The sequence below is a fragment of the Bradyrhizobium sp. CFUWI genome (assembly GCF_056429085.1).
Map to the genome: position 1 here is coordinate 275,001 of NZ_JBWJZE010000001.1, position 448,094 is coordinate 723,094.

Annotated in this window: 426 protein-coding genes, 4 tRNA genes, 3 pseudogenes and 1 riboswitch (1 of these 434 only partly in view); of the genes and pseudogenes, 230 read left to right on the forward strand and 203 right to left on the reverse strand. The window is 65.2% G+C overall.

Annotated elements, in window-relative coordinates:
- A protein-coding gene (locus tag AC066S_RS01300; RefSeq protein WP_135170591.1) for a hypothetical protein crosses the window boundary here: on the forward strand, nt 1-439 show its 3' portion. The gene continues 155 nt to the left of window position 1, outside the view; only the last 439 of its 594 coding nucleotides appear in the window; its start codon lies off the left edge, out of view; it ends in the stop codon at nt 437-439.
- 247 nt (nt 440-686) lie between these two features.
- On the opposite strand, the gene AC066S_RS01305 is transcribed toward AC066S_RS01300, so the two are convergent.
- The 5 genes from AC066S_RS01305 to AC066S_RS01325 all read right to left on the reverse strand — a co-directional run bounded on the left by AC066S_RS01305 (nt 687) and on the right by AC066S_RS01325 (nt 6,062).
- Nucleotides 687-1,775: a TRAP transporter substrate-binding protein gene (locus tag AC066S_RS01305; RefSeq protein WP_126259396.1), complete on the reverse strand. Its 1,089-nt coding sequence runs from the start codon at nt 1,773-1,775 to the stop codon at nt 687-689.
- Nucleotides 1,776-1,958: 183 nt separating this feature from the next.
- A complete protein-coding gene (locus AC066S_RS01310; RefSeq protein WP_478268721.1) occupies nt 1,959-3,272 on the reverse strand; it encodes an NAD(P)H-dependent oxidoreductase in 1,314 nt (437 codons plus the stop codon).
- A 159-nt stretch (nt 3,273-3,431) separates the two neighbouring features.
- Complete coding sequence (locus AC066S_RS01315) at nt 3,432-4,232, reverse strand: phytanoyl-CoA dioxygenase family protein (protein ID WP_478268722.1); 801 nt, start codon at nt 4,230-4,232, stop codon at nt 3,432-3,434.
- Nucleotides 4,233-4,351: 119 nt separating this feature from the next.
- Nucleotides 4,352-5,026, reverse strand: coding sequence for a GntR family transcriptional regulator (locus tag AC066S_RS01320; RefSeq protein ID WP_478268938.1), 675 nt, complete (start codon nt 5,024-5,026; stop codon nt 4,352-4,354).
- Between the two features lie 178 nt (nt 5,027-5,204).
- A complete protein-coding gene (locus AC066S_RS01325; RefSeq protein WP_135170592.1) occupies nt 5,205-6,062 on the reverse strand; it encodes a sigma-70 family RNA polymerase sigma factor in 858 nt (285 codons plus the stop codon).
- A gap of 99 nt (nt 6,063-6,161) precedes the next feature.
- Between AC066S_RS01325 and AC066S_RS01330 the strand changes: the two genes are divergently transcribed.
- On the forward strand, nt 6,162-6,617 hold the full coding sequence (locus AC066S_RS01330; protein WP_478268939.1) for a carboxymuconolactone decarboxylase family protein: 456 nt from the start codon (nt 6,162-6,164) through the stop codon (nt 6,615-6,617).
- Nucleotides 6,618-6,666: 49 nt separating this feature from the next.
- On the opposite strand, the gene AC066S_RS01335 is transcribed toward AC066S_RS01330, so the two are convergent.
- Entirely contained in the window at nt 6,667-7,479 is an 813-nt protein-coding gene (locus AC066S_RS01335) for an alpha/beta fold hydrolase (protein WP_126259401.1), read from the reverse strand.
- 17 nt (nt 7,480-7,496) lie between these two features.
- A complete protein-coding gene (locus AC066S_RS01340; protein WP_478268723.1) occupies nt 7,497-8,315 on the reverse strand; it encodes an alpha/beta fold hydrolase in 819 nt (272 codons plus the stop codon).
- 136 nt (nt 8,316-8,451) lie between these two features.
- On the opposite strand from AC066S_RS01340, the gene AC066S_RS01345 reads away from it, so the two are divergent.
- Nucleotides 8,452-8,994 (forward strand): methylated-DNA--[protein]-cysteine S-methyltransferase, encoded by a 543-nt coding sequence (locus AC066S_RS01345; RefSeq protein WP_135166208.1) that lies wholly within the window; start codon nt 8,452-8,454, stop codon nt 8,992-8,994.
- A gap of 117 nt (nt 8,995-9,111) precedes the next feature.
- Here AC066S_RS01345 and AC066S_RS01350 read toward each other — a convergent pair whose 3' ends face one another.
- Nucleotides 9,112-10,656 (reverse strand): acyl-CoA synthetase, encoded by a 1,545-nt coding sequence (locus AC066S_RS01350; RefSeq protein WP_478268724.1) that lies wholly within the window; start codon nt 10,654-10,656, stop codon nt 9,112-9,114.
- A gap of 158 nt (nt 10,657-10,814) precedes the next feature.
- Nucleotides 10,815-11,987, reverse strand: coding sequence for an acetyl-CoA C-acetyltransferase (locus AC066S_RS01355; RefSeq protein WP_478268725.1), 1,173 nt, complete (start codon nt 11,985-11,987; stop codon nt 10,815-10,817).
- 211 nt (nt 11,988-12,198) lie between these two features.
- Here AC066S_RS01355 and AC066S_RS01360 point away from each other — a divergent pair, with 211 nt between their 5' ends.
- The 8 genes from AC066S_RS01360 (at nt 12,199) to AC066S_RS01395 (ending at nt 21,407) form a co-directional block, all read left to right on the forward strand.
- Complete coding sequence (locus AC066S_RS01360; RefSeq protein WP_126259557.1) at nt 12,199-12,801, forward strand: TetR family transcriptional regulator; 603 nt, start codon at nt 12,199-12,201, stop codon at nt 12,799-12,801.
- 55 nt (nt 12,802-12,856) lie between these two features.
- The gene (locus AC066S_RS01365) at nt 12,857-13,615 is read left to right on the forward strand and encodes an SDR family NAD(P)-dependent oxidoreductase (protein ID WP_126259406.1); all 759 of its coding nucleotides are present in this window, start codon (nt 12,857-12,859) and stop codon (nt 13,613-13,615) included.
- Between the two features lie 211 nt (nt 13,616-13,826).
- Nucleotides 13,827-14,633, forward strand: a complete 807-nt coding sequence (locus AC066S_RS01370) for an enoyl-CoA hydratase/isomerase family protein (protein ID WP_478268726.1) — start codon at nt 13,827-13,829, stop codon at nt 14,631-14,633.
- A 42-nt stretch (nt 14,634-14,675) separates the two neighbouring features.
- Nucleotides 14,676-16,547, forward strand: coding sequence for an AMP-binding protein (locus AC066S_RS01375; protein ID WP_478268727.1), 1,872 nt, complete (start codon nt 14,676-14,678; stop codon nt 16,545-16,547).
- Between the two features lie 162 nt (nt 16,548-16,709).
- Entirely contained in the window at nt 16,710-17,837 is a 1,128-nt protein-coding gene (locus tag AC066S_RS01380) for an acyl-CoA dehydrogenase family protein (protein ID WP_478268728.1), read from the forward strand.
- A gap of 121 nt (nt 17,838-17,958) precedes the next feature.
- Nucleotides 17,959-19,203 (forward strand): acyl-CoA dehydrogenase, encoded by a 1,245-nt coding sequence (locus AC066S_RS01385; RefSeq protein WP_478268729.1) that lies wholly within the window; start codon nt 17,959-17,961, stop codon nt 19,201-19,203.
- A 123-nt stretch (nt 19,204-19,326) separates the two neighbouring features.
- The gene (locus tag AC066S_RS01390; protein WP_126259411.1) at nt 19,327-20,571 is read left to right on the forward strand and encodes an acyl-CoA dehydrogenase; all 1,245 of its coding nucleotides are present in this window, start codon (nt 19,327-19,329) and stop codon (nt 20,569-20,571) included.
- Nucleotides 20,572-20,708: 137 nt separating this feature from the next.
- Nucleotides 20,709-21,407 carry a nitroreductase gene (locus tag AC066S_RS01395; RefSeq protein ID WP_478268730.1) on the forward strand — a complete coding sequence of 233 codons (699 nt, stop codon included), beginning with the start codon at nt 20,709-20,711 and terminating at the stop codon, nt 21,405-21,407.
- A 91-nt stretch (nt 21,408-21,498) separates the two neighbouring features.
- Here the strand turns inward: AC066S_RS01395 and AC066S_RS01400 are convergent, their stop codons facing one another.
- A complete protein-coding gene (locus tag AC066S_RS01400) occupies nt 21,499-22,047 on the reverse strand; it encodes a sigma-70 family RNA polymerase sigma factor (RefSeq protein ID WP_018316216.1) in 549 nt (182 codons plus the stop codon).
- Nucleotides 22,047-22,280, reverse strand: a complete 234-nt coding sequence (locus AC066S_RS01405) for a NepR family anti-sigma factor (RefSeq protein WP_164718820.1) — start codon at nt 22,278-22,280, stop codon at nt 22,047-22,049. The genes AC066S_RS01400 and AC066S_RS01405 overlap by 1 nt, the downstream gene beginning before the upstream one ends.
- Before the next feature lie 208 nt (nt 22,281-22,488).
- Between AC066S_RS01405 and AC066S_RS01410 the strand changes: the two genes are divergently transcribed.
- From AC066S_RS01410 to AC066S_RS01460, 11 genes are all read left to right on the forward strand, one after another.
- A complete protein-coding gene (locus tag AC066S_RS01410; protein ID WP_164718821.1) occupies nt 22,489-23,295 on the forward strand; it encodes a response regulator in 807 nt (268 codons plus the stop codon).
- A gap of 136 nt (nt 23,296-23,431) precedes the next feature.
- Entirely contained in the window at nt 23,432-24,046 is a 615-nt protein-coding gene (locus AC066S_RS01415; protein ID WP_478268731.1) for a nuclear transport factor 2 family protein, read from the forward strand.
- 275 nt (nt 24,047-24,321) lie between these two features.
- A complete protein-coding gene (locus tag AC066S_RS01420; RefSeq protein WP_126259416.1) occupies nt 24,322-24,756 on the forward strand; it encodes a hypothetical protein in 435 nt (144 codons plus the stop codon).
- A gap of 123 nt (nt 24,757-24,879) precedes the next feature.
- Nucleotides 24,880-26,757, forward strand: coding sequence for a molecular chaperone HtpG (gene htpG, locus AC066S_RS01425; RefSeq protein ID WP_478268732.1), 1,878 nt, complete (start codon nt 24,880-24,882; stop codon nt 26,755-26,757).
- 228 nt (nt 26,758-26,985) lie between these two features.
- The gene (locus AC066S_RS01430) at nt 26,986-27,261 is read left to right on the forward strand and encodes a DUF3551 domain-containing protein (protein WP_478268733.1); all 276 of its coding nucleotides are present in this window, start codon (nt 26,986-26,988) and stop codon (nt 27,259-27,261) included.
- A 31-nt stretch (nt 27,262-27,292) separates the two neighbouring features.
- Nucleotides 27,293-27,556, forward strand: a complete 264-nt coding sequence (locus AC066S_RS01435) for a DUF3551 domain-containing protein (RefSeq protein WP_478268734.1) — start codon at nt 27,293-27,295, stop codon at nt 27,554-27,556.
- A 303-nt stretch (nt 27,557-27,859) separates the two neighbouring features.
- Nucleotides 27,860-29,665, forward strand: coding sequence for a long-chain-acyl-CoA synthetase (locus AC066S_RS01440; protein WP_478268735.1), 1,806 nt, complete (start codon nt 27,860-27,862; stop codon nt 29,663-29,665).
- A 141-nt stretch (nt 29,666-29,806) separates the two neighbouring features.
- On the forward strand, nt 29,807-30,052 hold the full coding sequence (locus tag AC066S_RS01445; RefSeq protein ID WP_028134192.1) for an acyl carrier protein: 246 nt from the start codon (nt 29,807-29,809) through the stop codon (nt 30,050-30,052).
- Nucleotides 30,039-31,421 (forward strand): class I adenylate-forming enzyme family protein, encoded by a 1,383-nt coding sequence (locus AC066S_RS01450; RefSeq protein ID WP_478268736.1) that lies wholly within the window; start codon nt 30,039-30,041, stop codon nt 31,419-31,421. The genes AC066S_RS01445 and AC066S_RS01450 overlap by 14 nt, the downstream gene beginning before the upstream one ends.
- Nucleotides 31,414-32,136, forward strand: a complete 723-nt coding sequence (locus tag AC066S_RS01455; RefSeq protein WP_126259422.1) for an SDR family NAD(P)-dependent oxidoreductase — start codon at nt 31,414-31,416, stop codon at nt 32,134-32,136. The genes AC066S_RS01450 and AC066S_RS01455 overlap by 8 nt, the downstream gene beginning before the upstream one ends.
- Nucleotides 32,137-32,261: 125 nt before the next feature.
- Entirely contained in the window at nt 32,262-32,465 is a 204-nt protein-coding gene (locus AC066S_RS01460; RefSeq protein WP_478268737.1) for a hypothetical protein, read from the forward strand.
- Nucleotides 32,466-32,540: 75 nt separating this feature from the next.
- Here the strand turns inward: AC066S_RS01460 and AC066S_RS01465 are convergent, their stop codons facing one another.
- A complete protein-coding gene (locus tag AC066S_RS01465) occupies nt 32,541-32,930 on the reverse strand; it encodes a hypothetical protein (RefSeq protein ID WP_126259424.1) in 390 nt (129 codons plus the stop codon).
- A gap of 219 nt (nt 32,931-33,149) precedes the next feature.
- Here AC066S_RS01465 and AC066S_RS01470 point away from each other — a divergent pair, with 219 nt between their 5' ends.
- On the forward strand, nt 33,150-34,295 hold the full coding sequence (locus AC066S_RS01470) for a DUF3095 domain-containing protein (RefSeq protein WP_478268738.1): 1,146 nt from the start codon (nt 33,150-33,152) through the stop codon (nt 34,293-34,295).
- A gap of 84 nt (nt 34,296-34,379) precedes the next feature.
- Here AC066S_RS01470 and AC066S_RS01475 read toward each other — a convergent pair whose 3' ends face one another.
- Entirely contained in the window at nt 34,380-35,765 is a 1,386-nt protein-coding gene (locus AC066S_RS01475) for an MATE family efflux transporter (protein WP_478268739.1), read from the reverse strand.
- Between the two features lie 81 nt (nt 35,766-35,846).
- Nucleotides 35,847-36,374: a GNAT family N-acetyltransferase gene (locus tag AC066S_RS01480; RefSeq protein ID WP_126259427.1), complete on the reverse strand. Its 528-nt coding sequence runs from the start codon at nt 36,372-36,374 to the stop codon at nt 35,847-35,849.
- Between the two features lie 245 nt (nt 36,375-36,619).
- Here AC066S_RS01480 and AC066S_RS01485 point away from each other — a divergent pair, with 245 nt between their 5' ends.
- The 11 genes from AC066S_RS01485 (at nt 36,620) to AC066S_RS01535 (ending at nt 44,753) form a co-directional block, all read left to right on the forward strand.
- Nucleotides 36,620-37,216, forward strand: a complete 597-nt coding sequence (locus AC066S_RS01485; RefSeq protein WP_028134201.1) for a superoxide dismutase — start codon at nt 36,620-36,622, stop codon at nt 37,214-37,216.
- A 253-nt stretch (nt 37,217-37,469) separates the two neighbouring features.
- Entirely contained in the window at nt 37,470-38,081 is a 612-nt protein-coding gene (locus tag AC066S_RS01490; protein WP_126259428.1) for a permease, read from the forward strand.
- A complete protein-coding gene (locus AC066S_RS01495) occupies nt 38,078-38,578 on the forward strand; it encodes a hypothetical protein (protein ID WP_126259429.1) in 501 nt (166 codons plus the stop codon). Before AC066S_RS01490 ends, AC066S_RS01495 begins: the two co-directional genes overlap by 4 nt.
- Before the next feature lie 130 nt (nt 38,579-38,708).
- Nucleotides 38,709-38,951 (forward strand): hypothetical protein, encoded by a 243-nt coding sequence (locus AC066S_RS01500; RefSeq protein WP_478268740.1) that lies wholly within the window; start codon nt 38,709-38,711, stop codon nt 38,949-38,951.
- A gap of 2 nt (nt 38,952-38,953) precedes the next feature.
- Nucleotides 38,954-39,709 carry a metal ABC transporter ATP-binding protein gene (locus AC066S_RS01505; RefSeq protein ID WP_478268741.1) on the forward strand — a complete coding sequence of 252 codons (756 nt, stop codon included), beginning with the start codon at nt 38,954-38,956 and terminating at the stop codon, nt 39,707-39,709.
- Between the two features lie 6 nt (nt 39,710-39,715).
- A complete protein-coding gene (locus AC066S_RS01510; protein ID WP_478268742.1) occupies nt 39,716-40,585 on the forward strand; it encodes a metal ABC transporter permease in 870 nt (289 codons plus the stop codon).
- A 2-nt stretch (nt 40,586-40,587) separates the two neighbouring features.
- A complete protein-coding gene (locus AC066S_RS01515; RefSeq protein ID WP_126259433.1) occupies nt 40,588-41,451 on the forward strand; it encodes a metal ABC transporter solute-binding protein, Zn/Mn family in 864 nt (287 codons plus the stop codon).
- Between the two features lie 55 nt (nt 41,452-41,506).
- Nucleotides 41,507-42,553 carry a CobW family GTP-binding protein gene (locus AC066S_RS01520; RefSeq protein WP_478268743.1) on the forward strand — a complete coding sequence of 349 codons (1,047 nt, stop codon included), beginning with the start codon at nt 41,507-41,509 and terminating at the stop codon, nt 42,551-42,553.
- Nucleotides 42,553-43,572, forward strand: a complete 1,020-nt coding sequence (locus AC066S_RS01525; protein ID WP_478268744.1) for a WD40 repeat domain-containing protein — start codon at nt 42,553-42,555, stop codon at nt 43,570-43,572. The genes AC066S_RS01520 and AC066S_RS01525 overlap by 1 nt, the downstream gene beginning before the upstream one ends.
- A gap of 30 nt (nt 43,573-43,602) precedes the next feature.
- On the forward strand, nt 43,603-44,319 hold the full coding sequence (locus AC066S_RS01530; protein ID WP_126259436.1) for an MgtC/SapB family protein: 717 nt from the start codon (nt 43,603-43,605) through the stop codon (nt 44,317-44,319).
- 101 nt (nt 44,320-44,420) lie between these two features.
- Nucleotides 44,421-44,753 (forward strand): hypothetical protein, encoded by a 333-nt coding sequence (locus tag AC066S_RS01535; protein WP_164718828.1) that lies wholly within the window; start codon nt 44,421-44,423, stop codon nt 44,751-44,753.
- A gap of 152 nt (nt 44,754-44,905) precedes the next feature.
- Here AC066S_RS01535 and AC066S_RS01540 read toward each other — a convergent pair whose 3' ends face one another.
- The 5 genes from AC066S_RS01540 to AC066S_RS01560 all read right to left on the reverse strand — a co-directional run bounded on the left by AC066S_RS01540 (nt 44,906) and on the right by AC066S_RS01560 (nt 49,752).
- Entirely contained in the window at nt 44,906-46,348 is a 1,443-nt protein-coding gene (locus AC066S_RS01540) for a homospermidine synthase (protein ID WP_135166175.1), read from the reverse strand.
- Nucleotides 46,349-46,412: 64 nt separating this feature from the next.
- Nucleotides 46,413-46,802, reverse strand: coding sequence for a RidA family protein (locus tag AC066S_RS01545; protein ID WP_478268745.1), 390 nt, complete (start codon nt 46,800-46,802; stop codon nt 46,413-46,415).
- Nucleotides 46,803-46,946: 144 nt separating this feature from the next.
- Nucleotides 46,947-47,534, reverse strand: a complete 588-nt coding sequence (locus AC066S_RS01550) for a GNAT family N-acetyltransferase (RefSeq protein WP_126259439.1) — start codon at nt 47,532-47,534, stop codon at nt 46,947-46,949.
- Nucleotides 47,535-47,665: 131 nt separating this feature from the next.
- Complete coding sequence (locus AC066S_RS01555) at nt 47,666-48,808, reverse strand: type III PLP-dependent enzyme (protein ID WP_126259440.1); 1,143 nt, start codon at nt 48,806-48,808, stop codon at nt 47,666-47,668.
- A gap of 689 nt (nt 48,809-49,497) precedes the next feature.
- Complete coding sequence (locus tag AC066S_RS01560; protein ID WP_045004054.1) at nt 49,498-49,752, reverse strand: hypothetical protein; 255 nt, start codon at nt 49,750-49,752, stop codon at nt 49,498-49,500.
- 140 nt (nt 49,753-49,892) lie between these two features.
- Between AC066S_RS01560 and AC066S_RS01565 the strand changes: the two genes are divergently transcribed.
- The 3 genes from AC066S_RS01565 to AC066S_RS01575 are packed head-to-tail and all read left to right on the forward strand — an operon-like array spanning nt 49,893 to nt 53,739.
- On the forward strand, nt 49,893-51,974 hold the full coding sequence (locus tag AC066S_RS01565) for a M3 family metallopeptidase (RefSeq protein ID WP_478268746.1): 2,082 nt from the start codon (nt 49,893-49,895) through the stop codon (nt 51,972-51,974).
- An 8-nt stretch (nt 51,975-51,982) separates the two neighbouring features.
- The gene (locus tag AC066S_RS01570) at nt 51,983-52,615 is read left to right on the forward strand and encodes a DUF1007 family protein (protein WP_430644587.1); all 633 of its coding nucleotides are present in this window, start codon (nt 51,983-51,985) and stop codon (nt 52,613-52,615) included.
- Nucleotides 52,612-53,739: a nickel/cobalt transporter gene (locus tag AC066S_RS01575; protein ID WP_478268747.1), complete on the forward strand. Its 1,128-nt coding sequence runs from the start codon at nt 52,612-52,614 to the stop codon at nt 53,737-53,739. Before AC066S_RS01570 ends, AC066S_RS01575 begins: the two co-directional genes overlap by 4 nt.
- 83 nt (nt 53,740-53,822) lie before the next feature.
- On the opposite strand, the gene AC066S_RS01580 is transcribed toward AC066S_RS01575, so the two are convergent.
- Nucleotides 53,823-54,221: an MAPEG family protein gene (locus AC066S_RS01580; RefSeq protein ID WP_478268748.1), complete on the reverse strand. Its 399-nt coding sequence runs from the start codon at nt 54,219-54,221 to the stop codon at nt 53,823-53,825.
- 82 nt (nt 54,222-54,303) lie between these two features.
- Here AC066S_RS01580 and hemH point away from each other — a divergent pair, with 82 nt between their 5' ends.
- From hemH to AC066S_RS01595, 3 genes are all read left to right on the forward strand, one after another.
- Nucleotides 54,304-55,341, forward strand: coding sequence for a ferrochelatase (gene hemH / locus AC066S_RS01585; protein WP_478268749.1), 1,038 nt, complete (start codon nt 54,304-54,306; stop codon nt 55,339-55,341).
- Between the two features lie 214 nt (nt 55,342-55,555).
- Nucleotides 55,556-56,560 (forward strand): SPFH domain-containing protein, encoded by a 1,005-nt coding sequence (locus AC066S_RS01590; protein ID WP_135170210.1) that lies wholly within the window; start codon nt 55,556-55,558, stop codon nt 56,558-56,560.
- Between the two features lie 54 nt (nt 56,561-56,614).
- Complete coding sequence (locus tag AC066S_RS01595) at nt 56,615-57,058, forward strand: NfeD family protein (protein WP_135166166.1); 444 nt, start codon at nt 56,615-56,617, stop codon at nt 57,056-57,058.
- A gap of 89 nt (nt 57,059-57,147) precedes the next feature.
- Here the strand turns inward: AC066S_RS01595 and AC066S_RS01600 are convergent, their stop codons facing one another.
- Entirely contained in the window at nt 57,148-57,558 is a 411-nt protein-coding gene (locus AC066S_RS01600) for a winged helix-turn-helix transcriptional regulator (protein ID WP_478268750.1), read from the reverse strand.
- A 73-nt stretch (nt 57,559-57,631) separates the two neighbouring features.
- Between AC066S_RS01600 and AC066S_RS01605 the strand changes: the two genes are divergently transcribed.
- The gene (locus AC066S_RS01605; RefSeq protein WP_135170213.1) at nt 57,632-58,183 is read left to right on the forward strand and encodes a carboxymuconolactone decarboxylase family protein; all 552 of its coding nucleotides are present in this window, start codon (nt 57,632-57,634) and stop codon (nt 58,181-58,183) included.
- A gap of 136 nt (nt 58,184-58,319) precedes the next feature.
- Here the strand turns inward: AC066S_RS01605 and AC066S_RS01610 are convergent, their stop codons facing one another.
- Nucleotides 58,320-59,333: a KpsF/GutQ family sugar-phosphate isomerase gene (locus tag AC066S_RS01610; RefSeq protein ID WP_478268751.1), complete on the reverse strand. Its 1,014-nt coding sequence runs from the start codon at nt 59,331-59,333 to the stop codon at nt 58,320-58,322.
- 193 nt (nt 59,334-59,526) lie between these two features.
- Here AC066S_RS01610 and AC066S_RS01615 point away from each other — a divergent pair, with 193 nt between their 5' ends.
- Complete coding sequence (locus tag AC066S_RS01615) at nt 59,527-61,284, forward strand: outer membrane beta-barrel protein (protein ID WP_478268752.1); 1,758 nt, start codon at nt 59,527-59,529, stop codon at nt 61,282-61,284.
- A 165-nt stretch (nt 61,285-61,449) separates the two neighbouring features.
- Here AC066S_RS01615 and AC066S_RS01620 read toward each other — a convergent pair whose 3' ends face one another.
- Both AC066S_RS01620 and gltB read right to left on the reverse strand, forming a co-directional pair.
- Complete coding sequence (locus tag AC066S_RS01620; protein WP_478268753.1) at nt 61,450-62,901, reverse strand: glutamate synthase subunit beta; 1,452 nt, start codon at nt 62,899-62,901, stop codon at nt 61,450-61,452.
- A gap of 155 nt (nt 62,902-63,056) precedes the next feature.
- Nucleotides 63,057-67,790, reverse strand: a complete 4,734-nt coding sequence (gltB, locus tag AC066S_RS01625; RefSeq protein WP_478268754.1) for a glutamate synthase large subunit — start codon at nt 67,788-67,790, stop codon at nt 63,057-63,059.
- A gap of 492 nt (nt 67,791-68,282) precedes the next feature.
- Here gltB and AC066S_RS01630 point away from each other — a divergent pair, with 492 nt between their 5' ends.
- Nucleotides 68,283-69,047, forward strand: coding sequence for a hypothetical protein (locus AC066S_RS01630; RefSeq protein WP_478268755.1), 765 nt, complete (start codon nt 68,283-68,285; stop codon nt 69,045-69,047).
- A 251-nt stretch (nt 69,048-69,298) separates the two neighbouring features.
- Here AC066S_RS01630 and AC066S_RS01635 read toward each other — a convergent pair whose 3' ends face one another.
- Together AC066S_RS01635 and AC066S_RS01640 are read right to left on the reverse strand one after the other, a co-directional pair.
- Nucleotides 69,299-70,060 (reverse strand): alpha/beta fold hydrolase, encoded by a 762-nt coding sequence (locus AC066S_RS01635; RefSeq protein WP_126259455.1) that lies wholly within the window; start codon nt 70,058-70,060, stop codon nt 69,299-69,301.
- A gap of 288 nt (nt 70,061-70,348) precedes the next feature.
- Nucleotides 70,349-70,822, reverse strand: coding sequence for an Hsp20 family protein (locus AC066S_RS01640; RefSeq protein WP_028134231.1), 474 nt, complete (start codon nt 70,820-70,822; stop codon nt 70,349-70,351).
- 219 nt (nt 70,823-71,041) lie between these two features.
- On the opposite strand from AC066S_RS01640, the gene AC066S_RS01645 reads away from it, so the two are divergent.
- A complete protein-coding gene (locus tag AC066S_RS01645; protein ID WP_135170221.1) occupies nt 71,042-71,989 on the forward strand; it encodes an alpha/beta hydrolase in 948 nt (315 codons plus the stop codon).
- Between the two features lie 128 nt (nt 71,990-72,117).
- On the opposite strand, the gene AC066S_RS01650 is transcribed toward AC066S_RS01645, so the two are convergent.
- Together AC066S_RS01650 and AC066S_RS01655 are read right to left on the reverse strand one after the other, a co-directional pair.
- Nucleotides 72,118-74,892, reverse strand: a complete 2,775-nt coding sequence (locus AC066S_RS01650; RefSeq protein WP_478268756.1) for a di-heme-cytochrome C peroxidase — start codon at nt 74,890-74,892, stop codon at nt 72,118-72,120.
- A 184-nt stretch (nt 74,893-75,076) separates the two neighbouring features.
- Nucleotides 75,077-76,873, reverse strand: a complete 1,797-nt coding sequence (locus tag AC066S_RS01655) for an adenylate/guanylate cyclase domain-containing protein (protein WP_478268757.1) — start codon at nt 76,871-76,873, stop codon at nt 75,077-75,079.
- Between the two features lie 220 nt (nt 76,874-77,093).
- Between AC066S_RS01655 and AC066S_RS01660 the strand changes: the two genes are divergently transcribed.
- Both AC066S_RS01660 and AC066S_RS01665 read left to right on the forward strand, forming a co-directional pair.
- Entirely contained in the window at nt 77,094-77,726 is a 633-nt protein-coding gene (locus AC066S_RS01660; protein WP_126259460.1) for a LysE family translocator, read from the forward strand.
- A 55-nt stretch (nt 77,727-77,781) separates the two neighbouring features.
- Nucleotides 77,782-78,192, forward strand: a complete 411-nt coding sequence (locus tag AC066S_RS01665) for a GFA family protein (protein WP_126259461.1) — start codon at nt 77,782-77,784, stop codon at nt 78,190-78,192.
- Between the two features lie 2 nt (nt 78,193-78,194).
- On the opposite strand, the gene AC066S_RS01670 is transcribed toward AC066S_RS01665, so the two are convergent.
- Entirely contained in the window at nt 78,195-78,947 is a 753-nt protein-coding gene (locus AC066S_RS01670; protein WP_126259559.1) for a sulfite exporter TauE/SafE family protein, read from the reverse strand.
- An 88-nt stretch (nt 78,948-79,035) separates the two neighbouring features.
- Between AC066S_RS01670 and AC066S_RS01675 the strand changes: the two genes are divergently transcribed.
- The gene (locus tag AC066S_RS01675) at nt 79,036-79,926 is read left to right on the forward strand and encodes a LysR substrate-binding domain-containing protein (RefSeq protein ID WP_478268758.1); all 891 of its coding nucleotides are present in this window, start codon (nt 79,036-79,038) and stop codon (nt 79,924-79,926) included.
- Nucleotides 79,927-80,244: 318 nt separating this feature from the next.
- Here AC066S_RS01675 and AC066S_RS01680 read toward each other — a convergent pair.
- The 3 genes and pseudogenes from AC066S_RS01680 to AC066S_RS01690 form a co-directional block, all read right to left on the reverse strand.
- A pseudogene (locus AC066S_RS01680) lies at nt 80,245-80,450 on the reverse strand (tripartite tricarboxylate transporter substrate binding protein); the annotation flags it as partial.
- Nucleotides 80,451-80,472: 22 nt separating this feature from the next.
- Nucleotides 80,473-81,255, reverse strand: coding sequence for a histidinol-phosphatase (gene hisN / locus AC066S_RS01685; RefSeq protein WP_126259463.1), 783 nt, complete (start codon nt 81,253-81,255; stop codon nt 80,473-80,475).
- A 522-nt stretch (nt 81,256-81,777) separates the two neighbouring features.
- Nucleotides 81,778-82,668, reverse strand: coding sequence for an N-formylglutamate amidohydrolase (locus tag AC066S_RS01690; protein ID WP_126259464.1), 891 nt, complete (start codon nt 82,666-82,668; stop codon nt 81,778-81,780).
- Between the two features lie 333 nt (nt 82,669-83,001).
- Here AC066S_RS01690 and cpdR point away from each other — a divergent pair, with 333 nt between their 5' ends.
- From cpdR to AC066S_RS01710, 4 genes are all read left to right on the forward strand, one after another.
- The gene (gene cpdR / locus AC066S_RS01695; protein WP_007597092.1) at nt 83,002-83,361 is read left to right on the forward strand and encodes a cell cycle two-component system response regulator CpdR; all 360 of its coding nucleotides are present in this window, start codon (nt 83,002-83,004) and stop codon (nt 83,359-83,361) included.
- 75 nt (nt 83,362-83,436) lie between these two features.
- Nucleotides 83,437-83,511: transfer RNA gene (locus AC066S_RS01700), tRNA-Val, on the forward strand.
- A 311-nt stretch (nt 83,512-83,822) separates the two neighbouring features.
- Nucleotides 83,823-84,296: an L-2-amino-thiazoline-4-carboxylic acid hydrolase gene (locus AC066S_RS01705; protein ID WP_135170225.1), complete on the forward strand. Its 474-nt coding sequence runs from the start codon at nt 83,823-83,825 to the stop codon at nt 84,294-84,296.
- A 14-nt stretch (nt 84,297-84,310) separates the two neighbouring features.
- Nucleotides 84,311-84,553, forward strand: a complete 243-nt coding sequence (locus AC066S_RS01710; protein WP_235885146.1) for a hypothetical protein — start codon at nt 84,311-84,313, stop codon at nt 84,551-84,553.
- An 11-nt stretch (nt 84,554-84,564) separates the two neighbouring features.
- Here AC066S_RS01710 and AC066S_RS01715 read toward each other — a convergent pair whose 3' ends face one another.
- Nucleotides 84,565-85,422 (reverse strand): glyoxalase superfamily protein, encoded by an 858-nt coding sequence (locus AC066S_RS01715; RefSeq protein ID WP_126259467.1) that lies wholly within the window; start codon nt 85,420-85,422, stop codon nt 84,565-84,567.
- 215 nt (nt 85,423-85,637) lie between these two features.
- A complete protein-coding gene (locus tag AC066S_RS01720; RefSeq protein ID WP_478268759.1) occupies nt 85,638-86,729 on the reverse strand; it encodes an enolase C-terminal domain-like protein in 1,092 nt (363 codons plus the stop codon).
- A gap of 189 nt (nt 86,730-86,918) precedes the next feature.
- Here AC066S_RS01720 and AC066S_RS01725 point away from each other — a divergent pair, with 189 nt between their 5' ends.
- The 4 genes from AC066S_RS01725 (at nt 86,919) to AC066S_RS01740 (ending at nt 93,035) form a co-directional block, all read left to right on the forward strand.
- A complete protein-coding gene (locus AC066S_RS01725) occupies nt 86,919-88,481 on the forward strand; it encodes an adenylate/guanylate cyclase domain-containing protein (RefSeq protein WP_478268760.1) in 1,563 nt (520 codons plus the stop codon).
- A 767-nt stretch (nt 88,482-89,248) separates the two neighbouring features.
- Nucleotides 89,249-91,153 carry a DUF3604 domain-containing protein gene (locus tag AC066S_RS01730; protein WP_478268940.1) on the forward strand — a complete coding sequence of 635 codons (1,905 nt, stop codon included), beginning with the start codon at nt 89,249-89,251 and terminating at the stop codon, nt 91,151-91,153.
- On the forward strand, nt 91,150-92,013 hold the full coding sequence (locus tag AC066S_RS01735; protein ID WP_126259471.1) for a peptidyl-prolyl cis-trans isomerase: 864 nt from the start codon (nt 91,150-91,152) through the stop codon (nt 92,011-92,013). Before AC066S_RS01730 ends, AC066S_RS01735 begins: the two co-directional genes overlap by 4 nt.
- Nucleotides 92,010-93,035, forward strand: a complete 1,026-nt coding sequence (locus tag AC066S_RS01740; RefSeq protein WP_135170230.1) for a HupE/UreJ family protein — start codon at nt 92,010-92,012, stop codon at nt 93,033-93,035. The genes AC066S_RS01735 and AC066S_RS01740 overlap by 4 nt, the downstream gene beginning before the upstream one ends.
- Nucleotides 93,036-93,265: 230 nt before the next feature.
- Here AC066S_RS01740 and AC066S_RS01745 read toward each other — a convergent pair whose 3' ends face one another.
- From AC066S_RS01745 to AC066S_RS01775, 7 genes are all read right to left on the reverse strand, one after another.
- Nucleotides 93,266-94,054: a 3-hydroxybutyrate dehydrogenase gene (locus AC066S_RS01745; protein ID WP_135170231.1), complete on the reverse strand. Its 789-nt coding sequence runs from the start codon at nt 94,052-94,054 to the stop codon at nt 93,266-93,268.
- Nucleotides 94,055-94,121: 67 nt separating this feature from the next.
- Nucleotides 94,122-94,913: an acetoacetate decarboxylase gene (locus tag AC066S_RS01750; RefSeq protein WP_126259474.1), complete on the reverse strand. Its 792-nt coding sequence runs from the start codon at nt 94,911-94,913 to the stop codon at nt 94,122-94,124.
- 29 nt (nt 94,914-94,942) lie between these two features.
- On the reverse strand, nt 94,943-96,115 hold the full coding sequence (locus AC066S_RS01755; protein ID WP_135170232.1) for a DUF3734 domain-containing protein: 1,173 nt from the start codon (nt 96,113-96,115) through the stop codon (nt 94,943-94,945).
- Nucleotides 96,116-96,151: 36 nt separating this feature from the next.
- On the reverse strand, nt 96,152-96,808 hold the full coding sequence (locus AC066S_RS01760) for a PepSY domain-containing protein (RefSeq protein ID WP_478268761.1): 657 nt from the start codon (nt 96,806-96,808) through the stop codon (nt 96,152-96,154).
- Between the two features lie 599 nt (nt 96,809-97,407).
- Complete coding sequence (locus tag AC066S_RS01765) at nt 97,408-97,626, reverse strand: hypothetical protein (RefSeq protein WP_164718831.1); 219 nt, start codon at nt 97,624-97,626, stop codon at nt 97,408-97,410.
- Nucleotides 97,627-97,642: 16 nt separating this feature from the next.
- The gene (locus AC066S_RS01770; protein WP_167767602.1) at nt 97,643-97,798 is read right to left on the reverse strand and encodes a hypothetical protein; all 156 of its coding nucleotides are present in this window, start codon (nt 97,796-97,798) and stop codon (nt 97,643-97,645) included.
- A complete protein-coding gene (locus AC066S_RS01775; RefSeq protein ID WP_135166140.1) occupies nt 97,795-97,995 on the reverse strand; it encodes a hypothetical protein in 201 nt (66 codons plus the stop codon). Before AC066S_RS01775 ends, AC066S_RS01770 begins: the two co-directional genes overlap by 4 nt.
- A gap of 496 nt (nt 97,996-98,491) precedes the next feature.
- On the opposite strand from AC066S_RS01775, the gene AC066S_RS01780 reads away from it, so the two are divergent.
- Both AC066S_RS01780 and AC066S_RS01785 read left to right on the forward strand, forming a co-directional pair.
- Nucleotides 98,492-98,920 (forward strand): hypothetical protein, encoded by a 429-nt coding sequence (locus AC066S_RS01780; protein ID WP_478268941.1) that lies wholly within the window; start codon nt 98,492-98,494, stop codon nt 98,918-98,920.
- A 5-nt stretch (nt 98,921-98,925) separates the two neighbouring features.
- Nucleotides 98,926-99,573 (forward strand): TetR/AcrR family transcriptional regulator, encoded by a 648-nt coding sequence (locus AC066S_RS01785; protein WP_135166137.1) that lies wholly within the window; start codon nt 98,926-98,928, stop codon nt 99,571-99,573.
- A gap of 45 nt (nt 99,574-99,618) precedes the next feature.
- Here the strand turns inward: AC066S_RS01785 and AC066S_RS01790 are convergent, their stop codons facing one another.
- Nucleotides 99,619-100,272, reverse strand: coding sequence for a TetR/AcrR family transcriptional regulator (locus AC066S_RS01790; RefSeq protein WP_126259481.1), 654 nt, complete (start codon nt 100,270-100,272; stop codon nt 99,619-99,621).
- 200 nt (nt 100,273-100,472) lie between these two features.
- Here AC066S_RS01790 and AC066S_RS01795 point away from each other — a divergent pair, with 200 nt between their 5' ends.
- The 8 genes from AC066S_RS01795 to AC066S_RS01830 all read left to right on the forward strand — a co-directional run bounded on the left by AC066S_RS01795 (nt 100,473) and on the right by AC066S_RS01830 (nt 112,197).
- Nucleotides 100,473-101,255 carry an ATP-binding protein gene (locus tag AC066S_RS01795; protein WP_235884792.1) on the forward strand — a complete coding sequence of 261 codons (783 nt, stop codon included), beginning with the start codon at nt 100,473-100,475 and terminating at the stop codon, nt 101,253-101,255.
- 149 nt (nt 101,256-101,404) lie between these two features.
- Nucleotides 101,405-102,376: an efflux RND transporter periplasmic adaptor subunit gene (locus AC066S_RS01800; protein ID WP_478268762.1), complete on the forward strand. Its 972-nt coding sequence runs from the start codon at nt 101,405-101,407 to the stop codon at nt 102,374-102,376.
- The gene (locus AC066S_RS01805) at nt 102,373-103,449 is read left to right on the forward strand and encodes an efflux RND transporter periplasmic adaptor subunit (protein WP_478268763.1); all 1,077 of its coding nucleotides are present in this window, start codon (nt 102,373-102,375) and stop codon (nt 103,447-103,449) included. The genes AC066S_RS01800 and AC066S_RS01805 overlap by 4 nt, the downstream gene beginning before the upstream one ends.
- Nucleotides 103,446-106,583: an efflux RND transporter permease subunit gene (locus AC066S_RS01810; protein WP_478268764.1), complete on the forward strand. Its 3,138-nt coding sequence runs from the start codon at nt 103,446-103,448 to the stop codon at nt 106,581-106,583. Before AC066S_RS01805 ends, AC066S_RS01810 begins: the two co-directional genes overlap by 4 nt.
- 11 nt (nt 106,584-106,594) lie before the next feature.
- Nucleotides 106,595-107,050: a hypothetical protein gene (locus AC066S_RS01815; protein ID WP_478268765.1), complete on the forward strand. Its 456-nt coding sequence runs from the start codon at nt 106,595-106,597 to the stop codon at nt 107,048-107,050.
- Nucleotides 107,051-107,137: 87 nt separating this feature from the next.
- A complete protein-coding gene (locus tag AC066S_RS01820) occupies nt 107,138-108,139 on the forward strand; it encodes a PAS domain-containing protein (RefSeq protein ID WP_126259486.1) in 1,002 nt (333 codons plus the stop codon).
- A gap of 496 nt (nt 108,140-108,635) precedes the next feature.
- On the forward strand, nt 108,636-109,940 hold the full coding sequence (locus AC066S_RS01825) for a protoglobin domain-containing protein (protein ID WP_478268942.1): 1,305 nt from the start codon (nt 108,636-108,638) through the stop codon (nt 109,938-109,940).
- A 49-nt stretch (nt 109,941-109,989) separates the two neighbouring features.
- A complete protein-coding gene (locus AC066S_RS01830) occupies nt 109,990-112,197 on the forward strand; it encodes a putative bifunctional diguanylate cyclase/phosphodiesterase (protein ID WP_478268766.1) in 2,208 nt (735 codons plus the stop codon).
- A gap of 159 nt (nt 112,198-112,356) precedes the next feature.
- Here the strand turns inward: AC066S_RS01830 and AC066S_RS01835 are convergent, their stop codons facing one another.
- From AC066S_RS01835 to AC066S_RS01845, 3 genes are all read right to left on the reverse strand, one after another.
- Nucleotides 112,357-113,580, reverse strand: a complete 1,224-nt coding sequence (locus AC066S_RS01835; protein WP_164718846.1) for an ABC transporter substrate-binding protein — start codon at nt 113,578-113,580, stop codon at nt 112,357-112,359.
- A 197-nt stretch (nt 113,581-113,777) separates the two neighbouring features.
- Nucleotides 113,778-114,707, reverse strand: a complete 930-nt coding sequence (locus tag AC066S_RS01840; protein WP_135170352.1) for an alpha/beta hydrolase — start codon at nt 114,705-114,707, stop codon at nt 113,778-113,780.
- A 273-nt stretch (nt 114,708-114,980) separates the two neighbouring features.
- Complete coding sequence (locus AC066S_RS01845) at nt 114,981-115,550, reverse strand: alpha-ketoglutarate-dependent dioxygenase AlkB (protein WP_478268767.1); 570 nt, start codon at nt 115,548-115,550, stop codon at nt 114,981-114,983.
- 81 nt (nt 115,551-115,631) lie between these two features.
- Between AC066S_RS01845 and AC066S_RS01850 the strand changes: the two genes are divergently transcribed.
- Nucleotides 115,632-115,772 carry a hypothetical protein gene (locus tag AC066S_RS01850; RefSeq protein ID WP_164718835.1) on the forward strand — a complete coding sequence of 47 codons (141 nt, stop codon included), beginning with the start codon at nt 115,632-115,634 and terminating at the stop codon, nt 115,770-115,772.
- Here the strand turns inward: AC066S_RS01850 and AC066S_RS01855 are convergent.
- The 3 genes from AC066S_RS01855 to AC066S_RS01865 are packed head-to-tail and all read right to left on the reverse strand — an operon-like array spanning nt 115,769 to nt 119,577.
- Entirely contained in the window at nt 115,769-117,355 is a 1,587-nt protein-coding gene (locus AC066S_RS01855) for an ATP-binding protein (protein ID WP_478268768.1), read from the reverse strand. The genes AC066S_RS01850 and AC066S_RS01855 overlap by 4 nt on opposite strands.
- Nucleotides 117,352-118,056 carry a response regulator gene (locus AC066S_RS01860; RefSeq protein ID WP_478268769.1) on the reverse strand — a complete coding sequence of 235 codons (705 nt, stop codon included), beginning with the start codon at nt 118,054-118,056 and terminating at the stop codon, nt 117,352-117,354. Before AC066S_RS01860 ends, AC066S_RS01855 begins: the two co-directional genes overlap by 4 nt.
- A gap of 12 nt (nt 118,057-118,068) precedes the next feature.
- A complete protein-coding gene (locus tag AC066S_RS01865) occupies nt 118,069-119,577 on the reverse strand; it encodes a DUF4153 domain-containing protein (RefSeq protein ID WP_167767625.1) in 1,509 nt (502 codons plus the stop codon).
- A gap of 188 nt (nt 119,578-119,765) precedes the next feature.
- On the opposite strand from AC066S_RS01865, the gene AC066S_RS01870 reads away from it, so the two are divergent.
- Nucleotides 119,766-121,127, forward strand: a complete 1,362-nt coding sequence (locus AC066S_RS01870; RefSeq protein ID WP_478268770.1) for a glycoside hydrolase family 3 N-terminal domain-containing protein — start codon at nt 119,766-119,768, stop codon at nt 121,125-121,127.
- Here the strand turns inward: AC066S_RS01870 and AC066S_RS01875 are convergent.
- From AC066S_RS01875 to AC066S_RS01890, 4 genes are all read right to left on the reverse strand, one after another.
- Complete coding sequence (locus AC066S_RS01875; RefSeq protein ID WP_478268771.1) at nt 121,103-122,755, reverse strand: ABC transporter substrate-binding protein; 1,653 nt, start codon at nt 122,753-122,755, stop codon at nt 121,103-121,105. The two genes, AC066S_RS01870 and AC066S_RS01875, sit on opposite strands and share 25 nt — an antisense overlap.
- A gap of 99 nt (nt 122,756-122,854) precedes the next feature.
- Nucleotides 122,855-124,126, reverse strand: a complete 1,272-nt coding sequence (locus tag AC066S_RS01880; protein ID WP_126259503.1) for a DUF892 family protein — start codon at nt 124,124-124,126, stop codon at nt 122,855-122,857.
- Between the two features lie 117 nt (nt 124,127-124,243).
- Complete coding sequence (gene hydA / locus AC066S_RS01885) at nt 124,244-125,698, reverse strand: dihydropyrimidinase (RefSeq protein ID WP_478268772.1); 1,455 nt, start codon at nt 125,696-125,698, stop codon at nt 124,244-124,246.
- Between the two features lie 73 nt (nt 125,699-125,771).
- On the reverse strand, nt 125,772-126,398 hold the full coding sequence (locus AC066S_RS01890) for a TetR/AcrR family transcriptional regulator (RefSeq protein WP_478268773.1): 627 nt from the start codon (nt 126,396-126,398) through the stop codon (nt 125,772-125,774).
- A gap of 102 nt (nt 126,399-126,500) precedes the next feature.
- On the opposite strand from AC066S_RS01890, the gene AC066S_RS01895 reads away from it, so the two are divergent.
- The 3 genes from AC066S_RS01895 to AC066S_RS01905 all read left to right on the forward strand — a co-directional run bounded on the left by AC066S_RS01895 (nt 126,501) and on the right by AC066S_RS01905 (nt 127,891).
- Nucleotides 126,501-127,196, forward strand: coding sequence for a PspA/IM30 family protein (locus AC066S_RS01895; protein ID WP_478268774.1), 696 nt, complete (start codon nt 126,501-126,503; stop codon nt 127,194-127,196).
- A gap of 39 nt (nt 127,197-127,235) precedes the next feature.
- Nucleotides 127,236-127,511 carry a YiaA/YiaB family inner membrane protein gene (locus tag AC066S_RS01900; RefSeq protein WP_126259507.1) on the forward strand — a complete coding sequence of 92 codons (276 nt, stop codon included), beginning with the start codon at nt 127,236-127,238 and terminating at the stop codon, nt 127,509-127,511.
- Between the two features lie 173 nt (nt 127,512-127,684).
- Entirely contained in the window at nt 127,685-127,891 is a 207-nt protein-coding gene (locus AC066S_RS01905; RefSeq protein WP_028134265.1) for a hypothetical protein, read from the forward strand.
- A gap of 161 nt (nt 127,892-128,052) precedes the next feature.
- Here the strand turns inward: AC066S_RS01905 and AC066S_RS01910 are convergent, their stop codons facing one another.
- On the reverse strand, nt 128,053-128,898 hold the full coding sequence (locus AC066S_RS01910; RefSeq protein ID WP_126259508.1) for an SDR family NAD(P)-dependent oxidoreductase: 846 nt from the start codon (nt 128,896-128,898) through the stop codon (nt 128,053-128,055).
- Nucleotides 128,899-129,087: 189 nt separating this feature from the next.
- Here AC066S_RS01910 and AC066S_RS01915 point away from each other — a divergent pair, with 189 nt between their 5' ends.
- From AC066S_RS01915 to AC066S_RS01930, 4 genes are all read left to right on the forward strand, one after another.
- On the forward strand, nt 129,088-130,584 hold the full coding sequence (locus AC066S_RS01915; RefSeq protein WP_164718837.1) for an aldehyde dehydrogenase family protein: 1,497 nt from the start codon (nt 129,088-129,090) through the stop codon (nt 130,582-130,584).
- Nucleotides 130,585-130,702: 118 nt separating this feature from the next.
- Nucleotides 130,703-131,830: an alkene reductase gene (locus AC066S_RS01920; RefSeq protein WP_478268775.1), complete on the forward strand. Its 1,128-nt coding sequence runs from the start codon at nt 130,703-130,705 to the stop codon at nt 131,828-131,830.
- A gap of 163 nt (nt 131,831-131,993) precedes the next feature.
- A complete protein-coding gene (locus tag AC066S_RS01925) occupies nt 131,994-132,497 on the forward strand; it encodes a GFA family protein (RefSeq protein WP_478268776.1) in 504 nt (167 codons plus the stop codon).
- Nucleotides 132,498-132,760: 263 nt separating this feature from the next.
- Nucleotides 132,761-134,422: a thiamine pyrophosphate-binding protein gene (locus tag AC066S_RS01930; protein ID WP_478268777.1), complete on the forward strand. Its 1,662-nt coding sequence runs from the start codon at nt 132,761-132,763 to the stop codon at nt 134,420-134,422.
- A 146-nt stretch (nt 134,423-134,568) separates the two neighbouring features.
- On the opposite strand, the gene AC066S_RS01935 is transcribed toward AC066S_RS01930, so the two are convergent.
- Nucleotides 134,569-135,948 (reverse strand): LLM class flavin-dependent oxidoreductase, encoded by a 1,380-nt coding sequence (locus AC066S_RS01935; protein WP_478268778.1) that lies wholly within the window; start codon nt 135,946-135,948, stop codon nt 134,569-134,571.
- Between the two features lie 278 nt (nt 135,949-136,226).
- Between AC066S_RS01935 and AC066S_RS01940 the strand changes: the two genes are divergently transcribed.
- From AC066S_RS01940 to AC066S_RS01965, 6 genes are all read left to right on the forward strand, one after another.
- Nucleotides 136,227-137,618: a M20 family metallopeptidase gene (locus tag AC066S_RS01940; RefSeq protein WP_478268779.1), complete on the forward strand. Its 1,392-nt coding sequence runs from the start codon at nt 136,227-136,229 to the stop codon at nt 137,616-137,618.
- Between the two features lie 90 nt (nt 137,619-137,708).
- Nucleotides 137,709-138,620 carry an amino acid ABC transporter substrate-binding protein gene (locus AC066S_RS01945; RefSeq protein ID WP_135170256.1) on the forward strand — a complete coding sequence of 304 codons (912 nt, stop codon included), beginning with the start codon at nt 137,709-137,711 and terminating at the stop codon, nt 138,618-138,620.
- Between the two features lie 115 nt (nt 138,621-138,735).
- Nucleotides 138,736-139,467, forward strand: a complete 732-nt coding sequence (locus AC066S_RS01950; protein ID WP_126259516.1) for an amino acid ABC transporter permease — start codon at nt 138,736-138,738, stop codon at nt 139,465-139,467.
- 2 nt (nt 139,468-139,469) lie between these two features.
- Nucleotides 139,470-140,162, forward strand: a complete 693-nt coding sequence (locus AC066S_RS01955; protein WP_126259517.1) for an amino acid ABC transporter permease — start codon at nt 139,470-139,472, stop codon at nt 140,160-140,162.
- A gap of 12 nt (nt 140,163-140,174) precedes the next feature.
- Nucleotides 140,175-140,906 (forward strand): amino acid ABC transporter ATP-binding protein, encoded by a 732-nt coding sequence (locus AC066S_RS01960; RefSeq protein WP_478268780.1) that lies wholly within the window; start codon nt 140,175-140,177, stop codon nt 140,904-140,906.
- A gap of 190 nt (nt 140,907-141,096) precedes the next feature.
- Complete coding sequence (locus AC066S_RS01965; protein ID WP_126259519.1) at nt 141,097-141,957, forward strand: D-amino-acid transaminase; 861 nt, start codon at nt 141,097-141,099, stop codon at nt 141,955-141,957.
- 153 nt (nt 141,958-142,110) lie between these two features.
- Here AC066S_RS01965 and AC066S_RS01970 read toward each other — a convergent pair whose 3' ends face one another.
- The 3 genes from AC066S_RS01970 to AC066S_RS01980 are packed head-to-tail and all read right to left on the reverse strand — an operon-like array spanning nt 142,111 to nt 145,361.
- Complete coding sequence (locus AC066S_RS01970) at nt 142,111-142,572, reverse strand: carboxymuconolactone decarboxylase family protein (RefSeq protein WP_126259520.1); 462 nt, start codon at nt 142,570-142,572, stop codon at nt 142,111-142,113.
- 22 nt (nt 142,573-142,594) lie between these two features.
- The gene (locus AC066S_RS01975) at nt 142,595-144,205 is read right to left on the reverse strand and encodes an MDR family MFS transporter (RefSeq protein ID WP_478268781.1); all 1,611 of its coding nucleotides are present in this window, start codon (nt 144,203-144,205) and stop codon (nt 142,595-142,597) included.
- A gap of 4 nt (nt 144,206-144,209) precedes the next feature.
- Nucleotides 144,210-145,361 carry an HlyD family secretion protein gene (locus AC066S_RS01980; RefSeq protein ID WP_478268782.1) on the reverse strand — a complete coding sequence of 384 codons (1,152 nt, stop codon included), beginning with the start codon at nt 145,359-145,361 and terminating at the stop codon, nt 144,210-144,212.
- 133 nt (nt 145,362-145,494) lie between these two features.
- On the opposite strand from AC066S_RS01980, the gene AC066S_RS01985 reads away from it, so the two are divergent.
- Nucleotides 145,495-146,406 (forward strand): LysR family transcriptional regulator, encoded by a 912-nt coding sequence (locus AC066S_RS01985; RefSeq protein WP_478268783.1) that lies wholly within the window; start codon nt 145,495-145,497, stop codon nt 146,404-146,406.
- A gap of 9 nt (nt 146,407-146,415) precedes the next feature.
- Here the strand turns inward: AC066S_RS01985 and AC066S_RS01990 are convergent, their stop codons facing one another.
- Complete coding sequence (locus AC066S_RS01990; RefSeq protein ID WP_478268784.1) at nt 146,416-149,847, reverse strand: indolepyruvate ferredoxin oxidoreductase family protein; 3,432 nt, start codon at nt 149,845-149,847, stop codon at nt 146,416-146,418.
- Nucleotides 149,848-149,999: 152 nt separating this feature from the next.
- Here AC066S_RS01990 and AC066S_RS01995 point away from each other — a divergent pair, with 152 nt between their 5' ends.
- A complete protein-coding gene (locus AC066S_RS01995) occupies nt 150,000-150,455 on the forward strand; it encodes an Lrp/AsnC family transcriptional regulator (RefSeq protein ID WP_126259525.1) in 456 nt (151 codons plus the stop codon).
- 154 nt (nt 150,456-150,609) lie between these two features.
- Here AC066S_RS01995 and AC066S_RS02000 read toward each other — a convergent pair whose 3' ends face one another.
- Complete coding sequence (locus tag AC066S_RS02000) at nt 150,610-150,804, reverse strand: hypothetical protein (RefSeq protein WP_126259526.1); 195 nt, start codon at nt 150,802-150,804, stop codon at nt 150,610-150,612.
- 46 nt (nt 150,805-150,850) lie between these two features.
- On the opposite strand from AC066S_RS02000, the gene AC066S_RS02005 reads away from it, so the two are divergent.
- On the forward strand, nt 150,851-154,966 hold the full coding sequence (locus AC066S_RS02005; protein ID WP_478268785.1) for a sensor domain-containing phosphodiesterase: 4,116 nt from the start codon (nt 150,851-150,853) through the stop codon (nt 154,964-154,966).
- 51 nt (nt 154,967-155,017) lie between these two features.
- On the opposite strand, the gene galE is transcribed toward AC066S_RS02005, so the two are convergent.
- The 4 genes from galE to AC066S_RS02025 form a co-directional block, all read right to left on the reverse strand.
- Nucleotides 155,018-156,010, reverse strand: coding sequence for a UDP-glucose 4-epimerase GalE (gene galE / locus AC066S_RS02010; RefSeq protein ID WP_126259528.1), 993 nt, complete (start codon nt 156,008-156,010; stop codon nt 155,018-155,020).
- Between the two features lie 19 nt (nt 156,011-156,029).
- Nucleotides 156,030-156,833, reverse strand: coding sequence for a WecB/TagA/CpsF family glycosyltransferase (locus AC066S_RS02015; protein ID WP_135166103.1), 804 nt, complete (start codon nt 156,831-156,833; stop codon nt 156,030-156,032).
- A complete protein-coding gene (locus AC066S_RS02020) occupies nt 156,826-159,210 on the reverse strand; it encodes an exopolysaccharide transport family protein (RefSeq protein WP_478268786.1) in 2,385 nt (794 codons plus the stop codon). The genes AC066S_RS02015 and AC066S_RS02020 overlap by 8 nt, the downstream gene beginning before the upstream one ends.
- Before the next feature lie 291 nt (nt 159,211-159,501).
- Nucleotides 159,502-160,302: a class I SAM-dependent methyltransferase gene (locus AC066S_RS02025; protein ID WP_135170264.1), complete on the reverse strand. Its 801-nt coding sequence runs from the start codon at nt 160,300-160,302 to the stop codon at nt 159,502-159,504.
- A 396-nt stretch (nt 160,303-160,698) separates the two neighbouring features.
- Here AC066S_RS02025 and AC066S_RS02030 point away from each other — a divergent pair, with 396 nt between their 5' ends.
- A complete protein-coding gene (locus AC066S_RS02030; protein ID WP_478268787.1) occupies nt 160,699-161,727 on the forward strand; it encodes a glycosyltransferase family 2 protein in 1,029 nt (342 codons plus the stop codon).
- A gap of 3 nt (nt 161,728-161,730) precedes the next feature.
- Here AC066S_RS02030 and AC066S_RS02035 read toward each other — a convergent pair whose 3' ends face one another.
- A complete protein-coding gene (locus AC066S_RS02035) occupies nt 161,731-162,723 on the reverse strand; it encodes a glycosyltransferase (protein WP_478268788.1) in 993 nt (330 codons plus the stop codon).
- Nucleotides 162,724-162,966: 243 nt separating this feature from the next.
- On the opposite strand from AC066S_RS02035, the gene AC066S_RS02040 reads away from it, so the two are divergent.
- From AC066S_RS02040 to AC066S_RS02050, 3 genes are read left to right on the forward strand one after another with little or no spacing between them, the layout of a single operon-like run.
- On the forward strand, nt 162,967-164,067 hold the full coding sequence (locus AC066S_RS02040) for a glycosyltransferase (RefSeq protein ID WP_478268789.1): 1,101 nt from the start codon (nt 162,967-162,969) through the stop codon (nt 164,065-164,067).
- Nucleotides 164,068-164,082: 15 nt separating this feature from the next.
- Entirely contained in the window at nt 164,083-165,435 is a 1,353-nt protein-coding gene (locus AC066S_RS02045) for an O-antigen ligase family protein (RefSeq protein WP_478268790.1), read from the forward strand.
- Nucleotides 165,432-166,577 (forward strand): GNAT family N-acetyltransferase, encoded by a 1,146-nt coding sequence (locus tag AC066S_RS02050; RefSeq protein ID WP_478268791.1) that lies wholly within the window; start codon nt 165,432-165,434, stop codon nt 166,575-166,577. The genes AC066S_RS02045 and AC066S_RS02050 overlap by 4 nt, the downstream gene beginning before the upstream one ends.
- Nucleotides 166,578-166,637: 60 nt before the next feature.
- On the opposite strand, the gene wrbA is transcribed toward AC066S_RS02050, so the two are convergent.
- Both wrbA and AC066S_RS02060 read right to left on the reverse strand, forming a co-directional pair.
- Nucleotides 166,638-167,237, reverse strand: a complete 600-nt coding sequence (wrbA, locus tag AC066S_RS02055; protein ID WP_135170268.1) for an NAD(P)H:quinone oxidoreductase — start codon at nt 167,235-167,237, stop codon at nt 166,638-166,640.
- Between the two features lie 135 nt (nt 167,238-167,372).
- Nucleotides 167,373-168,071, reverse strand: a complete 699-nt coding sequence (locus tag AC066S_RS02060) for a pirin family protein (RefSeq protein ID WP_126259536.1) — start codon at nt 168,069-168,071, stop codon at nt 167,373-167,375.
- A gap of 133 nt (nt 168,072-168,204) precedes the next feature.
- On the opposite strand from AC066S_RS02060, the gene AC066S_RS02065 reads away from it, so the two are divergent.
- Nucleotides 168,205-169,140 carry a LysR family transcriptional regulator gene (locus AC066S_RS02065; protein ID WP_478268792.1) on the forward strand — a complete coding sequence of 312 codons (936 nt, stop codon included), beginning with the start codon at nt 168,205-168,207 and terminating at the stop codon, nt 169,138-169,140.
- Nucleotides 169,141-169,258: 118 nt separating this feature from the next.
- Here AC066S_RS02065 and AC066S_RS02070 read toward each other — a convergent pair whose 3' ends face one another.
- Nucleotides 169,259-169,516, reverse strand: coding sequence for a hypothetical protein (locus AC066S_RS02070; RefSeq protein ID WP_126259539.1), 258 nt, complete (start codon nt 169,514-169,516; stop codon nt 169,259-169,261).
- Between the two features lie 150 nt (nt 169,517-169,666).
- Between AC066S_RS02070 and AC066S_RS02075 the strand changes: the two genes are divergently transcribed.
- Together AC066S_RS02075 and AC066S_RS02080 are read left to right on the forward strand one after the other, a co-directional pair.
- Nucleotides 169,667-170,653 (forward strand): tripartite tricarboxylate transporter substrate binding protein, encoded by a 987-nt coding sequence (locus AC066S_RS02075; protein WP_478268793.1) that lies wholly within the window; start codon nt 169,667-169,669, stop codon nt 170,651-170,653.
- Nucleotides 170,654-170,749: 96 nt separating this feature from the next.
- Nucleotides 170,750-171,106, forward strand: coding sequence for a hypothetical protein (locus AC066S_RS02080; protein WP_135170354.1), 357 nt, complete (start codon nt 170,750-170,752; stop codon nt 171,104-171,106).
- 81 nt (nt 171,107-171,187) lie between these two features.
- Here the strand turns inward: AC066S_RS02080 and AC066S_RS02085 are convergent, their stop codons facing one another.
- From AC066S_RS02085 to AC066S_RS02100, 4 genes are all read right to left on the reverse strand, one after another.
- Nucleotides 171,188-171,997, reverse strand: coding sequence for an adenylate/guanylate cyclase domain-containing protein (locus AC066S_RS02085; protein ID WP_478268794.1), 810 nt, complete (start codon nt 171,995-171,997; stop codon nt 171,188-171,190).
- A 35-nt stretch (nt 171,998-172,032) separates the two neighbouring features.
- Nucleotides 172,033-172,524, reverse strand: coding sequence for a YbaK/EbsC family protein (locus AC066S_RS02090; RefSeq protein WP_478268795.1), 492 nt, complete (start codon nt 172,522-172,524; stop codon nt 172,033-172,035).
- Between the two features lie 37 nt (nt 172,525-172,561).
- A complete protein-coding gene (locus AC066S_RS02095) occupies nt 172,562-173,293 on the reverse strand; it encodes a haloacid dehalogenase type II (RefSeq protein ID WP_478268796.1) in 732 nt (243 codons plus the stop codon).
- Between the two features lie 105 nt (nt 173,294-173,398).
- Nucleotides 173,399-173,833 (reverse strand): winged helix-turn-helix transcriptional regulator, encoded by a 435-nt coding sequence (locus AC066S_RS02100; RefSeq protein WP_245481454.1) that lies wholly within the window; start codon nt 173,831-173,833, stop codon nt 173,399-173,401.
- An 85-nt stretch (nt 173,834-173,918) separates the two neighbouring features.
- On the opposite strand from AC066S_RS02100, the gene AC066S_RS02105 reads away from it, so the two are divergent.
- Nucleotides 173,919-174,653, forward strand: coding sequence for an SDR family NAD(P)-dependent oxidoreductase (locus AC066S_RS02105; protein WP_478268797.1), 735 nt, complete (start codon nt 173,919-173,921; stop codon nt 174,651-174,653).
- 46 nt (nt 174,654-174,699) lie between these two features.
- Here the strand turns inward: AC066S_RS02105 and AC066S_RS02110 are convergent, their stop codons facing one another.
- Nucleotides 174,700-175,584, reverse strand: coding sequence for an amidohydrolase family protein (locus AC066S_RS02110; protein WP_027551976.1), 885 nt, complete (start codon nt 175,582-175,584; stop codon nt 174,700-174,702).
- Nucleotides 175,585-175,888: 304 nt separating this feature from the next.
- Between AC066S_RS02110 and ykgO the strand changes: the two genes are divergently transcribed.
- The 3 genes from ykgO to AC066S_RS02125 all read left to right on the forward strand — a co-directional run bounded on the left by ykgO (nt 175,889) and on the right by AC066S_RS02125 (nt 177,245).
- Entirely contained in the window at nt 175,889-176,014 is a 126-nt protein-coding gene (gene ykgO, locus AC066S_RS02115; RefSeq protein WP_006611362.1) for a type B 50S ribosomal protein L36, read from the forward strand.
- A 106-nt stretch (nt 176,015-176,120) separates the two neighbouring features.
- Nucleotides 176,121-176,762, forward strand: a complete 642-nt coding sequence (locus AC066S_RS02120; RefSeq protein WP_135170273.1) for a tetratricopeptide repeat protein — start codon at nt 176,121-176,123, stop codon at nt 176,760-176,762.
- A gap of 222 nt (nt 176,763-176,984) precedes the next feature.
- Nucleotides 176,985-177,245: a hypothetical protein gene (locus AC066S_RS02125; protein WP_478268798.1), complete on the forward strand. Its 261-nt coding sequence runs from the start codon at nt 176,985-176,987 to the stop codon at nt 177,243-177,245.
- 3 nt (nt 177,246-177,248) lie between these two features.
- Here AC066S_RS02125 and AC066S_RS02130 read toward each other — a convergent pair whose 3' ends face one another.
- The gene (locus AC066S_RS02130) at nt 177,249-177,431 is read right to left on the reverse strand and encodes a hypothetical protein (RefSeq protein ID WP_135170274.1); all 183 of its coding nucleotides are present in this window, start codon (nt 177,429-177,431) and stop codon (nt 177,249-177,251) included.
- Nucleotides 177,432-177,758: 327 nt separating this feature from the next.
- Here AC066S_RS02130 and AC066S_RS02135 point away from each other — a divergent pair, with 327 nt between their 5' ends.
- Nucleotides 177,759-178,715 (forward strand): alpha/beta fold hydrolase, encoded by a 957-nt coding sequence (locus tag AC066S_RS02135; protein ID WP_478268799.1) that lies wholly within the window; start codon nt 177,759-177,761, stop codon nt 178,713-178,715.
- A gap of 1,108 nt (nt 178,716-179,823) precedes the next feature.
- On the opposite strand, the gene cycA is transcribed toward AC066S_RS02135, so the two are convergent.
- Nucleotides 179,824-180,219 (reverse strand): cytochrome c-550 CycA, encoded by a 396-nt coding sequence (gene cycA / locus AC066S_RS02140; RefSeq protein ID WP_135170276.1) that lies wholly within the window; start codon nt 180,217-180,219, stop codon nt 179,824-179,826.
- 228 nt (nt 180,220-180,447) lie between these two features.
- On the opposite strand from cycA, the gene AC066S_RS02145 reads away from it, so the two are divergent.
- From AC066S_RS02145 to AC066S_RS02165, 5 genes are all read left to right on the forward strand, one after another.
- Nucleotides 180,448-181,941 carry an FAD-linked oxidase C-terminal domain-containing protein gene (locus AC066S_RS02145; RefSeq protein ID WP_135164779.1) on the forward strand — a complete coding sequence of 498 codons (1,494 nt, stop codon included), beginning with the start codon at nt 180,448-180,450 and terminating at the stop codon, nt 181,939-181,941.
- 60 nt (nt 181,942-182,001) lie between these two features.
- Nucleotides 182,002-183,240 carry an FAD-binding protein gene (locus tag AC066S_RS02150; protein WP_478268800.1) on the forward strand — a complete coding sequence of 413 codons (1,239 nt, stop codon included), beginning with the start codon at nt 182,002-182,004 and terminating at the stop codon, nt 183,238-183,240.
- Nucleotides 183,237-184,559, forward strand: a complete 1,323-nt coding sequence (glcF, locus tag AC066S_RS02155) for a glycolate oxidase subunit GlcF (RefSeq protein ID WP_126261948.1) — start codon at nt 183,237-183,239, stop codon at nt 184,557-184,559. The genes AC066S_RS02150 and glcF overlap by 4 nt, the downstream gene beginning before the upstream one ends.
- Before the next feature lie 85 nt (nt 184,560-184,644).
- Nucleotides 184,645-185,016: a histone gene (locus AC066S_RS02160; protein ID WP_126261947.1), complete on the forward strand. Its 372-nt coding sequence runs from the start codon at nt 184,645-184,647 to the stop codon at nt 185,014-185,016.
- A 402-nt stretch (nt 185,017-185,418) separates the two neighbouring features.
- Nucleotides 185,419-186,432 (forward strand): TorF family putative porin, encoded by a 1,014-nt coding sequence (locus AC066S_RS02165; protein WP_126261946.1) that lies wholly within the window; start codon nt 185,419-185,421, stop codon nt 186,430-186,432.
- 212 nt (nt 186,433-186,644) lie between these two features.
- Here AC066S_RS02165 and AC066S_RS02170 read toward each other — a convergent pair whose 3' ends face one another.
- Nucleotides 186,645-188,402, reverse strand: a complete 1,758-nt coding sequence (locus AC066S_RS02170) for an ABC transporter ATP-binding protein/permease (protein WP_478268801.1) — start codon at nt 188,400-188,402, stop codon at nt 186,645-186,647.
- A gap of 313 nt (nt 188,403-188,715) precedes the next feature.
- Between AC066S_RS02170 and AC066S_RS02175 the strand changes: the two genes are divergently transcribed.
- Together AC066S_RS02175 and AC066S_RS02180 are read left to right on the forward strand one after the other, a co-directional pair.
- Nucleotides 188,716-190,380 carry an L-lactate permease gene (locus AC066S_RS02175; protein WP_126261944.1) on the forward strand — a complete coding sequence of 555 codons (1,665 nt, stop codon included), beginning with the start codon at nt 188,716-188,718 and terminating at the stop codon, nt 190,378-190,380.
- 139 nt (nt 190,381-190,519) lie between these two features.
- Nucleotides 190,520-190,918, forward strand: a complete 399-nt coding sequence (locus AC066S_RS02180; protein WP_167767610.1) for an META domain-containing protein — start codon at nt 190,520-190,522, stop codon at nt 190,916-190,918.
- 144 nt (nt 190,919-191,062) lie between these two features.
- On the opposite strand, the gene AC066S_RS02185 is transcribed toward AC066S_RS02180, so the two are convergent.
- From AC066S_RS02185 to AC066S_RS02195, 3 genes are all read right to left on the reverse strand, one after another.
- A complete protein-coding gene (locus tag AC066S_RS02185; protein ID WP_478268802.1) occupies nt 191,063-192,274 on the reverse strand; it encodes a hypothetical protein in 1,212 nt (403 codons plus the stop codon).
- A 141-nt stretch (nt 192,275-192,415) separates the two neighbouring features.
- Nucleotides 192,416-194,047, reverse strand: a complete 1,632-nt coding sequence (gene groL, locus AC066S_RS02190; RefSeq protein WP_478268803.1) for a chaperonin GroEL — start codon at nt 194,045-194,047, stop codon at nt 192,416-192,418.
- A 148-nt stretch (nt 194,048-194,195) separates the two neighbouring features.
- A complete protein-coding gene (locus tag AC066S_RS02195; RefSeq protein WP_028134320.1) occupies nt 194,196-194,492 on the reverse strand; it encodes a co-chaperone GroES in 297 nt (98 codons plus the stop codon).
- A gap of 316 nt (nt 194,493-194,808) precedes the next feature.
- On the opposite strand from AC066S_RS02195, the gene AC066S_RS02200 reads away from it, so the two are divergent.
- On the forward strand, nt 194,809-195,330 hold the full coding sequence (locus tag AC066S_RS02200) for a hypothetical protein (RefSeq protein ID WP_164719124.1): 522 nt from the start codon (nt 194,809-194,811) through the stop codon (nt 195,328-195,330).
- Nucleotides 195,331-195,490: 160 nt separating this feature from the next.
- Here AC066S_RS02200 and AC066S_RS02205 read toward each other — a convergent pair whose 3' ends face one another.
- A complete protein-coding gene (locus AC066S_RS02205; protein ID WP_126261939.1) occupies nt 195,491-196,276 on the reverse strand; it encodes a protein phosphatase CheZ in 786 nt (261 codons plus the stop codon).
- Between the two features lie 316 nt (nt 196,277-196,592).
- On the opposite strand from AC066S_RS02205, the gene AC066S_RS02210 reads away from it, so the two are divergent.
- The gene (locus AC066S_RS02210) at nt 196,593-197,420 is read left to right on the forward strand and encodes a L,D-transpeptidase (protein ID WP_126261938.1); all 828 of its coding nucleotides are present in this window, start codon (nt 196,593-196,595) and stop codon (nt 197,418-197,420) included.
- 608 nt (nt 197,421-198,028) lie between these two features.
- Here AC066S_RS02210 and AC066S_RS02215 read toward each other — a convergent pair.
- The 6 genes from AC066S_RS02215 to AC066S_RS02240 all read right to left on the reverse strand — a co-directional run bounded on the left by AC066S_RS02215 (nt 198,029) and on the right by AC066S_RS02240 (nt 203,988).
- On the reverse strand, nt 198,029-198,850 hold the full coding sequence (locus AC066S_RS02215; RefSeq protein WP_126261937.1) for a DUF2076 domain-containing protein: 822 nt from the start codon (nt 198,848-198,850) through the stop codon (nt 198,029-198,031).
- A gap of 126 nt (nt 198,851-198,976) precedes the next feature.
- Nucleotides 198,977-199,822, reverse strand: coding sequence for a ChbG/HpnK family deacetylase (locus AC066S_RS02220; protein ID WP_478268804.1), 846 nt, complete (start codon nt 199,820-199,822; stop codon nt 198,977-198,979).
- Nucleotides 199,819-200,865, reverse strand: a complete 1,047-nt coding sequence (locus AC066S_RS02225; RefSeq protein WP_126261935.1) for a glycosyltransferase family 2 protein — start codon at nt 200,863-200,865, stop codon at nt 199,819-199,821. Before AC066S_RS02225 ends, AC066S_RS02220 begins: the two co-directional genes overlap by 4 nt.
- A 100-nt stretch (nt 200,866-200,965) precedes the next feature.
- Complete coding sequence (gene hisG / locus AC066S_RS02230; protein WP_126261934.1) at nt 200,966-201,943, reverse strand: ATP phosphoribosyltransferase; 978 nt, start codon at nt 201,941-201,943, stop codon at nt 200,966-200,968.
- A gap of 2 nt (nt 201,944-201,945) precedes the next feature.
- The gene (locus tag AC066S_RS02235; protein ID WP_126261933.1) at nt 201,946-203,097 is read right to left on the reverse strand and encodes an ATP phosphoribosyltransferase regulatory subunit; all 1,152 of its coding nucleotides are present in this window, start codon (nt 203,095-203,097) and stop codon (nt 201,946-201,948) included.
- 120 nt (nt 203,098-203,217) lie between these two features.
- Nucleotides 203,218-203,988 (reverse strand): 16S rRNA (uracil(1498)-N(3))-methyltransferase, encoded by a 771-nt coding sequence (locus tag AC066S_RS02240; protein ID WP_478268805.1) that lies wholly within the window; start codon nt 203,986-203,988, stop codon nt 203,218-203,220.
- A gap of 210 nt (nt 203,989-204,198) precedes the next feature.
- On the opposite strand from AC066S_RS02240, the gene AC066S_RS02245 reads away from it, so the two are divergent.
- The gene (locus tag AC066S_RS02245; RefSeq protein WP_126261931.1) at nt 204,199-204,852 is read left to right on the forward strand and encodes a hypothetical protein; all 654 of its coding nucleotides are present in this window, start codon (nt 204,199-204,201) and stop codon (nt 204,850-204,852) included.
- Nucleotides 204,853-204,993: 141 nt separating this feature from the next.
- Nucleotides 204,994-205,947, forward strand: a complete 954-nt coding sequence (gene ubiA / locus AC066S_RS02250) for a 4-hydroxybenzoate octaprenyltransferase (RefSeq protein ID WP_478268806.1) — start codon at nt 204,994-204,996, stop codon at nt 205,945-205,947.
- A 107-nt stretch (nt 205,948-206,054) separates the two neighbouring features.
- Here the strand turns inward: ubiA and AC066S_RS02255 are convergent, their stop codons facing one another.
- A complete protein-coding gene (locus AC066S_RS02255) occupies nt 206,055-206,573 on the reverse strand; it encodes a DUF6101 family protein (RefSeq protein WP_478268807.1) in 519 nt (172 codons plus the stop codon).
- A gap of 264 nt (nt 206,574-206,837) precedes the next feature.
- Here AC066S_RS02255 and AC066S_RS02260 point away from each other — a divergent pair, with 264 nt between their 5' ends.
- The 7 genes from AC066S_RS02260 (at nt 206,838) to AC066S_RS02290 (ending at nt 212,961) form a co-directional block, all read left to right on the forward strand.
- The gene (locus AC066S_RS02260; protein ID WP_164719123.1) at nt 206,838-208,226 is read left to right on the forward strand and encodes a TldD/PmbA family protein; all 1,389 of its coding nucleotides are present in this window, start codon (nt 206,838-206,840) and stop codon (nt 208,224-208,226) included.
- On the forward strand, nt 208,213-209,022 hold the full coding sequence (locus tag AC066S_RS02265) for a 3'(2'),5'-bisphosphate nucleotidase CysQ (RefSeq protein ID WP_478268808.1): 810 nt from the start codon (nt 208,213-208,215) through the stop codon (nt 209,020-209,022). Before AC066S_RS02260 ends, AC066S_RS02265 begins: the two co-directional genes overlap by 14 nt.
- 77 nt (nt 209,023-209,099) lie before the next feature.
- Nucleotides 209,100-209,342: a DUF4170 domain-containing protein gene (locus AC066S_RS02270; protein WP_135170289.1), complete on the forward strand. Its 243-nt coding sequence runs from the start codon at nt 209,100-209,102 to the stop codon at nt 209,340-209,342.
- Complete coding sequence (locus tag AC066S_RS02275) at nt 209,339-210,052, forward strand: lysophospholipid acyltransferase family protein (RefSeq protein WP_126261925.1); 714 nt, start codon at nt 209,339-209,341, stop codon at nt 210,050-210,052. The genes AC066S_RS02270 and AC066S_RS02275 overlap by 4 nt, the downstream gene beginning before the upstream one ends.
- Nucleotides 210,015-211,361, forward strand: a complete 1,347-nt coding sequence (locus AC066S_RS02280; RefSeq protein ID WP_478268809.1) for a 3-deoxy-D-manno-octulosonic acid transferase — start codon at nt 210,015-210,017, stop codon at nt 211,359-211,361. The genes AC066S_RS02275 and AC066S_RS02280 overlap by 38 nt, the downstream gene beginning before the upstream one ends.
- A complete protein-coding gene (lpxK, locus tag AC066S_RS02285; protein WP_478268810.1) occupies nt 211,354-212,370 on the forward strand; it encodes a tetraacyldisaccharide 4'-kinase in 1,017 nt (338 codons plus the stop codon). Before AC066S_RS02280 ends, lpxK begins: the two co-directional genes overlap by 8 nt.
- 255 nt (nt 212,371-212,625) lie before the next feature.
- Nucleotides 212,626-212,961 carry a GYD domain-containing protein gene (locus AC066S_RS02290; RefSeq protein WP_011090245.1) on the forward strand — a complete coding sequence of 112 codons (336 nt, stop codon included), beginning with the start codon at nt 212,626-212,628 and terminating at the stop codon, nt 212,959-212,961.
- 370 nt (nt 212,962-213,331) lie between these two features.
- Here AC066S_RS02290 and AC066S_RS02295 read toward each other — a convergent pair whose 3' ends face one another.
- Complete coding sequence (locus tag AC066S_RS02295; RefSeq protein ID WP_235885151.1) at nt 213,332-213,517, reverse strand: hypothetical protein; 186 nt, start codon at nt 213,515-213,517, stop codon at nt 213,332-213,334.
- 429 nt (nt 213,518-213,946) lie between these two features.
- On the opposite strand from AC066S_RS02295, the gene AC066S_RS02300 reads away from it, so the two are divergent.
- Nucleotides 213,947-214,258 carry a hypothetical protein gene (locus tag AC066S_RS02300; protein WP_126261921.1) on the forward strand — a complete coding sequence of 104 codons (312 nt, stop codon included), beginning with the start codon at nt 213,947-213,949 and terminating at the stop codon, nt 214,256-214,258.
- Nucleotides 214,259-214,379: 121 nt separating this feature from the next.
- Here AC066S_RS02300 and AC066S_RS02305 read toward each other — a convergent pair whose 3' ends face one another.
- A complete protein-coding gene (locus AC066S_RS02305; protein ID WP_126261920.1) occupies nt 214,380-214,610 on the reverse strand; it encodes a DUF2093 domain-containing protein in 231 nt (76 codons plus the stop codon).
- Nucleotides 214,611-214,806: 196 nt separating this feature from the next.
- Here AC066S_RS02305 and AC066S_RS02310 point away from each other — a divergent pair, with 196 nt between their 5' ends.
- A complete protein-coding gene (locus AC066S_RS02310) occupies nt 214,807-215,631 on the forward strand; it encodes a dienelactone hydrolase family protein (RefSeq protein WP_478268811.1) in 825 nt (274 codons plus the stop codon).
- 191 nt (nt 215,632-215,822) lie between these two features.
- Nucleotides 215,823-215,969: a hypothetical protein gene (locus tag AC066S_RS02315; RefSeq protein ID WP_478268812.1), complete on the forward strand. Its 147-nt coding sequence runs from the start codon at nt 215,823-215,825 to the stop codon at nt 215,967-215,969.
- A gap of 297 nt (nt 215,970-216,266) precedes the next feature.
- Here AC066S_RS02315 and xseA read toward each other — a convergent pair whose 3' ends face one another.
- Nucleotides 216,267-217,889 carry an exodeoxyribonuclease VII large subunit gene (gene xseA / locus AC066S_RS02320; protein WP_478268943.1) on the reverse strand — a complete coding sequence of 541 codons (1,623 nt, stop codon included), beginning with the start codon at nt 217,887-217,889 and terminating at the stop codon, nt 216,267-216,269.
- 137 nt (nt 217,890-218,026) lie between these two features.
- On the opposite strand from xseA, the gene AC066S_RS02325 reads away from it, so the two are divergent.
- The 4 genes from AC066S_RS02325 (at nt 218,027) to AC066S_RS02340 (ending at nt 220,789) form a co-directional block, all read left to right on the forward strand.
- Entirely contained in the window at nt 218,027-219,037 is a 1,011-nt protein-coding gene (locus AC066S_RS02325; RefSeq protein ID WP_478268813.1) for an alpha/beta hydrolase, read from the forward strand.
- A gap of 285 nt (nt 219,038-219,322) precedes the next feature.
- Nucleotides 219,323-219,877 carry a hypothetical protein gene (locus AC066S_RS02330; RefSeq protein ID WP_167767617.1) on the forward strand — a complete coding sequence of 185 codons (555 nt, stop codon included), beginning with the start codon at nt 219,323-219,325 and terminating at the stop codon, nt 219,875-219,877.
- A gap of 3 nt (nt 219,878-219,880) precedes the next feature.
- The gene (locus AC066S_RS02335) at nt 219,881-220,180 is read left to right on the forward strand and encodes a winged helix-turn-helix domain-containing protein (RefSeq protein ID WP_126259030.1); all 300 of its coding nucleotides are present in this window, start codon (nt 219,881-219,883) and stop codon (nt 220,178-220,180) included.
- Nucleotides 220,181-220,600: 420 nt separating this feature from the next.
- On the forward strand, nt 220,601-220,789 hold the full coding sequence (locus AC066S_RS02340; RefSeq protein ID WP_126259031.1) for a hypothetical protein: 189 nt from the start codon (nt 220,601-220,603) through the stop codon (nt 220,787-220,789).
- Between the two features lie 307 nt (nt 220,790-221,096).
- Here the strand turns inward: AC066S_RS02340 and AC066S_RS02345 are convergent.
- Nucleotides 221,097-221,628: pseudogene (locus AC066S_RS02345) on the reverse strand (REP-associated tyrosine transposase).
- Nucleotides 221,629-221,779: 151 nt separating this feature from the next.
- Complete coding sequence (locus AC066S_RS02350) at nt 221,780-222,208, reverse strand: hypothetical protein (RefSeq protein ID WP_135170297.1); 429 nt, start codon at nt 222,206-222,208, stop codon at nt 221,780-221,782.
- A gap of 330 nt (nt 222,209-222,538) precedes the next feature.
- Between AC066S_RS02350 and purD the strand changes: the two genes are divergently transcribed.
- Both purD and AC066S_RS02360 read left to right on the forward strand, forming a co-directional pair.
- Nucleotides 222,539-223,822, forward strand: a complete 1,284-nt coding sequence (gene purD / locus AC066S_RS02355; RefSeq protein WP_478268814.1) for a phosphoribosylamine--glycine ligase — start codon at nt 222,539-222,541, stop codon at nt 223,820-223,822.
- A 208-nt stretch (nt 223,823-224,030) separates the two neighbouring features.
- Nucleotides 224,031-224,936, forward strand: a complete 906-nt coding sequence (locus AC066S_RS02360; RefSeq protein WP_126259035.1) for an alpha/beta fold hydrolase — start codon at nt 224,031-224,033, stop codon at nt 224,934-224,936.
- Between the two features lie 149 nt (nt 224,937-225,085).
- Here the strand turns inward: AC066S_RS02360 and AC066S_RS02365 are convergent, their stop codons facing one another.
- Nucleotides 225,086-225,544: a nucleoside deaminase gene (locus tag AC066S_RS02365; protein WP_478268815.1), complete on the reverse strand. Its 459-nt coding sequence runs from the start codon at nt 225,542-225,544 to the stop codon at nt 225,086-225,088.
- A 121-nt stretch (nt 225,545-225,665) separates the two neighbouring features.
- Between AC066S_RS02365 and AC066S_RS02370 the strand changes: the two genes are divergently transcribed.
- Both AC066S_RS02370 and rsmD read left to right on the forward strand, forming a co-directional pair.
- Nucleotides 225,666-227,753 (forward strand): pseudouridine synthase, encoded by a 2,088-nt coding sequence (locus AC066S_RS02370; protein ID WP_478268816.1) that lies wholly within the window; start codon nt 225,666-225,668, stop codon nt 227,751-227,753.
- A gap of 140 nt (nt 227,754-227,893) precedes the next feature.
- A complete protein-coding gene (gene rsmD / locus AC066S_RS02375) occupies nt 227,894-228,448 on the forward strand; it encodes a 16S rRNA (guanine(966)-N(2))-methyltransferase RsmD (RefSeq protein WP_126259039.1) in 555 nt (184 codons plus the stop codon).
- 126 nt (nt 228,449-228,574) lie between these two features.
- Here rsmD and mutL read toward each other — a convergent pair whose 3' ends face one another.
- Nucleotides 228,575-230,389, reverse strand: a complete 1,815-nt coding sequence (mutL, locus tag AC066S_RS02380) for a DNA mismatch repair endonuclease MutL (RefSeq protein WP_478268817.1) — start codon at nt 230,387-230,389, stop codon at nt 228,575-228,577.
- Nucleotides 230,390-230,708: 319 nt separating this feature from the next.
- On the opposite strand from mutL, the gene AC066S_RS02385 reads away from it, so the two are divergent.
- The gene (locus AC066S_RS02385; RefSeq protein ID WP_126259295.1) at nt 230,709-231,008 is read left to right on the forward strand and encodes a hypothetical protein; all 300 of its coding nucleotides are present in this window, start codon (nt 230,709-230,711) and stop codon (nt 231,006-231,008) included.
- A gap of 56 nt (nt 231,009-231,064) precedes the next feature.
- Here the strand turns inward: AC066S_RS02385 and arfB are convergent, their stop codons facing one another.
- The 7 genes from arfB to AC066S_RS02420 all read right to left on the reverse strand — a co-directional run bounded on the left by arfB (nt 231,065) and on the right by AC066S_RS02420 (nt 240,133).
- Nucleotides 231,065-231,481: an alternative ribosome rescue aminoacyl-tRNA hydrolase ArfB gene (gene arfB, locus AC066S_RS02390; protein ID WP_478268818.1), complete on the reverse strand. Its 417-nt coding sequence runs from the start codon at nt 231,479-231,481 to the stop codon at nt 231,065-231,067.
- 160 nt (nt 231,482-231,641) lie between these two features.
- Nucleotides 231,642-233,009 carry a M16 family metallopeptidase gene (locus AC066S_RS02395; protein ID WP_164718782.1) on the reverse strand — a complete coding sequence of 456 codons (1,368 nt, stop codon included), beginning with the start codon at nt 233,007-233,009 and terminating at the stop codon, nt 231,642-231,644.
- Nucleotides 233,006-234,400 carry a M16 family metallopeptidase gene (locus AC066S_RS02400; protein ID WP_205680514.1) on the reverse strand — a complete coding sequence of 465 codons (1,395 nt, stop codon included), beginning with the start codon at nt 234,398-234,400 and terminating at the stop codon, nt 233,006-233,008. Before AC066S_RS02400 ends, AC066S_RS02395 begins: the two co-directional genes overlap by 4 nt.
- Before the next feature lie 184 nt (nt 234,401-234,584).
- Nucleotides 234,585-235,313 carry a hypothetical protein gene (locus AC066S_RS02405; RefSeq protein WP_126259044.1) on the reverse strand — a complete coding sequence of 243 codons (729 nt, stop codon included), beginning with the start codon at nt 235,311-235,313 and terminating at the stop codon, nt 234,585-234,587.
- Between the two features lie 96 nt (nt 235,314-235,409).
- The gene (gene lspA, locus AC066S_RS02410; RefSeq protein ID WP_478268819.1) at nt 235,410-235,904 is read right to left on the reverse strand and encodes a signal peptidase II; all 495 of its coding nucleotides are present in this window, start codon (nt 235,902-235,904) and stop codon (nt 235,410-235,412) included.
- An 8-nt stretch (nt 235,905-235,912) separates the two neighbouring features.
- Nucleotides 235,913-238,957 (reverse strand): isoleucine--tRNA ligase, encoded by a 3,045-nt coding sequence (gene ileS, locus AC066S_RS02415; RefSeq protein WP_478268820.1) that lies wholly within the window; start codon nt 238,955-238,957, stop codon nt 235,913-235,915.
- 204 nt (nt 238,958-239,161) lie between these two features.
- Nucleotides 239,162-240,133, reverse strand: coding sequence for a bifunctional riboflavin kinase/FAD synthetase (locus AC066S_RS02420; RefSeq protein ID WP_126259047.1), 972 nt, complete (start codon nt 240,131-240,133; stop codon nt 239,162-239,164).
- 230 nt (nt 240,134-240,363) lie between these two features.
- On the opposite strand from AC066S_RS02420, the gene AC066S_RS02425 reads away from it, so the two are divergent.
- Nucleotides 240,364-240,759, forward strand: a complete 396-nt coding sequence (locus AC066S_RS02425; RefSeq protein WP_008567674.1) for a response regulator — start codon at nt 240,364-240,366, stop codon at nt 240,757-240,759.
- A gap of 179 nt (nt 240,760-240,938) precedes the next feature.
- On the opposite strand, the gene AC066S_RS02430 is transcribed toward AC066S_RS02425, so the two are convergent.
- The 3 genes from AC066S_RS02430 to AC066S_RS02440 form a co-directional block, all read right to left on the reverse strand.
- Complete coding sequence (locus tag AC066S_RS02430) at nt 240,939-241,793, reverse strand: TIGR01459 family HAD-type hydrolase (RefSeq protein WP_126259048.1); 855 nt, start codon at nt 241,791-241,793, stop codon at nt 240,939-240,941.
- Between the two features lie 15 nt (nt 241,794-241,808).
- The gene (locus AC066S_RS02435) at nt 241,809-243,308 is read right to left on the reverse strand and encodes an EAL domain-containing protein (RefSeq protein ID WP_478268821.1); all 1,500 of its coding nucleotides are present in this window, start codon (nt 243,306-243,308) and stop codon (nt 241,809-241,811) included.
- A gap of 141 nt (nt 243,309-243,449) precedes the next feature.
- Nucleotides 243,450-245,012: a winged helix-turn-helix domain-containing protein gene (locus AC066S_RS02440; protein WP_478268822.1), complete on the reverse strand. Its 1,563-nt coding sequence runs from the start codon at nt 245,010-245,012 to the stop codon at nt 243,450-243,452.
- A 119-nt stretch (nt 245,013-245,131) separates the two neighbouring features.
- On the opposite strand from AC066S_RS02440, the gene AC066S_RS02445 reads away from it, so the two are divergent.
- The gene (locus AC066S_RS02445) at nt 245,132-245,971 is read left to right on the forward strand and encodes a class I SAM-dependent methyltransferase (protein ID WP_478268823.1); all 840 of its coding nucleotides are present in this window, start codon (nt 245,132-245,134) and stop codon (nt 245,969-245,971) included.
- A gap of 62 nt (nt 245,972-246,033) precedes the next feature.
- Here the strand turns inward: AC066S_RS02445 and AC066S_RS02450 are convergent, their stop codons facing one another.
- From AC066S_RS02450 to uvrC, 7 genes are all read right to left on the reverse strand, one after another.
- Nucleotides 246,034-247,164, reverse strand: a complete 1,131-nt coding sequence (locus tag AC066S_RS02450; protein WP_135170312.1) for a YihY/virulence factor BrkB family protein — start codon at nt 247,162-247,164, stop codon at nt 246,034-246,036.
- Complete coding sequence (locus tag AC066S_RS02455; RefSeq protein WP_478268824.1) at nt 247,164-247,751, reverse strand: phage holin family protein; 588 nt, start codon at nt 247,749-247,751, stop codon at nt 247,164-247,166. Before AC066S_RS02455 ends, AC066S_RS02450 begins: the two co-directional genes overlap by 1 nt.
- A gap of 92 nt (nt 247,752-247,843) precedes the next feature.
- Complete coding sequence (gene prmB / locus AC066S_RS02460; RefSeq protein ID WP_478268825.1) at nt 247,844-248,803, reverse strand: 50S ribosomal protein L3 N(5)-glutamine methyltransferase; 960 nt, start codon at nt 248,801-248,803, stop codon at nt 247,844-247,846.
- Entirely contained in the window at nt 248,803-249,285 is a 483-nt protein-coding gene (locus AC066S_RS02465) for a molybdenum cofactor biosynthesis protein MoaE (protein WP_478268826.1), read from the reverse strand. Before AC066S_RS02465 ends, prmB begins: the two co-directional genes overlap by 1 nt.
- A gap of 3 nt (nt 249,286-249,288) precedes the next feature.
- A complete protein-coding gene (moaD, locus tag AC066S_RS02470) occupies nt 249,289-249,540 on the reverse strand; it encodes a molybdopterin converting factor subunit 1 (RefSeq protein ID WP_007596861.1) in 252 nt (83 codons plus the stop codon).
- A complete protein-coding gene (gene pgsA / locus AC066S_RS02475) occupies nt 249,537-250,154 on the reverse strand; it encodes a CDP-diacylglycerol--glycerol-3-phosphate 3-phosphatidyltransferase (protein ID WP_126259055.1) in 618 nt (205 codons plus the stop codon). Before pgsA ends, moaD begins: the two co-directional genes overlap by 4 nt.
- A gap of 95 nt (nt 250,155-250,249) precedes the next feature.
- On the reverse strand, nt 250,250-252,310 hold the full coding sequence (gene uvrC, locus AC066S_RS02480) for an excinuclease ABC subunit UvrC (protein WP_478268827.1): 2,061 nt from the start codon (nt 252,308-252,310) through the stop codon (nt 250,250-250,252).
- 249 nt (nt 252,311-252,559) lie between these two features.
- Here uvrC and AC066S_RS02485 point away from each other — a divergent pair, with 249 nt between their 5' ends.
- Nucleotides 252,560-253,183, forward strand: coding sequence for an outer membrane protein (locus AC066S_RS02485; protein ID WP_478268828.1), 624 nt, complete (start codon nt 252,560-252,562; stop codon nt 253,181-253,183).
- A gap of 184 nt (nt 253,184-253,367) precedes the next feature.
- Here the strand turns inward: AC066S_RS02485 and AC066S_RS02490 are convergent, their stop codons facing one another.
- The 4 genes from AC066S_RS02490 to AC066S_RS02505 form a co-directional block, all read right to left on the reverse strand.
- Nucleotides 253,368-253,583, reverse strand: coding sequence for a cold-shock protein (locus AC066S_RS02490; protein WP_008544396.1), 216 nt, complete (start codon nt 253,581-253,583; stop codon nt 253,368-253,370).
- A 264-nt stretch (nt 253,584-253,847) separates the two neighbouring features.
- The gene (locus tag AC066S_RS02495) at nt 253,848-254,708 is read right to left on the reverse strand and encodes a 23S rRNA (adenine(2030)-N(6))-methyltransferase RlmJ (protein ID WP_478268829.1); all 861 of its coding nucleotides are present in this window, start codon (nt 254,706-254,708) and stop codon (nt 253,848-253,850) included.
- Between the two features lie 155 nt (nt 254,709-254,863).
- Nucleotides 254,864-255,568, reverse strand: coding sequence for a ribonuclease T2 family protein (locus AC066S_RS02500; RefSeq protein WP_478268830.1), 705 nt, complete (start codon nt 255,566-255,568; stop codon nt 254,864-254,866).
- Between the two features lie 121 nt (nt 255,569-255,689).
- Nucleotides 255,690-256,151 (reverse strand): hypothetical protein, encoded by a 462-nt coding sequence (locus AC066S_RS02505; protein ID WP_478268831.1) that lies wholly within the window; start codon nt 256,149-256,151, stop codon nt 255,690-255,692.
- 185 nt (nt 256,152-256,336) lie between these two features.
- On the opposite strand from AC066S_RS02505, the gene AC066S_RS02510 reads away from it, so the two are divergent.
- Complete coding sequence (locus AC066S_RS02510; protein WP_028134381.1) at nt 256,337-256,636, forward strand: hypothetical protein; 300 nt, start codon at nt 256,337-256,339, stop codon at nt 256,634-256,636.
- Nucleotides 256,637-256,680: 44 nt separating this feature from the next.
- Entirely contained in the window at nt 256,681-257,211 is a 531-nt protein-coding gene (locus AC066S_RS02515; RefSeq protein ID WP_478268832.1) for a DUF3617 domain-containing protein, read from the forward strand.
- Nucleotides 257,212-257,275: 64 nt separating this feature from the next.
- Here the strand turns inward: AC066S_RS02515 and AC066S_RS02520 are convergent, their stop codons facing one another.
- The 3 genes from AC066S_RS02520 to AC066S_RS02530 are packed head-to-tail and all read right to left on the reverse strand — an operon-like array spanning nt 257,276 to nt 259,954.
- Nucleotides 257,276-258,664 (reverse strand): ATP-binding protein, encoded by a 1,389-nt coding sequence (locus tag AC066S_RS02520; protein ID WP_126259062.1) that lies wholly within the window; start codon nt 258,662-258,664, stop codon nt 257,276-257,278.
- A 19-nt stretch (nt 258,665-258,683) separates the two neighbouring features.
- Entirely contained in the window at nt 258,684-259,415 is a 732-nt protein-coding gene (locus tag AC066S_RS02525) for a response regulator (protein ID WP_126259063.1), read from the reverse strand.
- Nucleotides 259,412-259,954: a MarR family winged helix-turn-helix transcriptional regulator gene (locus AC066S_RS02530; RefSeq protein WP_205680515.1), complete on the reverse strand. Its 543-nt coding sequence runs from the start codon at nt 259,952-259,954 to the stop codon at nt 259,412-259,414. Before AC066S_RS02530 ends, AC066S_RS02525 begins: the two co-directional genes overlap by 4 nt.
- 338 nt (nt 259,955-260,292) lie before the next feature.
- On the opposite strand from AC066S_RS02530, the gene AC066S_RS02535 reads away from it, so the two are divergent.
- The 5 genes from AC066S_RS02535 (at nt 260,293) to AC066S_RS02555 (ending at nt 264,499) form a co-directional block, all read left to right on the forward strand.
- Entirely contained in the window at nt 260,293-261,375 is a 1,083-nt protein-coding gene (locus AC066S_RS02535; protein WP_126259065.1) for a branched-chain amino acid aminotransferase, read from the forward strand.
- 231 nt (nt 261,376-261,606) lie between these two features.
- A complete protein-coding gene (locus AC066S_RS02540; protein WP_478268833.1) occupies nt 261,607-262,131 on the forward strand; it encodes a YegJ family protein in 525 nt (174 codons plus the stop codon).
- 40 nt (nt 262,132-262,171) lie between these two features.
- Nucleotides 262,172-263,677: a histidine--tRNA ligase gene (gene hisS, locus AC066S_RS02545; RefSeq protein ID WP_478268834.1), complete on the forward strand. Its 1,506-nt coding sequence runs from the start codon at nt 262,172-262,174 to the stop codon at nt 263,675-263,677.
- A gap of 100 nt (nt 263,678-263,777) precedes the next feature.
- Entirely contained in the window at nt 263,778-263,981 is a 204-nt protein-coding gene (locus AC066S_RS02550) for a tautomerase family protein (protein ID WP_025033847.1), read from the forward strand.
- 113 nt (nt 263,982-264,094) lie between these two features.
- Nucleotides 264,095-264,499, forward strand: coding sequence for a thioesterase family protein (locus AC066S_RS02555; RefSeq protein WP_478268835.1), 405 nt, complete (start codon nt 264,095-264,097; stop codon nt 264,497-264,499).
- Between the two features lie 126 nt (nt 264,500-264,625).
- On the opposite strand, the gene proC is transcribed toward AC066S_RS02555, so the two are convergent.
- On the reverse strand, nt 264,626-265,450 hold the full coding sequence (proC, locus tag AC066S_RS02560; protein ID WP_478268836.1) for a pyrroline-5-carboxylate reductase: 825 nt from the start codon (nt 265,448-265,450) through the stop codon (nt 264,626-264,628).
- A gap of 173 nt (nt 265,451-265,623) precedes the next feature.
- Complete coding sequence (locus AC066S_RS02565; RefSeq protein ID WP_028134393.1) at nt 265,624-266,124, reverse strand: type III secretion system chaperone family protein; 501 nt, start codon at nt 266,122-266,124, stop codon at nt 265,624-265,626.
- A 432-nt stretch (nt 266,125-266,556) separates the two neighbouring features.
- A riboswitch (FMN riboswitch) is annotated at nt 266,557-266,715 on the forward strand.
- 77 nt (nt 266,716-266,792) lie between these two features.
- Between AC066S_RS02565 and AC066S_RS02570 the strand changes: the two genes are divergently transcribed.
- The gene (locus AC066S_RS02570) at nt 266,793-267,380 is read left to right on the forward strand and encodes a 6,7-dimethyl-8-ribityllumazine synthase (RefSeq protein WP_478268837.1); all 588 of its coding nucleotides are present in this window, start codon (nt 266,793-266,795) and stop codon (nt 267,378-267,380) included.
- 154 nt (nt 267,381-267,534) lie between these two features.
- Here the strand turns inward: AC066S_RS02570 and AC066S_RS02575 are convergent, their stop codons facing one another.
- The 5 genes from AC066S_RS02575 to lgt form a co-directional block, all read right to left on the reverse strand.
- A complete protein-coding gene (locus tag AC066S_RS02575; RefSeq protein ID WP_164718785.1) occupies nt 267,535-268,488 on the reverse strand; it encodes a ribose-phosphate pyrophosphokinase in 954 nt (317 codons plus the stop codon).
- Between the two features lie 192 nt (nt 268,489-268,680).
- Entirely contained in the window at nt 268,681-269,298 is a 618-nt protein-coding gene (locus AC066S_RS02580; RefSeq protein WP_135164849.1) for a hypothetical protein, read from the reverse strand.
- A 185-nt stretch (nt 269,299-269,483) separates the two neighbouring features.
- The gene (gene pgeF, locus AC066S_RS02585; protein WP_478268838.1) at nt 269,484-270,251 is read right to left on the reverse strand and encodes a peptidoglycan editing factor PgeF; all 768 of its coding nucleotides are present in this window, start codon (nt 270,249-270,251) and stop codon (nt 269,484-269,486) included.
- A complete protein-coding gene (locus tag AC066S_RS02590) occupies nt 270,251-271,366 on the reverse strand; it encodes a class I SAM-dependent methyltransferase (protein WP_126259074.1) in 1,116 nt (371 codons plus the stop codon). The genes pgeF and AC066S_RS02590 overlap by 1 nt, the downstream gene beginning before the upstream one ends.
- A 17-nt stretch (nt 271,367-271,383) precedes the next feature.
- Nucleotides 271,384-272,229, reverse strand: a complete 846-nt coding sequence (gene lgt, locus AC066S_RS02595; protein ID WP_478268839.1) for a prolipoprotein diacylglyceryl transferase — start codon at nt 272,227-272,229, stop codon at nt 271,384-271,386.
- A gap of 199 nt (nt 272,230-272,428) precedes the next feature.
- On the opposite strand from lgt, the gene AC066S_RS02600 reads away from it, so the two are divergent.
- The 4 genes from AC066S_RS02600 to ychF all read left to right on the forward strand — a co-directional run bounded on the left by AC066S_RS02600 (nt 272,429) and on the right by ychF (nt 275,642).
- Complete coding sequence (locus tag AC066S_RS02600; protein ID WP_135170330.1) at nt 272,429-272,680, forward strand: accessory factor UbiK family protein; 252 nt, start codon at nt 272,429-272,431, stop codon at nt 272,678-272,680.
- A 330-nt stretch (nt 272,681-273,010) separates the two neighbouring features.
- Entirely contained in the window at nt 273,011-273,727 is a 717-nt protein-coding gene (locus tag AC066S_RS02605) for a 50S ribosomal protein L25/general stress protein Ctc (protein WP_126259076.1), read from the forward strand.
- Nucleotides 273,728-273,788: 61 nt separating this feature from the next.
- Entirely contained in the window at nt 273,789-274,400 is a 612-nt protein-coding gene (pth, locus tag AC066S_RS02610; protein WP_126259077.1) for an aminoacyl-tRNA hydrolase, read from the forward strand.
- 144 nt (nt 274,401-274,544) lie between these two features.
- A complete protein-coding gene (ychF, locus tag AC066S_RS02615; RefSeq protein WP_126259078.1) occupies nt 274,545-275,642 on the forward strand; it encodes a redox-regulated ATPase YchF in 1,098 nt (365 codons plus the stop codon).
- A 122-nt stretch (nt 275,643-275,764) separates the two neighbouring features.
- Here the strand turns inward: ychF and AC066S_RS02620 are convergent, their stop codons facing one another.
- Nucleotides 275,765-276,061, reverse strand: coding sequence for a DUF4282 domain-containing protein (locus AC066S_RS02620; RefSeq protein WP_126259079.1), 297 nt, complete (start codon nt 276,059-276,061; stop codon nt 275,765-275,767).
- Nucleotides 276,062-276,227: 166 nt separating this feature from the next.
- Between AC066S_RS02620 and AC066S_RS02625 the strand changes: the two genes are divergently transcribed.
- From AC066S_RS02625 to AC066S_RS02635, 3 genes are all read left to right on the forward strand, one after another.
- A complete protein-coding gene (locus tag AC066S_RS02625; protein WP_478268840.1) occupies nt 276,228-276,680 on the forward strand; it encodes a MaoC family dehydratase in 453 nt (150 codons plus the stop codon).
- Nucleotides 276,680-277,162: a MaoC family dehydratase gene (locus AC066S_RS02630; RefSeq protein ID WP_135170331.1), complete on the forward strand. Its 483-nt coding sequence runs from the start codon at nt 276,680-276,682 to the stop codon at nt 277,160-277,162. The genes AC066S_RS02625 and AC066S_RS02630 overlap by 1 nt, the downstream gene beginning before the upstream one ends.
- Before the next feature lie 233 nt (nt 277,163-277,395).
- On the forward strand, nt 277,396-277,542 hold the full coding sequence (locus AC066S_RS02635; protein WP_478268841.1) for a hypothetical protein: 147 nt from the start codon (nt 277,396-277,398) through the stop codon (nt 277,540-277,542).
- Between the two features lie 42 nt (nt 277,543-277,584).
- Here the strand turns inward: AC066S_RS02635 and AC066S_RS02640 are convergent, their stop codons facing one another.
- The 5 genes from AC066S_RS02640 to AC066S_RS02660 all read right to left on the reverse strand — a co-directional run bounded on the left by AC066S_RS02640 (nt 277,585) and on the right by AC066S_RS02660 (nt 281,100).
- Nucleotides 277,585-277,722 carry a hypothetical protein gene (locus AC066S_RS02640; RefSeq protein WP_018648329.1) on the reverse strand — a complete coding sequence of 46 codons (138 nt, stop codon included), beginning with the start codon at nt 277,720-277,722 and terminating at the stop codon, nt 277,585-277,587.
- 337 nt (nt 277,723-278,059) lie between these two features.
- A complete protein-coding gene (locus AC066S_RS02645; RefSeq protein WP_135164857.1) occupies nt 278,060-278,482 on the reverse strand; it encodes a hypothetical protein in 423 nt (140 codons plus the stop codon).
- 325 nt (nt 278,483-278,807) lie between these two features.
- On the reverse strand, nt 278,808-279,728 hold the full coding sequence (locus tag AC066S_RS02650) for a hypothetical protein (RefSeq protein WP_478268842.1): 921 nt from the start codon (nt 279,726-279,728) through the stop codon (nt 278,808-278,810).
- 265 nt (nt 279,729-279,993) lie between these two features.
- Nucleotides 279,994-280,434 carry a nuclear transport factor 2 family protein gene (locus AC066S_RS02655; protein WP_478268843.1) on the reverse strand — a complete coding sequence of 147 codons (441 nt, stop codon included), beginning with the start codon at nt 280,432-280,434 and terminating at the stop codon, nt 279,994-279,996.
- A 219-nt stretch (nt 280,435-280,653) separates the two neighbouring features.
- Entirely contained in the window at nt 280,654-281,100 is a 447-nt protein-coding gene (locus AC066S_RS02660; protein ID WP_478268844.1) for a nuclear transport factor 2 family protein, read from the reverse strand.
- Nucleotides 281,101-281,491: 391 nt separating this feature from the next.
- Here AC066S_RS02660 and AC066S_RS02665 point away from each other — a divergent pair, with 391 nt between their 5' ends.
- Nucleotides 281,492-281,878 carry a hypothetical protein gene (locus tag AC066S_RS02665; RefSeq protein WP_135170332.1) on the forward strand — a complete coding sequence of 129 codons (387 nt, stop codon included), beginning with the start codon at nt 281,492-281,494 and terminating at the stop codon, nt 281,876-281,878.
- Nucleotides 281,879-281,953: 75 nt separating this feature from the next.
- Here AC066S_RS02665 and uvrB read toward each other — a convergent pair whose 3' ends face one another.
- From uvrB to AC066S_RS02685, 4 genes are all read right to left on the reverse strand, one after another.
- Entirely contained in the window at nt 281,954-284,926 is a 2,973-nt protein-coding gene (gene uvrB, locus AC066S_RS02670) for an excinuclease ABC subunit UvrB (protein WP_135170333.1), read from the reverse strand.
- Nucleotides 284,927-285,019: 93 nt separating this feature from the next.
- Complete coding sequence (locus tag AC066S_RS02675; protein ID WP_478268845.1) at nt 285,020-285,250, reverse strand: hypothetical protein; 231 nt, start codon at nt 285,248-285,250, stop codon at nt 285,020-285,022.
- A gap of 57 nt (nt 285,251-285,307) precedes the next feature.
- Nucleotides 285,308-285,532 (reverse strand): hypothetical protein, encoded by a 225-nt coding sequence (locus AC066S_RS02680; protein ID WP_126259088.1) that lies wholly within the window; start codon nt 285,530-285,532, stop codon nt 285,308-285,310.
- Nucleotides 285,533-285,645: 113 nt separating this feature from the next.
- Nucleotides 285,646-286,563, reverse strand: a complete 918-nt coding sequence (locus tag AC066S_RS02685; protein WP_126259297.1) for a LysR substrate-binding domain-containing protein — start codon at nt 286,561-286,563, stop codon at nt 285,646-285,648.
- Nucleotides 286,564-286,801: 238 nt separating this feature from the next.
- Here AC066S_RS02685 and AC066S_RS02690 point away from each other — a divergent pair, with 238 nt between their 5' ends.
- The 3 genes from AC066S_RS02690 to AC066S_RS02700 all read left to right on the forward strand — a co-directional run bounded on the left by AC066S_RS02690 (nt 286,802) and on the right by AC066S_RS02700 (nt 288,683).
- Nucleotides 286,802-287,581: a sulfite exporter TauE/SafE family protein gene (locus tag AC066S_RS02690; RefSeq protein ID WP_135170335.1), complete on the forward strand. Its 780-nt coding sequence runs from the start codon at nt 286,802-286,804 to the stop codon at nt 287,579-287,581.
- Nucleotides 287,578-287,808 (forward strand): hypothetical protein, encoded by a 231-nt coding sequence (locus AC066S_RS02695; RefSeq protein ID WP_126259090.1) that lies wholly within the window; start codon nt 287,578-287,580, stop codon nt 287,806-287,808. Before AC066S_RS02690 ends, AC066S_RS02695 begins: the two co-directional genes overlap by 4 nt.
- 176 nt (nt 287,809-287,984) lie before the next feature.
- Nucleotides 287,985-288,683: a glutathione S-transferase family protein gene (locus AC066S_RS02700; RefSeq protein ID WP_126259091.1), complete on the forward strand. Its 699-nt coding sequence runs from the start codon at nt 287,985-287,987 to the stop codon at nt 288,681-288,683.
- A gap of 89 nt (nt 288,684-288,772) precedes the next feature.
- On the opposite strand, the gene AC066S_RS02705 is transcribed toward AC066S_RS02700, so the two are convergent.
- Nucleotides 288,773-288,970, reverse strand: a complete 198-nt coding sequence (locus tag AC066S_RS02705) for a hypothetical protein (protein ID WP_126259092.1) — start codon at nt 288,968-288,970, stop codon at nt 288,773-288,775.
- Between the two features lie 114 nt (nt 288,971-289,084).
- Here AC066S_RS02705 and AC066S_RS02710 point away from each other — a divergent pair, with 114 nt between their 5' ends.
- The 3 genes from AC066S_RS02710 (at nt 289,085) to hmuQ (ending at nt 292,262) form a co-directional block, all read left to right on the forward strand.
- On the forward strand, nt 289,085-290,632 hold the full coding sequence (locus tag AC066S_RS02710) for a DUF1800 domain-containing protein (protein WP_478268846.1): 1,548 nt from the start codon (nt 289,085-289,087) through the stop codon (nt 290,630-290,632).
- A gap of 2 nt (nt 290,633-290,634) precedes the next feature.
- Entirely contained in the window at nt 290,635-291,855 is a 1,221-nt protein-coding gene (locus tag AC066S_RS02715) for a DUF1501 domain-containing protein (protein WP_478268847.1), read from the forward strand.
- An 83-nt stretch (nt 291,856-291,938) separates the two neighbouring features.
- A complete protein-coding gene (gene hmuQ, locus AC066S_RS02720; protein WP_126259095.1) occupies nt 291,939-292,262 on the forward strand; it encodes a heme-degrading protein HmuQ in 324 nt (107 codons plus the stop codon).
- Nucleotides 292,263-292,449: 187 nt separating this feature from the next.
- Here the strand turns inward: hmuQ and AC066S_RS02725 are convergent, their stop codons facing one another.
- The 5 genes from AC066S_RS02725 to AC066S_RS02745 form a co-directional block, all read right to left on the reverse strand.
- Nucleotides 292,450-292,905 carry a GNAT family N-acetyltransferase gene (locus tag AC066S_RS02725; protein ID WP_126259096.1) on the reverse strand — a complete coding sequence of 152 codons (456 nt, stop codon included), beginning with the start codon at nt 292,903-292,905 and terminating at the stop codon, nt 292,450-292,452.
- A 71-nt stretch (nt 292,906-292,976) separates the two neighbouring features.
- Nucleotides 292,977-293,786: a PAS-domain containing protein gene (locus AC066S_RS02730; RefSeq protein ID WP_478268848.1), complete on the reverse strand. Its 810-nt coding sequence runs from the start codon at nt 293,784-293,786 to the stop codon at nt 292,977-292,979.
- Nucleotides 293,787-293,911: 125 nt separating this feature from the next.
- Nucleotides 293,912-294,058, reverse strand: a complete 147-nt coding sequence (locus AC066S_RS02735) for a hypothetical protein (RefSeq protein WP_164718777.1) — start codon at nt 294,056-294,058, stop codon at nt 293,912-293,914.
- A gap of 85 nt (nt 294,059-294,143) precedes the next feature.
- On the reverse strand, nt 294,144-294,320 hold the full coding sequence (locus AC066S_RS02740; RefSeq protein ID WP_164718788.1) for a hypothetical protein: 177 nt from the start codon (nt 294,318-294,320) through the stop codon (nt 294,144-294,146).
- Between the two features lie 159 nt (nt 294,321-294,479).
- The gene (locus tag AC066S_RS02745; RefSeq protein ID WP_126259099.1) at nt 294,480-295,130 is read right to left on the reverse strand and encodes a glutathione S-transferase family protein; all 651 of its coding nucleotides are present in this window, start codon (nt 295,128-295,130) and stop codon (nt 294,480-294,482) included.
- Between the two features lie 659 nt (nt 295,131-295,789).
- Here AC066S_RS02745 and AC066S_RS02750 point away from each other — a divergent pair.
- The 7 genes from AC066S_RS02750 (at nt 295,790) to AC066S_RS02780 (ending at nt 304,114) form a co-directional block, all read left to right on the forward strand.
- Entirely contained in the window at nt 295,790-296,992 is a 1,203-nt protein-coding gene (locus AC066S_RS02750; protein WP_126259100.1) for a pyridoxal phosphate-dependent aminotransferase, read from the forward strand.
- A 349-nt stretch (nt 296,993-297,341) separates the two neighbouring features.
- On the forward strand, nt 297,342-297,821 hold the full coding sequence (locus AC066S_RS02755; protein WP_126259101.1) for a DUF992 domain-containing protein: 480 nt from the start codon (nt 297,342-297,344) through the stop codon (nt 297,819-297,821).
- Between the two features lie 195 nt (nt 297,822-298,016).
- Nucleotides 298,017-300,065, forward strand: coding sequence for an elongation factor G (locus AC066S_RS02760; RefSeq protein WP_126259102.1), 2,049 nt, complete (start codon nt 298,017-298,019; stop codon nt 300,063-300,065).
- A gap of 283 nt (nt 300,066-300,348) precedes the next feature.
- Complete coding sequence (locus AC066S_RS02765; protein WP_126259104.1) at nt 300,349-300,621, forward strand: helix-turn-helix domain-containing protein; 273 nt, start codon at nt 300,349-300,351, stop codon at nt 300,619-300,621.
- Between the two features lie 106 nt (nt 300,622-300,727).
- Complete coding sequence (locus tag AC066S_RS02770; RefSeq protein ID WP_135170340.1) at nt 300,728-302,470, forward strand: SulP family inorganic anion transporter; 1,743 nt, start codon at nt 300,728-300,730, stop codon at nt 302,468-302,470.
- 112 nt (nt 302,471-302,582) lie between these two features.
- Nucleotides 302,583-303,422, forward strand: coding sequence for a shikimate dehydrogenase (locus tag AC066S_RS02775; protein WP_478268849.1), 840 nt, complete (start codon nt 302,583-302,585; stop codon nt 303,420-303,422).
- Nucleotides 303,423-303,487: 65 nt separating this feature from the next.
- Nucleotides 303,488-304,114: a hypothetical protein gene (locus AC066S_RS02780; protein ID WP_478268850.1), complete on the forward strand. Its 627-nt coding sequence runs from the start codon at nt 303,488-303,490 to the stop codon at nt 304,112-304,114.
- A 115-nt stretch (nt 304,115-304,229) separates the two neighbouring features.
- Here the strand turns inward: AC066S_RS02780 and AC066S_RS02785 are convergent, their stop codons facing one another.
- A complete protein-coding gene (locus AC066S_RS02785; RefSeq protein WP_478268851.1) occupies nt 304,230-305,366 on the reverse strand; it encodes an alpha-hydroxy acid oxidase in 1,137 nt (378 codons plus the stop codon).
- Nucleotides 305,367-305,499: 133 nt separating this feature from the next.
- On the opposite strand from AC066S_RS02785, the gene AC066S_RS02790 reads away from it, so the two are divergent.
- The 11 genes from AC066S_RS02790 (at nt 305,500) to AC066S_RS02840 (ending at nt 316,765) form a co-directional block, all read left to right on the forward strand.
- Complete coding sequence (locus AC066S_RS02790) at nt 305,500-305,667, forward strand: hypothetical protein (protein WP_167767622.1); 168 nt, start codon at nt 305,500-305,502, stop codon at nt 305,665-305,667.
- Between the two features lie 222 nt (nt 305,668-305,889).
- Nucleotides 305,890-307,233, forward strand: coding sequence for a phosphoglucosamine mutase (gene glmM, locus AC066S_RS02795; protein ID WP_126259109.1), 1,344 nt, complete (start codon nt 305,890-305,892; stop codon nt 307,231-307,233).
- A gap of 280 nt (nt 307,234-307,513) precedes the next feature.
- Complete coding sequence (locus tag AC066S_RS02800; protein WP_478268852.1) at nt 307,514-308,761, forward strand: MFS transporter; 1,248 nt, start codon at nt 307,514-307,516, stop codon at nt 308,759-308,761.
- Nucleotides 308,762-308,998: 237 nt separating this feature from the next.
- Nucleotides 308,999-309,829, forward strand: a complete 831-nt coding sequence (locus tag AC066S_RS02805) for an outer membrane protein (protein ID WP_135170344.1) — start codon at nt 308,999-309,001, stop codon at nt 309,827-309,829.
- Between the two features lie 168 nt (nt 309,830-309,997).
- The gene (locus AC066S_RS02810) at nt 309,998-310,825 is read left to right on the forward strand and encodes an outer membrane protein (RefSeq protein ID WP_478268853.1); all 828 of its coding nucleotides are present in this window, start codon (nt 309,998-310,000) and stop codon (nt 310,823-310,825) included.
- A gap of 75 nt (nt 310,826-310,900) precedes the next feature.
- Complete coding sequence (locus AC066S_RS02815; RefSeq protein ID WP_126259113.1) at nt 310,901-311,491, forward strand: glutathione S-transferase family protein; 591 nt, start codon at nt 310,901-310,903, stop codon at nt 311,489-311,491.
- Nucleotides 311,492-311,506: 15 nt separating this feature from the next.
- Entirely contained in the window at nt 311,507-311,965 is a 459-nt protein-coding gene (locus AC066S_RS02820; RefSeq protein WP_126259114.1) for a GNAT family N-acetyltransferase, read from the forward strand.
- Between the two features lie 172 nt (nt 311,966-312,137).
- The gene (locus AC066S_RS02825) at nt 312,138-312,329 is read left to right on the forward strand and encodes a hypothetical protein (RefSeq protein WP_235885152.1); all 192 of its coding nucleotides are present in this window, start codon (nt 312,138-312,140) and stop codon (nt 312,327-312,329) included.
- A gap of 79 nt (nt 312,330-312,408) precedes the next feature.
- Nucleotides 312,409-313,581 (forward strand): phosphoserine transaminase, encoded by a 1,173-nt coding sequence (locus AC066S_RS02830; RefSeq protein ID WP_126259116.1) that lies wholly within the window; start codon nt 312,409-312,411, stop codon nt 313,579-313,581.
- Between the two features lie 216 nt (nt 313,582-313,797).
- Nucleotides 313,798-315,387 (forward strand): phosphoglycerate dehydrogenase, encoded by a 1,590-nt coding sequence (gene serA / locus AC066S_RS02835; RefSeq protein WP_126259117.1) that lies wholly within the window; start codon nt 313,798-313,800, stop codon nt 315,385-315,387.
- 205 nt (nt 315,388-315,592) lie between these two features.
- Nucleotides 315,593-316,765: a thiolase family protein gene (locus AC066S_RS02840; RefSeq protein ID WP_126259118.1), complete on the forward strand. Its 1,173-nt coding sequence runs from the start codon at nt 315,593-315,595 to the stop codon at nt 316,763-316,765.
- Between the two features lie 50 nt (nt 316,766-316,815).
- Here AC066S_RS02840 and AC066S_RS02845 read toward each other — a convergent pair whose 3' ends face one another.
- Nucleotides 316,816-317,805: a LysR family transcriptional regulator gene (locus tag AC066S_RS02845; protein WP_478268854.1), complete on the reverse strand. Its 990-nt coding sequence runs from the start codon at nt 317,803-317,805 to the stop codon at nt 316,816-316,818.
- A gap of 172 nt (nt 317,806-317,977) precedes the next feature.
- Here AC066S_RS02845 and AC066S_RS02850 point away from each other — a divergent pair, with 172 nt between their 5' ends.
- Nucleotides 317,978-318,457 carry a YybH family protein gene (locus AC066S_RS02850; protein ID WP_478268855.1) on the forward strand — a complete coding sequence of 160 codons (480 nt, stop codon included), beginning with the start codon at nt 317,978-317,980 and terminating at the stop codon, nt 318,455-318,457.
- Between the two features lie 6 nt (nt 318,458-318,463).
- Here the strand turns inward: AC066S_RS02850 and AC066S_RS02855 are convergent, their stop codons facing one another.
- Entirely contained in the window at nt 318,464-321,961 is a 3,498-nt protein-coding gene (locus AC066S_RS02855) for a PAS domain-containing protein (RefSeq protein WP_478268856.1), read from the reverse strand.
- A gap of 611 nt (nt 321,962-322,572) precedes the next feature.
- Here AC066S_RS02855 and AC066S_RS02860 point away from each other — a divergent pair.
- Nucleotides 322,573-323,007, forward strand: coding sequence for a phasin (locus AC066S_RS02860; RefSeq protein WP_478268857.1), 435 nt, complete (start codon nt 322,573-322,575; stop codon nt 323,005-323,007).
- Between the two features lie 360 nt (nt 323,008-323,367).
- Nucleotides 323,368-323,444, forward strand: a tRNA-His gene (locus AC066S_RS02865).
- Nucleotides 323,445-323,660: 216 nt separating this feature from the next.
- Here AC066S_RS02865 and AC066S_RS02870 read toward each other — a convergent pair.
- Both AC066S_RS02870 and AC066S_RS02875 read right to left on the reverse strand, forming a co-directional pair.
- Nucleotides 323,661-324,299 (reverse strand): hypothetical protein, encoded by a 639-nt coding sequence (locus AC066S_RS02870; protein WP_478268858.1) that lies wholly within the window; start codon nt 324,297-324,299, stop codon nt 323,661-323,663.
- Nucleotides 324,300-324,564: 265 nt separating this feature from the next.
- Nucleotides 324,565-324,933, reverse strand: a complete 369-nt coding sequence (locus AC066S_RS02875) for a hypothetical protein (RefSeq protein WP_478268859.1) — start codon at nt 324,931-324,933, stop codon at nt 324,565-324,567.
- Between the two features lie 975 nt (nt 324,934-325,908).
- On the opposite strand from AC066S_RS02875, the gene AC066S_RS02880 reads away from it, so the two are divergent.
- The gene (locus AC066S_RS02880) at nt 325,909-326,193 is read left to right on the forward strand and encodes a hypothetical protein (RefSeq protein ID WP_478268860.1); all 285 of its coding nucleotides are present in this window, start codon (nt 325,909-325,911) and stop codon (nt 326,191-326,193) included.
- Here AC066S_RS02880 and AC066S_RS02885 read toward each other — a convergent pair.
- Nucleotides 326,190-326,498, reverse strand: coding sequence for a hypothetical protein (locus AC066S_RS02885; RefSeq protein ID WP_478268861.1), 309 nt, complete (start codon nt 326,496-326,498; stop codon nt 326,190-326,192). The genes AC066S_RS02880 and AC066S_RS02885 overlap by 4 nt on opposite strands.
- A 351-nt stretch (nt 326,499-326,849) precedes the next feature.
- Nucleotides 326,850-327,227 (reverse strand): AEC family transporter, encoded by a 378-nt coding sequence (locus AC066S_RS02890; protein ID WP_478268862.1) that lies wholly within the window; start codon nt 327,225-327,227, stop codon nt 326,850-326,852.
- A gap of 204 nt (nt 327,228-327,431) precedes the next feature.
- On the opposite strand from AC066S_RS02890, the gene tenA reads away from it, so the two are divergent.
- A complete protein-coding gene (tenA, locus tag AC066S_RS02895) occupies nt 327,432-328,106 on the forward strand; it encodes a thiaminase II (RefSeq protein WP_126259122.1) in 675 nt (224 codons plus the stop codon).
- A gap of 196 nt (nt 328,107-328,302) precedes the next feature.
- Entirely contained in the window at nt 328,303-328,473 is a 171-nt protein-coding gene (locus tag AC066S_RS02900; protein WP_165424819.1) for a hypothetical protein, read from the forward strand.
- A gap of 343 nt (nt 328,474-328,816) precedes the next feature.
- Here AC066S_RS02900 and AC066S_RS02905 read toward each other — a convergent pair whose 3' ends face one another.
- Entirely contained in the window at nt 328,817-329,740 is a 924-nt protein-coding gene (locus AC066S_RS02905; protein ID WP_478268863.1) for an HpcH/HpaI aldolase/citrate lyase family protein, read from the reverse strand.
- Nucleotides 329,741-329,742: 2 nt separating this feature from the next.
- A complete protein-coding gene (locus AC066S_RS02910; RefSeq protein WP_478268864.1) occupies nt 329,743-330,909 on the reverse strand; it encodes a CaiB/BaiF CoA transferase family protein in 1,167 nt (388 codons plus the stop codon).
- A 446-nt stretch (nt 330,910-331,355) separates the two neighbouring features.
- Between AC066S_RS02910 and AC066S_RS02915 the strand changes: the two genes are divergently transcribed.
- Nucleotides 331,356-331,700 (forward strand): hypothetical protein, encoded by a 345-nt coding sequence (locus AC066S_RS02915; protein WP_478268865.1) that lies wholly within the window; start codon nt 331,356-331,358, stop codon nt 331,698-331,700.
- 353 nt (nt 331,701-332,053) lie between these two features.
- Nucleotides 332,054-332,731 (forward strand): ParA family protein, encoded by a 678-nt coding sequence (locus AC066S_RS02920; RefSeq protein ID WP_027547672.1) that lies wholly within the window; start codon nt 332,054-332,056, stop codon nt 332,729-332,731.
- A gap of 76 nt (nt 332,732-332,807) precedes the next feature.
- Here AC066S_RS02920 and AC066S_RS02925 read toward each other — a convergent pair whose 3' ends face one another.
- The 5 genes from AC066S_RS02925 to trxB form a co-directional block, all read right to left on the reverse strand.
- Nucleotides 332,808-332,954 (reverse strand): hypothetical protein, encoded by a 147-nt coding sequence (locus AC066S_RS02925; RefSeq protein WP_126259299.1) that lies wholly within the window; start codon nt 332,952-332,954, stop codon nt 332,808-332,810.
- Nucleotides 332,955-333,106: 152 nt separating this feature from the next.
- Complete coding sequence (locus AC066S_RS02930; RefSeq protein WP_167767801.1) at nt 333,107-333,259, reverse strand: hypothetical protein; 153 nt, start codon at nt 333,257-333,259, stop codon at nt 333,107-333,109.
- Nucleotides 333,260-333,540: 281 nt separating this feature from the next.
- Nucleotides 333,541-334,449, reverse strand: coding sequence for a 4-hydroxy-tetrahydrodipicolinate synthase family protein (locus tag AC066S_RS02935; RefSeq protein WP_135171653.1), 909 nt, complete (start codon nt 334,447-334,449; stop codon nt 333,541-333,543).
- A 463-nt stretch (nt 334,450-334,912) separates the two neighbouring features.
- Nucleotides 334,913-335,836, reverse strand: a complete 924-nt coding sequence (locus AC066S_RS02940) for a LysR family transcriptional regulator (RefSeq protein WP_063197141.1) — start codon at nt 335,834-335,836, stop codon at nt 334,913-334,915.
- A gap of 5 nt (nt 335,837-335,841) precedes the next feature.
- Nucleotides 335,842-336,807, reverse strand: coding sequence for a thioredoxin-disulfide reductase (gene trxB, locus AC066S_RS02945; protein WP_135171652.1), 966 nt, complete (start codon nt 336,805-336,807; stop codon nt 335,842-335,844).
- Between the two features lie 264 nt (nt 336,808-337,071).
- Here trxB and AC066S_RS02950 point away from each other — a divergent pair, with 264 nt between their 5' ends.
- Entirely contained in the window at nt 337,072-337,560 is a 489-nt protein-coding gene (locus AC066S_RS02950; protein ID WP_126259128.1) for an Lrp/AsnC family transcriptional regulator, read from the forward strand.
- 380 nt (nt 337,561-337,940) lie between these two features.
- On the opposite strand, the gene greA is transcribed toward AC066S_RS02950, so the two are convergent.
- The 4 genes from greA to AC066S_RS02970 form a co-directional block, all read right to left on the reverse strand.
- Nucleotides 337,941-338,414: a transcription elongation factor GreA gene (gene greA / locus AC066S_RS02955; protein WP_018643807.1), complete on the reverse strand. Its 474-nt coding sequence runs from the start codon at nt 338,412-338,414 to the stop codon at nt 337,941-337,943.
- A gap of 204 nt (nt 338,415-338,618) precedes the next feature.
- Nucleotides 338,619-342,083 (reverse strand): carbamoyl-phosphate synthase large subunit, encoded by a 3,465-nt coding sequence (gene carB, locus AC066S_RS02960; RefSeq protein ID WP_478268866.1) that lies wholly within the window; start codon nt 342,081-342,083, stop codon nt 338,619-338,621.
- A gap of 294 nt (nt 342,084-342,377) precedes the next feature.
- Nucleotides 342,378-342,453: transfer RNA gene (locus AC066S_RS02965), tRNA-OTHER, on the reverse strand.
- A gap of 54 nt (nt 342,454-342,507) precedes the next feature.
- Nucleotides 342,508-343,209 (reverse strand): class I SAM-dependent methyltransferase, encoded by a 702-nt coding sequence (locus AC066S_RS02970; protein WP_478268867.1) that lies wholly within the window; start codon nt 343,207-343,209, stop codon nt 342,508-342,510.
- 114 nt (nt 343,210-343,323) lie between these two features.
- Here AC066S_RS02970 and AC066S_RS02975 point away from each other — a divergent pair, with 114 nt between their 5' ends.
- On the forward strand, nt 343,324-343,848 hold the full coding sequence (locus AC066S_RS02975) for a Dps family protein (RefSeq protein WP_126259131.1): 525 nt from the start codon (nt 343,324-343,326) through the stop codon (nt 343,846-343,848).
- A gap of 114 nt (nt 343,849-343,962) precedes the next feature.
- Here AC066S_RS02975 and AC066S_RS02980 read toward each other — a convergent pair whose 3' ends face one another.
- A complete protein-coding gene (locus AC066S_RS02980) occupies nt 343,963-344,484 on the reverse strand; it encodes a cupin domain-containing protein (protein WP_478268868.1) in 522 nt (173 codons plus the stop codon).
- 145 nt (nt 344,485-344,629) lie between these two features.
- Between AC066S_RS02980 and AC066S_RS02985 the strand changes: the two genes are divergently transcribed.
- Complete coding sequence (locus AC066S_RS02985) at nt 344,630-344,845, forward strand: hypothetical protein (RefSeq protein ID WP_024340377.1); 216 nt, start codon at nt 344,630-344,632, stop codon at nt 344,843-344,845.
- 46 nt (nt 344,846-344,891) lie between these two features.
- Here AC066S_RS02985 and carA read toward each other — a convergent pair whose 3' ends face one another.
- Entirely contained in the window at nt 344,892-346,082 is a 1,191-nt protein-coding gene (gene carA / locus AC066S_RS02990; protein ID WP_135171648.1) for a glutamine-hydrolyzing carbamoyl-phosphate synthase small subunit, read from the reverse strand.
- A 146-nt stretch (nt 346,083-346,228) separates the two neighbouring features.
- Between carA and AC066S_RS02995 the strand changes: the two genes are divergently transcribed.
- From AC066S_RS02995 to AC066S_RS03025, 7 genes are all read left to right on the forward strand, one after another.
- Entirely contained in the window at nt 346,229-346,939 is a 711-nt protein-coding gene (locus AC066S_RS02995; RefSeq protein WP_478268869.1) for an alpha/beta fold hydrolase, read from the forward strand.
- Nucleotides 346,940-346,990: 51 nt separating this feature from the next.
- Nucleotides 346,991-347,446 carry a GatB/YqeY domain-containing protein gene (locus tag AC066S_RS03000; protein ID WP_028134475.1) on the forward strand — a complete coding sequence of 152 codons (456 nt, stop codon included), beginning with the start codon at nt 346,991-346,993 and terminating at the stop codon, nt 347,444-347,446.
- Nucleotides 347,447-347,606: 160 nt separating this feature from the next.
- On the forward strand, nt 347,607-348,743 hold the full coding sequence (locus tag AC066S_RS03005) for an epoxide hydrolase family protein (RefSeq protein WP_478268870.1): 1,137 nt from the start codon (nt 347,607-347,609) through the stop codon (nt 348,741-348,743).
- A gap of 184 nt (nt 348,744-348,927) precedes the next feature.
- A complete protein-coding gene (locus tag AC066S_RS03010; protein ID WP_478268944.1) occupies nt 348,928-350,538 on the forward strand; it encodes an acyl-CoA synthetase in 1,611 nt (536 codons plus the stop codon).
- An 8-nt stretch (nt 350,539-350,546) separates the two neighbouring features.
- Complete coding sequence (locus AC066S_RS03015) at nt 350,547-351,014, forward strand: MarR family winged helix-turn-helix transcriptional regulator (RefSeq protein WP_135171645.1); 468 nt, start codon at nt 350,547-350,549, stop codon at nt 351,012-351,014.
- An 81-nt stretch (nt 351,015-351,095) separates the two neighbouring features.
- Nucleotides 351,096-351,464 carry a nuclear transport factor 2 family protein gene (locus AC066S_RS03020; protein ID WP_135171644.1) on the forward strand — a complete coding sequence of 123 codons (369 nt, stop codon included), beginning with the start codon at nt 351,096-351,098 and terminating at the stop codon, nt 351,462-351,464.
- 2 nt (nt 351,465-351,466) lie between these two features.
- Complete coding sequence (locus AC066S_RS03025; RefSeq protein ID WP_126259139.1) at nt 351,467-351,910, forward strand: hypothetical protein; 444 nt, start codon at nt 351,467-351,469, stop codon at nt 351,908-351,910.
- On the opposite strand, the gene AC066S_RS03030 is transcribed toward AC066S_RS03025, so the two are convergent.
- Nucleotides 351,911-354,136 carry an ATP-binding protein gene (locus tag AC066S_RS03030; protein ID WP_478268871.1) on the reverse strand — a complete coding sequence of 742 codons (2,226 nt, stop codon included), beginning with the start codon at nt 354,134-354,136 and terminating at the stop codon, nt 351,911-351,913.
- Between the two features lie 244 nt (nt 354,137-354,380).
- Between AC066S_RS03030 and AC066S_RS03035 the strand changes: the two genes are divergently transcribed.
- Nucleotides 354,381-355,157, forward strand: coding sequence for a DUF2189 domain-containing protein (locus tag AC066S_RS03035; RefSeq protein WP_478268872.1), 777 nt, complete (start codon nt 354,381-354,383; stop codon nt 355,155-355,157).
- Nucleotides 355,158-355,188: 31 nt separating this feature from the next.
- On the opposite strand, the gene AC066S_RS03040 is transcribed toward AC066S_RS03035, so the two are convergent.
- Entirely contained in the window at nt 355,189-355,701 is a 513-nt protein-coding gene (locus tag AC066S_RS03040) for an SRPBCC family protein (RefSeq protein WP_126259142.1), read from the reverse strand.
- Nucleotides 355,702-355,728: 27 nt separating this feature from the next.
- Nucleotides 355,729-356,043 carry an ArsR/SmtB family transcription factor gene (locus AC066S_RS03045; protein WP_126259302.1) on the reverse strand — a complete coding sequence of 105 codons (315 nt, stop codon included), beginning with the start codon at nt 356,041-356,043 and terminating at the stop codon, nt 355,729-355,731.
- A 208-nt stretch (nt 356,044-356,251) separates the two neighbouring features.
- On the opposite strand from AC066S_RS03045, the gene AC066S_RS03050 reads away from it, so the two are divergent.
- Together AC066S_RS03050 and AC066S_RS03055 are read left to right on the forward strand one after the other, a co-directional pair.
- Entirely contained in the window at nt 356,252-357,697 is a 1,446-nt protein-coding gene (locus AC066S_RS03050; protein ID WP_126259143.1) for an LVIVD repeat-containing protein, read from the forward strand.
- A gap of 250 nt (nt 357,698-357,947) precedes the next feature.
- Nucleotides 357,948-358,565 (forward strand): LysE family translocator, encoded by a 618-nt coding sequence (locus AC066S_RS03055; protein ID WP_478268873.1) that lies wholly within the window; start codon nt 357,948-357,950, stop codon nt 358,563-358,565.
- A gap of 3 nt (nt 358,566-358,568) precedes the next feature.
- Here the strand turns inward: AC066S_RS03055 and AC066S_RS03060 are convergent, their stop codons facing one another.
- Nucleotides 358,569-359,384: an N-formylglutamate amidohydrolase gene (locus tag AC066S_RS03060; protein WP_478268874.1), complete on the reverse strand. Its 816-nt coding sequence runs from the start codon at nt 359,382-359,384 to the stop codon at nt 358,569-358,571.
- A 75-nt stretch (nt 359,385-359,459) separates the two neighbouring features.
- On the opposite strand from AC066S_RS03060, the gene AC066S_RS03065 reads away from it, so the two are divergent.
- Entirely contained in the window at nt 359,460-359,858 is a 399-nt protein-coding gene (locus tag AC066S_RS03065; RefSeq protein WP_126259145.1) for a gamma-glutamylcyclotransferase family protein, read from the forward strand.
- 56 nt (nt 359,859-359,914) lie between these two features.
- On the opposite strand, the gene AC066S_RS03070 is transcribed toward AC066S_RS03065, so the two are convergent.
- The gene (locus AC066S_RS03070) at nt 359,915-360,478 is read right to left on the reverse strand and encodes a chlorite dismutase family protein (protein WP_478268875.1); all 564 of its coding nucleotides are present in this window, start codon (nt 360,476-360,478) and stop codon (nt 359,915-359,917) included.
- Nucleotides 360,479-360,717: 239 nt separating this feature from the next.
- On the opposite strand from AC066S_RS03070, the gene dnaG reads away from it, so the two are divergent.
- The 4 genes and pseudogenes from dnaG (at nt 360,718) to AC066S_RS03090 (ending at nt 367,748) form a co-directional block, all read left to right on the forward strand.
- On the forward strand, nt 360,718-362,733 hold the full coding sequence (gene dnaG / locus AC066S_RS03075; protein WP_478268876.1) for a DNA primase: 2,016 nt from the start codon (nt 360,718-360,720) through the stop codon (nt 362,731-362,733).
- 376 nt (nt 362,734-363,109) lie between these two features.
- Nucleotides 363,110-365,245 carry an RNA polymerase sigma factor RpoD gene (gene rpoD, locus AC066S_RS03080; protein ID WP_126259148.1) on the forward strand — a complete coding sequence of 712 codons (2,136 nt, stop codon included), beginning with the start codon at nt 363,110-363,112 and terminating at the stop codon, nt 365,243-365,245.
- A 154-nt stretch (nt 365,246-365,399) separates the two neighbouring features.
- Nucleotides 365,400-367,328, forward strand: coding sequence for a leucine-rich repeat domain-containing protein (locus tag AC066S_RS03085; protein WP_478268877.1), 1,929 nt, complete (start codon nt 365,400-365,402; stop codon nt 367,326-367,328).
- A gap of 34 nt (nt 367,329-367,362) precedes the next feature.
- Nucleotides 367,363-367,748, forward strand: a pseudogene (locus AC066S_RS03090) (DCC1-like thiol-disulfide oxidoreductase family protein).
- A gap of 19 nt (nt 367,749-367,767) precedes the next feature.
- Here the strand turns inward: AC066S_RS03090 and AC066S_RS03095 are convergent.
- The 3 genes from AC066S_RS03095 to AC066S_RS03105 all read right to left on the reverse strand — a co-directional run bounded on the left by AC066S_RS03095 (nt 367,768) and on the right by AC066S_RS03105 (nt 369,588).
- Nucleotides 367,768-368,004 carry a hypothetical protein gene (locus tag AC066S_RS03095; protein WP_126259149.1) on the reverse strand — a complete coding sequence of 79 codons (237 nt, stop codon included), beginning with the start codon at nt 368,002-368,004 and terminating at the stop codon, nt 367,768-367,770.
- Nucleotides 368,005-368,494: 490 nt separating this feature from the next.
- Nucleotides 368,495-368,836 (reverse strand): hypothetical protein, encoded by a 342-nt coding sequence (locus AC066S_RS03100; RefSeq protein ID WP_478268878.1) that lies wholly within the window; start codon nt 368,834-368,836, stop codon nt 368,495-368,497.
- A gap of 224 nt (nt 368,837-369,060) precedes the next feature.
- A complete protein-coding gene (locus tag AC066S_RS03105; protein WP_126259151.1) occupies nt 369,061-369,588 on the reverse strand; it encodes a hypothetical protein in 528 nt (175 codons plus the stop codon).
- A 160-nt stretch (nt 369,589-369,748) separates the two neighbouring features.
- Between AC066S_RS03105 and AC066S_RS03110 the strand changes: the two genes are divergently transcribed.
- Nucleotides 369,749-370,555 carry a lytic murein transglycosylase gene (locus AC066S_RS03110; protein WP_478268879.1) on the forward strand — a complete coding sequence of 269 codons (807 nt, stop codon included), beginning with the start codon at nt 369,749-369,751 and terminating at the stop codon, nt 370,553-370,555.
- A gap of 141 nt (nt 370,556-370,696) precedes the next feature.
- Here AC066S_RS03110 and AC066S_RS03115 read toward each other — a convergent pair whose 3' ends face one another.
- Nucleotides 370,697-371,527: an SDR family NAD(P)-dependent oxidoreductase gene (locus tag AC066S_RS03115; RefSeq protein WP_478268880.1), complete on the reverse strand. Its 831-nt coding sequence runs from the start codon at nt 371,525-371,527 to the stop codon at nt 370,697-370,699.
- A 120-nt stretch (nt 371,528-371,647) separates the two neighbouring features.
- On the opposite strand from AC066S_RS03115, the gene AC066S_RS03120 reads away from it, so the two are divergent.
- The 4 genes from AC066S_RS03120 to AC066S_RS03135 all read left to right on the forward strand — a co-directional run bounded on the left by AC066S_RS03120 (nt 371,648) and on the right by AC066S_RS03135 (nt 375,368).
- Nucleotides 371,648-372,022 (forward strand): response regulator, encoded by a 375-nt coding sequence (locus AC066S_RS03120; protein ID WP_126259154.1) that lies wholly within the window; start codon nt 371,648-371,650, stop codon nt 372,020-372,022.
- A gap of 261 nt (nt 372,023-372,283) precedes the next feature.
- Nucleotides 372,284-372,895, forward strand: coding sequence for a LysE family translocator (locus AC066S_RS03125; protein WP_126259155.1), 612 nt, complete (start codon nt 372,284-372,286; stop codon nt 372,893-372,895).
- A 594-nt stretch (nt 372,896-373,489) separates the two neighbouring features.
- On the forward strand, nt 373,490-374,707 hold the full coding sequence (locus AC066S_RS03130) for a GGDEF domain-containing protein (RefSeq protein WP_126259156.1): 1,218 nt from the start codon (nt 373,490-373,492) through the stop codon (nt 374,705-374,707).
- A gap of 34 nt (nt 374,708-374,741) precedes the next feature.
- Complete coding sequence (locus AC066S_RS03135) at nt 374,742-375,368, forward strand: peptidoglycan recognition protein family protein (protein WP_478268881.1); 627 nt, start codon at nt 374,742-374,744, stop codon at nt 375,366-375,368.
- Nucleotides 375,369-375,377: 9 nt separating this feature from the next.
- Here AC066S_RS03135 and AC066S_RS03140 read toward each other — a convergent pair whose 3' ends face one another.
- From AC066S_RS03140 to AC066S_RS03150, 3 genes are all read right to left on the reverse strand, one after another.
- A complete protein-coding gene (locus tag AC066S_RS03140) occupies nt 375,378-375,716 on the reverse strand; it encodes a hypothetical protein (protein WP_126259158.1) in 339 nt (112 codons plus the stop codon).
- A 337-nt stretch (nt 375,717-376,053) separates the two neighbouring features.
- The gene (gene rpoH, locus AC066S_RS03145) at nt 376,054-376,953 is read right to left on the reverse strand and encodes an RNA polymerase sigma factor RpoH (protein ID WP_126259159.1); all 900 of its coding nucleotides are present in this window, start codon (nt 376,951-376,953) and stop codon (nt 376,054-376,056) included.
- Nucleotides 376,954-377,169: 216 nt separating this feature from the next.
- Complete coding sequence (locus AC066S_RS03150; protein ID WP_478268882.1) at nt 377,170-378,192, reverse strand: RluA family pseudouridine synthase; 1,023 nt, start codon at nt 378,190-378,192, stop codon at nt 377,170-377,172.
- Here AC066S_RS03150 and AC066S_RS03155 point away from each other — a divergent pair.
- The 3 genes from AC066S_RS03155 to AC066S_RS03165 all read left to right on the forward strand — a co-directional run bounded on the left by AC066S_RS03155 (nt 378,191) and on the right by AC066S_RS03165 (nt 379,263).
- A complete protein-coding gene (locus AC066S_RS03155; protein ID WP_478268883.1) occupies nt 378,191-378,535 on the forward strand; it encodes a hypothetical protein in 345 nt (114 codons plus the stop codon). The genes AC066S_RS03150 and AC066S_RS03155 overlap by 2 nt on opposite strands.
- Nucleotides 378,536-378,592: 57 nt before the next feature.
- Nucleotides 378,593-378,667, forward strand: a tRNA-Glu gene (locus AC066S_RS03160).
- Nucleotides 378,668-378,729: 62 nt separating this feature from the next.
- The gene (locus AC066S_RS03165) at nt 378,730-379,263 is read left to right on the forward strand and encodes a 2'-5' RNA ligase family protein (protein WP_478268884.1); all 534 of its coding nucleotides are present in this window, start codon (nt 378,730-378,732) and stop codon (nt 379,261-379,263) included.
- A 61-nt stretch (nt 379,264-379,324) separates the two neighbouring features.
- On the opposite strand, the gene AC066S_RS03170 is transcribed toward AC066S_RS03165, so the two are convergent.
- The 4 genes from AC066S_RS03170 to AC066S_RS03185 all read right to left on the reverse strand — a co-directional run bounded on the left by AC066S_RS03170 (nt 379,325) and on the right by AC066S_RS03185 (nt 381,553).
- Nucleotides 379,325-380,308: an alpha/beta hydrolase gene (locus tag AC066S_RS03170; protein WP_478268885.1), complete on the reverse strand. Its 984-nt coding sequence runs from the start codon at nt 380,306-380,308 to the stop codon at nt 379,325-379,327.
- 78 nt (nt 380,309-380,386) lie between these two features.
- Nucleotides 380,387-380,935, reverse strand: a complete 549-nt coding sequence (locus AC066S_RS03175; protein WP_478268886.1) for a hypothetical protein — start codon at nt 380,933-380,935, stop codon at nt 380,387-380,389.
- A complete protein-coding gene (locus AC066S_RS03180; RefSeq protein WP_126259163.1) occupies nt 380,932-381,228 on the reverse strand; it encodes a HigA family addiction module antitoxin in 297 nt (98 codons plus the stop codon). Before AC066S_RS03180 ends, AC066S_RS03175 begins: the two co-directional genes overlap by 4 nt.
- Nucleotides 381,229-381,268: 40 nt before the next feature.
- Nucleotides 381,269-381,553, reverse strand: coding sequence for a type II toxin-antitoxin system RelE/ParE family toxin (locus AC066S_RS03185; RefSeq protein WP_126259164.1), 285 nt, complete (start codon nt 381,551-381,553; stop codon nt 381,269-381,271).
- Between the two features lie 660 nt (nt 381,554-382,213).
- On the opposite strand from AC066S_RS03185, the gene AC066S_RS03190 reads away from it, so the two are divergent.
- Nucleotides 382,214-383,845 carry an amidohydrolase family protein gene (locus tag AC066S_RS03190; protein WP_478268887.1) on the forward strand — a complete coding sequence of 544 codons (1,632 nt, stop codon included), beginning with the start codon at nt 382,214-382,216 and terminating at the stop codon, nt 383,843-383,845.
- Between the two features lie 3 nt (nt 383,846-383,848).
- Complete coding sequence (locus AC066S_RS03195; protein WP_478268888.1) at nt 383,849-384,808, forward strand: CobW family GTP-binding protein; 960 nt, start codon at nt 383,849-383,851, stop codon at nt 384,806-384,808.
- A 198-nt stretch (nt 384,809-385,006) separates the two neighbouring features.
- On the opposite strand, the gene AC066S_RS03200 is transcribed toward AC066S_RS03195, so the two are convergent.
- A complete protein-coding gene (locus AC066S_RS03200) occupies nt 385,007-385,480 on the reverse strand; it encodes a hypothetical protein (RefSeq protein WP_126259167.1) in 474 nt (157 codons plus the stop codon).
- Between the two features lie 11 nt (nt 385,481-385,491).
- Nucleotides 385,492-385,992 (reverse strand): hypothetical protein, encoded by a 501-nt coding sequence (locus AC066S_RS03205; RefSeq protein ID WP_478268889.1) that lies wholly within the window; start codon nt 385,990-385,992, stop codon nt 385,492-385,494.
- A gap of 283 nt (nt 385,993-386,275) precedes the next feature.
- On the opposite strand from AC066S_RS03205, the gene AC066S_RS03210 reads away from it, so the two are divergent.
- On the forward strand, nt 386,276-387,958 hold the full coding sequence (locus tag AC066S_RS03210) for a methyl-accepting chemotaxis protein (RefSeq protein WP_478268890.1): 1,683 nt from the start codon (nt 386,276-386,278) through the stop codon (nt 387,956-387,958).
- Here AC066S_RS03210 and AC066S_RS03215 read toward each other — a convergent pair.
- The 5 genes from AC066S_RS03215 to AC066S_RS03235 are packed head-to-tail and all read right to left on the reverse strand — an operon-like array spanning nt 387,955 to nt 392,687.
- Entirely contained in the window at nt 387,955-388,854 is a 900-nt protein-coding gene (locus AC066S_RS03215; RefSeq protein WP_478268891.1) for a polysaccharide deacetylase family protein, read from the reverse strand. The genes AC066S_RS03210 and AC066S_RS03215 overlap by 4 nt on opposite strands.
- A gap of 2 nt (nt 388,855-388,856) precedes the next feature.
- Nucleotides 388,857-389,666: an ABC transporter permease gene (locus AC066S_RS03220; protein ID WP_478268892.1), complete on the reverse strand. Its 810-nt coding sequence runs from the start codon at nt 389,664-389,666 to the stop codon at nt 388,857-388,859.
- Nucleotides 389,656-390,513 carry an ABC transporter permease gene (locus tag AC066S_RS03225; protein WP_126259172.1) on the reverse strand — a complete coding sequence of 286 codons (858 nt, stop codon included), beginning with the start codon at nt 390,511-390,513 and terminating at the stop codon, nt 389,656-389,658. The genes AC066S_RS03220 and AC066S_RS03225 overlap by 11 nt, the downstream gene beginning before the upstream one ends.
- A gap of 1 nt (nt 390,514) precedes the next feature.
- Entirely contained in the window at nt 390,515-391,564 is a 1,050-nt protein-coding gene (locus AC066S_RS03230) for an extracellular solute-binding protein (protein WP_126259173.1), read from the reverse strand.
- A gap of 1 nt (nt 391,565) precedes the next feature.
- Complete coding sequence (locus tag AC066S_RS03235; RefSeq protein WP_126259174.1) at nt 391,566-392,687, reverse strand: ABC transporter ATP-binding protein; 1,122 nt, start codon at nt 392,685-392,687, stop codon at nt 391,566-391,568.
- A 199-nt stretch (nt 392,688-392,886) separates the two neighbouring features.
- Between AC066S_RS03235 and AC066S_RS03240 the strand changes: the two genes are divergently transcribed.
- The 6 genes from AC066S_RS03240 (at nt 392,887) to AC066S_RS03265 (ending at nt 402,365) form a co-directional block, all read left to right on the forward strand.
- Nucleotides 392,887-393,657: a GntR family transcriptional regulator gene (locus tag AC066S_RS03240; RefSeq protein WP_126259175.1), complete on the forward strand. Its 771-nt coding sequence runs from the start codon at nt 392,887-392,889 to the stop codon at nt 393,655-393,657.
- Between the two features lies 1 nt (nt 393,658).
- Complete coding sequence (locus tag AC066S_RS03245) at nt 393,659-394,327, forward strand: aspartate/glutamate racemase family protein (RefSeq protein WP_478268893.1); 669 nt, start codon at nt 393,659-393,661, stop codon at nt 394,325-394,327.
- A gap of 127 nt (nt 394,328-394,454) precedes the next feature.
- Complete coding sequence (locus AC066S_RS03250) at nt 394,455-397,760, forward strand: acetyl-CoA carboxylase family protein (RefSeq protein ID WP_478268894.1); 3,306 nt, start codon at nt 394,455-394,457, stop codon at nt 397,758-397,760.
- Nucleotides 397,761-397,943: 183 nt separating this feature from the next.
- Nucleotides 397,944-399,797 carry a sigma-54-dependent Fis family transcriptional regulator gene (locus AC066S_RS03255; protein ID WP_478268895.1) on the forward strand — a complete coding sequence of 618 codons (1,854 nt, stop codon included), beginning with the start codon at nt 397,944-397,946 and terminating at the stop codon, nt 399,795-399,797.
- Nucleotides 399,798-399,928: 131 nt separating this feature from the next.
- A complete protein-coding gene (locus tag AC066S_RS03260) occupies nt 399,929-400,816 on the forward strand; it encodes a LysR family transcriptional regulator (RefSeq protein ID WP_478268896.1) in 888 nt (295 codons plus the stop codon).
- A 127-nt stretch (nt 400,817-400,943) separates the two neighbouring features.
- Complete coding sequence (locus tag AC066S_RS03265; protein ID WP_478268897.1) at nt 400,944-402,365, forward strand: FAD-binding protein; 1,422 nt, start codon at nt 400,944-400,946, stop codon at nt 402,363-402,365.
- A gap of 25 nt (nt 402,366-402,390) precedes the next feature.
- On the opposite strand, the gene AC066S_RS03270 is transcribed toward AC066S_RS03265, so the two are convergent.
- A complete protein-coding gene (locus tag AC066S_RS03270) occupies nt 402,391-402,945 on the reverse strand; it encodes a flavin reductase family protein (RefSeq protein WP_478268898.1) in 555 nt (184 codons plus the stop codon).
- Nucleotides 402,946-403,002: 57 nt separating this feature from the next.
- Nucleotides 403,003-404,100: an LLM class flavin-dependent oxidoreductase gene (locus AC066S_RS03275; RefSeq protein WP_126259305.1), complete on the reverse strand. Its 1,098-nt coding sequence runs from the start codon at nt 404,098-404,100 to the stop codon at nt 403,003-403,005.
- Nucleotides 404,101-404,352: 252 nt separating this feature from the next.
- On the opposite strand from AC066S_RS03275, the gene AC066S_RS03280 reads away from it, so the two are divergent.
- The 3 genes from AC066S_RS03280 to poxB all read left to right on the forward strand — a co-directional run bounded on the left by AC066S_RS03280 (nt 404,353) and on the right by poxB (nt 407,757).
- Nucleotides 404,353-405,267 (forward strand): 2-dehydro-3-deoxygalactonokinase, encoded by a 915-nt coding sequence (locus AC066S_RS03280; protein WP_478268899.1) that lies wholly within the window; start codon nt 404,353-404,355, stop codon nt 405,265-405,267.
- 13 nt (nt 405,268-405,280) lie between these two features.
- Complete coding sequence (locus AC066S_RS03285; RefSeq protein WP_126259183.1) at nt 405,281-405,913, forward strand: 2-dehydro-3-deoxy-6-phosphogalactonate aldolase; 633 nt, start codon at nt 405,281-405,283, stop codon at nt 405,911-405,913.
- Between the two features lie 107 nt (nt 405,914-406,020).
- Nucleotides 406,021-407,757 (forward strand): ubiquinone-dependent pyruvate dehydrogenase, encoded by a 1,737-nt coding sequence (gene poxB / locus AC066S_RS03290; RefSeq protein WP_478268900.1) that lies wholly within the window; start codon nt 406,021-406,023, stop codon nt 407,755-407,757.
- A 191-nt stretch (nt 407,758-407,948) separates the two neighbouring features.
- Here the strand turns inward: poxB and AC066S_RS03295 are convergent, their stop codons facing one another.
- Nucleotides 407,949-408,314, reverse strand: a complete 366-nt coding sequence (locus tag AC066S_RS03295) for a hypothetical protein (protein WP_164718793.1) — start codon at nt 408,312-408,314, stop codon at nt 407,949-407,951.
- A gap of 67 nt (nt 408,315-408,381) precedes the next feature.
- Nucleotides 408,382-409,290, reverse strand: a complete 909-nt coding sequence (locus AC066S_RS03300) for a PaaI family thioesterase (RefSeq protein ID WP_478268901.1) — start codon at nt 409,288-409,290, stop codon at nt 408,382-408,384.
- Nucleotides 409,291-409,430: 140 nt separating this feature from the next.
- On the opposite strand from AC066S_RS03300, the gene AC066S_RS03305 reads away from it, so the two are divergent.
- On the forward strand, nt 409,431-409,751 hold the full coding sequence (locus AC066S_RS03305; RefSeq protein ID WP_478268902.1) for a hypothetical protein: 321 nt from the start codon (nt 409,431-409,433) through the stop codon (nt 409,749-409,751).
- A 190-nt stretch (nt 409,752-409,941) separates the two neighbouring features.
- On the opposite strand, the gene AC066S_RS03310 is transcribed toward AC066S_RS03305, so the two are convergent.
- Together AC066S_RS03310 and atzD are read right to left on the reverse strand one after the other, a co-directional pair.
- Nucleotides 409,942-411,411 carry an amidase gene (locus AC066S_RS03310; protein ID WP_478268903.1) on the reverse strand — a complete coding sequence of 490 codons (1,470 nt, stop codon included), beginning with the start codon at nt 411,409-411,411 and terminating at the stop codon, nt 409,942-409,944.
- Between the two features lie 127 nt (nt 411,412-411,538).
- Nucleotides 411,539-412,651 carry a cyanuric acid amidohydrolase gene (atzD, locus tag AC066S_RS03315; protein ID WP_478268904.1) on the reverse strand — a complete coding sequence of 371 codons (1,113 nt, stop codon included), beginning with the start codon at nt 412,649-412,651 and terminating at the stop codon, nt 411,539-411,541.
- A gap of 282 nt (nt 412,652-412,933) precedes the next feature.
- Here atzD and AC066S_RS03320 point away from each other — a divergent pair, with 282 nt between their 5' ends.
- Nucleotides 412,934-415,273 (forward strand): Tex family protein, encoded by a 2,340-nt coding sequence (locus tag AC066S_RS03320; RefSeq protein WP_478268905.1) that lies wholly within the window; start codon nt 412,934-412,936, stop codon nt 415,271-415,273.
- Between the two features lie 186 nt (nt 415,274-415,459).
- Here AC066S_RS03320 and AC066S_RS03325 read toward each other — a convergent pair whose 3' ends face one another.
- Nucleotides 415,460-415,831: a response regulator transcription factor gene (locus tag AC066S_RS03325; RefSeq protein WP_126259188.1), complete on the reverse strand. Its 372-nt coding sequence runs from the start codon at nt 415,829-415,831 to the stop codon at nt 415,460-415,462.
- The gene (locus AC066S_RS03330) at nt 415,828-416,694 is read right to left on the reverse strand and encodes a S1C family serine protease (RefSeq protein WP_126259189.1); all 867 of its coding nucleotides are present in this window, start codon (nt 416,692-416,694) and stop codon (nt 415,828-415,830) included. The genes AC066S_RS03325 and AC066S_RS03330 overlap by 4 nt, the downstream gene beginning before the upstream one ends.
- Before the next feature lie 193 nt (nt 416,695-416,887).
- On the opposite strand from AC066S_RS03330, the gene AC066S_RS03335 reads away from it, so the two are divergent.
- From AC066S_RS03335 to AC066S_RS03350, 4 genes are all read left to right on the forward strand, one after another.
- Entirely contained in the window at nt 416,888-417,853 is a 966-nt protein-coding gene (locus tag AC066S_RS03335; protein ID WP_478268906.1) for a VOC family protein, read from the forward strand.
- A 62-nt stretch (nt 417,854-417,915) separates the two neighbouring features.
- The gene (locus AC066S_RS03340) at nt 417,916-418,791 is read left to right on the forward strand and encodes a dihydrodipicolinate synthase family protein (protein WP_478268907.1); all 876 of its coding nucleotides are present in this window, start codon (nt 417,916-417,918) and stop codon (nt 418,789-418,791) included.
- Nucleotides 418,792-418,962: 171 nt separating this feature from the next.
- Complete coding sequence (locus tag AC066S_RS03345) at nt 418,963-420,057, forward strand: S1C family serine protease (RefSeq protein WP_478268908.1); 1,095 nt, start codon at nt 418,963-418,965, stop codon at nt 420,055-420,057.
- A gap of 126 nt (nt 420,058-420,183) precedes the next feature.
- The gene (locus AC066S_RS03350) at nt 420,184-422,508 is read left to right on the forward strand and encodes a xanthine dehydrogenase family protein molybdopterin-binding subunit (RefSeq protein ID WP_478268909.1); all 2,325 of its coding nucleotides are present in this window, start codon (nt 420,184-420,186) and stop codon (nt 422,506-422,508) included.
- Nucleotides 422,509-422,628: 120 nt separating this feature from the next.
- On the opposite strand, the gene AC066S_RS03355 is transcribed toward AC066S_RS03350, so the two are convergent.
- The 3 genes from AC066S_RS03355 to AC066S_RS03365 are packed head-to-tail and all read right to left on the reverse strand — an operon-like array spanning nt 422,629 to nt 425,840.
- Nucleotides 422,629-423,825, reverse strand: coding sequence for an acyl-CoA dehydrogenase family protein (locus AC066S_RS03355; protein WP_478268910.1), 1,197 nt, complete (start codon nt 423,823-423,825; stop codon nt 422,629-422,631).
- Nucleotides 423,826-423,840: 15 nt separating this feature from the next.
- Entirely contained in the window at nt 423,841-424,980 is a 1,140-nt protein-coding gene (locus AC066S_RS03360) for an acyl-CoA dehydrogenase family protein (RefSeq protein WP_478268911.1), read from the reverse strand.
- Nucleotides 424,981-424,985: 5 nt separating this feature from the next.
- Nucleotides 424,986-425,840, reverse strand: coding sequence for an enoyl-CoA hydratase (locus tag AC066S_RS03365; RefSeq protein ID WP_135164993.1), 855 nt, complete (start codon nt 425,838-425,840; stop codon nt 424,986-424,988).
- 266 nt (nt 425,841-426,106) lie between these two features.
- On the opposite strand from AC066S_RS03365, the gene AC066S_RS03370 reads away from it, so the two are divergent.
- The 6 genes from AC066S_RS03370 (at nt 426,107) to AC066S_RS03395 (ending at nt 431,500) form a co-directional block, all read left to right on the forward strand.
- Nucleotides 426,107-426,715 carry a LemA family protein gene (locus AC066S_RS03370; protein WP_061878947.1) on the forward strand — a complete coding sequence of 203 codons (609 nt, stop codon included), beginning with the start codon at nt 426,107-426,109 and terminating at the stop codon, nt 426,713-426,715.
- A 132-nt stretch (nt 426,716-426,847) separates the two neighbouring features.
- Nucleotides 426,848-427,771, forward strand: coding sequence for a TPM domain-containing protein (locus AC066S_RS03375; RefSeq protein ID WP_478268912.1), 924 nt, complete (start codon nt 426,848-426,850; stop codon nt 427,769-427,771).
- Between the two features lie 5 nt (nt 427,772-427,776).
- Nucleotides 427,777-428,274 (forward strand): TPM domain-containing protein, encoded by a 498-nt coding sequence (locus AC066S_RS03380; protein ID WP_126259198.1) that lies wholly within the window; start codon nt 427,777-427,779, stop codon nt 428,272-428,274.
- A 424-nt stretch (nt 428,275-428,698) separates the two neighbouring features.
- Nucleotides 428,699-429,679: a hypothetical protein gene (locus tag AC066S_RS03385; protein ID WP_478268945.1), complete on the forward strand. Its 981-nt coding sequence runs from the start codon at nt 428,699-428,701 to the stop codon at nt 429,677-429,679.
- A gap of 93 nt (nt 429,680-429,772) precedes the next feature.
- A complete protein-coding gene (locus AC066S_RS03390; protein WP_478268913.1) occupies nt 429,773-431,311 on the forward strand; it encodes a hypothetical protein in 1,539 nt (512 codons plus the stop codon).
- A 24-nt stretch (nt 431,312-431,335) separates the two neighbouring features.
- Nucleotides 431,336-431,500 carry a hypothetical protein gene (locus AC066S_RS03395; protein WP_478268914.1) on the forward strand — a complete coding sequence of 55 codons (165 nt, stop codon included), beginning with the start codon at nt 431,336-431,338 and terminating at the stop codon, nt 431,498-431,500.
- 124 nt (nt 431,501-431,624) lie between these two features.
- Here AC066S_RS03395 and AC066S_RS03400 read toward each other — a convergent pair whose 3' ends face one another.
- The 3 genes from AC066S_RS03400 to putA all read right to left on the reverse strand — a co-directional run bounded on the left by AC066S_RS03400 (nt 431,625) and on the right by putA (nt 436,968).
- On the reverse strand, nt 431,625-432,272 hold the full coding sequence (locus AC066S_RS03400) for a glutathione S-transferase family protein (RefSeq protein WP_478268915.1): 648 nt from the start codon (nt 432,270-432,272) through the stop codon (nt 431,625-431,627).
- Nucleotides 432,273-432,430: 158 nt separating this feature from the next.
- Nucleotides 432,431-433,636, reverse strand: a complete 1,206-nt coding sequence (locus AC066S_RS03405) for a CaiB/BaiF CoA transferase family protein (protein WP_478268916.1) — start codon at nt 433,634-433,636, stop codon at nt 432,431-432,433.
- A gap of 332 nt (nt 433,637-433,968) precedes the next feature.
- A complete protein-coding gene (gene putA / locus AC066S_RS03410) occupies nt 433,969-436,968 on the reverse strand; it encodes a bifunctional proline dehydrogenase/L-glutamate gamma-semialdehyde dehydrogenase PutA (protein WP_478268917.1) in 3,000 nt (999 codons plus the stop codon).
- Between the two features lie 113 nt (nt 436,969-437,081).
- Here putA and AC066S_RS03415 point away from each other — a divergent pair, with 113 nt between their 5' ends.
- Complete coding sequence (locus AC066S_RS03415) at nt 437,082-437,543, forward strand: Lrp/AsnC ligand binding domain-containing protein (protein ID WP_126259205.1); 462 nt, start codon at nt 437,082-437,084, stop codon at nt 437,541-437,543.
- A 173-nt stretch (nt 437,544-437,716) separates the two neighbouring features.
- On the opposite strand, the gene AC066S_RS03420 is transcribed toward AC066S_RS03415, so the two are convergent.
- The 4 genes from AC066S_RS03420 to AC066S_RS03435 form a co-directional block, all read right to left on the reverse strand.
- Nucleotides 437,717-437,917: a cold-shock protein gene (locus tag AC066S_RS03420; RefSeq protein ID WP_008563500.1), complete on the reverse strand. Its 201-nt coding sequence runs from the start codon at nt 437,915-437,917 to the stop codon at nt 437,717-437,719.
- Nucleotides 437,918-438,126: 209 nt separating this feature from the next.
- Nucleotides 438,127-438,435 carry a SorB family sulfite dehydrogenase c-type cytochrome subunit gene (gene sorB, locus AC066S_RS03425; RefSeq protein WP_164718799.1) on the reverse strand — a complete coding sequence of 103 codons (309 nt, stop codon included), beginning with the start codon at nt 438,433-438,435 and terminating at the stop codon, nt 438,127-438,129.
- A 12-nt stretch (nt 438,436-438,447) separates the two neighbouring features.
- Nucleotides 438,448-439,647: a SorA family sulfite dehydrogenase catalytic subunit gene (gene sorA, locus AC066S_RS03430; protein WP_478268918.1), complete on the reverse strand. Its 1,200-nt coding sequence runs from the start codon at nt 439,645-439,647 to the stop codon at nt 438,448-438,450.
- Between the two features lie 337 nt (nt 439,648-439,984).
- Nucleotides 439,985-441,718 (reverse strand): adenylate/guanylate cyclase domain-containing protein, encoded by a 1,734-nt coding sequence (locus tag AC066S_RS03435; RefSeq protein WP_478268919.1) that lies wholly within the window; start codon nt 441,716-441,718, stop codon nt 439,985-439,987.
- A gap of 385 nt (nt 441,719-442,103) precedes the next feature.
- On the opposite strand from AC066S_RS03435, the gene AC066S_RS03440 reads away from it, so the two are divergent.
- A complete protein-coding gene (locus AC066S_RS03440) occupies nt 442,104-443,621 on the forward strand; it encodes a glycosyltransferase family 39 protein (protein WP_478268946.1) in 1,518 nt (505 codons plus the stop codon).
- Nucleotides 443,622-443,738: 117 nt separating this feature from the next.
- Here AC066S_RS03440 and AC066S_RS03445 read toward each other — a convergent pair whose 3' ends face one another.
- On the reverse strand, nt 443,739-444,767 hold the full coding sequence (locus AC066S_RS03445; RefSeq protein WP_126259210.1) for a YcjF family protein: 1,029 nt from the start codon (nt 444,765-444,767) through the stop codon (nt 443,739-443,741).
- A complete protein-coding gene (locus AC066S_RS03450) occupies nt 444,764-446,233 on the reverse strand; it encodes a YcjX family GTP-binding protein (protein WP_126259211.1) in 1,470 nt (489 codons plus the stop codon). The genes AC066S_RS03445 and AC066S_RS03450 overlap by 4 nt, the downstream gene beginning before the upstream one ends.
- 178 nt (nt 446,234-446,411) lie before the next feature.
- On the opposite strand from AC066S_RS03450, the gene trhA reads away from it, so the two are divergent.
- Both trhA and AC066S_RS03460 read left to right on the forward strand, forming a co-directional pair.
- Nucleotides 446,412-447,107, forward strand: a complete 696-nt coding sequence (gene trhA / locus AC066S_RS03455; protein ID WP_478268920.1) for a PAQR family membrane homeostasis protein TrhA — start codon at nt 446,412-446,414, stop codon at nt 447,105-447,107.
- 65 nt (nt 447,108-447,172) lie between these two features.
- Nucleotides 447,173-447,967 (forward strand): SDR family oxidoreductase, encoded by a 795-nt coding sequence (locus AC066S_RS03460; protein ID WP_478268921.1) that lies wholly within the window; start codon nt 447,173-447,175, stop codon nt 447,965-447,967.
- The last annotated feature ends 127 nt before the right edge of the window (nt 447,968-448,094 follow it).

The following is a 448,094-nucleotide window of genomic DNA, read 5'->3' on the forward strand; positions in this document are numbered from 1 at the left end:
CAAGCAGATTGTGCTGACCGACAAGCAGATCGACGGCGTGCTCGCCGCGCAAAAGGACATGGACGCGGTTACGGCAAAGCTTCCGGAAAACTCCGCGCCTGATCAGAAGGTGATCGCGCAGCTCGATGACGTCGCCAAGAAGCATGGCTTTGCCGGCTTGGACGACTACAGCAACGTCGTCGACAATATCAGCCTCGTAATCGGCGGCTTCGACCCCGCCACCAAGAAGTATGTCGGCACCGCCGCCGTGATCAAGGCGCAGATCGCGCAGGTGCAGGCCGACAAGAAGATGCCGGCCAAGGACAAAAAGGAAGCGCTCGACGAACTCAACGAAGCGCTGAAAACGCCGGCGCCCGCGGTCGAGAACAAGGGCAATATCGATCTCGTCGCCAAGCACTACGACAAGCTGATGGCCGCGCTCGGAGATGACGAGAACTGAGAATGTTTGTGGCGCGGCTGCTCGCGCTGCGCATTCGCGGCCGTAGGGTGGGCAAAGGCGCGCGCAGCGCGCCGTGCCCACGTGCTCCCTGCCTAAACAAACGCGTGGGCACGCTTCCGCCGCCTTCGTCTTTGAGCTACGGCGGACAAGTCGCTTTGCCCACCCTACGAGACCTTCATACACGCAAAAAAAGCCCCGGAGACATCTCCGGGGCTTTCGTCGTTTTGGGCTTCGTGGCGCGTTGCAGTTACGTCCGCGTCCGCATCCGCATCATGAAGCTGTCGAAGCTGAGCTCGGCGACCTGCATCCACGCCAGCGAATCGCTGCGGAAGGCCGTCAGGCTCGCATACATCTTGCCGAAATGCGGATTGCTCTTGGCGAGATCGGCGTAGATCCCGTTGGCTGCGCCATAGCAGGCTTCGAGCACTTCCTGCGGGAACGGCTTGAGGATCGCGCCGACAGACAGCAATCGCTTCAAGGCCGGCGGATTGACCGAATCGTACTTGCCCGTCACCCACGTGAAGGTGTCCAGCGAGGCCGCGCTGATGGCGGCCTGATAAGGCTTCGGCAGCGCGTTCCACTTTTCGAGGTTCATGATGTTGTGGCCTTGGCCGGTGCCTTCCCACCAGCCCGGATAGTAATAATACTTTGCGACCTTCACGAAGCCGAGCTTCTCGTCGTCATACGGGCCGACCCATTCGGCCGCGTCGATCGTGCCCTTCTCCAGCGCAGGATAGATGTCGCCGGCGGCGATCTGCTGCGGCACGCCACCGAGCTTTGCGATGATGGTGCCGGCGAAGCCACCGACGCGGAATTTCAGGCCCTTGAGATCGTCAACGGTCTTGATCTCCTTGCGGAACCAGCCGCCCATCTGCGCGCCGGTCGAGCCTGTCGGCACGCCGATGGCATTGTACTCCTTGAGGAGGTCGTTGAGCATGTCCTGACCGCCGCTCCACAGCAGCCAGGAAATGTGCTGGCGCGTGTTGAGACCGAACGGCAGCGACGTGCCGAACGTGAACGCCGGGTTCTTGCCCCAATAATAATACAGCGCGGTGTTGCCCATCTCGACCGTGCCGTTGGAGACGGCGTCGAGCACTTGCAGGCCAGGCACGAGCTCACCGGCAGCAAAGGGCTGGATCTGGAAACGATTGTCGGTGATCTCGGCAACGCGCTTGCAGAAATATTCGCAGCCGCCATAAAGCGTATCGAGTGATTTCGGCCAGCTCGCGGCGAGCCGCCATTTCACTTCCGGCATTGATTGCGCGATAGCTGGCGCTGCAACTGCGCTTGCGGCAAGGCCCAGCCCGCCTGCCGTCAGGAATTTACGACGTTCCATGCGTTTCCCTCCTGTGATGCCGAGTCCTCGACGAGGGATCGCGGTCTTGGCGCCGCTTTCGTCTTCGTCGCTGGCCGACGTTTCCTTATGTATGTCCGAAATTCAGTATTCCCGGATCGCAGCCAGCATGACCAAAGGGGAACCGCAAATCAAGCGCGCTTTGGCTGGTCCCCGCCAAGTCGGTCAATGCTGCGCTGCGAATGCGGTTTCCATGGCCTTGCGCGTCTTCACCGTTTCGTTGCCCGCATCGAATTCGACATCGCTCCAGCGCACCACCGCGCCGTGCGCGACGTCATGCTTCAACTTCACGCGGTGTGCGAGGCCGATGGGCAGCGCGCCGGCCTTCAGGCTCGCGGCCGCCGGTACCAGCTTGCCCCACACCGTGTAACCGCCCTCGCCGTCCAGCAACTCGCCCGCGCGCAAATTCCGCTTGGCGACTGCCGCCACGTCGCCGCGGAAGCCGCTGGCCTGGCCGGTCGGCTCGCCCCGCAGCGCGGCTGACAGCACCGAGATGTTCAGCTCGAGCCCGATCAGGTGATAGGGCTTGTACATCGCGGCATAGCGCCCGCTGGCGTCGGTCTTCAGGCCGTATTGCCGGAAGCAGTCGGCGGCATAGTCGCTCGGAGCCTCCAGCACGACGTAGACACCCCAGCGCAGGTCGCGGAACACCGGCCGGCCGTCGCGCTCGAGCGAGGAGACGACCTCGACCACGCCGGGCCGCTCCAGCACGCCGCCGCGCGACCGCGGCCGCATGATGTGCGGCAGGTCGTCGACGCCGCAGGGCGGAAACAGCAGGCCGTCAGCGGGCACGTCGAGCGCGCAGGCATTGGCGATCGCAGCCATCTCGATCGCCGATTTGGTGCCGTCGAGGAACGAGTTGAACATCTGCGGATTCATGCCGGCCGACTGCGCTTCGCCTGCGGTCAGGCCGTAATGCTGCCAGACGCCGTCAGGCGTCACGTCGTGGTAGGCCGGCAGGTATTTCGTGCCTTTGCCGGCGGCCACGACGCGGAAGCCGGTGGCGCGGGCCCAGTCGACCATCTCGGCGGTGAGCGCCGGCTGGTCGCCATAAGCGAGCGAATAGACCACACCCGCCTTGCGCGCTTCCTCGGCGAGCAGCGGCCCCGCCAGCACGTCGGCTTCGACATTCACCATCACGATATGCTTGCCCGCGGCGATCGCGGCACGCGCATGCTTGATCCCCGCGGCGGGATTTCCGGTCGCCTCCACCACCACATCCATCGCGCCGCCGGCGATGGCGCGCGCGCCGTCGTCGGTGAACATTGTTGCCGCGATACACTCCGCGTCCCAGCCGACGGTGCGGCAGGCCTCGCGTGCGCGGTCGCGGTCGATGTCGACGATGATGGGCACCTCCAGCCCGGGCGTGTGCGGCACCTGCGCCAGGAACATCGAGCCGAATTTGCCCGCACCGATCAATGCGACACGGACCGGCTTGCCGGCGGAGGCGCGGGCCTGGAGGAGGCGGAAGAGGTTCATGGGAATGGTCCGTGAGCGATATGGCTGTCAGGCGAGGTGAGCTATCAACGTTCGTCATTCCGGGGCGCGCGAAGCGCGAGCCCGGAATCTATTCTTCCGCAGTCTCTGCGGCCCAATGGATTCCGGGCTCGACGCTACGCGTCGCCCCGGAATGACAGTCTACTCCGCCGCCTGCCGCGGGGCACGGGCGAGCCGCAGCAGCGCATCGTCGTCCACGGTCTTGATCGGCGTAAAATCGCGATGGGCGATATAGTCCGGCCGCGTGGGGGTGCGGATGTAGTTCGAGACCGCGTTCAGCGTCAGATACACGATCTTGCGCGAATAGGGCGTGATGTTACCGCTCGAGCCGTGCACGAGATTGCCGTGGAACATCAGCATGCCGCCGGGCTTGCCGGTCGGCGCGACGATGCCGCCCTGCGCGACGAGGCGCGTCACCGTCGCCTCGTCCAGCGTCCACAGCGGATAGGAGGTGGTGGCGAGGTCGTGCGAGGCCTCGAGATCGCCGGCGTTCTGGCTGCGCGGCACCAGCATCAAGGGGCCGTTGATCGGCATCACCTCGTCGAGGAAGATCGCGATGTTCATCGCCCGCGGCTCCGGCATGCCGTCGTCGCGCTTCCAGGTGCCGTAATCCTGGTGCCATTGCCAGACGTCGCCGGTAAAGGCCGATTTCGCGTTGATCTTGAACTGGTGCATGTAGACCGGCTCGCCGAACAATTGCTCGACCGGCTCGATCATGCGCGGATGCGCGCCGAGGATGCCGAACGCCTCGTTGTAGAGATGCGCGGCAAACGCGGTGCGCGGTGCGCCGCTCTTCTCGCGCCAGACTTCCGGCCGGTTGGTGTCGTAAATGGCGACCGCCTCGCGCGCGAGCAGGTCGATCTCCTCCTGGGCGAACAATTCGGGCAGGAATAACCAGCCCTCGCGGTGGAAGAACTCCAATTGCTCCTGAGACAGTTTCATGGGCCGTCCTCCTTGGGTTTTTTGTTGTCGTTCCGGGGCGATGCAAAAGCATCGAACCCGGAACCTCGAGATTCCGGGTCGCGCTGTCGCGCGCCCGGAATGACGGCGAGCTTGTGTGGCTACGCCGCCTCGTTCGTCGCCCTCAACCTCTCCTCGGTCATCCGTCCCGCCGTTTGCGCATGCGCCAGCGCGGCGCGTTCGGCCGCGCTCGCATCGCCTGCGAGAATGTGCCCGGCGATGCCGGCGTGCTCGGCCCAGGCGCTGCCGCGATAGTCGAGCTCCGACAGCACCGTCGCCATCGAGCGGCGCATATGCGGCCATTGCGGCGCGATCGTCTCCTCGATCACGGGATTGCCGGCGAGCTGATAGATCGCGCGGTGAAAATCGACATCGAGCACGATGAGCTCGGCCAGAGTCGTGGTGCGGTCGATGCGGCCTCCGGCGGCCAGTGCCGCTTCCAACCGCGCGCGGCCGGCCGCGTCGTGTCCCGCGCGTATCGCAGCTAACCGGGCCGCCAGCGCATCGATCGCGCCGCGCACCTCGTAGAGCTGGCAGATACGCGCAGGGTCGAGCTGGGTGACCTCGAAGCCGCGCTTGCCGCTCTCGGCGACGAGACCCTGCCGGTGCAGCAGATGCAGCGCGTGCGATACCGGCTGGCGGGACACGCCGAGCTTGTCGGCGAGCTCGTTCTGGCGGATGCGCTGGCCGGGCTCGAGCGTGCGGTCGGAGATCGCCTCCAGGATGCGCGCATAGACTTGGTCGATCAGGTTCGGGAGCGGGTCGAGGGGGATCACGCCGGCAGCTCCGAAGTAGGAATACGGAATTCCGTATTCGACGCTACGCTCTGCCAGGGAGGTCGTCAAGCGGTATCGGAGGGTGCGCAATGCCCTCGCGTGGCGTTAGCTAAGCGATTGATATCGCTAGGCCCGTCTACTGTGCATGGGGTTGTTTTCGCGATATTGCGTTCGGGCCTCAGCCCTCCAGCACCTCCACCTCCAGCGCGGCGATCCGCTCCGCATCAGCCAAGGCCTCGATCCCGGCAATGCGGTCATTCTTGAATGTCACGCGCACCGCGATGCGCAGCTGCCCGCCGAGGATGACGGCCACGCCGATCTCGCCGTCGACCAGCGCCGTCCGCGCCGCCTGGGCACGACCCTTGTAGAGCTGCGCGACCGCATCCGCGCCGCGGATCTCGGCCAGCGTGCCGAGCCGCACCGCGGCCTCGTCGGCGCGGAAGACGACGTCGGGATCGAGTACGGCCAGCAGCCCCTCGAAATTGCCCTCGCGCGACGCTTTGAGGAAGGCATCGACGATGGTGCGCTGACGCGACAGGTCCGTCTCGGGGACCGGCGCCCCCTGCACGCGCCGCCGCGCCCGGCTGGCGAGCTGCCGCGACGCCTCGACCGAGCGGCCGACGATCGGCGCGATCTCCTCGAAGGGCACCGCAAACATGTCGTGCAGCACGAAGGCGAGCCGCTCCGCAGGCTGCAGCGTTTCCAGCACGACGAGCAGCGCCGCGCCGACGGAGTCGGCCATCTCAGCCTCGCGCAGCGGCGTCTCGTCGACCGGCTCCGGCACATGCGGGCCCATCGGTTCTTCCTTGCGCGATTTGCGCGCGCGCAGCATGTCGAGGCAGATGCGCGCGACCACGGTGGTCAGCCAGCCGCGCAAATTCGCGATATCGGACATGTCGTAGCGGCTGACCCGCAGCCAGGCCTCCTGCACGGCATCGTCGACCTCGGCGCGGGAGCCCAGCATCCGGTAGGCGACCGCGCGCAAATGGTCCCTGCTGGCCTCGAACTGTTCAGTGAGAAAATTTTGTTCGGTCATCGGTCACATTCCCTCGTCGCGATCCGTCATGCCCATGACGAAGCCGATCCGGCCGATGTGACCGGAACCTTCGAAATTCGAGCGATGGAGACGAAAATGATGCACGCCCGCATGAATCACCCCGTCATGGTGCTCCCCGAGGCCATGAATGTCCTGCAGTCCCTCGGCAACCTGACCAAGCAGGGCCTGCCGGAAAAGCTCCTGGAACTGGTGCACCTGCGCGCCAGCCAGATCAACGGTTGCAGCGTCTGTGTCGACATGCATCCCAAGATCGCCCGCAAGTTGGGTGAGACCGACGAGCGCCTGTTCGCCGTGTCCGCCTGGCGCGATGCGCCCTATTTCACCGAGGCCGAGCGCGCTGCGTTGGCGCTGACCGAGGCCGTCACCCGTCTTGCCGATCGCGAGGATCCGGTGTCGGATGCGGTCTGGAGCGAGGCCGACAAGCACTTCGACGAACGCGAGCTCGCGACGCTGATCCTGTCGATCGCGACCATCAATGTCTGGAACCGGCTGAACGCAGCGATCAAGATGCCGGTCGGTGTGTGGAAAGCGTGAGGTCTTGTTTTTCGCCTCTCCCCGCTTGCGGGAGAGGTGAACAGCACTGCTACTCCGCCAAGAACCGGTTCACCACCTCGCCGAACTCCAGCGGCGCCTGCTCGAACATCCAATGGCCGGCGTTCGGAATCACCGCCGTCTCAGCTCCCGCGATGTGGGCGGCCAGCACGCGCCACAACACCGACAGGCTTCCTGTCGTCGCGCCGCCGCCGATCAGCAGCGTCGGCGTCCTGACCGCCTGCGCGTCCTTGAGCGTATAGGGCCGGCGCTGCTCGTTGATCTGGCCGAGGAAGGTGAGCACGTTGTCGCGCAGCTGCTGCTTCGCCGCCGCCGGAACGCGCCGCCAGGCGCCGTCGCCTTCGATGCCCTCGTAGAAATTCTGCAGCGCGCCCTCGAGATCGCCGGCGCGGATCATCTCGACCGAGCGCGCCGTGCGCGCCGCCAGCGGCGGATGCGCGGGCGTGCCTTCGGGCACGGGCAGGCTGGCGTCGAGATCGCCGCCCGGCTCGGCCAGCACCAGTTTTCGCAGCAGATCCGGCCGCGCCTGCGCCACGCGAAACGCGATGTGGCCGCCGCGTGAATGGCCCATCAGATCCACGGGCGCGGGCTTCACCTGCTCGATGAACGCGATCACGTCGGCAACGTGCTGCGCCATCTTGTAGTCATCGCCGACGGCGTCCCAATGCTCGGGGAAGAAATGCCGCAGGCTGACCGCGATCACGCGATGGGTCTTCGACAGAGGACCGAGCACCGAATACCAGGTGCGGAAATCACCGAGCGTGCCGTGCACGCAGACCAGCGGCCGGCCACTCCCGACTTCGAGATAGGCCATGTCGTAATCGTTGACGCGAAATGTCTGCATGATCAGCTCGCCAAGAATCAACTTGCTAAGTAGTCCAGGACCACTTCGGAGAATTTTTGCGGCGCCTGCTCGAACATCGGATGCGTCGCGTTCGGAATGATTGCGGTCTTGGAATAGGGCACATGCGCGGCCAGCGCATGCAGCACTCTCGGCAGCAGGCCCTTGGTCCGCGCCCCCAGGATGAACAGCGTCGGCATCTTGATGGACTCCGCATCCGCCTTCGAGAAGGGCGGGCGGTTGTCGCGGACCTGGCCGATCAGCGTATAGGCGTTGTCGCGAAGGTTCTGCTTCACCATCGCCGGCAGCCGCGGCCAGGTGCCGGCGCCTTCCAGCGTGTCGACGAAAACGGCAAGGCCGCCGTCGACGTCGCCGGCGGCGATCTTCTCGGCCGAAGCCGTGAAGCGCGCCAGCAGCGGCGAGGGGCCGCCGACATAATCGGGATCGAGGCTGGCATCGAGCTCGCCGCCGGGCTCCGCCAGGACGAGCCGTCGCAGCAGATCGGGGCGTTGCTGAGCCACGCGAAAGCAGATGTGCCCGCCGCGGGAATGCCCCATCAGGTCGACGGGGCCAAGGTCGAGCTTCTCGATGAAGGCGATCACGTCCTGGACATGCTGGGCGATCGAATAGGTGTCGCCGATGCCGTCCCAGCGGTCGGGAAAGAAATGCCGCAGGCTGACCACGATTGCCCGGCGCTGCTGCGTCAGCGGTCCGAGCACGCAGCCCCAGACGCGGAAGTCGTTGAGCGAGCCGTGCACGCAGACCAGCGGCGGCCGGCCCTTGTCCTCGCCCACGTCGAGATAGGGCATGTCGTAACCATTGACGTGGAGGCTTTGCATTCTGGACTCGCGAGGCAGGCGGAACTCCTGTGCAAGATTCCCGGAAACCGGGTGGATCGCAACTATTTCCAAGCCTAGATTTGGTCCGAGATCACGATGGGGGCATGCGACGAGGACGCAAGCCAGGAACCAAATCATGACCGACCAGCATTTTGCCCTGTTCGATACCAGGATCGGCCTTTGCGCCATCGCCTGGGGCCCGCGCGGCATCAACGGCACGCAATTGCCCATGGGTGGCGAGCAGAAGATCCGCACCCGCATCAGCCAGCGCCACGCCGAGGCCACCGAAGCCGAGCCGACCGCCGAGGTGCGCGAGGCGATCGACCGCATGACAAGACTGCTCGCGGGCGAGCCGGATGACCTCACCGACATTCCGCTCGATCTCGACGGCGTGCCCGAGTTCAACCGCGGCGTCTATGAGATCGCCCGCGCGATTCCGCCGGGCAAGACCATCACCTATGGCGATATCGCCAAGCAGCTCGGCGGCGTGCAGCTGTCGCGCGATGTCGGCCAGGCGCTCGGCCGCAACCCGTGCCCGATCGTGGTGCCCTGCCATCGCGTGCTCGCCGCCGGCAACAAGCCCGGAGGCTTCTCGGCCAACGGCGGCGTGGTGACCAAGCTGAAGATGCTCGAGATCGAAGGCGCGCTGGTGAACCACACGCCGAGCTTGTTTGATTGAGACGGCTTGCGCCGGCGTCGTAGGGTGGGCAAAGCGAAGCGTGCCCACCACCTTTATCGAAATCGAGAGATGGTGGGCACGGCGCTTCGCGCCTTTGCCCACCCTACGAATTCTCCCCTAAATCTTCGCCGCGGTCTTCGGCCAATACCGATCGCGCAGATGCCGTTTCACCAGCTTGCCGGTCGGTGTGCGCGGCAGCTCGGGCTCGAAATCGATCGAGCGCGGGCACTTGATGGCGGAGAGGCGGCCCTTGCAATAGGCGATCAGATCGGCCTCGAACGCCTTGCCGGCACGCGTCATGTCGTGCGGCTGCACCACCGCCTTGACCTCTTCGCCCATTTCCTCGTTCGGGACGCCGAACACCGCGACGTCGGCGACGTCAGGGTGGGTGATCAGCACGTCCTCGGTCTCCTGCGGATAGATGTTCACGCCGCCGGAGATGATCATGTAGGACTTGCGGTCGGTGAGATAGAGGAAGCCGTCCTTGTCGAGGTAGCCGACATCGCCGAGCGTCGACCAGCCCCTGGCATTATAGGCCTTCTTCGTCTTCTCGGGATCGTTGTGATAGGTGAACGCGGGCGCGTCGGCGAAATAGACCGTTCCGATCTCGCCCACCGGCTGCTCCTCGTCGTTGTCGTCCAGAATCTTGACCTTGCCGACCACGGCGCGGCCGACGCTGCCGCGATGCTCCAGCCATTGCTGCGAGCTGCAGACAGTGACGCCGTTGCCTTCCGAACCCGCGTAATACTCGATCAGGATCGGCCCCCACCATTCGATCATCCTTGCCTTGACGTCGACCGGGCAGGGAGCGGCGGCGTGAATGGCGCCTTTGAGCGTGGAGACGTCATATTTGGTGCGGACCTCGTCCGGCAGCTTCAGCATGCGCACGAACATGGTCGGCACGAGCTGCGATTGGGTGACCTTGTACTTCTCGACCAGCTTCAAGAACTCTTCGGCGTCAAAGTGCTCCATGATGATGGAGGTGCCGCCGAGCACGATCGCCATCATGTTGAAGCGCAAGGGCGCAGCGTGATAGAGCGGCGCCGGTGACAGATAGATGCTGTCGGTGTTCATGCCGCACATGTCGGCGCAGAGTACGCGCAGAAGTGGACTCGGCTCGTCGATGGGCTTGCCTTCAAACCCCTTCTTGACGCCCTTGGGCCGCCCGGTAGTGCCGGACGAATACAGCATGTCGTAGCCGGCGACCTCGTCGGAGATCGGCGTCGTCGGCTGCGCCGCGGCTTCCTTGTCGTAGGAGCGGAAGCCGGGCAGCGGCTCGTCCATCATGTAGAAGATCGGCTCGCCGGCGGCGCCCTTGTTCAGGCCCTTGATCTGGTCGGCGCATTTCGGCGTGGTGATCACGACCTTGGCGCCGCAATCGGCGATGATGTAGTCGATCTCGTCCTGCTTCAAATAGCGGCTGATCGCAGTGTAATAGAGCCCGCTGCGCTGCGCAGCCCAGCACAGCTCCATGAAGGCGAGACGGTTCTCCATCAATAGCGCGATGTGGTCGCCGGCCTTCAGCCCGAGCGAGCGAAACAGCTGCGCGCCCTGGTTCGAGAGCTCGTCGAGCTCGCGATAGGTGATCGCCTTGCCGGTGCCGGCCATCTGGTAGGCTATCTTGTCGGGCGTGGTGCGGGCGTGGATGGAGGGGTGGGTCATGGGCTGCTTTAATACCGGCGAATGGATGTGACGTTCCCCGGACGCAGCGCAGCGCGTAGCGGCGCGCTGCAGATCCGGGGTCTCCACTGTGAGGCATGGGTCCCGGCTCTGCGCCGCAGCGTTTCACGCTGCAGCGCGTCCGGGACACGAGAGAGGACCTACAGCCGCTCCACGATCGTCACGTTGGCCATGCCGCCGCCTTCGCACATGGTCTGCAGGCCATAGCGCTTGCCGCGCTGATGCAGGGCGTGGACCAGCGTCGTCATCAGCTTGGTGCCGGAGCCGCCGAGGGGATGGCCGAGCGCGATGGCGCCGCCGTTGACGTTGAGATGCTCGGGATCGGCGCCGGTGGTCTTCAGCCACGCGGTCGGCACCGAGGCGAAGGCCTCGTTGACCTCGAACAGGTCGATATCGCCGATCTTCATGCCGGCCTTCTCCAGCGCGCGCTTGGTCGCGTGCAGCGGCGCGTCGAGCATGATGACGGGGTCGCCGCCGGTCATGGTCATGTGATGGACGCGCGCGAGCGGCTTGACGCCGAGCTGCTTCAGGCCCTTCTCGCTCACCACCATGACGCCCGAGGCGCCGTCGCAGATCTGACTGGCGCTGGCCGCTGTGAGCTTGCCGTTCTCGGCGATCAGCTTGACGCCCCTGATGCCGTCGAGCGTGACGTCGAAGCGGATGCCCTCGTCGATGTGGTGGGTGTCCTTCGAGCCGTCGGCGCGGGTGATCTCGAGCGGCACGATCTCGTTCTTGAAGTGGCCTCCTTGCGTCGCCGCGATCGCGCGCTGATGGCTGTCGTAGGAATATTGGTCGAGCTCGTCCTTGGAGAGGCCGTACTTCTCGGCCATCATCTCAGCGCCGGTGAACTGGCTGAACACGATATTCGGGTACTTCTTCTCGATGCCCGGGCTCTTGTAATTGCCAAAGCCGTTCTTGGCGGGAAGCTGCGAGGACAGGCCCATCGGAACCCGGGTCATCGATTCCACGCCGGCCGCGATCACGACGTCCATGGCGCCGGACATCACGGCCTGCGCGGCGAAGTGCAGCGCCTGCTGTGAGGAGCCGCACTGGCGGTCGATCGAGGTGCCCGGCACGCTCTCCGGCAGCTTCGAGGCCATGACCGCGTTGCGCGCGACGTTGTTGGACTGCTCGCCGACCTGCATCACGCAGCCCATGATCACGTCCTCGACCAAGGCAGGATCGACCTTGGTGCGGTCGACCAGCTCGTCCAGCACCCTCGCGGCGAGATCGGCCGGATGCCAGCCGGCGAGGCGGCCCCCCTTGCGCCCGCCGGCGGTACGCGCGGCGGCGACGATGTAAGCCTCGGCCATGTCGGTTTCTCCCTGAATTCTTGCTTTGGGTTGGTTGTCGGGGACGGATTTAAGGGACGGGAGATCGTTTAGTCAATCGATCAATTAACTCTTGTGATGAGGCGCTGCTTGGGCTTATCTGCGCTCCGCTCCGAGCGGCGAACAGGGAACTTCCGTGGCTACCAGCGTACCGAACAGGCTCCCCAGCGGGAAGAATTCCACGGCGGAGAAATTGCTCGTGGCCGCGAGCGAGCTGATGATCGAACGCTCCTCGATCGAGATCTCGCTGTCCGACATCGCACAGAAGTCGGGCGCCAACGCCGCCCTGGTCAAATATCATTTCGGCAACAAGGACGGCTTGCTGCTGGCGCTGCTGGCGCGCGATGCCGCAACCGAAATGTCCAACCTCGAATACCTTCTGGCGCAACCGATCACGGCGACGGCGAAGCTCAAGCTGCATATCGCCGGCATCATCCGCGCCTATCACCGGTTCCCCTATATGAACCGGCTGATACACTATCTCCTGCACGAGACCAGTGCCGACTCGGCCGATGAGGTCTCGAAGTTCTTCGTCGCACCGCTGCTGGATTTTCACCGCCGCCTGCTGGCCGAAGGCGTCAGCCGCGGCGAATTCCGCCAGACCGATCCGGTGTTGTTCTACACCAGCCTGATCGGTGCCTGCGATCATTTGTTCTTCGGCCGGCATGCGATGTCCCGCGCGACCGGCGTCGGCCCGGTCACCGATGACGTCTGCCGGCAATATATCAAGCACATGGAAACGCTGATCTGCGGCGGCATCCTCACGCAGGCCGGGGAAGCCGTTGCAGCCGGATGATCCGGCTGAACCTCTTAAAGTCCAGAGAAGAAACGCCCAAGGAAAGGTACAAGCGATGCAGTTGAAAGACGTAGCCGTTCTCATCACCGGCGGCGGCTCAGGCCTCGGTGAGGCGACCGCCCGCGCCATGGCGGCCAAAGGCGCCAAGATCGGCGTGATCGACCAGAACAAGGACAACGCCGAGAAGGTCGCCGCCGAAGTGAAGGGCGTCGCGCTGCATGCCGATGTCACCAGCGAAGAGCAGATCAAGGCGGCAATCGCGAAAGCCGAAGCCGCGCATGGCGTCGCTCGCGTACTGATGAACTGCGCCGGCATCGGCGGCTCGCAGCGCATCGTCGGCCGCGACGGCGTCTATCCGCTCGAAAAGTTCGCGCGCATCATCAACGTCAATCTGATCGGCACCTTCAACTGCCTGCGCCTGTTCGCCGAGCGCCTCGTCACGATCGAGCCCGTCGGTGAAGAGCGCGGCGTCATCATCAACACGGCGTCGGTCGCGGCTTACGAAGGCCAGATCGGCCAGATCGCCTATTCGGCGTCGAAGGGCGGCGTGGTCGGCCTGACCTTGCCGGCCGCGCGCGATCTCGCCAGCCAGAAGATCCGCGTCAACACCATCGCGCCCGGCCTGTTCTTCACGCCGCTGCTGATGGGTCTGAACGAAGAGGCCCGCAAGAGCCTCGGCGCCCAGGTGCCGCATCCCTCGCGTCTCGGCGATGCCGCCGAATACGGCTCGCTCGCCGTGCACATCGTCGAGAACCCGATGCTGAACGGCGAGACCATCCGCCTCGACGGCGCCATCCGCATGGCGCCGCGGTAAGCGGTGTTCTTCTTACCCTCCCCTGGAGGGGGAGGGTCGATCGCGCGAGGCGCGAGCGGGGTGGGGTGATCTCTCCACACGGGCAGCGTCTCAAACGGAGAGACTGTCACCCCACCCCGACTCACATTTCGCTGCGCGCAATGTGAGTCGACCCTCCCCCTCCAGGGGAGGGTGGGAGACCGTCTCCGTGTGGCACGAAAGGACGAGCCCCATGTCCCAACCGTTGCTGATCGAGCATGACGACGGCGTCGACCGGGTGACGCTGAACCGGCCTGAACACCTCAACGCGCTCGATCCTGCGCTGATCGACGCGCTCAACGTCTATTTCCAGGGCCTGCAGCGCAACCGCGACACGCGTGTCGTGGTGCTCAAAGGCGCCGGCAAAAATTTCTGCGCAGGCCTCGATCTCAAGGCGGCGATGGCGCGCCGTGCCGGGCAGCAAGAACCGCCCGGCGTCACGGAGTCGCTGGATTCGCAACGCCGCATCGCCGACATCGTGATGCTGATGCGACGTTGTCCGCAGCCGATCCTGTCGCTGGTGCAGGGCGCGGCCGCGGGCGGCGGCTTTGCGCTGGCACTCGCCTCCGACATCCGCATCGCGACGAAATCGGCGCGGATGAATTGCGCCTTCATCAAGCTCGGCCTCGGCGGCTGCGATATCGGCACCAGCTATTTCCTGCCGCGCCTCGTCGGCGTCTCCGTAGCATCTGAATTGATCCTCACCGGGCGCTTCATCGGCGCCGAGCGGGCGCTTGCGGTCGGCCTCGTCTCGGAGGTCGTGGACGAGGACAAGCTCGACGAAGCGGCCGAGCCCTATGTCGAGGCGATGATGACGGCTTCGCCCGTGGGGCTGAGGCTCTCAAAGGAATGCCTCAACATGAGTGTCGATTCCGGTTCGCTGGAGGCTGCGATCGCGATGGAGGATCGCAACCAAGTTCTCTGCAGCCGCTCGGAGGAATTTTCGGAAGGGATCAGGGCCTTCCTTGAGAAGCGAAAGCCTGTCTATATCAAGCGCTGAACCACGAAGATCCGCGAAGGACATAATTCCGGGAGACGCAAAATGGGTGGAAGCGCGGCGGCGGTGATGACGAAGCCCGCCTTTCGCAAAGTGGAGTGGCTCAAGCGCGACATCGACGTCGAGCGCCGCGCCGACGGCACGGTGGTGCTGAAGTCGCGCATTCCGCTGCAAGCTTACGAGAAGCACATTCCGGCGTCGCTGGCGAAGTGGGCGAAGGAAGCGCCCGAGCGCATCTGGCTGGCGCAGCGCGGCGGCCCGAACCGCGAATGGCGCAAGGTCTCCTATGCTGAAGCCAAGCGCACCGTGGATGCGCTGACGCAAGGCCTGCTCGATCTCGGGCTCGATGGTCGCCCCGTTGCGATCCTCTCCGGCAATTCGATCGAGCATGCGCTGATGACGCAGGCCGCGATGCAGGCACGCTCACCGGCGGCGCCGGTGTCGCCGGCCTACTCGCTGATGAGCCACGATCACGTCAAGCTGAAGTACCTGTTCGACCTGATCAAGCCGGCCGTGCTGATGGTGCAGGACGGTCCGACCTTCGAGAAGGCGCTGAAAGCGCTCGATCTCGCCGGTGTCACCGTGGTTCACGTCGCGCGGCCTTGTGAGGGCATCACAAGCGTCAGCTTTGCCGAGTTGGCGGCCACGCCGGTGACAAAGGACGTCGAGGATTCGATCGCAAGAATTACGCCGCAGACCGTCGGCAAGCTGCTGTTCACGTCGGGCTCGACCGGCATGCCCAAGGCCGTCATCAACACGCAGGAGATGATGTGCGCCAATGCCGCGATGATGATGCAGGTGCGTCCACGCTCGCCTGATGGCCCTGTTGCGACCATGCTGGACTGGATGCCGTGGAATCACACCATGGGCGGCAACGCGGCATTCCACCCGATCCTGATCGATGGCGGCACGCTCTATATCGATGACGGCCGGCCGATGCCCGGCCAGTTCGAGGAGACGCTGCGGAACCTGCGCGAGATCTCGCCGACCTATTACGCCAACGTGCCGGCCGGCTATGCGGCGCTCGCAGCCGCCATGGAAAAGGACGACGCGCTGTGCCGCTCGTTCTTCAAGAATCTGTCGATCATGGCCTATGGCGGCGCGCGGCTGCCTGACGATCTCTATGACCGCATGCAGGCTCTCGCCGTCAAGACCACCGGCGAGCGCATCGTGTTCTACACCGGCTGGGGCTCGACCGAGACCGCGCCGACCTCGACCGGCACCTATTGGGACACCGAGCGCGTCGGCCTGATCGGCCTGCCGTTCCCCGGGGTCGAATTGAAGATGGTGCCGTGCGGCTCGAAATACGAGCTGCGCCTGCGCGGCGTCAACGTCACGCCCGGCTATTTCGGCCAGCCGGAGCTGACGAAGAAGATGTTCGACGAAGAAGGCTTCTACTGCATCGGGGATGCCGGAATTTTCGTGGACGATACCGATCCGGTGAAGGGCATCATCTTCGCGGGGCGGGTGGTCGAAGATTTCAAGCTCACCACCGGCACCTTCGTGCATGTCGGCTCGCTCCGCACCGATGCGATCGCAGCCGCAACGCCGGTGGTGCATGACGCACTGGTCGCGGGACAGGACCGGCCGTTCATCGGCTTGCTGGCCTGGCCGAACCTTCACGCCTGCCGGCAGCTCGCCGGCAATCCCGATCTGAGCTTTGCCGATGCGGTGAAGCACCCTGAGGTGCTTGCCTGCTTCAGGCGCGGGCTGGAAGCGCATAACAAGGAATGCGAGGGCGCCAGCAGCCGCATCATCGCGCGCGCCATGCTGATGGTCGAGCCGCCCTCGATCGACGGCAACGAGCTCACCGACAAGGGCTACATCAACCAGCGCGCCGGCCTTGAGCGGCGCGCCGCGCTGGTGGAGCGGCTCTATGCGGACACGCCGGATGACGAGGTGATCGTGCTGCGATGAAGTACTTCTCTCTCCATTCGTCATTCCGGGGCGCGCGTAGCGCGAACCCGGAATCCATCGGGCCGCATACGCCTGGAGAAATGGATTCCGGGCTCGCCGCTACGCGGCGCCCCGGAAATGACGGTCTCAATAGAAGTGACAGACAATAAGAGGTAGCCCGCCATGAACTTCGATTTCTCCGACGACCAGAAGCAGCTCCGCGACCAGGCGCGCAAATTCCTCGCTGAAAAGTGCTCGCCCAAGGCGGTGCGCGTGGTGCTCGACGGCAAGGCGCCTTACGACAAGGAGCTGTGGAAGGGCCTCGCCGAGATGGGCTTTCTCGGCGTTGCGATTCCGGAAGAGTTCGGCGGCGCAGGGGCCGGCCATCTCGAGCTCTGCGTGATCGCGGAGGAGATGGGCCGGGCCAATGCGCCGGTGCCGTTCTCCTCGACGGTCTATCTTGCCGCCGAAGCGCTGCTGATCGCCGGCAGCGAGGCGCAGAAGAAGAAATGGCTGCCTGCGATCGCCTCGGGCGAAGCGATCGGCACGCTGGCGCTGTTCGAGGGCAAGGGCAATCCGTCGCCGAAGAATGTCAAGCTGACGGCTGCGAACGGCCTGCTCAACGGCGTCAAGAAGCCCGTCCCCGACGGTGCCATTGCAGACTTTGCGGTGGTTGCCGCGCGCACCGGATCGAGCGGGCGCGACAGCGACATTTCGCTGTTCCTGGTCGATCTGAAGGCTGGCGGCGTCGAGGTGAAAAGCCTCACCAATCTCGATCCGACCCGCGGGCAGGCCGAGATCACCTTCAAGGACGCCAAGGCGGAGCCACTCGGCGCCGCCGGCGAAGGCTGGAGCATCCTCACAGAGGTGCTCGACCGCGCCGCGGTGCTCTGCGCGTTCGAACAGGTCGGCGGCGCCGACCGGGCGCTGGAGATGGGCCGCGACTACGCGCTCGACCGCATCGCCTTCGGCCGCCAGATCGGCTCGTTCCAGGCGGTCAAGCACATGCTCGCCGACATGTACGTCTCGGCGACGCTGGCGCGCTCCAACAGCTATTACGGCGCCTGGGCGCTCTCGACCAACGCCGCCGAGCTGTCGGAGGCCGCGGCCGCCGCGCGCATCAGCGCGACGCAGGCCTTCCAGCACTGCGCCAAGAACAACATCCAGGTCCACGGCGGCATGGGTTTCACCTGGGAGTTCGACTGCCACATGTACTACCGCCGCGCCAATGCGATGGCGCTCGGGCTCGGCAGCCTCAGCTATTGGGAAGACCAGTTGATCGACCGCATGCGCAAGAAGAACGCGGCGTAAGCGCCGATTTGTAGGATGGGTAGAGCGAAGCGAAACCCATCGCCACGCGGAGATTGAAAGAGATGGGTTTCGCTGCGCTCTACCCATCCTACGAGATGAATGCGCGGCTGAGGACTGAACCATGAACTTCGACGACACCCCGCAGGAAGCCGAATTTCGCGCCACCGCGCGTGCCTGGATCGCGGCGAATGCGCCCAAGCAATATGAGGAGGAGCTGCGCAAATCCTCGCTCGGCCGCACCGTGCTCAAGAACGCCAACATCCTGGACGTCGCAAAGGCCTGGCAGAAGAAGAAGGCCGATGCCGGCTGGGCCTGCCTGCACTGGCCGAAGGAATATGGCGGCCGTGGGTCGTCGCCGATCGAGCGCGTGATCTGGCAGCAGGAAGAGGGGCCGTTCGGCCAATTGTCCCGCATGTTCATCATCGGCCACGGCATGTGCGGGCCGACCATGATGGCGTTCGCGCGCGAGGAGCACAAGCGCACCTATCTGCCGCCGCTCGCCTCCGGCGAGAAGGTCTGGTGCCAGCTGTTCTCCGAGCCGGCCGGCGGCTCCGACGTGGCTGGCTTGCGTACGCGCGCGGAGAAGGACGGTGACGACTGGATCATCAACGGACAGAAGATCTGGACCTCGGGCGCGCATTATTCCGACTATGGCATCTTGCTCACGCGCACCGATCCGACCGTGCCCAAGCACAAGGGTCTCACCATGTTCTTCCTGGACATGAAGAGCCCCGGCGTCGAGGTGCGGCCGATCAAGCAGGCGAGCGGGGCGTCCGACTTCAACGAGGTCTATTTCACCAATGTCCGCATTCCCGACCACCAGCGCCTCGGCGAGGTCGGCGACGGCTGGAACGTCTCGCTGACCACGCTGATGAACGAGCGCAGCGCGATCGGTGCGGCGGTCTCGACCGGCTTCCCTGAATTGTTCGAGTACTGCTCCAGCCTGATGCTCGACGACGGCCCTGCGATCGAGGACCGCGCGGTGCGCTCGAAGCTGGCGAACTGGGCGGTGAAGGCGAGCGGGCTGAAATATACCAGCATGCGCACGATCTCGGCGCTGTCGAAAGGCGAGCGGCCGGGGCCGGAAAACTCCATCGGCAAGCTGGTGGCGGGCTCGATGATCCAGGACGTCGCTACCTACGCACTCGATCTGCAGGGGGCCGCGGGCGTGGTCAGCGGCGAGGCTGCCGAGCTGGCCGGCCGTTTCCAGGCCATGCTGCTGCGCGCGCCCGGAACGCGCGTCGAAGGCGGCACCGACGAGATCATGCGCAACATCATCGCCGAGCGGGTGCTGGGCCTGCCCGGCGATATCCGTGTCGACAAGGACGTGCCGTTCAACAAGATCCCGACGAAGGGAAGAGGCTAGAATCGTAGGGTGGGCAAAGGCGCGGTACGCGCCGTGCCCACCAACTCTGTCGAGAACGAAACGTGGTGGGCACGCTTCGCTTTGCCCACCCTACGCACCCGCGCAAGGATTGAGAGGTCCGCCATGAATTTCGACGACACCCCGCAGGAAGCCGCATTCCGCGAGACCGCGCGCAAATGGATTGACGCCAATGCGCCGAAGGAGCTGCATGCCGAGCTGTCAAAATCCTCGCTCGGCCGCATTCGTCTTGCCGGCCGCGATATCGTCGAGGTCGGCAAGGCCTGGCAGAAGAAAAAGGCCGATGCGGGCTGGGCCTGCCTGCACTGGCCCAAGGAGTATGGCGGCCGCGGCGCGACACCGATCGAGAAGGTGATCTGGCAGCAGGAGGAAGGCGTCTACGGCAAGCTGACGCAGCCGTTCCAGATCGGCGAGGGCATGTGCGGCCCGACCGTGATGGCGTTCGGCAGCGAGGACGCCAAGCGCCGGTACTTGCCGAAGCTCGCCTCGGGCGAGGAGATCTGGTGCCAGCTGTTCTCCGAACCGTCCGCCGGTTCGGACGTGGCCGGTTTGCGGACGCGTGCCGAGAAGAAGGGCGACGATTGGGTCGTCAACGGCCAGAAGATCTGGACCTCGGGCGCGCATTATTCCGACTATGGCCTTTTGATCGCGCGGACTGATCCCAATGTGCCCAAGCACAAGGGGCTCACCATGTTCTTCCTGGACATGAAGAGCCCCGGCGTCGAGGTTCGCCCGATCAAGCAGGCCAACGGCATGCAGGAGTTCAATGAGGTCTATTTCACCGATGTGGTGATCCCGGACAGCCAGCGGCTCGGGGCGGTCGGCGACGGCTGGAGCGTGTCGCTGACGACGCTGATGAACGAGCGCATGTCGATCGGCGCGCGGCTGGCGACCGGCGTGCCTGAGATGTTCGAATTCTGCTCCAACCTCATGCTCGAGGATGGCCTGGCCATCGACGATCCCGCCGTGCGCTCGAAGCTGGCGAGCTGGGCGGCGAAGTCGAACGGGCTGAAATATACCAGCTACCGCACGATCTCGGCGCTGTCGAAGGGCGAGCGGCCGGGGCCGGAGAACTCGATCGGCAAGCTGGTCTCAGGCATGATGCTGCAGGACATCGCGACCTACGCCATGGACCTGCAGGGTGCGGCCGGCGTTCTCACCGGCAGCGACGAGGAAACCGTGCAGGGCCAGTTCCAGCAGATGCTGCTGTCCTCGCCCTCGATGCGCATCGCCGGCGGCACCGACGAGATCCTGCGCAACATCATCGCCGAGCGCGTGCTGGGCCTGCCCGGCGACATCCGCGTCGACAAGGACGTGCCCTACAACAAGATCCCGACCAAGGGGCGGTGATTTTTCTCGTGTCCCGGACGCGGTGCGGCGCGAAGTGCCGCTCCGCAGAGCCGGGACCCAGGAGCCACAATGGGCCCCGGCTCTGCGCCGCATCACTTCGTGCTGCGTCGCGTCCGGGCACGAAAGCGAGACGAGCCATGGACGCTACAGTCAAACAGAACGACCGCATCGACGTGCTCGAAGAGCTGCTCAACGAGCGCTACTCCGTCCGCGCGTTCCTGCCAAAGCAGGTCGATCGCGCGACCATCGAGCATGTGCTGACGACCGCGCAGCGTACCGCGTCCTGGTGCAACAGCCAGCCCTGGCAGGTCGTCATCGCCAGCGGCGAAGCCAAGGAGCGTTTTCGCCAGGCGATCTACGCGGAAGCTTCAAAGGGTCTCGGCGACGATTACGATTTCACGCCCCCGCGCGAATATGTCGGCGTCTACCTCGAGCGCCGCCGCGAAAGCGGTTTTCAGCTCTACAACACGCTCGGCATCGCCCGGGGCGACAGAAGCGCTTACGCCAAGCAGGCGCTGGAGAACTACAATTTTTTCGGCGCACCGCATGTTGCGATCATCCACACCAACGAGCCGCTCGGCATTTACGGTGCGATCGATTGCGGCGCCTATGTCTCCAATTTCATGCTGGCCGCGCAGGCGCTCGGGCTCGGCACCATTCCGCAAGCCGCGCTTGCGCGGCACTCCGGATTGATCCGCCGCCACTTCAACCTGCCCGACGATCGCCGCGTCGTCTGCGGCATTTCGTTCGGCTATGCCGACCACGCCCACAACGTCAACAGCTACCGCACCTCGCGTGCAAGCGTGGCCGAGACCGTGACCTTCGTGGAGGAGTGATCGGCGCGGGCGGCGCGGTTCTCGCACGCATGAAAAGGCGGCCGCGGAAGCGGCCGCCTTCCTGGTGTCTCGAACTTGACGACGCCGGCGGTCAGCCGCCGCTGCCGCCGATCACGGCCCGCACGGTCTCGTCCGGCCCGAAGTCCTCGGCGCCGTCGACATAGAGCAGGGCGGCGAGCTTCGAGCGCGCGCGGTTGACGCGGCTCTTGATCGTGCCGACTGCGCAGCCGCAGATCGAAGCCGCGTCCTCGTAGGAGAAGCCGGAGGCGCCGACCAGGATCAACGCTTCACGTTGGTCCTGCGGGAGCTTGTCGAGCGCCGTACGGAATTCCTCGAATTCGAGATGCGCGTTCTGCGACGGCTGTGTCTTCAGCGTCTTGGCGTAGTTGCCCTCGGCATCCTCGACCTCGCGCCGCCGCTTGCGATAGTCCGAGCGGAACAGGTTGCGCAGGATCGTGAACAGCCACGCCGGCAGGTTGGAGCCGGGCTGGAACGAGTCGATGTTGGCGAGAGCGCGGAGCAGCGTCTCCTGCACCAGATCGTCGGCGCGGTCGGCATTGCCGCTGAGCGAGATGGCAAACGCGCGCAGACTAGGTACGGCCGCCAGGATGTCGTTACGCAGGGAGTCCGTGAGAGGCATTAATCCCTCCCATTGTTGTTGTCGTTAGATCCCCCGTCATTTTCCACTTGGGGTGTGGCTCCCTGGGCATCAAGCTTCTTGATCAGTTCTGCGAACCGATCCGGAACCCCCTGCCGCACCACGTCGTCATACATGGCGCGGAGCTGATGCCCGATCCGGGATTGAATCTCCGGAGTGAGCCCTCCCTTGCCGGGGGTCGTGCTTCTGGTTGCTTGAGACTTGAGATCTTTCATGACCTGTTCCACGTTTCCCCGAGTTAAGTTACTGTAAAATCGAGAAGTTTTCTCAACCGGGAGCCGTTCCCTGAATAGGCACAATTCCAGGTTCGAGAAAAAGTTCCCCCTCTGGCGGAACTTTTCTTGGCGTGAGGCGTAAACAGCCAACAGGGGAACCCGGGCCCCCCGCGTTGCCAGGTTTGGCCCGAAGATGAATGGAGTGGGGATGTCCCGTTCACAGCTCGTTGCCGAACACTTGCCGTTGTTGCGCCGGTACGCGCGCGCCCTGACGGGTAGCCAGGCATCCGGCGACGCCTATGTCGCAGCCATGCTGGAAGCCATGCTCGGAGATCCGTCGGTGCTCGACGAGAGCCATGGACCCCGCGTCGGGCTCTTCCGGCTGTTCACCCAGATCTGGAATTCGGTCTCCGTCAACGACGATTCGGAGGTGACGACCCTGCCGATGCCGCCGGAGCGGCGGCTGTCGAACATCACGCCGCTGCCGCGGCAGGCCTTCCTGCTGCTCTCGCTGGAGGGATTCTCGGAGGAGGAAGTCGCCTTCATCCTCGGCACCGACGTCGCGGAGACGCGGCGGCTGGCGGATACCGCCGGACGCGAGATGGCGGCCGAGATCGCGACCGACGTGCTGATCATCGAGGACGAGACCTTCATCGCCATGGACCTCGAGAGCCTGGTGAAGAATCTCGGCCACAACGTCGTCGGTGTCGCGCGCACCCATGCCGATGCGGTGGCGCTGGCCAAGAACAAGCGGCCCGGTCTGATCCTCGCCGACATCCAGCTCGCCGACGGCTCCTCAGGCCTCGACGCCGTCAACGAGCTGCTGCGCACCTTCGAGGTGCCGGTGGTGTTCATCACCGCCTATCCGGAGCGCTTCCTCACCGGCGAGCGTCCCGAGCCGGCGTTCCTGATCTCGAAACCGTTCCAGCCCGCGATGGTGTCGGCGGTGGCGAGCCAGGCCCTGTTCTTCCAGCGCAACTCGCGCAACCGCGCGCCGAGGGCGCCGGCGGCGTAAGGAAGGCGACCTTCGCGAAACGATCTGAACCGGCGTGCTGCAAGGCACGCCGGTTTTTCGTGCCGGTCGCCCGCCCTTGACGCGCATCGGCTACGCCGCTCATACCTCATGCATGATCCTCGTCGGAGACGTGCCCATGGACCAGCAACTGCTCGATCGTCTCGCCATCCGCGACCTCGTCGAGAACTGGGCGGTGTGGCGCGATGCCGGCGATTGGGAGCGGTTCGCCACGGTCTGGCACGAGGAGGGCTGGATGTCCGCCACCTGGTTTCAGGGGCCGGCGCGGGAGTTCATGCGCGTCAGCCAGGAGGGGTTTGCCAAAGGCGTGCGCATCCTGCATTTCCTCGGCGGCACCAGCATCGACCTCGCAGGCGCGCGGGCGATCGCCCAGACCAAGATGACGATCTCGCAGCGCGCCCCCGTGCACGACGTGCTCTGCGACGTCGTCTGCACCGGACGTTTCTACGATTTCCTGGAAAAGCGGCAAGACCAAACAGGAATTGGAAAATGGGGCATCGTCCGGCGCCAGCCGATCTACGAGAAGGACCGGATCGACCCGGTCGATCCCGCAGCATCCCTCCGCCTCGACCAGACCGCGCTCGCCGCGCTGCCCGAAGGCTATCGCCACCTCGCCTACATGCAGGAGCTGATCGGCTACAAGGTCAAGCGTGACATGCCAGGCCTGACCGGGCCCGAGGTCGAGAAGCTCTACGGCGAGGGGCGGGACTGGCTCGCGGGCAAGCCCCAATAACTCGAACCAAAGTGGGCCGCAGACAAAAGTAAGGCGCGACCGGCATCACCACAGTCGCGCCCTACGTCGCCGGCTTATGGGGCAGGGGGGAATAGCCGGCTGCAGAGACGACTCCTGTCCAGGCGAGTCGTTCCACGCCTTCCGAAATATTTTGCGAAATATTTTGCACGCTGCTGAGTTTGTCGGACACGGTTAAGTGATCGTGGCGGCCAAGAACCCCCGGTCCTCCCCTCGCGTTGTTCCCGCGATCGCCATGGGGCGAGGGACCGACAGCCATGTCACAGATTCATAAGGTATTTTTGAGCGCAATCGCGATTGTCGCAACGCTCGGCGCGGTGCAATTGGCCTCCGGCCACGATCTGGCCGACCGCTGGCAGGCGGTCGCCGATGTGCCCAGCCACAGCGCGAGCTTCGCCCCAGGTCACGCCCCAAGTCACAATGTCAATCGCGCCGGCAAAGCCGATCGCCTTGCCGAACTCAAGCCGGCCGCGGTTTCCACCCGCACCGTCTCGATGCGGCTGAACGACCTCGCCGCCACGTCGGTGCTGCTGCGGGTCCCGGCGGCGATCGAGACCGGCAACGCCAAGCCGCCAGCACTGCTCCAGAACCAGAAGAAGGTGCGCACCAAGCCGACGATCGCCTGCGAGCCGATGGTGAGCTCGCTGACCGAGGTCGCAAAGCTGCTCCAGCCCGGTCGTTGCGTGACCTGATCCGCCGAGCGAGCGAACAGATCGTCCTCCCGCCGGGAGGGCGATTTTTCACGTCCACTTGATCCCCTGTCGCCTCGCGTTATATCCCGGGTTTCTTCCCTTTCGTTTTGACCGGGTAAACGCATGACGACGTCAGACACGGCTGTGCATACGCAGCCCTTCCAGGCCGAGGTTTCCGAGCTTCTGCACCTCATGGTGCACTCCGTCTATTCCGAGACCGACATCTTCCTGCGCGAGCTCGTCTCCAACGCCTCCGACGCCTGCGACAAGCTGCGTTACGAGGCGATCGCCAGCCCGGCGCTGCTGGGCGAGGGCGACGCGCTCAAGATCCGCATCACCCCGAACAAGACGGCCAAGACGCTTACGATCGCCGACAACGGCATCGGCATGGAGCGGCAGGAGCTGATCGATCATCTCGGCACCATCGCCCGCTCCGGCACCAAGGCGTTCGTGTCGAAGCTGAAGGAGGCCAAGGACGGCCTCGGCCTGATCGGTCAGTTCGGCGTCGGCTTCTATTCCGCCTTCATGGTCGCAGAGAAGATCGTCGTGATCAGCCGCCGCGCCGGCGAGAGCGACGTCTGGACCTGGACGTCCTCCGGCGGCTCCGGCTTCGAGATCGCCCGCGCCAGCGACGAGGAGGCGGCGCGTGTGAGCCGCGGCACCGAGATCGTCCTGCACCTGAAGGACGAGGCCAGGAAATATCTCGAGGCCTTCGAGATCGAGCGCATCGTTCATGCCTATTCCGACAACATCCTGTTCCCGATCGAGCTCGTGCCGGAAGAAGGCGAGCCGCGCCAGATCAATTCGGCGAGCGCGCTGTGGCAGCGTTCGAAATCCGAGCTGACGCCCGAGGACTACAAGAAGGCCTATCAGCAGATCGCGTCCGCCTTCGACGATCCCGCGATGACGCTGCATTACCGTGCCGAAGGCCGCTACTCCTACGCCGTGCTGCTGTTTGCGCCATCGACCAAGCCGTTCGACCTGTTCGAGCCGAACCGCAAGGGTCGCGTGAAGCTTTACGTCCGCCGGGTCTTCATCACCGATGATGCCGATCTGTTACCGGGGTATCTGCGCTTCATCCGCGGCGTCGTCGACAGCGAGGATCTCCCGCTCAACATCTCCCGCGAGATGCTGCAGAACAATCCGCAGCTGACGCAGATCCGCAAGGCGGTGGCGACCCGGGTCGTGTCGGAGCTTGAAGGCCTCGCCGACAAGGACCCGGAGAATTTTGTCAAGATATGGGATGCGTTCGGGGCGGTGCTCAAGGAAGGCATCTACGAGGATTTCGAGCGGCGCGAAAAGCTGCTGGCATTGTCGCGCTTCACCACGACGTCGGGCGAGAAGCGCTCGCTGAAGCAGGTCATCGCCGATTTCAAGCCGAACCAGACCGAGATCTATTATCTCGTCGGCGACAGCATCGAGCGGCTGAAGTCCAATCCGCGGCTCGAGGCGGCAACCGCGCGCGGCATCGAGGTGCTGCTGCTGTCCGACCCCGTCGACGCCTTCTGGACCTCGATGCCGTCGGAGTTCGAGGGCAAGCCGCTGAAGTCGCTGAGCCAGGGCGATCTCAATCTCGACCTGATCCCGCGCATTGACGAGGCGGACGAGGCGAAGAAGGAGGAGCCGGCCGCGGATGAGGCCGCCACCGTCGCCGTGATCAAGGCCGCGCTCGGCGAGCGCGTCAGCGACGTCAAGGCCTCGACGCGCCTCACCAGCTCGGCCTCCTGCCTCGTCGCCGACAGCCAGGGGCCGAGCCGCGAGCTCGAGCGCATCCTGTCGCAGCAGGACCGCGGCCTGCGCACCAAGCCCATCCTCGAGATCAACCTGCGGCATCCGCTGGTGACGGCGATCACCAAGGCGCAAGACGGCTCGAAAACGGTCGACGATCTCAGCCTGCTCCTGCTCGAACAGGCGCAGATCCTGGACGGCGAATTGCCGGAGGACCCAGCGGCGTTTGCCGCGAGGCTGAACAGGCTGGTGTTGCAGGGGCTCGGCGCCTAAAGCGCGATGCGATTCGGATGAATCGTCATCGCGCTTTAGGTTGTTGTTTAAGCATGATCTTTTCGGAAAACCGCTGCGCACTTTTCCGGATCATGCTTTAGCGCCGCAGCCCGCAGCGCTCACCTTGCCGTCATCGGTCGCTAGGAACAGTCGCCGCCGGCCTCGTCTTATGCCATAGCAGGTCGTCGGCATCAGACCGGCCGACGCCGTCGATTCGGGATTAAGTCCATGCGCCTGTCGATTTTGACCCTCACCGCGATTGCCACGTTGTTCGTCGCGGCACCGGCCAATGCCCAGAGATACGACCCGCGCTATCCCGTGTGCATGCATGTTTACACCGACGGTGGTATCGGCGGCGGCAGTGGCGGTGATTATTTCGACTGCTCTTTCACCTCGATGCCGCAATGCCGGGCCACGGCGTCGGGGCGTGCGGCGAGCTGTGACGTCAATCCCTATTACGCGCCCGAGGAGCCGCCGCGCCGGCGCAACAAGAAGCCGCATTAGATCGTCGATGTGCCGCGCAGGAGCACCCTTCATGCGTCTCTGCTTGTACCCCATCATGGCCATCGCGACATTGCTCGCAGCCACCTCCTCGCATGCGCAGACCTACGATCCGCGCTATCCCGTCTGCATGCACGTCTATGCCGGTCGCGGCGGCCTGAATTGGTATGATTGCTCTTTCACCTCGATGCCGCAATGCCGCGCCACGGCCTCAGGCCGCTCCGCGACCTGCGATCTCAATCCGTATTATCAGTTCAATGCACCTTCGCAGCGCTCGCGTCACAAGCGCAGCGGCTAGCGGCCACTACGTCCGCCATCAAGCCAAACGCAAGCCGCTTGCGAAGATGACGTGAGCGCCAGCCGCATCCCTGGGGGTGGGATTGCGTGCTCGCAGGCAGCTAATCCTTTCTGTCCGGACAGCTCCGCCCATCTTGCGCCGGCGATCGGCCTGCGCTGACGGCTGCCGAAATCGTCGGCCTGGTAAAGGATGGCTAGCGTTAATCTCGCACTAACCGGGTTTTACCTTGTCCTTTAACACCTGGGCAGGGCGCGGGGGCTAAGCTTGGGGGCCAGCAGACACCTTCCGAAAGAATGAACGGCAATGACGAGCGCTGTCATCGAGCAACCGAAAGCCCGGCGCACCCCTTCGGCCTCAAAGATCTGGCTCAAGGCGATCGAGCTCACCGCTCGGATCGAGACGCTGCCGGGACGCCTGTTCGCCGACGTCATCGACGATTGGGCGCAGCGCCAGCCCGATCGCGTCGCGCTGCTCACGCATGAAACCAGCCTCGACTATGCGGGCCTGTCGAAACGCATCAATCGTTACGCGCGCTGGGCGCGCTCGGTCGGCGTGGCCAAGGGCGATGTCGTCGCCTTGATCATGCCGAACGGCATCGATTATCTCGCAGCGTGGCTCGGCATCAGCCGGGTCGGCGGCGTGGTCGCGCTTCTCAACACCAAGCTGGTCGGACCCTCGCTCGCGCATTGCATCGACGTCGCCAAGCCCTCCCACATCATCGTGGCTCATCAGCTGACGCAGATGTTGGAGGGAGCCGCGCCGCATCTGAAAATTCAGGCCAAGGTGTGGACGCATGGCGATGCCCGCGGCGACCGCACCATCGATGTCGCGCTTGCGGCGCTGGACGACGCGCCGCTGTCGCCGGAGGAGCACGGCGAGGTCACCATCGACGACCGCGCGCTGCTGATCTACACCTCGGGCACGACAGGCCTGCCGAAGGCCGCCAGCATCAGCCATCGCCGTATTCTCAATTGGGGTTTTTGGTTCGCCGGTCTCACCGGCGCGAGCCCGCAAGACCGGCTCTATGATTGCCTGCCGCTGTTCCACTCGGTCGGCGGCATCGTCGCGCCGTGCAGCATGCTCGCCGCCGGCGGCTCGGTGGTGATCGCCGAGAAATTCTCGGCCTCGCATTTCTGGTCCGACATCGTCCGTCACGACTGCACGTTGTTTCAATATATCGGCGAGCTCTGCCGGTACCTGCTCAGGGCTCCGCCCTCGGAATACGAGAACCGCCATCGTCTCCGCCTCGTTTGCGGCAACGGCCTGCGCGGCGACATCTGGGAAGACTTCCAGGCGCGTTTCGCCATTCCCCGTATCCTCGAATTCTATGCGGCGACGGAAGGCAATTTCTCGCTGTTCAACGTCGAGGGACAGCCGGGCGCGATCGGCCGCATCCCGCCGCTGCTGGCGCATCGCTTCCCTGCCAATCTCGTCAGGCTCGATCCCGACAGCGGCGCGCCGCTGCGCAACGAGGAGGGCTTTTGCATCGCCTGCGCCCGCGGTGAGGCCGGCGAAGCGATCGGCCGCATCGGTACCGCCGACGAGGGCGGAGGTCGCTTCGAGGGCTACACCGACGCCGGCGAAACCGAGAAGAAGATCCTGCGCGATGTGTTTGCCAGGGGCGATGCCTGGTTTCGCACCGGCGATCTGATGCGGATCGACGACAAGGGGTTCTTCCATTTCGTCGATCGGATCGGCGATACGTTCCGCTGGAAGGGCGAGAACGTCGCGACCTCCGAGGTGAACGAGGTGATGCGCGATTTCACCGGCGTGGTCGACGCCACCACCTACGGCGTCAGCATCCCCGGCGCCGATGGCCGCGCCGGCATGAGCGCGATCGTGGTGAACGAAGGGTTTGACATTGCGGCACTGCCCGCACATCTCGCGCAACGCCTGCCGGCCTATGCGCGCCCGGTCTTCGTCCGCATCTCCCGCGAGATCGATGCGACCGAGACGTTCAAGCAGAAGAAGGGCGATCTGTCGCGGGAAGGCTTCGATCCCGCCGCGATCCCCGACCCGCTGTTCATGGCGGACTCGAAACTCGGAGCCTATGTCCCGCTCGATGCCGAGGCCTATGCGGCAATCCTGGGCGGCTCGATCAGGCTGTAACCCCCGCCAAAATCGGCAGATAGGTCCAATTTTATCTGAATTGTCCAAGAAGCCATTTACTTCTCTCGGGTAAACAGGCCGCCATGGGGAGGCGGCCAGCAAGAGCCGCCGCAACACCAACGATAACAAAGCGAGCCAGCCATGTCGGTAAGGTCAAAGGTCATCGAGGCGATCCGGCAGATCGCCAAGGAGCAAAACGTCACGCTTCCGGAGCTGTCGGACGATCTGTCGCTGCACGAGACGGGCTTCGACTCGCTCGCCTTCGCCATCCTGGTGGCGCGTCTCGAGGATGACACCGGCGTCGATCCCTTCACCATTTCCGAGGACGCAGCGTTCCCTGCCACCGTGGGCGATTTCGTGCGGGCCTACGAAAATGTCCCCGCGTGAGATCTTTGCACTCCGCGACCATCTTGGCGCGGAGTTGAAAGGCCGCACGCTGTCCGATCCGCGGACCAGCGTCTCGCTGACCGACATCCTGTCGCAGACGGTCCTGGGCGGCCGGCTGCGCGAATTGTCGGGCCGCTCCGTGCTGCTCAAACTGGCCGACCAGCTCCGGTCGGGCCTTGCCATGATCGAGCTCGACGGCGTCGCGAGCCGCATGCTGTTGTGCCCGCCCGATCTCAACCCGGCACATCTCGACGCGCTGATCGCGGATGCCGGGATCGATGCCGTCGTCACCGACGAACCCGGTCGCTGGGCCGATTCCGGCGTATCGCTCGTCGTGACCGCGCAATTGCCGCTTGAAGCGACCGCGCCGGCCAAGACCGAGCGCGCCACGGAATGGCTGATGCTGACCTCGGGCACGTCCGGCGTGCCCAAGATCGTCGGTCACACGCTGGAAGCGCTGACCGGCGCCATCGTGGCCGAAGGCCCCGCGCGCGGACCTGCGCCGGTGTGGGCGACGTTCTACGACATCCGCCGCTATGGCGGCCTGCAGATCTTCCTTCGCGCCGTCCTCTCCGGCGGCTCGATGGTGTTGTCGGATCCGCATGAAGCGCTCGGCGATCACGTCGCGCGGCTGAAGGCGCGTGGTGTCTCGCACATCTCCGGCACGCCGTCGCACTGGCGCAAGCTCCTGATGAGCGGTTCGGCCACGCAATTCGCCCCGGCTTACGTCCGCCTTTCCGGTGAAATCGCAGACCAGGCGGTGCTCGACGGATTGAAGGCGGCATTCCCCAATTCCTCCGTCGGTCACGCCTATGCCTCGACCGAGGCCGGCGTCGGCTTCGCCGTGAATGACGGGCTGGAAGGCTTTCCGGCCGACTACCTCGGCAATCGCAACGGCGTCGAGATGAAGGTGGTCGACGGCTCGCTCCGAATCCGTTCGACGCGCACCGCGCATGCCTATGTCGGCCGCAGCGCCACGGCGCTCACCGATGACGACGGCTTCGTCGACAGCGGCGACATCGTCGAGCTGCGCGGCGACCGCTATTATTTCGTCGGCCGCCGCGGCGGCATCATCAATATCGGCGGGCTGAAGGTTCACCCCGAGGAGATCGAGGCGGTGATCAACCGTCATCCCGACGTGCGGATGTCGCGGGCCAAATCGCGCAAGAGTCCGATCACCGGCGGCATCGTCGTCGCCGACGTGGTCCTGGCCGACGGCACCGATCAGGCGCGCGCGAAGGAGATCCGCGACCAGATCCTGGCTCAGTGCCGTGCGCAGCTGGCCTCGCATAAGGTGCCGGCGGTGATCCGCTTCGTCGAGACGCTCGATGTCACCCCGGCCGGCAAGCTGGCGCGCACCGATGCATAACGTTCTCGTCACCGGCGGCAGCCGCGGCATTGGTCTGGCGATCGGCAGACGCCTGGTCGGTGCCGGCTACAACGTGATCGCAGTGGCGCGGCGCGCGAGCGAGGAGCTCGAGGGCGCAATCGCCGAATCCGAGGGCCGGCTGCATTTCCGAGCCTGCGACCTTGCCGTGATCGACGCCATCCCGGCTTTTGCAAAGCTCGTGCGCGACGAGTTCGGCCCGGTCTACGGCCTCGTCAACAATGCCGGCCTCGGGACCGAAGGCCTGCTCGCCACCATGCACAATTCCGAGATCGAGGCGCTGGTGCAGCTCAACGTGCTGTCGCCGATCATCCTCACCAAATACGTGGCGCGGCAGATGATGGCAGACGGCGCCGGCCGCATCATCAACATCTCCTCGATCATTGCGACGACCGGCTATAATGGCCTGTCCGTCTATGGTGCGACCAAGGCGGCTGCCACCGGCTTCACCCGCTCGCTGGCGCGCGAGGTCGGCAAGGTCGGCATCACCGTGAATGCGATCGCACCGGGCTTCATCGACACCGAGCTCACCCACAATCTGTCCGACGAGGGGCGCAAGCGCATCGCCGGACGCAGCGCGCTGCGCCGCCTGCCGGAGACGGACGACGTCGCGCGCATGGTGGAATATCTGCTGGGGGATGGCGGCCGCAACGTCACCGGGACCGTGTTCACCGTCGATGCGGGCAACACGGCATAGCGGAACCCGGCCGGCATGATTGCGTTGATCGGGGGCAATGACATTCCGCCCGATTTGGTCGTAACATACCTCGCAATCGATTGGGTTACGTCAATCGATCTGCCCTAATCGACAGGGAGCAGTCCATGGCCATGCCAAACACGACCGCTTCAATCCGGAGCCGGACGGAGCAAGCCCAGCCGGACGTTGTCCATTGCCCGCCGATGGCGCATCAGAATTCCGGCGCTCACGGCTATGAGATGTACCCGCAGCAATTCGTCCGTCTGGTCGGCTGCCATGACGCGTCTCTCGACACCTCGCGCAAGCGTGAGGATGAGAAACTGCACTGAAGCGCTTTAGGCTGTTGTTTAAGCATGATCTTTTCGGAAAACCGCTGCGTACTTTTCCGGATCATGCTTTGGCCGTCACGTCCGGTGCTTCGGCGGGTCCTTCGGCAGGTCAATTCGTTCGTGTGAAAATTCGGGCGGTCCTTCGGTGAGGCGGCGGATGCGGCGCTCGCGCTCGTCCTCCGGCAACGCGGGATCGAGCAGCGTTTCGATCTCGTGGACTGCGATCTCCTCGATCCGAGTGGCGTCCGAGGCGACCGGATGCACCGACGGGACCACCGGCGGCGCGAACTTCAGGCCCAGCTCGATCAGTTTGCAGATGGCATCCGAGCGGGTCAGGCGATGGGCTTCAGCCCAGGCATCGACGGCTTCCGTCAATCTCTCGGGCATCTTGACCGCGCTGATCGGGTCGACGCCCGTGCGCCGCCGGACCGGAGAGGTGGAGTCCCTATCGCCGAAGTCGGACACCTTCGATCATCCCATGCAAGGCCGTGGAGCTGAACGAGGATAGTCGCACTTCTCGGCGGGCCGTTTGATGCCGATCAATGACCCCTGCGGCATTGCCGGGGGCCGCATCTTGTCGTTCCGGCCCATTTCGGCCAAATGATTGAAAGGGGCCGCCGGCCGGCGAACCCGGATCGATCTTGCCACGTATCTGTCGCGCATTCCAACCATCCGGCATCCCCGATGACCTCAGGCGAATCCTTCTATGGTGGCATTCCCGTCTTCCGCGGCTTCACCAGCCTGATGGATCCTGCGCTCTATGCGCCGCTTCCGGAGGACTGGAGCATCGGCGTTGCCGACATCGTCGATTCCACCAAGGCGATCGCGGCGCAGCGCTACAAGGCGGTCAACATGGCCGGCGCGGCCGTGATCGCGGCAGTGACGAATGCCCTGGAGGGACGCGAATTCCCCTTCGTGTTCGGCGGCGACGGCGCAAGCTTTGCGGTCGCGCCCGGCGATCTCGATGCGGCGCGCGACGCGCTCGCCGCGACCGCCACCTGGGTGCGGGAGGATCTCGACCTGAGGATGCGGATCGCGCTGGTGCCGGTGAGTGCCATCCGCGCGCAGGGCCTCGACGTGCGTGTCGCGCGCTTTGGTCCGTCGGCGAACCTGTCCTATGCGATGTTCTCCGGCGGCGGACTCGCCTTTGCCGACGCGGCGATGAAGCGCGGCGAGTTCGCGCTCGCCGAGGCGCCGGCGGGCACGCAGCCCGACCTGTCCGGACTGTCCTGCCGCTTCGAGATGATGCCCGCCTCGCGCGGGCTGATCCTGTCGGTGCTGGTGATGCCGGCGCGCGGCGCCGATCCGCATGCCTTCCGCAAGGTGATCGAGGACGTCATCCATCTCGTCGAGCGCAGCCCGGACGGCGCCCGTCCGGTGCCGCCGCAGGGACCGCCGCTGAAATGGCCGCCGCAGGGGCTGGACTACGAAGCCCGCACCAGGCGCGGCGGCCCGCTGCTTGCGCGCCGAGCCAGCGTGCTGGCCTATACGCTGTTCGCCTATCTGATCATGCGCTTCGACATCAAGGTCGGCGGTTTCGTGCCCAGCCTCTACAAGCGCCAGGTCGTCGAGAACTCGGACTTCAGGAAGTATGACGACGGCCTGCGCATGATTCTCGACTGCACCCCGCAGCTCGAGCGCGCGTTGAGCGATCGCCTCGCGGCCGCCGCCCGCGACGGCATCGTGCGTTATGGCCTCCATCAGCAGGACGCTGCGATGATGACCTGCTTCACGCCCTCGGCGCTGCGTAGCGACCACGTGCACTTCATCGACGGCGCCCGGGGCGGCTATGCCTCGGCAGCGACGGCGCTGAAGGCGATGACGGCGTAGCCGATTCCGGTGTCCCGGACGCTTGGCGAGCGCGGGATGTGAGTCCTCTCTCGGTGGCACATTCCTGCGCTTACTTGCCCGCGCTCATTTGCCCCAGCGCGCGAACGCGACCGAGGCCGCGGTCGACAGGCCGAATACGACCATGGCGCCGCCGACCAGCGCGAACAAGGTCCAGGCCGGCGCCTGCGCCGTCATGAGGCCGATGCCGCCGATCGCGACGATGAGAAGCCGCGCGGTGGAGGCGAGCACCGGTCCGCCGACGCGCGCCGCGCCTTGGGACGAGAAGTAGAGCGACACGCCTACGCCGAAGAACACGAACGCCGGACCGGCCCAGTGGAAATAGCTGTGCGCCGCGGCCGTGACGCCGGGATCTTGCGTAAAGAGTGCAACCCACAGCGCGGGATCGAGCGCGATGACGAGCCCGATCAGGCCGACCGTGAGTCCGGAGGCCGCCGCCGCGGTCCAGGCGACACGCCGCGCCCGCTTCAACTGTCCGGCGCCTATCGCCAGGCCGACCATCGGCACCGAGGCGATGCCGAAGGCGAAGGTGATCGGGATCAGCAGGAATTCCAGCCGCGAGCCGATGCCGTAACCGGCCAGCATCTCGGTGCCGAAGGTCGCCAGGATCTTCGTGAAGATCAAAATCGTGAGCACGGTCTGGAGCGGCGACAGGCAGGCCACCGCGCCGACCTTGAGAATGTCCAGGAACATCGCGCGCTCGAAATGGAAGGCGCGGAAGTCGAGCTGCAGCCGGCTGCGGCCGGACCATAGATACCAGAGGAAGAAGACCGCCGCGCAACTGAACGCGATCAACTGGCCGCTGGCGACGCCGGGCATGCCGAATTGCGTCACGCCGAACAGGCCGAGACCCAGCGTGCCGCCGAGCACGACCTGGAGCACGCTCGCTCCGATCAGCGTCATCGACGGCAGGCGCATGTCGCCGGTGCCGCGGATCACCGAGGCCAGCGTGTTGACGAGCCAGATCGCGACCGCACCGGAGAACAGCACCTGCGAATAGCCGCTGGCTTCCTCCAGGACGCGGTCGCGGCCGCCGAGCAGGGTGAAGAACCAGCGGCCGAAGACGAGCATCATCACCGTGAAGAACAGCCCGCCGCAGAGGCCGATGATGGCCGCATGCAGCGCCAGCGTGGCGGCGCGGTCACGATCCCCGGCGCCGAGGGCGCGGCTGATCGCGGAGGATACCCCGCCGCCCATCGCGCCCGCGCTCATCATCTGCGTCAGCATTGCGAACGGAAACACCAGCGCGATCGCGGCGAGCGGGATGGTGCCGAGCCGGCCGATATAGGAGGTCTCGGCGATCGCGACCAGCGTGCTGCCGACCATCGCAATCATGTTGGGGATCGCGAGCCGCAGCAGCGTCGGCAGGATCGGCGCCGTCAGCAGGCTCGCAATGGGGGAGGCGATCGGCCCCCGCGGCGGGACGGCGTCTAGGGGAGCGTCGATCGTCATGTTCACCGGGTGGAATATTAAATGATGATTGACATATTAAAGCGCGCGGGGCGGCCGGCCCAGCCCTCGCTCACGCAGGGCTCACCAGGGCAGGCCGCATAGGTCGATGGTGCCCAGCGTCGGGGCGCGGACGATGTTGAAGACGTAGGGCGCCATGTGGGTGAAGCGGATCCGCCCCTCCGGCTGTTCGCAATAAACCTCACCCTTGAAGGGCAGCCAGCTCCGGGTCTCGTAGAACGCGAAATTGTGGGGCTCGCAAAACAACAGCGCGAAGCGAACGGCCTCGTTGGCCCTGATGGTGTGCACGGCCGCGTCGAGCGCCACGGTCGCATAGCCGCGGCCGCGCCGGTCCTCCCGGGTGCAGACCCCGCCGATGCCGCCGATATGGACCTTCTGCCCATTCCAAGTGACGGTGCGGAAGTAGATGCCGACATGGCAGACCAGGCCATCCTCGGGCGTCTCGATCAGCACGCGGAGGTCCGCATTGGCCCATTTGACGTGAGCCCAGGACGGCTTCTCCGCCGCATCGTGGTCCCAGACCGCGCTGAGCAGCGGCTTTGCGATCGGCCACGAAGCGTCGCCGTTCAGAATGTCGATCTCAATGCTCATGGCTTTGTCTTTCGCAAGGTCCGTGCGTGGGGCATTCGTTCTGCCATAAGCGCCTCAAAGGCAATGATATTTTGCATCGAGCCACCAGGACCGCGGAGGTCTTCGCGTGCTGCGACGATTTTATGCAATCGAGCCAAGCGTCCCCGTCACGCGTTTTCGAAATTCTGAGGTATTTAACGGCCACGGAACCTTCTATAAGGGGTGACCGTTAGAACTCGTTCCCCACCAGTTGCGGACAAGAACCCATGACCTTTACGCTGCCCCCACTCCCTTACGCCTATGACGCCCTCGGCCAGTACATGTCGAAGGAGACGCTGGAATTCCACCACGACAAGCATCATCAGGCCTACGTCACCAACGGCAACAACGCGCTCAAGGGAACCGAATGGGAAGGCAAGTCCCTTGAGGAGATCGTCAAGGGCTCGTTCGGCAAGAACCCCGCGGTGTTCAACAATGCCGGCCAGCACTACAACCACATCCACTTCTGGAGCTGGATGAAGCCCAATGGCGGCGGCACCAAGCTGCCGGGCAAGCTCGAGAAGAAGATCAACGAGGACCTCGGCGGCTTCGAGAAGTTCAAGACCGACTTCCAGGCGGCCGGCGTCGGCCAGTTCGGCTCCGGCTGGTGCTGGCTCCAGGTCAAGAACGGCAAGCTCGAGATCTCCAAGACCCCGAACGGCGAGAATCCGCTGGTGCATGGCGCCACCCCGATCCTCGGCTGCGACGTCTGGGAGCACTCCTACTACATCGACTATCGCAACCGCCGTCCCGATTATCTCAAGGCGTTCGTCGAGAACCTCGTGAACTGGGAATACGTGGAGTCCCTGTTCGAGAAGGCGTGAGCCTGTCATTCCGGGGCGCGCGAAGCGCGAGCCCGGAATCCATTTATCCGTTCGGGTGACGCCCGATGGATTCCGGGCTCGGCGCTGATGCGCCGCCCCGGAATGACAAAAAGGCGGTCGCATCAGCGGCCGCCTTTTTGCTGTGCGGAATTGCCCTGCACGGTGCGCGTATGGGCCTGTGATCGTTCCGTTTGCATCGAGCGGCCAGCGCTTCTAATCACAACGGGCATCCCTTCGATCCGGCCCGAGCCCGTTGTCAGAACCTTCCCCGAAAGACCCGGCGCCTGCCGAGGACGCAGACTCCGAGCCGCGGCCTGGGCGGGTGCGCAAGCCGATCGGCTGGTCGACCATCATCATCGCGGCTCTGGTCGCGGTGAGCGCAGCGCTGGTCTGGCGGCGTGACGGCACCGACGGCGTTCTCGACATCCTGACCCACGATCTCTCGCTGTTCTCAGGCATCCTGCCGCGCGTGCTCGCGGGCTGCCTGCTCGGGGCCTTCATCTCCGAGATCCTGCCGCACGAAAAAGTCTCGCGTTCGCTCGGGCCGAAATCCGGCCTGATGGGCCTTCTGATCGGCACCGCCTTCGGCGCGATCCTGCCGGGCGGGCCCTTCACCGCCTATCCCGTGGCGAGCGCGTTGCTCGCTGTCGGAGCCGATTTCGGCGCCACCATCGCCATGGTCGTGAGCTGGACCCTGATCGGCTATGGCCGGGCGGTGGCCTGGGAGATCCCGATCATGGGCACCGACTTTACACTGTGGCGGATCGTGATCTCGCTGCCGCTGCCGGTGCTGGCAGGTGCGCTCGGCCGCTTCGTCTACGTCCGGCTCTATCCGAAGCGCGCCAGCGACGAGGACGCGGCATGAGCGCCGCGCTTCTGATCGACATCCTGCTGTGGGGCTCGGTGCTTGGCGTCGGGCTGATCGCCTTTCGCCGCGGCCCGCCGGTGTTCAAAGCCTCGTTGCGCGAAGGCTCGATGGACTTCATCAACATCGTGCCGCGGATCGCGCTGGGTGTGATCGGCTCCGGCTACATCGCCGCCATCATCCCGCAGGAGGTGATCACCGGCTGGCTCGGGCCGGACAGCGGCTGGCTCGGCGTTGCGACCGCCGTGGTCGCCGGCGCGGCGACGCCGGGCGGCCCCGTGATCGGCTTCTCCATCGGCACCGTGGCGCTGAAGTCGGGCGGTGGGATGCCGCAGGTGGTGGCCTATGTCGTCGCCTGGGCCCTGTTTGCCTTCCAGCGGGTGATCTTGTGGGAAATCCCGTTCATGCCGGCCCGCTTCGTCTGGTTCCGCTGTGCCGTCTCGGTGCCATTCCCCTTCGTGGCCGCCGCCATCGCGATGGTGATCGGCAAGCCCTGAGCTAGCACCGTCATTCCGGGTCGGCGAAGCCTGACCCGGAATCTCGAGATTCCGGGTTCGATGCTTTGCATCGCCCCGGAATGACGGCTGGGTCATGGACAGGGGTAATGTTATAATATAACATCTCTCAATGGTTCCCGCCGCGTCCCCCGTCCACCATCACGACCATGCCCACGGCCATTCCCATGCGCACGGGCACGGGCACGGGCATGGACACGATCACAGCCATGCCCATGTCCACGATGCCGCCTCGCCGCATCCCGCCCAGGCGGCGCCCTGGTCGATCCTGCGCATGACCATGGCCGCGCGCCTTGCGGCTGCGCTCGCCGTCTGCGCCGTGCTCTGGGGCGTGGTCTTGCTGGCGATGAGGTGACGATGGCGGCACTGCACTTTCACAACGTGACGCTCGGCTATGACCGGCATCCCGCCGTGCACCATCTGAGCGGCGAAGTCGCTCGAGGTGCGCTGGTCGCCGTGATCGGCCCGAATGGCGCGGGCAAGTCGACCCTGCTGCGCGGCATCGTCGGCATTCTCAAGCCGCTCGACGGCAGCATCCATCTCGGCGGGCTCGACAGCAGGGACATCGCCTATCTGCCGCAGAGCGCGGAGATCGACCGCACCTTCCCGATCTCGGTGTTCGATTTCGTCGGCACCGGATTGTGGCGGGATGCCGGCTTGTTCGGCGGCATCGGCAAGGCCGCGCGCGGAAAGATTCTCCGTGCGATCGCCTCCGTCGGCCTCAACGGCTTCGAGAATCGGCCGATCGGCACGCTCTCCGGCGGCCAGATGCAGCGCGTGCTGTTTGCGCGCGTGCTGCTTCAGGACGCCAGCCTGATCGTGCTGGACGAGCCTTTCAACGCCATCGATGCCAAGACCACCGCCGACCTGCTCGCGCTGGTCAAGCAATGGCACAACGAGGGCCGCACCGTGCTCGCCGCGCTGCACGACATGGAGATGGTGCGCAACCATTTCAGCGAGACGCTGGTGCTGGCGCGTGGCCCGGTGGCGTGGGGACCGACCGCGGACGTGTTGACGCCGGAAAACCTGCTGGTCGCGATGCGGATGTGCGAGGCCTTCGACGACAGCGCCGCGGCCTGCGCCGCCGATGATATCAGCTCCCGGGCGGCCTGATATCCGATGCTCCATGACGCGCTGATCGGCCCGTTCACCGAATTCGAGTTCATGCGGCGCGCGCTCGCCGCCGTGATCGCGCTGGCGCTGGCCGGCGCGCCGATCGGCGTGTTCCTGATGCTGCGGCGGATGAGCCTCGTCGGTGACGCCATGGCGCACGCGATCCTGCCGGGCGCCGCGGTGGGCTTCCTACTCTCCGGTCTCAATCTGTTCGCGATGACGGCCGGCGGCCTGATCGCAGGCTTTGCGGTCGCGATCCTCGCCGGCGTGGTCGCGCGCTCGACCGGGCTGAAGGAGGACGCCTCGCTCGCCACCTTCTATCTCGCCTCGCTGGCGCTCGGCGTCACCATCGTCTCGATCAAGGGCACCAATATCGACCTCTTGCACGTGCTGTTCGGCAACATCCTCGCGATGGACGACCAGACCCTGCTGGTGGTGGCCTTCAATGCCACCGTGACGCTGCTGGTGCTCGCCGTGATCTATCGTCCGCTGGTGATCGAGAGCGTCGATCCCTTGTTCCTGCGCACGGTCAGCCGTGCCGGCGGCCCCGCGCATCTCGCCTTCCTCGCGCTGGTCGTGATCAACCTCGTCAACGGCTTCCAGGCGCTCGGCACGCTGCTTGCGGTCGGCCTGATGATCCTGCCGGCGGGCATCGCCCGGTTCTGGTCGCGCGATCTGACCGCGATGATCTGCATCGCGGTCGTCGCCGCCGCAATTTCCGGCTATGCCGGCCTCGTGCTGTCGTTCCTGACCCGCGTGCCGTCAGGCCCCGCGATCATCCTGGTCGCGACCGTGATCTACGTGGTCTCCGTCCTGTTCGGCCGCGTCGGCGGCGTCGTCCGGCAGATGTTTCCCGGCCGGCATCTGGAGGCGTGACGATGCGGCCCATCCTGCTTTGCGTGCTCCTGCTGATCGCCTCGCCACTTCAGGCTGCGGAGCGGCTGAACGTTGTCGCGAGCTTCTCGATCCTCGCCGATTTCGTTCGTAATGTCGGCGGTAACAGGATCAATTTGACCACGCTGGTCGGCGCCGACAGCGATGTCCACGTCTACACGCCACCGCCCGCCGATGCGAAGCGCGTCGCGGAGGCAAAGCTCGTCATCGTCAACGGGCTCGGGCTGGAGGGCTGGCTGCCGCGTCTCGTGCAGTCTTCCGGCAGCAAGGCGCGGGTCGTCACCGCCAGCGCCGGCATCACGCCGCTCAAGCTCGGCTCAAGCGCCGACCCCCATGCCTGGCAGTCCGTCCCCAACGCCAAGGTTTACGTGGCTGATATCGCCAACGCGCTGGCCGCGGCCGATCCTGACGCAGCCGACTTCTTTCGCACCCAGGCCAAGGCCTATCTGGAAAAGCTCGAAGCGCTCGACCGCGAGGTCCGCGAGGCCGTTGCCAAAATCCCAACCGAGCGGCGCAAGGTGATCTCCACCCACGATGCCTTCGGCTATTTCGCCGCCGAATATGGTATCCGGTTCGTCGCCCCTCTGGGCGTCTCCACCGAAACCGAGCCCAGCGCCCGGGACATCGCGGCCATCATCGGCCAGATCAAGGCCCAGAAAATCCCGGCTGTTTTCCTGGAAAATATCAGCGACGACCGGCTGATTCGGCGGATCGCGGCAGAGACCGGGGCAAAGGTCGGCGGGACCCTGATTTCAGACGGTTTGACCGGCGAAAAGGGGCCTGCACCCACTTACATTGACATGGTCAGGCACAATATAAAGGCCCTGACCAGCGCGCTTGACCATTAGGGCAGGGGCCACCCCGCCTCGCGTCGCGCGGAAATCGCCCGAAGCCGGAGTTGTTATGTCTGAAGCGACCTCCCAAAAAATTCCCGTGACCGTCCTGACCGGCTATCTCGGTGCCGGCAAGACCACGCTGCTCAACCGCATCCTGTCGGAAAACCACGGCAAGAAATACGCCGTCATCGTCAACGAATTCGGCGAGATCGGCATCGACAACGACCTCATCATCGGCGCCGATGAGGAAGTGTTCGAGATGAACAACGGCTGCATCTGCTGCACGGTGCGCGGTGACCTCGTTCGCATCATGGACGGCCTGATGAAGCGCAAGGGCAAGTTCGACGCCATCATCGTCGAGACCACCGGCCTTGCCGATCCCGCGCCAGTCGCCCAGACCTTCTTTGTCGACGAGGACGTGCAGAAGAACGCGCGTCTCGACGCGGTGGTGACCGTCGCTGACGCCAAATGGCTGTCCGACCGGCTCAAGGACGCGCCCGAGGCCAAGAACCAGATCGCCTTCGCCGATGTCATCGTTCTGAACAAGACCGACCTCGTCAGCAAGGGCGAGCTTGCCGAGGTCGAGGCCCGCATCCGCGCCATCAACCCCTATGCGAAACTGCACCGCACTGAGCGCTGCTCGGTGGCCTTGGCCGACGTGCTCGACCGCGGCGCGTTCGATCTCGACCGCATCCTCGATATCGAGCCGGATTTCCTGGAGGCCGACGATCATAACCACGACCATGATCACCACCACCATCACGGCCACGATCATCATCATGATCACGGCCACGGCCTGAAGCACTACCACGACGAGGACATGCAGTCGCTGTCGCTGAAGACCGACAAGCCGCTCGATCCCAATATGTTCATGCCCTGGCTGCAGAACCTGGTGCAGGTCGAGGGCGGCAAGATCCTGCGCTCCAAGGGCATCCTCGCGTTCCACGACGACGACGACCGCTATGTCTTCCAGGGCGTCCACATGATGCTGGAGGGCAACCACCAGCGGAAGTGGAAGGAAGGCGAACCGCGCGAGAGCCGCCTCGTCTTCATCGGTCGCGAATTGCCGGAAGAGGCGATCCGCAAGGGTTTCGAGAGCTGCATCGTCTCGTGATGAAAGAGTTTACGCCGCCTCCCGATTCCGCCTCGATCGTCTCCGTCACCGACCGCGTCAAGCCTGTCACGCTCGGCATGGCCGTGACCTCGGTGCATTTCCTCGGGGATCGTGCCGCCTTCGTCGGCGGCGAGGAGAACGTTGCCTTCGTCCACGCCAAGGGCGAGATCACCAAGGTCGCCGTGCACAGTGGCGGTATTCTCTCCACTGCCTTCGACGGCAAGCGCCTCGCAATGGGCGGCGACGACGGCAAGGTCGTCGCGCTCGACGCCAGGGGCGAGGTGACGCTGCTCGCCACCGACCCGAAGCGGCGCTGGATCGATGCGGTGGCGCTGCACGCCGACGGCGCGTTCGCCTGGTCGGCCGGCAAGACGGCGACCGTCAAGAGCGGCAAGGCCGAGGAGAAGTCGCTCGAGGTGCCCTCGACCGTCGGCGGTCTCGCCTTCGCGCCCAAGGGCCTGCGGCTCGCGATCGCGCATTACAACGGCGTGACACTGTGGTTTCCCAACATGGAAGGGTCCGCCGAATTCCTGCCCTGGGCGGGCTCGCATCACGCCGTCACCTTCAGCCCGGACAACAAGTTCCTGGTGACCGCGATGCACGAGCCGGCGCTGCACGGCTGGCGGCTCGCCGACAACAGGCACATGCGCATGACCGGCTATCCCGGCCGGGTCCGCTCGATGTCGTGGAGCGCGGGCGGCAAGGGCCTCGCCACCTCGGGCGCCGACACCGTCATCATCTGGCCGTTCGGCAGCAAGGATGGTCCGATGGGCAAGGAGCCCGCGATGCTCGCGCCGCTGCAGGCCCGCGTCTCGGTCGTCGCCTGCCATCCGAAGAACGACATCCTCGCCGCCGGCTACAGCGACGGCACCGTGCTGATGGTGCGGCTGGAGGACGGCGCCGAGATCCTGGTCCGCCGCAACGGCACGCCGCCCGTCGCCGCCATCGGCTGGAACGCCAAGGGCACGCTGCTGGCGTTTGCCGACGAAAATGGGGACGGCGGCCTGCTCGAGCTTTGATCTGTCATGGTTCCAGCCGTATAGGGGACCATGCGATTTCTCACGACTTTCCAGCTTGCTGACTTCGCCGACACGCTGGTCAGCCTGACCACGGCCTTCGTGCTGGGCACGCTGATCGGCGCCGAGCGGCAATATCGCCAGCGCACCGCGGGCCTGCGCACCAATGTTCTGGTCGCAGTCGGCGCCGCCGCCTTCGTCGATCTCGCCATGCAGCTGGACGGCGCCGACGGTGCGGTCCGGGTGATCGCCTATGTCGTCTCGGGCATCGGCTTCCTGGGCGCCGGCGTCATCATGAAGCAGGGCATGGACGTGCGCGGGCTCAACACCGCAGCGACGCTATGGGCTTCGGCCGCAGTCGGCTCCTGCGCCGGTGCCGACATGATCGCGCAGGCGGCTGCGTTGACGGTCTTCGTCATCGCCGGCAACACCATGCTGCGCCCGCTGGTCAATGCCATCAACCGCATCCCCCTGAACGAGAAGGCGCTGGAGGCGACCTACTATTTCAAGCTCGCGGTCGCGGCCGATGCCTTGCCTGACATGCGCGACCGCCTCGTCGAGAAGCTCGAGGGTGCGCAATATCCCGTGGCGGGTGTCGAGGTCGTCGAGATCGGCGAGGACATGCTGGAGATCGTCGCCAAGCTGGTCGCGAGCGCGATCGACCCGAACGAATTGAACGCCGTGGCGACCGATCTGCAGCATCTGCCCGGCGTGCGCCATGCCACCTGGGAAGCCAGCACGACCGAGTGAGCGCGTCGTTTTGGCGCGCAGACGGGCAGATGCCGCCTTGCCGAGGAGGGAACCCTGGTCGGTCGATTTCGTTGATCCCGCGGATAAAGGCGGTGATCGACATGCCCGGCCAACATGACAAGCACAGACTGAGTCTCGACCTGACAATCGCTGCCTCGCTGTTCGCGGCGGGACTCGTGGTGTCGGTGATGTCGCTCGCCCAGATCCGCGCCGAGAGCCGGATGCAGATGGCACAGGCGACGCAGCCGCTTCAGGGAACTCCGTCCGACGAGCAGAGCAAGGTGCCAGCGGAGGCCAAGCCCGGCGGCGATCGGCCGACTACGCCGGCCCCCGAGCCCGCGCGCCCCGATCCGCAGACGCAAGGCGCGGCGACCAGGCCGGCACTGCCGCCGGCACCGGCGGAAAAGATCGCGCCGCCGCTTGAGAGGAAGTAGGGCGGCCACCACACAAATGGTGTCATCACCCGCGAAGGCGGGTGATCCAGTATTCCAGAGACAGTTGTGACAGAGCCGAGAAGCCGGGGCGTACTGGATGCCCCGCCTTCGCGTGGCATGACAGTTGTGGGCGAGGCAGGACGCGTCGCCCCTCACCGCACCAGAATGTTCTTGAACTGCCAGGGATCGCTGGTGTCGATGTCCTCCGGGAACAGTCCCGGCCGGTCCGTCAGCGGGGTCCAGTCGGTGTAGAAGCCCTTCACCGGGCCGAGATAGGGCAGCTGGATTTCCAGGAGACGATCGAAATCCATCTCGTCGGCTTCGACGATGCCCTCGTTGGGGTTCTCCAGCGCCCACACCATGCCGCCGAGCACGGCGGAGGTCACTTGCAAGGCGGTGGCGTTCTGGTACGGCGCGAGTTCGCGCGTCTCCTCGATCGAGAGCTGCGAGCCGTACCAATACGCATTCTTGTCGTGGCCGAACAGCAGCACGCCGAGCTCGTCGATGCCGTCGACGATTTCGTCCTCCTCGAGGATGTGGTGCTTCTCCTGCATCTTGCCGGCGCGGCCGAACAGCTCATGCAGCGACAGCACAGCGTCGTCGGCCGGATGATAGGCGTAGTGGCAGGTCGGCCGATAGATCGCCGTGCCTGATGCGTCACGCACCGTGAAGTAATCGGCGATCGAGATCGACTCGTTGTGGGTGACGAGGAAGCCGTATTGCGCGCCGCGGGTCGGGCACCAGGTGCGCACGCGCGTATTGGCGCCGGGCTGCATCAGGTAGATGGCAGCGCCGCAGCCGGCTTCGTGGGTATGCGCATTCTCGGGCATCCATTTCTCATGGGTACCCCAGCCGAGCTCCGACGGCTGCATGCCCTCCGAGAGGAAGCCTTCCACCGACCAGGTGTTGACGAAGACGTCGGGCTCTTTCGGCTTCTTGGAGCGCTGGGTGTCGCGCTCGGCGATATGGATGCCCTTGATGCCGGCCTGCCGCATCAAATCCGCCCATTCGCCCTTGGTCTTCGGCTTGGGGGCATTGAGCTTCAGATCCGCGGCGACATTGAGCAGCGCCTGCTTGACGAAGAAGGAGACCATGCCGGGATTGGCGCCGCAGCAGGAGACGGCCGTGGTCGAGCCTGCGGGGCGCGCCTTCTTGGCGGCCAGCGTCACTTCGCGAAGGGCATAGTTGGAGCGCGCCTCCGGCCCCTTCGACGAATCGAAATAGAAGCCGAGCCAGGGCTCGTTGACGGTATCGATGTAGAGCGCGCCGAGCTCGTTGCAGAGCTCCATGATGTCGGTCGAGCCGGTGTCGACCGAGAGATTGACGCAAAAGCCCTGGCCGCCACCTTCGGTGAGCAGCGGAGACAGCAATTCGCGATAATTGTCTTTCGTCACGGCCTTCTGGATGAAGCGGACATTGTGCTTCTCGCAATGCGCCTTGCGGCCCTCGTCCTTGGGATCGATCACGGTGACGCGCGACTTGTCGTAATCGAGATGCCGCTCGATCAGCGGCAGCGTGCCTTTGCCGATGGAGCCGAAGCCGACCATGACGATGGGACCGGTGATCTTCGCGTAGATCTGCGAGGGAGGGCTCATGGGACGGTTTCTCCGGAACGTGCTGGCAGGCAAAGGGTGGGTGGATCAGGCGCTGCGGCGCTTGTCAGACGCTGCGGCGCTTGGCGGTGACTTCGATCTCGACCTTCATCTCGGGCTTGGCGAGGGCGCTGACGACCAGCAGGGTCGCGGCCGGCCTGATGTCGCCGAGAACCTCGCCGCAGACGGCGAAGTGGGCGTCGATGTAGCTGGTGTCGGTGACGTAGTAGGTCGCACGGACGATATCGGCCATCTCGAAACCGCCCTCCTTCAGGGCGGCTGCGATGGTCTTGAAGCAGTTGCGTGACTGGCTCGTGACGTCGGCCGGCATCGTCATCGTGCTGTAGTCATAGCCGGTGGTTCCCGCGACGAAGGCGAAATCGCCGTCGATCACGGCGCGGCTGTAGCCGACGGTCTTCTCGAGCGGAGAGCCGGTGGAGATCAGGCGACGGGGCATGGTTTGGGCCTCGACTGAAGGATGTTTCGCGGGGTTAAAGGGCGTTTCTGGCGCCTGCGCAACCCCAAAGGAGCGGGCGTGACGCAGGCGCGGCCGGGCGTTGCCGCTCAGTGCGGCTCGGGTCGCCGCGATGAAAGCGATCTCTCAGGCCGCGCGCGCCACAGGTCCGCGAACCGACCTCCGTTTGGGCAGGGCCGAGCCGGTCGGGACGATCATCCCCTCGGCGCCGTCCAGGGCGCCGTCGGTGAATTCGATCGCCAGCAGGCGGTCGCGTTCGAACGGGCCGGGCAGCGAAAGCCCAGCCGTCTTCTCCGCCGAGAAGCCGAAGCGGGCGTAATAGGAGGCATCGCCGAGCAGGATCACGGCTTCATGCCCGCGCGCCCGGGCGGCGGCCAGCGCCTGATGCATCAGCGCGGCGCCAATCCCGAGCTCGCGGCAGGCAGGGTCGACCGCCAGCGGTCCGAGGACCAGAGCGGGCCTGCCTCCGGCGCTGACGTGCCACAGCCGCACGGTTCCCACGAGCTTGCCCTCGCGCACGGCCGACAGGGCGAGGCCTGCGGCGGGCGCGCGTCCGTCGCGCAGGCGCTGGCAGGTGCGGCCATGGCGGTCCTCGCCAAAGCTGGCATCGAGCAGCGCCTCACGGGCGGCGACGTCGACGGCACGCTCGCTGCGGATCGCAAACGGAGCGGCTTTCGAGGTGAGGGCGATCTGTGGCTTCCGAAAAGCAGTCATGGCGCATCAATCCCCGCTTGAACGGACGTGCGGGCAGCACGCCGGTCCAAGACGTCGTCAGAAATCGAGATGTTGAGGAGGAGCCGGCAAGCCGGCTCCCGGGTTCGTCAGGCCTCAGACAAAGAGGCGGATCAGATGTGGTACGTCTTCAGCGGCGGAATGCCGTTGAAGGCCACCGACGAGTAGGTCGACGTATAGGCCCCGGTGCCCTCGATCAGAACCTTGTCGCCGATCTCGAGCGTGACCGGGAGCGGATAGGGGTTCTTCTCGTACAGCACGTCGGCGCTGTCGCAGGTCGGCCCCGCCAGCACGCACGGCGTCATGTCCGCGCCGTCGTGGCGGGTGCGGATCGCGTAGCGGATCGACTCGTCCATGGTCTCGGCGAGACCGCCGAACTTGCCGATGTCGAGATACACCCAGCGCACCTCGTCCTCGTCGCTCTTCTTCGAGATGAGCACGACCTCGGACTCGATGATGCCGGCGTTGCCCACCATGCCGCGGCCCGGCTCGATGATGGTCTCCGGAATCTGGTTGCCGAAGTGCTTGCGCAGCGCGCGGAAGATCGAGCGGCCGTAGGTCACGACCGGCGGCACGTCCTTCAGGTACTTGGTCGGGAAACCGCCGCCCATGTTGACCATGGTCAGGTTGATGCCGCGCTCGGCGCAGTCGCGGAACACCTGCGAGGCCATCGCCAGCGCACGGTCCCACGCCTTCACCTTGCGCTGCTGCGAGCCGACATGGAAGGAGATGCCGCACGGCTCCAGCCGGAGGCGCTTGGCGAGGTCGAGCACCTCGACCGCCATCTCCGGGTCGCAGCCGAACTTGCGCGACAGCGGCCATTCGGCGCCGGCGCAGTCATAGAGGATGCGGCAGAACACCTTCGCGCCGGGGGCGGCACGGGCGACCTTCTCGACCTCGGCGGCGCAATCGACCGCGAACAGGCGAATGCCGAGCGCGAAGGCGCGCGCGATGTCGCGCTCCTTCTTGATCGTGTTGCCGAAGGAGATGCGGTCGGGCGTCGCACCCGCGGCCAGCGCCATCTCGATCTCGGCAACCGTCGCGGTGTCGAAGCAGGAGCCCATCGAGGCGAGCAGGGCCAGCACTTCCGGCGCCGGGTTTGCCTTGACGGCATAGAACACGCGGCTGTCGGGCAGCGCCTTGGCGAAGCTCTGGTAATTGTCGCGCACGACCTCGAGGTCGACGACGAGGCACGGCTCGGTGTCGAGGCCATCCTTGCGGCGGTTGCGCAGGAATTCCTGGATACGTTCGGTCATGGCACTCTCCCAAACGGCCCAGCGACGGGCCCGTTCAAAACATGACGTCGGATAGGAGTGCTCTGGCCGGATCGCGCGATGGAGGCGCGACGAAGCCAAAAGACTCAAACCAGACTGTGCTGCCGTGGATTGGTTGGGAGTGTTCCCGCCCGCACACCTGGCAATGAAGGACAAGCCTTTTCAGTAGCCCGCGCCGGCGTTGGACTGCCGGTAGAGACCAAAAAAGCCCGATCCGTCGTTGCTTTAAGTCGCGTCCCCCGTTGAGAGCGGGGTGCGCCGGTTCGCCTCCGGCTGCCAGTCACGGTTGCAAAGAGCGAAGTCACCTTCGACAAGGCATCTCTTTGAGAGAGATGCTGGGCACTCCGGGTTTGCTTCGTCGTCCGACCTTCGCGTCTTGCGACCTCGGCCTTCCGACTTCCGCACTTCCGAAGAGCCCCTCGGCTTCTTCACCCCTTGGCGGCTGTCCGGCCTCTTGTCCGGATACCTACCGACTGACACACGACCACAGGCACGTGCGAAATTGGGCAAGTCCGCACATAAGTGTTTTGACTCGGCTTCGCAAGAATTTTTTTAGGCTGCGAACAGAATTGCCTAACGTCTGCTTGCGCAGTGTTGCGCGAGCGACGCGGAAGATGAACGGGCGTTAAGTTTTTCGTGGCAGCGCGCGCGTCTCTCGCGCGCGAGAGGCGTCAGCCGCGCTTCGTGAAGGGCTCGACGCGCTGAGCCGCGCGGATGAAGGCCGTCATCACGAGCACGCCGAGTGCAAACAGCACGGCCTGCAGGATGTGCGCGCCCTGGTCGCCGAGCCCGAACAGGATCGCGAGCGCCCAGCCGCCGGCGAACGCCGCGCCGAACACTTCGGCGCCGATCAGGATGGCGGCGCTGATGACGGTGATGACGCTGGGCCAGACGATCTGACGGGAAGACGAGGAAGGCGCGTTCATGAGCTTAAGGGGTCCGTGGTCCATCGAGGGCCGCAATCTCCCCGAAAAGGCGGCCGGGAGCAAGGCCAAATGGCCCAAAAAAGCCCCATCGCGTGCTATAGCTGGCCGCAACAATCGAGCCATGAAAACCGGGACTTGCAATGTCAGACCCCCGCCAAACTACGGACTCCGAGACCAATCCGCTGCTGAAGGCCTGGGTGACGCCGTTTGCGACCCCGCCCTTCGACGAGATCAAGCCGGAGCACTTCCTGCCGGCGTTCGAGCAGGCCTTCGCCGACCACTCCGCCGAGATCGCGGCGATCACCAATGATCCGGCCGCGCCCGACTTCGCCAACACCATCACGGCGCTGGAGCGCTCCGGCAAGCTGCTGAGCAAGGTCGCGGCGGTGTTCTACGACCTGGTCTCGGCGCATTCCAATCCGGCCATCCTGGAGATCGACAAGGATGTCTCCTTGCGGATGGCGCGGCACTGGAATCCGATCATGATGAACGCCGTGCTGTTTGGTCGCATCGCCCAGCTGCACGAGAACCGCACCGATCTTGGTCTTTCGCCCGAGCAGCTCCGCCTCTTGGAGCGCACCTATACCCGCTTCCACCGCGCTGGCGCCGGCCTGTCCGAGGATGCCAAGGCCCGGATGGCCGAGATCAACGAGAGGCTCGCCCAGCTCGGCACCGGCTTCAGCCATCATCTGCTTGGCGACGAGCAGGACTGGGTCATGGAGTTGGGCGAGGCCGACCGCCAGGGCCTGCCGGAGAGCTTCGTCGCCGCCGCCAAGGCTGCGGCGGAAGAGCGCGGCATGGACGGCAAGGCCATCGTCACGCTGTCGCGTTCCTCGGTCGAACAGTTCCTGAAGAGCTCGGCCCGGCGCGACCTGCGCGAGAAGGTCTACAAGGCCTTCATCGCCCGCGGCGACAATGGCAATGCCAACGACAACAACGAAACCATCGTCGAGATCCTGAAGCTGCGCGAGGAGAGCGCGAACCTCCTGGGCTATCCGACCTACGCCGCCTACCGGCTCGAGGATTCCATGGCCAAGACGCCGGACGCGGTGCGGGGCCTGTTGGAGCGGGTCTGGAAGCCGGCCCGGGCGCGTGCGCTCGCCGATCGCGACGAGATGCAGGCGCTGATCACGGCGGAGGGCGGCAATTTCAAGCTCTCCCCCTGGGACTGGCGCTTCTATGCCGAAAAGCTGCGCCTTCAGCGCGCCAATTTCGACGATTCCGCGATCAAGCCATACCTCGCGCTCGACAACATGATCGCCGCCGCCTTCGACTGCGCCACGCGGCTGTTCGGCGTCACCTTCGAGGAGCGCAAGGACGTTCCGGTTTGGCACCCCGACGTCCGGGTCTGGGAGATGAAGGACAGGGACGGCAAGCACAAGGCGCTGTTCTACGGCGACTACTTCGCCCGCCCGTCGAAGCGCTCCGGCGCCTGGATGACCTCGCTGCGCGACCAGCAGAAGCTCGACGGCGACGTCGCGCCGCTGGTTCTCAACATCTGCAACTTCGCCAAGGGCGCCGACGGCGAGCCCTCGCTGCTGTCGCCCGACGATGCCCGCACCCTGTTCCACGAGTTCGGCCACGGCCTGCACGGCATGCTCTCCAACGTGACCTATCCGTCGCTGTCGGGCACCTCCGTGTTCACCGACTTCGTCGAGCTGCCGTCGCAACTCTATGAGCACTGGCAGGAACGGCCCGAGGTGCTGCAGAAGTTCGCCCGTCACTACCAGACCGGTGAGCCGCTGCCGGACGACCTGCTCCAGCGCTTCCTTGCCGCGCGAAAATTCAACCAGGGCTTTGCCACGGTCGAATTCGTCTCCTCGGCGCTGATCGACCTCGAATTCCACACCCAGCCGGCCGCCGCCGCGCAGGATGTCCGCGCGTTCGAGCGACGCGAGCTGGAGAAGATCGGCATGCCCGAAGAGATCGCGCTGCGTCACCGGCCCACGCAGTTCGGCCACATCTTCACCGGCGATCATTACGCCGCCGGCTATTACAGCTACATGTGGTCGGAGGTGATGGATGCCGACGCCTTCGGCGCCTTCGAGGAGGCCGGGGACATCTTCGATCCCGCGGTGGCAAAACGCCTGCACGACGACATCTACGCCTCCGGCGGATCGGTCGATCCGGAAGCCGCCTATGAGGCCTTCCGCGGCCGCCCGCCGGAACCCGATGCGCTGCTGCGCCGGCGGGGCCTGCTCGACAACGCCAAGGCTGCCTGATGGGCACGATGCGCCGCCTGCTCGGACTGCTGCTCGCCGCTGGCCTGTCGCTCGCCGCCGGCGCGGCGAGCGCGCATCCGCATGTCTGGATCACCGCCACCAGCGAGCTGCTTTATGCTGCGGACGGCACGATCACCGGCGTCCGTCACGCCTGGACCTTTGACGACATGTTCTCGGCCTATGCGGTGCAGGGGCTCGAGAGCAAGACCAAGGGCGCCTATACCCGCGAGGAGCTCGGGCCGCTGGCGCAGACCAATGTCGAGTCGCTGAAGGAATATGCCTACTTCACCTTCGCGCGAGCGGACGGCAAGAAGGAGCGATTCCAGGAGCCGGTCGACTACTTCCTCGACTACAAGGACACCGTGCTGACCCTGCACTTCACGCTGCCGCTGAAGAATCCGGTCAAGCCAAGGCAGCTGGTGCTCGAAGTGTTCGACCGCTCTTTCTTCATCGACTTCCAGATGGCCAAGGGCAACCCGGTCAAGCTGGTCGGTGCGCCCGCCGGCTGCCAGATGAAGCTCGAGCGACCGAATGACGGTACCGCGAGCGCGCAGAAGCTGAACGAGCAGACCTTCCTGAACGGCGAGAACTCGAATTTCGGCATGATGTTCGCCAACAAGATCACGGTGGATTGCCCTTGAAGCCGCAACTCCCTCCGCTCGCGCGCGGGCTGCTCGCCGGCGCGGCCGTCGTGCTGGCGGTCAGCGTGGCCGATGCCGCGCTCCACGATGTCCTCGCGCAGAATCCGTTCGGCGCGCCGCGCCCGGCGCAGGCGGCCGAACCCGAAGCCAGCGGCCTCATCGGCTGGCTGCTGGCAAAACAGTCGGAATTCTATCGGCAGATGTCGTCGACGATCCGCGCCGCGAAATCCGACGGCTCGGCGGTGTGGACGCTGCTCTTCATCTCGTTCGCCTACGGCATTTTCCACGCCGCCGGCCCCGGCCACGGCAAGGCCGTGATCGCCTCCTATCTCGTCGCCAACCGCGAGACCGCCCGTCGTGGCATCGCGCTGTCGTTTGCCTCGGCGCTGATGCAGTCGCTGGTGGCGATCCTCATCGTCGGCATCTCGGCCTGGGTGCTGAATGCGACCGCGAAGACCATGTGCAAGGCGGAAGGGGCGATCGAGATCGCGAGCTACGCCCTGATCGCGCTGTTCGGGCTGCGCCTGGTCTGGGTCAAGGGCCGCACCTTCATCCGGGCGCTGCAGGCGGCCCAGCCGGTGCCGGCGATCGCCGGCGTGCCGCACCATCATGATCATCACCATCATCATGATGCCCACGATCATCACGATCACGGCCATGATCACCATCATCATCACCACGATCACGGCCATGGGCATGTCCATGCCCATCACGGACATGATCACGTCCATGACGAGCATTGCGGCCATTCCCACGGTCCCACGCCGAGCGAGCTCGCCGGCCCCGGCGGATGGCGGCGCGGCTTTGCCGCGATCCTCACCGTCGGCATCCGTCCCTGCTCGGGCGCCATTCTGGTGCTGGTGTTCGCGCTCGCCCAGGGCCTGTTCTGGGCCGGCATCGCCGCGACCCTCCTGATGGGGCTTGGCACCGCGATCACGGTCGCGGCGATCGCGGTCGTCGCCGTCTCCGCCAAGGACATCGCCGCGCGCCTCAGCGCCGGGCGCGACGGCGGCGGCGCGCTGTTCATGCGCGGGATCGAATTCGCGGCCGCGGGCGTCGTGCTGCTGTTCGGCGCGGGCCTGCTGTTCGGCTACATCGCGGCTGAGCGGACCACGTGTTTCTGAGCTGAATTCTCGTGCCCCGGACGCAGCGCAGCGTCTCTTGGACGGTGCGCTGCACCGCGTCCGGGACACGGCGGCGAGAGACCTCACACTGGCAGGAACCGCTTCAAGGCCGGCATGAAGAAGATCCCGAGATTGATCGCAAAGCCGACGGTCCAGAGGATCGAGCGTAGCGTCGGTCGGTTGCCGAGATAGGTCAGCACATAGGCGAGGCGGACGATGAGGAAGAGGGCCGCGAGCTCGTCGATCAACCGTTGCGGCGAATCCCGGTATTCGGCGAGCAGCACCGCAAAGGCGAAGAACGGGAAGGTCTCGATGCCGTTCTGGTGCGCACCGAGCGCACGCTGCGACAGCGCGTCCTCATAGAAGGCGGGGTCGCGCGGCCGGGAATTGTCGAAGCGCCGAAACCTGATCCATTTGACCGCGGCGATCGTAGACAGATAGAGCAGCAGCGCTCCAAAGACGCACCATTCCGCGAGTGTCATCGTCGTTCCTCGGCCTGGGTGCGACCCTAACGAAATCGGCCTCATCTTGACAAGTTCGGACCAACGCGCGACCCACACAGGCATGACCAGTGTCGTCCCCATCGAGACCGGAAGACCAGCCGCCCAATCCGCCCTGCCGCGTGTCGGCGTGCTCCTTGTCAATCTCGGCACGCCCGACACCGCCGATGCGCCAGGCGTGCGGGTCTATCTGAAGGAGTTCCTCAGTGACGCCCGCGTCATCGAGGACCAGGGCCTGATCTGGAAAGCCGTGCTGAACGGCATCATCCTGCGCAGCCGTCCCCGCACCAAGGCGCTCGATTACCAGAAGATCTGGAACACCGAGAAGAATGAATCGCCGCTGAAGACCATCACGCGGTCGCAAGCCGACAAGCTCGCCGCGGCACTGTCGGACCGTGCCCACGTCGTGGTGGACTGGGCGATGCGCTACGGCAATCCCTCGATCAAGTCCGGCATCGACGCGCTGATCGCGAAGGGCTGCGAGCGTATCCTCGCCGTGCCGCTCTATCCGCAATACTCCGCCTCGACCTCGGCGACCGTCTGCGACGAAGTGTTCCGCGTGCTCGCCCGCCTGCGCAACCAGCCGACGCTGCGGGTGACGCCGCCTTATTATGAGGACGCGGCCTATATCGAGGCGCTCGCGAGCTCGATCGAGACGCATCTGGCGAGCCTGCCATTCAAGCCCGAGCTGATCGTTGCGTCCTTCCACGGCATGCCGAAATCCTATGTCGAGAAGGGCGATCCCTATCAGCAGCACTGCATCGCCACCACCGAGGCGCTGCGCCGCCGGCTCGGCATGGACGAGACGAAGCTGCTGCTGACCTTCCAGTCGCGCTTCGGCAATGCCGAGTGGCTCCAGCCCTATACCGACAAGACCATGGAGCGGCTCGCGAAGGAAGGCGTGCGTCGCATCGCGGTGGTGACGCCGGGCTTTTCCGCCGACTGCCTGGAAACGCTGGAGGAGATCGCGCAGGAGAACGCCGAGATCTTCAAGCACAATGGTGGTGAGCAGTTTTCAGCGATTCCCTGTCTCAACGACAGCCAGCCCGGCATGGACGTGATCCGCAGCCTGGTGTTGCGCGAGCTGCAGGGCTGGATATGACAGGCGCCTGCACCGCAATATTAACCTTTGCCGCTAGGTTCGCTCCCGCATCCTTCAAGAGCCTCCCTCCAAATACATAATCGTCGCGATTCCGCTCCGTCCGCCTTGTGCAGATTTGCACTGATGCCGACGTTACGCGCGACCGCTGAACCGGTAAGGTCGTGTTCCCGACCAATGACAGCGCGGGAAAGGCCTTTCCTGACTTGGAGGAAATATGAGCGGTTTCGACATTTTCGCGATTGTTCTCGTCTTGCTCGTCATCGTCACGCTGGTGGCCGGCGTGAAGACGGTGCCGCAGGGCTATGACTGGACCATCGAGCGGTTCGGCAAATACACGCAGACGCTGAGCCCCGGCCTCAATTTGATCGTGCCCTATTTCGATCGCGTCGGGCGCAAGATCAACATGATGGAGCAGGTGATCGACATTCCCGAGCAGGAGGTGATCACCAAGGACAACGCCACCGTGACGGTGGACGGCGTCGCCTTCTACCAGGTGTTCGACGCCGCGAAAGCGAGCTACGAGGTTTCCAACCTGACGCAGGCCATCACCGTCCTGACCATGACCAACATCCGTTCGGTGATGGGCGCGATGGATCTCGACCAGGTGCTGTCGCATCGCGACGAGATCAACGAGCGCCTTTTGCGCGTTGTCGATGCCGCGGTCTCGCCCTGGGGCCTCAAGGTCAACCGCATCGAGATCAAGGATATCGTGCCGCCCGCCGACCTCGTCGAGGCCATGGGCCGGCAGATGAAGGCCGAGCGCGTCAAGCGTGCCGACATCCTCGCCGCCGAAGGCCAGCGCCAGTCGGAGATCCTGCGCGCCGAGGGCGCCAAGCAGGGTCAGATCCTGCAGGCCGAAGGCCGCAAGGAAGCCGCCTTCCGCGACGCCGAGGCACGCGAGCGTTCGGCGGAGGCGGAAGCGAAGGCCACGCAGATGGTGAGCGAGGCCATTGCCAAGGGCGACGTCGCCGCGTTGAACTATTTCATCGCCGACAAATATATCAAGGCGTTCGGGCAGTTTGCGGAGGCGCCGAACCAGAAGATCATCATGCTGCCGATCGAGGCCACGAGCATGCTCGGTTCGCTCGCCGGCATCGGCGAGATCGCCAAGGCGACGTTCGGCGAGAGCGCGGCCTCTGGGTCCGCTGCCGCTCGCCGCCCCGGCTCAGTGCCCCCGACCGGCAGCACGCCGCCGGCGGTGCCGCCGCGGCAGGGATAGTCACCGGCGCATGACCCTTCGCTAGGGCTTGCGCCAATGATGGAAGATCGCGTCATGACCGACATGTTCGTATCGCTCGGCACCTGGAACTGGCTGATCTTCGGCTTCGTCCTGATGGCGCTGGAGGTGCTGGCGCCGGGCATATTCCTGTTCTGGCTTGGGCTCGCCGCGCTGCTGGTGGGTTTGATCGCGTTCGCCGTGACCACGTCCTGGCAGCTGCAGCTGGTGATGTTCGCGGTATTTGCCGCCGCCGCCGTGCCGGTGTGGCGCCGCCTGGCCCGGCCGAAGCCGGATGCGAGCGCCAGCCCCTTCCTCAACAAGCGCGCCGAGGCCTTGCTCGGGCGTGAGTTCACGCTGGAGAAGCCGATCATCGACGGCAGCGGCACCATGCGCATCGGCGACACGGTTTGGCGCGTGGCGGGCCCCGACACGCCCGCCGGAACGCGGGTGAAGGTGGTGCAGGTGGACGGTGCCAATCTGACGGTCGCGGCGGCGTAGCTCTCTTCGCCTCTCCCCGCTTGCGGGGAGAGGCCGGATTGCATCGCAGATGCAATCCGGGTGAGGGGGACTCTCAGCGAGTCCGTCTCTCACCGTCTCCGCGGAGGCTCCCCCTCACCCCGACCCTCTCCGCGCGAGCGACGCTCGTCGCGACCCCGCAAGCGGGGAGAGGGCGAAAGGGCCTTCCACCTCTCCGCAAACCGGTGCAGCGGCATGAACGTCTCGCACAAGTCCCGCCCGAGCGGCGTCAGTCCGTAACCTCCGCCTTCGCCAAGCTCGACGAACCCCGCCTCGCGGAGTTCCGTCAGCCGTGCCTGCAGCACCGTCGGCGAGGCCTCGTCGCAGGCGCTGCGCAATGCGCGGGAGGTGAGGGGCTCGCCGCGCAACTCCCACAATATCCGCAGGCTCCAGCGCCGCCCGAGCAGATCCAGCAGCGCCATGATCGGCCGTCCGGTGCGCGATCCCCGCACCCGAGGCGTCGTGCCTGGCTTCTTGGCCATCGTCACCCTCTTGCGGTTTGCTACAGATAATGTAGCGTTTTGCTACGATAATTGTAGCAACGAAGGACGGCTCATGTCCCCATCCACGCCGCGCATTGCGCCGCTCACCCCGCCTTATCCCCCGGAGATCCAGGCCCAGTTCGACCGCATCATGCGCGGCGCGCCACCGCTGCTGCTGTTCCGGGTGATGGCGGGTCACGGCCGCGCCTGGGACAAGTTTCGCGCCGGCGGCTTGCTCGATCCCGGCCCGCTCCCGCTGCGCCAGCGCGAGATCGTCATCGACCGCACCTGTGCGCTGAACAAGTGCGAATACGAATGGGGCGTGCATGTCGCCGTTTTCGCCGGGCCGGCGAAGCTCGCCGGGGACGAGGTGCGCGCGACCGTGCAAGGCGATGCGATGTCGGCCTGCTGGTCAGCGGCGGAGCAGGCCCTGATCGCGGCCGTCGACGCGCTGCACGCCCGTGCGACGTTCACCGACGAGGAATTCGCCGCGCTGTCGGCGCATTACGACGAGGCGCAGATCCTGGAGATCATTTTGCTGTGCGGATTCTATCGCACGGTGTCGTATCTGGCGAACGGGCTGCGGTTGCCGCTGGAAGAGAACGCGACGCGGTTTCCGCAATGAATCCTTTGCCGCCATTCCGGGGCACGCGAAGCGTGAACCCGGAATCCATCGTGCAGCGCCGTCGGAGATGAATGGATTCCGGGCTCGCGCCCAAGCGGGCGCGCCCCGGAATGACGGCGCGGGGAGAGACCGCGCCTTAAGCCACGCCCGCCCGCAGCAGGTCGTGCAGATGCACGATGCCCACCACCTTGCCTGCCTCGGTGACGACCAGCGTCGTGATCTTGCGGGTGTTCAGCACCTCGATCATCTCGGTGGCGAGCATCGAGGGCGGCACCGTCTTCGGCTGCCTGGTCATGATATCGTCGACCGCCATCGTCAGCAGATCGGGCCGCATGTTGATATGGCGGCGCAGATCGCCGTCGGTGATGATGCCGATGGCCTCGCCCGCAGCGTTGACGATACAGACGCAGCCGAGCCCCTTGGCCGACATCTCGACCACCGCGTCCGACATCTTGGTGCCTTCAGGCTTGACCGGAATCTCCGCGCCTGTGCGCATGTAGTCGCGGACGAATTTCAGCATCGCGCCCAGCTTGCCGCCAGGGTGGAAATGCGCGAACTCCAGCGCGGTGAAGCCGCGGCCTTCGAGCAGCGCGATCGCCAGCGCGTCGCCGATCGCCGCCTGCATCAGCGTCGAGGTGGTCGGCGCCAGATTGTGCGGGCAGGCCTCGCGCGCCTTCGGCAGCTCGATCACGATGTCGGCGGCCTGGCCCAGCGACGAAGACGCGTTCGAGGTCACCGCGATCATGGGAATGGCGAAGCGCGCCGAATAGTTCACGAGGTTCTTCATCTCCGGCTGCTCGCCGGACCAGGACAGCGCCATGATGACGTCGTCGGTGGTGATCATGCCGAGATCGCCATGGCCGGCCTCGGCGGCGTGCACGAAGAAGGCGGGCGTGCCGGTCGAGGCCAGCGTCGCGGCGATCTTGCGCCCCATATGGCCGGACTTGCCGAGCCCGGTGACGATGACGCGGCCCTTGGCGTTGCGGATCAAGTCGACCGCCTTGGCAAACGTCTCGCCCAGCGGGCCGCGCAGGGCGGCTGCGAGCGCGTTGATGCCGCCGCTCTCCGTCTCCAGGGTGCGGAGCGCGGATTCGACGCTGTCGGGGATGGGGCCGGATGATGCTGTCATCAGCGGTTTCGAGCTCGGCATAATCTGGTCCAGGGAGGAGGGGGCATTCGCCCGGTCGGCGCCTCATTAGCACGCCGCGGCTCTGGAGGCGACGCGCGCGCCAGGGCCCTCAACGGGTCATTAACCATAATTGTTTTAACTCCATTAACGATGGTTCCCGCCAGCCGGTGGGCGCGATCGTGAAAGTGTTTGATTTCGTTGGAGTTATTCCATCGTGGGGTCGTCTCCTGGCACCGGCCGGAGCAAACGCGCGCAATTGCTGCGCGCGGCTTTGCCGTGTCTTGTCCCCTGCCTTGCGCTGACCGCCCTCGGAAATGCCCCCGCGGCCGCCCAGAGCCTTACGCCCGATCTGTTCAATCCCAACCGCGGCGGCTTCGCCTCGCCCGAGACGCTGCCGACCCGCCGCACGGCGGGCGTGCCGCAGGCGCCGTCGGATGCGTTGCCGGCACTGCCCGATCCCAGTGCCGATCCGCGCAAGGCCCGCGAGAAGCCGGCGGCCTCCCGCATCGGCCAGGTCCCGACCTATGGCCTTCCCGCCGCCGCCGGCGCGAGCGGCTCCGGCTACGACTCGCTCAACCGCAAGCGACAGCAACCCAAGCTTTATCCCGGCCAGCCGAAACCGAAGCGCGCGGCCGGTCCCGGCTCGCCGGTGCCGGCCACAGCGCCGCCGCCGTCCACGCTAGGACTGCCGAAGATTGCACCGCCGCCATCTGCGTCCGCGAGCAAGGCGCCGGTGCCGGCGGCGATGGCGGGCACCGTGCCCGGCCAGCCGCTGCGCCGCCGCCTCAAGGCGGATGACGATCCGTTCGGAGCCGTCGGCGATTATGCCGGCAGCTTCCTGATCAAGGGCGGGCTCGAGCTCTCCACCGGCTACGACACCAATCCGGCGCGTCTCAACAAGCCGGTCGGCTCGCCGGTCGTCGTGGTCGCGCCGGACCTCCTGGTCATCTCCGACTGGGAGCGCCACGCGCTGGTCGCCGACCTGCGCGGCTCGTTCTCGGGCTACACCAACAATATGCCGGTGACCATCAACGGTTCTGCCTCGCCTTCGCCGGTCGAGATCGATCGCCCTGACTTTACCGGCCATGTCGACGGCCGGCTCGACGTCACCCGCGATCTCAAGCTGACCTCGCAGCTGCGCTTGCGCCTCGCCACCGACAATCCCGGCAGCCCGAACGTGCAGACCGGCTTGCAGAAATATCCTGTTTACGCCGCCTATGGCACCACCGTCGGCTTCGACCAGACCTTCAATCGCTTCCAGGTCGCCGCCGGCGCCACCGTCGATCGCACCGCCTACACGGATTCAAAGCTCACCGACGGGGCGACCTTCAGCAACGATGACCGTAACTTCAACCAGTATGGCGGCGTCGGGCGCTTCTCTTACGATCTGAAGCCCGGGCTGAAGCCGTTCGTCGAGATCCAGGGCGACACCCGCGTCCACGATCAGGCCGCCGATCGCAACGGCTACTTCCGCGATTCAAACGGCGGCTATGCCAAGGTCGGCTCGTCCTTCGAGTTCTCGCGCATCCTCACCGGTGAAGTCTCGGTCGGCTATTCCGCGCGCAACTACACCGACCCGCGCCTCAGCCAGCTCGCAGGGTTTCTCACCTCGGGCTCGCTGATCTGGAATGCGAGCGGGCTGACCACGGTGAAATTCTTCACCGACACGCAGATCGCGGAGACCACGGTCGCCGGCTCCTCCGGCGTCCTGGTGCGGACCTATTCGGCCGAAGTCGACCACGACTTCCGCCGCTGGCTCACCGCAATCGGCAAATTCACCTACGGCACGCTCGACTACCAGGGCCAGAACCGCAACGACAAGACCTACTCGTTCGAGAGCAATCTGATCTACAAGCTCAACCGCAACATCTGGGTCAAGGGCACGCTGCGTCACGACATCCTGGATTCGAACCAGCCGGGATCGAGCTCGCAGGGCACGGTGATGATGGTGGGCGTGAGGCTGCAGAATTAGGAGCGCCTGCTTGCGCGTCTCGTTAGACGAAGCCGGAGGCACCGCCCTTTCCGATTGTCATTCCGGGGCGCGCCATTTGGCGCGAACCCGGAATCCATCGAGCGCCGGCGTATGTGGATAGATGGATTCCGGGCTCGCGCTTCGCGCGCCCCGGAATGACTGGGATTACCGCGGCAGATCCGTCTTCCCCATCAGGAACGTATCAATCGACCTCGCACACAGCCGGCCCTCGCGGATCGCCCAGACCACCAGCGACTGGCCGCGGCGCATGTCGCCGGCGGAGAACACGTTGGGGCGCGAGGTCTGGTAGTCCAGCGTGTTGGCCTTGACGTTGCCGCGCGGGTCGAGCTCGACCGAGAGCAGCTTCAAAAGGCCCTCGTGCACGGGATGGACGAAGCCCATCGCGAGCAGGACGAGGTCGGCATCGAGCTCGAACTCGGTGCCGGCGATCGGCTTGAACTTGTCGTCGACGTGCACGCAGTGCAGCTTTTTGACCTTGCCGTCCTCGCCGGAAAATTTCTGCGTCAGCACGGCGTATTCGCGCACCGCGCCTTCGGCCTGGCTGGAGGAGGTCCGCATCTTCAGCGGCCAGTTCGGCCAGGTCAGGCCCTTGTTCTCGCGCTCGGGCGGAGCGGGCATGATCTCGAGCTGGGTCACGGAGAGCGCACCCTGGCGCAGCGAGGTGCCGATGCAATCGGAGCCGGTGTCGCCGCCGCCGATGACGACGACGTGCTTGCCGCCGGCCAAGATCTCCTGGACGCCGCCGAGCGGCTCATTCGAGACGCGGCGGTTCTGCTGCGGCAGGAAATCCATGGCGTAGTGAATGCCTGACAACTCGCGGCCGGGAATCGGCAGGTCGCGCGGGGCTTCCGCGCCGCCGGTCAGCGCCACCGCGTCGTACTCGTTGAGCATCTCGCGCGGATCGACATTGCCGTCCGCGCCGACATGGCTGTTGTAATGGAAGGTGACGCCTTCGGCTTCCATCTGAGCGACCCGGCGGTCGATGACGCCCTTCTCCATCTTGAAGTCGGGGATGCCGTAGCGCAGCAGGCCGCCGGCCCTGGCGTACTTCTCGTAGACGTGCACGTCGTGGCCGGCGCGCGCGAGCTGCTGCGCGCAGGCCATGCCGGCTGGCCCTGCGCCGATCACGGCGACCTTCTTGCCGGTCTTCTGGGCGGCGATCTCCGGCTTGAGCCAGCCATTGTCCCAGGCGCGGTCGACGATGGCGCATTCGATGGTCTTGATGGTGACCGGGTTGTCGTCGATGTTGAGCGTGCAGGAGGCTTCGCACGGTGCCGGGCAAATTCGCCCCGTGAACTCCGGAAAATTGTTGGTGGAGTGCAGATTGCGCGAGGCTTCTTCCCAATTGCCCTGATAGACGAGGTCGTTCCAGTCGGGGATCTGGTTGTTGACCGGGCAGCCGGGCGTGCCGGGCGCGACCGAGCCGGTGCCGTGGCAATAGGGAATGCCGCAGTTCATGCAGCGCGCGGCCTGGTCGCGCACCTCCTTCTCGGAGAGGGGAACGACGAACTCCTTGTAATGCTTCACGCGCTCGGCGACCGGGGTGTACTTGCGGTCGCGCCGTTCGATTTCGAGAAAACCCGTGATCTTGCCCATTAAACCCGAAGTCCCTGCCGCTTAGTCGTTTGTTCTCTCACTCCTCTTCCTGAGGAGCGGCGCGCTTTTCGCGCCGCGTCTCGAAGGATAGAGGCCCGGATGGTGACCTCACGGTTCGAGACGCGCTGCGCGCTCCTCACCATGAGGGCTTTTTCTTACGCCCCGATCGCGATTTTCGGCTCGGCGTCCGCGTTGGCGGCCAGTTCGCGCAGCGCGCGCCGGTACTCGACCGGCATCACCTTGCGGAATTTGGGCAGCCATTCCTTCCAATTGGCAAGGATGTCGGCGGCGCGCCTGGAGCCGGTGGCTTTCGCGTGGCGCGAGATCAGGACGTGCAACCGCTCGACGTCGGAGGCGAGCAGGTTCTTGAACACGTCGACCCGGCCGTGCGACTCGAGGTCACCGGCATGGTGATAGGTGCCGGCATTGATCAGCTCTTCGGACAGCACCGGCTCGAGCTCGACCATGCTGAGGTTGCACAGCTTGTCGAAGTCGCCGGTCTCGTCGAGCACATAGGCGATGCCGCCGGACATGCCGGCCGCGAAGTTGCGCCCGGTCTTGCCGAGCACGACCACGATGCCGCCGGTCATGTATTCGCAGCAATGATCGCCCGCGCCCTCGACCACGGCGACCGCGCCCGAATTGCGCACGGCAAAACGCTCGCCGGCGATGCCGCGGAAGTAGCACTCGCCCGCGATCGCACCGTACATCACGGTGTTACCGACGATGATGCTCTCTTCCGGCACGATTGCAGAGTTCTGCGGCGGCTTGACGATGATCTTGCCGCCCGAGAGGCCCTTGCCGACATAGTCGTTGCCTTCGCCTTCGAGCTCGAAGGTGACGCCGTGGGCGAGCCAGGCGCCGAAGGCCTGGCCGGCGGTGCCCTTGAGGCTGACATGGATGGTGTCGTGCGGCAGGCCGGCATGGCCGTAGATCTTGGCGACGGCACCGGACAGCATCGCGCCCGCGGAGCGGTTGGTGCTGTTGATGTTGGCCTCGATCTTCACCGGCGCGCCGCGGTCGAGCGCAGGCTGGGCCTGCTCGATCAGCGAGCGGTCGAGCACCGCCTCCAGATGATGGTTCTGGCGCTCGGAGTGATAGATCTTCTGGCCCTTCTCTTCCTTCTGCTTGACGAACAGCTTGGAGAAGTCGAGGCCCTTGGCCTTCCAATGCGCCACCAGCTTGGTCTGGTCGAGCAACTGCACCTGGCCGATCATTTCGTTGAAAGTGCGGAAGCCGAGCGAGGCCATGATCTCGCGGACTTCCTCCGCGACGAAGAAGAAGTAGTTGATCACGTGCTCGGGCTGGCCGGTGAAGCGCTTGCGCAGGACGGAGTCCTGGGTGGCGACGCCGACCGGGCAGGTGTTGAGATGGCACTTGCGCATCATGATGCAGCCGGCCGCGATCAAGGGCGCGGTGGCGAAGCCGAACTCGTCGGCCCCCAGCAGCGCGCCGATCACGACGTCACGGCCGGTGCGGAAGCCGCCGTCGACCTGGACCACGATGCGGCTGCGCAGCCGCTCGCGCACCAGGGTCTGATGGGTTTCGGCGAGGCCGATCTCCCAAGGCGAGCCGGCATGCTTGATCGAGGTCAGGGGCGAAGCGCCGGTGCCGCCCTCGAAGCCCGCGATGGTGACATGGTCGGCGCGCGCTTTCGCAACGCCCGCGGCCACCGTGCCGACGCCGATCTCGGAGACCAGCTTGACCGAGACGTCGCCAGTCGGGTTGACGTTCTTGAGGTCGTAGATCAGCTGCGCCAGATCCTCGATCGAGTAGATGTCGTGGTGCGGCGGCGGCGAGATCAGGCCGACGCCCGGCGTCGAGTGCCGGACCTTGGCGATGGTCGCGTCGACCTTGTGGCCGGGCAGCTGGCCGCCTTCGCCGGGCTTGGCGCCCTGCGCCATCTTTATCTGCATCATGTCGGAGTTGACGAGATACTCCGTGGTGACGCCGAAGCGGCCCGAGGCGACCTGCTTGATCGCCGAGCGCATGGAATCGCCGTTCGGCATCGGCTTGAAGCGATCGGCTTCCTCGCCGCCTTCGCCGGTGTTCGACTTGCCGCCGATCCGGTTCATGGCGATCGCGAGCGTGGTGTGTGCCTCGCGCGAGATCGAGCCGAAGCTCATCGCACCCGTGGCGAAGCGCTTGACGATGTCCTTGGCCGGCTCGACCTGGTCGAGCGGGATCGGCTTGCGCTTCTCCTCCTCCGCGTTCTTGATCCGGAACAGGCCGCGCAGCGTCAGGAGCCGCTCCGACTGCTCGTTGAGGATCTTGGCGAAGGCACGGTAGCGCTCCTGCGAATTGCCGCGCGCGGCGTGCTGCAACAGCGACACCGACTCGGCGGTCCAGGCATGGTCCTCGCCGCGGCTGCGATAGGCATATTCGCCGCCGACATCGAGCGCGTTCTTGTAGACCAGTGCCTCGCCGAACGCGTCGGCATGACGCCGCACCGCTTCTTCGGCGATCTCGGCTAGGCCGACGCCCTCGACGCGGGTGTGGGTGCCGGCAAAGAACTTGGCGACGAAGTCGGCCTTGAGGCCGACGGCGTCGAAGATCTGAGCGCCGCAATAGGACTGGTAGGTCGAGATGCCCATCTTGGACATCACCTTGAGCAAGCCCTTGCCGATCGACTTGATGTAGCGCTTGACGATTTCGTAGTCGTCGAGCGAGCCGGGCAGGCGATCCTTCATCGCGATGATGGTTTCGAACGCGAGATAGGGATTGATCGCTTCGGCGCCGTAGCCCGCGAGACAGGCGAAGTGGTGCACTTCGCGCGGCTCGCCGGATTCGACGACGAGGCCGACCGAGGTGCGCAAACCCGTGCGGATCAGGTGATGATGCACCGAGGCACAAGCCAGCAGCGACGGGATCGGCACCCGGTCGGTGCCGACCATGCGGTCGGACAGGATGATGATGTTGACACCCTCGCGCACCGCGCTCTCGGCGCGCGCGCAGAGCTCGTCCAGCACCTGGTCCATGCCCGCCGCGCCGAGACCGGCGTGGAAGGTCGTGTCCAGCGTGCGCGACTTGAAGTGGGTGTCGGCCACGTCCGAGATCGAGCGGATCTTTTCCAGGTCCGCGTCGGTCAGGATCGGCTGACGCACTTCGAGACGCTTGGTGGTGGCCATGCCCTGCAGGTCGAACAGGTTCGGCCGCGGTCCGATGATGGAGACGAGGCTCATCACCAGCTCCTCGCGGATCGGGTCGATCGGCGGGTTGGTGACCTGCGCGAAGTTCTGCTTGAAGTAGGTGAACAGCGGCTTGGCCTTGTCCGACAGCGCCGAGATCGGCGTGTCGTTACCCATCGAGCCCGCGGCCTCTTCGCCGGTGGCCGCCATCGGCGTCATCAGGATCGCGATGTCTTCCTGGCTGTAGCCGAACGCCTGCTGGCGATCCAGCAGCGACAGATTGGAGCGCACGCCGGTGGTCGGCACCTTCGGCAGCTCTTCCAGCACGATCTGGGTCCGCTCCAGCCACTCCTTGTAGGGATGGCTCCTGGCAAGCTCGGCCTTGATCTCGTCGTCGGGAATGAGACGACCCTGCTCGAGATCGACCAGCAGCATCTTGCCGGGCTGCAAGCGCCACTTGGTGATGATCTGGTCCTCAGGGATCGTCAGCACGCCCATCTCGGACGCCATCACGATGCGGTCGTCCTTGGTGACGAGGTAGCGCGCGGGCCTGAGGCCGTTGCGGTCGAGCGTGGCGCCGATCTGGCGGCCGTCGGTGAAGGCGATCGCAGCGGGGCCGTCCCACGGCTCCATCAGCGCGGCGTGATATTCGTAGAAGGCGCGGCGCTTCTCGTCCATCAGCGGATTGCCGGCCCACGCCTCCGGAATCATCATCATGACGGCGTGCGGCAGCGAGTAGCCGCCCTGGACCAGGAATTCGAGCGCGTTGTCGAAGCAGGCGGTGTCCGACTGGCCTTCATAGGAGATCGGCCAGAGCCGGTTGATGTCCTTGCCGTACAGCTCGGAGCTCACCGAAGCCTGCCGCGCCGCCATCCAGTTGGTGTTGCCGCGCAGCGTGTTGATCTCGCCGTTATGGGCGATCATGCGGTAGGGGTGCGCCAGCGACCAGGCCGGGAAGGTGTTGGTCGAGAAGCGCTGGTGCACGAGCGCGAGCGCGCTCTCGAAGTCCTGCTCGTGCAGATCGGGATAGTACTTGCCGAGCTGGTCGGCGAGGAACATGCCCTTGTAGATCACGGTGCGGCAGGACATCGAGCACGGGTAATAGCCCGCAAGCCCGCGGTCGCGGCGCTGGTAGATCGCCTGCGAGATCGACTTGCGCAGGATGTAGAGCCGGCGCTCGAACTCGTCCTCGGTCTTGGCGATGCCGTTGCGGCCGATGAACACCTGCATGCAGGCGGGCTCGGTCGGCTTTACCGTGACGCCGAGCGAGGAATTGTCGGTCGGCACGTCGCGCCAGCCGAGCAGGATCAGACCCTCTTCCTTGATCTGGTCGGCGATGATGCTCTTGATGACGTTGCGCCAGGCGGTGTCGCGCGGCATGAACAGCGCGCCGATGGCGTATTCGCCGGGCGCCGGCAGCGCGAAGCCGAGCTCCTTGGCCTTGCGGCTGAAGAAGGCGTGCGGGATCTGCACCAGAATGCCGGCGCCGTCACCGGCGCGCGGGTCGGCGCCGACGGCACCACGATGCTCGAGATTGCAGAGGATGCTCAGCGCGTCCGAGACGATCTCGTGCGACTTCTTGCCCTTGATGTTGGCGATGAAGCCGACGCCGCAGGAGTCCTTCTCCAGGCTCGGATCGTACAGGCCTTCGGCTTCGGGGCGCGAATTGTGCTCCTGAATCGGATCGGTCGTTTTCGAGGCGGCCGTCGCCGACAGCTGTTCTGCCACGATGCTTGCGCGCTCGAATTGCGACCCGTTCATTGTTCCTGTCCTCTCCATGCGGCAAGCTGCCTCACCGCTATCTTCGGCGCACCTTGGGCGTTCCGCGGCACCCGCCTCTGGGTCACCGCTCGTCCTTTGCGAGCCGCATTTTCTTAAATTCAGGCTTAGGCGTTCTTCGTCCCCGAGAACGGCTTTGCCTGGCACCTTCCTGGGTCCCGAGAGCACCAGGATTCGCTGCAATCCCTGTGCCGGGATCGCGAGCAAAATTGAGACAGTCTTCCTGTCCTAACCATCACCTTGCCAAATTTTTGTCTAGCACACAAGCGTGCGGAAGTCCCGATTCCCCTAATGTCAATCAATCGCTTTCCAAAAGTTGCGCAGCCGCGGTTTTGGAGGAAACGCGCCCTGATCCGGCCCTGTGGACGCCGGAATCCCCAATGAAGCTTCGCCTCAGCCCTTCGATCCGAGCGCCACGCCGCAAGAAGCGAAAGAGCGCAAGGCATTCGGGGGCCTGACAGGAGCGTATTGACCATGAAGTTTTTCACAGGATGTGTGGCCGCTGCCGCGCTGGTGCTGGCTGCAACCGCCGCTCGGGCCCAAGTTCCGGCCAGCGGTATCGGGGGCGGGGGCTATGTCGCGGCGTCGGATTTCGACGGTCCTTATGTGCCGGGCGAAGCCGCGCTACCCCCGCCGCCGCGCTACGGCTACGGTTATGGCTATGAGGAGCGCGGCCCGGCGCCTGCGCTGTTGCCGGCCACCGAGGTCTATGCGGTTCTGCGCGACAACGGCTTCTCGCCGCTCGGCATCCCGCGCCTGCGCGGCAGCGTCTACACGATTGCGGTGATCGACCGCCGCGGCGACGATGGCCGGCTCGTGATCGACGCCCGCGATGGTCGGATCATCCGCTTCGTGCCGGCCACTGACGCCTACGGCATGGCGCCCGCCTATGAGGAGCGCGCGGTCGCGCCTTACGGGCCGCAAACCGCGCTGCCGCCGGCAACCATGGTCCGCAGCGGCCCGCCGCGCCCGCCAGCCGCGATCCCGCATGTGGCAAGCCGCGCCGTGCCGCTGCCCAAGGCCGCCCCGCGGCGCGCCGAGACGCCGGTTGCCGCGGCCAAGCCCGCGACGCAGCAGGTTCAAGCGCCGCAGGCGCAGGCCGCGCAGCAGACCTCTGCCGTGCAGGCAAAGCCTGTCGAGGCCGCTCCGGCAGGCGCCGCGCCGACCGTCGGCCAAGCCAAGCCTGCCCCGGCGATCCTGCCGACCCAGGACATGCCCGCCGCACAGGGGCTCGATTAGCGCTGCGAGTTTGGCGCGACGGCGTCGGCCTCACCGTCGGCCTCACCAACGGTGTCATCCCCGCGAACGCGGGGATCCAAACCGCGTGATTGATCGGTGGGGATGAGGTGCGAGTACCGAACTGAGAATCTTCGCCAAACTACTCCCTGGGGTTATGGGTCCCGCGTTCGCGGGGACGACATTGGGGAGAGATTGAGTAAAACAAAGAGCGCCTGAAGATCTCGGGCGCTCTTGCATTTTCAGCGATCACCCTAGCTCCGCGGATACCCCGCGGCTTCCAGGATCAGATTCGCCACCTGCTTCGGATGCGACACCAGCGAGAGATGGCCGGCATCGAGTTCGATCGTGGTGGCGTTCATGCGCTTGGCGAGGAAGCGCTCGAGATCGGGGTTGATCGTGTAGTCGTTCTTCGACACAGCGTACCAGCTCGGCTTGCTGCGCCATGCCGCTTCCGTGGTGCGGCCGGCGAAGATCGAGGCCGCGGTCGGCCATTGCACGGCATAGAGTTCCTTGGCCTGCTCAGGCTTCACGCCATTGGCAAAGTACTTCAGGAAGGCGTCTTCCGAGAGCTTGGTGTAACCGTCGCGTTCGACGATGCCGGCGCGCACCGGGCCGGTCGGAAACTGCTTCGACAGCGCGACGAAATCCTCGTTCGCATCGGGCGCCCGGGCGGCGACATAGACGAGCCCGGTCACTTTCGGATCGGTGCCGACCTGGCTGATCACGGTGCCGCCCCAGGAATGCGCGACCAGCACCGTGGGACCATCCTGCTCGGCCAGCGCGCGCTTGGTCGCCTCGACGGAATCGCTGAGCGACGACAGCGGATTCTGCACAGCCGTGACATGCAGGCCTGCGGCCTGGAGGATCGGGATCACCTCCGACCAGCTGGAGCCGTCGGCCCAGGCACCGTGCACCAGCACGACGTTCTTGGCCTTCACCGTCTGCGCATGGGCAAAGCTGATGGGAGCCGCCAGCAGGCTCGCGGCGACGAAAAGGCTGCGCCAAAAAGTCATGATCGTTTTCCGTCTCGTTTGTGTTCGATCTCCAAAGGACGGCGCGCGAGGCGGTGGCGTTACGCTTGGTCACTCACCCGTGACAGGCATTTGATCGGGCGCGTCGTGATTGCGCGATCGATGTACCGGCCGCGACACGCAGCCCGGCCTATGCAGCACCATGTCATCCTAGAATGACGACTCGAACCCGTATTTCCATTTCGACCGAAAACCAGAGCCGTGGACGGAACACGCAAAAAAACGCCCCGGGGCACCGGGGCGTTTCGTAACTTGGAAGTGGCGCGCGATTTACGCGGCGGCTTGCGCGGCCGAGTTCTCGATCACCTGCGCCTTCGGAGCGCCGGTGTTGATCGCGATCTGGCGCGGTTTCTTCGCCTCGGGAATCTCACGGACGAGGTCGACGTGAAGCAGCCCGTTCTCGAGCGAGGCGTCCTTCACCTGCACGAAGTCGGCGAGCTGGAAAGCGCGCTCGAAGGCACGCGCGGCGATGCCGCGGTACAGCACTTCGTTCTTGCTGTTCTCGTTGGCGACCTTTTCGCCCTTGATCGTCAGCGTGTTTTCCTTCGCGACGATGGAGAGCTCGTCCTTGGCGAAACCCGAAACCGCAACGGTGATGCGGTAGGCGTTCTCGCCGGTGCGCTCGATGTTGTAGGGGGGATAGCCGGGGCTGCTGCCGTCCGAACCGGCCTGGTCGAGCAGGCTGAAGAGGCGGTCGAAGCCGACGGTGGAACGATAGAAGGGGGTGAGATCGTAGCTACGCATGGTCAAGTCCTCCATTGAGCGACTGTTGGATACCCGCCCGCCAATCGGGCCGGGCTTTCATCTGTGTGCAGCCTGATGTTCCGGTTCCGAAACACTGGTAGCGGCCTGCACGAAGGTGATATGGGTGGAACGAGACGGCGTTCAAGAGGGCGGCATTTGCGCCTTTTCGGCGCTTTGGCCCCTTGATTTGCAGCACTTCGCGCCCAAGCACCTCCAATCATGACGCTGGTCTCGATCCCGTCCAACCCCGTCCCCGAAAACGTCGTCAGCGGCACCATCAAGACCCCCGATGGCGTCGAGCTGCGCTTTGCACGCTGGGCCCCGCCGGCGAACCGCAAGGGCACGGTCTGCGTCTTCACCGGGCGCAGCGAGCAGATCGAGAAATATTTCGAGACCGTGCGCGACCTGCGCGACCGCGGCTTTGCGGTGGCGATGATCGATTGGCGCGGGCAGGGGCACTCCTCGCGCCGCCTGCGCGACCCGCGCAAGGGCTACGTGCGCGATTTCGCCGATTTCGAGATCGACGTCGAAGCCTTCGTGCAGCAGGTGGTGCTGCCGGATTGCCCGCCGCCGTTCTTCGCGCTGGCCCATTCCATGGGCGGCACGGTGATGCTGCGGGTGGCGCATGCTGGCAAGCGCTGGTTCGACCGCATGGTGCTGTCGGCACCGATGATCGACCTGCCCGGCCGCACCACCTCGTTTCCGGTGCGGGCGTTGCTGAAGACGATGCGCCTGCTCGGGCAGGGCGGCCGCTATGTCCCCGGCGGCAGCGACCGTCTCACCGGGCTCGATCCCTTCATCAACAATCCCGTGACCAGCGATCCCGTGCGCTATGCACGCAATGCCGCGATCCTGGAGGAGGACCCGACGCTCGGACTGGCGTCGCCGACCGTCGCCTGGGCCGATACCGCCTTCCGCGCGATGCACACGTTCAAGCGCGTGAACTATCCCTCCCAGATCCGCCAGCCGATCCTGATGCTGGCGGCCTCCAACGACACCGTGGTCTCGACCGCGGCGATCGAGGAGTTCGCCTATCATCTGCGTGCCGGATCCCATCTCGTGATCGCCGGCGCCAAGCACGAGATCCTGCAGGAGCAGGATCGCTACCGCTCCCAGTTCTGGGCCGCCTTCGACGCCTTCGTGCCGGGCACGCCGCTGTTCAAGTGAAGGGGGAATGACGATGAAGAGTGTCCTCGTTCTCCGTCATTGCGAGGAGCCCTTGCGACGAAGCAATCCAGACTGCTTCCGGGGCGACAATCTGGATTGCTTCGCTGCGCTCGCAATGACGCGTAAGCTCACAGCGTCTTCAGATACTCGATCAGATCGTAGCGCTCGGCGTCGTCCTTGAATTCGCGGCCGATCACGCCGGGGCGTTTCGGCTCGCCATCCTTGCGCTCGAAGGAATGGCCGAGCACGCTGTTGCCCTGGACCGGCTTGCCGTCGGATCCCGTCGCAGAGAACTCGGTTTCACCCGTCTTGCACGTCTCATTTGCGGTGACAGCAAAACCGACAGTCTCGGGATCATAGTCGCGGCGGCCCATGCAGAATTTTTGCGGGCGCTCGCTCGCCGGCTTCAACAGCCAATACAGCGAAGGCACCGAGCCATTGTGCAGGTAAGGCGCGGTGGCCCAGATCCCGTTCAGCGGCCGCGCGCGATAGCGCGGATCGGGCGCCGGATTGAGGCAGTTCTTGCGGGCCATGTTCCACATCTTTCCCCGCTCTGCCTCCGGGATGTTCTCATCGTCCATCCATTTGCGGGCGACGAGATCGACCACCGTCATCAGGCCGAGGGCATAGACCATCTCGTTGGGCGACTTGCTCGCGGTCGGGACCTCGCATTGCCACCATGTCTGGAGGTCGGCCGTGTTCACCTTCAGGAAGGCCGGCACATCGACGATTCTGTTGCCGAGCACGAGCGACTGCTCGGGATCCGTGTTGATCTCCTTGAGCGGAATCGTGACGGCGTTCAGCACCTTGCTGTCGCCGCTCGGCTCCCAGTGCTTGGATGACCAGAAGGCGGGGGTGTCGACGGCCGGCAGGTGGCATCCGGAGCACATCTCGGCATAGATGGCGCGGCCGCGTTCGACGCGATCGGGCTTCAGCCGCCATGCGTCGCCGAGGATCTGCGAGGGCCATTTCGGCGCGAGCAGGCCGCCGAACTTCGGACCGGTGGAAGGATCGGGCGCCTTGAACGGATCGGGGCCTCTCAGCATGTCCTCGATCCAGCCGAGCGTCCTGATGTTCACCGAGGAGCGCCAAATCCTCTCCTCCGGATAAGCGTCGGACAGGTTGAGCAGCGCGGTTACGCCGAGCGCTTCGCCGGCGTTGCGGATCAGCGGCTGCTCGATCGAGGCGTCGTATTGGGCGAACTTGAACCAGGGCACGGTCCAGATCGCGGGGTAGCTGACCGGCGCGTCCTGGGCGTGCAGGTTCTTCTCGAATCCCTTGACCCCGCTCAGCGCCAGGTCCTGCGAGAAGACCTGGTTGCCGATGCGGTTGAGGGCGTCGAGGCGGCCAAACCCTTCCTCGGTGTCCTTCTGCTGCCTGCCGTCCCAGGTCTTCTTGCCTTCAATCGTGCTTTGCTGGGTTTTCGCCCAGTCGATCAGAAACGTGCCGATTGCGCTGAGCTTCTGCTTGAGCGCGGCGCGGTCGGTCTTGCTGGCATCGGGGCCGAGCACGCGATCGGCAAAGCGCTGGAAGCGGAACGGGACGTACAGCGTATAGGCGATCGACAGGCCGGTGGAGAGCTCCAGCTTCTTCAGGTCGGTCATGGCCGGGCCGCCGTCGAAGCGGACGTCCACGCCCTGGTAGTGGATCTGGCCGGTGTGGCAGGCCGCGCAGGTCAGTCCGATCTTGTCCTCCTCGCGACGGCCGGTCGCGGGATCGACGACGCCGGTCATCCGCGCGAAGCCGACCGGCAGGCCGTCGACGTTCTCGGCCGGCGTCCACCTGGTCGACCAGTCCGGCAACTGCGTCGTCTCGTAGACATTGGCGTAGCCGAAGCGGCGCAATGTCGTCGTGTCGGTCTGGATCGACTGCGGACTCGGGATGAAGCCGAAGCCTTCGAGATAGCTGCTGTCCTTCATCATGCCCGGCTTCGAGAACAGATGCAGGCGCGGCTGCTCCAGCGCCATGAACCACTCATAGGGTACCGGAAAGGTCGCGGTGCCCTGGCTGGCATGATGGAACCAGTGCCGGTCCTTCAGCGACCAGTTTTGCTCGAGCCAGAAGGCGGCCTTCGTTTCCGGGACTGCAGGCAAAGGCGGCGGCAGAAGGTTCACGAGGATGCCCTTTTGCGGCAGCATGGCGCGGACCTGGTTGGGGAATTCGGCGATGGCCACCAGCGCGACGAGCCCAAGGCCGATGACGAATGCCGTCAGCGCGACGACCCAGCGAAAGCGCAGCTGGCAGGTCGACAGCAGCGGCTGCGACAATATCCGCTGATTGATGCGGTCGGGGAATCGGCGCTCGTTGAACAGCGTGCGAACGTCGGCCACGCTGAGATAGCGCTCCTCGTCCGTCTTGCCCTTGCCGATGATCTTCAAAAGGATGGGCCATTCGAATTTCATCAGCAGCGGGTAGTACCAGCGTGCGGCGCTGCCGGCCCGCTTGAGGTTGTCGCGCATGAAGGTCTTGATTTCCGCAGCGTTGAGGCCGGGCTCGCTGTCGCCGGTGTTCAGGTCGGTGTAGGCCCGGCCGAAGCTCGCGAGCCGCGCGATCTCGTCCTCGTTGACCTTGCCGTCGACGCCGAGGATGCGCGAGCCGGCGCCGTGCTTGTCGAGCGGACCGCCACGCAGCGCGTCGAGCTGCGCGCCCGACCAGATGCTCTTCAGGATGTGCTTGAAGCCGTTGGCAATGAGCGCAACGCCGCGGACCTGGATGCGGGCCGAGACCTTCTTCAGCCCGGTCTCGCCGGTCGCATTTGCGATGGTCTGCGACAGCGTGTTCAGCGGGACGGTGCCGCCCTCGACGAAACCTTCACCGACGAGGCCGCGCAGGAACGGGCATGGATTGTTCGGCGAGACCGGGATCGACGGATCGAAGGGAGGCTTCGAGGCGGGGTGATGCATGGCCCAAATCCTGAAAACAGCGAATCGCGAAATGGCGCGCCGATCAAGCGCGGAAAGTCCTAACAAACCGACAGCACAATATACTACTTCAGCGTGTGACGAAGTGTGGCCGATTTCACTGTCGTGTCAATAAGAGCAGGCGCGAGGTCGCCAAGGATCAGAATGAGTGTCCCCGGCGCGCCCGTCAGGACTCGGCGGCGCGTTTGACGTCGCTCTGAACCAGGGTCAGCTTGCCGAGCGGCACGCCGGCCTTCAGCAGGCCCTCGCGATAATGGGCGAGATGTTCGGGCTTCTTCCAATGGAAATTGCGCAGGTGACGGTCGACGTTGAGCGTCGGGTAGTTGCTCATCAGCACGCGGGCGGCTTCGCTCGCCTCGTCGTTTCGTCCCAGTTGCGCCAACGCGGCGGCACGAATCGCCAGCGCCTGCATGTGGTTGGGGTTGATGTAGAGCTGCTCGCGCGCCCATGACAGGGTCGCGTCATATTGGCGCAACAGATAGTGGCTGAAGGCGTTCAGTGCCGCCCATTGGTAGCGCGGGTCGCTGTTGTCGCGCTGCGCGGCCATCGAGAACAGCTCGATCGCCTCGCGGTGCTCGCCGATGACGAAATGGCAGATGCCGAGCACGCCGCGCGCGCCGTTATCGTAGGGGTTCAGCGCGACCGCGCGCCTGGCGGCGTCCATCGCCGCCTCGTAATGGCCCTCCATGGCATGGACCCAGGACAGGATCGAGAACGCGAAGGAGGAGCGCGGATCGAGCCGGACGCTGGTTTCGGCGAGATCCATCGCCTCCGCCCACATCTCCCGCGTGCCCTTGACCCAGCCGAACTGGATGCTCTGGATCTGGATCGTGGCGAGATAGGCGTGCGCGATCGACAGTTTGGGATCGAGGCGGATGGCCTCGCGGAACAGGTCGATGGCGGCGGCTGAGTCTTCCTTGGTCAGCCGGTAGTAGTGCGACAATCCCTTGAGAAAACGGTCCCAGGCGGTCACGTCGGGGGAGAGGCGCGCCGGCGCCGAGGCCTCGGCCCTGACGATCTCGGTGGCGATGGCGGCGGACAGGTTGGTGGTGATCTCGTCCTGCATCGCGAACAGATCGCCGATGTCGCGGTCGTAGCGGCCGGTCCAGAGCTGCTCGCCGGTCTCCGGCGCGATCAGCTCGGCGGTGACGCGGATCTTGGCGCCGGCGCGCCGCACCGAGCCCTGGATCAGATAGGTGGCGTCGATCTCGCGCGCGATCAGGCGCGTGCTGGTGTTCTTGCCCTTGAAAGCGAAGGTCGAGTTGCGGCTCAGCACGCGATAAAAGGATTGCAGCGACAATGCGTGGATCAGATCCTCGGTGAGGCCGTCCGAGAAATATTCGTCCTGGGCGTCGCTGAGATTGGCGAAGGGCAGCACGCCGACGATCGCCGTGCGATACTGCTGCGAGAGGGCGGATGCCTCCCGGAACTCGGGGGCGAGCGCCGGGGCGCCCTCGGGCGTCCAGGTAAAGACCCCGATCGGGTCCTTGATGTTCTTGAAGCGGTGGTTGCCAGCATCGACCAGCGGCACGGTGAGATGCTTGCTCGCCTCGCGGAAGGCCTTGGCCGAGATCGCGAAGCCGCCGGGGCTCGCCACCGCTTCCAGGCGGACGGCAATGTTGACATCGTCACCGAACACCTCGTCCTCGTCGGCGATGACGTCGCCCATGTGGATGCCGAGGCGGAACTGCATGGCGCGGTCGGCGGGCAGATGGTGGTTGCGTTCCGCCATCAAGGTCTGCATCGCGATCGCGGCCTCCGTGGCGCCGACGATGGAGGGGAATTCCAGCAGGAAGCCGTCACCGGTGTTCTTCACGACGCGGCCGCCGTGATTGAGGATGATGGGGTGGATCGCGGCACGATGGGCCTTGAAGGCAGCATGGGTACCGGCCTCGTCGCTGCCCATCATGCGCGAATAGCCGGCGACATCGGCGCAGACAATGGCAGCCAGACGTCTTTCCATATTCTCGCAGCTCCAAGGGAGGACAGACCGGCCACGGCGTGGCAGTCGCCTCGAATCCCGCATTTCAAGAACCCTGCCTTTATAGAGCAGATGCAGCCGAGCGATAGTGGGATCCGCATTGCAAATTCGAGGTAAATCCCACGCAATTCCGGCGGTGGACGGAGAGGGACGAACCAACTAAGTGGTGGCGACCGCCCGGACGGCGGCAGGGGAACCACCATTGCTGGGCATTCACGAAATCTGGCTGTTCATCCTGTCGGGAGTGCTGCTCAACGTCACGCCCGGGCCCGATTCCGTCTACGTCATCGGCCGCAGCATGCAGATGGGCTGGCGGGGCGGAGCCGCCGCCGCATTCGGCATCAGTTGCGGCTGTTTTGTCCATGTTGCGGCCGCGGCGATCGGCCTGTCGGCCCTGCTGATGGCCTCGTCGACCGCTTTCTCGATCCTGAAGCTGGTCGGTGCGGCCTATCTCGTCCTGACCGGGCTTCAGATGCTGTGGTCGCGCCCGGTGCTGGCAGCGGCGATCGACGAGCCGGTGCGCAGCACGCTGCGGCGGGTTTTCCTCCAGGGCGTTTTCACCAACGCGCTCAATCCCAAGGTCGCGCTGTTCTTCCTGGCCTTCCTGCCTCAATTCGTCGCAGCCGATGCGCCGCACAAGCCGCTCGCCTTTCTGACGCTCGGCCTGATCTTCATCTTTACGGGAACGCTGTGGTGCCTGGTGCTGGCGGCGTTCGCGGCGAAGGCCGCCCACCGGCTGCGCGAGTCCGAGGGCGCGATCGCCTGGGTCAACCGCGCGCTCGGCGGCCTCTTCGTCTATCTCGGCATCCGCGTCGCCATGCTGGAGAGCCGGTAACTCGTTCGAACGGATGAGATGCGGCCCCGATCGAGGCCGTGCTCGGGAGGTTTCGATGATTCGTGGAAGCTGCCTGTGCGGCGCCGTGCGTTTCGAGATCGACAAGGTGCGTGCGCTGACGCACTGCCATTGCGCCAATTGCCGCAAGCTGGCCGGCGCCGCCTTCGCGACCTACGCCCATGTCGATGCCGACAAGTTTCGCTTCGTCGCGGGTGAGGACGCGACCGTGGCTTACGAATCCTCGCCGGGCAGTTTCCGCCATCGTTGCAAGACCTGCGGTTGCCCGACGCCGGGCAAGGCGAGCTATCTTCCGACAATCAGCGTTCCCGCCGGCCTGCTCGACGACGATCCGCAAGTCAGGCCGCGCCTGCACGTCTTCACCTCCTCGTGCGCGCCATGGTGGACGATTAGGGACGATCTGCCCCAGCACGAAAAATGGGTGCCGGGTTACGAGCCGAAGTCGTAGGTTCAGGCGAGCTCCTTCAGCAGCGCGCTGCCGGCAAGATAAAAACCGAGCAGGATCATCGCGATCAGGAACCAGCGACGGAACGCCTCGGCCGGCATCCGCGCCCGCACCGACTGGCCGATGAACATGCCGGCAAAGGCCATGGCGAGGCCCACGGCGCCCGGCACGGCATTGGTCGGCGTCAACAACCCAACGGCGGTGAGGTTGAAGGCGAGCGCCAGCGTCGCCGTCGTGAAGAACACGCCGAGCGCCTGCACCAGCTCGTCCTTTTCCATGCCGATCGCCTGCATGAACGGCATCGAGGGAATCACCTGGACGCCGGTCGAGGCCGAGATCACGCCGGTGACGACGCCGACCACGCCGCCGACCCATTTCTCGTTCCTGGGCGCGACGTGGAACTTGAATTTGTTCAGGCCGATCACCGCGTAGACGACGAGCAGGACGCCGAGCACGATCGTGCCGTAGCGCGCATGCGGGCCGGTCAGCGCGCCGGCATTGAGCCAGCAGCCGATCACGGTGCCGATCATCAGCGGCCACAGCCGCCGCAGGATATCCCGCAAATACGGGCCGACGAAGGTCTGCCAGATGTTGGTGACGATGGCGGGCACGATCACGATGGCGATGGCGCGGCTCGGCGCCATGCTTACCGCAAGCAGGCCCATGGACACCGTCGGCAGGCCAAGACCGACCACGCCCTTGACGAATCCGGCGATCAGGAAGACGGCGGCGATGAGGATGAGCAGCGGGTCGATCATGCCGGCACATTGACCGAAGCCGCGCCGGCGCACAATCTGGAGGTTACGGAGTAAGCCTTCGTAGGAAGCGAAGGCTGGGAGACCTGCCATGCGCTTCGACCTCATCGACCTCCAGCTCTTCATCGCGGTCGCCGACCAGCGCAGCATCACCCGCGGCGCAGAACGGTCGCATCTGGCCCTGGCCTCGGCCAGCGCGCGCATCAAGGGGCTCGAGGACGCGCTCGGCGTCGCGCTGCTCAAGCGCGGACGGCGGGGCGTCGAATTGACCGCGGCCGGCGAGAGCCTGCTCGATCATGCGCGGCTCGTCATCCACCAGATCGACGCCATGCACGGCGATCTCGCCGGCTTTGCCTCCGGCGTGCGTGCCAGCGTGCACTTCCTCGCCAACACGTCGGGCCTGTCCGAGCATCTGCCCAAGGCGCTTGCCGGCTTCCTGCGCGAGCATCGCGATGTCGCCGTCGACATCGAGGAGCGCGAGAGCACCGACATTGCGGCGGCGATCACCGCGGGCGCGGCCGATCTCGGCTTCGCTGCCGAGCACGCGCTGCCCGACCATATCGAGCGCTTCGTGTTCAGCGAAGATCGCCTGACGCTGGTGACCGCGCGCCGCGGCCCGTTCGCCGGCCGGCGCCAGATCGACTTCCAGGAGGCGGGAGCCTGCGACTTCGTCGGCCTGACCAGCGCCACCGCGCTGCAGATGCACATTTCGAAGCACGCGGCCCGGCTCGGCATGCGCCCGCATTTCCGCGCGCGCCTGCGTGATTTCGACGCGATCTGCCAGATGGTTGCCGCCGAGGTCGGCGTTGCCCTGGTGCCGGAATCCGCCGCCCGCCGCTGCGCCAAGCTGATGCCGCTCGCCGTGGTCCGGCTCCGCGACGCCTGGGCCAACCGCCGCCTCACCATTTGCGCGCGCAGTTTCAAGGCGCTGCCCCGCCCGGCGAAGATGCTGGTGGAGCATTTAAGGGCAGAAGCGGCGTGAGGAAGTCGTGCACGCTGATCTGAGCCTGTGTCCTCGCCGCGCGTCTTGTTGTGAATCTACGCTGCCGCCATGCACACAACTGCGCTCCCTCCCCCCTTGCGGGGGAGGGCGGGGAGAGGGGTACCCAGCAAAAGGTGTCACTGATGCGAAGAAGTTTTTCGTTCTCGATGGTGTCCCCGTGTGGACCCCTCTCCCTAACCCTCCCCCGCAAGGGGGGGAGGGAACGCACCTGTTGCGTTGTGAGAGGTCGGTTCTTGCCCTCAAGGGAAGGTTAAAGAGTTACTTCGCCGTCTCCACGCCGGCGTCTTGATCACCTTCGCCCTGGCCGCCGCGATTGTCGATCACGACCGGCTGGCCCGAGAGCTCCGACATGCGCTGGCCGATCACGCGCGCGATGATGTCGTTGGGACCGCCGGCCGGGAACGGCACGATCAGCTTGATCGGTCTTGCGGGTAAATTCTGCGCCGCGCCGCTGACGGCAGCAACAGGAATAAACCAAGGAGAAGCCTGCGTGAGATCGTCATGCAAGCCTCCCGCTCGCGTCTGTCACTGGTTGAGAAGCTTCAGCGCTTCTTCGTGAACCCTGGCGTCGCCGGCCGCGATGATACGGCCGCCGCCCTGGGCCGGCTTGCCTTCCCAGGTGGTGACGACGCCGCCGGCGCCGGTCACGATCGGGATCAGCGCCGCGATATCGTACGGCTTCAGCTCGGTCTCGACCACGAGGTCGACGTGGCCTGCGGCCAGCATGCAATAGGAGTAGCAATCGCCGCCATAGCGCGACAGCCGTGCGCCCTTTTCGATGCGGCCGAAAATGGCGCGATCGCGTTCGTTCATCAGCAGGGGGCTCGTGGTGTAGGTCGTGGCTTCCGCGAGCGAGGCGCAGCGGCGGACCTGGAGCCGGCGCTCGCCGGAGGGGCCCTTGTAATTGGCCGAGCCGTTGTCGCCGGAGAAACGCTCGCCGATGAAGGGTTGGTGCATCATGCCGAACACCGGCGTGCCCTTGTGCAGCAGCGCGATCAGCGTCCCCCAGATCGGAAAGCCGCCGATGAAGGATTTGGTGCCGTCGATGGGGTCGAGCACCCAGACATAGTCGGCGTCCTCGCGCTCGTTACCGAATTCCTCACCGACGATGCCGTGCTGGGGGAAGTTGGCCTTGATCAGCCGGCGCATCACCGCCTCTGCGGCGCGATCGGCTTCGGTGACCGGGTCGAAGTCCTTGGTCTTGCTCTTGTCGTCGATCGACAGCGAGGTGCGGAAGAACGGCAGGATGGTTTCGCCGGAGGCGGTGGCGAGCCGTCCGATGAAGGCGGAGAAGTCGATCACCGTCACAGGCCAAATCCTCAAAAGCGAAAGTTGGATGAAGCTCGCCTCCTGCCTAGCTCAATTCGCCTCCCGCGGGCAGCGCTGTGTTGATTTGCACCCTGGTATTTTGGATGCCGAAACGGACTGCCGCCTCTCAGTCATCTCCTGGCCAAATATCGATCATTGCGTTGAAAACTTAGTTCCGAGGTTGCCTTGTTCGTATGCAAACATCTATCAACCCATTGAATTTCCTTATCAAAGAAACTGAATCTGGGCTTCCATGGAAGCAACTGAGCCATGTGCATTTTGCATGGGAAATGGAGCAAAAGCCCTTGCACTTTGTGCGGCGCGGTCGCATATTGTTGCGGTGCGGTAGCGCTTGGCGTTACCGCTGCCCTCCTTGGGCGTTTCCTCCCTAGACTTGGGCCGCTTGCGTCATTCGCGAGCGGCCCTTTTTTCTTGCCGCCGCGTTTTCGTTTTAGGGCGCGCAAGCTTGCGAAGCGAAACCGCGCTCGCGCTCAGAATATCATTCGAGAAAGAAGCCGGCGCCTATTCCGCCGCCGCCTGGAATGGGCCGAGATCGCCGAACGGAATCGTGGTCGCCAGCACGTCGGCGAGAACGCCGAAATCGGTCGCCACTTGCGCAAAGCGTGGACCGCGCTCGCGCCGCCGCTCGTCCATATAGATTGCGCGGTTGAGCTCGAGCTGCACCGCATGCAGGCCGCTCGCCGGATTGCCGTAATGCTCGGTGATGAAGCCGCCGGCATAGGGCTTGTTGCGGCCGATCGAATAGCCGAGTCCGGTCATGGTCTCCTCGACCCGGTCGGGCAGAAGCGGCGTGCAGCTCGTGCCGTAGCGGTCGCCGATCACGACATCGGGCCGGCGCGGCTCGTCGCGGGACACGCCGACCGACGGCATCGAGTGGCAGTCGACCAGCACCACGGTGCCGAACATCTGGTGCACCTTGTTGATCAGCCGGCGCAGCGCGCGATGGTAAGGCTTGTACAGCGTCTCGATCCGCCCCAGCGCGTCGTCGACCAGGATGCGGTCACGGTAGATCTCCTGGCCGTCGCCGACCACGCGCGGAATGGTACCGAGGCCGCCGGCGACCCGCATCGAGCGGGTGTTTGCGAAGCTCGGCAGGCGGCCGGTGAACATGCGCGGGTCGAGCTCATAGGGCTCGCGATTGACGTCGACATAGGAGCGGGGAAAGTTGACCCTCACGGTCGGAAAGCCGCGCTCGCTCAAGTGGCCGATCAGCTCGTCCATGAAGGAATCTTCGGACCGCCGCAGCGTCAGCAGGTCGATCCTTGACGCCGCCAGGAATTCGTCAGGATAGGTCGAGCCGGAATGGGGCGAGTTGAAGATGACCGGCGCGCGCCATTGTGCGGGCTCGACGATCTCGAAGGCTGGCGACGTCTCGCCGTCAAACCGGGTCATCTTCTCAGGCTTCGTCCCTTCGCGCCGGGATCTGGCAGGGGGCCAGACCGCATTGATTCGGCCGATGGATGCGGCTCTTATGTGTCGTCATTGTCCGGAATCGCAACCATTCTGCCAAGCGAAAAGATGTCTCGGTCCATTGGAACACGTCTTAACCGTGCGGGCACGGAAGCGGGGATGCGCCCGCGCGGCTCGATTGATTCGAGCCGCTTTCCGGTTCACAACGGTGCGGCAGCGCAGCCGGCCTAGGGTAAAGATTTTCACCCCAAATTTACCCTCTGTCGGGCTTAGTGACCTCTGCTGATATCCTCTGGGGATGCAACGATTCCTGCCATGCCAAAGATCCTGCTCGCCGAAGACGACAACGACATGCGCCGTTTCCTGGTCAAGGCGCTGGAAAACGCCGGTTTTCAGGTCTCGTCCCATGACAACGGCATGGCCGCCTATCAGCGCCTGCGGGAAGAGCCGTTCGAGATGCTGCTCACCGACATCGTGATGCCGGAGATGGACGGCATCGAGCTCGCCCGCCGGGCCTCGGAACTCGATCCTGACATCAAGATCATGTTCATCACCGGCTTTGCCGCGGTCGCCCTGAACTCGGATTCGGACGCCCCCAAGAATGCCAAAGTGCTGTCCAAGCCCGTGCACCTGCGCGAATTGGTCAGCGAAGTGAACAAGATGCTGGCGGCCTAAATCGGCCCCGTTCCGTCCTTGCGCCGGGTCCCCTGAGCCGTTATAGGGACCCCACCCGACCCAAATGGACTTTTAGGGCACGTAGCTCAGCGGGAGAGCACTACCTTGACATGGTAGGGGTCACAGGTTCGATCCCTGTCGTGCCCACCATCCTTCGCTCGCGAAGCGAGAGAAGGATGCCGCGCCGAAGCCCAAAGGTGAAGGCGGGCTGGCGCCGCGAGCTTCGGCTGGGCAAGCCGCGATCCACTCCTTTCAGCATGTCCGGCGTAGCTCGCAGAGCGTGGACGGACTGAGGCGTCTTGCTCGGTTTCTCCGGAACGGCGCCCAACCCGAATCGAGCTCCGCGTCATCCGCAGTCTGTCCCCATGCCGTCCCGGATCGCGCTTCCGCTTTCGCTCTTCGAGCTCCGGCGGACAAGTCGCTCCATTCGGGCTACGCTCGCTTCAAGAACGGGGCCGCCCATGAGCATATCCGTGATCGAGCAAGCAAAAATCCAGGCGCAGGTGTTGGTGCCGCTGGTCAAGGCGCTCCAGGCCGAACTCGGCGAAGCCCGCGCCAACACGCTGGTGCGCAAGGCGCTTGGCGACCTCTATCGCGGCTTCGGCGAGGAATTCTGGAAGGCGAAGAACGAGAGCGACCTTGGCAGGGCCGTGTCCTCGGCCTTCAGGACCTACGCCCGCGACGACGCGCTTGCCTACGACGTCATCGAGCAGACGCATGACGCATTCGCCTTCGACGTGACGCGGTGCGCCTATGCCGAGTTCTACAAGGCTCTCGGCGAACCGGAACTCGGCTTCCTGCTGGTCTGCACGGCCGACTTTGCGACTGCGGAAGGGTTCGGTCCCGACATCAAGCTCACCCGGACGCAGACCATCATGCAGGGCGCGCCTCATTGCGACTTCCGTTACAAGCGCGATGCGGGCGGATCGCGATGAAGGGAATGCGAGCGATGCGGACGACGATCGGTCTCGCGATGGCGATGCTGGCGCTGATTGCGTCGCGCGCCGACGCCGCCGTCGACTGGCAAGCCGAACTCCAGCGCTGCCGGAGCTTGCGCGAAAACGTGGCGCCGCTGCTTCAGGCCGGCGAGGGGATATCCGCCGTCGGCCGATCCGGCAAGTCCGTCCGTCGCTGCATCTGGATCCAGCGGATGGCGGTGCGGAAGAAAATTCCGGGCGCGGAAGCGTGGTAGCCTGACTGCGCCTATGGTCCCGGCGTGACGAACGCCGAGACGATCTTGCCATCGGTCCCAAGCGCGATGTGCCAGTGCGAGGCTGCGCCACCCTGGTGCCAGACCGAGTAAACGTCCTGTCCTTGCGCGCCAACGCCAAGGAATTCGATCGACTTGATCGGGCCCATTTCCGCAAGACCGGGCTGCAGGCGCGGCAATTGCTTGCGGGTCGCCTCGGCCAGATCCGCGCTCATCTCGCCATAATTGGGCTGGCCCGATGCGATGCTTTCGATGAGACGGCGCAACGCGGCCTCGGTCCCGGGATTGGCGGAGCGGGCGCTCATGCGCCTCTCGATCGCGCGCTCGAGCTCTTGCGCCGCGGTCGCGTCGATGCGTTGCATCGCGTGATCGTTGCCGTGCTGGCGCAGGATCACGCCGGTCGGCACCCCATCCGGTCCGAGGATAAACCGTAGCGTGACATCGATCTCCCGTCCGACGAATTCCGTTTCGCCGACCGGGTAATAGGGGACTGAGCTTTGGCCGCTGAGCCGTCCGGAGAGGTGGTCCTGTTCACGCGTCACGGTGAAGACGGCGCCATGGAATTGGTAGGTTCCGCCATAACGATCCAGCATCGCCTGCGGCAACTGAATTTCTTTGGCCTGTGAGCGGAGTTGATCCGCAGCATCGGACTTCGTGCTTTCCTCGTTGCTCCGGCCCGCACCGGCTTGCTCCGCGGAGCGGATTCGAGCGGCCAGGACATTCCAATCGGCCAACCCGAATAGTCTTGCGACGAGCTCGAGACTCTCACTGACCGTAAGGGAGATTGACCGGGCGTTGAGGGTTTCGCGGAGCGTCTGCGCCATGGCTTTGGCGTCGCGGAAATCGCGCATACTCTGTTCCTTTGCAATATGAACGGAGAATGTCAGGGCTTGCGTTACTGACCCGTTCGCGTGAGCAAAGGAAGCGGGCGGCGGTCCGATACACTTCACCATACCCCGAAGGGCGCAAGCGGCAGGCGGTATCTACCCGCCAAAATTCTGCTTGAGAGGCTCGTGCTTGTCAACCGCACGTCGTCAACGTCTCGATAACGAAGCTGTGCCCGTGGTCACTCCGCTCGATACTTCTTCACCGCCGCCTCGTCCCATGCGATCCCGTTGCCGGGCTGCTCGCTCGGCAGCGCAAAGCCGTCCTTGATTTGCAGTCGCGTCGAAAGCACGGCATCAGCCCAGTCGACATATTCCAGCCAGTGCGCGGTCGGTGTCACGCAGAGCAGGTGCGCGCTGACTTCCGAGAACAGATGCGAGGACATCTCGATGCCGGCGGCATGGGCGAGCGACGCAGCGCGCAGCCAGCCGGTGACGCCGCCGATGCGCTGGACGTCAGGCATCACGTAGTCGCACGCTTCCGCCGACAGCGCCGCCTGCATCGAAAAGGCGCTGTCAAAATTCTCGCCGATCTGGATCGGCGTATGCAGCGCATCGGCAATCCGGGCGCAGCCGGCATAGTCATCGTGGCGGATCGGCTCCTCGATCCAGGTGAGACCCTCGTCGTCGAGCATCTCGCCCCGACGAATAGCCTCGGTCACCGTCAGCGCCTGATTGTAGTCGCACATCAACGTGACCTCGTAGCCGACGGCCTTGCGCACCGCGCGCACGACCGCGAGATCCTCGCGCGCATCGGGCCGGCCGACGCGGATCTTGGCGGCCCGGAAGCCTTCGGCCAGAAGCTTGTGCGCCTCGTCGACGGCGGCGCCCGCCGGCATGATGCCGAGCCCCTTCGAATTATAGGCCCTGACCGGCTTCGGCGCGCCGCCGAGCAGCCGTGCCAGCGGCAGGCCGCGCGTGCGCGCCAGTGCATCCCAGGCCGCCATGTCGATGCCGGATTGCGCCAGGCGTTGCAGGCCGGCGAGGCCCAGCAGCGTGAAGCGCTGGCTCAGCTTGCGTTCGATCTCGAACGGCAGCAGCTCGTCGCCGGTGAGCAGGTCCGACATTTCCGTGACCATCGCCGCCAGCGGCTTCAAGGCCGAAGGCGTGAGCGAGAACAGATAGGAATGGCCCACTGCGCCCTGATCGGTCTCGCAGTCGATCAGCACCAGCGGCGCCTTGGCCACCGCCCCGGTCGCGGTCTGGAGCGGCAGGTTCATCGGCACGATCACGGGACGCGCCTGGAAGCGCTTGATGCGGATGGTCTCGGTCATGGGTCTCTCCCGGCGCGGCGGATGCAGGTCGGCGGTGATCTTAAGCATCCGTGATCAAACGAAAAGGCGCTTGGCCCGACCACCATAAAATGGGGTTGCGCGGACCTGCGTTTTCTGGGTTCTGTGCGCCGCATGTTCCGTCGCGGATGCCGGCCGTCGCGACAAAAAGGCACACCACGGAGTCCCAACGTGAAACAAGAGATCTCCGAAGAGCAGCGCAAGAGCGGCATCCTCACCGGGGCCGTGATTGCCTTCCTCCTGCTCGCTTTGCCGCTGGCGGTGTGGCTGGACCTGACCGAGCTCAGCAAGACGGCGTTGCGCCGGCAGGCGCTCGATCTCAATTCGGTGATATCAAGCGTGCGCAGCTATTACGCCTCCAACGTTGTCGGGCGCGTGCTGGCGAACCCTGATGGCACCACGAAGGTCGTGCACAATTACGAGTCCGTTCCGGGCGCAATCCCGATCCCGGCGACATTGTCGCTGGAGCTCGGCCGGGTGATCGGCGCGCAGCAGGAGAACATCACCTATCGCTTCGTCTCGGACTTCCCGTTCCAGAACCGCGCCCCGCATCAGCTCGACAAGTTCGAGAAGGATGCGCTGGAGGCGCTCCGCAAGGATCCAGAGCAGAAGATCGTGGAGACCGAGACCTCGCTGTTCAACGACAAGGTCCGTCTCGTTGCCCCAGTTACGATGGGGCCGGCCTGCGTCAGCTGCCACAACAGCCATCCCGAGAGCCCGAAGAAGGACTGGAAGGTCGGCGACGTCAGAGGCATCCAGGAGGTGATCATCGCGCAGCCGATCGCCGCCAACATCTTCTCGTTCAAGTTCCTCTTGGCCTATTTCGTGATCGCCGCAGGGAGCGGGCTGGCGTTCCTGTCGTTGCAGCGCCGCCAGGCGCGCCGCATCAAGAACATGAACAAGGAGCTCGAATCCGCCAACGACTTCCTGGCGTCGCTGTCGATGAAGATCTCGCGCTACATCCCGCCGCAGGTCTACAAGAGCATCTTCTCGGGCCAGAAGGACGTCACCATCCACACCGAGCGCAAGAAGCTCACCATCTTCTTCTCCGACATCCAGAATTTCACCGCGACCGCTGAACGGCTGCAGCCGGAGCAGCTGACCCAGCTCCTCAACGAATATTTCACCGAGATGTCGGCGATCGCCCACGAATATGGCGGCACCATCGACAAGTTCATCGGCGACGCCATGCTGATCTTCTTCGGCGATCCCGAGACCAGGGGCGATCGCGCCGATGCGCAGGCCTGTCTGCAGATGGCCTGGCGCATGCAGCAGCGCCTTGCCGAGCTCAATGCGAAATGGCGGGCGTCCGGCATCGAGCAGCCGTTCCGCTCGCGCATGGGCATCAACTCCGGCTACTGCAATGTCGGCAATTTCGGCAGCTCCGACCGCATGGACTACACCATCATCGGCGCGGAGGCGAACCTCGCCGCGCGCCTGCAGTCGATCGCCGAGCCCGGCGGCATCGTGCTGAGCTACGAGACCTTCGCGCTCGTCAGCGACATCGTTCGCGCCCACGCTCTGCCGGCGATCACGATGAAGGGCATCAGCCGCGAGGTGATTCCCTATTCGGTCGATGCGCTGGCAGACGGAGCAGCCGAGAACAGCGGCATCATCACCGAGCGCGCGCCGGGCCTCGAGCTCTATCTCGACCCCGCGGTGGTGAAGTCGGGCGATGCCGCGCGGGTGCGCGCACTGCTCGAAAGCGCGCTGGCTTCGCTGAAGCCGGCGTGAGGCGACGTGCAGCTGTTCTGATCGAGAGAATCCCGGCATGGCACCCCTCTTCCTAACACTCCCCCGCAAGGGGCTCCGGAGGTGCCTCCAGGCAATAGCCAAATCGCCTCAATATTTGGCTTCATTCTCCGGCTAGTTTGGCCGCGTGGCAGGCGAATTCCCCGCCACGGACCGCGAGTGCACTGCCACATTGTTCCAGCATGTCGAAAACGATTGCCAGTAGCAGTTCGACCGTGATCTTATCGCCCAATCCTCTGAGCGGGCTGCCCCTGAACTTGGATCAGCCGCGGGCCGCTCAACGGGACCGTTTGGTGTTCCAAAGGAGGATGAACAATGAAGCTCTCCATTCCGCTGTCAGCACTGGCTTTCGCTTGTTGCACGGTCGCGAGCATTGAGCCGGCCAGTGCCGTGGTCTACTGCCAATACATCAGCTATCCGGCCGGCTGCATCGCAAGGCCTGGCGTCAGGCTGGTAGCTCGACCGGTTGCGCGTGCGGTGACCCCTGGGCGACCCATGAATCGCGGTGGTCCCGTTAATCGAGTCGGCCGACGCTGACAGGTCGTCTTCCGTTTGGACTGCAGGTCAGCATTGCGGGCATTCAATGAGAAGGTCCGTGTGACACAGACGCTGCGTTTGGATCGTGGACCATAAGGTGCAGGCCCGGCCGTCCGCCGGGTTCTGATGATTTAACGGCATAATTGGCCGCGATTGCAGGGGCGCCCATGATGAGCCGTTTGTCATCTTTTTCCGCAACCGTATTTGCCGGGATGTGCGGGGCGTGTGTATTTGTCACCGCGGTCGGTGCGGAGGATCAATCCACTGACATAGGAACGCTCGACAAGGAGACGGCCGACAAGGCTTTTTCGGCCAAGCCACCTTATTCCCCCTACGCGGGTCGCAATTTCCCGACACGGCCCTATTTCGGCGATACGCACACGCATACGTCTTACTCGATGGACGCGGGCGCGTTCGGTGCCCGGCTCGGCCCCAAGGACGCCTATCGCTTTGCCAAGGGCGAGGAAGTCATCTCTTCCAGCGGACAACGCGCCAAGCTTTCGCGGCCGCTGGATTTCATGGTGGTAGCTGACCATTCGGACGGCATGGGCTTCTTCCCGCAACTGATTGGCGGCGATGCCGCTCTACTGGCGACGCCTCAGGGTCGGAAGTGGTACGACGAGATCAATTCCGGAAAGGGTGCGCAGGCAGCCCTTGATATCATCACCAGCTTCGGCAAGGGGCAAATGCCCAAGGGCTTCCCAACCCCGGGCACGCCAGCTTATCGCAGCGCCTGGCGCGAAACGATTAAGGCGGCGGAAGAAGCCAATGAACCCGGCCGCTTCACCGCTTTCATCGGCTATGAGTGGACCTCGAACGCCGGGGGCAACAATCTCCATCGCAATATTATTTGGCGAGACAATGGAGCAAAGGCCAGCCTCGTTGAGCCCTACACCACCTTGCCGCCGCTCGGCAGTCCGAATCCTCGCGATCTCTGGAAGTGGATGGCGATGGTCGAGGACAAAACCGGTGCGGAAATTCTTGCCCTTGCGCACAACGGCAATCTCAGCAACGGCCGGATGTTTCCGATCATCGAGTCGTTCAACGGCAAGCGGATCGACCGTGAATATGCGGAGAACCGCACTCGCTGGGAGCCGCTCTACGAAGCGACGCAAATGAAAGGCGACGGCGAGACCCATCCGTTCCTTTCGCCCAACGATGAGTTTGCAAACTACGAACGTTGGGACAAGGGCAACCTCGATCTGACCGAAGTGAAAAAGCCCGAGATGCTCGAATTTGAGTATGTCCGTTCTGCGCTCAAAAATGGCCTCAAGATGGAAGCCGAGCTTGGCCTAAATCCCTACAAGTTTGGTCTGGTCGGCAGCACCGATACGCACACGGGGCTAGCCGCAGTTGAGGAGGATAATTATTTCGGCAAGACATCTTCTTCCGAACCAAGCGCCGGTCGAGCGACCCATCCTTTCGTCAAGACCGACAAGGCCATCATCATGGGCTGGGAAACGACGGCCGCCGGCTATGCCGCGGTATGGGCGGCGGACAATACCCGCGAGGCAATCTTCGACGCCATGAAGCGGCGCGAGACCTATGCCACCACCGGTCCGAGGATGGTCGTCCGCTTCTTCGGCGGATGGGATTTCGAGGCGGCCGACGCCAACAACCGCATGCCGGCCCGCGTCGGCTATACCAAGGGTGTGCCGATGGGCGGGGACCTGACTAGCGCGCCGAACGGAAAATCGCCCTCGTTTCTTGTCGCCGCATTGAAGGATCCGATCGGCGCAAATCTGGATCGCATCCAGGTCATCAAGGGTTGGCTCGGAAAAGACGGCCGGACGCAGGAACGGGTCTACGACGTCGCTGTGTCGGGCGGCCGCACGATCGACGCGGACGGTCGCAGCAAGACGTCTGTCGGGAGCACCGTCGACGTCGCGAGCGCGACCTGGACCAACACGATCGGGGCCGGCGAGATGATCACGGTCTGGAAAGATCCGGATTTCGATCCGGCGTTGCGCGCCTTTTACTATGTGCGCGTCATCGAAATCCCGACGCCGCGCTGGACCGCTTATGATGCGAAATATTTTGGCGTCACCATGCCGGCTGAAGTCAGAATGACGACCACCGAACGGGCCTATACTTCCCCGATCTGGTATACGCCTTGATTGTCCGGCTGCTGCGGGAGCCCTTACTCCAGTTTCTCGCGCTCGGCGCCGCGCTGTTCGCGATCTACGGGCTCGCCGGCAAGCGAGAGGCGGAGGCGCCTGAGAAGATCGTGGTTTCCGCGTCGCAAGTCACCAACCTGGGCGATGCCTTTGTACGAACCTGGCGGCGGCCGCCCAACGAGGAGGAATTGCGCGGCCTGATAGATGATTATATCCGAGACGAGGTCTTCTATCGCGAGGGCAGAGCTGCCGGTCTGGACCGCGACGACGTCATCATTCGCCGCCGGGTGCGGCATAAGATGGAATTTCTCGCGAGCGAGATGTCCGTACCCGAACCCAGTGAGGCGGAGCTTGCGGCATATCTCGCGTCCAATCCGGAGCGGTTCAGAGCCGAGGATCAACTAGCCTTCCATCACGTCTTCCTCAGCGCCACGAGGCGCGCCGATACCATCGACAGCGACAGCAAGCAGCTTGCGGGCATTCTGGCGCGAGCCGACCAAGCCGCAGACGCGACGGCACTCGGGGATGCATTCCTGCTCGGCGAAGAGTTTCGAGACGTGTCGCCGACCAAGCTTACGAGCATATTTGGGGAAAGCTTCGCCAAACAGATATCGGCCATGGAAAAGGGCCGCTGGCAGGGCCCGATTTCCTCCAGCTTCGGGCAGCATTTCGTCTTCATCAGTGAGCGGATGCCAGGAAACTTGCCGCCGCTCGATGCTGTCCGGGCGGCCGTCCACCGCGAGTGGACGAACGCGCGGCGTCTGGAGATCGAACAGAAGCTGTATGCCTCGCTTCGGAGCCGCTACGAAATCGTGGTTGAACAGCCTGGGGCAAGGGCGACAAAGGCCGCCAGCCGATGAACGGCTTCCGCCTGATCCTTGCGGTTGTGGCGATACTCCTGGCGCACCCCGCGCTAGCCGACGAGCTTCGGCCGGGCTATCTCGAGATGCGACAGACCAGTCCCGGCACCTATGATTTGCGCTTCAAGATTCCCGCGCGAGGGGAAGACTTGCGGCTCGCGATCTATGTCAAACTGCCCGAGGGCACGCAAGACACAGGGCTGCCCCGCGCGTCGTTCGGCGACGGAGCTTATGTCGAACGCCGGACCATCCGACGGGATGGAGGACTGGCCGGACAGGCGGTATCGATTGAGGGCCTGTCGGCCACAGCGACGGACGTACTGGTTCGGGTCGAAAGCCTTGAAGGCGCAATTCAGACCGAACGGCTCTCTCCGACCAAGACATCGTTCGTGGTTCAAGCCGTGCCCGGTTCTGGAGAAGTGGCGGCGACTTATCTGCGGCTAGGCGTCGAACACATTCTGTTCGGCTTCGATCACTTGTTGTTCGTATTGGCGCTGGTGATCCTGGTTCGCGACTGGCGCCGCGTCGCCATCACCGTTACGGCCTTCACCATTGCGCACAGCATTACGCTTGCCGCGGCGACGCTGGGTTTCGTGAAGGTGCCGGGGCCGCCGGTGGAAGCCACCATAGCTCTGAGCATCATGCTGGTGGCCGTCGAAATCCTGAATGCACGGCGTGGAGAACCAAGTCTTTCGGCGCGTCTGCCATGGCTGGTCGCCTTCAGCTTTGGGCTCTTACACGGTTTTGGCTTTGCCGGTGCACTGGCTGAGGTGGGACTGCCTCACCATGCCATTCCCATTGCTCTGCTGTTCTTCAACCTCGGCGTCGAGTTTGGACAATTGGCATTCGTAGCCGTGGTCCTTGTGGCGGGCAGCTTGTTGCGCACTGCGGCTACTACTGGTCTCAAACCTGCCTTGATTCGGCAGGCTGCCATTCGGTTCGATATCGTCGCGGCGTACGCGATAGGCGCGGTGGCTGCGTTTTGGCTAATCGAGAGGACATTTGCCTTTTTTTCCATTTGACCCTCGGTCGTCTGCCTCAGACCGCGCGATTGCCCGAACGCAATCGTTGCATAGAAGTCGCTCGGAGCCATCAGCTCGGCATTGCCGGGCAGCACATCCGCATTGAAGGTTTCCTCGTGTCCACGCAGGGCGTTGGCCAGGCTGTTGTCTTCCGCGAGATCGAGCTGGAGGGGGCGGTTGGTCCTGAACCGAGCGGCCTCCTTGAGAGAAGACATGCGTGGTGAAAACGGCTACGCAACCGTCCAGCCGCCATCCATCGAGAGGTTGGCGCCCGTGATCTGAGCGGCGTCGTCGCTGCACAGGAACAGCGCCAGCGAAGCGACCTGTTGGACGGTGACGAACTCCTTGGTAGGCTGCGCGGCGAGCAGGACATCGTTGATGACCTCATCCCTCCGCATGCGACGGGCTGCCATCGTGTTTGGGATCTGCTTTTCCACGAGGGGCGTCCAGACGTAGCCGGGGCTGATACAATTGCATGTGATCTTCGAACGGGCGAGCTCCAACGCTGCCGTCTTGGTCAGGCCAGCGATGCCGTGCTTTGCCGCGACATAGGCCGACTTGAACGGCGAGGCGACGAGCGAATGCGCCGAAGCCGTGGTGATGATGCGGCCCCAGCCGCGCTTCTTCATGCCGGGTACGACCGCGCGGATGGCATGGAAGGCGGCGGACAGGTTGATCGCGATGATCGCATCCCACTTCTCGGCGGGGAAGTCCTCGATCGGCGAAACGTGCTGGATACCCGCATTGTTGACCAGGATGTCTACGGCGCCGAAGGCGTCTTCGGTATGCGCGATGAGCCGGGCAATCTCGTGCGGCTTGGTCATGTCCGCAGGCGAATAGATCGCCTTGACGCCGAATTCGCCCTCGATGGCGGCCCGCTCCTTCTCGATCTCGGCGGGCTCGCCCATACCGTTGATCACCACGTTGGCGCCGGCGCCGGCAAAAGCCTGCGCGCAGGCGAGGCCAATGCCGCTGGTCGAGCCGGTGACGACTGCGGTCTTGCCGTTCAGAATACCCATCTCGTACACTTCCCTTATGGCATGCGAACAATCGGCGCTGTGCCGCTGTCGCGACGCGGAGTTGAAGTCAGAAGACCAGTGCTCGCTCACCGGCTCGAATCGAGCCACGCGCCGGCTGTTGCAGATAGTCATGCACCACTGTCCCGAGGCCGAGTGTAAGGTCGGCGCGGATGTGGGTGGCTGAGACGATTTCCAGAACCGGCAGCTCGGCAACCGGCGCCAATGCGTGTGGTGTGAGGGCCAAAGCCGCCGGTCCGGTCCAGGCACCTTTCAGCACGATGTCCTCGAGATGGTACTGAACGAGCTCGCAGATGCGTGGGCCACCGTCGACGTGCGGGATGATCTTGAGCAGGAAGTTCGGTTCGTTAAGCGCAGCCTTGATCTTCGCCAGATCGGCTTCGCGGTGCTTGTATCCCATCGTTCCCGTGGCGACCCGGAGCGGGCCGTAATCCAACGTGCCGATCAGCGTGTCGATCTCGGTCCGCAGGGTCGGGTGCGCAAGCTTCTTCGGAAAGCCCCAGAGCTCGCGCCCGCCCGCGATGGGACCTTCGTCGTTGAGGAACATGCAGTGCGTGTAGCCGCCCTTGCGTCCGCGGAAGGAGACGGGGATGACCTGTCCGCTTTCCGTATAGTCGCCGAAGCCGTTGGAGTCCGGCATGCGGATGAACTCGTATTTGACGAGAGCTTCGCGCTCGTCGATCTCGAGCGGCCCCGGCACCACGGCCCGGAGCTTGGCCGGATCGGTACGATAGGTGATGATCAGGTACTCGCGATCGACGAACCGATACGGTCCGGGCGGATAGGCCGGGCTGGTCAGCGGCATGGCGAAGGCCCGTTGTTTCACATCAGTCTCACGCATTTGCGTTCTCTCCAGGGATGAGGTCGAGGCTACTCGCGGCCGTCATGTTCGAGATCGAAGGTGAAGACCCCGTCGGGACTCGAAGGTCGAGCGAGCACCTCAGGATGGCGCAGCGTGCGCAGAGCGTCGTGGTAGCCCGCGCGCCAATGGTCCTGCATCGAAAGCCGCGAGAACTCGTAGTCCTTGGAGTGTCCCTCGTGATTGCGCGCACGATAGATGAGATGGACGATGTTGTAGACGTTGCGGGAGACCGCCGTGTTGAGTAGCTTCACGTCCTCGTGCTGGCTGAGATCGTCTGGCAGCCGGCCGAGCAGCTCCGTGAGCGCGCGCCGCAGGCGCTGCACTCGCTTGAACTGGTCGGTGCTGGCGCGCGTGCGGCTGGAATACTGGATTTCCTTATGCCTTGTGATCACTTCGGCCATGTTGGCAGGAAGTTGACCGCGCGCGCTCCAGAGGTCGACCTGAAACGCCAGGATGTCCTGCGGGGCATCCGATTCGATCACCCATTGCAGCGGCGTATTGGAGACGAGACCGCCGTCCCAATAGTGCTCGCCCTCGATCTCCACCGCCGGAAAGCCCGGCGGCAGTGCGCCGCTCGCCATGATGTGCTCCGGCCGGATGGTATGGGTCGTGTTGTCGAAATAGACGAAATTGCCGGTTCGGACGTTGACCGCGCCGGCGCTGAAGCGCGTCAGTCCGCTGTTGAGCCGATCGAAATCGACCAGGCGCTCCAGCGTGGTCTTGAGCGCGCGCGTGTCATAGATGCTTGTCGCATCGCTGGCTCCGCCGGGCTGCAACCAGGGCAGGACGGGCCGGGCGGAGAAAAAACCGGTTGCGCCACACGTGGCCGCAAGACCGGCGCTCATCTGGTTGATGAGGTTGCGCGTACTGTCGCTCCGCGTCCACTCGATGAAGGGAGTTCCGGACAAGTCCCAAGGCGCCGTCGAGGTGATCTGGGTCCAGAAATCGCGCAAGCGGTCGACGCGGGACTCGGGCGGATTGCCGGCGATGATTGCGGCATTGATGGCTCCAATCGAGATGCCGGCGACCCAATCGGGATGAATGCTGGCTTCGGCCAGGGCGTCGTATACGCCCGCCTGGTACGCGCCAAGCGCACCGCCGCCTTGTAACAGTAGCGCGATGCAATCGAAGGGAAGCTGCCGTTGTGCGGATGAGAGTTCTGATCGGGGCTGGAAGTTCATGGCGGGTGCTCTTGAATTTCTGATTGGATGTTTGTGTTAATGGCGGCTCGAGTCTTGCTTTGTGACTTTGGGCGGCTCGAGCGTCACTTCTTTCAAATGGTCCTCGGTGGCGACCAAGATCACGAAGTTGAGTCTGCCGTCATGTCGGATCAGTCCACCGGCCAGCGCGCTGCCTGCCGCCGCTCTCTCGGCGATTTGCACGGCATCCGACAATTCCTGCTTGATCCACTTCAGGGCAAGGATGTTGGCGAGGTCTTCACGATCGAGTTCCTTCAGCGACGACGTCATCTCCTTGCCCGTGATGCTTCCGGTATTTGCGTCGATGGCGTTCTCCCACACGCGCTCGTTGCGGATCGTGCGAACGCGGTAGACGGGCGGGCCGTCGATCTCGAAGTTGATGTCGGCCGTCTTCGAGCCATCATGCAGACGTTCCGCGATCGCCATCGCCCGGCTGAGCGGGACGCGTGTGGTGCGGAATTCCGATAGGACGCGTTGAATGGCGGCCGCCTCGGCATCGCTTTGTGTGCTCGGGCTTCGGCTCTCCGTGTTCGCCGCTTCCTGGACGTCGGCCGTTGCGGCGGTCGCGGCGGTCGTGGCGGACCACACGATCAGGGCAAACAAATGCTTCATCGACATTGGACAAATCTCGTTCGGGTTTGTGACTGACCGCCTACCAAAGGCGAGTGAACGCAAGCGCGTCGCCGCAAGGGGCGTGGCTTGCCCGGCCGCAGGGGCTCGACCTGCCATGCGGTTTCGAGTGGGTGGTTCGCCGTGTCGCGCTTCGTGTCCGAGAGGGCCTCAGCTTCGACGTGGCCACTGCACGAGGCCTTGCCACTGCTTGATCTGCTGCCGATTGCGCGAAGCTGTCGCGCAGCTGAATCTCCGGTGCAGTGTGACTTCTGACATCAACGATCGGCGCGGCCGTAATCGTCTCTTGAACGGCGCCGGACGCAACGAGGCGATCCGGCTGCGAAGCGGCCACAACGACTTCGCTGCCGGCGGGTGTCGGCGGGAGCTGATTTGTATCGATCACGACGCGCTCCGGCACCTTCACGTCGGAATGAATGCGGATCGCAGGCCGCGCAGGATCCGGCTCCGCGAGGCGGTCCGGCAGTTGCGCCGGTAGCACCAGACCGGTCGCCCAAAGCAAGCAGAGCAGGGCGCCTCCGACCGACAGAAAATAGCCGCGCAAGGGTAGGGCGCTGGCGGTTGATAGGCTCGCGTGCATTGACATCAGGGATCGTCGGCTCACGGCACGCGGCTCCCGACAACGGAGTCACTCTGTCTCATCGTCAGAGGCTCCACGGGCGCGAATGCGGGCGCGCGAGCTTGGCGTCGAGATAGCCGCGATCGTCGAGCCATTTGGCTGGACAATGGGCTGGGGCGTTCGGGGCGATCATGAATCCGTCGCGTTGAAGCGCCGCTCGTGTTCCGGTGACACCGGTCCACACGGCCTTTCCGCTGATTGAATCCACTTCGATGGCGTCAAAGACTTCGATGAAGTTCGGCATGTCAGGGGGCGTCCAGTCACGCTGCGTGGATGAGGCGGAAGGCCTCGTCAGGCGCGATACCTCTGCGCGCGAGCTCGGACTCGATCACGTCGAACGCGCATTCGATCGGCGCGATCCAGACGTTGACCCAGCAGATGATGCAGTTGCGGGCGATCAGCAGGGCCGGCGTCATGCGACCGTCCTCCGGTCCGGCAGAACAGGGGTGGGCTGGCGCGCGGCGAGCGAATGAGCCCACGCGATCATCGCGATCGTGATGCCAAGCAGCAGGCTCAAGGCCACGAGGCACAGGGCGACAACGACGTTCAGCGATGCGGCGGCAAGACCGGGCAACGGATTTTCGCGCATCAACGCGAACAGCAGGGTTGACATTCTCCGCCTCCTTAATAAAATACACCGTATAGTTCATATAAATCACGCGCCAGGGCCGAAGTCAAGACGGGGCGTCACCCGTGAATGCAGATCGAGGCGGCGAGGCAGCGTCGAGCTGAACGAAACAAGCCTCGAACAGAGAAGGGATTTGACATGACAAGATTGATGCCGGCGGTTCTCGCAGCGGCCATGGTTGTGCTTGGTTGCGCTGCAGCTTCTGCCGAGGAGAACCGGGGCACACCGGAGCAGCGGGCAGCTTGCACGTCGGACGCCTTTCGTCTGTGCAGTGCCTACATTCCGGATCCGGCGGGAGTCGAAGGCTGCCTGCGGCTCAGAAAATCGGATCTGACCGATGCATGCAAAGCGGTGTTCGATCGTGCGACCACCGGTTCGGCCAGGACCAGATAACCAAGTGACCTTGCGGCGGGTGTGACCGGGCTCTGTCCTGGTTGATATCTGCGCTGCGACAGGAGACAGGAGCGATCTCGTGAGCGCGATGTACATATCGGCCCTGGCTGCCTTTGGCGGCTCCGCCTTCGGCGCGGTCTCGACCATCGTCAGTGGGTGGTTCGGCCGACGCCGGCGGCTTCGCGAGCGTCATCATGCCCGCTCGTTCTCGAAGCGCGAGCGGCTGTACCGGAGCTTCATCGAGGAGGCGTCACGGCTCTATGCCGACGCCCTGATCAACGACCGGGCGGAAATCCCCCAGCTGGTCGGCTTCTACACGCTGGTCGGACGCATGCGGATCTTGTCGAGCAACGAGGTCGTCCAGGCCGCTGAGCGAACCGGGCACCTGATCATCGAGGCGTATCTCTCGCCCAATCGCACGTTTGTGGACCTGCCCAAATTCATCGAGGAAATGGATCCGTTGCGCGATTTCGGCGAAGCCTGCCGCAGCGAGCTCATGAACTTCCCGGCGCGGTGAGAAGCATGCGCGAGGAAATTGGGCACAGGACGGGGAATGCGGACGCCCGTCGCAAGATCGTGCTGGCCGCTCTCCAGCTCTATTGCGAGATCGGCCACAACAAGACCACGGTCTCCGACATCGCGCGGCACTTGTCGATGTCCTCAGCCAACGTCTACCGCTTTTTTCCGTCGAAGCAGGCGATTGAAGAGACAGTCGTAGGAGAGGTGCTCGAGGAAACGGTCAGTGCGGCAACCGAGGCGGCCCGTACCCCCGGGCCGGCATTGCGGCGCTTGGCGACAATCCTGAAAGCGATCGCCGACTGCAATGAAGGCCGATCGGCGAAGCACGGAAGGCTGCAGGATCTGGTGGCCTTGGCCGTCCGCCAAAACTGGACCGTCGTCCGCGCCTACGACGACAGGATCCGAGGGCTGGTGCGGCCGATCATCGGCACCGGGCAGGCAAGCGGCGAGCTGCGGGGCGGTAGTCCGATGGCGCTGACCTGTTGTCTGCTGCAAGCCATGGATGTTCATCTCAATCCGTCGTGGGCCGGGGCGGCGACGCTTCGGCCAAGCTTCGAGAAGATGTCGAGATTTTGTTTGGACGCTCTGGCTTGCAGCCCGTCGTTGCACGCCGGGATGCCATCGCATGTGCGGCTCGAGGCTGCCGGCTAGCGGGGCGCCTCCGACGCGCCACGCGCGGTGGGGGTTGCCGCAACGCTAATGCGGCCAGCCTGTCTCGCAGGCGGCGAGGAAGAATCCGACGCGTTCGCGCACGAAGCCGGGAAGTTCCTTCTTCAGGTCCTTGGGAGTCTCGCCGACGAGCGACCGAAACAGCATCGGTAGGAGGATCAGGTCGAGAAAGATCTGCGCCGTAGCGCGGCTTCGCTTGGCGCTGAAGGGGCCCTTCGGGGAGCGCGCGAGCCTCTGCGTGGCGTCGTCGAGCAGCTGGGACACCGCGGCCAGGGAACGATCGCGCGCTGCATCGTGAACATTGCGGCTCAGCTCGGGGAACCGCTGCGATTCCGCGATCGTCGCGCGCACCATGCCCAGCGATTCCTCGACCACCCTTTCGACGATGGCGGTCCCGAGGCTCATCAATTTGTCCTCGATGGAGCGGCCTTCGGGCGAGAAGCCCTCGAAGTCCGTCAAGCCGTCGATGGTGCGGGCCACCACGGCGGCGAACAGCGCCTCCTTGCCGGGGAAGTGGGCGTAAATCGTCGGCTTGCTTGCAGGGGCGAGCTCGGAAATGTCGTCAATGCTGGCGCTACGGTAGCCCTTCTCGAGAAACAGCTGCTGGGCCGCATCGAGAATGCGCGCCTGCGCATCGCCCGCAAGACCCTTGGGTGGCCTGCCACGCTTCGTCTTCTTCATTCTTGGACCTCCTCGCGGTCTTTGCATGTCGCTTTCCACTTGACATGGCCCGCGAAGAAAGGCAAGAAAAAGAAAATATACGGTGTAGTATATTAAGTCGCCGGACCTGGTCCCTTTGTGGGACCGGCGAGGGCCCCCGGATGATCAGGCAAAGCTGGGGTGTTCGAGCCCGATCGTCCGGACCGACTGAGGAGAATGTCGTGACTGTCTCGATCCCGGATCCTTGTGCATTGCAGGAAGGCGTGCTGCTGCGCGAGCTGCATCACAGAGTGGCCCACGGTGTTGCCTTCGCCATCGACGTCGTGACCGCCACCGCTGTCCGGGTCGAAGGAGCGGAAGCCAAGCGCGCACTCAGCGACGTCGTCGAGCTGCTGCATGGCTATTCCGACGTGCATCGCGCGCTGGCCATGCCGGCGGGCGAAACGCTGATCCATGCCGCAGCCTACATTCGCAAGCTGGGCCTTGGCATGCGCCGGGCGCTCCTGGACCGGATGGATATCCAGTTGGCCTTCGCAACCCAGTCCATCGCGCTCAAGCCGGAGCGCTGCTGGTACCTTGGGCTCATCGTCCATGAACTCGTGATGCACGCGGCAAGGCACGCGTGCTTCGACGCGCGGGCGGGGCAGATCAGGATCAAGCTGACGCGCACCGGTGCACTGGTAAACTGCGTGATCCTGGACAACGGCTCGCGTCCGGCGCGCGAGGCTTCCGACCGCGAATTGCGAACCGCGACGGATATCGCGAGGGCCCTTGGCGGCCGCATCGAGCAGGGCTTCGGCGCTGAATTCACCTCGATTGTCCTCTCCTTCCCGCTGACCGAGCGCGAACGGGGCGCAAACTGGTCAATCGCAACGCGCCAGATGAGGGTTCCGCGGCGCGCGAGAGCCGCCGCCGCTTCGGATGGCGCTGCGCTCCGTCCCCGCCCATCCGCCGATGCGCTTGGCGGGCTGTTGTCGCCCTCCCACCATACGGACGCGTCATGACAGATCAACCTTCCGATCCGATCCACGTCGCTCGAACGCAGCGGGCAGCGAAGGGTCTCGCCGCAGCGACCTTGCTCGTGAGCATTGCGTTGACCGGCTGCGATGATCACGCGGCGCGGACGGCCACACGCGCCACGCTGGTCCGGACCATGATCGTGCAGCCGCGCGACCGCGAATCCTCCGCCACGTTGACGGGGGAGGTTCAGGCGCGCTTCCGTGCCGATCTTGCGTTTCGCGTCAGCGGCCATGTCGTTGCACGCACGGCGGATGTCGGTGCTCACGTCAACACAGGCGATGTCCTGGCCCGGCTCGATCCGGCCGAGCAACAGGCCGATGTCGATGCTGCGATCGCGACGGTGGCCTCCGCCGAAGCTCGGCTGCGCGTGGCGAGCGCCACCTTCGCCCGGCAGAAGGCGCTGATCGCGAGCGGCTTCACCACCCGCGCCGTCTACGATCAGGCAGAGGAGGGCCTGCGAACGGCGGAGGGCGTGCTGGAAGCCGCCAAGGCGCAGCTGGGCAGCTCGCGCGATGCGCTCAGCCATACCGTGCTGCGCGCTGAAGCCGATGGCGTCATTACCGCGCGCAATCTCGAGGCTGGCCAGGTCGTGCCGGCGGCCCAACCCGTGTTCTCTCTTGCGCAGGATGGGGCGCGGGATGCGGTCTTCGAGGTCTACGAATCCGTCTTCCTTGGCCAGACTGACGCTCGCCACGTGACGCTGGCGCTGGTCTCCGATCCCAGCGTGACCGCGACGGGAGAGGTGAGAGAGATCTCACCGGTGATCGACGCGAAGAGCTCCACGATCCGCGTCAAGGTATCGATCAAGGATCCACCGGCCGCGATGACGCTGGGCAGTGCCGTCGCCGGGACGGTCAAGGCGAAGACTCAGAACGAGATTGTCTTGCCTTGGAGCGCGCTGACGGCCGCGGGGAGGAAGCCCGCCGTCTGGGCCGTCGACCCGAAAACGCAGACAGCGTCGCTGAAGCCCGTCGCGGTCGGTGCCTATGAGGCCGGTCAGGTCTTGATCAGCGCAGGCCTCGAGCCGGGCGACCGTGTCGTCGTCGACGGCGGCAAGCTTCTAAGCATCGGCCAGCCGGTCGCCGAAGAGGGAGATCGCTCATGAAGCGACAGGTCATGATGATCGCAGGCGTGCTCGCGGCGGCCTCGTTGCTCGCCGGCTGCGACAAGGAGGCGCACGCGCCGGAGCCTGCTCGCCCCGTGCTCTCGATCGTTGCCAAGCCGATCAGCGGTGACAGCACAATTGCCGTCGGGGTGGTCGAGCCGCGCTACAAGACCAACCTTGGCTTTCGCGTCCTCGGACGGCTGACCTCGCGTCCGGTCTACGTTGGCGACATCGTCCAGGAAGGGCAGGTCGTTGGCGCGATCGATCCAACCGCACTCGATCTCGCCGTTCGCGCAGCGCGGGCGCAATTGGCAAAGGCCGAGGCGCAGCTTGCGACGGCCAAGGCCTCGGAGGATCGGCAACGCACGCTCATCACCAGCGATGCGACCACCAGGCAGACATTGGACAATGCCGAGCAGGCGCGCGCCGGAGCCGAAGCGGGCGTCGCACAGGAGCAGGCGAGCCTGACCAAGGCGATTGAGCAGCTTGGCTATGCCAAGATCAAGGCTGATTTCGGGGGCGTCGTCACGGCCGTCGGCGCGGAAGTCGGCCAGGTGGTCTCGCCCGGACAGACTGTGGTGACGGTCGCGCGGCCGGACATCCGGGAGGCTGTCGTCGATATCGGGGAAGACCTCCCTGTCCCCCTCGAAGTCGGTCTCCCGTTCACCGTCAGCCTGCAGCTTCTTCCCGCCGTTCAGGTCGAGGGCAGAATCCGCGAAATCGCGCCGCAAGCCGATGCGGTGACGCGGCTGCGGCGCGTCCGGATCGCGCTCGACAACCCGCCCGAAAGCTTCCGCCTCGGCGCGACCGTCACGGCGAAGCTCGGCAAGGACCAGAGCGAGGCCTTGCGCCTGCCCGCATCAGTGGTGCTCGCCAGGGACGGCGCCGATTTCGTCTGGGTGGTCGATCAGTCCGCCGGCACCGTCGCGCTGCAGAAAATCGAGGGCGTCGCCGACCAAGGGGGCATTCGCGTCACCAGCGGGCTTGCCGCGGGCGCCCGTGTCGTCACCGCCGGAATTCACAGCCTCAGGCCCGGACAGCACGTCCGCATCGAACAGGATCAAGATCAATGAAGTCGTTCAACCTATCCGACTGGGCGCTCGGCCATCGCTCGCTGGTCTGGTATTTCATGATTGCCTTCATGGCGGCCGGCCTGTTTGCCTATCTCCAGCTCGGACGCCAGGAGGACCCTGACTTCACCATCAAGACCATGGTGATCCAGGCGCAGTGGCCCGGCGCCTCGCCTGAGGAGATGACGCGTCAGGTCACCGACCGCATCGAGAAGAAGTTGGAGGAACTCGAATCCCTCGACTACACCAAGAGCGTGACGGTCGCGGGCCAGACCGTCATCTTCGTCTATTTGCGTGACTCGACCAAGGCGGCCGCCGTCAAGCCGACCTGGGTGCGCGTTCGCAACATGATCGCGGACATCAGGGGCGACTTCCCGCAAGGCGTGATCGGCCCCGGCTTCAACGATCGCTTTGGCGACGTTTTCGGCAACGTCTATGCCTTCACCAGCGACGGCTTGAGCCAGCGACAGCTCCGCGATCGGGTCGAGGACGTGCGCGCCAAGGTGCTTACGGTGCCCGACGTCGGTAAGGTCGATATCCTCGGCGCGCAGGACGAGGTCATCTATCTCGAATTCTCCACCCGAAAGGTGGCCGCCCTCGGCCTCGACGTCCACGCCATCATGAATTCTCTGCAGGGCCAGAACGCGGTGGCGCCCTCCGGCGTATTCCAGGAAGGGCCGGAGCGGATCAGCGTCCGTGTGAACGGCCAGTTCGCCTCGGAGGCCAGCCTGAAGGCGGTTAATCTTCGCATCAACGACCGCTTCTTCCCGCTGACCGATGTCGCGACCATCACTCGCGGCTACGTCGATCCGCCGTCAACGCTGTTCAGGTACAACGGTCAACCCGCCATCGCGCTCGCGATCGGCATGAAATCCGGAGCCAATCTGCTTCAGTTCGGCGAGGCGCTGAAGGAGGAGATGACCAAGGTCATTGCCGACCTGCCGATCGGCGTCGGGGTGCACCTCGTCGCCGACCAGCCTGTCGTGGTCGAGCACGCCGTTTCCGGGTTCACCGAAGCGTTGTTCGAGGCCGTCATCATCGTGCTCGGCATCAGCTTCCTGAGTCTGGGCTTGCGTGCCGGGCTCGTGGTCGCCATCGCCATTCCGCTCGTGCTCGCGATCACATTCGTCGTGATGGCCTATTGCGACATTTCGCTGCAGCGAATTTCGCTGGGGGCCCTGATCATCGCGCTCGGCCTCCTGGTCGACGATGCCATGATTGCGGTCGAGATGATGGTGGCGCGGCTCGAGATCGGCGATCCCCTCGAAAAGGCGGCAACCCACGTCTATACGTCGACCGCATTCCCGATGTTGACGGGAACGCTCGTCACCGTGGCCGGCTTCATCCCGATCGGGCTCAACAGCAGCAACGCAGGCGAGTTCACCTTCACCTTGTTCGTGGTGATCGCGGTGTCGTTGATCGTCTCGTGGATCGTCGCCGTATTGTTCACGCCGCTTCTCGGCGTCACCATCTTGCCGGCCAGGATGAAGGGACATCACGAGCAGAAGAGTCGCCTGGCGCAGATGTTCGCGCGCCTGCTCCTGTTCTGCATGCATCACCGCTGGAGCACCATCGCCGTGACGGTCGGCGCCTTCCTGCTCGCCTTGTTCGGCTTGCAGTTCGTGCAACAGCAGTTCTTTCCCTCGTCGGACCGCGCCGAGCTCGTGATCGACTGGAACCTGCCCCAGAACGCCTCGATCACCGAGACCAACGCGCAGATGGCCCGCTTCGAGCGCGAGCAATTGCAGGGCAACGATTCGGTCGAGCACTGGTCCACCTATGTCGGCACGGGCGCGCCCCGCTTCGTGCTGTCGTTCGACCTTCAGACCGCCAACACCTGGTTCGGCCAGCAGGTGATCGTGACCAAGGGCGGCATCCCCGCGCGCGACCGGGTCAAGGCGCAGTTCGAGGATTATTTGAGGAAGACCTTTCCGGGCACCGACACCTACGTCAAGCTGCTTGAGGTCGGCCCTCCCGTCGGCCGTCCGGTGCAATACCGCCTGAGCGGCCCCGACATCGCAGAGGTCCGCAACCTCTCGCAGAAGCTTGCAGGTGTCATCCGCAGCAGCCCCGACCTCGGCAACGTGGTGTTCGATTGGATGGAGCCTGCGCGCGTCGTTAAGGTCGACGTCCTTCAGGATAAGGCGCGCCAGCTCGGCGTGACTTCGGAAGACATTGCCACCACGCTGAATTCCGTGCTTCAGGGCTCGGCGGTCACGCAGGTGCGTGACAGCATCTATCTCGTCAATGTCACGGGACGGGCGACCGCGTCGGAGCGCGCTTCGATCGATACGCTGCGCGACCTGCAATTGGCCGGGCTCGGCGGCCAATCAGTGCCGCTCGGAGCCGTTGCCAATCTGCGCTACGAGCTCGAGCAGCCCACCATCTGGCGGCGCGCGCGGATTCCCACCATCACGCTGATGGCCGGCGTCATCAGCGATGCGCAGCCGAAGACGATCGTCGACCAGCTCACGCCGAAGGTGGCCGAGTTCGCCAAGCATTTGCCCGCCGGCTACTCGATCAAGATCGGCGGTTCCGTGGAGGAGAGTGCCAAAAGCCAGGGGCCTATCATTGCGGTCGTGCCGCTGATGCTGTTCGTCATGGCGACGGTGCTAATGGTGCAGTTGCAGAGCTTTTCGCGCCTGTTCCTGGTGTTCGCGGTCGCGCCGCTCGCGTTGATCGGCGTCGTCATGGCGATGCTGCCGAGCGGTGCGCCGCTCGGCTTCGTCGCCATCCTCGGCGTGCTGGCCCTCATCGGCATCCTGGTCCGGAACTCCGTGATCCTGATCGTGCAGATCGAGGATCTGAAAAAGGAGGGCAGGCCGCCCTGGGATGCGGTGCTGGAAGCGACCGAGCACCGCATGCGGCCGATCCTGCTGACGGCCGCCGCCGCAAGCCTCGCGCTCATTCCGATCGCGCGCGAGATCTTCTGGGGTCCGATGGCCTACGCCATGATGGGCGGCATCATCGTCGGTACGCTGCTGACGCTGCTGTTTCTGCCGGCGCTGTACGTGGCGTGGTTCAGGATCCATCCAGAACAGGTGAATGGACCGCCGATGGGTGAATCTCACGCGGCTCGAGCCGAACTGGCCTCCGCGCACGATGCGCCGGAGCTCGCGCTCGAGACGCAAGCCTGAAGGAGACGAGAATGCTTTCATTGAAGCCCCTTGCCGTCACGCTGGGCGTGGCGTTCGCGACGATGCCCGCTGCCGCGTTCGCGCAATTCCCCCCGCCGCCTCCGATGGCGCCTCCTGCGGTTCCCGCCGCCGGCCCGCCTCGACCGGGCCCGGGTCCTGGTCTCGGTGCGCCACCGCCGCGCCTTGGTCCTGCGGCTGCACCGCGCGCCGATCCCGCCGCAAGAGGTCTCGGTCGCGTGCCGACGGTCGCAAACTCTGCGCGGGCGGTCTCGGTGAATATCGGGAGGGGCGACTATGCTCACCACAGACTCGGCACCTATGGCGCGCGTGCGGCGTCATACGCCGGTGCGTACGCCGCCGGCGTTTATGCGGGTCATGCCTATGATGATTCGCGCTCCAGCTACTACGCGAGCGGCAACTGCGCTTACGTCTACAGGCGCCACCGCCGGGTGCTGATCTGCGATTAGGTGCGCCGTCGGAATAATAGATCAGACGAGCTGGACAAGACGGCAGAGTTAGCTAATTTGCGACGGTCGGAGAGCTAAGAGCAGGAAATGTTGGGCCTCTTGAAGGGAGGGACCGAAGAGACCTTCGGTATCATCGAGCGCGAACTGCGGTGTGGCTTCTGGAGCTGGGATTTGCGCTCCAATGAAATGCAGTGGTCGAGGGGGTACTATGATCTTCTCGGCATCGAACCCGGAAAGGTACTTCCGTCCTTCTCTTCCATTCTTCAGGTGACGCATCCCGAGGATCGGGGCGCGCAGGCCGAGGTCGATCGGATCGTTCGCAAAGCGTCTACCATCAGACGGAAATTCCGCGTCATCCGACGAGGCGGCAACGTCGCATGGATTTATTGCCAGATCATCGTTTTCGTCGATGACGAGGGCAACTCGGAGAAAGCGTTAGGCGTTTGCACGGACGTCACGGTCCAGGAAGACCAACTCAGTCGGCTTCGGGTTGCCGACGAGCGATACCGGGCCTTGGTGAAGGCCACTGGCGCCGTTGTCTGGGTTGCGAAGTCTGATGGCCGCCTCCACGAGGTCATCAATTGTGAGCACGGCGCAGAAGTTCAGGCCGCTGTGCTGAATTCCGGCTGGCTCCAACTGATACACCCAGATGACCGCGATGATACCATCAAGGTGCGCGAAGCGGCGAGCCGCGAGAAGCGAGGCTACGATGTCGTACATCGGATCCGGCACGCAGACGGCAGCTTCAAATGGAAGCGCTCGACGGGCCAGCCGGTGCTCGATGGCGCCGGCAACGTCAAGGAATGGCTCGGGATAAGCGTCGATCTCGAGCCCGACACAGCCGGGTCCGCGGGCGACTCGATCACCGGCGCGCAGGTCAGGGCGGCCCGAGGTCTCTTGCGCTGGTCCGTCATGGATCTGGCCCATGCCGCGGGCATCAGTCGCGCAACGATACGGCGGATCGAGGAATTGGATGCGGCTCCAAATCACAACGATCCCGCCCTTTCGTCGATCGAAGCCACACTTTCGAAGGCGGGTGTCGAGTTCTTCTTTCCGAAAACAGGCAAGCCGGGCGTGCGTCCGCGCTAAATTGGCGCGCTGTCATGGACGGTCGAGCCGAATTGGCGCGCGCGACCCGCATATCTCACCTTCAACCAGCAAATTTGGCGCTTTGCTCGCGTGATTCTCGAGCTTCATCGCGCGCAATGGCGCGTGCCACGAAAGCCGAGCACCAATTTTGCCTAACAAAAGGTTAGTCGCTCCGCACTATTGTTCCGACATTACAGTCGGTCTTTCAGGGCGGGAATCATGAGAGACATCTTTCGATACCTCGGAATTGGTACCCGCACTCAGCTGTTGGCTGAATGCACGCCTTCCCTTATCCGCCGGATCGAGCCTGATATCGCGCTCGGGAAATATTCCTCTTTGGACATCGCGGGCGCCCTTTCCAGCTAGTCAGCCTGCGTCGTGGATTAGCGAGGTCGCGCTTACCCAATCGTTTTCAAGGCTTGCAATTTGAGAGGATGTCATCGTGACCACCGAATTAGCTGCGGACTCCACCTCTGATCAGCATCGTCGAGTTAGGATGCGCTTCATGGGTATTACAGCCCGAACCGGCGAGCTGTTGCGGGAATTCTGGACCATCGCCGAGCCGGAGGTTCCGCGAATTCTTGACGGCTTCTACCGGCATCTCACGATCGAGCCGCATTTGGCGAGCCTGGTCGGCAACAACGTTCCTCGGCTGAAAGTGGCGCAGGGCACGCACTGGGCTCGCTTGTTCAACGGCCGGTTCGACGACGAGTACCTGAAGGGCGTTCGTGCCATCGGGATGGTGCACAACAAGATCGGCCTGGAGCCGCGATGGTACATCGGCGGCTACAATTTCGTTCTCAATCAGCTCATAGCGGTGGGCATACGGCAGTATCGCTGGAGGCCATCGCACCTCTGCGAGCTTCTCAGTGCAGTCAATTGCGCTGTGATGTTGGATATGGAGATCGCGATCTCTGTCTACCAGGAGGCAATGCTCGCCGAACGGGAGAAGCGCCAAGAGAAGGTCCGCGCCGCCATTTGTGCCTTCGACGAGCGGATGAAAGCGGTGTTGAATACGGTTGGTGGATCCTCTGCCCAGCTGCAGGATGCCGCGAGTGCGCTGGCGGCGAGCTCTTCGCAATCGACCCAACAATCGGCGACCGTGGCGGCAGCTTCGGAAGAGGCGTCGACCAATGTGCAGGCTGTCGCCGCATCGACCGAGCAACTCTCCTCCTCGATCCGGGAAATTGCCCGTCAGGTCTCGGAATCGACGCGGATTGCGGGCATTGCGGTGGAGCAGGCCTCGAGGTCCGGCGCCACCGTCCAGAGCCTCGCAAAAGCGGCTCAACGCATCGACGACGTGGTGGAATTGATCAAGTCGATCGCTGGGCAAACCAATCTGCTGGCGTTGAATGCCACGATTGAGGCCGCGAGGGCGGGTGAGGCGGGTCGCGGCTTCGCGGTCGTTGCTGCCGAGGTCAAGGCCTTGGCGGAGCAGACAGCAAAAGCAACCGGTGAAATCGGGGAACAGATCTCGTCGATCCAGAGCGCGACGAAGCAGTCGGTGACGGCAATGCAGGATATCTGCGGTACGATCGAATCCATCAACGAAATCGCCACGATCATAGCAGCCGCCGTGGAGGAGCAGGGTGTCGCGACAGCCGAGATCGCACGTAACGTTCAACAAGCCGCGCGCGGCACGCAGGAGGTTTCGAGCAACATAAGTGGAGTCAGCCAAGGCGCTGCTGAAACGCGGCAGACCGCGGGAAGGCTGCTGAGCGCCTCCGAGGCGCTTTCCGGCCAAGCATCGGCTCTGCGGTCCGAGGTAGACGCATTCTTTGACGAAATCAAAGCCGCCTAGCATTGCGTCGCAGAAAGTCATGGGACCAGCCAATACAATTCATGCTGCGATGAGCGAAGTTCTGCCTGCGGCCGAGAGCCGGCCGGCGTCACGATCTGCTATCGGCCCTCGCGGCTCTCCGGCCATGGACTGGGAGCGACTGGTTCATGCGGCCATCGAAAGTAGCTCTCATGGCTTGTGCGTTTTCGACGAACGGTCGCGTCTGGTGATCGGCAACGAGCTGCATCGCAGTTTGTACGGCCTGACGCCCTCGCAGGTTGCCGCCGGGACACACGTGCAGGAGCTTCTGGTCAGCCGGTATGCCGGCGCTAACGGAATGTCTGCGGGCGCCCGGATTGCCGAGTACATGGCGGCGATCCAGCTGAGAGCAGAATTCCGAACCAGCTACGCACTTGAAGGTGGGACGGTCATAGAGCTCGACATGCATCCCATGGAGGGAGGTGGCTTTGTCGAAAGGCATCGGGACATCACCCAGCTGCGGCTTGCCGAGCTGCGGGCCGAAGCGGCAAGGCAGGAGCTGATCGAGAAGCAATATGCCATCGATCAAGCGGTCATTGTCGCAGTCACCGATGTGCGCGGTACGATCACTTATGCCAATGACCGGCTCTGCGAGATCAGCGGCTACAACCGCGACGAGCTCATCGGAAGCAATCACCGCATCCTGAAGTCCGGGGTTCATTCGCGTGAGTTCTTCCGCCAGATGTATCGTCAACTCGCGCGCGGCCGGGTCTGGCGCGGAGAGCTCTGCAACAAAGCGAAAGGCGGCAGTTTATATTGGGTCGATACGGTCATTACGCCTCAACTCGGTCCGGAGGGGAAGCCAGTGGCTTACATGGCAATCCGGGTCGACATAACAGCTCGGAAGAACGCCGAAGCGCTGGTGCACTATGCGGCCCGCCACGACGCTTTGACCGGGCTTTTGAACCGGGCCGCCCTGCTCGAGGAGCTATCGAACCGGCTTGCACAAGCAAATGCGAGCGAACAAGAGCTGATCGTCTACTTGCTGGATCTCGACGGGTTCAAGTGGGTGAATGATACGCTGGGGCATGCTGCCGGTGACGCCTTGCTCAGGCAGCTGAGCAGGCGCCTCAAGTCGGTTTCGGCCGATGGCGATCTGATCGCCCGTCTGGGAGGCGACGAGTTCGCGATCGTTCAGTTCAACACTGGAGAAGGGCGCGAACAGGCGGAAAGACTTGCGATCACCCTGCTCGAAATCGTAGCGATACCGTTCTCGATCGCGGCACAGGATGTCTCGGTCGGGGTGAGTATCGGATTGGCGCTCGCACCCCGGCACGGCTCTACGGCTTCCGAACTGCTCTACAAGGCAGATCTCGCCCTCTATCGCGTTAAGGCGGAGGGCCGAAACGGCTATCGGTTCTTCGAAGAAGAGATGCACAGGAACGCGCAAGCCCGCAATCGGCGTGTCGGCGAACTCCGCGAGTCCGTGGCCCGGGGCGATTTCGAATTGCACTATCAGCCGATCTTTGATGCGAAGACGCTGCAGCCGCGGGTGATGGAGGCCTTGGTGCGATGGCGTCATCCCTCTCAGGGCCTGCTTTACCCGGATCGCTTCATTGGACTCGCTGAAGAGACCGGCCTTATGGAGCCCTTAGGCCGGTGGATTCTTCGTCAGGCGTGCGCAGACGCAGCGTCGTGGCCCAAGGGGATCAAGGTCGCCGTCAACCTGTCTCCTGCGCAGTTTCAAGGACCGGCACTGTTCGACGATGTGCTGAGAGCGCTGCTGGAAACAGGTCTGTCGCCCGATCGGCTCGAGTTCGAGGTCACGGAATCCATTCTGCTGCAGGAGAAGGAGGAGAACCTCTTGCTCTTTCGCCACCTCAAGAACATCGGGATAACGATCGCGCTGGACGACTTCGGTGTGGGATATGCATCGCTTGGTTCGGTAGTCTCATTCCCCTTCGACAAGGTGAAGATCGATCGATCCTTCACCAAAGGCTTAGTGACGAACCCGGCGAACAGGACGGTGGTGGCCTCGATCATGACTCTGGCGGCCGGCTTAGGGGTGCAAGTTACTGCAGAGGGCGTCGAGACCGAGGAGCAGCTACATTACCTGAGGGGCCAAGGACTAGATCTCGTCCAAGGATATTTGCTGGGCAGACCAGCATCGGCTGACCTGAATGAGTGGGTTCGTGCCATCCCGGCCGGGGCCCCGCAGGGGAGCCATCATCTGGCTTGCGATGGAAGGCAAGTTGAGCAAGAGCCGGTTTCTCCGCCGCACGCGGCTGCCTCCTGTTAGCGGGGTGGCGTGATCTCTCGCACGGGCAGACCATGTGTGGAGAGACCTTCACCCAACCCCCGTCTCATATCTCGCTGCGCTCAATGTGAGCTGACCCTCCCCCTCCGAGGACCCTCCAGGGGAGGGCAAGAGGTACGTCACCGCGCGCGCTAGGCCACCTCACCTTGCCACCCCCTCCGTGAACGCCGTCTCGATCACCTCGCCAAAAGGCTGCCACGACCGTCCGTCGAACTGGACCAGCCGCATCTGCTTGATCGGCAGATAATTGCTCGGCGAGGTATTCATCCTGATGTTGGGCAGCGCGACGGAGGGGTTGTAACCCCTCAACGAGGCCGCCTGACGCATGATGTTCTCGCGTGACAGGTCGTCGCCGCACTGCTTCAGCACCTGCGTCAACGCCTCGGCCGCGGCGTAGCCGTAGACCGCGGCGTTGTTGTTGGTGCTTTCGACCTGATGGTACTTGTCCATGAAGGCGAACCATTCCTTCATGGCGGGATCGTCTTTCCAGGCGGGATCGCTCGGGTCCTTCAGGAACGCCGCCGAGATAACGCCGGCCGAATTCTCCAGGCCCGCGGGCGCCATCGCATTGGCGATCGAGGCGGAGGCATCGTTGACGATGAAGACCGGGCGCCAGTTGAGCGAAGCCGCGAGCTTGATCACCTTGGAGGCCGTCGATGGCACGCCGAGGAAGACGAAGATATCGGCGCCGGCGCGCTTGAGGATCGAGACGTGGCCGTCGAGGTGCTCGTCGCCGATGTCAAAGGCGATGTCGACGAGGACATGGCGGTTCAGGTCGCCCAGTCCCTCCTGGATCCCCTTGTAGAGCATGCGTCCGAACTGGTCGTTCTGCCAGAGCACGACGATTTTCTTCCTGGGGTAATAAGCCTGAATGTAGTTGGCGTAGATGCGCCCCTCCGACCGGATCGACGGCTGCCAGCCCATGGTCCAGGGGAACGCCCTGGCCTGGCTCAGCTCCTCGTCGCCGGAGGCGACGAAAAGCTGCGGGACCTTCTTCTCGTTCAGATACCAGCGCGCGGCGAGATTGCCGGGCGTGCCGAACGATCCGAACATCAGGTGCACGTCGTCCTTCTCGACCAGATTGCGCGTCAGCTCCAGCGCCGTCGACGGATCGGAATTGTCATCGCGCGTGATGAAGCGGATCTTGCGGCCGTTGATGCCGCCGCGCGCGTTGATCATGTCGAAATAGGCAGCTTCCGCCTGACCGATCGCGCCGAATTCAGAAAGCGTCCCCGAATACGGCATGACATTGCCGATGCGGATTTCCTTGTCGCTCGCCGGCTGTTCGGCGCGTTGCTGCGACATCGCCCCCAGCGAGGCGAAAGCGACGATCGAAATGAACAGCACTCTTCCGGTGACGCGCATGCTCGACACCTTTTCGTTGGCCACCAACGAGGTCGGCTCAGTTCGCACCAAGGCCGATTGATGTAGGTCAAGCGTTTGGCGATCGTGTGGCCTGGCGGGTCGCGGGCGAAACGGCAGGCGTGTTGACCGGATTGTCGGGTCCTGCGGACGAGGCCTAGCAAATGGCGTGAGTTGTCGATAGCGGAGCAACGCCGCTGCTACGGCAGCCCCCGCGCCTCCAGCTGGCGCACCAGCAGCAGCGTCGGTTCGGCGAGGCTGTCGCCCGAGCCGTCGAGACCGAGGGCGCTCGCGATGCCGTCGCGGCTGCGCAGCAGCGCGCTGCGCGGGCAATGGCCGGCGCCGCAGAGCGTCTTCTTCAAGGTTTCGCCCTGTGCCACGGTCCCAGCGGAATCGTCGGCGGACCAAGCCAGGACGATCGGAACATCGACATTGAGGATACCCGGGAAAACCGAGCGCTTGTTGTATTGGCTGACATCGCTGCCGAGATAGGCCTTCTCGCTGTCGCTCGCGTCCTTGCCCGCGCGGTAGATGCCGGACACCAGGACAACGGCGGCGACATCGGCGCGGTCGGCCTGAAACTCGGGATGCGCCAGCAGGGTCGCGAGGTGGAAGGCGCCGGCGCCATAGCCGATCGCGACGATCTCGCGGGCATCGCCGTTGAACAGGTCGATATTGCCGTGGACCCAGGACAGCGCCGCCGCCACGTCGGTGGCGCCCATCGGCCAGGTCGCCGAGGGCGCCAGGCGGTAGTTGACGCGCACGCCGATCATGTCGTTGCGCGCGGCAAAGCACATCGCCTGATCCTGGATCTGGCGCGACAGTTCCGGCGCGGCGTGGTCGCCGGTGAACGTGTCGCCGGTCACGAACAGCAGCACCGGCCGCGGCGTATCCGCCTTGGTGGCGCTGGCGGCGACATCGAGCACGTTGGCTTCGCTCTCGCCGTAGCGCAGGCCGCGCGAGAAGGTGACCTGCTCGCACAGCCGCGCGGTGCCGCCGGCGGTGGTGTCGGAATCGGTGAGGCCGACCCGGATGAGATCTGAGGGGCCCGTGAGCCTTGGCGGCGCTACGACATGGGCAGACGCCGCCGTCATGGTCAGAAGCAGGAAAAATGTCAGGCAATTCTTCATGGTGATGCCGGCCTTCGGGGCCCATATTGGCCCGCAGATGTGGCCCGTCTTTTCAATTCGCCTCATTAGTCAGCCGGCCTTGAGGCGAATTCGCGGCACCTCCCACCGATTCGCGGCGGCACGGAACGCGCCGCCGGTCCGGCGTGCAGCCGGGTTTGGTACGCAAGTACGGTCCCCCCGGGACGGCTGCGCGTCGCCGCCGGGGGCTCGAGCCGGGATGGCCTTCTACTGTGCATGGGGTTGTTTTCGAAATTTTTCGTTTTGGACGGCCCGTCAGGTCCGCTTCATCGTCCGAAACGTGATGGAGTAACGGCGCGCCCCGACCGGCGGGATGCTGTGCTCCCATTGCGAGCGTGCCTCGCCTTGCATCAGGTAGAGCGAGCGCGGCTGCGCCTCGAGCGTGTGGCGCTGCCATTTGTCGTCGTACCGCCGGCGGAAGCGGAACTTGCAGGCCGAGCCCAGCGACAGTCCGAGGACCTCCTTGAACTGCGGCTTGTCGCGGTGCCAGCCGATGCCGACGCCGATATCGTATTCGGTGCAGAGCACCTGCCGGACGCTGGCCTCCGGCAGTCCCGCCCAGGCCTCGGCCCGGCGCGCGATCGGCAGGAGCCAGTCCGGGATCGGCTCCGCCTCGGCCAACCGCTGCAGCGAATAGTCATAGCGGTAGCCGAAGGACGCCACCCGCCGGTTGCCCTCGAACGCCCCGAACTGGAAGCGCTGGAGTGGCAATGCTGCGATGCGGCCGATCAGATCCTGCTCGACGGCGGCTTCGATAAATTTGTCGGCATAGCGAAGCCCGGATGGTCCTGCTTCCGGCTCAGTGAACAATCCGAGCTGCGTCATTTCTCGCATTTCCGTGACGGAACCTTTTGCCGCCCCAAGCGACTTACATATGACGCGGGAGGTAACGCGCGAGAGGCTGTCATGGCACAGAAGCATACCGCCGATCCGGCAGAGATCATGCGGGCGACAGGTCATCCCGAGCTGGAATATGCCGCCGGCTGGACCATCGCGGGCCTGGTCACCATCGGCACCATCGTCGCCGCCTGGGTGTTTGCGATCTAGGCTATTGGAAATTGGAGCTCGAAGGCCGCCCCCTCTTCGGTCGGCTTGAGGCTGATCGAGCCGCCATGGCTCGCCATCACCGCCCGCGCGATCGCAAGCCCCATCCCGGTGCCGCCCTGGTCGCGGCGGGTGGTGAAGAACGCGTCGAAAATCCTGTCGCGGTTCGGCGCCGAGATCGGTTCGCCGTCATTGCTCACCGTCAGACGCAGGGTCGTGCGCTCGAAGGCCGCCTCCAGCCGGATCGCTCTCGCCTTGTGCCGCATCGCGTTGTCGGCAAGATGCGACAGCACGATCAGCGCCTTCTCGCCTGACATGGCGATGGAGCGGTCGAGGCTGCCGCTGGCCTCGATCGAGCTTTCCGGAAACCGGCTCTTGAGATCCGCGATCACCGGCGCCAGCTCGGTGCGCTCGTTCTGCGGCAGGCTCTCGGCGCGGGCGAGTTCGCGCAGCCGCTGCGCCATCGCCTCCAGCCGCTGGGTGTCCGAGAGGATGTTGGCGATGAAGGTGTTCTGCTCGGCCGGCGTCAGGCTGCCTGCCTTGCCCTGCACCGAATCCTGCAGCAGCTCGGCCGCGCCCTTGATCGAGGTCAGCGGCGATTTCAGCTCGTGGGTGAGGTGGGCCGAGAATGTCGCGATATAGTCCGAGCGCCGCGCCAGCTGCTCGGCCATGCCGAGGAAGCTATGCGAGAGCTGGGCGAACTCGCGCGTGCCGTAATGCCGGAGCGGCTGGAACGCCTCGCGGTCGCCGCGGCCGATTCTGGCAGCGCGGTCGACCAGCTCGCGCATTGGCAGGGTGATGGTTCGCGAGAATACGAGGCCGATCGCGATGGTGCCGAGGATGACGGCGAGGCCGGCCAGCACGAACTTGGCCCGCTCCTGGTAGAGATGATCGAAGATGTTGCTCGGCGTCCGCGTGGTGTAGATCACGCCCGCGACGCGGTTGTTGACGATGACGGGCATAGCCGAGAACACGTGCACGCCGAGGCCGCGGCTGAAGGAATAGATCGGCGGCGGCGGCTTGTCCGGCACGCGGTTGCGCAAAGTGGCGCGGTATTGCCCGTGCAGCGCGTCCGCGACCTCCTCGATATGGGCGAGCGACTGCCCAACCTCCTGCCGCCCGGCGATGACGACGCCCTGCGGATCGAGGATCCGAAAGCCCGCCAGCGTCACCTTCTGCGTCTCGCGGATGATCGGCGTCAGTCTTGCGCCGATCTCGACATAGCCCGGCTGGGCGGGCCGGAGCGCGGGCAGCGCATCCGGTCGACGCCGCAGCAGATCGTTGGCGGTGAGATCGAGCGCGGGCCGGATCGGCGTCACCGGGTCGCCCGGATCGGGCAGCACGTTCGGCGGCACTTCGGCCCCCAGCGTCAGCCCGCTGTCGAGCCGCACTGAGACTTCCTGCGCGTAGATCGTCGCCAGCACGCGGCTCTGCGCAATCAGCTCGGCCTGGGTCTGGCGGATCAGCTGGTTGTCGTAGAGGCGGAAGAAGAACAGGCCGACCAGCGGCAGCACTGCGACGGTGGCCAGCACCGTGAAGATCACGAGGCCGAGCGACGGCCGCCATTTGTCGGGCGCCGCCTTCATGCCTCTTTCTCGCAGCGGCCGAGCTTGAAGCCGACGCCGTGGATGGTCTCGATCACGTTGTCGCAGGCCAGCGCCGCGAGCTTGGCGCGGATGTTACGGATGTGGCTGTCGATGGTGCGGTCGGAGACCTGGATGTTGAGCTGATAAGCCGCCCGCATCAGCTGCTCGCGGTTGAAGACCGAGGTCGGCCGGGTCAGGAACGCACGCAGGATGCCGAACTCGATCGCGGTGAGTTTCAGCGGCGTGCCGGCGAAGGTCGCCACGTGCTGCTCGGGATCGAGAAGCAGGCCGCCTTGGGTCAGCGCGGCGGGGCCAGCCTTGGTCTCGCCGTTGCGCGGGTTGAGCCGGCGCAGGATGACATTGACCCGCGCCACCAGCTCGCGCGGGCTGAACGGCTTCGTCACGTAATCGTCGCCGCCGATCTCGAGGCCGAGGATGCGGTCGATCTCCTCGTCGCGCGCCGACAGGAACAGGATCGGCACGTCGGACGTCCTGCGGATCTCGCGGCAGACGTCGAGGCCGTCGAATTCGGGCATGCCGATGTCGAGCACGATCAGATCGGGCTTGTCGGCGGCCACCCGGCCGAGCGCCTCCTTGCCGTCGCGCGCCTCGATCACGTCCATGCCGGCCTTCTTCAAAGCGACGCGGATGACCTCGCGGATGTGGCCCTCGTCGTCGACGATGAGAATGCGATGCGCCAAGAAACTCTCCGCTCAGCCGGCCGGCCGGGTGCCGGACGGATCCTTCGCCAGCGCGTCCAGCCTGCGCTGAAGCCGCCAGCTCCGAAAGCCCCAGCTCCGCCAGGCCAGATCCTGGCGCTGCTGTTCTACAAGGCGGTCGCGTCGCGACACAAGGCAGCTCTCGCTCGAGCCGGGCCGGAGTGCGATGGCCCTGTCGATGGCGGGCAGTGCCTGTGGTCCGAGCGTCAGGAGATAGTTGATGTCGATTGGCATGCCGTTGCCCGATGCTTCCCGGCTGTGAGTGACATTATAGTCGGCGATGAAGGCATCGAAGTTCACGAGCGAGCAGCCATAAAGCACGGTCGCGAGCGCGATCAGATTGGCGCCGACGAGCCATTTGTTCGACCGCTGGAGGGCGATGCGGGTCACGATCAGGACCAGTCCGAGCGCGACCAGCCCCATCCAGATGAAGGCCGCGACGCGCCAGTAAGTCAGCATGTAGACGCCGACGTAGAGATCGAGACGAAGGATGGAGGAGGCGACGAGAAGCACGTTCTGTCCCACCCAGAGATAGACCAGCGGCCGGATCACCGTCGAGTTCTCGGCCGGTCCGCCCGGGCGCATCGCCACCAGCACGAACGCCGCGGCGAGCAGGGCGGTTACGATCAGCGGATAGGCCCCGCGATGCGCATAGCCTGCATAGGTCAGATTGTCGGGCAGTGCCAAATGGCCCCAGAGATAGATGCCGTCGAGAACGGACTGCGCCGCGAACAGCAGGTTGAACAGGATCAGCGAGCGCAGGATGGTGGAGGGGCCGAGGAATTCGGCGGAGGCAACGGGCGGGAGCGGCGGCGGCACGAGACCGTCGGCCGCAGCGGTGTTGACGATCGGCTTGCGCCGCCAGCGCACGTGAATGAACGGCCAGACCAATGCCAGCATCAGCGCCCAGAACAGGACGCGCGGGATGCTGACATAATGAAGAATGAGCTTCGGATTGAGCAGGGACACCCATTGCTCGATCACCGGATTGGCCGCGGCGAAGAGCGCGACGAAGACTGCGCTCAGCGCCGCCGGCAGCAGCCAGCGCGCAATGCCGCGGGTGAGCGCCGACGCGTCGAACGCCTGGGGCACATCGAGAAAGAGCCGGAAGGGACTGAGCAGGACGAAGTTGCGCAACGCGCGGCCGCGGTCGGCGAGCCCGGTCGCTTCCGCATTGGTCGCGAGCAGCAACGCGATCATCAACGATGCGACCAGGATCAGGAACGACAGCGTGTTGAGCTCCTCGATCACAGGCACGAGACCGGCGGCGAGAACGGCCGAGCCGACCAGAGCGCGGCGCAGATCCATGGCCGCACGATTGAAGCACACCGACACGCCGGCGATCGCGATCGCAAAGAGTGCCAGCGACAGCCCGATCCGCTGCCCGTAGAACAGCCAGTCGGCGAGTGCGGCCAGCACCAGCGCGAGGCCGACCTTGGCCGGGATCGAGGAATGACCGATCGGCTTGATTTCCTCCGCGATCGTCGAAGCCAGGCTTGTCATGTCCAGAAGACCTTTCGTGATGGTTGGCATGACGAACTCTGGACGGCGCTTGTGCAGAAGGCGGGACCATCGTCTGCACGGCTTCAGGAGTCTTTTGCAGATTTCGTGCAGGCGCGCATTTGCCTCTCGCGCAGCGCCAGTCGCTTTGATAGGTGCGAAGCATTCGCCCTCATCGCATGTGGCACATCATGCAATTCCTTCGTCGCCTCGGTCTCATTCTGCTTTGGCTTGCCGCGCCTGTCGTCGCGTTCGCGGCCCTAAACAAGAACGATCCCTATCTGCTCGTGCTGCGCGGCGCCGGAAACATCGCGCTTGTCGCCGCAAGCCTCATGATCGTCGCCGTTCTGCTGCGGTGGGGACGTTGGCGCACCATTGCCGGCAAGCTGCTCGTCATGCTCTGGTGCCTGCCGCCGGTTCTGATGTCCGCGGCGCATCTGAAGTTCGAGTTGCGCAGGCACGACGTTCTCAGCGCCAGCGCTGCCGAGGCGCGCCAGCTCGGGGCTCACTTCATGGTCGGCTATTCCTCCTTCCCGGAGGTCGCGCGCCTTGCCAGGCAGGGATTGATCCGCGGCGTCTATGTCACCCGGCACAACATCCGCGGCGGCACGGTCGAGGCGCTGCGGAGCGAGATCGCCGCGCTCCAGGACATCAGGCGCGCAACCGGCCTGCCGCCGCTGGTCGTCGCTGCGGACCAGGAGGGCGGTATCGTCGGGCATCTCGCGCCGCCGCTGACGAAAGTGCCGGCCCTGGCGACGCTCGCCGAGCTTGCGCCCGGCGACCAGCAGGCCAAGGCCGAAGAGTTCGGCCGCATCCACGGCCGGGAGCTCGCCGGGGTCGGCGTCAATCTCAATCTCGCCCCGGTGCTCGACCTCAAGCCGCCGGCGCGGCGCAACCGGCTCGATTTCCACACGCTGATCGGCCAGCGCGCGATCGCGACCGATCCGGCCGTCGTCAGCACCATCGCGAGCGCCTATGTGCGCGGGCTGGAAGAATCCGGCGTCGGCGCCACGCTCAAGCATTTTCCGGGCATCGGCCGCGTGCGCACCGACACGCATCATTTCAGCGCCAAGCTCGACACGCCGGTCGAGGAGCTGGAGGCATCCGACTGGCTTCCGTTCCGCGACGTGCTGTCGCGTTCGCGCAGCGCGCTGATGGTCGGTCACGTCACGCTCACTGCCGTCGACCCCGATCGCGCCGCATCGCATTCGAAATCCGTCGTTCAGGGCATCATCCGCGACAAATGGAATTACCAGGGGGTGGTGATGACCGACGACCTCGTGATGGGCGCGATCTACCAGAACGACGTCTGCAAGGCCGTGGTCGAGGCGATCAATGCCGGCGTCGATCTGCTGCTGGTGGCCTATGACAGCGCGCAGTTCTACCGCGTCTTCGCCTGTGCCCTGGACGGGGCACGGCGGGGCAAGCTCGACGCGGCCATGCTGCACGCAAGTGAGACGAGGCTGGCGAGGGGCTTTCCGATCGCGCAGGCTCGGGCGGCAGGCGGTGTCCGGGTGGTGGAAAAGAATCAGCCCTTCGCGAACTGGCGATAGTCCGGTTCGCGGTGAAACCAGAACTCGTAGCCGGTGATGGCCTTCTGCATCGCGACATCGTGGATCGGCTGGTTGAGCGGAACGACGGGAACGTCGCGCATGCAGAGCGCGATGAAGTCCTTCACCGACCGGTCGTATTCCGCGGCATCCGCGGTGAACCGCGCCTTGTCGATCAGCGCGTCCATCTCCTTGTTCTGGTAGGAGGAGATGTTGAAGATCGAGTTGTTGCCGTGGAAATTCCAGTAGAAGTAATATTCGGGATAATCCAGCCAGCCGCTGAAGCGGTTGAGGGCGAGCGGCAGCTCTTTCTTGTTCAGCGTCGTGCGCCAGTTCGCGCCCGGGATTTTGTCGATTCCCGCCTTGATGCCGATCTTGGCGAGGCTCTCCTGGATCAGGATCGCCGTGGGTTCGCCGACGGTCGCGGTGCCTGTGTCGAGCGACAAGGTCGTCTCCAGGCCGGAGGCGAAGCCGGCTTCCTTCATCAACGCCTTCGCCTTGTCGAGGTCGGTGACATAAGGAAATGGCTGCGGCCAGACCGGCTTTGAGACGTCGGCCGCGCCGCCATACATCGGAACCGCGCGGCCGAAGAACGCACTGCTCTGGATTTGCTCATACGGCATCGCCCAGGCGATGGCCTGGCGCAGCTTCACATTGTCGAACGGCGGCTTCGCGGTGTTGAGCGCAACATACCAGAGTGCATTCGGGATCGGCACGCCCGACACCTTGACCTTGCCCTCCCGGATGATCTGCTCGAAATCGCGCGGCGCAAAGCCGCTGGAAATATCCGCATCGCCACGCTCCAGCATGGCACGGCGCGTGCCGGCGGAGGGAACGTCGCGCGCGATCACGCGCTTCACCTTCGGCAGCGGCCCGCTCTTCCAGTCGTCGAAGCGCGTCAGGACGGTCTCGCTGCCCGGCTTCCAGCTCTCGATCTTGTAGGCGCCGCCGCCCGCCTCGTTGTTCTTGAGCCACGACAGCGCCCAAGGGTCCTCAGCCGTTGCGTTCTTCTTCGCAAGCTCGGAGTTGATGATGAAGGGAACGACCACCGCGACGTTGAACAGCAGCATCTTGTCCTTGCGGACATAGTCGATGCGGAAGGTGTGGTCGTCGACCACGACGAACTGCTCCGGCTTCTCCAGCGATCCCGCCGACATCTGGAAGGTCGGAAAGCCGCCGACCTTCACGGCGCGGTCGAACGACCATTTGACGTCCTTGGCGGTCACCGGCGTGCCGTCGTGGAATTTCGCATCCTTGCGAAGCTTGAAGGTGCACGACATGCCGTCGGGCGCGACCTCCCAGCTCTCGGCGAGCTCGGGCGCGAGCTTCTCGCGGTCGTACGACAACGTGCCGTCTGGCAGGGTCTTGGAGGCGTAGGTGAGCAGGCGGTCGTAGCAGTTCCAGGACAGGCCGTTCACGGTCTGGTTGGAGCCGACGCCCTGCATGTCCAGCGAGTTCGGCCCGAGCTCCTGCACCACCAGCAGCGTCTCGCTGCGCCCCTGGGCCCAGGCGAGGCGTGGAGCAAAGGCTGCCATACCGGCGACACCGAGGCCGCCGAGCACGACGCAGCGGCGGTTCAAATCGAGGGGTGAAACGCTCAAGGGTGCCTCCTGTCCGGAATGATCCGGCATCGAGAGGCAAGGTGTATGCCACGGGCGGGACGTGCCAAGCCGTCCCGCGAAGAGGCGAGGCGGCTTGGGTCCGGCGACGCGTTGCGCGATCGGCGCTCCTTATTCAGCCTGCTCCACCGCGGCGGGCATCTTCGCGACCGACATCAGCGATCGCGCCACCTGGTTGAGGAGGAGATCGGCATTCTCTTCTTCCGCAAGAGATTTGGAGAGCAGGGCGACGATCGCGCTATGCCGGAGCTGCTGCGCCAGGTTACGTGCCGTGGTGTAGCCGGACATCTCGTAATGCTCGACGCGCTGCGCCGCTGAGATCAGCGCGAGGTCGGCGGCTGCGTCCTCCTTTTCCTGGCCTTCCTTCATGACTTCCTGGCCTTCCTCGATCAGGCCCATCATGCCCTTGCAAGGCTTGGCGCGAGCGGTCTCGCCGAGCAGCTCGAAGCATTCGTTGATGCGCTCGACCTGGTTCTCCGTCTCGGCCAGATGCTGCTCGAACAGTTCGCGCAGCTGGTCGAAGCGCGCGGCCTGCGCCATCTTGGGAAGCGCCTTGGTCAACTGCTTCTCGGCATGGAGGATGTCGCGCAGCTCGTGAAGCAGAAGGTCGGTGAGGCCCGCCTCGTCGACGGGCGACGAGCTCTCCGCGACGATCGACGGGGCCGCGCCGGGGTCAGAAGATTGGAGGGCGGGCGATTCCGTGAACACCCACTCCTCTCCTTCGTTCCAGGGGCCGCGGGTGTCGATTTCGCCGTGGTCGCCGCTACCGGTGGAGTCGTTGAAGAACTGGTTCACGAGGCCGGGCGTCGGCGCAATCCTGCCGACACTGAAGGCAGGCTTCGACAGGCTTTCGAGCGCTCGCGCGAAGGCCTTCATATGCGTGATCTCGCGCGTCATCAGAAACTGCAGCGCGTCCTTGGAGCCAGCGTCGTCACAGAAATTGATCAGCCGTTCGTAGACAATCTTCGCACGCGCCTCGGCGGCGATGTTGCTGCGAAGATCGACGTCGAGCTCGCCGGTGATCTTGAGATAGTCGGCGGTCCAGGGATTGCCTTGCGAGTTGAACAGGTTGACGCCGCCCCCGCCGGCGATCGCGATCAGCGGATCGGCTTCGGCCGCCTGACGGTCATTCTTCGAGGGCGCAAGGTGCATCCGGGCAAGGCAGCCGACGACTTCGAGATGGCTGAGCTCCTCGGTGCCGATGTCCATCAAGAGGTCCTTGCGGTCGGGATCCTCGCAATTCAGTCCCTGAATCGAATATTGCATCGCGGCCGCAAGTTCGCCGTTGGCGCCGCCGAACTGCTCGAGGAGCATATTGCCGAAGCGCGGATCGGGTTCGTCGACGCGCACGGTGAACATCAGCTTCTTGACGTGGTGATACATGAGGGACTCGCGTGCTGGAGAGAAACTACGCGACAACGAGGCCTCCAGCCGTTCGTTCCTAAAGTCTCTCCAAGATTGAGGTCGTTACCCCGGACTTCTGCCAGGGAGTGCGATGGCTTACGGCGTCACCGCGCCGCGCGCGACGGCGCGCGGAGCCGTCAGTTCCTTCCAGGTGGAATTTGCCACATGCACCGGCGAGAAGGCGGGACGTTCGACGTATCGCCCATCGCCGGCCTCGGCGCGCAGATCGCCATCCGTCCAGACGATACGACCGCGCGACAGCGTCGCCGCCGCACCGCCGATGCAGGCAAAACCCTCGAACACGTTGTAATCGATCCGGCTCATCTGCCGTTTGGCACTAATAGTCTTGCTCGCCTTCGGATCCCACACCACGATGTCGGCATCAGAGCCTACGGCGACCGCGCCCTTGCGCGGATAGATGTTGAGGATGCGGGCGATGTTCGCCGAGGTTACCGCGACGAATTCCTCTTTCGTCAGCCGCCCCGTGGCGACGCCCGCGGTCCAGAGCAGCGCCAGGCGATCTTCGAGGCCGCCGGTGCCGTTCGGGATCTTCCTGAAATCGCCGCGCCCGAACCGCTTCTGCTCGGTGGTGAAAGCGCAATGATCGGTCGCAACCACCTGTAGCGAGCCGGCTTGCAGCCCGGCCCAGAGGCTGTCCTGATGCGACTTGTCGCGGAACGGCGGCGACATCACGCGCTGTGCGGAATGGTCCCAGTCCTTGCTCTGATATTCGCCGGCATCGAGCAGCAGATGCTGGATCAGCGGTTCGCCATAGACCCGCTTTCCACTGGCCCGCGCGCGAGCGATGGCTTCATGCGCCTCGCGGCAGCTGGTGTGCACGATATAGACCGGCGTGCCGGTCATATCGGCGATCATGATGGCGCGGTTGGTGGCTTCGCCCTCGACCTCCGGCGGCCGTGAATAGGCGTGGCCCTCGGGGCCGGTGACGCCGCGCGCGATCAGCGCCTCCTGCATCAGGGCGACGACGTCGCCGTTCTCCGCATGGACGACAGGCATGGCGCCGAGATGGGCGCAGCGCGCGAACGAGTTGTAGAGCTCGTCATCGTTCACCATCAGCGCGCCCTTGTAGGCCATGAAATGCTTGAAGGTGTTGATGCCGTAGGTCTTGACCACAATCTCCATCTCGTCATGGATCTGCTTCGACCATGACGTCACCGCCATGTGGAAGCCGTAGTCGCTGGCCGCCTTCTCGGATTTGTGCCGCCACTCCTGATACGCCGCGAGCATGGATTGGCCGGGATCGGGCAGGCAGAAATCCACCACCATGGTGGTGCCGCCGCTCAGCGCCGCCTTGGTTCCGGATTCGAAATCGTCGGCGGTGACGGTGCCCATGAACGGCATTTCGAGATGGGTGTGCGGATCGATCCCGCCCGGGATGACGTAGGCGCCACCTGCATCGATGATCTCGCTCCCTGTCGGCGCATCGAGCGAAGCGCCGATCGCGACGATGGTCTCGCCGGCGATCAGCACGTCCGCGCGGCGCGAATGATCGTGATTGACGACGGTGCCGCCGCGGATGAGGAGGGGCATGAGTAGCTCCGAGAGGTGAGGGACGGCTCGAAGGCTAAGCGTGCTACTGGCGATGCGACAGGTGAAATTTTAGTCAGCCGCCGCCGCTCCTTTCCACGTCGCGCACGATCAATCCGTCGATCATCGCACGCACCAGTCCCGCGATCTCCTTGCGCAGCGCCGGCAGCGGCACGGCAACCAGCTTCTGCTCCAGTCCGAGCGCCACCATGCCATGCACCGCCGAGAACAGGCTGCGCGCCGTGATGCCGAGCTCCTCGCGGCTGCGCTTCGGAAACAACGCGGCCAGCGGCTGGTAGATGTGGCGGAACAGCTGCATCTGATCTTGGACGGACCAGTCGGGGACGACCTTGTCGGCCTCCATGCGGTGCTCGAACAGCGCGCGCCAGAGCTGGAGATTTTCGGCCGCGAAATCGCAATAGGCGAGGGCGATGCGGACCAGCGTCTCCTGCGGCGATGGCTCGCCCGCGCTTTCCGCGGCGCTGAGCGCCTCGTCCAGCCGCAGCAGCGTGCGCGAGCCCACACGCAGGATCAGCTCGTCCATGTCGGCCACGAGGTTGTAGACCGCGCCATTGGCGCAACCGATCTCTCGGGCGAGATCACGGGTTTTCAGCCCCGACAACCTACGATCGGCGATCATCCGCTCCGCCGCCAGGATCAGGTCTGATCTCAATTTCTCTCGACGTTCCAGGGTCTTAGACATCTTTATCCAAATTTTTGAGCGTTGCTCAAAATATTCTTGAACGATGTTCAGGTTCCTTGCTACAAAGGAATTGTGAGCAACGCTCATAACAGGGAGCTGAAGATGTTCAAGACTGTAGTGACACTTTTCCGCGGCAGCGTGGCCGCCGCGAGCGAAGAGCTGGAAGACCGGACGGCCCTTCTGATTCTCGACCAGCAGATGCGCGATGCGGCTGCCGCCGTCGAGCGCAGCAAGCGGACGCTGGCGCTGGCGATCGCGCAGGACCAGCAGGAAGGCCGCAAGCTCGAGGCGACCCTCGCCCGCATCGCCGATCTCGAGACTCGTGCGGTTGCGGCGCTCGACGGCGGCCGTGACGACCTCGCCAGGGACGCCGCCGAAGCCATCGCGGGCCTGGAGGCGGACCGCGATGCCGCGATGACGGCCCGTGCGCTGTTCGCGACCGAGATCGCCCGGCTGAAGCGGCACGTCGCAAACGCACAGGCCCGCATCACCGAGCTCGATCGCGGCCGCCGCGTCGCCCGTGCCTCGGAGGCGGTCCGCTCGTTGCGCCGCAGCGGCATTGAGGCCGCGCGTCCATACGAAACCACGCTGCCGGAGGCGGAGAGCACTTTGCGGCGTCTACGCGATCGGCAGATGGAAGCTCAGGCGGCCGACGATGCGCTGGTCGAGCTCGATGCGGCCACCGGTCCCATCGCCATCGCCGAAAGATTGGCCGAGCAGGGCTTTGGCCCGCGGCTGAAGACGACCGCAGACGACGTGCTGGCGCGGCTGAAGTCCAAGCGCTCGCCGATTACCTGATCCCTAACCCGTCATCATTCGTCCTCACAGGAGACCATCATGAACCAGAACGGCCAGCCCCACAGCAACGCCTGGGTGACCTTCACGTACGCGTCCTTCGCAGCCTCCGCCTTCCTGGTCGCCATCGGCGTTTTCTTTCTGCCGATCGACGTCTGGATGAAGGGCTATCTCACCATGGGTATCGTCATGCTGGTCCAGACCTGCATCACCCTGACCAAGACCGTGCGCGACAATCACGAGAGCAGCCGGCTGGTCAATCGCATCGAGGATGCGAAGGCCGAGCGGCTCTTGATGGAGGTGTCCAAGGCCGCTTAAAAAAAACGGTCTGAGCCGATCAGGACGACAAGCAGGAGGGCCGCGGAGCAATACGCGCCGCGGCTCTCGTGTCCGGAACTGAACGCGTGTCGTGCTCCGCGATCCGTATCCCGCATTGTGCTCCGACTGCAGGTGCGATATGGCTCTCGCGCGTTCAGAGGCGGAGACGAGCTTTGTCGAAACAATCGCTGCGTGAGGAGGCCGAGCGCCTGATCCGCGAATCGATGGAAAAGAAGTCCATCGTCGTCAAGCAGGGCACGACCCGCATCGAGGCTGTCTGCGGCAAGTGCGGCGCCCCGAACCGGGTCCAGGCGGAGAAGGGCCAGAGCCGCGTCAAGTTCGCCTGCAAGAATTGCGGGCATCAGCAAGAGACGCTGTAGCGCGCTTGCGCTAACGCGCCGCGCCGCGACACTCTAACCCCTCATCCTGAGGAGACCGCTGAAAGCGGTCGTCTCGAAGGATCGAGGCCGGACTGCCTCAGTCGGGCCTGCATGGGGCTCGAGACGCGAAGGGCGCGCTCCTCACCATGAGGGTCTGACAGCTACTCCCCCTCCACAAACTTCTTGAACGCATCCGCGTAGTCCGGATGCCAGCGCGATAATGGCGGGCGGTTCTCGACGATGTCGCCGGCGGCCCACAGCATGCGCTTCTCATCGAGTGCGCGCGGCACGTCGTTGTCCGGGCACAGGATGTAGAAATCGCCGGCCTCCAGCCGTGCCAGCATGAAATCGACCGTCTGCTCCGGCGTCCAGGCGCCGGCCGGCTTTTCGGTGCGCCCCCTAGCGGTGAGGCCGGTGAAGACGAAGCCGGGGATCAGCAGGTGTGCCGAGAGGCGACAATCCTTCGTGTTACGCAGCTCATGCTGGAGCGCTTCGGTGAAAGCTTTCACGCCGGCCTTGGAGACATTGTAGGCGGGGTCGCCCGGCGGCGTGGTGATGCCCTGCTTGGAACCGGTGTTGATGATGAGGCCGGACCTGCCGCGCGCGATCATGTTGGGTGCGAAGATGCGCGAGCCGTTGATGATGCCCCACATGTTGACGGCGATGATGCGCTGCCAATGGTCGGGCTCGCCGAACAGCGTGCTGCCCGGCTGGATGCCGGCATTGTTCATGAGGATGTCGGTGCCACCGAACCGCTCGCGTACCGCGCGCTCGAGTTCCGTCAGGCTTTCTGTCTTGCTGACGTCGACCACGGCCGTCATCACGTTCGCGGCACCGGCGATGGATGACAGTTTTGTTGCGGCCTCGACCAGGCGACCCTGATCGACATCCGCGATGCACACCTTGATGCCGGTGCGCGCAAACGCCGCGGCGGCGGCAAACCCGATTCCGGATGCGCCACCCGTGATGACGGCAACGTTGTCTTTGACGATGGCGGGATGCGACATGGCTGGACTCCGGCGAAGCTGCGTTGCGCTCGGTCGCGTTATAGCACGCGCTCGGTTCGACCCTGCACAAGTCGGCATGGGAGGTCTTCGCTCCACGCCGTCTTTACGCCCCTCCGGGCCGGTTGTACTTATACGACCAACGATCCCGCCCAGATCGACCCAATCAATCACCTGACAGGGAGTGCAGCCATGGCTGTGTCGCAGGCTATTCCGATCACGCGCCATCCGTTCGCGAATGGGTCCTACAAGCAGATGCTGATCGACGGGAAATGGGTCGATGCAGCCTCAGGCAAGCGCTTCGAGACCCGCAATCCTGCAACGGGCGAGCTGCTCGCGACCGTCGCGGAGGGTGACAAGGAAGACATCGATCGTGCGGTTGCCGCCGCACGCCGCGCCTTCGAAGGGCCCTGGAGCAAGGTCAAGCCGTTCGAGCGGCAGAACCTGCTCCTGAAGCTCGCCGACCTTGTCGAGAAGAATTTCGATGAATTGTCGCAGCTCGACACGCTCGACATGGGCGCGCCGCTCAGCCGCACCCGCGCCTATCGCCTGCGCGCCGTCGGCATGCTGCGTTACTATGCTGGCCAGACCACCGCGATCCACGGCGAAACCATAGAGAACTCGCTGCCTGGCGAAATCTTCTCCTACACGCTGAAGGAGCCGATCGGCGTCGTCGGTGCCATCATTCCCTGGAACGGGCCGCTCACCGCGACGATCTGGAAGATCGGTCCTGCGATCGCGACCGGCTGCACCGTGGTGCTCAAGCCCGCCGAAGAGGCGCCGCTGACTTCGCTGCGCATCGCCGAGCTCGCAATGGAGGCGGGCATTCCGCCCGGCGTCATCAACGTCGTGCCCGGCTACGGCGAGACCGCCGGCGCCGCGCTCGCCTCGCATCACGACGTCGACAAGGTCGCCTTCACCGGCTCGCACGTCACGGGACAGTCGATCATCCGCGCCTCCGCCGGCAATCTCAAGCGGGTCTCGCTCGAGCTTGGCGGCAAGTCACCGGATATCGTGTTTGCCGATGCCGATCTCGATGCCGCCGTGCCTGGCGCGGCGATGGCGGTGTTTGCCAATTCGGGGCAGATCTGCAGCGCCGGCACGCGCCTGTTCGTCGAGCAGTCGATCTACGAGGAGTTCGTCGGCCGCGTCGCCGAGTTCGGCAAGAAGCTGCAGGTCGGCAACGGTCTCGATCCCAATGTGCAGATCGGGCCGCTGGTCTCCGAGCAGCAGCTCGAACGCGTCACCGGCTATCTCGACATCGGTCAGAAGGAAGGTGCCAAGGCACTCGCCGGCGGCGGCCGGGTCACCGAAGGCGCATTGTCGAAAGGCTTCTTCGTCTCGCCGACCGTGTTCGCGGGCGTTGAGGACAACATGCGCATCGCGCAGGAGGAGATCTTTGGCCCCGTCATCTCCGCGATCGCGTTCAAGGACATGGACGAGCTGGTCAAGCGCGCCAACAACACCACGTTCGGCCTCGGTTCGGGCCTGTGGACGCGCGATGTCAGCAAGGCCCATGCGGTCGCAAAGCGCCTGCGCGCCGGTTCGGTGTGGGTGAACTGCTACCAGGCGATGGATCCGGCTGTGCCGTTCGGCGGCTACAAGATGAGCGGCTACGGCCGCGAATCCGGCAAGCAGCATGTCGAGGAATATCTCAACGTGAAGGCCGTCTGGATCAAGACGGCGTAAGGCCTGCTCTCTGTCGCGTTCCGCGAGAGAGAATATCCGCATTCGAGGGGCGGCGCCTTTTCCGGGTGCCGCCCCTCGCGATATGATCCGCATCCTTCTGTAAACATCCGGGGGCCACATGAAATTCGAAGCGTTGTTTAGGCCGTTGCAGGTCGGTCCGTACAAGCTTGCGCATCGCGTCGCGATGGCGCCGCTCACGCGCATGCGGGCCGAGCGCGAGAGCTTTTCGCCGCGGCCGCTGAACGCGGAATATTACGCCCAGCGCGCCACGCCCGGCGGCCTGATCATCGCCGAAGCCTCGCCCGTGCTTTCGCACGGCCGCGGCAATCCGGCGACGCCCGGCATCTATTCGCAGGCGCAGATCGACGGCTGGCGCAAGGTGGTCGACGCGGTGCACGCAAAGGGCGGCATCATCTTCCTCCAGCTCTGGCATGTCGGCCGCGTCTCGCATTCCTCCTTTCACGGCGGCGAGCTGCCGGTTTCGGCCTCGGCGATCCCGATCAGGGCGGAAGGGATGAAGGCGATGACGGCCGACGGCAAGATCTCGGATTATGAGACGCCGCGCGCGCTGGAGACCGGGGAGGTCAAGGATATCGTCGAGGCGTTCCGGCAAGGGGCGAAGAATGCGCTCGCGGCCGGGTTCGACGGTGTCGAGATCCACGGCGCCAACGGCTATCTGCTCGAGCAGTTCCTGCAGTCGCGCAGCAACCAGCGCACCGATCAATATGGCGGCTCGATCGAGAACCGCGCGCGGCTGCTGCTCGAAGTCACGCAGGCCGCGATCGACGTCTTTGGCGCGAACCGCGTCGGCGTGCGGCTTTCACCCCACGGCATCGCCAATGATTCCGGCGAGCCCGATCCGATGCCGCTCTACACCTACGTCGTGAAGGCGCTGGACCAGCTCGGGCTGGCTTATCTGCATTTCATCGAGCCGCGCTCCAGCGGCGCCGGCCGTGCCGACGTCCACTGGGAGAACGTGCCGTCGGCGATGGTGCTGTTCCGGCCGCTCTACAGCGGCGTGCTGATGACCGCGGGCGGCTTCACCGGTGAGACCGCCAATGCCGCGATCGCCGACGGCCATGCCGACATCATCGCGTTCGGCCGCATCTTCATCTCCAACCCCGATCTGCCGCGTCGCCTGCAGCACGACTACCCGATCACGCCGTACAACCGCGCGACCTTCTACGGCGGCGAGGAGAAGGGGTATACGGATTATCCGGTGTATGACGAGCTGACGCCGGCATAACTTGCTCCGTCATTCCGGGGCGCGACGAAGTCGCGAGCCCGGAATCCATCCGACCGCATATCCGGAGGTGAGATGGATTCCGGGCTCGATGCTTCGCATCGCCCCGGAATGACGAGTTAGAGTGTCGCGCCACCGTCAGCCGCAATGACGACGGGGAAACACAATGGCCAAAGCCGCAGCCGCCGCAGGTATCGCCACCGGCCAATGCCTCTGCGGCAAGGTCAGCTTCGAGATCGACGTCCCAGCACGCTGGGCCTGGCATGATCACTCCGCCGCCAGCCGCCGCGCCCATGGCGCGGCTTATGCGACCTATGTCGGAAGCTGGAAGAAGCGCTTTCGCATCACATCCGGCAGGACCGCGCTCACGCGTTACGAGGACAAGGCGACCAAGACCACCCGCAGCTTCTGCTCGCATTGCGGCACCCCGATCGCCTATGAGCGTCCGCGCGGGCCGCACATGGTCAACATCCCCCGTGCGCTGTTTAGAGAGCGCACCGGCCGCCAGCCGCTCTATCACATCGCGATCGAGGAGCTGCAGGAATGGGCCTATACCGGCGAGCCGCTGGTGCCGCTGAAGGGCTTTCCCGGCGTGGTCTGGCAGCGCTCGAAAAAGAAGAAGCGCGCGGGCGGCGAGGACCCGTTCGAGCTTGGACGCGAGGAGATGTAGCTCGACCCGCTTGCGCCGCTCTCCGTGCCCCGGATGCAGCGCGGCGCGAAGTGCCGCACTGCTGAGCCGGGGCCCGTGCGTCAGCGAGTCCGGCGCGAATCTGGGTCCCGGCTCAGCGCCGCACCGCTACGCGGTGCAGCGCGTCCGGGACACGAGGAGCGCCCGCGCGCAACGCAGCCATGACCGCGCTTCCTTGCGCGCCTCCTTCGATTTCGGCCATCATGCCTTCAGTCCTTGCGGCAACGTCCGCTCCTGGAGGAAACATGAAGAACAAGATCACCGGCCGCTCCGCCTTCCTCGCGCTGCTCAAGGACGAGGGCATCACGCATCTGTTCGGCAATCCCGGCACCACCGAATTGCCGATCATGCACGCGCTGAAGGACCATCCTGATCTCACTTACGTGATGGCGATGCAGGAGAGCCTGGTGGTCGCGATCGCTGACGGTTACAGCCGCGCCTCCGGCAAGCTCGTCGCCTGCAACGTTCACGTCGCGCCCGGCCTCGGCAACGCCATGGGCTCGCTCTACAACGCCCAGTTCACGGGCACGCCGATGATCCTGACCGCCGGCCAGCAGGAGCAGGGCCATGGCCTGATGGAGCCGGTATTGTACGGCCCGCTGGTCCGCATGGCCGAGCCGCTGGTGAAGTGGGCGGTGGAGGTGACGCGGCTGGAGGATCTGCCGCGCATCGTCCGCCGCGCGGCCAAGATCGCGACCACGCCGCCGACCGGGCCAGTGTTCATTTCGCTCCCCGGCGACATCCTGAACAGCGAGGCCGGCATCGACCTCGGCCGCTCCACCCGCATCGACGCCCGCGTGAAGCCGTCGGACGAAGCGCTGAAGGCGTTTGCCGCGCGGCTGCTCAAGGCCGAGCGCCCCGTCATCGTCACCATGGACGAGGTGGTCAGGAGCGATGCCCTGAAGGAGGCCGCCGAGCTCGCCGAACTGCTGGGCGCCGCCGCTTACCAGTCTTCGACGCCGTATGGATCGCACTTCCTGTCGGAGAGCCCGAGCTTCGTCGGCACGCTGGCGCGCGTGCAGAAGATCGCGCGCGATACGCTGGCGCCGTACGACCTCCTGATCGCGCTCGGCGGCGATCCTTTACGGATGTCGGTCTATAGCGAGGTCGATGCGCTGCCGGACGGGCTCGGCATGGTGCAGGTCGGCCTCGTCGATTGGGAGATCGCAAAGAATTACGGCGCCGAGATCGCGCTGAAGGCGGATCTGAAGGAAACCCTGCGCGCGCTGATCCCGGTGCTGAAGGAGATGGGCGGCGCGACACTTGCAAACCGCGCCAAGCAACGCCTTGCCGAGCTCGTGCCGAACAACTGGGCCGCACGCCGCGCCGCGCTGGTCGAGCAGATCGGCAAGAGCGCCAGCCGCACGCCGATCGATCCGGACTTTTTGGTGCTGCAGATGGTCGAGGCCATGCCGGACCATGCGATCCTGGTCGACGAAGGCCTCACCTCCAGCCGCCAGATCACGGCGCTGCGCCCGCATCGCGACCGCTATGGCTATCACGGCCTTGCCTCCGGCGGCATCGGCTGGGGCCTGCCGGCCTCCGTCGGCGCCAGCATCGCCAATCCGGATCGTCCCGTCGTCTGCTTCTCGGGCGATGGCAGCGCGATGTACTCGATCCAGTCACTGTGGACGGCGGCGCATCACAAGCTGCCGCTCAACGTCGTCATCGCCAACAATGGCGGCTACCGCATCATCAAGCAGCGCCTGCTCGCCTTCCACGGCGACGACAATTACGTCGGCATGGATTTCGCCGATCCGCCGGTGGATTTCGCCGGCGTCGCGAGAGCGCTCGGCTGCGAGGCGATCAAGCTCAGCGATCCCAGCGAGCTGAAGGCGACGCTGGCCTCGGCGTTCAATCGGCCGGGGACGAAGCTGATCGAGGTGATGGTGGACGGGAAGCTGTAAGACGCCGCGGCCTTCACGCACTCAACTGTCATCGCCCCACTTGATCGGGCGATCCAGTATTCCAGCGGCGGTTGTGATTCCTCGAGAGGCCGCGGCGTACTGGATGCCCCGGTCAAGCCGGGGCATGACAGCGAGTGTGTGGCGGCCTACGCCTTCTTCCCCACCCGATACCCCGCTGCCGGATGCGGCGCACCTAACCGCGCGCGCCCCTGGCCGAACAGCTTCTCCCGCAGCGTGCCTTTCGCATACTCCGACTTATACCTTCCGCGCCGGGTCAGCTCCGGCACCAGCATGTCGGCGATGTCCTCGAAATCGCCGGGCGAGATCGCGAAGGCCACGTTGAGGCCGTCCACGTCGGTCTTCTCGAACCAGTCCTCGATCTTGTCCGCGACGGTTTCGGGCGTGCCGACCACGACCGGCCCGGCGCCGCCGATGCCGACATGCTCGATGACGTCGCGCACGGTCCAGACGCGGTCCGGATCGCCGCGTGTTACGTTGTCGAGCGCGCTGCGACCGGCATCGTTCTGGACGTGACGCACTTGCTGGTCGAGCTCGTAGCCGGAGAAATCGATGCCGGTCCATCCCGACATCAGCGCCAGCGCGCCTTCCGGATTGATGTGCGAGCGGTAGTCGGCATATTTCGCCGCCGCTTCGGACTCGGTGTTGCCGAGGATGATCGTCATCATGCTGAACATCAGGATCTCCGCCGGGTTGCGGCCGAGTGCGGCGGCCTCCTGGCGGATCGCCGACACGCGCGGCGCAATGATCTTGGCCGACGGTCCCGACATGAACACGCATTCGGCATGCTTGGCCGCGAACTGCCTCCCGCGCGGCGAGGTGCCGGCCTGGTAAAGCACCGGCGTGCGCTGCGGCGAGGGCTCGCTGAGATGGATGGTGTTGTTGATGCGGTAATTCGCGCCCTCATGATTGACACGATGGACCTTGCTGGGATCGGTGAAGACGCCGCGCTTGCGGTCGCGCAGCACGGCATCGTCCTCCCAGCTGCCTTCCCAGAGCTTGTAGACGACCTCCATATATTCGTCGGCGATGTCGTAGCGGTCGTCGTGCCCGGTCTGCTTGTCCTTGCCGGCGCCACGCGCGGCGCTGTCGAGATAGCCGGTGACGACGTTCCAGCCGATCCGCCCTTCGGTGAGGTGATCGAGCGTCGACATCCGCCGCGCGAACGGATAAGGCGGCTCGAACGACAAATTGCTGGTGACGCCGAAGCCGAGATTTTGCGTCACCGCGGCCATGGCCGAGAGCAGCAGCAGCGGCTCGTTGGACGGCGTCTGTGCCGCGTTGCGCAAGGCCGCGTCAGGACTGTTGCCATAGACGTCATAGACCCCGAGCACGTCGGCCAGGAACAGTCCGTCGAAACGGCCGCGCTCCAGCGTCCTGGCCAGATCGATCCAGTAGGGCAGGCGGTTGTAGCCGGCGGTGCGGTCGCGCGGATGGGTCCACAGGCCGGGTGACTGATGAGCGACACAATTCATCGCAAATGCGTTGAGTCTGATCTGCTTGGCCATGCTGGCTCCACGGCGCTCTGTACTGAGCGCTCTTCGAATGATAGATGTGCGCCCGAACTTGACGCCCGAACTTGGCGAAGTTCTTGCATATCGCTTGCGCTTGGCAAGGCCAAATCAGCGGCGCTGCTGCGCCTGGCAAGCCAATCTCAAGGAAGCAAGGACGAAAATCCCAAGAAGAAGTGCAAGCGAAGTACAAGAACTATCCAACCCCCTGCCACTTTCGAAGGCCAACCCGTATCGGGTAAAGTCCTTCGTCCTGAAGTCCCGAAAAGCAAGTCATGACCAGAGCCGACGCCATCGCCCGCGCCCGTGAGGATTTTCGATCCGGCGCATTCCTCGCCGAGCTCGACCGCCGCGTCGCCTTCAAGACCGAGAGCCAGAACACCTCGCGCGGCCCCGAGCTGCGCGCCTATCTGGAGCAGGAGATGCAGCCGGCCTTCGCCGCGCTGGATTTCACCAGCCGTATCGTCGAGTCCCCCAGCGGCAAGGCGCCGTTCCTGCTCGCCGAGCATCACGAGAGTGCCTCCGCGCCGGCCGTGCTGATCTACGGCCATGGCGACGTCGTCGACGGCATGGAAGGCGAGTGGCGCGACGGGCGCGATCCCTGGCGCACCACGGTTGCCGGCACGCGGCTCTACGGCCGCGGCACCGCCGACAACAAAGGTCAGCACAGCATCAACATGGCGGCACTGCGCGCAGTGCGCGATGCCCGCGGCGGCAAGCTCGGCTTCAACGCCAAGTTCATCGTGGAGATGGGCGAGGAGATCGGCTCGCCCGACCTCGGCAAGGTCTGCGACCTCAATCGCGATGCGCTCAAGGCGGACCTGTTCATGGCCTCCGACGGGCCGCGCCTGTCCGCCGACCGCCCGACCCTGTTCCTCGGCTGCCGCGGCGGCATCCGCATTCATCTGGATGTGAACCTGCGCGACGGCGGCCACCATTCCGGCAATTGGGGCGGCGTCCTGGCCAATCCCGCGACCATTCTGGTCAACGCGATCTCGACGCTGGTCGACGGCCACGGTCGCCTCCAGCTCGACGCCCTGAAGCCGCCGCGGCTCAGCAACCAGATCCGCTCTTATCTGGCCGATGTGCAGGTGGTGCCGAGCGCGGACGAGCCCGCGCTGGCCGAGAACTGGGGCGAGGAGGGTCTTTCGGCCGCCGAGCGGCTGTACGCCTGGAATACGCTGGAAGTGCTGGCGATGTCGTCGGGCAATACCGAGAAGCCGGCCAACGCCATTCCCGGCCATGCCAATGCCGTGCTGCAACTGCGTTTCGTGGTCGGGACGAAGATCGAGGGCCTGATCGAGGCCATCCGCGCGCATCTGGTCGCAAAGGGTTTTCCGATGGTTGAGGTGCGGGCGGCCCAGAGCTTTGCTGCATCGCGCACAGACTTCGACAGCCCCTGGATCAAATGGGCGGCGGATTCGGTGCAGGAGACCACCGGCAAGGCGCCGGCCGTACTGCCGAATTTCGGCGGCTCGCTCCCCAATGACGTGTTCTCCGAAATCCTCGGCCTGCCGACGATCTGGGTCCCGCACTCCTATCCCGGCTGCTCCCAGCATGCGCCCAATGAGCACATTCTGCTGCCTCTGACCGAAGAGGCCTTGACGGTGATGGCCGGGCTGTTCTGGGATCTCGGCGAATTGCGAGCACCGCTGACAAGCCGTTAACCTGAGCCTCGATCGAGCCGAAAGTCACATTCTAATCCGGGCCGATTTGTGCTTGCATCCGGCCGCATCATCCTGAAAGGGGACAAAAAAGTGAAACATTTCCGTAGCATCGGACTCGCGCTCGCCGCGACCTTCGCCGTCAGCCAGGCCGGGGCCCAGGAGCTGACCGGCACCCTGAAGAACATCAAGGACACCGGCGCCATCACGCTGGGCTTCCGCGACTCCTCGATCCCGTTCTCCTATCTCGACGACAACCAGAAGCCCGTCGGCTTCGCCATGGACATTTGTTACAAGATCGTCGACGCCGTGAAGAAGGAGCTCAAGCTCGACAAGCTCGAGGTCAAGCTCAACCCGGTGACCTCGGCGACCCGTATCCCGCTGATGGCCAACGGCACCATCGACCTGGAATGCGGCTCGACCACCAACAACGCCGAGCGCCAGAAGCAGGTCGCCTTCACCAACACCCACTACCTGACCGCCAGCCGCTACGTCTTCAAGAAGTCCAGCGGCCTGAAGTCGATCGACGATCTCAAGGGCAAGACGGTGGTCTCGACCGCCGGCACCACCAACATCAAGCAGCTCACCGAGGCCAATGTCGCCAAGGGCCTCGGCGCCAACATCATCCCCGCCAAGGACCACGCCGAGGCCTTCCTGATGGTCGAGACTGACCGCGCGGTCGCCTTCGTCATGGACGACATCCTGCTCGCGAGCCTCGTCGCCGGCTCGAAGTCGCCGGGCGACTACGAGATCTCCAAGGACGCCTTCTCCAAGCCGGAGCCCTACGGCATCATGCTGCGCAGGGACGATCCCGCCTTCAAGAAGGTGGTCGATGCGGCGACCGCCGCGCTCTATACCTCGGGCGAAGCCCAGAAGATCTACGACAAGTGGTTCACCCAGAAGATCCCGCCGAAGGGCCTGAACCTCAACACCCCGATCTCGGCCGAGCTGAAGAACGAGTTCGCCAAGCCGACGGACTCGCCGAACCCGGACGATTATAAGTAAGCAAACCTCGATCTTTTCGATCGAGATCATGTCCGGCCACTCTTGACACTGGGGTGGCCGGACATTTGCATAGGCGCCGGGACATCCATAGCTGGCGCGTTCGCGCGGGGGACACGTGAACTACAACTGGAACTGGGGAATCTTTTTCCAGCCGAACCCGATGGGGACCGGCACCTATCTCGACATGCTCTTGTCGGGCCTGGTGCTGACCCTCAAGACCGCGGCGCTGGCCTGGGTCATCGCGCTGATCACCGGCTCGCTCGTCGGCGTGATGCGCACGCTGCCGTCGAAGGGGGCGAACTGGTTCGGCTTTGCCTATGTCGAATTCTTCCGCAACATGCCGCTGCTCGTGCAGCTCTTCCTGTGGTACTTCGTGCTGCCGGAACTGCTGCCGAAAGGCGCCGGCACCTGGCTGAAGCAGCTGCCCAACGCGCCGTTCTGGACCGCGGCGATCGGCGTCGGTTTCTTCATGTCGGCGCGCGTTGCCGTGCAACTGCAGGCCGGCATCGGCTCACTGCCGCGCGGGCAGAAGATGGCCGCAACGGCGCTGGGCCTGACCACCGCGCAGGGCTATCGCTACGTGCTGCTGCCGATGGCGTTCCGCATCATCCTGCCGCCGCTGACCTCTGAGTTCCTCAACACCATCAAGAACACGGCGGTCGCGATCACCATTGGCCTGCTCGAGCTGACCGGACAGGCACGCTCGATGCAGGAATTCTCGTTCCAGGTGTTCGAGGCCTTCACCGCCGCGACCATCCTTTATCTCCTCGTCAACGCCGTTGTCGTGACCGCGATGCGCTTCCTCGAGCGCTGGGTCGCGATCCCCGGCTACATCACGGGGAAATAGCGATGTTCGGCAATCTCGATTTCGACGTCATCCGCCGCGCGCTGCCCTATCTGTTCTTCGAGGGCATGACGTTCACGCTGACACTGACGGGCCTCGCAGCGCTCGGTGGTCTCGTGTTCGGCACGGCGCTCGCCCTGATGCGGCTCTCCGGCTTCAAGATCCTTGGCCGGATCGCCGGGGTCTATGTCGACTTCATGCGCTCGCTGCCGCTGGTTCTGGTGATCTTCTGGTTCTACTTCCTGGTGCCCTATATCGGGCAGTGGGTGACCGGTGCTTCGCGCCCGATCAGCGTTGGCGCCTTCGCGTCCTCGCTCATCACCTTCATCATGTTCGAAGCGGCGTATTTCTCCGAGATCATGCGCGCCGGCATCCAGTCGATCTCGCGCGGCCAGCCTGCCGCCGCCAGTGCGCTGGGGCTGACCTACGGCCAGACCATGCGCTACGTCGTGCTGCCGCAGGCCTTCCGCAACATGCTGCCGGTTCTGATCACCCAGACCATCGTTCTGTTCCAGGACACTTCGCTGGTTTACGTCCTTTCGATCACGGATTTCCTCGGAGCCGCGAGCAAGGTGGCGCAGCGCGACGGGCGCCTCGTCGAAATGTACCTGTTCGCAGCGGTCGTCTACTTCACCATTTCCTGTATCGCGTCCTACGCCGTCCGCCGGCTCCAGGCGCGCATCGCCATCGTTCGCTAGGGCCAGAAGCTCATGATCGAAATCAGCCACGTTAACAAATGGTACACGCCGAGCTTCCAGGTGCTGACCGATTGCACGACCAGCGTCACCAAGGGCGAGGTCGTGGTGGTCTGCGGCCCCTCGGGCTCGGGCAAGTCGACGCTGATCAAATGCGTCAATGCGCTGGAGCCGTTCCAGAGCGGCGACATCAGCGTCGACGGCATCAAGGTCAACGATCCCAAGACCAATCTGCCGAAGCTGCGTTCGCGCGTCGGCATGGTGTTCCAGCACTTCGAGTTGTTTCCGCACCTGAAGATCATCGACAATCTTTGTCTCGCGCAGGAGAAGGTGCTCGACCGTCCGCGCGACAAGGCGATGACGAAAGGCATGCAGCTGCTCGAGCGCGTCGGCCTCAAGGAACAGGCGCAAAAGTTTCCCGCGAACCTGTCCGGCGGCCAGCAGCAGCGCGTTGCGATCGCCCGTGCGCTCGCCATGGATCCGATCGTGATGCTGTTCGACGAACCGACCTCGGCGCTCGACCCTGAAATGGTCAGCGAGGTGCTCGACGTCATGGTGGACCTCGCTCATGAGGGCATGACCATGATGGTTGTGACCCACGAGATGGGCTTTGCCCGCAAGGTGGCCAATCGCGTGATCTTCATGGACCGCGGCGAGATCGTCGAGGACGCGGCGAAGGAGGATTTCTTCGGCAAGCCCCGCAGCGACCGCGCGCAGAAGTTCTTGTCGAAGATCCTGTCGCATTGACTCCCGTCATTCCGGGGCGCGACGAAGTCGCGAGCCCGGAATCCATTGGGCGGAAGGACGCGAGGCGAGATGGATTCCGGGCCCATTCGCTTTGCGAATGTCCCGGAATGACGGATCGAGGGTTTATCGGGCGCGCCAAATCTCCTATACCGAGACCAAATTCCCTCCTTCTCTCCCCAGGAGACCTGCCTTGGACCCGATCGCCTACGTCAACGGCTCATTCGTCCCGCTTTCGGACGCCAAAATCTCGGTGCTGGATCGCGGCTTCCTGTTCGCCGATGGCATCTACGAGGTCTCGGCGGTGCTCGACGGCAAGCTGGTCGACAATGCCTCGCATCTGGCGCGGCTGGAGCGTTCGGTCGGCGAGATCAAGCTGAAGCTGCCGGAGACGGTCGAGCGCATCACCGAGCTGCAGAAGGAGCTGATCGCGCGCAACAAGGTCGCGAACGGCCTCGTCTATCTCCAGGTCACCCGCGGCGCCGACAAGGGCCGCGACTTCGCCTTCCCGAAGGGCGACGTCAGATCGAGTCTGGTGATGTTCACCTCGGAAAAGGACATCATCAATGCGGCGTCGGCGAAGACCGGCATCAGCGTCATCACGGTGCCCGACATCCGCTGGGAGCGGCGCGACATCAAGAGCGTGGCGCTGCTGGCGCAGGTCTTGGCGAAGCAGGCCGCGGCCGAGGCCGGTGCAGGTGAGGCCTGGATGCTGGAAGACGGCTACGTCACCGAGGGCGGTTCGTCCTCGGCCTTCATCCTCACCAAGGACGACGTCATCGTGACCCGCAAGAACTCCAACGCGATCCTGCCGGGCTGCACCCGCAAGGCCGTGGTGGCGCTCGCCGAAGAACGCCAGCTCCGCGTCGAGGAGCGTTCGTTCACGGTCGCCGAGGCGCTGGCCGCCAAGGAGGCCTTTGCCACCTCGGCGTCACTGTTCGTCCAGCCGGTGGTTGCGATCGACGGCAAGAAGATCGGCGACGGCAAGCCGGGCCCGATGGCCACGCGCCTGCGCGAGATCTACGTGGAGTTCGCCAAGGCAACGGCGGTTTAGCCACTCCCACCGCTGTCATCGCCCGGCTTGACCGGGCGATCCAGTACTCCGTGACAGGAGTGCTTGAATCGAGAAGCCGCGACGTACTGGATGCCCCGCCTTCGCGGGGCATGACAGTTGAAAGTGTGGAGACGCGTTTGCCTCCATCACCCCTCACGCCACCGAGGCCTTCACCTTCACCGGATGAACGGCGCGGAATGCGATCGCGATCCTGTTCCAGGCGTTGATGGCGCCGATCAGCATGGTCAGGTTCACCGTCTCTTCCTCGGAGAATTGCGCGCGAACCTGCTCGTAGACATCGTCGGGCGCGTGGGTCTGCGAAATCAGCGTCACCGATTCCGTCCAGGCCAGCGCCGCGCGCTCGCGGTCGGAATAGAGCGGGGACTCGCGCCAGGCATTGAGCAGGTAGATGCGCTGTTCGGTCTCGCCGCGCTTGCGAGCGTCCTCGGCGTGCATGTTGATGCAGAAGGCGCAGCCGTTGATCTGCGACGCCCGGATCTTGACCAGCTCGATCAGCGATTTCTCAAGTCCCGTGGACTGGATCTGTTGCTCCAGCGCCATCAGCGCCTTCATCGTATCGGGGGCGGCCTGGTAGAAATTCATGCGGGGCTTCATGGTCGTTCTCCTTGGGTTGACGTCAATGGGCGCCGCCGGCCGAGGTGTGGCCGGGCTTCTTCAGGAAGAGGACCGCGGCAAGCGCGACGATCAGCGCCATGCCGAGCAGATAGAACGTGTCGCTGAAGGCGAGGATATAAGCCTGCTTCTGCACGATATGGCCGATCGCGACATAGGCGCGATGCGCGGCGTCCGCACGGTCGAGGATGCCGTGATCGGCGAAATATTGCGTCAATTGGTCCAGCCGCGTGCGGGTGGCCTGCTCGAATAGCGAGACCGACTGCATCATCACGTTGGAATGATACTGCTCGCGCTTGGTCAGGACCGTTTGCAGCAGCGCGATGCCGACCGCGCCGCCGAGATTGCGCATCATGTTGAACAGGCCGGAGGCCGAGCCCGCGTTCTCCGGCTCGATGCCGGCGGTTGCGACGGCCGACAGCGGCGCCATCACCAGCGCCTGGCCGATGGCGCGAACGATGTTGGGCCACATGAGTTGATCGGCGGCGTAGTCGCTGGTCATATGGATGTTCATGAAGTTGGAGACCGCGAACAGGGCGAATCCGATGCCGATGATGATCCGCGCGTCGAATTTCTGCATCAGGCGCGGCACCAGGGGGATCAGCACGAGTTGCGGCAATCCGGTCCAGGCCAGCACCATGCCGATCTGCTCGGCATTGTAGCCCTGGATGCGTGCCAGATATTGCGGCAGGATGAACACCGAGCCGTATAGCGCGATGCCCAGCAGGAAGTTCGCCAGCATGCCGAAGCCGAAATTGCGGCGGACGAGCAGGCGCAGATTCAGCAGCGGCTTCTTTACCGTCAGTTCGATGATCAGGAAGGTGGTCAGCGCAACGGCCGCGATCACTGAGAGCTTGACGATGAAAGGCGAGCCGAACCAATCGTCCTTGTTGCCTTCCTCCAGCACGGTCTGCAATGCCGACAGGCCGATGGCCATGGTGACGATGCCGGCCCAGTCGCCCTCGCGCAGCGCCGAGAGCCTCATCGGCTTGGCCTCGAGCGCGTACCAGAGCATGCCGACCATGATCGCGCCGGGGACGAGGTTGACGTAGAAGATGTACTCCCAGCCGAAATTCTCGGTGAGATAGCCGCCGATGGTCGGGCCGATCGCAGGCGCGAACGTTGCCGACAACGCGAACAATGCCAGGCCCACCGGCTGCTTTGCGCGCGGCAGCAGCGTGATGATCAGCGTGAACGCCATCGGGATGAGAACGCCGCCGGTGAACCCCTGCACGGCGCGCAGCACGATCATCTGAGACAGGTTCTGCGCCAGCGCGCAGGCGGTCGACAGCAGCAGGAACAGGATTGCATTGGTGAGGAGATAGATGCAGATCGAGAACACCTGCGCGAGCCAGCCGGAGAGCGGGATCACGACAATCTCGGCGACGAGATAGGATGTCGAGATCCAGCCGCCGTCGTCGATGCCGGCGCCGATTGCGCCCTGGATGTCGGCGAGCGAGGCGTTGACGATCTGGATGTTCAGCACCGCCATGAACGCGCCGAGCGTGGCGCCGATCACGGCGATCCAGGTTTTTGTGGAGACCGGCGCCGCGGGGCCAGCGGCGGCGGCGGGGAGGCCGGCAACGGCGTTGGCGGTCGGTTGGAGTGTGCTCATGGCTTCAGCTGCCGTTTGCGCGGGAGGTGTTGTCGGCGAGGCGCCTGGCCGTCTCGCGCTCGGCAAGCACCGTGGCTTTGGTATCGACGGTCGGCTCTGCCGACATGCCGGGGCGCAGCAGGCCGTTGAGGCTGTGGTCGTCGAGCACGATCTTCACGGGAATGCGCTGCACGATCTTGGTGAAATTGCCGGTCGCGTTGTCCGGCGGCAGCAGCGCGAATTCGAGCCCGCTCGCCGGCGACAGACTGTCGACGTGGCCGCGCAGGGTCCTGTTGCGGAAGCTGTCGACGCGCAGCTCGACCGGCTGTCCTGGTCGCACATGCGTGAGCTGGGTCTCCTTGAAGTTCGCAACGACGTAGACCGCATCGAGCGGCACCACCGCCATCAATTGCGTGCCGGCCTGGACGTATTGGCCGACCCGGAGGCTCCGGGCGCCGACCGTGCCGTCGACCGGCGCGGTGATCTCGGTATAGGACAGGTTCAGCGCCGCCTGCTGCGCGGCCGCGCGGGCGCGCTCGAGCTGGGCCGCTGCCTGCGCACGCTGGGTGGTAAGCACGTCAACCTTGCGCTGCGCAGCCACGAGGCCGAACTTGGCGTGCTGCAATTGCGCGCTGCTGGCGCGCAGCGCCGCGTCGGTCTGTTGCGCGCGCTGGATCGTGCCTGAGCCCGACTTCATCAGATCGTCATAGCGGGCGCGCTCTTCCCGCGCGAATTTCAGATTGGCGTCCGCCGCATCGACATCGGCCGTGCTCTGGTCGATGATCGGCTGCTGCAGTTCGAGCTGGGCGTCGATGTTGCGCACCGAGGCTTCAGCGGCAGCGACGTCGGCTTTGGTCTGGTCGAGCGCCGCCTTGAAGTCGCGGTCGTCGATCTTGGCCAGCGTCTGGCCTGCCCTGACCCTCTCGTTGTCGCCGACAAGCACCTTCGCGATGTAGCCGGAGACCTTCGGCGCGATGATCGTGGAATCCGCCTTCACATAAGCGTCGTCGGTCGATTCCAGGTAGCGGCCTGTTTTCAGGTAGTCGTACCCATAGTCGCCAGCCACCGCGGCGCCGATCGCCAGCGCCAGGCCGACCGCTGCGCGCCTGATCGCCTGCCGGGACGGGCGCAGGCTGATTTTTCCATTTGTTTCAGTGATATAAGAAGCATTCGACATGGCATCCTCGGACTTCCCAGACGCCCCTTCGAAATGGTGCGCTGTTGGTACCTGCAAGATGCGCTGTCCTGGCTATTGTGATAATCTTTGAAATTATGGAAGCATTATCCAGTAAGAGCGGATAATCTCGACCATGGATCGCTTTACCAGCCTGACCGCCTTCGTCCATGTGGTTGAAAACGGCGGCTTTTCCGCCGCCGCCCGCCGGCTCAACATGTCGACGACCATGGTGAGCAATCACGTGCAGGCGCTGGAGGACCGGCTCGGCGTGCGCCTGCTCAACCGCACCACGCGGAAGGTGAGCCTCACCGAAATCGGTAAGGCCTATTACGACCGCTCGACCCAAATTCTCGCCGATCTCGAGCAGGCCGACGACATCGCGAGCGAATTGCAGTCGGTGCCTCGCGGCACGCTGCGCATTCACGTCGCCACCCATATGGTCCCGTTCGCCGCGCCGGTCGTGGCGAAACTGCTCTCGACCTATCCGGAGCTCAAGGTCGATCTGCGCATGGGCGAGGCCGATGTTGATCTCATCGAGGAAGGTTACGACGTCGCCCTGCGCATGACCCCGCCGCCGGATTCAAGCCTGATCGTGCGGAGCCTTGCTACCTGGCGTCACGTGCTGTGCTGCTCCCATGATTACATCGAGAAGCACGGCAGGGTGCAGAAGCTCGACGAGCTCAAGGGGCATAATTGCGGTCGGCATTTGAACTATCCGTTCGGCGACGAATGGCGCTTCCTTGATCGCAAGGGCACACCGGCCTCCGTCCGTATTTCGGGCAGCTTCGTCACCAATAGCGGGGAAGCGCTGCGAAAGGTCGCGCTGGAGGGTGCGGCCGTCTGCATGATGGCTGGGTTTCTCATTCAGGACGATCTCGAAGCCGGCCGCCTCGTGCGGCTCTTGCCGGAATATCGGACGGTCGAGCTGTCCATGAACGCGGTCTATCCGCACCGTCATCATCTCTCGGCGAAGGTCAGGACCTTCATCGACCTGATCGCGCACCACAGCACCGAGCAGCAGAAGCTGATCAATCCCTATTCGTGAGGCCTGCGGTCAGGCCGCTCGCAGCGCCGTCTGTCGCGCCAACAGAGACTCGACCTCCGCCTTCACGGACGCGATCGCAGTCTCCTTCACGGGTCCATAACCGCGGATCTCCATGGGCGCCTTGGCAATCGCGACGAGATCGGGAAGACGCGCAGCGTCGAGCTGGTCGAGCATCCGTTCGATCAGCGCTTCGTACCACGCAATCAGGTCGCGCTCGGTGCGCCGTTCCCGGGTGTAGCCGAACGGATCGAACGGCGTTCCGCGCAGCCCCTTCAAGCGCGCGAGGATGGCGAGCGGCATCTGGATCCATTGACCGAAAGCGCGTTTGCGCGGGCGTCCACGGGCGTCGCGCTCCGAGGGGAGGAACGGCGGGGCGAGGTGATATTGGACGCTGAAGCCATCCTCGAATTCGCGCTTCAGCTCGTCGAGGAAGCCGCTCTGCATGTGCAGGCGCGCCACCTCGTATTCGTCCTTGTAGGCCATCAGCTTGAACAGGCCGCGTGCGACGGCCTCGGTCAGAGCCTCGCTGTTCAGGGCCGCTTCGGCATGACGAATTCTTGCGACGGTCGAACGGTAGCGCGCCGCATAGGCGCTGTCCTGATAGGCGGTGAGAAAGTCGGCGCGACGGTCGATGATCTGGTCGAGCGTCTCGACCTCCGGCGCTTCCGTCATTTTCGGCAGGAAGTCGGGATCGGAAGCCGCGATCCGGCCCCAGGCAAAGGCCTGCTTGTTGCGCTCGACCGCGACGCCGTTGAGCTCGATCGCGCGCAGCAGCGCCTGCAACGAAATCGGGACCAACCCACCCTGCCAGGCAAAGCCGAGCATGATGATGTTGGCATAGACGGCATCGCCGAGCAGCCGTTCGGCCAGCGCGTTGGCGTTGATTGTGCCGAGATTGTGCTCGCCGATGACCCGGCCGATCGCGCCTAGCCGGGCGGCGGAGGCGAGATCGGCATCGCGGAAGCGGACCACGTCGCCGGTCGGCATCTCCGCGGTGTTGACCGCGGCACGCGTGCCGCGGCGGTAGGTGCCGGATGCCTTCGGCGACGAGCTGACGACCAGATCGCAACCGATCAGCGCATCGGCCGCGCCCTGGTCGATGCGCACCTGGTGCGGGGCCTCGAGACCTGGTGCGAAGCGAATATAGCTCAGCACAGGTCCGAACTTCTGCGCAAAGCCGGTGAAGTCCAGCACCGAGACGCCGCGGCGTTCGAGGTGTGCGGCCATGCCGATCAGCGCGCCGACCGTGATCACGCCGGTGCCGCCGACGCCGGTGACGAGCAGGTCGTAGGGGCGGTCGAGCGAGGCTGAGGGGGGCAGGGGAAGCGTGGCCGCATGGCCGATGGCGTCGATCTGGCTCGCGGCCTTCTTCCGGCGCGTCGCGCCTTCGACGGTGACGAAGCTTGGGCAGAAGCCGTTGAGACAGGAAAAATCCTTGTTGCAGGCCGACAGGTTGATCTGACGCTTGCGGCCGAACGGCGTCTCCTTCGGTTCGACGCTGAGGCAGTTGGATTCCACCGAGCAGTCGCCGCAGCCTTCGCAGACGAGATCGTTGATATAGGCGAAGCGCTTGGGGTCGGCCATCTGCCCGCGCTTGCGCCGGCGCCGCTTTTCCGTGGCGCAGGTCTGCTGGTAGATCAGGACCGAGACGCCGGGGATGTCGCGCAGCTCGCGCTGCACGGCATCCATCGCCTCGCGCGGATGGATGGTGACGCCGGCCGGCAGGTCGGCGGGCGAAAACTGTGCGGGATCATCCGACACCAGCGCGATGCGCATCACGCCTTCGACGCGAACGCTGTGCGCGATCGCATGGACGCTGACCGGACCGTCGACCGGCTGGCCGCCGGTCATCGCGACGGCATCGTTGAACAGGATCTTGTAGGTGATGTTGGCGCCGGCCGCGATCGCCTGCCGGATCGCCATCGAGCCGGAGTGGTAATAGGTGCCTTCGCCGAGGTTCTGGAAGATGTGCTTGCGGCCGGTGAATCTCGACGAAGCCGCCCAGTTCACGCCTTCGCCGCCCATCTGGATCAGCGACGAGGTCTCCCGGTCCATCCAGCTCGCCATGAAATGGCAGCCGATGCCGGCCAGCGCCTTCGATCCCTCCGGCACCTTGGTCGACGTGTTGTGCGGGCAACCCGAGCAGAAATAGGGCGTGCGCGTTGCGCCCGGGACGTTGATGCTGCGTGCCGCCTCCGGCAGGAGCGCGGCTGCGCGTGCGGCGAGATTGAGGCCCGGAAACATCGGATCGAGCCGGCGGGCCAGGACGCCGGCGAGCGCGCGCGGCGACAATTCCCCGATCCAGGAGATCAGCCTTGCCCCGGTTTCATCGTGCTTGCCGACCATGCGTTCGGGCTTGCTGCCGGGATAGTCGTAGAAATATTCCTTGAACTGGCTCTCGATGATGCCCCGCTTCTCCTCGACCACGAGGATCTCGCGCTTGCCCTTCACGAAAGCCATGGCGTCGTGCAGCGCCAGCGGCCAGACCATGCCGACCTTGTAGACGTCGATCCCGATGCTGCGGCAGGCGGCCTCGTCGAGGCCCATCAATCGCAGCGCCTCCATCAGATCGAGATGTGCCTTGCCCGTGGTGACGATGCCGTAGGTGGCGTCCGGAATGTCGTAGACGTGACGGTCGATCGGATTGGCCTTGGCGAAGGCGTAGACCGCGTGCTTCTTCGCCTCCAGCCGCTCCTCGATCTGCGGGCCCGGCAAGTCGGGCCAGCGGTAGTGCAGGCCGCCGGGCGGCGGCGTAAAATCGGGCGTGCGGAAGAGGCGCGGTGGTCGCAGCGCCACCGATGCGCCCGACTCCACGATCTCCGAGATCGCCTTGAAGCCGACCCACATGCCGGAGAAGCGGCTCAGCGCGTAACCATATTCGCCGAACGCGAGATATTCGCCGACGCTTGCCGGATGCAGCGTCGGCATGAACCAGCTCATGAAGGCGACGTCGGACTGGTGCGGCATCGAAGAGGAGACGCAGCCATGGTCGTCGCCAGCGACCACCAGCACGCCGCCATGCGGCGAGGAGCCATAGGCGTTGCCGTGCTTGAGCGCATCGCCGGAACGATCGACGCCGGGGCCCTTGCCGTACCAGAGTCCGAACACGCCAGCGACCTCGCGGTCGCCTTGCGTCTCGACCTGCTGCGAGCCGAGCACCGCGGTCGCCGCGAGGTCCTCGTTGACGGCGGGCAGGAATTCGATGCGGTCCCGCTTGAGGCGTTCCTGGATGCGCCAGAGTTCGAGATCGACGCCGGCGAGCGGCGAGCCGCGATAGCCGGAGATGAAGCCGGCGGTGTTGAGGCCTTGCGCACGATCGCGCCGCGCCTGGTCGAGCGCGATGCGGACGATGGCCTGCGTTCCCGTGAGGAAGACGCGGCCCTGCTCGCGGTCGTAGCGGTCGGAAAGCTCATAGGTGTCGAGTGACGGAATGGCGTCCATGCGGACCTCCCACGCATTCCCCCGGATCGGAGCAGGGTAGGCCCGGACGGCTGGTAGGTTTTACCTATCTTTTTCTTCGATCCGATCTATTGTGGTAGAATTATCCAGAGTGGCCGATAATTCGGTGGAAAATTCCCCTGTGGCGAGGCCCCATGATCGAAGACCAGGACGCGCGAATCCTCGCTCATCTCCAGAAGGACGGCCGCGCCACCAACCAGCAACTGGCGGACGAGGTCGGCATGTCCACCTCGGCCTGCTGGCGCCGGGTGCGCGCGCTGGAGGAGGCTGGCGTCATCCAGAGCTATGCGGCCCTGGTCGCGCGCGAGCAGGCGGGCTTTGCGATGTCGGCCATCCTCCACGTCTCGCTGGAGCGGCACGATGCGAAGTTCGTCGACGAATTCGTCGCCAGGGTCACGAGGCGCCGCGAAGTGCTGGAGTGCTTTGCGACCACAGGCGATGCCGACTATCATTTGCGCGTCGTGGTGCAGGACATGGCGGCCTATAATCGCTTCCTCGACGAGTTCATGTTTCGCATCCCCGGCATCCGCTATGTCCGCAGCAACGTGGTGCTGAAGGAGATCAAGTCGAGCGTGGCGCTGCCGTTTTGAGAGCGGCTCGCACGGCTCTCGTAGGGCAGGCAAAGGCGCGCTCGCGCCGTGCCCACGTTCTCTATCGGAATCGTCGAGAGATGGCCTCGACGATCGGCATGGCGTTCCCCGAGGTTCTTGCCCTTGGCGGGCAATGGTTGTTGAAGCCATCGTCTCAAAGCGCAGCTGCGATATCAACCGGCCGTAAACCAATACAGGGCTGCAAATTCGTAAACAGACCCGCTTTCGGTGTAGGATTCGTCCACGCTGCGGTATTTTCCGGCAGTTTGGCGCGGTCGTTCGCAGCCCGTTCACTTTGATTGACAGTTTGCGGCGCGCAATAACGACCACTTAGGCGATCGGCATTCATAAAGTCACCTGGGAAAAACTGGCAGAATGCCCCGGGAGCTGAGATCGTGACGACGACACTCGCGCGCACCTTTGCGGCGTTGAGCGCCATCAACGAAGCGATCCTCTATGCGAAATCGCCGGACGAGCTGTACCAGAAGGTCTGCTCCGCCGGGTTTGCCAGCGGCGACTTCCTGGCCGTGGCCGTGTTCCTGGTCGAACCGGACGGCGGCCGTTTGCGGTTCGCGGCCGGCTGCGGCGACGACGTTCGGCGGCTGCGCTCGATCGTGATCACGACGGAAGCCGGCACGCCCGAGGGATCGGGCGTCGGGGGCGAGGCGTTTCGCGAGCAGAAGCTGTGCATCAGCAACGATTACCTCAACGATCCGCGCTCGCTGGCCTGGCGCGAGGGCGCGGCTTCGGCCCACATCGGCGCGGCTGCGGCGCTGCCGCTGCTCTGCAGCGGCAAGAGCGTCGGCGTGCTGTATGTGACCCGCAGCGAGGCCAATTCGCTGGACGACGAGATGGTGTCGCTGTTCGAGCGCATGTCGGCCAACATCTCCTATGCGCTCGACAATTTCGCGCGTGAGAGCGCGCGGCAAGCCAGCGAGCGGGCGACGCGGCGGCTCAATCGCATGTTCGGGGCCATCAGCGCCACCAACGAGGCAATCCTGCGCGCCAAGACCGAGCAGGAGCTTTATCAGCGCGTCTGCGATGCCTCCGTTCACGGAGGCAAATCGCTCTCGACCGTCATTCTGCTGAAGGAGCCGGATTCCGATTGGCTGAAGCCTGTTGCGGGTACCGGCCAGAACCTGGAATTGGTTGCTCGAACCCGGTACTCCGTCGATCCGGCAAATCCGTATGGCCGCGGAATTTCAGGGGAGGTATTCCGCTCGCAGAAGCCGTGCCTGGAAGACGATCTGCCCGGTCGCACCAGGGGGACGCCGTGGGAGCAAGCCAACATCAATACCGGCGTCGCCGCCTGCGTCGCCGCTCCTCTGATCAAGCATGGTCAGAGCGTCGGCGTCATGCTGTCCTTCATCAGCCGGTCCTGGGCCAAAGACGAAGAAGTCGTCGCGCTGATGCTGCGGATTGCCGAAAACGTCTGCTTTGCGCTCGACAATTTCGATCGTGAGTCCGAGAAGGCCAGGATTGCGGTGGAGGAGGAACGCCTGGCGCGCATGTATGCCGCGCTCAGCGCCACGAACGAGGCCATTCTGCGCGCTCACTCGCGTACCGAGTTGTTCGATCTCGTCTGCGAGGCGACCGCCAAGGGCGCCAAGTTCACCTCGGCCAATATCGCGCTGGTCGACCGTGACGCCGAGCTGCTGCGCGTCGTGGCCTGTTACGGGCCGAATGCGAATGAGGTTCGCAACTTCAAGTTCTCCACCTCCGAGGAGGTGCCGGAAGGCCGCGGCTTGACCGGCACCGCCTATCGTACGCGCCGGCCCGCCGTCAGCAACGACGTGCTCGCGGACGAGCGCCTCGCGCCGTGGCACGCCAGCGCGCGCCGGACCGGAATCGCATCCTCCGCCGCCTTGCCGCTGTTCTGCGGCGACCGGGTCGAGGGCGTGTTCCTGTTCAACGCTCCGGAGGCCGGCACCTTCACGGATGAATTCGTCGAGTTGCTGAGCAGGCTCCAGGCCAACGTCGCCTTCGCGCTGGAAAGCTTCGATCGCGCCGAGGAGAAGGCGCAGGACGACAAGCAGCGGGATCGCCTGAGCGGAATGTTCGAGGCACTGAGCGCAACCAACGAGGCCATCATCCGCGCCAAGACGCGCGAGGAGTTGTTCGAGGCTGCCTGCCAGGCCGGCGTCCTCGGCGACGTGTTCGCTTCGGCTACGATCGGCATCATCGACAGGGACAACGAACTCCTTCGTGTCGCCGCGGTGAAGGGGCGTCTGCAGGAGCAGATGGCCGGGCGGACCTGCAATCTTTCCGCCGGTCATCCCGAGGGCCAGGGCATCATCGGGGTCTCGATCCGGACCCGCCGGCCCAGTGTCATGAACGACTATCTCAACGACCCGCGCTCGATGCACTGGCGGACGAAGGCGGTTGAGGATGGAACGCGGGCTGCCGCCAGCTTTCCGCTTCTGAAGGCAGGCCAGGAGCCGATCGGCATCTTGCTTTTCCTTGCAACCGAAGAGAACACGTTCACCCCAGATCTGGTCGAATTGCTTGGACGTCTCGCCGAGAACGTGTCGTTTGCCCTGGACAACTTCGACCGTGCCGAGGAGAAGGCCCGCACCGAGAGCCAAAAGGAACGGCTGACGCGCATGTTCGCCGCCCTGAGCGCGACCAACGAGGCGATCATGCGGGCGAAGTCGCGCGCCGAGCTGTTCGATCTCGTGTGTCACGCGGCATCGCATGGTGCCAAGTTCACGTCGACGACCATCGCGCTGGCCAAGGCCGAGAGCGACCAGCTGGAAATCGTGGCGAGCGCGGGCCCGTCCGCCAACACCACGCGCAACGTCCGCCTCTCCGTCGATCCGGAGCGGCCCGAAGGGCGCGGCATGAGCGGCACGGCGTTCCGCACGCGCCAGCCTTGCATCAGCAACGACTATCTCAACGACGATCGCGTCCGTGTCTTCCACGCCATCGTGCGCGGGGACGGCGCGAAGTCGGGCGCGGCGTTCCCGCTCATCGTACACGAGCAGGCCGTCGGCGTCATGATCTACATGTCGACCGAGCCCGGCACCTTCACGGCCGAGTTCGTCGAGCTGTTGCAGCGTCTCGCCGACAACGTCTCCTTTGCGATGGAGAATTTCGATCGCGCCGACGCCAAGAACCAGGCGGACGAGCGGATCGAATACCTCGCCTCGCATGACAGCCTGACGGACCTTCCGAACCGCGAGACCTTCAACGGGCTCTTGCGCGCGGCGATCGACGCGGCGGAGCGTCACGATCACCGCTTTGCGGTGCTGTTCATCGATCTCGACCGCTTCAAGGTCATCAACGATTCGCTGGGGCACGAAGCCGGCGACCTGCTTCTGCTCGAAGTGGCGAACCGCTTGCGCGGCGCGCTGCGGGCAAGCGACGTGGTGGCGCGGCTCGGCGGCGACGAGTTCGTGGTGATCCTCGACCAGTGCGGCAAGATCGATGACGTCCAGCGCATCGCGACCGAGCTCCTGGCCGCACTCGCCCAGCCCATGGAGCTGGCCGGGCACGAATGTCACACCACGGCGTCGATCGGCATCGCGATGTATCCGGCCAACGGTTCCGACGTGCAGACGCTGACCAAGAACGCCGACATGGCGATGTATCTCGCCAAGGAAGACGGCAAGAACGGCTATCGCTTCTTCTCCAAGGAAGTGAAGACGCAGTCGATCGAAAGGCTGTCGCTGGAGAGTGCGCTGCGCCGGGCGCTGGAGCGCGGGCAGTTCTCGCTGAACTACCAGCCCAAGGTCGAGATGGAGACCGGCCAGATCACCGGCGTGGAAGCATTGCTGCGCTGGGCACATCCCGATCTCGGCAACGTCTCGCCGGCGCAGTTCATTCCGCTTGCGGAAGAGACCGGACTGATCGTGCCGATCGGCCGCTGGGTCCTCAACGAGGCCTGCGCGCAGGCCATGGCCTGGCAGCGCCGCGGCCTGTTGCCGCTGTCGATGGCGGTCAACCTGTCGCCGCGGCAGTTCGCCGACGAGCATCTGTTGCAGGACGTCGACGAGGCGCTGGCGGCCAGCGGCATGTCGCCGGTGCTGCTTCAGCTCGAAGTCACCGAGAGCATGATGATGCGCAATGTCGGCCGTGCGCTCAAGGTGCTCGACGCCATCCAAAGTCGCGGCATTCGCCTCGCCATCGACGATTTCGGCACCGGCTATTCGTCGATGTCGCTGATGAAGCACTTCCCGATCGACACCATCAAGATCGACCGCTCCTTCGTGCGGGACCTGCCGCAGGATTCGGAAGACCAGGCGATCGCGCAGGCGATCATCAGCATGGGCAAGGCGCTGGGCATGACCGTCGTCGCCGAAGGCGTCGAGAACGCCGAACAGGAGGCGTTCCTGCGCGCCCATGGCTGCGACGAGATGCAGGGCTTCCTCATCTCGAAACCCTTGCCGGCACGGCAGATGGCCGAGCTGCTGCGGCCGATGGTCCTGCCTGCCGCTCCGCCGCTCCAGCCGGAGCCGGACTTTGCCGCCACGGAAGCCGCGGCGTCACGGCTGAAACGCGCCGTCGTCTGACCGCTGCAGCTGTCCGCCCCCGGCGGAGCCAGGCGCGGGCGCCTCGATCGCCTATCGCGCCCTGAACGGATGCGCCTTCTGGTGCCAGGCCCAGGCGGTGCGAATCACCGTCGCCAGGTCGGAGTGGCGCGGCACGAAGTTCAGCACCTTTCTCGCTGCCGAAGGATCTGCGACCAGATAAGTGGGATCGCCGGCGCGGCGCGGCTTGACGGTATGCGGCACCTCGCGCCCGGTCTCCTGCCGGATGGCGTCGAGGATCTGGCGCACCGAGAACCCGGAGCCGGTGCCGAGATTGAAGCTGCCGCCGGCATGTCCGCCTTCCAGAAGCTTCAGGGCCGCGACATGCGCCGCCGCGAGGTCGGTGACGTGGATGTAGTCGCGGATCGCGGTGCCGTCGGGTGTAGCGTAATCGTCGCCGAACACCGCGAAATCGACATGTCCCTGAAGCGCCATCATCGCGCGCGGAATGAGATGGGTTTCGTTGTCGCGCAGTTCCCCGATGCCACCGCCCGGATCGGCGCCGCTGGCGTTGAAATAGCGCAGGCAGAACGCGCCGAAGCCATAGGCAGTGCGATAGTCGGCGAGCATCCGCTCGATCATCAACTTCGATGCGCCGTAAGGATTGATCGGCGCGCAGGGGAAGTCTTCCGGCAGTTCCTTGGAATCGGCGTTGCCATAGACCGCGCCGGTCGAGGAAAACACGATGCGATGGCAGTTCGCGTTGCGCATCGCCTGCAACAGCGACAGCGTTCCCTGCACGTTGTTGACATAATATTTCTGCGGGTCGGTCATGGACTCGCCGACAAGGCTCGCCGCCGCGAAATGCATCACCGCCGTGATCTTGTGGTCGGCAAAGGCGCGTGCCAACGCCGTGCCGTCCAGCAGATCGCCAGTGACCAGCGGACCGGCAACGAAGCTGCGATGGCCTGTCGAAAGATTGTCATAAACGACGGGCTGATAGCCGGCGGCGGTCAATGCGCGGCAGGCGTGCGAGCCAATATAGCCCGCGCCTCCTGTGACGAGGACAGTCGGTCGGTCGGTCATGTCGTCTTGTGCTCTTCTCTTAGTAGAGGGGGCGGTTGCGGCTGAAGAGAAGATAGAGCGCGCGGGGGTTGGTGGTCAAATAGCGCCAGAGCAGGCGGCGTGGCTCGAGCAAGGTGCGCCAGGCCCATTCGAGTCCGATTTTTTGCATCCATTGCGGCGCGCGGGAACGGCTGCCTGACAAGAAGTTGAAGAGGCCGCCGGATGTCTTGATAACGCCAACATTGGTGAGATGCGGCGTGAACTCCTTCACGAATGCCTGCTCGTTAGGCACGCCGAGCGCGACCCACAGATAGTCCGGCGCAAGCGCGTTGATCTCCTCGACCTTCGCGCGCAGCTCTTCGCCGCGCAGATAGCCGTGGCTGTGCCCGACGATCTTGAGCTTCGGATACATCTTCTGGACGTTCGCGACCGCTGCGATGTTCTCGGCCTCGCTGGCGCCGAACATGTAGAAGGTGCGGCCCAGGGCTTCCGCCTTGCGCGCGACCACGTGGAACAGGTCCGTGGTTGCGACGCGTTCCGGCAGCGGAAACCAGGATTGCAGCTTCGAGGCGGCGACCAGCGGCTGGCCGTCGGCGTTGATCAGATCGGCGGCACGGAACAGGCGCTCGGTCTGCGGCTCGGTCGAACAGCGCGCCAGCACCTCGCCATTGGCCGACGTCAGGAACAGCGGACGGCCGATGCGACTGTCGGGATCGGTCGCCTCGATCATGAAATCGGCGGTCTCTTCCAGATCGAGCGCGGCCATCCGAAGCCCGCCGACGGTGATCCGCGGCACGTCGGCAGTTGCTGCCCGTCCGTCGAGGTTGACGCGGCGCTCAAGCATATTGTCTGCCTCGCTGACGCGTTTCAACTTTAGGGGTGAGCTCGTCGAGCACGACGCCGACGAGCTTGCGCTCGGCGCGGCCGAGCGCGGTCAGGATCTCTTCGAGACTGTCGTTGAGATCGAGGCTGGTCGGCAGCACCGCCACCAGCGCGTCGGTGTCGTCGAGCAGCTTGCGGCTGCCCGCAAGAAGCGGCATCGCAGGGCCGTCGAGGATCACGAGGTCGTAGCCGCCTGCGGCGCGCGCCTGCGCAATCGCCTTGCGGATCGCGTCGGCGGTCTTGCCGGCATCGCCCTCGCCGGCCGGCAGCACCGAAATGCCGTTGACCGTCTTGATCTCGCGTGCGGCCTTGCTGCCGATCGAGAGCCAGCCGAGCCTGCTCGGTTCGTTCTTGCCGGGGCGGCCGACCTTGTTCGAGAGAGCGTGGGTCTGATGGTCGGCGTCGATCATGAGCACGCGGGCGCCATCGCGCGCGGCCGCGAGTGCGAAGTTCAGCGCACTCACGCTGCGCCCGGCGCTCTCGCCGGTGCCGACCAGCGCAATGACCGGCATCGCCTTGCCGCCGGCGCGCCGGGCCACGGCCGCGCGCATGTCGCGCCAGGCGTTGAGCAGCTTCGTCAGGGGAAAGCCGGGCCGCAACGTCGGCCAGCCCAGCCGGGTGAGATCGACGCCGCCGCCGGTGGCGAGAATGGCGCCGAGCGTGTGAATGACGTCGGCCTCCTGAAGGCGCGCGATCAGGGGCTTCTCGATCGAGGGGTTCTCGACCATCGCGGGTTGCAGCGGTGGCGCGGCAAGTTCGGGCGGGATCTGCGCGACCTCGGGGGATCGCGACGGCTGCTCGGGCCGCGAAGCCTCCAAGGCCCGCGAAGGCTCGGGAGCGCGCGCTGTCTCCGGCACCGGCTTGCGTTCGCGGCGGGCCGGCGCGGGCGCTGGCGCGGTTGCGCCGGCGAACAGAAGCTCGACTGCTACGAACCAGCTCGAGGCCGCAAGCGCGCCGAAGATGAAGCCGATCATGGCGAACAGGCTCATCGCCGGCGGGAACGAGCGCCGCTGCGGCACGGTCGCCTCGCCGATGACGCGGGCCGCCGAAGTGTTCAGGCTCTCCTGCTCCTCGGTCTCGCGGGAGCGCTTGAGGAAGGATTGGTAGACGTCGCGGCTGGCATCGGCCTCGCGCTCCAGCTCGCGCAGGCGCACGGCGGCCTGGCTGAGCTGGACGCTCTGCCGCTTCTGCGCTTCCAGCGCCCGGTTGAGCGAGGCTTCATAATCGCGGGCGCGCGTCAGATCGTTCTTGGCGGACTGGGCGAAGCGGTCGATCTCTTCGCTGATCGTTCGCTTGAGGTCCTCGACCTGCTTCTCGGTCTGGCGCAGCGCCGGATGGCGCGGTCCGAGCTCGCCGGCCTGCTCGGCATATTTCTTGCGCGCATCGGCATATTGCGCGCGCAAATTCGCGATCGTCGGCGATTGCAGCGCTTCCGGAATCGCGCCGGCATCGGCAGCGGTCCGGCGGCTCGCCTCGATCTGGTCGAGCCGCGCCTGCGCATCCATCGTCGCCGCGCGCGCCGCGGAGAGCCGCTGGTTGCTGGCGGAGAGCTGCTGGTCGCTGATCAGCGCATCCTGGGTGCCGACGAAATTGTTCTGGGCCTTGTAGGTGGCGAGCGCCGTCTCGGCGTTGCGCAGCCGCTCGCGCAGCTCCTTGAGGCGGCCGGAGAGATCGCTGGTGGCGCGCCGTGCGGCCGAAGCCTGCGAATTGCGGGATTCCGCGAGATAGGCATTGGTCAGCGTGTTGGCGAGCATCGCCGCCTTCGCCGGATCCGTCGACCACACCTCGATGTCGACGATGAAGCTCTTCTCGGTCTTGCGGATCGTGATGTGCCGGTTCAGCGCCTCGAGCGCCGCAAGCTGCACCTCGGTGTTGCCCGCAGCGGAGGGCGCCCGGGGCTGAAGACCGATCAGGCCGAGCAGCGACGACATCAGGCTCCTGCCGTCGCTGCCGCCGAATTCCGGATCCTTGTCGAGACCGGCCTGCTCGATCACCTTGAGCAGGACGCTGTTGGCGGTGATCAGTCGCGCCTGGCTCTCCACCACCATGGACATGCCGGAGACGTCCTGCGCGCGCGGCGTCAGCTCCCGGTCGACGAGCTGAAGCTCGCGCGGGTCGACATAGAGCTGGGCGGTGGCGGTGTAGCGGGGCGTCAGGCTCTTGCCGATGGTGACGGCAAGCGTTGCGCCGAGCAGGGCAGCCGCGGCAATCGCGATCTTGCGCCGCCAGAGCAGATTGGCGAGCTCCAGCACGTTGAAGCCGGCCTGGAAGCCGGCCTGAGACCTCTGTTGCGGAGGCTCGGGTCTCGCCCGATCTATCGGCTGGTTATAGTCAAGCATGATCCCCAGCTTTCATTCCAAGTGCCGCAGGCTGAGGGGTTACTCTTCGCTCTACGCCACGCACCCGGGATATAGGTGCCCAATCAACGCAACAGGGAAAATTAACCATACTCATTGAGGGACTATTCACCGAAATGGCAAACAAAGCGTTTAAGCGCTTGCCAGCCGGCCGAGCCCCCTTGTGACGCCCAAGTCGCGCGGGCTTCCCGGAGATTAACGGTTCGTTACCGCGCACGGTTCGGCCGCGAGACCCCGCCTGTCCGGTGATGGGCCGCACGCGCGCCATGATGGTCAGCTTTTGCGCAGGATGACGTGATAGTCGCCGCGGCGGACGTCGATGCCGCGCGGAAGCACGGCGTTCAGCACCGCGGCGCCAGCGTCCACGAGAGCCGCGAGCAGCGGCTTGCGCCGGCGCATCTCGGGATAGCGCGGACTTTCCACCTCACGGCGGTAGATCATCTCGAGGCCGTTGGCGGCCGCGAACGCTTCCAGCCGGGGCAGCGTCACCAGCGGGTGGAAGAACGTCGGGAATGGCGGCTCGCCGGGCAGGCCGGCATCCTTGATGCCGCGAATGTGACGGTAGAACCAGACGTGAAACCAGTGCGGCGAATATTTGGTGACAACGCCGGACAGCGAGCTGGGATTGGGTGCGCCGATCAGGATCAGGCCGCCGCGCTTGAGCGCGTCGCGGAAATTCAGCAGCGCGGCGTCGACATGGGGCAGATGCTCGATCACGTTGTAGCAGATCACGAGATCGAAGCTCTCGCGCCCGAAACGGTAGGTCTGCACGTCGCCCAGGATCGCCTCGTCCGCGTAGCTGTTGTTGCGGACCTGGTCCTCGTCGATGTCGACGACGGTGACCTTGCTGCGATGGAGCAATTCCGGCGGCAGGACGCTGCACGAGCCGCCGCCGGCTTCGTAGATGGCGAGTTCAGCCTTCGGCAGTTCGCCGCGCAGCACCTCGTGGACGGCGAGCAGGCTATCGCGGGCTTCGCCGGGGACGAGATCGTGCAGCGCCTGGACGGGTGCAGTGGCCGCGGGGATCCGGATCGCCGTGGCTGTCGCGAAATCGATCGTGGCTGGCTTGTTCATATTTTCTGACCGCGCTTGTTCTAATCAAATTTACAGGAAAAGACTCGCTTGCCCGAAGAGCAAATCCGATGCCGCGCCGTCTCACCGGTTGCAGTGCTTACGGTCGGGTTAATGCGCACGCGCATTAACTACGGCATTGTTCATGTTGGGGGCTCCGTCGGCGCGCGGAGCGCGAATTGCACTATCACGCAGGCATGATGGCGCGGGAGAAAACAGGCGAAAGCGGTTAAGCGCATGATGTTGTTTCAGGACGGCCGGCAGACCGGCGCGAGACCTGGGCACGCGCCTGCGCCGGGCTGGTCATTTTGGCACGCATCTGTCCCGCGGCGATGTGCCGTCGCGGGATGCGTGACCGAAGCAGGGTTTTCTCAACATATCTCGGACATCTAGAACGTCATGACATTGATCCCGACAGACCTGTCCGCCACGCGCATCTCGGATGCCGTGCGCGATCCCAACCGGGAGATCGCGGCGAGCTCCCGCGTCATCGACCTGTCGGTCGGCATTGTCGTCTGCATTCCCTGCTTCCGCCGTCCGCAGCACCTGCGGCTGACGCTGGAATCGCTGGCGAACCAGCGTACCCCGCGTTCCTTTGCCATCGTCATGGTCGAGAACGACGCTGCGCGGCGCGAAAGCGCGCCGGTCGCCGCCGAGTTTCTGGCCGCCGGCAGGCTCCAGGGCGTGTGCCTTGTCGAGAAACGGCAGGGCAATTGCCAGGCGATCAACGCTGCGTTCGAGACGGCGCAGGCGCTGTTTCCCGCCGCGACCCGCTTCCTGATGATCGACGACGACGAGATCGCATCAAGCGACTGGCTCGAGCTGATGGTCCGCACCGCGGAGGCGACCGGCGCCGACGTGGTCGGCGGGCCGGTGCTGCCTGTGTTCGAGGACGACAGCAAGCCGTGGCTGTCGCGCCATCCCGCCTTCCGTCCGGCCTACGACTATTCCGGCGCGGTGCCGCTGATCTATGGCTGCGGCAATTGCCTGATCACGCGCGCGGTCTTCGAGCGGTTCGAGCGTCCCGCGTTCGACCTGCGCTTCAATTTCCTCGGCGGCGGCGATTGCGACTTCTTCGTGCGGTGCCGTGATGCCGGGATGATATTCCACTGGACGGCGGAGGCCGTCATCACCGAGACCGTGCCGCAAAGCCGCACCAGCCTCGGCTGGATCGCAAAGCGTGGCCTGCGCATCGGCGCGATCAATTATCGCGTGCAGTACAAGGCGGCTCGAAGCGCTGGCGCGCGCGCATGGGTGTTCGCGCAGATGCTCGGACGGCTGCCGCTGTCGTTGGTCCGGTCCGGTCGCCTGCTGGCGACGTCGAAGGCCGTCGTCGCCATGCATCCGGCGCTGGTGGCGCTCGGCTCCATGCTCGCGGCGTTCGGCTTCGCGCCGAAGCCCTACGAGGCCTCCAAGATCGTGTCGTGACGGTTAGATGCCGAAGCGGGCGAGGGCGGTCCTTGCCGTGGCGCGCGGCAGCGCCCTGAGCGAACGCCGGCCGACCATGCCGAGATAGCCGAAGGCCTGGCGATACCGGCCGAAGCGGACGGCCTGCATCGCCGCATAGGTGATGAGATGCAGTTCGGCGGCAAGGCGCAACCCGGGCGCGGTGCCCGCGGGCAATCTCGCCAGGATCAGCCCGTCGTCGAACACCCGCGCGATGGCCGGGAAGAAGTCCTTCGGCGTGCGGACCGCGGCGTTCATGGTGCTGGCGGTGTGCAGACGATAATCGAGCAGCAGCTTCGGCGCGAATTCGAACTCGCCGATCGCGGCGAGGCGGCACCAGCAATGCCAGTCCTCGCAATATCGCAGCGAGGTGTCGAAGCCGCCGATGGCGCGGAAGGCCTCCGCGCGCGCGAGCGCGATGCCGCCATTGACGATGAAATTGCCGGCCGCGAGCCGCGTCAGCACGTCGCCCGACGGCTTGCGGCGTCCCTTCAGAAGGCCGCGACGGCCGATCTGGCGTCCGTCGCTGTCGATCGTGTTGTAGTCGCCATAGACCAGAACCGCGCGCGGCGCCCCGCGTGCCGCCGCCAGGAGTGCAGCCACCGCGCCGGGACGCAGGCGGTCGTCGGCATCGAGGAACAGCAGCCACTCGCCGCTGGCATATCGTGCACCGAGATTGCGCGCGGCCGATACGCCGGCGGACTCATTCGTCACCAGGCGCAGTCGCGGGTCGTGAATGGCGCGGACGATCGCGGCGGTATCGTCGGTGGAACCGTCGTCCACGACGATCACTTCGCCCACCTCGTTTTGCGCAAGCGCGCTGGCCAGGGTTTCGCCGATATAGGCCGCAACGTTCTTGGCGGGAATGACAACGGATACCGATGTGGTTGGGCTCGACGGCAGCGGCTGGCGCGCCGCCGGCACGATGCGGGTGGAGGCCGGCAAATCGAGAACCTGTTCGGCGGTGATCTGAGTCACGGCTCGCCCTTAAGAGTCTGTTAACCAGGGCGCAGCTGCTGAATGGACGATGCGATCGATCGCAGCGTTGGCCCCTTGCGAATGATACCCGCATTACGGCCTGATCGTTGACGCGAAGGCGTATGTCGGCGTGCTTTCGTCAATTAGCGTTAAGCCGCTGGCATTAAGCCTGTGGCAAATTCGGAAGAGAGCGGCAGCCGGTCCCATGCGAGAATGCGCATCCGGTTGCCGCGGATGGATCCAGTGCCCGCCACGACGTTCGAACATGACCCCGATGCGATGATCCTCAACCTCTTTTACGAGGACAAGGACGATCGCTGGTTTCCCGGCGACCGGCACCTGCGGCGCACGGCGCGCCGCTTGCTGCTCGGCGAGCCGCGCATGAGCGGACAGCTTCGCGTGTTCCTCAATCTCTGCGCGGGGCTCGACCGGCTCGGTATCCGCTACCGCGTCAACGATTACCGTTACATCGCGCAGCATCCCGACGAGCTCGCCTGCATCATCGGACGGACCTTCCTGCTCGACAAGTTCGCGTGGAAGAATCCGATCCTGCTCGGCGTCGCCGCCCACAATCATCCGCTCGACGATCCCGATTTGTTCAAGCGCCTGCCGGTCAGGAAAGTCGTGGTGCCCGGCGCCTGGTACGTCGACATGTACCGGCCGTACTGGCCCGACACCGAGGCCTGGCCGGTCGGCATCGACACCGATCTGTGGGCGCCGTCGCAGGCCTCGCAGAAGGCCGTCGACGTGCTGATCTACGACAAGGTCCACTGGGACCGCGAGCGCTACGCGCCGGAATTGATCGAGCCGGTCCGTGCCCGGCTCGCCAGGGAGGGACGCTCGTTCATCGAGTTGCGCTACGGCAGCTACAAGGAGGAAGAATATCGGGAGGCGCTGGCGGCCTCGCGCGCGATGATCTTCCTGTGCCAGAACGAAAGCCAGGGCATCGCCTATCAGCAGGCCCTGGCCTGCGGCATACCGGTGTTCGCCTGGGATCCGGGCGGGCCGTGGCGAGACCCCGATTACTATCCGCACCGCGTGCAGTTCGCGCCGGTGTCCTCTGTGCCGTATTGGGACCAGCGCTGCGGCGCCAAGTTCGTCGACCTCGCGGGGTTCGAGGCGGGGTGGGACGAGTTCTGGGCCGGCTGTGAAGCGGGCGCGTTCGACCCGCGCGGCTATGTCCTGGACAACCTCACGCTCGAGCAACGAGCGCTGCAATATTACGAGATCGCGCGGAGCATCGTGCGGCCGCCCGCGGCGCAGAGCTCCGGCACGCCTGTTGACGGACGCTCAACCGGGGTGAGCCAGGACCCGGAGCTCCACCTGCGTCACCAGATGTCTTGAGCCGTGGACCGCAGCATGGACCGCAGCGTCGCCGATATGACCGACCTCGAGACCCGATCGTTGGGTCGTATGCTCCGTGATGCCCTGGCGGAGCTGAACGCCGCGCAGGCTGCGCGCTGTCTCGTCGCGGTCGCGTCGCTGCTGCTGGTGATGGTGACGCTCGATCCGTTCCCGGACCTGCGCAATCCCGATGTCACCACGATCGTCGGCGGACGAATGGCGGTAACCTACGTCTCCTGGGGGCTCTTGGCTGCAGTCGCGGTGCTGTTCGCAGCTAGCACCGATGCGCCTGCGCTGAAGACCCTGGTCACGCCGCTTCACCTCTGTCTCGTGGGCTGGCTGCTGATCAACATCGTCCTGTCCGAGAGCCGCGGCGTGTCGATGCAGCGCTTCGTGCTCCTCGTCAGCATGACGTCGCTCGCCGTCCTGCTGCCATTGCTGCCGCCGACGCAGCGCAGCTTCAACCTGTGCCTGGGTGCTGCGGCGCTGGTCTTGCTCGCGCTCTGCTATCTCGGCGTCCTGCTCGCGCCGCAATATTCGATCCACACCGCGCTCGATGTCACCGAGCCGCAACTCGCCGGCGACTGGCGCGGCAGCTTCGGGCACAAGAACATCGCCTCGCCCGTGATGACCATCCTGGTCTATGTCGGCATCTACCTGTCCGCCGTCGGCTCCTTCGTGATGGGACCGGTGATCGCCGTGCTGGCCGGCCTCTTCCTGATCTTCACCGGCGGCAAGACGTCGTCGGTGCTTTGCCTTGCGGTCTACGCGCTCGCCTCGCTGGTCTATGTCACCCCGAGCCTGTGGCTGAAGCGGATCATCTGCTTCGTTCCGCTGATCGCGATGAACCTGCTGACGGTCGGCAGCGTCCTGAGCCCGGCGCTCGGGGCCATGACGCGGCTGCTTCCGCTCGATCCCACCTTCACCGGCCGGTCCGCGATCTGGGAGTTCGCGCTCGCGGCCGTCGCCGAGAAGCCGCTCATCGGTCACGGCTATGCAGCTTTCTGGGACGACGTCACGGCGCGGCAGACCGCGCAGGGCGCCGAATGGGCGACGTCCGCGGCGCACAGCCACAACGCTTATCTTGATCTCGCGGTCACCATCGGTCTGCCGGGTCTGCTGCTGGTGATCCTGGTCTTCGTGCTCGCACCGCTCGGCAATTTCCAACGGGCCCAGGCCCACAGCCGCAGTGGCGCACTGGCAAAGCTGTTCCTGACCGTGTGGCTGTTCGGCCTCTATTACGGGACGACCGAGACCTTCCTGCTCGAACGGCAGAATCCGATCTGGTTCATGTTCGCTCTGGCCGCGGCCGGCCTGCACTTCCTGGCCAGGTTCCAATGCGTTGCGCAAGCGGAACTGAAGCCATGACGTTTTTCGGCGTCGAGCAATTGGATGGTCTTGCATCCACCACGTCGGGAATCGCGATCGATGTCGTGCGTGACTGGCGTCAGGCCGCTTCGCGCCTGAGCGCCGGGCATCGCACCGTCTTTCAGCATGGCTACTGGCTCGAGGCCTGGTATCAGGCGTTCGATGACGTCGCGCCGTTGATCGCCGTGATCTCCGATTCTGCCACGGGCAAGGACATCGCGATGGTGCCGATGATCAGCCATGTCAGACGCGGCATCCGCATCGTCGAATTCGCCGACCTCGGCGTCTCCGACAACAACGCGCCGATCGTGGCGCCCGATGCCGCGTTTGACGCGGCGGCGGCAAATGCGATCGGCATGGCGCTGGTCGAGGCGTTGCGCGCCTTGCCGGACCGCTTCGATCTGCTGCGGCTGAGGAAGATGCCGGCCCAGGTCGGCGGCAAGCCGAACCCGCTGGTGTCGCTCGGGCGGATCGGATCCTGCTCGCTCAACGGCAATCTCGTGCTGATGGGCGATACCTACGAGGCCTATCGGGCATCGATCAAGCGCATGCAGATGCCGCGGTGCTGGCGCGTCTTCAACCGGCACCAGGGCGCGCGGTTCGAGATCGCTACGGACGTTGCGCGCGCGCGTGAGCTGCTCGACGTGATGGACGTGCAGCAGCAGGCGCGTATGCGTAAGCTCGGCTCGCCGTTCGTTCTCAACGACGAGACTCATGCGCGATTCTATCGCGAGGTCGTCCGTCAGGGCCTTGACGACGGCTATGCCGTCGTTTCGGCACTCGTCTGCGACGACGGTGTCATCGGCACCTCGTTCGGCGTCAGGCAAGGCGCGGCTTATTGCCTGCTGCGCATCAGTCACGCCGGCGAGTCCTGGTCGAGCTGCTCCCCCGGGCTGCTCATCATCGAGCGCACCATGGCGGCGCTGCATGCAAAGGGCGTGCGCCGCTTCGACCTCAGCATCGGCAATCAGGACTACAAGCGCCGCTTCGGCGCCGAGCGGGTGCCGCTGACCGACGTCAGCGTCGCGCTGTCATGGCGAGGCTTGCCTTTTGCATGGCGCGATCATGCCGCGCAGGGCCTGCGCCGCTATCCCGCGGCCGCCGCTCTCGCCGCGCGCGCCATGGGCAAAGGCATACGCTGAAGCGGCATTCCCGGACGGGAATGCCGCGAGCGCTTCGGCCTTGGAGTTCAGCCATGGAGTTCAGCCATGTAGCTTCCTGGCGGTCTCCGCGATCTGGCGGCCCTGGTAGCGCGCGCCGGCGAGCTCGTTGGCGCTGGGCTGGCGGCTGCCGTCGCCGCCGGTGATCGTGGTGGCGCCGTAGGGCGCGCCGCCGGTGACTTCGTCGAGCTTCATCTGGCCGGCAAAGCCGTAGTTCATGCCGACCACGACCATGCCGAAATGCAGGAGGTTGGTGATGATCGAGAACAGCGTCGTCTCCTGGCCGCCATGCTGGGTCGCGGTCGCGGTGAAGGCGCCGCCGACCTTGCCGTGCAGCGCGCCCTTGGCCCAGAGCCCGCCGGCCTGATCGAGGAAGTTCGCCATCTGCGAGGCCATGCGGCCGAAGCGGGTGCCGGTGCCGACGATGATCGCGTCGTAATTGGCGAGGTCCTCGATCTTGGCAACGGGAGCGGCCTGATCGAGCTTGTAATGCGAGGCTTTTGCGACCTCGGCCGGCACCAGCTCGGGCACGCGCTTGATGTCGACGGTCGCGCCGGCCTCGCGCGCGCCTTCGGCGACGGCATTGGCCATCGCTTCGATATGGCCATAGGCGGAATAATAGAGGACGAGAACTTTGGTCATGGTGGTCTCCGTTGAGGGTAGGTGATGCTCTTATCTCGCCGTCGTTCCGGGGCGATGCAAAGCATCGAACCCGGAACCTCGAGATTCCGGGTCTGGCGCTTTGCGCCATCCCGGAATGACGGCAATCGATGTGGCTTACGCCGCGTCGACGAGCACGAGCTCGGAATCTTCGAGCGCCGTGATCTTCAGGTGCTCCTCGTCGCGGATCGCGGCGCCGTCGCGGGCGTTGACGCGCACGCCGTTGACCTCGACCGCGCCTGCCGCGGGCACCAGATAGAGGTGCCGCGATCTCTGCGGCGCGTACTCCGCGCTCTCGCCGGCTTTCAGCGTGGTGGCGAGCACGCGTGCATCGGCGCGGATCGGCAGCGCGTCGCCATCGCCCTCGAGGCCGCTCGCAATGGTCACGAGCTTGCCGGAGCGATCGGCCTTCGGAAACGGTTTTGAGCCCCAGGTCGGCTGTCCGCCGCGTTGCGTCGGCTCGATCCAGATCTGGAAGATGCGTGTCCTGGTCGGCTCCAGATTGTACTCGGAATGTCGAATGCCGCTGCCGGCGCTCATCACCTGCACGTCGCCAGCTTCGGTGCGCCCCTCGTTACCGAGGCTGTCCTGGTGGGTGATCGCACCCTCGCGCACATAGGTGATGATTTCCATGTTGGCGTGGGGATGGGCGGGAAAGCCGGTGTTCGGCGCGATCTCGTCGTCGTTCCACACCCGCAAGGCGCCGTGACCCATGTTGTCGGGATCATAATGGCTGGCGAAGGAGAAATGATGCTTGGCCTTGAGCCAGCCGTGGTCGGCTCCGCCGAGCTTTGCGAAAGGTCTGAGTTCGATCATGGGTAGATCCTCGAGAAAACGTATCGGGCAGTTCAACTGCGGTTGATCCCTTGGATAAACCTCCGGCTGTGGTATAGAAATAGAAACTGTCGAAACACATTGTTTCCTGAAAGAGCCCAAGCGGATTGCCCCCATGGCGAAGCTCCCGGATTTCGAGGCCCTCGCGATTTTCGCAAAAGTCGTGGAATTACGGTCGTTTGCGGGGGCCGCGAGCGAGCTGGCGACGTCCAAGGCGACGGTGTCCAAGGCGGTCACGCGCCTGGAGGAGCGGCTCGGCGCGCGGCTGTTCAACCGCACCTCGCGCCGGCTTGCGCTGACAGATGCCGGCCACAAGCTCGCCGAGCGCGCGACGCGTCTTCTGGCCGACGGCGAAGCGGCGGAGAACGAGGCGCTGGCGCAATCGGTGGCGCCGCGCGGCCTGGTGCGGCTCGCCGTGCCCATGACGTTCGGCATCAAGGCGGTGGCGCCGCTGCTGCCGGAATTCTTCGAGACCTATCCGGAAGTCTCGGTCGATCTGCACTTGAGCGATGCGACCGTCGACCTGATCGGCGAAGGCTTCGACATGGCGGTGCGGATCGCGCGGCTGCCGGACTCGTCACTGATCGCACGGCGGCTCTTCACCATGCCGCGCTTCACCGTGGCCGCGCCGTCCTATCTGAAGCGTCATGGCCGGCCGACGCATCCGATGCATCTGGCCGAGCACAAATGCTTCAGCTACGCCTATCTCTCCACGCCCAACGTCTGGCACTACACCAATTCAGCCGGCGAGCAGGCCAGCGTGCGCCCGGGTGGCCAGCTTCGCGTCAACAATGGCGAAGCCGTGATGCCGGCGCTGATCGCGGGCCTCGGCATCGCCGAGCTGCCTGAATTCATCGTCGGCGAGGCGATCTCCTCCGGCGCCGTCGAAGTGATCCTGAAGGACTGGAAACAGGCCGAAGGCGCGGTGCATCTCGTGACGCCGCCCGGCGGCCCCAGGCCAGCGCGCGTCGAGGCTCTCGGCGATTTCCTCGCGGCCAAGCTGCCGGGCACATGCAAGCGGCGGCCGCGCGGAAAGGCGAAGGCGTCGTAGAACGAGCACCCTTCGACGGACCTCGTCATTGCGAGCGCAGCGAAGCAATCCAGAGTCTTTCCGCGGAGGGCTTCTGGATTGCTTGGTCGCAAGAGCTCCTCGCAATGACGGTGCTGAACTACGACACCTTCACGCCGTCGATCGCGACGACGCGCAAGCTCGGCTTCAGCGTCTCGTCGAGCTGCATCTTCAATTCGTGAACGCGCGGGTCGCTCGATCGTGCGGCGCACACGCCGTATTGACGGACCGATTGCGTCAGGGCGCGCCGCGCTTCCGGCGTCCGCGTCAATTCGGGCTGTGCAAGCCGCAACACGATCGCCGCGAGATTCACCAGCATCTCGTCGAGCGCGACGTCGATGGTCGCCAGATTCTGCATGGTTCACTCTCCTTGAAGTTGGCAACGGCGGGTCCAGACATGCGTTCCGGGCGAAGCCGGACATGGCTAACGCTTCGTAAACGTCTTGTTCTTGCCGCTTGGCGCGTTAGGCTGGCAGCGAAACAAAGAAGATCGGGGGGAGGCACCATCATGGATCGACGCGGTCTCCTGCGCGCCGCCGCAGCATTGCCGTTGTTGCGCATTGCTTTGCCTGGTCCGGCCTTCGCGCAAGCCTATCCGGCGCGCAACATCACCATGATCGTGCCGTTTCCGGCCGGAGGTCAGGCCGATCTTGCGGCGCGCCCGGTGGCGATGGCGCTGGAGCGGATCCTGGGCAAGCCCGTGATCGTCGACAACCGGGCCGGCGGCGGCGGCGGTTCGGTCGGCAACGCCGCGGCGGCGCGCGCCGAGCCCGACGGCTACACGCTCCTGATGACGCTGTCCTCGCTCGCGGTGCTCCCCGAGGCCGACCGGCTGTTCGATCGTCCCGCCGCCTACGAGGTCTCGCAGTTCATGCCGATCGCGCGGGTGCTCGCCGATCCCACGCTGCTGGCGGTGCCGGCGTCGGCCCCATGGAAGACGGCACAGGATTTCGTCGAGGATGCGAACAAGCGCCCCGGCCAGATCCCCTACGGCTCGTCAGGGCCGTACGGCACGCTGCATGTGGCGATGGAGATGTTCGCAGGCAGCGCCGGCATCAAGCTGCTGCACGTGCCGTTCCGCGGCGCGGGTCCCGCGCTCACTGCGATCCTCGGCGGCACCGTGCAGGCGATCGCCGCAGCGCCGGGGACGTTGAAGCCGCAGGTGGACGACGGCAAGCTGCGCGTGCTCGGCAATTGCGGCGCGCAGCGCATCGCGAGCTTTCCTGACGTGCCGACCTTCCAGGAGCTCGGCTACAAGGACGTCGAGATGTACATCTGGGCCGGGCTGTTCGCACAGAGCGCGCTTCCCGCGCCGATCGCGACCCGCCTGCGCGAGGCGATGGCGCAGGTGATGACGAGTCCCGACGTGCTCAAGATCTTCGAAACCTCTGGCAGTCTCGTCGCCTATCAGGACGCGCCTGCCTTCGCGCAATTCGTCGCGGCGGACAGCGCGCGGCTGATCGCGGCGGTGAAGAAGATCGGCAAGGTGGAGTAGGTTCCCCGATCCGTTTTCACATTTTTTTGTTGGTCCAGAACCGCCTCCCGCCTCATTGATTGATGAAAGTCGATGGGAATCGAGAAGGATCTTGACATGCGAGCAGAGCGGATCGCGCTAGGTGTGGCGCTTGCGGTCGGCGGGATCGCGGCGCAGGGCGCTGCATCCGCGCAGGAATACCGCGGCACGATGGAACAGCAGATGGCGTGCACACCCGATGTGTGGCGGCTGTGCAGCGACCAGATTCCCGATGTGAACCGTATCGTGGCGTGTCTGCAACAGAACACGCCGCAGCTCTCCAGCGGCTGCCGTGCCGTGTTCCAGTCGAACAATCAGGTTCAACCGCAGCAGCCGGTCCCGCGCAATCGGGCCGCACCGCCGCCGCGCTTTAACAATGCGCCGCCGCCACCTCCGTACGCGCGACCGCGTCCCTATGACGATTACGACGATTAGGCTCTGACGAGCGCCTGAGAGACGCGCGGGCGTAGGCGCGACATGCGATCGTGCCGGCTCGTTCAGCGCTCCGGCTTGCTGTCAGGATTCAGGCCGCTGTCCCAGCACCATCCGCATGGCCACTCCGAAGAGAATGGCTGCGACTGGCCAATGGAACCAGATCTTGTGGCTGGTGAGCAGATTGATCACGATCAGGAAGGCCGACACCGTGAGGGCCGCTGCAACCGGGCGGGGCAGCCTTGCGAGCCAGGCCGAGACGACATTCGTCGCGGAAGATGGCTGGCGCCTGTCGTCCGTCCACGGAGCACGCGCGCTCTCTGAGGGAGCCGCGCTTGCCTCGATCGGGAAGCCCTGTTGTGCGGCGCGGCCACCCAAGGTCAGGCGATAACTGGTCAGGGGAGCGATGTTCTTCATCGGGCGCTGGCCGAGGCAGTCGAAGCCAACGGACAATTTGTTGTGGACCTGATCGTAGACAGAGCTCGAGATCACGACGCCGCCGGGCTCGGCGAGCTCTTGCAGCCGGGAAGCGATATTGACCCCGTCGCCATAGATGTCGGAGCCGTCCACCATCACGTCGCCGAGGTTGATGCCGATGCGAAACCGCATCGGGCTCGCCTGCGGCGCGTCCGAGGCCTGACTGGAGATTTCCTGCTGAATCTCGACCGCGCATTGCACGGCCTCGACCACGCTGGCGAACTCGGCGATCACCGCATCGCCCCAGGTATTCACGATACGGCCGTCATGGCGCTCCACCAATCGCGCAATGGCCGTGCGGTAGCGGCGGAGCGTCTCCAACGTTCCGGTCTCGTCCGCTTCCATGAGACGGGAATAGCCGTACACGTCAGCGCACAGCACGGTGGTCAGTCGTCGTTTCACCTTGTCGTCGGCCATGGTCGCCATGCTAGCCTCCCTGGCCGGCAAATGCATCAGGCATCCTGTCCGTTGCCGCCGTTCGGCCTGACCTCGCAGACATCGACCCATTCGGCCGCGGTGAGCTCGGCCATCCGCTGCGGCGTGATGCGCACGGCGCTATGGGTCGAGCCTGCGGCCGGCACCACGACGTCAAAGGCCTTCAAGGAGACGTCGCAATAGACCGGCAGCGGTGATTTCAGTCCGAACGGACAGACGCCGCCGACCTCGTGGCCCGTGATGGCGGCGACCTCCTCCAGCCCCAGCATCTTCGGCTTGCCGCCGAACTGCGCCTTGACCTTCTTGTTGTCCATCCGCGAGGTGCCGGCGGCCACGATCAGGATCACGCGTTCGCCGACGCGCAAGCTCAGGGTCTTGGCGATCATGCCGGGTTCGACGCCATAGGCTGCGGCGGCAAGCGGCACCGTGGCCGAGCTGATCGGCGATTCCATCACGGTGATGTCGGGGGCTTTTTCGGCGAAGAAGGCGCGAACGGATTGAAGGCTCATTCCAGGCAGCTCATGTCAAACGTGCGGGCGGCGATGCCTAAGCAATCATCGGCAGCTCGGAGAGTGCGCGGACACGATGATCCGGCGCAAAGCCAAGCTCGTCCATCTGAGTGCGGATCGCCTTGAACATGGTGAGCGGTGCCACGAGTTCGCTCTCGACGCAAGCCAGCGCCATGGCTTCCGGCGTCACTCGCTCGATCCAGGCGACGTTCAATCCAAACGACTTTGCCGCCGCCGCGTCCCATGGATTGGCGGAGACGAACAGGACCTCATTCGGCGCGGTCCCGAGCTCCTCGCCGATCAGCTCATAGGCAGCCGGGCTCGGCTTGAAGATCTTCTTGGCGTCGACGCTGATGGTCGCATCGAGCAGGCGGTCGAGACCGGAATTGCGCACCAGCGCATTCAGCATGTCCGGACTGCCGTTGGAGAGGATGGCCAGTTGTCGCGGCTTCAAGGCCGTGAGCGCGGCGGCTGCATCCGGATAAAGATCGAGATGCAAATATCTCTCAATCACGCGCTCGAACGCCTCGTTCTCATAGGCAAGCCCGAGGACGCGCAGCGTGTAGACAAGCGAATCGCGGGTGACCGTGGAAAAATCCTGGTAGCGGCGCATCAGCGAGCGCAACCAGGTGTATTCGAGCTGCTTGATCCGCCAGACCTGCGTGATGATCTCGCCATAGCCCGGAAACGCATCCTCGGTGACGTCAGCGACGGACTGAATGTCGTAGAGCGTTCCGTAAGCGTCGAAGACGACGGCTTTGATGCTCATCGGCTGTCCTTCCAGGTGGTTGTGGTCACAGGAGCTCCGCTGGAGGAAGTATGGAATGCGCTGCAATCGGCGGCGTAGCAGACCTTCAACGACGTGCAGCGCAAGCTAGGCACTCGGCGAACGTTCTCGCCGCGTCCAGGCCGCCCGCTCGGCGAACACCCGGCTGACTTCCGCCATGTGCTCCGTGCCCCATGAGCAGAGCGGCACGAGAGCCTGGGCGAGGCTGTGACCTAACGGAGTGAGGCTGTAGTCCACCCGCGGCGGCACCTCCTTGTAGTCGGTGCGCTTCACGAGCCCATCGGACTCCAGCTCCTTCAATTGCTGGATCAGCACCTTGTCGCTGACGTCGCGTATGGCGCGGCGGAGCTCGCCATAGCGGGTCGGGCCGTCCTGGGCGACGAAGTACAGGATCAGCGGCTTCCACTTGCCCGCGATGACCCGCAGGGTGGCATCCAGCCCGCACGTGAATCCGGGCAGATTCGGCGTGCAACGCTGAACGGTTGAAGGGGGCTGCGTCGGCGGAAAGGTTGAGTCTGACATTTTTTGGGCACTTACCAAAAGGTGCATACTTGTCGATAGGTGGGTACGCCGCCAGCTCAGTGCAACCTCAGTGAAGGAGCACATCATGAGCAGACTACAAGGCAAGACGGCAGTGGTGACCGGCGGTGGCACCGGCATCGGGTTTGGAGCGGCGAAGCGGTTCGTCGACGAAGGCGCCTTCGTCTACATTTTCGGGCGGCGGCAGGAGCAGCTCGACGCCGCCGTTGCGAAGCTGGGATCCCAGGCGCGCGCGGTCAGGGGCTCGGTGACCGATCTGTCCGATCTCGACCGGCTTTACGAGACGGTCAAGAAGGAACGAGGCACGCTCGACGTTCTCTTCGCCAATGCGGGGACCGGGCTGTTCGCGCCGCTCGGTGAGATCACGGTCGAGCATTACGATCACATCTTCGACGTCAACGTGAAAGGGCTGGTCTTCACCGTGCAGAAAGCTCTGCCGCTGATGAAGCAGGGCGCGTCGATCATCCTGACCGGTTCGAGCACGGGCGTGATGGGGACACCGAAGTTCAGCATCTACAGCGCGACCAAGGCCGCGATCCGCAATCTGGCGCGCAGCTGGGCGCAGGATCTGCGCGGCACCGGTATCCGCGTCAACGTGCTGTCGCCGGGGCCGACCAAGACCGAGCTGGCGCTGGAGATCGTCGGCGAGGAAGCGTTCGACGCGCTCGGAAGCAGCACGCCCATCGGGCGTGTCGGCGCCCCCTCCGAGACGGGCGCGGTGGCCGCGTTCCTGGCGTCCTCGGACAGCAGCTTCATGACTGGCGGCGAGGTCTTCGTGGATGGAGGCCTGGCGCAAGTGTGAGGTTTTGAGCATGAGGGCTTCGGTCGACCGAAGCCCTCGATGCGCTTCAGATCCCGAGCAGCTTCCTTGCGTTGGCCTTGAGCACCTTCGGCCGGATCTCATCGCGGATGTCGATCTTGGCGAAGTCAGACAGCCAGCGGTCCGGCGTGATCACCGGCCAGTCCGAGCCGAACAGCATCTTGTCCTGAAGGATCGAGTTGATGTAGCGCACCAGGATCGGCGGAAAATATTTCGGCGACCAGCCCGAGAGGTCGATATAGACGTTCGGCTTGTGGGTCGCGACCGACAGCGCCTCTTCCTGCCAGGGGAAGGACGGGTGCGCGAGGATGATCTTGAGGTCGGGGAAATCCGCCGCGACGTCGTCCATGTACATCGGGTTGGAATATTTCAGCCGCATCCCCATGCCGCCGGGCATGCCCGAGCCGACGCCGGTCTGGCCGGTGTGAAACAGCGCGATGGCGCCGCCATTGTTGATCTCTTCGTAGAGCGGATAGGCCATGCGGTCGTTGGCGTAGAAGCCCTGCATGGTCGGGTGGAATTTGAAGCCGCGCACGCCGTATTCCTCGATCAGCTTGCGCGCCTCGCGCGCGCCCAGCTTGCCCTTATGCGGGTCGATCGAGACGAAGGGAATGAGGACGTCGAGATGATCGGAGGCGACCTCCAGCATCTCGTAATTGTTGTAGCGGCGGAAGCCGGTCTCGCGCTCGGCATCGACGGGAAAGATCACCGCGGCGATGTTCTTGGAGCGGTAATAGGCCGCGGTTTCCGGCACCGTCGGCGGATGCTTGTTCGGCGACTTGAAATACTCGGCCATCTGCGCCTGGAAATCGTCATAGCCGTCGTCGGGGTGGCAGCCGCAGGGCTCCTCGGCATGGGTGTGGATGTCGATGGCGACGACATCGTCGATATTGGGCAGCTTCAGCTTCGGCATGGGTTTCCTCCCGACGGGTTGCCGAATTGATTATATGATATAACGAATTTGGCAAGGCATTGCGGGAGGTTATCGGTCGGGTAGATCGGGCCGATCCGGCCGCTTTGACTGTGCCTGGGGTTGTTTTCGAGAATTTGCCGGTTCGGAAGCCGGCAGTGAACATTGACATCACCTCCCGCCATGCCTTAAGAACCGCCCCGTCCCGGGCGGTCGTCCGCCAGCGGGAAAAATCTCATTTTGCCACATTCGCGCGTGCCGCAACGGTAGTGCCGAACACGGCCTTTCGAACGTTCAGGATTCCGCCATGAAGGTCCGTAACTCGCTGAAATCGCTGCGCGGTCGCCATCGCGCCAACCGCCTGGTCCGCCGCAAGGGCCGGGTCTATGTGATCAACAAGGTGCAGCGCCGCTTCAAGGCGCGCCAAGGCTGATCTCGCCCGGCCGGACGCCCCGCGCGTTCCCGCAAGACCACGGCTCACACGAGTTTGACGCCGCCTTTGCTTTGCAAGGGCGGCTTTGCGTGTTTAGACTTTCACCATGGCAGTGAGATTCCCGCATCCGCGCACTTTGTGCCTGGCCCTCGTGCTGGGAACCGTCGGGCTCGGTCCGGCGCTGGCGCAGCAGATTGAACCGCCGAACCCGCCGGGCAAGCAGAAGAAGCTGCCCGAGGCGCCGGCCAAGCTGCCCAAGGTCGATCGCACCAAGAATCTCGATTTCCTGTTCGGCGCGCTGAAGGCGGCGCCTGACGAGGTCAGCGCCAAGCACGTCGAAGCGCGGATCTGGGCGATCTGGCTCCAGACCCCCAGCGACACCGCGGCGCTGTTGATGGCGCGCGCCAAGACCGCGGTCGACGCCAAGAGGATCGAGGTCGCGATCAAGCTGCTGGACTCGGTCATCAAGCTCAGGCCCGACTACATCGAGGCCTGGAACCGGCGCGCCACGCTTTATTACATGCAGAACGATTATGGCCGCTCGCTTGCGGATATCCAGCAGGTGCTGATCCGGGAGCCGCGCCATTTCGGCGCGCTCGCAGGCCTCGGCATGATCATGCAGGAGGTCGGTGACGAGAAGCGCGCGCTCGACGCCTACCGCAAGGCGCTCGCCGTCAATCCGCACCTCGAAAAGATCCCCGACCAGGTCAAGGCGCTGACCGAGAAGGTCGAAGGCCGCGATATCTAGAGCGCGGAGATCCGGACGAATCGTCATCGCGCTTGAGGTTGTTGTTTGCGCATGATCTTTCCGGAAAACCGCTGCGCACTTTTCCATCATGCTTTAGCCGACAACTCGATCGTTTCTTGAGCGAACGTGGCGTCTTCGGATTAACCACGATCGGAAGCGCGGCATCGTGAGGACTATTGTCGGCGCCGCCGCAGGCCTACCTGCATGGCAGGAGCGAAAGCCATGAAGCGTGTGATCTTTGCAGGGTGCTTGCTGCTCGCGTCGGGGACGGTGAGCCTCGCCGACGGATTGTTCTGGGTGATCGGCAACCGCGCCACCGGAAAATGCAATATCGTGACCAGCAATCCGGTCATCATCGGCGATATCTGGTTCGGCGACGGACCCTACAAGTCCAGGGCCGATGCCAAGCTTGCCCGTTCGACAATCCGCGCCTGTCCCGCGCTCACGCCGGACGAGGAAAAGGACGAGGACGGTACGAACTAGCGTTCAGTGCAGGACGCTGCCGCCGCGCTCGACCTGGCCGCGATCGGCCGCTGCGGCGTAGGCCTTCGCCAGCTCCGCTTCGAGATGCTCGTTGATCAGCAGCAGCGCCCGCACGGCACCGCGCAGGTCGCCGTTGCAGCTCGCGACGATTTCGTCGATTGCAGTGTCGTTTGATCTGAAGCTCATCGAAAATCCTCCGGTTCAAACCAGGACAATTTCTGCCGGTCTTTCCCACATTCCCCGAGGCTGTGAGGAGGATCGGCGCCCACCCGCGCCTAGATGGCGGAACCGACCATGGCGATTATATGGAAGCCGCGATGACGGCTGCATGAAGCTGCTCCGGGCTTGCCTACGCTCTCAGAATAGTGTTGATTCCATTGAGTTTTTACGTTCCGCAATTGTGCACATATCCACAGCCCCGGCATTTTCGGTGGACGCACGGAAAGCCGGCGCGAAACTGCAGCCCTCCAGACCCGTAACTGCCCTGTGCCCAGGATCACCCGGATTCTTCCCATGATCGTGATGTCAGTCGTGACCGCGCTGGTTGTGCTGGCGCTGGTCACGCAGGCCGGAATCGTCGCCGTGCAGCGCGCCTTTCCGCCGCAGGGCGAGATGGTCGAAGTCGACGGCGCGACGCTTCACGTCGTCGATATCGGCCCGCGCGATGCGGGCTTGCCGATCGTGATGCTGCACGGCGCGAGCTCCAATCTCGAAGCGATGCGGCGCCCGCTCGGCGACATCCTCGCCAAGGACCATCGCGTCATCCTGGTCGATCGTCCCGGCCACGGCTGGAGCACGCGTGCGCGGCGCCAGGATTCCACGCCGCAGATCCAGGCGCGGATGATCCACGAGGCGCTTGCAAAGCTCGGGATCGCGCGTGCGGTCTTCGTCGTGCATTCCTGGAGCGGTGCGCTCGGCGCGCGGCTTGCGCTCGATCATCCCGGCCGCGTCGCGGGCCTCGTCATGCTCGCGCCGGTCACCCATCCCTGGCGCGGCGGCGTCGGCCGTTACAACGAGATCATCGCGACGCCGGTGATCGGCCCGCTGCTTGCCTACACCATCACCCTGCCGCTCGGTTACTTTCTCGCCGAACCCGGCGCGCGCAGCGTATTTCTGCCGCAGACGATGCCCGATGGATACGTGCAGGATTCCGCGACGCCGCTGCTGCTGCGCCCGCGCGAATTCATCGCCAATGCCTATGATCTGGTGACGCTGAAGCAAGCCGTCGCCGCGCAGGTCGCCCGCTATGGCGAGATCAAGGCCCCGGTCACGATCATCGCCGGCGAGCCCGACAAGACGGTGAGGACCGGCATCCACGCCCGCCCGTTCGCGGCCATGGTGCCCAACGCCAAGCTGATCGTGCTGCCCGATCTCGGCCACATGGTGCAGAACGCCGTGCCCGACCGCGTGAAGGCGGAGATCGAGGCGATGATCGGGAGAATCGTCCCGGCCCAGGCGGCCGCCGATTAGACGTTTTCGAGCTCTCGTAGCTCTCGTAGGGTGGGCAAAGGCGCAAAGCGCCGTGCCCACGATCTCTCGATGACGGCAGCTCAGCTCCTGTAGCCCGGATGAGCGGAGCGATATCCGGGGCCGCCCGCCTGCATCCCGTGCTGTCCCGGATGTCGCTCCGCTCATCCGGGCTACGGCACCCCTGCTGTGTCGCGCTCTGTCAATCCGCCTCTGCAAAAATATTCCACTTTACCGAAATTCGGTTTTAGCGTATGTGTCGCCCATCCCGGCTCATCCAGGAGGGGCGATCATGAGGTCGTCTTGTTCGCGAGCCGGGCTTGCGGTGGACGCGGCAGCGTCGGCACGAGAGGGACGGGCAGGGCGGGGTGTCCCTGTGAGCCCGTGGCCGCGTGCGGACGAGCGGCGCTGCTAGGCTTCGTCTCGCCTGTAAGTTTCCGGCTCCGTCGACAGGGCCGGGAAGACTGCGGCGACATGGCGGGCCGTGCGTACGGCAAAACCGTGTGGTCCTGGCCGTCGTTGCTACGGTCAAGCCGGATCGAAGATGCGCGCGAGCCCAACCGGGCGGACGGCATCGCCAATTCGAACGGCGAGGGAGGCCAGAAGGAAAGTTCGGCTCCCGGGAGAGCACGGCATAAGCCGTCCGACCACCGCGCAGGGAAGGCCGAGTGATTGGCCACACCTGTATGCTGCTGTGCGGTTCTTCCTGCGTGTGCATTTCGCGCAGCGGACCGCGGGTGCGAGCTGGCACCCGGCCTTCCCTGCGCCCTCTTGGCTCAAGAGGGGCGAAGACGTAAGCAAAGCTCGGGCGAATTCAGCCGCGAGAGCGAGAACGTATGCCCGTCGCCACACACGCGGTGTCATCGCCCGGTTCAACCGGGCGATCCAGTATTCCAGAGACGCCAGCGATCAATCCGAGAAGCCGCGGCGTACTGGATTCCCCGCCTTCGCGGGGAATGACAGTGTTGCTTGGAGAACCAGCTCTCGCCTCATCCTTCGTCGCAAGGGCTCCTCGCAATGACGCCGTGGAGGGAGCGCGCCAAAATAGAAAGCGACAGCTTCGGTCCTGATGCGATCAGAACCGAAGCTGCCGCGACTGCCTTGTGCAGGCTTACTGCTTAACCTTCCCGTCCTTGTCGTATTGGGCAATGAAGGCCCAGAGATTGTTGATCTCGGTCTCATTCTTGATGCCGGCGAACGCCATCTTGGTGCCGGGGATCTTGGCCTTGGGGTCCTTGATGTATTCCTTGAACACGGCCTCGTCCCAGGTGATGCCGGAATTCTTGTTCGCGTCCGAGTAATTATAGCCCTCAGCCGTGCCCGACTTGCGGCCGTTGAGGCCGTTGAGCTCGGGGCCGACCTTGTTCTTGGCGCCTTCGCCGATCGCGTGGCAGGCCAGGCATTTGTTGAACGATGTCTTGCCGGCCGCGACATCCTGCGCCATCGCGGCGGGTGCGGTGGCAATCACGGTGAGGATCGTCAGGGCGCCAAAAGTCAGTTTTGTCATAAGTGTGCTCTTCGTCTCTTCCCGGGTCAGATGGAGGGCCGTGTTTTGGCAGGTCCGATGCAAGTGGACAAGCCGCGAAACCTTGACAGGTTTCCTGCTATCAGACTTGTCCCAGAGAGAACTTGCGCTGCAACAAAGCAATGCGACCTTCGGAGGACCTACCCAAAGCGGGCAAGACATGATTGATTTGCTGCGACTTTTCCATCCGGCGGATGAAAGCTTCTGAAAATGGCCATCATGATGCCCGCAAGCGACCAGGCCGTGCTCGCGCGCCGCGCTGAGATCGTTGCTGCCTTGCGCGCCATCGTGCCCGGCGAGGGCGTGATCGATACGCCTGCCGAAATGCGGGCCTATGAGTCCGACGGGCTCACGGCCTATCGGCAGCCGCCGATGGTCGTCGTGCTGCCCGATACGACCGAGCAGGTCTCGCTCATCCTGAAATATTGTGCAGGGCAAGGCATCAAGGTGGTGCCGCGCGGCTCGGGCACGTCGCTGTCCGGTGGCGCGCTGCCGCTCGAAGACGGCGTGCTGCTCGGCCTCGGCAAGTTCAAGCGCATCCGCGAGATCGATTTCGACAACCGCGTCGTCGTCACCGAGCCCGGCGTCACCAATCTCGCGATCAGCCAGGCCGTCGCGCATGCCGGTTTCTATTACGCGCCCGATCCGTCGTCGCAGATCGCCTGCTCGATCGGCGGCAATGTCGCGGAGAATTCCGGTGGGGTGCACTGCCTGAAATACGGCATGACCACCAACAACGTGCTCGGCTGCGAGATCGTGCTGATGAGCGGCGAGATCCTGCGCATCGGCGGCAAGTCTGCGGAGAACGCGGGCTACGATCTGATGGGCGTCATCACCGGTTCCGAAGGGCTGCTCGGCGTCATCACCGAGATCACGGTGCGCATCCTGCAAAAGCCGGAGACGGCGCGCGCGTTGATGGTCGGCTTTGCCGAGGTCGAGGCCGCCGGCGAATGCGTGGCGCGCATCATCGGCGCCGGCATCATCCCCGGCGGCATGGAGATGATGGACAAGCCGGCGATCCACGCCGCGGAGGCCTTCGTGCATGCCGGTTACCCGCTCGACGTCGAGGCGCTGCTCATCATCGAGCTCGACGGTCCCAAGATCGAGGTCGACGAGCTGATCACGCGGGTCGAGACGATCGCCAATGCCTGCGGCTCGACCACGTGCCAGATCTCGACCTCGGAGGCCGAGCGCAACCTGTTCTGGGCCGGCCGCAAGGCCGCGTTCCCGGCGGTCGGCCGCATCTCGCCCGACTATCTCTGCATGGACGGCACCATTCCGCGCGGCGCGCTGCCGAAGGCGCTGGCGCGGATCCGCGAGCTCTCGGAAAAGTACCAGCTCGGCTGCGCCAACGTGTTCCACGCCGGTGACGGCAATCTGCACCCGCTGATCCTCTACGATGCCAACAAGCCCGGCGAGATCGAGCGCGCCGAAGCCTTCGGCGCCGACATCCTGCGCGCCTGCGTCGAGTTCGGCGGCGTGCTCACCGGCGAGCACGGCGTCGGCATCGAGAAGCGCGACCTGATGCCCGAGATGTTTTCCGAGATCGACCTGAACCAGCAGCAGCGGCTGAAATGCGCCTTCGATGCGCAGGGCCTGCTCAACCCCGGAAAGGTGTTTCCGACCCTGCACCGCTGCGCCGAGCTCGGCCGCATGCATGTTCATGCGGGCAAGCTGGCATTTCCGGACCTGCCGCGGTTCTAGTCTCGATCGCTGCCAGCGCGAAATTTGCCTTTCGCTCCAAACTTGGATACCGGCTCAGTCGTGGATACGCTCAAGGTCAGAGACGCCAAAGACGTCGAAGAAGTCGTGCGCGCGGCGATCGCGAACGAGCAGCCGCTCGAGATCGTCGGTCATGGCTCCAAGCGCAGCATCGGCCATGCGATGGCAACCAATGCCGTGCTCGACGTCTCCGCGCTGAATGCCGTCACCTCCTACGAGCCCAACGAGCTCATCATCACCGTTCAGGCCGGTGCGCCGCTCGCCGACGTGCTGTCGCTGATCGACGCCAAGAACCAGCAATTCGCCTTCGAGCCTGTCGACACCGCGCCGCTGCTCGGCACCGCGCCATCGGGCACCATCGGCGGCATGATCGCGGCCGGGCTCGCCGGTCCGCGCCGGATCCGGGCGGGCGGGTCGCGTGATCACCTGCTGGGGGCGCACGCCGTCTCCGGCTTCGGCGACAGCTTCAAGACCGGCGGCAGGGTGGTGAAGAACGTCACCGGCTACGACCTCTGCAAGCTGTTGGCGGGATCCTGGGGCACGCTGTCGGTGATGACCGAGGTCACGCTCAAGGTGATGCCGAAGCCGGAAGCGGAGCGGACGCTGCTGCTCCGCGGGCTCGACGATGCCGTCGCCAACAAGGCCATGACCGCAGCGCTAGGCTCGCCCTTCGACGTCTCCGCCGCCGCGCATCTGCCAAAATCGGCGTTCCGCGCCAAGACCGACGGGCTTGGCGATCTCGCAGGGGAGGGCGAGGCGCTGACCGTGCTGCGGCTGGAGGGCATCACGGCCTCCGCCGCCCACCGCGCCGGATCGCTGCGCGAGTTGCTGGCGCCGTTTGGAACCGCGACGCTGATCGAGGATGCGGCTTCCGCGGCGCTGTGGACCACGATCCGCGACGTGCTGCCGTTCGCGGCCGGTGGCGCGCTCGGCGCCTGGCCGGTGTGGCGGATCGTCTGCCCGCCCGCCTCGGGTGCTGCGCTCGGCACGCAATTGGCGCGCGAGACCGGGGGCGACGTGATCTACGATTGGGGCGGCGGCCTGATCTGGGCGGCGTTGCCGCCGCAGGGCGACGCGCATGGCCCGGCCGTGCGCGCGCGTGCAAACGCGCTCGGCGGGCACGCGACGCTGATCCGGGCGCCCGACGACGTCAGGTGCAATGTCGATGTGTTCCATCCGCAGGCGCCCGGCATCGCCGCCCTGAGCGAGCGGGTCCGCGCCAGTTTCGATCCGAAGACCATCCTGAACCGGGGACGGCTCACGCGGAGCGCTGCTGAATGAAGACCGAATTCTCACTGGCGCAGCTCGCCGACCCTGACATCGCGGAGGCCGACAAGATCCTGCGCGCCTGCGTCCATTGCGGCTTCTGCACCGCAACTTGTCCGACCTATGTGCTGCTCGGTGACGAGCTCGATAGTCCCCGCGGCCGCATCTATCTGATCAAGGAGATGCTGGAGAAGGATCAGGCGCCGACGGCGGAAGTGGTCAAGCATGTCGACCGCTGCCTGTCGTGTCTGGCCTGCATGACGACCTGCCCCTCGGGGGTGAACTACATGCACCTCGTCGACCAGGCCCGGGTCAGGATCGAGCAGCGCTATCAGCGGCCTCTGGCCGAACGGCTGCTGCGCCGGGTGCTGGGCTTCGTCCTGCCGGACCCCCAGCGATTTCGCATCAGCATGGTGCTGGCGCGGCTGGCCCGTCCGCTTGCGGTGTTCCTGCCGACGCCGCGCCCCTCGGCCACGCCCGGCCTGGTCCAACGCCTCAAGGCGATGCTGGCGCTGGCCCCGCACCGGCTGCCGTCACCGGGGCCGCTCCCGGGCAGCGTGTTCGCCGCGCTCGGCAAGAAGCGCGGCCGGGTCGCGCTGCTCCAGGGCTGCGCCCAGCAGGTGCTGGCGCCGCGCATCAACCAGGCCGCCATCAGCCTGCTCACCCGTCACGGCATCGAGGTCGTCCTGGTCAAGGACGAGCAGTGCTGCGGGGCGCTGACCCATCATCTCGGCGACGACCACGACGCCTTGGCCCGCGCCCGCGCCAATATCACGGCCTGGCAGAAGGAAGCCGCAGGCGAGGGGCTCGACGCCATCCTGGTGACGGCCTCCGGCTGCGGCACCGTGATCAAGGACTACGGCTATCTCCTGCGGGAAGACAAAGCGTTTGCGGCCGATGCGGCGAAGGTGTCTGCGCTCGCCAAGGACATCACCGAATATATTGCCGGCCTCGGACTCGAACCGACCGCGCGCCAGGACAACATCGTCGTCGCCTATCACTCCGCATGTTCGTTGCAGCACGGGCAGAAAATCACAGCTCTGCCGAAAGAATTGCTTTCCAAGAATGGATTCGTGGTGAAAGATGTGCCGGAGAGCCATTTGTGTTGCGGTTCGGCGGGGACTTACAACATTCTCCAACCCGAGCTTGCGGGCCGGTTGCGCGATCGCAAGGTCGCCAACATCGCGAGCATCAAGCCGGACATGATTGCCGCGGGCAATATCGGCTGCATGGTGCAGATTGCCAGTGGCACGTCAGTTCCGGTCGTACACACGATTGAGCTTCTCGATTGGGCTACGGGCGGGTCGCGGCCGGCACTGAACGCGTCAGTTTGAGCTTTCAGAGCCTGAAACTTTCCTCCCGAGGTGACGACTGAAGACGCCCGATCGACCATTGTTCGGCGGCAACAGGAGGACCACGATGGCGAAAGCGAAGAAGAAGAAAAGCAAGAAGGCCAAAAAGGCCAAGAAGGTTGTAGCGGCGAAGAAGACCGCCAAGAAGGCAACCAAGAAGTCCGCGAAGAAGTCTGCCAAGAAATCGAAGAAGGCTGCCCCCAAGAAGGCCGCCAAGAAGGCTGCGAAGACGTCGGCCAAGAAGGCTGTGAAGAAGGCCGCCAAGCCTGCTGCAGCGAAGAAAGCCGCGAAGAAGGCGGCACCGAAGAAGGCGAAGGCAGCTCCCGCGCCGAAGCCGTCAGCACCGCCGGCCACTCCGGCTCCCGAGCCGGCAGCCGAGACAAGTTGGGCGATGCCTTCGTCTTCTGCGGAGCCCGCGCCGGCAGAGGGGCAGGGGTAAGCCCGGCCGCTCCCTGGCTCTTGAAGCGATCTGCAATCAGGAAGGCCGCGGCGCCGGGCGCTGCGGCCTTTTTGCATCGCCGCAAGCTGATTCTGCTTCAGCCTTCGGCCGTGCCTGTGTGATTCTTGGCCTGGGGGTCACCCAGCCGAAGACCCCCGGACTTACACGGGCCTCCTGTGCACTTTGGAATGCAAAAAATGTGATCGGGAAGCCACACAGGCGGACAACCTTTCGTGAAATGGTCAAAACGCCTAAAAAGTCGGCAGATGCCCGCGCTTTTTGCTTCACGGTTCCTATCCGCCAATCCAGATTGTCGCAGTGAAGGAATTTGCAATCAGGTCGAGCGCCCCGGGGGGCTTCCGGGATCCGACTGGGGTCTAAGAACTGGTGATGGGGATCGAAATGAAAAAAGTGGCTTTGTTGGCAACGGCGCTGGCAATCGTGACGACGGGCTCGGCTTTCGCGGCAGATTTGCGGGTGAAAGCGCTGAAGGCCCCGCCGCCGCCGGCCTTCGAGCCGTGGGATATCGCCTTCGGCGCCGGCATCATGAGCGATTACGTCTTCCGCGGCATCACCCAGTCCAATCATAAGCCGTCGGTGACGGCCTATTTCGAGCCGCGCTACAACGTCAACAAGGACCTCCAGCTCTATATCGGTGCGTCCGCCTCGAGCATCTCGTTCCCGAACCGCGCCGCGGCGGAAGTCGATATCTACGGCGGTATCCGCCCGACCTTCGGCATGTTCGCCTTCGACTTCGGTGTCTGGGGCTACCTCTATCCGGGCGGACAATGCTTCGGCTCGCAGGGCACCCTGCTGCAGGGCAATTGCGGCGGCGACATCGACTACTCGCAGGGCGCGATTGGCCTTCCCATCAACGGCAACTTCGCCAAGAAGAGCGCGAGCTTTTACGAAGGCTTTGCCAAGCTGAACGTCACCCTCAACGATCAGTGGACGGTCGGCTTCAACGAGTACTATTCGCCGAACTTCCTGAACCTCGGCGCCTGGGGCAACTACGCCTCGATCACCGCCAAGTGGACCGCGCCGAGCACGACCTTCGGTGCCAGCGGCGTCGGCATGTATGTGTCGGGTGAGTTCGGCCGTCAGTGGTTCGGCACTTCCGACATCTTCTACGGCATCGCGGGCGATCCGGTGTACGCGAACGGCATCAAGGAGCCGAGCTACAACACCTGGAACGTCGGCGTCGGCTTCACCTACAAGGTGTTCACCCTCGATCTGCGCTACTACGACACCGACCTGAGCAAGGGCGACTGCAACGCTCTCACCAGCGACCACACCGCGAAGTTCGACAGCAGCTTCACCGCCATCAATCCGGGCGGCTTCGGCTCCAACTGGTGCAGCGCGGCCGGCGTCGCCAAGCTCTCGTTCGACCTGACGGCGATGACCAATCTGAAGTAAGTTTCTTTCGACTTCACCAAGTCATTCGGCAAGGGCGGCAGAGCGATCTGCCGCCCTTTGCTTTTTTGGGCTGGGGTCTCTCCGAGAACGCCATGGCCGGGCTTGACCCGCGCCATCCACGTTCTTCGGCAGTCGCGCAATGAGGGCATGGATGGCCGGGACAAGCCCGGCCATGGCGATGCAGAAAACGGCGGTAAGACGCCGCTCGGGCGTTAACGCGCCGTACTCGGCTCCTTCGCAGTCAGCGCGCCGCTGCCGAGGACGTGAATCGCACCGTCCTCCACCAACGCCACCTTGCGGGTATGGAAGGCGTCCAGCGTCGAGCGATGGCCGATCGAGACGATGGTGGCCTGTGTCAGCTTCTCCGTCAGCAGCCGGTAGAGCCGGTCCTCGGACGGCTCGTCCAGCGAGGCGGTCGCCTCGTCGAGGAAGAGATAGTCGGGTACGTGCAGCAATGCGCGGGCAAGCCCAAGGCGTTGCTGCTCGCCGAGCGACAATGTCCGATTCCAATGGGCATCCTCGTCGAGCCGGTCCGCCAGGCGCGGCATGCCGACCGCAATCAGGGCGTCGCGGATCTTCTCGGGCGGGATGGAGCCGTGCCCGGCCGGGTAGATGACGGCGTCGCCGAGCGGGCCGATCGGGAAATACGGCCGCTGCGGCAGCATCATCAGCTTCGCCTTCTCGGGAATGGCGATCGTGCCGGTGCCGAACGGCCAGATGCCGGCCATGGCCCGGAACAATGTCGATTTGCCGGAGCCCGACGCGCCGGTCACCAGCACCCGCTCCGACGGCTGGATCGTGAAGGCATCGGCCGCGACCAGAGGCGCGCCGTTCGGCAGTTTGACGAGCAATTGCTCGAGCGTGATGGCCTCGCCCCTCGATGGCACGACGTCGATAGCCGGTTCGAGCGTCGCGCCGCGGGCGGCGGCGCTGACCGACATCTCGAAGCCGTCGAGGCGGGCGATCACGGCGCGCCACTCGGCGAGCGAGCGGTAGGCCGTGACGAAGAACGACAGCGCGTCCTGCACGCTGCCGAACGCCGAGCCGGTCTGCATCATGTCGCCGAGCTGGATGCGCTTGGCGAAATAGGCAGGCGCGACCACCACATAGGGAAACAGCGTCGCGGCCTGGCCATAGCTGGCCGTGAACGCGGTCAGCCGCTTGGTCCGGCTCATGATCTCGTACCAATTGCCGATGACGAAGCCGAAGCGTTGCAGCAGCCGCCCTCGCTCCGCGCCCTCGCCTTTCAACAGGGCGATCTGCTCGGAATTCTCCCGCACGCGGATCAGGTTGAAGCGAAAATCGGCCTCGAAGCGCTGCTGCTCGAAATTCAGGTTGATGAGCGGGGCGCCGATCCAGTGGGTCAGCGCGGTACCGGCGATCGCGTAGGCGACTGCGCACCAGACCAGAAAACCGGGGACGACGATGTCGGTGCCGTAGATGTACAAAGGCGCCTTGTAGGACAGGCCCCAGAGGATGACGATGAACGAGGCCAGCGTCACGATCGAGGACAAAAGGCCGAGGCCGATGCTCAGCGTCTGTTCGACGAAGGTCTTGACGTCCTCGGTGATACGCTGGTCCGGGTTGTCGGCGGCGTCGCCCTTGAGCTGCATGCGGTAATGCGTGGCGCCGTCGAGCCATTCGCCGAGATAGTGTCGCGTCAGCCATTGCCGCCAGCGGATCTGGAGCCACTGGTTCAGGTAGAGCTTGTAGACGGCCAGCGCGACGAAGGTGAAGGCAAGGCCAAGGAAGATCCAGACCTCCTTGACGAACTCGGGCAGATCGTAGGCCTGCAGCGCGCTGTAGAACCGGTTCTGCCATTGATTGAGCAGCACGTTGATCGCGACCAGCACCAGCTCCATCGCGACGATGACGGCGAGCAGGCCGCGGCCGGCCCATTTGTCCTCCGACCGGAAATAGGGGGCGGCGATTCGCCAGACGATCGCGAGCGTGGCGCTGATATTCTTCACAGAGCGGAATCTCCTCGGGGAATGTGCACAAATGCCCGCAGCCAAGGACTTGAAACCATGGCGGAAAGCGGCGCGCTTAGACTAAAGTCGCAAGTTCTGCAATTTGCGTTGTCCTGTCGCACCCTGCAACCCTAGCATGGCGTTCAGCGGCGCGGGGTAGGGACGCTCCGGGATTTCGCGACCTTGTGAGCGGACGGGAACCGCTGCATTCGCGAGGAATTCGCATCCAGCTCGGGGGTTATCGCTTCCAGCGTCAAGCAGGCCGGCTCTCCACGCGGGCCGCCTGTAGCAAACATGCGTGGACAGGAAGACCATGTGGAATCAAATCTATGATCCGCTGCACAGCCCGGTGCTGTCGACGATTGCGGCGGCGGTGCCGGTCGTCACGCTGCTGGTTCTGATCGCGAGCGGCCGCGTCCAGGCCCATATCGCGGCCGTCATCGCCGTGATCGTGACCAACCTGATCACGATCTTCGTCTTCACCATGCCGGCGAACATGTCGATCCGCGCCTCGGTGCTGGGCATCGTCACCGGCTTCTTCCCCATCGGCTGGATCGTCCTCAACGTCATTTTCCTCTACCAGGTGACGGTGAGCACCGGCCGCTTCGAATTGCTCAAGCGCGCGGTCGGCGGCGTCACCGAGGACCGCCGGCTGCAATTGCTGCTGATCGCGTTCTCGTTCGGGGCGTTCTTCGAGGGCGCCTCGGGCTTCGGCACGCCGGTCGCCATCACCGGCGCCGTGCTGATCGGGCTCGGCTTCTCGCCGCTCGCAGCTTCCGGCCTGTCGCTGATCGCCAATACCGCCCCGGTCGCCTATGGCGCGCTGGGCACGCCGATCCAGGGTCTCGCCTCCGTCACCGGGCTCGATCCCTACATCCTGGGCGCGATGGTCGGCCGGCAATTGCCGTTCTTCTCGCTGCTCGTGCCGTTCTGGGTGGTGTGGGCGTTCGCGGGCTGGAAGGGCATGAAGGATGTCTGGCCGGCGATCCTCGTCACCGGCGTGTCGTTCGCAATCCCGCAATTCGTGATCTCGAACTACATCAATCCCTGGATCGTCGACATCGGCGCGTCGCTGATCTCGATGGGCGCGCTGATCCTGTTCCTGAAGGTCTGGCAGCCGAGGGAGCTCTGGCTGTCGCCGGCGCTGCGCGGCCGCGACGAATCGGCGGCTACCATGGCGGCCGCAAAGCCGCTCGACAGGACGCCGCTGACGCAGAGCGAGCTGTTCAGCGCGCTCTTGCCGTGGATCATCGTCTGCATCGTGATGCTGGTCTGGGGCAACGGCGCCTTCAAGGCCTGGGCGAATTCGATCTTCGTCTGGAACTATCCGGTCCCCGAGCTGCACCAGATGATCAACAAGATGCCGCCGGTCGCGCCGGGGCCGACCAAAGAGAGCGCGGTGTTCGGCTTCACCTATCTGTCGTTCACTGGCACGGGCATGCTGATCGCGGCGATCATCTCCGGCGTCCTGATGGGGGTCAGTCCCGGCCGGCTCCTGACCGAATACGGCCGGACCGTCCGGCTCTGTGCGATCTCGCTGATCACGATCTCGGCGATGCTGGCGATCGGCACGCTGACGCGCCTGTCCGGCGTCGACGCGACGCTCGGCCTCGCCTTCGCGGCCACCGGCGTGCTCTATCCCTTCTTCGGCACGCTGCTCGGCTGGCTGGGCGTGGCGCTGACGGGATCGGACACCGCCTCCAACGTGCTGTTCGGAAACCTGCAGAAGATCACCTCCGAGCAACTCGGCCTGTCGCCGATCCTGATGAGCGCGGCCAACTCGTCCGGCGGCGTGATGGGCAAGATGATCGACGCGCAGTCGATCGTGGTCGCCTCCACCGCCACCAATTGGTACGGCCACGAGGGCACCATCCTGCGCTTCGTGTTCTGGCATTCGATCGTGCTGGCCTGCCTCGTCGGCGTGCTCGTGACGTTGCAGGCCTATGTCTGGCCGTTCACGGCGATGGTCCTGAAGTAGCGGGCCACGTCCGGCTTTCGACGCAGATCCCCGCGAGGTTCGCCCTCGCGGGGATTTTTGCATCCGGGTTGCGCGAACCTTCTCAATGGCGCCGCCGTCTTATAGAAGGTGCGGAAAATCAGGTCGGACGAGAGGTCTCATGGTTTTGTTCAAGCGGTTGGTGTGTGCGGCGGTTGCAATGCTCGCGATGTCCACGCTCGCGCGTGCCGAGGACGGTTTTCCGTTCGGCACCGAGATGACGCTGGAAGCATTGCCGCAGGCAGGCTCCAAGCGGATTCCGAACATCGAGATCGGCGACCACGGCGAGGTCGTGCTGGAGCTCTGGTGCAAGGGCGGCAAGGGCCAGTTCTCGGTCGCCGGCAACACCGTGATCTTCGTTCCCGGACAGATCCAGGACCGCTCCTGCCCGCCGGCAAGAGCCCAGGCCGACGACGAGCTCGTCGCGGCGCTCGCCAGTGTCGAGACCTGGAAGCGCCAGGGCGATGTGCTGACCCTGATCGGCCCCAAGCCGCTGCGCTTTCGTACGACGGGGAATTAGGGCTCTCGTGTCCCGGACAAGGCGCCTCGCGCAAGCGATGCGCCGCAGAGCCGGGACCCAGACTCTCCGCGATCCAGTCTCTGGGCTCTGGCCTCTGGGCCCCGGCTCGCAGCGCTTCGCGCTACGTCCGGGGCACGGCGTACGTCACTTCCACGCCGACTTGTCGGCGTCCCAGCGCTGGCCCTTCAGCTCCCTGGCGAGCGCCTCGATCGAGCCGTTGTCGTCGGGCTGGTCGCCTTCCTCGTCGACCGAGGCGTCGTCGGAGAGGTTGAGCCTGGCGCCGCTGCTCTCGTCGGCCGTCGTCGTCGCGGGGCTGCCGATCCAGAGCATGAGCTTGTCGGTGGTGCCGGGCTTGTCCGGCGAGACGAGCCCGGTGACCTCGATCGTGTCGGTCAGCTCGAGCGCCGGAAAATCCTGGTTCGGGCGCTTGAAGACCAGCTTGAGCTTGCCCGTGGCGGAGTTGAAGCTTTGCGAGACCGGCTTTGCCGCGAGCGTTCGGCTCAAGACGTTCGAGACGGCGGTTGCCAGCTTGTTGCGGTTGACCTTGTCGCCCTCGCGCCAGTCGGCCGCGGCAAAGCGGATGGTGCGGTCCATCTCGGTCATGCCGGCGGTCCACCCTGCGGCAGTGACGCCCTGCATCGCCTTGAACTTCGCCAGCAGCGCGCCGGCGCGCTCGGGATCGACCGACATGTTGATGGTCTGCTCGCCTGCGCGCAGCGCATCGCAGCCGACATTGAGGCTCGCCAGCGTCACCTCGACGTCCTGGCCCTTCAGGCTCTTCAGGAAGTCGGTCGCCGCATCCAGCTTGATCTTGACCGCGATCGCCTCCGGCGAAACGTCGGTAAAATCCTTCGGCTGCGCCGTGATGCCGTCGTCGGAGGTCTGGTTGTCCAGGAATTCCTTCTCGCTGAGATCGGAATTGTCGGGCGAGGTGACCTCGGTCACCGCCTGGCCGATGCTGATCTGGCCACGAAACTCGAAGAAGTCTCCGCTCTGCTTGCGCAGCAGCTTGACGCTGACGGGCGCCTTCTCACTGATGCTCTGCGTGGTGCCGGTCAGCGTCTGGCCTGCGACCTGGAGATTGACGACGAAGCGGTCCTTGCGGTCGGAATTCTTCGCGATCGGGTAACAGACGTCGAGCACGGCCGCGGTGACCGTCTTGCCCTGGCGCGTCTCCTTCAGGATGACGTCGGCATTGCCGTCCATCAACCCGTCGATCGAGGTGAAATAGCGCGTCTCCACGCCGCCGGGCGCCGTGGCCTTGGGCGACAGCTTCATCTGGGCGGAGGCGACCTCGGGTGAAGCTGCCAGCAAAACCGCCAACAGGGCTGTCGAACAAACCAGAAGCGCGCGCATCGACGACATCCTCAAGCAATCAGAATCGGCGCCACCGTAGTGGGTTTTGGCCGTGGGTTGAATCGGAAAGCGGTATCCATCGTTCCCAAAAAGAAGGCCGCCCGGAGGCGGCCTTCACAACATTGTCGTGCAAGGATGGACTTAGAAGCCGCCCATGCCGCCGCCGGCGGGCATGGCGGGCGGGGCTTCCTTCTTCGGCGTCTCGGCGACCATGGCCTCGGTGGTCACCAGCAGGCCGGCCACGGAGGAGGCGTCCTGCAGCGCGGTGCGCACCACCTTGGCCGGATCGATGATGCCCTTCTCGACCATGTCGACATAGTCCTCGTTCTGGGCGTCGAAGCCGAAGGTCTCGGACTTGTTCTCCAGGATCTTGCCGACCACGATCGAGCCTTCCACGCCGGCATTCTCGGCGATCTGGCGGATCGGGGCTTCGAGCGCCTTCAGCACGATGTTGATGCCGGCCTGGACGTCGGCATTGGCGTTGCTGAGGCGTCCCACCGCCTTCCTGGCGCGGAGCAGCGCGACGCCGCCGCCGGGGACGATGCCTTCCTGCACCGCGGCGCGGGTGGCGTTGAGGGCGTCCTCGACGCGGTCCTTCTTCTCCTTGACCTCGATCTCGGTCGCGCCGCCGACGCGGATCACCGCGACGCCGCCGGCGAGCTTGGCGAGGCGCTCCTGGAGCTTCTCGCGGTCGTAGTCCGAGGTGGTCTCCTCGATCTGGGCCTTGATCTGGCCGACGCGGGCCTCGATGTCGGGCTTCTTGCCGGCGCCGTTCACGATGGTGGTGTTCTCCTTGTCGATCACCACTTTCTTGGCGCGGCCCAGCATCTTGACCGTGACGTTCTCGAGCTTCATGCCGAGGTCTTCGGAGATGAGCTGGCCGCCGGTCAGGATCGCGATATCCTCGAGCATGGCCTTGCGGCGGTCGCCGAAGCCCGGCGCCTTGACGGCGGCAACCTTGAGGCCGCCGCGCAGACGGTTGACGACCAGGGTGGCGAGCGCCTCGCCCTCGACGTCCTCCGCGATGATGACGAGCGGCTTGCCCGACTGCACCACCGCTTCCAGCACCGGCAGCATGGCCTGCAGGCCCGAGAGCTTCTTCTCGTGCAGGAGGATGTAGGCGTCCTCGAGCTCGGCGGTCATCTTCTCGGGGTTGGTGACGAAGTAGGGGCTGAGATAGCCGCGGTCGAACTTCATGCCTTCGACGATGTCGACTTCGGTGTCGAGCGACTTGTTCTCTTCGACGGTGATGACGCCCTCGTTGCCGACCTTCTGCATCGCCTGGGCGATCATCTTGCCGATGGCGGCATCGCCGTTGGCCGAGATGGTGCCGACCTGGGCGACCTCGGAGGAGGCCGCGACCGGCTTGGCGCGCTTCTCGATGTCCTTGACGACGGCCAACACCGCGCTGTCGATGCCGCGCTTGAGGTCCATCGGGTTCATGCCGGCGGCAACCGCCTTGGCGCCCTCGCGCACGATGGCCTGGGCCAGCACGGTCGCGGTGGTGGTGCCGTCGCCGGCGAGGTCGTTGGTCTTGGAGGCGACCTCACGCACCATCTGGGCGCCCATGTTCTCGAACTTGTCCTCGAGCTCGATCTCCTTGGCGACGGTGACGCCGTCCTTGGTGATGCGGGGCGCGCCGAACGATTTCTCGATGACGACGTTGCGGCCCTTCGGGCCGAGCGTCACCTTGACGGCGTTGGCGAGAATATCGACGCCGCGCAGCATGCGATCGCGCGCGTCTCCGGAAAACTTGACGTCTTTGGCAGCCATTTCTGCAGTCCCTCGTGTTTCGTGATGTGTCTGCCGCTGGCTCGTCGCATCGCTTCCGGGATCCGAAGATCGAACCCCGGCGGAATAATGGATGCCCGGATCGCCTGGATCCGGGCATGACATTCAGCGGCTGTTCAGGCGGACGGCCTTAGGCCAGAACGCCCATGATGTCCGACTCCTTCATGATCAGGAGCTCTTCGTTGTCGATCTTGACCTCGGTGCCCGACCACTTGCCGAACAGCACGCGGTCGCCGACCTTGAGGTCGATCGGGGTCAGCTTGCCGGTCTCGTCGCGGCCGCCCGGGCCGACGGCGACGACCTCACCCTGGGACGGCTTTTCCTTGGCAGTGTCCGGAATGATGATGCCGCCCTTGGTCTTTTCCTCGGCGTCGATACGTTTGACCACGACACGGTCATGCAGCGGACGAAATTTGGATTTAGCCATGACGTTTCCCTTTGGAGGCTCGCTTCGGAAGGAGTGGAAGTGGGTGCGGCGGCGCTTCCGTCCATCCCCTATCCCAGGGTTCGAACGGCGCGCTTAGCAATCGGGCTTTCCGAGTGCTAATAGTGGGCTCGGAAATATGGCTTGGCCGCGATCCTGTCAAGCAAAGGTGGTTAAGCGATTGGTGAGGCGGATATAGGATGGTGGCATTGGAAACTTGTTCGGGGCGCCGACGTATCGAAGGACGTCATTGCTCCGGCAGCTTTTTTGCGCTTGGCTGCGTGAGGGGTGCGGCCATGGTCTTGCTTGGGGGAATGCCATGATCAGTTCAGCTCACGCGCGCACGGTTGCCAATCTGGCGGCCGCCTCTTGTCTGGCGCTGCTGCTGGGTGCCTGTGGCGGCGGCATGAGCCTGCCGTCCTTCTCGTCGTCCGCGCCGCCGCCCGAAGCGGAGCCGGGCGTCGCCCCGGAAATGCCTGCGACCATTCGCGCCGACGAGATCGTGGGCCGCTGGGGGCTGGCCTCGTTCCAGAACCCGGCCGACCGCGCCCGCACCGAGGCGGCCGCCCGGGCCCAGTGCAAGAATCCCTACGTGATCACCGCCGGTTCCTCCGGCGGCGTGATCATGCATCTGGCTGACCAGGCGACGCCCCAGGAGCTGCGGCTGAAGGGCTCGCCGAGCGGCAAGAACTACATCGGACCGGCGGGGCCGACCCCCGGCGAGCAGGACCGCGAAATCGTCTCCTTCGACGGCCGCGTCCTGATCACCCGCTTCATCGACAAGGACGCCGCCACCCGCTACGGCAACATGGTCTACATCCGCTGCGCACCGAGGGCTTAGTTTCTCCGTCATTCCGGGGCGGTCCGCAGGACCGAACCCGGAATCTCGAGATTCCGGGTTCACGCTTCGCGTGCCCCGGAATGACGAGGTGAAATAGAATCTCAAAACGAAAACGCCGGCCTCAGGCCGGCGTTCTGCTTTGTCCGTATCCCGCGTCCGCTCAGTCGAACAGCGCGTCGATGTCGTCCTGCGAGGCGTGGCCGACGTCGCCGTTGAGCTTCGGGCCGTTGAGAAGCTTTTCGTCCTCGCTGCGATTGTCCACCTGCGGCGGCACGTGGGACTTGATCGCGTCGACGCCGCCCCAGATGTCCATCATCGCATTGATGTGCTGCTCGATGAACTTCATCGTGGTCATGACCTTGCTGATGCGCTGGCCGGTCAGGTCCTGGAAGTTGCAGGCTTCGAAGATCGAGATGACACGTTCCTGGATGTCGTCGGCGAGCCGCTTCTGCTGGTCGATCGAGTCCACCTTGGACATGGCGCTGGCGGCCTGGTCGATCGATTCCGCGGCTTCGAGGATCTGCTGCGTCGCCTGCTCGGTGCCGCCGACCACCGCGCCGAGCTCGCCATTGACCTTGGCCATTTCGCCGCCGTCAAAGCTCTTGCCGTGCAGCGTCGCGATTTCGCGCTTGGTGCGGTCGATGGCGTCATGGATGAGGTCGAGCTCGACCTTCAGCTTCTCGCACTGCTCGATCTGGGCCCGATAGGTCTCGAGCATCGTGCGCGCCTCGGAAAGCTCGTGGGCGGTGGAGGCGTCGATCGCCGCCATGGCCGCGCTACCGGACAGCGGGGCCGCCGTGATGCCCTTCGCCATCTGCGCGCGGATCGCGCGTAGCTCGGCCATGATCTCGCTATGCATCGGGATTGCCTCTTCGGTTACGTCCAAAATCGGCATCTCGCCACCAGCGATGTCCTCGACGCGAAAACGTTTGCGGTGAACAGCCATCAGGATACTCCCCCCACCTCACTCACGCGTCTTTGTAGGCAGAAGCGATTTAACACGAAGTTCACAGCCGGAACTGTTGTGCTGCGTCGCGCGCCGCGGTGCAAAGAAGCGATTAACCATGGCCGCGCCGCGTTCATCGAAAATAAACGCTGATCGCCAAATTGCCGCTTCGCTCGCGACGTGGTGAATCCAAACACGCTTTCCGTTTACCAAACAAAACGCCTTTTGCCTTTTATTGACCACGTCGAAGGGCGCGGACCAGCCACCAGCTCTCCACGACGCATGTGATCTAGACGAAACAGTACAGAGTACGTCGATGTTCAAGAAAATGTCTGTCGCGCTGCTCGGCAGCGCTTGCACCTTCATTGTCGGCGCTAACGAGGCCGGCGCCTTCGACAACACCGTGCCGAACGATCCGCCCGCGGTGCTCTATGCGCCGCAGGTGCCGCCCGCGCCGGTGCGCGTCGCCTCCAATTCGAACATGGGCGGCGGTTTCATCGAATTCCTGTTCGGCGACGGTCCCGGCCGCGGTCCGGCCTACGCGCCCGAGCGGCCGGTGTATCAGCAGCAGCCGGCTTATTACGATCAGCGCCGCCTGCCGCCGATGGGCGAGCCGCAGATGCAAGGTGGATATCAACAAGGCGGATATCAGCAGGGCACGCTCCAGCAGGACGCGGTCGATCCGCGGCAGCGTCAGTTCGATCCGAAATTCGAGAAACAACTCGTTGACTATAGCGGCAAGGAAAGTCCTGGCACGATCGTGGTCGATACTCCGAACAAGTTCCTCTATCTCGTCGAGGGCAACGGCCGGGCGATGCGCTACGGCATCGGCGTCGGGCGCCCCGGCTTCACCTGGTCCGGCGTGAAGTCGATCACGGCCAAGCGCGAATGGCCGGACTGGACGCCGCCGGCCGAGATGCTGGCGCGCCGGCCGGATCTACCCCGGCACATGGAGGGCGGCCCGGAGAATCCGCTCGGTGCCCGCGCGATGTATCTGGGCTCGACGCTCTATCGCATCCACGGCTCCAACGAGCCCTGGACCATCGGCACCAATGTCTCCTCCGGCTGCATCCGCATGCGCAACGAGGACGTCATCGACCTCTATGGCCGCGTCAATGTCGGCACCAAGGTCGTGGTGATGTGAAGCGTCATACGCTCGATGCAGCGATCAAATCCGATTGCCGCGCCGACCCGAAATGCGCCTGAAGGGTCATGACTGCTGACGGTGCCGCAACCCGAGACGAGGGACAGCGGAGCGCCGACGACGAGTTGACGAGGCCGGATGCGGTGCGCGAGCCGAGCGGTTCAAGCACCGCACCGTCAGCTCCGCCTTCCTGATGCGCTCGTGCAGTCCCTCCAACTCGTACAATTCGGTGATGAGATGTGTTGTGACGTCGCTCAGGCTTGCAATGCGCTGCTGAAGTGGACTCATTCTCGAAACCCTTCGACTTTAGCCAAGAGAGGCAGCCACGACGTGTGGCAAGCAACGTGTTCGCCCAGTTGAACACCTATGTCCAAATTTGGAAATCCGGGAGTCTACGTGCGGCACGTGTCAGAGTGCGATTTCGTTGTGTATGGTGAAGTCAGGCGCGTCTCGTGACGTTCTGCTCAGTGCTCTCCGAGCAGCGCATGCACTAGTCATATTATATCGAATGGCCTCCTTCGGGTGATGGCCGAGCGGACGCTTGAGCTCTGCTTCCAAAGAAAACGGCCGCCCGGAGGCGGCCGTTACACGTCTGTCGCTCGAATTGCCTACGCGTAATCGCTGCCGCCGTCGTCGTCGCCGCCGAAGTCGCTGTCATCGGCCGTGTCGAAGCTGTGGTCGCGATCGTCACCGTAGTTCTGGTCGTTGTTGTCGCGGTCGTTCGACGCCTGGTCGGTGAAGCCTTGGCGGGACTCGCGATTCGAGCCGACGTCGTCGAGACCGGCATCGCGCGCGAGCGAGCCGCCGGACTGGTCGCTGCCGCTCCAAGGGCTTCCACCGGCGCTGCGGTCACCGAGGCCATTGGTGTCGCCGAAAGCCTGCTGGTGCGATCCGCCCATCATGCCGCGGATGCTGGAGAGCAACAGCGAGCCGCCGACGACGCCAGCCGCGGCCGCGGCCGCCGTGCCGAGGAACGAGCCGCCACCACCGCCGACCGGCGGAGCGCCATAGCCCTGACCCGGGCCTTGGCCGTAGGCCTGTCCGTAAGGCGGCGCACCGTAGCCCGGCTGCGTTTGCTGCGCCGCTCCGCTGCTGTTCCAGACTGGCCGCTGCTCACGCGGCGGCACGTTCGGAACCGAGCCGCGCGAGGGGCCTCCGCCGAACAGCGTGTCACGCATGGTGTCAAGGAAGCCGCCGGACTGCGCCTGTTCGGGCGCATGGGCCGCTTCCAGCTCCTGGATGCGGGCATTCGCTCGCTTCAGCGCCTCGTCCTGCACCAGCGTCGTCTGCACCAGCGCATAGATCGCGCCGGGTGCCTTGCGCAGCCCTTCGGAGATCGCGGCGATCGCATCGGGATCGCGCGGTGCGTTTTCCAGCTTCGAAAGCCGGTCAAAAAGGTCGTCGACGAGCTGGCGTTCCTGCGGCGTCATGATCTGTCTCCTTTGCGCAAAACCAAGCGCGCAGGAGATGTAGGGTTCCATTGTGGCCCCAACAGTGCCGGCCGGATTAAATTTCGGTATGCGACAAGCTGCCTCGCGGCTTGCCGTCCGCTGTCTTCACCCCAGCGTGGCCCCGCTGTCCGCCAAAAGACGCGCGAAGGCGTCGCTTGCGAGATAGGCGTGCTCCCGCTCCCGGACATCCGTCATCGGGTCGAGGCCGGCAAGGGCATCGTCGACGAAGCCGGGGTGGCACATCACGAGGCCGCCGTCGGGGAGGCCTTCCAGGAATTGGCACATCAGCGCGCCGAAATCGGCCGCCCGCGTGAAATCATAGGCGCCGGCGAAGCCGGGATTGAAGCTGAGGCCGGCGCTGCCGGCCCGGCGGCGGAATTGCGCGCTGAGGATATCGAGAACCATGGCCTTGGGGGAGGCCAGCCGCTGCTTGAGCGGCAGGTCGCGGCCGCACTGGCGCACCCAGGCGTTTGGTGCGGCAGCAACAACCGCATCGACGAAGCCGTCGCGCACCTGCGGATAGAGCTGCACATGCTGATGGCCGTCGACGAAGTCGGGCGCGCGGCCGAACGCCTCCGCGAAGGCGGCGAGCTGCGCCTTCACCTCGTTGCGGACGAATTCGGGGTCGAGCCGCCGTAAGGCGCCCGCGCGCAGCAGCTTCGGAAACGGCATGAACATGTCGCCGTCGAGCGGACGGAAATGCATGGTGAGCGGCCGGAACGGCGCCGACAGCGTCACGTGCAATCCGATCGCGCAGCGCGGGCTCGCTGTCGCGGCGGCCTGGAGCGCTTCGACCTCGCTGCGCTCGATCGCCGGCCCTACCATCGTCACCGACGTGGCGTTGAGGCGGCCGCGTTCGATCAGGTCGCGGATGGCGCGGTTGACGCCCGGACTGATGCCGTAATCGTCGGCGCAGACCCAGATCCGCCGCAGCTCCGCGGCCGCGCTCATTCGGCCGCCGTCCTCTTCGCGGCGTCGTCCGCCTTGTCGGTCTCGAAGTGCTTCTCGCTGTGCTCGGCGACGAAGTAGATCGGGCGCGCCTTCAGCTCGGAGAGGATCTTGCCGATATATTCGCCGACGATGCCGATCATGATGAGCTGCACGCCGCCGATCGTCATCAGGCCGATCACGAGCGAAGGATAGCCGGGCACCTGCTTGCCGGTCGTGAACACCTCCCAGAGGATCGAAAGGCCGAACAGGAAGGCGCCTCCGGCAAGGATGACGCCGAACAGGCTGGCGAAGCGCAAGGGCGCCACCGAAAACGAGGTCAGGCCCTCGATCGACAGGCCAAGCAGGCTTGCGGCGTTGAAGGTGGTGACGCCGTGGACGCGCGCCGCGGGCTCGTAATCGACCCGGATCTGGCGGAATCCGATCCAGCTGGCGAGGCCCTTGAAGAAGCGGTTGCGCTCGGGCAATTGCCTGAGCGCGGCGACGGCGCGCGGGGAGAGCAGGCGGAAGTCGCCGGCGTCCTCGGGAATCTTCTGCCGTGCGCCCCAATTGATCAGCGCATAGAAACCGTGCACGGCGACGCGGCGCAGGAAGGTCTCGTTGTCGCGATGCGCCTTGGCGGTGTAGACGACGTCATAGCCGTCTTCGATCCAGTGCCGCACCAGCTGTTCGATCAGGGCCGGCGGATGCTGGCCGTCACCGTCCATGAACATGACGGCGCCGAGCCGGGCATGGTCGAGGCCGGCCATCAGCGCCGCCTCCTTGCCGAAATTGCGCGACAGCGACACCACCTGGACGTCGATCGCATCGGCCGGCAGGCCACGTGCGATCGCCAGCGTCGCATCCTTGCTGCCGTCGTCGACATAGACGATCTCGCAAGACAGCCGATAGCGCTCCCGCAAGGTTCTTGCCAGATCGCAGATGCGCTGATGCAGGGCGGCGAGGCCCGCCGCCTCGTTGTAGACGGGGACGACGATCGACAGTCCCTTCGCGGCGGCGGTGCCTGCGGTGGTCGTCATGCCTGATACGTCAGAGCCCAGCGTCATCGATCAAGGTTCCAGAGGCGTTCAAAGTCATCTCAACAGCATATGGTAGCTGCCGTTTGCTGTCGCAAAGCTGAACGGAAAAGCTGAACCGGCCTGGAGCTCACCGCCGCAGGAACGCTTCGAGCTTCGCGAACAGCGGGTTCTCCCGGTCGAACACGTAGTCGAGCGAGACCACCGAGACGGTCTCGGCGCCATGCTCGCGCAGGAAGCTCGCCAGCGCATAGAGCTGCCCCGGTGGGCAGTGCAACGTCAGCATGCCTGACGAGGTCGGTCCGCCGAACGGAGCCTCGACGCCGAACCGGCTATGGGCTTCGCCGAGCAGGGCGGCGTCGCATTGCCGGAAGCGGGTGCGGACCTCGCGGTATTTGTTGGCCCGCGCCCTTGCGGCGATGTGATCGAGGATGATGCGCGCGGTCTCCCGGGCCTGCGGCGACCAGTCGGCCTCCTTCGAGGCGACCAGATTGGCCTGGCTGCGCAGGATCACGCCGTCGTCGAGCACCCGCAAGCCGTTGGCGGCCAGCGTCGCGCCGGTCGTGGTGATGTCGACGATCAGCTCGGCGCTGCCGGCCGCCGGTGCGCCTTCGGTCGCGCCGGCGCTTTCGACGATGCGGTAATCGGTGATGCCGTGGCTCTGGAAGAAGGCGCGGGTGAGATTGACGAACTTGGTCGCGACCCGCATCCGCATATGATGCTGCTCGCGGAAGCCGGTGGTGACGTCGTCGAGGTCGGCCATGGTGCGGACGTCGATCCAGGCCTGCGGCACTGCGACCACGACGTCGGCATAGCCGAAGCCGAGCCCGTCGATCAGCGACACGCGCTTGTCGGCATCGGCAATGTTCTCGCGCACCAAGTCCTCGCCGGTGACGCCGAGATGCGCGAATCCGCGCGACAATTGCGATGCGATCTCGCTCGCCGAGAGATAGGCGACCTCGACATTGTCGAGGCCGGCGATGGTGCCGCGATAGTCGCGGGCGCCGCCGGCCTTCGACAGCTTCAGGCCGGCGCGGGCGAAGAAGGCCTCGGTGTTTTCCTGCAGGCGGCCCTTGGAGGGAACGGCCAGAACGAACGGCGCGCTCATGATCAAGCCCCCACCTTGCGGCCGATCCTGGTCAGCGCATCCACCCAGACCGAGAAGCCGACCGCGGGAATAGGTTCAGCCGAGCCGAGCTGGGTCATCAGTCCGTCATAGCGGCCGCCGGCGACCAGCGGCTCGGCGCCGTTGCCCCGGTGATGCAGCTCGAATTCGAAGCCGGTGTAATAGTCGAGGCCGCGCCCGAACGCGGTCGAGAAGCGGGTCTGCTTCACGTCGATGCCGCGCGCGGCCATGAAGCCGACCCGGCTTTCGAACTGGTCGATGGCCGCAGCAAGGTCGAGCTTTGCATCGGCGGTGAGCGCGCGCAGCGCGGCGATGGAATCGTCGGGATTGCCTGATATCGAAAGGAAGCGCTTGAGCACGGTGATCGCCTCGCGCGGCAGCGCGCCGCCCTTCAGCGTCGATTGCTCGAGGAAGCGATCGGCGATCTCGGCGGTGGTGCGGCCGCCGACATTGGTGGTGCCGGCGATCGACATCAGGTCGGTGACGAAGGCGAGCGCGGCCTTGCGGTCGGAGCCCGCGAGCGCGGCGAGCACGCCCTGATATTCGCTGCGGGTCGCGGTGGTCGCGGCCGCCAGCCGCTCCAGATCCTGCTCCAGGCTGATCTTGCGGTTGAAATCCTTGACCAGGCGGCGGCGCCAGACCGGATAGAGGTCGAGCGCATCGAGCAGCGCGTTGAACAGCGCCACGTCGCCGGTGCGGATCTCGACGTCGCGGACGCCGAAGGCCGCGGTCGCCTCCAGTGCAAGTGCCAGCGTCTCGGCGTCGGCCGCGGCGCGGTCCTGGCGGCCGAACGATTCGATGCCGGCCTGCAGGAATTCGCTGGCCTGGCCGCTGCGGTAACGAAACACCGGACCGAGATAGCTGAACCCGGCCGGCTGGCCGGCGCGGCCGGAGGCGAGGTAGTCGCGGGCGACCGGAATGGTCAGGTCCGGGCGCAGGCACAGCTCCTCGCCCGTGAGGTCCGTGGTCAGGTACAGGCTCTTGCGGATGTCCTCGCCCGAGAGGTCGAGGAACGGCTCGGCCGGTTGCAGGATCGCCGGCTCGGCCCTGACATAGCCGGCCTGCGCGAACGACAAGAGCAGCGTATCCGCCCAGGCGGCGGAGCCGGCAGCATTTGAGGTGGCAGTCGCGGTCATGACAGAGGTCCATCGTCCCGGTGGAACCGGGCAGGGCAGGAGAAGGACAGGAATTGCGCAGCCCTTAGCATGGCCCGAAAGCGGTTTCGACCTCCAAAGGATCAATCGCTTAACGGGGGGTCAGTCGGACTTGGCGTCGGTGATCCGGCCGCCCCAATCGCCCAGCACCGCCTGCACCAGCGCCAGCGCCGCCACGGCGGCCGTGTCGGCCCGCATGATTCGGGGGCCCAGGGCGAGCCGGAGAATCCTGGGCTGCCGCAGCAGCAGGGCGCGCTCTTCTTCGGCAAAGCCGCCTTCGGGGCCGATCAGGACGTCGATACCCTGTCCGGCCGCGCGCGCGGCTTGCAGGCTCTGAACCGGGTTTTCGACCTCCGCGGCCTCGTCGCAGAAGATCAGCAGGCGGTCGGCCGGGCGCTGGCTGAGGAAGCGCTCCAAGGCGACCGGTTCGGCGACACTGGCGATGCTCAAAATGCCGCATTGCTCGGCTGCCTCGACGACGTTGGCCCGCATCCGCTCGGTGTTGACCCGGGAGGCCTGGGTGAACCGGGTCAAAACCGGCTGCATGGCGGCGGCGCCCATCTCGATGGCCTTCTGGACCATGTAGTCGAGCCGGGCATGTTTCAGCGGGGCGAAGACGTAGGTGAGGTCGGCAAGCCGGTCCTGGGGCCGGGTCTGCTGCAGGATGACGAGGCCGTCCGGCCGCTTGCGGCCTTCAATGGCGGCCTGCCACTCGCCGTCCCGCCCGTTGAACGCCAAAACCTCGGCCCCGGCGCCAAGTCGCAGCACGTTGCCGAGATAATTGCTCTGGTCGCGGTCGAGCGCGACCCTGGCGTCTTGGGCAAGGGGGGCGTCGACGAACAGGCGGGGGGCGCGAAAGTCGTGGGCGGGCATCGTTCAAAAGTCCAATTTGGCGCCGTTATTAACCGAAAGCGGTCATTTCGGGGGTAAATATTGCCAAACCGCCGCGTCGGTGCGCCGCGCTCTTGCCCTATTCGGCGGGTTGTTAAGCGCCGGCGGGAATCGTAAAATCGCGAGCACGCTGGTTGCGCTTCGATTGGAAGACGCTGGACCCCGTAAGCTCCTGCCGGAGAGATTTTCTTGATGATCCGTCATTTGATGGTTCCGATCGCTGCCGCCATGGTCACCATGGGCGCCTCTTGTGCCTATGCGCAAAGCGCGTTCCCGGCCCCCCTGCCCAATCAGGCGCCCGCCAGTTCGGCGTTTCCGCCGGTGAACGGCTCGGCGCCGACCGCGTCGGTTGGCGCGGCTCCGCAATCGTCATTTCCCGTGAACGGCGCCGCGCCGATCGGTGGCGCCGGAGCTTTCAGCGCGGCTCCGCCGACCCAGGCCGGTCCCGGCGAGGATTGCATGAAGACGTTCATGCCCCTGCGCGAGGAAGCCGAGAAGCGCGGCAAGCTGATCAAGGCCGCGAGCGACCGTCACGCCCCGCCTGACGAGGCCTGCAAGCTGATCCGCAGTTTCAGCCAGGCTGAAACCAAGATGATCAAGTACATCGAGACTCACTCGGCCAAATGCGGAATTCCGCCGCAGGTCGGCGCGCAGATGAAGGACGGCCACAAGAACACCGAGGCCATGGCGAACAAGGTCTGCAACGTTGCGCAGCAACAGCAGGCGCGTCCCGCCGGCCCGTCGCTGAGCGAGGTGCTTGGGTCGGGCTCGGCACCTGAGGCCAATGCCGGCAAGAAGGGCGGCAGCACCTTCGACACGCTCAACGGCAACGTCCTCACCCGATGATACACGTGCCGCCGATTTGAAGTTCCTACGGTGCTCGCCGCGAGATCTCATAGGAACTTCAAATCGATAAGCGGCACGTGAACTAAAATTTTCTGGCTAGTGCCCTTGTAGTTTTCGAAGTTCGTACCGGAATACGCCGCGATGGAATACGAACTTCGAAAACTGGGCACTAGCAGATCCGCCCGCGTTGCCGATTCCACCGGCAACTGGGTCGATACGCTCGCGCCGCCTTGGGCGCGGCCTTACCTGCGCCTGTCCCGGTTCGATCGTCCGATCGGCTCCTGGCTGCTGTTGATGCCATGCTGGTGGTCGGCTGCGCTCGCGAGCGGCATGGCGCATGACGTCCGCGGACTGCCGCTCACCATCGCGCTGTTCTTCGTCGGCGCCTTCGTGATGCGCGGAGCGGGCTGCACCTGGAACGATATCACCGACCGCGATCTCGACGACAAGGTCGAGCGCACGCGCTCGCGGCCGCTGCCGTCGGGGCAGGTGAGCACGAAGCAGGCGCTGGCCTTCATGGTCGTGCAGGCGCTGATCGGCCTTCTGGTGCTGCTGCAGTTCAACCGCTTCGCGATCGCGACCGGCATCGCATCGCTCCTGATCGTCGCGATCTATCCCTTCATGAAGCGGATCACCTGGTGGCCGCAGATCGTGCTCGGGCTTGCCTTCTCCTGGGGCGCGTTGATGGGATTTGCCGTCACCTTCGGCCGCATCGACATTACTGCTCTGGTGCTCTATGCCGGCGCGATCTCCTGGGTGATCGGCTATGACACGATCTACGCGCATCAGGACGCCGAGGACGACGCGCTGATCGGCATCAAGTCGACCGCACGCCTGTTCGGCGCGCATACGTACCAGGCGCTGATCCTGTTCTACGGGCTGTCGGTGATGCTGATCGGCGTCGCGCTGGCCTCAGGCGATGCGCGCTGGCCGGCCTGGCTCGGCCTCGCCGCCTTCGCCGCGCATCTGGCGTGGCAGATCGTGCGGCTGCGGATCGAGGATCCGAAATTGTGTTTGCGCCTGTTCAAGTCGAACAGGGATGCGGGCTTGCTGCTGTTCGCGGGATTGCTCGCCGACGCGCTGATGCGGGCGTAATGCAAATGCGTAGGGTGGGTTAGCGAAGCGTAACCCACCAACGTCATCCGCATCGAAAGTAAAGAGGTGGGTTACGCCTTCGGCTAACCCACCCTACGGCATCTTGCTCAATTCCGCGCGATGATCTCGCGTTCGCCTTGATGAACCGGCAGCTCGCGCGCCATGGCGACGCGCCGACGCATCAAGAATTTCGGGCGGCGGGCGCGGATTGCATTGGCGCGGCGGCGGCGGGCCGCGGGCTTGCGCGCAGCTTCGTTGAGCTGCGGCAGCGCGAACAGCTCGCTCCAGATCGCCCAGGCCTCGATGAGCTCGTCGCCATCGGCCCCGACCAGCAGCGGCACGGACAGCGAGGGATCGCGATGCACGAGCACGAGGGCCTGTGCCTCGTCATTGCCGCGCAGCGCGACGCCGGTGAAGTCGCTGACGCGGACGTTGATTGCCATCTGCATGCCGCGGACGGCACGGCGCAGCACGACACGTTCGCGATGAAGCTCGATCTGCCTGACATATCCGTCGGCGCGCGGGTCATGCGCATCGAAGCGGACCGGAAGGGAAAGAGGGTCGAGCCGCAGTGAGCGGCTCGACCCGGCGGGGTGGGCCCCGCATGTTGCTGTTTGACGCCTCACGGCTTTCGTTCTCCCCGCCGGGATTATGTTCCCGGTCGATGCGAGGACCTTAGCGCGCGCTCTTCCGAAACCGCTTAAAAAGGCTGGTTAACCCACCGTCACTGCTCGTCATGATTGACAAGACCTTGGCGCGCATGATTGACGAGACGTTGCGCCGAAGTTGCGAATCTGAGCTTTGGCGGGCTGAAAATGCTTGAAGTCCGCGCGATCAGGGCACATCTGTGGGTTCCGGCCCCCGCACCCCGCCCCAACAGGATTTCTTTCGTGAACGCTTCACCATCCGCAAGCTCGACCACAGCCAATCGCGACCTGTTCGATCAGTCCGCGCTCTCCGATCTCGCGCAGCGGCTGGTCGAGGCGGCCAAGCGCGCCGGCGCGGACGCGGCCGATGCGGTCGCGGTGCGCGGCGTCTCGCAAGGCGTCGAGGTGCGCGACGGACGCGTTGAGGAATCCGAGCGGTCGGAGGGCGACGATGTCGGCCTGCGGGTGCTGGTCGGCCAGCGCCAGGCGGTGGTTTCGACCAACGACGTCAGCGGCGATGCCGTGACCAAGCTTGCCGAACGCGCGGTCGCGATGGCGCGCGTGGCGCCCGACGACAAATATGTCGGCCTCGCCGATCCCGCGCTGCTCGCGCGCGATTTCCCCGATCTCGACCTGCTCGATCCCGGTGTGCCCGCAACCGGCGAGCTCGAACGCCGCGCGCTCGCGGCGGAAGCCGCGGCGCTCGCCGTGAAGGGAGTGACAAAATCCGGCGGCGCCTCGGCCTCCGCCGGCATCGGCGGCATGGTGCTCGTCACCTCGACCGGCTTCCACGGCTCCTACCTGCGCTCCAGCCAGGGCATCTCGGCCACCGCCATCGCGGGCGAGGGTACCGGCATGGAGCGCGACTACGACTTCACCTCGGCGCCGCATGCCGCCGATCTGCTGTCGCCGGAAGCCGTCGGCCGTTCCGCCGGCGAGCGCACCGTGGCGCGCTACAATCCGCGCAAGGTCGAAACCTGCAAGGTCCCCGTCGTGTTCGATCCGCGTGTTGCCGGCTCCCTGGTCGGTCATCTCGTCGGCGCCATCAACGGCGCCTCGATCGCGCGCAAGACCAGCTTCCTGAAGGACAAGCTCGGCCAGCAGCTGTTTGCCAACAACATCCGCATCATCGACGATCCCCTGCGCAAGCGCGGCCTGCGCTCGCAGACCTTCGATGCCGAGGGCGTCGCGGTGAAGAGAACCGCGCTGGTCGACGAGGGCGTGCTGACGACCTGGCTGCTCGATTGCGCCACCGCGCGCGAGCTCGGTCTCGTCACCACCGGCCACGCCCATCGCGGCGTCTCCTCCTCGCCCTCGCCGGGGCCCTACAATCTGCATCTCGAGGCCGGCACGCTGAGCCCCGCCGAGCTGATCTCCGACATCAAGCAGGGTTTCTACGTCACCGATCTGATCGGCTCCGGCGTCAACGGCGTGACCGGCGACTACAGCCGCGGCGCCTCCGGCTTCTGGATCGAGAACGGCGAGATCACCTATCCCGTCAGCGAGGTGACGATCGCCGGCCATCTGTTCGAGATCTTCAGGTCGATGCAGCCCGCGAACAATCTCGAGTTTCGCTACGGCATCAATGCGCCGACGGTGCGCATCGAGGGTTTGACGCTTGGCGGACGTTGACGCGAACGACACGATCCTGACGCGCGACGCGGCGCTGCTGCAGGAGACGGTGCGGGAAGCGGGCGCGCTGGCGCAGTCGATGTTCCGCACCGAGCTGAAGAAGTGGACCAAGGGCGCCTCCTCGCCGGTCTCGGAAGCCGACATCGCCGTCAACGATCTGCTCGAAACGCGCTTGCGCGGCGCGACGCCGGATTATGGCTGGCTCTCGGAAGAGAGCGCCGACGATGCGGCCCGGCTGTCGCGGCGGCTGACCTGGATCGTCGATCCCATCGACGGTACGCGCAATTACCTGGGTGGCCATGACGATTGGTGCGTCAGCGTCGCGCTGGTCGAGGATGCCTCGCCCGTGCTGGCCGCGGTGTTCGCGCCGACGACCGGCGAGTTCTTCTTCGCCGCGCGCGGACGCGGCACGACGCTCAACGGCGTCCCGGTGCGGGCGACCTCGGGAGCCGAACTGGATTTCGCCCGCGTCGCCGGGCCGAAGCCGCTGGTCGAGCGCCTGAAGCCGTCCCTCGGCGACATCAAGCTGCATCCGCGAATCGGCTCGCTGGCGCTGCGCCTGTGCCGGGTCGCCCATGGCGCGCTGGATGCGGCTTTTGCGGGGGGCAACAGCCACGATTGGGACCTTGCGGCGGCCGATTTGATCGTGCAGGAAGCCGATGGTAGGATGAGCGACCTCTCCGGAGAACCCATCCTCTATAACCGCCGGGAAGTGGCGCACGGGGTGCTGGTGGCAGCGGGGCGCGATCGTCATGCGGGCATTGTCGCGCATTTTCGAAACCGCCCCTTGGCCTAGGCGCTTCTCGTCGTGCTTGTCGAACACTGTGCTTGTAGAACACTGCTTTGCCGGGCAGCCCGTTAGGAACAGAACTGATGCCAGATAGTGCCCCGCAACAACTGCTTCACCTCGTCATCGGCGGCGAGCTCGTCGATCTCGAGCAGAACGTCTTCAAGAATCTCGACGACGTCGAGATCGTCGGCCTGTTTCCGAATTATGCGACCGCCCACGCCGCCTGGCGGGCCAAGGCGCAGAGCACGGTCGACAATGCGCAGATGCGCTATTTCATCGTCCATCTCCATCGGCTGCTCGACCCGAATCAAGAACCGGCACGTTGAAAAAACTGCTTCGCAATACGCTGCGAAGCAGCTGGTTTCAGCGTGCCGTCGGGGTTCTGGCGGCCGAATATCTGCGTCTGGTCTGGCGGACCAACAAATTCACGTTCGATCCGCCCGACGTCTATGAACGCGTCGAGCCGCAGATCCCGGCCATCTTCGCCTTCTGGCACGGCCAGCATTTCCTCACCCCCTTCATCAAGAACAAGGATTCCTACCGGGCCAAGGTGCTGATTTCCCGTCACCGCGACGGCGAGTTCAACGCCATCGCGGTGGAGCGGCTCGGCATCGGCCTGATCCGCGGTTCCGGCGATCATGGCGGCGCCTTTCACCGCAAGGGCGGGGTCGGCGCCTTCAAGGAAATGGTGCGGACCCTCCAGGACGGTTGTAATGTCGCGCTGACTGCCGATGTCCCCAAGCGCGCGCGCGTGGCCGGGCTTGGCATTATCATGCTGGCACGGGAATCGGGGCGGCCGATCATGCCTTTCGCGATGGCGACCAGCCGCTTCATCCGGCTGAAGAACTGGGACCGCACCACCATCAATCTGCCGTTCGGGCGGGGCGCCTTGGTCGGCATCAAGGAAATCCACGTTCCCGCAGATGCCGATGCCGCCACGATGGAAGCGCTGCGGCTGGAGCTGGAAGAGACGTTGAACGAGGCGACCAGGCGCGCCTATGCGCAGCTCGGCCGCCCGGGGCCGCAAGATGGCTAAATCGCTGCCCATTGCACTGCCGATGACGCTGCGGATGTATCGGCGCCTGGCCGCGGGCCTGGTGCCGCTTGCGCCTGCGCTGATCAAGCGGCGGCTCAGGCAGGGCAAGGAGGACCCCGCGCGCGTCGGCGAGCGGCGCGGCCTGTCCCGCGACGTGCGGCCGCATGGCCCGCTGGTCTGGATCCACGGCGCCAGTGTCGGCGAGGTGCTGGCCGCGGCGGCGCTGATCGAGCGTTTGCGCGATCTCAATCTGCGCATCCTGCTCACCTCGGGCACCGTCACCTCGGCTGCCGTGGTCGCAAAGCGCTTTCCGCCCGACGTCATCCATCAATACGTGCCGTACGATTCCCCGCGCTACGTCGCGCGCTTCCTCGACCATTGGAAGCCGTCGCTGGCGCTGTTCATCGAATCCGATCTGTGGCCGAACCTGATCCTGGCCGGCGCGGCGCGCCGGGTGCCGATGGTGCTGATCAACGGGCGGATGTCGCCGCGCTCCTTCCCGCGCTGGCAGCGCATGCACGGCACCATCTCGGCGCTGCTGTCGCGGTTCGACATCTGCCTGGCGCAGTCGAAGATCGATGCCGAGCGCTTCTCCGCGCTGGGCGGCCGCGATGTCGTCACCACGGGCAATCTCAAGCTCGACGTGCCGGCGCCGCCGGCCGATCCCGCCAAGCTCGAGCGGCTGATGGCGATGACGCGCGGCCGGCCGATCATCGTCGCGGCCTCGACCCATCCGGGCGAGGACGAGATGCTGGTCGCGGCGCATCGCAGCCTCGTCGGTTTCTTCCCGCAGCTCCTCACCGTGATCGTGCCGCGGCATCCCGATCGCGGCGCTTCGATCGCCGGCCTGATCACGGCCTCGGGCCTGACGCCGGCGTTGCGCTCGCGCGAGGAGCTGCCGACCGCGACCACCGACATCTATGTCGCCGACACCATGGGCGAGCTCGGCCTGTTCTACCGCCTCTCGCCGATCGTGTTCATGGGCGGCTCGCTGATCCGCCACGGCGGACAGAATCCGATCGAGGCGATCAAGCTCGGCGCCGCCATCGTCCATGGTCCGCACGTCTTCAACTTCACCGAAGTGTTCGAGGCGCTCGATGCGAGCGGCGCGGCGCGGCAGGCCGATACGCAGGAGGCGCTGGTCAAGCAGCTCGGCCAGTTGCTGGCCGATCCCCTCCTGCGCGAGAAGATGCAGCGCGCAGGCTCCGGCGTGGTCGAGCAGCTCGGCGGCGCACTGGATCGCACCATGGCGGCGCTCGAGCCCTATCTGCTGCAATTGCGGATCGAGATGGGGGCTGCCAATGCGTGAGCCGGCCTTCTGGTACCGGCCACGTTCACTTCAGTCGTATGCGTTATGGCCGCTCGGAGCGCTCTACGGCGCGATCGCCGAACGGCGCATGCTGCTCCCGGGCACGGACGCCGGCATTCCCGTGATCTGCGTCGGCAATTACCATGTCGGCGGCGCCGGCAAGACCCCGACCGTGCTGGCGCTGACCAAGCTGTTGCGCGAGCTCGGCGAGACGCCGGTGGTGCTCAGCCGCGGCTATGGCGGGCGCCTGAAAGGCCCTGTCATGGTCGACCGCGCACGCCACACCGCAGCCGATGTCGGCGACGAGCCCCTGATGATGGCGCGCGACGTGCCGGTCGCGGTCGCGCGCGACCGCCTCGACGGTGTCGCGCTGGCGAAGTCGCAAGGCGCCACAATGATCCTGATGGACGACGGTTTTCAGAACCCGCGCCTGCTCAAGGACGCCTCCTTGATCGTGATCGACAGCGAGCGCGGCCTCGGCAACGGCGAGGTGTTTCCTGCGGGCCCCCTGCGCGCGCCGTTGCAGGCGCAGCTCGCGCGCACCGACGCGCTGGTGCTGATCGGCGACGGCCGCGCGGCCAACGATGTCGCCGCCGAGCTCGCCAAGCGCGACAAGCCGGAGCTGCGCGCACGCCTGAAGCCGGTTGCGGCCTCGCTCGCGCAGCTGTCCGGCGAGCGGGTCTTCGCGTTCGCCGGCATCGGCGACCCCGAGCGCTTCTTTCGCACTCTGCACGCCAGCGGCATCGCGGTCGCGCGCACGCGCGCCTTCGCCGACCATCACTTGTTTTCGCAGGACGAGATCGCAGCGCTCGCAGCGGACGCGCGGCGCGAGCAGCTCACGCTGGTGACGACAGAGAAAGACCTTGCACGCCTGCGCGGCCGCGCGGACGTGCCCGACGGCATCGTGCCATTCGCCGTTGAGCTCGAGTTCGACGAGCCGGCAAAGCTGCGGCAATTGATCAGCGATCATCTCTACAAGGCACGCGAGCGGCGGTACAGCGCGCGTTGATCTTGTGCACTAGGCAAGCGTCTCTGCCATAGCTCATCCAGCGACGTGTCGCGGGTGACGAATTCTCTTCCGCACTCTTGGCAGTTGATGTAGCCTTTCACGAGAGCCGTCACCAGGACGTGCCGAACTCCCGGCAATCATCGACGGCGTTTATGCCCACGGCGGGCGCGATCTTGTTATTTCAGATGCGACGGCCGCAACGACCAGTTCGGAGCGGCAGGGAGAGTCATTGCCAAAAACAGAGGAGAGCATGCCATGCATTTTTGCCTCACCGGACAGTACACACCACGCGCTCTCAACGCTATCTTGGAAAATCCCACGACCAATCGCCAGGAAGCGGCCAGGAAACTTATCGAGGCGGCCGGCGGAAAGCTGATCTCGATGTACAGCGTTGCGGCCGACGGCCCAGGCGTCCTGGTGATTTTCGATGTGCCTGATCCCAGTGCGGCTCCGGCCATTTCCGGACTGACCGTTACGGCAGGCACCCTGCAGAACGTGAAGCTGACCCGGTTGTTCACGCAGGACGAGATCAAGCAGGTCCGCCAAAACGCTGCGAAGCTGCGCTCCTCATATACTCCGCCCGGAGGCTGACATCCGGATCTCGAGCGTTGCCGCCGCAGGCGTGGCAGGCGGCGGCAACGCTCACATCATAGAAACAATCAATTCTGCAAGCCGAGTCGAGGCGAGGGTCTGGCGTCCTTCGACGGACGATGCAATACGGTGCGTGCTGCGTCTGCCATGGGTCGGATTGAACGTGCCAGCAGCCTCGTTCCCCGCGGCGGTCGTGCTTCAGCAGTTATGCTCACCACGCCCCAGCGGCCATCATTCCGACAATGGTCAGGCACGAGAGGCAGGCCACCATGACAGTATAATATTCGGGTGTATTCATTGCAGGCTCCCAAACTGTTGCCAATTGCTTGGTCATTGCTACGCGGGAGAGGTTGCCCGTGGTCGGGCCGCTTCAGTGCGGCGCGCGGTAATCGGGTTGGCGATGTATGTCCGTCTTGTCGTCGTCACCCCGATCTGCAGGATGATGATCCGCGTCCAGCGCCTGAGCGCGTTCAGTCGCGATCAGAAGCTGTTTCCGCATTTCAGCAAGACGGGCGCGACAATATTCTCGATAGAGCAACTCGAATATGGCGGGCATGATCACCCCCATCGTTTGGCTTGATATTCCGCCGCGAATTTTCCTGGTGAACGTAGCCGTCCCGATGGCTCTTCGATATGAGCCCGTTCACAGACTGCACCAATTCCAAAGCTCAATGGTCGTTTGGTTGGCTTGATTGTCTGCGCGATAAAAGGAGCAGGGCCAGTTACCTAACATGCAACTATAGCAGCCCTCTGTTTCATCAAGACTTCGTCGAACAACTTAAGGGCGCCGAATCGCAACGAAGAATCCAACCACAGCGCGAAATGACTAACCACTGAGTGCGCGCACTGTTCGATGCAACGCGGAGCGTGAGGCCGCGATGATCTTGGTGCAGGATGTGCTCGGTAGATGGCGACGCCGAACGGACATTCAGCCGGCATTCATGGCGAGGCTTCTATCGAGTGAGCTGCGTCCAGGAGAGGTCAGATGAAATTGCAGTCCGCGCTTCTTACCGCCAGCCTCATATGTCTGCCGGTTTTGCCCGCCCTTGCTCAGACATCCGCACCGGCTGCCGCCGCTCCGACCGCCACCGTGCCGGTTCCCGCCACCAAGCGCGTGACATGCCTTGCCACGACGGCGAGCCTGAAAGGGCAGGACAAGCGCGATCAGCTCCAGCTCTGCCTGGCGCAGGCGCGGCTCGATTGCCTGAAGCAGGCGATCGATCAGAAGATCGTCGGTGAGGCGCGGAAGAGTTTTATCAAGACCTGCGTGGGCGGCGATGCTCCCGAGCCGCAATAGCCGAACCATGCCAAGAGTTCGATCTTGTAGGGTGAGCAAAGCGAAGCGTGCCCACGTGCTTCGTCGCGATCGTGCAGAGATGGTGGGCACGGCGCATTGCGCCTTTGCCCACCCTACGAGATCACGATTCCTGCGGTTTCGGCGCGCCGGGAAAATGCCGCTGCAAGACGGCGGCGGGCGTGGCGTAGGCCTCCTGCAGGTCCACGCTCCAGTACTTCAGCTCGTCGAGCGGGATCCGCGCGTCGGTGATCGCGCAGCGTACGTAGGTCCCCGGCGAGATCACGCGGAAATCGCCGTCGAGATATTGCACCTGCGCTTCGCCATGGCCCGAGGGGCCGAACTTGTTCAGCACGGTCGAAAGTCTCCGTGGAAGGCCGCTCCCAAAGGAAACCCCTGGAGGGCACGATGTGTTGGCCGGGATGTAGCATAGATAGGGCGGCTTGTCCGCCCGTTAAACCCACCGGTTTGTGATGTTTTGCCGCCGCTCCCGCGTGACAATGCCTTCCGCGAAGGATCGCTGGTTCCGGCACCTCCTACGGCAGAGTCCGATGCGCCTTCGATTGACCGCCCTGTTCATGACGCTGCTGATGTCGGCCGCGCGTGCCGCGCCGGCGCCGCAGCCGGTCGAGATTCCGCTGGTGTCAGGCGTCCTCCATGCGCAGCTCTACAAGCCCGAGGGCGCAGGCCCGTTTCCGACCGTGATCGCGCTGCATGGCTGTGGCGGGCTCGGTGGCCATTCCGATTCCGTCCTGCCGCGCTATCGCGACTGGGCCGAGCGCCTGCTCAAGGCCGGTAACGCCGTGCTGTGGCCCGACAGCTACGGCTCGCGCGAGCTCGGGCCGCAATGCCGGCTCAAGGAGATGCACGTCAAGGCGCGCCGTGAGCGCGTCGCCGATATCGCGGCGGCGCGGGCCTGGCTGATGAAGCAGAGCTGGGTGGCGCGCGACCGCGTCAGCCTGATGGGCTGGGCCGATGGCGCCAGCGCGCTGCTTTGGGCCGTGCGTCCGCAGAGTGCCGCGCGGGACCTCGGCCCGGATTTCCGCGCCGCGATCGCGTTCTATCCCGACTGCCGGATTTCCGCCGGCCTCGGCTGGAGCTCGCGGGTGCCTACCCTGGTGCTGATCGGCGCCGATGACGACGTCTCGTCTCCGCCGGCCTGCCGCCAGATGGTCGAAGGCGCGCATGGCCGCAGCGCGCTCGCGCGCATCGTGGTCTATCCCGGCGCCTATCACGAGTTCGACCGCGCCGACACGCCGCTGCACGCAGCTGCCGGCAGCAACGATGCCATAGCGCCCGAGCGCGGCCATCTCGGCATTGATGCGCAGGCGCGCGCGGAATCGCAGAGAGATGTCGCGAAATGGCTGGCGCGGTGATGGTGGTACCGTAGCCCGGATGAGCGCAGCGATATCCGGGGAGGCTGGTCCCGCATATCGCTTCGCTCATGCGGGCTACACGTCCCACATCAAGCGGGGCCGACCCAGGAATCTAAGGATCGCGCAAGGCGCCGATTTCAACACGTGACGGCGCCTTAGTTCGACCACGATGTCGATTCAACGCAATCCCCATGCGCAGCCGCATCGTCCTCTTCTCCGCACTCGTCGTCTTCACCGTCGCGATCTTCCTGTACGAGGCCCACGCCGGCGCCCCACAGCGCGCGCCGGAACATTGCGGCTTCTGGACCACGATCGACGCGGGATTGTCCTGCCGCTAGGCGGTGCGGCCTCCACAGGCTCCGTCATTGCGAGGAGCTCGCGACAAAATTGCGTAGCAATTTTGCGCTGATGCGACGAAGCAATCCAGAGTCTCTCCGCGGAAACACCTGGATTGCTTCGCTTCGCTCGCAATGACGCTTGGAGCTGCACGCGCCTCCCACACATTCGCTGTCATCGCCCGGCTTGACCGGGCGATCCAGTACGCCGAGGCGGTTGTGAGTCACTGACAGGCTGCGGCGTACTGGATTCCCGCTTTCGCGGGAATGACAGTGAGAGCGGAGCGCCGCCGGCGCGCCTCAGAACAGACTGCCCTGATCCACCGGCTTCGCCGCGCGCTTCGGTGCGGGCTTTGCGTCCGCCGCGGCTTGCTTTGGCTGCGCCGGCGCGCGCTTGGCCGTCGGCGCCGGGCGATCCGCATCCGCGGTCGCGCCGACGCGGCCATCGGCGAACTCGATCTCGACGCGTGCGCCTGGACCGATCGCGTCGGCCGCATGCAGGGGATGGCCGGCCTCATCCCGCACCAGCGCAAAGCCGCGCGCGAGCACGCTGCGATAGGATAAAGCCGACAGCAGCTTGCCGCTGTTCTCGACGCGGGCCTCCAACCGGTGCAGCAGCGTTGCGAGCGCGCGTTGCGCCCGCTCCGCCAGACGATGCGTGCGCTCGCGCTGGCGGGCAATCGCGTTGCGCTGCGCCTGCGCATTGGAGAGCTTTGAGGCGCGCAGGCGAATCTGGAGCCCGGCGAAGCGGTCGCGCCGCTGCCGCAGCAGCGAACGTGTGGACAGGCCGAGCCGTTCGCCGCACACGGTGAGCCGGTGGTCGGCCTGTGCGATCTGGCCGTGCAGCACGCGCAGCGTCAGTTTTGAGCTGGCCGCGGTGAACCTGCGGAAATGCGCGTGCGTGTTGGCCTTGAGGCAGCGGGGCAGGGAGGCGCCCGCCGAATCCAGCCGCTGCCTGGGAATGGCGAGCAGATCGCCGGCCGCCGGCAGCGCGCGCGCGGCGGCGCGCAGTTCGCTGCGGCGGCTTTCCTGGGCGCGTTGCCAATAGGCGCGGGTGCGACGGCCGAGATCGGCGACCTCGACGAACAATTCGCTGCGCACCGGCACCGCCATCTCGGCCGCCGCCGTCGGCGTCGGCGCGCGCTTGTCGGCGACGAAATCTATCAGCGTGATGTCGGTCTCGTGCCCGACCGCGGAGATCAGCGGGATCATGCTCTCGGCCGCGGCCCGCACCACGATCTCCTCGTTGAACGACCAGAGGTCCTCCAGCGAGCCGCCGCCGCGCGCGACGATCAGGACGTCGGGACGCGGTATCCTGCCGCCCGGGGCAATCGCGTTGAAGCCGCGGATCGCGGCCGCGACCTGCTCGGCCGAGCCTTCGCCCTGCACCTTGACCGGCCACACCAGCACGCGGCGGGGGAAGCGGTCCTCCAGCCGGTGCAGGATGTCGCGGATCACGGCGCCGGTCGGCGAGGTGACGACACCGATCACCTCCGGCAGCCAGGGCAGCAGCTGCTTGCGCGCCTCGTCGAACAGGCCCTCGGCGGCGAGCTTCTTCTTGCGCTCCTCCATCAGCGCCATCAGCGCGCCGATGCCGGCCGGCTCCAGCGCCTCGATCACGATCTGGTATTTCGAGGAGCCCGGATAGGTCGTGAGCTTGCCGGTGGCGATGACCTCGAGCCCCTCCTGGGGCTTGAAGCGCATCCGGCCGTGCACGCCCTTCCAGATCACCGCCTCGATCTTGGCGCTCTCGTCCTTGAGCGCGAAATAGCAATGGCCGGAGGAGTGGGCGCCGCGGAATCCCGAGATCTCGCCGCGGACCCGGACATGGCCGAACGTATCCTCCACAGTCCGCTTCAGGGACTGGGAGAGCTCGGAGACGGTGAATTCGAACGCGTTGTTGAGTTGTTCCGCAGGCGGCATCGGCAAACGATTCGGCATTTTGGGGTCGGACCCGACGTTAAGGATTTTCACGGCGCGGCGCCAATCCGGGGATTGATTCCAAGAGTACTCTGTATTATAGAGTTCTCTATTATTGATCGATTTGAGGGAGGCAAGCCATGGCGGTCCGTCTGCTGCGCGGCGTTCTGAACGGCCTGAAATGGACTCTTTGTGCGGCTGGCGCGGTGGCGCTGACCTTGACCGCCATGATCGCAACGCCACTGGAGCGGCCGCCTGAGATGCGCTCCGTCTCCGACTCCAGCAAGGGGATTGACTGGACCACGCTGCCTCCGCTCGAGCGCTTCCAGGCGCGTGACGGGACCTGGATCGGCTATCGCCATTATCCGCCGAACGGCCCGGCGACGGGCGGCGGGGCGATCTTCATTCACGGCTCCTCCGGCTCCAGCGCGACGGTCAACCATACGCTGACCCATGCGATCGCCGCGCGCGGCGTGGAGACCTGGGCGCTCGACATCCGCGGCCACGGCGGCTCCGGCACCCGCGGCGACATCGGCTATGTCGGCCAGCTCGAGGACGACCTGATCGATTTCGTCGCCCATCTGCGCAAGGGCGCGCCGGACCTGCCGCTCACCCTGATCGGCCATTCCGCCGGCGCCGGCTTCTCGCTGCGCGTCGCCGCGACGCCGATCATGCAGGACATGTTCGTGCGCACCGTGCTGCTCGCGCCCTATCTCGGCTACGACGCACCGACCAACCGGCCGGATTCCGGCGGCTGGGCCAAGGCCGACATTCCACGTTTCCTGGGCCTGACCGCGCTGCGCAAGCTCGGCATCGACTGCTGCTCGCAGCTTCCGGTGCTCGCCTTCGCGGTGCCCGCGACCTCGGCGAAGTACCTCACCTCGACCTATTCGGACCGCCTGATGCGCAACTTTGCCACGCGTGGCTATCGGCTCGATCTGCCGGCAACCACGCGTCCGATCACGATCTTCGGCGGCGGCGAGGACGAGATGATGATCTCGGACAAATATGCGGAAGTGGTGCAGGCGATCAAACCTTCGGTCGACGTCAAGATCATCGCCGGCATCAACCACATGGGCATCGTGACAAATCCGAAGGCGGTCTCGGTGATCGCCGAGGACGTGGCGAGGCGCGGGGCAGGGCAGTCGTGATGCGCCCCGTCGACGGCAAGGCAATCGCAGACAGGAGCGGTTTTTCCGCGGCCATCCTTCGAGACGCCCGCCTGCGGCGTGCCCTCAGGATGAGGGGCGGAGTCTGCGGCAGCCGCTTCAACGGGTCCTGGTGCAGCTGAGCCTCATCCTGAGGGGACCGCTGGAAGCGGTCGTCTCGAAGCCTCATCCTGAGGAGACCGCGTAGCGGTCGTCTCGAAGGACGAGGCGCGCGCTCAGGTGTCACCGAGCGTCTTACGAGATAGCCCAGGGACAGAAAGGGACGACATGATCGACAGCAAGGAGGCATCCGCAGCGCTGGCCGATATCGACGACATCGTCCAGCGCCTGAAGCGATCGCAGCTCTACGAGCTCGCGAGTCTCGCTGCGGTGTGGTGGGGTGTGCTGGTGTTCGCAGCCAATCTCGTGACCTGGCTCTGGCCGATCTACGCGGTCTACGCCTGGGTTGCGGTGGACGTTCTGGGCGTCGGTGGTCTGATTGCGCTTCGCGTGTTCAATCCGAAGAACCACCCCTTTGGGGCCGGCGTTGGCATCAGGCTGTTCCTGATATTCGCCCTGTTCTTCGCGTTCGGCTATCTCGTGACCAACGTTGTCGGCCATTTCGGTCCACGCCAGTTGGGAACGTTCTGGCCGATCTATTTCATGCTGTTCTACACACTCGCCGGGCTCTGGTTCGGCTACGCCTTCGTTGCGATCGGTCTCGGCATCACCGCGCTGACGCTGTTCGGCTTCTTCTACATCGGCGAGGCGTTCCCGCTGTGGATGGCCTTCGTCAACGGCGGCGGCCTGATCCTCGGCGGGCTCTGGATGCGGCGGATCTAGCGCATGGCCGAGCTCGACGACATCATCCACCAGCCGCTGCGGCTCAAGATCATGGCGGCCTTGAACGCGCTGCCCGTGTCGGCCGGTCTGGAATTCGCCCGCCTGAAGAAGCTCACCGGCGCCACTGACGGCAATCTCGGCGCGCATATCGAGACATTGGCCAAGGCGGGGTATGTGTCCGTGGAGAAGGCCTTCGTCGGCAAGAAACCGCAGACCACCGTCACCGCCACCGCCGCCGGCCGCGGCGCGTTCGCGCGGCACGTCGCGACGCTGCAGGAGATCATCGCGGGGAAGCAGGTGTAGCCTCCGCCGTCATTCCGGGGCGCGCCCTCTTGGCGCGAGCCCGGAATCCATTCCACCGCCGATGCTGCCTCCCAATGGATTCCGGGTTCGCGCTGCGCGCGCCCCGGAATGACAGTTCGTAGGATGGGTTGAGCCCTTGCGAAACCCATCGCTTTCCTCTTCCAGCTCTCGATCATCGCGGCTGTCATCCGACTGCAGGTGAGGACGAAGCGGACGGCGCCCGATCGTTTAGCTTTACGGACGCTTCGAAAAACAAGCGTGATGGGTTTCGCAAGGGCTCAACCCATCCTACGGGCTCGACTAAGAGCCTCGACGGGACCGGGAACAATGTCCGGGTGATCTGATTGGAACGTTGGTACGTCCAATCCGGGATCAACCAGCGAGCTTCCTGGAGGCGTCTTTATCAGGGAGGAGCCACCAATGGATGACGAACGAAAATCATCAAAGGCGGGGGAACAGGCCGCTGAAGGCTTGCGTGAAGCGACGTCCAAGGAAGAAGCGAAGAACGAGAGCAAGATGGGGCACGATCTGGCCAAGGGGTCTGATCGTTTCGAAGAGCGCTCGAAAAGCTCCGATGGAAAAAGCGCAGAAGAGAAACAAAAAGGGTGAAAGCAGCAGACCCGTTTCTGCGGGCTCGGTGCAACCTCTCCCGCGTGCGGGAGAGGTCGCGCAAGGCGCGGGTGAGGGCTTTCTCCTCTGGGGGAGTATCCCATTGCGGAAATACCCTCTCCCCAGCCCTCTCCCGCAAGCGGGAGAGGGAGTGCACTTATGTTGCAGCGATCAAACCTGATCTCATCACGCTTTAGGAAACGCCGCCGATCTTCTCGGAGACGATCCTGGCCGCGTTGCGCAGCGCGCTGATTGGAAATCAGCTCCTAGGATGGGTTGAGCCCTTGCGAAACCCATCGCTTCTCTATCACCGTTCTCCGTAATCGCGGTCGTCATCCGACTGATCGCCGGCCCAATCGGCCGGGTAATTGCCGAGCTTCACGTGACGATGAAACGAGGAGGGCGCCCAGTCACGTACTCTGTCGACGCGCCCGTGCTTGACCGGATTGATATGAACGTAGTCGACATGCCGCGCGAAATCGACTTCGTCGCGAATGGTGTGCTCCCAATATCTGCGTTGCCAGATGCCCCTCACCTTTGGCCGAGCGGCTTTGGGATATCCTCTCGTTGCGAGCCAGACCGCGCGAAAAGGTGGATTTGATCAACTGCCAGCGCATTGCAAAATCGGCATCACCTTCTGGTAATGTCCACACCGAGTGAAGGTGGTCAGGCAGCACCACGATGGCATCGATGGTGAATGGATGGCGCCGGTGCGTTTCGCGAAACGCCGTGCGCAACAACCCGACATGATCCGTCAGTAATGATAGCTTTCGCTCCGCCAGATTGACGGTGAAGAAGAAACACCCACCCGGAACGAAGTTGCGGCGGTACGCGGTCATGACGCGACGTTACCACGAAACAAGTGCGATGGGTTTCGCAAGGGCTCAACCCATCCTACGGCTCGGCTCTGAGCGATGGACGCCACTCGTATGGCTCCACGCTTATCGAGCGTTCTCTATCATGTGGCGGACAGCGCCTTAAAAAAGGGGCTTAACGGCACCCGAAAGTGCATGTGACATTGACGTTCACCTCCTGCGGCGGCGGATTGATACTCTGGAGGGACCGGCTCATCTCCATTAACCCTTCGGACACCCTGCGAGAGCGCTCTGCCTTCTGCTGGTCCTCTATGGCCGCTTGCTGACGATAGTAGAGTAGGTTCTTGCGACACTGGGTATAGGCGTCAGCGCCCTTGCCAGTCGCCAACTGCCTACAAGAAGCATCGTCTTGGGCTTCCATCTTTGCCGCCCTTACGCCTGCATCTTCGCTGCTCACGCAACCAGAGAGCACGACAAGCCCTAAGGCCAAAACAACAATACGCATTTCAGATAATTCCCCAACCTTTGCCTTGACCGAGGAGTAGTTTGTCCAGCCCACGACTGGCAAGTTGAGATAAGGTTTCTCCTCAAGGAACACGCGCATCGGCGAAGAGGTGCCGCATCAACCCGCCAGCTAAGCAAGACATGATCGCTAAGATTCCGACGTGCAGGTAGTACCGTCGTGTCGGGCTTGTTACGAATTCGTCCAATGCTCGTTGCGGCGTCCAGTTTAGGCAATGTTCGTCATTCCGCCTAAAGCGGAGACAGACTTCGGAGCGTCGCCAACCGCTTTGCGCATGGCGCAGCCCGGGATTCAAGACTCAAGGCTTCGCCGCGCCCCGGAATGACGGGGAGTCTTGGCCGTTTCCCCTTGAGCCTCACCCCGTTTCATGCGACCTCCGCCCCCAGCAAACCCCTCATTTCGAGCCCTCTTATGCACATTCTCCTGCTCGGTTCCGGCGGCCGCGAACATGCCCTGGCGTGGAAGATCGCAGCCTCCCCCCTGGTGACCAAATTCTGGTGCGCGCCCGGCAATGCCGGCATCGCGAAGGAGGCGGAATGCGTGGCGCTCGACGTCGCCGACCACGCCGCGGTGATCGACTTCTGCAAGCAGAACAAGGTCGAACTCGTGGTGGTCGGGCCGGAAACGCCGCTGGCGGCCGGCATCGTCGATGATCTCACCGCCGCCGGCATCAAGGCGTTCGGCCCGAGCAAGGCGGCCGCGCAGCTCGAAAGCTCCAAGGGGTTCACCAAGGCGCTCTGCACCGAATTCGGCATTCCGACCGGTGCCTACAAGCGCTTCACCAATGCCAACGATGCGCGCGACTACGTTGGCAGCCAGGGCGCGCCGATCGTCGTGAAAGCCGACGGGCTCGCCGCCGGCAAGGGCGTCGTCGTCGCCAAGACCGTGCGTGAGGCCGAGGACGCCATCGCCATGATGTTCGAGGGCGCCTTTGGCGAGGCCGGCGCTGAAGTCGTGATCGAGGAATTCCTGCCCGGCCGTGAGATCAGCTTCTTCGCGCTGTGCGACGGCGAGACCGCGATCCCGCTGGCCTCGGCGCAGGACCACAAGCGCGTGTTCGACCACGACGTCGGTCCGAACACCGGCGGCATGGGCGCCTATTCGCCGACGCCGCTGGTGACGCCTCAGGTCCACGACGCGATCATGGCCAAGATCATCCTGCCGACGGTGGCTGGCATGAAAAAGCGCGGCACGCCGTTCCGCGGCGTGCTCTATGCCGGCATCATGCTGACGACGCAGGGCCCGAAACTGTTCGAGTTCAACGTCCGCTTCGGCGATCCCGAGTGCCAGGTGCTGATGCTGCGCATGATGAGCGACCTCGTGCCGGCGCTGCTCGCCGCCTGCGACGGGCAGCTGAAGCATTTCGATCTGCGCTGGCACAAGGAGACCGCGCTCACCGTGGTGATGGCCGCACAAGGCTATCCCGGCGACTACCAGAAGGGCACGCGCATCGAGGGGCTCGATGATGCCGCCAAGGTAGACAATGTCGAGATCTTCCACGCCGGCACGGTGGCGAAGGACGGTGCGATCCTCGCCAATGGCGGCCGCGTGCTCAATGTCTGCGCGTTAGGGGCGACCGTGACGGAAGCGCAGGCCCGGGCCTACCAGGCCGTCGACCGCATCCGCTGGCCGGAAGGCTTCTGCCGCCGCGACATCGGCTGGCAGGCGGTGGAGGCGGAGAAGGCCAAAAACTAGCTCGTCATTCCGGACGGCGCGCCAAAACGCGCCGATCCGGAATCTCGAGATTTGTGTCACCACCCCGCCACATCGACAGTTCAGAAATGTGTAATCGGCTGTTGTGGTTAGCGACCCCGCCGATGATACCGCTACTGTGCATGGGGTTGTTTTCGACATTTCATGTGTCGGGGCGGCCCCTCCACTGACCCAACAAGGATGCAACAAGATGTCCGATCTCGCCGACCTCTACCCGGGTTTTGCCGCCGAATGGATCAATACCTCGTTCGGCCGCGTCTTCGCCCGCGTCGGCGGCAGCGGCCCGCCGCTGTTGCTCCTGCACGGCTTCTCCGAAACCCATGTGATGTGGCATCAGGTGGCGCCTGAGCTGGCCGAGCACTTCACGTTGATCATCGCCGATCTGCCGGGCTACGGCTGGTCCGACATGCCCGAGAGCGATGCGCTGCACATCCCCTACAGCAAGCGCGCGATGGCGAAGGCCATGGTCGAGGTCATGGAGCGGCTCGGCCACGTGCACTTCGCGCTCGCCGGTCACGACCGCGGCGGCCGCGTCTCCTACCGCCTCGCGCTCGACCATCCCGGCCGGCTGTCGAAGCTCGCGGTGCTCGATATCCTGCCGACCTATAATTACTGGGAGCGGATCAACCGCGCCTACGCGCTGAAGATCTATCACTGGACCTTCCTGGCGCAGCCCTATCCGCTGCCGGAGACGCTGATCGCGAGCAATGGCGAGTTCTTCCTGCGCTTCAAGATGGCGAGCCAGACCAAGTCGAGGACGCTCGATGCGATCGATGAGCGCGCGCTCGAACATTACCTCGCCCCGTTCCGCGATCCCGCCCGCGTGCATGCGATGTGCGAGGACTATCGCGCCGGTGCCTATTTCGACTACGACCTCGACAAGGCGGATTTCGAGGCCGGCAAGAAGATCACCATTCCCATGCTGGCGCTGTGGGGCAATGCCGGCGTGGCGCAAGCCGCGGCGACGCCGCTCGACACCTGGCGGCAATGGGCGACGAATGTGGAGGGCATGCCGGTGGATTCCGGCCACTTCCTCACCGAGGAGAATCCGGAGGTCACCGCGAGCGCGCTGCGCGAGTTTTTCGCGGCAGGTTGAGCTGTGACGCTGCACGCCACACACTCAACTGTCATCGCCCGGCTTGACCGGGCGATCCAGTGCGCCGAGACGGCAATGGTTGATCCGAGAAGCCACGGCGTACTGGATGCCCCGGTCAAGCCGGGGCATGACAGCGCAGGGTGGAGCCGTCAGCGCCGCTCCCGGAAGAACTCCTTGAGCAGCCGCGCCGCCTCGCTCTCGCCGACGCCGGAATAGACGTCCGGCGCGTGATGGCAGGTCGGGGAGGCAAAGAACCGCACACCTGATTCCACCGCGCCGCCCTTGGGGTCGGCGGCGCCGTAATAGAGCCGCCTGACCCTTGCAAACGAGATCGCGCCCGCACACATGGTGCAGGGCTCCAGCGTCACGTAGAGGTCGCAGTCGACGAGGCGCTCGCTGCCGATCTTCGCGGCGGCCTCGCGCAGCGCGATGATCTCGGCGTGGGCGGTCGGATCATGGTCGGTCAGCGTCCGATTGGCGGCGGTGGCGATGACCTCGTAATCGCGGACCACCACGCATCCGATCGGAACTTCGCCCGATTTTCCGGCATTTTCGGCCGTCACAAGCGCCAAATCCATGAAAGAAGGGGCTTTCATGCCTCGTATCATCGCCAGAAACCTGCTAGTAGCTCCGCCTTCAGCAAGAGTGGATACCGATTTTGCCTGAGCATGCGGCTCGGAACGAGCGCGCACAATGCTCATCGCACTACCCCCGTAAGTGAGATCATTCATGCCTCGCGACAGCGACAAAGACAACGATTCCCGCGGCCGGCGTGATCGAGGCCCGGCCAAGGGAGCAGCGAAGGGCCGCTCCGGCAAGGCGCGCGGCCCCGAGAAGAAGTCCGCCAAGCGCGGTTTCGAGGGCAAGAGCGAGAGGAAGGGCGACAGCCGCCCGCCCCGCGAGGGTCGCGAGGACCGTCCGTTCCGCCGCCGCGAGGAGGGCGATGCCCCGCGCCGAGATTCGTCCGACCGTCCGCGCTTCAAGCGCGACGATCGCAGCAGCGAGGGCCGCGGCGAGCGCAGCTTCAAGCCGCGTGGCGACCGGCCATTTTCCGATCGTGGATCGCGCGATGGCGACAAGCGCTCCTTCAAGCCGCGCGGTGACCGCCCGTCCCATGGCCGTGACGATCGTCCGCCGCGCAGCCGCGATCGCGACGAGTCCCGTCCCGCCGGCCGGTTCGGCGACAAGAAGTTCGGCGACAAGCGGCCGTATTCGCCGCGCGGCGACCGTCCGGAGCGTCCGTTCGACGGCGAGCGAAAGTTTTCGCGGGGCGGTCCGGATCGCGACCGTGGCGATCGCGGCGATTCGAAGCTCTGGCAGAAGCGCGACGACCGTCCGCGCGGCGATCGGCCGCCGCGCAAGGATTTTGGCAAGGGTCCGCGCAAGGATTTCGGCAGCCGTGACCGCAGCGAAGACAAGCCCTGGCAAAAGCGCGACGATCGTCGCGAAGGCGGTCGCGGCGAGGATCGTCCGCGGTTCTCGCGCTCACGCGACGATCGCGCATCGGGTGATCGCCCGTTCCGCGAGCGGCCCAAATTCGACCGGCCGCGCGAGGATCGTCCAAAATTCGATCGGCCCCGTCGTGACGGCGATGGCGACCGCGGCGGGCGTGGTGGCGACCGGCCGAAATTCAATCGTCCGCGCGAGCGTTCGGAAGGCCGTTCCGATTGGCACGAGCATCCGCGCAGCGAAGGCCGTTTCGGCGATCGCCCGCGCCGTGAAAACGAGAACGAAGCCAGGATCTTCGAGAAACGTCCCGCCTTCGGCGGCCGCGGTGCCTATCGCGAGCGCGATCGCGATGTCGAGCGGCGGCCGCGCCGGGAAGAAGAGCCGAAGCCGAAGAAGGCCGGCGAGCGCATCGCCAAAGTGCTGGCGCGTGCGGGCCTTGCCTCGCGCCGCGATGCCGAGGAGATGGTCACGCAGGGCCGCGTCACCGTCAATGGCCGCGTCATCAACTCGCCGGCGCTGGACATCACGAAGAACGACGTCGTCATGGTCGACGGCAAGCCGTTGCCGGAGCGCGAGCGCACGAGGCTGTTCCTCTATCACAAGCCGCGCGGACTGATGACCACGCATGACGACCCCGAGGGGCGTCCGACCGTGTTCGACAATCTGCCGGAAGGCCTGCCGCGGCTGATCAGTGTCGGCCGGCTCGATTTCAATACCGAAGGCCTCTTGCTGCTCACCAACGACGGCGGGCTCGCGCGCACGCTCGAGCTGCCCGATACCGGCTGGCTGCGCCGCTACCGCGTTCGCGCCCACGGCGACGTCACCCAGGCGCAGCTCGACGAGCTGAAGAACGGCATTGAGATCGAGGGCGTCAAATACGGTCCGATCGAGGCGACGCTGGAGCGCGATCAGGGCGCCAATGTCTGGCTGGTGTTCGCGATCCGCGAAGGCAAGAACCGCGAGGTGCGCAACGTCTGCGCCCATCTCGGGCTCGAGGTGAACCGGCTGATCCGCGTCTCCTATGGCCCGTTCCAGCTCGGCGAGGTTCCCGAAGGCCAGGTCGAGGAGATCAAGTCGCGGGTGCTGCGCGAGCAGCTCGGCGACAAGGTGATCGAGAAGTCGGGGGCGCAGTTCGACGTGCCCGCGAAGTCGGCCGCGCGTGTCGACGACGCACCGAGCGAGAAGAAGCCCGCCAGCAAGCGCGCCGTGATCAACGACCGCAAGGGCCGCCGCGTGCTGGTCCAGCGCACCGGCAGCGAGGAGGCGCGCGAGCGCAACGAGGAACAGGCCAGCGGCTACGGCCCGCCGCGCCGTCCCAAGCGCGGCTATCACGGCAAGCGCGACCTGACGCCGCGGGATGGCGAGTAAGCTTCAATGCTTGGAGCGATGCCGACATTGCGCAACAGGTCGTCATGCCCGGGCTTGACCCGGCCATCCACGTCTTGCTTGCGTCTACTGCTGAAGAACGTGGATGCCCGGGACAAGCCCGGGCATGACGGAGTCGTGTAATGCGCGTCGTCGGCGGTCGCTTGAAGGGGCGCAATCTCGCCTCACCGTCCTCGCGCGACATCCGCCCGACGGCGGACCGCTTGCGCGAGTCCGTGTTCAACATCCTCGTGCACGCCTATGACGATCCGATTGCCGATGCGCGCGTGCTCGATCTCTTCGCCGGCACCGGCGCGCTCGGCATCGAAGCGGTCTCGCGCGGGGCGAAGTTCACGCTGTTCGTCGACAATGGCGCGGAAGCGCGGGCACTGCTGCGCAACAATGTCGAGACGCTGGGCCTGGGTGGCGTCACCAAGGTCTATCGCCGCGATGCGACCGATCTCGGGCCTGCGCATCCCGTCGAGCCGTTTTCGCTGGTGTTCCTCGATCCACCCTATGGCAAGGGCTTCGCGGAGAAGGCGCTGGCGTCCTTGCGCGACGGCGGCTGGCTGACACCGGGCGCGCTGCTGGTGGTGGAGGAAGCGAAGGCCGCGCAGTTCGTGACGCCGGACGGCTTTGAGGAGCTGGAGCGGCGGACGTACGACGACACGGAGTTCGTGTTCTTGCGGAAGCTGTAGCTCCGTAATCAGCTGTCGTAGGGTGGGCAAAGGCGCAAAGCGCCGTGCCCACGATCTTTCTCTTCAACGCGCGATGGTGGGCACGCTTCGCTTTGCCCACCCTACGGCGGCGCGACTACGGCACCGTCACCTTCGCCCGAACAACTTCTCTACATCGCTCAGCTTCAGCTCGACATAGGTCGGCCGGCCGTGATTGCACTGGCCGGAGTTCGGGGTGTCCTCCATCTCGCGGAGCAGCGCGTTCATTTCCTCCGGCCGCAGCCTGCGGCCGGCGCGCACCGAGCCGTGGCAGGCCATGGTGGCGGCGACGTGCATCAGGCGGCGTTCGAGCGGCAGCGCCTCGTCCCACTCGGCCATGTGCTCGGAGAGATCGCGCAACAGGCCGCCGGCATTGGTCTTGCCGAGCAGCGAGGGCGTCTCGCGCACCGCGACTGCGCCGGGGCCGAAGGATTCGATGGCGAGACCGAACGAGGCGAGCTCGTCGCTGCGCTCCAGGAGGCGCTCGACCGTCGCCTCGTCCATCTCGACGATCTCGGGAATGAGCAGGATTTGCCGCTGCACGCCGTTCGCGGCCAGCGAGGCCTTCAGCCGCTCATAGACAATGCGCTCGTGCGCGGCATGCTGGTCGACGATGATCAGCCCGTCGCGGGTTTGCGAGACGATATAGGTCTCGTGGATCTGCGTGCGCGCCGCGCCGAGCGGGCGGTCGACGAGGTCCGCCACCGGCTGTGTCTCGATCCGCACGTCCGCGCTGGGGGCACCGACGTCGAACGCGGCCTGCGCGCGCTCTGCAAAAGCGGATGTCGCTGCGCCCTCGAAAGACGGCATCGGCGCGACGGGGGCGGCGGGCGAGGCGCGCCAGTCCCAGCTCGCCGGGCGCTGCGGCGTGAAAGCGGGCCGGAACGCGGACAAGGCGCTCTCGCCGCTGTTGGCGGCGGTGCGGCGTCCCTCGCGCGCGAGACCTTCCTTCAATCCGTGCACGATCAGCGCGCGGACGAGGCCGGCATTGCGGAACCGCACCTCGGTCTTGGCGGGATGCACGTTGGCGTCGACCTCGCGCGGATCGAGCGTGACGAACAGCGCCAGCACCGGATGGCGGTCGCGCGGCAGATAGTCGGAATAGGCCGCGCGCACCGCGCCGAGAATCAGCTTGTCCCGCACCGGGCGGCCGTTGACGAAGAGATATTGCCCGAGTGCGTTGGCCTTGGTCAGCGCCGGTGCCGCCGCATAGCCGGCGACGACGACGCCCTCGCGCTCGGCATGGATTTCGATGGCGTGGCTGCGAAACTCCGCGCCCAGGATGTCGCCGAGCCGGGTCAGCCGGCCGGCGGCGCCGGGCAGCGCCGCCGCCCAGGTCACCGGCGCGCGCTCCTCACCGGCAAGCGTGAAGGCAATGTCGGGCCGCGCCATGGCGAGCCGCCGCACCACCTCGCGGATTGCTTCGGCTTCGGTGCGGTCGGTCTTCAGGAATTTCAGCCGCGCCGGGGTTGCATAGAAGAGGTCGCCGACCTCGACGCGCGTGCCGTGCGCCAGCGCCGCCGGCATGATCTCGGATTTCTCGCCACCTTCGACCGTCAGCGCCCAGGCATGCGGCTCGCTGGCATGGCGTGTGGTGATGGAGAGCCGCGCGACGGAGCCGATCGAGGGCAGCGCCTCGCCGCGGAAGCCGAGGGTCCGAATCTGGAGCAGGTCCTCGTCGTCGAGCTTGGAGGTGGCATGGCGCTCGACCGCGAGCGCGAGGTCTTTCGCGGTCATGCCGCCGCCGTCATCGGTGATTCCGATCCGCCGCCGCCCGCCGCCGTCGGTGAAGACGTCGATCCGGCTCGCACCGGCATCGATTGCGTTCTCGACCAGTTCCTTGACCACGCTCGCGGGTCGCTCGACCACTTCGCCGGCGGCGATGCGGTTGACGATCTGTTCGGGAAGTTGGCGGACAGGCATAGGTTCACTCGGTGAATGTCCCAGTGTAACGCCGCCCGGCAACAAATGCATGGGTAAGGTCGCACTTCCCACATACCAGATGTGGGAAATCCCGCGCCTCGGGCAGTTCCGATGAAATGCGGCGTTCGTGCGCGGGTGCCGCATATGAGGAGCGTAATTCCGCGAAACCGCCGCGAAATCCCTAAACGATCAACACATGAGACCGTTTGCATCGCGGGTGCGCCGTTCGCACTCTTTGCGCGATGTGATGGTCCGGTCCGAAAGGAACGGCGTGGAGAATCGCCGAACCGTTCATCGCGAGCAAATCCAGGAGAAATGGATGAAGTTGGTGAAGACCTCTGCAATCGCATGCGCTCTCTCGGCTCTCATTGCGACGCCCGTTCTCGCGCAAGGCACATCGTCCGGCGTCAAGTCCGGCGGCACCGTGCAAAGCAAACCGATGCAGGGCGGCGCGACCATGGGCAGTGAGGATGACGACGTCGGCGCTCAGCAGGGGAGTGCCGGCGAGAAGGTTGGCATGAAGTCGGGCAGGGGGACCAAGGGTAACGCTGCAACCACGGGCAGTGCGACACACAAGGGCACGGCCGACGATTCGGCTGCGACCGGCAAGCGCTACTGAAGTCAGCTTGCGAAGCGCAAACCTCCGGTCGCACCGCGGCCGGAGGTCTTGCTCGATCAATCGTCGAAGCTCCGGCCGCGCTTTGCCTTGACGTCACTGCGGCGCTTCTTGCCCTCGAGACGGCGCTGCTTTGAGCCGAAAGTCGGTTTTGTCGCGCGCCGCGGCTTTGGCCGCACCATCGCCTCGCTCAGGATTTCGACCAGCCGGTCGATGGCATCCTGGCGATTGCGCTCCTGGGTGCGGAAGCGCTGCGCCTGGATCACGATGACGCCATCCTTGGTCATGCGCTGGCCGGCGAGGCGGGCGAGGCGTAGCGCCGCATCCTCCGGCAAGGTCAGCTTGCGCGTGTCGAAGCGCAGTTGCGCCGAGGTCGCGACCTTGTTGACGTTCTGCCCGCCCGGGCCGGAGGCGCGGACAAAGCCGATCTCGATGTCGTCCTCGTCGATGACGAGATCGCGGGATATCCGCAGCATGATGGCACCAGGAAAAGGATTCGCGCGCGCACCATAGCTGCTTTGATGGAAGTTTGCCGCGCTCTATCCGTTCCCTCCCCCTTGTGGGGAAGGGGCAGGGGAGGGGGTAGCCATGGGCGCCCGTGCGGCAGCCAGGGAACGCTGCTGCTTGCAATAAAGATCAGTTCGACTTCGTCGCCGGAGCCGCGGTCGGCTGCGCCGCGGCCTGCGGGGCGCGGCCGACGACGACGGTCAGTAGGCCCTGGCCCCAGAGCCGCTTGGCGGCCGCCTTGGCGTCGTCCAGCGTCACGGCATCGACGATGGCGTTGCGCTTCTCGATATAGTCGATCGGCAACTTGTCCTGCTGGTACTGCAGCAGCGCTTGCGCCAGCTTGGAGGAGGTGTCGAGCGCCAGCATCTGCGAGCCCTTGAGGTACGACTTGGCCTCGTCGAGCTCCTTCTGCGTCGGGCCTTCCTCGGCGATCCGGCGCACTTCCTTCTCGATGGCATCGATGGTGTCGCCGGAGCGGTCGGCGCGCGTGCCGGTATTGCCGATGAAGATCGCCGAATGCTCCATCCAGAGCAGCGATTCGAACACCGAATAGGCGAGGCCGCGCTTCTCGCGGACCTCGCGATAGAGACGCGAGGACAATCCGCCGCCGCCGAGGATGTGGTTGACGACATAGGCCGCCATGAAATTGGGATCGCTGCGCTTCACCCCGGGCCCGCCGAAGGTGATCACGGTCTGCGGCACGTCGAGGGTCACGAAGGCGCGTTGCGGCGGCCTTGCGGCCTCGACGTCAGGGACCGGCGTGAGGTTGCCCTTGGCGGGCAGGCTGCCGAAGGTGTGGTCGAGCAGCTTGCCGAGCGTCGCCGGATCGACGTCGCCGACGACCGCGACCTTCAGCCCATCCCTGGCCAGCACGCGGCCGACATAGTCCTTCATGTCGGAGACCGTGATGGTCGGCACGCTGTCGAGGTTGCCGTTGGTCTGCCGGCCGTAGGGATGATCGCCGAAGGCGACTTCCAGGAATTTGCGGCTCGCCAGCGAGGTCGGGTTGGTGGTCTCGCGGCGCAGGCCCGAGATGACCTGCGAGCGGATGCGCTCGACATCGGCGGTGTCGAAATGCGGCGAGGTCAGCGCGCTCCGCAAGAGATCGAAGGCCTCGTCCTTGTTGTCGCGCAGCATGCGCAGGCTGCCGCGGAAGGCGTCGCGGGTGGCGCTGAAGGACAGCTCGATGGCGCGGCGGTCGAGCCGCTCGTGGAAGGTCTTGGAATCGAGATCGCCGGAGCCTTCGTCGAGCAGGTCGCCGACCAGATTGGCGACGCCGGACTTGTCCTTGGGATCCTGGGCCGAGCCGCCGGCAAAGGAATATTCCATCGCGATCAGGGGCACGGTCGCGTCCTGCACGAACCAGGCCTCGATGCCGCCGGGCGAGACCAGGCGCTGAATCTTTGCGGCGGCGAGCGACGGCGACACCGCAGCGAGCGCGAGCGCGGCGCCGGTGACGAAAGAGAATGCAACGTGTCGAAGGAAGGGATAGGTCACGACCGCTTCTCCTCGCGCTTGGCAGCACTGGTGTCCTTGATCAGATAGCCCGTGACCGAACGCTTCTTCTCGAGCCATTTCTGCGCGACGGCGCGGACCTGCTCGGCGGTGACCGCGCGGATGCGGTCGGGCCAGCTCCTGATGTCCTCGATCGACAGGCCGGTGGTCAGCGCGCCGCCGTACCAGCGTGCCAGCACCGCCTGGTTGTCCTGGGCGTAGATCGCTTCCGCGATGAGCTGGGTCTTCACGCGCTCCAGATCCTCGGCGCGGATCGGGTTCTGCGCCACGTTGGCGATGACGCCGTCGACCGCCTGCTCGACCTCTGCGAAGCTGACGCCGGCTTTCGGCGCGGCCGAGATCGCGAACTGGGTCGGATCGAGCGAGATGCTCGAATAGCTGGCGTTGGCGGAGACCGCGAGCGGCTTGTCGACGACGAGGGCGCGGTAAAGATAGGAATTGCTGCCGCTGCCCATCAGCTGCGCCAGCACGTCGAGGGCCGCGCTCTCGCCGGCCGCGGCCGTGGTTGCCGACGGTACGAGATAATAGCGCCGCATGTTCGGCTGCTCGACGCGCGGATCGGCCAGCGTGACGGTGCGCGGGGCGGCGGGCTCAGGCTCCTGCGGACGGACGCGCCGCGCCGGGATCGCTGATTGCGCCGGGATCGAGCCGAAATTGCGCTCGACCAGCGGGCGAATTTCGGCGGCGTCGACGTCGCCGGCGATCACCAGGATCGCGTTGTTCGGCGCATAGAAGCGGCGATAGAAGGCGAGCGCGTCCTCGCGATCGAGCTTCTCGATCTCCTGATGCCAGCCGATCACCGGCCGGCCGTAGGGATGATTGAGGTAGAGCGCAGCCATGATCTGCTCGTTCAGCCGCGCGTCGGGATTGTTGGCGACGCGCATGTTGTATTCTTCGAGCACGACGTCGCGCTCGGGCAGCACGTTCTCGTCCTTGAGGATCAGGCCGGTCATGCGGTCGGCCTCGAACTCCATCATGGTCGGCAGCTGCTCCTTCGGCACACGCTGGTAGTAATTGGTGTAGTCGACCGAGGTCGAGGCGTTCTCGTTGCCGCCGACGCGGAGCACGGTCTGGGAGAATTCGCCGACGGGATGCTTCGAGGTGCCCTTGAACATCAGGTGCTCGAGGAAGTGCGCGAGCCCGGATTTTCCCGGCGTCTCGTCGGCCGAGCCGACCTTGTACCAGATCATCTCCGTGACCACGGGCGTGCGGTGATCCGGGATCACCACCACCTGCATGCCGTTGCTGAGCGTGAAGCTGGCGGGTGGGGCCGATGTGACCGTGGTCTGGGCGAGGGCCGCACCGGCCGTCAGGACACTGGTCGAAAGCAGCGCGGCAAGGAGGCGGGCAGCCGATCGGTAAGAGGACATCATGATCCTTTTGGAACGCCGAGTCCGGATCTCCGGCTCGGAGGCACGGCATGCTACACCGTGCGGCTGAGGCTTCGCGTCACGAAGCAGAGAACGCCATCAACTCGGGAGCAAGCCAGCGGCCGAAGCCATACAAGGGCCGGCGGCCAGCTCCGCGGTCCGACATGTTCGCGTCGGAACAGGAGCGCTATTGCTCCTTCTCCTTGCCGGACCGGACGTCGAAATAGGTCCGCTTCGAGTTATCCGGCCCGGAGCCGTAGGCGTAGTTCGGCGAGGGCGTCTGATATCCGGGCGGCGGCTCCACCAGCGATTGGCGTGGGGGCTCCGACGTAAACTGCTTCGACTCGGGCCCGTTTCCTTTGAACAGATTCCATAGCCCGCCGGTGTATCCGAGCTGGGCGGGGCTGAGAGTCGGATTGGCGGTGTTGCTGCCCGGCTGAACCGGATCATTGCCGCTCTTTTCGGCCGCGGCCGTCTTGTGGGCGTTGATCTCGGCGGGCGAGAGCGGCCGGGCATTCTTCCAATACTCAGTCGCCTTGTTGTCGCCCCCCTTCTTCCGCGCGGCGATGGCGTCCTTGCGGCGCTTCTCGTCGGGGTCCTTCGGCCAGTTTGGCGCAACCGCGGCCTCCGTCGCGGCCGGCGGCGGCAGGTCGAGCTTGGGCGGCACGACCAGCGGCGAACGCTCACGGTATTCGATGCCGGGCTTCGACATGCTCTTGGCGCCGAGGCCCGACATCAGATTGTCGATGAGCTTCTCTTCGAAGGTCATGTCGTCGTCCTCGTCGTCACCAGCGCGCGCGGCGCCGGTCGACATCACGAGGCCAATGCCGAGCGCGACAGCGGACAACTTCAAAGCCCGCCAGAACCCCCATCGGGGGTCTCGAACCATTGACCCGCTGGTCTTCGAGCTGCGCATTACGATACCTGTTCCATATTGTGGCAGATCGCCGCTCAAATGCGGCCAGTCCCTCGTAAAAACCGGGTTCCGCCTGCCGGTCCGTATCGGCCGGGATCAGGGCGCTTTTGCGGCGGGTATCCCCAGGAAGGAATCATACAATAGCGCCGCCACCCCAGCAACGATCGCCACGTCCGCCAGGTTAAACACGTACCAATTATAGGTATTTCCGGCGATCTCGATGTGGAACAGGGCGAAATCGACCACCGCGCCATAGGCCAGGCGGTCGATGCCGTTGCCGATGGCGCCGCCGATGATCAGGCCTAGCGCAATCGTGGCGAGCCTGGTGTGCGAGCGGGCCATCCAGATCGCCAGCGCGACCACGGCGAGGACCTTGACCGCCATCAGCGCGAGCTGCGCCGCCTGGTTGTCGTTCTGGAGCCAGCCGAAGCTGATGCCGATATTCCAGGCCAGCACCAGGTCGAAGAACGGCGTCACCTTGACGACGCCGCGCCGGGCGAGGTCGAACCCGTTCAGCAGCCAGAGCTTCGAGGCCTGGTCGGCCGCGAGCGTGACCATTGCCGCGAGGATGCCGGCGCCAAGCGGGGTCATGCGGGGAATCAGACCGCCACTCCCAACGCCTTCCATTCGCGCAGCGCCTTGGCGTCGCGCGGGGTGACGTCGGGATATTCGGCGTCTTCGCCGACCATCGGGGAGATCCTCCAGGAGCGGGCGCATTTGGTGCCGACCGCCTTCTCCACCACGACCGCGACACCGGGCACCGCATCGAGACGGAACGCCGAAGCCGGCGCCTCGCCCTCCCGCACCTCGTAATTCGAGGTGATGCAGACTTCAGCCAGATCGATGTCGAACAGCGTCATCAGCATGTCGCGGTCGGCGACATAGATCACCGGCGAGGCCTCGAGCGAGGAGCCGATGTTCTTGGCGGCGCGTTCGAGCTCGAGCGCCCCGGTGACGACGCGGCGCACGTTGCGGATCGTCTCCCACCTCGCGGCGAGCTTGTCGTCGCGGTACTCTTCGAGATCGGTCGGGAACAGCGTCAGATGCACCGACGCTTCGGCGCCGGGGCGGTACATGCGCCAGGCTTCCTCCGCGGTGAAGCTGAGGATCGGCGCCAGCCATTTCAGGATCGAGGTGCACAACAGGTCGATCGTCGTCAGCGCGGCCTTGCGCGTCAGCGAGGATGGCGGATCGCAATACAGCGTGTCCTTGCGGATGTCGAAATAGAACGCCGAGAGCTCGCTGTTGAGGAAGGCGGAGAGGGTCGCGACCACGGTCTTGTAGTCGAACTCCCGATAGGCCTTGTCGACGGCGGCGGCGCGCACCGCCAGCTCGTGCAGCATCAGGCGCTCGAGCTCGGGCATCTCGGCCGACGGAACTGCGTCGGCCGGCTTGTAATGATGCAGCGTGCCGAGCATCCAGCGCACGGTGTTGCGCAGCTTGCGGTAGGTCTCGACGGTGTTCTTCAGGATCTCCGGGCCGATGCGCTGATCGTCGGTGTAGTCGCAGGACGCGACCCAGAGCCGGAGGATGTCGGCGCCGGATTCCTTGATGACGGCCTGCGGCTCGATGGTGTTGCCGAGCGACTTCGACATCTTGCGGCCGTCCTCGGCCTGGGTGAAGCCGTGGGTCAGCACGATGTCGTAAGGCGCGCGGCCGCGGGTGCCGCAGCTTTCCAGCAGCGAGGAGTGGAACCAGCCGCGATGCTGGTCCGAGCCTTCCAGATACATCACCGTGTCGGTGCCGCCGTCGACCTTGCGCTTGATGCCGGCGAGTCCGGGAAACTGCACGGGGTCTTCGAGCACGAAAGCGTGGGTCGAGCCGGAATCGAACCAGACGTCGAGAATGTCGTCGACCTTCTGCCAGTCCTCGCTCGCCCGGGACCCAAGGAAGCGCTCGCGCGCGCCGGTCGCGTACCAGGCGTCGGCACCTTCCTGCTCGAAGGCCTCGCCGATGCGCGCGTTCACCGCCTCGTCCTGCAGGATCTCGGCGGAGCCGTCGCCCTTCTCGCGCACGAACACGGCGATCGGCACGCCCCAGGCGCGCTGGCGCGAGATCACCCAGTCGGGCCGCGCCTCGATCATGCCGTTGATGCGGTTCTCGCCCGACGGCGGCACCCATTGCGTCACCGAGATCGCGTGCAGCGCGCGGGCGCGCAGCGTGTCGCCGCCCTTCGTCTTGCCGCCTTGCGCAACATCCATAGCGCCGGGCTTGCCCGGTGCGTCCACAACCGGTTTATCCATCGCGATGAACCATTGCGGCGTGTTGCGGAAGATCACCGGCTTCTTGGAGCGCCAGGAGTGCGGATATTGATGCTTCAGCCGGCCGCGCGCGAGCAGCATGCCTCGTTCGACCAGCGCCTTGATCACGGCCTCGTTGGCATCGCCCTTCTCGCCCTTGTCGTTGATGACGCGCTTGCCGGTAAAGCCCGGCGCATGATCGGTGTAGGCGCCGTTCTCGTCGACGGTGTAGGGGATCGCCGTGTTGATGCCGCGCGCGTCGAGATCGCGCGCCTGCGCCATCCAGGCATCGAAGTCCTCGCGGCCATGGCCGGGCGCGGTGTGCACGAAGCCGGTGCCGGTGTCGTCGGTGACGTGGTCGCCGGGCAATAGCGGCACGATGAAGTCGTAGCCGCCGGCGAGGCCTTTGAGCGGATGGGCGCATTCGATCGCGTCCATGGTGTCGCCGGGGACGTCGCGGAGCTTCTCGTAAGCGGTCACGCGCGCCTGCTTGAAGACCTCTTCAGCGAGCGCGTCGGCGAGGATCAGGAGATCGCCCGTCCTGGTCCAATTGTCGGCGGGCGCATCCGTCACCTTGTAAAGGCCGTAGGCGATCTTCGGGGAGAACGAGATGGCGCGGTTGCCGGGCAGCGTCCAGGGCGTGGTGGTCCAGATCACGACGCTTGCGGAGGCGAGCGCACCGTGCGCGGGCGAGGTAACCGGGAATTTCACCCACACCGTATCGGAGGTGTGGTCCTCGTACTCCACCTCGGCCTCGGCCAGCGCCGTCTTCTCGACCACGCTCCACATCACCGGCTTGGAGCCGCGATAGAGCGTGCCGTTGGCGGCGAACTTCATCAGCTCGCGCGCGATCTGGGCCTCGGCCGGGAAGCTCATGGTGGCGTAGGGATGGTCCCAGTCGCCGATGACGCCGAGGCGCTTGAACTCCTCGCGTTGCACGCCGAGCCAATGCGTGGCGTAGGCGCGGCATTCCCGGCGGAAGTCGATCATCGCGGCAGAGTCGCGGAAGTCGGGCTTCTGCTTGCCCTTCTTGCGATAGTGCTCTTCCTCGACCTTCCACTCGATCGGCAGGCCGTGGCAGTCCCAGCCCGGCACGTAGTTGGAATCGAAGCCGAGCATCTGCTGGCTCTTGGTGACGAGGTCCTTGAGGATCTTGTTCAGCGCCGTGCCGATATGGATGTTGCCGTTGGCGTAGGGCGGACCGTCATGCAGCACGAACTTGGCGCGGCCACGGGCAGCCTCGCGCAGCTTCTCGTAGAGGCCGATCTCGTACCAGCGCTTGAGGATCTCCGGCTCGCGCTGCGGCAGGCCGGCGCGCATCGGGAATTCGGTCTGCGGCAGGAACAGGGTCTTCGAATAGTCTTTGGCTTCAGATTTTTGGGACTTTTGCGGCTTTTCGGACATGAGGCTGACTGGCTCGGAATGGCGCGGGAACGGATGGCGATGCGGAATCGCGGGGGTGAAACGACCAAATCCCGGTCTTGCGCCGAGCCCCTGGGCTCAGGCGGAAGCCGGGCTGCTAATCCCTATGATGCGCCGCGCAAACATGGGCTCTCCATAGCAGGGGGGCGGAGGAAGCGCAAAGGTTCGGGAAGGCCGGGTTTCGGGTCAATCGACGGCGCCGAGCCGTGGAAACGCGTCCGGGGCGGCGGCCAGGATGGCGCGGGCGCGGGCGGAATCGTCGTCCATCTGCCGGATCAGGGCCTCGATCCCCTCGAACTTCAGCTCCTCGCGGATGAAGCCGATGAAGGCGCAATCCAGCGCCTGCCCGTAGAGATCGCCCTTGAAGTCGAACAGGAAGATTTCCAGCAGCGGGGCGCCATTGTCGAAGGTCGGGCGGCGCCCGAAGCTTGCAACCCCGTCCAGCCGCTCAGTGCCGCGGCCGACCCGCACCGCATAGATGCCGTGCTTCAGGCCGCAATTGGCATCGAGGCGGATGTTGGCGGTGGGATAGCCAAGATCGCGGCCACGCTTCTCGCCGTGGATCACCTCGCCGGTGACGAACCAGGGCGCGCCCAGCATGGTGGTGGCCTCGTCGAGCTGGCCTTCGGCGAGGGCGATGCGGATCGCGCTGGAGGACACCGGCCGCTCGTCGATATCGACATGCGGCTGCACGTCGACCTCGATGCCGAGCCGGGGCGCCTCGTTGACCAGCAGGCTAGGCGAGCCGACCCGTCCCTTGCCGAAATGGAAGTCGTACCCCACCGCGATCCCGCTGACGCCGAGCCGTCCGATCAGCTCATGGTGAATGAAATCTTGCGCGCTGGTTCCGGCGCGTGCCTTGTCGAAGGTCATGACCACGGCGCCGGCAAGCCCGGTGCCGGCCAGAAGCCGCAGCTTGGCCTGCTCGTCCGTCAGGCGGAATTGCGGGGTATTGGGGCTGAAGAACCGCCGCGGATGCGGCTCGAAGGTCAGCGCCAGCGCGGGGCGGCCATGCGTCCGGCCCATTTCCAGGGCGGCGGCGATCACCGCGCGGTGACCGAGATGAACCCCGTCGAAATTGCCCATGGCGACCACGGCGCCCCTTGGAATCGCGGAAACGGGCGTGGTGTCGCGGATAACGTTAAAATGCGGGGCCATCAGGGGAATTCTCGAACCGGCGGGACCGGCCGGGACCGTGGCGCGACCGGCCCGATGAAGTCAAGCGGCAGGGGGAGCGCCGAATCCCACGCAATTTCAGTTCGTTCGGGACGCCCCCAATTAACGCGCTGTTTAACGCCTTGGTGCTAGTCCTTGCATCTGGAACAGGCGGGGCTCCGGCCCGGCAGGTCCGATCGTAATATTCCTGGGTATGCGTTGGGGGAGTCGAGATGGCGGTTGATTTGTCGATGCCGGTTCTGGTGGTGGATGACTACAGCACCATGATCCGTATCATCAGGAATCTGCTGAAGCAGCTTGGCTTCGAGAACATCGATGATGCCAGCGACGGTTCGGCAGCGCTGAACAAGATGCGCGGCAAGAAGTACGGGCTCGTGATCTCCGACTGGAACATGGAGCCGATGACGGGGTACGACCTCCTGCGCGAAGTGCGCGCGGATCCGAACCTCGCCACCACGCCCTTCATCATGATCACGGCGGAATCCAAGACCGAGAACGTGATCGCGGCCAAGAAGGCCGGCGTGAACAATTACATCGTCAAGCCGTTCAACGCGGCGACGCTGAAGACCAAGATCGAGGCGGTGTTCCCGGACATGGCAAGCGCGTAAGGCGCGCACCTGACCGCAAAATAACTGTCTATCGAGATCGTCATGCCCGGGCTTGTCCCGGGCATCCACGTTCTTGGATCTGCAAAGTAAGTCGTGGATGGCCGGGTCAAGCCCGGCCATGGCGGCGCCGAGGGCACAGTCATTGGTCTAAGCCCGCGCCACCTGCGCGGACTTCGCCGTCACCACTTCAATTCGCGCATCAGCGCCTTCGGCGGGTGGCCGAACAATTCCATCACCGATGCCGGGTCGAGCTGGTCAAGGCCCTCGAACTCCTCGGCATGGATGCCGCGGGTCACGAACAGGCAGTCGATGCCGAATTCGCGCGCGCCGGTCAGGTCGGTGCGGACGGAATCGCCGATCGCCAGCACCTTCTTCCGGTCGATCTGGTGGCCCTGGCGTTCACCGGCGAGCGCCATGGCGCGCTCGTAGATCGGCCGGTGCGGCTTGCCGTAGAAGATCACTTCGCCGCCGAGCTCGCGGTAGAGCTCCGCGATGGCGCCGGCGCAGTAGATCAGCCGGTCGCCGCGTTCCACCACGATGTCGGGGTTGGCGCAGACCAGCGTCAGCTTGCGCTCGCGCGCCTTCAGCATCATGCCGCGATAGTCCTCCGCCGTCTCGGTCTCGTCGTCGTAGAGGCCGGTGCAGACGATGTAGTCGGCTTCCTCCAGCGGCGCGGCCTTCGCATCGAGGCCGCGATAGATCGAGTTGTCGCGCTCGGGCCCGAGCCAGAACATCTTGCGGCCGGGATGCTCGGCGACATAGAGCCGGGTCAGGTCGCCCGAAGACACGATGGCGTCGTAGGTCTCGTCGGCGACGCCGAGCTTGCGCAATTGCCGCTGCACGGAGTCCGCTGGACGCGGCGCGTTGGTGATCAGGATCACCGTACCGCCGCGGCTGCGATAGGTGTGCAACGCCTCGCAGGCTTCGGGGAATGATTCGAGGCCGTTATGGACGACGCCCCAGATGTCGCTGAGAACGACCTCCACACCGCCCACGAGCTCGCGCAGGCCTTCGGCGAAATGCAGCGTGGTCATGATACGCGCGGCCGATCAGATGCGGCGCGCCAGCGCCGCGTTGCCGGTGATGCGTTGTGTCGGAGCAGCGGCTGACGTCGCGCCAGATGTCGTGCCTTGGCTGGGGGAAGCGGAGCCATTGGATCCTTGCGTGTCCTGCGCCTGGTTCGGCGCGGCCCCGCCGGTAGCAGATGCCCCTTCCGGCCGCAATGGCCGGGGCGGCGCAAACAGGAAGCCCTGGCCGAACCGCACGTCATAGTCGAGCAGGTCCACGACCGCGCGCTCGCCTTCGATCCTTTCGGCGATCAGGTCGATGCCGAAGCGGCCGAGCAGGTCGGAGAGGTCGGACGGATGGATGTCCGAGGTCGATGCCCGCCTGGGGTCGAGCAGCAGCGCGGCCGGCACCTTGATGAAGCGCACCCCTCGATCGGCCAGCTCGCGCGGCTCGATGCGCAGATCCGTGACGTGGTCGATCGAGAAGCGGAAGCCGCGCTGGGCGAGTGCCGCGAGATTCTCGGTCTCGGCCGGGCCGAGATTGCGGAACGTCGATTGCTTGAACTCCAGCACCAGCGAGGGCGCCAGCGCCCGGTTGGCTTCGAGGAAGTCGAGGCATTGCGCGAAGGTGGTGGAATTGCCGAGCGTGGACGCCGCGACGTTGCAGAACACGCCGACGTCCTTGTTGCGCACCATCAGGCGCCGCAGCACCTGCACACAGCGCAGCATCACCATGTTGTCGATGCGCCCGATCAGCCCGGAAGCCTCCGCGATGCTGATGAACTCCTCGGCTGCGACCAGCTGGTCGCGTTCGTCGCGCAGGCGCGTCACCGCCTCGTAGAACCGCACCTTGCGCTGCGGCAACGTCACCATCGGCTGGAGGAAGATGTCGATGCGGTTCTCGTCGATGGCGTTGCGCAGCGTCGCCAGCAATTGAGTCTGGTTGCGCCCGGTGGCGGCCTGAATCGGGTTGGAGGTCGGGGCCTGGACCGCCGGCGCCGGCCGCGCCGATGGAGGTGGAGGCGAGGGTGCTGCGGGAAGCGGGGGAGGGGCGGCTGGCCGCTCCTCGAACGGCGCAACCAGGTCGATCGGCGCCTCCGGCTCGGCCGTGGCGACCGGGGCGGGAGCCGCTGCGCTGCCGGCCAGCATGTCCTCGTGGGCCGACACGGTGGTGGCGAGCTGCCTGACCAGTCCGCCGAGCTCGTTGATCTCGCCGACCACCGACTGGATGCGGTCGGAGTTGGTGGAATTGGACGAGGCGATGCGTCCCTCGATCGCAGCCAGCCGGCGGCCGAACTCGGCCACCTGGCGGGCGAGGTCGGCAGTGCCGCGCGACAGATCCGCGATCTGGCCGCCGACGTCGCTGCGGTCACGCAGCCGCATCGACACGGCGTTGTAGAGGATCAGGAAGGTCAGCGCGGTGAGCGCCACGATCGCGGACTCGGTCCCGCTGATGCCGGCGACGGCGTAGAGCGCAAGCCCGAGCGAGGCTGCGACCAGAACCATGCAGATGGCGATGAAGATCGTCGAAATGCGAATCATGCCGCGCGTTACGCCTCAAGAGCTGACTGCCTCACCCGGGAAAACACGGGTCGCGATGCGATTCCGTCCTGCCTCGTGCCCCCAAAGCAGCATGAGCTTAACACCATTGTTGATTCGAGGGGATAGCGGCCCCGCCGAGGCTCAAGTCAATCCGGCCCGGCGAAAGCCTTCGAGGTAGCGTTCGCGGTCGCTGGCAAGCTTGACCGGCATGAACTCGGCGAGCCAAGCGAGCGAGATGTTCGGCTGGGCACGGCGGAGTTCCTTCAGCGCCGCGTGGGCGAGATCCCTCTGCCCGGCCATGCCGGCCGCCGCCGTCAGCACCCGATGCGCGCCGACGAAATCGCTGCGCTGGCGCAGGGCCTCCTGAGCGAGGCGGATCGCCTCAGCGTCATCGCCGCCGAGGAAGCGGGCATAGGCGGCTATACCGTAATAGACGGGGGCATAGGGATCGCGCGGGCTGAGGCGGATCGCCCGCCGCGCGGCCTCGTCGGCATCCCGCCAGCGGCCGCAATAGCCGAGCGCCAAACCATAATAACCCTGCGCCAGGGCGAAATTCGGATTGAGCCGCAGTGCAGTCTCGAATTCGGCCAGAGCATCCTGGAACCGGCGTGCAAACAAATTGACGTGGCCGAGCGCGTTGTGCGCCCAGGCATCCTCGCTGTCGGCACGGATGGCGGCCCGTGCGGCACGTTCGGCACCGGTGATTGCGCTGTCCATGTCCATCCAGCCCATATGCGCCGTGAACATGTAGCTCGTCCCGAGCAGCCCGAGCGCCTTGCCATAGTTCGGGTCGAGCGCGATGGCTTTTTCGAGCAGGGCCTGCGCGACGACGTGATCCTGCCGTGTCACACGCCAGTAATGCGACAGCGCGCGCATCACGAGATCCCAGGCATCCATGCTGTCCGGCGGCTTGCGTTGGGCGCGAAAGCTTTCCGCTGCATAGAGCTGCGGCTCGATCGCCGCGACGATAGCTTCGGTGATCTCGTCCTGCACGGCAAAGACGTCGGCAAGCTCGCGATCGTAGCGTTCGGCCCAGAGATGACTGCCGGTGGCGACATCGTTGAGCTGCGCGCTGATGCGGACGCGGTCACCTTCCTTGCGGACGCTGCCTTCGACGACGTAGCGAACACCGAGTTCTTGGGCGACCTCACGCAGATGAACCGCGCGGCCCTTGTAGATGAATGAGGAGTTACGCGCGATCACGAAGAACCAGCGCAGCTTCGATAGCGCGGTGATGATGTCCTCGCTGATGCCGTCGGAGAAATAGTCCTGCTCGGCCTCGCCGCTCATATTGATGAATGGCAGGACCGCGATGGCAGGCCGGTCGGGCAGCGGCAAGCCTGCCGGTGTCGCGGCTGCCGGCCGGCTCGTCGCTGCCGGCGTCGCCGCCTCGGAGAGTTCGGTGACTTCGCCGACAAACCGGACGCCCTTGCGCGCGATGGTGCGGATCAGCCGCTGCTCCTCACCATTGTCGTCGATGGCGCGCCGCGCGGCGTTGATCCGGCTGGTGAGCGTCGATTCCGAGACGACGCGGCCGTTCCAGACCGCGTCGAGCAGATCGTCCCGCGTCACCACGCGTTCGCGGTTGCGAAGGAGATAGAGCAGAAGATCGAACACCTGGGGCTCGAGCGCTATCAGCGTCTTCGCGCGACGCAATTCGCGCCGCCCGGCATCGAGCACGAAATTCTCGAAATGAAACGCCACGCCAACCTCGGTTCGGGCTCGGAAATCAAGGTCCTCTCAGCGTAAAATAATGCCGCTCTCAAGGCCAGCGCGCCGCATGCGCCCTATCGTCCCGGCGTTTTCAACCCCGGAGAATTGCCATGTCGACATCCGCCGCGCTCAACCAGGCTCCCACTCAGCCCGATCTTGCCGCCATCAAGCAGCGCCAGCATGGCGCCTGGTCTTCGGGCGACTATGCCGTCGTCGGCACCACACTGCAGATCGTCGGCGAGCAACTCTGTGAAGCCTTGGACTTGCGCGCCGGCAGCAAGGTGCTGGACGTCGCCGCCGGCAACGGCAACGCGACGTTGGCTGCGGCGCGGCGCTGGTGTGACGTCACATCCACCGACTATGTGCCGGCGCTGCTCAAGCGCGGCCAGGAACGTGCGGCGGCGGACCATCTGACGGTCGAATTTCGCGAGGCTGACGCCGAAGCGCTGCCTTTTGCGGACGCGAGTTACGACGTCGTGCTCTCGACCTTCGGCGTGATGTTCACACCGGACCAGGAAAAGGCGGCCTCCGAGCTTGCACGCGTCTGCAAATCCGGCGGCAAGATCGGGCTCGCCAACTGGACCCCGCAGGGTTTCATCGGCCAGCTGTTCAAGACCATCGGCAAGCATCTGCCGCCGCCAGCCGGCGTGAAGTCGCCGGCGCTGTGGGGTACGCCGGCACGGCTCGAGGAGATGTTCGCAAGCCAGGCCTCGGATATAACGGCTGAGCCGCGCATGTTCGTGTTCCGCTATCGCTCGCCCGAGCACTGGCTCGATGTCTTCAAGACCTTCTACGGGCCGACGCTGAAGGCGTTTGCCGCGCTCGACGAGAGCGGGCAGGCCGCGCTGAGACGAGATCTCCTGGCGCTGCTCGGCGAGTTCAACCATGCCGATGACGGCACCATCGTCGTGCACAGCGAATATCTGGAAGCCGTCATCACCAAGCGCTGAGATGCCGTTCGATCGGGCCGGATGAGCTCCGGCCCGATCGTCGTCATGGGCTAAGTCATGGGCTAAAATGGCGCGGCGGCGCCGACGGTGTCGGCCGAGACCGCATCGCGGGTGCCGAGCGGCTTGGGCTGCCCCTCGGTCGTGTCCTTCAGCGTCTGCCGCTCGATCTCCGAATTCAGCTCGGCGCCGAACATGATGACGATCGCCGACATCCACATCCACGTCATCAGGCCGATCGCGGCGCCAAGAGAGCCGTAGGTCGCGTTGTAATTGGCGAACTCAGAGAGATACCAGGACAGCAGCGCCGAACCGGCGATCCAGAGGAGGGCGGCCGTCACAGCGCCGAGGCTCAGCCATTGCCAGCGCGGTGCATCGCGACTGGGCGCGAAGCGGTAGAGGATCGCGAGCGCCACCAGCAGGATGAGGAACATGAGCGGCCATCGTGCCAGTGCCACGATCAGCTTGCTTTCGGGCGACATGCCGATGTGATTGAGTGCCAGCGGGAAGGCGACGACAACCCCTACCATCACCAATAGGGCCACGATGCCGCCGATTGTGAAGGCGAGCGACACCATGTTGAGCTTGATGAAGCTGCGCTTCTCACGCTCCTCATAGGCCACGTTGAGGGCATCGAAGATCGCCTTGACCCCGGCATTGGCGCTCCAGATCGCCAGCAGGAGGCCGAACAGGAAGGCGGCACCCAGCGTGGTATTGCCGTTCGAGACCACGCGCGCCACCTGGTCCTCGACGATCTGGAACGAGCCCTCGGGCAGCATGGTCGCCAGCGTCTGCAGATTGGCGCTGATCGTCGCGGGATCAGCGAACAGGCCGTAAGAGGAGACCAGCGCCGTGACCGCCGGAAAGATCGCGAGCAGCCCGAAGAACACGACACCGCCCGCGGTCGCGAGCAGGCGGTCCTCGTCGATGCGCTGATAGGTCCGCCAGAAGATATCCTTCCAGCCGGCCCACGGGATCGAGAACGGGCTCTTGGCATGGCGGCCGCGGCCGGGCTGCACGGCGGCGCGCGCCGGGTGTGTTTCCGGTGAATTCGCCTCGCCTTTGCGGTGGTCTTGCGGAGGCCCCGACCCGGCCAGGCCAGAGTCCTGAAAGTAGCGCTCCGCCGTCAGTACGAACACGGCTGTCGCCGCCACCAGCAGCCAGGAGTCGATCTGTTCGGAGCGCCGCACCAACATCAAGCGTCCAATCGATGACCGTGGCGCCTGCGGCGCGCCGCCGTATACCCCGCCAGTCCGATCGCCGCGAGCATCAGGCCAAGCTGCACGGATCGGTTAGTGCGAACCGGCCAGGCTCTTGCGCCCTGGCGGCGCTCGCCCGGCGCCAGCGGCGCAAGGGGAATCGTGGTCGCGACCTCCTTGACAGCCTCCTTGACCGTTCCGCGGGGAATCCGCGGGGTCGCAATGGCAACCCGCAACCGGCTGGCAAGTGGCACGATCGGCTTGGCTTTGCGCCTCATCTGCGCCATCGCCACCCCGGTGCAGACCGCCGCCAGCACCAGCAGCACGCCCGCGACGACACCGAAACCCCAGAACTGCCCGTAGCTGATGGCGACCCAGCGGTACAGGGCGATCAGGCCGACGAAAAATGTCGCCACGACGAACAGGCCCGCGGCCGCGAACAGCCCGCCGGCCACGGCGTAAGACGTTACCTTGCCGGTGGCCTGGCTGGTCTGGTCGCGCAGATAGGATCGCGCGGCGCGTTTGACGTGATTGAGCTTCAGCGCCATGCCGGCGCGCAGCAATTCGCCCGATGGCGCGAGCATCTGGAGATCCTCCGGGAGCGAGAAAATTCGTTCGGAGGATGAACGTGGCCGAATTTGACTTGTTCCGACGGAGCTCGGTCCGTCCTGATGAATCAGCCGAGATCGGCGGCCGCGATCCAGAACACCTCGCCTTCGGACTCCTCGGTGTCGAGCCAGAGCAGCGGCAGGTCCGGAAAGGCCTCGTCGACCAAGTCCCGGCCGCGGCCGATCTCGCAGATCAGCCCGCCGTCCGGCGTCAGGTGATCCGGCGCCTCGCGCAGGATGCGGCGCACCACATCGAGGCCGTCGGCGCCGCCATCGAAGGCGAGCTTGGGCTCGGCCCGGCATTCCGGCGGCAGCGCGGCCATGCCTTCGGCATCGACGTAAGGTGGGTTGGTGATGATCAGATCGTATCTGTTGTCGCCGAGCGGGGCGAACAGGTCGCCGCGATACAGGCTGATGCGGTCCTCCAGCCCGAACTCGCCGACGTTCCGTGCGGCGACTTCGAGCGCGCCCTTGGAGATGTCGACGGCATCAACAATGGCATTCGGGAAATGATGCGCGGCGAGGATGGCGAGGCACCCCGACCCCGTGCAGAGATCGAGCACGCGCCCGACGGCGGTGGGATCGTCGATCAGCGAGCCGGCCTCGCCGTCGCCGCCGAAATGCGAATCCAGGAGCTCGCCGATGAAGGAGCGCGGAACAATGACGCGCTCGTCGACATAGAAGGGCAGGCCGCGCATGTAGATCTTGTTGACGAGATAGGCGGCCGGTTTGCGCGTGGTCACGCGTTGGTGGATCAGATCGAGGACGGTCTTGCCTTCCGCGGTCGTGACGCGCGCGTTGGCGAAGCTCTCGAGCTGTTCGGGATGCAGATGCAGCGCCTCGCAGACCAGAAAGGCGGCTTCGGCGACCGGATCGGTCGTGCCGTGGGCAAAAGCGAGCTTGGCTTCATTGAAGCGGCTCACCGCATAGCGGACGAAATCGAGCAGCGTGAGGAGCTCGCCGCGTCCGACTTTCGCGAGCTTTGGCGCGGCGCGGCTGCGCGCAGTCTTCTTGGTTGCTCTTGCCATCAGGATTTGGTCCAGCGTGCGGCGGCTTCGTCGTCACGGGTCTGGGCTTCGACCCAGCCGGTGCCGGTGGCGCTCTCTTCCTTCTTCCAGAACGGCGCGTTGGTCTTGAGGTAATCCATCAGGAACTCGGCCGCCTGGAACGCGGCCTGGCGATGCTGCGAGGCGGTCAGCACCAGCACGATGTTCTGGCCCGGCATGAAGCGGCCGACACGGTGGATCACCGTGACGCCGTTGAGCGGCCAGCGCGAAACGGCCTCGTCGGCGTGACGCCTGATCTCCTCCTCGGCCATGCCGGGATAATGCTCGAGCGTCAGCGCCGCGACCTTCGCGCTGTCGTCGTCGGCGCGGCAGATGCCGGAGAAGCTCACGACCGCACCGATATCGGTCCGGCTCTGGGTCAGGACCGCGATCTCGCGGGCGATGTCGAAATCGTCTTCCTGAATCCGGATCGTGACGGGGCAGGTGGCGACAGGGGTGGTCATGGCCTAGCCGCCGGTCATCGGCGGGAAGAACGCGATCTCGCGGGCGCCGGCGATCGCGGCGTCCGATTTGACGTGGGCGTGGTCGATGGCGGCGCGGATCACCTTCGGCTTCTCGAATGCGTAGGCATAGGCCTCGCTTTGGCCGGACAGCCAGGCGATCAGCTCCTCGACGGTGCGCACGGTCGCCGGCGGCTCGATGGTCTCCTCCGCCTTGCCGACGCGCTCGCGCACCCAGGCAAAATACTTCACCTTCATCCCTCGTCCTCCTTGATGAGGTGATGGATGCCGGCGCGGAAGTAATCGTAGCCGGTGTAGATGGTCACGATCGCCGAGGCCCACAGCAGCGCGAGGCCGATCATCGAGACCACGGGCACCACCTCGTCGCCGGCAGGTCCCGCGAGCAGGAAGCCGATCGCGACGAGCTGGACCGTGGTCTTCCACTTCGCAAGCTTGGTCACGGGCACGCTGACGCGGAGCGCGGCCAGATACTCGCGCAGGCCCGAGACCAGGATCTCGCGGCACAGGATCACGATGGCGGCCCACAGCGACCAGCCATGGATGATGCCGTCGGCGGCCAGCATCAAAAGGCAGGAGGCGACCAGCAGCTTGTCGGCGATCGGATCAAGCATCCGGCCGAAGGCCGATTGCTGATTCCAGATTCGCGCATAATAGCCGTCGAGGTAATCGGTGACCGCGGCCGCGATGAAAATGGCGACCGCGACCCAGCGCAGCCACAGCGGCTGATCCAGGATGGACTGCGCGTAAATGCATCCGACCACGACCGGAATCGCGGCGATCCGGCCATAGGTCAGGATGTTCGGGAGGGACATCGCGCGCCTGGTCGTCCCTCGTGTCGTGGCGATGTTCATCCGTCCTACCAATACCGCTCGGGCCTGAAGGTCAACCGTTCCGCTTCCCAGATGGGTGCGGGATGCGACGACCATATGACCGCGTCCCCTTTAGTTCATCCCGGCTGGGGATGGAAATAGTCGAAAATCCTGCGGGCGCTCTCGGCGCTCACCCCTGGAACCTTGCCGAGATCGGCGATCGAAGCGCGTTCGATCTCCTTCAAGGTCCCGAAATGATGTAGCAAGGCACGCTTGCGGGACGGGCCGATGCCCGGAATCTCCTGCAAACCGGCCTCGCGGATGTCCTTCTTGCGCAGCTTGCGGTGCGAGCCGATGACGAAGCGGTGGGCCTCGTCGCGCAGACGCTGGATGAAATAGAGCACGGGGTCGCGCGGCTCCAGCTTGATGGCCTCGCGCTCCGGCATGAACAGAGTCTCGCGCCCGGCATCCCGGTCCGGCCCCTTGGCCACCGACATCAGCGACACCTGGTTCAGGCCGAGATTGGTGAAGATCTCGCGGACGGCGTTGAGCTGGCCGCGGCCGCCGTCGATGATGACAAGGTCGGGCCATTGCGGAAAATCGTCGTCCTTGGCCTTGGTGCCGGCGTCCTCGGGCGGATTGATCAGGCGCTTGAAGCGCCGCTCGAGGACCTCGCGCATCATGGCGAAGTCGTCGCCGGGCGTGATCCCTTCCGACTTGATGTTGAACTTGCGGTATTGGTTCTTCACGAAGCCGTCGGGGCCGGCGACGATCATGGCGCCGACCGCATTGGTGCCCTGGATATGGCTGTTGTCGTAGACCTCGATGCGCTTGGGCGGATGCGGCAGGCTCAGCGTCGCGGCCATGGCCTCCAGCAGCCGGCTTTGCGTGGCGGTGTCGGCGAGCTTGCGGCCAAGCGCCTCGCGCGCATTGGTCAGGGCGTGGATGACCAGCTCCTTCTTCTCGCCGCGCTTGGGAGCGGTGACCTCGACCTTATGGCCGGCCTTGATCGCCAGCGCATTGGCGAGCAGCTCGCTCTCCTCGATCTCGTGCGAGAGCAGGATGTTCCTGGGCGGCGGCTTGTCGTCGTAGAACTGCGCGAGGAAGGAGCCGAGCACCTCTTCCGGGGTGAACGATTTCTCCGCGCGCGGGAAATAGGCGCGGTTGCCCCAGTTCTGGCCGGTGCGGAAGAAGAACACCTCGACGCAGGAGAACCCGCCCTCCTGGTGGATGGCGAACACGTCGGCTTCCTCGACCGTGCGCGGATTGATGCCCTGCTGCGACTGGATCGCCGAGAGCGCGGCGAGACGGTCGCGGTAGAGCGCCGCGCGCTCGAACTCGAGCTCACCCGCCGCCTTCTCCATCTCGCCGGCGAGCTCCTGCTTCACCGCGTGGCTCTTGCCGGACAGGAAGTCGCTCGCCTCGCGCACCAGCGTCGTATAGCCGCCGAAGTCGATCTCGCGGGTGCAGGGGCCGGCGCAGCGGCGGATCTGGTAGAGCAGGCAGGGCCGGGTCCGGCTCTCGAAGAAGGAATCGGTGCAGGAGCGGATCAGGAACGCGCGCTGCAGCGCCGTGATGGTGCGGTTGACCGCGCCGGCCGAGGCGAACGGGCCGAAATAGCGCCCGGGCCGGCTCTGCGCGCCGCGATGTTTCAGGATCTGCGGCGCCCAATGGTCGCCGGTGATCAGGATGTAGGGAAACGACTTGTCGTCGCGCAGCTGCACGTTGAAACGCGGCCGCAGCTGCTTGATGAGGTTGGCTTCCAGCAGCAGCGCTTCGGTCTCGGTGTTGGTCGAGACGATCTCCACCGTCACGGTGGCGGCGATCATGCGCAGGATGCGCGCCGGCTGCGGCGCGCTCTGGCGCGCATAGTTCGACAGGCGCTTTTTGACGTTCTTGGCCTTGCCGACATAGAGCACGTCGGCATTCGCGTTGAGCATGCGATAGACGCCGGGCGAGGTCGGGGCGAGGCGGACGGCGCGCTCGATCGCCTCGTGGCCGGTCGCCAGCGGCTCCTCGCCGACCGCGCCGCTCTCCTCCAGGATATCGGGCAGCCGCGAATCATCCTCGTCCTCGCCGCCCGGGGCGGCGGGATCGACGTCCGGCGCTATCAACGTCTCGGGGGGCACGTCGCTCGCGGCGGCCCGCGGCAATTTGCGCGCGCGTTCGTCCGGATTGTCGGTGGAATCGTGAACCATGGGGCGAATTTAGGCGCTCGGGGAGCCGATTTGAAGTTCCGGCCGTGCGGCACGCACAGGACGGCGGCGCAGTTCCGGTAACGCTTCCTTAAGTCTGTTAACAGCGCGGTAACCCGGCTTAACAGCCCTTTAAGCTAAAACTCTCGATAAATCTTACGCGAAAAAGTGGTGGTTCCGTAACCATGCGGTTGTGCCTCGCGCGGCGGCGCAGGCGCCGCAGTGGCGACGGCAGTTGCGTTGGAGTGTGTGATGAAGAGGCTCGTTGTGGGCGCGGCCGCGTTGGTTGCAGCCGGCTGGACAGCTTCGGCAAAGGCCGCCGATCTCAATTACGGGCAGCGCGCCCCCTATACCGTCAACCAGCCGCTCAATGCCTATAGCTGGGCGGGTCCCTATCTCGGCGGCAACATCGGCTACGAATGGGGCTCGGTCGACAACAATCCCTCGAAGCCGTCGGGCTTCGTCGGCGGCGTGCAGGCCGGCTACAATTTCCAGAACGGCCCTTGGGTGTTCGGCGTCGAGGGCGATATCCAGGTCAGCGGTGCCGACGATACTTTCGCACCGTGGAAGTTCTCCAATCCGTGGTTCGGCACCCTGCGCGGCCGCGCCGGCTATGCCTTCAACAACGTGCTGTTCTACGGCACCGCGGGCCTTGCGTTCGGCGAGCTGCGTGGACAGACCTTCGGCTGGGCGGAATCGCATACCACCGCCGGCTGGACCATTGGCGGCGGCGCGGAAGTCGGCCTCGCTCCGAACTGGAGCGCCAAGCTCGAATATCTCTACATCGATCTGTCGACGAGTCAGTTCGCAATTACCGGGGTGTCAAACGGCTACAGCGCCAGCGTTGTTCGCGCCGGCGTGAACTATCGCTTCTGACAGCTGAAGAAGAAAATACCGGACAACACCTTCCCGGCCGCTCGCGGCCGGGATTTTTTCGCGCCGAGTATTTCTTTGCGCCAAGTATTTCTTTGCCAAGGACTCCTATCGCCAAGTACTTCGCCAAGTACTGGCGCCGAGTCTTGCGGCGAAATATTGCGCCGCGTGTCTTGCGTCAGGCCCGCTAGGAGAGGATGACCAGGTTGACCGCCTTCGGCCCCTTCCCCTTCTTGTCCGGTTCGACTTCGAAAGTAATGCGCTGTCCTTCCGCAAGGTCCTTAAGTCCGGCCCGCTCCACAGCAGTAATGTGCACGAAGACGTCGCGGCCGCCGTCGTCAGGCTTGATGAAACCGTAGCCGCGTTCACCGTTGAAAAACTTGACCGTTCCCGTCATGGCCATCGGGAAACTCCCCCTCATTGCTCCTCCGCCGCGACGCAGACTCACGTCGCGACATGACCGGGCATTACGAAGCCCGGGAGAGCTGGCCATCCTTGGGCGGACCTAACGGTCCGGCCGGATCTTTCTTAGGCCTTCACTCCGCCGCAACCATTCGCGGAAGCGGAACGTAAAGCCAGTCACAGAAACAGCATAATACGGTTCTCTGCGGATTGACTACCGCTCCTGCATATTTTTCCCAAGAATGCCGGAGTGTTACGGCTTGCTTTAAGACTTGGGTACCTCCAATCGGAATCTGGCAGCGCCGCCCTGGCCGAGCGGCATTTCCAGCTCGGGCAGGATGGTCTTCAGCTCGCCCTGCAGCGTGTAGGGCGGATTGACGATCAGCAGCCCGGCGGAGGCCAGCGCCCCGCCATCGAGCTGGGGTGCGACGCTGAATTCGAGGCGCAGGCATTTTCCCGGTGGTTTTGCTGCAGCTGCGAGCCGCGCGACCGTTTGCGCCAGCGTGTCGGTGGCGCGCCGGTTCTTGGCCGGATACCAGATGACATAGATACCGGTCGGCCATTTCGCGAAGGCGGTGGCGAAGGCTTCGCCCAGCCGCTCGAACTCGTCCTTGGCCTCGAACGGCGGATCGATCAGCACGAGGCCGCGCCGCTCCTTTGGCGGCACGAAGGCCGGCAGCGCCACCCAGCCGTCGAGGTCGACCACGCGGGCCTGTTCGTCGCGGCGCAGCACGCCGATCAGCGCTTTCCGCGCCTTCGGCTCGAGCTCGCAGGCGACGAGCCGGTCCTGCGGCCGGAGCAGGCCGCGCGCGATCAGCGGCGAGCCCGGATAGGCCTTGAGCTCCCCCTGCGGATTGAAGGCGCGGACGATGTCGAGATAGGGCTTGGTCAGCGCCGCGCTCTCGTTCGAGAGGCGGGCCTGCATCAGCCGCGCGATGCCGGTCAGCCATTCGCCGCTCCGGCGCGCCTCGTCGCTGTCGAGATCGTAGAGGCCGGCTCCGGCGTGGGTATCGATGACGCGGAACGGCCCCGGCTTGTCCTGCAGATAGGTGATGATGCGGGCCAGCACGATGTGCTTGATGACATCGGCGAAGTTGCCGGCGTGGAAGGCGTGGCGGTAGTTCATGGCGGAGAGTTACGACATCGCGCGCCGAAAGTAACGGCCGTCATTCCGGGGCGGTGCGCCAGCACCGAACCCGGAATCCATTTTGCTACCGGTAACGCCGAGAGATGGATTCCGGGTTCGCGCTCCGCGCGCCCCGGAATGACGGCGAACCGATCCTACCCACCCCTGATCGGCGGCATCGTCACCTGATCGCGCCGGCAGGCGCGGCGATCGGTTTCCTCGCAGGCGCGGAATTGCAGGTCCTTGCTGAGGCAGATGCGGACCTCGGAGAGCCGGGTGCGGTTGCAGGTGACCGAGACGGCGGCATTGCTCAGCCCCGGATTGGCCTTGATGAAGGCCTCCTCGACCTCCGCCGGCGCCACGGTCCTGGACTGCGACAAATCGAGATATTCGGCCGGAATCTTGATCGCGGCGCGCGCTTTGCGGATCGTCTCGAAATAGCTGCGATCGGCGAGGCCCGAGCAGGTGCCGTGCTTGTCCCATTCGTTGAAGATCAGCCCCGGCGCCGGCATCAGATCGAGCATCGAGGAGACGATGCTGCGGTTCAGCCGCGGCGCGGGCCGCTGGCAATATTCCGGGAAGCCGTTCTCGTATTGCGGCCACAGCCCATGCACCACGAAGGCGTAGGGCCGTCCGCTGCACTGGAGCTGGGAGCGGCCGCCACGCTCGGCCGCCTCCTCGCAGAACGAGGGCGACCATGACAGCGACAGCACATAGAAATCGAACTCGCCAGGGGCGTTCTGCCGCTTGTCCTGGGCCCTGGCGTCACCGGCGAACGAGGCCAGGCTAGCCGCAAGGATCAGGGAAAGGGCCAGCGAGATCACCAGGCGAGAGAAGGAATGCAATCTGGAATGAAACATGGCAACGCCCCTCAACTAGACTGTGAAAGAAAGCCTAGCAGGCGATAAGAACATTTCAAGAACAAAATTCCGGCGGCCGCCGTTTGGCCGCTGACGGGCCCCGAAGCAGGGCGGCTCGGACTTAAGGCCGGGCGGCGCGGCAGGCCGGATTGTAGGCCCAGTTGCGGTCGAGCCCGACCACACACCATTCGACGCCGTTGCCGTAGGCGGCGAACCCGCCATCCTCGATGAGCGAGAAGTGCACTTTGCGCACCTTGCCGTCGGTGAGCATGGCGTCAGCGGTGCAATAGCGGCGCGGAATGTTGTCGGACTGCCAGGGCCGGAACGCGGTCTCGTGAACGGCGGCAAAGCCGGTGATCTTCAACGAGGAATTCCAGAACGTGCTTTCCTTTTCCCAGAACTGGGTCGCGATCGTCGGCAGCGCCTTGTCGCAACCGGCGACGGCGCCGTCATAGCGCGGTCCGCTCAGCCAGAAATTCATCTCCAGCGGGTTGGCGGCCCTGGCCTCGCCGAGCGACACCGCCCCGAACAAAAGGCCGAGCATGGCGGCAAAGCGGAGCGATTTCAGGGAGGGGGCGCGCATGGATAATCCGGACAGCTAAGGTCTTGCCAAGGTCGGACGGTGCCGCGAAGGGCAGGGGAGGTCAAGTGCAGCGCGGCAACACTTCGCCAGGACTTGACCCCAACGATGCGGTCGGCACGGCTTCGGTTCTTTCCACTTCCATCCCGGCACCGTAGACTGGCGGCCAGCCAATTGGAGTGACGGGAATGCGAATCATTGCGGCCGCGGGTCTTCTCGCCAGCCTGGTTGCCTCGGGTATGACGGCGAGCCAGTCGGCGCGTGCCGACTATGTGCCGCCGTTCAAGGGCAATGACACCGGCGGCATCATCGCCTATTCGATGGCCACCCAGGTCGATGCACGTCAGGTCGCGGTCGATCACTGCGCGCGTTACGGCAAAGTGGTCAAATTCCTCGGCGTGCAGGCCTATGAAGGCGGTTATATCTCATTCTCCTGCCGTTGGGTGCCCTATGGCGCCGCCGAGCAGCCGATCCGCACGCTCTACTAAGGCGCTATTGTAGCGCCGCACTCTCTCAGCCGGGAGCCTCTCGCATGACGCGCAAACTTGCTTTGCTCGGCTCGACGCTTTGCCTCGTGATGTCGGCGGGCAGCGCCAGCGCCGATGATCTGCCGGTGCGCAAGGCGGGTCTTTGGGAAATGAAGCTGGTCACATCAGGCTCACCCATGCCCGAGATGACCATGCAGCACTGCACCGACGAGACCGTCGACAAGGAGATGAACAACAACGTCTCCCCGATGGCCAAGCAGATCTGCACCAAGCAGGACATCAAGAAGACCGCGACCGGCTATGTCAGCGATTCCGAGTGCAGCGTTGCCGGCGTGAACACGACGTCGCATGCCGAGATCACGGGCGATTTCAACTCGGCCTACACGGTGAAGACCTCCTCGCACGCGCAAGGCGGCGTCGCCGGCACCGCGGGGCGCGATACGACCATGACGCTGCAAGCCAAATGGCTCGGGGCCTGCAAGCCGGACCAGAAGCCCGGCGACATCGTGATGCCCGGTGGCTTCAAGATGAACGTGCGCGACATGGACAAGCTGAAGGCGCTGCTGCCGAAGTAGGGTGAGATAGTCGCTCGGAAGTCGGTGCGCTCCCTCTCCCCGCAATCGGGGCGAGGTAAGACAGTTACACCGGAATCCTCACGCTCGCCCGCAATCCCCCCATCGGGCTGTCGCCCAGCGTGATGTCGCCGCCGTGGGAGCGGGCGATGTCGCGGGCGATGGCGAGGCCAAGGCCGGTGCCGCCCTCGTCCTGGTTGCGGGCGTTGTCCAGCCGCAGGAACGGCTTGAACACTTCTTCGCGCAAATGCGTCGGAATGCCGGGCCCGTCGTCGTCGATCGTGACGGTCAAATAACGGTGATCGCGCTGGCCGGTGATGGCGATGCTCTTGCCGTAGCGCGCCGCGTTGGTGACGAGGTTGGCGAGGCAGCGCTTGAACGAGGCCGGCTTCACCGTCACGACGGGCAGGCCGTGGAAGGCGACGGTCGCGGTATGGCCGTGGCGCTCGGCGTCGCCGCGCAGCTCCTCGAGCGCCTGCGCCATGTCGGTCGGCTGCGACTGCTCGCCGGAATCGCCGCGCGCAAAGGCGAGGTAATCCTCCAGCATCATCGACATCTCGTCGACGTCCTTGCGCATCCCCTCGAGCTCGGGGCTGTCGCCGATCAGCGCCAGCTCGAGCTTGAAGCGGGTCAGGATGGTGCGCAGGTCGTGGCTGACGCCGGCGAGCATCGCGGTGCGCTGCTCCATCGTGCGCTCGATGCGCGATTTCATCTCGAGGAAGGCGACCGCCGCGCGCCGCACCTCGCGGGCGCCGCGCGGTCTGAAGTTCGGCGCCTCGCGGCCCTTGCCGAAACTTTCGGCGGCGTCGGCAAGGCGCAGGATCGGCCTGATCTGGTTGCGCAGGAACAGCACCGCGACGATCAACAGGATCGAGGAGGTGCCGACCATCCAGAACAGGAAGATCTCCGAGTTCGAGGCATAGGCGGCGCTGCGCTGCGCGAACACGCGCATCACGGCATCGTCGAGCTGGATGCGGATCTCGACTAGGTTGGAGCGGCCGACCGTGTCGATCCAGAACGAGCGCCCGATCTGGCGGCCGAGCTGCACCGACAGGGTCTGGTCGAGCAGCGAGAAGAACGGCTTCGGTCCCGGCGGCGGCATGTCGCCGGCGGGCAGGAAATCGACGACGAGGCCGAGGCGCTGCTGCGCGATGCGGCGGATCTGGTCACGGTCCTTGTCCTGCGGATAGCCCTTGTAGACGTCGATCAGTGCGGCGATATCCTGCACCACCGCGGCCGACAGGCGGCGCGTCACCGTGTTCCAGTGCCGCTCCATGAACACGAAGGCGACCACCGATTGCAGCACCACCATCGGCACGATCATGATGAGGAGCGCGCGGGCGTAGAGGCCGGTCGGCATCCAGCCCTTGAACGCGTGGCCCATCCAGCCATTGGCCGCGGAGACGCGGCCGGCGGCGCTCTTCAGAAGCGTCAGGCCGGTATCGATCGTGCTCATCTGGCGCGCTTCACTTGATTTATGGCGAGGCCACCAGCCGGTAGCCGATGCCGCGCACCGCCTGGAGGAACAGCGGATTGGCGGGATCGGTCTCGATCTTGCGCCGGAGGCGGTTGATCTGCACGTCGACGGCGCGCTCGTTGACGCTGCCATTGCCGGTCAGCGCGCTGCGCGGCACGGTCTCGCCCGGCGTCTCCGAGAGAATGCGCAGCATCTCGCGCTCGCGGTCGGTGAGGTGGATGACCTCCTCGCCCTGGCGCAGCTCGCCGCGCTCGAGGTGGTAGATGTAGGGACCGAAGGCGATCTTCTCGATCGTCGTGGCCTGCGGCGGCGGGGCGGCGCGCTTGAGGATGTTGTTGATGCGCAGCGCGAGCTCGCGCGGCTCGAACGGTTTTGCCACGTAATCGTCGGCGCCGATCTGCAGGCCCTCGATGCGGGCCTCGGCTTCATGGCGTGCGGTGAGCATCACGATCGGCACGGAGGAGGATGTGCGGATGAAGCGGGCGAGATCGAAGCCGGTCTCGCCGGGCATCATCACGTCGAGGATCAAGAGGTCGAAATGCAGACCCAGCAATTTCGATCGTGCATCGCCGGCGCTTGCGGCGGTGGTGACGCGGTAGCCCTCGCTGGCAAGGAAGCGCGATAGCAGATCGCGGATGCGGCGGTCGTCGTCGACCAGCAGCAGATGCGGCGCGTCGTCGGCAGGGCGCGCCGGCGGGCGGGCGAGAGTGGCAGCGAGCGGCACGGTCACTCCTTGGTGGTTTGATTGACGGAAGCGAAGATGGTCTCGAGCACCTTGTCCGGATCGTCCCGATCGATCATCGCGCGCAGGAAGCGCTTGACCGTCTCGGCGTCCTGCGGACCGATCTCGGCGAGCGCCTTGGTGATCCGCGTGGTCTGCAGCCCGGCGAGCTTCTGCACCAGCGCCTCGCCCTTCGGCGTCGCGTAGAGCAGGCGCTGGCGGCGGTCGTTGTCACCGGTCTTCTGCACGATATAGCCCTCGTCCAGAAGCTGCTTGAGCACGCGGCCGAGCGATTGTTTGGTGATGCGCAGGACGTCGAGCAGATCGGCGACCTTGAGGCCGGGATAACGGTAGACGAAGTGCATGACCCGGTGATGGGCTCGGCCGAAGCCGAAAGCCTCCAGCTCCTGGTCGGGATCGCCGACGAAATCGCGATAGGCGAAGAACAGCAGCTCGATGATATCCCAGCGCAAATTGCTTCCATCGCCTGCGGCCGGCCGAGGCTCGGCGGCGCTTTCAGAAGGATTCGCGAAATTTATGTCAGGCATATTGACGTATCTTGGGTTCAATGTTACAAAACGATCGATCCGCACGAAATTTTAGATCGTTTCGTGGCGGGCGGCATCGAAGCAGGACGGCGGAAAGAGCCGGACAGGCGACGACGGCCGGATCAGATCTACCGTGCGATTGTCGAGCGGCATTTCGGCAAAACATACTGGACTTCCGCCTCCCGCAAAAGCATGTCCTCAGCGACATGCTGGCCACGGGAAACCGGCCGTAACAAGGCTGGCGACGGTCCGGCCAGAAACCAATCAAGCCGGCCGGCCCCCAAACGGGGCCGGCGGGCGCCAGAACAGCGCCGTTACCGGCAGCGGGAGCCAAGGACATGAGCATGACATTCGACATCCAGCCCGCAACCAATCCGACCCCCGAAAAGGACCGCGTGGCCAAGCTGGTGGACCCCGGCTTCGGGCGGATCTTCACCGATCACATGGCGATCGTCCGCTACAACCAGGCCAAGGGCGGCTGGTACGAGGCGAAGATCGAGGCCCGCGCCAACTTCCAGATGGATCCGGCCGGGGCCGTTCTGCATTACGCGCAGGAGATCTTCGAGGGTCTGAAGGCCTACAAGCGCGACGATGGCGGCGTGAATCTGTTCCGGCCCGACGCCAATGCGCGGCGTTTCAGGGACTCCGCCGACCGCATGGCGATGGCGCAGCTGCCGGAGGACGTCTTCATCGAGGCGGTCGAGCAGGTCGTGCGCATCGACCGCGCCTGGATGCCGGGCGGCGAGGGTAGCCTGTACCTGCGTCCTTTCATGATCGCGAGCGAGACCTTCCTCGGCGTCAAGCCGTCGTCGGAGTACATCTTCTCGGTCATTGCCTCCCCGGTCGGCTCCTATTTCAAGGGCGGACCCGCGCCGGTCTCGATCTGGGTGTCGGAGAACTATACGCGCGCCGCCGTCGGCGGCACCGGAGCCGTCAAATGCGGCGGCAATTACGCCGCGAGCCTGCGCGCCCAGGCCGAAGCCATCCAGCACGGCTGCGATCAGGTCGTCTTCCTGGATGCGATCGAGCGTCGCTACATCGAGGAGCTCGGCGGCATGAACGTCTTCTTCGTGTTCGACGACGGCTCGCTCTCGACGCCGCCGCTCGGCACCATCCTGCCCGGCATCACCCGCGATTCCATCATCACGCTCGCCCGCGATGCCGGCAAGACCGTGCGCGAGGAGCCGTACTCGCTCGACCAGTGGCGCAAGGATGCGGCCAGCGGCAGGTTGAAGGAAGCCTTTGCCTGCGGCACCGCCGCCGTGATCTCACCGATCGGCAAGGTGCGTTCGGTCAGCGGCGATTTCGAGATTTCGGGCGGCGCCGCCGGCCCCGTCGCCATGGGCCTGCGCAAGCAGCTCGTCGACATCCAGTACGGCCGCACCAACGATCCGCACAATTGGATCCGCAAGGTGTTTTGAGTGTCTCCCTCTCCCCGCTTGGGGGGAGAGGGTCGGGGTGAGGGGGAGTTTCCGCGAGGGCGGTGGCAGTTGGACTCGTGGAGAGTCCCCCTCACCCGGAATTCGCGCGTCCCGCGCGCATTCCGGCCTCTCCCCGCAAGCGGGGAGAGGCGAAGGGCAGACACCATGAACGCCCCGCCACGATCTCGCGACAAAGCCAGGACACATCAAGGCATCCTGGGCATCGCGATCATGGCAACTAGACTCTCCCAACCCATGAAATGGGTCGTTCTCACCGCAATCACCGGCGTCTCCGTCTTCGGCATCCTGACCGTCGGCCCGACGCACGAGGTCGTCGCGCAAGACCGCTCGCCGATCGTCGACGTGCGCACCAGCGATCCCGAGATGAATGCGGCGATCGCGCGGGCCCGCGGCACGCTGCCGACCTTCTGGGCCTCCTATGAGGCGCAGAAGCCGTCCGAGACCGGACACGCCTTGAAGGTGCGTTTTTCGACCCGCAAGGGCGGCGAGCACATCTGGATCGGTGAGGTGAAGAAGCAGCCCGACGGGACCTTTGCCGGCCTGTTTGCCAACCAGCCCCGCGACCTGCCGGGCAAGCACGCCGGCGATAAAGTTTCGTTCGCCGAAGCCGACATCTCGGACTGGATGTTCATGCGCAACGGCAAGATCGTCGGTGGCGAAACCATCAAGCCGACGCTGAAGTCGCTGCCGAAGGCGGACGCGGATGCGCTCCGGGCGCGGATGGAGCTGCCGTAGGGCAGTTGCCGCCTCGCGCCCCGGCTGGTAAACGCCGCGCATGGCCGAGAAACCCAAAAAACCCCAGAAGCTGAAGGCGCGTCTGCCGCGCGGGCTCGAGGATCGCGATCCCGCGGCGATCCGGGCGACGCGCGAGATGGTCGAGAAGATCCGCGCCGTCTACGAGCTCTACGGCTTCGAGCCGGTGGAGACGCCGGCGATGGAATATACCGACGCGCTCGGCAAGTTCCTGCCCGACCAGGACCGTCCGAACGAGGGCGTGTTCTCGTTCCAGGACGACGACGAGCAGTGGATCAGCCTGCGCTACGATTTGACCGCGCCGCTCGCCCGCTACGTCGGCGAGCGCTACGGCACCGACGCTTTGGTCCTGCCCTACCGCAGCTACCGCGTCGGCTATGTCTTCCGCAACGAGAAGCCCGGCCCCGGCCGCTTCCGCCAGTTCATGCAGTTCGATGCCGACACGGTCGGCTCGGCGACGCCGGCGGCGGACGCCGAGATCTGCATGATGGCTGCGGACACGATGGAGGCGCTCGGCATTGCGCGCGGCCAGTATGTGGTGAAGGTGAACAACCGAAAGGTGCTCGACGGTGTGCTGGAAGCCATTGGGCTCGGCGGGCAAGAGAATGCGGGTCGCCGGTTGACTGTCTTACGTGCAATCGACAAATTCGATCGCTTGGGTGAGGGAGGCGTTCGGGCTTTGCTCGGCGAAGGTCGTAAGGATGAGAGTGGTGATTTCACAAAAGGAGCCGGCCTGCCAGATGAAGCCATCGGTTGTGTCTTAGCTGCGACCTGTCCTGAAACTGGCACGAACGAAGAAATCGTCGCGAAGCTAATGCTCGCCGCGCATACTGAAGTGGGGCAGGCGGGTGTTAGGGAGCTCTTCGAGATTTCAGCTTTGGTTGGTGAATCAGGTTACGGTGATCGTGTTCGCATTGATCCTACCGTCGTGCGCGGTCTCGAATATTACACCGGCCCGGTCTACGAGGTCGAACTGCTGCTCGAGACCAAGGACGAGAAGGGCCGCCCGGTGCGCTTCGGCTCGGTCGGCGGCGGCGGGCGCTACGACGGCCTGGTCTCGCGCTTCCGCGGCGAGCCGGTGCCGGCGACCGGTTTCTCGATCGGCGTGTCGCGCTTGCAGGCCGCGCTGACGCTGCTCGGCAAGCTCGACACCAAGCCGGACTTCGGTCCCGTCGTCGTCACCGTGTTCGACCGCGACCGCGTCGCCGACTATCAGAAGATGGTGGCGTCCTTGCGCACCGCCGGCATCCGCGCCGAGCTCTATCTCGGCAACCCCAAGAACATGGGCAACCAGCTCAAATATGCCGATCGCCGCAACTCGCCGTGCGTGATCATCCAGGGCTCCGACGAGAAGGCGCGCGGCGAGCTGCAGATCAAGGACCTGATCGAAGGTGCCAAGGCGGCCGCCGCGATCGCGTCCAACCAGGAATGGCGCGAGAGCCGGCCGGCGCAGTTCTCGTGCAGCGAAGCCGATCTCGTCGCGAAAGTGCGCGAGGTCCTGGCCCGCCATGACGTAAAGTGGGGCTAGCCATTCCGGGAGGCCGTCATGCCCGGGCTTGTCCCGGGCATCCACGTCTTGTTTGATGGCGACCGTCAATGGCCGGCGTCCGGCCGCAAGGGAGAGAACAATGCCTGAGATCACCATCAGCATGGCCGAAGGCCGCACCGACGAGCAGAAGGCCGGCATGATGCGCGACATCACGCAGGCGCTGGTGAAGAATCTCGGCGTCGATGCCGATGCCGTCGTCATCCAGATCAACGAAGCTCCGCTCCGCCACAAGATGAAGGGCGGCAAGACCTTCGTGGAACGCGCGGCGGCAGCGAAGAAGTGACGCGTTAGCGTCATTCCGGGGGCGCGCGAAGCGCGAACCCGGAATCTCGTGCAGCAAACTTCTGGATTCCGGGTTCGGCGCTACGCGCCGCCCCGGAATGACGAGCGAGCACCATGGACGCACGCGATTTCATCACGATCGGCATGAGCGCCGAGCGCACGCTGGTGGTGCCGGCCGAGCGCACGGTCGGGCATTTCGTGCCCGGCATGCCCATGGTTTATGCGACGCCGATGATGATCCTGGAGATGGAGATGACTTCGGGCGATGCGATCCGCGCCGCGCTGCAGCCGGGCTGGGTCACTGTCGGCACCGAGGTCGATATACGCCATCTCGCCGCCGCGCTCGTCGGCGCGACGGTGCGGACCACCGCAAGGGTGGTCGCGGTCGAGCGCCGCGTCATCCGCTTCGAGGTCGAGGCTTTCGAGGGCACGCGCAAGCTCGGCGAAGGCCGCCACGCGCGCGGGCTTGTGAATGTCGAGACGTTCAACAAGCGGCTCGGAGCTGGCACGGTGCCGTAGGGTGGGCAAAGGCGCAAAGCGCCGTGCCCACCATCTTTACCGAACCGCGAAAGTCGGTGGGCACGCTTCCGCCTTCGCTCTGCGAGCTACGGCGGACAAGTCGCTTTGCCCACCCTACGGCACCTTTTACTTCGCGAGCTCCTTCGACCTCTGCGTCGCCGCTGCGATCGCGCGGATCATGAGATCGCGCAGGCCGGGCTCGCCCATCAGGACGCCGAGCGCTGCGGCGGTGGTGCCGCCGGGCGAGGTGACGTTCTGGCGCAGCGTGCTCGAGGGCAGCTCCGACCGGTGCAGCAGCTCGCCGGAGCCCGCGACCGTCTCGCGTGCGAGCTTCGTCGCGAGCGCCTCGGGCAGGCCGGCCTCGACGCCGGCGCGTGCCAGCTCTTCGGCGAGCAGGAACACATAGGCTGGCCCTGAGCCGGAGACGGCGGTCACCGCGTCCATCAGCCCTTCGTCCTCGACCCATTCGACCAAGCCGGTGGCGCGCAGCAGCGCGTCGGCCACCGCGCGCTGCGTGGTGCTGACGTTGTTGGCCGCGACGGCTACGGTGATGCCGCGGCCGATCGCGGCCGGCGTGTTCGGCATCGCGCGCACGACGGCGCCGCCGCAGACCTCCTGGAGCGAGGCGATCGTGGTTCCCGCCATGATCGAGACCACCGAGGTCCGGTCCGAGACGAACGCTTTCAATCGTGCGCCGGCCTCGCGGAACATCTGCGGCTTCACCGCAACGACCAATGTCTCGACGGGGCCGAGCGTCGTCGCGTCGGGATTGAGCGCGACACCCCTTGCGGCGAGCGCGGTGATCTCGGGCGAGAGATGCGGATCGATCACGGCGACGCGGCGCGGGTCGAGCCCGCCCGAGAGCCATCCGGTCAGCATCGCGCCGCCCATCTTGCCGGCGCCGGCGAGCAGGATGGTGCCGGTGATGTCTTGGAGGGGGTTGTTCGCCATTGCTGTGCCACACACTCGGTGTCGTCCCCGCGAATGCGGGGATCCATAACCACAGGCGGTTCTAGTGGATGAAGATGGTGGCAACAAGCGTTGTGCCACAACGGGCATCACGCGGTATGGGTCCCGGATCTTCGCTTCGCTCGTCCGGGACGACGCTGGAGAGAGGCGATCCCCTACGCCTCTCCGACCGTATCGAACATCGCTGCGTCCATGGCCTCGGTCGTGGTCTTGCCCGCCCACACCACGAACTGGAACGCCGGGAAATAGCGCTCGCAGGCGTGGATAGCGCCGGCGAGCATGGCCTCGCATTGCGCGGTCGAGGCGGTCAGCCCGCCCGGCAGCACCAGGGCCTGGCGGTGCATCACCATGCCGGTGTTGGTCCACAAATCGAAATGACCGACCCACAGCTGCTCGTTGACGGCAGCGACGAGCCGCTGCACCTCGCCGCGGCGCGCGAGCGGAATCTTCATGTCGAAGGCGCAGGCCAGATGCAGCGCCTCGATCTCGCCCATCCAGGTGAAGGAGAGCTGGTAGTCGGTCCATTGTCCCTTCGAGACAATCGTGAGTTCGTCTTCGCCGGAGCGTTCGAACGGCCAGTTGTTGCTGGCAGCGATATCCTCGACCACCGCGAGCGGATGGCTTCTGGAATCGATAGTGCCTTCGAGCAGGGACATGCCGTCTCGACCTCTTGCCTTCTTGTTGTCTTTGATACGCACGCGGTCGGCCCAGCACGCTCCCTCAACGTCGCTGTTGCGATCCCCTCGGGGTCACTGTTGCGATCCCCTCGGATCAGCGCGGGCCTGTCGCGGATCAAGTGATGTGATTTGCGGAATCTGCGCAACCGGGTCCCGAGTCCGTCCACAAGCCAGGACTCGTTCGTCCACAGCTCATCTCCGCCACAATTCTTAACGTCGGAAGTCCCGGATCCCGATGGAGGAGAACAAACCGGAATCGGATTCGGCGGAGGGCGCCAATCGTTAATTCCGTCCCGCGAGGCCCGGGCCGCCGCGCCGGCATGGGACCATGCGATTTGCCCATACGGAACACGCTTGCCGCGCCGGCGCGCCGGCGGCATATTTCCGCCCAGGCCGTTCATCCCGAGCGGCCGATGTTCTCAGGGCGGGGTGAAAGTCCCCACCGGCGGTAAGGGCCGAAAGGCCCAAGCCCGCGAGCGCCTTCCCTAAGGGGTATCCCGAAGGGAAGGGTCAGCAGATTCGGTGCAACTCCGAAGCCGACGGTCAAAGTCCGGATGAAAGAGAACGGTCGGTGGCAGACGCATCGCAGGGTGCGGCTGTTTGTCGTTCCGTGTGCCCTGATTCTGGTCCTTAAACCGAGGAAAGCCATGAATCAGATGCTGCAAGATCCCCAATTCGAAGCTCCCCAAGCCGAAGCTCTTCAAGCCGAAACTGAAATCCACCAACCGCCGGTTCCGCAAGGACCCGCGACCGAGCATCCACGCTTCGCCAAACCGCAGCGGGTGGCCTTCGTGCAGGCCTGCTGGCACCGCGACGTGGTCGCGGAGGCCCGTATCGCCTTCATGAGGGAGGCCGCGGCGCGGCACCTCACCCATGTCGACGTGTTCGAGGTGCCGGGCTCGTTCGAGATCCCGCTGCATGCGCAGGTTCTCGCCAAGACGCGTCGCTACACCGCGATCGTCGCCGCCGGCCTTGTCGTCGACGGTGGCATCTATCGCCACGAATTCGTCGCCGACACCGTGATCAAGGCCTTGATGGACGTGCAGCTCCGCACCGAGGTGCCGGTGTTCTCAGCGGTGCTGACGCCGCAGCAATTCCACGAGACCGAGGTGCACTACGATTTCTTCCGTAGGCACTTTGCCATCAAGGGTGTCGAGGTCGCCGCCGCCTGTGCGGAGACCCTGCTCGGCCTCGAACGTCTGCGCGGCCAGGTCGCGGCGGGCATCGTGGGGTAGGATGTCTTCGCCTCTCCGCAAGCGGGGAGAGGCGAAGAAGATCAGTCGTAGGGTGGGCAAAGCGCAAGCGTGCCCACCTTCTCTCGCAAAAGAAAAAGGGTGGGCACGGCGCGTCGCGCCTTTGCCCACCCTACGAGACCAGCAAAAGAAAAAATCAGTCGAACAGGCTCGACACCGACTCTTCGGCCGCCGTGCGCGCGATCGCGTCCGAGATCAGGCTGCCGATCGGCAGCGTGCGGATGTTCGGCGCCTTGGTCACTGCCTCCGTCGGCAGGATCGAGTCGGTGATCACCAGCTCCTTCAGCTTGGAGCCGGAGATGCGGGCGGCCGCGCCGCCGGAGAGCACGCCATGGGTGATGTAGGCGTAGACGTCCTTGGCGCCCTTGGCGATCAGCGCGTCGGCCGCATTCACCAGCGTGCCGCCGGAATCGACGATGTCGTCGACGAGGATACAGGTGTAGCCGGCGACGTCACCGATCACGTTCATGACCTCGGATTCACCCGGGCGCTCGCGGCGCTTGTCGACGATCGCGAGCGGGGTGTTGATGCGCTTGGCAAGGCCGCGCGCGCGGGCCACGCCGCCGACGTCGGGCGAGATCACCATCACCTTGGAGAGGTCGAACTTGTCCTTGATGTCGCGCACCATCAGCGGCGCGGCGTAGAGATTGTCGGTCGGAATGTCGAAGAAGCCCTGGATCTGGCCGGCATGCAGGTCGAGGGTCATGACGCGGTCGACACCGGCCTGCGTGATCAGATTGGCGACGAGCTTGGCCGAGATCGGCGTGCGCGAGCCCGATTTGCGGTCCTGCCGGGCGTAGCCGAAATAGGGCAGCACCGCGGTGATGCGGCGCGCCGAGGAGCGGCGCAGCGCGTCGGTGATGATCAGGAGCTCCATCAGATGGTCGTTCGCGGGAAACGAGGTCGACTGGATGACGAAGGCATCCGAGCCGCGGACGTTCTCCTGGATCTCGACGAAGATCTCCATGTCGGCGAAGCGCCGCACCACCGCCTTGGTCAGCGGCAGGTCGAGGCCTTGCGCGATCGCCTGCGCGAGGGCCGGATTGGAGTTGCCGGCGACGAGCTTGATGGAGCCGTTTTTGGCCGACATAGACGCTTCCTCCCGCGCTTTGCTGGATACGACGTTCAACATCTCAGATCCCACTGGAAGCACGGTTACGACGGGCGAGGAAATATCAGGCGGGAGGCTGCAATGGCAACCCGGAAGGCTACGTTTTCCCTTCGAAAATCCTGAGTCGGGCCAACGGTTTGGCCGCAACTTGAGGCCGTGGTTTAGCGGGGGTTATTGCTCGGCATAGCCGAGCGCCGAGGCCGGCATCTCCGGCGCGGGCGGGACCGGAGCGACGCTCGCCACCGCCGGACCCCGCAGGCCCGGAGCCGTGCTCGGCGCATCCGGCGTGCCGTTGATCATGTTGGAAAGTCCGCCGAATCCGGCCTGGGCGATCTTCCGCAGCACCAGATCGTCGGCAGCCGCCCACGCGTCGCGACCGCCCTTGGCCGAGGTCGGTTCCTCGCCGGACAGGCGCAGCGCACGCTGCTGGTTGGCGTCGTAGACGTCCCAGACCCAGGCGATCACGGTCTTGCCGCGGACGATCTGGGCGGAGAGGTAGCTGCGCACGCGGTAGGCGGCCGAGCCCTCGCGGGAGACCACGGACAGGCTGCGCAGCTTGGATTCGCTGTCGAGCACGCCGACCATGCGGTCGAACACCTGCGGCGGCGGGCCGTCGATCGATTCGAAGGCGACCGTCGCGCCCGAGCCGGTGCTCGGCGCCATCGCATAGGAATTGGCGGCGCTGCCACCACCGCCGGCGCAGCCGCCAAGCGCGGTCGCAGCCGCCAGCAGCATGACCGCCAGCACGCGCGAACCCGCGCGGCCCAGGATGAATGACGCGTCCCTCATTATGGAGGGCAGCGATATCGTTAAAATCGGTTAAGGTCTAGGGCGGCGGCGACACAAGCTGCCGTCATTCCGGGGCGCGCCACCTGGCGCGAGCCCGGACTCCATTTCTCCCCGTATATTGCTGCACGATGGATTCCGGGTTCTCGCTTCGCGCGCCCCGGAATGACGGGATGTTGCCCTTGTGTTCACGCTTCGAGCGCAATCGCGTGGACGTGGCGGCCGTAATCCGGCTCCTTGCGATGTACCGAGCGGCGATAGCTGAAGAAGCGCTCGTCGGCATAGGTGTCGAGACCGAGATCGTCGATCATCAGGATGCCGGCGGCCTCGAGCCGCTGGCGGATGAAGCCGGCGAGATCGAACATCGCATGTCCCTCGCGCACCGACGGGATGAAGAACATTGCATTGTCCGCATCGGCCTCGATGAAGCGCGCCACGAACTCGTTGCCGACCTCGTAGCTTTCCTGCCGGATCAGCGGCCCGATCGCGGCGATGATGCCGCCGCGGCTGGCGCCGAGATCCTCCATCGCCGAAATCGTCGCCTCCAGCACGCCGGTGAGCGCGCCTTTCCAGCCGGCATGTGCGCCGCCGATCACGCGTGCATGGGGATCGACGAACAGCACCGGTCCGCAATCGGCGGTGGAGACGCCGAGCGCAATGCCGGGCGTTTTCGTCACCAGCGCATCGCCCTTCGGCCGCGGCCCGCTCGGCCACGGTGTCTCGGCAACCAGCACGTCGGGCGAGTGGATCTGGTGCAGGCTGAGGAAACGGTCCGCGGCGACACCGACATGCTCGGCCATGCGGCGGCGGTTTTCCGCAACGAGGCCCTGATCGTCGTTGGAGCCGAGCCCGCCGTTCAGCGCGGAATAGATGCCGCCGGAGACGCCGCCTTCACGCGTGAAGAAGGCGTGGCGCAGGCCGGGCACTGCTGCCAGCAGCGAGGAGGTGAGCGTCATCAATTGCCTCCGGCCTGTTCGAGATCGCTGAGGCCGGCAATGCCCGTCAGCCGCGGCTCGGAGATGCCGAGCACCTTGAACATCGAGCCCATGCCGCCGCGCCCGGTGTCCGTCAGCCGCTTGAGCGCGATCGAAATGTCGGTGGCGACTTCCGGCGTGGCCTTCTGCATCAATGCGGCGGCCCTGGTATCGATGCCGATGCGCTTGAGGAAGTCGCCTTGCGCCACCGGCCCGTGCACGCGCGCGCCGACATCCTCGGCCGCGCGCGCCAGCGCCTGGAAGTCGACATGGGCGGTGACGTCGGCCTGGCCCGGCGCCTTCAGGGGATCGGCGAAGGTGTGGCGGGCAATCGCCTGGAACGTGTCGCCGGCATCGCTGCGCAAGTGGCCGTAGTCGATGATCAGGGCCGCGCCGTCCTGGTCGCGGACGCGGGTGGCGAGCTTCATGATCTCGCCGTCGGGCCGCCATTCGAACACGGCGCCGACCGGCGCGGCGCGCACCAAGGGCGGCAGCAGCACCTCGAAGCGCGGGGTCGGCTCCGGCGCCGCGCCGAACTGAAGCCTGCCGTTGCCGTCGAGCTCGATCACGCGCTCGTGCCAGCCGTTCTCGAGGCGGACCATCTGGTGGATCGGCAGCACGTCGAAATATTCATTGGCGAGGATGATGCTCGGCCCGTCCGGCACGTCGTCGATGCTGTCGTGCCAGGAGATGTTGCGCACGGCGGACAGCGTCGCGCCCTGCCGCTCGCGCAGGACCGGATTGACCTCGACCATGTGGACATGGAGCGCCTGGTAGAGCGGCGGCAGCACGCGGAGTGCGCGCAGGGCGTCCGCCATCATGGTGCCGCGGCCCGGTCCGAGCTCGATCAGCCGCAAGAATTGCGGCGAGCCCATCTGCTTCCACACCGAGGCGGTCCACAGGCCGAGAAGCTCGCCGAACATCTGGCTGACCTCGGGCGCGGTGGTGAAATCGCCCTCACGCCCGAGCGGATCGCGCGAGACGTAATAGCCATAGCGCGGATGCATCAGGCACAGTTCCATGTAGCGCCAGACCGGCATGGGGCCTGAGGATTTGATCAGCGCCTTGATCTCGTCGAGTAGCGGCTGGTCGGTCACGGCGTACTTTCTCGAAATTAACGAATGGCCTCGACGGGCTGCGGCGCACCGCGCCTGACTGCCAATACAATAAGTACGAGGCCGACGATAAGCATCGGGATCGACAGCAGCATGCCCATGGTTAATCCGCCCCAGAGGAAACCAAGCTGTGCGTCGGGTTCGCGGAAATGCTCGCCGGCGATGCGTGTGAGGCCATAGATGAGGATGAAGGCGCCGAGGATCATGCCGGGCCGCTTCAAGGCACCGGAGCGGATCATGATCGCAAGCACGGTGAACAGCAGGACGCCTTCCATGCCGGCTTCGTAGAGCTGGCTCGGATGACGCGGCAGTTGCGTCGGATCGTTGGGGAAGATCATCGCCCAGGGCAGGCTCGCGTCGGTGGCGCGCCCCCACAATTCGCCGTTGATGAAATTGGCGATCCGCCCGAGCAGCAGCCCGACCGGGGCGACGGCGGTGGTGATGTCGCCGAGCGACAGGATCGAGATGCCGTTGCGATAGGCAAACCCCATCACCGCGACGACGCAGCCGAGGAAGCCGCCGTGGAACGACATGCCGCCCTCCCATAGCCTGAAGATCGCGGCGGGATGATCGACGAAGAAGGGCAGGTTGTAGAACAGCACGTAGCCGGTGCGGCCGCCGAGGATGATGCCGAGCGTCACCCAGAGGATGAAGTCGTCGATCTGGAGCAGCGAGATCGGCGCCGGGCCGCCCCACAGCCGGTCGTTCTTCAGCAGCGAGCGCGCATAGAGCCAGCCGAACACGATGCCGCAGATATAGGCCAGCGCATACCAGCGGATCGCGAACGGACCGATCTCGAGCGCGATCGGCTTGAAGGCGGGGAAGTCGATCAGAAGAAGCTGCATCGCGCCTTCTATGTCCAAGCGAAATCGCGGCGGTCGAGCGCCCGCAGACGCCCCGTGATTCTTCTTATGCAGGGACGTTGAGTACGATTGCAAGGACACCGGAACATGACAAGGATACCAGCGCGCGGCCCTTGAACCGCTCCCTTCGGATTGCCATTGTGTTTCGGAGAGTTCGCGCAAAGTTTATCGGAGGCCCGCCATGACCCAGACCAACAACCGGTTTTTCGACGAGATCGGCCGCCTGATGAACGACGCCGCCGGGGCCGCCCAGGGCGTCAAACGCGAGTTCGATACGGTGATGCGGACCCAGGCGGAGAAATTCCTGCGCGACATGGATCTGGTCAAGCGCGAGGAGTTCGAGGCCGTCAAGGACATGGCGCGCCTGGCGCGCGAGGAGAACGAAGCGCTGAAAACGCGCATTGCGGCGCTGGAGGCCAAGCTCGGCGGGTAGGGTACTCTTACCCTCCCCTGGAGGGGGAGGGTCGATCGCGCGTAGCGCGAGCGGGGTGGGGTGGCGGTCTCTCCGCGTTGAACAGTGCCTCGTGGGGAGAGATCACCCCACCCCGTCTCACATTTCGCTGCGCTCAATGTGAGCCGACCCTCCCCCTCCAGGGGAGGGTAAGAACCCGCTCCCGCCCGCCCATTCTCCTTGTCATTTCCGCATCTTCCGGGTAAAAGCCCGCCAAGTTCGTGGCCCCCGCACCCCTGGAGGCTTGCTGCGAGCTATGCCATGGGCCGCGCTGCGGCCCCTTAACTTTTGCAAAAACAAGGACTTAACGACATGGCGACGACCGTCAAGGAATTGAAGGCGACCGCACGTCCGAAGAGCGGCAAGGGGGCCGCCCGGGCTGAGCGTCGCGCCGGGCGCGTGCCCGGAGTGATCTATGGCAACAACCAGCCCCCGGTGACGATCTCGATCGAAGATCGCGAACTGCGCCAGCGCATCCTCGCCGGCCGGTTCCTGACCACGCTGGTGGACATCGATCTCGAGGGCAAGAAGCACCGCGTGATTCCGCGCGACTATCACCTCGATCCGGTCAAGGACTTCCCGATCCATGTCGACTTCATGCGGCTCGGCGAAGGCGCCACCATCCGCATCAGCGTGCCCTTGCACGTCGTGAAGGCGGAAACGTCCCCGGGCGTGAAGCGCGGCGGCACCGTCAACATCGTCGCCCACGCGATCGAGCTCGAATGCGGCGTCGAGAGCATTCCGCAGTACATCGAGGCCGATGTCGGCTCGCTCGAAATCGGTCACTCGCTGCATCTGTCGGACGTCAAGCTGCCGGCCGGCGTGAAGGCGCTGACCCGCGAGGACGCGACCCTCGTCACCATCGTGCCGCCGTCCGGCTACGCCGAAGAGCAGAAGGCCGCGGCTGCGGCTGCAGCTCCTGGCGCTGCTGCGGCAGCTCCGGCCGCTGGCGCTGCGGCTCCGGCTGCGGGCGCTGCTGCGCCTGCCGCGGCTGCCAAGGCTCCCGCCGGCGGCGACAAGAAGAAGTAATCTCTCGAAAGAGCTGGCGCGGGATCCCTGATCGCGCGCCGGCTGAGGGGCGCGCCGCGTCATGCGACTCTTTGTTGGGCTCGGCAATCCCGGCGCGAAATACGCACGTAACCGGCACAATATCGGCTTCATGGCCGTCGACGAGATCGCGCGGCGTCACGGCTTTGCGCCGTGGCGCCGCAGGTTTCAGGGCGAGACTTCGGAAGGCACGCTCGGACCTGAGCGCGTGATCCTGCTCAAGCCGACGACCTACATGAACGAATCCGGCCGCAGCGTTCAGGAGGCGGCGAGCTTCTTCAAGATCGCGCCCGGCGACGTCACGGTCTTTCATGACGAACTCGAACTGCCGCCGGGCAAGGTGCGGGTGAAGATCGGCGGCGGCATCGCCGGACACAACGGCCTGCGGTCGATCTCGGCGCATATCGGCAACGACTATCGCCGCGTGCGCCTCGGCATCGGTCATCCCGGCGTCAAGGAACTGGTGCACGCCCACGTGCTGTCGGACTTCGCCAAGGCCGACAACGACTGGGTGGCGACGCTGTGCGAGGCGGTGGCCGAGCACGCAGGCCTGGTTGCCAAGGGCACGGACGCGACCTTCGCCAACAGGGTGCATCTCGCCATGCAGGCGAAGGGATTTTTGACCAAGGACGAGAACGGCGAGAAATCGAACTGATCTCTCTCCGTCATGGCCGGGCTTGACCCGGCCATCCACGCCTTTCTTTCTCCGCGGAGCGAAGGACGTGGATGCCCGGCACAAGGCCGGGCATGACGACTTCAACGAACGCACGCGCTCGCGGCGCGAAGACTGGAAGAGGCCATGGGATTCAAATGCGGGATCGTCGGATTGCCCAATGTCGGCAAGTCGACCTTGTTCAATGCGCTGACCGAGACGGCCGCGGCGCAGGCCGCGAACTATCCGTTCTGCACCATCGAGCCGAATGTCGGCGAGGTCGCCGTGCCGGATCCGCGGCTGGAGAAGCTCGCCGCCATCGCCAAGTCCGGCCAGATCATCCCGACCCGGCTGACCTTCGTCGACATCGCGGGCCTCGTCCGCGGCGCCTCCAAGGGCGAAGGCCTCGGCAATCAGTTCCTCGCCAACATCCGCGAGGTCGATGCCATCGCGCATGTGGTGCGCTGCTTTGAAGATTCCGACATCACCCATGTCGAGGGCAAGATCGCCCCGCTCGCCGACATCGAGACCATCGAGACCGAGCTGATGCTCGCCGATCTCGACAGCCTCGAGAAGCGCGTCGACAACCTCACCAAGAAGGCCAAGGGCAACGACAAGGACGCCAAGGAGCAGCTCGACCTTGTCAACCGCACCCTGGTGCTGCTGCGCGAGGGCAAGCCCGCGCGCCTCGTCGAGCGCAAGGCGGAGGAGGAGCGTGCCTTCTCCATGCTCGGCCTGCTGTCCTCCAAGCCCGTGCTCTATGTCTGCAACGTCGAGGAAGGCTCGGCCGCGACCGGCAATGCGTTCTCCAAGGCCGTGGAGGAGCAGGCCGCCAAGGAGGGCGCTGTCGCCGTCGTCATCTCGGCAAAAATCGAATCCGAGATCGCCACCATCTCGCGTGAAGAGCGCGCCGACTTCCTGGAGACGCTGGGCCTGGACGAAGCCGGCCTCGATCGCCTGATCCGTGCCGGCTACAAGCTGCTCGACCTCATCACCTATTTCACCGTCGGCCCGAAGGAAGCCCGCGCCTGGACCATCCATCGCGGCACCAAGGCGCCCGCGGCGGCCGGCGTGATCCACACCGATTTCGAGAAGGGTTTTATTCGCGCCGAGACGATTGCGTATGAGGACTACGTCGCGCTGGGCGGCGAAGCCGGCGCGCGCGATGCCGGCAAGCTCCGCCTCGAAGGCAAGGAATACGTCGTCGCCGACGGCGACGTGATGCATTTCAGGTTTAATACGTAAGCCGGGAACACCGGTGCCGTAGGGTGGGCAAAGCGGAGCGTGCCCACCGCCTGTCGCCATTGAGAAAGATCGTGGGCACGGCGCTACGCGCCTTTGCCCACCCTATGGCACCTGCGCGAGGCTTACCGCATCCCGCCGCCCTGGTCGCGGATCGCGCCGAGATGTTCGTTGATGCGGAAGACGATCAGGATCAGCTCCGCGAGGATGCGCGAGAAGACGATTCCGACGACGACGCTCGCGATCGACGACAGCAGCACCAGGAAGCCGCCGAACGGGCTGATCGCCATCGCGGCGAGCCCGGAGAAGATGCCGGAGAGACCGAACAGGCAGATCAGCGCGATGACCAGCCAATAGAAGGTCTTGATGATCGTAGGCGTGATGAAGCGGTCCCACTGAAACAGGTCGCTGAATGAAAACATTGCTCTCCCCAGGGCATTGGGCCTTGGTAAATGGATCCCGGTCCTCGGTCGATCCGACTCAGATCAACGCCGCCACCCGGTATGTAGCACGAGCCATGCGGGCCGGCGGGTTGAGATTGCCGCAAAGTGCGGCCACAATCTGTCATTCCCGCGAAGCTTTCCCAAGATGACCCTGACCTTCGAAGATTTCCCGCCCGGCCGGTTCGGCACGTTCGGCCCGCGCCACGTCACCCGCGACGAGATTTTGGCCTTTGCCGCCGAGTTCGATCCACAGCCGATGCACCTGGACGAGGAGGCTGCCAGCAAAAGCATGCTGCGTGGCCTGTCCGGCTCGGGCTGGCACCTCTGCTCGCTGATGATGCGGATGATGGCCGACGGCTTCATCACCCGCGCCGCATCGCTGGGATCGCCCGGCGTCGACGAGGTGCGTTGGCTCTCGCCGCTGCGGCCCGGCGACGACCTCACGCTCGACGTCGATGTGATCGAGGCGCGCAGCTCGAAGAGCCGGCCCGAGCTCGGCATCGTCAAGTTCAAATGCACCGCGCGCAACGCCAAGGGTGAGGCGCTCGCCGAGATGACGTCGCCGATCCTGATCAAGCGGCGCGAGGGAGCGGTCTGATGCGGTTCTTCGACGACATCGAGATCGGCCAGCGCCGCGAGATCGGCACCTATACGTTCACGGCCGAGGCCATCAAGACATTCGCCGCCAAGTTCGATCCGCAGCGTTTTCATCTCGAGGAGGAGGAGGGCAAGAACTCGCTGTTCGGCGGACTCGCCGCGTCGGGCTGGCATGTCGGCTCGGCCTGCATGAGCCTGCTTGTCGCCGACGGCCAGCGTCTGGCGCGCGAGGCCGCTTCGCGCGGCGAGGAGGTTGCGGTGTGGGGCCCGTCGCCGGGCTTTCGCGACCTGCGCTGGATCAGGCCGGTGCTCGCCGGCGATACCGTCGCGTACGTCAACGTCGTCACCGACAAGCGCATCTCTGCCTCGCGCCCCGGCTGGGGCATCCTGACCGCCCGCACCACCGGCACCAACCAGCGCGGCGAAGACGTCTATTCCATCACCGCTTCAGCCTTCGTGCCGAGGCGTGCGAACAGTGGTTAGACCAGGATAGATCGAGCTGGTTTCTTCACCTCTCCCCGTAAGAACGGGGAGAGGGAGAGGAGAAACCGAGCAAGTGTTGCCCGCGCGCTATGGACGCGATTCCGGACGGCTGCCATAAGCCTGCGCAACATGGTTATCGCGAAGCGTTTCTGCGGAACCAGTGAGTTGCTAACTAATTATGAACCTGTCGCTGTCTATTTGAAACCAATTGGCAGAGACAGGGGACGAGGACCATGGCAGATCGCGGCGCACTCAAGTTTGTTGGATTTATCTTCGCGACCGCGACGCTCGCCGTGATGCTGGTTGCCGGCATGGTGGTGAAGGGCTATGCCGATGGCGCCTATACCCTGGAAATCTCGGCCGCCGACGCGAACCGGTAACACTTCGTTCATCTCTAGCGGCCGGCATCCGGCCGCCGCACCTCAGCGGCTATAGACGAACGCCAGGACGGCGATCGCAACCGCCAGCAGCCCGACAAAGCGCAGCATGATCGTGCCGAATTGGTTCGGCGCGGGCCGCAACGGTATCGGGTCCGTGGTGTCGGGCCGAATGCTTTCCATCTGAAATATCCCCAGGCCCGGCCACGGCGGCACGGGCGCCTGGCATTGGTCGCCGGGGACGGGCGGCGGGTTCAAATGGACGCGCGGCGCTGACCATGTGAACGCGCATGCACCGCAGCGCTGTCGTCGCGGCCACACCCTCTGCTGTCATGCCCCGGCTTGACCGGGGCATCCAGTACGCCGAGGCCTCTCGGCTCGATCACCGCCGTCTCTGGAATACTGGACGGGTGATGACACCTCTGTTGGAGAGGCAGCGTGGCCTATCGCACCCTCCCGGAATCAAAACCGCCGCGCTCTCTTCCGAGAGCGCGGCGGCCGGTGATGCGGTGCTTTGCGATCAGCTGTTGCGCAGGCCGTCGGCGGCGCGCTTCCACTGCGCGACGTTGTCGGCGATCATGCGGGTCGACTTCATCGCGGCCTGGCTGAGCTGGGCATAGCCGGAGATCTCGCGCTGGACGCGCTGGCCTTCGGCGTGGAGCAGGTCGCGCAGGCTCTCGAGCTCGGAGATCAGGTTCTCGATCTCGGCGAGCGAAGTGCCGGCGACGCGCTGGATCAGCGAGTTGACGTTGTTGACGGTGGCTTCCGCGCTCGGGTCGAGCGGCGGCGCGTCGGTGGTGGTCGACGCCGGGCGGCGCAGATAGGCGATATCGTTGCGCACGAAGTCACGGATGCCGGCCTCGACCTCCGTCACGGCGGCGAGGTTGGTGTCGACCGTCTCGGTCTCGGTGGTCTCGATCTTTTCGGGACGCATGGCGTTCATCGTTATTCCCCTGTTCGCGTTGAGCGCAGCGCGAGTGTCCCCCGCACGACGACGTCTGTGAGGCTTCCCTATCAGGGCGTCCGATTTTGGCCGCAAATGGGCCGAGATGCGGCAAGGGCGGACCATTCGGGGGTTTTGCCGTGGCGCATGGTTAGGAGAGTGTGAACGCCGGCGGGGACGACAACCCTATCCCCTCATGGTGAGGAGCGCGCTCTCGCGCGCGTCTCGAACCATGCAGGCCCGGCTGTGGCAGAGGGGCCTCGATCCTTCGAGACGCGCTCCTTCGGAGCGCCCTCAGGATGAGGGGAGAAGGTGGAGCGTGGGACTACCAGCTCTTCTTGAAGCCGGCCGCCACGCTCTTGTTGATCGCGCCTTGCGAGGTCTCGCCGACCGAGCCGGAGACGGTGACGTTGTCGAACAGCTTCTGCTCGGCGCCGACCTTGCGCAGCCATTTGTCGTCGGTGGTCGACAGCGTCTGGCCGGCGGTGATGCTGGTGCCGGTGTCGCTGAGGGTGACCTTGGCGGACTGGTCGGTTTCGTAGTTGCGGGTGATGTGGCCGCCGATGCCGGGCACGGCGCTGGTGCCCTGCTGGTTGACGCTGTAGCCGTTCTGGAGCGTCAGCGAGGTGTCGCTCGACAGCGGCACCGATTTGGTCAGCGAGGCCCCGATCTTGCTCTGCTCGGTGCCGGGATCGACGCGGGCTTCCACCGCGGTCTTGTCCCAGATCGCGCCGGCGCCGGGCGCGGTTGCCGTCGCCCAGGCGCTGCCGGAGGATTGCGGCAGGTTGCCGCCGTTGGTGGCCTTCTGCGCCAGCAGCTCGGACATCGTCCGCGGCTCGCTCGTCACCGTCATGTCGGCGCCGATCCGCGTATCCCAGAACGAGAACACGGACTGCTTCACCGTCACCGCCGCGGAGCCGTTCGCGTTGGCATTGGACGACCAGTCCAGCCCGTCCCTGGCGGCGGCCTGGGCGCGTTTCTTGGCGGCCATGGGATCGATGCCGGTGCCGGCGTCGACCGCGAGCTGGCTCCAATCGAGCTTGTCGACGTCGATGCCTTTGAGCACGTCCGGATCGTTGACGTCGACCGGCTCTGCCGTCTCGGTTTCGGCCTCGTCGTCGGGCGCGGCCGCTGCGGGGGAGAAGGGCGGGATGATCTGCGCCGAGACCGTCAGAACCGAGCCCAAAATGAATGTGGCCGCCAGCATCGGCAGCCTGGTCCAGCCAAACCCTGTCGAGAATTCCATCGTCCTGCCCGCGAGCCCCAACGCATGCTGTCCGATAACATATATCGGCCGTCAGCAAAGACCATGCGCCATTGCGCGCGAAAATGCTGATCCATCGTTGCTAAATTGTGGCGGTGCCTTCAAGGCGGCGAACCAACGGGCCGCGCGAGAGGCGCGCGCCCGACGACGAGCTTCTGGCGCGACGGCATCCGGCGGGGCTGGAAGCCAGGACGTCGCAGCCGGCGTCGTCATCAGTCCCGAACAGCGGGGCCCGTTGGTGTCTCCGTCAGCCGGCGCTGGTCATCTTAGGCAGATGAATGGCGCGGCCGAGTGCTTGCTCGACCAGATCGAACGTGTCGATCAGGACGCGCATGCTGACGAGCTTGCCTGCCCTGAACTGGGCGAACTGCGCGACCCGCAGGCTGATCGGCTTGTTGGAATCCAGGGCCGTGAGCGAATAGCGCACCATCGAAGCGGCGGAATCGACGCCGAGCATGATGCTCTCGCGGTCGAAGCGGCGGACCTGGAAATTGTCGGCGAGCTGACGGATGACGTCGAGCACGGCGTCCTTGCCCTGGCGCGCGCCGAGGAACGGAAACATGTCGATCGGGCCGTAGAGCGCCCATTCGACATCCTCGTCGATCAGGGCCTCGATATCCCCGAAATGCCGGTCGTTGATCGCGCGGTGCAACGCGCGCGAGAAACGCCAGAGGCTGTGCTCTGTCATTCTGGCAGTCCTGAAGCTGGCTTGCGAAAAAACGGAAAACAACCCCACGCGCAGTCAGGCGCCGGGGGGGATTAACTCATTTGTATGCGAACAAAATAGTAGGTTTCGGCCAAAACGCAATTCACGTTTTCGCAATGCACAATTGAACGGGGTTTGTGAGATTTACAATAGAACCCCGTAATATTCCGGGTTCGGATCCGGGTTCGAGGCGAGAAGCGATCAATCCACCTGCACGCCCGTGATCAACGGCCCGATCTCGCGCTCCAGCACCTGCTGCACCAGATCGTAGGAATCGATGATCTCGCGGATCTCAGCCACCAGCCCGCCGCGGAAGGTATAGAACACGGCCATGTCGAACTGCACGATGCGGTCGTTGCTGCGCTTCCTGAAATAGGCCTGCATGTAGGTCGCGACCGCCTCGCCCTCGGCGACAATGTGCGGCGCCTTGTAGCGAACTTCGGAATAGCGCGACCAGACGGTCTGCCACAGCTCGCGCAATTCGGCCTTGCCGTGGCGGGGCCCCATATGCGGCAGCACGTCGATCGGCGCATGGGTGAGGAAGTCGACGTCGTCTGTGCAGCAGGACAGCGCGGTTTCGATATCGCCGCGCGCAAAGGCGTCGAGCAGATGCAGCACGCGTTGGCGATTGAGCTTCTCGATCGTCATTCCGCCCGTCCTCTCTGGCCGTCGTGCAACGCTAGCGCGTGGTCCCGCGCACCGGCAATCCGCAAAACCACAGGGACGTTGCAGACGGTATGACGCCCCAGCGCAATGCCAGGTTCATGGTATGCAATTAAAAGTTGAGCGATGGGGTGGCTGCACGAATTCGTGCCAGATCAGCTACGTGGCGCGCCACGGCCCAGGGCGCAATGCGCAACTCGGCTCCACGCAGCCGCCCGGAACCGCGAGTTGTAGTCTGTCATTCCGGGGCGCCGCGCCGCGCCGCGGCGAGCCCGGAATCCATCGCGCGACAGGCCGGCTATGGGGCGTGACCCGCCTCACATCACCTCAAGGCCGGCAGGGGTACCGTCATCCCATGTCATCAGGGAGACGTGCCATGGCCGCCATCGCCAGAGTCCGAAAGTCCCGCCTGCACAACGCGCTCGAAGGCCTCGCGCTGACCGCGATCCTGCAGAGCTTCCCGACCTTCGCCCTGGCCGTCTTCCTGCTCAAGCTCTGCGGCAACCACGACCTCGTCGGCGATCCCGGCGTCGCCATCTTCGTCGCCATCGCCTCGCTCGCCCACGCGCTGCTGGCCGTGACGTTCGGCCCAAGCTTCCCGCACCTGTTCAAGACCGTCTACGAGTCGAAATTCTTCGAGGCCCATCTGTCGCTGTCCGACAAGATCACGGCCTGGCGCACCCAGCCGGTCGCCTCGCTCCAGCTCGTCACCATCGTGCTGCTGCTGTCGGTGATGGCGGTGGTGACGGCGAGCGTGGGGTGAAGTCTCCGCCATTATTCCGGGGTCGCTGCAAAGCGAGCCCGGAATCCATAACCACGAACGGTGTTGCCTCTAGGCTTACCTCTTCTTCCACCCGCCCCGCCGTCCCGGCATCCCGCCCGTCGACTTCGGCGCAGGCCCGAACTCCGGCCCGGACTGCCTTGAATCCGTCGGCTGGATGATCCGGCTGGTGCTGCCGAACGGCTTTGCCGGCAGGCTCGGCTTCTCGCGGTAGGGCAGCGACTCCGGACCGTGCATCTCGTCGAGATGCGGCTTGTGCACCTTCGAGCCGCTGCCGCCGCTCGCCTTCAACGCGGAGCCGACCGTTTTCTTCTTCATCGCGCTGACCGGCAAGTTCGCCGCATCGCCGTACTTCTTAGCTCCGGCATAGGCGCCGGCCTTGCCGGCGACGGTGCGCTGCTTGGCGGTGGGATCGTCGACCACGGCGAGCTCGGTGGCGCGCAGGCGCTTGACCTCGTCGCGCAGGCGGGCGGCTTCCTCGAAGTTCAGATCGGCGGCGGCCTCGCGCATGCGGGTTTCCAGGTCCGCGAGCACGGCTTCGAAATTGTGGCCGATCGAGATGACGTCGTCGGTCATGTCGTGTCCGCCGACCTCGACCAGCACGTGGTCGCGCTCGTAGACGGAGTTGAGGATGTCGCCGATCTGCTTCTTGACGCTCTCCGGCGTGATGCCGTTGGCGTTGTTGTACTCGACCTGCTTCTCGCGGCGCCGGTTGGTCTCGGCGATGGCGCGCTCCATCGACCCCGTCATCTGATCGGCGTAGAGGATCACCTTGCCGTCGACGTTGCGCGCGGCGCGGCCGATGGTCTGGATCAGCGAAGTCTCGCTGCGCAGAAAACCTTCCTTGTCGGCGTCGAGGATCGCGACCAGTGCGCATTCGGGGATGTCGAGGCCCTCGCGCAGCAGGTTGATGCCGACCAGCGCGTCGAAGGCGCCGAGGCGCAAATCGCGGATGATCTCGATGCGCTCGATGGTGTCGATGTCGCTGTGCATGTAGCGGACGCGGATGCCCTGCTCGTGCAGATATTCGGTGAGGTCCTCCGCCATGCGCTTGGTCAGCACCGTGATCAGCGAGCGATAGCCGGCCTGCGCGGTCGCGCGCACCTCGCCGACGAGATCGTCGACCTGGGTGCGGGCCGGACGAATGTCGACCGGCGGATCGATCAGTCCGGTCGGACGAATGACCTGCTCGACGAACACGCCGCCGCTCTCGTTCAGCTCCCAGCCGCTCGGCGTCGCCGACACCGCGATGGTCTGCGGCCGCATCATGTCCCATTCCTCGAAGCGGAGCGGGCGGTTGTCCATGCAGGAGGGCAGACGGAAGCCGTATTCGGCCAGCGTCGCCTTGCGGCGGAAGTCGCCGCGGAACATGGCGCCGATCTGCGGGATGGTGACGTGGCTCTCGTCGGCGAAGATCAGCGCGTTGTCGGGCACGTATTCGAACAGGGTCGGCGGCGGCTCGCCGGGACGGCGCCCGGTGAGGTAGCGCGAATAGTTCTCGATGCCGGCGCAGCTTCCCGTCGCCTCCATCATCTCGAGGTCGAAGGTGGTGCGCTGCTCCAGCCGCTGCGCCTCCAGCAGCCGGCCCTGATTATGAAGCTGGTCGAGCCGCTGCTTCAGCTCTGATTTGATCGACTTGATCGCCTGCACCAGGGTCGGGCGCGGTGTCACATAATGCGAGTTGGCGTACATCTTGATGAATTCGAGCTCGTCCTGCTTGTGGCCGGTGAGCGGATCGAACTCCTCGATGGTCTCGATGGTGTCGCCGAACAGGTTCACGCGCCAGGCGCGGTCCTCATAGTGCGCCGGGAAGATGTCGATGACGTCGCCGCGGACCCGGAAAGTGCCGCGGGTAAAATCGGCCTGGGTGCGCTTGTACTGCAATGCGACGAGGTCGGCGATCAGCTGGCGCTGGTCGATGCGTTCGCCCTTCTTCAGCGCGAAGGTCATCGCGGTGTAGGTCTCGACCGAGCCGATACCGTAGATGCAGGACACCGAGGCGACGATGATGACGTCGTCGCGTTCGAGCAGCGCGCGCGTCGCCGAGTGGCGCATGCGGTCGATCTGCTCGTTGATCGAGGAATCCTTCTCGATATAGGTATCGGTGCGCGGGACGTAGGCTTCCGGCTGGTAGTAATCGTAATACGAGACGAAATACTCGACCGCATTGTCCGGGAAGAAGTTCTTGAACTCGCCGTAGAGCTGGGCGGCGAGCGTCTTGTTCGGTGCCAGGATCAGCGCCGGGCGCTGCGTCTTCTCGATGACCTGTGCCATGGTGTAGGTCTTGCCCGAGCCGGTGACGCCGAGCAGCACCTGGGTGCGGTCGTTGCGATTGATGCCCTCGACCAGCTCGGCGATCGCGGTCGGCTGGTCGCCGCGCGGCTCGTAGGAGGACTTGATCTCGAAGCGCACGCCGCCTTCGGACTTTTCCGGGCGCGGCGGCCGGTGCGGGGTCCATACCTTGGTGGAGCCGTCGTCCTTGCGGAACTCCGGCCGGCCCTCGCGGATCAGCGATTCCAGTGCATCGGCGGTCGCCTTGACGCCGAGCGCTTCCATCTTGCTGCGCGGCGGCCGCGCCAGCGCCTCGGCATCGTCCTCCTCGGTGGGAAGCCCGAGCTGCCGCGCCAGTTCCGGATCGAGCGTCGGGATCGTGGCTGCGGTTCCGTAGTTGGCCTGCGGCGCCTCCTCCAGTCCGGCAAGCTCACCGGATTGACGGGCGCCCGGAGGCTGCGGATTGGGCCGCAGCGGCATCGGACGCGCATTATCCTGCGGGAATTCCTTCGGCGTCGAAGCCCGCGCCCGATGCGCGGCGGCCTCGCCCCCGGATCGCCGGTCGCGCGAATTGTCCGGCGGCGGCTGCAGGCCGGTGCCCGATCCCAGCCCGGCGTCGCCGCGATTGATCGCGGGATTGAGCAATTCGGCCAGCGCCGGCCCGATCGGCTGCACGTCAGGCCGGTGAGCCTTCGAGTTCGGGGCCTTGGTCTTGGGGGATTTGCCGGATTTTTCGGAGGATGCAGGTTTCTTCGCCATGAGGCGAATATGGGACGAGTCCGCCTCCCGATAAAGGGCGAATGGCCATCGCCATGCAGGCTGCTGACAGCAGGTTGGCAGCAGGAAGGAACCTTACGCCGCCGGCGGCGGACCCTCGCCGTCCTCGCTCGCCTGATAGGGCTTGAGGATGTCGAGGTGGATGCCGCCGCAATCGGTGCAGCGCATGGTCCAGTACTCGCATCCGGCGCGCCCGCCGATCACCCGGAGCACGGTGAGATCGCCGTCGCATTCCGGGCAGTTGGACAGCACAGCGCGGGCGTAGATCCTCGGCCGCGACGGGCCTTCGAATTCGATGACTGACATGGCCGGTTGCCCCTTCTTGACTTGCGCCGTCCCTGGTTGGCTTGCCGTCCGGCCCGCTCATTCGTCGTCGCTGTCGGTCCGCCGGCGGAAGCGGTCGATGTGATGCTTGGCGTCGGCGATCGCGGCGTTCTGATCCGGCCAGGCGAAACCGACTTCCACGGCCGGAAACAGCACGCCGTCGATGGCGAGGGGGCTGAGATCGGCGCGGCGGATGCGGGCGTGCCAGAGGCCTTTGCCAGCCTCGAAGGATTCGATGTCAAAGCCGTCGTAGATGGTCGTCATGGTCGTCCCCGAAGTGTTTCGTACGTGTTTTGTTGGAGGGTCAGGGGACCACGTTTGCGTACTCCGGGATGTGAAGCCGTTCACAAAGCAGCCGGCTTTTTTGCCGTCGGGCGTTAGTTCCGCGCCGCAATACGGCCGATCCGCTTCCCCGGCCGGGCCGCGGGTTCCGCCGCCGCCCGCATGATCCAGCGGCGGAACGCGGCAAAGTCGCGCTGCTCGGTCTGAAAACTGCGATAGAGCAGATACCAGCGCATGCCCTTGGGCACCGAGAGGTCGAACGGCGCTACCAGCCGGCCGGCGGCGAGGTCGTCGTCGATATAGGGGCGGATGCCCATGGCGATACCGAGGCCGTCGGCAGCGGCCTGCAGCGCCTGGCCGTAGAACTGAAACTCCGGCCCGCGCGCGTTGATCCGGGTGACGCCGGCAGCCTTCAGCCAGATCGGCCAGTCCTCAGCTGAGTGCGCGACGCGGATCAGGCTCGGGCCCTTCAAATCGGCCGGGCGCTTCAGGCCGCTCGCGAGGCGGGGCACGCAGACAGGCGTGAGGTCGCCGGCGAACAGCGGCTCGGCGACGAGGCCGGGCCAGTCGCCGGTGCCGAGCTTGATGCCGCAGCTCCAGTCCTCGCCGAACGGCACCGACGCGCCGCCGGTGGTGAAGCGCACCTCGATATCGGGCTCCTCGCTGCGAAACTCGGACAGGCGCGGGATCAGCCAGCGCATCGCAAAGGTGTGGCCGACGCCGATGGTGAGCACGCGGACGCTCGCCGGCGCCGTCACCTGCGCGGTGAGGCTGGCCAGCGCATCGAAGATCGGCGTCAGCCCGCTTTGATAGGCGCGGCCGGCCTGCGTCAGCACCAGGCGATTGGCCTTGCGCTCGAACAGCGCGACGCCAAGCCGCTCTTCGAGCAGATGCACCATGCGGCTGACGGCGGCTGCGGACACGCTCAGCTCGAGCCCGGCCGCGGCAAAGCTGCCGGTCCGCGCCGCCGCCTCGAATGCCTTGATGCCGTTGAGAAACAGCAGCCGCCGCAAATGCAAGACCCTTATGCAAGACCCTCAGGAAAGCTGAGGCCAGGCCAAGATAACTCAGTTTGCGAAGCAGGGGCAAGCGAGGCACTAGAATGAGCGCAATTCCTGCTGATTTGTTGGAGCGCGGGCGCGGCCTCTTCGCCTCTCCCCGCTTGCCTCACCCCAACCCTCTCCCCCGCAAGCGGGGCGAGGGGGGAATGAGCAGCTCACGTCCCTTACATGCACCACGGAGATTTTGCACGTGACGCCCATCATGATCGCTGCCCTCGGATTGCTGATGGTCGCCACCGCGTTCCTGTCGGGGCTGTTCGGCATGGCGGGCGGGCTGATCCTGATCGGCGTGCTGTTGGCCTTGATGCCGCTGCCGACCGCGATGGTGCTGCACGCGATCACGCAGATGGCCTCGAACGGCTGGCGCGCGTTCCTGTGGCGGGGGCATATCCGCTGGCGGCCGGTCGCGAATTATATGGTCGGCGCCGCGCTTGCGCTCGCGGCCTGGTCGCTCACCCGCTACGTGCCGGACAAGCCAACGGCGCTGCTGCTGCTCGGTATCACCCCGTTCATGGCGCGCCTTCTGCCCGCGAACATCAAGCCGGATCCCGACCGTCTCTGGCAGGGCACGGTCTACGGCACGATCTGCATGGGCCTGATGCTGATGACCGGCGTCTCCGGCCCGCTGCTCGACACCTTCTTCCTCGGCGGCAATTTCGGGCGGCGCGAGAAGGTGGCGACGAAGGCGATGTGCCAGCTCGTCAGCCATTTCACCAAGCTGATCTATTTCGGCGGCATCATCGATCAGGCCGCAAGCCTCGATCCCGTGCTCGCCGGCGTCGCGATCGCGGCCTCGATGCTCGGCACCACGCTGGCGCGGCGCATCCTGGAGGCCATGACCGACCAGCAGTTCATCGCCTGGTCGAACAAGCTGATCACCACCATCGCCTGCTATTACATCGCCTATGGCGGCTGGCTGTTGCTTCGTGCGCCCGTGCTGGCCGCCTTCGACAGGGGAGGTTTGCAATGAGCGAGACGGCCGATCCGCTGGTGCTGGACTTCGTCGAATGGGTCGCGCGCGAGCCGCGCGCCTATGCCGAGGTGGTCGCGACCTGGAAGACCTCGTGCCCGCGCCTCACCATCTGGGAAGACGCCACTGAGCGCGGCTATGTCGCGCGCGAGACGGTTGCCGGCCTCGGGCTGGTGATCGCGGTGACGGAAGGCGGCGAGCGGCTGCTCCGGAACAACGGGCGGTAAATCCCTCCGCATCGGCGTTGCGAGCGCAAGCGAAGCAATCCAGAATGGGAGACCCTCACCCTGAGGAGCGCGCATCTTGCGCGCGTCTCGAAGGGCGAGGCCGAGCTCAGGCCTTCATCCTTCGAGACGCGCGTTCCGCGCTCCTCAGGATGAGGAGCTGGCAGGAAAGGCCTTTCATGTCACTCAAGCTCTACGAACTCGTCGGCACCGACCCCTCGCGCCCGTTCAGCCCGTATTGCTGGCGCACGCGGATGGCGCTGGCGCACAAGGGATTGTCGGCGGAATCGCTGCCCTGGCGCTTCACCGAGAAGAGCGCGCTTGCGCCGCACGGCTCGGAAAAAGTTCCGGTGCTGCTGCACGATGACAAGCCGATCGTCGATTCCTGGACGATCGCGACCTATCTCGAAGACCATTTTCCGGACCGTCCGTCGCTGTTCGGCGGCGAGGGCGGCCGCGCCATGGCGCGCATGATCAACGCCTTCGGCGACATCGCCATCGTCGGCGGCATCTTTCCGCTGATCGTCGCCGACATTCCGAACAATCTCGCCGAGATCGACGCCGCCTATTTCCGTACGTCGCGCGAGGCGCGCTTCGGCGGCAAGAGCCTGGAAGCGGTCATGGCGAGCCGCGACACCGGCGTGGTCGGCTTCCGCAAGTCGCTCGAGGTGATGCGGCAGACGGTGAAGAAGCAGCCCTATATCGGCGGCGAGGCGCCGAACTACGCCGACTACATCGTATTCGGTGGTTTCCAGTGGGCGCGGGTGGTCAGCCCGTTCAAGCTGCTGGAGGCGGATGATCCGATCTATGCCTGGCGCGACAAGCTGCTCGACGCGTTCGACGGCATGGCGCGGAAATCGCCGGGGCATCAAGTGTAGGCTTCGTAGGTGGGCATAGGCGCAAAGCGCCGTGCCCACCATCTCTCTCGATTCGCAAAAATGCGTGGGCACGCTGCGCTTTGCCCACCCTACGGTGCTGCCGTTGCCGCTGCCTTGCGCAAACACTCGCGGCACAGGCAATCCTCGCCTGCGACCGGCATCGGTAGCTTCGCAACTTCTTCCGCGCACCAGCACGTGCCAGATAGATCGCAAGCAAACTCGGTGCCGCAGCGCGCGCAGGCCAGGCGGCGCGGTTCCGGCCTCGAGGATTCTTTCGGTTTTGTCATGATTTGCGTCGAAGCTTCGCCGTGATTTTCATGTCGGGTTCATCGGTCGTTGCGGTATATTAGGCGTCGCGCGCGGACTCGGAAAGCGGCTCCCGGCACGCGAAGGACAAATTGATGGCCCGCGATTCGCAAGCCGCGCTCGTTGCGCTCAACCGTTTCGGCTTCGGTGCCCGCGGCGGCGCCTCGGGCGATCTCGTCAACGCAAGCTCGGATCCGCGCGGCTTCGTGAAGGCGGAGCTCGCGCGCGCAAGCGGCGTGTTGCTGGAGGCGCCCGGTCTGCAATCGACGCAGCAGCTCGGGCAGGCCGTCTTCGCCTATCAGGATCAGGTCAAGCAGGCGCGCGAGGCGGCGAAAGCCGCCGCGCCCGCCGACATGCCGGCGCCGACCGAACAGAAGCCTGCGCTGCGCCGCAATCTCTCGCTGAATGCGGCCGCGACGGAGATCGCCGGCCAGATGGCGGAGACCAAGCCCGCCGACAGTCCGGCGAAGCCCGAGACCATGCAGCAAGGCTCCGCGCCGCCAACCGCAAAGCCCGCGCCGCAGCCGCTCAACGTGATCCAAAAGACCTTCCGCACAGAAGCGCTGGCGCGGTTGCAGCGCGCGACGCTGGCAGAGTGCGGCTTCACCGAACGGCTCGTCGTGTTCTGGTCAAACCATTTCTGCATCTCGGCGAGCAAGGGCGAGCTGGCGCGGATCTGGGCCGGCGCGTTCGAGCGCGAGGCGATCAGGCCGCACGTGCTTGGGCGCTTCGCCGACATGCTGAGGGCGGTTGAGCAGCATCCGGCGATGCTGTTCTTCCTCGACAACCAGCAATCGCTCGGCCCGGACTCGCGTGCCGGCCAGAACCGCAAGCGCGGCCTGAACGAAAATCTCGCGCGCGAGATCATGGAGCTGCATACGCTCGGCGTCGGTGGCGGCTATACGCAGGACGACGTCACCTCGCTCGCCCGCATCATCACCGGCTGGACCTTCGCCGGACGGCAGGGCCAGCTCGGGCCCCCCGGCTCCTTCGTGTTCAACGCCAATGCGCACCAGCCGGGACCGCAGATGCTGCTCGGCAAGACCTACGAGCCGGCTGGGCTCGCGCAGGGCGAGGCTGCGCTCGCCGACATCGCGCGGCATCCCTCGACCGCGAACTTCATTGCCACCAAATTCGTTCGTCACTTCGTTGCCGACGACCCGCCGCCAACGCTGGTCGCGCGGCTGCGCGACGTCTTCGTCAGGACCGACGGCGATCTCAAGGCGCTTGCGACCACGCTGGTCGATTCCGACGAGGCCTGGAAAGCGCCGCTGACCAAAATGCGCAGCCCTTACGATTTCCTCGTCGCGAGCGGACGGCTGCTCGCGCGGGTGCCGGAGGACCCCGGCGCCTATCTGAACAATCTCAATCTGCTCGGACAGCCGCTGTGGTCGCCGGCAGGGCCGAACGGTTTCCCGGACACCAGCGCCGCCTGGGCTGCGCCAGAAGGGATCAAGCTCAGGCTCGATATCGCCGCGCAGCTGGGCGCGCGGCTCGGCAACAATATCGACCCGCTCGACCTCCTGGAATTCGCGGCGGCCGATGCGGCCTCGATCGAAACCCGCAGAACCGTCGAGCGGGCGGAGTCGCGGCAGCAGGCGCTGGCGCTGCTCTTGATGTCGCCGGAAATGCAGAGGAGATGATCATGATCGACTGCGTCGAGAACCGGCTCCTCACCTCGCGCCGCGGCCTCCTGCTCGGCGGCGTCTCGTTCGCGGCCTGGGCTTACCTGCCGAAATTCGCACGCGCAGCCGATGGGCGTGATCCCCGGCTGATCGTGGTGATCCTGCGCGGCGCGCTCGACGGACTTTCGACCGTCGCGCCGATCGGCGATCCCGACTATGCCGGCCTGCACGGCTCGATCGCGCTTGCCGCGGACGGCGCCCATCCCGCGATCCCGCTCGATTCCTTCTTCGCGCTGCATCCCGCCATGCCGGAATTCTCGCGCATGTATCGCGACCAGCGCGCCGCGGTGATCCATGCGGTGGCGACCCCCTATCGCGATCGCTCGCATTTCGACGGTCAGGACGTGCTCGAAAGCGGCTATGCCGGGCCGGGCCGCGTGCAGTCCGGCTGGCTCAACCGCGCGCTGGACGCGCTGCCGCGCGGCGAGCGCGTATCGAGCGGCCTTGCGGTCGGGCCCACCACGCCGCTGGTGCTGCGCGGCAACGCCCCGACCGTGGGATGGGCGCCGGTGGCGTTGCCGCAGGCGGACGACGACACCGCGATGCGCCTCGTCGATCTCTACCGTCACCGCGATCCCGCACTGGCGACGGCGTTGACGCAGGGCTTGCAACTCGACAAGGCCGCCAGCGGCGACGACATGAAACGCAAGCCCGGCAATGCGGTGGCGCAGATGCGCCAGGTGGCGCGCGGCGCGGCCAAGCTGATGGCGGCGGACGACGGCCCGCGCATCGCCGCGCTCGCCTTCGACGGCTGGGACACCCATGCCAATGAAGGCGGCCCTGTGGGGCGTCTCGCCTTCCTGCTCGGCGGGCTTGACGGCGCACTCGCCGAATTCGAGGGCGGCCTGGGAGAGCGCTGGCGCGACAGCGTCGTCGTCGTCGCCACCGAATTCGGCCGCACCGCGCGCATCAACGGCACCGACGGCACCGATCACGGCACCGGCACGATCGCGCTGCTTGCCGGCGGCGCCGTGAAGGGCGGCCGCGTCATCGCGGACTGGCCGGGCCTCAAGCTTGCGAACCTCCACGAAGGCCGCGACCTCAAGCCCACCACGGATCTGCGCTCGGTGATCAAGGGCGTGCTGCAAGGACAGTTCGGCCTGTCCGATCGCGTGCTGGCGGAAACGGTGTTTCCGGATAGCGCGAGCGCGAAGCCGATGCAGGGATTGGTGGCATCATAGCAGCGGCCGTCATTCCGGGCCCGCGCCTTGCGGCGCGTCCCGGAATGACGACATATGGGCCGAGCATCAGGAGAACCGCACCCATGTACATCGCCATGAACCGCTTCCGCGTCGCCAAGGGCTCCGAGGCCGCCTTCGAGCAGGTCTGGCTTTCGCGCGACACGCACCTGGACAAGGTGCCGGGCTTCGTCGAATTCCATCTGCTGCGCGGGCCGGAAGCCGAGGACCATACGCTCTACGCCTCGCACACGGTCTGGGCGAACCACGCGGCGTTCGAGGCCTGGACCAAGTCGGAGGCGTTTCGCGCCGCGCATCACAAAGCAGGCGACAACAAGCCGCTCTATCTCGGCCATCCCCAGTTCGAAGGTTTTGAGGTGATGCAGACGGTGGGACGCGGCGCCAGATAGCGCCGCGCTGCTGCCAGGCTGACGAGGCCGACAAAAAATGCGGCCCCAGTCAGACGCGGCGACTGACGGGGACCGCTTTGAGGCGCTTGACCGGTGACGGGGGGCCTGATCAGACGCAGCTGCACCGTAGTCCCGCTATGTTACGCGCGGGTGACAGGGATCGTTATCCACAGGCTGTGCGCGGGGATCAGAAGATCTTGCGATAGACGATGAAGCCGGAGCGCTCCGCGACCTTGTCGTACAGGCGCTGCGCCGTGAGGTTGGTCTCGTGCGTCTGCCAATAGACGCGTGGCGATCCCGCCAGCTTTGCGCGTTCGTAGACGCCATGGATCAGGGCCGAGGCGACGCCCTTGCCGCGCGCGGATTCGAGCGTGAACAGGTCCTGCAGATAGCAGGACGGCTCGATCGCCGTGGTGCTGCGATGGAACAGGTAGTTCGTCATGCCGAGCAGCTTGCCGTCGCTCTCCGCGACGAGGCCATGCACGGGCTCATAGGCATCGAAGAAGCGCTGCCACGTCATGCGCGTGATCTCGGGTGCGAGCGCGGTCGGGCCGGAGCGGCCGTAGAAGGCGTTGTAGCCGTCCCACAGCGGCAGCCATTGATCATAGTCCTGCCTGGTGACGGAGCGAATGGTGAGCGACATGTGGATATCCGCGATCGACGAAGCGACTTTCATACGGGATGATGGGCGCGGCGATCAATCGCGCAGTTGCATTACTCCGCGACGCGCAGATACCGGATCAGCCTGCGGCCGGTGGGATCGCGCAGCGAGCGGTAGTAGTCGGCGCGCGACGGCGCATCGGTGTGACGCACGAGGTCGGTCACCGGGGTGTAGCTGAGCATCCGTCCGCCGTCCGGCAGCGCCGCGCAGACGAAGCGCAGCACTTCGCCGCTGCGCAGCGCGATGTTGATCGGCGTGGCATCGCCGGTCCGCACCATCTCCATGCGCTGCGCGATGAAGGTGCCCAGTTCGTCTTCGGGCAGCTCGAACGCGCCGGTGTCGCGGCCGTGATACATCAGCGCGACGAACGGCGGCTTGCCGTCGGCGATCTCGTCCGGCAAGGCGAAATAATCGCGGAACGCACGGTTGATGAACTCGGCCCGTGTCTCGGCATCAAGCAGCACGATGCCGATATCGACCTGGTCGAGCGCGGCCGACAGCCGCGCGGCGGTGGCGTGGCTTCGGCGCTCGGCTGCGAACGTGCCGAGCAGCCGCTCGCGCATCAGGCCGGTGATGCCGGCGGTGCCGGCAGCGGTGATGGCCAGGACGCCGAGCTGGACCAGGTCGGCGATGGAAGCGGAAACGCCGTGGCGGCCGAGCACGAGCAGCGTTGCACCGATCACCGCGATGGCTGCGCTGGTGAGGGCGGAGGCGAGACCCGCCATTGCGCCGGCGAGCGCCACGATGCCGACGAGCAGCGGCGCCGGCGAGGGCGCGGGGATCAAGCGATCGAACAGCATCGCCAGCAGCAGGGTTGCTGCCGTCAGCACCGGACCGGAGATCGCACGCCATCCGAAGCGCATGGACAGTCTCGCCCTCACGAAGGAGGTAAGCCGCAAGTCTGACTGATCGTTGCACTGCTGCGATGCGTTTTCGTGCGGTGTGCTTAGGGCGCGCTTGCTCGCATGCGTAAGGCTTTCGGATGATTTTAAGCCAAGTGCGCGTGCTTGAGCGGCTGTTGCAGCGCAGGCGCATTCAGCGTCGACGTCCCCGGACCCTTGCGGGTGCCGACGACGAGCAACAATGACGCCGCGACCAGGATGGCCGCAGTCAACGTGATTGCAACGACTACCACAGGTGATTTCATCAACGTCCTGTCGCCATGCGGGCCGACGCGGGGCATGCGGCGCCTTGAAGACTGGACCGGGATGAAACGGGAATCAGACCGGCAGGCCCATCGCCATGGTCGCCTTGGTCGACAGCACCGTCAGGGTGACGATCAGGCACAGCGAGAGCGCGGCGACGGCGAGTGAGGCCGCAACCGCGTTGGTCAGCCGGGAAGACGCGACGGTAGCGGGATGGCCCTGAAAGCCGGCCGTGCCGGACGCCCGTGTCATGGTCTAAATCCTTCAACGCGCGAGCGAATCACCCGCAACTTTCCACAATTTCCCAGTTTCAGCCGGCAACATTGCGGCGGCTATCCTGCTGAAAATGGCCACATTGCGGCAAATAATACCTTTATACCCGCTATTCCCGGGAGCAGGGGGCAGGGCCGGTCATGCACTGGCCGCGATGCTGGCGGGGGCGTCGATGTCGGCCGGCCGCCAGTCCATCGACACGAAGCCGGGCGCGGCTTCCACCCGCTTCAACCAGTCCCGGATCGCCGGGAAGGTCGAAAGATCGAAGTCGCAGCGGTCGGCCAGGTGGGTGTAGCCGTACAGCGCGATGTCGGCGACCGTGAGCTGGCGCGCGGCGAAATAGGCGTTGGTCTTCAGGTGATTCTCCATCACCTGAAGCGCGCCATAGCCGCGTTCCATCCAGTCCTCCAGCGAATGGGTCTGCAGGTCGCGGCCGCCCTTGACCAGCGACAGCCAGAAATAGGCGGCACCGATATTCGGCTCGAGCGCGTGCTGCTCGAAGAACATCCATTGCAGCGCCTCGGCGCGGTCGATGCGATTCTCGGGCGCAAGCGGGGTGCCGACGGCGACGTACCAGAGGATGGCGTTGGACTCGGCGAGATAACGGTCGTCGCCAACCTCCAGCAGCGGCACCTGTCCCGACGGGTTCTTGCTCAGAAAGTCCGGCGTGCGGCTCTCGCCGCGCAGAATGTCCACCTCGATCGCTTCGTAAGGCAGGTTGAGCAGCGCGAGCGCAAGGCGGACCTTGTAGCTGTTGCCCGAGCGTTGCATCGAATAGAGCTTGTACATTCTGGAGTTCGATTCCGAAAGACGGGAGACGCGGCGCTCGTTGCCCCGCAGCGCGGCTAAACAATGATGCCGATGCGAATCCGCCGCAAGGGTCAGCCGATAGAAAAACTCGAAAACCCTACCGCATTGCAATGCGGCGGAAGATCATTTCCGCGTGGCCATGCAAATCAGTTCACGCTTGCGTCAACGCGAAGGCGTATCTTCGCGCGCGTTTGTGTGAATGGCTGAGCGGCAGAGATGAGGGCGCTGAGATCTGCCCATCGTCATGGCCGGGCTTGACCCGGCCATCCACGTCTTCAACCGCGGCTCGAGGAACGTGGGTGCCTTAGGACCCGGGTCACGCCAAGGTTGCGCCGGCCACTTGGTGTCGGGCTGGCGAAGCTCCAGCGACGATGGCAAGCCCGGGCATCATGAGTTTCTGCTCGATCGCGAACGGCCTGAAATTGCTCCGAGGACAAGCCTTGCCGGATATGAGGGGTTTGCGCGGCATGTTTGCGGAAAATTGCGGGAATCCTGCCTCGACCCGCTCCAGATCCGTAAACTTTCTCGGATCGGGCCGAAGTTTCTTGCGGTGCAGCGGCTCACGTTTTAGGGTGGCTGCATTCCCACAATCGGAGTCGTGAAGCGAATGGTTTCACGACGCTTGTCAGGAGATGACGATGTCCTTCCTTGCCGCTGCGCTCGACCGTGTGAAGCCGTCCGCGACCATCGCGGTCACGGACAAAGCACGCGCGCTGAAAGCGGCGGGCCGCAACGTCATCGGCCTTGGCGCCGGCGAGCCCGACTTCGACACGCCCGCCAACATCAAGCTGGCGGCGATCCGCGCCATCGAAGCCGGCAAGACCAAGTACACTGCGGTCGACGGCATTCCCGAGCTGAAGGAGGCGATCATCGCCAAGTTTCAGCGCGAGAACGGCGTCACCTACAAGCCGAACCAGATCATCGTCGGCACCGGCGGCAAGCAGGTGCTCTACAACGCGCTGATGGCCACCATCAATCCGGGCGACGAGGTGATCATTCCCGCGCCGTATTGGGTCAGCTATCCTGAGATGGTGGCGCTCGCCGGCGGCGAGCCGGTGCCGGTGGTCTGCACCGCCGCGACCGGTTTCAAGCTGCAGGCCGAGGCGCTCGATCGCGCGATCACGCCGAAGACCAAATGGGTGATCCTGTGCTCGCCGTCGAACCCGACGGGAGCCGCCTACACGCGTTCGGAACTGAAGGCGCTCACCGACGTGCTGGTGAAGCATCCCCATGTCTGGGTGATGACCGACGACATGTACGAGCACCTCGTCTATGACGACTTCCAGTTCACCACGGTCGCGCAAGTGGAGCCGAAGCTCTACGACCGCACCCTCACCGTGAACGGCGTGTCGAAGGCCTATTGCATGACCGGCTGGCGGATCGGCTATGCCGGCGGCCCCGCGCAGCTGATCAAGGCGATGTCGACGATCCAGTCGCAGTCGACCTCGAACCCGTGCTCGATCGCGCAATGGGCCTCGGTCGAGGCGCTGAACGGTCCGCAGGACTTCATCCCCGCCAACAACAAGATGTTCAAGGAGCGGCGCGACCTCGTCGTCTCCATGCTCAACCAGGCCAAGGGGATCGAGTGCCCCCGTCCCGAGGGCGCCTTCTACGTCTATCCGTCCTGCGCCGGCACGATCGGCAAGACCGCGCCGTCCGGCAAGGTGATCGGCAACGACGAGGACTTCGTCACCGAGCTGCTCGAGACCGAGGGCGTCGCGGTGGTGCAGGGTTCGGCCTTCGGCCTCGGACCTGCGTTCCGCATCTCCTATGCGACCAAGACGTCGGACCTCGAAGACGCCTGCAAGCGCATCCAGCGCTTCTGCGGCAATCTGCGGTAAGCCTGTCGCGGCAAGCGGTGTCCTCTTCTCGTTCTTGTGGGATCGGAGTTCTCTCCGCGAGTCTGAAATCGTAGGGTGGGCAAAGGCACACTAGCGCCGTGCCCACCATCTCTCCGGATCGCAAAAAATGCGTGGGCACGCTTCCGCCGTCGCTCTTCGAGCTATGGCGGACAAGTCGCTTTGTCCACCCCAAGATATCTGCGAAAAGGCCCGCCACCGGCGGGCCTTTCATTGTTTGCACGCTAATCCCCGTGCTCGATCTGGCACCTCCAGCACTCTTGTGGCATAGACGCGCAACGCGGGTCGGGCGCTCTCTCTGCTCGCATCATCATCGCCGGAGATATTTTTCATGCGCCGTTCATTCATTTTCGCCGGGCTCGCCGCTGCCAGCCTCGTTGCCTCCAGCGTCGGCGGCAGCGCGCAGCAGCGGATGGCGCGGGTCGGCGTGCTCGAATGCCGCGGCGGCGCCAGCGTCGGCTTCATCGTGGGATCGGTGACCCATCTCGGCTGCGTGCTGCGCGCCGATGGCTTGCCTGAGGACCGCTACGTCGCGACGATCCGCAAGGTCGGTCTCGACATCGGCATCACCCAGGAGACGGCCTTGGCCTGGGGTGTGTTCGCGCCGGTCGACCGGCTCGGCCCCGGCGACCTCTCCGGCAATTACGTGGGCGCGCAGGGCAGCGCCTCGGTCGGCGTCGGTCTGGGCGGCAACGTGCTGGTCGGCGGCTCCAACAATTCGATCGCGCTCCAGCCGCTCAGCGTGCAAGGCCAGGTCGGCCTCAACATCGCCGCCGGCCTCGAGAGCCTGGAACTCCGCCCGGGGCGTTGAGCGGCCAGCGGAGGGTGTTTGTTCGCCTCTCCCGCCGGGGAGAGGCGGAACACGGACTGCATCAGGCACTAGACTTGATCTAACTGCCGACGCAGCGCAGCGACGTTTGCTGCTTGCCAAATCTCGGGGAGGGGCAGAGCATCTGCGTTTGCCGACCCAATCAAGGGCCGAGCTCCACATCAAAGGAGGCGGCGAATGGGACAAGACGTCAGAAGTCCCCGAGGTCCACGGTGCATCGCGCTGGTGGGCCCTTTCCAAAGCGGTAAAACCACACTTCTCGAAGCCATATTGGCGCGAACGGGCGCAATCCCGCGCGCCGGCAGCGTCGATGCCGGAACTTCCGTCGGCGACGCCACGCCAGAGGCCCGTCATCACAAGATGACCGTCGGGCTGACTGCCGCCACCACGAGTTTCATGGGCGACAGCTACACCTTCCTCGATTGTCCCGGGTCCGTCGAATTCGCCCACGACATGCGCGCCGCGCTGCCCGCAATCGATGCGGCGATCGTGGTCTGCGAGGCCGACGAGAAGAAGCTGCCGCAGCTTCAGATCATCCTGCGCGAGCTGGAGGAGCTGAAGATCCCGCGTTTCCTGTTTCTCAACAAGATCGACCGCGCCAGCCAGCGCATCCGCGAGACGCTCGCGATGCTGCAGCCCGCCTCCCGCGTGCCGCTGGTGCTGCGCCAGATCCCGATCTGGAAGGACGAACTGATCGAGGGCTTCGTCGATCTCGCGCTGGAGCGCGCCTTCATCTATCGCGAGCACAAAGCCTCCGAGGTGGTCGCGCTTGAAGGCGGCGATCTCGATCGCGAGAAGGAAGCCCGCTTCTCGATGCTGGAGAAGCTCGCCGATCACGACGATGCGCTGATGGAGCAATTGCTCGAAGACATCCAGCCGCCGCGCGATGCCGTGTTCGACGATCTCGCCCGCGAATTGCGCGACGGGCTGATCTGTCCGGTGCTGCTGGGCGCCGCCGCGCGCGAGAACGGCGTGCTGCGCCTGATGAAGGCGCTGCGTCACGAGGCGCCCGGCATCGCAGAGACCGCAAAGCGCCTCGGTGTGCCCGAGACCAAGGACGCGCTCGGCTATGTGTTCAAGACGCTGCATTCGCAGCATGGCGGAAAGCTGTCGCTGACGCGGCTGCTCGCCGGCCATCTCGACGACGGTGCCACGCTGCAATCGTCCTCCGGCGGCGTGGGGCGGATCTCAGGCATCCTCGCCGTCAACGGTGCCTACGACACCAAGCGCGCCGCGGCAGATGCCGGCGACACGGTGGCGCTTGCCAAGCTCGATCCGATCAAGACCGGCGACACGGTCTCGAACGGCAAGGCGCCGCCCGCGGCATTGATCACGATCGAGCCGACGCCGCCGGTGCTCGCGATTTCGATCGCGGCCACCGATCGCAAGGACGACGTCAAGCTCGGCCAGGCGATGGCGCGGCTGCACGAGGAGGATCCCTCCCTGGTCGTCGTGCAGAATGCCCAGACCCACGACACTGTCTTGTGGGGGCAGGGCGAAATGCATTTGCGTGTCGCCGGCGAGCGGCTGCGCGACCGCTTCGGCGTCAAGGTCACCTCGCATCCGCCCGGGATCGGCTACCAGGAGACCATCCGCAAGTCGATCACCCAGCGCGGGCGTCACAAGAAGCAGTCCGGCGGCCACGGCCAGTTCGGCGATGTCGTGCTCGACATCAAGCCGCTGCCGCGCGGCAACGGCTTCAAGTTCGCCGAGAAGGTGGTGGGCGGCGCCGTGCCGCGCAACTACATCCCGGCGGTCGAAGAAGGCGTCGTCGACGGATTGGCGCGCGGTCCGCTCGGCTTCCCCGTCACCGACGTGGAGGTGACGCTGACCGACGGCTCCTATCACAGCGTCGACTCCTCCGACCTCGCCTTCCGCACGGCGGCGCGGATCGGGCTCAACGAAGGCCTGCCGCAATGCCAGCCGGTGCTGCTGGAGCCGATCCACGTGGTCGAGATCGTCTGCCCGACCGAAGCCACCGCCAAGATCAACGCGATCCTGTCGGCGCGGCGCGGCCAGATCCTCGGCTTCGACACCCGCGAGGGCTGGAGCGGCTGGGACTGCGTCCGCGCCATGATGCCGGAAGCCGAGATCGGCGAACTGATCGTGGAGCTGCGCTCGGCCACCGCCGGCGCCGGCAGCTTCACGCGCCAGTTCGATCACATGGCCGAGGTCACCGGCCGCGCCGCCGACCAGATTATCGCCGCGCATCAACACGCGGCGTGAATCTGTCGCTCGCGCGGTGAGGAACGCGCAGTAAGGAAGGCAACGCTCTCTCACGCCCTCTCCCTGTTCTTGCGGGGAGAGGGCGGGTGAGGGGCTGCCTCCGCGAGCGCGGCGTCTCATTCAGGCCGGCGCCCAGACCACCGTCATTGCTTCGTCGCAAGAGCTCCTCGCAATGACGGAGGAGACAGATGGGCCGCCACTTGCGCACGCCGCTTGATGATGTATTTTGTATCATTGTATACATCTCAGATATCATTTATAGCTGCTGGTAAGTGAGGCCGCGGTGATCACGTCATTCCAGATGCGGGCAGCCCGCGCGCTGCTCGGCATTGACCAGAAAACCCTGGCCGAGCTTGCCGGTGTGTCGTTGCCGACCATCCAGCGGATGGAGGCCTCGACCGGCAATGTGCGTGGCGTGGTCGAGACCCTGATCAAGGTGGTCGAGGCGTTCGAGCGGGCCGGCGTCGAGCTGATCGGCGAGCAGGTCCGCAGCGACAGCGGCGGGCGTGGCGTTCGCCTGAAGGAGCCCGGACCGCCGCGCCGTGTCGGAGCATGATCGGGGCGTTGATCGTGCTCGGGATCAAGATCGGCTAGCGCAACGGTCGCAACACGGGACGCGCGATGCTTCGGAGCATCGAGGGGCAGCGGAGCAATTTGCTGAGATGAGCATCACAAGCGATCACGCGGGCCGGCTGCACCAGCCGCGTCAGCCGACCTTTGCCGAACTGTATCTGCCGAAGCTCGTCACCGTCTGGCGTGAAGGCTACGGCCTCGAGGATTTCCGCGCCGACGTCTTCGCGGGCCTGACGGTTGCGATCGTGGCGCTGCCGCTGTCGATGGCGATCGCGATCGCCTCGGGCGTGACGCCGGACCGCGGCCTCTACACCGCCGTGGTCGGCGGCTTCATCGCCTCGCTGCTCGGCGGCAGCCGGTTCCAGATCGGCGGCCCCGCCGGCGCGTTCATCGTATTGGTCGCTGCGACCGCGGAGCGCCATGGCGTCGACGGCGTCGTCCTCGCCACCATGATGGCGGGCCTGTTCCTGATCGCCGCGGGGCTGTTGCGGATCGGCACCTACATCAAGTTCATTCCCTATCCGGTGACGGTCGGCTTCACCGCCGGAATCGCCGTGATCATCTTCGCCAGCCAGCTCCGCGACCTCTCGGGCATCACGCTCGCGGGCAAGGAGCCCAGCGAATTCGTGCCGAAGCTGCTCGCGCTCGCCGGCGGCCTCGATACCCTCAATCCATCCGCGGTCGCGGTCGCCGTCGTCAGTATCGCCATGATCGCGGCTTTGCGGATCTGGCGGCCGTCCTGGCCCGGTATCCTGATCGCGGTCGTGTTCGCGGCCGTCGTGTGCGCGGCGTTCTCGCTGCCGGTCGAGACCATCGGCTCGCGCTTCGGCGGCATTCCGCGCGAATTGCCCTCGCCAGCCTTGCCCGCGTTCTCGGTTGCGAAGGCGACCGCCGTGCTGCCCGACGCGATCGCGTTCGCGCTGCTGGCCGCGATCGAATCGCTGCTGTCTGCGGTGGTCGCCGACGGCATGACCGGGCGCCGTCACCGCTCCAATTGCGAGCTGGTGGCGCAAGGTGCGGCCAATATCGGCTCGGCGCTGTTCGGCGGCATCTGCGTCACCGGCCTGATCGCGCGCACCGCCACCAACATCCGCGCCGGCGCCCGCGGGCCGCTCGCGGGCATGCTGCACGCGGTCTTCCTGCTGCTGTTCATGCTGATTGCGGCGCCGCTTGCGAGCTACATCCCGCTCGCCGCGCTCGCCTCGGTGCTGGTCGTGGTGGCCTGGACCATGGCGGAGAAGCATGAGTTCGGCACTTTGCTGCGCTCGTCATGGGGCGATGCCGTCGTGCTGCTCGCGACCTTCCTGCTGACGATCTTCCGCGACCTGACCGAAGGCATCCTGGTCGGCTTCGCGCTCGGCGCGGTGCTGTTCATCCATCGCATGGCGGAGATGGCGGGCATCGAGGAACGCACGCCGCTGGCCGCCGCCGATCGCCCCGACGACGGCAATGGCGACCGCGTTCCCTACGATTCCACGCTTGCGGTCGACCGCGACGTGCTGGTTTATCGCATCACCGGTGCGTTCTTCTTCGGCGCGGCCTCCGCGATCGGAGAGGTGCTCGACGCCGTCGCCGACAAGCGCAAGGCCTTCGTGGTCGACTTCGCCGCGGTGCCGTTCCTGGATTCGACGGCGGCCAATGTGCTCGGCCGCGTCGCCGCCAAGGCGCACCGCGAGGGCATCAAGCTGTTCATCACGGGCGCTTCGCCCGCGGTCCGCCGCGTGCTGCTCACCCATGGCGTGACGCCGCCGCGTGCGCGCTATCGCACGAGTCTCGAGCGCGCCATCGCCGACATCAAGGGCGGAGCAAGCGCTGAGGCTGCCGCGAGCTGACGGCACGGCTTTCCCGCGCCGGCCGGCCTGAGCGGCGCTGTGGCGCCCATGCGCTTGACAGAGCGGGCGCGACGCGAAATGGATCGCCTCGGAATACGACCCCGAGGGAAAAATGACCGCGCCCAGGACGCCTGCAGCCTGTCTGATCGGATGGCCGGCCGCGCATTCGCGCTCGCCGCTGATCCATCATTACTGGCTGCGCACGCTGGGCATCGAAGGCGGCTACGTCATCGAGGCGGTTCCGCCCGAGGACCTGCGCGATTTCGTGCTGCGGCTGTCGCTGCGCGGCTTCGTCGGCGCCAACGTCACTATCCCGCACAAGGAGAGCGTGCTGGCGCTGTCGACGCCCGACGCCCGCGCCAGGGCCGTGGGCGCGGCCAACACGCTGTGGTTTGCCGATGGCGAGCTGCACTCGACCAATACCGACGTCGAAGGCTTCATTGGCAATCTCGACGCCAGCGCGCCCGGCTGGGAGGCGGCCGAGGAGGCGCTGGTGCTGGGCGCCGGCGGTTCCTCGCGTGCGGTCGTGTTCGGGTTGCTCGAACGCGGCATCAAGTGCGTGCATCTTGCCAATCGCACCGTCGCGCGGGCCGAGGCGCTGGCAAGGCAGTTCGGGCCCAATGTGCATGCCGTGAAATGGGATGGCATCAACGACGTCCTGCCGCGCGCAAAACTTCTCGTGAACACGACCTCGCTCGGCATGCACGGCCAGCCGTCACTCGATGTCGATGTTGCGCGCCTGCCGCAGGCGGCCGTCGTTGCCGACCTCGTCTATGTCCCGCTGGTGACACCGCTGCTTGCTGCCGCAGCAGCGCGCGGCCTGAGGACCGCCGACGGGCTCGGCATGCTGCTGCATCAGGCGGTGCGCGGCTTCGAACTGTGGTTCGGCCGGCGGCCCGAGGTCACGGCCGAGTTGCGCGCGTTGGTCGAGGCCGATCTCACAAAGACTTGAGAGGGACGCAGCGAATAGCACCCTATCTCCGGAGTTCCACCCCGTGGGGACAATCGGAGACCGAAATGACCATTCAACGCGCAACCTTCACCCGTCCGCTGATCGCCGTCGCGATGGTGGCCATATCGACTTACTGCGCCTTCGCCCAGAGGGCGCCGGTGCCGACCCGCGTGCGCGGCACCATCGAAGCCGTCAACGGCGACACGATGCAGGTCAAGTCGCGCAGCGGCGAGGACGTCAAGCTCCGCATCGCTCCCGACCTGAACGTGTCAGGGATCACGAAGATCTCGCTCGCCGACATCAAGGTCGGCTCCTTCGTCGGCGCGACCACGGTGCCGGGACCGGACGGCGGCCAGAACGCCGTCGAGGTGCACGTGTTTCCGGAGAGCATGCGCGGCACCGGCGAAGGCTCGCGGCCCTATGACCTCAAGCCCAACTCCAGCATGACCAATGCGACGGTGGCGGAAAGCGTCGTCGGCAATGACGGTCATACGCTGCTGGTCAAGTACAAGGACGGCGAGAAGAAGGTGTTCGTCGCGGACGATACGCCGGTGGTGACCTTCGTGCCGAGCGACAAATCCGAACTGAAGCCAGGTGCCAAGGTCATCGCTTTCATCAAGCAATTGCCCGACGGCTCGTTCGAGACCAACCGCGTCAGCGTCGGCCGCGACGGCCTGACGCCGCCGATGTGAGAGGGGCAATCGTAGGGCGGGCAAAGGCGCGCCAGCGCCGTGCCCACGTCTTTTCTCGTTCGGCGAAAGGTGGTGGGCACGCTTTCGCTTTGCCCACCCTACGGCACCGTCGCGCTCACACCGCAATGATATGATCGTCGATTTCGTCGATCCGGTTGACGCCGCACAGGCCCATGGTGGTGAGCAGCTCCTTCTGGATGATGTCGATCGCCTTGGCGACGCCGGCCTGGCCGCCGGCGCCGAGGCCATAGGCATAGGCGCGGCCGATCATGCAGGATTTTGCGCCGAGCGCGAGCGCGCGCATCACGTCCTGGCCGGAGCGGATGCCGCCGTCGAACATGATCTCCATCTTGTCACCGACGGTGTCGACGATTTCGGGCAGCACCTCGATCGAGGACGGCGCGCCGTCGAGCTGGCGGCCGCCATGGTTGGACACGACGAGGGCCTGCGCGCCGGTCTTGGCGGCTTCCTCGGCGTCCTCGACGTCGAGGATGCCCTTGATGATCAGCTTGCCCGGCCAGATGCTGCGGACCCACTCGACGTCCTTCCAGCTCAACGACGTGTCGAACTGCGACGCGGTCCATTCGGCAAGGCGGTTGAGATCCTCGGTGTTCTTCACGTGACCTGCAATGTTGCCGAAGGTGCGGCGCTTGCCCTGCAGCACGCCGGAGACCCAGCTGGGCTTGCTGGCGAAATCCAGCAGCTTCGACAGCGACCATTCGGGGGGTACCGTCATGCCGTTCTTGATGTCGGCGTGGCGCTGGCCGATCACCTGCAGGTCCACGGTCAGCACCAGCGCGCTGCACTTGGCCGCGATCGCGCGCTGGATCAATTCCTTGATGAAGCCGCGGTCCTTCATGACGTAGAGCTGAAACCAGAACGGCTTCTCGACGCTGGCGGCGATGTCCTCGATCGAGCAGATCGACATGGTCGATTGCGTGAACGGGATACCGGCGGCCTGCGCGGCGCGGCAGGCGTGGATCTCGCCGTCGCCGTGCTGCATGCCGAGCAGGCCGACGGGCGCCAGCATCAGCGGCATGGTCGAGGGCTCGCCGAGGATCGTGGTCGAGGTGTCGCGCTTGGAGACGTCGACCAGGATGCGCTGGCGGAACTTGATCGCCTGCATGTCCTCGCGGTTGGCGCGCAGCGTCTCCTCGGCATAGGAGCCGCGGTCGCAATAGTCGAAGAATGCCTTCGGCACGCGGCGTTTATGCAGGGCGCGAAGATCGTCGATACAGGTGATATGTTTCATGCTCGTTTCCCCGGCCCGTCTTGTACCCAAAAGTCTTGCTACCTAAGAGGCTTGCATCGGAAGATTTCGAGGTCATCTAGCATGGTTGGATGCACAGCCAAATCGTTTGCGGAAGGTTTTGCAGGAGGCCGCCATGACCAAGCCGCACGCCGGACCTTCACCGGAAGAGATCAAGGAAAAGCATGATCTCGAGGAAGCGCTGGAAGAGGGGCTGGAAGAGACCTTTCCGGGCTCCGACCCCGTCAACGTCACCCAGCCGGCGCCGAGCCGGGAGGATGGCCGCGTCAAACGCAGCAGCTAGGGCCGGTCCGTCTTATTTCGGCACTATCTCGGGAACTGGAGTGTTAACAAGACGTTATCGGAAGCGCGGCGGGCCTGGTTCCGTAATGATTTATCATATTTCTTGAAGCCAAGTTAGCCGTGCAGGCATTATAAGACCCCAAGCAAATCAGGGATGCGGGGCCTGTTCGGGCAGCCCGTGGTTGTCGAGGGGATTCCCTGATCGTTGCGTTGGGGGACGATTATGAGCCGCAAATATTTCGGGACGGACGGGATTCGGGGCCGCGCCAACGGACTGATCACGCCGGAGCTCGCGCTCAAGGTCGGCCAGGCCGCAGGCCTTGCGTTTCAGCGCGGTGACCACCGCCACCGTGTCGTGATCGGCAAGGACACCCGCCTCTCGGGCTACATGATCGAATACGCGATGGTCGCCGGCTTCACCTCGGTCGGCATGGACGTACTTCTGGTCGGCCCGATGCCGACGCCTGCGGTCGCGATGCTGACCAAGTCGATGCGCGCCGATCTCGGCGTCATGATCTCGGCGTCGCACAATCTGTTCGAGGACAATGGCATCAAGCTGTTCGGCCCGCAGGGCTTCAAGCTCTCCGACGACGTCGAGAGGCAGATCGAGCAGCTGCTCGACGAATCGCTCGACAAGCGGCTGGCACAGAGTGCGAGCTTGGGCCGCGCCCGCCGTATCGACGGCGTGCACGACCGCTACATCGAATTCGCCAAGCGCACGCTGCCGCGCGATCTGTCGCTCGACGGCCTGCGCGTCGTGGTCGATTGCGCCAACGGCGCCGCCTACAAGGTGGTGCCGGAAGCGCTGTGGGAGCTCGGCGCCGACGTCGTGCCGATCGGTGTCGAGCCCGATGGCTTCAACATCAACAAGGAATGCGGCTCGACCTCGCCGGAAGCGCTGTCGAAGAAGGTGCGCGAGATGCGCGCCGACATCGGCATCGCGCTCGACGGCGATGCCGATCGCGTCATCCTGGTCGACGAGCGCGGCCATATCGTCGACGGCGACCAGCTGCTCGCGGTCATTGCACAGAGCTGGAAGGAAGACGGCCGGCTGTCGCGGCCGGGCATCGTCGCCACCGTGATGTCCAATCTCGGGCTCGAGCGCTTCCTGAACGGGCAGGGGCTCGATCTCGTCCGCACACCGGTCGGCGACCGCTACGTGCTCGAGCAGATGCTGAGCGGCGGCTACAATCTCGGCGGCGAGCAGTCCGGCCACATCATCCTGTCCGACTACGCCACCACCGGCGACGGCTTCGTGGCCGCGTTGCAGGTGCTGGCGGTGGTGCAGAAGCTGCGCCGCCCCGTGTCCGAGGTCTGCCACCGCTTCGATCCACTGCCGCAGATCCTCAAGAACGTCCGCCACAAGGGCGGCAAGCCGCTCGACGATTCCGACGTCAAGTTGGCGATCTCCGACGGCGAGAAGCGGCTCAACGGCCACGGCCGCCTGCTGATCCGCTCCTCCGGCACCGAGCCGGTGATCCGCGTCATGGGCGAGGGCGAGGACCGCATCCTGGTCGAGGACGTCGTCGACACCATCGTCACCGCGCTGGGCCAGGCCGCGGCTTGATGTTTTTCTTACCCTCCCCTGGAGGGGGAGGGTCGATCGCGCGAAGCGCGAGCGGGGTGGGGTGATCTCTCCAACTCGGGCACTGTGGGATGCGGAGAGACCGTCACCCCACCCCGTCTCATGTCTCGCTTCGCTCAACATGAGCCGACCCTCCCCCTCCAGGGGAGGGTAAGCGACGAGAACACCCACGCATCCCAGCCATCGACGATTGACGGTGGTTCGACCGCCGCTTGCATCGTAACTAGCGGATGCGGCGGTTCGCCGCGCCGGGATCGCTGCATTGAACAAGCCTGTCGTCGTCTCAGAGGAAACGCTGACCGAGCCCGCCGTCGTTGCTGACGTGGCGCCGGCCGCCAAGGCCGCGGGGCCGGCTTATATCGTGCTCGCCGGCATCAGCTTCTCGCACTTCCTCAACGACACCATGCAGTCGCTGATCGCCTCGGTGTATCCGATCCTGAAGGACACCTACGCGCTCGATTTCGCGCAGATCGGCATGATCACGCTGGCCTTCCAGTTCACGGCCTCGCTGCTGCAGCCCGTGGTCGGGCACTACACCGACAAGAAGGCGCAGCCCTACTCGCTGGCGATCGGCATGGCCTCGACCTTCTTCGGCCTGCTGCTGCTCAGCGCCGCGCAGCAATATCTCGTCATCCTCGTCGCCGCCGCGCTGGTTGGCCTCGGCTCGGCGGTGTTTCACCCGGAGTCCGCGCGCATCGCGCGGCTCGCCTCCGGCGGCCGCTACGGCTTCGCGCAATCGGTGTTCCAGCTCGGCGGCAGCTTCGGCACCTCGATGGGGCCGGTGCTGGCGGCGCTGATCGTGGTGCCGTTCGGGCAGGGCAGCATTGCCTGGTTCTCCTCGATCGCGTTCTTGGCGATCCTCATCCTGTGGCGCATCGGCCGCTGGTACGCGCCGCAGATCACGGCGAAGAAGATGGCGGCGGTTCAAGCCCATCCCGACGCGCCGAGCTCGCGCCGCGTCGCCGTCGCGCTGCTCGTGCTGGTGGCGCTGCTGTTCTCGAAGCAGCTCTACGTCTCGAGCCTGTCGAGCTACTACATCTTCTATTTGATCGACCGCTTCGGCGTGTCGACGCAGGCCGCGCAGATCTACCTGTTCATCTTCCTGGCGGCGAACGCGGTCGGCGCGTTTCTCGGTGGCCCGCTCGGGGATCGCTTCGGCCGCAAGATCGTGATCTGGATGTCGATCCTCGGCGCGCTGCCGTTCACGCTGGCATTGCCCTATGCCGGGCTCGCTGCCAGCGCCCTGCTCAGCATCGTCATCGGCCTGATCATCTCCTCGACGACGTCGTCGATCATCGTGTTCGCGCAGGAGCTGGTGCCGCATCGTTTCGGCATGATCTCCGGCGTGTTCTTCGGCGTCGCCTTCGGCATCGGGGGCCTCGGGGCCGCCGTGCTCGGCAAGCTCGCCGACCACACCTCGATCGAGTTCGTCTACCAGGTCTGCGCTTATCTGCCGGCGATCGGCCTGCTTGCGGTGTTCCTGCCCAAGCTGCCGCGGCACATGCGTTAACGCGCCCTCTCTCGCTGCAGCCCACGTTCACGGATCGTTAGCAATTGCGGCCAAGTTGCCGCACTTGATGCGGCGTTCCTGCAACGCTCACGTGCCGTGCACGCGAGCGGTGAGAAAAAATCAACCTTAAAAATTAGGGTTAAGTGGCGCTTAAACATTTGCTGGCATCGTCCGCTCCGTGAGTTTCCAGAACGTGAGGCCTGTGTATTTGCCTCACCGGCCAAAAGGACGAAGCCAATGCGTAGCGTTAAGTCTCTCCTTGCCGCGGGTGCGGCAACCCTGATCTCGTCGATGGCTTTCGCCGCGGACATGCCGATCGCGGCACCCCCTCCCATGTACGCGCCGCCCGCTCCGCCGGCCGATTTCGGCGGCTGGTATCTGCGCGGCGACATCGGCATGACCAACCAGAGCGCCAAGCGCATCGAGAGCGCCCTGCCGGCCGGGTATTCGAAGACGACGGAAGGCCTCGGCTTCGATTCCTCGCCGCTGTTCGGTCTCGGCGTCGGCTATCGCTTCAACAACTGGTTCCGCGGCGACGTCATCGGCCAGTATCGCGGCAAGGCCAACCTGCACGGTTCCGACAACGTCATCGGGCCCGGCTTCGTCGGCGCCAATAATTACAGCGGCAGCAAGTCCGAATGGGTCGTCATGGCCAACGCCTATGTCGATCTCGGCACCTGGTGGTGCATCACTCCGTTCATCGGCGCGGGTGTCGGCGGTTCCTATAACAAGATCAGCGGCTTCCGCGACGACGGCGTGTCGTACAGCCCGTTGCTCAACAACAGCGTCGCCTACTTCGCCGACAACGGAAAGTGGAATTTTGCCTGGGCCGCTCACGCGGGCCTCGCCTACAAGGTCAATCCCGGGTTCACGGTCGAACTGGCCTACAGCTACATGAACCTCGGCGACGCAGCGCCCGGCAATTACCGCCTTTTCGACAACAGCGCCTCGGGCCCGACCACGATCAAGATCAAGGAGCTCACCTCGCACGACGTCAAGCTCGGCGTGCGCTGGGATCTCAACAGCCCGCCGGTCTACGCGCCGCCGCCGCTCGTCACCAAAGGCTGATCGCAAGCCTCATCGCTTAAGCTTTCTTAACGGCGCGGGAGCAACCCGCGCCGTTTTGCTTTGCGTATTTTTCATGGCGAGCCAGCGGCGAAGGCGGCTCACGCAACCATTGGTTAAGGTTAACGGGCCATGATCATCGCAACAGTTCGAGTCCGATGGAGCGTTGCGATGCGTGGGCTATTGTTGGCGGCAGCGATGTTGGGGACGGTGCATGCCGCGCACGCGGCCGATATGCCTGACCTGCCGATCCTGCGCGGCAGCTTCACCGACGGGCTGACGAGATCGGCCGTCAACTGGCAGGGCTCGTATATCGGAGCGCAGGCCGGCTATGGCTCGTCCGACGAGAACTTCAACGGCTCGACCAGCAACATGATGGCAGCCTTGTTGGCGGATACGCTGATCGAGAGCTCGATGGGCGTGTCCCAGTGGAATCTCGGACTGGGCAAAGCCTCGCAGCGCACGACCGGTTACGGCGCCTTCGTCGGCTACAACGCGCAATGGGACGATGTCGTGATGGGCATCGAAGTGAGCTGGCTGCACGGCAAGTTCGGGGGGATGACGTCGGCCAGCGAAAGGCGCGTCAGCGCCACCGCTCTGGCAGACGGCAATTTCCATGATGTCACGGCGACGTCCACGTCTTCGATCAGCATCAGCGACATCGGAACGTTCCGCGGCCGCGCCGCTTACGCATGGGGATGCTTCCTGCCCTACATGTTCGGGGGTCTCGCGCTCGGCAATGCCGACATCATACGTACCGTCAACGTGCAGGATCGCGTCAGTCCGACCCAGTTCGGGATTTACACTCCGCTGGCGCCGTTGAGCTCGACCGATGCCCAGCATAGTCACCTGATCTACGGCTACACGGCCGGTGTCGGTGTCGATGTCAATCTGGTCGGCGGCCTGTTCATGCGCGCGGAGTACGAATACATTCGCTTCGCCGCCCAGGTCGACACCAGCATCAACACCGTCCGCGCCGGCCTCGGCTACAAGTTCTGACGCAAGGTCGCCGCGCCGCGGTTGACAGTTTCGCTCCGTCCTGATGCTCTGTCGCTCCATAGCGGGGCGGCAGCGATGAAGGTCTACGGCGACAGCAATTCCGGAAACTGTCTGAAGGTGAAGTGGGTCTGCGATCATCTCGCATTGCCCTACCGGTGGGTCGAGATCGACACCCGCAAGGGCGAGACGCGCACGCCGCAATTCCTCGAGATGAACGGCGCCGGCCAGGTGCCCACGGTCGCGTTCGACGACGGCCGCACGCTGGCGCAGTCCAACGCCATCATCCGCTATCTCGCCCGCGACAGCGCGCTCGTTCCGCGCGACGCCTTTACGGCAGCGAAGATGGATGAATGGCTGTTCTGGGAGCAGTACAGCCACGAGCCCTATATCGCGGTGTGCCGCTTCCTGCTCGTCTATCTCGGCAAGGACGCATCCGAGCTCGACCCCGAGAAGGTCAAGCGCGGCTATGCGGCACTCGACCGCATGGAGCAGCATCTGGCGGCCAGCCGTTTCTTCGCCGGCGAAGCGGTTTCGCTCGCCGACATCTCGCTGCTCGCCTATACCCGCGTGGCGCACGAAGGCGGCTTCGACCTCGACCGCTATGCTTCCGTCCGCCGCTGGATCGGCGACGTCGAAGCGTTTCTCGGTCTTCCGCCGGCGCGCTGAGGTTGGAGTTTCGACATGAGCACCGTCTCGATTCGCAGCGCCCGCCGCGACGACGTTCCCGCGATCGTGGCGATGCTGGCAGACGATCATCTCGGCCGCGCGCGCGAGCGCGTCGAGGATCCGTTGCCCGCCGCCTATTACGACGCGTTCGCGCGGGTCCAGCGCGATCCGAACCTCGCGCTCGTGGTGGCCGAGAGCGAGGGCAGGGTGGTCGGCTGCCTGCAACTCGCGATCCTGCCGGGCATCAGCTCGCAAGGCGGCAGTCGCGGCCTGCTCGAGGACGTGCGCGTTGCCACCGATTGTCGCAGCCGCGGCATCGGCGAGCAATTGGTGCAATGGGCGGTGGCAGAGGCCAAGGCACGCGGCTGCAATCTGGTCGAATTGCTGACGCACCACACGCGAACCGACGCGCAGCGCTTCTACAAGCGACTTGGATTCACGGCGAGCCACGTCGGTATGACCGTCCGCTTTTGAGGCAGTATCGCGCGAGCGTTGCACAATCAGCAAATTCAGGGCGCGCATTCGTTCGTGTTAAGAGCCGGTAAACTACCCGCCGGTCGTTCACGTTGATGAAGGAACGAACGGTGCTAGGCAGCGTCAGAAACCGGGCTCGGTCGGTTCGGGGATTTCGATGACAAGCTATTCCATGATCAAGGTCGGCAACGATTACGTCGTGCAGGCCAACGACAAATGCATTTTGAAAGTCGGCAGCCGCCGCCGGGCCGCGCAATTGATCAGCGAGGCCACGGACCTGCTGAATGCGCTCGCGGTCGTGGATTCCCCCGATATCGCACCGGATGCGCCTTCATCCCAGCGTGAGACGCCGGAACTTCCTTGACTGCTCTGCCCGATTCCCGTATCAGCCGCAGCGGGACACCTCCCCCCAACGGGAGGCTTACTATCTGGAAGGGTAGACGATGACTGTAGCGAAGCCCGCTTCGCGGCCGACCGTGCCGCATTTCTCCTCCGGCCCCTGTGCCAAGCGCCCCGGCTGGAACGCCCAAAATCTCAAGGACGCAGCGCTCGGCCGCTCGCATCGCGCGAAGGTCGGCAAGACCAAGCTCAAGCTCGCGATCGATCTGACGCGCGAAGTGCTCGAGGTGCCCGCCGATTACCGCATCGGCATCGTGCCGGCCTCGGATACCGGCGCGGTCGAGATGGCGCTGTGGTCGCTGCTCGGAGCAAAGCCCGTCACCACGCTCGCCTGGGAATCCTTCGGCGAAGGCTGGGTCAGCGACATCGTCAAGGAATTGAAGCTCAAGGACGTCACCAAGCTCAACGCAGCCTATGGTGAAATCCCCGATCTCTCCAAGGTCGATCCCAAGAGCGACGTCGTCTTCACCTGGAACGGCACCACCTCCGGCGTACGGGTGCCGAACGCCGACTGGATCAGCGCGACCCGCGAAGGCCTGACCATCTGCGACGCGACGTCCGCAGCCTTTGCGCAGCCGCTCGACTGGGCCAAGCTCGACGTCGTCACCTTCTCCTGGCAGAAGGCGCTCGGCGGTGAAGCCGCGCACGGCATGCTGATCCTGTCGCCCCGCGCGGTGGAACGGCTCGAGACCTACAAGCCGGCCTGGCCGCTGCCGAAGATCTTCCGCATGACCAAGGGCGGCAAGATCAACGAGGGCATCTTCGTCGGCGAGACCATCAACACGCCGTCGATGCTCTGCGTCGAGGATTATCTCGATGCGCTGAACTGGGCCAAGTCGATCGGCGGCCTCAAGGCGCTGATCGCGCGTGCCGACGCCAACACCAAGGTGCTCGCCGACTGGAAGGCGAAGACGCCCTGGATCGACTTCCTGGCCAAGGACGCTTCGATCCGCTCCAACACCTCGGTGTGCCTCAAATTCACCGATCCCGCGATCACCTCGCTGTCCGAGGACGCGCAAGCCGAGTTCTCCAAGAAGCTGGTCGCCCTCGTCGAGAAGGAAGGCGCCGGCTTCGACTTCGCCTATTACCGCGATGCGCCGGCCGGCCTGCGCATCTGGTGCGGCGCCACCGTCGAAGCAAAGGATGTCGAACTGCTGACGCAGTGGATCGACTGGGCCTTCGCCGAAACCAAGGCCGCTCTGCCCAAGGCGGCGTGAGTTTTCTTCGCCTCTCCCCGTTCTTACGGGGAGAGGCCGGGTCGCGCAGCGATCCGGGTGAGGGGCTCTCTCCACGAGTACCTCGCCTGTGGCTGCCCCTCACCCCAGCCCTCTCCCCGTAAGAACGGGGAGAGGGAGAGCAAGACGCTTCCAAGTCACTCACGCATTTCCGGCCCTCGGGCCGATCCTCTCAGGGACGGTGAAGGACACATCCCCATGACCAAACCCAAAGTTCTCATCTCCGACGCGCTCTCGCCCGCTGCCGTTCAGATCTTCAAAGACCGCGGTGTCGAGGTCGACTTCCAGCCCAATCTCGGCAAGGACAAGGACAAGCTCGCCGAGATCATCGGCAATTATGACGGGCTTGCGATCCGCTCGGCGACCAAGGCGACCGCCAAGATCCTGGAGAGGGCGACCAACCTCAAGGTGATCGGCCGCGCCGGCATCGGCGTCGACAACGTCGAGATCCCCGCCGCCACGGCCAAGGGCATCATCGTGATGAACACGCCGTTCGGCAATTCGATCACGACCGCCGAGCACGCCATCACCCTGATGCTGGCGCTCGCCCGCGAGATTCCGCAGGCCGATGCCTCGACCCAGGCCGGCAAGTGGGAGAAGAACCGCTTCATGGGCGTCGAGATCACCGGCAAGGTGCTGGGCGTCGTCGGCTGCGGCAATATCGGCTCGATCGTCGCCGACCGCGCGCTCGGCCTGCGCATGAAGGTGATCGCGTTCGACCCGTTCCTGTCGCCGGAGCGCGCCAAGGACATCGGCGTCGAGAAGGTCGAGCTCGACGACCTGCTCAGGCGCGCCGACTTCATCACGCTGCACACGCCGCTGACCGAGAAGACCAGGAACATCATCGACGCGGCCGCGATCGCCAAGATGAAGAAGGGCGTGCGCCTGATCAACTGCGCCCGCGGCGGCCTCGTCGACGAGCAGGCGGTGGTCGATGCGCTCAACTCCAAGCACATCGCCGGCGCCGCCTTCGACGTCTTCGTCGAGGAGCCCGCGACCAAGAACGTGCTGTTCGGCCATCCCAACGTGATCTGCACGCCGCATCTCGGCGCCTCCACCACCGAAGCGCAGGAGAACGTCGCGCTCCAGGTCGCCGAGCAGATGTCGGATTATCTGCTCACCGGCGCGATCTCGAACGCGGTCAACTTCCCCTCGATCACGGCGGAAGAAGCGCCGAAGCTGAAGCCGTTCATCTCGCTCGCCGAGAAGCTCGGCTCGTTCGCCGGCCAGCTCACCGAGAGCGGCATCCTCAAGGTCGAGATCACCTACGAGGGCCACGTCGCCGAGATGAAGATCAAGGCGATCACCTCGGCCGTGCTGTCCGGCCTGCTGCGCCCGATGCTGGGCGAGGTCAACGTCGTGTCCGCGCCCGTCGTCGCCAAGGAGCGCGGCATGGTGGTGGACGAGATCGTGCGCGCCGCCCAGAGCGACTATGAGAGCCTGATCACCGTCACCGTCACCACCGAGCGGCAGGAACGGTCGGTCTCGGGCACCGTCTATGCCGACGGCAAGCCGCGCCTCGTCGACATCAAGGGCATCCGGGTCGACGCCGAGTTCGGCAAGTCGATGATCTACGTGACCAACGAGGACAAGCCGGGCTTCATCGGCAGGTTCGCGAGCCTGCTCGGCGACGCCAAGCTCAACATCGCCACCTTCCATCTCGGCCGCGTCGCGCCCGGCAGCGATGCCATCGCCCTCGTCGAGGTCGATGGCGCGGTGCCGGCCGACCTGCTCGCCAAGGTGCAGGCGCTGCCGCAGGTCAAGCAGGTCAAGGCACTGACGTTCTGAACGCTCACCGTCGTCATGGCCGGGCTTGTCCCGGCCATCCACGCCTGACGCTCACATTGATATTCCGACCCGCGGAACAACGCCGCCTCCATCACCGGGGGCGGCGTTTTTATTTTCCCGCGATCTGCTGACTTTGTGTACCAATGGCGCCCAGAACGCCTCGTAACTACGCTCCGTTCAAAATCGTTCGATCAGGGAGAAACACATGCGTGAAGCCGTCATCGTTTCCTATGCGCGCACGGGCCTCGCGAAATCCGGCCGCGGCGGGTTCAACATCACGCCGCCGATGTCGCTCGCGGCCCATGCCATCAAGCACGCGGTCGACCGCGCCGGCGTCGACAAGGACTATGTCGAGGATTGCTATCTCGGCAATTGCGCCCATGGCGCGCCGAACATCGGGCGCCAGGCCGCGCTGCTCGCCGGCCTGCCGAAGACCACGGCCGGCGTCTCGGTCAACCGCTTCTGCTCCTCGGGGCTGCAGACCATCGCGATGGCCGCCAACTCGATCCGCTCCGACGGTGCCGACTGCATCGTCGCCGGCGGCGTCGAGAGCATCTCGATCCCCGGCGGCGGCACGCCGAAGGAATCGGTCGATCCTGATCTGCTCAAGGTCGCCCCCGACATCTTCATGGCCATGATCGACACCGCCGACATCGTCGCCGAGCGCTACAAGCTCAGCCGCGAATACCAGGACGAGTTCTCGCTGGAGTCGCAGCGCCGCATGGCTTCGGCGCAGCAGGCCGGCAAGTTCAAGGACGAGATCGTCCCGATGAAGACCAGGATGAAGGTCGTCGACAAGCAGACCAAGGCCGAGAGCATCGTCGACTACGTCGTCGACCGCGACGAGTGCAACCGGCCCGAGACCACGCTGGAAGGTCTCGCCAAGCTCGAGCCGGTGAAGGGGCCCGGCAAGTTCGTCACCGCCGGCAATGCCAGCCAGCTCTCCGACGGCGCCGCCGCCGTGGTGCTGATGGAAGCCAAGGACGCCGAGAAGCGCGGGCTGAAGCCGCTCGGCCGCTTCGTCGCCTGGGCGACCGCCGGCTGCGAGCCCGACGAGATGGGCATCGGCCCGGTGTTCGCGATTCCGAAGCTGTTGAAGCGCACCGGCCTCAAGATCGACGACATCGATCTGTGGGAGCTCAACGAGGCCTTTGCCAGCCAGTGCCTGTACTGCCGCGACCAGCTCGGCATCGATCCCGCCAAGTACAACGTCAACGGCGGCTCGATCGCGATCGGCCATCCCTTCGGCATGACCGGCGCCCGTCTCACCGGCCACCTCTTGCAGGAAGGCGCCCGCCGCAAGGCCAAGTGGGGCGTCGTCACCATGTGCATCGGCGGCGGTCAGGGCGGCGCCGGCCTGTTCGAGATCTATAGCTGAGACCAGGCGACAGCAATGCGAAAGGGCACGGCGCAAGCCGTGCCCTTTTGTTATCGGGCATAGGCGGAGACGCGACGCCTGGGCGCTGTCGGCGTCGGCGGACCCAAGCAGCGCGCCACTGTCTCGAACAGCCAGGCGACACCGGCATCCGCCATCGCGGCTTGTGAGGCGACGACACGCACAGGGTCGGGCGTCCACGGAAACGGCACGGGACGCATCACCAGGTCGAAACGCGCGGCATGGCGTTCGACCAGATGACGCGGCAAGGTCGCAATGAAATCGCTCTCGGCGAGCTGCGCGAGGGCCATCATGAAGTTGGGCACGGTCAGCGCCACGCGCCGGGAATGGCCCCGTTCGGCAAGCCTGACGTCGACGATCCCGAGCGCATCACCGGTCGCCGAGACCAGCATGTGCCGTGCCGCCAGATAGGACGCGAGCGTGACCTTGCGGGCCATGGTGTGGCCCTTGCGCATGGCGACGACGAAGTCTTCCTCGAACAGCAAACGTTCGGCGTAGCGTGACGGCAACGGACCGACCGGCAGCACGGCGAGGTCGAGCCGGTGCGAATCGAGCTCGGAGAGCGTCTCCTGCCACACCTCGCCCGACGCCTTGCCATGACGTTGCGGCATCAGCTGCAGCAGCCGGATGTCGATCCCCGGGCCTTCCCGGGCCAGGGTCTCGAGGAGGGCAGCGAGAAACACCGCGGCCAGCGCATCCGGTGTGCCGATCGTGAACGAGCGCCTCGCCGTTCGCGCGTCAAAGGGCTCGGCGGCCGACACGATCGCATCGAGGCGCGACAGGAGTTCGGCGACGGGACCCGCAAGCGCGAGCGCACGCTCCGTCGGCTTCACGCCGCTCGGCGTCTTCAGAAACAACGGATCGTGGAAGATGCGCCGCAGCCGGGCCAATCCGTGGCTCACCGCCGAGGGCGTGAGCTTGAGCTTGTCTGCCGCGCGCGAGACCTGGCGCTCCTCCAGCACGGTGCTGAACACGACGAGGAGGCTGACGTCGATCCGGGCAAGCTGAGCAGGATTCAGCATGGTCCTGAGATCTTATCACTGGATTCATCACGGTCAAAGCGGCATGCAGTGTCCTGTGCCACCGCATGAAACCGTCAACACCGGAGCCCTCGGGATGAAGAACGATCAAGACTCTCGCTCAGCCGCACCCGCGGCGGTGTCCAGGCGTCACACGCTCGCAGGGATGGCATGCATGCCACTCGTCGTCGCCGAGGCGGCCACGGCCGACGACATGATCGCGAAACTGATCGACCATACGCAGCAATCGAATGCGGCGCTGATGCGCGGCGACGTCGGCACCTACCGGCAGATGGTCTCCCTCACCGACGACTTCGTGCTGATGTCGCCGTTCGGCGGTGTCCCGTCAAAGGCCGCGGAGTACACGCCCGAACGGTGGGAGCGGATGGGCCGGTTCTTCAGGAACGGCACGCACAGGCAGGAGGTCGTGCAGACCTATGGCTCGCAGGACATGGTCGTCCTGGCGCTGATCGAGCGCGACAGTGTCGAGGTCGGAGGGCTGCCGGCGCAGGAATGGGCTCTGCGCGTGACGCTCGTCTACCGGCGCGTGGGCGCCGAGTGGCGCCTGGCGCATCGCCACGCCGACCCGCTGGCCAACGGCATCAGCCTGCAGCAGGCGGCGGCGCTGGCGCGCGGCCTGCCCGCAAGCCAGTGAGCCCCCTCACGCCCCCGCCAGCGCCGGTGCGAACACCACTTCGATCAGCGTGCCGTGGCCCGCGCTCTTGATGTTGAAGCGGGCGCGGTTGGCTTCGACCAGGGCCTTGGTCAGCGACAGGTTCAGCGCCGCGCTGTCCGCGGCATCGCCCGGCGGCGGGGTGCGGAACGGCTCCATCGCCGCGGCGACCTCGCGCTCGGACAGGCCATGGCCGGTGTCGCGGATGCGTAACGCGATCTCGCCGCGGTCGGTCACGGCGGTGGAGACGATGACCTGGCCGCCGGCGCTGGCGAGCCGGATCGAGTTCGAGATCAGGTTCATGGTGATCTGCCGCATCGCGCGCGCGTCGGCCGTGACCTGCGGCAGCGCATGCGCGAGCGAGGTGCGGATGATGATGCGCTCGCGATTGGCCTGCGGCTGCATCACCGTCACGCAGGCTTCGACGAGGTCGTTGAGGTTGAGGTCGGCGAAGGTGAGGTCGAGCTTGCCGGTCTCGATCCGCGACAGCTCCAGCAAATCGTCGATGATGGCGATGACGCGCTCGCCGGAGGCGCGGATGTCCTTCATGTATTCGCCGTAGCGCTCGTTGCCGAGCGCGCCGAAGCGCTCGGAGATCATCACCTCGGCAAAGCCGATGATGGCGTTGAGCGGCGTGCGGATCTCGTGGCTGATCCGCGCCAGCATGTCGGCCTTGGCGTTGGCCGCGCTGTGGACGAGGCGGCGGGCCTGCGCCAGCTCGCTCTCGCCCGCCTTGCTCTGGGAGAGGTCGCGGAACACGGCGAAGAAGTTGGGCCCGTCGGGCCGCGTGCGGCCCATGATCATCGCGAGCGGAATGACGCCGCCCTTCTTCTCGCGGCCCAGCACCTCGCGGCCGTGGTCGAGCAGGCTCGCAATGTCCTGGCTCTTGAGGCTTTCGAGATAGTCGACGACGACCTGCTGGCTCTCGGGCGCGAACAGCGTCAGCAAGTTCTGCTCCAGCAGCGCCGTGCCGTCATAGCCGAACAGCGCCTCGGCGCTGCGGTTGCAGGCGTGGATGTTGCCTTCGGCATCGAACATCACGATGCCCTCGGCCGTGGTGTCGAGGATCGCGGCGAGATCTTCCGCCTCGGCTTCGCCGACTGCGGGCTCGAGCTCGGGAGCGTAAGCGAACGGCTCGGGGACGATGGTCTCGGCGACGACCGTCTCTGCGACAGCCGTCTCCGCGATGACAGGCTCGGCGATGACAGGCTCGGCAATGCCGGGCGCGGCGATGGCGTCTGGCGGCTGCGGCAGCGCGCAGATCAGCGCATGCGCGCTCTCGCCGTCCCAGTCGATCGTGTGCAGATGCGCGACTGTGGTCGGAAGCGGCGTGTCGCCGTTCGCGACCGTCGCGCTGATCGTGACAGGCGTGCCGCCTTGCGAGGTGCTGCTCGCCGAGGACACGCCGGGCTCGACATAGAGCGCATCCAGCCCGCCGGCATCCTCGAGCGCATGGACGTCGGCATGGCCCATCCGCGCGAGGAACGCGGAATTGGCGTAGAGCAGGCGGTCGAGCCGATAGATCAGGATGCCCGTCGGCAACAGGTCGAGCAGCGCCCGGTCGCGCGCGCTGGCGCCGCGCGGCGGCGGCGCCGGCTCGGTCAGCCATTCGGCCGCCGCCTGCTGTGGCGCGGGCTCCGGCGCCTCCGGCTCGGCCGTGATCTCCGTCACGGGCTCGGACGCGTCCGCGATGGTCTCGCGATCGCGCTCGAGCCGTTCGGACAATTGCCGCGCGAGCTCGTTGAACGCGCTGTTCTCGACCGGCGTCAGCGTCGGCGATCTCTGATCACTGAGTGATCTGACATCGCCGGACGGTCGGAACGGCACGACATTGGGAGGGGTTTCGACGGGCGTTTCCACTGGGATGTCCGAATCTCTTGGCTGTGAAGTCGCGTCGCAGGCGAGGTCGGGTCGTTCGGCTTCGGCGGTCGGCTCGGGCCCGGGCTCAGGATCGGGCTCCGCCGGCGCGGGCTGTTCCACTGTTTCGGCCTCTTCCACTGGCTCGGCCTTGGGCTCGACCGCATCGGCGGTCAGATCATGCTGCGCCGGCGCGGTGAGCTGCTCGAAGCGCCTGAGCGCATCGAGCCGGTTGAGGGCGTCGAGATCGCGGCAGACGCCGAAGCCCTTGAAGCCGGCGAAATCGCGCGCGGCATCGTAAGTCGGCAGGCCCGCGAGCTCGACCGGCAGCTGCTCCCCGCCGTCGGTCGGCCAGTTCACGGTGATGCCGGCCCAGGTGTCGTGGCTTGCCAGCGCCTGCGCGATGCGCCCCTCTGGGTCGAGCGAGAACGCCTCGGCGATCTCGTGCCAGGGACGGCCGAAGCCGCTCGCCGTGCGCGCGCCGATCAGCCGGATGAATTCGTCGGTGAGCAGCACAAAGCGGCCCTCCGCGTCCGTCTGCCAGAGAAAGCGCAGCGGATGCTGACGCGGTGCGAGCGGCTCCTGGCCCGACGATTCCTGGTCCGATGGCGGCTCGACCATGCCGGATCTGATCGGCGCAGCCTGCGGCGACACAATGGCTTGAAGCGGGTTTTCAACCGGAGTCTTTGCCGCGACGTCGGCGGCCTGGCCGGCCACCTCATGCGCCGGATCTTGCCGGGTCGGTTCGACCGTCTCCTGCGGTTGGGGCGCGATGGTCCCGGTGGCGGTGGGCGCCTCGATCGGCTCGGCGAACGCATCGAACAAGGAGATCCCGGCCGAGCCGTGCTGCGACGGGGACGGCTCGCTCGGCATGGTCGCGGCCTGCTGTGCGGGCTCGGCAGGCTTGGACTCGGCAGGTTTGGACTCGGCAGGCCTGGGCTCGGCCGGCATATGCTCGGCAGGCCTGGCTTGCGCGGCGGCAGCCGGCTCGATCAGCGCGACCAGGCCGACATCGGCGCCTCGGCCGACCCGTTGCAGCACCATCTGGCCGATACCGATCGGCGTCTCGGCGCGGCCGTCGCGCAGCGCATCGCTGCGCGCCTTCTCGAGCCCGGCCTCGCCGAGATCGCGGAAGCCGAGCAGGGCGCGGGCGGCGTCGCTGGCGCCGACGAACAGGCCGTCGGGCGCGAACGCCGCCATCGGCATCTTCGCGCCTTCCACCAGGCGATGCAGCCGCTCGATCAGCGGCATGCTGCGCAGGCTCGGATCCATCGCGGTGACGAGCACGGCATGGCTGCCGTCGGCAAAGTCGAGCCGGCTGCAGGCGCAGGTCATCAGGGTGCCGAGCCTTGCGCCGAAGCCGCGCAGCCGTTCGAGCCGCACGCTGCCGTTCGCCGGCAGCTGGCGCGCGAGCCGGGCGACCTGGCGGCGATGCGGGTCCGCCGGGCCGAACACCTTCTCCACCAGCGCCGCGCCATGCGCCGCGCCGAACAGTCTTGCGCCGACCGGATTGGCCCACAGCACGCGCGTGCCGTCGATCGACCACAGCCAGGCCGGCCAAGGGGAGGTCGCATGCACGGCCAGCCGCGGATCGCCCACACCTCGCAACTGGAAATCCGAACTCGTCATCCGACCGGCTTAGTCTCACGCTAGACGCTGGCGGCTGCCGGGAATGACAGCCTTAAGAAAGGGTTAGTATCGCGCGCGCCCGCGCGCAGGTCCACGGCTCGCCCCTCCGCAGGTATCCCAAAGCCGCGATAACCTTAATCCCGCCACCCCCGCAAGCCGCAGCCCGGTTCATCCAAGGAATTCGGGGGGTCTTGGAGCAATCGGTTGCAATGCGAGCTGCCGGCCTCCCCGCAGCTCGTCATTCCGGGGCGCGCGCAGCGCGAACCCGGAATCCATCCATCCTCTTGTTCTGCGGCCTGATGGATTCCGGGCTCCCTCGCTTTCGCTCGGGCCCCGGAATGACGGCGGCAGGGCTGGACCTTCTCAACCCCCGGTTCCCCAACCCGGGAACCTCACCCTCCCCGAGAATTAAATTTTCGCAGCGCACCGCCCTGCCGCGTTGCGCTGCACAATGTTGACATGATAGGCAGCCATAGTGCTGGGCGCTGGGCGAGCCATCTCAATCGTTTCGCGTTTCCAGTCTTCGTACCCGCTGAATGCAAGGGCCCGACAGGGGCCGGCGGGCGCGCCAGAAGGCTCACTCCATTTTTCAATTAGCGTGAGGGACAACCATGACAGGTGCGACTGATCCGTTTTCTGCCTCGATCATTCCGTTCGAGGTTCCCGAGCAGATGCGTGCGTTCGCCGAAAAGGGCGTGTCGCAGGCCCGCGAAAACTACGCCAAGTTCAAGGACGCGGCCGAGACCCACAACGGCACCGTCGAGGCCGTGTTCACCTCGGCCTCCAAGGGCGCGAGCGCATACACCGCCAAGCTGGTCGAGTTCATGAAGGCCAATTCCAGCGCCCAGCTCGACTTCGCCCAGCAGCTGTTCGGCGCCAAGTCGCCGTCGGAAGCGCTGGAGCTGTGGACCGGCCACACCCGCAAGCAGTTCGAGACCCTGCAGTCCCAGGCCAAGGAGCTGGTCGAGCTCAGCCAGCGCATCGCCGCCGAGACCGCCGAGCCGATCAAGGCCTCTGCCTCCAAGTACTATCCGCCCGCCGCCTGAGCGGCACGGCCGGTTTGATCTTCAGGAAACCCGGGCCGAAACGCCCGGGTTTTTTCTTGCCTCTCCCGCGCGCACACGTGGAATCCAGGAACGGCGTCATGCCCGGGCTTGTCCCGGGCATCCACGTTCTTGGTGCGGGGGCAAGGCGTGGATGGCCGGGACAAGCCCGGCCATGACGACGGGCGCGCCAGGTTCTGCTGGCCGCCATCAGGCCCGATTCCATCGCACCGAACGTGATCTCAGCCGGTTTTTCACCCCATTGCGGCCTTGCCAAACCGGGCCGTTGCACCTAGTTTCCGCCCCGTCCAGCCCCCCTAGGTCGACCTTTTCAGGCACCCCTTGAGGGCGGCTCGCCAGGATGCAGTTGTAGCTCAGTTGGTTAGAGCGCCTGTCTGTGGAACAGGAGGTCGGTGGTTCGAGCCCACCCAACTGTACCAACGAAGCCCGGAAGGTAGTCACCCAATCCCGTCACCGAGATTGGTCGTTTTGGCTCCCGCTTAAGAGCGTGGATGGACATGTGTCGCCACCTTGGCGACACACGCCCTCGGCCCTGAGGAGAGCCGGCTTGCAGTCGATGAAGAATCTCACCGGCAAAAATGATCAGTCTCGAACCTAAGTCGAGCCACCGAGATGAGTTGGGCGACTTAGCACCTCTATGAGCGGATGGCAAAGACCTTGCCGGTTCCGTGCGCATCAACGTCGAGGAAGCCATCCTGCATGGATCGCACTTCATCCGTAAGGAACGAGTCCATGACGGCGGCAATTTCTGCCTCCGTAAAATGAAAGAGGCTGCGCTTGCTCTGAGTGTCCGATGCGATCAGAAGCCCGTCCGGCAAGTACGCGCTTCCTGACAATACTGCGATGACGCGGGCGTGCAGCATCTTGTCGGAAATGACCTTGGGCGTTCGGCGCTCTCGACGCCGCGCTCTCATGTCGTAGTTGTTGAAGATGTCGGAAGCCGTGCGACTTATGAACGGCTCGCGCCATTCCACGTCGGCCTTGACGGAAATCTCGTGGACATCGAGCTGCGAATCGCGAAATCGATCGGTTATGAGGCGACACTCGATCAGCCGACGCATGCAAACAGCTGCTACGCCAATTGCTCGTTCGAGCATATGAAGCGGGTTATATTCCGTGTCGCTATCGGTCCACATCTCTTGAAGGTGTTGCAGAACGCGGCGTCGTTGTTCGGATAATTCGTTCTTCCACGTATAGGATTGCCAATCCGACGAACTTACTCGGCCCAGCTTTAGCGCTTCCGCGAAGCTTTCGGGGAGATCATTTTCAGTCATTGGTTAGTGCCTCTCCGCCGAACCGTTCACTTCGCACGCTCTGCCACGCGACGTTTGTCGCAAGGCTGCATTCAACTGTGGGGTGCTTTGCGTATATCGGCCAAGATTGCCGCAACAGTGCATAAAACTCCGTCCTCGGTCTGTCGGACCGCGCTCCCGTTACGGTGAGGCAACACCAAATGGTTCACTGTCAGCGTAATCCCGGTTGAGACGATCTCATGTTCTGTTTAGCAGCTGTTCTGTTGCCAACAGCAGGCAACGCCGTTCATCGAGATCGCTGGCAGCGCATGAGTAGTTGATTGGTTGTCGCCAAAAAGACCCCGCCAATTGCCATTGCCCGAGCAGCATCGTCACGAATAGACGGAATGTCAGCCTTGAGCGTAGCTAGAGAGAGCGTTTCTCCACTTATTGCGCTCTTTTCGAATGCCATTTGCGTCGTGTGCGCAGTCCAATAAACGCCGTGAATATAAAAGTTTCGCCGCTGGATTAGGCCCTCAAGGATATCGAGCGTTTCGCGAAGGTCGGTGCCTCGGAACTCAAGGGCGTCCAGTTCGTCTACTGCTCTCTTTAAAGAAAGCAAATTTCTTCTCAAACGTTCGAGGAAGCGCCTTGCATATGTTCCTTCCCCCAGCATTGTGAAAAACCGCGTGAGCCAAAAAATCGATCCCGCATTCGGCCATGGAGAAGGCGACAACGAAATGTCCGAGGGCTTCGTGAAGATCCTCTCGATAAGGCAATTTCAGTTCTGAGTAGATGTCCTGACCGTCCTCAGATCGAATTCCAAATTCCCCACACAGTTCGCAATTCAAAAGGCGGCCCGTCAAGCCAATCCGAGTCAATTTGGCCGGCAGACCGCATCGGTGGCACGGTGTTTCGTTGAAGGTAATTTTTGTAGATTGGGTGCTCAAAGCCCGCTGCCTCCGTTGCCGCCTTTGCATTTGCTGCTGACGGCGATTGCCCCGCGCTGGGCTTTGAACATTCCTAGCGCGGAGTCAGCGTGGTCCTCCACGACAAAGTCTGAGATCGAGCTGCTTGCTTGCCGACCTTTGGGACGCACCTCGATATATCCGTCAGGATCATGGTGACAGTGCCGAGGACCTTTCTTTTTTTTAACGTCGGTGTTCGACGTGATTTCCCGTTGGATGATTCGCGGGTCTACGCCCCAAGCTGAGGACGAATTATTTCCGACAGGCGAATTTATTGCACTGTGAATAGCGGGATGGAGCGGGCCATCCACACCCATGCAGAGAGTTTGCTCGCTTGGAGATTCATGAGGAATCACCGATGCTTGGAACAAATCAGGATCAACGCTAAGTCCCTGTTATCCCACCCTTTCCACCATATTTAGTATTTGATTCAGGAACCCACACTAGTTCTTGACGGGCGAGACGGCAGAGCCGTACCTTGCATGGAACTGAAACAGCGAAGCCGCCTCGGGTGGGCGACCCAAAAGCGGCTTCAAAGTTTCAGCCTGCCACATCCCCGGGACGGGTCAGGCAGGTCGTCGGTAGCTTTAGCGGATTCATTAGAATCAACTCATGCCGGTCGGTCAAGCCCGTCTCACGCATAGCCAGAGTTTCCCTCTGGCGTTTTCGGAGACGTAGTTACAATGGCCTTTCCTCCCCAAACTCCCCGGCTGTTCACCAAGGCAGCCATCGAAGTACTGAACCCTAACCAAAACGGCGTGTACGGTATCTTCCGTGAGGGGTGCTGGATCTATGTTGGTCGCGGCGACATCCGCGCCCGGCTCCTCTCGCATGTCGCGGGGAACAATCCGGCGATTACAGCGCAGCGCCCGACCCACTTTGTGGCGTCGGTCACGCAGAACGATGTCGCCCTGGAGCGTCAGCTCATCCTGGAGCTGAACCCGGTCGCCAACCAGAAGGTCGGCTAGTAGAGTGCAGAACCGGTGCCGTCAAAGCGTCCCGTGAGGCGGTCGAAGTAATAGTCTCGACCGTCCACCGACACACGCACAAAGAGGTCATCAACGGCCACGGCGACGTGCTGTTTGGTGATCTCGTCGGTGACTTCCATGGGCTGGATAGCCGCCGGCACGCCGAGCTTGTTCAATACCCGACCGATACCGATTCTCACGCGCGAGCGCGCAATGTCGAGCGACGTGGCGCCGTCGCGGACCGGGTGGGACACGCGGTGCGACGGGAAGCTGACGACTTGGCTGCGAATCTGGCCATTAAGCATATAGGAGCCTTGTCTGTTGCTCTTAAGAAAAGATTGACGGGGGCCGGTTGTTCCGCAGTTCTGGGCACTATCTTGCGTTTGAGATGCGTACAGAGTTCGGGCGGCAACTCGACACCATGTTGGTGTGGAACCGCTTTCGAGGCCGATGGGATGCGCGGCGAGGAGTTCTCCTACCCAGAGCGGCCCGAACATCCCGACAATGAAGGAAGTGGACTGGACGCAAGCGTAGAGCGAAAAGCCGCCTGATCTGAGGAGATAGTTGCGATGAAGAAAGGCGAGGCCGAAAAGACTATGCCGCACCTGATCGACGAGTGGGTTGAGCAGGCTAACGAGCCGTGGCCGCCGGATGGCTTACATCACTACAGCTTCGGTACGTTCTGGACGTGGCTGCAAAACAACCATCATCCGTACACGCAGTTCCGAGCCGTCCCGAACGCTCGCTATGTTACAGAAATGTGGTTCGACAGGCTCACGAAGCAAGCATGGCGCAACTAGATGCCAAAACGTCACCACCGGCAACATCACCGCTGCCCGCAGCGTCCCTAGCGCGACCGCGACTGACACCGGGTTCACCAGCCGCTGATACTGCACCGCGAAGATGTAGGCATTGGCGCCGGTCGGCATCGCCGCGAACAGCACGACGACACCCGCCGCAACCGCCGGTAGGCCGAGCAGTTTTGCCAGCACGAAGGCGGTCGCCGGCATCCCCGCAAGCTTGAGCGCGCACATCACCAGGATGCTCAGCTTCTCGCCCCCACTTCGGAGCGGAACAGGTTGATGCCGAGCGCGATCTGCGCGGCTCGAAGCGGGGGGCCTATCCGCAACGCTGCTCAATGCCAATCTTGTGCACCGTCACCGTAGCTCCTCGATTCGCAATGCGCTATCCGTAGCGAGCCAAAGACGTTCATGGACAACAAGCCAGGCGAAAAGATCATGAGTTTCTTCGAGCGTCTCAAGACAGAAGCATCCGTTGAGTGGCGGGCTTATACCGAGCATCCCTTCACGAACGGATTGGCAGACGGCTCGCTCCCCGAAGCGGCGTTTCGTCACTACCTCGTTCAGGACTATTTGTTCCTAATCGAGTTTGCGCGCGCCTACGCGCTCGCGGTCTACAAGTCGCCCAGACTTGCCGACATGCGTGAAGCCGCGGCCGGCCTTTCGGCCATCCTTGATGTCGAGATGAACCTGCATGTGAAGCTCTGTGCCGAATGGGGCCTATCCCCGAGCGATCTTGAACAGGCCCCTCCGGCGGCCGAGATGCTGGCCTATACGCGCTACGTGCTGGATGCGGGAATGCGCGGCGATCTGCTGGCACTCAAGGTGGCGCTTGCGCCTTGCGTGATCGGGTACGCGGAGATCGCGACGCGGCTCGCCTCGCGTCCCGCTGCCGACGCGGCGAGCAACGCCTATCGCGTCTGGATCGCCGAGTACGCCGGCGTGCCGTATCAGGAGGTCGCTGCCAAGGCGCGGACGCATATGGAGCATCTCGCCGATCTCTACGCCACGCCGGCCCGCGAGGCCGAGCTGATTGCGATCTTCAAGGAAGCCACCCGCCTCGAGGCAGACTTCTGGGAGATGGCCTGGCGCACGGGCCAAGCTGTCGCATAGCGGTGTCGGCAATCGTCAGGCGCCCCTACTTCCCTCCCGCCACCATCCACACCACCACCGCAATAAGTCTCCATGCGCTCTCCTGAACGCTGATATCCAAGCCGCGCGAGCGAATTGTTGGCCTGCGTTCGACTGGACAAATTCGCCATTTGGAGTAGCCTTTTCAGATACAGCAACATGTTAGCGGAGGTTCTCCGTGGAACATCGCGGCGTAAGCTTCTCGATCGTTGAAATGAGCTACCCGGCTGGTTGGAAGTGGACTGTCGGAAAGGGCCGAACAGTGTCGGTCGGTGTCTGTGCGACGAGGCTCGACGCGATCCGCCAGGCTCAGACCTTCATCGACGCGATCATGGACTGGGCTGCCTAGGCTAAAGTCAAAATGCTCGCCTTCGATTGGTCATGCCGAGCACCGTAAACCCAGCAGCTGAGTTTCTGTCGGCGCGGCGCTACCTCCCGCCACCACCCACACCACCACCGGCAACGTCGCCGCCGCCAGCAGCGTCCCCACTGCCACCGCGCCCAAGACCGGGTTCATCAGCCCCTGATCTGGACCGCGAGGATGTCCGCGTTCGCTCGGTGACATCGCCGCGAACAGCACGATGAGGCCGGCGGCAGACCGAGCAGCTTTGCCAGCACGCCGCCGCCGGCATCATGCCGGCCGCGATCAGCGCGACCACCGGCGCGACGATCAGCGATATGGCCATGCGCAGCTACGACCCCAGCTCGATGATCCTGCGCGCCATCCGCACATTGGCATAATCGATCATCTTGCCGTCCAGCGTCACTGCGCCCTGACCCTGCGCCTCAGCCGTCTCCATGGCCTCGACGACGCGCCGCGCCTGGGCCAGCTCCTCGGCCGACGGCGTGAACGCGCGCAGCGTCGGTTCGATCTGGTCAGGATGGATGACCTGCTTGCCGTCAAAACCCATCGCCGCGGCCTTTTGCGCGCTGCTTTCGGTCAGCCTCGCGTCACGAAACGCGCCGCAGGGGCCGTCGATGGCGCGCAGGCCGAAGGCGCGCGCGGCCACCAGCAGGCGCATCATGGGATAGGCGAACAGGTCGAGCGGCGTGGCGGCGTAGCCGCTTTGCGCTGAACCCACATGGCGGTAGCCATCCGGCGAGATTCCGATGTCGGAGGTGCGGGCGCCGAGCGAGGCCGCGAGATCACCGACGCCGAGATGCAGCGCGGCCACGCTTTGGTGTGCGGCGGCGAGCGCATCGACATTGACGAGGCCCAGCGCGGTCTCGATCAGGAGTTCGAGCGCGGCCGGCACGGCGCGATCCGGCGCGGAGGCGCGCAGCTGATCGGCGATGGCAACGATGTCGCTGGCGCGCTCCGCCTTCGGCACGATCACCGCATCCAGCCTTGGAAGTGCGCCCAGTGCGCGGATCTCCTGCGCGATGAACGGGCTGTCGACAGCATTGAGCCTGACCGCGACGCGCTTGCTGCCCCAGTCGAGCGAGGACAGCGACCGCACCGCTTCCTCCAGCGCAACAGCCTTCTCGGACGGCGGCACGGCGTCCTCGAGATCCATGAACACCGCGTCCGTAGCTGAGGCGGCGGCCTTGGCGACGAGACGGGAGCGATGCGCGGGAACGGCCAGATAGGCCCGGCTCGGTCGCAGCGAGACCATCGTCACGTCTCCTTGGCCAGCCCGAGTTCACTGAGGATGGACTCATTGTGCTCGCCGACATCAGGCACCGGATCCATCCGCGGGCTCACGCCGGGAATGGTCAGCGCGGGCAGGAAGCTCATCACCGGGCCGCACGGCGATCCCACGCTTTGCACCCGCGAGCGCGCATGCAGCTGCTCGTGCGCCAGGAAGGCCTCGACCGAGTTCAGATGCGCGTTGGCGACCCCGGCCTCGTCCAGCAGCCGCAGCACCTCCTCGCCGCTCATGGCGGCGAAGCGCTGCTCGATATGCGCCTGCAGCTCGTCGCGGTTCTGCATCCGCAGCGGATTGGTGCGGAAGCGCAGGTCGTCGGCGAAATCGGCATCGCCGAGCACGATGCGGCACAGCGAGCGCCATTCCCGGTCGTTCTGGATGCCGAAAAAGATGGTGCTGCCGTCGCCGGCCCGGAACGGGCCGTAGGGCGCGATCGTGGCGTGCCTGGCGCCGGTGCGCGGCAGCGGCCGGCCGGTGCTGCTTGTGTAGAAGGCGGGATAGCTCATCCAGTCGGTAATGGAATCGAACAGCGAGGCCTGGAAGGCCGTGCCCTTGCCGGTCCGCTCGCGGCGGTACAGCGCCATCAGGACGCCATTGAGGATGTACATGCCGGTGGCGATATCGACCACGGAAAGCCCGACCTTGGCCGGCTCCGCCTCGGTGCCGTTGATGGCGAGCACGCCGGCCTCGCACTGGACCAAGAGGTCATAGGCCTTCTTGTCGCTGTAGGGGCCGCCGCTGCCATAGCCCGAGACGTCGCAGGCGATGATGCGCGGATACTTTTGCAGGAGCGATGCGGCATCGAGGCCGAGCCGTTCCGCCGCGCCCGGCGCTAGGTTCTGGATGAACACGTCGGCCTGCGGCAGCAGGGCGTCGAGCACCTTGCGGCCTTCAGGGCTCTTGATGTCGATGGCAAGGCTTTCCTTGGAGCGGTTGGTCCAGACGAACTGGCTCGACATGCCGTTCATCACGTGGTCGTAGTCCCGGCAGAAATCGCCGGTGCCCGGCCGCTCGATCTTGATCACCCGCGCGCCCCAATCCGCCAGGTGCCGGCTCGCCAGCGGCGCCGCGATCGCCTGCTCGAGCGAGACCACTTTGACGCCCGACAGCGGCAGCTCCGCCTCATTCCCCTCCATGCGACTTCCTCCTCGCGTGCGCTTTTCGACCGGCGCAGGAGACAGGCCGGCCACCCCACGCGCATCTTCTTGATGCTGCCATGATGCCCCCGTTTTGCCCGACAAGTCAAACCCGGTTTCGCCAAATCCTAAGACAGAAAAGACTGTGGGATTACCGTGACTTGGCTACTTTGCATGGGGTTGTTTTCGCAGTTTTTGTGGGGGGAGGCCGTCTTTCCCCGCGCAGCTGTCATCCTCCGCGAAAGCGGGGGATCCAGTACGCCGCAGCTTCTCGGGGAACGTCCGGCGTCTCTGGAATACTGGGTCACCCGCCTTCGCGGGTGACGACAGCGGTGGAGATGGCCTGTTGCCGAGACCGCACAGCGTCCGGCTTTCGCATCTCCCTCCGTTGCCAACGAACAGCGGTTCACCCACTATCCGCTTCTGTTCGACACGTGGGGGATTCCATGCCGGCGCTTCGCTTCAAGACATCCTTGGCTGCTGCAACCCTCGCCATGGCCCTCGCCCTGCTGGTCCAGCCCGGCACCGGCTTCGCCTACACCCAGGAGGAGCAGCAGGCCTGCTCGCCGGATGCGATGCGGCTATGCGGCGAGTTCGTTCCGAACGTCGATGCCATCACCGCCTGCATGATCAGGAAGAAGGCGCAGCTCTCGCCGCAATGCCGGGTGTTCTTCCGTCCCGGACCCGAGCCGGGCGAGCAGCGCGCCGGCAAGCCGACCAACATCGCGCCCAAAACCGCGAAGAAGAACGCCAAGCCGGCGGCCAAGAAGAAAAAGACCAGCGAGGGCTGAGCGCCTCGCGCCTCGTTCCTCTTTCGAAACTTCGTAATGTAACGGACTCCTTTTGTTCGCGCGGCTTGGCGCGTGGCTTGCGGCGATGCCGGGCAAACATCACGGAAAAGAGTCGGGTGTCGATTTGCGCGGCGAAGTTGCATTCCGCTTTGGTCCGAACGAATGCTCAAGAAACGCACAGAACACAGCGTTTGACTGCAGCTGGTGTCGCGCCTCGCACATGCCAGTGTGACTCAAAAGCCAGCACGCCTTGTTATTTCGTGACCGTGGCGCCACTCCCGATAAATTTATCTTTCACGAATCAGCGCGGTGATTCATTTTCGCGGCCTGGGGTCAATCTGGAGGCCGAAGGTATGAACGTCATTGTTTTTGCATCGCGTAAAGGCGGCTCGGGCAAGAGTACCCTCGCCGCACATCTTGCCGCACAGATCAAGGCGAGCAAGCAGGTCATGCTCGTGGACGCGGACCCGCAGGGCTCGCTGACGCTGTGGCACAAGCTGCGCGGCACCAACGAACCGCCGATCAAGTCGGCGGTGAACTCGGTCAGCGGCATCGTCTCCGCTGCCAAGCGCGACGGTTATGAATGGGTGTTGATCGACACGCCGCCGAACCTCTCGGCCGTGGTCGACGACGCGATCAAGAACGCCACCATGGTGGTGATTCCCGCCCGTCCCGGCGTGTTCGACGTCAACGCGGTGCAGGAGACCATCCAGATGTGCCGCGCCGCACGCAAGCCCTATGCGGTCGTGCTCAACGGTGCGCCGGCCAAGCGCGACGAGGCCGAAAGCCCGATCGTCACCATCGCCCGCGAAGCCCTGGCGAAATTCCGTGCGCCAGTGTGGGGCGGCCAGATCACCAACCGTTCGGATCTGCTGATGGCGCTGAGCCATGGCGAGGGCGCGCGGGAGTATCAGGCCGAGAGCCGTGCGGCCCAGGAGATCGCAAGGCTGTGGGCGGCGATCGAGCGTTCAGTGAAGGCCATTCGCGGCACGGCGTCGGCATCCGGCGCAATGCACAAGCAGGCAGCCTAATTTTTTAAAATCATTCCCCGGACGGAAAACGCGCGGTGTCCGCGCGTTTTGCGTTTCTTGGACCGGCGGAAAAGAGTTACGCCACCATCAGCATGTAGAACACGATGACCGGCGACAGCGTGAGGATCACCGACCAGATGCCGACGGCCCAGAGAATGTCCTCGGTGGTAAAGCTCTGCTCGGTGGACAGCTTCTCGTATCCGGCGTCGAAATGCGACGCCATTTCATTCTGACTATTCACAAAACGCCCCCGCGATTTCTTCGCTTATGGGCGTGAACGATACCCGGGATGTTTTAAGATTCCGGCTTGCAAGCTGCCGCGCATTTTGAACGCATTTGTGACGGCCGTTTAACCATCCGCGCGCGCTGCCGCCTTTAGGTCAGCCAGATCCGAAACAGCAGCACCGGCATCAGGCCGAGCATCACGGCCCAGAACCCGAACGACGAAACGACGAGAATTCCCTGCAAAAGATCGGCCGGCGCGAATTGCCGGGCGGCCGTCGGCCGGATGCGATGCCCCATGGTCATTCCCCCTCTGAGAAGCCTTTCGAGGACAACGATAGGCACCGGAGCGTAAACGAGTCGTGGATGCGCCATGCCGCGGCTGCGAAGACTGTTCGCGCGTTGTTAACCACGAGGCTTGCTCGGCCATATCCGCCAGTGTCATTCCGGGGCGCGCATAGCGCGAACCCGGAATCCATTCATCCACCAACTCTGCCGCGCCATGGATTCTCAGATGCGCAATTGCGCATCCTAGTTCGCGACTTCGTCGCGCCCCGGAATGACATGCGGGTGGAGTGAGAGGGCTGCTACGCCGCGACTTTCGTCCGCCGCTCGATCTCGCGATCGATGGCGGCGGCGAGCTCGCTGCTGACTTCGACCATGGGCAGGCGCACCTCGGGGCTGTCGATCAGGCCGCATCGCCACAGCCAGTACTTCGCCGGCGCCGGGCTCGGCTCGGTGAACAGCAGGCGCGTCAGATCCGCGACTTCATGCCAGCGCGCCTGCGCGGCGTCGCGGTTGCCGCGCTTGTGCTCGGCATGCACGGCCGCAAAGGTCGCGGTCTCGACATGAGCCGACAGCACGATGCCGCCGTCGGCGCCGTCGGTGAGCGCCTCGAAATAGTTCGCATCCTCGCCGGTGAGCACGCGGAATTCCTTCGGGCGGTCGCGCAAGAGCGCGATCGATTGCTCGCGGCTCGCGCCGCAATCCTTCAGGCCCACGATGTTCCTGTGCTCGGCGAGCCGCAGCATGGTCTGGTTGGTGATGTTCACCGAGGTGCGATAGGGAATGTTGTAGAGCGCGAGCGGCCAGGCGGCGTGGTCGGCGAGCGCCTCGAAATGCGCCAAGAGGCCGCGCTGCGAGGGCCGCACGTAATAGGGGCTCGCGATCAGATAACCGTCGATCGGCCAGTCCGCGGTCTCGTCGAGACGTTCCTGCAGCCGCGCGGTGTCGGCGCCCGACAGACCAAGGCAGACCGGCAAGGTGCGGCGGCCGGCCGCCATCTCCTCGCTCACGACGGCGACGAGACGTTCGAGCTCGGCCTCGCGCAGAGTCATGCCTTCGCCGGAGGTCGCGCCCAGGATGAAGCCGTCGATGCCTTGCGCGCTGTAGTGCCGCGTCAGCCGCCGCAACGACCGCTCGTCGAGGGCGCCGTTCTGGAACGGCGTCACCAGCGGCAGCCACAGCCCGTGCAATTGTTCCTGTAGACCAGTCATGTTTCCATCTCCTTCTCGGGAAAAAAACCTGAGACGGAGGGCACATGAAAAAACCCCGTCCAGGCGGCGGGGTTTTCGAAGATTTGCAGCGATGACGAAGCTTAGCTAGTGCGCGCAAACATCCGAGGCCCCGGGATGGGGGCCTTTTTTCGAGGCGATGGCCTCGAACGAGATTGCGCACGACTTCGTGATCATTTGCGAATGATGCGGGGTATGCGTGGAACTGTCAATACACGCGGAGGGCGAGGGTTGATTTGACAGAAAAAAAGCCGGACCCGAAGGGCCCGGCTTAGGTATTGGCCACGTGAGGCCGACACAATCACCTTCCAAGAGGGATTACTGAACTCCCGCGCCACTGGAGGAGGGGGACAAATGCGCAACGCGAAGGCTCAGCGTGCAAACAGTATGGGCTTGACGAGCGGCCCGCAGCAACAGCCGAGGCCGCATGTCAGTCATGCGGAAATTAGGACGGCCAGCGCTGCGCCTTGCTGACCACGAAGTCGCGGAACACCTGCACGCGCGCCACCGTTTTCAGCTCCTCGGGATAGACGAAATAGGTATCGAGCTGGATCGAATCCGACTCGCCGAACAGCTGCACGAGTTTGCTCTGTTCCTCGACGAGGTAGTCGGGCAGGGCGGCGATGCCGAGGCCCTGCTGACAGGCGCGCACCAGACCGAGGATGTTGTTCACCCTGAAATAGGCTTCGCGCGGACCGGAGCCGTTGCGCCCGGCTTCGACCAGCCAGTTACGGTTCTGCAGATGCGGCGCGAAGTTGCCGTCGGCGAGCGTGATGATGCGGTGGGAGTCGAGCTCCTCCAGCGTGCGCGGCGTGCCGAAGCGCTTGATGTATTCCGGCGAGCAATAGGCGTGGAAGCCCATCGCGAACAGCTTGCGCTGGATCAGATCCGGCTGTGTTGGCTTGCGGGTGCGGATCGCGACATCCGCCTCGCGCATCGACAGATCGAGCTCCTCGTCGGTGACGATCAGGGAGATCCGGATCTCGGGATAGAGCGCGGTGAACTCGCCGAGCCGCGGGATCAGCCAGTTGATGCCGACGCCGGGCGTGGTGGTGATCTTGAGGTCGCCGCTCGGCCGCTCGCGGCTGTCGGTGAGTTTCGCGCGCGCCGCCTGCAGCTGCATGAACACGTCATGCGCGGTGCGGAACAGGAGGTCGCCCTGCTCGGTGAGGATCAGGCCGCGGGCGTGGCGGTGGAACAGCGAGACCGAAAGCTCCTGCTCCAGCGCCGAGACTTGGCGCGACACCGCCGATTGCGACAGGCCGAGTTGCTCGCCCGCATGCGTGAAGCTGCCCGCTTCCGCCGCTGCGTGAAACACCTTCAGCTTGTCCCAGTCCATATCCGTAAATCCGTCGCGTGTTCGGGGCATGATCGTTATTCCGCTGCCGCGCGCTCGCTGGCGCGAAGGGCCAAGAAACGTTCGGCCTCGAGCGCGGCCATGCAGCCGAGGCCTGCGGCCGTCACGGCCTGGCGATAGGTCTCGTCGGCGACGTCGCCGGCGGCGAACAGGCCGGGTACCGAGGTGGCAGTCGAGTTCGGGGCGACCTCGACATAGCCCGACGGTTTCAGCTTGATCTGGTCTTTCACGAGTTCGGTCGCCGGCGCGTGACCGATGGCGATGAAAATGCCGTCGGTCTTCACGTCGGTCAGCGCGCCGGTCTTGACGTTCTTCAGGCGCACATGGGTGACCTTGTTCGGGTTCTCGGTGCCGCAGATTTCGTCGACTGCGGAGTCCCAGATCACCTTGATCTTCGGATGCTTGAACAGGCGCTCCTGCAGGATGCGCTCGGCGCGGAAATGATCGCGGCGATGCACGATCGTGACCTGCGAGGCATGGTTGGTGAGGTAGAGCGCTTCCTCGACCGCGGTATTGCCGCCGCCGACCACGACGACGTCCTTGTTGCGGTAAAAGAAACCGTCGCAGGTGGCGCAGGCCGACACGCCGCCGCCCTGGAACTTGGCTTCGGACGGCAGCCCGAGCCAGCGGGCTTGCGCGCCGGTGGCGAGGATCACGCTGTCGGCGAGATAGACGTCGCCAGAGTCGCAGGTAAGGCGGAACGGCCGGTGCGCCGTCTCCAGCCTGGTGACTAGGTCGGTGACGATCCTGGTGCCGACATGGACCGCCTGCTTCTCCATCTGCTCCATCAGCCAGGGGCCCTGGATCACGTCGGCGAAGCCCGGATAGTTCTCGACGTCGGTGGTGATGGTGAGCTGGCCGCCGGGCTGGATGCCCTGGATCAGGATCGGCTCGAGCATCGCCCGCGCGGCGTAGATCGCCGCCGTGTAACCGGCGGGGCCGGAGCCGATAATGACGACCTTTGCATGAACGGGAGCGGACATTCCGATGGACGCCTTTCACGGGGGATTTGCAGCGCGGGCGCGGAACATGCCGGGAGGCGTTGCGGGGCGCTGAAATGTCAGAGCTAATCTAAGCCTTCTGGTGAGCTATGCAAGAATTGCATTCCCTCTCGGCGGATTTTTCCAACAGGGAACAAAAGTCGATTGCGATGCACGCGCAATAAAATTGCGCTGACGTTGCAGACTGGTTATGAGGATTGCGACAACCCACCCAATACCGCCGTAAAGGCCAGGAGTTCCAATCACGTGTCGCGGAACCTAGACGAGATCGACCTGAAAATTCTCACCGAGATTCAGGCCGACGGTCGAATCACGAATGTCGAGCTGGCCAAGCGAGTCGGCATCTCGCCGCCGCCCTGCCTGCGCCGCGTCCGGGCGCTGGAGGAGGAGGGCTATATCCACGGCTACCGCGGCCTGTTGGATGCCCGCAAGCTCGGCTTCGACGTGACCGTGTTCGCCGCCGTGCACCTGTCCAGCCAGGCCGAGGCGGATTTGCGTGCCTTCGAGGAATTCGTCCGCGCCGAACCGCTGGTGCGGGAGTGCTGGATGCTGTCGGGCGAGGTCGATTTCATCCTCAAATGCGTCGCACCCGACATGGCGACCTTTCAGGATTTCGTCACGCATCTGACGGCGGCGCCCCACGTCCGCAACGTGCGGACCTCGCTGGTGCTGCATAATTCGAAATATGAGGCGGCGGTGCCGCTGGATGTGAAGGGGCGGAGGTCGCCTCTCTAGGCGTCCTGCCAGTTCCGTCATCCTGAGGTGCGAAGCATCGGGCGCAAAGCGCCCGATGGAGAGCCTCGAAGGATGCGAGGCCCGCATGCAGCGGCGCGCGCCAACAGCCGGGCCGTTGCCCTTCGAGGCTCGCCGAAGAGGCGAGCACCTCAGGGTGACGGTGATGGAGTGATGCTCGCTGCTCCTGCCGCGTCATTGCGAGGAGCTTTTGCGACGAAGCAATCCAGACTGTCTTCCGCGGAGAGATTCTGGATTGCTTCGCTGCGATCGCAATGACGCGGGGAGACGGCACGGTCTCGCTCACCGCAGCAACGCGCCGAAACAAAAAGGCCGCGCGGATCGCACGGCCTTTTTCAAACGTCACATGCAGCGGCAAATCCCTACCGCCACTCCACCTTGGTGATCTCATACGCCTTGGCGCCGCCGGGTGCGTTGACTTCGACGGTCGATCCCTTCTTCTTGCCGATCAGCGCGCGCGCCAGCGGCGAGGTGATGGAGATGCGGCCCTTCTTGGCGTCGGCCTCGACCTCGCCGACGATCTGCCACACCGTCTTCTTCTCGGTGTCCTCGTCGACCAAGGTCACGGTGGCGCCGAACTTGATGGTGTCGCCGGACAGTTTCGAGATGTCGATGATGTCGGCGCGCGCCAGCTTGTCCTCGAGCTCGGCAATGCGGCCTTCATTATGCGACTGCTCTTCCTTCGCGGCATGATATTCCGCGTTTTCCGACAGGTCTCCGTGCGAGCGCGCTTCCGCGATATGCTCGATAATGCGCGGACGATCTTCCGACTGGCGCTTCTTCAATTCTTCCCCGAGCGCGACAAAGCCGGCCTGGGTCATCGGAACCTTTTCCATCTCTTCTCTCGTCCTTCAGCTGCGCGCCCACCAAGACCGGGCGCGGCAACCTTGATTCGTCGGTATTCCCGGGCTGAACACGCGCCCACCGGGAGTTATGTGGGTCTGGCGCCGGAACAGAACAACCCACATGGCCGGACAGTTCCTCCGGCCATTGTGGCTTCATTGCCAATCACTTAACGGCGGTTTCACCGCCGCTAGCGATCAGGTTTCCGAAAAGTAGCTCTGCAGGGTACGAACCTCAAGGTCCCCGCCCAGATAGGCCCGGATGCCCTGCGCGGCCGCCACGGCCCCGGAAAGAGTGGTGTAATACGGCACTTTATGCAAGAGGGCCGCGCGCCGCAACGAACGGCTGTCGGCCAGCGCCTGCGGGCCTTCCGTGGTGTTGAAGACGAGCTGGACGTCGCCATTGGTGATGGCGTCGACGATGTGCGGCCGTCCTTCCAGCACCTTGTTCACCTTCTCGGTCGGGATGCCCTGGTCGGTCAGGAAGCGCTGCGTGCCGGAGGTCGCCAGCACCTTGAAGCCGAGCGAATGCAGTTCGCGGACCGCCTCGGCGATACGCGTCTTGTCGCTCTCGCGCACCGAGACGAACACCGTGCCCTTGCGCGGTACCCGCGTGCCGCCGCCGAGCTGGCTCTTGGCGAAGGCCACCTCGAAATTGCGGTCGATGCCCATGACCTCGCCGGTCGAGCGCATCTCGGGGCCGAGCACCGTGTCGACGCCGGGGAAGCGCGCGAAGGGGAAGACCGATTCCTTGACGCCGACGTGCTTGAGCTTGGCCTTCTTCAGCTTGAAATCGGCGAGCTTCTCGCCCGCCATGATGCGCGCGGCGATCTTGGCGACAGGCGTGCCGACCACCTTGGCGACGAAGGGCACGGTGCGCGAGGCGCGCGGATTGACCTCGAGCACGTAGATCTCGCCGTCCTTGATGGCGTATTGCACGTTCATCAGGCCGACCACGTCGAGGCCGAGCGCGAGCTCGCGGGTCTGACGCTCCAGCTCCTCGATCATCTCGGGCTCGAGCGAGTGCGGCGGCAGCGAGCAGGCGCTATCGCCGGAATGGATGCCGGCTTCCTCGATGTGCTCCATGATGCCGACGATGAAGGTGTCCTTGCCGTCGCAGAGGCAGTCGACGTCGATCTCGGTGGCATCCGACAGATAGCGGTCGAACAGCAGCGGGTTCTTGCCGAGCACGGTGTTGATCTGCCCGGTCTTGTCGTTCGGATAGCGCGCCTTGACGTCGGCCGGCACCAGCTCCGGCAGCGTGCCGAGCAGGTAGTCGTTGAGCTGATTCTCCTCGCGGATGATCTGCATCGCGCGGCCACCGAGCACGTAGGACGGCCGCACCACCAGCGGCAGGCCGAGATCGGCGGAGACGAGCCTTGCCTGCTCCACCGAATAGGCGATGCCGTTCTTCGGCTGCTTGAGGCGAAGCTTGTCGAGCACGCGCTTGAAGCGGTCACGGTCCTCGGCAAGGTCGATCGCATCGGGCGAGGTGCCGAGGATCGGCACTTCGGCGGCTTCCAGCGCGCGGGCCAGCTTCAGCGGCGTCTGGCCGCCGAATTGCACGATCACGCCGTGCAGCGTGCCGTTGCTGCGCTCCGTGGCGATGATCTCCAGCACGTCCTCGGCGGTCAGCGGCTCGAAATAGAGCCGGTCGGCAGTGTCGTAGTCGGTCGACACCGTCTCCGGATTGCAGTTGACCATGATGGATTCGTAGCCGGCATCATGCAGCGCGAAGCAGGCGTGACAGCAGCAATAGTCGAACTCGATGCCCTGGCCGATACGGTTGGGCCCGCCGCCGAGAATGATGACCTTGTTCTTGTCGGACGGGGCGCTCTCGTCCGCCGGCGCGCCCGCAAACGGCGCCTCGTAGGTCGAATACATGTAGGCGGTGGGCGAGGCGAATTCGGCCGCGCAGGTGTCGATGCGCTTGTAGACGGGGCGCACTCCGAGCGCATGACGCTTCGCGGTGACCTCGGCCTCCGTCGTGTGGGCGAGCACCGCAAGCCGCGCGTCGGAGAAGCCCATGGCCTTGAGCGTGCGCATGCCGAAGGCGTTGCCGGGCAGGCCGTTCTTCCTGACCTTCTCCTCCATGTCGACGATGCCGCGCATCTCGCCGAGGAACCACGGGTCGATCTTGCAGGAGTTAAAGATGTCCTCGTTCGACCAGCCGAGCCGCATGGCCTGGGCGACCTGAAGAATGCGGTTCGGCGTCGGGGTGCCGAGCGCGGCACGGATCGCGTTCTTGTCGTCGTCGCGGCCGAGACCCTCGATCTCGATCTCGTCGAGGCCGGTGAGGCCGGTCTCGAGCCCGCGCAGGGCCTTCTGCAGGCTTTCCTGGAAGGTGCGGCCGATCGCCATGACTTCGCCGACCGATTTCATCGACGTGGTCAGCGTGGTGGAGGCGCCGGGGAATTTCTCGAAGGCGAAGCGCGGCACCTTGGTGACGACGTAGTCGATGGTCGGCTCGAACGAGGCCGGCGTGGCGCCGCCGGTGATGTCGTTGGCGATCTCGTCCAGGGTGTAGCCGACCGCGAGCTTGGCGGCGACCTTGGCGATCGGGAAGCCGGTGGCCTTGGACGCCAGCGCGGAGGAGCGCGACACGCGCGGATTCATCTCGATGACGACCATGCGGCCGTCTTCCGGATTGACGCCGAATTGCACGTTGGAGCCGCCGGTCTCGACGCCGATCTCGCGCAGCACCGCCAGCGAGGCGTCGCGCATGATCTGGTATTCCTTGTCGGTCAGCGTCAGCGCCGGCGCCACCGTGATGGAATCGCCGGTGTGCACGCCCATCGGATCGAGGTTCTCGATCGAGCAGACGATGATGCAATTGTCGTTCTTGTCGCGCACCACCTCCATCTCGTACTCTTTCCAGCCGAGCACGGATTCTTCGATCAGCACTTCGTTGGTCGGAGACGCATCGAGGCCGCGCTCGATGATGTCGAGGAACTCTTCCTTGTTGTAGGCGATGCCGCCGCCGGTGCCGCCCATCGTGAAGGAGGGGCGGATGATCGCGGGCAGGCCGATCTCGGACAGCGCCATCATCGCCTGTCCGAGCGCGTATTCCTGATAGCGCTTGCGGCGATCGCTCTCACCCAGCGTCCACTGCCGCTCATGTTCCTCGAGCGCGGCACCGGAGAGCTTTTCGCGCTCGGCGAGGTACTTGTCGCGGAACGACTTCTTCAAGGCCGACGCGTTGGCGAGCCGCGACTTCGGCGTCTCAAGCCCGATCTTGGTCATGGCCTCGCGGAACAGCTGGCGGTCCTCGGCCTTGTCGATGGCGTCGGCGGTCGCGCCGATCATCTCGACGTCGAACTTGTCCAGCGTGCCCTGGCGGCGCAGCGACAGCGCGCAGTTCAGCGCGGTCTGTCCGCCCATGGTCGGCAGCAGCGCGAAGCCGCCGGGAATGACGTGACGTTCCTTCTCGATGATCTTGGCGACGATCTCGGGCGTGATCGGCTCGATATAGGTCGCATCGGCCAATTCCGGGTCGGTCATGATGGTGGCCGGGTTGGAATTGACGAGGACGATGCGGTAGCCCTCTTCCTTCAGCGTCTTCACCGCCTGCGTGCCGGAATAGTCGAACTCGCAGGCCTGGCCGATCACGATGGGGCCGGCGCCGATGATCAGGATGGTGGTGATGTCTGTACGTTTGGGCATCAACTCTCGCCGAAGTGGAATTTTGGCACAAAAAAAGGGCGCGCTGCTGCGCGTCCCTGTGGCCGAGAGCGCGGTGGTCTCCCTCGCGCGCGGGTGGGTCTTAGACCAGTTTTCGGGGCGGCGAAACCCCGAAAAATGCCCATCAACCGCCAATTTTGGCGAGTTAGGGGTCTTGGAGGGTGGTCCGCCGGAACGTCCGTCTACGCTTGCGCTCCGCTCCAGCTACGCCGGACACGCTTTGCCCCTTCGGGTCCGGCGTGGCTGCGCCACGCGTAGCCCCGAAGGGGCGAAGCGTGGAGACCCGGCCTGGATTTGAACCAGGATGAAGAGCGTTGCACCGCCCTCGCGTAGACGCTTCCGCCACCGGGCCGCGGCGATCATGACCGATTGCAGTGCGACAGGCTACAACGGCTAATTGTTATGCTTAACGAACCAGAGGCGGCCGGGCGATGAAGGTCATGCGCCAGCGATTATGGCCGATATTGGTAGGGGCGCGCAGGACCGCGAACCCGGCGGCCCTCAGCTTGGCGGTGATCTCGTCCTCGCTGTAGCGCTGCAGCCCGATGCGCGTGCGCAGCTGGCGGTAATCCGACAGCGCGGTGCTGATCAGTCCGATCAACGCGTCCTTCAGGAAGCCGTGGCGGAGGCCGAAGCCGAGCAGCGCCATGACGTCCCTGAACATGCCGACATTGGGCTGCAGGATGTCCCCCAGCACCAGCTTGCCGGAGGGCTTCAGGATACGGCGGATGTTGAGCAGCGCGGCATCGAGCTCGTCCGGCGTCATGTATTGTGCAACCGAGTTCATCACCACGAGGTCGATCGACTGGTCCTGCATCTTGCGGACGTCGTCGAGCGAGCGGACGCGGATCCTGGTGTTCGGGGCAAAGCGCGCAATCAGCCGGCCGCGCACCCCCGGCGCGGGCTCGGCCAGGATCAGCTGGCCGCAGGCCGCCGCCACCTGGTTAGCCGACAGCGCCTCGCCGCAGGCATAGTCGAGCACGACCGCGTCGGGCGAGGAGATGTAGCCGATGATGTCCCGCGCGATGATCTGGAAGTGCAGGTCGCGATGCAGCCTGCTGACATAGATCGTATGCGTGGAGTCGTAATAATCGATCCAATCGTCCATGGTATCCGAAGGTCCCGGCCAAATGGTTCCTGATCAGGAACCGGCGCTGCCGCCCTTGCGTTAGGGGTGCGACGGCGCGCCGTCAATGTCCGCGTCCTAACAGGAAGGTCTCCCGTGAGCAAAACCAACAACAAGGTCTCGCCCGATCTCGATACCCCCACCGATCTGTCGCCCGATGGGGTCAAGAAGGTCTCGGAGGCGCTCAACGTGCTTCTGGCCGACGCCTTTGCGCTGTATCTGAAGACCAAGAATTTCCACTGGCACATCAGCGGGCGGCACTTCCGGGACTACCATCTGCTGCTCGATGAGCAGTCCGACCAGATCTTCGCCACCACCGACCAGCTTGCCGAGCGCGTCCGCAAGATCGGCGGCACCACGCTGAAGTCGATCGGCCAGGTCGCAAAGCTCCAGACCATCAAGGACAACAACGAGGACTACGTCCCGCCGCGCGAGATGCTGCGCGAGCTGATGCAGGACAACAAGCACGTCGCCGCCGCGATGCGCAAAGCGCACGAGGTCTGCGACGACGCCGGCGACGTCGCCAGCGCCAGCATTTTGGAAAATTTCATCGATGAGACCGAGCGCCGCACCTGGTTTCTGTTCGAGGCGACGCGGCAGGAAGGCAGCAACGCGGCGTAGGCCGAGCTCTTGTAGGGTGGGCAAAGCGAAGCGTGCCCACCAATTCGCAGTGGTGGGCACGGCGCGCAAGAGCGCGCCTTTGCCCACCCTACGCACCTACGCACCTTCGTTTGTCTAGCGCCACAGCCGCATCAGCGCGCCATGCTTCCCCGTCACGGGATCGGCCGGCGGCAGCGCGACTTGGGGAATCGTCTTCAGCGCCCTGGCGTGGTTCTCCGGCGTCGCGCGCGTGATCTCCATCTCTGCGCCCGGCGGATAGGCCCCGATCACGCAGAAATCGTCGCTCGCCTCGATGCATTGATGCCCGGTGCCGGCGGGCAGGATCGCGACGTCGCCGGCCTTGATGTCCAGCTCCTGGCCGTGGTCGCCGCCGAAGCGAACCCGTGCACGTCCGCGCGCGACGCCGAGCGCCTCGTGCACCGTCGCGTGATAATGCAGATAGTCGTAGACGCCGTTGCGCCAGGTGTCGCCCCAGCCGTTGGCTTCGAACAGATTTTCGATCGTCGCTTCCGGCCGCTTCGGATCGAGCTTCACCGCGCTTTGGTAGACCAGGAACGGGAGGATATTGTTCGGCACGAGGCCATCGTCCTCGAACACGATGGCGAGCGGCTCGGCATGGTCGCGGACGACGGACATGGGGACTCCTACTGGCAACGGACCGGAATCAAGCGGGCGCAAGCCCTCTTGTTCCTGACGACACTCCATACGCCGGCTTGACCGAGATCAAGGCGCTGGCGGCCGTTGGCGGGCACGCAAGTTCGAGCGAAGAAGAGGGAACGCCATGTACGCATCCGACGTTGCGCAGCGTCATTTCTCGGCGGCCGTCGACGAGGCGGAGACTGCCGGCCTCGGGCACGAAGCCGTCTGCCGGGCATTGCTCAATTTGGTGATTTCGAAATATCTGGAGACGAGGTCGGTCGCCGACATCCAGGCAGAGCTGCGCTTCATCGCCGAGAACTGCGATCCGGACACGGACTTCATGTTCATGCGTCCGTGAGGGAGCCGGGCCCCGGCGGACTTATCCGCCGGGCGGTCTTGTCGCCTTACGCGCTCTTGTTCTGCCGCATCAGGTCGGCGAAGCGCTGGAACAGATAGTGCGAGTCGCGCGGGCCCGGTGAGGCCTCCGGGTGGTACTGCACCGAGAACACCGGCTTGCCGTCGAGCTGGATGCCGCAATTGGAGCCGTCGAACAGCGAGATGTGGGTCTGCGTCGCGCCCTTCGGCAGCGTCGTCTCGTCCACGGCAAAGCCGTGGTTCATCGAGGTGATCTCGACCTTGCCGGTGGTCTCGTCCTTGACGGGATGGTTGGCGCCGTGATGGCCCTGATGCATCTTCTTCGTCCTGGCGCCGACGGCAAGGCCGAGCATCTGGTGGCCGAGACAGATGCCGAAGGTCGGCGTGCCCGACTTGATGACGTCTCGGATCACAGGCACGGCATATTTGCCGGTCGCGGCCGGATCGCCCGGACCGTTGGACAGGAACACGCCGTCCGGCTTCATCGCCAAGATGTCTTCGGACGAGGTCGTCGCCGGCACCACTGTCACCTTGCAGCCGACGCCGGCGAGCAGGCGCAGGATGTTGCGCTTGATGCCGTAGTCGATGGCGACGACATTGAACTCCGCCTTGTCCTGCCGGCCAAAGCCCTTGTCCCAGGCCCAAGGCGTTTCGTCCCAGGTGAAGCGCTGGCCGCTGGTGACCATCGGCACGAGATCCATGCCCTCGAGGCCGGGCCATTCGCGCGCCTCTTCCTTCAGGCCATGCAGGTCGAACTCGCCGGTCCTGGAATGCGCGATCACGGCATTGGGCATGCCCTTGCTGCGGATCAGCGCGGTCAGGGCGCGGGTGTCGATGCCGGAGAGGCCGATGATGCCGCGGGCCTTCAGCCACTGGTCGAGATGCTTGGTGGCGCGGTAGTTCGAGGGGTCGGTGATCGCGGTGCGCAGGATCACGCCGCGCGCGCCCGGCGTTGCCGCCATGTTCACCGTCTCGATGTCTTCCTCGTTGGTGCCGACATTGCCGATATGCGGGAAGGTGAAGGTGATGAGCTGGCCGGCATAGGAGGGATCGGTGAGGATCTCCTCATATCCGGTCATCGCGGTGTTGAAGCAGACCTCGCCGACGGCGTGGCCTTCGGCACCGAGACCAAAGCCTTCGAGCACCGTGCCGTCGGCGAGCACGAGGAGCGCGGTCGGTTTGTGGTCCGGCCAGGCGGGATCGTTGTCATGTTGTGTCATGAGCGCGTTTCATAGTCCCCGCGGGCGCCGCCGTCAAAGCGCCAGAAGCCGGATTCACATGCGTTTTTGCATATTTGACAGGCCTCCTTGGGCCCTTAAGCTCGGCCGCATAATTTCCGGCAATTTGAGGGGCTTGCGAGGCAATAATGGACCAGACCACCCCGGTCGTGCTGGTTCCGGGGCTGGCCTCCTCGGCCCGGATCTACGCCCCCGTCATCCCGGCGCTGTGGCGGTTTGGCCCCGTGATGATCGCCAACCATATCCGCGACGATAGCATGGCGGCGATCGCGGCCCGGGTGCTGAGCGAGGCGCCGCCGCGCTTCGCGCTCGCCGGCCATTCCATGGGCGGCTACATTGCGCTCGAGATCATGCGCCAGGCGCCCGAGCGGGTTGTGAAGCTGGCGCTGATCAACACCCAGGCCCGGCCCGATACGCCCGAGGCGACCGCGCGCCGCCTCGGCCTGATGGCGCGCGCCAGGCGCGGCGAGCTCCGCGCCATTCGCGAGGAGAGCTTTCCGGAGCTGGTGCATCCATCGCGGCGCGACGATGCCGAGATTCTCAAGCTCGTGCATGCGCAGGACGAGGATGTCGGCGTCGAGGGCTATCTGCGGCAGCAGGCCGCGATCATCGCAAGGGTGGATTCGCGTCCGTCGCTGTCCGCCATCAGCTGCCCGACATTGGTGCTGACGGGCGATGCCGACAACACGATTCCGAACGCGTTCGCGAAGGAGATGGCCGAGGGCATCGCCGGCGCAAGGCTCGTGATCCTCGAGCGCTGCGGACACCTGCCGCAAGCCGAGCAGCCGGACGCGACCGTGCGCGCGCTCACCGAATGGCTCGGAACCGAGGTTGTCTAGGGGCCGCGAACGGCCTAGATCAGGCGTCAGATATTCGAAGGGATCACGATCATGCTGCGCGACGACATCAACAATGCGGTCAAGGAGGCCATGAAGGCCAAGGACGAGCGCAAGCTGTCCACGCTGCGCATGGTCAACTCGACCATCAAGAACGCCGACATCGACGCCCGCGGCAACGGCAAGCCGCCGCTGTCGGACGCCGACCTGCTCGGTGTGCTGCAGAAGATGATCAAGCAGCGTCAGGAGGCGGTCGAGCTCTACGACAAGGGCGGCCGCGCCGAGCTCGCGGCCCAGGAGCGCGAGGAGATCGCGGTGATCTCGGCCTACCTGCCGAAGCAGATGGCCGACGATGAGGTGAAGAAGGCGATCGCGGATGCGATCGCCGAGACCGGCGCTGCCGGCATGAAGGACATGGGCAAGGTGATCGCCGTGCTGCGCGCGAAGTACGCAGGGCAGATGGATTTCGGCAAGGCGTCCGGTTTGGTGAAGGCCGCGCTGTCGGGCTAGACGGCCGCGCCGAAAGGCGTGCCAGGAGCTGACAGACTATCGCCCTCGTCATGCCCGGCCTTGTGCCGGGCATCCACGTTCTTCAAAGTGGTAAGGAAGAACGTGGATGGCCGGGACGAGCCCGGCCATGCGAGAACCTCCGATGAGCAGGGCCTCTCCCGTGAGCACCATCAAACCGTTCAGCATCGCCATCAGCGACCACACCCTCACGGATCTCAAATCGCGCCTCGCCCGCACGCGCTGGCCGGAGGCGGAGCTGGTCGACGACTGGAGCCAGGGCGCGCCGCTGCAATGGATTCAGGAGATCTGTACCTACTGGGCCAGGGATTACGACTGGCGGGCGCGCGAGGCGAAGCTCAACCGCTTCGCGCAGTTCACCACCGAGATCGACGGGCTCGACATCCACTTCATCCACGCGCGCTCGAAGGAGCCGAACGCGCTGCCGCTGATCATTACCCACGGCTGGCCCGGCTCGATCGTCGAATTCCAGAAGGTGATCGCGCCGCTGGTCGACCCCGCCGCGCATGGCGGCAATCCCGCGGGAGCATTTCACGTGATCTGCCCCTCGCTGCCGGGCTTCGGCTTCTCCGAGAAGCCGAAGACCACCGGCTGGGGCGTCGATCGCATCGCCGCGACTTGGGCGAAACTGATGCATCGGCTCGGCTATATCCGTTACGGCGCGCAAGGCGGCGATTGGGGCTCGGCGGTGACGAGCTCGCTCGGCGCGCAGGATGCGGCGCACTGCGCCGGCATCCACATCACGCTGTCGTTCAACTCGCCGCCGCGCATCGAGGGCGAGCCGACCGCGGAAGAGCAGCGCGCGCTGGCCGGCCTCAAGCACTATGTCGATCTCGACTCCGGCTATTCCAAGCAGCAGTCGACGCGCCCGCAGACGCTCGGCTATGGCCTCACGGATTCGCCGAGCGGGCAGGCGGCCTGGATCCTGGAAAAATTCTGGGCCTGGACCGATTGCAACGGCCATCCCGAGAACATCTTCAGCAAGGACGAGCTGCTCGACAACGTCATGCTCTATTGGGCGACGGAGACGGCGACCTCCTCGGCGCGGCTCTACTGGGAAAGTTTCGGCAAGCGTCGCACCACGCCTGTCGTCGAGGTGCCGACCGGCGTCGCCGCGTTCCCCAAGGAGATCATCACGCCGGTGCGGCGCTGGATGGAGCCGAGCTTTCCCAACATCACCCATTGGAGCGAGATGGAGAAGGGCGGCCATTTCGCCGCGTTCGAGCAGCCCGAGCTGTTCGTGCGCGATGTCAGGAAATTCTTCGCGACGGTGCGGTAGCCTCGACTGTCGTTCCGGGTTCGATGCTTCGCATCGCCCCGGAACGACTGAGAGATAGGATCTCCCCCATCGTCATGCCCGGGCTTGTCCCGGGCATCAACGGCCTTAAACTGGTCCCAAGAAGAACGTGGATGGCCGGAACAAGTCCGGCCATGACGACGAGAGCGCGGAAACGACCGAGCCCATGCTGACCGAAGCCGCAACCTACGACGAACTCGTCCGCAACTTCCGCTGGGACATCCCGGCGCGCTTCAACATGGCGCAGGCGTGCTGCGATCGCCATGCCGACGGCACCGGCCGGCTCGCGCTGATCTATCTCGACGACAACGGCGGGACCAGCCGCACCTCCTTCGACGAGGTCGCGGAGATGTCGCGCCGCTTTGCCAATGTGCTGAAGGCGGACGGGCTGGTGCGCGGCGACCGCGTCGCGGTGTTCCTGTCGCAATCGCTGGAATTGCCCATCGCGCATATGGCGGCGTTCCGCTCCGGCCTGATCTCGATCCCGCTGTTCGCGCTGTTCGGCGAGGACGCGCTGGAGTTTCGCCTGTCCAACTCCGAGGCCAAGGCCATTGTCACCGACGAGGGCGGCTGGGAGAAGCTTGCGAAGATCCGCGACCGCCTGCCGGAGTTGAAGAACGTCTATATCGTCGGCACGCGTGCACCCGCGGGCACGACATCGTTCTGGAATGCAGTGAAGGCCGCTTCGCCCGACTTCGCGCGGGTGGACACCTCGTGCGATGACCCCGCGCTGATCATCTACACCTCGGGCACCACGGGAAACCCCAAGGGTGCACTGCATGCGCACCGCGTCGTGCTCGGCCATCTGCCCAACGTCGAGATGTGCCACAACTTCCTGCCCAGGCCCGACGATCTCATGTGGACGCCGGCGGATTGGGCCTGGATCGGCGGCCTCATCAACGGCCTGCTCGCGTTCTGGTATCACGGCATCCCCCTGGTCGGCCATCGCGCGCGCAAGTTCGAGCCGCAGGCGGCGATGCAGATGATGGCCGACCTCGGCGTGCGCAACGTGTTCCTGCCGCCGACCGCGCTGAAGCTGATGCGGCAGGCCGGCGTGAAGCATACGGGCGTCAAGCTGCGCAGCATTTTCACCGGCGGGGAATCGCTCGGCGGCGAGCTGCTCGGCTGGGTGCGCGAGACCTTCGGCATCGATGCGCACGAGGTGTTCGGCCAGACCGAGTGCAATCTCGTGATCGGCAGCAACGCCAACCTGTTTCCGATCCGCCCGGGTTCGATGGGCAAGGCGACGCCGGGTTTCGACGTCCGCATCGTCAACGACAAGGGCGAGGAATTGCCGCGCGGCCAGCGCGGTATCATCGGCGTGCGCCAGCCGTGCCCCGTCACCATGCTCGAATATTGGCGCAATCCGGAGGCGACGGCAAAGAAATATGCCGGCGCGTTCCTGCTCACCGGCGATCTCGGCGTGCAGGACGAGGACGGCTATTTCTGGTATGTCAGCCGCGAGGACGACGTCATCACCACCGCAGGCTATCGCGTCGGTCCGTCCGAGATCGAGCACACGCTGATGAAGCATCCCTCGGTGGCAATGGCCGCGGTCGTGGGCATCCCCGATCCGATCCGCACCGAATCGATCAAGGCGTGGATCGTGCTGCGTCCCGGCTTTGCCGGCACCGACGCGCTCGCCCGCGAAATCCAGGAGTTCGTCAAGGTGCAGCTCGCCGCGCACGAATACCCGCGCTTCATCGAATTCGCCGCGACGCTGCCGATGACGGCCACCGGCAAGGTGCTGCGGCGCGAGCTGCGGGCCAAGGGCTGACATTCACCATGGCAAAGACGCCTCAAGCCGCGGGACTTCACCGCGCCTCGCTCGACAAGCTGCACGATCTGGATGCTGCGCTCGAGCTGATGTATTACGGCTGGCGCGGGATGACGCTGGAGGCCGACGCATACCTTGCCAAGCAGGGCCTGTCGCGTCCGCACCATCGCATCCTCTACGTGGTGGCGCGCCGGCCCGATATCGCGATCGGCGCGCTGATCGAGGTCCTCGGCATATCCAAACAGGCGCTGAACCGGCCGCTCAATCTGCTGCTGGAGCGCAAGCTCGTGACCTCGAAGCGCTCGCCCGAGCAGCATCGCTCGAAGCTGCTGCGTCTGACGGGCGCCGGGCAGCGCATCGAGCAACGGGCCTCAGACCACGAGCGCAAGGTCATGCGCGAGGCGTTCGATCGCGTCGGGGCGCCTGGGGCCGCGGCCTGGATGGCCGTCATGGAGGCGATCGCCGACCACAACTGACGGTTTCTCAAGTCAACGTAGTTGACATGAGGAGCCGACTTTGCCACTTTCCTGGCCAACGAGCGAGGGGAGGGCCGTGTCATGAGCGGACAGACGATGAATCGCGCGGCCGCCGAGCCCTTCGTCGCGGCGTGGTGCGATAGCTGGCGCAAGGTCGATATCGACGCCGTCGTCGCGCATTTTGCCGCCGATGCGCAGATGCGCAGTCCTCTGGCGTTGACGCTGACCGGCTCTCCGGTCGTAGCGGGGGCCGAGAACATCCGCGCCTATTGGCAGAAGGCCTATGGTCACATCGAAAGCGCCGACCTGAAGATATTGAGCTGGAGCTGGGACGATACGATCGCGCGACTGACGGTGTGGTGGCAGCTTGGCGACACCCGCGCCAGCGAATTCATGGATTTCGACGATGCCGGCCGCGTCGTCCGCAGCGAAGCCTTCTACGGAAAATGACCATGCGTCTTTCGGATATCGTCCTGCTCCTCAACACGCTCTGGTTCGTCGGCGCCTTCATCCAGTTCAGCATCGCGCAAACCAACACGCTGAAGATATTGCTGCCGCGGGAAGAGCGCAGCAATCCGATCGCGCCGACCCTGGCGGCCAGCGTTGCGTTCCTCGGCGGAATGAATCTGCCGATAGGGCTGTTGTCGCTCTACCTTCTGGCGGCGCGTCCGTCCTTCTTCCAGCCGGTCGAAGCCCAGCTCGTGTTGTTCCTGTTCTTCGCCGCCTGCCATTTCAGCCAGTTCGCCTACAATCTTCCGGTGCTGATGCGCGGCGGCCGGGTCGGGGTCGCCTACTGGCCGGTGCTGAAGGGCCCGATGCTGCGGATCTTCGTCATCGACGCGGGTCTGTTCGCGGCCAATCTCGCAGTGGCGCTTCTGCTCGCATCGCGCTTCTAACTATCGCGGCGGCGCTGCCAGGGCGGACCGCAGCATCGCGGCAAGATCCTGCCTTCGGAACGGCTTGGTCAGAATGCGGGCGTTGATCCCGTCCGGCGTCTTGACGGGATCCTGGCTGTAGCCTGAGGTGAAGAGCACCTTGAGATCGGGCCGCAGCGCCACGGCTTGTCTTGCGAGCTCGGGCCCGAACATGCCGCCGGGCATCACGACGTCGGTCAGCAGCAACTGGATGTCTCTGCTCTGGTGCAGCAATTCCAGCGCCGCGGGCCCGTTCGCCGCCGTGATGACGCGGTAGCCGAGCGCCTTCAACTCGTTCTCGACATAGGCGCGCACCATGTCGTCGTCTTCGACGAGGAGAATGGTCTCGTGGTCCGCCTGCGTGACGGTCCGCGCCGCGGGCGGCGGATCTTCGCTCGGCGGTGCTGCGAGACGGGGAAAGAACAGCCTGACGACACTGCCTTGTCCCGGCTCCGACTGCATTTGCACGAGTCCGCCGGATTGTTGTGCGAACCCGTAGACCATGCTCAGGCCGAGGCCGGTCCCCTTGCCGACCTCCTTGGTCGTGAAGAACGGCTCGAACGCGCGGGTCGCCACTTCGGAGCTCATGCCGCTGCCGGTATCCGTGACAGCCACCATGACGTAGTCTCCTTGCCGCGGCTCGCCGTTGACGTCGAGGTCGGATTGGCCGAGCGATACGTTGCGGACCTCGACCGTCAGCCTGCCGCCTTCCGGCATCGCGTCGCGCGCGTTGAGCACGAGGTTGAGAACGGCGGTTGCCAACTGGCCGGGATCGACGCTGGCCAGCCACAGACCCGGCGCGAACGTGAAGTTGCACTCGATGTGTTCGCCCAGGGTCCGGCGCAGCAGCTGCTCCATGCCGAGGATCTTTTCGGCGATGTTGACCTCTCTTGGCCGGAGCGGCTGCTTGCGCGCGAAGGCGAGCAAGCTGCGAGTCAGGTCGGAACCGCGCTCGGCGGCGGTCGCAATGTCGTCGGCGATCCGCTGCAATTCCTTGTTGCCCGCCAGCCTGTCGGCGAGGTGCTCCGAATTGCCGAGAATGACGGTCAACAGATTGTTGAAGTCATGCGCCACGCCGCCGGTGAGCTGGCCCATGGCTTCCATCTTCTGGGACTGGCTGAGCTTGTGGCTGAGATCGGCGATGGCGGCGCGCTGCTGCTCGAGCGACTCGGCCGTGCCGTTGAGCAGGGTCATCAATCCGCCGAGCTCGCCGCGCGGATGCGGCGGCGGAATTCGTGCGCTGAGATCGCCGCGCCCGAGCCTTTTCGCCATGACGGCGAGCCGCCCGACCTGGCGCCCGATGCTCACGGTGGTGAGGATCCACAGGCCGGCCAGGAGCAGCAGCAAGGCCACCCCGAGAATCGCCGTGTCCTCGTAGAGCCGGCGGTTTGCCGCCGCGACCAGCCCGTTCTTGGAACGTCCGACCAGGATGTAGAGGCCGGCCTTGCGGATCGACGGCGAGCGGGCAATGCCCCAGATCTGCGTGTGGCCGCCGCGGTCGGTGACCTCCCGAAATGGCTCGCCGTCCGGCGCTACCGCGAAGCGGAACAGGTCGGAGCCCGCAATGGATCCGCCGACGGGCTCGCTCCAGCCGCCCTTGGGGGCGACCAGGACTGTTCCCTTGGCGTCGACGAAGAGGATGTCCTTTTCGGCGAGCAGCCGCTTGTCGTGAAATTCCGCGAATTTGTTCAGATTGAAGGACGCGAGCAGCACGAACTTCAGCGCGCCCGCCTCTGATCGCACGGGATAGGCGATCTGGAGCACCGACAATCCGGTGAGGCGGCCGAACACCGGCTCTACCGCGACTTTGCCTTGAAGAGTCTTGACCTCTTTGAAATAGCCGCGGTCGTTCAGGTCGAGCGCGCGGTTGGTCCGCAGCGAGTCGCAGAACAGTCTGCCGTCGGGATCGATGGTCAGGATACCCGTGAACTGCGGATATTCCTCGCGGACATCCGCCAGAAACGCCGAGCACGCCGTCTTGTCGCGGGTGTCGAGGTCGCGGGCACGGGCGAGTCCGTAGTGGAGCTGGGCGGTGCCCTGGATCTTCTCGCCCAGATCGGCCGCGATGTCGTCGGCGGATGCGGCCAGATTGGCAAGCGCCGCGTCGATCTCGCTGGTCCGGTTCTGCATGAAGCGCAACCCGACCAGAATCGCCGGTACGAGCATGGCCGCGATGACGAGGATCAGTAACCGGGTACGCAGGCTCATCGGTGGGACGGTCCGCTCTCGGGCGAGGGTGCTCGGAGGTACAATTTGCGGCACGATCAACCGCGCCGTCCATAGCCTCAGCGCGAAAATCGCACCAGAGGCCAAGATTTCGCATCGCGAGCATTGCTGCGTCGCCGCTACTCGTCGCACCGGCCCGCATTAAGTTGCGCCTGCGCGCGGCGGCGCTAGTATCGCGCTCAACCCGCGCGCGACGAAAGATCGCGCCGATCTGTGGAGGATGCTGATGTCCATCTCGGGCAAGGTCGATCCGGTGGTGCGTCCCGTCGCGGCGACCGACATCGCCGAGGCGCTGGTCGAGGGGCTGCGTGATTTCCAGGCACTGCCGCTCTACGGTCTGTGCTTCGGCGCGCTTTACGCCGCCGGCGGCATCGCCATCATGCTGTGCCTCACCGCCTTCGGCATGGTCTATCTGGTCTATCCCCTGGCGGCGGGCTTCGCGCTGATCGGACCGTTCGTGGCGATCGGCCTCTACGAGGTCAGCCGCCGCCGCGAGCGCGGCGAGCCGGTCTCCTTCAGCGCGATCTGGTCGGCCGTGCGCTCGCGCAGCGAGATCGGCTGGATGGCGTTCGTCACGCTGTTCGTGTTCGTGGTCTGGATGTACCAGGTGCGGCTCCTGATCGCGCTGCTGCTCGGCCTGCACGCCTCGTTCTCCAGCCTTCAGGAATTCATGACCGTGGTGCTGACCACCAACGAGGGCCTGCTGTTCCTCGGCATCGGCAATGCGGTCGGTGCCGTGCTGTCGCTGATCCTGTTCTCGCTGACCGTGGTGTCGTTTCCGCTGCTGCTCGACCGCGAGGTCGATTTCGTCACGGCGATGGTGACGAGCGTGCGCGCGGTGGTGACGAGCCCGCTGCCGATGATCTCGTGGGCCGCCGTGATCGTGATGCTGCTGATCGTCTCGGCGCTGCCCTACTTTCTTGGATTGATCGTGACGCTGCCGGTGCTCGGTCATGCGACCTGGCATCTCTACCGGCGGCTGGTGGCGCCCATGCCTGCCTAGTCGTCATTCCGCCCCGGAATGACACGGCATCCTACGGGATATTGATCCCCATCGCCTTCAACGCTTCCAGCAGCTTCACTGGAGGCGACATCTCGATCTTCGGCGACTTGCCGGTCTCCAGCAGGCTCTTCAGCCCCGACAGGATCGCCGGCCAGCCGGTGCGGCCGCCGGAAAGGATGTCTTCGCTGAGCGGGCGATCATGGCGCTGACTGAGGGTGAGGCGGACGGCGCCGCCGGCCGGCTCGATCTCATAGGTGACGACGGTGATGCCGAGTTTTTCGACGAGGCCGGGCCAGTTCACGTTCCACGTCACCGTGAGCTTCCTGGGCGGATCATATTCGAGCACTTCGCCGGAGATGTGCTCCGAGCCATCGGGAGCGCGCACGATGAAAGTGCCGCCAAGCTTCGGCTCCATCTCCACCGCGAAGCCGGAAAAATATTCGCGGCTGAACTCGGCCGAGGTCAGCGCCTCCCATACCTTCTCCGGCGTAGCGGCGATGTAGATGGTGTAGACGGTGAGAGGCTTGAACTGGTCGAGGTTCATCGTGCATCGATCCTTCGTTGAGCGGGCTTACTCATCGCGCTTCTCCAATTGGCGTTTCAACTCGCCGAGCGCGGCGAGCTTGCCGCGCTCGAATTTCTTGATCCAGCGTTCGCCGATCTGATGGATCGGCACCGGGTTGAGGTAGTGCAGCTTCTCGCGGCCATGCCTGATCGTCGTGACGAGATTGGCCTCCTCCAGAATCGCAAGGTGCTTGGTCACGGCCTGCCGCGTCATCGCAAGGCCCTCGCAGAGCTCGTTCAGCGTCTGGCCGTTCCTGGCGTGAAGCCGGTCCAACAGCGAGCGTCGTGATGCGTCGGCGAGCGCTTTGAAGACCGCATCCATGGCAATGATAATATGCAACCAAAGGGTTGCATGTCAAGCGGAACGTCATTCCGGGGCGCGCGAAGCGCGAACCCGGAATCTCGAGATTCCGGATAACCGCTGCGCGGTTTCCGGAATGACAACTTGAGAAATCGTGCTTTTGGCGCGCGCAATCGGCCGTGCTAGCTTTTCATCTCAGCCAGCACAGATTGGTTCCGGGAGGACATTGATGTTCCGTTGCGTCCTGACTGCTGCCGCCGTCGTCCTCTTCGCTAGCAGCACCGCGGTCCACGCCCAGAGGCAAACCGTCGGCGCGCCGCCTGAAGCGTCCAACATGAAGCTCGTCGGCTACAACGACCTCCAGGCCCGCAGCGCCTATCAACCGACCATCCATCACCAGGGCGATCGCTGGATCGCCTATATTGGCCATCACGGCGGCACCGACGACGTGCCCGCGCCCGTCAACCCGATGACGGGCAAGCCCGAGCCGAACGGAACGTCCATTGTCGACGTCACCGATCCCGCGCGTCCGAAATATCTGCGGCATCTGCCGGGGCAGGAGGGCAAGTACGAATCCGGCGGCGCGCAGATGGTGCGGGTCTGCGACGGCAAGGCGTTGCCGAAGGGCGATCCCAATGCGGTCTACATGCTCAGGACCTTCGGCAGCGAGGCGCATGAGATCTGGAACGTCACCGACCCCGCCAGCCCGGTGCTCATCACGCGCATCGGCGGCTTGAAGGACACGCACAAGAGCTGGTGGGAATGCGACACCGGCATTGCCTATCTCGTCTCGGGGGCGCCGGACTGGCGCACGCGGCGTATGACGCAAGTTTATGATCTCTCCGATCCCGCGCGTCCGCAGAAGATCCGCGACTTTGGCCTGCCGGGTCAGGAGCCCGGTTCGACCCGCGCGGTGCCGACCGAGCTGCACGGGCCGATCTCGACTGGGCCCAAAGGCAACCGCGTCTATTTCGGCTACGGCACCAACAAGGGCGGCATTTTGCAGATCGTCGACCGCGACAAGCTCCTGAGCGGGGCGAAGGAGCCGACGCCCGACAATCTGCGCTATCCCGAGATTGCGCGGCTGCCGATGTCCGCCTTCAACGGCGCGCACACCACGTTTCCGATGCTCGACATGCCGATCGCGGAATTTTCCGAGGACAAGGACGGCAAGACCCGCGACATCGTCATGATCGTGAACGAAGCGATCCTCAACGAATGCGGCGAGGCTCGGCAGATGGTGTGGTTCGCCGACGTCACCACCGAGACGCGGCCGATGATGATCTCGAGCTACACCGTGCCGGAGGCGAGCGGGCAGTTCTGCCAGCGCGGCGGCCGGTTCGGCGCGCATTCCTCGAACGAGAGCACGGCGCCGGTCTATCACAAGAAGATGGCCTTCATCGCCTTCTTCAATGCCGGCGTGCGCGCGCTCGACATCCGCGATCCCTATCATCCCAGGGAAGTCGGCTATTTCATTCCGTCGATCACCGCTGCGACCGACAAGCGCTGCATTCCCATCGAAGGCGGCGAGCGCTGCAAGGTCGCGATCCAGACCAACAATGTCGAGACCGACGACCGCGGCTACATCTACATCGTCGACCGCGCCAATACCGGCCTGCACATCCTCGATCTGACCGGTCCCGCGCGCACGGCCTCCGGCCTGCCGAAGAACTGACGATGAGGCGCGTGACGATGCGGCGCGGGTGCCCACGATCTCACCTCATGCTCCGCTGTCATCACCCGCGAAAGCGGGTGATCCAGTACGCTGCGGCGGTCGTGAAATACGGAAAGGCCGCGGCGTACTGGATACCCGCCTTCGCGGGTATGACACCGGCGGTGAGGTCTACGCTCGCGCTGATCCGGCTTCCGTTTCCGCCTCTCCCATGCATTAATGGCTCCAAACTGCCCCGAGCCGAGTCCCTCCCATGATGTCCATGCAAGCCTATCTCGCCTTCGTCGCCGCCTGCATTGCGCTGGCGCTGCTGCCGGGGCCGATCGTGACCCTCGTCATCGCCAACGGCCTGCGCCACGGCACGCGTGCCGCGCTCACCAACGTGGCCGGCGCGCAAGCCGGACTTGCCATCGTCATCGGCATCGTCGCGGTCGGCCTGACCTCGCTGATGGCGACCATGGGCTATTGGTTCGACTGGGTGCGCTTTGCCGGCGCCGCTTATCTGGTCTGGCTCGGCATCAAGCTGATCTGGGCGCCGGTCGAGGGCGTCGATGTCGAGACGCCTCCGCCGCCGCGCGGCGGCTTCTTCCTGCAAGGGTTTCTGGTGCTGCTGTCGAACCCGAAGGTGCTGGTGTTCTTCGGCGCCTTCATCCCGCAATTCATGGACATGAGCCAGCCGCACTTTCCGCAAGTCGCGCTGCTGGGCGCCACCTTCATGGTCACCGCCGTGATGACGGACGCGCTCTACGCCATCGCCGCCGGCCGTGCGCGAAAGTTCTTCTCGGCGCGCCGCACGCGGATGATGTCGCGCATCTCCGGCGGCTTCATGATCGGCGGCGGCATCTGGCTGGCGCTGACGCGGGCGAAGTGAGCCTTACACCAGCCGCTCCGCGGTCGGCTCGACCGCGATCTCGCCGAGGATTCCTGCCAGTATCCCTGCCAGCCGTTCGGCCCATTGCTGCTGGCCGGACTGGTCCGCGATAAGGTCCTGCCGGATCTCGATGCCGGTGTTGACGAGGCCGCGCCCTTCGCCGTGCACGGGGATGGTATAGTCGGTGAGGTCGTTGACCGCATAAGGCTCGTTGTCGCCGACGACGAGGTCGCCGGCCGCGCGCAGATGCTTCAGCAGCAGCTGCGGCAGCACGGTGTCGCGATTGTAGAGCGCTCCGATGTGCCAGGGCCGCGCGACGCCGGCATAGACGGGCGTGAAGCTGTGCAGCGACACCAGCACGGTCGGCTGACCGGCGCGCACGCGGTGATCGATCGCGGCATCGATGCGATCATGATAGGGCTCGAAGATCTCGCGCCGCCGCGCCGCGCGCTCCTCGTCCGAAATGCCGTCGTTGCGCGGGATCGCGGTTGCTTCGGAGATGACGGGGATCGAGCTTGCCGCTTCAGGCGGGCGGTTGCAGTCGATCACGAGCCGCGAATAGCACTGCGCAATCAGATGGGCATCCAGCAGCGTTGCGAGGTGCTCGGCGACGCCGGCAATGCCGATGTCCCAGGCGATGTGCCGCGTCAGCTCGGCCTCGGCGACGCCGAGGTCGCCAAGCGCACGCGGTAGCACCCGCCCGTAATGATCCGAGGTGAGCAGGAAAGGCGACGTCCCCCGCGCATTCACCTCATGCACGGGCGGAATGTCGCCCTCGCCGAGCAGTTGATCGGTTGCCTCGGCCGTATGCAGGTCCATCCTGATTGCCTATGAAACGATTACGTGTGTAAACGGAGTAACGATATTGCCCCGACGTCACAACGTTAGAACAGCATGACCTCCGATCGCCTCTTCGTCTACGGCACCCTGATGCGCGGTTTCGACCATCCGATGGCGCGGCTGCTGGCGGGACATGCGGATTTTCTCGGTGAAGCGACCTGCCGGGGCCGGCTCGTTCTGGTGAAGCATTATCCGGGCCTGCTGCTGTCGGAGGCGGTCTCCGAACTCGTCCATGGCGAGCTGTTTCGGATGCGCGTGCCGGACGAACTGCTGCGCGAGCTCGACATGTACGAAGCCTGCGGCGAAGGCTTTCCCGAGCCGACCGAATATCTGCGCCAGCTGGTCGACGTGACATTGCCCGACGGCACCGCGGAGAAGGCCTGGACCTATGTCTACAACTGGCCGGTTACGGGCCTGCCGCACATCGAGTCCGGGCGTTTCCTGCAGCATTAGGTATCTTCGAGCATGATCTTATCGGAAAACCGCTGCGCACTTTTCCGGATCATGCTCTAGGCCGACAGCACTTCCTTCACCACGCGCACGTCGACCTCGCGCTCGACGTACGCCCACTCCTCGGTCCGCCTCAATATCCCGACCAGCTCGTCGAACAGCGGGGCATGCACCGGCGCGAATTCGAACCAGGTGAGGAAATCGAAGGGCTCGCCGAGGTCGCGGCAATGATAGAGCTGGCGCGCAATCGCGGGCAGGAAACGAAGACTGTTCGCGATATGGTGCGATCTGTCCTCGAAAACCTTGCGCCGCTCCTCCTGCGTCAGCTCCCACCAGGCCTGCGACTTGCGGATCGGGATCAGCGCCGCGGAGGTCGCTTCCATCCGGCCGAGGCCGGCCTGCACGGCGACGAGCTTCTCCTTCTCGGCCCGCTCGGTGTAGCGCAGGCTGCTGGCAACGCCGACCAGCCGCCACGCATTGCGCGAGGGCACCAGCGGCAACGACACGGCCTCGCTGTCGGTCACCGACAGCGCTGGGACGAAGGGCAGGGGCTCGCCCGTCACCGGTGCAATCGAGGTCACACGCCAGCCCCCGCTCTGGCCGCCTCGAAAGGTCCTGAACATGCCCCATGGAAGCGTGGAACCGGGCCGGGTTCAAGCTTTTCCCGTCATTCCGGGGCGATGCGTAGCATCGAACCCGGAATCTCGAGATTCCGGGTTCGCCCTGCGGGCGCCCCGGAATGACCGAAGGAAGGCAGGCTGTGAACAGCGCGCATAATCCTGACAAACCTAACTTTTCGGTTCGCCGCACCTATATCCCTAATCCCAGCCCGACTCACTTTGGATTGCGCTAGACACATCCCATGCGCTTCACGCCTCAATTCCTCGACGAGCTTCGTGCCCGGCTTTCGGTCTCCGAAGTCGTGGGCAAGCGCGTGAAGCTGAAGAAGGCGGGGCGGGAGTGGAAGGGGCTGTCGCCGTTCCAGCAGGAGAAGACGCCGTCCTTCTACGTCAACGACCAGAAGGGTTTTTACCACGACTTCTCCTCCGGCAAGCACGGCGACATCATCAGCTTCGTGATGGAGACCGACGGCCTGCCGTTCGCGGAGGCTGTGGAGCGGCTCGCCGGCATGGCCGGCCTGGCGCTGCCGGCGGTGACGCCGGATGCGGCCCGGCAGGAGCAGCGCCGCCGCACGCTGCATGACGTCATGGACCTCGCCGCGACCTATTTCGCGGAGACGCTGGCCTCGCGCTTAGGCGCCAAGGCGCGCGGCTATCTCGCCGACCGCGCCATCTCGCCGGCGACGCAATTGCAGTTCCGCCTCGGCTATGCCTCGCCCGATCGCTTCGCGTTGAAGGAGCACCTTGGCAAGCTCGGCGTCTCCGTCGACGACATGGTCGAGACTGGCCTGCTCGTGGCCGGCAACGACATTCCCGTGCCTTACGACCGCTTCCGCGACCGCGTGATGTTTCCGATCACGGATCTGCGCGGCCGCGTCATCGCCTTCGGCGGACGCGCGCTGGAGAAGGACGTTCCGGCCAAATACCTGAACTCGCCGGAGACGCCGCTCTTCCACAAGGGCGACAACCTCTACAACCACCAGACCGCGCGCAAAGCCACGCATGACGGTGCGCCGCTGATCGTGGTCGAAGGCTATGTCGACGTCATCGCCATGGTCACCGCGGGTTTTGCCGGCAGCGTCGCGCCGCTCGGCACCGCGCTCACCGAGAGCCAGCTCGGGCTGCTCTGGAAGATGGCGGACGAGCCGATCCTCTGCTTCGACGGCGACCGCGCCGGTCAGAAGGCGGCCTATCGCGCCGCGGATCTTGCGCTGCCATTCCTCGCGCCCGGCAAGAGCCTGCGTTTCGCGCTGCTGCCGGAAGGGCAGGACCCCGACGATCTCGCGCGCTCCGGCGGGCGCGGCGCGATCGAGGAGGTGATTGGAGCTGCCCGCCCGCTCGCCGACATGATCTGGTCGCGCGAGCTTGAAGGCGGCAATTTCGCCACGCCCGAGCGCCGCGCCGCGCTGGAGGCGCGCATCAAGGAGCTGACGAACGGCATCCGCGACGAGGTGGTGCGGCGCTATTACCGCGACGAGTTCGCCGAGCGGCTGCAGCGCACCTTCGCCCCCGACGGCGGCCGCGGTGGCTTCAATGGCCGGGGCAATTTCCGTCAAGGCCAAGGCGGTGGCGGCCGCCCATTCCAGCCCAGGGGCGGAGCGGCGAATCGATTCGGCGGCCAGGGCTTCAGAGGCGGCGGCCGCGGCGCGTTCGCCCCCACCCCGCTACCATCAGGCCCCTACCAGGCAGCCAGCCCCCAGCTGGCGGCAAGCCCGATCATGAAGGGCCAGCGCAGCGCCATCTCCCGCCGGGAGGCCCTGATCCTGCAATGCCTGATCAACCACCCCTGGCTGCTGCATGACCACCTCGAGGAGGTCGCGGCCCTGGAGCTGGCCCATCCCGAGGCCCACAAGCTCAGGGCGGGCATCATCGCCGCCTTCGCCAACGACCATCACCATTCGCCCGACCCCGAGGAGCAGGCCGAGAAGATGCGGTCGGACCTTGCGAAGGGGGGATTTTCGCAAGTCCTTCAAAGGGTTGAGAACGGCATCACGACCGCCGCGGTGTGGGGCGCGCGCGAGGGCGCGGCGCGGGACGACGTTCTTGCCACATGGCATCAGCTGGTTGCCTTGCATCGGCAATGGCATTCACTACTTAGGGAGCTGAAGGACGCCGAGCTGGCCTTGGGGGAAGACCCCAGCGAGGCCAATTTGGCGTGGCTGCGTGACGTCAAGGCTCGGATAGGCGAAGTCGACGGTACCGAAGCCCTGATCGAGGGTTTTGGCGAGCTGTCGGGTCGGTTCCAGAAGAGCATGTGATGAAAAGAATCATGCGGACGGCCGGTGCCGGAACCGCTAAAAGACTCGCCAAATCCAAGGTTTGGCGGCAAAAACAGGGTTAATCGAGGCTTAACGGTCTTGTAGCACTTTGGCCATTAGGCGGCCGCAGGCAGAACAGACGCGTCAGGAATGAATCCGCGCAATCGCTGTTGGCACTACACCTGCATCCGCTGCGACAAAGAGGCTGACGAAGCGTTAGGCAATTCCGGCGAGAGAGAGTTGGGGGTGGCGAGAGACATGTGCGCCGCCCTTTCCGTGTCGAGAGCTGCCGAAGCGAGAGCGTCGAGCAACAGGTTCATGTGAATTCAGGCAGGCGCTGCGAAGCGCTCGCGTGAAGCGCGTTTAGGAGCAATGGATGGCCACCAAGGCAAAGACGCTGCAGGCGAAGGACAAGGAAAAAGACGACAAGGCAGCGGACGCGCCGGAGAAGGACTCCCAGGACGCGCCGTCGCCCTTGCTCGACCTGTCCGACGCCGCCGTGAAGAAGATGATCAAGCAGGCCAAGAAGCGCGGCTTCGTGACCTTCGATCAGCTCAACGAAGTCTTGCCGTCGGACCAGACCTCGCCCGAACAGATCGAGGACATCATGTCGATGCTCTCGGACATGGGCATCAACGTCACCGAAGCCGACGACACCGAAGGCGAGGAAGAGAAGGACGAGGGCGAGGACGAGACCGACAACGAGCTCGTCGAGGTCACCCAGAAGGCCGTCACCGAGGTCAAGAAGAGCGAGCCGGGCGAGCGCACCGACGATCCCGTGCGCATGTATCTGCGCGAGATGGGCACGGTCGAGCTGCTCTCCCGCGAAGGCGAAATCGCGATCGCCAAGCGCATCGAGGCCGGCCGCGAGGCGATGATCGCAGGGCTGTGCGAAAGCCCGCTGACCTTCCAGGCCATCATCATCTGGCGCGACGAGCTCAACGAGGGCAAGATCTTCCTCCGCGACATCATCGATCTCGAAGCCACCTATGCCGGCCCCGACGCCAAGGCCGGCATGAACAATGCGATGATCGCCGGCCCCACCGGCGAGGCCGGCGAAGCCACGGCTGAAGGTGGTGACGTCGCCTCTGTTGCCGCGCCCGCGCATGTCGCCCCGCCGGCCGCGCCGCCGGCGCCGACCCCGTTCCGTGCCGCCGCTGCACCAGGTGCCGCCGAAGCCGAGGAAAAGGATCCGGCCGAGGCCGCCGCCGAATCCGACATCGACGACGACGAGTTCGAGAACCAGATGTCGCTCGCGGCCATCGAGGCCGAGCTCAAGCCGAAGGTGGTCGAGATCTTCGACAAGATCGCCGACAGCTACAAGAAGCTGCGCAAGCTTCAGGAGCAGGACATCCAGAACCAGCTCCAGAACGAGTCGCTCTCGCCGCACCAGGAGCGCAAGTACAAGAAGCTGAAGGACGAGATCATCGTCGAGGTGAAGTCGCTGCGTCTCAACCAGGCGCGTATCGACTCGCTCGTCGAGCAGCTCTACGACATCAACAAGCGCCTCGTCTCGCATGAGGGCCGCCTGATGCGCCTTGCCGACAGCCACGGCGTCGCGCGCGAGGACTTTTTGCGCAACTACACCGGCTCGGAGCTCGATCCGCGCTGGCTCAACCGCGTCTCGAAACTTTCCGCAAAAGGCTGGAAGAATTTCGTCCATCACGAGAAGGACCGCATCAAGGACCTTCGCCACGAGGTGCATCAGCTCGCTGCCCTCACCGGCCTCGAGATCGTCGAGTTCCGCAAGATCGTGCACTCCGTGCAGAAGGGCGAGCGCGAGGCCCGCCAGGCCAAGAAGGAGATGGTGGAAGCCAACCTCCGTCTCGTGATCTCGATCGCCAAGAAGTACACCAACCGCGGCCTGCAGTTCCTCGACCTGATCCAGGAAGGCAACATCGGCCTGATGAAGGCGGTCGACAAGTTCGAGTACCGCCGCGGCTACAAGTTCTCGACCTACGCCACGTGGTGGATCCGGCAGGCGATCACCCGCTCGATCGCCGACCAGGCCCGCACCATCCGCATCCCCGTGCACATGATCGAGACCATCAACAAGATCGTGCGCACGAGCCGCCAGATGCTCAACGAGATCGGTCGCGAGCCGACCCCGGAAGAGCTCGCCGAGAAGCTCGGCATGCCGCTCGAGAAGGTCCGCAAGGTCCTCAAGATCGCCAAGGAGCCGCTTTCGCTCGAAACCCCGGTCGGTGACGAAGAGGATTCGCATCTCGGCGATTTCATCGAGGACAAGAACGCGATCCTGCCCATCGACGCCGCGATCCAGTCCAACCTGCGCGAGACCACCACGCGCGTGCTGGCCTCGCTGACCCCGCGCGAAGAACGCGTCCTGCGCATGCGCTTCGGCATCGGCATGAACACCGACCACACGCTGGAAGAAGTGGGGCAACAGTTCAGCGTGACGCGCGAACGTATCCGCCAGATCGAAGCGAAGGCGCTGCGCAAGCTGAAGCATCCGTCAAGGTCGAGGAAGCTGCGGTCGTTTCTGGATAACTAATTGGGATTGTCATGCCTGGAGCATGCACCCAAACGAAGAACGGCGGGCCCAAAGCCCGCCGTTTTTTCTTGCCGTCAATCCTATTCTCTGTCTCAATCCTTAGTTGCGATTAAATTATCTACAGCTGTTAGGCATTAAAAAAAGAAAGCTATTTATGGCGAAACGGCGTACTGCTCAAGAAATCCATGCTGCCGCAGAAGAAAAAGCCGCACGAGCACGAGATCGTCGCGCAAAACACTTGAGCTTAGGAGAGCGTCGTCGCTCTCTGAGGCAACTGCCATCTCTCGCTGGGCTTTCCTTCCTAAGGTCGTTGAATCTAATCGACACGGGAATCTCCGACCTGTCACCGCTTGCTGATGTGCCGCAACTAACTTCGTTGGATTTGTCGCGAACACCGGTTTGGGATGTTGCGCCACTAGCTTCGTTGAAAGATTTGGAGGTCTTGATCCTGAACGATACCAACGTTTCAGACATCGGCGCGCTGGCGCAATTGAAAAAGCTTAAGAGGATATCTCTCCGCGGAAGCGCGGTAGCTGATCTAGGTCCGTTGGCAAATTTATCGGAGATTGAAAATATATCCACGGGAAGTTCAATAAACGATCTGGTGCCGATTAGCTCTATGTCGAAATTACGGGTGCTCGATTTGGAAGGCGCCGCTGTATCAGATCTGGCTCCAATTCGCAGCTTACCCAATCTAATTCAGTTAAATGCTGCTAGAACGCAAGTGATGGATGTCTCTCCTCTGAGGAGCTTGCCTCGCCTTGAATCTCTATCCTTGAGTTCAACCCGCGTGGAAGATGTGTCTCCTCTCTCGCAAGTTCGTAACCTAACGGCAATTGACCTTACATCCACCAGGGTCTCAAACATTGAGAGTCTTGCCAAGTTAACCAAACTTGCGATGCTTCATCTCAACTCATCGCAAGTGACTGATCTGCGGCCTTTGGCCAATTCGATTTCGCTGATCGTGGGGGCGCGTTCCAGAATTTATTACTTTTTTGGGGCTGATTATCGCCTTCTTGCGCCCGGTCTATCTTACGCGAAATGCCCTATCACCGATCCGGCGCTCGTTGCACTATCAAGGGTGCACGATGGAGAGCAGCGTACTTTCCAGACTATTTCGTACCTTCGGCAACAACTAAACCTACCCCCGTTAACGGAATCGGACATTCCTCAGAGCGGTAACGCTGGTTCAGTAAACCCAGGCGCATTTCAACGACTGCGTCCGGTTGACAATATCGCGTCTCCTTTTGCTTTCAATCTTTCATCCAACGGCAGTATCACGCTTGTTGGAAGCCCCGCAAATACGCCGCTCTTTCCGATTGCTGCCAGTGAACGACATCATGCGGATCGTCTTGACGTTTGCAGGGTCCTTGCAGAAGACCTCATCTCGGATCTGAAATCGAATAAATTCCAAGCTAGGTCTGAATATCATCAGACATTGGAACGCTATGAGTCGAGACTGCCGTCGGGTCCGAAGGACGGCAATATTCTACTAGCGGACGCAGAAGCGAGGACGTTGCGAAATTTGTTCGCAGCTGAAGTGGAGTTTCTTTCCGTTGCTTTTTCGTCAAAGCTGAAAACGTTTCTCGAACAGCATATGGGATTGCGGGTCTTTTATCCTGAATTGACGCACTTCTATCGTGACGTCCAGTCGGGCCGTATTGACCTACCTTTACCTCTTGATGCCGTTGATGCCTTTATAGAAGGAGTGAAAGCGCATACGCCGGAAGTATTCGATGTATCAGTATCAGACGCCATTCAGGAGAGCGTTGAGCAGCCATACAGCCCCGATCGGCCGATGGTGGCATCGCCCTCGCACCTGGATGCAAACCAGCCGACGCCGCCGAGAGACCCTCTCGGTGAGATTGATCCGCAGAGATCACGCGACTATACCTTCGCCGGTGCCGTAAACGGCGTGTGGAAGGCATTCCTGCAAGGCGAAAAGATCAATAAGGCTGTCGAGGGCTGGAAAGCCGCTGGCGATACCCTTTATCCGCCGGTGAGCCAAATCATCGGCTGGCTCAGACAATTCTTATCTTCAGGGGATGGAACTCCGCCTGTGCCACCCTCGATCGGTATATGAGTTTGCCACGCGGTACCTTGAAATCTATCATCGGATTTCCGAGGACCATCCCCACCTTACCATCTGGGACAACACTCGCTGCCCCGTCTGCGATGCCGGCACCGATTGGCAGGGCAACAAGCTGATTGCGCTGGTGCATGCGGACAGGGTCGAGTTCAGAGAGATCAACGAGCAACCAGATGCACTCGCCACTTTGGTGCTTCGCTCGACGACGTCAGGAATCGGCTGCATGCAACCGATCAGGCCGGGCGCTCATCGTCGGCGCCGATGCCTCGATCGCGCTGTGGCGATCGAGGCCGGGGGTGGGATGGCTTGCGGCGCCGTTCGGCAATCGCGCGGCGCTACCGATCCACGTGGCTCTGCTACGACCGGTTTGCCGATCTGCTGTTTGCCTGGAATAAGTGGTGCGAGCGCTGGTGAGCGCCTGCCGGCGTTAGGCCTACTTCTTCTTCGCCCCGACCCGTTCGAGCCGCTTGATCTCCAGCGTCGGCTTTCCGCTCTTCTCCGCGATCTCGCGGTCCTGCTCCATGATGAAGCCGCGCGCGGGCTCGTCGCCGTCGAGGCCGCCGAGCAGTTCTGCGGGCACGCGGCGGTTGGAGCGCTGGGAATCGTCCTCATAGACGACGTTGAAAAAGGCGAATTCGCCTTTGGGATTGGTTCCGGGTTTCTTGGCCATGGCGGCTTGTCGTCGATAGAAGCGCCGTAGTCAAATGACTTTGCGCGCCTGCGGGGTCTGTGCGGAGCGGTGGCCGCGGACCCGCTGCATCGGAGAGCCCGGTCTCATGAACGCTTCTCACGAACGCTCGCCTCAATAAACGGCGGGCCGGGCCCGCCGTTTATCTCGGGTCTTCAGTGTCGCCTGGGGCTGGCGGGGCGACAACCTAAAATAGAAGGCTATAGAAGACGCTCTGCGATGGCAAGGCAAATCAGGACGGCGTTGATGTCGCAGCGAGTCGCATCAGATATGCGTTGGCTGCGATGTGCGATGTGGCGCCCCATTGAGGCAATTGCTTGGATTGTCAAACCACTTTGTTCATCTTCGCGCCCTCACGCCGCACGCATGTGGGTCGCGCTGTTGTCGGAAGCTGCGCTGGCCTGCATGTCCTCCCGCTTGCGTGCAGATGACGTGATCGAACGCACGAAGCGAGTTCCATCGCGCGCATATCTCATTGCGTGCGCGTGCGCTGCGCCACCTCCTGCACGGCGAGCCGCGATCCGTGTCCGCCGCCTTTGCCGCTGTCCTCCTTGCGCCCCTGCGCCATGATCGCGCTGCCCATCGCAGCCGAGCCGAAGGTGATGAGGAAGGAGGCCAGCAGCAGCGCCAGCGCGATGCCGGGCGAGCTGTCGGCGAAGATCAGCTCGCGCAGATGTCCGGGATTGAGCCAGAGCAGCCCGCCGACGAGAAGCGCCGCGGCGCAGGCCCCGATCGCGAGGTTGATGGCGAGCAGGCGGAACAAGGGGATGCGGAGCAGGGAGCGGATTGGTTGAGGCTGCTGGTGGTGGGGCATGGGTGATTGCTTCATGCTGGCTGAAAACGGCGATCGCGCGACGCTAGCAGCGATATCATAGCGGCAACTCTCTCGTCCGTCATTCCGGGGCGCGACGAAGTCGCGAGCTATGGTGCGCAATTGCGCACCTGAGCATCCATTCATCCACCATCTCTGCCGCCCGATGGATTCCGGGCTCGCGCTGCGCGCGCCCCGGAATGACGAGGGGAGAGTATCGCCTCACCTCACGCCGCCGGCGCAGCCCGGCCGGCGGCCGCGCGCTGCTGCGCTGCGTGCTGGCGTTCCATCATGGTCTGCCACAGCGTTGCGATGCTCGTTTGCGTCTGCGGTGCGATCAGGCAATGGCCTTCATTGTCGAAGCCGCAGAACCGCACGAGAGGATCCTTCCTCACCTCGATCAGCGCCTGGTTGATCATCTCGAGGCAGGTGATGACCTCGCCGACTTCGTGCAGGCGGGTGTGATGCAGGATGTCCATCAGGCGGAACGTCATCACCGCGGGCTGGCCGAAGCTGATGCCGGGACGGCCGAGCTCGAGTAGCACGTTGACCGCCGGCAGCACGCCCCTGATGTGCTCGAGCACGCCGGCGACGTCCTCCACGCTGCAGGCGACGAGATGGGACGCCTGGGGCGGGATGGTTACGGGCGCGCGCGGCGCAAGCCCGAGCGAGCTGATCACCTCCTGCTCGATCCATTGCCGCACCGCTGCGGGCGCATTGCGGATCTGCTCGGCGGTCAGGGTAATTCCGGTCATGGGCGCGTCTCCTGGGCGGGCGCTGCTGTCTGCCGCAATCTAGGAAAGATAGCGTGAGACAGTTTGATGCGGATCAAGCTTGCTGCTTTGACGCTCGCTGCTTTCCCGGGCATGATCCGCGCGCTGCTTCGCGCCAGGTTTCTTTAGGGGATTGCTTCATATGCTGAGACTGCTTCTCGCCGCCGCGTCGGTGCTGTGTCTGGCCGGCGGCTCGGCGCAGGCCGCGCGCTGCGGCGGCGACTTCAACAGCTTCGTCGCGGCGATGGCGCAGGAGGCCCAGGCAGCCGGCGTCTCGGCGAGCGTGACCAACGCGGCGCTCAGCGGCGTGACTCCCGATGCTGCGGTGCTCGCCTTCGACCGCCGCCAGCGCTACACCTTCAACAAGAGCTTTGAGCAATACGTCTCGACCCGCGTCGGCCCGGGCCGCATCAATGGCGGCCGCGCGCTGCTGCAGCGCCACGCCGCGCTGCTCTCACGCATCGAGCAGCAGTTCGGCGTGCCGCGCTACATCCTGGTCGCGATCTGGGGCCTGGAGAGCGATTTCGGCAAGGGCGACATCGGCAAGATGCCGGTGGTCCGCACGCTGGCGACGCTGGCGCATGATTGCCGCCGCACCGATTTGTTCCAGGGCGAGCTGCTCGCCGCGCTGAAGATCGTGCAGCGCGGCGACCTGCCGCTGCGCGACCTCATCGGCGCCTTTGCCGGCGAGATCGGCCAGACCCAGTTCCTGCCGTCGTCCTACATCAAGTACGGCGTCGATTTCGACGGCGACGGCCATGTCGACCTCCGCCGCAGCGTCCCCGACGTGCTCGCCTCGACCGCGAACCTCCTGCACACGAGCGGCTTCAAGATGGGCCAGCCCTACGGCGAGGGCACCGCCAATTTCGAGGCGATGCGCGAGTGGAACAGGGCGGTGGTGTATCGCAAGACGATCGGCTATTTCGCGGACCGGCTGGCGGGGCAGTGAGGGCGCTGAACTCGTAGGGTGGGCAAAGGCGCACTTGCGCCGTGCCCACCATCTCGTGTCGTCGTAAGAAGTCGTGGGCATGCTTTCGCTTTGCCCACCCTACGACAGCGGAGTGCAGGTGTCGCCATCGCGTCCCTGACCTCACGTCCCCTTCGCCATCCTCTCCAGCTTCCGTTGCAGCGGCGCCCAATAGGTGCCCGGACGGAAGCGCTGCAGCAGGTCCATGAAGCGGGCGTCGTTGCCGATCAGGATGCGCGGCGCGTTGCTCTCGATGCCCTTGATGATGCGCAGCGCGGCGTCCTTCGGCGTGGTCCTGGCCGCGTTCTCGAACCGCTCGATCGACTGCGCGCGGCGGGCATTGTCGGTGATGCCGACGCCGGTGCGGGAATTGCGCGCGATCGCGGTGGCGACGCCGCCGGGATGCACGACCGACAGCCTGACCGGGCTGCCCGCGACGCTGAGCTCATGCCGCACGCTCTCGGAAAAGCCGCGCACCGCGAACTTCGCCGCCGCATAGGCCGATTGTCCGGGCGGGGCGATGATGCCGAAGATCGAGGAGAGGTTGACGATATGCGCCTCGCTCCTGGTCTTCAGATGCGGCAGGAAGGCGCGCGTGCCGTGCACCACGCCCCAGAAATTGATGTCGAACAGCCAGTCCATCTGCGCCTGGTCGATCTCCTCGAACAAGCCCATCAGCGCCACCCCGGCATTGTTGACGACGATGCCGAGCTCCGGATGCGCGGAAATCGCCTCGGCTGCGAACTGTGCGATATCGGCGGGCTCTCCGACGTCGACGCGATGGACGCTGACCTTGCGGCCGCGCCCGATCTCCGCAGCAACCGTCTTCAGCCCGGCCTCGTCGCGATCGGCGAGCGCGAGATCGCAGCCGCGCCGCGCAAGCTCGATGGCCAGCGCCCGGCCGATGCCGCTGGCCGCTCCCGTGATGGCGGCGGCGCCGCGAATTGCTGTCATGATGTTCCCCGTCGATCTCCCGCAGATGGAACTATGCTTTACATTTTTTCATAATGGAACCGAACTCGACGCGAATTTTCTCCTTAACATACGTTACGCAAGCGAGCATTGGAGACGCCGATGGGACAAGCGCAACCATTCCCCGCCACCGCGCTGATCGTGGAAGACGACGTCATGCAACGCGAGATGCTGTGTCTTCTGCTGGAAGAGAGCGGCTACCAGGTGATCCAATGCGAGAGCGCCGAGGCCGCCGAGCGCGTGCTCGAGAAGAGCGCCGGCGCGCTCTGCCTGATGATGACCGACGTGCAGCTTGCCGGCCGCATGAACGGGGTCGAGCTCGCCCATGTCGCCAAGGACCGCAATCCCAGGCTCGACGTCGTCGTCACCTCCGGCCGCCCGCTGATGCAGCCCTTGCCCCAGGGTGCGAAGTTCTGGGCCAAACCCTGGGCGCCGCTCGACGTGCTGCGCGAAGCCGAACTCGCGCAGCTGTCCTGACCCTCCTCGACCCGTCATCCTGAGGTGCGCGCGCTGCGGCGCGATAGCGCCGTGGCGCAAGCCTCGAAGGATGCGCGGCCCCGATGCAGCCGGGCCGTCGCCCTTCGAGGCTTGCTCTGCAGCGCTGCGCGCAGCAGAGCGCGCACCTCAGGGTGACGGTGTCAAAATTGCTTTGTTTGCGGGACAGGACAGTTCTCAGCCCGCGTTCTTGAGGTCGAGACCTCGCTTTCTCACCCCGAGGCGGGCTGCTAAGGTCCGGCCATGTCCTGGTCCTTCCTGCTCACCTCGCTCATCGTCGTCGCCTCGCCCGGCACCGGCGTGCTCTACACGCTGGCTGCGGCGCTGACGCGCGGCTCGCGCGCCAGCCTCGCCGCCGCCTTCGGTTGCACGCTCGGGATCGTGCCGCATATGTGTGCCGCGATGCTGGGGCTCGCCGCCGTGCTCCACACCAGCGCGCTCGCCTTCGCCGCGCTGAAATGGGGCGGCGTCGCCTATCTGCTCTACATGTCCTGGCAGGCGTTGCGTGAGAGCGGGGCACTTTCTGTCGAGGCGGGCATCCGTGAGCGTTCGAGCGGCCGCGTCGTCGTCACCGGCTTTCTGATCAACATCCTCAATCCCAAGCTGTCGATCTTCTTCCTCGCCTTCCTGCCGCAGTTCATCGCCGCGGACGAGGCCCATGTGCTGGCGCGCATGCTGGAATTGAGCGGCGCCTTCATGGCGATGACCTTCGCGGTGTTCGTCGTCTACGGCCTCTGCGCCGCCTCGGTGCGCGAGCGCGTCATCTCCCGCCCGCGCGTCATGGCCTGGCTGCGCCGCAGCTTCGCCGCCGGTTTTGCCGCACTCGGCGCCAAGCTTGCGTTTGCGGAGCGGTAGCCCTCCGGCCAAACAAAAAGCGGGCTCGCGCCCGCCACATCAAAAACCTTCAACCTGACCCGACGCCCGGGCGGAGCGAGGCTCCACCCGGGCAAAGAACAAGCCTCGTTACTTCTTCTTCGCCTTCTTGGCCTTCTTCGCCTTCTTCTTCGTCGCCTTCTTCGCTTTCTTAGCCATAGGATCCTCTTAAGGGTTAATGGTGAAACGCGACACGAGGGATGCTCGGCGGAGGGCCAGCCTCGCAACATCCTCGACGACAAACTCAGCAGATTCGCAGCTCTCTGCCCCGCGCTGTCACATCCATGTCATCGCGTTATCCACAGCTCAGATGCATTTTCAGGTGATTTTGCCGCGCGAATCCGCTTCGCGGCCCCGCCGCGGCGCGGCCCACGCGTCTGCGGCAGGGCTTGATTAACGATGCCGGAGGCCGCTCGCGGGATTCATCAATCCAAAACCAACGCCGGAGTTTGCGCGATTGCGGTGAGACTCCATTAAGCGCGTCGCGCGCATGATCCTCCGCAAGAACACGGGGGCGGGTATGTACGGACGTTTGCCAAACGAAGAGGGCGGGACCATGCGCGTCCCGCAGTCGCCATGCTGAGCGTGCCGACACTCTGGACCGTCATCGTCATCAACTTCCTGGCGCTGGGCATGGTGTGGGCCTATGTGGCGCGCGCCTATCCCAAATTCGAGGCGGCGCGGTACTGGACGGCGGCCGCGGTGCTGGCCGCATCGGGCGCGGCGATCTCAATGCTGCGCGACGTGATGGACCCGCGCCTTCCGCTGATCGGCGGCGGCGGCATCATGATCTTTTCGTCCTGGCTCGCCTGCATGGGTGTGGCGCGGTTCTATCACCGGCCGGTATCCTGGCCGGCCGCCATCGTCAGTTCGCTGCTCTGCACCGCCGGGCTCGCGTTCTTCCTGGTCGTCGTCGACAACATGCCGATGCGGGTCGTGATCTACTCGCTGGGCCAATCGACCCCGATCCTGCTGACGCTGCCGCTGCTGATCGGCGAGCAGAACGGCCGGGAGAACCCCGGCGCCCGGCTCGCTGCGATCGTGGGATTTCTGTTGCTGTCGATTCACGCCGTCCGCTCCGGTGCGGCGCTGCTCGGCTATGGCGGCGCCATCACGGCGATCAACTTCAACGGCTTGCAGTCCATCATGATCCTGCTCCTGGTGTTTCTGGCCATGGGCTGGAATTTCGCCTGCCTGCTGATGGCGATCGAGCGGCTGCGCAACGAGGTCGCCGACCTCGCGCTGCTCGACGATCTCACCGGCGTCGCCAACCGGCGGCATCTGTTGCAGCGCCTGACCGAGGAATGCGCCCGCTCCGAGCGCAGTCATCGGCCGTTCGCGCTGCTGGTGATCGATCTCGACGGCTTCAAGACCATCAACGACACCCACGGCCATGCCGCCGGCGATGCCTGCCTGAAGCACTTCACCCTGATGGCGCAGACGCGGCTTCGGCCCGGCGACATGCTGGCCCGCACCGGCGGCGACGAGTTCTGCGTCGTGCTGCCGTCCTCGTCCCTGCGCGAGGCCGCGGTGATCGCCCGCCGCGTGCTCGAGGTCTGCCGCCAGGATGCCGAGGCCTGCACCGGCAACGACATCCCGATCGCGATCTCGATCGGCGTCGCGCAGTGGGATCACGGCATCGGCGCGTTCCCGGACCGCCTGATGGCCAATGCCGACCACGCGCTCTACGCCGCCAAGAAGAACGGCAAGAACGACTTTGCCGTCTACGATCCGGCGCCGCCGCTATCGCCCGAGCCGACCGGCTCGCGCGAGGCCTCGCGCTATTTCGCCTGAGGCCGTGCTAGATTGCGGTCCCCGTCGGACCCGCATGATGATTGCTCGCCTGCTCGCGGCCGCTCTCGCCGCTCTCTGTCTGATCGTCCCCGCCAATGCCGAGGACGCCGAACCGACAAAACTCGCGCGCGCCTCCGGCACGCCCGAGATTCCCGGCCTGAAGATTGTCTGGCTGGCGCCGTGGGGTGACGTCCGCGACGCAAGGCCCTGGCGCAACATCATCGTGCACCAGACCGAAGGGCCGGCGGGCTCGGCGCGCGGCGGCGCGCAGGCGCAGGCGAAGGCCCCGACGCGCCGCGGCGTCACGGTGTGGGTCGAGACCGACGGCACGGTCTATTGGGCGGTCGCCGAAAACCTGGTGCCGACCCATGGCGACGGCGCCAACCGCAACGACAACAAGTACATCGACAACCGCTCGACCTACCGCCAGGTCGTGCGCGACAATTCGATCGGCGTCGAGTTCGCCGGCAATTTTCCCGACGTCGCCGCAGGTCCAACCGAGGCGCAGGTCGCAGCGTGGAAGATCCTGGTGAGGGTGCTGCGCACGCGCTACGACATTCCCCTCGACCGCGTCTATGCGCACAACTGGATCGACTACAAGGACGCGCGCTATTGCGAAGGCTGCTGGCTCGCGACCCTGGCGCGGATGTGGGGGGAGTGACGGCGGAGCTCACACCGCCTGCGACATCCAGCCGAACAGCCGCGCCATCAGTCCCGGCCGGCGCGGCAACTCCGGCTCGTCCACGGCCAGCACGCGCTTCAAGAAATAATCCAGGAACACCATGTCGTTCGGCTCGGTGACGGTGAACGATTCCTCGCCGAAGAACACGCTGTAGCTGTAGAAGAACGGGCCCATCAGCGGGATCGTCGCCGTGCCGGCATAATCCTTCGAGATCACGAACTCAGACGGCTCCAGGCCGTGCTCGCGCATCGCCTGCTCGACCAGCGGCAGCTTGCGGATGAACTGGGCCGAGAAGCCGCCGACGGTGGATTGCAGAATGATCGACACGGCGCTTGTCCACTCGCTGCTATCGGTCCGATCATTCTGGGTCGGTCGATTGGCAGCGCGGGTTCAAGGCGCGGGCCGGTTCTATGACGGCGAACCACAACCACCGCTGTCATCGCCCGGCTCGACCGGGCGATCCAGTATTCCAGAGGTGTGCGTTGAAGATCTCGCTGCCGCTACGGGGGCCGCGGCGTGCTGGATGCCCCGGTCAAGCCGGGGCATGACAGCGAGGGTGGGCGGGCTTCGCGTACGATGCTCATCCCCACAAACAAAAAGCCGGCGTCGCCGCCGGCTTTCTGTCTTTCGATCCGCCAATCTCTCTGTCGCGGCGAAGTCCCGCTTAATGCGCGGCTTCCAGCGCGGCCTGTTCCGCCCTTGCGATCGTGCCCTTGACCGCGGACTGCACCTTCTCGAAGGCGCGGACCTCGATCTGGCGGACGCGCTCGCGCGACACGCCGAACTCGGCGGCAAGGTCTTCCAGCGTCATCGGCTCATCGGCGAGGCGTCGGGCCTCGAAGATGCGGCGTTCGCGCGGGTTGAGCACGCCCATGGCGCCGTTCAGCGCCTCGCGGCGGTGATCGTACTCCTCGTGCTCCGCCATCATGGCTTCCTGGTTGGGCGTGTTGTCGACCAGCCAGTCCTGCCATTCGCCGGCCTCGCCGTCGTCGCGGATCGGCGCGTTGAGCGACGCGTCGCCACCGAGGCGGCGGTTCATGTCGATCACGTCCTGATCGGTGACGCCGAGGCGCTTGGCAATGACCTTCACCTGGTCGGGGCGGAGATCGCCCTCGTCCAGCGCGTTGATCTTGCTCTTCGCCTTGCGCAGGTTGAAGAACAGCTTCTTCTGGTTCGCGGTGGTGCCCATCTTCACGAGCGACCAGGAACGCAGGATGTACTCTTGAATCGACGCCTTGATCCACCACATGGCGTAGGTGGCGAGACGGAACCCCTTCTCGGGTTCGAAACGCTTCACCGCCTGCATCAGGCCGACATTGCCTTCCGAGACGACCTCGGAGATCGGCAAGCCGTAGCCGCGATAGCCCATGGCGATCTTGGCCACGAGCCGGAGATGGCTGGTGACGAGTTGGTGCGCCGCGTCGCGATCGTCATGCTCGCGCCAACGCTTGGCGAGCATGTATTCCTGCTGGGGTTCCAGCATCGGGAATTTGCGGATCTCGGCGAGGTAGCGAGATAGGCCGGATTCTCCATTGAGGACCGGCAAAGCAGCGGTACGGGCCATAGTGCGCCCTCCAAAGGTTCAGGCCCCCGATAGCGGCGGGCCAGGCAGACGACCGCTGTGTCAAAGCCGGCCGGGCTGCGATGTTCCGCGTCGGTCATTCCAACGCAGGCGCAATATACTCCATCGGGGGGCAAAAAGGGAAGGATTGCTGACGTCACGTCCCCGTGTGGCAGCTATAACTTTTTGTAATGTAACGACTTTCTTAAAACGGCTGCGTCATAGCGCCGCTTTCAGGGTGCCCTGGAGGAGAAGCAAATCCTCCGGTAGAGGCGCCTCCCAGTGCAGTAATTCTCCCGTCCTCGGGTGCTCCAATACCAGCAGGTAAGCGTGGAGCGCCTGCCGTCCGAGCGCGGCGAGGGCGGCTTGCGACTCGGGGCTGAGCTGGTTCGCCTTGGTCTTGAAGTGCGGGCCATAGACCGCATCCCCCATCAGGGGATGGCCGATATGAGCGAGATGGACGCGGATCTGGTGGGTGCGTCCGGTCTCGAGCTCGCAGGCGAGCAGCGACGCCACGCCCTTGCCGTCGCGCCCGGCAAAGCTCTCCAAAATTTCCCAATGCGTCACCGCCTCGCGGCCGCCCTGGCGCACCGCCATCTTCTCGCGCGCATGCGGATGGCGGTCGATCGGCGCATCGACGGTGCCGCGGTGGCGGCCGGGCACGCCCCAGGCAAAGGCCATGTAGCCGCGCCGCATCTCGCCGGTGCGGCCGTGATCGGCGAACTGGGCCGACAGCGAGGCGTGGGCCATGTCGTTCTTGGCGACCACCATCAGCCCCGTGGTGTCCTTGTCGAGCCGGTGCACGATGCCGGGCCGGCGCACCCCGCCGATGCCCGAGAGCGAAGCGCCGCAATGGGCGATCAGGGCGTTGACCAGCGTGCCGGTCTCGTGGCCGGCGGCGGGGTGCACCACCAGCCCCTTCGGCTTGTTGATCACGACGATGTCGTCGTCCTCGAACACGATGTCGAGGGCGATTTCCTCGCCCTTGGGCTCGGCGGGCGCCGCCTCCGGCACGTCGATTGTGATCGTATCGCCGGATGCGACGTGATAAGCGGGGTCGCGGACCGGGGCCGCCTTCAGGCTCACCGCTCCCGCCAGGATCAGGGTTTTGAGCCTTGATCGCGACAGCTCCGGCAGGCGCGCCGCCAACACGCGGTCGAGCCGGGCCGAGCCCTCGTCGCCGGCGACCACGACCTCTAACCTCTGCGCTAAACCAAGACCCTTGGGGCCAAGACTTTCCATGACGACGTCAGATACCGCTGTTCCCGAACCGACCCCCGAGCAGGCCGCGCTGTTCGCGCGGGTGCGGCGGATGATGCTGATCGCGGGGTTGACCACGGCGCTGGCGATCTGCGCCGTTTTGATCGCGGTGGGCTACCGCCTTTTCAAGTCGGAGGGAAGGGCGACCGAGCCGGCCGGCGACGTCACCGCCACCCTGCCCAAGGGCGCCAGGATCGTCTCGACCGGGGTTGCGGGCGACCGGCTCGTGGTCACGCTGGATCTCGGCGGGGTCATCGAGATCCGGACCTTCGATGCCCATAGCCTGAAGCCCGCCGGACGGCTGAAATTCGCCAATGAGCCTTAAAAGGCCCGTCGGGGTCCTTGCGGCGGACAAATTTCGAGGCTATTGGCTAGCCCTCACGCTCCCTTCGTCTAGCGGTTAGGACGCGGCCCTCTCAAGGCTGAAACAGGGGTTCGATTCCCCTAGGGAGCGCCATTGTCTTCAACCCAGCCCTTCCCCTGATCTCGATTTGATTGTTCCACCCCTTGGGTGAACCTGTGGCATTGGCAATCAATATCCGGGCCGACAACGAGTCAGCCGGCGAGATCGAGCGGCTGTGGGATCAGGTTGCCGTGTTCGAGGTCGAGGCCTCGATGCGCGCCCTCGGCTATCGTCCCCATTTTACATTTGCCATCTACGACTCGCCGGCGGTTGACGAGAAGGTTGCGTGGGACGCGATGCTGGCAGCTGTTGCCGGCGAGACGCAACTGCGGATCGAGTTCAAGCGAATTCGCTGGTTCGAAGGTTCTCCGCTCGTTCTCTGGGCGGAGCCGGAGGCCAATGAAACCCTGGCTCGCATCCATGCCGCCATCAGCGCGGCAATCGATCCAGCGCATTGTCGTCCTCATTACCGGCCCGGCGCCTGGACCCCCCATTGCACGCTCGGCACCGCCGTTGCCGATGAGCGGCGCGATGAGGCGATTGCCTTTGCACGCGCGTTTGATCGCAACATCGAAGTGCTGTTCGACGTGGCGGATTGCGTCGTCTTTCCTCCGGTGCGGATCATCGCCGAACGGAGATTGCCGCAATAGTTGGTGGTCGCTTCGGCGTCATTGATTGCAATGCATCAATTGGCGCCCCACCGCCGCCCTCTCACGCCGTCGTCCCGTCGATGGATCGCCGGATCACCTGCTGCACTTGCCCATTCGACAGGAACAGATCGTGGTTGACGATGCCCCAGCCTTCCGCTGACGCATCAATCACGCGCACGCCGAGCCGCGCGATAGTGGCCTTCTCGGCGGCGCCGACCCTGGTCATGCCGCCTGCGAGCTGTCCCGACAGCGCCAGTGCGCGGTCGTTGGTCGCGGCGATCACGGTGATCTTGCCGGCCAGCGGGCCGATGCGCTGGACCGCCGAGGAGAACACGTCCATGTCGATGTCGGGGGCGGCAAACACCACCGCGCCGATCTTGCTGGTGACCGTCTCGCCGTATCGCGCATGGAGCTGGCGCAGACTTTCGAGCGTCAGCATGGTTCCCATGCTGTGCGCAACGATGTGCACGCGGCCCGTCCCCGGCGCCGACACCAGCGTCGAGAGCACCCGTTCGAAATCGTCGCGCGACCACATCGCGCTGTCGCGGTCATAGGCGTAGTCGAACAGCCCGGCCTTGGAGGGCCAGGCGAACACCATGGTGCGGCCGCGGAACTTGATCGCATCGGAGAGGTAGGCGCCATCCAGCACCGCCGTCTCGAACGTCTGCTTGAAGCCATGCACATAGATCAGCACGTCGCCTCCGCCGGCCTGCGCGGCGAGGTCGCCGGCGTCGGCCGGCACCGGTTCGATCCGATCAAGACGCCAGCTGCCAAGTCCGACCGAGGCGAGCGACAGGCGGCTCTCGTCGGGCGCCACCAGCTTGGCCCGCGCGACCGTCATGCTCGTTGCGCGCTCCGGCCCGAACCAGGGTTTGGCGCGAGCACCATTCACGGGCTTGCGCGTGGTGGCGACAAGCAATGTGGAGTCGACGGAGAGCGACGAGGCGTCGAAGCGCGCGCCGGTCGCACCCAAGCCGGCGCATCCGCCGAGCGCGAGGGCGCTCCCTGTCGACAGAAGTCCGCCGAGGAAAGCGCGGCGCGACATGGAATGGTCGCGTTGCGGAAGATCTTGGACGATCACACGGAACCTTTGGGAACTTTGCCCACCTTAATGCCGCCCCGCCTAGTCCCTGAATGACAATGGGGGCGAGAAGACGGCGAAGGAGCCTTGCGTACCTCGTGACGTTCGAACGCGTGCCAGGTCAGTCGGCGATTTCGATGGAATGGAGCTCGCACCAATTGCGCAACGCCCGCTCTGTCGCCTCATTCTCGAAGGCATGCCAGCGCTCGATCGATCTTCGCGGGCTAGCAGGGACTTGAATTTCGGGTAAGCGCCGCGCTTCCTGAAGAAATGGCAGACGTCGTCGAAATCATCAGGCAGGAACTCGCGGACAAAGGCCAGCGCCAGGGGCTTGCCGAGGCCGAGATCTCGTTTGTCCGGGAGCGGGAGATATTTCTCCCGGTCGTCGATGTCATCAGGTAGTTCGTCGTTGAACTCTTCCCCGTCCATGAAGTCGGTCTGATAGAAGATATTTCCGGTCTGTTTGCAGACGAAGGCGCGAAACTCCCCCATGTCGCCGTTGGTGTTGGCGAACTCGACGCTGTGATGATGTCTTGGAACTTCGCGGGCATCGGACTTGGCTCCAAATCGCCGCAACTGCGGCCCCCTCAAGCCGCCTCGTAAGACGCGATTTTCCTGATCTGAGGTGCGAGCACGTCTTCCGCCGTTTCGAGGTCGAAACGGGTCTGGATGTTCATCCAGAACGCCGCGCCGGTCTTGAAGAATTTTCCCAGCCGCAGCGCGGTGTCGGCCGTGACGGGCTTTTCTTCGCGCGCAATGCGCTCGATCCGGGTGCGCGGCACGTTCAGCGCGGCCGCGACCGCGTAGGGGGTCAGCTTGAGCGGAACGAGAAATTCTTCGCGCAGGATTTCGCCGGGATGAATCGGCGGAAGTCTCCTTGCCATCTGCGAACTCCTTTTTGTTGGCCACAATCGGCCCGTCGAATTAGTGATAGTCCATGATCTCGACGTCTTCCGGTCCCGCGTCCGTCCATCGGAACACGATCCGCCACTGATCGTTGATGCGGATCGAGTGCTTGCCCGCCAATTCGCCCTTGAGAGCTACGAGGCGATTGCCGGGAGGCGACCTGAGGGCTTCGAGAAAATCGGCGGCGTCCACCATGATGAGCTTTCGGCGCGCGATCTTTGCGAGGTCCGCCGGAAACCCCTTCGGGATCGCCCGGGCCTGAAGGATAGGTTTGGCGAATTTCCCCCGGAAGCTCTTGATCATGGTTGTACGTATCTCATTGAGATACGTACTTCAAGGCCTTGGTATCTCGTCGAGATACCAACTGGCCATCGCCAGGCCGGTCGAGGTCGCCCGTCGGGCGAAACACCCCAATCCGCTGTCAATCCCTCTTCGCAAAAACATTCCACTTTACCGAAATTCGGATTCGGCGTATGTGTCGGGCATCCCAGCCCACCAAAGGGGCGGTCGTACGTCGTTTCGAGCGCGGGCTGGGATTGCGGTGGACGCGGGCGGCGTTAAAGGCGGAGCTTGCGCGTGCAGGGCGAGATCACCTCGTGAGCATGCGTGACCCGCGAAGACGAACGGCGCCCCTGCGTACGGCGAAACCGTGTGGTCCTGGCCGTCGTTGCTACGGTCAAGCCTTTCGCGGAGATGCCAGCGAGCCCGACCGGGCAGACTGCATCATCCAATTCGCGGGGCGAGGGAGGCCAGAAGGAAAGTTCGGCTCCCGGGAGAGCGCGGCATACAGGCCGTCAGACCATCGCGCAGGGAAGGCCGGGTTTTGGCTGCCCTGTGTCTCCCCTGTGCATTGCGTGTGCATCCATTCAGCACGGGGGTCTTTACGGGTGCCAGCCGGCGCCCGGCCTTCCCTGCGCCCTTTCCTTCGAGAGGGTGAGAAGAGAAGCACAGCTCGGGCACATCATGCCGCGAGGACGTGGGCGCTTGTCCGCGATTTGCCTGCCAGACGATCTTCCCTATCAGCATGCTGCGTCGGCTCCGGTGGAGGTGGTCGTCGCTTCCGGAATCTGCCTTGATGCGATCTCGAGGTGGAGGAGTGACGATATGAGCGGTATGGTGATCTCTGGCGGCCGGGTGGTGGATCCCGCAAGCGGCATGGATGCCGTCGCCGACGTGGCGGTAATGGACGGCAGGATCGCTGCGGTCGGCTCCTCGCTTGGCGGCGCCGAGCGGGTGATCGACGCCACCGGGCTCGTGGTCGCCCCCGGCTTCATCGATCTGCACGCGCACGGCCAGTCGATCCCCGCCGACCGCATGCAGGCGTTCGACGGCGTCACGACCACGCTCGATCTCGAGGCCGGCGTGCTGCCGGTGGCGTCCTGGTATGAGCGCCAGGCCAGGAAGGGGCGCGTGTTGAACTATGGTGCCGCCACCAACTGGGCCTTTGCGCGGATCGGCGCGATGACGGGCTCCAATGCCGAGAGCTCGCTGGAGGCGTTCGGCAACGCCATGCGCGATCGCCGCTGGATGGACAATGTCGCGACCGACGCGGAAGTCTCCGGCATTCTCGAGCGCCTCGGGCGAGGGCTCAACGAGGGCGGCATCGGTATCGGCATCCTCAATGCTTACGCGCCGGGCGCCGGCGTGCAGGAGCTGACCGCGGTCTGCCAGCTCGCGGCTGCCAGGAACGTGCCGACCTTCACCCATGTCGCCTTCATGTCGCGCATCGACCCTGAGAGTGCGGTGGAAGCCTATATCCGCCTGATCGGCTATGCCGGCGCCACCGGCGCGCACATGCACATCTGCCATTTCAACTCGTCGAGCAAGACCGACGTCGAGCGCTGCCGCGCGCTGATCGAAAAGGCGCAAGGGCAGGGCCTGCCGATCACGGTCGAGGCCTATCCCTACGGCACCGGCTCGACCGTGCTGGCCGCCGCCTTCTTCAGCGACCCCGAATTCGTCGAGCGCAACGGCACCGGCTACGATTCCGTGCAGCGCGTGACCGACGGCTATCGCTTCCACGACCGCGAGGAGCTCCTGAAGGCGCAGGCGGAGGAGCCGTCCTCGCTGGTGCTCTGGCACATCCTCGACACCGAGCACAATGCCCATCACCGCGACCTGCTCGACATGTCGGTGCTGTATCCCGGCGGCGCCATCGCCTCCGACGCGATGCCGTGGACGACGTCGGACGGCAAGACCTACACCGGCGATGCCTGGCCGCTGCCGGACGACGCCACCTCGCATCCGCGCTCGGCCGGCTGCTTCACCAAGTTCATTCGCGAATGGGTGCGCGAGCGCAAGACGGTGTCGCTGCTGGAAGGCGTGCGCAAATGCGCGCTGATCCCGGCCGAGATCTTGTCGCAGAGCACGCCGGCGATGCGCGCCAAAGGCCGGCTGCAACAAGGTGCGGACGCCGACATCGTCGTGTTCGACTACGAAAAACTCTCGGACCGCGCCACCTTCACGGCGATGAACCGTCCGTCCGAGGGCGTGCGGCACCTGATCGTCAGCGGCGAGGTGCTGATCAGCGACGGCATTCTCGATGTCGCGGCGCGGCCGGGAAAACCGGTGCGCCGCCCCGTCGTCGAGGGCTGACCCATGCCGGTCCCCATTCTGCTGGTCACGGGCTTTCTGGGGGCGGGCAAAACGACTGTCGTGAACCACCTGCTGGCGCATGCGGAGGGACGGCGCATCGCCGCCGTCGTCAACGATTTCGGCGCCATCAACATCGATGCCGAGCTGATCGCGGGCGCCAGCGACGGCGTGGTCAGCCTCGCCAATGGCTGCATCTGCTGCTCGCTGGAAGGCGATCTGCTCCGCACGCTTTCGACGCTGCTGCGGCGTGATCCGAAGCCCGATTATATCGTGATCGAGACCAGCGGCGTCGCCGATCCCGCCGACATCGTCCGCAATCTGATGGATCCCGTGATCCTGCGCGAGGCGCTGCTGGAGACGGTGCTGTGCGTGATGGACGCCGGCACACCGCCGGCCGCCCTCGACGATGCCCTCCAGCGTTCGCAATTGCGCGTCGCCGACATCGTGGCGCTCAGCAAGCTCGATCTGGCGGACGAGGGCGCGGGAATGCGGATGCGCGCCGCCATTCGCGCTCAGCGCGTTCCTGCAATGGTCGTCGATGCGCCACACGGCGCAATTCCGTCCGCGCTGCTGTTTCCCGCGCATGTCGATCGCGCGCCCGCGCCGCGCACGCCCGGGCCGAAACGGCCGGCTGAGGACCGTTTCGAGACGCTGAGCTGGACCTCCGAGCATCCGCTGTCGCTGCCGCGCCTGCAACAGGCGATCGCCAGGCTGGCGCCGAAGCTGGCGCGCGCAAAAGGCCTGTTCGAGACGGTCGAGCAGCCCGGCCGCCAGATGGTGTTTCAATTCGCCGGCGGCCGCGCCACGCTGGCCCCTGGCGATGCGCCCGCGCCGGGCGTGCCGCGCGCGCGGATCGTTTTCATCGCCGAGCTCGGCGTGCTTTCGAAGGCGGAGCTCGACAGCATCATGGCGGCATGCGTTGCGGATGAGAAAGGTTCTGAAGGCGGAATAGGATTTGGATGACTCGATGCAGGCCGAGAACTCGAACACCTCGCCCGTAGGGAGAGGTCGGATCGCATCGAAAGATGCGATCCGGGTGAGGGGTTACAGTCTCACGGAGCGCTGGATTGCCGATCGAACCAGGACCGTCTCGCCTTGGTCCCGATGCACCTTGCCGAAAATTCTCAAGAGGGGGATGTGCGCCCAGAACCCGTCGAGGCCTCAGCACAGGGCAAGCGCGTTGACCGCCCGTGTCGCCGCGTCTTCCTTGCCGGAGCCGACCAGCTGGCAGACGATGGATTCGAGCTCGCCCGGCTGCTTGCGGCGCGCGACCGCCAGCAATTGCATCAATCCGGCCTCGTCCTTCGACAGGCGCCGGCAGGACGGCGGCATGAAGCACAATTCGCAGGGCCGGCCGCTGCGCAGGATTCTGACCAGCGCGGCAGCGCGTGCCACCAGCAGCGGACTGTCGGAGACGCCGGGCGCCTCGTCGGCAAAGCGATAGGCCGCTTCCCAGCAATCGGAGGCGCCGGTCGTATAGGCCGCCCCGATGAACCGGAACAACGACAGCGCGACGCGGCAGAAATCGTCGTAGCTTTCGACGTAAGGGTGCGCCGCGAGCGCGGCCTGGAGCGGACAGAGCCGCGACTGGCCGGCGGCCGGGACCGTCACAGAACCGCAGACATTGGGGGACATGAACGATCTCGTCAGTGCAGCGTCGGGCTTCCGACCAGCCAGCTCTTCATCGCCATGGTGCGGTCATGATCGAAAGACCGCACCTGGCGGTCGGGCAGGATGAGGCCTGCCATGCGGAAGATCGTCGCGAGCCCCCGCACAGGCGCGAGCGCCCAATCGGCGCCGACCGGCGGCAGCCAGCTCTCGAACCGCTCGCGCGCGATGTCGATGCGATCCTGTTGTGCCGCGGCGATGGCATGCAAAATTTCCCGCTCGCTGTCCGACACGCGCGGGCAGGTCGGGCAGTGCACTTCGATGGCCGTATGGGCCGTGCAGGCGAATATCTCGATGATGGATTCCAGCGAGGCCACGGCATCGCCCACGCGAAAATGGTCGTACACCTGCTGGATGTCGGCGGCAGTCGGAACGGCACCTCCGCTGCGGGCTTTGGCCCGGAATCCCCAGATGAAGAGCCGTTCCGCCGCGCTCAGCGCGGGCAGATCGAGAGACCTTGGTGATGTCGATGGATGCATGGAGCCTCTGGCCCTTGGCTGCTCGCACGCCACAGCTGGCGCGGGTTGTCTGCGTCGATCGTTCTGCCAGAGCCCCTGCCAAGTCAACGCGCGGAAGGCCGATATCGAGGTGTTCTAGATTTGAAGAGGTTTACATTCGAATGCGGGGCCGGGTCGTTGGACGACGACAGCGATGCGCGGCGGCGGGCCTGCGGCGGCCGCTGGCGGAACCGGAATGCTTAAGGCTTTGCTAAGAGGGGCGGGATAAATTGGCATATCTGTACCGCCAATTCTGCGAGCTCCGATGATTTTCTCCCGCATCAGTTTCAAGCTGGTCCTCATTGTCGGCATCAGCCTGCTCGGCATGATCGCGTTGGCGCCGATCGCGCTGTCGACCCTGCGCACCCAGATGGTGGCCGATCGCCAGGCCAAGACGCAGCAGATGGTCGACGTCGGCTACGGCATTCTCGCCCATTATCAGAAGCTCGAGAGCGAAGGAAAACTGCCGCGCGAACAGGCCCAGGCCGCCGCAACGGCCGAGATCAAGAGCCTGCGTTACGACAAGGTCGAGTACTTCTGGATCAACGACATGACCCCCAAGATGGTCATGCATCCGATCAAGCCGGAACTCGACGGCAAGGATCTGTCCGGCATGAAGGATCCCGCCGGCAACGCCCTGTTCCTGGGCTTCGTCGACGTGGTCAAGAAGCAGGGGGCGGGCTTCTACGGCTATCTCTGGCCCAAGCCCGGCTTCGACCAGCCGGTCGGGAAAATCTCCTATGTGAAGGGCTTTGCGCCCTGGGGCTGGATCATCGGCACCGGCATCTATCTCGACGATGTCGACACCGCGTTCCGCCAGAACGCGATGACTTTCGCCTATGTCTGCCTGGCGGTGCTGGTCGTGGTCCTTGCAGCCTCCTTCCTGATCGGCCGCAGCGTCACCGGACCGCTGGCCCGGATCACCGCGCTGACCGAGCGCCTCGCCGCCGGCGACAGCGCCTTCGAGGTGCCCTACATCGATCGTCGCGACGAGGTCGGCGGGCTCGCCAAGGCACTCGCCGTGTTCAAGGACAATGCGTCGGCCGTTCGCCAGATGCATGCCGAGCAGGAAGAGATGAAGCGGAAAGCCGATGACGAGAAGCGCAAGGCGATGACCGACCTCGCCGGCAAGTTCGAGGCGAGCGTCCAGGCCGTCGTCCGCGACGTCTTCGACGAGGCGCGCGCGATGCAACAGGCCGCGCAGGGCATGTCGGAGACCGCGAACAAGGCGAGCGACCGCGCCAGCTTCGTCGCATCCGCCTGCCAGCAGGCATCGACGAACGTGCAGACCGTGGCCTCCGCCGCCGGTGAGCTGTCGTCCTCGATCTCGGAGATCAGCCAGCGCGTCGCGCAGGCCGCGACCGTGGCCGACAAGGCCGCCGCCGACGGGCAGCGCACCAACGACACCGTGCAGGGGCTGGCTGCGGCCGCGCACAAGATCGGCGAGGTCATCGACCTCATCAACCAGATCGCCTCGCAGACCAATCTGCTCGCGCTCAATGCCACCATCGAGGCGGCGCGGGCCGGCGAGGCCGGCAAGGGTTTTGCGGTGGTCGCGAGCGAAGTGAAGTCGCTGGCGAGCCAGACAGCGAAGGCAACCGACGAGATCGGCGCGCAGATCACCGCGATCCAGGCCGAGACCAATCAGGTCGTCGGCAACATCGAGAGCATCCGCGCCACCATCATGGAGGTCAACGAGATCTCCTCGTCGATCGCCGCAGCCGTCGAGGAGCAGGGCGCCGCGACTGCCGCCATCGCCCACAGCGTGCAGGAGGCGGCGTCCGGCACCGACCAGGTTTCGCAGAACATCTCCGGCGTCACCGAGGCCACCGCGGCGACCGGCCAGGCCGCTGGCCTCGTGCTGCAATCCAGCGGCCGTCTGACGCAGAAGCTGCAATCGCTTCAGGACGAGGTCAGCACCTTCGTTGCCGGCGTGCGCGCCGCCTAGCGGGCGACGGCGCGAAAATGCGCGGCGATCTCGGCGCGCGTTGCGATCCAGACGCGGCCCTGCAGCCGCGCCAGTTCGGCGAGAATGGCTTTCACTGCGCGGAAGCGCGCGGGCCGGCCGCAAATGCGCAAATGAAGGCCGACTGTCAGCATCGCGGATCGGCCGCGCTCGGCTTCCTCGATCAAGGTCGCGAACGCAGCGCCGACGTAATCAGAAAAATCCTCTGGCTGCACAAAGCCGTTCGGATGAAAGAACTTCATGTCGTTGGTGTCGAAGCCGTAGGGCAGGATCAGCATCGATCCGCGCGGTGACCGGCTCCAATAAGGCAGGTCGTCGTCGAGCGCGTTGCTGTCATAGGCGAAGCCGAGATCGGTCAGCAGGTCGCGGGTCCATGGGCTCTGGCTCCCGCGTGACATGAAGCCGACTGGCGTGACGCCGGTCACATGTGCGATGACATCGCGCGTCCTCTCGATGTCGCGGCGCTCGGTCTCGGCGTTGCCGTAGAGCGCGTGCGGCAGCCAGCGCCAGCCGTGCACCGCCGGCTCGTGCCCGGCCTCGATCGCGGCGCGGGCAAGGTCCGGCACGCGCTCCACGGCGCGGCCGCACATCATGAAGGTGGAGCGGACATTGGCGTCGGCAAAAGCGTCGAGAAAGCGCCACAGGCCGGCGCGCATGCCGTAGTCGAACACCTGCTCCTGCACGAAATCGCGGACGCCCGGCGGCGATGTCGAGGCGACCTCGCCATAGCGTTCCGTCTCCGCGTCACCCTGCTCGACGGCGAGCTCGGCGCCTTCCTCGAAATTCACCACCAGCGACACCGCAACGCGGGCGCCGTTGGGCCAGATAATATCCGGGCGCGCCCTTCCATAGCCACGAAGATCGCGTTCGATCGGCATGGTCAGCGGCTCCCGATCTGGCGGCTGACGCCGCCGAAGAGTTCGGCGCAGACGAGGCCGGCCAGCGTCACAAGCACGATCACGCCGGAGACGGCGGCGACGCGCACGTCGAGGCTGCCTTCGAGGATCGCCCAGAGCTTGATCGGCAGCACCTCGGTGCGCGCATCCGCCAGGAACAGCGAGACCGGAACATTGTCGAACGAGGTCAGAAACGCCACAAAGCAGCTCGCGACGATGCCGCGGCGGATCAGCGGCAGCGTGATGCGGCGGAAGGTGTACCAGCGGCTGGCACCAAGGCTGAGCGAACAGGTGATCAGAACCGGATTGAGCTGCTGCACCGACGCGCCGACCATCCGGATCACGAAGGGTACGCAGATGATGGTGTGGCCGAGCACCAACGTCGCCGCCGACAGGCGGATGCCGAGCAGGTTGAATACGAGCAGCAGCGACAGCCCGAACGCCATCGCGGGCAGCACCATCGGCGACATGAACAGCGCATCCAGTGCGCGCGCGATCTTCAGCCGGCTGCGTGCAAGCCCAAGCGCCGCCGCGCCGCCCAACACCCCGGAGAGAACGGTCGCCGCCGCAGCAACCTTCAGGCTGGTCAGCGCGGGCTCGACGATCTCCTGCGATTGCAGCAGTTCGACATACCAGCGCAGCGACCAGCTCGGCGGCGGAAACTTCAGCGTGATGCCGCCGGTGAAGGAGATGATGACCACGACCAGCGTCGGCGCTAGCAGCAACAGCATGCCGAAGCCAGTAATGGCTCCGACGACGCCGGAATAAAGGCGGTCAATGAGGTTACGCTGCATCGACGCCTCGCACGAAGTGGCGGGACAGCACGCCGATCGCAAAGACGATGCCGGTCACGGCCAGCGTGAAGATCAGCGACAGCGCTGCCGAGAACGGCCAGTCCTGCACACCGACCGCCTGCTGGTAGATGTAGGACGGCATCAGGATGATACGTCCGCCGCCGACCAGCGTCTGGGTGATGAAGGCGGTTGCGGCCGCTGCAAAGACGAGCAGCCATCCGGCGATGGCGCCGGGCAATGTGAGCGGCAGGATGACCGTGATGAAAATGCGGGCGCGGCTTGCACCCAGTCCTTCCGCCGCCCGTGTCAGATTGCCGTCGAGTCGCAGCAGGCTGTTGATGACCGGCAGCGCCATCAGGGGAAGCTGGATCTGGGTCAGCGCCAGCACCATGCCCTCCCAGGTGTAGAGCAGCCGGGCCGGTGCCTGCCAAAACCCGAGCGACAGCATCGCCGAATTGATAATGCCGTCGCGGCCGAGGATGACGATCCAGGCAAAGGTGCGCACCACCGTGCTGGTCAGGATCGGCAGCATGATCAGGAACGTGATAAGGGTGCGCAGGAATTGCCCGCTCGCGACATAGACCAGCGCGAGCGGGTAAGCGAGGATCAGCGTCGCCAGTGCGACTTCCGCACCCAGCAACAGCGTATCCGACAGTACCCTGAGGCTGAACGGATCAGACAGGAAGCGCAAATATTGCACCGGCGACAGGCCGGAGAATTGCGGATCGCGGAACAAGCTGACCAGCACGAGCGCGGCCAGCGGCAGCACGAAGGCCGCGAAGAACAGCGCTGCCAGCGGGACCACTGGCAGCAACTGTCTAGAACCGCTCGTGCTGGCCGGTGTCATCTCAGATCCTCACTTCCTTGCTGAAGCGGGTGATCCATTCGCCCCGCATCGCCTGGAATTTGGTCCAGTCGAGCAGGACATTGCTGGCGACGAGATCATCGACGCTCTTGGCCACCGTGAGATTCGCGCCGGTCAGCGCTACCTTGCTGTTGGTCGGCATCATCACCCAGGGCGACGCCTCCAGCCCCTTCTGCGTGTCGACCGACATCACCGTGTCGAGATAGTCCAGCACCGCTTTCGAATCCTGGTTGTTTTTGACGATCTGCGCACTGGTGCGGATCACGACGGCGCCGGACTTCGGCTTGGCGAAGGCGATATCGACGCCCTTGGCGGCGAGCAGCGCCACGTTGTTCCAGAAATTGAAGGCGATATCGATCTCGCCTTGCTGGAACAGCGCCGCCAGTGCGCCGGGCGAGGCCGCGATCGCGCCGACATTCGGCAAGAGCTTCTTGATGGCCTCGAAAGCCGGCTCGATATTGGTCTCGGAGCCGCCGTTCAGCTTTGCGATCTCGACCATGAAGGCGGTGCCGAGGCTCGAGCCGAGCCCGGTGATGCCGACGCGGCCCTTGTATTCGGGCTTCCACAGATCCTCCCACGAGGTCGGCGGCGTCGTGATCTTCTTCGGATTATAGGCGATGCCGATCAACTGGCAGGTGATGACAGGTGCGTAACCGTCGGGATGACGGAATGCGCCTGGAATGTCGGCAAAGGATTTCGACTGCTCGACCGGGAATTTTTCCAGTACGCCGCTCGCGATCGCCGGGATCAGCGGGCCCTCGTCGAACAGAACCACGTCGAACGGCGGCGCGTTGCGCGAGGCCTGGATCTTGCCGATCTGGTCCACGCCGAGCAGGGGCGTGAAGGTGACGCTGCCGTCGCTGGTCTTCTTGAAAGCGGGCCCGACCACCGAGCGGAAGGCCTCGTCGAAGCTGCCGGGATAGGTCGTCGCCACGATGGAAGAGGCGGCGCGCGATGATGTCGGCCATCCCAGGCCCGCCAACGCAAGCGCGGCCGAACCCGAGGTGAGCAGCGATCTCCGGGATAGGCTCATGTCAAACACTCCTTTGCTGATGCTGTGAAAATTCGTCGACCGGCGTGCTGAAAACGCTGACGCGTGAAATGTCGGAGATCGCAAGCCAGGCCGTCTCTCCTACCTGCGCCTTCGCGATGCCGGCGGCGCGGGCCTGGCTGATCTTCACGGCTTCGCCGCTCGCGGTGATGCCCTCGGTGACGCTGATGGCGCCGAGCGGCACAGTGGCGCGGATGGTGACGGGAATGGCGCCGGGTCGCTCGGCACCGAATGCGATGTTCTCCGGCCGCACCGAGAGCGTCACCGGCGAGCCGCGCCGTCGCTGCGCGGAACGCCCGAGGTCGATCTCCGGTCCTGCATCGAGCTGTACGCGGTCGGTTTCGGTCACGGTGCCGCGCAAAAGGTTGGTGTGCCCGATGAAGCTCGAGATGAACAGGCTCGCCGGTTGGTCGTAAAGCGCATCCGGGCTGTCGATCTGCTCGATCCGACCCCTGTTGAGCACGACGATGCGGTCGGCCATCGACAGCGCTTCCTCCTGGTCGTGCGTGACGATGATGGAGGTGACGCCAAAAGTCTTCAGCAGGCTCTTGATCTCGATCTGCATGTCGAGGCGCAAATTCTTGTCGAGCGCCGAGAACGGCTCGTCGAGCAGGACGAGGCCCGGATCGATCGCAAGCGCGCGCGCCAGCGCGACGCGCTGCTGCTGTCCACCGGAGAGTTCTCCGGGAAGCCTGCGCGCGTACGAAGCCATCTGGGCGAGGCCGAGCATCTGCTCGACCTTCGCCGCGACCACATCCTTCGCCGTCTTGCGCGCCCGCAGACCGTAGGCGACGTTCTCGAACACGGTCAGATGCGGAAACAGCGCATAGTTCTGGAACACCATGCCGATACGGCGGCGATTGGCGGGAATATGCTCGACCCTTGCGCCGTCGAAGCGGACCTCGCCCTTGGACGGGCGCAGGAAGCCCGCGATGATCTGAAGCATCGTGGTCTTGCCGCAGCCGGACGGGCCAAGCAGCGCGATCAGCTCACCGGCTGCGACGGTGAGGTTGATCTCGTCCAGCGCGACGGTCGCGCCGAAGGCGTGGCCGATGCCCTTCAGATCCAGCGAATGTCCGCGCTCGTCACTCAACGCCAGCTCCATCCTTCGCGTTGTCTCAGCGCGAGGGGGTTAGCAAGCGACGTGCCAGTGCGGGCCATTCGCTAAAGCGTTGTAGATGCTGCGTTAAAATTTAGGCGCCAAAAATTGGCGCCAATTTGTTGTCTATATTGTAAACAGTCGGCGGCTCGTTTGTGCAAAAAATGGGCTCCGGCAACATCCGGGAATCCTGTAAAAGCGACGCATGAAGCGAACCCGCCCCCTCAAGCGCAAGCCGAAGCGCCCCGAGCCGAAACGCAGGGAGCCCGAAGCCATCGATCCGCGCAGCATCGACGATGATCCGGTGGTGCAGGGCATCTTGACCGCGATCAGCCAGAAGCGGCTGAAGCCCGGCGCCAAGCTCGGCGAGGACAAGCTTGCCGCAGCCTTCGGCACGACGCGAATTCACATCCGCCAGGCACTCACCCATCTCGCCTCGCGCAAGGTGGTGATGCAGATCCCCAACCGCGGCGCGTTCGTGTACCGGCCGAGCTGGGAGGAGGCGCAGGATATTTTCGCCGCGCGCCGCATCATCGAAACGGCCGCCGTCGCTACCGCCATCGACCGGCTGGACAAGGCAGGCAAGGCCGCGTTGAAGGCCCATATGGAGCTCGAGGCGCGCCACGATCGCAACGACCGCTGGGCCTCGCTGTCGCTCACGGCGGAATTCCACATCCTGGTCGCCAAGCTCGCGGGCAACAAAGTGCTGCTCGACATGTCGCGCGAGCTGATGCTGCGGACGTCGCTCGCGATCGCGACCTTCGAGCAGCCGGGTGAGCCGGACTGCTCGCCCGACGCGCACCCCGACATCGGGGCACTGATCCTCGCAAAGGACAAGGCCGGCGCGATCCACGCCATGCGCCATCACATCGAGGAGATGGAGCAGCGGATCAGGCCTGGGGAAGGCGAGGACGAGGTCGACGAGCTCACCGCGATCTTCCAGGAGATCGGTGCGCGGGCGCGGGCGGGCGGATAGCGTGGCCGGCCGCCGCATTCTCCTGATCAATCCGAACAGCAGCGAGGCGACGACCGCGATGATGGTCGCCATCGCGAAGTCTGCAGTCACGGACGGCTTCGACATTGTCGGCGCAACGGCCACGCGGGCGCCGACGATGATCGTGTCGGCGAAGGCGTTGGACGAGGCCGCGCCCGAGGTCGAGGACATTGCGCGGGCACATCAGAATTCTTGTGACGGCTTCATCGTCGCCGCGTTCGGAGACCCCGGTCTCGCCGAGATCAAGACAGCGCTGAATTTGCCTGCGGTCGGCATTGGCGAGTCCTCGATGCTGGAAGCTGCGGAGAAAGGCCGCCGCTTCGGCGTCGCGACTACGACGCCGTTGCTGGGTGCGAAAATCGCCGCGCTGCCTGACGCGCTGGGATTGCGTTCGCACTACACCGGCACGCGCTTTGCCGATGGCGATCCAGAGGCGCTGATGCGCGATTCGGCGCGGCTGCGCGACGCGCTGGCCCGCGCGGTCGAGGCCTGTATCGCGCAGGATGGCGCGGAGGCCGTCATTATTGGCGGCGGGCCGCTGGGCGAAGCCGCGCGCGAGCTTCAGCCGGTGTTCGCTGTCCCCGTTATCGCGCCGATCCCGTCTGCCGTGGCGCGGATTATTCGCCTCATCGCGGCGCGCCCGGCCGACTGATATTCCGGCCGACGGGAGCGGTCACTGCGATCGGCTTTCCTACCCTTGACGGCTGCGGCTAAAGTGAAGAAGCAGGATCATCGAACCTGCCGACCCGCGCCTCGGCTCGCGGGCATGGAGACGCCGCATGTCGTTCAAGAAGCTCCTGATCGCCAATCGCGGCGAGATCGCCATCCGCATCGCGCGGGCTGCGGCCGATGCCGGCATCGCGACGGTTGCGATCCATCCCGCCGACGATGCGCTGTCGCTGCACGTGCGTGTGGCCGACGACGCCATCGAAATCCCAGGCCGCGGCGCCCGGGCCTATCTCGATATCGACGCGGTGGTGACGGCGGCGAAAGGCGTCGGCTGCGACGCCGTGCATCCCGGCTATGGCTTCCTCAGCGAGAACGCAGCGTTCGCAAAGGCCTGCGCCGATGCGGGTCTTACCTTCGTCGGCCCAAAGCCGGCGGCGCTCGACCTGTTCGGCGACAAGGTCGCGGCTCGGCAATTGGCCAAGCGCTGCGGCGTGCCGATCATCGCCGGCACCAGCGGGCCGTCGAGCCTGGAGGAAATCACGGCGTTCTTCACCTCGCTCGGCAGCAACGCGGCCATCGTCATCAAGGCGATGGCGGGCGGCGGCGGGCGCGGCATGCGCGTGGTGGAGAACGCCTCCGATCTCGCGGAGGCCTATGCCCGCTGCCAGTCGGAGGCCAAGGCCGCCTTCGGCTACGACGGTGTCTATGCCGAGCGCCTGATCCGGCAGGCGCGCCATATCGAGGTGCAGATCATCGGCGACAAGCATGGCGCGATCACCCATCTCTGGGAACGCGAATGCACCATCCAGCGCCGGCACCAGAAGCTGATCGAGGTCGCGCCGAGCCCCTCGCTGAGCGACTCCTTGCGCGGCCGCATCATCGACGCGGCGATGCAGCTTGCAGCGGCCGCGGCCTACGACAATCTCGGCACGTTCGAGTTCCTGGTCGAGGGCACCGCCGAGGACAGCTTTGCCTTCATCGAGGCCAATCCGCGGCTTCAGGTCGAGCACACCGTGACCGAAGAGGTGCTTGGCCTCGATCTCGTCCGCGCCCAGCTCGCCGTCGCTGCGGGGGCTTCGCTGGCTTCCCTCGGCCTGGCACAGGAATCCGTCCCGAAGCCCCGCGGCCATGCCATGCAGCTCCGTGTCAACATGGAGACGCTTGACGAGACCGGCGCGACGCATCCGACCGGCGGCGTGCTGGCCGTATTCGAGCCGCCCTCCGGGCCGGGCGTGCGCGTCGATAGTTTCGGTTATTCCGGCTACAAGACCAGCGCCGCCTTCGATTCGCTGCTGGCAAAGGTCATCGTGCATACGCCGGGCGAAGCCTGGCATGACGTGGTGGCCAAGGCGTCGCGCGCCTTGCGCGAGTTCCGCATCGACGGCGTCGTCACCAACATCGCCTTCCTCCAGGCCGTGCTGGTGCATCCCGATTTCAGGACCAACCGCATCGCGACTGATTTCATCGACCGCAATATCGCAAAGCTCGTCGAGGCCGCCGATGGCGCGGCCAAGCCGCTCTATTTTGCCGCGGCGGAACGAAGCGCAGCGCACGGCACCGAAGCGCATGTCGCCCAGGTGGTGCCCGAAGGCGCGGTTTTGGTCGCAGCGCCCTTGCAGGGCACCATCGTCACCATTCAGGTGAAGGAAGGCGAGATCGTGCGCCCCGGCCAGCAGCTCGCGGTGATCGAGTCCATGAAGATGGAGCATCTCGTGATGGCCGAGCAGGGCGGCCGGGTCATGAAGCTCGTCGCCGGCGACGGCGTCACGCTGCTGCATGGCGAGCCGATCATGTATCTGGAGCCGCTCGACGTCGCGGCGGATCACACGGCCGCGGAAGCCGATGTGGATCTCGACTACATCCGCCCGGATCTTGCCGAGCTGATCGCCCGCCAGGCCAACACGCTGGATGCGAACCGCCCGGCCGCGGTCGAGCGCCGCCGCAACACCAACCAGCGCACCGCGCGCGAGAACGTCGCCCAGCTCGTCGACGAAGGCTCGTTCATGGAATATGGCAGCCTCGCGATCGCGGCGCAGCGGCGCCGGCGCAAGCTCGACGATCTCATCAAGAACACGCCGGCTGACGGCCTCGTCATGGGCGTCGCCACCGTGAACGGCGAGAAGTTCGGCCCCGAGGGCGCGCGCTGCATCGTCGTGGCCTATGACTACACCGTGCTCGCGGGCACGCAGGGCCACATGAATCACAAGAAGATCGACCGCATGCTGACCCTTGCGGAAGACTGGCGCGTCCCGCTGGTGTTCTATGCCGAAGGCGGCGGCGGCCGGCCCGGCGACACCGACCGGCTCGGCATGACAGGGCTCGACGGTCCGTCCTTCGTGCAGTTCGCAAGGTTGTCCGGCCTCGTCCCTGTCGTCGGTGTCGTCTCCGGCTATTGCTTCGCCGGCAATGCCGCGATGCTCGGTTGCTGCGACGTCATCATCGCCACCAAGAACGCCTCGATCGGCATGGGCGGCCCGGCCATGATCGAGGGCGGCGGGCTCGGCGTCTATCACCCGGCCGAGGTCGGCCCGGTGTCGTTCCAGTCGCCGAACGGCGTCATCGACATCCTGGTCGAGGACGAGGAGGAGGCGACAAGGGTCGCGCAGAAATATCTGTCGTATTTCCAGGGCGCGGTGGCGGAGTGGGAAGCCGCCGACCAGCGCCTGCTTCGCCGCGCCATCCCCGAGAACCGCTTGCGCGTCTACGACATCCGCAGCGTGATCGATCTCGTCGCGGACAAGGACAGCGTGCTGGAGCTGCGCCGCGACTACGGCGTCGGCATGATCACCGCGCTGATCCGTATCGAAGGCAAGCCGTTCGGTCTGATCGCCAACAATCCGCGCCATCTCGGCGGCGCCATCGATGCCGATGCCGGCGACAAGGCCGCGCGCTTCCTCCAGCTCTGCGATGCCTTCGATCTGCCGATCGTCTCGCTCTGCGACACGCCCGGCTTCATGGTCGGTCCGGAGGCCGAGAAGACCGCGATCGTCCGCCACGTCTCGCGCATGTTCGTGACCGGCGCGAGCCTCACCGTGCCGCTGTTCGGCATCGTGCTGCGCAAGGGCTATGGTCTCGGTGCGCAGTCGATGATCGGCGGCGGCTTCCACGCCTCGTTCTTCACCGCGGCCTGGCCGACCGGCGAGTTCGGCGGCATGGGCCTGGAAGGCTATGTCCGCCTCGGCTTCCGCAAGGAGATGGAGGCGATCGCCGACCCCGAGGAGCGCGAGACCTATTATCGCAACAAGGTCGCCGAGCTCTATGCCAACGGCAAGGCGGTCTCGATCGCCTCGGTGTTCGAGATCGACAACGTCATCGACCCCTCCGAGACGCGGCGCTGGATCATGGCGGGGCTGCGGTCAGTGCCGAAGCCGCCGGCGCGAACGGCGAAGAAGCGGCCGTGCATCGATACGTGGTGAGGGCGGTGCAGCAATAGATGAGGCCGTCATTCCGGGGCGATGCGAAGCATCGAACCCGGAATCTCGAGATTCCGGGTTCGGCTCTTCGAGCCGCCCCGGAATGACAGCAAAACCGGTTCCCGATTGACATCCCCGCCTGTGGTGCCAGACTTTGCACAATAATACAGGGTGGAGACGTCCGCGATGGCCAGCTTGTCGGCCTCGAACCATGTCGCCCGTGTCTTGTCGGTCGCCAATCATGTGGCCGACGTCGATGCCTCTTCGCGAATTGCCAATTCCTGGCGACGGTGCCTCGTCAACCACAAGCTCGATCCGGCCCGGCAGGGACCGCCGCAGACCTTCACCGAAGCCGAGGTCCGGCATGCCGCCGAGCCGATGGAGGAGACGATCAGGCTCGCAATGCCCGAGCTCGACGATCTCGCCCGTGCGCTGCGCGACGCCGGCTATTGCGTCAATCTCGCTGATGCCAACGCAACCATGCTGTTCAGCCGCCTGCCGGGCGAAGCCGACGCAAGGATGTTTCTGGACTGGAAGATCTATACGGGCTCGAATTTCGCCGAGACGTTCGAGGGCACCAATGGCCTCGGCACGGCGCTGGCCGAGGAGAAGCCGATCCTGGTGCATCGCGACGAACATTTCCGCGCGCAGTGGCACATGTTCTCCTGCGCCGTGGCGCCGCTGTTCGACCAGGCCGGCCGGCTCGCCGGCGCCGTTAACATCACCTCCTGCCGTGAGGATCTGGAGCGCACCGCACATCAGCTCGCGCTCGCGGTGACGATGCAGGCGACCCGGCGCATCGAGGGCGCGATCTTCCGTGCCCATTTCCGCAACGCCTGGATCGCCACCGTGCCCGGTGACGGTGGCAGCGGCCTCATCGCCTATGACGATGACCGCCGCGTCGTCGGCGCCTGCCGCTCCGCGCGCGCACTGCTGGGCCTCACCGACGGCATGATCGCGTCCGGCATCGATGTGTCCCGCTACGTCCGTTTTGATCATCAGGCCGTGCGCGGCACGGATGAGCTCGTCGAGCAGCGTCGGGCGGATGGCAGTCCGTTGGGCCAGGGGCATGTGGCGCCGCCGATGCGCGCAAAGCCCCTTGCACCACGCCGCGACGCGCCCGTCGATCGCTTCGATGCGCTGCATCGGCTCGCCGGCCGCGATCCCGAAATGGTCAAGAGCGTGAAGCGGCTCGGGGCCGTCATCGATCGCGATCTGCCGGTGCTGCTGCAGGGCGAGACCGGCGTCGGCAAGGATGTGTTCGCGCGGGCCATTCACGCGGCGAGCAACCGGGCGCGCAACAATTATGTCGCGCTGAATTGCGCGGCGATGCCGGAGAGCCTGATCGACGCCGAACTGTTCGGCTACGAGGCCGGCGCCTTCACCGGCGCGCGCCGCGACGGTTCGAAGGGCCTGATCGTGCAGGCCCATGGCGGCACGCTGTTCCTCGACGAGATCGGCGACATGCCGATCGCGTTGCAGACGCGGCTGCTGCGCGTCCTGGAAAACCGCGAGGTCTGGCCGCTCGGTGCGCTCAAGCCGGTGGCGGTCGACATCCGATTGATCAGCGCCACCCATCGCGACCTCGGCGGCATGGTGGAGGAGGGGAGCTTCCGCGCCGATCTCTACTTCCGTCTGCGCGGCATCGCGGTGCGCCTGCCGGCCCTGCGCGAGCGGGCGGACAGGGACGATATCATCCGCCAGATCGCGCGCGAGGAAGCGCCGGGCTGCAGGCTATCGGATGAAGCATGGTCGCAGCTTGCGGCCTATCCGTATCCCGGCAACATGCGCCAGCTCCGCCACGTGCTGCGGCTCGCCGGCTGCACCGCGGAGAGCGGCGTGATCACGGATGCGGATCTCGATTTGCCGCCGTTCGGTGGACGGGCAGCGGAGTCCGATCTCGCGGCCGCCGAACGCGCCACGATCGTCGGCGCCCTGCGCGCGCATGGTGGCCGCGTCGCCGAAGCGGCTCGCGCCCTGAAGCTCAGCCGCGCGACGCTGTATCGGAAGATCAAGCAATTGAAGATCGAGTCCGTCTGATCCTTGGCCCGGCGCGACGTCCCACTTCCGCCGAAACAGGCTCGGAACGTGGGCGGCGCTTGAAACGCCCCGCGCCGGATCGGTCGCCGCGAACGGGCATTGCCGCAAATTGCGAGAGAGGAGGAGGCTCGATGGAGGAGATCGAAGTCTTTCTGGCCGTCGTCGAAGCCGGCAGCCAGACCGCGGCTGCGCGGCGGTTGGGGCGCTCGCTCCAGTCGGTCAACCGGGCGCTGTCTGCGCTGGAACGTAGCGTCGGGGTCGAGCTGGTGCGGCGGACCACGCGGCAATCGGTGGCGACGGAGGCCGGGCTTGCGTTCTATCGTCGCGTCAAGCCAGCCTTTGCCGAAATCAGTGAAGCGCGCCTCGAGGCGGCAAACCGGCGCGTCGAGCCCTCCGGGCTGCTCAGGGTCGCTGCGCCAATCCAGTTCGGGGCCACCCATGTCGTGCCGGCCATTGCCGAGTTCATGGCGCGCTTTCCGCAGATCGAGGCCGACGTCAACATGTCCGACCGGCCCGTCGATGTCGTCGGTGACGGCTTCGATCTCGCCGTCCGGATCAGGGAATTGCCGGACTCCTCGCTCAAGACGCGGCGACTGGGAGAGTTGCGCACGGTTGTCTACGGCGCGCCCGATTATTTCGAGCGCCACGGCCGCCCGCGCCAGCCCGGCGATCTTGCCGATCATCAATGCATCCTGCGCAGGACGGCCCAGGGCGAAGCCGATATTTGGCGGTTTCGGATCGACGGCCGCTTGACCACCGTACAGGTGAATGGCCGTTTTCGCACCGACAGCACCACGGCGGCGCATGCTGCCGCTCGTCATGGCATCGGTGTCGGATATGGTCCGTTCTGGCAGATCCGCGATCTCGTCGACCAGGAGGCTCTCGAAATCGTGCTCGCGGATTTCGAGGCACCGCGAACGCCCGTGCGTGCAGTGTTTCCACCCAGCGCGATACCGCCGGCCAAGACGCATCTCTTCGTCGATCTCCTGGCCGAGAGGCTGAAGCTCGAGCGGCTTTGAGCGACGTCCGGAACGCATTCTACCGATTGGCGGGAATGTCTATCCCGCGCCGCGCCCGTTGTCCCGGTGCCGGGGCCATCGCAGCTTGACGCGCAAGGGCATTTCGCCCTGCGAGAAGGACTGCGCCATGACTCCCAACAGACGGACACTCCTCCATGCGGGCGTCGGCGTCACCGCGACGCTGGCATCCGCTGCTCTTGCCGGACAGCCGTCCGGCCCGCCCGATTTGCAATCGCCCGGGCCCTTGCTCGCGAACGACGCAGAATCGCGCGCGGCAGCCGCGCAGGATTTCGGCCACATCGTGGATAGACGGCCTCGGGCCGTCTGCAAGCCGGCGACGAGCGGCGAGGTCGCTGACATCATGCGCTGGGCCAAGGACCAGGGGCTGAAGGTTGCGGCGCGCGGGCAGGGTCACGCAACCTATGGCCGGGCCATGGCCGAGGACGGCATCGTGATGGATCTTGGCATGCTGGCCACGATCCATCGGGTCGAGCCGGATCGTGTCGTGGTCGATGCCGGTGCGACCTGGCACAAGGTGGTGGATGCGACCTTGGCCAAAGGGCTCGTTCCGCCGGTCTTGACCAATTACCTCGAACTGTCCGTCGGCGGCACGCTTGCCGTCGGCGGAATCGGGGGATCCTCATCCCGGCACGGTCTCCAGACCGATCAGGTTCTGGAACTCGACGTCGTCACCGGCGAAGGCGTGGAACTCACCTGTTCGCCGACCTCGCATCCCGAGCTCTTCGATGCCGTTCGAGCCGGCCTTGCGCAATGCGCGATCATCGTCAGAGCGACGCTTCGGTTGATGCGCGCACCCGAGCGGGTTCGCCGATTTCAGCTGTCCTATCCCGATCTTGCCTCGCTCACGGCAGATCAGCGGCGCGTTCTGGAAGAGGCGCGCTGCGATCAGTTGCAGGGGGCTGTCGTGCCCGACGGCACGGGCGGCTGGCGCTATCAAATGGAGGCGGGTGTCTTCTACGACGGCAAGATGCCTGACGACGGGGCCTTGCTCGCGGGCCTGGCGGACAAGCGCGAGACCGTCTCCGACCTGACTTTTGGCGAGGACGCGAACGCATTCGCCAAGCTCGAGAAGATCCTGCGGGCGAATGGCCAATGGCTCAATCCGCATCCCTGGCTCCTGACCTATCTGCCGGGCAGCAACGCGCTGAAGATCGCGCGCGATGTCATTGCCGAACTGAACAGCGATGATCTGGGCCCGTTCGGGCGCATCACCTACTATCCGATGTTCACCGACCGATGCCGCACGCCCCTGCTTCGGCTTCCTGACGAAGGCGTCGTGTTTCCGTTCAATCTGATCCGTATCCCGGCGTCGGCAGACAGGGCGAATGCGGAGCGGCTGGTCATGCAAAACCGCGAGCTCTATGAGCGCATTCGCAGCGCAGGTGGTGTATTGTATCCAGTGAGCGCGCTCCCGATGTCGTCCAGCGATTGGACGGATCATTTCGGTGCGCGATGGTCGCTCTTGCGCGAAGCCAAGGGGAGGCATGACCCCGGCAGCCACCTCACTCCGGGCTATGAGCTGTTCTAGATCGGCGTATCCTGCATCGGCCTCGTCAGGAGAAATCCGTCCAGCTCAGGTGTCGCGCGTCGAGGTCGCCGATCGTCACGCCCTCGCGCATCTCCCGCGGCGTATGGAAGTTGCTGCGCAAGTACACGAGCGGCGTCGCCATGGCCGAATGCGAGACGTCACGCACCTCGCCGACGAAGATCGAATGGGTCCTGGTCTCGAACTCCTGCGCCAGCACGCAGTCGAACGCGGCGACCGCGTCGGTCAGCACCGGCGCGCCGGTCGCACCCCGCGTCCACTGTCCGAAGCCGAAGCGGTCGTCGCCGTTGATGCCCTTCTGGCCGCTGAAGGTGAGCGCGAGCAGCGCGTGATCCTCGTGCAAGAAGTTGACCGCGAACGCGCCTTCCTCGCGGATGCGCGCGTGGGCGCTGGCATTGCGGTTGACGCAGACGATCAGCGAGGGCGGGGTGTCCGACAGCGAGCAGGCCGAGGTCACCGTCAGTCCCGTGCGCTTGCCGTGCTCGGCCCCCACCGTCACCAGTGCCACGGCGCCGGCGCATTGGCGCATCGCCTGCTTGAAGTCCTTGGTGTCCACCGTCACGCGGAAATCTCCGAAATGAATGCGGGTGCGGAACGATCGCGCCGCACCCGCATCGGGTCAAGCTGCCTTCCTCGCAGAGCCGAGATGCGCAAGACGGGGCATCACCTCGTTCTTCAGTAGCGAGAGCGAATGGTGCCAGGCTTCGGCCTTGTGCTTGTAGTCGAAGCCGAACACCAAGAGCACGCCGAAGCCGCCGACCTCGTCGTAGATCTTCTCGATCTTCTCGGCGACGGTCGCGGGCGAGCCGACGATCCAGTTCCGCTTGGCGCAATATTCGACGGTGACGTCGCTGTCGGGCACGTCGGGCGCGTGCTTCAGATAGTCCTTGAAGCCGAAATGGCCGAGCAGCGGCAGGAAGTACTCGCTCATCATCCGGCCCATCATGTCGCCGGTCGAGAGCCTCCAGGCCTCCTCGTCCGTGTCGGCGACGAACACCTCGCGCACCAGCCGCCAGTCCTGCCGGTTCGGCTTGCGCCCGGTCTTGGCGGCGCCGATCTCGACGGAATCCCAGTGGCTGGAGACATAGGCCGGGTTGAGGTTGAGGCTCATCGGGATGAAGCCGCGCTCGCCTGCGAGCTTCAGCGTGTCCGAGTTCTTGGAGAGGCCCGCAACGCCGATCGGCGGATGCGGCGCCTGCAGCGGCTTGATGTGCGGCTTGAGGAAGTCGAACATCGTGTCCGGCTTGGAGACCGTCCAGAACTTGCCTTTGTAGGTCCAGGGCGCGGGATCGCTCCACATCTTCAGGATGATTTCCAGCGCCTCTCGGGTCATGTCGCGGTTCTGCCCGCTCATGCCGTCGACGTTGAACATCGCCCAGTCGCTCGGCAGGCCGGATGCGGCGACGCCGAAATTGAGCCGGCCCTCGGAGAGATGGTCGAGCATCGCGACGCGGTTGGCGAGCTCGGCCGGGTGGTGATAGGGCAGCAGGAAACCGCCCGGCCCGATGCGAAGCTTCTTGGTCTGCATCAGCGCCTGCGCGATCAGGAGGTCGGGCGTGGGATTGGGTTCCCACGGTGCGGTGTGGTGCTCGCCGACCCAGGCCTCCTGATAGCCGAGCTCGTCGAGCCAGCGCATGACCTGCAGGTCCCAGTCGTTCCCTTCTTTCAGGCCGCACTCCGGCGGATGCGAAGGCATCGTGAAATAGCCGATCTCCATGGGTTTCCTCATCTGATGTTGACGCGTCTTGTCGCGCGTTGACGGCGTTGAGCGGGGAGCGTTCAGCAAGCGCTGTGCCAGCGCGGTGCAGCCGCAAATCCGAGAGAAAGGGCTGGTTTGCCCGCGCAATAGCCGGTATCTCGACCAAGGCCCGCAAGAGATCGTCTCATTGTCGCGAGACGGCGTCTTGCTGGTGAGACAAGACCTTGCAGGTGAGACAAGAACCTGGCCGTGAGACGAGGACAGTTTCGCATGACCGAACCCGCTTATGTCGCGGTGGACTGGGGCACCAGCAGTTTTCGTCTGTGGCTGGTCGATCGTGCCGGCCTCGTGCTGGCCGAACGCCGCAGCGATGAAGGCATGCTGGCCGCCGCCAGGACCGGCTTTCCCGCGGTGCTGCAATCGCATCTCGCGGCGGTCGAGGCGCCGGATCATCTGCCGGTTCTCGTCTGCGGCATGGCCGGCGCGAAGACCGGCTGGGTCGAGGCCGGCTATGTCGACACGCCCGCGCCGCTCTCCGCTGTCCTGAACCAGGCCGTGCGCGTCCCCGGAGAGGCGCGCGACATCCGCATCCTGCCAGGCATCGCACAGCGAGACGCTGCCGCGCCGGACGTCATGCGCGGCGAGGAAACGCAGCTGCTGGGCGCGCTCGGCCTCGATGCGGTGGGCGAGGCGCTGGTCTGCATGCCCGGCACGCATTCGAAATGGGTGCGCGTCGGGGGCGGCATCGTCGAACGCTTCTCCACCTTCATGACCGGCGAGCTGTTCAGCGCCGTCTCGCGCGAGACCATCCTGTCGCTCGCGATCGCGGGCGCCGACGAGGCCGAGGATGTTGCGAGCTTCAAGGCGGCGGTCAAGGCCGCGTACGCGGCGCCGGCCTTCGCCGCGAATCTCCTGTTCACGGCGCGCTCGCGGCAATTACTGTTCGGCGGCACGGCCGCCGCGGCGCGCGAGACGCTGTCGGGTACCCTGATCGGCGCCGAGCTGGCCGCCGGTCTCTCCGGCGCGGTGCGGCAGGCGGCTGTCGTGCTGATTGCCTCGGGCCGGCTTGCGATGCTGTACCGGCATGCCTTCGATGCACTGTCGTTCACGGTGCAGCCGGTCGATGCGGATGAAGCCGTCCGCCGCGGCCTGTCGATGGCGGCTGCCGCGATCTGGAAGAAATAGAAGGATTCTTGAGATGAGCGTTGCCTTTCCGCCAATGAAGCGACCGCTGGTCGCGATCCTGCGCGGCGTCAAGCCCGAGGAGTGCGAGCCTATCGTCGGCGTGCTGGTCGAAGCCGGCATGACCGCGATCGAGATCCCGCTGAATTCGCCCGATCCATTCCGCTCCATCGCAATGGCCGTGAAGCAGGCGCCACCAGGCGTGTTGATCGGCGCCGGCACGGTGCTGACCACCGCGGATGTCGATCGCCTCAATGACGTCGGCGGCAGGCTGATGGTCTCGCCGAACGTGGACACCCAGGTGCTGGTGCGTGCACATCAATACGCCATGGTCACGCTGCCCGGCGTGTTCTCGCCGACCGAGGCGCTGCTTGCGGCGCGCTCCGGCGCATCGGGCTTGAAATTCTTTCCGGCGAGCGTGTTAGGTGCCGCCGGCATCGCCGCGATCCGCGCTGTGCTGCCGTCAGGCGTGATGATAGCCGCCGTCGGCGGCGTCTCCGACCAGAATTTTGCCGAATACATCAAGGGCGGCGTGACCGCGTTCGGGCTCGGCTCCAGCCTCTACAAGCCCGGCATGAGCGCCGCCGATGTGGCCGCGCGCGCCAAGGCGACGGTCGAAGCCTACGATCGGGCGATTGCGAAAGACTGAGCCGCAATAAACCAGCTGTGAACTCGTCATCGCCTAGTATGCCCCAAATTGCCGTGATGCTGATGTTGACACTTCGCGCAGTGTGACCGGCGCAGCAGGAGACCGATATGGCGATCAACAACGTGGCCGATCTGTTCGTGGCAACGCTCGAACAGGCCGGCGTCAAGCGCATCTACGGCATCGTCGGCGACAGCCTGAACGCGCTGACCGAGGCTCTGCGCCGCCGCGGCACGATCGAATGGATCCATGTCCGCCACGAGGAGGTCGCAGCCTTCGCCGCCGCCGGCGAAGCCGAGGTGACCGGGAGCCTTGCGGTGTGCGCCGGCTCCTGCGGTCCCGGCAATCTGCATCTGATCAACGGGTTGTTTGACGCGCATCGCAGCCGCGTGCCCGTGCTGGCGATCGCGGCGCAGATCCCGACCGCCGAGATCGGCGGCGGCTACTTCCAGGAGACGCATCCGCAGAACCTGTTCCGCGAATGCAGCCATTATTGCGAGCTGGTCTCCGACCCCAGCCAGCTTCCTTACGTGCTCGAGAACGCGATCCGGGCGGCGGTGGGCCTGCGCGGCGTCGCCGTGGTCGCGATGCCCGGCGACGTCGCGTTCCGCAGCCCGCCGAAGCGCGCGCTGTCGACGACGCGCGGCCTTGGCGTGGCGGCGCCAAAGGTGGTGCCGCAGGCGGATGAGCTCAAGGCGCTCGCCGATCTCCTCAACGGTGCCGAGCGCGTCACCCTGTTCTGCGGCCGCGGCTGCGCCGGCGCGCATGCGCCCCTGATGCAGCTCGCCGAGGCGCTGAAGAGCCCGATCGTGCATGCGCTCGGCGGCAAGGAGCATGTCGAATACGACAATCCCTATGACGTCGGCATGACCGGCTTCATCGGTTTCTCCTCGGGCTATGCCGCCATGCACGCCTGTGACGCGCTGGTGATGCTCGGCACCGATTTTCCCTACAAGCAGTTCTTCCCGACCGATTGCCAGATCGCGCAGATCGACATCCGCCCGGAAAATCTGGGCCGCCGCTGCAAGATCGATCTCGGCCTCGTCGGCGACGTCAGGCTCACCATCGAGGCGCTGCTGCCGCTGTTGAAAGCGAAGACGCAGCGCAAGCATCTCGACGACGCCGTCGCGCACTACAAGAAGGCGCGCGAAGGCCTGGACGCGCTCGCCAAGGGCACGCCGGGAGCTAAGCCGATCCATCCGCAATATCTCGCCAAGGTCGTCAGCGACCATGCCTCCGACGATGCGGTGTTCACCGCCGATGTCGGCACGCCGACGGTGTGGGCCGCGCGCTATCTCGACATGAACGGCCGCCGCCGGCTGATCGGCTCCTTCGTGCACGGCTCGATGGCCAATGCGATGCCGCAGGCGATCGGTGCGCAGGCGGCCCAGCCTGGCCGGCAGGTGATCTCGCTCTCCGGCGACGGGGGCTTCACCATGATGATGGGCGACCTGATCACGCTGACGCAGGAGAAGCTGCCGGTGAAGGTGGTCGTCTTCAACAACGGCGTGCTCGGTTTCGTCGCGCTGGAGATGAAGGCGGCCGGCTTCGTCGACACCAATGTCGACCTGGAGAATCCGGATTTCGCGGCGATGGCGCGTGCCATGGGGATTTTTGCCAAACGCGTCGAGGATCCGGGCGAGCTTCCCGGTGCGGTGAAGGAGATGCTCGCGCATGACGGGCCGGCACTGCTCGACGTCGTCACCGCCAAGCAGGAGCTGTCGATGCCGCCGACCATCACCACCGAGCAGATCAAGGGCTTCAGCCTCTGGGTCTTGCGCGCGGTGATGAACGGCCGCGGCGACGAGGTGCTGGATCTTGCGAAGACGAATCTGCTGCCGCGCTAGAGCGTGATGAAATCAAGATTGACGCCACAGCGCCGGTGCGCTCCCTCTCCCGTTTGCGGGAGTGGGGAGAGGGTATTTCCGCAATGGGATAATCCCCTAGAGGAGAAAGCCCGCGCCGACGATGCTTCGCATCGTCCGGCACGCGCCGACCTCTCCCGCAAGCGGGAGAGGTGAGGACCGCATGCGCAGTCTCACCCCCGCTTGACCGAGGGCGCAGGCAGCCGCTGCTCGCGGCGCTGGAGGCGTTGCCAGTGCAGCACGCTGCCGATCAGCAGGGCCGGCATGAAGCCGAGCACGATCAGGAAATGCGGCAGCTGCCTCGGCGAGACGAAGGCGATCGCGATGTCCGAGATCAGCCAGAGCGCCGCGAACATCACCGCGAAGTCCGTGCGCGGGCAGCGCAGGTAGTAGAACACGGCAGTGATGACGATCGCGGGGCCGATCGCGACGGCGATCATGATCGCAGTCAGCTCCTTCGGCGTCACCGCGTCAAGCATCATCGAGGCCAGCAGCCAGAGCGCGGCGAACATGGCGACGATGTCGAGCGGATGCCGCAATTCAATACCTCTCGCGGGGACGTATTATCGTTGTGGCCGGAGCCGCGACCGTCAAGTCAAAATGCGCTTATTCGTCGTCACTTCCCGGCGTCGGGCGCAGCATGAAATGACCGAAGGCGGTGGCGATCGGCTTCTCCGCATCGTCCTGCCAGGCGCGCGCCTCGAAGGCGACGATGCGCCGGCCCTGCTTCACGATCGAGACGTTGGCAAACGTATCGAGCGCGCGCCCCGATCGCAGGTAATTGACGGTGAGCCCGATCGGCTTGGGCGGCGCGGCGGTACCGAGCTCGCGCGCGACGCCGATGACGGCGGTGGTCTCGAGGAATGCCCCTGTCATGCCGCCGTGGATCGCAGGCAGGATCGGGTTGCCGATGATCTGCGGCGAGAACGGCATCGTCAGCGTGCCGTCGTCGTTGACGCGGATACCGAGAGCGCGCGCGAACGGGCTGCGGGCGAACGGCCCATCCGGATCCTCCGGCGCCTCCAGCACCGGGATGCTGCGCGCATCCATCCGGCGATCGGCAAGCATGTTGGTCCGGTTGGCGCCGATCATGAAGCAGGCGGTCGCGGTCGCTACCGGATCGTCTTCGGAGTCCTGATAGGCGGTGGAGCGCACGAAGGCGATCGAGCGCGTGGTGCGGTAGCAGACCGAATGCGCCTTGATGTCGAGACCTGGCGTTGCCGGCTTCTGGTAGTCGATGCGCAAGTCCAGCGTCGCGATCGCGCGCGTGCCGTCGAGCGCGAGCTGCACCGCCATGCCGCAGCTCTCGTCCAGCATCGCGGTGACAACGCCGCCATGCAGCACCCCGGTCTCGGTGTCGCCGACGAAGACGGGCCGGTAGGGCAGGCTCGACCAGGCCTCGGCGGGCGCGAAGCGGTCGAGCTGGAGCCCGCTGATATGGCCGTAATCGGAGCGGCGGCCCTTGATGGCCTCGGCGAGTTCCTCGAACGGGAGCGTGGTCGGTATGGTGCTCATGAAGGACGTTCTAGACCAGTGTCGGGCCCCGCGCAAAACCCCGGATGGGCCCCCGCACCGCAGGCGGTTTGGCCTCGACAGAGCGGGCCGAAGCGCCGATGGTGGGCGCTTCGTTCGTCGATGACCTGTAAGGAGCGCCCATGGCCGACCCCGAAACGCCCGCCGCCAATCAGGGGCCCGTCACCATTTCGAGCTCCAGCGCGGAGCGGGCCCCGATCATCTATTTCGACGGCGCGTCCTGCTTCGGCCATCACAACGGCGCGATCCAGATCGAGCTCGCCGCGAACCTGTTGATGCCGGTCGGCGCCGTCGTCAGGGTCGACGTGGTCCAGACCGCGCATTTGCGTTGCAGCGTCGCCGCGGCGCTGGCGCTGCGCGAAGCCCTCGACAAGGCACTGGCGATGTACCAGCAGGGCCAGAAGCAGCCGATGGCGGAGGAGATTCCGGCGGTGAAGAACTGACGACGCATTTTTGGAGATCGTGTTCGGCCTTCATGGTTCGAGACGACCGCTTCGCGGTCTCCTCACCATGAGGGTCTGACATCTCGCCGCGAAACCAGACCTCATCCTGAGGAGCCCGCAAAGCGGGCATCTCGAAGGATGGCTGCAACGAAGTCGACATTGACTTTGAGGTGAACGGCTTCGCCTCGCCTCAGCCCACATGCACCTTCGGCTTCCTGCCGCCGTTCCACTTGCCGTCGAGCGCGCGCTCGATCTGGGCGGCGAGTTGCAGCAACAGGCCGTCGTTGGCCTGCTTGGCGATGGCCTGGATGCCGAGCGGCAGGCCGTGGTCTTGCATGGCCATCGGCATCGAGATCGCCGGCATGCCGCAGAGATTGGCGAGCGGCGTGAAGGCGAAGAAGCGCCAGAGATTGCCGAACCAGTCCAGCACGTCGGGATTGTCGGAAATGGTGAGATATTCCTTGGTGCCGACCTTGGGCGTCGGCAGCGCGGTGATCGGCGTCAGGATCACGTCCCACTGCTCGAAGAAGGCGCCGAAACCGCGGGAGGTGGTGTTGAACACGCCCTGCATCTTCGCGCGCTCGGCGAAGCTCGTATGCCGGCCGGCTTCCCAGATGCGGATGTTCATCGGCTCGATCAGATCTTCCGGCGGCTTCTCCAGCCCGCGCGCGGCGAGCATGTTGGAGATCACCACCGCGAAGTTCGAGATGTAGCAGGTGGTCTGCGCGGCGAAGGCGGCACGGAAGTCGAGCTCGGGCAGCGCATAATCGACGTGATGGCCGAGGCCTTCGAGGAAGCGGCCGGCCTTCTCCAGCTCGGCGGCGATCTCTGGCGTCGCGGTGTAGTCGCCCCATGTGTGCGAGAGCGCGATGCGCAGCTTGCCGGGATCGCGCTTGATCATCTCCGAATAGGGCTGCGCCGTGGTCCAGAACGGCATGAACTCGCCGGGCGCAGGTCCCCTCGCATGATCGACGAAGGCGGCGGTGTCGCGCACCGAGCGCGACTGGCAGCCCTGGATCGAGACGAGACCGGTCAGGTCCGACATGTGGGGCGCCAGCGAGAACACGCCGCGCGAGACTTTCAGGCCGATATTGCCGTTGACGCCGGCGGGAATGCGGATCGAGCCGCCGCCGTCGGTCGCGTGTGCGATCGGCACCACGCCGGCGGCAACCATAGCGGCGCTGCCCGCGGACGAGCCGCAGGTGGTGTAGTCGGTATTCCAGGGATTGCGCGTGACGTAGACGGCGGGATTGTCGGCCGAAGAGCACACGCCGAATTCCGGCGTCGTGGTGCGCCCGATCAGGTTGAGGCCGGCCTGGCGGAACTTACCGGTCAGGAACGTGTCGGCGCTGGCGCGATTGCCGCGCATCAGCAGCGAGCCCATTTCCTGCAGCCGGTCCTTCATGGTCGGCCCGAGATCCTTCATCAGGAAGGGCAGGCCGGCGAAGGGACCTCCGAGATTGGCGCCGTCCTTGGCGGGATCGGCGATCACGTCCTCGAACAGCTCGACCACGCCCGACAGCGCCGGATTGACCTTGGCGACGCCTGCGGCGGCCTGGCGCGCCAGCTCCTTTGCCGTCAGCTCGCCCTTGCGGACGCGGCCGGCCAGCGCGACGCCATCGTGCTGCGCCCATTCATTCCAGCTCATCGGCAACGTCATGAAATTCAAATCCCCACAAAGGTGCGGCGCCACCTTTTTCGCAAGGGAGGGTCTGAATCAACTGAGCCGGCGCGGGGGGCAGGGTTGCGCCGGGCGGAGGGGTCGCAAAACCGGTGATGCCGCCCTCTCAATCCGACAGTCGCGCAATCACTGCAACCGGCCCGCCGCCAGCGGGACCCTGATGCTCGGCGCCGCCTGATACGTAGACCGCGCCGGTGCCGGCAAGACCCGCGATCAGGCCGCCGACCGCGGCGCGGGCGTGGCGCGTCGAGCTGATGTCGGTGTCCTCCAGCATGGTGTGACGGCAGCCGCGTACCGTGCCATCAGGTGAGGCCTCCGCCTTGGCGAAGACGTTGATGAGCTCGCGGCCCTCCGTTGCCTGCGGCGCGATGCGGAGTCCAATGCTTTGCAGCGCCGCGACCACCGCGGCGGAGTCGATGGCGTCGTTCATCACGGCATGACCGATCTCGAACTCGCTTGCTGATGCCGCCGAGTTGCCGAGCACGATGACGACGTTGTGCATCAGCTCGATGCCTGATGAGGTGGAGGCCACGGACGAGAACAGATCGTAGCGCCGCAGCACGTCTTCATCGTGGAGATCGGCCGCAATCTCGCCGAGCGCGACGGCGACGCCGAGCGCGGAGGCGCCGCGGGAATAGGCCATCGAGGCGTAGGCGCTGGTCGTCGCTGTCTTGTTGCCGCGCGCAGCTGCCGCCTCGACACGATCGCTCGTGAGCAGCGGGCACTTGATCTGCACGAAGTGGATGTCGGCGGGATCGCTGATGCCGGCATCCGCCATGGCCGCCTTCACGGCGGTCGCCGTCTCCGTGATCTGCGCGGAGCGGCCGAGCTCCTCGGGCAGGAAATCCCGCGTTTGCGCCATGCCGATGCTCAGCCGCTTTCCGGACGGGCGTACCGGAGGGCTGTCGATGGCTCGGCGCGTGAACACCGTGATGTGCGGGCTGAGCACGCCCTCGGTGCCGCCGGACATCACGAAGGCGATGCGCTGCTCGACCTCGCGCGGCGGCAGGTCGAGGTGGGGCGCCAGCGCCGCGCACAGCGCGCTGACGGCGTATTCCCGCGTGAAATCGTTGACGCCGCCATTACCCTCGGTCTTGCCGAGGATCGCCAGGATTTCGCGCGGATCGATCGCGCCCGAACCGATCCTGGCCATGAGACCGGAGACATCGCCGGGGCCCGTGGTGGCGATCTTGAAGACGCCGACCGATCTTGTACGCATGACTGTCCTTGTGGAGTTCAGGGGCCCGGCGGAGCAAACAGCCGCTGAACAGCGGCTCCTGTCAAGCAGGGATGACGGATCGGCTATCCTGGTCTGCCGCGACGCAAGAGAGAAGCCGCGCCTCCCCACGAATGTGGCGAGATCGCATCGGTTCGAGAAAAAAATCCCCTGTCGACGGTGGTCCGGCGTACCTTGCTGAATCAACCCCGCCTGGTCCATAAGCGGCGTCCCGTGGCCGGTGGTTCGCCGCCGCACGGCGGGCTTGGATAGAGGGAATCTCGCGTGGCAAATATCAACCAGAAAATTGCGCAGGAGCTTGGGGTTCGGGCCGAGCAGGTCGAGGCGGCGGTGACGCTGCTCGACGGCGGCGCCACGGTTCCCTTCATCGCCCGCTACCGCAAGGAAGCGACCGGTGCGCTCGACGACGCGCAATTGCGCACCCTGGAGGAGCGCCTGGTCTATCTGCGCGAGCTCGAGGATCGCCGCAAGGCCATCCTCGAATCGGTCCGCGAGCAGGGCAAGCTCGATGCCGCGCTCGAAGCCTCGATCATGGCTGCCGACAGCAAGGCGCGCCTCGAAGACATCTATCTGCCGTTCAAGCCGAAGCGCCGCACCAAGGCGGAGATCGCCAAGGAGGCCGGCCTCGAGCCGCTGGCCAATCAACTGCTCGCCGAGCCCGGCAACGATCCGAAGGTCGTGGCCGAAGGTTTCATCAATGCCGAGAAGGGCGTTGCCGATGCCGCCGCCGCGCTCGACGGCGCCCGCGCCATCCTGGTCGAGCGCTTCGACGAGGACGCCGACCTGATCGGCGCGTTGCGCGAGGAGATGTGGTCCAACGCGCGCATGGCCTCCAAGGTGCGCGACGGCAAGAAGACCGAGGGCGAGAAGTTCGCCGACTATTTCGAGTTCTCCGAGCCGCTGACCAAGCTGCCCTCGCATCGCATCCTCGCGATGTTCCGCGGCGAGAAGGAAGAGATCCTCGATCTGCAAATTCAGGCCGAGGCCGAGGCGCCGCCGCCGGGCGTGCCCAGCGCCTATGAATTGAAGATCATGAAGCGGTTCGGCATCGCCGACCTCAAGCGTCCCGGCGACCGCTGGCTGATCGACACCGTGCGCTGGGCCTGGCGTACCAAGATCCAGGTGCATCTGAACATCGATCTTCGCATGCGGCTGTGGAATGCGGCCGAGACCGAAGCCGTGCGCGTGTTCGCCTCCAACCTGCGCGACCTGCTGCTGGCCGCGCCGGCCGGCACCCGCGTCACCATGGGGCTCGATCCCGGCTACCGCACCGGCGTCAAGGTCGCGGTGGTCGATGCGACCGGCAAGGTGGTCGACACCACCGCGATCTATCCGCACGAGCCGCAGCGGCAGTGGAACGAGTCGCTGGCGACACTCGGCCGGCTCGCGATGAAGCACAAAGTCGAGCTGATCGCGATCGGCAACGGCACCGCCTCGCGCGAGACCGACAAGCTCGCGACCGAGCTGGTCAAGGGCCTCGCCGAGCTGAAGATGTCCAAGATCGTGGTGTCCGAAGCCGGCGCCTCAGTCTATTCGGCCTCCGCCTTCGCCTCGGAAGAATTGCCGGGTCTCGACGTCACGCTGCGCGGCGCGGTCTCGATCGCGCGGCGGCTGCAGGATCCGCTGGCCGAGCTGGTCAAGATCGAGCCCAAGGCGATCGGCGTCGGCCAGTATCAGCACGACCTCGGCCAGGCCAAGCTCGCCAAGTCGCTCGATGCCGTGGTCGAGGATTGCGTGAACGCCGTCGGCGTCGACGTCAACACCGCGTCCGCACCGCTGCTCGCGCGCGTGTCGGGCGTCGGCGCCGGCCTTGCGCAGAGCATCGTGGCGCACCGCGACGCCAACGGCCCGTTCAAGTCGCGCAAGGCGCTCAAGGACGTGCCGCGACTCGGGCCGAAGGCATTCGAGCAGTGCGCAGGCTTCCTGCGCATTCTCGGCGGCGAGGACCCGCTCGATGCCTCCGGCGTGCATCCGGAAGCCTATCCGGTGGTGCGCCGCATCCTCGCGGCCACCAAGAGCGACATCAAGGCGCTGATCGGCTCGAGCGAGATCGTGCGCACCTTGAAGCCGAAGGATTTCGTCGACGAGACCTTCGGCCTGCCGACCGTCACCGACATCCTGCGTGAATTGGAAAAGCCGGGTCGCGACCCGCGCCCGGCGTTCAAGGCCGCGGTGTTCAAGGAGGGCGTCGAGGAGATCAAGCACCTCCAGAAGGGCATGATCCTCGAGGGCACCGTGACCAACGTCGCCGCCTTCGGCGCCTTCGTCGACATCGGCGTGCACCAGGACGGCCTCGTGCACATCTCGGCGATGTCCAAGAACTACATCAAGGACCCGCGCGAGGTGGTGAAGCCCGGCGACATCGTCAAGGTCAAGGTGCTGGACTTCGAGGTCGCGCGCAAGCGCATCTCCCTGACGCTGCGCCTCGACGACGAGGTCGGCGCCAAGAAGGACGCCCCCGGCATGCAGCGCGACAATGGCGCGCGCAATCCGTCCCGCATGACGTCGTCGGCGCCACGCAAGCAGGAATCCTCTTCCGGCGGCGGCGCCCTCGCCGAAGCGCTGCGCCGCGCGGCCGAGAAGAACGGCGGCAAGCGGGTGTAACGGCTGAGCCGCCTGACGCGGCCAAGCTCTATCCATCTCGTCATTGCGAGCGCAGCGAAGCAATCCAGACTGCCTCCCGCCGGGACAGTCTGGATTGCTTCGTCGCAAGCGCTCCTCGCAATGACGCGGAGAGAGCTGGACCGGCTCCCTGACGCCCGCGTCAAGACCTCGCCGCTCTGGAGTCCGTCACAGCTCGATCACGCCGCGTCGCGCCGCATGCGCAACCGCGTCGGTGCGGCCGGTGGCGTCGAGCTTGTCGAGCAGCGAGCCGACATGGAATTTCACCGTGTGCACGGAGATGCCGAGCTGCCGCGCGATCATCTTGTTGGAGGCGCCCTCGGCCATCAGCGCCAGCACGTCGAGCTCGCGCTGGGTCAGTGCGATGTCATCAGGCATGATGCGCGGATCACGCGCCACGATCGTCGCCGCGGCAGCTTCGCCGGGCGCGGCTAGGCGTAGCCCTGTGACGTTGCCGAGCAGCTTCGCCAGGCGGTCGGCGAGAGCGGGATCGTCGATCTCCAGGGACAGCACGATCTCCGGGGAGCTGTCCTCGCTCACGTCTCCGGCCTCTCGGCGACCGTGACCCTGAAGCTGGCCGGCTCGCCGCCGCGGCGCACCGCGACATCGATCACCGCGCCGACGCTCGAAGGTCCCAGCGTCCGTGACAGCGCTCGCACGCCGGAGAGCTTCTGGTCGTTGACCGCGACGATCACGTCGCCCTGACGGATGCCGGCCGCGGCCGAGGGGCCGGCTTTGTCGACGTTCATCACCATCGCGCCGATGCCGTCGTCGAGCCGCACCGGCTGCAGCCCCAGGCCGAGATAGCCGCGCGCGATGCGGCCGCGCGTCTCGAGCTGCGCCGCGACCCGTTCGATCGTCGCGGTCGGGATTACCAGCACGCGCCGCGGGCCGAGCACGGCCATGCCGAATGCTTGTCCAGAGGCATCGAGCGCGAGGCCGCCCTGCTGGCTGCCGCGCAGGCGGACATCGAGCTCGATCCGCGCATCGATGTCGCCACCGCGGAGGGAGCGCCAGCTCTTGCCGGAGGCCGACACCATCCCGAGCGCCGCGCTCGGCGTGTCGCGGTTGGTGGCGACTACGATCGCCAATGCGCCCAGCGGCGGAACGGTTGCCGCGAGCCTGACCGGGGCCGATGCGATATCGGCGCGCAGCAGCGCGATATCGGTGGTGTGGTCGCGGCCGGCGATCGTGGCGGCGGTGGTGCCACCATCGGGAAGGCCGATCTCGACCTCGCCCTCGTCGGCCAGCGCCTCGTCCGCGGTGACGATCAGGCCGCTCTTCCAGACGAAGCCGGTCGAGCGAAAGCGATGCGAGCGCACGGAGACGATCGAGGGTGCGGTGCGCGCCACCACTTCCGCGAGGGCGGATGACAGTGAAGACAGGGGACTAGGATCGGTCATGGCGTGCTCCTGTGATTGCCCTCAATCTGGGATGTCGCGGGGAATTGCGAAACTGGCCGGGTGGCCAGGACAAGGACGGGCTCGTCAAGGCCACGGCCGACGAACATGTGATTGGGACCCGCTCACGGGAACGTGTAGCAATCGGCCGACATTGCGCCGCATGGCCCCAACCATTTTGAACGAGCCCTGACCGATGACCATCGATCTCACCCGCCGCACCCTGCTGCAACTCGCCGGCGCAACCTCGCTCGCGATGGCGGCTGCTGCCGCGGCGCGCGCCGAGGGCATTCCTCAAGGCGGCGGGCCGACCTTTGCCAGCCGCACCCCGATGCGGGTCGGCATGGTGACGCTGCGGGTGAAGAATCTCGACAAGGTCGCCGACTACTACCGCGACGTGATCGGGCTTGCCGTGATGGAGCGTTCGGCGACCGCCGCGAAGCTCGGCACGGCCGGCATAGCGCTGCTGGTGCTGGAGGCCCGTCCCGATGCGGGAATCGAGCCGCGCAACGCCGCCGGCCTCTACCACACCGCCCTCCTGATGCCGACGCGAAAAGACCTCGCGCGCTGGCTGGTGCATGCCGCCTCGCATCGCGTGCCGCTGTCGGGCTTTGCCGATCACCTCGTCAGCGAGTCCGTCTATCTCGACGACCCCGAAGGCAACGGCATCGAGGTCTATGCCGACCGCGATCCCTCGCAATGGCAATGGAGCGAGGGCAGCGTCAAGATGGCGACCGACGAGCTCAACATTCCCGACCTGCTGTCGCTGACCAATACACGCGTCGCCGACTATGCCAGGGCGCCGGACGGCTTGCGCGTCGGCCACATGCATCTGCGCGTCGGCGATCTGGCGCAGGCCGAGAGCTTCTATCACGGCACGATCGGCCTTGATCCGACGCGCAAGCGCAGCGGCGCCGCGTTCCTGTCGTCGGGCCGTTATCACCATCACCTCGGCATGAATGTCTGGCAGAGCCAGGGCGCCGGCCGGCGCGACGATGCCACCACGGGCCTTGCATGGTTCTCGCTGGTGACGGCGAAGCAGGACATTCTCGCCGCACAGGAGGAACGCCTGCGCAAGGGCGGCGCGAAGATCACGGCGCTTTCGGACGGCCTTGAGGCCATCGATCCCTGGGGCACCCGGGTGCGGCTGATCAGGGTTTGATCGCCGGCGCGGGCGTTGCTAAGACCCGTCAGGCCAGCCTGCGCTCCGGGATCCTCACCGACATGTCCGAATTCCACGGCGTCTTTCCCTATCTCGTCTCGCCCGTCGACACCGGCGGCAATGTGCGCACCGACGTCCTCGGCAAGCTCTGTGACGACCTGATCGGCGCCGGCGTTCACGGCCTGACGCCGCTCGGCTCGACCGGCGAATTCGCCTATCTCAATGCCGCGCAACGCAGCTCTGTCGTGCAGGCCACGATCGAGGCTGCAAAGGGCCGGGTACCCGTTGTGGCGGGCGTCGCCTCGACCTCGACGGCCGACGCGGTGGCGCAGGCGAAGGCCTACCAGAAGTGTGGGGCCGACGGCATCCTCGCGATCCTGGAAGCCTATTTCCCGCTCACTGACGCCCAGGTCGAATCCTACTTCCGCGCCATCGCCGATGCCGTGGACATCCCCGTCGTCATCTACACCAATCCGCAATTTCAGCGTTCCGATCTCACCCCCGACGTCATTGCGCGCCTCGCCGAGCATCCGCGCATCGGCTACATCAAGGATGCCTCGACCAACACCGGCCGGCTGCTCTCGATCATGAACCGCTGCGGCGATTCCTTGCGCGTGTTCTCCGCCTCCGCCCACATCCCGGCGGCGGTGATGCTGATCGGCGGCCGCGGCTGGATGGCGGGCCCGGCCTGCATCATCCCGCGCCAGAGCGTTGCGCTCTACGAGCTCTGCAAGGCCGGCCGCTGGGACGAGGCGATGGTGCTCCAGCGCAGGCTGTGGCGCATCAACGAAGCTTTCGCCCGCTTCAATCTCGCCGCTTGCATCAAGGCGGGGCTTTCGATCCAGGGCTACGACGTCGGCGACCCCGTCCCGCCGCAGGCGCCGCTCACGGCCGAGGCACGGAAGGTCGTGGAAGTGGCGCTGCGCGAGCTGACCTAGCTGTTTGGCGCGCGGCAATATGCCCCGGCACCCGTGCATGAGTCAGAAAAGCCCTTACCTGCCCAGCCGGGAAACTTCCGTTCGTTTGCGACGTTGCTGCGTAAGCCGGATCTGTCACCCCATGCATATGCATCCTAAGGCCGTATTCAGCACTGGACACGGTGGTCACCGATGAACCGTCGCTATGCGATTGCCGCGGCAGCCTTCGCCGCCCTGCTGCTTGCCGTCACTGCCGCAAAAGTCCTGCATGTCCCTGTCCCATGGGCGGCGCCCACCGCACGCGCGGTCGAGCAGCGCGGTCCGCTGTCCGATGGCGAGAAGGCGACCATCGAAATCTTCGAGCGCGTGTCTCCTTCGGTCGTCCAGGTTGCGGCCAAGTCGGCAGCCAGTCCTCTCATGGGCGAGGAAGGCCAGGGCGGCGGCGCGTCCGGCACGGGCTTCGTCTGGGATCGCGACGGTCATCTCGTGACGAACAACCATGTCATCGCCAATGGGGGCGAGATCGCGGTGCGGTTTGCGTCGGGAGAGGTGGCCAAGGTCGACCTCGTCGGCACGGCTCCCAATTACGATCTCGCGGTGCTGCGGATCCGCAGCGTGCGCCAGCTGCCGCCGCCGATCGCTCTCGGCAGCTCGAGCGACCTGAAGGTCGGGCAATCCGCCTTTGCGATCGGCAATCCCTTCGGTCTGGATCAATCGATGACCTCCGGCATCATCAGCGCGCTCAAGCGCAGGCTGCCGACCCATGCCGGCAGGGAGATCGCCAACGTCATCCAGACCGATGCCGCGATCAACCCGGGCAATTCGGGCGGGCCGCTGCTGGATTCCGCCGGCCGTCTGATCGGCGTTACCACGGCGATCATCTCGCCGTCCGGCTCGAACGCCGGCATCGGCTTCGCTGTCCCGGTCGACGTCGTGAACCGGATTGTCCCCGAACTCATTCGCAGCGGCCGGGTGCCGACGCCCGGCATCGGCATCGTGGCCGCCGGCGAGGATGTTTCCACCCGGCTCGGCGTCGAGGGGGTGATCGTGGTGCGGATCGCCCCCGGCAGCCCGGCGGAGCGGGCGGGGATTCGCGGCGTCAATTTTTCGACAGGGGCGGTCGGAGACATCATCACCGCGGCCGAAGGCAAGCCGGTGCGGCGCCTCTCGGACCTGACCGACGCGTTGGAGCAGGCCGGGACGGGGAAGACCGTCCGGCTCACGGTCAAACGCGGCTCGGACAGCCGTGATGTGAATGTAGGCATTGTCGATATCGACCGGTCCTAGCCGGCCATTCCGCGCCGGCAAGGGGCTCTGACGCGCATCGCAGATGTGCCCGGGCTCGGTTGTCTGGCCCGCAAAATCCGCTAAAACCGCCGCGGTCGTTTTTGCGGATTTCGAGGACACAGCGGAATGAATATCCTTCCCGGCAATTTGCGTTTCGGAGCGGGGCAGCCCGTCAAGCGTTTGGAAGACCAGCGGCTGCTCACCGGGAAGGGACAATTCATCGACGACAAGCCGGCTGACGGCGCGCTGTGGTTGCACGTGCTGCGCTCGCCGCATGCCCACGCGAAGATCGTCTCGGTCGACACCAGCGCCGCGGCGTCGATGCCCGGCGTCACCGCCATCTACACCGGCGCTGATCTCGTCAAGGACGACATCGGCGCCATCCCCACCCTGAACATCTTCAAGCGCCCCGACGGCAAGCCGATGACGGTGCCGCCGCGCCGGCTGCTGGCCCATGAGGTCGTGCGCTATGCCGGCGAGGCCGTGGCCGTCGTGGTGGCTTCGTCGCGCGCGGAGGCGCAGAGCGCCGCCGAGGCGATCACCGTCGAGTACGACGTTCAGCCCGCGGTGGTCGATCCGGTCGAGGCCGTCAAGCCCGGCGCACCCGTGGTGTGGCCGGAGGCACCCGACAACATCGTCGGCGCCATGAGCTATGGCGATGCGGCCAAGGTCGACGAGGCCTTCGCCAAGGCGGCGCACACCGTCGAGCTCGATCTCGTCAGCCAGCGCCTCGTTCCATCCGCGATGGAGCCGCGCTCGACCATCGCCGAGATCGACAAGAAGACCGGCCGTCTGCTGCTGCACGTGCAGTCGCAGACGCCGGCCTCGACCCGCGACGTGCTGGCGGAGGCCGTGCTCAAGCGCCCCAAGGACAGCGTGCGCGTGCTGGTCGGCGACATCGGCGGCGGCTTCGGCCAGAAGACCAATCTCTATCCCGAAGACGGCATCGTTGCCTATGCCGCGACCAAGCTGAACAAGAAGATCCGCTGGCGCGGCGACCGCACCGACGAGTTCGTCGGCGGCACCCATGGCCGCGATCTGACCTCGACCGCCTCCTTCGCGCTCGACGAGAAGGGCAAGGTGCTGGCCTATCGCGTCAAGTCGATCGGCTGCACCGGTGCCTATTCCTCGGGCGCGGCGAATATCATCCCGCTGGTGCTCGGGCCGTTCGTGCAGACCGGCGTCTACGATCTGCCGCTGGTGCATTTCGAGGTGAAGTCGGTGATGACGCACACTGCCCCGGTCGGCGCCTATCGCGGCGCGGGCCGTCCCGAGGCTGTCTTCATCGTCGAGCGCCTGTTCGACGCCGCCGCGCGCAAAATCGGCATGGATCCGCGCGCGATCCGCAAGGCCAATTACATCAAGCCGGCGCAGCTGCCCTACACCAATGCGGCCGGCCAGGTCTATGATTCCGGCGCCTTCGCCCACATGCTCGACCGCGCCGTGAAGCTTGCGGATTGGGACGGCTTTGCCGCGCGCAAGAAGGCCGCGAAGAAGAAGGGCCTGCTCTACGGCCGCGGGCTCACCTCCTACATCGAATGGACCGGTGGCCGAGCGCACACCGAGAAGGTCAGCCTGCACGCGACCTCGCAAGGCCGCGTCGTGCTGCATTCCGGCACCATGGCGATGGGGCAGGGCTTGCAGACCACCTACACCCAGATGATCTCCGACACGCTCGGCATTCCCATGGAGAAGATCGACGTGGTGCAGGGCGACACCGATCTTGCCATGGGCTTCGGCAGCGTCGGCTCGCGCTCGCTGTTCGTCGGCGGCACGGCGGTTGCGGTCTCCTCCAACGATCTGATCCAGAAGGCGCGCGAGAAGGCGGCCAACGTGCTGGAGACCTCGATCGAGGACATTGAATATCAGGGTGGCATGCTCACCGTAGTCGGCACCGACCGCAGCATCAGCCTGTTCGACCTCGCCGAGAAGGAGAGCGGCGCCAAGCTCAGCGTCGATTCCGAAGGTGAGGTGGACGGTCCGAGCTGGCCGAACGGCACGCACATCTGCGAGGTCGAGATCGACCCCGAGACCGGCGTGTCCAAGGTGGTGCGCTACACCACGGTCGACGACGTCGGCGTAGCGGTGAACCCGATGCTGGTGACGGGGCAGATCCATGGCGGCGTCGCGCAAGGCATCGGCCAGGCGCTGTATGAGGGCGTGTCCTACGATGCCGACGGCCAGCTGCTGACCGCGAGCTATCAGGACTATTGCATCCCGCGCGCCGACGACGTGCCGCCGATCGTGGTGACGCTGGATGATTCCGCGCCCTGCCGCACCAATCCGCTCGGCGCCAAGGGCTGCGGCGAATCCGGCGCCATCGGCGGCCCGCCCTGCGTCACCAACGGCGTGATGGACGCGCTCGCCGAGCTCGGTATCACCCAGCTGAACACCCCGCTGACGCCGCAGAAGGTGTGGAAGGCGATTCGGGATGCGCGGGCGGCGGGGTAAGCCTTCAAGGTCCTCGTCATTGCGAGCGTAGCGAAGCAATCCAGATTTTGTCCGCGGAAAGATCCTGGATTGCTTCGTCGCAAGAGCTCCTCGCAATGACGGAGGAGAGAGCCGTAGCCTTCAAATCCCCAACATCATCTTCGCGATGATATCGCGCTGGATCTCCGAGGTGCCGCCGAAGATGGTGTAGGCGCGGCCGTTGAGATATTCCGGCACCATTGTCAGCATCTCCTCAGGGATCGCCGGCTCGTGGTTGAGCCTGTAGAGTGGGCGCATCGACTCGACGGCGAGCGCGTCGTGGCCGATCACGTCGACCCCGAGCCGCGTCACGGCCTGGCGGATCTCGCTGTTGCGCAGCTTCAGGATCGATGACACCGCGCCGGGGTTTTGCCCGGTCTGCAGCGCCGAGAGCACGCGCAGCTCGGTCATCTCCAGCGCGTCGATGTCGACCTCGACCTCGGAGATGCGCGTTGCGATATCGGGACTGTCGATGGCGCGTCCCGTCAGGTCCGACTCGGCAAGATCCGTGATCGCCCTCAAGCCCTCGCGCAGCTTCGCCGAAGCGATGCCGGAGCCGCGCTCGAACTCGAGCAGATATTTGCCATAGGTCCAGCCCTTGCCTTCCTCGCCGACGCGGTTGGCGACCGGCACGCGGACGTCGTCGAAGAACACCTGGTTGACTTCGTGGTCGCCGCCGATGGTGAGGATGGGGCGCGTGGTGATGCCCGGCGTCTTCATGTCGATCAGGATGAAGCTGATGCCGTCCTGCTGCCGCGGCCCGTCACCGGTGCGCACCAGCGCGAACATGCGGTTGGCGTGGTGGGCGTGCGTGGTCCAGATCTTGGTGCCGTTGAGGATGTAATCGTCGCCGTCGCGCACCGCCCGCGTCTTCAGCGAGGAAAGATCGGAGCCCGAGCCCGGCTCGGAATAGCCCTGGCACCAATAATCCTCGCCGGAGAGAATCCGCGGCAGGTAAAAATTCTTCTGCTCGGGGCTGCCGAAGCCGATGATGACCGGCCCGACCATCTTCACGCCCATCACGTTGACATTGGGCACGCCGGCCCGCGCGCATTCGGTTTCGAAAATCCAGCGTTGCGCCGGCGTCCAGGCCGGCCCGCCGCACTCGACCGGCCAGCCCGGCGCGCCCCAGCCCTGCCTATGCAGCGCGCGCTGCCAGGCCGTGCCGATATCGGGGTCGGAGAACACCGAGGGCGTCAGCGCGGTCGCGCGCTTCATCTCCTCGGTGAGATTCCTGGCGATGAAGCCGCGCACCTCGTCCTGGAAGGCGCGCTCCTCGGCATTGAACGACAGGTCCATGATGCTCTCCCGGTGTCAGGCTCTGCGGCCAAGCTCGGCGTGGCGGGCATAGTGATGCGCGCTGCCGCCGAACAGCGTGTCGAAGGCGACGAGGCGCTTGAAATAGGCGCCGACCTCGAGCTCTTCGGTGACGCCCATGCCGCCGTGAAGCTGGATCGCCTGCTCGCCGACGAAGCGGGCGCATTTGCCGATCTTGGCCTTCGCGCCCGACGCCGCCCGGGCGCGCTCGGTCGGCGCAGCGTCCACCTTCAGCGCGGCGCGCAGCGCCATCGAGCGCGCCTCGTCGACCTGCATGGCCATGTCGGCGAGGCGATGGCGGATGACCTGGTTGGCCGAGAGCGGCCGGCCGAATTGCTTCCGGATCTTGGTGTAGTCGAGCGTGGTGTCGAGTAGCGTCTGCATGATGCCGACAGCTTCCGCACCGAGTGCGGCCATGGCGCGATCGACGGCCCATTCGATTGCCGGCAGCGCGTCGTGGCCGTCGCCGAGTAGGGCGTCTTCCGGCAGATGCACGTCGCACAGCTCGATGTTGCAGGCGCGCCCGCCGCCGAGGCGCGCGTAGTCGGAAATCGCGACGCCCGGCACGGTCGCCGGCATCACGAACAGGCCGATCCGTCCCGAAGGGCCGTGATGGTCGTGCACGAGCGCGGAGACGATGATCTCATCGGCGGCATGGCCGTCGAGCACCGCGATCTTGCTGCCTGAAAGACGCCAGCCTTGCGCCGTCTTGGTCGCCGATGTCGCGACCTTGGCGAGATCAAACCGCGCCGCGCGCTCGGAATGCGCGAATGCGAGCTTCAGTGATCCGTCCGCGACCTTGGGCAGGCTCGATTGCTTCTGCTCGTGGGTGCCGCATCTGGCGATCAGGGCGGCGCCCAGCACCACGGTCGCGACATAGGGCTCCGACACCAGCCCGCGGCCGAAGGCCTCCATCAGGATGCCGATCTCGACCGCGCCGCCGCCGAGCCCGTCGAATTCCTCGGGCAGCGGCAGCGCCAGCCAGCCAAGCTCGGCGAACTGCTTCCACACCGCGGGGCTGAAGCCGAGCGGATCGTTCGCCATCCTGCGGCGGTGAGCGGCATCGTAGCTTCCGGCCACGAAGCGTTCCGCGCTGTCGCGCAGCAGCTTCTGCTCGTCGCTGAGATTGAGGTCCATGTTGTCTACTCCGCCGCCGGCGGCGGCTTGCGCACGGAAGGATGCAGGCCGGAGGGATCGACGATCATGCCGAACTCCTGAAGATTGTGGGCATGGCAGAGCTGATGCAGCGCAAAGGCCTGATCGATCGCGGCGGGCTGTCCCATCACGTCGACCGAGCGGTTGACGGCTTCCTTGGTCATCTTCAGCGCGAAGGATGGCTTGGACGCGATCCGGCGCGCCAGCTCCAGCACGCGCGATGACAATTCGCTGCGCGGCACGACCTGATTGACCATGCCGAGCTGGTGCGCCTCCTGCGCGCTCCAGCTGTCGGCGGTGAACAGGAACTCCTTGGCCTTGCGCGGGCCCAGCTCCCAGGGGTGCACGAACCACTCGACGCCGCAGACGCCCATGGTGACGACGGGATCGCAGAACTGCGCATCGTCGCTGGCGACGATGAGATCGCAGGCCCAGGCCAGCATCAGCCCGCCGGCGATGCACTTGCCGTGCACCTCGGCAATGGTCGGCTTGGCGAGGTTGCGCCAGCGCCGGGTGATCTGGAGATAGATTTCCTGCTCGCGCGCAAAGCGGCCGTGCGCGTTCGGCTCGGCGAAACCGCCCCAATTTCCGATCGGCGGGAAATCGACGCCGGCCGCGTTCTTGCCGCCGGGGCGCAGGTCGTGGCCGGACGAGAAGTGCGGCCCGCTGCCGGCGAGAATGATCACCTTGACCGCATCGTCCTGCACCGCCGCGTCGAAGGCGGCGTTGAGGTCGTAGGTCATCTGCAGGTTCTGCGCGTTGCGCGCCTCGGGCCGGTTCATCACGACCCTTGTGATCGCCGGCTCGGGCCGCTCCACGAGGATGGTCTCGAACGAGGTCATCGCGTTCCCCCTGGCGCTTTTCGTCTTGTTGTCGAGAGTTGACTATGTCGGTCAGGGATAGGCAAGAGGCTTGCGTCAGTCGGCTGGGGTGGGCGCGCACGTGCTTGTCGCAGTCATTCCGGGGCGCGAAGCGAACCCGGAATCTCGAGATTCCGGGTTCGATGCTCCGGGCCCCGCTTGCGCGGTCCCCCGGAATGACGGAAAAATCTCGACACTCCGCGGAGCCGTTCTGGTAGTTTGCGCCAGATTCCACCGGGAGAAATTTAATGCGCAAGATCCTCACCGTGCTGGCGGCGCTGGCCTCGCTGAGCCTCACCAATTGCGGCTATAACGCGATCCAGAGCGAGGACGAGCAGATCAAGTCCGCCTGGTCCGAGGTCGTGAACCAGTATCAGCGCCGCGCCGACCTCGTGCCCAATCTCGTCAACTCGGTGAAGGGCTTTGCGCAGCAGGAGAAGGACGTGCTGCTCGGCGTCACCAATGCGCGCGCCAAGGTCGGCAGCATCCAGGCGACGCCCGAGGTGCTGAACGATCCGGCCGCCTTCCAGAAGTTCCAGGCAGCCCAGGGCGAGCTCTCCAGCGCGCTGTCGCGGCTTCTGGTCGTGACCGAAAACTATCCGCAGCTGAAGTCCGACGCCCTGTTCAAGGATTTGATGTCGCAGCTGGAGGGGACCGAGAACCGCATCACGGTAGCGCGCAACCGCTACATCAAGTCGGTGCAGGACTATAACGTCACCATCCGCTCCTTCCCGAGCAACCTCACCGCGATGATGTTCGGCTACAAGGAGAAGCCGAACTTCTCGGTGGAGAACGAGAAGGCGATCTCGACCGCGCCGAAGGTGGATTTCAATCCGGCGCCAGCGCCGTCGAAGTAGCCGCATTCGCCGCCCATGCGCGCCCCACCCACCGTCGTCATTCCCCGCGAAGGCGGGGAATCCAGTACGCCGCGGCCTCTCGGTTCAAGCACTGCGGCCTCTGGGATACTGGATCGCCCGCCTTCGCGGGCGATGACAGCGAGGTTGTGGCGGGCTGCTTCGACCGCATCCTCGTGCATCGTCTTCGTCGTCGCACTCTTCCTCGCCCTCGCTTTCCCAGCCCTCGCCGACGTCGCCGTCCCTCAACTCACCGGCCGCGTCGTCGATCAGACCGGCACGCTCTCCAGCGCCGACATCGCCTCGCTGTCGCAAAAGCTGCAAGACTTCGAGGCGCGCAAGGGCAGCCAGATCGCCGTCCTGATCGTGCCGACGACGCAGCCGGAGACGATCGAGCAGTTCTCGATCCGGGTCGCGGACGCCTGGAAGATCGGCCGCAAGAAGGTCGACGACGGCGCGATCCTCGTCGTTGCCAAGAATGATCGGCACTTGCGTATCGAGGTCGGTTACGGCCTGGAAGGCGCTCTGACGGACGTCACGTCGCGGCGGATCATCGATGAGGTCATCACGCCGAAGTTCAGGGCAGGCGATTTCGCCGGCGGCATCTCCGATGGCGTCGACCGCATGATGCGGGTGATCGACGGCGAGCCGCTGCCGTCCCCCTCGCGCAGCGTCAACTTCGCCCACAATCTGGACGACCTCGCGCCGGTCTTCGCCGTGGCGCTGTTCGCCTCGATCGGCGTCGGCGGGTTCTTCCGCGCCATGCTGGGACGGCTGCTCGGATCAATGGTGACCGGGGGCATCATTGCGGCGGTGACGTGGTTCATCCTCGGCTCCGCAGCGCTCGCCGCCGCCGTCGGCGTCCTCGGCTTCATCGTCGGCTTCATCGCCGATCTGTTTTCGGCGATCACGCCGGGCACCGGCCGCTCGCGCGGCGGCTCGTGGTCGAGCGGCTCGTCGGGAGGCGGCTGGAGCAGCGGCTCGAGCAGCAGCGACAGCGGCAGCTTCAGCGGCGGTGGCGGCAGTTTCGGCGGCGGCGGCGCCTCGGGGAGCTGGTAGCGGTCATGAGCATCAAGCGCATTGCCAGACATCTCGTGCAGCATCATTGGCGGGCAAAGCAGATCTTTCCGCCAGACGTCCTCGCCCGCATCGAGCAGGCGATCAAGCGCGGCGAAGCCGCCCATTCCGGCCAGGTCCGCTTCGTGGTCGAGGGCGCACTCGACGGCGTGCCGCTGTTCCGCAACCAGCCGGCCCGAGCGCGGGCGCTCGACGTGTTCTCGTTGCTGCGTATCTGGGACACCGCACACAACAACGGCGTCCTGATCTATCTCCTGCTCGCCGATCGCGACGTCGAGATCATCGCCGATCGCGGCATCGACGCGAAGGTGGGCGCGGCGGGCTGGGAGAGCATCTGTCGCGCCATGGAGGCGGAGTTCGCCTCCGGCCAGTTCGAGCGCGGCGTCATCGGCGGCATCGAAGCGGTGTCGCGCGAATTGGCGCGGCATTTCCCGCCGCGGGCCTCGCCTGCGAACGAGCTGCCGGATGCGCCGGTCGTGATGTGACGAACCGTGATGTGAGTGAGGGGCGGGCACTGCCTGCTCCGTCATTGCGAGGAGCCCTTGCGACGAAGCAATCCAGACTTCTTCCGCGGAGGGATTCTGGACTGCTTCGCTGCGCTCGCAATCACGACGTGGAGGTGGCGCGCTCAAGTCTCTCACCGTCACCCTGAGGTGCTCGCCACTTCGGCGAGCCTCGAAGGATGACGGGTGAGACACGCGCGTCGTGTCGTCATTCCGCCGTCGTTCATCTTGGCTCGGTTACAAATTGTTTCATGCCCGCCACACCGGTTCCATCTTCCCGGCCTAATTCGGCCCCGGATAATTTCCTAAAATTTCGGTAAGCGGGTCCGAAGGTAAGGATTTCGCAAGCAATGAAAGTTACCAAAAGGTCAATCCAGAGCGGAGTATTTGAACCGTGAGCGAACCAATGGCCGAGCAGGCTGCCCAGGATAAGAGCGTCGTCGAAGCCGGAACGACCGCGCTGCAGGCTGTCGAGGCTGCCGGGATCGACGCCCCCTCGATCGCCCCCGACCACGAGGCGCCGCCCAAGCCGGATCCGGTCGAGCCGCCAAAGATCGAAGCGTCAAGGATCGAGCTGCCGAAGGTCGAAGCCAAAGCCGAGGCCAAGCCCGAGCCGAAGCCCGGCAAGCTCATCGTCATGGCGCCCTCGGAGCGGTCGTGGAATGGCTCTTGGGACCGCGAGGATTTTGCCCCGCATGTGAAGGCGGACGAGCCGCGCGAGGCCGCTGGCAAGCGGCGCCTGTCGGCAATGGCCGCGGTGGTAGCGATCGCAGCCGGTGTCGGCGCGATCAGCGGCGCGCTCGCAACGGCCGGAATGATGCATTTCGCAAGCCCCGCCCAGGCGCCGGTGCAGGTCACTGATACCAGCGCGCTCGATGCTTCGGTCGCGCGGATCGATGCCGACCTCGTCGCGCTCAAGGCCAATGTCGAGCAGGGCTCGAAGACGGGCCTCAGCCAGTTCAATCGCGCCAACGATCGCCTCGACAAGCTCGAGAAGGCACAGGCCGAGCCGCTCGCCAGGATCGCAAAGCTGTCGGAGGCCGTCGACAAGCTCCGCGTCACGTCGTCCGCCGCGCCCGCGCAGGCTGCCGCAGCTCCCGCCAGGGAGACCACCGGCTCGATCGCGCCGACTCAGGTTGCGACTGCCGCCGCTGCACCGGCCCCGGTGGCTGCCGCCCCCAAGCCCGAGGTCGGCCGTCTGCCGACGATCGAAGGCTGGCGGCTGCGCAACGCTGCCAATGGCGGCGCGCTGATCGAGGGCCGCGACGGCCTCTACGAGGTCTATCCCGGCGACCCCATCCCCGGCGTCGGCCGCGTCGATGCGATCCGCCGCCAGGACGGCCGCTGGGTGGTCGTCACCAGCAAGGGGCTGATCGTCGCACGCTGAGCATTCGATATTCGACTTTCGAAGAGGCGCTTCACCAGCATGTGAGGCGCCTTTTTGCTTGAATAGGCATCCCGGCGCGGTGTTACCTAAGGCATGAGCCGCGCGCTGCGAATTCTCATTGCTGCCGCCGTCTTGCTTGGCGGCGCCGCCTCGCCATCAGCCGCGGAGACGGCGCAGCTGATGCGCGGCACGGCAATCGCCGATCCCGATCTGTTGCGCAAGCTCGACGACGGCGACGTCCTCACGATCCCGCGCCTGTTGGCGCCGGCGCGCAAGGCGGACGGTCCGCTGACAACCGACCGGCTGTTCGCATCGCTGCCGCAGCTCAAGGACATTCCTCCCGCGATCGACGCGGAGCTCGAGCGCTACATTGCCCAGCGGAAGGCAGCCTATCCGACCGAGACCATCGGCGTCGGCGAAGGTTTTGACGTACAGCTGTTCGATCGGGCCAATCTGACGTCGCCCGACACGCGCTTCGTGCTGGCCGGTATCATCAACCGCATGGACCGCGCCTACGTGTCAGAAGAGTCCTGCGGAGAAATCCGGCTGATCTATCGTCTGGCGCGTTTCGACAGCAGGCCCGATGGCGGCAAGGTCGCGACGCGGTTGCCGATGACGTTCAATCTCATAATGAAGGCGAGGGATGCGTCGCGGACGGAGGGGAACGGCAAGCCGATCAGCTGCGCCGAGATCGCGCGGCGCTGGCTCGACAACGGCAATTGGCAGGAGCTGATCGGCGGCCGCGACGATTCCATGCTCGATCGCATCGAGACCAACATCCAGGTCTCCGTCGCGCCGAAATCGGCGCTGCACGATTTCCGCTCCGACTATCTGCTCAAGGTGTTCAAGTACGACGCCGCGACGAAGACGTTCGCCGAAGCGGTGCTGGAGAACCAGATCGACCGCGACCGCATCCTCGCCGACGATGCGCTCCGGCGCGATTTCAGGGATTGGCTGCTCGCACCCGAGAATCTGCGCGAATTCGATCGCGGCACGGTGCTGATCCCGGAAAGATTCCTGGCCAAGGCTGCGGTGGTGGCGACGCCCGCCGGCCTCGACGCTTCCGCGCTGCAGCCCGAGTTCGGCATGTTGCAAGGAGAAGAAGGAGGCGAGGGCAGCGGCGCCCCGGTCTTCACCGATGACGACGTGGTCGGCGCGCTGAAGCAGGCCGCCGCGCGCGGAGACATGCAGAACATCCGCTCGGTCGCGGGCTTCCAGCGTCGCCTCAACGACGTCACCTGCTCAGGATGCCACCAGACCCGCGGCATCGGCGGCTTCCATTTCCCTGGCGTCGACTGGCTCGCCGACAAGCCGTCCAACGCGGCCATTGTGCCGGCCTCGCCGCATTTCGTCGGTGACCAGCTGCGTCGCCGCGATATCCTGACCGCCTTCGCCACGGGCAAACGTCCCGATTTCTCACGCGGATTTGCCAGCCGGCCGCAGACCCGCGGCAGCCGCGAGCTCGCCGGAAGCGAGTATCAGGACGGCTGGGGCGCCCATTGTTCCCTGCGGGATGCGGGATCGGGAACGCCGGACAAGAGTTTTACGTCATGGAACTGTGCTAACGGTCTCACCTGTCAGGCCGCCGCGGCCTCGCGCCGCATCGGCATGTGCTTCATCAAGACGCGTTAGCCAACAAAGCGATTTGGATGATTCATGACGGATACGGGCAACGCCAACAAGGCGCGCAATCGCGAAATCGCGCAGAACGAAGAAGCCAAGCAGATCGCCGGCAGCGCCCGCGTCAGCATCTCGGCGATCGCGGTGGCCGTCATCGTCGGCGGCATCCTGTTCACGCTCGGCTGGCTGTCGCTGCGGTAAGCCGCGCTTCCTTCGTCATGCCCGGGCTTGTCCCGGGCATCCACGTTCTCGTATCCGCGTCCAAGATCGTGGATGGCCGGGACAAGCCCGGCCATGACGGCGCTGAAGCTTGGCGCTGGCCCCCTCATTTCGCGTAGTTCGTCATCCGCTTGCCCGGCAGCAGCTCATAGGCCGGCTTCCAGCCGGGCAGCGCGGCGATGCGGCCGAGCCAGGCGTGGATGGCGGGATGGCTCGTGGCGAAGTCAAAACCGTGCTCGTCGCTCGGATAATGCAGATAGGCCATCATCGAGATGTCGGCGACCGTCGGCCTTGCGCCGATCGCGAAGTCGTTGTGCTGGAGATGCCCGTCGAGAATGCCGAGGAAGTCCTCGAGCCGGCGGCGAAAATGCTTCAGCACCTGGGGATCGTTCTTCTCGGTGAAGGCGCGCATGAAGCGATAGGTCGCCATGTAGCCGGTGAGCTTGTGGTTGTCCCAGAACAGCCAGCGCAGCAGCTCGAACTTTTCCTGCTCCGTCTCCGCGCCGAAGCGGCCGTACTGCTCGGCGAGCTTGAGCAGGAGCGGCGCGGTCTGCGTCATCTTCACGCCGTCGATTTCGAGCACGGGAATCTCGCCCATCTCGTTGACCGCCTTGCGCCATTCCGCCGTGCGCGTGACGCCGCCGGCAAAATCGGTCCACACCGGCTCGAACCTCTCGCCGCACAGCGTCAGCATCAGCGCGAGCTTGTAGCTGTTGCCGGATTCCGGGAAGTAGTGCAGGCGATAGCTGGGCATGGGACCTCGCGCGGCGTGATGTTGCCATAGGTTTGTAGCGGGATCGTCCGGCATCGTCATTGCGAGCGCAGCGAAGCAATCCAGCCATGCATCCGCGGAGACACTCTGGATTGCTTCGCTGCGCTCGCAATGACGGGGTTAGCGCGGCGCGCGCCACCTTACCCCACGGCGCCCGAACTGCGCAGCTGCTTGATCGCCGCCTCGTCGTATCCCGCCCCACGCAAAATCTCGTCACTGTGCTCGCCGACGGCGGGCGGCTTGCGCGGCTGCACCTTCCTGGCGCCGTCGATCCAGATCGGGCTGTTGATGGTGAGCATGGTGTCGTTCTCGAACGGCACCAGCACCTCGTTGTCGAGCATCTGCTTGTCGTTCGGGATGTCGTCGAGAATGGCGACAACGCCGAACACGAGGCCGTTGCCGTCGAGGATCTGCCGCCATTCGGCGAGATCCCTGGTGGCAAAAGTCTCGTCCAGAATCTTGATCAGCTCGACCGAGCGGGCGTGACGGTCGGCCTTGGTGGCGAAGCGCGGGTCGGCGATCAGGTCCTCGCGCCCCAGGCACTTGGCCAGCGTCGGAAACTGCTTCTCCTCGCTCAGCAGGGACAGGATCAGCCAGCGGCCGTCCTTGCACTGGTAGTGGTTGGCGACCGCGTTGAGCGCGCGCTCGCGCGGGCGCCGCTCGCCGAACTTGGCGCCGCAGAGTTTTGCCTGCGCCAGCACGCTCGCCGCCCACACCCCGTTCGCCATCAGATTGGAGGCGACATGCGAGCCCTTGCCGGTCTTCTCGCGCTGATACAGCGCGGTGACGATGGCGCCGTAGAACGCCATGGCGCAGGGATGATCGCCCATGCCGGCGACCGAGCGCGCCGGGGTGGTGTCGGTGTCGGCGCGCACGAGGTCCATCAGGCCCGACCGCGCCCAATAGGCGTTGCTGTCGAAGCCGGGCTTGTTGGCCTCCTCGCCCTTCTCGCCATAGCCGGTGAAGGAGGCGTAGATCAGCCGGTCGTTGAGATGGGCGAGATGATCATAGGTGATGCCGAGCTTGGCGCGCACCGGCGGCGGCATGTTGGTGATGAAGACGTCGGCCTCCGCCACCAGCTTGTACAGCACCGCCTGCGCCTCGGGCTTTGCGAGGTCGAGCGCGATGCTCTTCTTGTTGCGCGCTTCCAGCAGCCAGGCGAAATTGTGCTCGCCCGTGGGATAGCCCGGCAGGTTGGGCAGATTGCGGTAGGGATCCCCGGCGCCGGGCGGCTCGATCTTGATGACGTCGGCGCCGAAATCCGACAGCACGGTCGCGGCCGCGGGCGCTGCGATGAAGCTCGCGCAGTCCAGAACTTTCAGGCCGGCAAAAATGCCCTTATCCATCGCAGCGTCGCTCCCTCGCTTCAGTCGTTTCCCGCGCGCTGGAATTGGCACGGGCGCATTCATGGGAGCATTAGACCGATGTTTCCGCGGGATGCAACGGCGCCCGGTGCAGGGCCCATTGCGGTAGTCGGCGCGCGTCCGCCACGGACCCGAACCCATCTCCCGTCACCCTGAGGTGGCCGCTTCTTCAGCGGCCCTCGAAGGGCGACGGCCCGGCTGCATCGGGGCCGTACATCCTTCGAGGCTCCCGGCGCGATGCTGGCATCGCGCCACTCGCACCTCAGGATGACGGAACTGCTATCGTGCGTTGATAAGAGGGCTCGGACGCCGTCTCACTCCTCACCCGCAAGCAACGCAGCATTGCCGCCTGCCGCAGCCGTGTTGATGGTCACAGTCTGCTCGGCGGCGAAGCGCGCGAGGTAGTGCGGGCCGCCGGCCTTGGGGCCGGTTCCGGAGAGGCCGTTGCCGCCGAACGGCTGCACGCCGACCACGGCGCCGATCATGTTGCGGTTGACGTAGACGTTGCCGATCTGGGCGCGGTCGATGATGGCTTCGATCGTGTCGTCGATGCGGGAGTGGATGCCGAGGGTGAGCCCGTAGCCGGTACGCTCGATGGCCTGCAACACGCGCGCGAGATTCTCGGCGCGATAGCGCACGACATGCAGGATCGGGCCGAAGACCTCCTCGGTGAGCTGGCCGGCGTCCTTGAGCTCGAAGATGTGCGGCGCGACGAAGCAGCCCTCCGGTGCGTCGCCTGCAAAGTGCAGCCGAGCCTCGCGCTTCATCCGTGCGATATGCGCATCGAGGCGCTGCTTGGCCTCGAGGTCGATCACCGGGCCGACATGGGTCGCGACATCGGAGGGATCGCCGATCTTCAGTTCGCGCGCGGCGCCCGCGATCATCTCGATCATGCGATCGGCGACGTCCTCCTGCACGAACAAGAGCCGCAGCGCCGAGCAGCGCTGGCCGGCGGAACGGAACGCGGAGGTGACGACGTCGTCGGCGACCTGCTCGGGCAGCGCGGTGGCGTCCGCGATCATGGCGTTGATGCCGCCGGTCTCGGCGATCAGCGGCACGATCGGCCCGTCCTTGGCGGCGAGCGTCCGGTTGATCAGGCGTGCGACCTCGGTCGAGCCGGTGAAGACGACGCCGGCGATGCCAGGATGCGCCGTCAGCATCGCGCCGATCTTGCCGTCGCCGGTGACGAGATGCAGCGCGCTTCTGGGGATGCCGGCCTCGTGCAGCAGGGCGACGGCTTCGCGCGCGATGCGCGGCGTCTGCTCGGCCGGCTTTGCCACCACGCTGTTGCCGGCCATCAGCGCGGCCGTGACCTGCCCCAGGAAGATCGCCAGCGGGAAATTCCATGGCGAGATCGCGACGAAGACGCCGCGACCCCGCATCGCGAGCGCATTGCTCTCGCCGGTCGGGCCGGGCATCGCGGTATCAGCGCCGAACAGCTTGCGGCCTTGCGCGGCATAATAGCGGCAGAAATCCGCAGCTTCGCGCAGCTCCGAGAGCGCATCGTCGAGCGTCTTGCCGCCCTCGGCTTGCAGCAGCGCGATGAAGCGGGCGCTGCGGCGCTCCAGCAGATGCGCCGCCTGCTCCAATGCCGCCGCGCGCGTGCCTGCCGGCGTCCGGCTCCAGGCGGCAAAGCCCGCAACCGCCGCAGCGAGTGCCGCATTGGTCTGATCCGGCGTGGCATCGGCGATGGGCTTGAGGTCCACAGCTTCGGCCTTCACGTCGGCCAGCAATTGCTCGAGCGCGCGGCGCGCGCCGAATTCGACGCCGCGCGAATTGCGCCGCTCCGGCGCGAACAGATCGCCTGGCAACGAAATCTTGGAATGGGCCGCCGCTTGCGGCCGGACAATGGCATCCGCCGGCCGCTGCAGCAGTGCCGTAACCGGCACGCGATAATCGGCAGCCTGCGCCACGAAGGAGGAGTTGGCGCCATTCTCCAGCAGTCGCCGGACCAGATAGGCCAGCAGGTCGCGATGGCTGCCGACCGGCGCATAGGTGCGGTAGGCGATGTCAGGCTGGTCCTTGGCGAGCTGCTCGTACAGCGCCTCGCCCATGCCGTGCAGGCGCTGGAACTCGAAGCCGCCGCCGCTTGCGGCGAGCTCCAGCACGGTCGCGACCGTCAGCGCGTTGTGGGTGGCGAATTGCGGGAAGATGCGCGGCCGCAAGGCCAGCAGCTTCGTCGCGCAGGCGACGTAGTTCAGGTCCGTCATCGCCTTGCGCGTGAACACGGGATAGCCGTCGAGCCCGCGCTCCTGCGCGCGCTTGATCTCGGTGTCCCAATAGGCGCCCTTGACGAGGCGCACCATCAGCTTGCGGTCATGCGCGCGCGCGAGTGCATCGACATAGTCGATCACGGCGCCGGCGCGTTTCTGATAGGCCTGGATCGCAAGGCCAAATCCGTCCCAGCCTTTGAGCGAGGGATCGGCGAGCGTTGCTGCGATCACGTCGAGCGACAGCTCCAGCCGGTCGGCTTCCTCGGCATCGACGGTGAAGTTGAGGTCATGGGCCTTGGCGCGCTGCGCCAGATCGAGCAGCAGCGGCACCAGCTCGGCCATCACCCGCGCGCGGCTGATCGCCTCGAAGCGCGGATGCAATGCCGAGAGCTTGACCGAGATGCCGGGCCGGTCGGGCAGGGAATGAGTGCCTGCCGCCTTGCCGATGGTCTCGATCGCGCTGGCATAGGCATCGAAATAGCGCTTCGCGTCAGCCGCCGTGCGCGCGCCTTCGCCGAGCATGTCGAAGGAATAGCGCGGCTTCTGGCCGGAGCGCGGCTGAGCCCGCTCCAGCGCCTGCTCGATGGTCTCGCCCAGCACGAAATGGTTGCCCATCAGCCGCATCGCCTGGCGCGTCGCGGTGCGTACCGCCGGCGCGCCCAGTCGCTTGACGAGGCGGCCGATGGTGCCGTCCGGCGTCTCGCCGGGCTGGATCACCCGTGCCGACAGCCCGAGTGCCCAGGCCGAGGCGTTGACCAGGAAGGCCGTGGACTTGGTCTCGTGGTGGATGAAGTCACCCTCGCCGAGCTTGTCCTCGATGAACTGGTCGGCGGTGCGGGCGTCCGGCACGCGCAGCAGCGCTTCGGCCAGCACCATCAGCGCGAGGCCCTCCTTGGTCGAGAGCGCGAACTCCCGCAGCATGTCCTCGACCCCACCGAGCCGGTCGTCGCGCTTGCGAATCGCCTCGATCAGCCGGGTCGCGGTACGGTCGATCCGTGCCTCCCGCGGCGGACTGAGATGCGACGCCGGTAACAGCTGCGCGGCGAGCTCGGCATCGTCTGGCGCGTAGGGGGCGCTAAAGGGAAGCGGGATGTTCGGCATGGCGTGTCCTGTGGCTGAATTCAGGATAATGCCCGCGTGACCGTAGTTCGATAGACAATCTAGCTCATTTGCCTTAGAAAATGAAGATTGGTAGGCAAATGACCTCGGAAACTATGGAATTAGATCGCATCGACCGGAGAATCCTCTCGATTTTACAGGAGGATGGCCGGATTGCCAATGTCGAGCTCGCCGAGCGCATCGGGCTGTCGCCGACCTCGATCGGCGAGCGGCTGAAGCGCCTGCAACGCGAGGGCTTCGTCGAGGGCTACGGCGCGCGGCTCAACCCGCATCGGCTCGGCCTTGGCCTTCTGGTGTTCGTCGAAGTGCTGCTCGACAAAACCACGCCCGACAATTTCGAGCGGTTTGCGCGCGCGGTGAAGCTCGCGCCCGAGGTGCTGGAGTGTCACATGGTTGCCGGCGGCTTCGACTATCTTGTGAAGGCGCGGCTTGCGGACATGTCCGCCTATCGACGCTTCCTCGGCGAGACCCTGCTGTCGATGCCGGGCGTGCGCGAGACGCGGACCTATGCGGTGATGGAAGAGATCAAGCGCGACGCACCGTTGCCGGTGGGCTGACGACATGTCGTCGCGATTGTCGTTGCTGCGGCGTCGAACAAGCGGTCTTCGCAGGAAAAAATAGCTATCCTCGTGCAATCGCAACGCCTGTCGTCGAATGCACTGGCCGTCTTCTGAAATTTTCTTGGCCCGCTCCCGGAAGGTGATCCGGGAGGCAGCAAAGGCTGGCGGGCTTATACTTTGAGGTTCTCTGCGGAAGTCTTGCCCCGGTTTGCGATCTCTTCGTATTCCACCGTCTGTCCCTCGTTCAGGGTCGACAGACCGGCCTTCTGCACTGCCGAGATATGCACGAACACATCCTTGCCTCCCGACGCAGGCTGGATAAATCCATAACCCTTCGTCGGGTTGAACCACTTGACCGTACCTTTAGCCATCACGACTTCTCCGCGGGTCTTCCTCCGAGATCTCCGAACCGCCAGTCCCCGCCAACCGGCCGGTTCGGTCCTAACAGGATACGCGGAATGTGGCGGGCTTGGTAGCTCAAACCACATCGGCATTTCGCCGAATTCCGCTCAACTTCGCGGCGCTTTTGCCGGTTTTGCCCGTTTCGCGGTCAAACAGCCCGCGTGCTGCGCGCTGTCAGTCAATACGTCGCGGCCAGGTAATCGACGATCTTGCCGACATCTGCATCGTCGATCGGCGCGCCATAGACCTTGATCATCTTGGTCACCTCGGCCTGCCAGAAGCCCTTCCTGTCCTTCATCGGCGGCTGCGTCTTGATGTAGTCGGCCGAGTGGCAGGCGCTGCAATTGCCCTCGACGACCTCAAGGCCGGGGCCCGGCTTGAACGCGGCGACCTCATCAGGGGTCTTGTAGTTGACCGGCGCGGCAAGTGCCGAACCCATCGCGGCGACAAGGCCGAGCGAGACGGCGAGGAGAACGGTGCGCTGCATGATCATTCTCCCTCAGGCGGCCGTCACATGGACGGTCTCGACCACGTTGCGCAAATAGCCCGCCGGGTTCCAGCGCGGCGTGTCCGGCTGCGTCTCGCCCCCATGTCCGGTGGCGCGGACCTTGAGCTCATGGCTGCCCGCCGCAAGCTTCACCGGCAGCTTCCATTCGCGGAAGGCGTATTTGCCGAGATCCTTGCCGAGCTTGGCGTTCACCCAGCTCTTGCCGCCGTCGGTGGAGACCTGGACCTCCCTGATGCCCTTGCCGCCGTCAAAGGCGATGCCGCGCAGGGTCACAGCTCCCGCCTTCAGCTTGGCGCCGTCAGGCACGCTGGTGATGAAGGAGCGTATGGTGAAGCGGTTGATCGGGATGGTCGCTTTCGGCGCGGTGCCGGGCTCAACCGCGTTGTTCGGTGTATCCGGAATGCGATAGGCCGACTTCATCCAGAAGCCGTCATAGACATTGTCGATGACGGTGATCTCGTTGAGGTGCTTGACCCAGTAGGTGCCGTAATAGCCGGGCACGATCAGGCGCAGCGGGAAGCCGTTGAGGAACGGCAGATCCTCGCCGTTCATGCCGTAGGCCAGCATGACCTCGCCGTCATTGGCGTGATCGATGTCGAGCGCCTTGACGAAGTCAGGCGTCTTGTCGCTGACCGGCCCGTCCATGCCGTTGAAGGTGACCTGCTTGGCGCCGCTCTGCACGCCGGCCATCTCCAGCACGGCTTTCAGCGGCACGCCGCGCCAGCGCGCGCAGCCCATGGCGCCGTTGGCGAGCTGGCCGCCGGCGACGCGCGGCTCGAAGAAGCCGCGGCTGTTGCCGGAGCACTGCGCGACGGCGACGATCTCCGTCGCCTTCATCTTCCGGATGTCCTTCAGCGAAAGTTTGAGCGGCTTGTCGACCTTGCCCTTGACCTCCAGCGTGAATTTGTCGGGATCCAGATCGTAGGGCAGATCGGAGAGGTGATAGCGCACGAAGAACGCGTTGTTCGGCGTGATCGGACCGTCGTTGAAGATCGCAAACGGCGTCTCGAGCTGCGGCGGCCGGCTGGTGAGGCCGATCATCGGCCGCTTCTGCGGGTATTTCACCAGCGGCCGTTCGCCGTTGGCGAACGGAAGCGTGACGGTTTCGAGGGCCGACGCCCTCGTGGCATTCAGTGTGGCCGCAAGAGCGGTCAAGCCCGCTCCCTTGAGCAGGTCGCGTCGATCGAACATCCTCGTCTCCTCCCGGAGCCTTTCTTCTGTCAGCGGCCATCACCGCGGACCCGCGCTCATCTGTTGCAACGATCGGAACGAAGTCAATTCGTGCTTTCGCAGCAGGCCCATGCCGCTGCGTCGCAGCAGGCCGGTGTTACGCGGTGGCAGTGAATTGAGTCGAACTGTAGCGGCGGCGACGGTGCACCTGTCCTGCGCGCCGGGCGATGCGAAGCATCGTCCCGAGCACGCCGGGTGGGCTTTCTCCTCTAGGGGACGGTCTCATTGCGGAAGCACCCTCTCCCCAACCCTCCCCCGCAAGCGGGGGAGGGAGCGCAGCGCCTCCGGGGCTCACACCTTACGCCGCGACGCGCTCGCTGCGATCGACCAGCGCCGCCAGCTCCCGTGCATCCGCCACCACCCGCACCGCCATCGGCTCGTCGCGGCCGCGGATCGCGACCTCCTGGTGCGGCAAGGCATCGTCGGCGAGACCCGCGCTACGGCGGATCTCGTCCGAGACGATCGCCTCGCAGGCCAGCGTCTTGGTCATGTCCTGGAGGCGGGCGGCGACGTTGACGGCATCGCCCAGCGCCGTGAAGACGATGTGATCGCGATAGCCGATGTCGCCGATGATGACCTCGCCGCCGTGAATGCCGATGCCGAAGCGGATCGGCTGGCGAAGATCATGGCTCAGGAGCTGATTCAGTTCGTCGATCTGCGTGGCGATGCCGCTTGCCGCCTTCAGCGCCTGCCGGCAGGCGGTTTGCGGATCGGCGGTCAGCCCGAACAGCGCCAGCATGCCGTCGCCGACGAACTGGTTCGGCTGGCCGCCATTCTCGATCACGGCCTGCGACACCGCGCCGAGGAAGCGGTTGACGATGAACACGGTGTCGAACGGCAGCCGCTTCTCGGCGAGCTGCGTCGAGCCGCGCATGTCCACGAACAGGCTGACGAGATAGCGCTCCTGGCCGATGCTCGCCGGCGCGGAGGCATGCGCTGTCGCCGCCGACGTCTGCGGGGTGAAGAGCTGGAAGAAGGAGAGATCCGACGTCGGCCGCAACTGGCAGGCCAGCCTGATCGAGGGATCGTTGGTGCCGACGCGGGTCAGCACGAAGGCCTCGCGCTGCGACGGCTCGGGCAGGGTGGCATGATCGCCGATGATCCGGATGCGGCAGGTCGAGCAGCGGGCGCGGCCGCCGCAGACGCTGGCATGCGGCAGATTGTGGCGCAGGCTCGCTTCCAGCACGGAGAGGCCTTTGGGGACCCGCACCGTCTTGCCGTTGCCATAGGACAGCGCGACCATGCCGCCGCGCCGCTCGCGCCAGGCGCGCACGCCGCGCGCCGCCAGCGCCAGGCCCAGCAGCCCGAAATAGGCGATGGTGAAGCCGCCGGTGATGCGATCGAGCGTCGCGGCCTCGGCCGTGGTGCCGACCTGGCGTCGGGTGAGATTCTGCGCGCGCCACTCCCTGTCATCGGCTTCGAACGCGACGTTGCGGCCGCCCTGGTAGATGCCGAGCAGCGACAGCGTCGGGATCAGCACGGCGGCGGCGAGCAGATAGGGCGCGGCGCGCGTGAAGAACGGTTTGAGGCGCAGCCAGAAATAGATGCCGATGCAGCCATGGACCCAGGCGATCACGAGCAGGATCGTCATCTGCCAGAGCCGGCCGGGCGCGGCGACGAAGAACAGATAGAGCTCCGGCGGGTAGAGCTTCTGGTGATCGTACAGCGTGTAGCCGAGCCGCACCCCGACCACGTGCCCCATGACCAATGCGGGGATGCTCAGGCCCAGCGCGAGCTGCAGCGGCTCGATCGTCCGCCAGCGGAACTGGCGGCGCTGATACAGCGCGTAGATGCCGAGCCCCATATGCGTGAGCGCGGCGGTGTAGAACACGAGTGTGACGGGCAGGAACTGCCAGAACAGGGTGTGGTAGGTGACCCCGGCCTCCATGGCCTCGACCGAGATATTGCCGAGCGCATGGTTGAGGAAATGACTGATCACATAGCAGAACAGGATCACGCCGCAGACGAGCCGCACCTGCCGCACGCTGGTCGCGCGGACGAGCTCGGACATCTGTGCAGCAGCGGTGGCCATGATTCGGTTGTATCAGTTCACGAAGGAGAACAGCCAGCCTAGCGGTTAATTCCGGGGGTGGACAGGTTCGGGATCACATGCCTGGGAGGGAGCCCCACACACCGCCGTCGTCCCGGACAAGCGCCCCCAGAAATCGTAGGGTGGGCAAAGGCGCAAAGCGCCGTGCCCACCGAGTCTATCCGTTTATGCACGGCGTGGGCACGCTGCGCTTTGCCCACCCTACGGCGTCCGCGTCGGGGCTGGATCGCCGCTGCCCATCCCCGCATTGACTCCCCCTCCGAGGTTGGCGAAAAGCGCGGCCGTGACGATCGCTGCCGATATCCCCGTGAAGCCAGACGGCGCCGAACGCCGTCCCATCCTTGTTGCCGTGCTCGTCATCGCCGCGATGACGCTGCTCCGCATCGTCTACGCCTCCGCGATCGAGCTGCGCACCGACGAGGCCTATTACTGGACCTGGTCGAAGGAGGGCGCGCTCAGCTTCCTCGATCATCCCCCGGGGATCGCCTGGCTGATCCGCCTCGGTACTGCGATCTTCGGCGACACGCCGCTCGGTGTCCGCTTCGGCGGCATCGTCGCGATGCTGCTGACGCAGCTGTTGCTGGCCGACATCGTCCGCCGCCTCACCCACGATGCGCGCGCGGTGATGTTCGCGGTGCTGATGCCGGAGGCCGCGCTCTATTACGGCCTGCTGATGGCCAAGGTCGCGCCCGACGTCGCCATGATCCCGTTTGCGGTGGCGATGATGTGGTCGCTGGTGCGGCTGTCGCAGAGCGGCGACGGACGCTGGTGGCTGGCGGCCGGCCTGTTCGCCGGCCTCTCGATGCTGTCGAAATTCACCGCGATCATGTTCGCGCCGGCAGTCGCCGCCTTTCTGCTGGTGCCGGATTGGCGCTGGCGCTGGTTGCGCAGCCCCTATCCTTATCTCGCCGTGCTGGTTGCCACCCTCGTGTTCTCGCCGGTGCTGATCTGGAATGCGCAGCACGATTGGGCCTCGTTCCGATTCCAGGGCGTGCGGGCGACCGCCAATTACGGCATCTCGCTGCGTACCATCGGCGATTACATCGGCCTGCAATTCGGCCTGGTCGGCTTCGTCATGCTGCCGGTGGTGCTGACCGGACTGGTGCTGACGGCGTGGCGCGGCTATCGCACGCGCGAGCCGGTCGCGATCCTGTTGTCGACCGCGGTGCTGGTGCCGTTCCTGTATTTCCTGGCGAAGTCGACCACGCTCCGGGTCGGCGACACCTGGCCGATGTTCATGTGGCCGGTCGGCTTCGCCGCTGCCGCCGTGAACCTCGTGGCGATGATGAAGGAGGATTGGTCGGCGCGCATGCTGAGATCGTCGCTGTTCTGGGCGAGGACCGCAATCGTCTCCGGCATCGCCTTCGTCGTGATCGTGTTCCTCTATTACGTCGCCGCGCCATGGAACCTGCTCGGCAGGATCGATCCGATCGGCGCCGAGGCCGGCTATGAGCAGGTCGCCGCGCGCGCGCAAGCTGCACTGGACGAGACCGGCGCGACCTGGATCGCCACCACGGACTATCGCACCTACGCCATGATGCGTTGGCTTTTCCGTGGGCGCGTGCCCGTCATCGAGATCAACGAACGCGGCCGCTTCCAGGATTTCGCCGATCCCGGCATGGACCGGATCAAGGGCCACGCCGGCATCTATGTCGGCCGCGAGCCGGACAACCGTTCGTCGCTGTGGCAGAACATTCCGGCGAAACGCGAACAGCTCGGTCAGGTCGAACGCCGCTGGCGCGGCCTCGTGATGGATACCTACGCGATTGAAAAGCTCTCCGGCTGGACCCCGGAGCTGTCACCGCCGAAGGACTCGCCGCTGTTTCAGTGGAAGGTGCTGGCCCTCTTCTCCCTCTCCCCGCTTGCGGGGAGAGGGTTGGGGTGAGGGGGAGTCTCCGCGGAGACGGTGATAGTTGGACACGCGGAGAGTCCCCCTCACCCGGATCGCATCTTCGATGCGCTCCGGCCTCTCCCCGCGAGCGGGGAGAGGCGAAAAGAGCCGCTACTCTTCCCCATCCTTCTTCCGCAGCAGATCCGTCGCGAGGTCCGACAGCTTCGGCGGCGGCAGCGCCGCGAAGGGCAGCGGGCGCGTGACGTCGATCGCGGCGAGGCCGAGTCGCGCCGTCAGCAAGCCGTTCAGCACGCCTTCGCCGAGCCGCTGCGACAGCTTCGCCGCAATGCCGTGGCCGAGCATCTGCTGCACCAGGCTGTCGCTCGCGGCCATGCCGCCGGTGATGGCGAGATGGGCGATGACGTGGCGCAGCAGGCGGATCATGCCGAGCGCGCCGGGGCGGCCGCCATAGAGAAAAGCAAGCTGGCGGATCAGGCGCAGCGCAGCGACGAACACGAACAGCACGTCGATCGCGGCGCGCGGGCTCACCGCCGTGACGATCGAAACCTTTTGCGCGGCCGACGACACCAGCCGCCGCGCCTCCGCATCGAGCGGCGACATCAACTCGCGCTCGGCGAGCCGGATCATGTCGGCGCCGTCGATGATCTCGCCGGTGTGGCTCTCCAGCGTCGCGCGCGCGCGCGCGAGCTGCGGGTTCTGGTGCGCGATCTTGAGCAGGTCCTGCACGATCACGCGGCTCTCCTTGCGGTCGTCGCTGGCAAGGACGGCGGCTGCGCGCTGATGCAATTGCTCGATCGTGGCAAGACGCGCGAGGCCAAACGCTTCGCGTCCGATCACCACGGCAAGCGCCAGCGCGGTGACGGAGGCGAAAGCGAGGCCGACAAAGCCGAGCGTTTCGCTGCGTGCGAACAGATCCTCGATCAGATGGACTACGCCGAGCCCGGTGCCGAGCAGTGTCAGCCCGGCAAGCCCCGACCAGAACAGCGTGCCCCAGGGAAAGCCGCGACGCGCCGGCCGCGCCGCCTCGATCGGCACCGGCAGCGCCTGCGGATCATGCTCCGGCGTGATCTGGATGGTGGCGCGGCCGAGCCGCGCCGTCTCGTCGGCTTCGGTGACGACGACGCCGGGATCGTCGAGCCGGAACGTCGCCGGCCGCCGTGGCTTCGATCGGTCGTTCATGCGAGCTTGTCTCCGATCAGGAACTGCAGGGCGCGGTCGAGGCGGATGTGAGGCAGCGTCGGCGGCTCGGTGCCTTCGCGCTCGAGTGTTGGCGGGCGGAAGCGCAGGAAGCGGAAATCGCTTCTCTCGGCAGCCTCGGTCGCGAGGCCGCGGAACGCATCACGGCCGTTGAACAGCGGTTCGGGATCCAGCGGCAGGTCACCCGGAAAGGTCGCCACTTCCGTGTTGCCGTCGAAGAACTCGCCGCCGGCGCTCTCGCCGGCGGCCGGCGTTCCCAGGATCGACGGCAATTTGTCGCGGCCGCGCGCGACCTGCGCTTCTGTCGTGGCGCGCACGGCGGCCAGCGCAACCACGTCGATGGAAGCGCCGGTGCTTTCCGCGCGCGCAACGGCGCCCGAGACGGCGCGGCGCAGCACGGCCTCGAGCCGGTCGTGGCTGGAATGATGCAGATGGTCCGCCTTGGTCGCCGCGAACAGAATGCGGTCGATGCGCGGCCGGAACAGGCTGGAGAGCAGGGTGCTACGGCCGATGTTGAAGCAATCGAGAATGCCGGCGAGCGCGGCTTCGAGATCGTGCAGCGCCTCGGGACCGGAGTTGAACGCGGCGAGCGCGTCGGCCAGCACGATCTGGCGATCGAGCCGGGCAAAATGATCGCGGAAGAACGGCCGCACCACGACGTCCTTGTAGGCCTCATAGCGGCGCACCATCATCGCCCATAGCGATCCCTCCGGCGCGTGCCCGCCGATGGGCACCTCGAGCGGCGCAAAGGTCAGCGCCGGGGAGCCTGCGAGATTGCCGGGCATCAGGAAGCGGCCTGGCGGCAGCAGGCTCATCGCGAAACGCTCGTCGCGGCAGGCGCGCAAATAGTCGGTGAAGAGCTTCGCAGCGGCGAGCGTCGCCTGCTCGTCCTCGCGCGCCTCGGGCTTGAGCGTCGCGAGATGGGCGTGCCATTCGCCGGCGAGATGCGCGCGCGGCGCCTCGCGCGACAAGGCGAGGCTCTCCGCCGACCATTGTTCAAAGCTCTTCTGCAGCAGCGGCAGGTCGAGCAGCCATTCGCCGGGATAGTCGACGATGTCGAGTGTCAGAGTGCGATCGGCGCCGTTCGGGCGCTGATAGTCGATGACGAGCCTGAGCTCGCTGATGTCGACGGTCGAATTCGGCCAGCGCCGTTCCTCGACCAGCGCGCGCAGATGGCTCTCATAGGCGAAGCGCGGCACGGCATCGTCGGGCTGCGGCGCCAGATGCGCCCGCGCGATCCGGCCTGAGGCATAGGCGTCGAACACCGGAAACCGGCCGCCGCGGGTGAGGCCGTGGATCAACGCGGTGATGAACACGGTCTTGCCGGCCCGCGACAGGCCGGTAACGCCTAACCGCACCGTCGGATTGAAGAAGTGCTCGCCATAGTCGATCAGCGCCTGCGCAGACAGCCGCGCCTCTTCGACCATATCCTGGAAACTGAATGCCATATGAACGTTAGAGGATCCGGGGCGGGAGGAATGTGCGGCCGATCACAAAAGTGGCAATTGCGTGGGGAAAATCAAGCTCCATACTTCCACCGCCTTTGTCGGCCAGTCAGCCGTTTGAACGACGCGCCGATCCCCAAACACCCATAGCAGAGGGCACTACCTCATTTTGCGGATTGCCATGACCGTCTTCCAACTGAAACAGCTTGCATCCAGCTCTGTCCACGCCGCGGCCGACGCGATGGGCTGGCACTACGACCGCGCCGAGCTCATCGCCGACGGCATCATCCACGCGATCGGGGTGCTCGCCGGCATCGTCGCGGCCACCGTGCTGGTGGTGCTGACGGCGATCTATGCCGACGCGACCGACGTCGTCGGCGTCTCGATTTACATCGCCGGCCTGCTCTCGATGCTGGTGCTGTCGGCGACCTATAACCTCTGGCCGGTGTCGCCGGCCAAATGGCTGCTGCGCCGGTTCGACCATTCCGCGATCTATCTCCTGATCGCCGCGACCTACACGCCGTTCATCCTGGAGGTGAAGGACAGCGGGTTCGCGCTGGTGCTGCTCGCCGGCGTCTGGTGCGTCGCCGTTCTCGGCATCGTGCTCAAGCTTTGCTACCCCGGTCGCTTCGACCGCGTCTCGGTCGGCATTTATCTTGCGATGGGCTGGAGCGGCGTGATGCTCTACGATGCCGTGGTCCGAGCGTTGCCGGCGCTGGTGCTGGGCTTCATCCTGGCCGGCGGAGTGCTCTACAGCTTCGGCGTGATTTTCCACGCCTGGCGGCGGCTGCGCTTCCAGAATGCGATCTGGCACGGCTTTGTCTTGGCCGGCGCGGCATGCCATTATACCGCGGTGCTCGACCTCGTGTTGAGCTGAACAAGCTCCGCGCCGCGGAATAAGCAGCGCGGTGTAAAGCGGTATGAGACAAGAGGAGACGTCGCATGCAGGTGACCGGCAAGGTGGTGGTCGTCACGGGCGGCGCAAACGGCATCGGCAAGGCGCTGTGCGAGGCGTTTGACAATGCGGGCGCGGCCAAGGTCGTCGTCGCGGATATGGATGCTGCCAATGCCAGGGCGGTCGCCGCCATGGTGAATGGCGCGGCCTTCAAATGCGACGTCGCGCAGGAGAAAGACATTGCGCATGTTATCGAGGAGACCGAACGGCAGTTCGGTCCTATCGACCTGTTCTGCTCCAATGCCGGCATCGGCGGCGGCTTCGATCCGATGTCGGAAAATGCCGGCGGCGCCTCCGACGAGCCGTGGCAGCGCAGCTGGGCGATCCACGTCATGGCCCATGTCTACGCGGCGCGGCATCTCGTCCCGCGCATGAAGGCGCGCGGCGGCGGCTATTTCCTCAACACCGTCTCGGCCGCGGGTCTGCTGTCGCAGGTCGGCAGCCCGGCCTATTCGACGACCAAGCACGCCGCGGTGGGCTTTGCCGAGAATCTCGCGATCTCGCACAAGGCCCACAACATCAAGGTCTCGATCCTCTGCCCGCAGGGCGTCGACACCAACATGCTGCGCTCGATCCCGAAGGGCCCGCAATCCGGCGACGGCGACCTCACGCCCGAGCAGGTGGCGAAAGACGTGCTCGCCGGCCTTGAGCAGGAGACGTTCCTGATCCTGCCGCATCCCCAGGTGCTCGGCTACATGCGCAAGAAGACCGAAAACTACGACCGCTGGATCGGCGGCATGGCCAAGATCCAGGCCAGGATGCGGGAAGAGTTCGGGAAGTAGGGCGGAGGCTGTCGCCCCGATTGACGCTGTCATGCCCCGCGAAGGCGGGGCATCCAGTACGCCGCGGCCTCTCGACTCAATCACAACCGCCTCGGAGTACTGGATCGCCCGCCTTCGCGGGCGATGA

What these genes read in the sequence shown, in the direction of transcription:
- AC066S_RS01305 (WP_126259396.1), bottom strand. Translation starts at nt 1,775, where the DNA reads ATGGAACGTCGTAAATTCCTGACGGCAGGCGGGCTGGGCCTTGCCGCA.
- AC066S_RS01310 (WP_478268721.1), bottom strand. Translation starts at nt 3,272, where the DNA reads ATGAACCTCTTCCGCCTCCTCCAGGCCCGCGCCTCCGCCGGCAAGCCG.
- AC066S_RS01315 (WP_478268722.1), bottom strand. Translation starts at nt 4,232, where the DNA reads ATGAAACTGTCTCAGGAGCAATTGGAGTTCTTCCACCGCGAGGGCTGG.
- AC066S_RS01325 (WP_135170592.1), bottom strand. Translation starts at nt 6,062, where the DNA reads ATGACCGAACAAAATTTTCTCACTGAACAGTTCGAGGCCAGCAGGGAC.
- AC066S_RS01330 (WP_478268939.1), top strand. Translation starts at nt 6,162, where the DNA reads ATGCACGCCCGCATGAATCACCCCGTCATGGTGCTCCCCGAGGCCATG.
- AC066S_RS01335 (WP_126259401.1), bottom strand. Translation starts at nt 7,479, where the DNA reads ATGCAGACATTTCGCGTCAACGATTACGACATGGCCTATCTCGAAGTC.
- AC066S_RS01340 (WP_478268723.1), bottom strand. Translation starts at nt 8,315, where the DNA reads ATGCAAAGCCTCCACGTCAATGGTTACGACATGCCCTATCTCGACGTG.
- AC066S_RS01345 (WP_135166208.1), top strand. Translation starts at nt 8,452, where the DNA reads ATGACCGACCAGCATTTTGCCCTGTTCGATACCAGGATCGGCCTTTGC.
- AC066S_RS01350 (WP_478268724.1), bottom strand. Translation starts at nt 10,656, where the DNA reads ATGACCCACCCCTCCATCCACGCCCGCACCACGCCCGACAAGATAGCC.
- AC066S_RS01355 (WP_478268725.1), bottom strand. Translation starts at nt 11,987, where the DNA reads ATGGCCGAGGCTTACATCGTCGCCGCCGCGCGTACCGCCGGCGGGCGC.
- AC066S_RS01365 (WP_126259406.1), top strand. Translation starts at nt 12,857, where the DNA reads ATGCAGTTGAAAGACGTAGCCGTTCTCATCACCGGCGGCGGCTCAGGC.
- AC066S_RS01370 (WP_478268726.1), top strand. Translation starts at nt 13,827, where the DNA reads ATGTCCCAACCGTTGCTGATCGAGCATGACGACGGCGTCGACCGGGTG.
- AC066S_RS01375 (WP_478268727.1), top strand. Translation starts at nt 14,676, where the DNA reads ATGGGTGGAAGCGCGGCGGCGGTGATGACGAAGCCCGCCTTTCGCAAA.
- AC066S_RS01380 (WP_478268728.1), top strand. Translation starts at nt 16,710, where the DNA reads ATGAACTTCGATTTCTCCGACGACCAGAAGCAGCTCCGCGACCAGGCG.
- AC066S_RS01385 (WP_478268729.1), top strand. Translation starts at nt 17,959, where the DNA reads ATGAACTTCGACGACACCCCGCAGGAAGCCGAATTTCGCGCCACCGCG.
- AC066S_RS01390 (WP_126259411.1), top strand. Translation starts at nt 19,327, where the DNA reads ATGAATTTCGACGACACCCCGCAGGAAGCCGCATTCCGCGAGACCGCG.
- AC066S_RS01395 (WP_478268730.1), top strand. Translation starts at nt 20,709, where the DNA reads ATGGACGCTACAGTCAAACAGAACGACCGCATCGACGTGCTCGAAGAG.
- AC066S_RS01400 (WP_018316216.1), bottom strand. Translation starts at nt 22,047, where the DNA reads ATGCCTCTCACGGACTCCCTGCGTAACGACATCCTGGCGGCCGTACCT.
- AC066S_RS01405 (WP_164718820.1), bottom strand. Translation starts at nt 22,280, where the DNA reads ATGAAAGATCTCAAGTCTCAAGCAACCAGAAGCACGACCCCCGGCAAG.
- AC066S_RS01410 (WP_164718821.1), top strand. Translation starts at nt 22,489, where the DNA reads ATGTCCCGTTCACAGCTCGTTGCCGAACACTTGCCGTTGTTGCGCCGG.
- AC066S_RS01415 (WP_478268731.1), top strand. Translation starts at nt 23,432, where the DNA reads ATGGACCAGCAACTGCTCGATCGTCTCGCCATCCGCGACCTCGTCGAG.
- AC066S_RS01420 (WP_126259416.1), top strand. Translation starts at nt 24,322, where the DNA reads ATGTCACAGATTCATAAGGTATTTTTGAGCGCAATCGCGATTGTCGCA.
- htpG (WP_478268732.1), top strand. Translation starts at nt 24,880, where the DNA reads ATGACGACGTCAGACACGGCTGTGCATACGCAGCCCTTCCAGGCCGAG.
- AC066S_RS01430 (WP_478268733.1), top strand. Translation starts at nt 26,986, where the DNA reads ATGCGCCTGTCGATTTTGACCCTCACCGCGATTGCCACGTTGTTCGTC.
- AC066S_RS01435 (WP_478268734.1), top strand. Translation starts at nt 27,293, where the DNA reads ATGCGTCTCTGCTTGTACCCCATCATGGCCATCGCGACATTGCTCGCA.
- AC066S_RS01440 (WP_478268735.1), top strand. Translation starts at nt 27,860, where the DNA reads ATGACGAGCGCTGTCATCGAGCAACCGAAAGCCCGGCGCACCCCTTCG.
- AC066S_RS01445 (WP_028134192.1), top strand. Translation starts at nt 29,807, where the DNA reads ATGTCGGTAAGGTCAAAGGTCATCGAGGCGATCCGGCAGATCGCCAAG.
- AC066S_RS01450 (WP_478268736.1), top strand. Translation starts at nt 30,039, where the DNA reads ATGTCCCCGCGTGAGATCTTTGCACTCCGCGACCATCTTGGCGCGGAG.
- AC066S_RS01455 (WP_126259422.1), top strand. Translation starts at nt 31,414, where the DNA reads ATGCATAACGTTCTCGTCACCGGCGGCAGCCGCGGCATTGGTCTGGCG.
- AC066S_RS01460 (WP_478268737.1), top strand. Translation starts at nt 32,262, where the DNA reads ATGGCCATGCCAAACACGACCGCTTCAATCCGGAGCCGGACGGAGCAA.
- AC066S_RS01470 (WP_478268738.1), top strand. Translation starts at nt 33,150, where the DNA reads ATGACCTCAGGCGAATCCTTCTATGGTGGCATTCCCGTCTTCCGCGGC.
- AC066S_RS01475 (WP_478268739.1), bottom strand. Translation starts at nt 35,765, where the DNA reads ATGACGATCGACGCTCCCCTAGACGCCGTCCCGCCGCGGGGGCCGATC.
- AC066S_RS01480 (WP_126259427.1), bottom strand. Translation starts at nt 36,374, where the DNA reads ATGAGCATTGAGATCGACATTCTGAACGGCGACGCTTCGTGGCCGATC.
- AC066S_RS01485 (WP_028134201.1), top strand. Translation starts at nt 36,620, where the DNA reads ATGACCTTTACGCTGCCCCCACTCCCTTACGCCTATGACGCCCTCGGC.
- AC066S_RS01495 (WP_126259429.1), top strand. Translation starts at nt 38,078, where the DNA reads ATGAGCGCCGCGCTTCTGATCGACATCCTGCTGTGGGGCTCGGTGCTT.
- AC066S_RS01500 (WP_478268740.1), top strand. Translation starts at nt 38,709, where the DNA reads ATGGTTCCCGCCGCGTCCCCCGTCCACCATCACGACCATGCCCACGGC.
- AC066S_RS01505 (WP_478268741.1), top strand. Translation starts at nt 38,954, where the DNA reads ATGGCGGCACTGCACTTTCACAACGTGACGCTCGGCTATGACCGGCAT.
- AC066S_RS01510 (WP_478268742.1), top strand. Translation starts at nt 39,716, where the DNA reads ATGCTCCATGACGCGCTGATCGGCCCGTTCACCGAATTCGAGTTCATG.
- AC066S_RS01515 (WP_126259433.1), top strand. Translation starts at nt 40,588, where the DNA reads ATGCGGCCCATCCTGCTTTGCGTGCTCCTGCTGATCGCCTCGCCACTT.
- AC066S_RS01520 (WP_478268743.1), top strand. Translation starts at nt 41,507, where the DNA reads ATGTCTGAAGCGACCTCCCAAAAAATTCCCGTGACCGTCCTGACCGGC.
- AC066S_RS01525 (WP_478268744.1), top strand. Translation starts at nt 42,553, where the DNA reads ATGAAAGAGTTTACGCCGCCTCCCGATTCCGCCTCGATCGTCTCCGTC.
- AC066S_RS01530 (WP_126259436.1), top strand. Translation starts at nt 43,603, where the DNA reads ATGCGATTTCTCACGACTTTCCAGCTTGCTGACTTCGCCGACACGCTG.
- AC066S_RS01535 (WP_164718828.1), top strand. Translation starts at nt 44,421, where the DNA reads ATGCCCGGCCAACATGACAAGCACAGACTGAGTCTCGACCTGACAATC.
- AC066S_RS01540 (WP_135166175.1), bottom strand. Translation starts at nt 46,348, where the DNA reads ATGAGCCCTCCCTCGCAGATCTACGCGAAGATCACCGGTCCCATCGTC.
- AC066S_RS01545 (WP_478268745.1), bottom strand. Translation starts at nt 46,802, where the DNA reads ATGCCCCGTCGCCTGATCTCCACCGGCTCTCCGCTCGAGAAGACCGTC.
- AC066S_RS01550 (WP_126259439.1), bottom strand. Translation starts at nt 47,534, where the DNA reads ATGACTGCTTTTCGGAAGCCACAGATCGCCCTCACCTCGAAAGCCGCT.
- AC066S_RS01555 (WP_126259440.1), bottom strand. Translation starts at nt 48,808, where the DNA reads ATGACCGAACGTATCCAGGAATTCCTGCGCAACCGCCGCAAGGATGGC.
- AC066S_RS01560 (WP_045004054.1), bottom strand. Translation starts at nt 49,752, where the DNA reads ATGAACGCGCCTTCCTCGTCTTCCCGTCAGATCGTCTGGCCCAGCGTC.
- AC066S_RS01565 (WP_478268746.1), top strand. Translation starts at nt 49,893, where the DNA reads ATGTCAGACCCCCGCCAAACTACGGACTCCGAGACCAATCCGCTGCTG.
- AC066S_RS01570 (WP_430644587.1), top strand. Translation starts at nt 51,983, where the DNA reads ATGCGCCGCCTGCTCGGACTGCTGCTCGCCGCTGGCCTGTCGCTCGCC.
- AC066S_RS01580 (WP_478268748.1), bottom strand. Translation starts at nt 54,221, where the DNA reads ATGACACTCGCGGAATGGTGCGTCTTTGGAGCGCTGCTGCTCTATCTG.
- hemH (WP_478268749.1), top strand. Translation starts at nt 54,304, where the DNA reads ATGACCAGTGTCGTCCCCATCGAGACCGGAAGACCAGCCGCCCAATCC.
- AC066S_RS01590 (WP_135170210.1), top strand. Translation starts at nt 55,556, where the DNA reads ATGAGCGGTTTCGACATTTTCGCGATTGTTCTCGTCTTGCTCGTCATC.
- AC066S_RS01595 (WP_135166166.1), top strand. Translation starts at nt 56,615, where the DNA reads ATGACCGACATGTTCGTATCGCTCGGCACCTGGAACTGGCTGATCTTC.
- AC066S_RS01600 (WP_478268750.1), bottom strand. Translation starts at nt 57,558, where the DNA reads ATGGCCAAGAAGCCAGGCACGACGCCTCGGGTGCGGGGATCGCGCACC.
- AC066S_RS01605 (WP_135170213.1), top strand. Translation starts at nt 57,632, where the DNA reads ATGTCCCCATCCACGCCGCGCATTGCGCCGCTCACCCCGCCTTATCCC.
- AC066S_RS01610 (WP_478268751.1), bottom strand. Translation starts at nt 59,333, where the DNA reads ATGCCGAGCTCGAAACCGCTGATGACAGCATCATCCGGCCCCATCCCC.
- AC066S_RS01620 (WP_478268753.1), bottom strand. Translation starts at nt 62,901, where the DNA reads ATGGGCAAGATCACGGGTTTTCTCGAAATCGAACGGCGCGACCGCAAG.
- gltB (WP_478268754.1), bottom strand. Translation starts at nt 67,790, where the DNA reads ATGAACGGGTCGCAATTCGAGCGCGCAAGCATCGTGGCAGAACAGCTG.
- AC066S_RS01630 (WP_478268755.1), top strand. Translation starts at nt 68,283, where the DNA reads ATGAAGTTTTTCACAGGATGTGTGGCCGCTGCCGCGCTGGTGCTGGCT.
- AC066S_RS01635 (WP_126259455.1), bottom strand. Translation starts at nt 70,060, where the DNA reads ATGACTTTTTGGCGCAGCCTTTTCGTCGCCGCGAGCCTGCTGGCGGCT.
- AC066S_RS01640 (WP_028134231.1), bottom strand. Translation starts at nt 70,822, where the DNA reads ATGCGTAGCTACGATCTCACCCCCTTCTATCGTTCCACCGTCGGCTTC.
- AC066S_RS01645 (WP_135170221.1), top strand. Translation starts at nt 71,042, where the DNA reads ATGACGCTGGTCTCGATCCCGTCCAACCCCGTCCCCGAAAACGTCGTC.
- AC066S_RS01650 (WP_478268756.1), bottom strand. Translation starts at nt 74,892, where the DNA reads ATGCATCACCCCGCCTCGAAGCCTCCCTTCGATCCGTCGATCCCGGTC.
- AC066S_RS01655 (WP_478268757.1), bottom strand. Translation starts at nt 76,873, where the DNA reads ATGGAAAGACGTCTGGCTGCCATTGTCTGCGCCGATGTCGCCGGCTAT.
- AC066S_RS01665 (WP_126259461.1), top strand. Translation starts at nt 77,782, where the DNA reads ATGATTCGTGGAAGCTGCCTGTGCGGCGCCGTGCGTTTCGAGATCGAC.
- AC066S_RS01670 (WP_126259559.1), bottom strand. Translation starts at nt 78,947, where the DNA reads ATGATCGACCCGCTGCTCATCCTCATCGCCGCCGTCTTCCTGATCGCC.
- AC066S_RS01675 (WP_478268758.1), top strand. Translation starts at nt 79,036, where the DNA reads ATGCGCTTCGACCTCATCGACCTCCAGCTCTTCATCGCGGTCGCCGAC.
- AC066S_RS01690 (WP_126259464.1), bottom strand. Translation starts at nt 82,668, where the DNA reads ATGACCCGGTTTGACGGCGAGACGTCGCCAGCCTTCGAGATCGTCGAG.
- cpdR (WP_007597092.1), top strand. Translation starts at nt 83,002, where the DNA reads ATGCCAAAGATCCTGCTCGCCGAAGACGACAACGACATGCGCCGTTTC.
- AC066S_RS01705 (WP_135170225.1), top strand. Translation starts at nt 83,823, where the DNA reads ATGAGCATATCCGTGATCGAGCAAGCAAAAATCCAGGCGCAGGTGTTG.
- AC066S_RS01710 (WP_235885146.1), top strand. Translation starts at nt 84,311, where the DNA reads ATGCGGACGACGATCGGTCTCGCGATGGCGATGCTGGCGCTGATTGCG.
- AC066S_RS01715 (WP_126259467.1), bottom strand. Translation starts at nt 85,422, where the DNA reads ATGCGCGATTTCCGCGACGCCAAAGCCATGGCGCAGACGCTCCGCGAA.
- AC066S_RS01720 (WP_478268759.1), bottom strand. Translation starts at nt 86,729, where the DNA reads ATGACCGAGACCATCCGCATCAAGCGCTTCCAGGCGCGTCCCGTGATC.
- AC066S_RS01730 (WP_478268940.1), top strand. Translation starts at nt 89,249, where the DNA reads ATGTGCGGGGCGTGTGTATTTGTCACCGCGGTCGGTGCGGAGGATCAA.
- AC066S_RS01740 (WP_135170230.1), top strand. Translation starts at nt 92,010, where the DNA reads ATGAACGGCTTCCGCCTGATCCTTGCGGTTGTGGCGATACTCCTGGCG.
- AC066S_RS01745 (WP_135170231.1), bottom strand. Translation starts at nt 94,054, where the DNA reads ATGGGTATTCTGAACGGCAAGACCGCAGTCGTCACCGGCTCGACCAGC.
- AC066S_RS01750 (WP_126259474.1), bottom strand. Translation starts at nt 94,913, where the DNA reads ATGCGTGAGACTGATGTGAAACAACGGGCCTTCGCCATGCCGCTGACC.
- AC066S_RS01755 (WP_135170232.1), bottom strand. Translation starts at nt 96,115, where the DNA reads ATGAACTTCCAGCCCCGATCAGAACTCTCATCCGCACAACGGCAGCTT.
- AC066S_RS01765 (WP_164718831.1), bottom strand. Translation starts at nt 97,626, where the DNA reads ATGCCGAACTTCATCGAAGTCTTTGACGCCATCGAAGTGGATTCAATC.
- AC066S_RS01770 (WP_167767602.1), bottom strand. Translation starts at nt 97,798, where the DNA reads ATGACGCCGGCCCTGCTGATCGCCCGCAACTGCATCATCTGCTGGGTC.
- AC066S_RS01775 (WP_135166140.1), bottom strand. Translation starts at nt 97,995, where the DNA reads ATGTCAACCCTGCTGTTCGCGTTGATGCGCGAAAATCCGTTGCCCGGT.
- AC066S_RS01780 (WP_478268941.1), top strand. Translation starts at nt 98,492, where the DNA reads ATGTACATATCGGCCCTGGCTGCCTTTGGCGGCTCCGCCTTCGGCGCG.
- AC066S_RS01785 (WP_135166137.1), top strand. Translation starts at nt 98,926, where the DNA reads ATGCGCGAGGAAATTGGGCACAGGACGGGGAATGCGGACGCCCGTCGC.
- AC066S_RS01790 (WP_126259481.1), bottom strand. Translation starts at nt 100,272, where the DNA reads ATGAAGAAGACGAAGCGTGGCAGGCCACCCAAGGGTCTTGCGGGCGAT.
- AC066S_RS01800 (WP_478268762.1), top strand. Translation starts at nt 101,405, where the DNA reads ATGATCGTGCAGCCGCGCGACCGCGAATCCTCCGCCACGTTGACGGGG.
- AC066S_RS01805 (WP_478268763.1), top strand. Translation starts at nt 102,373, where the DNA reads ATGAAGCGACAGGTCATGATGATCGCAGGCGTGCTCGCGGCGGCCTCG.
- AC066S_RS01810 (WP_478268764.1), top strand. Translation starts at nt 103,446, where the DNA reads ATGAAGTCGTTCAACCTATCCGACTGGGCGCTCGGCCATCGCTCGCTG.
- AC066S_RS01815 (WP_478268765.1), top strand. Translation starts at nt 106,595, where the DNA reads ATGCTTTCATTGAAGCCCCTTGCCGTCACGCTGGGCGTGGCGTTCGCG.
- AC066S_RS01820 (WP_126259486.1), top strand. Translation starts at nt 107,138, where the DNA reads ATGTTGGGCCTCTTGAAGGGAGGGACCGAAGAGACCTTCGGTATCATC.
- AC066S_RS01825 (WP_478268942.1), top strand. Translation starts at nt 108,636, where the DNA reads ATGCGCTTCATGGGTATTACAGCCCGAACCGGCGAGCTGTTGCGGGAA.
- AC066S_RS01830 (WP_478268766.1), top strand. Translation starts at nt 109,990, where the DNA reads ATGAGCGAAGTTCTGCCTGCGGCCGAGAGCCGGCCGGCGTCACGATCT.
- AC066S_RS01835 (WP_164718846.1), bottom strand. Translation starts at nt 113,580, where the DNA reads ATGCGCGTCACCGGAAGAGTGCTGTTCATTTCGATCGTCGCTTTCGCC.
- AC066S_RS01840 (WP_135170352.1), bottom strand. Translation starts at nt 114,707, where the DNA reads ATGAAGAATTGCCTGACATTTTTCCTGCTTCTGACCATGACGGCGGCG.
- AC066S_RS01845 (WP_478268767.1), bottom strand. Translation starts at nt 115,550, where the DNA reads ATGACGCAGCTCGGATTGTTCACTGAGCCGGAAGCAGGACCATCCGGG.
- AC066S_RS01850 (WP_164718835.1), top strand. Translation starts at nt 115,632, where the DNA reads ATGGCACAGAAGCATACCGCCGATCCGGCAGAGATCATGCGGGCGACA.
- AC066S_RS01855 (WP_478268768.1), bottom strand. Translation starts at nt 117,355, where the DNA reads ATGAAGGCGGCGCCCGACAAATGGCGGCCGTCGCTCGGCCTCGTGATC.
- AC066S_RS01865 (WP_167767625.1), bottom strand. Translation starts at nt 119,577, where the DNA reads ATGACAAGCCTGGCTTCGACGATCGCGGAGGAAATCAAGCCGATCGGT.
- AC066S_RS01870 (WP_478268770.1), top strand. Translation starts at nt 119,766, where the DNA reads ATGCAATTCCTTCGTCGCCTCGGTCTCATTCTGCTTTGGCTTGCCGCG.
- AC066S_RS01875 (WP_478268771.1), bottom strand. Translation starts at nt 122,755, where the DNA reads ATGCCGGATCATTCCGGACAGGAGGCACCCTTGAGCGTTTCACCCCTC.
- AC066S_RS01880 (WP_126259503.1), bottom strand. Translation starts at nt 124,126, where the DNA reads ATGTATCACCACGTCAAGAAGCTGATGTTCACCGTGCGCGTCGACGAA.
- hydA (WP_478268772.1), bottom strand. Translation starts at nt 125,698, where the DNA reads ATGCCCCTCCTCATCCGCGGCGGCACCGTCGTCAATCACGATCATTCG.
- AC066S_RS01890 (WP_478268773.1), bottom strand. Translation starts at nt 126,398, where the DNA reads ATGTCTAAGACCCTGGAACGTCGAGAGAAATTGAGATCAGACCTGATC.
- AC066S_RS01895 (WP_478268774.1), top strand. Translation starts at nt 126,501, where the DNA reads ATGTTCAAGACTGTAGTGACACTTTTCCGCGGCAGCGTGGCCGCCGCG.
- AC066S_RS01900 (WP_126259507.1), top strand. Translation starts at nt 127,236, where the DNA reads ATGAACCAGAACGGCCAGCCCCACAGCAACGCCTGGGTGACCTTCACG.
- AC066S_RS01910 (WP_126259508.1), bottom strand. Translation starts at nt 128,898, where the DNA reads ATGTCGCATCCCGCCATCGTCAAAGACAACGTTGCCGTCATCACGGGT.
- AC066S_RS01915 (WP_164718837.1), top strand. Translation starts at nt 129,088, where the DNA reads ATGGCTGTGTCGCAGGCTATTCCGATCACGCGCCATCCGTTCGCGAAT.
- AC066S_RS01920 (WP_478268775.1), top strand. Translation starts at nt 130,703, where the DNA reads ATGAAATTCGAAGCGTTGTTTAGGCCGTTGCAGGTCGGTCCGTACAAG.
- AC066S_RS01925 (WP_478268776.1), top strand. Translation starts at nt 131,994, where the DNA reads ATGGCCAAAGCCGCAGCCGCCGCAGGTATCGCCACCGGCCAATGCCTC.
- AC066S_RS01930 (WP_478268777.1), top strand. Translation starts at nt 132,761, where the DNA reads ATGAAGAACAAGATCACCGGCCGCTCCGCCTTCCTCGCGCTGCTCAAG.
- AC066S_RS01935 (WP_478268778.1), bottom strand. Translation starts at nt 135,948, where the DNA reads ATGGCCAAGCAGATCAGACTCAACGCATTTGCGATGAATTGTGTCGCT.
- AC066S_RS01940 (WP_478268779.1), top strand. Translation starts at nt 136,227, where the DNA reads ATGACCAGAGCCGACGCCATCGCCCGCGCCCGTGAGGATTTTCGATCC.
- AC066S_RS01955 (WP_126259517.1), top strand. Translation starts at nt 139,470, where the DNA reads ATGTTCGGCAATCTCGATTTCGACGTCATCCGCCGCGCGCTGCCCTAT.
- AC066S_RS01960 (WP_478268780.1), top strand. Translation starts at nt 140,175, where the DNA reads ATGATCGAAATCAGCCACGTTAACAAATGGTACACGCCGAGCTTCCAG.
- AC066S_RS01970 (WP_126259520.1), bottom strand. Translation starts at nt 142,572, where the DNA reads ATGAAGCCCCGCATGAATTTCTACCAGGCCGCCCCCGATACGATGAAG.
- AC066S_RS01975 (WP_478268781.1), bottom strand. Translation starts at nt 144,205, where the DNA reads ATGAGCACACTCCAACCGACCGCCAACGCCGTTGCCGGCCTCCCCGCC.
- AC066S_RS01980 (WP_478268782.1), bottom strand. Translation starts at nt 145,361, where the DNA reads ATGTCGAATGCTTCTTATATCACTGAAACAAATGGAAAAATCAGCCTG.
- AC066S_RS01985 (WP_478268783.1), top strand. Translation starts at nt 145,495, where the DNA reads ATGGATCGCTTTACCAGCCTGACCGCCTTCGTCCATGTGGTTGAAAAC.
- AC066S_RS01990 (WP_478268784.1), bottom strand. Translation starts at nt 149,847, where the DNA reads ATGGACGCCATTCCGTCACTCGACACCTATGAGCTTTCCGACCGCTAC.
- AC066S_RS01995 (WP_126259525.1), top strand. Translation starts at nt 150,000, where the DNA reads ATGATCGAAGACCAGGACGCGCGAATCCTCGCTCATCTCCAGAAGGAC.
- AC066S_RS02000 (WP_126259526.1), bottom strand. Translation starts at nt 150,804, where the DNA reads ATGAATGCCGATCGCCTAAGTGGTCGTTATTGCGCGCCGCAAACTGTC.
- galE (WP_126259528.1), bottom strand. Translation starts at nt 156,010, where the DNA reads ATGACCGACCGACCGACTGTCCTCGTCACAGGAGGCGCGGGCTATATT.
- AC066S_RS02015 (WP_135166103.1), bottom strand. Translation starts at nt 156,833, where the DNA reads ATGCTTGAGCGCCGCGTCAACCTCGACGGACGGGCAGCAACTGCCGAC.
- AC066S_RS02020 (WP_478268786.1), bottom strand. Translation starts at nt 159,210, where the DNA reads ATGCTTGACTATAACCAGCCGATAGATCGGGCGAGACCCGAGCCTCCG.
- AC066S_RS02025 (WP_135170264.1), bottom strand. Translation starts at nt 160,302, where the DNA reads ATGAACAAGCCAGCCACGATCGATTTCGCGACAGCCACGGCGATCCGG.
- AC066S_RS02030 (WP_478268787.1), top strand. Translation starts at nt 160,699, where the DNA reads ATGACATTGATCCCGACAGACCTGTCCGCCACGCGCATCTCGGATGCC.
- AC066S_RS02045 (WP_478268790.1), top strand. Translation starts at nt 164,083, where the DNA reads ATGGACCGCAGCGTCGCCGATATGACCGACCTCGAGACCCGATCGTTG.
- AC066S_RS02050 (WP_478268791.1), top strand. Translation starts at nt 165,432, where the DNA reads ATGACGTTTTTCGGCGTCGAGCAATTGGATGGTCTTGCATCCACCACG.
- wrbA (WP_135170268.1), bottom strand. Translation starts at nt 167,237, where the DNA reads ATGACCAAAGTTCTCGTCCTCTATTATTCCGCCTATGGCCATATCGAA.
- AC066S_RS02060 (WP_126259536.1), bottom strand. Translation starts at nt 168,071, where the DNA reads ATGATCGAACTCAGACCTTTCGCAAAGCTCGGCGGAGCCGACCACGGC.
- AC066S_RS02065 (WP_478268792.1), top strand. Translation starts at nt 168,205, where the DNA reads ATGGCGAAGCTCCCGGATTTCGAGGCCCTCGCGATTTTCGCAAAAGTC.
- AC066S_RS02070 (WP_126259539.1), bottom strand. Translation starts at nt 169,516, where the DNA reads ATGCAGAATCTGGCGACCATCGACGTCGCGCTCGACGAGATGCTGGTG.
- AC066S_RS02075 (WP_478268793.1), top strand. Translation starts at nt 169,667, where the DNA reads ATGGATCGACGCGGTCTCCTGCGCGCCGCCGCAGCATTGCCGTTGTTG.
- AC066S_RS02080 (WP_135170354.1), top strand. Translation starts at nt 170,750, where the DNA reads ATGCGAGCAGAGCGGATCGCGCTAGGTGTGGCGCTTGCGGTCGGCGGG.
- AC066S_RS02085 (WP_478268794.1), bottom strand. Translation starts at nt 171,997, where the DNA reads ATGGCCGACGACAAGGTGAAACGACGACTGACCACCGTGCTGTGCGCT.
- AC066S_RS02090 (WP_478268795.1), bottom strand. Translation starts at nt 172,524, where the DNA reads ATGAGCCTTCAATCCGTTCGCGCCTTCTTCGCCGAAAAAGCCCCCGAC.
- AC066S_RS02095 (WP_478268796.1), bottom strand. Translation starts at nt 173,293, where the DNA reads ATGAGCATCAAAGCCGTCGTCTTCGACGCTTACGGAACGCTCTACGAC.
- AC066S_RS02100 (WP_245481454.1), bottom strand. Translation starts at nt 173,833, where the DNA reads ATGTCAGACTCAACCTTTCCGCCGACGCAGCCCCCTTCAACCGTTCAG.
- AC066S_RS02105 (WP_478268797.1), top strand. Translation starts at nt 173,919, where the DNA reads ATGAGCAGACTACAAGGCAAGACGGCAGTGGTGACCGGCGGTGGCACC.
- AC066S_RS02110 (WP_027551976.1), bottom strand. Translation starts at nt 175,584, where the DNA reads ATGCCGAAGCTGAAGCTGCCCAATATCGACGATGTCGTCGCCATCGAC.
- ykgO (WP_006611362.1), top strand. Translation starts at nt 175,889, where the DNA reads ATGAAGGTCCGTAACTCGCTGAAATCGCTGCGCGGTCGCCATCGCGCC.
- AC066S_RS02120 (WP_135170273.1), top strand. Translation starts at nt 176,121, where the DNA reads ATGGCAGTGAGATTCCCGCATCCGCGCACTTTGTGCCTGGCCCTCGTG.
- AC066S_RS02125 (WP_478268798.1), top strand. Translation starts at nt 176,985, where the DNA reads ATGAAGCGTGTGATCTTTGCAGGGTGCTTGCTGCTCGCGTCGGGGACG.
- AC066S_RS02130 (WP_135170274.1), bottom strand. Translation starts at nt 177,431, where the DNA reads ATGAGCTTCAGATCAAACGACACTGCAATCGACGAAATCGTCGCGAGC.
- AC066S_RS02135 (WP_478268799.1), top strand. Translation starts at nt 177,759, where the DNA reads ATGATCGTGATGTCAGTCGTGACCGCGCTGGTTGTGCTGGCGCTGGTC.
- cycA (WP_135170276.1), bottom strand. Translation starts at nt 180,219, where the DNA reads ATGACAAAACTGACTTTTGGCGCCCTGACGATCCTCACCGTGATTGCC.
- AC066S_RS02145 (WP_135164779.1), top strand. Translation starts at nt 180,448, where the DNA reads ATGGCCATCATGATGCCCGCAAGCGACCAGGCCGTGCTCGCGCGCCGC.
- glcF (WP_126261948.1), top strand. Translation starts at nt 183,237, where the DNA reads ATGAAGACCGAATTCTCACTGGCGCAGCTCGCCGACCCTGACATCGCG.
- AC066S_RS02160 (WP_126261947.1), top strand. Translation starts at nt 184,645, where the DNA reads ATGGCGAAAGCGAAGAAGAAGAAAAGCAAGAAGGCCAAAAAGGCCAAG.
- AC066S_RS02165 (WP_126261946.1), top strand. Translation starts at nt 185,419, where the DNA reads ATGAAAAAAGTGGCTTTGTTGGCAACGGCGCTGGCAATCGTGACGACG.
- AC066S_RS02175 (WP_126261944.1), top strand. Translation starts at nt 188,716, where the DNA reads ATGTGGAATCAAATCTATGATCCGCTGCACAGCCCGGTGCTGTCGACG.
- AC066S_RS02180 (WP_167767610.1), top strand. Translation starts at nt 190,520, where the DNA reads ATGGTTTTGTTCAAGCGGTTGGTGTGTGCGGCGGTTGCAATGCTCGCG.
- AC066S_RS02185 (WP_478268802.1), bottom strand. Translation starts at nt 192,274, where the DNA reads ATGCGCGCGCTTCTGGTTTGTTCGACAGCCCTGTTGGCGGTTTTGCTG.
- groL (WP_478268803.1), bottom strand. Translation starts at nt 194,047, where the DNA reads ATGGCTGCCAAAGACGTCAAGTTTTCCGGAGACGCGCGCGATCGCATG.
- AC066S_RS02195 (WP_028134320.1), bottom strand. Translation starts at nt 194,492, where the DNA reads ATGGCTAAATCCAAATTTCGTCCGCTGCATGACCGTGTCGTGGTCAAA.
- AC066S_RS02200 (WP_164719124.1), top strand. Translation starts at nt 194,809, where the DNA reads ATGATCAGTTCAGCTCACGCGCGCACGGTTGCCAATCTGGCGGCCGCC.
- AC066S_RS02205 (WP_126261939.1), bottom strand. Translation starts at nt 196,276, where the DNA reads ATGGCTGTTCACCGCAAACGTTTTCGCGTCGAGGACATCGCTGGTGGC.
- AC066S_RS02210 (WP_126261938.1), top strand. Translation starts at nt 196,593, where the DNA reads ATGTTCAAGAAAATGTCTGTCGCGCTGCTCGGCAGCGCTTGCACCTTC.
- AC066S_RS02215 (WP_126261937.1), bottom strand. Translation starts at nt 198,850, where the DNA reads ATGACGCCGCAGGAACGCCAGCTCGTCGACGACCTTTTTGACCGGCTT.
- AC066S_RS02220 (WP_478268804.1), bottom strand. Translation starts at nt 199,822, where the DNA reads ATGAGCGCGGCCGCGGAGCTGCGGCGGATCTGGGTCTGCGCCGACGAT.
- AC066S_RS02225 (WP_126261935.1), bottom strand. Translation starts at nt 200,865, where the DNA reads ATGACGCTGGGCTCTGACGTATCAGGCATGACGACCACCGCAGGCACC.
- hisG (WP_126261934.1), bottom strand. Translation starts at nt 201,943, where the DNA reads ATGAGCGCGCCGTTCGTTCTGGCCGTTCCCTCCAAGGGCCGCCTGCAG.
- AC066S_RS02235 (WP_126261933.1), bottom strand. Translation starts at nt 203,097, where the DNA reads ATGACCGCGACTGCCACCTCAAATGCTGCCGGCTCCGCCGCCTGGGCG.
- AC066S_RS02240 (WP_478268805.1), bottom strand. Translation starts at nt 203,988, where the DNA reads ATGCCCGCCCACGACTTTCGCGCCCCCCGCCTGTTCGTCGACGCCCCC.
- AC066S_RS02245 (WP_126261931.1), top strand. Translation starts at nt 204,199, where the DNA reads ATGATCCGTCATTTGATGGTTCCGATCGCTGCCGCCATGGTCACCATG.
- ubiA (WP_478268806.1), top strand. Translation starts at nt 204,994, where the DNA reads ATGGAATACGAACTTCGAAAACTGGGCACTAGCAGATCCGCCCGCGTT.
- AC066S_RS02270 (WP_135170289.1), top strand. Translation starts at nt 209,100, where the DNA reads ATGCCAGATAGTGCCCCGCAACAACTGCTTCACCTCGTCATCGGCGGC.
- AC066S_RS02280 (WP_478268809.1), top strand. Translation starts at nt 210,015, where the DNA reads ATGCGCAGCTCGGCCGCCCGGGGCCGCAAGATGGCTAAATCGCTGCCC.
- lpxK (WP_478268810.1), top strand. Translation starts at nt 211,354, where the DNA reads ATGCGTGAGCCGGCCTTCTGGTACCGGCCACGTTCACTTCAGTCGTAT.
- AC066S_RS02290 (WP_011090245.1), top strand. Translation starts at nt 212,626, where the DNA reads ATGCATTTTTGCCTCACCGGACAGTACACACCACGCGCTCTCAACGCT.
- AC066S_RS02295 (WP_235885151.1), bottom strand. Translation starts at nt 213,517, where the DNA reads ATGCCCGCCATATTCGAGTTGCTCTATCGAGAATATTGTCGCGCCCGT.
- AC066S_RS02300 (WP_126261921.1), top strand. Translation starts at nt 213,947, where the DNA reads ATGAAATTGCAGTCCGCGCTTCTTACCGCCAGCCTCATATGTCTGCCG.
- AC066S_RS02310 (WP_478268811.1), top strand. Translation starts at nt 214,807, where the DNA reads ATGCGCCTTCGATTGACCGCCCTGTTCATGACGCTGCTGATGTCGGCC.
- AC066S_RS02315 (WP_478268812.1), top strand. Translation starts at nt 215,823, where the DNA reads ATGCGCAGCCGCATCGTCCTCTTCTCCGCACTCGTCGTCTTCACCGTC.
- xseA (WP_478268943.1), bottom strand. Translation starts at nt 217,889, where the DNA reads ATGCCGCCTGCGGAACAACTCAACAACGCGTTCGAATTCACCGTCTCC.
- AC066S_RS02325 (WP_478268813.1), top strand. Translation starts at nt 218,027, where the DNA reads ATGGCGGTCCGTCTGCTGCGCGGCGTTCTGAACGGCCTGAAATGGACT.
- AC066S_RS02330 (WP_167767617.1), top strand. Translation starts at nt 219,323, where the DNA reads ATGATCGACAGCAAGGAGGCATCCGCAGCGCTGGCCGATATCGACGAC.
- AC066S_RS02335 (WP_126259030.1), top strand. Translation starts at nt 219,881, where the DNA reads ATGGCCGAGCTCGACGACATCATCCACCAGCCGCTGCGGCTCAAGATC.
- AC066S_RS02340 (WP_126259031.1), top strand. Translation starts at nt 220,601, where the DNA reads ATGGATGACGAACGAAAATCATCAAAGGCGGGGGAACAGGCCGCTGAA.
- AC066S_RS02350 (WP_135170297.1), bottom strand. Translation starts at nt 222,208, where the DNA reads ATGCGCGTGTTCCTTGAGGAGAAACCTTATCTCAACTTGCCAGTCGTG.
- purD (WP_478268814.1), top strand. Translation starts at nt 222,539, where the DNA reads ATGCACATTCTCCTGCTCGGTTCCGGCGGCCGCGAACATGCCCTGGCG.
- AC066S_RS02360 (WP_126259035.1), top strand. Translation starts at nt 224,031, where the DNA reads ATGTCCGATCTCGCCGACCTCTACCCGGGTTTTGCCGCCGAATGGATC.
- AC066S_RS02365 (WP_478268815.1), bottom strand. Translation starts at nt 225,544, where the DNA reads ATGATACGAGGCATGAAAGCCCCTTCTTTCATGGATTTGGCGCTTGTG.
- AC066S_RS02370 (WP_478268816.1), top strand. Translation starts at nt 225,666, where the DNA reads ATGCCTCGCGACAGCGACAAAGACAACGATTCCCGCGGCCGGCGTGAT.
- rsmD (WP_126259039.1), top strand. Translation starts at nt 227,894, where the DNA reads ATGCGCGTCGTCGGCGGTCGCTTGAAGGGGCGCAATCTCGCCTCACCG.
- mutL (WP_478268817.1), bottom strand. Translation starts at nt 230,389, where the DNA reads ATGCCTGTCCGCCAACTTCCCGAACAGATCGTCAACCGCATCGCCGCC.
- AC066S_RS02385 (WP_126259295.1), top strand. Translation starts at nt 230,709, where the DNA reads ATGAAGTTGGTGAAGACCTCTGCAATCGCATGCGCTCTCTCGGCTCTC.
- arfB (WP_478268818.1), bottom strand. Translation starts at nt 231,481, where the DNA reads ATGCTGCGGATATCCCGCGATCTCGTCATCGACGAGGACGACATCGAG.
- AC066S_RS02400 (WP_205680514.1), bottom strand. Translation starts at nt 234,400, where the DNA reads ATGATGTCCTCTTACCGATCGGCTGCCCGCCTCCTTGCCGCGCTGCTT.
- AC066S_RS02405 (WP_126259044.1), bottom strand. Translation starts at nt 235,313, where the DNA reads ATGCGCAGCTCGAAGACCAGCGGGTCAATGGTTCGAGACCCCCGATGG.
- lspA (WP_478268819.1), bottom strand. Translation starts at nt 235,904, where the DNA reads ATGACCCCGCTTGGCGCCGGCATCCTCGCGGCAATGGTCACGCTCGCG.
- ileS (WP_478268820.1), bottom strand. Translation starts at nt 238,957, where the DNA reads ATGTCCGAAAAGCCGCAAAAGTCCCAAAAATCTGAAGCCAAAGACTAT.
- AC066S_RS02420 (WP_126259047.1), bottom strand. Translation starts at nt 240,133, where the DNA reads ATGGCCCCGCATTTTAACGTTATCCGCGACACCACGCCCGTTTCCGCG.
- AC066S_RS02425 (WP_008567674.1), top strand. Translation starts at nt 240,364, where the DNA reads ATGGCGGTTGATTTGTCGATGCCGGTTCTGGTGGTGGATGACTACAGC.
- AC066S_RS02430 (WP_126259048.1), bottom strand. Translation starts at nt 241,793, where the DNA reads ATGACCACGCTGCATTTCGCCGAAGGCCTGCGCGAGCTCGTGGGCGGT.
- AC066S_RS02435 (WP_478268821.1), bottom strand. Translation starts at nt 243,308, where the DNA reads ATGATTCGCATTTCGACGATCTTCATCGCCATCTGCATGGTTCTGGTC.
- AC066S_RS02445 (WP_478268823.1), top strand. Translation starts at nt 245,132, where the DNA reads ATGTCGACATCCGCCGCGCTCAACCAGGCTCCCACTCAGCCCGATCTT.
- AC066S_RS02450 (WP_135170312.1), bottom strand. Translation starts at nt 247,164, where the DNA reads ATGTTGGTGCGGCGCTCCGAACAGATCGACTCCTGGCTGCTGGTGGCG.
- AC066S_RS02455 (WP_478268824.1), bottom strand. Translation starts at nt 247,751, where the DNA reads ATGCTCGCGCCATCGGGCGAATTGCTGCGCGCCGGCATGGCGCTGAAG.
- prmB (WP_478268825.1), bottom strand. Translation starts at nt 248,803, where the DNA reads ATGGCAAGAGCAACCAAGAAGACTGCGCGCAGCCGCGCCGCGCCAAAG.
- AC066S_RS02465 (WP_478268826.1), bottom strand. Translation starts at nt 249,285, where the DNA reads ATGACCACCCCTGTCGCCACCTGCCCCGTCACGATCCGGATTCAGGAA.
- moaD (WP_007596861.1), bottom strand. Translation starts at nt 249,540, where the DNA reads ATGAAGGTGAAGTATTTTGCCTGGGTGCGCGAGCGCGTCGGCAAGGCG.
- pgsA (WP_126259055.1), bottom strand. Translation starts at nt 250,154, where the DNA reads ATGAACATCGCCACGACACGAGGGACGACCAGGCGCGCGATGTCCCTC.
- uvrC (WP_478268827.1), bottom strand. Translation starts at nt 252,310, where the DNA reads ATGGTTCACGATTCCACCGACAATCCGGACGAACGCGCGCGCAAATTG.
- AC066S_RS02485 (WP_478268828.1), top strand. Translation starts at nt 252,560, where the DNA reads ATGAAGAGGCTCGTTGTGGGCGCGGCCGCGTTGGTTGCAGCCGGCTGG.
- AC066S_RS02490 (WP_008544396.1), bottom strand. Translation starts at nt 253,583, where the DNA reads ATGGCCATGACGGGAACGGTCAAGTTTTTCAACGGTGAACGCGGCTAC.
- AC066S_RS02495 (WP_478268829.1), bottom strand. Translation starts at nt 254,708, where the DNA reads ATGAACTACCGCCACGCCTTCCACGCCGGCAACTTCGCCGATGTCATC.
- AC066S_RS02500 (WP_478268830.1), bottom strand. Translation starts at nt 255,568, where the DNA reads ATGTTTCATTCCAGATTGCATTCCTTCTCTCGCCTGGTGATCTCGCTG.
- AC066S_RS02505 (WP_478268831.1), bottom strand. Translation starts at nt 256,151, where the DNA reads ATGCGCGCCCCCTCCCTGAAATCGCTCCGCTTTGCCGCCATGCTCGGC.
- AC066S_RS02510 (WP_028134381.1), top strand. Translation starts at nt 256,337, where the DNA reads ATGCGAATCATTGCGGCCGCGGGTCTTCTCGCCAGCCTGGTTGCCTCG.
- AC066S_RS02515 (WP_478268832.1), top strand. Translation starts at nt 256,681, where the DNA reads ATGACGCGCAAACTTGCTTTGCTCGGCTCGACGCTTTGCCTCGTGATG.
- AC066S_RS02520 (WP_126259062.1), bottom strand. Translation starts at nt 258,664, where the DNA reads ATGAGCACGATCGATACCGGCCTGACGCTTCTGAAGAGCGCCGCCGGC.
- AC066S_RS02530 (WP_205680515.1), bottom strand. Translation starts at nt 259,954, where the DNA reads ATGCCTGACATAAATTTCGCGAATCCTTCTGAAAGCGCCGCCGAGCCT.
- AC066S_RS02535 (WP_126259065.1), top strand. Translation starts at nt 260,293, where the DNA reads ATGAGCATGACATTCGACATCCAGCCCGCAACCAATCCGACCCCCGAA.
- AC066S_RS02540 (WP_478268833.1), top strand. Translation starts at nt 261,607, where the DNA reads ATGGCAACTAGACTCTCCCAACCCATGAAATGGGTCGTTCTCACCGCA.
- hisS (WP_478268834.1), top strand. Translation starts at nt 262,172, where the DNA reads ATGGCCGAGAAACCCAAAAAACCCCAGAAGCTGAAGGCGCGTCTGCCG.
- AC066S_RS02550 (WP_025033847.1), top strand. Translation starts at nt 263,778, where the DNA reads ATGCCTGAGATCACCATCAGCATGGCCGAAGGCCGCACCGACGAGCAG.
- AC066S_RS02555 (WP_478268835.1), top strand. Translation starts at nt 264,095, where the DNA reads ATGGACGCACGCGATTTCATCACGATCGGCATGAGCGCCGAGCGCACG.
- proC (WP_478268836.1), bottom strand. Translation starts at nt 265,450, where the DNA reads ATGGCGAACAACCCCCTCCAAGACATCACCGGCACCATCCTGCTCGCC.
- AC066S_RS02565 (WP_028134393.1), bottom strand. Translation starts at nt 266,124, where the DNA reads ATGTCCCTGCTCGAAGGCACTATCGATTCCAGAAGCCATCCGCTCGCG.
- AC066S_RS02570 (WP_478268837.1), top strand. Translation starts at nt 266,793, where the DNA reads ATGAATCAGATGCTGCAAGATCCCCAATTCGAAGCTCCCCAAGCCGAA.
- AC066S_RS02575 (WP_164718785.1), bottom strand. Translation starts at nt 268,488, where the DNA reads ATGTCGGCCAAAAACGGCTCCATCAAGCTCGTCGCCGGCAACTCCAAT.
- AC066S_RS02580 (WP_135164849.1), bottom strand. Translation starts at nt 269,298, where the DNA reads ATGAGGGACGCGTCATTCATCCTGGGCCGCGCGGGTTCGCGCGTGCTG.
- pgeF (WP_478268838.1), bottom strand. Translation starts at nt 270,251, where the DNA reads ATGACGCTCACCTCCTCGCTGCTGGCAGCAGTGCCCGGCCTGCGCCAC.
- lgt (WP_478268839.1), bottom strand. Translation starts at nt 272,229, where the DNA reads ATGCAGCTTCTTCTGATCGACTTCCCCGCCTTCAAGCCGATCGCGCTC.
- AC066S_RS02600 (WP_135170330.1), top strand. Translation starts at nt 272,429, where the DNA reads ATGACCCAGACCAACAACCGGTTTTTCGACGAGATCGGCCGCCTGATG.
- AC066S_RS02605 (WP_126259076.1), top strand. Translation starts at nt 273,011, where the DNA reads ATGGCGACGACCGTCAAGGAATTGAAGGCGACCGCACGTCCGAAGAGC.
- pth (WP_126259077.1), top strand. Translation starts at nt 273,789, where the DNA reads ATGCGACTCTTTGTTGGGCTCGGCAATCCCGGCGCGAAATACGCACGT.
- ychF (WP_126259078.1), top strand. Translation starts at nt 274,545, where the DNA reads ATGGGATTCAAATGCGGGATCGTCGGATTGCCCAATGTCGGCAAGTCG.
- AC066S_RS02620 (WP_126259079.1), bottom strand. Translation starts at nt 276,061, where the DNA reads ATGTTTTCATTCAGCGACCTGTTTCAGTGGGACCGCTTCATCACGCCT.
- AC066S_RS02625 (WP_478268840.1), top strand. Translation starts at nt 276,228, where the DNA reads ATGACCCTGACCTTCGAAGATTTCCCGCCCGGCCGGTTCGGCACGTTC.
- AC066S_RS02630 (WP_135170331.1), top strand. Translation starts at nt 276,680, where the DNA reads ATGCGGTTCTTCGACGACATCGAGATCGGCCAGCGCCGCGAGATCGGC.
- AC066S_RS02635 (WP_478268841.1), top strand. Translation starts at nt 277,396, where the DNA reads ATGGCAGATCGCGGCGCACTCAAGTTTGTTGGATTTATCTTCGCGACC.
- AC066S_RS02640 (WP_018648329.1), bottom strand. Translation starts at nt 277,722, where the DNA reads ATGGAAAGCATTCGGCCCGACACCACGGACCCGATACCGTTGCGGCCC.
- AC066S_RS02645 (WP_135164857.1), bottom strand. Translation starts at nt 278,482, where the DNA reads ATGAACGCCATGCGTCCCGAAAAGATCGAGACCACCGAGACCGAGACG.
- AC066S_RS02650 (WP_478268842.1), bottom strand. Translation starts at nt 279,728, where the DNA reads ATGGAATTCTCGACAGGGTTTGGCTGGACCAGGCTGCCGATGCTGGCG.
- AC066S_RS02655 (WP_478268843.1), bottom strand. Translation starts at nt 280,434, where the DNA reads ATGACAGAGCACAGCCTCTGGCGTTTCTCGCGCGCGTTGCACCGCGCG.
- AC066S_RS02660 (WP_478268844.1), bottom strand. Translation starts at nt 281,100, where the DNA reads ATGACGATCGAGAAGCTCAATCGCCAACGCGTGCTGCATCTGCTCGAC.
- AC066S_RS02665 (WP_135170332.1), top strand. Translation starts at nt 281,492, where the DNA reads ATGGCCGCCATCGCCAGAGTCCGAAAGTCCCGCCTGCACAACGCGCTC.
- uvrB (WP_135170333.1), bottom strand. Translation starts at nt 284,926, where the DNA reads ATGGCGAAGAAACCTGCATCCTCCGAAAAATCCGGCAAATCCCCCAAG.
- AC066S_RS02675 (WP_478268845.1), bottom strand. Translation starts at nt 285,250, where the DNA reads ATGTCAGTCATCGAATTCGAAGGCCCGTCGCGGCCGAGGATCTACGCC.
- AC066S_RS02680 (WP_126259088.1), bottom strand. Translation starts at nt 285,532, where the DNA reads ATGACGACCATCTACGACGGCTTTGACATCGAATCCTTCGAGGCTGGC.
- AC066S_RS02695 (WP_126259090.1), top strand. Translation starts at nt 287,578, where the DNA reads ATGAGCGAGACGGCCGATCCGCTGGTGCTGGACTTCGTCGAATGGGTC.
- AC066S_RS02700 (WP_126259091.1), top strand. Translation starts at nt 287,985, where the DNA reads ATGTCACTCAAGCTCTACGAACTCGTCGGCACCGACCCCTCGCGCCCG.
- AC066S_RS02705 (WP_126259092.1), bottom strand. Translation starts at nt 288,970, where the DNA reads ATGACAAAACCGAAAGAATCCTCGAGGCCGGAACCGCGCCGCCTGGCC.
- AC066S_RS02710 (WP_478268846.1), top strand. Translation starts at nt 289,085, where the DNA reads ATGGCCCGCGATTCGCAAGCCGCGCTCGTTGCGCTCAACCGTTTCGGC.
- AC066S_RS02715 (WP_478268847.1), top strand. Translation starts at nt 290,635, where the DNA reads ATGATCGACTGCGTCGAGAACCGGCTCCTCACCTCGCGCCGCGGCCTC.
- hmuQ (WP_126259095.1), top strand. Translation starts at nt 291,939, where the DNA reads ATGTACATCGCCATGAACCGCTTCCGCGTCGCCAAGGGCTCCGAGGCC.
- AC066S_RS02725 (WP_126259096.1), bottom strand. Translation starts at nt 292,905, where the DNA reads ATGTCGCTCACCATTCGCTCCGTCACCAGGCAGGACTATGATCAATGG.
- AC066S_RS02730 (WP_478268848.1), bottom strand. Translation starts at nt 293,786, where the DNA reads ATGCGCTTCGGATGGCGTGCGATCTCCGGTCCGGTGCTGACGGCAGCA.
- AC066S_RS02740 (WP_164718788.1), bottom strand. Translation starts at nt 294,320, where the DNA reads ATGACACGGGCGTCCGGCACGGCCGGCTTTCAGGGCCATCCCGCTACC.
- AC066S_RS02745 (WP_126259099.1), bottom strand. Translation starts at nt 295,130, where the DNA reads ATGTACAAGCTCTATTCGATGCAACGCTCGGGCAACAGCTACAAGGTC.
- AC066S_RS02750 (WP_126259100.1), top strand. Translation starts at nt 295,790, where the DNA reads ATGTCCTTCCTTGCCGCTGCGCTCGACCGTGTGAAGCCGTCCGCGACC.
- AC066S_RS02755 (WP_126259101.1), top strand. Translation starts at nt 297,342, where the DNA reads ATGCGCCGTTCATTCATTTTCGCCGGGCTCGCCGCTGCCAGCCTCGTT.
- AC066S_RS02760 (WP_126259102.1), top strand. Translation starts at nt 298,017, where the DNA reads ATGGGACAAGACGTCAGAAGTCCCCGAGGTCCACGGTGCATCGCGCTG.
- AC066S_RS02770 (WP_135170340.1), top strand. Translation starts at nt 300,728, where the DNA reads ATGAGCATCACAAGCGATCACGCGGGCCGGCTGCACCAGCCGCGTCAG.
- AC066S_RS02775 (WP_478268849.1), top strand. Translation starts at nt 302,583, where the DNA reads ATGACCGCGCCCAGGACGCCTGCAGCCTGTCTGATCGGATGGCCGGCC.
- AC066S_RS02780 (WP_478268850.1), top strand. Translation starts at nt 303,488, where the DNA reads ATGACCATTCAACGCGCAACCTTCACCCGTCCGCTGATCGCCGTCGCG.
- AC066S_RS02785 (WP_478268851.1), bottom strand. Translation starts at nt 305,366, where the DNA reads ATGAAACATATCACCTGTATCGACGATCTTCGCGCCCTGCATAAACGC.
- AC066S_RS02790 (WP_167767622.1), top strand. Translation starts at nt 305,500, where the DNA reads ATGACCAAGCCGCACGCCGGACCTTCACCGGAAGAGATCAAGGAAAAG.
- glmM (WP_126259109.1), top strand. Translation starts at nt 305,890, where the DNA reads ATGAGCCGCAAATATTTCGGGACGGACGGGATTCGGGGCCGCGCCAAC.
- AC066S_RS02805 (WP_135170344.1), top strand. Translation starts at nt 308,999, where the DNA reads ATGCGTAGCGTTAAGTCTCTCCTTGCCGCGGGTGCGGCAACCCTGATC.
- AC066S_RS02810 (WP_478268853.1), top strand. Translation starts at nt 309,998, where the DNA reads ATGCGTGGGCTATTGTTGGCGGCAGCGATGTTGGGGACGGTGCATGCC.
- AC066S_RS02815 (WP_126259113.1), top strand. Translation starts at nt 310,901, where the DNA reads ATGAAGGTCTACGGCGACAGCAATTCCGGAAACTGTCTGAAGGTGAAG.
- AC066S_RS02820 (WP_126259114.1), top strand. Translation starts at nt 311,507, where the DNA reads ATGAGCACCGTCTCGATTCGCAGCGCCCGCCGCGACGACGTTCCCGCG.
- AC066S_RS02825 (WP_235885152.1), top strand. Translation starts at nt 312,138, where the DNA reads ATGATCAAGGTCGGCAACGATTACGTCGTGCAGGCCAACGACAAATGC.
- AC066S_RS02830 (WP_126259116.1), top strand. Translation starts at nt 312,409, where the DNA reads ATGACTGTAGCGAAGCCCGCTTCGCGGCCGACCGTGCCGCATTTCTCC.
- serA (WP_126259117.1), top strand. Translation starts at nt 313,798, where the DNA reads ATGACCAAACCCAAAGTTCTCATCTCCGACGCGCTCTCGCCCGCTGCC.
- AC066S_RS02840 (WP_126259118.1), top strand. Translation starts at nt 315,593, where the DNA reads ATGCGTGAAGCCGTCATCGTTTCCTATGCGCGCACGGGCCTCGCGAAA.
- AC066S_RS02845 (WP_478268854.1), bottom strand. Translation starts at nt 317,805, where the DNA reads ATGCTGAATCCTGCTCAGCTTGCCCGGATCGACGTCAGCCTCCTCGTC.
- AC066S_RS02850 (WP_478268855.1), top strand. Translation starts at nt 317,978, where the DNA reads ATGCCACTCGTCGTCGCCGAGGCGGCCACGGCCGACGACATGATCGCG.
- AC066S_RS02855 (WP_478268856.1), bottom strand. Translation starts at nt 321,961, where the DNA reads ATGACGAGTTCGGATTTCCAGTTGCGAGGTGTGGGCGATCCGCGGCTG.
- AC066S_RS02860 (WP_478268857.1), top strand. Translation starts at nt 322,573, where the DNA reads ATGACAGGTGCGACTGATCCGTTTTCTGCCTCGATCATTCCGTTCGAG.
- AC066S_RS02870 (WP_478268858.1), bottom strand. Translation starts at nt 324,299, where the DNA reads ATGACTGAAAATGATCTCCCCGAAAGCTTCGCGGAAGCGCTAAAGCTG.
- AC066S_RS02875 (WP_478268859.1), bottom strand. Translation starts at nt 324,933, where the DNA reads ATGCTGGGGGAAGGAACATATGCAAGGCGCTTCCTCGAACGTTTGAGA.
- AC066S_RS02880 (WP_478268860.1), top strand. Translation starts at nt 325,909, where the DNA reads ATGGCCTTTCCTCCCCAAACTCCCCGGCTGTTCACCAAGGCAGCCATC.
- AC066S_RS02885 (WP_478268861.1), bottom strand. Translation starts at nt 326,498, where the DNA reads ATGCTTAATGGCCAGATTCGCAGCCAAGTCGTCAGCTTCCCGTCGCAC.
- AC066S_RS02890 (WP_478268862.1), bottom strand. Translation starts at nt 327,227, where the DNA reads ATGTGCGCGCTCAAGCTTGCGGGGATGCCGGCGACCGCCTTCGTGCTG.
- tenA (WP_126259122.1), top strand. Translation starts at nt 327,432, where the DNA reads ATGAGTTTCTTCGAGCGTCTCAAGACAGAAGCATCCGTTGAGTGGCGG.
- AC066S_RS02905 (WP_478268863.1), bottom strand. Translation starts at nt 329,740, where the DNA reads ATGGTCTCGCTGCGACCGAGCCGGGCCTATCTGGCCGTTCCCGCGCAT.
- AC066S_RS02910 (WP_478268864.1), bottom strand. Translation starts at nt 330,909, where the DNA reads ATGGAGGGGAATGAGGCGGAGCTGCCGCTGTCGGGCGTCAAAGTGGTC.
- AC066S_RS02915 (WP_478268865.1), top strand. Translation starts at nt 331,356, where the DNA reads ATGCCGGCGCTTCGCTTCAAGACATCCTTGGCTGCTGCAACCCTCGCC.
- AC066S_RS02920 (WP_027547672.1), top strand. Translation starts at nt 332,054, where the DNA reads ATGAACGTCATTGTTTTTGCATCGCGTAAAGGCGGCTCGGGCAAGAGT.
- AC066S_RS02925 (WP_126259299.1), bottom strand. Translation starts at nt 332,954, where the DNA reads ATGGCGTCGCATTTCGACGCCGGATACGAGAAGCTGTCCACCGAGCAG.
- AC066S_RS02930 (WP_167767801.1), bottom strand. Translation starts at nt 333,259, where the DNA reads ATGACCATGGGGCATCGCATCCGGCCGACGGCCGCCCGGCAATTCGCG.
- AC066S_RS02935 (WP_135171653.1), bottom strand. Translation starts at nt 334,449, where the DNA reads ATGACTGGTCTACAGGAACAATTGCACGGGCTGTGGCTGCCGCTGGTG.
- AC066S_RS02940 (WP_063197141.1), bottom strand. Translation starts at nt 335,836, where the DNA reads ATGCCCCGAACACGCGACGGATTTACGGATATGGACTGGGACAAGCTG.
- trxB (WP_135171652.1), bottom strand. Translation starts at nt 336,807, where the DNA reads ATGTCCGCTCCCGTTCATGCAAAGGTCGTCATTATCGGCTCCGGCCCC.
- greA (WP_018643807.1), bottom strand. Translation starts at nt 338,414, where the DNA reads ATGGAAAAGGTTCCGATGACCCAGGCCGGCTTTGTCGCGCTCGGGGAA.
- carB (WP_478268866.1), bottom strand. Translation starts at nt 342,083, where the DNA reads ATGCCCAAACGTACAGACATCACCACCATCCTGATCATCGGCGCCGGC.
- AC066S_RS02970 (WP_478268867.1), bottom strand. Translation starts at nt 343,209, where the DNA reads ATGGACGATTGGATCGATTATTACGACTCCACGCATACGATCTATGTC.
- AC066S_RS02980 (WP_478268868.1), bottom strand. Translation starts at nt 344,484, where the DNA reads ATGTCCGTCGTCCGCGACCATGCCGAGCCGCTCGCCATCGTGTTCGAG.
- AC066S_RS02985 (WP_024340377.1), top strand. Translation starts at nt 344,630, where the DNA reads ATGTACGCATCCGACGTTGCGCAGCGTCATTTCTCGGCGGCCGTCGAC.
- carA (WP_135171648.1), bottom strand. Translation starts at nt 346,082, where the DNA reads ATGACACAACATGACAACGATCCCGCCTGGCCGGACCACAAACCGACC.
- AC066S_RS02995 (WP_478268869.1), top strand. Translation starts at nt 346,229, where the DNA reads ATGGACCAGACCACCCCGGTCGTGCTGGTTCCGGGGCTGGCCTCCTCG.
- AC066S_RS03000 (WP_028134475.1), top strand. Translation starts at nt 346,991, where the DNA reads ATGCTGCGCGACGACATCAACAATGCGGTCAAGGAGGCCATGAAGGCC.
- AC066S_RS03010 (WP_478268944.1), top strand. Translation starts at nt 348,928, where the DNA reads ATGCTGACCGAAGCCGCAACCTACGACGAACTCGTCCGCAACTTCCGC.
- AC066S_RS03015 (WP_135171645.1), top strand. Translation starts at nt 350,547, where the DNA reads ATGGCAAAGACGCCTCAAGCCGCGGGACTTCACCGCGCCTCGCTCGAC.
- AC066S_RS03020 (WP_135171644.1), top strand. Translation starts at nt 351,096, where the DNA reads ATGAGCGGACAGACGATGAATCGCGCGGCCGCCGAGCCCTTCGTCGCG.
- AC066S_RS03025 (WP_126259139.1), top strand. Translation starts at nt 351,467, where the DNA reads ATGCGTCTTTCGGATATCGTCCTGCTCCTCAACACGCTCTGGTTCGTC.
- AC066S_RS03030 (WP_478268871.1), bottom strand. Translation starts at nt 354,136, where the DNA reads ATGAGCCTGCGTACCCGGTTACTGATCCTCGTCATCGCGGCCATGCTC.
- AC066S_RS03035 (WP_478268872.1), top strand. Translation starts at nt 354,381, where the DNA reads ATGTCCATCTCGGGCAAGGTCGATCCGGTGGTGCGTCCCGTCGCGGCG.
- AC066S_RS03040 (WP_126259142.1), bottom strand. Translation starts at nt 355,701, where the DNA reads ATGAACCTCGACCAGTTCAAGCCTCTCACCGTCTACACCATCTACATC.
- AC066S_RS03045 (WP_126259302.1), bottom strand. Translation starts at nt 356,043, where the DNA reads ATGGATGCGGTCTTCAAAGCGCTCGCCGACGCATCACGACGCTCGCTG.
- AC066S_RS03050 (WP_126259143.1), top strand. Translation starts at nt 356,252, where the DNA reads ATGTTCCGTTGCGTCCTGACTGCTGCCGCCGTCGTCCTCTTCGCTAGC.
- AC066S_RS03055 (WP_478268873.1), top strand. Translation starts at nt 357,948, where the DNA reads ATGATGTCCATGCAAGCCTATCTCGCCTTCGTCGCCGCCTGCATTGCG.
- AC066S_RS03060 (WP_478268874.1), bottom strand. Translation starts at nt 359,384, where the DNA reads ATGGACCTGCATACGGCCGAGGCAACCGATCAACTGCTCGGCGAGGGC.
- AC066S_RS03065 (WP_126259145.1), top strand. Translation starts at nt 359,460, where the DNA reads ATGACCTCCGATCGCCTCTTCGTCTACGGCACCCTGATGCGCGGTTTC.
- AC066S_RS03070 (WP_478268875.1), bottom strand. Translation starts at nt 360,478, where the DNA reads ATGTTCAGGACCTTTCGAGGCGGCCAGAGCGGGGGCTGGCGTGTGACC.
- dnaG (WP_478268876.1), top strand. Translation starts at nt 360,718, where the DNA reads ATGCGCTTCACGCCTCAATTCCTCGACGAGCTTCGTGCCCGGCTTTCG.
- rpoD (WP_126259148.1), top strand. Translation starts at nt 363,110, where the DNA reads ATGGCCACCAAGGCAAAGACGCTGCAGGCGAAGGACAAGGAAAAAGAC.
- AC066S_RS03085 (WP_478268877.1), top strand. Translation starts at nt 365,400, where the DNA reads ATGGCGAAACGGCGTACTGCTCAAGAAATCCATGCTGCCGCAGAAGAA.
- AC066S_RS03095 (WP_126259149.1), bottom strand. Translation starts at nt 368,004, where the DNA reads ATGGCCAAGAAACCCGGAACCAATCCCAAAGGCGAATTCGCCTTTTTC.
- AC066S_RS03100 (WP_478268878.1), bottom strand. Translation starts at nt 368,836, where the DNA reads ATGCCCCACCACCAGCAGCCTCAACCAATCCGCTCCCTGCTCCGCATC.
- AC066S_RS03105 (WP_126259151.1), bottom strand. Translation starts at nt 369,588, where the DNA reads ATGACCGGAATTACCCTGACCGCCGAGCAGATCCGCAATGCGCCCGCA.
- AC066S_RS03110 (WP_478268879.1), top strand. Translation starts at nt 369,749, where the DNA reads ATGCTGAGACTGCTTCTCGCCGCCGCGTCGGTGCTGTGTCTGGCCGGC.
- AC066S_RS03115 (WP_478268880.1), bottom strand. Translation starts at nt 371,527, where the DNA reads ATGACAGCAATTCGCGGCGCCGCCGCCATCACGGGAGCGGCCAGCGGC.
- AC066S_RS03120 (WP_126259154.1), top strand. Translation starts at nt 371,648, where the DNA reads ATGGGACAAGCGCAACCATTCCCCGCCACCGCGCTGATCGTGGAAGAC.
- AC066S_RS03125 (WP_126259155.1), top strand. Translation starts at nt 372,284, where the DNA reads ATGTCCTGGTCCTTCCTGCTCACCTCGCTCATCGTCGTCGCCTCGCCC.
- AC066S_RS03130 (WP_126259156.1), top strand. Translation starts at nt 373,490, where the DNA reads ATGCTGAGCGTGCCGACACTCTGGACCGTCATCGTCATCAACTTCCTG.
- AC066S_RS03135 (WP_478268881.1), top strand. Translation starts at nt 374,742, where the DNA reads ATGATGATTGCTCGCCTGCTCGCGGCCGCTCTCGCCGCTCTCTGTCTG.
- rpoH (WP_126259159.1), bottom strand. Translation starts at nt 376,953, where the DNA reads ATGGCCCGTACCGCTGCTTTGCCGGTCCTCAATGGAGAATCCGGCCTA.
- AC066S_RS03155 (WP_478268883.1), top strand. Translation starts at nt 378,191, where the DNA reads ATGACGACGTCAGATACCGCTGTTCCCGAACCGACCCCCGAGCAGGCC.
- AC066S_RS03150 (WP_478268882.1), bottom strand. Translation starts at nt 378,192, where the DNA reads ATGGAAAGTCTTGGCCCCAAGGGTCTTGGTTTAGCGCAGAGGTTAGAG.
- AC066S_RS03170 (WP_478268885.1), bottom strand. Translation starts at nt 380,308, where the DNA reads ATGTCGCGCCGCGCTTTCCTCGGCGGACTTCTGTCGACAGGGAGCGCC.
- AC066S_RS03180 (WP_126259163.1), bottom strand. Translation starts at nt 381,228, where the DNA reads ATGGCAAGGAGACTTCCGCCGATTCATCCCGGCGAAATCCTGCGCGAA.
- AC066S_RS03185 (WP_126259164.1), bottom strand. Translation starts at nt 381,553, where the DNA reads ATGATCAAGAGCTTCCGGGGGAAATTCGCCAAACCTATCCTTCAGGCC.
- AC066S_RS03190 (WP_478268887.1), top strand. Translation starts at nt 382,214, where the DNA reads ATGCCGCGAGGACGTGGGCGCTTGTCCGCGATTTGCCTGCCAGACGAT.
- AC066S_RS03195 (WP_478268888.1), top strand. Translation starts at nt 383,849, where the DNA reads ATGCCGGTCCCCATTCTGCTGGTCACGGGCTTTCTGGGGGCGGGCAAA.
- AC066S_RS03200 (WP_126259167.1), bottom strand. Translation starts at nt 385,480, where the DNA reads ATGTCCCCCAATGTCTGCGGTTCTGTGACGGTCCCGGCCGCCGGCCAG.
- AC066S_RS03205 (WP_478268889.1), bottom strand. Translation starts at nt 385,992, where the DNA reads ATGCATCCATCGACATCACCAAGGTCTCTCGATCTGCCCGCGCTGAGC.
- AC066S_RS03210 (WP_478268890.1), top strand. Translation starts at nt 386,276, where the DNA reads ATGATTTTCTCCCGCATCAGTTTCAAGCTGGTCCTCATTGTCGGCATC.
- AC066S_RS03215 (WP_478268891.1), bottom strand. Translation starts at nt 388,854, where the DNA reads ATGCCGATCGAACGCGATCTTCGTGGCTATGGAAGGGCGCGCCCGGAT.
- AC066S_RS03220 (WP_478268892.1), bottom strand. Translation starts at nt 389,666, where the DNA reads ATGCAGCGTAACCTCATTGACCGCCTTTATTCCGGCGTCGTCGGAGCC.
- AC066S_RS03225 (WP_126259172.1), bottom strand. Translation starts at nt 390,513, where the DNA reads ATGACACCGGCCAGCACGAGCGGTTCTAGACAGTTGCTGCCAGTGGTC.
- AC066S_RS03230 (WP_126259173.1), bottom strand. Translation starts at nt 391,564, where the DNA reads ATGAGCCTATCCCGGAGATCGCTGCTCACCTCGGGTTCGGCCGCGCTT.
- AC066S_RS03235 (WP_126259174.1), bottom strand. Translation starts at nt 392,687, where the DNA reads ATGGAGCTGGCGTTGAGTGACGAGCGCGGACATTCGCTGGATCTGAAG.
- AC066S_RS03240 (WP_126259175.1), top strand. Translation starts at nt 392,887, where the DNA reads ATGAAGCGAACCCGCCCCCTCAAGCGCAAGCCGAAGCGCCCCGAGCCG.
- AC066S_RS03250 (WP_478268894.1), top strand. Translation starts at nt 394,455, where the DNA reads ATGTCGTTCAAGAAGCTCCTGATCGCCAATCGCGGCGAGATCGCCATC.
- AC066S_RS03255 (WP_478268895.1), top strand. Translation starts at nt 397,944, where the DNA reads ATGGCCAGCTTGTCGGCCTCGAACCATGTCGCCCGTGTCTTGTCGGTC.
- AC066S_RS03260 (WP_478268896.1), top strand. Translation starts at nt 399,929, where the DNA reads ATGGAGGAGATCGAAGTCTTTCTGGCCGTCGTCGAAGCCGGCAGCCAG.
- AC066S_RS03265 (WP_478268897.1), top strand. Translation starts at nt 400,944, where the DNA reads ATGACTCCCAACAGACGGACACTCCTCCATGCGGGCGTCGGCGTCACC.
- AC066S_RS03275 (WP_126259305.1), bottom strand. Translation starts at nt 404,100, where the DNA reads ATGGAGATCGGCTATTTCACGATGCCTTCGCATCCGCCGGAGTGCGGC.
- AC066S_RS03280 (WP_478268899.1), top strand. Translation starts at nt 404,353, where the DNA reads ATGACCGAACCCGCTTATGTCGCGGTGGACTGGGGCACCAGCAGTTTT.
- AC066S_RS03285 (WP_126259183.1), top strand. Translation starts at nt 405,281, where the DNA reads ATGAGCGTTGCCTTTCCGCCAATGAAGCGACCGCTGGTCGCGATCCTG.
- poxB (WP_478268900.1), top strand. Translation starts at nt 406,021, where the DNA reads ATGGCGATCAACAACGTGGCCGATCTGTTCGTGGCAACGCTCGAACAG.
- AC066S_RS03300 (WP_478268901.1), bottom strand. Translation starts at nt 409,290, where the DNA reads ATGAGCACCATACCGACCACGCTCCCGTTCGAGGAACTCGCCGAGGCC.
- AC066S_RS03305 (WP_478268902.1), top strand. Translation starts at nt 409,431, where the DNA reads ATGGCCGACCCCGAAACGCCCGCCGCCAATCAGGGGCCCGTCACCATT.
- AC066S_RS03310 (WP_478268903.1), bottom strand. Translation starts at nt 411,411, where the DNA reads ATGACGTTGCCGATGAGCTGGAATGAATGGGCGCAGCACGATGGCGTC.
- atzD (WP_478268904.1), bottom strand. Translation starts at nt 412,651, where the DNA reads ATGCGTACAAGATCGGTCGGCGTCTTCAAGATCGCCACCACGGGCCCC.
- AC066S_RS03330 (WP_126259189.1), bottom strand. Translation starts at nt 416,694, where the DNA reads ATGACCGATCCTAGTCCCCTGTCTTCACTGTCATCCGCCCTCGCGGAA.
- AC066S_RS03335 (WP_478268906.1), top strand. Translation starts at nt 416,888, where the DNA reads ATGACCATCGATCTCACCCGCCGCACCCTGCTGCAACTCGCCGGCGCA.
- AC066S_RS03340 (WP_478268907.1), top strand. Translation starts at nt 417,916, where the DNA reads ATGTCCGAATTCCACGGCGTCTTTCCCTATCTCGTCTCGCCCGTCGAC.
- AC066S_RS03345 (WP_478268908.1), top strand. Translation starts at nt 418,963, where the DNA reads ATGAACCGTCGCTATGCGATTGCCGCGGCAGCCTTCGCCGCCCTGCTG.
- AC066S_RS03350 (WP_478268909.1), top strand. Translation starts at nt 420,184, where the DNA reads ATGAATATCCTTCCCGGCAATTTGCGTTTCGGAGCGGGGCAGCCCGTC.
- AC066S_RS03355 (WP_478268910.1), bottom strand. Translation starts at nt 423,825, where the DNA reads ATGGACCTGTCGTTCAATGCCGAGGAGCGCGCCTTCCAGGACGAGGTG.
- AC066S_RS03360 (WP_478268911.1), bottom strand. Translation starts at nt 424,980, where the DNA reads ATGGACCTCAATCTCAGCGACGAGCAGAAGCTGCTGCGCGACAGCGCG.
- AC066S_RS03365 (WP_135164993.1), bottom strand. Translation starts at nt 425,840, where the DNA reads ATGACCTCGTTCGAGACCATCCTCGTGGAGCGGCCCGAGCCGGCGATC.
- AC066S_RS03370 (WP_061878947.1), top strand. Translation starts at nt 426,107, where the DNA reads ATGCGCAAGATCCTCACCGTGCTGGCGGCGCTGGCCTCGCTGAGCCTC.
- AC066S_RS03375 (WP_478268912.1), top strand. Translation starts at nt 426,848, where the DNA reads ATGACAGCGAGGTTGTGGCGGGCTGCTTCGACCGCATCCTCGTGCATC.
- AC066S_RS03380 (WP_126259198.1), top strand. Translation starts at nt 427,777, where the DNA reads ATGAGCATCAAGCGCATTGCCAGACATCTCGTGCAGCATCATTGGCGG.
- AC066S_RS03385 (WP_478268945.1), top strand. Translation starts at nt 428,699, where the DNA reads ATGGCCGAGCAGGCTGCCCAGGATAAGAGCGTCGTCGAAGCCGGAACG.
- AC066S_RS03390 (WP_478268913.1), top strand. Translation starts at nt 429,773, where the DNA reads ATGAGCCGCGCGCTGCGAATTCTCATTGCTGCCGCCGTCTTGCTTGGC.
- AC066S_RS03395 (WP_478268914.1), top strand. Translation starts at nt 431,336, where the DNA reads ATGACGGATACGGGCAACGCCAACAAGGCGCGCAATCGCGAAATCGCG.
- AC066S_RS03400 (WP_478268915.1), bottom strand. Translation starts at nt 432,272, where the DNA reads ATGCCCAGCTATCGCCTGCACTACTTCCCGGAATCCGGCAACAGCTAC.
- AC066S_RS03405 (WP_478268916.1), bottom strand. Translation starts at nt 433,636, where the DNA reads ATGGATAAGGGCATTTTTGCCGGCCTGAAAGTTCTGGACTGCGCGAGC.
- putA (WP_478268917.1), bottom strand. Translation starts at nt 436,968, where the DNA reads ATGCCGAACATCCCGCTTCCCTTTAGCGCCCCCTACGCGCCAGACGAT.
- AC066S_RS03415 (WP_126259205.1), top strand. Translation starts at nt 437,082, where the DNA reads ATGGAATTAGATCGCATCGACCGGAGAATCCTCTCGATTTTACAGGAG.
- AC066S_RS03420 (WP_008563500.1), bottom strand. Translation starts at nt 437,917, where the DNA reads ATGGCTAAAGGTACGGTCAAGTGGTTCAACCCGACGAAGGGTTATGGA.
- sorB (WP_164718799.1), bottom strand. Translation starts at nt 438,435, where the DNA reads ATGCAGCGCACCGTTCTCCTCGCCGTCTCGCTCGGCCTTGTCGCCGCG.
- sorA (WP_478268918.1), bottom strand. Translation starts at nt 439,647, where the DNA reads ATGTTCGATCGACGCGACCTGCTCAAGGGAGCGGGCTTGACCGCTCTT.
- AC066S_RS03435 (WP_478268919.1), bottom strand. Translation starts at nt 441,718, where the DNA reads ATGGCCACCGCTGCTGCACAGATGTCCGAGCTCGTCCGCGCGACCAGC.
- AC066S_RS03440 (WP_478268946.1), top strand. Translation starts at nt 442,104, where the DNA reads ATGACGCTGCTCCGCATCGTCTACGCCTCCGCGATCGAGCTGCGCACC.
- AC066S_RS03445 (WP_126259210.1), bottom strand. Translation starts at nt 444,767, where the DNA reads ATGAACGACCGATCGAAGCCACGGCGGCCGGCGACGTTCCGGCTCGAC.
- AC066S_RS03450 (WP_126259211.1), bottom strand. Translation starts at nt 446,233, where the DNA reads ATGGCATTCAGTTTCCAGGATATGGTCGAAGAGGCGCGGCTGTCTGCG.
- trhA (WP_478268920.1), top strand. Translation starts at nt 446,412, where the DNA reads ATGACCGTCTTCCAACTGAAACAGCTTGCATCCAGCTCTGTCCACGCC.
- AC066S_RS03460 (WP_478268921.1), top strand. Translation starts at nt 447,173, where the DNA reads ATGCAGGTGACCGGCAAGGTGGTGGTCGTCACGGGCGGCGCAAACGGC.